Source organism: Streptomyces rugosispiralis, assembly GCF_024505145.1.
Taxonomy (GTDB): domain Bacteria; phylum Actinomycetota; class Actinomycetes; order Streptomycetales; family Streptomycetaceae; genus Streptomyces; species Streptomyces rugosispiralis.
This window is the reverse complement of sequence record NZ_JANIAA010000002.1, coordinates 57,672-519,044: the sequence shown is the minus strand read 5'-3', so window position 1 is coordinate 519,044 and position 461,373 is coordinate 57,672. Positions and strand designations below refer to the sequence as shown.

Below are 461,373 nucleotides of genomic sequence, written 5' to 3'. Positions count from 1 at the left end.
CAGATGTGGGCCGGCGCGCCTCATCCTGGATCGCCGTAGCACCCCCAAATGGGTGCAAGATGGTACAAGAGTAATCCCGAGTAGTGTGGGATGGGTAGTGAGTTTTTTCGGTCGTTCAAGATCTTCCGAGGTTCCGCCCGGGGGCGGGCCTGTGCGGGGGCGCTGGAGAGGCCTGCTGCTGGGTGTGCGCAGTGTGGTCGGCCAGATGTTCGTGCTGCAGGTGGCGATCATCATGGTGCTGGCGGTGGGAGCCGTCCTGCTGTTGGTGGTGACGGTTCAGCGCGAGACCACACAAAACGCCTCCGACCGCTCACTCGCCATCGCGGAGGGTTTCGCTCACTCGCCGGGAATCGTCGAAGCTCTGAAGTCGCCCCGTCCGACGGCGGTCCTGCAGCCGCGGACCGAGGCGGCCAGAAAGAGCTCCGGCGTCGCGGCCATCGTCATTGTGAATCGGGACGGCGTCCGCTATACGCATCCTCAGCCCAAGGTCATCGGCCAGCGCTGGACAGCGCAGCAGATGGCCCCCCTGCTGGCCGGGCGGACGGTCAGGACCGAGGCCGGGCATGGCACTCTCGGTCCGGTGTTCTCGGCTCTTGTCCCTGTGAAGGACCGAGATGGCTCCGTGGTCGGCGCGGTCGGCGCCAGCGTTACGGTAGGAAACGTCAACAGCATGGTGGCTCGACATCTGCCGGGCGTGTTCGGTGCCGCCGCTGCCGCCGTGGCCGTTACCACGGGCGGGGCGGCGGTGCTAAGCCGGCGGCTGATGCGTCAGACCCGGAACCTCGGACCGACGGAGATCACCCGTCTGTATGAGCACCATGATGCGGTCCTGCATGCCGCCCGGGAAGGCGTCGTCATCGTCGACGCCGACGGTTGTCTGCTCTTGGCCAATGACGAGGCGCGGCGCTTGCTCGGCCTTCCTCTCCGCTGCGAGGGGCGCCCAGTGCGGGAACTCGGCCTCGCCCTGGCGACAGCTGAGCTGCTGGCCTCGGGACGTGAGGCCACCGACGAGGTGCATTTGGCGGGCGGCGGTCGAGTGCTTGCCGTCAACCAGCGTTCCCTGGACCGATACGGAGGTCCCCCGGGCAGCGTTGCGACCATACGTGACTCCACGGAGCTTCAGGCGCTCTCCGGCAGGGCGAAAGCGGCGCGGGACCGCTTGAAGGCGCTGTATGACGCCAGTGCGGGCATCGGCACCACGCTTGATGTGACCCGGACGGCCGAGGAGCTGGCCGAGGTGGCGGTGCCACAGTTCGCCGACTTCGTCACCGTTGATCTCGCCGAGCCCATCCTGCTCGGCGAGGAGCCCACGGACATCGAAAAGCAGCTGCGCCGTGTCGCTGCCAGAGGCATCCGCGAAGACATTCCGCCGAACCGGACGGGTGGACCGACCGAGTTCGCCTCTTCCGCTCCCCAGGCCAGGTGCCTGAACCTGGGACACGCGATCATCGAGCCTGACGCACACACGGCCCCCGGCAGCCGAACACAACAACCTCAAAGCACCGGGCAGCTCACCGACACAGAGAGCCGCTCCGTCATCGCCGCACCTCTGTGTGCTCGCGGGGTGGCCCTGGGTGTTGCGAGTTTCTGGCGTTCGCAGAAGCTCGAGACCTTTGACCAGGACGACCTGGTCCTGGCCCAGGAGCTGGCTGTTCGCGCCGCTGTGTGTATCGACAATGCACGCCGGTACACCCGAGAACATGCCATGGCCGTGACATTGCAGCGCAGTCTGCTGCCGAGGGACCTGCCGGAGCAGAATGCCCTTGACATCGCTTACCGCTACCTGCCCGCCCAGGATGTCGGCGGCGACTGGTTCGACGTCATCCCCCTGCCAGGCGCACGGGTCGCGCTGGTTGTGGGAGACGTGGTCGGACAGGGCTTGCACGCCGCGGCCACCATGGGTCGTCTGCGCACTGCTGTCCGTAACTTCTCAACGCTTGATCTGCCGCCGGACGAACTCCTCGCACGTCTGGATGAACTGGACGACGGGGGCGAAGGCCGCGGTGAGGGGAGGGCGGAAGCCGACGACGCGACCCTCGGAGCAACCTGTCTCTACGCCATCTACGACCCGGTGGAACGACGCTGCACCATGGCAAGGGCCGGCCACCCGCCTCCTGCCCTGGTCTACCCCGATTGCAGGGTCGAATTTCTCGAGCTGCCGGCGGGGCCACCGCTGGGACTGGGCGGTTTCCCCTTCGCGACCACCGAAGTGGATATACCCGAGGGCAGCAAACTCGTTCTCTACACCGATGGCCTGGTCGAGGACCGCGACAGGGACATCGACGAGAGCCTGGACATCCTCGGCAACGCCTTGAGCCACGTGAACAGAGAACCGGAAGAGACGTGTGGCGCGGTAATCGGAGCCCTGCTGCCCCGTCGCTTCACCGATGACATCGCACTTCTGGTGGCCCGCACCCACGCGCTGCCCATGCACCAGATCGCGCGTTGGGACGTGCCCCGCGACCCCGCGGCCGTCGCACAGATGCGCGCCACCGTCGCGGACCAGCTTGTCCGATGGGGACTGGAGGACCTTGGTTTCATCACCGAACTGATCCTCAGCGAGCTGATCACCAACGCCATCCGCTACGCCACCGGCCCGATCAGCGTGCGGTTGCTGCTGGATCGCAAACTGATCTGCGAGATCTCCGACGGCAGCAGCACTTCCCCTCATCTGCGGTATGCCGAGACCACGGATGAAGGTGGGCGCGGTCTCTTCCTCGTCGCCCAGTTGGCCGAACGCTGGGGTACTCGCTACACCCCGAACGGCAAGGTCATCTGGGCCGAACAGTCGCTTTCGGATGAGTACAGCGGCGTGTGAGGGCTGGGTGGTCGTCTTCGGCTGCGGTGGTCCATGGGTGCGCGCAGTGTTTCCCACGCGGTCTTTGGTGGAGAGCATCAGTTGCGTCGATGCTGATCATTGATGATCCCGCCGAGGATCCGGGTCCGGGTCACCTTGCAGGACGTGTTACCGCTGTTACCGTCGTCGTCGGTGACGGCCGGCCCGATCCGGTACTCCACGTCGCGGGCGTCATCGGCGCCGGTCTCCACATCGAAACATCGACCGCCCCCTCAAGAAGCTCGTGGCGCGTCGCCGCCCAACTGGCCTGATGGGCCTGCGTTGCCGGATTTCCCTTCCGGGCCACGGTGGCCAACGGCGCTTACGGCGACGTGGATGACCCGTCGAGGCGAACGGCACGCCGCCGGCATCGCAGGCTTCGGCCCCGGACGCTTCAGGAGTGAACTCAGAGCGAAACTTGAGACTCAGTACACCCAGTCGTTAGGGTAAGTGGATGAGGACCCCGCGCCTCTTGGACGGACGGTTGAAGTTCCGTCATCTGGTGCTGCTCGATGCGTTGGCCCGGCAGAACAGTGTGGTCGGTGCCGCGGCCGAGCTGCACATCAGTCAGCCGGTGGCTACCCGCGGCCTGCACGAGCTGGAGGACATCCTGGGCGTCCAGCTCTTCGAGCGAGGGCCACGCGGAATCACACCGACGGTTTTCGGCGAGGCGTTCACGGAACATGCCCGGGCGATACTGGCGCAGGCGTCGGAGGCTGGAAGGCACATCGTCGAGCTGGCCGACGCCACCCAGGGCACGGTCGTGGCCGGTACGCACCTGGCCGGCTCGAACGTGCTGCTGCCGCATGCGATCGCGATGCTCAAGCGGCAGCGCCCCCACCTTACCGTCGTCGTGTCGGAGGCGTCTCCCGAGGCGCTGCGGGTGGAGACGGAGGCAGGCCGGGTCGACCTGATCGTCGGCCGACTCACCGCGCCATCCGACGATCGCTGGGAGCGGCACAAGCTCTACGACGAGTCCATCGAGCTCGTCGTCCGCGCGACCCATCCGCTGGCCGGCCGGACGGATGTCGAAGCGCCGGTGCTGGCCGAGTACCCATGGATCCTGCCGGGGAGGGAAACGAGCCTGCGCGGCGAACTGGAGGAGTTCTTCGCCCGGCACGGCATCCCCCTGCCCGCGAATCGCGTCGAGACCACGTCGTTCCTCACTGTGCGGCAGCTGTTGCTGGAAACCGACGTCATCGCCGCACTGCCGAGCCTGATCACCCGGGAGGACAGCCGGATCACCCGGCTGGCCGTCCCGCTGGAACTGGTGGGCCACAGCGTCGGTCTGACGCTGTCGAAGGCACGTCGGCTGAGCCCCGCCGCCCAGGCCTTGATCCGCTGTCTGTCGGACAGCGCCGCGGCGATGACGGGGGCCGACGCCCCCGGCGGGGCGGGGCCGGCCCACTGAGCGGTCTTGGGCCGGTCCGGGTGGATAGCGGAGCGAGGCGAGGCCGTGCAGGGGCGTGCCCGGCGAGGAGAGCGCAGCGGTGGTGCGGGCGATGAGCGGGGGGGTGGTCAGGCGCCGCCCATCGCCCCACGACGCCGCCCGGACGTGCCCAAGACCCCTTAAGGGGTCCTCGCGCTATGGCGCCTTGCGATACTCCCCCAGCTACCGCTGGGAGGTGCCCCCTGCACCAGACCACGCGACCTCATCGGGCGCCCATCGTGCAAGGGCCCCTTATGCCAGGCCGAGGAAACGCTCCGCGTTGGCATGGCCGATCAGGCGCCGTGCGGTGTCGTCGAGGAAGTCGCTCTTGCGCACCACATCGCCGATCGGCCGTTCCCCCAGTGGGTAGGGGTAATCGCTGCCGACCAGGATACGGTCGGCACCGACGGTGTCGATGAGAAGCCGCAGGGCGCGCCCGTCGAAGACCACCGAGTCGACATGGAAACGCCCGATGTAGTGGGAGGGCGGGAATTCCGATGTGCCGATGACGTCGTGGCGAGCGTGCCAGGCGTTCTCCATGCGGCCGAGCCAGAAGGCGAACGAGCCGCCGCCGTGTGCGAAGCAGATCTTCAGGCACTCGTCGATCCGGTCGAAGGCGCCTCCCAGGATGAGTGCGAGGATGGACAGGTGCGTTTCCGCGGGCATCCCTGTGAGCCAGCGCGCCATCCATCGGTCCAGCCGCGGCGAGATCGGCATGTCCCAGGGATGCACGAAGACGGGTATGTCCAGCGCGGCGCAGTGCTGGAGGAAGGTCACCACTCCCGCGCTGTCGAGGTCGCGGTCACCGATGTGGTTCCCGATCTCCACTCCGCGGTGTCCGTTGGCGATGCACCGTTCGAGCTCTCGGCAGGCCAGATCGGGGTCCTGCAGCGGAACCTGGCAAAACGGAAGAAGCCGGTCCGGCGCGCCTGCGACTATGCCGAGCGCCAGGTCGTTGAACACCCGGGAGATCCGCCATGCCTGCTCGGCCGTGCGCCCGTAGTTGAAGAAGGCTGGGGTCGGGGACACCACCTGGATCCGCACGCCGTCCGCGTCCATGTCGGCCAGCCGGGCCTCGGGGTCCCAGCAGTTCGCCTGGATGCGCCGGAACTCGCGGGTGCCCATCATGATCACCGCGTCCTGCTCGGATTCGACCTTCAGCCAGGGGGCCTCGGCACCACCGTCCGCGGACAGGTCGGCCCAGCCGCGCGGGACGTAGTGGGAGTGGACGTCGATCGTATCGTCCATCTCATCCCACCCCCGGGTGCAGGGTGCCGCACTTCCGGCAGGTCCGGGCCTGCTCATCGGTGTAGAACCGGGCGAACACCGGCGGCAGGTCCGCGACGATGTCGCGCACCTGGAGTTCGGTCTGGTGGATCAGCTCATCGCAGTTCGGGCAGTACCACTGGAACTTCTCCAGCGTGCCTTCTTCGCGGACCCGTTCGATGACCACACCGATGGAATCCGGGTCGGGGCGCTGTGGGGAGTGCGGAATGTTGCCGGGCAACAGCCAGACGTGCCCCTGCTCGATGTGCACGGTCTTGGGCCCGTTCTCCGTCATCAGGTTGACCTGGATGTCGCCCTTGAGCTGGTAGAACCACTCCTCGTAGGGGTCGACGTGATAGTCGGTGCGCTGGTTGGGCCCACCGACGATCTGCACGATGAAGTCCCTGCCCAGCTCCATCGTCCGGTTGTTCACCGGCGGCTTGAGCAGGTGTTCGTGCTCCTCGATCCAGCCCTGAAAGTCGATCACTGGGGGGATCTCGGTCATCTGGCACCTCCGTGAGTCGGACGCGCGGCCCGTCGGCCGGCGCTGGGTCAGTGGTGGCACGGCCGGACACACCGGTTACGGCCGGTCGCGGTGTGGCACATGGGCGATGGCCTGGATCTCGATGAGCAGGTGCGGGTGCGGCAGCTGGTGCACCGCGACGGTCGTCCGGGCCGGGCCGGACTCCTCGAAGTACTCGCCGTAGACCTCGTTGTAGCCGCCGAAGTCGTTCATCGACACCAGAAACGTGGTGATCTGGACGAGGTCGCCGAGCCCGGCGCCGACCTCCGCGAGGATGGCGCGGAGGTTCTCGATCACCGCCCGGGTCTGCACCCGGATGTCGAGATTGGTGGTGCCCAGCTCGTCGGCCTCGGCGCCCGCGAACGTGTTGTCCGGCCGACGCGAGCTGGTGCCGGACACGAAGACCAAGTCTCCGACGACCTTCACATGGGGGTAGCGGCCACGTGGCCGTGCCCGCCCCTCGATGACCCGTGATGTGGGCACTCAGACTCCCTTCCACGACACTGTGCCGAGCCCGGCGACCTCGGCCTCGACATGTCCGGGCCCCAGCGGGACGGCCTCGGTGGCCGCCCCGGCGAGTACGATCTGGCCGGCCCGCAACGGGATGCGCCGCCGGCCGGCCAGCGTCAGGAGGGCGTGTACGGCCCGAGCCGGGTCGCCCAGGATCGCCGTCGTGGACCCGGCCACCTCCCGGTCGCCCACCCGCAGCCGCACCGCCCGGTCCGACACATCCTGGACCGATTGCCATGCCCCGAGAACGAAACCGGCGGCCGAGGCGTTGTCGGCTATGACATCGGTGTAGGTGAACCGGAAATCCCGGTATCGCGAGTCGATGATCTCGATGGCCGGCGCGACGGCGTCCACAAGGGACTCCATGTCCGGCGCGGGCTCGTCCGGGCCGATGTCACGCCCGAGCCGGTAGGCGACCTCGGGCTCGGCCTTCGGGTGGATGAACCGGCGCAGATCGGCCTCGCCGCGGTCGGCGACGCGCATCGCGTCGGTGAGCCGCCCGACGATCACCTCGGAGACGCCCATCTGCGCCATCTTCGCCTTGCTGGTGAATCCCAGCTTGACACCGACCACGCGCTCGCCGCGCCCGGTCCGGCGGGCCAGCAGGGCCTCCTGAACGGCATAGGCGGTGTTGACGTCGACAGCGGCCGTATCGGCCAGACTCGACGTCTCCTCCCGCCTCCGCTGCGCGTCGTCGAGCCGCCGGGCCAGCGAGTGGATGTCCTCGTCACCGGTCACGGCACACCTCCCGGGTGGTCGGCTCCCGCCGCGGGGCGGGATCGAGTGCTGGGTCGGCGATCGGTTTCACAGTGGCACGCACACATTCGTGGGTTGGGTGTAGAAGTGCAGGGATGATTCGCCGCCCTCCCGGCCGATGCCGGACAGGCCGACGCCGCCGAAGGGCGAACGCAGATCGCGCAGGAACCAGGCGTTCACCCACGACATGCCGACCTTCATGCGCTGGGCCACCCGGTGGCCCCGGCGCAGGTCGTTGGTCCACACCGAGGAGGCCAGGCCGTACTCGGTGTCGTTCGCCAGCGCGATCGCCTCCTCCTCCGTGTCGAAGGGCATCAGCGCGGCTACCGGACCGAAGATCTCCTCACGCACCGGGCGGTCCGCGCCCGACAGTCCGGTCCACAGGGTCGGCTCGATCCACGAGCCGCCCTTGAGCGTCGCGCCGAGGTCCGGTACTCCCCCGCCGGTCAGCACGGTGGCTCCGGCCTGCTCGGCGAGGGCGAAGTAGCCGCGTACCTTGTCCCGGTGCGCCTGGGAGATCAGCGGTCCGGTCGTGGTGTGCTCGTCGCACGGATCGCCGAGCCGCAGTGCCCGCGCCCGGTCGACCAGGCCGGCGGCCACGTCCTGGAAGATCCGCCGGTGGACATAGACCCGCTCGGTGCACAGACACACTTGCCCGGTGTTGGTGAACACCGACCTGGTCAGTCCGGTCAGCGCCTCGTCCAGATCCACATCGTCGAACACGATCGCCGCGTTCTTGCCGCCCAGTTCGAAGGAGACCGGACGCACCCGCGGCGCCACCGTCGTCATCACCCGGGAGCCGGTCGCGGAGGACCCGGTGAAGGTCACCCCGTCGATTCCGGGGTGCGAGGTCAGGAATTCTCCCGCGGAGTCGGCGCCGAACCCATGGACCACGTTGTAGGCACCGGGCGGCAGGCCGACCTCGGCCAGCACCTCGGCCAGCAGCCCAGCCGTCGAGGGGGTCTCTTCGCTCGGCTTGACCACTACCGCGTTGCCGCAGGCCAGCGCGGGCGCGACCTTCCAGGTGAGCAGGAGCAGCGGCAAGTTCCACGGCACGATCACCGCGACCACGCCGAGCGGCTTGCGCACCGCGTAGTTCAGCGCCTGTCGGCCGCCGGTGAGGTCGGTGAGGAAGGACTCCTGGCCCGCCGCGGCGGCCACGTCGGCGAAGGTGCGGAAGTTGGCCACCGCCCGCGCCACGTCCAGCTCCCGCGCCTGGACGACCGGCTTGCCGGTGTCGGCGACCTCGGCCGCCACAAACTCCTCGAAGCGTTCCTCGATGCGGTCCGCCACGCGGCGCAGCAGGGCGGTCCGTTCCCGCACCGGGGCCTGGGCCCAGCCGCCGTCCAGTGCCCGCCGGGCCGATCGCACCGCACGGTCCACCAGGGACCGGTCGGCCTCGTGGACAAGGGCGTCCACCCGCCCGGTCGCCGGGTCGACGTTGTCGAAGCCACGTGTGATGTCGGGGTCGACGAACCGTCCGTCGACGAAGTTGCGGATCCACCGCAGGCTGTGTGTCGTCATGTGCCCGCTTTCCGTTTCTCGACTGATGCCCCGGCCCACCGTTGCCGCCGGGGGTCGTGGAGGCCGGAGGCCGGGGAAGCGGATCTGCCCGCGCAGGGCGTCGGCATCCGTTGCGCGGACTGATGCCGGATCACCGACTGATGTCGGATCACCAGGACTTGCTCCGCTCACCGCCCTGACATGGCTGCCCGCCACCGGCTACCGCGGGAAGGTGCCCCGGCGGCGTCGCCGAACCGGACGGCCCCCTGACGTGAGCCCCAGGGCGCCCCCGCGAGACCGATGCGGCGCCATGCGGCCGACCGCACCAGGATGACTCGCCACCGGGGCGAACCCCGGCTGATGCCGCACTGTCCTGATCGGGGACCACGTCGCCGGCACCGCCCTCCCTGTGTCGTCTCGTATGACCGGTCGCGGCCATCCTCACCCCGTCCGCCATACCCGTCCAATGCCTGCTTCGTCGCCGGCCATGCCTGTTCAGCTATGCGTCGAACGCGTTCACCTCGGCATTGCCCAACCGTGGCTCCTTGGTCCAGGCTGTGGCGAAGGACACCTGTGGCACGGTCACTCGACCTGCCCACCGGTCCAGCTGACGACTCGAGGAAGGTAGTGGTCAGGATGACGACCGCCCCCCTGCCGAGCGACCCAGCGCCGGAAGTCGACGCCTGCCCCCGGCCCGGCCGGATGCAGCCCCAGGCCATGGCGGTCTCGTTCCGCACGGTAGTCGGGGGTCAGCCGCAGAAACGGCCCGCGTATCTGGTCGCCTCGGTCGACAACGCCCTGCGGCTGCTGCAGTTGCTGCGCGACGAGGGCCGGCTACAGCTCAAGGACGCCGCCCGGGAACTGGGAGTGGCCCAGTCCACCGCCCACCGGCTGCTGTCCACGCTCGTCTACCGCGGCTTCGCCGTCCAGGACGAACACCGCGCCTATCTGCCCGGACCGGGGATGGGCAACGGGCCGGCCGGACTCAGCTGGGCCAGACAGCTGCGCAACCTGGCCACGCCGCACCTGGAGAACCTCTCCAACCAGCTGGGTGAAACGGTCAACCTCATGATCCGGGGCCGCGCCCGAGTCCGGTTCCTCCTCAGCATCGAGGCCGACAACATCCTCCGGATCGGCGACCGCCAGGGCGCCGTGCTGCCCGCGCGGTACACCGCCGGCGGCAAGGCCCTGCTCGCCGAACTCGATCGCCCCACCCTCCGGCGTCTGTACCGCGGCACCGATTCCGAACTCGTCGGCGAACAACTCGACGAACGGACCTTCGGTGCCCTGCTCACCGAACTCGGCCTCGTCCGCCGCAACGGGCATGCCATCAGCGTCGAGCAAACCGAAGCCGGCGTCGCCGATGTCGGCATGGTGATCGTCGCCCACCGTCCGACGGTGATGGCCGCGTTCTCCGTCGCGACCCCCCGGACCCGCTTCCGCTCGCTGTTCGAGAGCAACGCGATCGAGCTCATGCACCACACCCGACGCGAACTCGAACGTGAGCTGCGCGCCCACGGGCTCAGCGCCACTGGCTGAAAGCCGGATCCGGGCAGGCCCACTTTCCCGAGAGCAGAAGATTGGTCACCGGTCACGGGTCAAAGCCGTAGCGTCGCGGACAAGGAACCGTGCCACGCTCCGGGCCGGCACGGCTGACGCCGCGGGAGGTACAGCCCGATGACCGCTGACCGTGCCCCACTGGGTACCGGCGCCGTACTCAAGGGTGCGTGCGGACGGCCCCCCGGCACGGACGGTGTGACCGGCGCCGGGGCGCGGCTCGCGCTGGACGCAGCGGCAGCCCCGCGCGGCCAGGCGCCGAGTTAAGGAGTCACACGACATGGGTTTGCCCATTGACCTGGCCTGTTGGGATTACGACCGCACGCGGGCACTCATCGACGGTCGCGTCACCGTTGAGGGCGTCGACCTGAACTACATGCCGATGGAGATGCCCGAGAGTTTTCACCGCATGTTCCGCCATGCCGAGTTCCATGTCTCGGAGATGAGCTTCGCCTGGTACCTCGGGTCCTTCTTCGCCCAGCGGCGGCACATGGCCGCGATTCCCGTCTTCCCCTCCCGGATGTTCCGCCACTCCGCGATCTATGTGAACCGTCGCAGCGGCATCAAGGAACCGTCGGACCTGGTGGGCAAGCGCGTGGGGGTGCCGGAGTACCAGCAGACGGCCGGCGTGTGGATCCGCGGCATGCTCGCCGACGACTACGGCGTTCCCCTTGACGCGGTGAGCTATCACCAGGGCGGACTGACCGAACCGGGACGCCAGGACAGCGCGCTGCGCCGGCCCGAGGGCATCGACCTGTCGCCGATCGCACCGGACGACACGCTCTCGGCACTCCTGGAGCGAGGCGAGATCGACGCGCTCTACACCGCACACGCTCCCGTCGGGTTCGCGGAAGGGGCGGAGCATGTCCAGCGCCTGTTCCCGGACTACCGGCGCGAGGAACAGGCTTACTACCAGCGGACCGGGATCTTCCCGATCATGCATACCGTGGTCATCCGCACAGATGTGCTGGATGCACACCCGTGGCTCGCGCGCTCGCTCATGAAGGGGTTCGAGGAGGCCAAGGCGATCGCCCTCCATGACGTGTTCGAGCCCGTGGCCGCCAAGTGCACGCTGCCCTGGCTGATGGCCGAGGCCGAGGAGACCGAGCAGGTCTTCGGCACCCGTGACTTCTGGCCCTACGGGGTGGAACGCAATCGCCGCACCCTCGAGAGGTTTGTGCGCTACGCCCACGAACAGGGACTCATTCCCGATCGCCCCGCCGTCGAGGACCTGTTCCCGGCCTCGACCCTGGACGTCGCCCGGATCTGAGGAAGCGGTCGCGCTCACCACGTCCACCACCGACAGCACGACAGGAGAGAAACGATGACCACCACTGATTCCAGCGCGTGCCCCTACCACAACGCGGTGACAGACCCCGCGACCATCAACGCGATCACGGGTTTCCGCGATGTCGAGGAGATCTTCCGGTCACCGGTGATGGCGCCCTTCCTCCACGACGGCACCGAGGACTTCCGTGGCGGGACGGTGCGGCAGATCGACGGGCCTGAGCATCGCGCGCGGCGACGGGTGATGGGCCGGCTGCTGCGCGGCCAGGGCGACCGGCGCTTCCGCTCGGAGGTGCTCATGCCGACAGTCGAACGCAACCTCCAGCTGGCCCTCCAGGCCCCGGGCGACGATGGCGTGCCACGCTCGGACATGGTCCTGTTCGCCCGCGTGGCCTTCTTCCAGCTGGCCGCCGCCCTGATCGGGCTGGACGGCGTGGACACGCTCGAGGACGCCGAACAGCTGCGGCAGGCGGCCGATCCGATCCAGGAAGCGATGCGTTCGTGGTACATGGCGGGTGACCGTGGACCGGTTATGGCCCGGGGGATCGAGGCGCGGGACGAGTTCCGCCTCCGGTACTTCGAGCCGGCGATCGCGCGGCGCGTCGAGCTGGTCAAGGCGGCCACCACGCCGGAGGCGGAAGCCGCCCTGCCCAACGACCTGCTCACCCTCATGGCGCGCGAGCTGGATCCGGCATGGACGGGTGACGAGGGGCTGCAGCTGCGTGAAGCGGTCACCGACTTCATCAACGCCGGGACCTTCTCCAGCTCCTTCACGCTGGTCCATGCCCTCGACGAGTGCCTCACCTGGCGCGAGCGGCACCCGGACGGTGCCGGCCGTCTTCTTGACGGGAACTTCCTCGCCAAGGCGGTCTCCGAGGCGCTGCGGCTCCACCCCATCGTCCCGCTGTTCTACCGGACGGCGACCGAACCGGTGACGCTCACCTCGGGCAGGAAGCTGTCCGCGGGTGAGCATGTCGCCCTGGACATCGGGGCGGCCAACCGCGATCGGGACGTGTTCGGCCCCGACGCCGATGTCTTCGTCCCGGGCCGGACGCTTCCCACCGGGGTAACGCCCTATGGAGTCGCGTTCGGCGCCGGACGCCACATGTGTTACGGCATGCCGGTGGTCGTCGGCGGCGACGGCGTGAACGGCAGTCATGTCCAGACCCTCAAGGCGCTGTTCTCGGCCGGGGTCCGCCGTGATCGTGACCGCCCCGCGGTCCGGAACGACCGGCTGGGCCGGATGAACGGGCTGTGGGATTCCTACCCGATCGAGTTCGCCCCGAGCGGACAGGGAGCCTGAGATGAGCCTGCACCGGGTGCCATTGGGCGCGGACCTGCCGACGGGCGGCCTGCGCGGCCTGGTCGTGGCCGGACGAGCGCTCTGTGTGGTCCGCACGGACGACGGGAGCCTGTTCGCCCTCGATGACGAGTGCAGCCACGAAGCGGAGTCGCTCAGCGAGGGGCAGCTGCTCGGCTGTGAGATCGAGTGCCCGTGGCACTTCGGCCGATTCGACGTCACCACCGGGGAAGCGGTCGCCCTGCCCGCCATGGAGCCGGTCCGGACGTACCGAGTCTCGGCGGACGGCGAGGATCTGCTGATCGACGTGCCCGAGGCGCAGACACCACCGTGACCCCGCCGTGCCCGGAGGAGAAGCGGGTCGAGGTTCCTATGAGCGGCCGCACGGGTGCCCGGCCCACCCGTGCGGCCGTCGACCTGAGCGGCGGAACCCGCCGCTTTCCCACGACGAGGAGTTCTTGTGCACACAACCCACGACGAGGTCGATCTGCGGCTTCGCGTCGTCAGCCGGAAGGTGGGCCCGGAGGGGATCGTGGTCCTGGAGCTGGCGGATCGCTTCGGCGCTCCCCTGCCGGCCTGGTCCCCCGGCGCGCACATCGATGTCCTCATGCCCGGGGACATGGTGCGGCAGTACTCGCTGTGCGGCGATCCGGCCGAGGGGTCGGTGTGGCGGATCGCGGTCCTGCGCGAGCCTGACGGGCGCGGCGGCTCCGCCTTCCTCCACGACCGGGTGCGGGCGGGCGACCAGCTCGAGATTCGCGGCCCGCGCAACAACTTCCAGCTCCTCCCCGCCGCGCGCTATGTGTTCATCGCCGGCGGCATCGGGGTGACTCCGCTGCTGCCCATGGCGCGGGCCGCCCACCGGGGCGGAGCGGAGTGGGAGTTCCATTACGGCGGTCGCAGCCGCACGTCCATGGCCTTCCTCGACGATCTCGGCGCGCTCCGGACCGGGAGCGGTCAGCCGGCACGCGTCACCCTTTATGCCCAGGATGAGGTGGGGTTGATCGACCTGGAGTCCATTCTCGCCTCCCCGCGCCCCGGCACACTCGTCTACTGTTGCGGACCGGAACCACTGCTGGAGGCGGTGGAGCGGTGTTGCGCGCGGTGGCCCTCCGGCACATTGCATGTGGAACGGTTCGCGCCCAAGGACGCCGGCGAACCGGTGTTCTCGGGCCCTTTCAAGGTGGCACTGGCGACCAGCGGCATGACGCTCGAGGTGCCTTTGGACAAGTCGATCCTCGATGTGGTCAGGGAAGCCGGGGTGGCGGTGCCGTCATCCTGTCAGGAAGGGACCTGCGGGACCTGCGAGACGCCCGTACTGGAAGGCACGGTCGACCATCGCGACAGTCTGCTGTCGCCGGAGGAGCGGGCGGAGAACGACACGATGTTCATCTGTGTGTCACGGGCCGCCTGCCCGCGTCTGGTCCTCGACCTGTGACCCGGGGATCCGGGCCGGGCACCGCCTGCCGCGCCGTGGTTGACCGGGAAGACGACGGTGGCGTCATCGAGCACGGCGGCACACCTGCGTGAGCCACGCGCCCCGGCCGTCGGCATCGCGTACCGACGGCCGGGGCGCGGGGGTGGTCACCGGTGGATCAGTCCGCCGTTGACGCTGATGGTCTGGCCGGTGATGTAGGCGCTGTCGTCGGAGAGCAGGAAGGCGGCGAGCCCGACCATGTCGTCGGGCTCGGCGGCGCGTTGCAGTGCCTGCGCGTCGGTCATCGCCCGCTTCTGCTCCGGGCTCACCGTGGTGCGGGCGATCTCGGTGTAAACGGGGCCGGGTGAAAGGGTGTTCACCCGGATCCCGAACTGGCCCAGCTCATGCGCCATGGAGTACGTCATGCCCTGCACACCGCCTTTGCTCGCCACGTAGTGCAGGTAGCCGGAACGGCCCATGAGCACCGCGTCCGAGCCGACGTTGATCACGCTCGCCGACTCCGACCTGCGCAGCAATGGCAGCAGCGCGGAGGTCACCAGCCACGGCCCCTTGAGGTTGACCGTGATCACCTGGTCCCACTCCTCAGAAGTGATCTCCCAGAACGGCTTCCTGGTGATCGTGGAGAACACCGCCGCGTTGTTGATCAGCCCGTCGAGCCGGCCGTGCTCCTCGCCCACGAAGGCGGCCAGCTCTGCGCCGCTGCCGGGGTCGGCGACGTCCAGCACGGCCGCCGTGGCCTTGCCCGGTCCGGTCAGGCTCGCGGCGGTGGCGTGGACCGCGTCGGCGTTGCGGTCCGCGAGCACCACCCGGCAGCCCTCCGCCACCAGTCGGCGGGCATATCCGGCGCCGATGCCCTGGGCGGCGCCGGTCACCACGACGACCTTCCCCTCCAGTGAATGAGTGCCGGTCCGCGTGGTCATCGCAGGCTCCATTGCCGGTAGCAGGGTTCGTCAGCGGGCACGATCTCGGTGTGCAGCAGCACCAGGCAGTTCGGACAGAACACCTGGCGCAGCACGATCGGGCGGTCGGTGAACCGGGCGGGGTCGGCGTGCATCCCGGGCCCGGCCTCGCTCGGGGGCCGTTGGGTGCGCACCGCCTTGTCGAGCGGGGCGGCGGTCGAGGTGCCGACCTGTGCGCCACAGTGCCGGCAGTCGACGCACCCTCCCGGGCCGACCGTAAGGTTGAGGTCGAGATCCATGGGCGGTCTCCTTCAGGTCAGTCGGGCGCGTTCCTGGCGCAGGTGGTGGCGGAGCCGCTCGGTCTCCTCGGCATCGGCGTCCGAGCCGGCCTGGTCGGCCAGCCGCACCCCGTAGACCCGCTCGGCGGCCTGGGGAGACACCTTGCCGAGCGCCACATCGCGGGCGACCGCCTCGGGTTCGCGCAGCAGCGGGTCGCCGAGCCCGCCACCGCCCTGCCAGTGGGTGAAGTAGACGTCGTCGGCGCCGAGGTCGGTCTCCAGGTGCGGCGGCACGGTGTCGGTGTGTCCGCCCAGGTCCTCGATCCGGCTGGGGATGACGCCCTCGGCGAGCCGACGGCGCACCGAGGAGTCACGGATCAGCACGTCCCACTGGGTCGCCGCCGGATACCCGCCGGCCAACCCGGACGCCTGGGGCAGCGCCTTGCCGTTCGCCGACACCACAAGGTGTACTCCCTGCGCCGGTGAGTCGTACGGAATGAAGCAACTGGAGCCGCCGACCCCGCCCCGGTAGCGGCCCGGACCGCCGGAGTCCACCTCCTCGCGCCGCCACAGGTACAGCATCGGGAAGCTGAACTCATTGATCTCCACATCGGCGGTGCGGCCCATCGGAATGCAGTTCACCCCGCCGGTGTCGACCCCGTCGCCGTCCACCTTGGCGCCGAGCCCGCCTGCCATCGCGTCACAGAGCATGGTGGCGAAACCACCACCGCGCTGGTCCACGCCGGCCAGCAGGGTCAGGTCCCAGGTGCCGCTGCACACGCTCGTCGCCGAGCGGCTCAGCTCCGGATGGGTGGCGAGCATCTCCGCGACTGTCTCGGACACCGCGTTCTGGGTAGCCCACGCGGAGTTCACCGAGGCCTTGCCGATCCCGGCCGGAAAGGTGCAGTTGTTGATCGTGCCGGGCTCGCTGGTGATGTCGACGCAGCGGTAGATCCCGCCCGGCGCCCAGGGGATGTCCGGACAGAGCATGGTCAGCAGGATCGGCAGGATGCCGCCGCGCAGCCCGGCCAATGTGCAGTTGATGATGCCCTCGACCTGCGGGTCGGTTCCGGTGAAGTCGAAGTGCAGCCGGTCGGAGCGCTTGGTCATCCGCACCACGATCTTGTGCACCTGGCGGTCGTCGGCGCGGCCGCCGTCCTGGTGGGCGACCGCGGACCACTCGCCCTCGGGCAGCATGCGCAGCTTGGCGCGCAGCCTGGTCTCGGCGTCGTCCATCATCCGTTTCATCACGGCCTTGACGGTGTCCGGGCCGTACTTGTCGATCAGCGTGGTGAGCCGTTCGTGGGCGACGTTGTTCGCCCCGATCTTGGCCCGCAGGTCGAGCCCGACCAGCTTGGGTACCCGCGACCGGCGCAGGTACATGTCCTCGGTATCGGCGCGCAACCGGCCCCGCTCGACGATCGTCACCGGCGGAATGGGCACCGATTCCCAGAACACATCCCGTCCGTCCACCGACCAACTGCCCGGTGAAACCCCGCCCAGGTCGACCTGGTGGGCCACCGCGCCGGTCCAGCAGAACAACTGGCCCTGGTAGAACAGCGGGGCCAGCACGGTGACGTCGTTTTGATGCAGGCCGCCGCCGATCCACGGATCGTTGAGCAGGAACTGGTCGCCGGGATGGATGCCGGGGCTGACCGAACGGTTTCGGAGTGTCCAGCGGCCCGCCATGTCCAGCGACGAGCCGAGCTGCATGTTGTAGAGACCGACCTGGACGGTCTCGCCGAGCTCGTCCATGATCGCGGCACCGAAGTCGTTACAGTCGGTCACCACCACCGATCCCGACATCCGCTTGATCGCTTCGCCCATGTCGTCGGTGACCGCCACCAGGCGATGCCGGATCACTTCATAGGTCAGTGCGTCGACGCCCGCGATGGCCTGGGCGTCCACCCGGTGCAGCGCAAGGTCGCCGAAGGACTCGTCCGGGTCAAGCGGCGCCTCGGACTGGCCGAATCGTTCGGAGCCGGCGATGGGGATGACGGGCATCAGACACTCTCCTTCTCGGACGCGCCCGATGTCGCCGAGCCGGCGCGGGCAAGGCCGGACGACCCGGCCGGGGCGAAGGTCAGGACCAGGTTCCCGAGCCGGTCCACCACGCCGTGGGTTCCCGGGGGCAGTGCCACCGTCGTGGTCGGTGCCTCCACGATCGCCGGGCCACTGATCTGGTGCCCGGCGCCGAGCGCCTGGTAGTCGTAGATCGCGGTCGGCTGGACCCCGACGGTGATGTCCAGCAGCACATTCCGGGTGCCGGAGGGAATCGGCGTGCCGTCGCCGGGGAGGTGATCGGGCAGTTCGGGACGGACCGCCAGCGTGCCGGTGGCGCGGACCCGGCAGGTGATCAGTTGCAGCCCGGCGTCGGGAAACCCGGTGCCTTCGCCGTAGAGCTCGTCGTAGCGCCGCTGGAACTCCGCTCCCACACCCGCGACCGCTGCGGCGTCGAGGCTGCCGTTCGGCACCAGGGTGGACACCTCCGCCAGCTGCATGGTGTAACGCAGGTCCGCCTCCCGCTCGTAGTGCACGGTCTGGAAGGTGAGTCCCTGCTCGGCGAGCCGGGTTGCCAGCTCGGTTTCCAGGGACTCGAACGCCTCGGTCAGCCGCGCCGGGTCGACCGGCATCTCGGCCGGTTGGGACCGTTCGGCGGTGAGTACGATGTCGGAAGTGGCCAGCCCATAGGCGGAGAACACCGCGGCCGTGGCGCCGATCGGCACAATGACCTGGCGCGCCCCCAGGTCACGGGCGTAGCTGGCGCAGTGCATCGGACCGGCTCCGCCGAACGCGTACAGCGAGAAGTCCCGGGGATCCTGCCCGGAGTTGACCACGACCTTGCGCACCAGGTCGGCGGTCTGCGCGTTCTGGATCTCGTACACGGCGGCTGCGGCCTCGTCCACGGACAGTCCCAGCGGTTTGGCCAGGCGCTCGGCGATGGTCTTGCGGGCCAGCGTCACGTCCAGCTTCTTGCGGCCGCCCAGGAAGTTGTCCGGGTTGATGATGCCGAGCACCAGATCGGCGTCGGTGACGGTGGGTTCGACGCCACCCTCGCCATAGCAGGCCGGACCAGGGCGGGCACCGGCACTGCGCGGGCCGACCCGCAGGTTACCGCCCGGGTCCACCCAGGCGATGGCGCCGCCGCCGGCGCCGATGGTGTGCACATCGACCATCGGCGTGCTGATCGTGTACTGATTGAGCACCGTGTTGCTGGTGCGCGCCGGCGCCCCGTCGACGACCAGGCCGACGAGGAAGGTGGTGCCGCCCATGTCGGTGGAGATGACGTTGCCGCTGTGCAGTGCCTCGGCCATACGCGTGCAACCGATCACGCCGCCGCTGAGCACCGATCCGATGGTGGTGACCGCGTGCGCCGGCGCGTTGTCGGCGCTTACACACCCGCCGGAGCCCTGCATGACCAGCAGCGACCCGGTCAGTCCGCGCTCGCGCAAGGTGGCCTGCAGCGGCCGCAGATAGGCGTCCAGCCGGGGGCCCACCTGGGTGTTCATGATCGTGGTCACGCTGCGCGAATACTCCCGGATGCGGGGGCTGACCTCGCTGGACAGCGCGACGTAGAGCCCCGGCGCCTCGGCGTGGATGAGCTCGCGGATCCGTCGCTCATGAGCGGCGTTGCGGAACGACCACAGTAGCGACACCGCGATGGCCTCGGCCCCGTCGGCGAGCAGGTCCCGGACGGCCTGCCGTACCCCGTCCTCGTCGAGCGGGACCACGACCGCGCCCTTGTAGTCGATCCGTTCGTTGATCTCCTTGATCAGGTGGCGGGGCACCAGCGCGGACGGTTTGGCGGTGCGGGCCATGTGCTGGATCGCATCGCTGCCCAGCCCGGCGTAGCGGCCCTCCAGGTTCATGATGCTGATCGAGTCGGCATGGCCCCGGGTGGTCAGGAAACCGACCCGTGCCACATCACCGGTGACCAGCGAGTTCAGCGTCGAGGTGGTGCCGTGCACGATGTAGTCGGTCTCGCCGAGCAGCCGGCCGGCCGGAATGTCGAGCTCACGGGCCAGCTCGTCGATGGCGTTGAGAAACCCGTCGGCGAAGTCCGGCGGGGTGGACGGCGTTTTGGCGGCGGCCAGCCGACCGTGCTGGTCAGCGACGAATGCGTCGGTGAAGGTGCCGCCTATATCAATTCCAATAACGTATGCCACGGCAACCTCCGTTGGTCAAAGTGGCGGTGATTGTCTGCGGGACTCGGATCAACGCCGGAACATCACGTTGATCGCTTTGAGGTCGGTGTAGCCCACCAGTTCTTCGAGGCTTTCCTCACGGCCGATGCCGGAGCCCTTGACGCCTCCGAACGGAACGTTCGGGAAGTGCAGTGAGGAACCGTTGATCCAGGTGTGACCGGCTTCGAACTCCCGGACGACACGATGCCCCCGGTCCAGGTCACGGGTCCACACACTCGCGGTCAGCCCGTACTCGACGCCGTTGGCGATCTCGATCGCCTCGTCCTCGGTGTCGAACGGGATGACCGCGAGCACCGGGCCGAAGACCTCCTCGCGCGCGATGCGCGCGTCCGGGGTGACGTCCGTGAGGACAGTCGGGGCCACATACAGTCCGCGCTCGAACTCCGGCCCGCTCGGACGGCCGCCGCCGGTGACGACCTTGGCGCCCTCGCTCACCGCGATCTCGATATAGCGCAGCGACTTCTCGTACTGTGCCCGGTTGATCACCGTGCCCTGCTCGGACCATTCGGCCAGCGGGTTGCCGATCCGGCGCGCCTCAATGAGTTCCACGACGCGTGCGACGACCTCGTCGTGCACCTCGCGCTGCACCAGCAGCCGGGAATTGGAGCCGCAGGACTGCCCGGAGGAGCCGAAGTTCATGCCGAAGACCGCTCCCTCGGCGGCGGCCTCCAGGTCGGCGTCGGCGAAGACGACCATGGCGTTCTTACCACCGAGCTCCAGCGTCACGTCCTTGATCCCGCTCTCGGCTGCCGCCTGCTGAATCGCCCGCCCGGTCGGCCCGGAGCCGATGAACCCGATGCGCCGCACCCGGGGATGGCGCACCAGTGTGTCGGGCACCACCGGGCCATTGCCCACCACCACCGACAGCACGCCCGGAGGGAAGACTTCGGCGGCCAGCTCCGCCAGCCGCAGTGCCGACAGCGGCGCCGTCTCCGGTGGCTTGAGGATCGTGGGATTACCGGCGATCAGCGGCGCGCCGACCTTGCAGGCGAACATCAGCGGGTGGTTGAACGGCACGATCCGCGCCACCACGCCCACCGGCTCCCGCACGGTGACGTGCAGCGCGTTGCTGGCCGGTATCGAGTCGCCTTTGAGCTCCAGCGCAAGCCCGGCGAACAGCCGCAGCTGGGCGACCGCCACCGCCACGTCCATCCGGGAGGCAGCGATCGGCGCGCCGGCGTCGATGGTGTCCAGCAGCGCCAGTTCCTCGCCATGCTGCTCGACCAGGTCGGCCAGCCGGCGCACCAGCGCCGCCCGCTCCACGGCGGTGGTGTCCCGCCACCGCGAGCGGGCCGTGTACGCCGCCGAGACGGCGTCGTCCACGTCGGCCGCGTCGGCATCCGGCACTTCGGCAATCACCGTCTCGGTCACCGGGCTGACCCGCTGGAAGGTCCGCCCGTTCCGGGCGGTGCGCCGCTCGCCGGCGATCAGCAACCGCCAGTCACGATCAAGCATGCGCGCCACGGAGGGCGGCAACACCTCAGACTTGGTCATACCTGCTCCCCCGCGCCTTCACACCTGACCGCGATCACACCGGCAAAGCGCTCCTGGCCAGCACGAGTCATGCCATCGTGCAAACCGCCCCACCCTCCCGACAACAAGAAGGGACAAGACGCTCGGTAACCGGCCCGGCAGCCACGGGTTGACACAAAAGGTGTCATGGCCTCTCCCGTCAGTAGGCTTGATCGGAGATATCCCACAAGGCTTCCTGTGACCCGTGCCACTGCCCATGAAATTCCGTCGTGCAGAAGACCCGGCCCCCAGACCGGCCGACCCATCCCACCAGCCCGGAACAGCGGCATCCCGCCGAACTCCATGGCGACAGGGCAGCCGCGGGCGAGGTGGCCGGCGGGCTCCTGGCCGAGCCCGCGGCCCCCGCCCACATCGCCTCCTCACTACGGCACCTGGCCAGCGCCTCCGACGAGCCGGCGCTCCCACCGGCCCCATGGCCGCGCGGTGCGACGCACCCGCGGACGCCTTCGCCGAGGCCTACTGGGCCTGCCGCCCCGCCCTACGACGCCGCGCGGCAGTCCGCGCCCGAGTACTGGACAGCCGTGCTGCGGCGGCTGTCGCGCCCCGTCGACGTCGGCACGGTCGAGGAGCCGCGGCTCGCCGACATCGACAGCCGACTGCCGATCCCATGAGGTGGGCGTGCCACACGAGGCCGTGCCCGAACAGGGCACGGCCCCGCAGCGCGTTGTGCAATGTGCCGCTAACGCCCCGTTTAACGCCCCGCTGTTGCGTCGAGGCTCCTGCCAGTCGTCAGTCCGATCACTGATTCGAGAAGGCGGCGTCGAAGGATGCCGCGGGCCGCGGCCACAGGAGGGAGCGTACGAAGGTGACCGCCTCCGCGGCGCCGTGCAGCCGGTCCATGCCGGCGTCCTCCCACTCGATGGAGATGGGACCGCTGTAGCCGATGGCTTCCAGGGCCCGGAAGGAGTCCTCCCAGGGGACGTCGCCGTGTCCGGTGGAGACGAAGTCCCAGCCTCGGCGCGGGTCTCCCCACGCCTGGTGGGAACCGAGGATGCCGGCCCGGCCGTTGCGCGGACGCAGGCGGGTGTCCTTGCAGTCGACGTGGTAGATGCGGTCCTTGAAGTCGGTGATGAAGCCGACCGGATCGATGTTCTGCCACATCATATGACTGGGGTCCCAGTTGAACCCGAAGGCCGCCCTGTGGTTCACGGCTTCCAGCGTGCGCACGCTGGTCCAGTAGTCGTAGGCGATCTCCCCGGGGTGCACTTCGTGCGCGAACCGCACCCCCTCGGCGTCGAACACATCCAGGATGGGGTTCCACCGGTGGGCGAAGTCCTCGTATCCGGCGTCGATGACGGAGGCCGGAACGGGCGGGAACATCGCGACATAGGGCCAGATGGACGAACCGGTGAACCCCACAACGGTGTCGACACCGAGCTTGCGGGCCACCCGGGCCGCCCGTTTCATGTCCTCCGCAGCGCGCTGACGTACACCTTCCGCGTCGCCGTCCCCCCATACGTAGGGCCTGACGATTGCCTGGTGGCGGAAGTCGATGGGCGCGTCACAGACGGCCTGGCCCGCCAGGTGGTTGGAGATCGCGTAGACCTTCAGGCCGTGGCGTTCGAGGATCTCCAGACGGGAGGCGGCATAGGCGTCGTCCTCATCGGCGCGCCGGAGGTCGAGGTGGTCTCCGGAGGCGGCGATCTCCAGGCCGTCATAGCCCCACTGCGCGGCGAGCCGGGCCACTTCCTCGAACGGGAGGTCGGCCCACTGGCCGGTGAACAGGGTGACGGGGTGTGTGGCTGCGCTCATGGTTCAGTCCTTACTCGCGTGGCTTCCGGAATCCTGCGCCGGGGTGGTACCGATCCATGCACCGTCTTTCGCCGAGGTGAGCACCGCTTCGGTGAGCTGCACGGCGCGCAGTCCGTCCGCGAACGTGGGCATGCCTTCGGGCTGTTCACCGCGAATGGCGCTGTAGACATCGGTGGCGAACGCCGAGAAGGCGTCCTGATAGCCGAGGGCGTGTCCGGCGGGAAGCACCGACAGGCGTGCGGAGTCGGGGGCGGCGCTGCCGGGGTCGCGCAGCAGCATCTGAGAGCCGTCGCGGCGGCCGACCCACAGTTCCTCGGGACGCTCCTGCTCGAACCGCACGCTCTCCCGCGTACCGTGGAGTTCCAGGGTGAGGCTGTTCTTACGTCCGGGTGCCAACTGGCTGATCAGCAGAGTGCCGAGCGCACCACTGCTCAGCTCGACGACGAGAGCGGCGATGTCCTCGTTCTTCACCGGCTTGCCGCCGCGACGGGCGAACACGGTCCGGGTGCGTGCGGCAAGGCGATGGATACGATCGCCGGTGACGAACTCGATGAGATCGCACAGATGGGACCCGATGTCGGCGAACGCGCGGGAAGCGCCTCCGGTCCCGGAGTCCGCACGCCAGTTGTCGTCGCTGTCCTCGAGCAACCAGTCCTGGAGGTAGGAAGCGTCCAGGGTGAGTACGGTACCGAGCTGCCCGCGGGCAACCATGGCTCGCGCCTGGCGGGCCATGGGGTGGTATCGGTACACGAACGGGACCGCGCCCACCCGGCCTGCCTGATCTGCGGCCTCGACCAGGCGCCGTGCGTCCGCGACCGTGGTCGCCAGGGGCTTTTCGCAGATGACGTGCGCGCCGCCCGCCAGTGCGGCCAGCGCGTGTTCCGCGTGGTACCGGTTGGGGCTGCACACGTGGACGACGTCGAGGTCGGAGCAGGCCGCCAGGGCGTGTGCGTCCGGTTCGGCGCGCTCGACTTCGAAATCGTGCGCGGCCTGCTTGCCCCGCTCGGGGGCGGAGCTTGCCAGCGCGACGAGCTGTGCGCGGGCGGCCCGGCTGGCCCGGGTGTGCACGGCGGCCATGAAGCCGCCTCCGATGAATCCGGCGCGAAGGGGCCTGGTCACAGAGTTGCTCCGTAGGGGTCTCGGTCCTCGGGCACGAGAGGTGTCTCGTCGGTGCTGCTGTCGACGTTGACCGTCTCGCCGGAGGCGACCGACTCGTCGATGGAGATGAGGGTGTCCAGCACGTGGTAACCCAGCTCGCCGGTGGCGATGTGGGGCCGCCCGCCGCGGATGGCCCGCGCCATGTCGAGGACGCCGAGCCCCCGGCCGGCCGCTATGCCGACCGGCTCCACGATTTCCCATTCCGGCTCGCGGCGGTGGTCGGCGAACGGACGGCTGCGCGTGATCTTGACATCGCCGGCGAACATATTGGGGTCGGGCACCACGAGCGTGCCCTCGGTTCCGGTGATCTCGACGATGCCGGTGCGGGTGAGAGGCGAGTCGAAGCTGAACACGCTCTGGCTCACGGCCCCGCTGTGGAACCGCGCGAGCGCCGCGACGTGGGTGGGGACGCTGACGGGGAACTCGCTACCGGACCGGTCGCCCGTCTTGATGGTGCGGGTCGCCCGTCCGGTCGAGCCCACGGCCGAGACGCGGGCGACCGGGCCGAAGAGGTTGACCAGGGCGGTGATGTAGTAGGGCCCCATGTCGTACACCGGTCCGGCTCCCTGGGCAAACAGGAACTCCGGGTCGGGGTGGAAGATGTCGGGCCCGGCGTACTGCATGACGGTCTGCGCGGACAGCGGTACGCCGATGTCGCCGCGGGCGATCGCGCGGCGGGCGGTCTGCACGCCCGGGCCGAGCACCGTGTCCGGAGCGACCCCGACCCGCACCCCGGCATCGGCGGCCCGGTCCAGGAGGGTTCGGGCGCTGAGCCGATCGATGGCGATCGGCTTCTCGGACCACACGTGCTTGCCCTCGGCCACCGCCGCCGCGCTGATCTCCGCGTGGACGGCGGGAATGGTCAGGTTCAGCACGATCTCGACGTCCGGATGGGCGAGCACATCCGCGGTGGATCCTGATCCCGCTATCCCGTACTTCCGCGCCTGCTCCGCGGCCCGGCCGGTGTCGAGGTCGCCGAGGATGACGACGTTGATGTCGGGGAACGTGGTGAGGTTGTCGAGGTATTGGTTGCTGATCATGCCGGCGCCGATGAAGCCGATGCCGACCGGTCCCGTGGCGCCTATCAACGGATGCCCTTCTGGTTCAGGTAACTGACGGCCGCGCCGATGCCCTCGAAGATGTCCCCGTCGTAGTGGTCGAACTCGATGATGGCGAACTTCGCGTCGGGAGCCGCGGCGAGCGCCGCGTCCAGTGGCACCTCGCCCTGACCCGGCGCGACCTGACCCGTCCGAGCCGGGTCGAACGGAACACCGGACGAGAACGGGTCGTCGATGATGGGGCCGTCCTTGACGTGCAGGGCCTGCACGCGCGGGCCGAGGCGCCGCAGAAGGGCCACGACGTCCCCGCCACCTGCCGCGGCCCAGTAGATGTCGATCTCGAGGCAGACATCAGGGTTCAGCCGGCTGACGAAGAGGTCGAAGGCGTTCGTTCCGTTGATGGTGTGGACGAATTCCTGCGAGTGGTTGTGGTACCCCACGCGAAGACCATGGTTCGCGGCGACGCCGGCCGCCTCGTTCAGGAGGGCCGCCGTCCGGGCGATCTCCTGCTCGTCACCCCACCGGGCGGCGGGGACGAAGGGGTCGATCACGAGCTCGAGGCCCAGCTGCTCGGCCGCGGCGAACGTCTCGTCCAGGCTGTGGACGGTAGCGCCGTGTTCCCGGGCGAGTTCGGGCGACAGGAAGTTGGCGTGCCCGGTACGCGCGGACAGTCCGTGGCGGCCGAGTGCCTCCGACAGTTCTTGCGCCCGGTGGACGAAGTTGAACACCTCCACGTCGCGCAGCCCCAGACCGGCCAGGCGGGCGAGCGCGCCCTCCTGGTCGTTTTCCAGCGCCTCGCGGACGGAGTAGAGCTGCACGGACAGATGCGGTGTGGACATGGGGATCCTCCCAGTGGTGAACGGCCCTCCGCCGGCCGGTATTTCACGCTCCGGACGGCGCGGCCCGACAACAATACCGACAGTAGTGTCGGTTTCTTTGTTTGGATAGCATGGCGGCGTGAACGAGGTGGCAGCGTCAAGGCGACAGCACGGCCCCGGGGCATCGCGCAACTATCCCAAGGGCGAACGCCGGCGCGCCCAGATCATCGAGGCCGCCTTCACGGCGTTCGGGACGGTCGGCTACCGCAACGCGAGCATGCTGCAACTCGCCGCCGCCTGCGGAGTGTCCCGCGCGGGCCTTCTGCATCACTTCCCGACGAAGGAATCGCTCCTGGAAGCCGTGCTGGAGCAGCGCGAGCGTCGTGACGACGAGCGCTTCTTCGGAACGGGAGAGGCGACGAGGGACGGCCTGGAGTACTTCGCGAGCATGCTCCGGCTCGTGGCCCACAACCAGGACCATCCGGGCATCGTGAGCCTGTTCGCGCTGCTGTCGAGCGAGGCGAGCGCTCCCGACCACCCGGCGCATCCGTACTTCGTCGCCCGCTACGAGCGTGCGCGGTGCGCGATGCAATCGGCCATCGACGACCTGGCACATCGCGGGCTGTTGCGTCCTCATGTGGACCCGGTGGGCCTGTCGGTGGACCTCCTCGCACTCATCGACGGTCTTCAGATCCAGTGGCTGCTCAGCCCCCATGACATCGACATGCCGGAACGCCTGCGGGCCCGGTTGCGCGACATCATCAAGGTCGAGCTGCCGTAGGTCATATGGCCTTCGATCGCGCTCGGCGCGGTGAGCGACGGGGCGGGTCGTCACTTGACGGAATCGATCACGAGGGCGGTGTCGACGGCGACGTAAGCGCCGTAGCCGGCTCCGAGAACCGCTTCGGCGACGAAGAACGCCGTCACGGTGGTGGAGTGGGCCAGGACGACGGCGGGAAATGAAGCGGGGCAGGTATGGGAGACCGCGAAAGCGACACGGGTGCGGTTTCCGGGATGTCCGGCAGTCGCTCTCGCGGCACCGAAGCGTTTCGGCTTCCGTCCTGCTGGGCTGATGGCCGCCGACAGGCCGGGGAGCGGGCGCGGTGCCCGGTCCAGCGGGGAGGTGCCCCGCCCCGGCTTTCGCGGGCCGGAGCGGGCTCGATGGCAAGTGGTCGACGCGGCCCCCAGGACCGCCTGTATCCTGCTGATCATGCCACCTGTCCCGTCCTCGCAGCCGGGCCGCGTGCCATCCGCCGGCCAGACTGGTCTCCTCACCGAGCGCATCGCGCGTCAGTTGGAGCACGACATCCGCTCGGGTGCGATCGCGGTCGGGGCCAAGCTGCCGTCCGAGCGTGAGCTGGCCGGCCAGTTCGGAGCCAGCCGGAATGTGGTGCGGGAGGCGTTGCAGCGCTTGGAGGCGCAGCAGCTGATCGAGGTCGCGCCCGGCCGCGGTTCCTTCGTGCGTGAGCAGACGTCGGGGCAGGCCCGTGGGTACGACGCGCTGTACCGGGCGGGGCGTCCCACCGTGCGGCAGCTCATCGAGGCGCGGGTGCCGCTGGAGGTGGAGACCGTCCGGCTGGCGACGTCGCGGGCGACGGACGACGACCTCGCGGCGATGCGGGCCGCATATGCCGCGATGGCGTCCTCTTCGGACGTCGTCGCCAAGGCAAGGGCCGACCTGGATTTCCACGACGCCATCGCGACGGCGAGCGGCAACCCCGTGTTGCGCATCATGCTCTCGTCCATCAGCGGGATGATGTTCGAAATGATGTTGCGGTCGAACTCCGACCCCGCCATCGGCGAGCCCGGAGTTCCGCACCATCCGGAGATCCTCGAGGCCATCGAGGCGCGCGATGCCGAGCTGGCCTGTCGGCGGATGCGGGAACACCTGACGCTTGCCCTGCGTACGTACGGCGAGGATCTCGACGTGCAGGTGGATGTCATGGCGCGGCACCACATCGAAGCCCTCCTCGCCGGTCCCGAGCGCCGCGTGCGGAGCTAGCCACCGCGGGCGGGAGGGCCGCTCAAGGGGCTGGTCAACGCCTTTGTCGCTCTGTTACGGTCCCACCGCACCCCAAACTGGTCCTACCAGTTGGACCGGCTCCCGGACGAGTGGGATGTGCGAGGTGCGTCACCACTGAAGGAACGATGACGATGACGTCAACGCCCGTACCGCTCATGAACCGGCGTTCCGTCGGCCGCATGGCGCTCGGGGCCGCGGCCGGTGGTCTCCTGAGCGCCTGCGGGACCCCCAAGGGCCCTCCGCCGGCCGACACACCCCTGCGGATCATGGCGATCAACCACGTGTGGTCGCAGGCCATCCGCCGCCGTATGCCGGAATTCGAGGACCGGATCGGCCGCCGGGCGTCGATGAGCCTCCTGACCGCCGACCAATTGACGAGCCGGACTGCCGGTCGAACTGGAGGAGGCCGCGCGCACCGACGGTCTCTCGGCGTTCGGTGCCTTCTGGCGCATCACGCTGCCACTCGCGGCTCCGGGCACCGCCACCGCATGTCTGCCGGCGTTCGTCTTCAGCTGGAACAACTTCATGTTCGCGCTGATCTTCGCCGACGACCGCACCCAGACCGTGCCGGTGACGCTGTTCAACTTCATCTCCTACGCCAGCACCGACTGGGGCGGTCTGATGGCGGCCGCCACCCTCATCACCGTTCCCGTGGTCCTGACGGCGATCCTCGGCCAGAAATACCTGGTGACCGGACTGACCTCCGGCGCATCCAAGGGCTGAGGCGCCGGAGCGCCACCGCCACCGAACCTCCCACGACAAGCAGCCGGCCCACCGGATCCAGAAAGAGACCACGCATGAAAATCGTCGACGTGAAGGTCGTCGTCACCCGTCCCGGCCGTAACTTCGTCACCCTCAAGCTGACGACCGATGACGGACTGACCGGCCTCGGCGACGCCACCCTCAACGGCCGGGAACTGGCGGTCGTCAGCTATCTGCGGGATCACATCGCCCCCTTGCTGATCGGGCTCGACCCGCACCGCATCGAGGACACCTGGCAGTACCTGTACCGCGGCGCGTACTGGCGCAGGGGACCGGTGACCATGGCGGCCATCGCCGCCGTGGACGTCGCGCTGTGGGACATCAAGGGCAAGGTGGCGGGGCTGCCGCTCTACCAGCTCCTCGGCGGGGCGAGCCGCGACCGGCTACTGGCCTACGGACACGCCAGCGGCCAGGACACCCCGGAGCTGCTGGACTCCGTCCGGGCCCGGCTGGCCGAGGGATACCGGGCCATACGGATCCAGACCGGTGTCCCCGGCCTCAAAGCCGTCTACGGAGTCCACACCAAAGGCGCCGGCTCGGCACCCGTCCCGCACCAGCAGGCCCGTCCGCGGGTCGAGGACTGGGACACCCGCTCCTACCTGAGCCACATGCCCGGGGTCTTCGAAACCGTACGCCACGAATTCGGCCCCGAACTCCCCCTCCTGCACGACGCCCACCACCGGCTGACACCGCTCCAAGCCGCCCAGCTGGGCAAGGACCTCGAGCCCTACCGCCTGTTCTGGCTGGAGGACTGCACGCCCGCGGAGAACCAGGACGCCCTGCGCCTGGTCCGGCAACACACCACAACCCCACTCGCCATCGGCGAGGTCTTCAACACCATCCACGACTACCAGACCCTGCTCACCGACCAACTGATCGACTACGTGCGCTCGGCCGTCACCCACTTCGGCGGAGTCACCCCGCTGCGGAAACTCTTCGACCTGGCCGCCGTCCACCAGATCAAGAGCGCCGTACACGGCCCGGAGGACATCTCACCAGTGGGCATGGCCGCGGCACTCCACCTCGATCTGGCGATCCACAACTTCGGTATCCAGGAGTACTCCGGACACAGCCCACTGGCAGGTGAGGTGTTCCAGCACGCCTACACCTTCACCGACGGCCACCTCCACCCCGGCGAAGCGCCGGGGATCGGAGTGGACATGGACGAGAGCCTGGCGGAGACGTACCCGTACGAGAGGGCGTACCTCCCCGTCAACCGGCTGCATGACGGCACCGTTCACGACTGGTGAAAGCGCCGCGGGGCCGGCCAGCACCAGCCGGGTCGGCGCCAGGCGTCCCCGGCGTTGTCCGAGGGCGAAGACCAGCGCGCCCGCGGCGACCGCGCCGAGGAGGCAGCCGCCGACACCCCGAGCCCGGCCGGCACCGCGCCGCCGCCCAGGGTGATGACCAGCACCGCGCCGAGCGTGGCGCCGTAGGAGAAACCCAGGACGATGGGGTCGGCCAGCGGGTTGGGCACCACGGTTTGCAGCACGGCGCCGGACACGGCCAGGCCCGCGCCGGCCAACGCCGCCAGGACGACCCGCGGGGTGCGGAAGTTCCAGACGATCTGGTCCGGCGCGGGGTCGGAGTGCGCCGCCCCCGCGCCGGTGACGTGGTGGAGGACGATCCCCCCACACGTCGCCCAGCGGGACGTTGACCGCGCCGACACTGATCCCCACGATCATCGCGGCGATCAGCGCGACGGGCAGGAGCGTGAACGCCGGCGGAGTCCTGAGCCGGGTCAGAACGCTTCGGGGTGCAGCATCTTGGCGATCTTCTCCACCGCCAGGTCGTTGCTGGGGCCCAGGTACATCGAGTCGGACAGGACGACGTACTCGTTGTGCTTGGCGGCTGACCACTGGGGGAACTCCTTGAGCAGCTTCTTGGCGCAGGCAGCCGGATTGGGGTCGTTGTAGCTGATGACGACGAGCGCGTCGACGTCGGTGGCAGCCACCTTCTCCTTGCTCAGGTCGGCGAAGAGGGCCTTGGAAGCGTTCTCGAAGGCGTTGGAGCCGCCGGCCTTGGCGAGGATGTCGTTGACAATGCCCTTGCCGAAGACCGAGCTGACGTTGAAGATCTCTCCCATATCGCGCAGCAGCGTGTAGCTGTCGGCGACGGTCATCTTGGCGGGGTCGTCGTCGCTGCCCTGCGGGGAGACGTAGCTGTTGGCTCCTACCTGCTTCAGCTGCTCACGGGTGGCGAAGCCGTTCTTCTGGTCGAAGCCGTACGTGGTGACGGACAGGACGAGATCGGGGCGCAGGCCGAGCATGGCCTCGCGGGGGATGTCGTGGGCGTCGTTGAGCTTGATGTCACCGGTGGGCAGGTCCTTGATGGCCGCGGCCCGGTCGGGGAGTCGTGGACGCCACTGCCCTCCAGCCCGGCGTGGACGTGGTTGCCCTGGACGAGTCCCGCGGCCCACGTGGCGTGCGCGAGGCGTCGCCGCCCCGGTGCGGGTCCATGTAGGTCAGGGCGCGGCCCTCACGGACCACCGCCGCGGTGTCGGACCGACGGCCGGCGTGGCAGGGGCTGCCACCGCCGGGGGTGCGGCGGGTCACCGAGCGGACCTCCAGCTCGGCGCGACCGCGGGCGGGGTCCCGCGGCCCGTCGGGGCTGAAGTCGGTGTCGGCGGCGGCGACGATGTGACAGGCCGGGGCCGGGCTGGATCAGGAACGAGGCGGCGGCGACGTCCAAGGTGACGACCCGCTTCCGCATCGTGCTCAGGTTCGCGGGTTCTTTATTTCTCCGTCAGGACAGTCGTGGAAGCCTCGGGTGACCATGCGTACTCGAGTACGTGGGACAGCTTCTGGGCGATGCCGGCGCCTTCGATGCCCCAGTGTCAGAGCGCCTGCCGTGGCCGCCTCGGCGCTTCTCCGCCTGGAGTGGGGGTGGTGTCCGCCTCTCGCAGCCGCGCGATGTGTTCGGTGAGTTGCCGGGCCCGGGTCTCCCACAGTCGGCAGGCGGCACACGCCTCGAGATGGGCTGCCAACTGCCCCGCGGTGATGCGGAGGCGGCCACCGTGGCGCGATGCCCCGTCGGCACGATCCGCTCCCGCGTGGTCAGCGCCCGGGAAACCCTGATCGCCCAACTCGCCTCCGATGAGGAACAACCGGCCGACCCGGAACGGGCGGAGGCTGCCCCGAACGGCGCCCTCCGTTCACCCGCCATGGCCGTAGCGGTGGCCTGACGTCCCCTTTGGCAACGGACTCGCCGGGTGCGGTGGAGGCACGACCGCTCGCCCTCCGCCGCATCCGGCCCCTCCGCTCGGCTGGGTGGACGGGTGCGCTCCGGCCGCTGCCCAGTCGGATTTTCCGCTCTCCCCCGGGCCGGGGCAGAGACCGCTCACAGCTCGGATGTCGGCTGACACACCCGGACGGTTCCCGGCCGGGACGGTTTTCTCCTTGTGCGACAGAGCCTCCGTACGGTGAGCGGCCGACCGCCCCGGACCGTAAAGGTGAGCGAACCCCGGCCGTTTCCGCCAGGCCTGCACAGAGGAGTGCCGAAGATGCCGTTGACCGATACCGCCTCGACGCCGCGACCGGCGCCCGACGGAGCGGAGCCGCGTGTCGCCCGGACGCGGCGCACGCTGCCGCCTCCCGCCCTGACCGGGTTTCTCGTCCTCCTGGCGGTGTTGATGGCCGCCTCCTACGCGGTGGGGCGGGCGGCCGGTCCGGTGGCGCCCGGTATCCATCGGAGCGTGCCGCAGGACGGCGGGGCCGGGGGCATGGATACGCACGGCATGGGGCCGCAAGGCCCCGGCGTCCGGGAGGGGGCGCGATGAGCAAGCGGCCGGACACCGCGTCCGATCGGACCACCTCGTCCGGCGTGTCCGCGCGCACCACCGACCTGCTGATCGGCGGGATGACATGCGCGGCCTGCGTGGCCCGGGTGGAGAAGAAACTGGCCCGTGTCGAAGGCGTGAGCGCCACCGTGAACCTGGCCACCGGCACGGCGCGGGTCTCCCACCCGGCCACCGTGGCCCCGGCGGAGTTGATCGCCACCGTCGAACGGGCCGGTTACACCGCCGAACTCCCCGCGCCTCCCGCCACCACCGGAGAAGAGGACAGCCGATCGCCCCGGGACGGGGTTGACGACGGGCCCGGCCGCGATGAGGTCGTCGACATCGAACGGCTCGTTGTCACGGCGGTGCTGGCGCTGCCCGTGATCGTCGTCTCGATGGTCCCCGCCTGGCAGTTCGACCGATGGCAGTTTGCCTGCTTTTCCCTCGCCACGCCGGTCGCGACCTGGGGTGCGTGGCCCTTCCACCGGCGGGCGTCGCGCGGTCTGCGGCATGCCACGGCCACCATGGACACCCTGGTGTCCATGGGCGTCCTCGCGTCGTACGCCTGGTCGACGTACGCCCTGCTCTGGGGCGGCGCGGGCGTGACGGGGATGCGCATGCCGTTCAGCCTGCTGCCCTCGGCCGACGACGGACTCCCTCATATCTATCTGGAGGCGGCGGTCGCCGTGCCGCTGTTCGTCCTCGTCGGGCGGCATCTGGAGTCGCGTGCCCGGCACCGGAGCGGCTCGGCGCTGCGGGCGCTGGCCGAACTCGGCGCGAATGAGGTTGAGTTGCGTGTGCGGGACGGCAGCCGCCGCGTTCCGGTGGCCGAACTCACCACGGGACAGGAGTTCATGGTGCGCCCCGGTGAGAAGGTCGCCACGGACGGCGTGGTGGTCGTGGGCGGATCGGCGCTGGATCTCTCCCTCGTCACCGGCGAGAGCGTGCCGGTGGAGGTGACACCCGGCACCGCGGTCGTCGGCGGCGCCGTCAACTCCGGTGGACTGCTCGTCGTGCGCGCCACAGCGGTCGGCGCCGATACGCAACTGGCCCGCATCACCCGCCTGGTGACCGAGGCCCAGGCGGGCAAGGCCAGGATCCAGCGGCTGGCCGACGCGGTGGCGGGGGTGTTCGTGCCGGTGATCGTGGCGATCGCCGGCACCGTGCTGAGCTTCTGGCTCGGCGCGGGCGCGGCGGGTGAGACGGCCGTCACCGCGGCCGTGGCCGTGCTCGTGGTGGCCTGCCCGTGTGCGCTGGGGCTCGCCACACCGACCGCGTTCCTGGTGGCCGGCGGACGCGGGGCGCAACTCGGCGTCCTTATCCGCGGCCCGGAGGCGCTGGAGCGGCTGCGCCGCGTGGACACCGTGGTCTTCGACAAGACCGGCACACTCACCACAGGACGCATGACGCTGACCGACACGACCGTGGCGGAGGGCGGTCCGGAGACGAGGGAGGTGCTCCGGCTGGCCGCGGCCGTGGAGCGGGGCTCCGAGCACCCCATCGGCCGGGCGGTGGTCGCGGCTGCCCGCCGCGAGGAGGACGGCGTCGCGCGGCTGCCGGAGGTGGCGGACTTCCGGGCTGTCGCCGGTGAGGGCGTGTCCGGGCGGGTGGCCGGCCGTGAGGTGCGGATACGTCGCCCCCGGCCGTCGGAGCCTTTGCCGGAACCGTTGTGCCGGGCGCGCGAGGCCGCCGAACGCGCCGCGCACACCGCCGTGATCGTGGAGATCGACGACCGCCCCACGGGGCTGCTCGCCATCGGGGACAGCCTGCGGCCCACCAGTCGCGAGGCGGTGCGCGAAGTACGCGCGCTGGGCATCGAGCCGGTGCTGGTGACCGGTGATGGCGCCGCCCCGGCCCATGCGATGGCGGAACGGGCGGGCATCGACACCGTCCACGCCGAAGTGACCCCGGAGGAGAAGGAACGGATCGTCACCGCACTGCGTGCGCAGGGCCGGTGCGTCGCGGTGATCGGCGACGGGGTCAACGACGCCGCCGCGCTGGCCTCCGCCGATCTGGGGATGGCGATGGGCAGTGGCACCGACGCCGCCATCGGGGCGGCCGACATCACCCTCGTACGCAACGACATGCTGGCCGTCGTCGACGCCATCCGGCTCACCCGGCGCACGCTGAGCACCATCCGCGCCAATCTCGTCTGGGCCTTCGGCTACAACGTGGTCACCGTTCCGCTGGCCGCGACCGGCTGGCTCAACCCCATGGTCGCAGCCGCGGCCATGTCCGCGAGCTCCGTCCTCGTCGTCACCAACAGCCTGCGGCTGCGGTTCCATACCCTCGGCGGACGGCAGACCGGCACCCGGCCCGCTCCCCGTCTCCTCATACGGCCCCGCGGCCACCGAGCACGGCAACCCGGGAAGGAAGTCCGATGTCCTCAGCTACCGAAGCGACCGATGACCGCACCACGCCGCGACGCCGCCTGATGGAGACGATGGCCCGGGGAGTACGGGCGGCGCTGGTCCCGGTGGGCGGCTGCGCACTGGCGTTGGCCCTGCTCACGGGCTACACGGCGACCGGGGCGGCGGGAGAGCCCACACCGAGGATCCAGGTCAGTGGCGGCCGTATCGTCCAGTCCACCGGGCAGACGGCCGCCGTCTACTTCGAGATTCGCAACGTCGGGGACACGGACGACACCCTGATCTTCGCCGACTCCCCGGAGCTGGGAGTCTCCATGCTGCGCGAGCCCGGCCGGAAGCGGCCGGGTACCGTCCGGCGGCCGAGAGCAGTGACCGTACGCGCGCACAGCACACTGCGGATGTCCCCGGAAGGCGTCCACGTCGCCCTCCTCGACCCCCCGATGCTGCGCCCGGGAGAGAGGGTGTCCTTCAACCTGTGGTTCTCCGTACGAGGCCGGGTCGGGGCCGAGGCGATGCGATCACATCTCAACGATCGTTGAGACGGTGCGTTCGGTGCGCGCCGTGCCTATCCATCGTTCGGCGAACGCGTTGATCGTGGGCTTCGCGGCGGAGTCGGGATGACGGCTGTGCCGTTGCCGGTGAAGACGGCGTCGAATGCGGCGGTGAACGTGCTGTCCCGGTCACGGATCGTGGGAGCGTCTCGCGAATAAGGTAGCCCTCGTCGCTGGCGGGAGCGCGGGCCTTGGTCTGGCGATTGCCCAGAGATTCGGAAGTGAAGGCGCCCACGTCTACATCACGGGGCGACGGAAGGAGGCGCTCGAAGCCGCGAAGGCCTCCATTGAAGGACAGGTAACGGCGGTCACCGCGGACGCTACAGTGTCGGGCGATCTCGACCATGTGGTCGAGGCTATCCGTCAGGAGAGCGGGCACCTCGATGTGATCGTCGCGAACGCCGGAAGCATTGAGCGAATGAACTTCGGGGACGTGACCGAGGAACACTTCGACCGCACATTCGACCTCAATGCCCGCGGCACACTGTTCACCGTCCAGAAGGCGCTGCCGATTCTACGAACGGGCGGCTCGATCGTTTTGCTGGGCTCGATCACGGCATTCAAGGGGGATCCCGGGGCAGGGGCTTACAGCGCGGCGAAGGCCTCCGTGCGCTCCTATGCGCGCACGTGGGCGGCAGAGTTCGGCGATCGGGGTCTTCGGGTCAACGTGCTGAGTCCGGGGCCGATCGACACGCTCATCATCGACGGACAGACCGAGTACTTCGGTCAAGATCCAGTAGCTCTCCGAGCCCATATGAGCACCCTTGTCCCGATGGGCCGCCTCGGGCTTCCCGAGGAAATCGCCAATGGTGCGCTGTTTCTCGCCTCGGACGAGAGCAGTTTCATGACAGGTGCAGAACTCTGCATCGACGGCGGTATGGCTCAGGTATAGCCCGCTTCGGCCGGAGCGGAACTGGGCATGAGCTTGTCCTACGGTTTTGGCGCGGAATTACTCCGCTCATTCGTGGGATCGGTGAGTTCGAGAACTCCGGGTACGGCAGTTAGCTCGTTCAAAGACCTTGAGGCAGACCGCATTGTCGTCCGCAAGGACTTCCAGGAGCTTCCCCCTCACGTCGAATACTCCCTGACACCGTTCGGCTCGAGTCTGGCTGAAGCGCTGCGCCCGCTGTGCGAATGGGGATACGCCCACATGGATCGGATCGGGGCGCTGGCGAGCCAACCCGTCGGACCCTGATGGATGACGATGCTCAGAGGCATGCCGTTGTCTTTGCCGTGAGCGTAGTCTGCTTGGCAGTTGATCCCGGGGGTGGTTCGGGTGGCTGGGAGTGTGTCCGGCTTCAGCCCCGGTAGGTCGGGCCGAGCCGATCGAGGGTGTAGTGGGCGTCGGGGTCGTGGGGCGACTGCGGGGCCCTGATCTCCATGAGGGTGTAGCGGCCGCCGGCAAGGCCGGAGACGGCGACCGTGGCGGCCGAGGTGACCTCCCGGCCGTCGGCACAGCTCGGCTGGCAGACCACCTCCGAGACGACGCCCCGCGCGGTGGCCGTGGCGCTGCCCCAGTCGGTCCAGATCAGGTCGTGCAGCATGGCCTTGCCGTCCCCGCAGGCCAGCAGGAGCGAGACGGGCTCGGTCAGGGGCTTGCCCGAGCAGTCGTCGATCGCCCCGGTCTGCCGGGTCCGCTGGGGGGTCGGGGCGGGCGGCGCCTGGCTGGTGGGCGTGGCGGGCTGAGTGGCGGGATCCGTGGAGGGGGTCTGCTCCTCGCTCGGCTCCTGTTGCGGGGTCGTCCGCTGTCGCGGTGTGTCGTCCTCGGTCGGCTGGAGCCGGGTCGGTCGGCTCGTCACCGGGGCGTCGGCGATGCGGGTGCCGCCGTCGCGGCCCGGGACCAGGAGCAGCAGCGCCGTGAGGACCACGCCGACGAGGACCGCGGCCACGACCACGAGGGCGAGCCGGGCCCCGGACAGACCGTGCGGCTCCGGGCGCGGCGGCGCCTCGACCGGGGGGTCCGAGGTCGGGGCGGTGTCGGCGGGGCGGTCGGCGGGGGTGATCAGGTCGTCGACCTCGACCGTCCAGACAGGCGCCACGGGCTCCAACGCCCTGATGACATTCAGCAGTTGGGCGGGGTTCGCCCGCTCCTCCGGGTCCTCGGCCAGGCATACGGCGACGACCTGCCGCAGCCGCACCGGTAAGTTGTCGAGGTCGGGCTGTCGGTTGCTGACGCCGGTGTACGCGGCGACCAGCAGCATCCCCAGCGCGACCATGTCGGCCGCGGGCACGGACACCCCGCCGTCCCGCCCCGGCACGTCACTGGTCAGCAGCGGCCCGCCGCGCGTCAGCAGCACGTTCCCGGCGCGCACGTCCCCGTGCGCCCGCCCGGCCCGGTGCAGCACGGCCAGCGCCCCGGCCAGCCCCGCCGCGATCCACAGCACCGCGTCCTCCGGCAGCCCACCGGCGGTCCCGACGACCTCCTCGAGCGAGGGCGCGGGCCCGGCACCGACAGCGTCCCTCCGCGCCAACTCCCCCACCCGCCCCGCCCCGCCCTCTACCGGATCACTGCCCGCCGAACGCCTCATCCGTCCCCCCGACTAGAAGAAGTTCCAGGACGAGTCTGGCCAAATCCGGCCTGGCCTACAAGGACTTGGACACCGGGGCCCAGTGCCGGAGGGCGACGATCAAGACCGCCGTGCTCCGGGTCGGCCTACCGGGCCGGTCTACCGGGCCGGTCTACCGGGCCGGGCGGAACGGCTGCAGGAAGCGGATCCCGTCCTCGACGCTGCCGTCCATCAACCAAGGCCGTGACCTGAAGCGCTACTGGGCCATCGGCAGCCTGTCCGAGGCATTCTCGACGGTGTGTGCCGACGGACGCGAGGTCGCGTTCGAGATCCTCCACGGCACTGTGGTCACGACCTGAATGCCGACCCCGGCAGTTACTGCCGCAGGCGTTCCGCGCCGAGGTGGGCCGCGTGGAACGCCTGCGGCAGGCGGGTCAGGACGTTTCGAGCGTTGCCCATCCTTCGGCGTCGGCGGACTGTTTCAGCGTCGCCACTGCCCGCAGCAGCTTGGCGCCCCGGCTGGTGCCGGCCGGGACCGTGACGGTGAACTCGCGCGTGACCTCCGCGTGCGGGGCGAGCCCGCTGAACCCGGCCACCGCCGGGGTGACGCTCAGCGGCTCGGGGGCCGCGAGTCGCAGGCCACCCGAGACGGGTGCGGCGCTCTCGTTGCGGAAGCCCACCTTGACCCTGATGCTCCTCCCGGCGGCGGGGCGCGCATCGCTCGGTGTCAGGGTCGGCGGCACGGGCGGCTGCTTGTCCCCGCTCTTGTAGACGCGCAGATAGTCGACGCCCGTCACGGCGTCCGCCGGGCTGGAGGGATCGGTCTCGATCCGTATGGTGTGCCGGCCGTTCGCAAGGCCGCCGATCCGGGCGAGCAGCTCGTAGTACGTGTCCGTGGCGCTCTTCTGGGAGATCGGGCCGCCCTGGACGGTGCCGTCGACCAGTACGCGCAGCACCCCGCCGTTCGGCCCGCGCCAGCCGTAGACGTCGACGCCGGTGCCGGTGAACGTGTACTCGGCCCAGTTTGCGGTGCCGGCGCCGCTCAGGTTGGTGGCGTTGTATGACGAGTCGACGACGGGATACGCGGCGTCGAAGACCATTTTGGTGGTCCAGCCGTGGCTGGTCCAGCCGGGTGTGCCGGCGTTCTTGTCCGTGCCGGCATCGACGACTGTGCCGTTGTCGACCGGTTCGGGGGCCGGCTGCGCGGCGTCCACGACGGTGCGGAAGCCGACCGTCGCCGCCCGGTCCCGGCCGGGGGCCATCAGCAGGTACTTACTCTGGACGTCGAGCCGTTGGGCGTTCTTGCCGGAGGGGAAGTAGTAGTTGGTGACACTTGAGGCGACGATCTGGTAGTAGCTGCCGCCGCGCAGCACGGCGGTCCGGGTGTGGTCGTCGGTGAATTCGTCCGTCCACTGCCATACGTTGCCGACCATGTCGAGGACGCCGAACGGGCTCGCTCCGCCCGGGTGGGCGTCGACGTCGTCCGGGGGCCGCATCTCGTTCCGGCCGTGGAACGGCTCTGGGACGCGCGTGGTGTCGTAGGCGTTGCCCCACGGGTAGCTGCGGTTGTCCAGGCCCTGCGCGGCGTACTGCCACTCATAGCTGTGCGGCAGCCGCCCGCCGGCCCAGCGGGCATACGCGCGGGCGTCCTCGATCGAAACGTAGATGACGGGCTTCTTGGCCCAGCCCGCTTTGTGCTTCGGGTGGTGCCCGGAGCTCCAGTCCCAGTGCTTGAGGAAGTTGTGGTCGTCCGCCGGCCGGTAACCGGTGGCGTCCATGAAGCGCTGGAACTGCTCGTTCGTCACCGGCGTTCGGTCCATGTAGAACGGTGCGAGGTTGAGGGTGAGCTGGTGGTAGCGGTTGGGCTCCGGCTCGCCGGGGAACTGGACGCCGACCCCGCGCACGAGGCCCGCGCCTGCCCGCCAGGACCAGCCCTCGAGCTCGGCGCCACGGACGGCGAAGCGGTAGTTGGCGCCTGGGATGTACACCATGCCGGGCGGGGCCTTACGGGCCCGGGCCGTACTCTTGATATTCGTCATGGTCTGCGGCAGGAACGTGTTCGCCGCGGAGAAGTCCGACAGCGGGCGCCTGGCGTGCCGGTGCATGGACCGCAGGAAGTCGCCGAAGTCCTTGGGGAGGTGGGCCGGGGTGCTGGCGAGCACCGCGCCGAAGCCCTTGGCCTCGATCGGGAACGACAGCACGGCGCGGCCGCCGGAGACCTCCGGCTTCAGCTCGCGGCCGTTCCAGAGGTCGTAGTAGCGGATTCCCGGCCGGTGTGCGACCTCCAGCTGCGAACCGGTGCGCGGTGCGGTGTCGCGGTTGATGAGCGTCCACAGCGTTTGGGTGCCGCGTTCGGCCGGCCACTTGCTCGCGTACACCCCGTTCCGCCGCGTCGGGGTGTGCGGCTCCCACTCCGCGCTGACCAGGAGCTCCGGAAATCTTCTCTCGATCGTGGCGACGCGGCGGACGGCCTCGTTGTCGCGTTCGGTCATGCCGTTCCAGATGCCCCAGATGTTCTCCCAGCTCTCCAGGCCGGTGCCGTTGAAGAACGCGGACTGCAGCATGTCGATCTTGCTGTGGGACCAGCGGTCGTTGACGTGCACGGTGTGGCGGGGTTCGAGCCACTTGTTGACGCTGACCATGGGAACGTCGGCGTCGTTGATCCAGTAGCCCCACGACATCGTGTTCCAGCCGATCTGCGCACGTGCGGTGTCGGCAGGCGGGGATGTAGACCGGAAGCCGAGGCCGTGCTCGGGTTCGAGCACCAGCGGGTGGTCAAGGGCGAGGGCACTGTCGAAGTAGTCCTTCGTGACCACGTTCATCACGTCGCCGTTGAGCCCGTCGGCGCCCAACCGCTTCATCAGGCCGGGCATGATGTCCGCCCAGGTGTCCGCTCCCGGATGGTGCGTGCCGTAGTCCCAGACCATGATCGGGAACAGCACACGCACGTCGCGGGCCTGGAAGTCGGCGACGAGTTTGCGTACCCCGTCCAAGCCACCGGGCAGGTCGCGGATCATCTCGACGGTATTGCGGTTGTCGATGCCGATGTTGGGATAGGTCGGCCAGAGCAGGACGGAGTCGATGCCGCCGTAGCGGCTCGTGACATCGTCGAGGTAGCGGTCGACGGTGTAGCGCTGCCGGTCGGGGTCGTAGAGGTAGCGGTCCTCGACCATCACCTGCGGCTGGATCGGATTGCGCTGGGCCCATGTGAGCTCCGCGCGTTCATAATTGCGCGGGTCGTAGTCGAAACGCTTGTGTTCGGCCGCCCGCCAGTCCTTCATCGCTTTCAGCCAGGCTTCGGTATCGGCCGGCGTGGCAGGGCCGAGCAGCTGCTGCTGTCTCGGCTCACCGAGGATCACTTCATAGGCCGACGCCGCCGCCGAGGCTGCGGTCGGGAACAGCTCGCCAACGGCGATCGCACCGGCGACCGCGCCGATGCCGCCGAGGAACCGGCGGCGGTTCAGGGAGAGTTTTCGCTCGTCAGACGTCATGGGTTCGCTCCCGTCGCGGGACTTGGTCCCGAAGCATCTCGCGTTGATCACGACCTATTCGGGCAGCTTGTCGCAGACAGAGCGGGCCGTCCGGGTCGGCACGGGCCTCTCAGGCGCCGCGTCAGGCGTACACCTTCCGCACCCACACCGTGCGCCGTCGACTCTGGAACCCGTAGTTGTCCGGATAAGCGTCCGTACGCCGTCGGTTCCCGGCACGCGAGTGAACAACAGGAACACTTGTACAGCTTCTTTGCGGCGCTGCAGCGTGCCGGTTCGGGACCCTGTTCTGAGCTGAGATCACGGGAGAGCCGGCAGGCTGCGTCACCAGAGGATGTCCTGGGCCGGACTACTGGCCTTCCGCGCCGTCCGACCTGGCCTGCTGCTCGGCGTGATCCCTGCGCTGCTCCTGCTTGTGGTCCGGCTCTGCATCGCGGGCACGCCAGCCCCATAGACCGGGTGGGCCGCCGGCGGCTCGGGCTCCCCCGCCCCGAGCCGGGCTTCGCGCTGGTGGCGCACCCTCCGATACCTGCGGCCGGTGCAAACAGGTACCGCCGCTACGCGGACTACGCGCCGGCGGTCGCCGCCTGACCCAGCTACTCGAAAAGGATTCCCGCTTCTCGCGCAAGGCTCAGGGCCAACTCCATCCGCCCTGGACCTTGCACCGTCGCGCCGTTGAGGCTCGCGCCTCCGCCAACATCAACGAGCGTGCAGCTCTCGAATCGCACGGTGCCGACCCGGCAGTTGGCCCACTGTGCCCCGGTCAGGTCACAGCCCTCGAACTTCACATTGTGCATCTCGGCGCCCTGGAAGTCCGCGCCCGCCATCTTGCAGTCGGTGAACACGACGGCGTAGAGCTTCATGTGGCGAAACAGGCCGGGGGCGATGACGCAGTTCTCCATGCGCACGTCCCGGAAGGTTCCAGACCTCCACGACGAGCCCGTGAATCGGCTTCCACTGACCGCGCATCGGATCAGTGAAACGTCTTGCGCACCTACTTCTGCGAAGTCGCAGGTCTTGAATCGACAGTCGCTGAACTGGCTGCGGATCAATCGTGTTCCGGTAAAGCGGGAGCTGTCGAACGTGCAGCCCTCCATTTCGACGGCCTCAGCCGTGAGGGCCACGAAGGGCGTTCCCTCATATCGCACCCCACGGATCATCGCGTCGTCTTCCAGGCCGTCTCTCGCCATGTCGGCCGGCCGCAGGGTGGGGAAGACCTTCGGGGCAGTGGGATTCTTGACGCGGGTGGTCCCGCCGCCTCGCCGAATCGCCTGAGTCATGCGAAGTCGATCCATTCGCCGGATGGTGTGGAGGGTGGAGACCAGAGTCCAGGCCGCGGAGCACCCTCCGATGGGCGGTTGCGCTCCTCGAACGGATGACTGGCGACGCTGCACCCCCGGTCCGCCCCAGAGTCAGCACCAAACCAGCACGGGAACGAGACGAGGACCCGACCCCGAAGGATCGAGCCCCCTCTGACCTGCATATTCGCTAGTTCAGTCAACTCGTGCTACGTCACCCGCTACACATTGAAGCGGAACGTTGAGCCAGCGCGTCAGGCCGCTTCGCCGTAGCCGAAGGGCTTGTCCGGTGTCGCCGGTCCCACGCACTTCGTGCGGGACGGGCCGCGGGGGCCGACGTCGCCCGCAGGCGAGTTGGTCAGCTCTCCCATCCGAGGTAGACCGACTTGGACCAGGTGAAGAAGTCCACCGCGACCGCGCCCTGCTCGCGGAAGGTGTTACTGGAGGAGTCACCGACGCCGCCGAACGGGACGTTGAGATCCAGGCCGGTCGTCGGGCGGTTGACCTTGACCACTCCCACGCGGGCGGCCGCGGCGAAGCGCTGGGCGGCGGCCAGGCTGCGGGAGCAGATGCCCGCGGCCAAGCCGTAGGGGGAGTCGTTGACCAGGTCGATCGCGTCGTCCAGGTCCGCCGCGGACAGTACCGCGATCACCGGGCCGAAGATCTCCTCGCGTGCCGCGGCGCTCTCCTGGCCGAGGCCGGCGAGCACGGTCGGGGCGAGCATCAGCCCCTCGGCGGCCTCGCCACCGGCGGCGACCGTCGCGCCTTCGGCCCTGGCCCGCTCGATGGCGGCGGTGACCGTGGCAAGCTGCCGCTCGCTCACCACCGGGCCCATCAGGGTGCCGTCGGCCAGGCCATCGCCGGGGCGGTAGCGGGCCGCCTCCTTGGCGAGCGCGGCGACGAAGTCGTCGTGCACCGCCGGGGTGCAGATCACCCGGGAGGAGGCGGTGCATGCCTGGCCGGTGAGGCCGAAGCCGCCCGCGGCGGCGATCCGCGCGGCCTGTTCGACGTCGGCGTCGTCCAGCACCACCAGCGCGTTCTTGCCGCCCATTTCCGCCTGCACCCGGCCGCGGCGCTCCTGCACCGCGCGCTCGATGCGCATGCCGACCCGGGTGGAGCCGGTGAAGGAGACCGCTGCCACCCGGGGGTCGCGGACCAATGCCTCGCCGACTACCGGGCCGGAGCCGTGCACGACGTTGAGCACCCCGGCGGGCAGCCCGGCCCGGAGCAGGGCATCGGTGAGGTGGCGGGTGGAGAGCGGGGTGAGCTCGGCGGGCTTGAGCACCACCGCGTTGCCGCCGATCAGCGCGGGGGCCAGTTTCCAGGCGGGGATGGCGATCGGGAAGTTCCACGGGGTGATGAGCCCCACGACCCCGACCGGCTCCCGGCGGGTGTGGACCATGGTGTCGGGAAGCGCGCTGGGCAGCACCTGCCCGCCGAGCCGCCAGCCCTCGGAGCCGAAGAAGCGCAGTACGTCGATGGCGCGCCGGACCTCGCCACGGGCCTCGGTCAGCGTCTTGCCCTCCTCCCGGACCAGGTCGCGGGCGGCCTCCTCGTGGCGGGCGCGCAGGATCTCGGCGGCGTCCAGCAGGATCGCGCCGCGCGCCGGGGCGGGCAGCGCCGCCCATCCCGGCTGGGCCGCGGTACCGGCCGCCACGGCCGCGTCGACGGCCTCGGCGCCGGAGGCCGGGGCCACGGCGACCAGCTCGGCCGGGTTCGCCGGGTTGTACCGTTCGAGGCCGTCGCCGGCTATCTCCTCGCCGGCGATGAGGTTGGGGATCCGTACAGTGCTCATGGATTCGGTTCCTCGGGGAGTCGGGAGTTCACAGGCCGCGGACCAGGCCGCCGTCGCAGCGCAGCGCGGTCCCGGTGATGTATGAGGCGGGGGCGCCACAGAGGAAGGCGGCGGCCGCGCCGAACTCGGCGGGGGTGCCGTACCGTGCGGCGGGGATCGCGGCCTGCGAGGCGGCCTCGATCTCGGCCACGGGGCGCTGCTCGCGTTCGGCCCGCGCGGCGTCCAGCGCCGCCACCCGATCGGTGGCGATCCGGCCGGGCAGCAGCAGGTTGACGGTGACTCCGTCGGCCGCCACCTCGGCGGCGAGGGTCTTCAGGTACGCGGCGAGGGCGGCTCGTCCGGCGTTGGACAGGACCAGTCCGGGCAGCGGCTCGGCGATCCCGCTGGAGCCGATGGCCAGGACGCGGCCCCAGCCGTCCCGGCGCATCGCCGGCAGGGTCAGCGCCACCAGCCGCTGCTGGGCCAGCAGCAGGGAGTTCATGGCCGCGCCGAGGTCGCCGGTCTCCAGGCCGGCGGCGGTGCCGGGCCGGGGGCCGGGTCCGTTGAGGACCAGGATGCCGGGATCGCCGTAGGCCGCGCGAGCCGCCTCGACCAGTGTCCGCGGCCCGTCCGGGGCGGTGAGGTCGGCCTGGACGCCGACCGCGTCCGGCAGTCCGGCGGCGATCTCCTCGGCGAGGTCTCCGCGCCGCCCGGCCACCACGACCCGGGCGCCTTCGGCGGCCAGCGCTTCGGCCACCGCCCGGCCCAGACCGCTGGTGGAAGCGGCGACCACGGCGACCCGGCCGCGGATGCCGAGGTCCATCAGCGCACCTCCCCGGGCAGCGCGGCGAGGTGCCGTGCCAACTGCGGGACCAGGGCCTCGGGCAGCCGCGCGGCTGGCGGCCGCACCCCCGACTCCATGATCAGGCCACGGCGCCGGATGGCCTCCTTGCGCAGCGCCAGCCCGATCCCGGCCTGTGCCTCGAAGTTGGCCAGGGGCAGATACGGCAGGTAGGCATCCCGGGCCGCGTCGTGGCCGCCGCTTCGCCACGCCTGGACGCAAGCGATCAGGCCCTCGGGACGGGAGAAGCCGGTCATCGCCCCGGCGGCGCCGGCCGCCAGTTCGTCGAGCAGGCCCAGGCCGCCCAGGCCGCCGAAGACCGGGACGTCCAGTTCGGCGGTGAGCCTGGCGATGGCCGCCGGGGTGGGCGGCGCCTCGGCCTTCACCGCGACCGCCGAGGGGACCGCGCGGACGGCGCGGACCAGGTCGGCCGTGCGGATGACGACCCGGCTGGTGTCCGGGTAGTCCTGGACGACGATCCCGGCGCCGGTCGCGTCGTGGACCGCGTTGAGGTGGGCGGCGACCACCTGCGGATCGGGCGAGTTGACCTGCACCATCAGTCCGGCGAGGCGGTCCCCGACCACCTCGTGGACGAGCCGGGCCTCGTCCAGCACCGGTGCGGTGGCGAGTCCGGTGACCCCGACGACCAGCGGCAGGCCGACCGCGTCGACCACCGCCTCCAGCACCGTTCGGCGCTCCTCGACGGAGAGCCGGGCGGCCTCGCCGAAGACTCCGAGCACGGTCAGACCGGTGGTGCCGATCCGCTCGTAGTGCTCCGCCAGCCGGACCAGGCTGGGCTCGTCCACCTCCAGGGCGGAGCCGAGGAAGGGCGTGGCGACCACGCCCCATACTCCGGGGGTGAGCTTTTCGGGCATCAGTGGGCTCTCCTCATCGCCAGTGCGCTCCCTCATCGCCAGTGGGCTTCCCTCATCCCCAGTGGGCTTCCCTCATCGCCGGTGCGCTCCCCCATCGCCAGTGCGCTCCCCCATCCCCAGTGGGCTTCCCTCATCGCCGGTAAGCGCCTTCATCGTCCGGGCCACAGCGGCGGCCGCTTCTGCTGGAAGGCGAGCACGCCCTCCTTGGCGTCCTCGCTGTCCAGCGCCGCCATCAGCGCCGGGGTGCGCAGCTTGTGGGCGTCCTGCGGCGACAGCCCGGCCCCGCGCCCGGCCATCTGCTTGATGGCGCGCAGTGAGGTGGGGGCGCAGGCGAGGATGTCGGCGACCCAGCGGTCGACGGCCTCGTCCAGTCGCTGGGCCGGGACCACCTCGTTGACCAGGCCCATCCGGTGCAGTTCGGCCGCATCGGCGCGGCGGCCGGTGAGCAGCAGACCCATGGCCTGGGTATGCGGCAGCCGGCGGACGAGCTGGAAGACGCCGCCGTCCAGCGGGATCCGGCCGACCCGGGGCTCGGTGAGGCCGAACTGAGCGTGGTCGGCGGCGATGACGATGTCGCAGCCGAGGACCATCTCCATGCCCCCGCCCAGCGCGTAGCCGTTGACCCGGGCGATCACCGGCACGTCCAGGGTGGTGCGCAGGCTGAGCCCGCCGAAGCCGTTGGGGTCCAGGTCGGCCCAGTACTCCAGACCCGTCTTGTCCACCGCGCCGGCGGACATGTCGGCGCCCACGCAGAACGACCGCTGTCCGTCACCGGTGACGACGACCACCCGCACCTCGGGGTCGGCCTCTATGTCGGCCCAGATCTCGCCCAGCCGGGCGTTGGTCCTGGCGTCCACCGCGTTGAGCACGGCGGGGCGGTCGATGGTGACCCGGGCGATGTGCCCGTCCCGTACGTAGCGGACCTCGTCGGTCATCGCAGCACGCCCTTCTCGCGGAGCAGCTCGATCTGTTCGGTGGTGTAGCCGAGTTCACCGAGCACCTCGGCGCCGTGTTCGCCGAGCCGCGGCGGGACCCGGCGGACCTCGGCGGGGGCGGCGGAGAGGTGGAGCGGCGCGTTGAGGGCGCGGACCCGGCCGGCGACCGGGTGATCCATCTCGACGATCATCTTGTTGACCGCGGTCTGCTCGTCGCCGAGGGTCTGCTCCAGACTGCGCACCGGGGCGCAGAGGATGTCCTCGTCCTCGAGCCGCTTGACCCAGTATTCGGTGGTGTTGCGGGCCACCGCCCCGGCGAAGATCCGCTGTAGTTCGGGACGGTGCGCGAACTGCAGGTCCAGGGTGGCGAACTCGGGGCGCTCGGCCAGGTCCTCGTCGAGTTCCAGGGCGCGGCTGATGTGGTGCAGCCCGTTGGCCTTGAAGCCGCCGACCATGATCAGCGCGCCGTCGGTGGTGGGGAACACCCCGGTGAGCGGCATCGCGGCCCAGTTGATCTCGGAGCCGCGGTTGAGCTGCTGGCAGGCTTCCTGCATCTGCATGTGGAGCATCGAGTCGTACATCGACACCTCGACCTGCTGGCCCTCGCCGGTGCGGTCGCGGTGCAGCAGGGCCAGCAGGATGCCCTGGAGCAGATGCATTCCGGTGGTGTAGTCGCACAGCGTGGTCGGGTAGAGGGTGACGGGGTCGTCCTCGGAGACCCGGCGCCACATCACTCCGCTGTACGCCTGGGCCAGGGCGTCCTGCCCGCCCTTGTGGGCGTACGGGCCCTCGGTGCCGAAGCCGGTGCCGGAGGCCCAGATGATCCTGGGGTTGACGGCGCGCAGCGCCTCGTAGCCGAGGCCGAGCCGTTCCATCACTCCGGCCCGGAAGTTGCTCACCACGACGTCGGCGGAGCGCACCAGTTCCTGGACGGCCTGCCGGCCCTCGTCGGTACGGGTGTCGATGGCGATGCTGCGCTTGTTGCGGTTGATCGACAGGAAGATGGGGTTGTCCAGGCCGGCCGGGTCGGGGATGGAGGTGCGGGCGATGTCGCCGGTGCCGGGCCGCTCCACCTTGATCACGTCGGCGCCGTAGTCGCCCAGCAGCTGGGTGCAGGACGGGCCCATGAAGACCTGGGTGAAGTCGATGACGGTGACGCCGCTGAGCGGCTGGGCGGTGGCGTATGTCATGCCACGACCTCCTCGTACTGGTCGACGGTCGCGTTCTCGGCGGGGACGTCCCCGGGATCGGCGCCCTGCTCGCGCATCCGGTGCTGGATGACGGCCGGGTCGACGTCCCGGACCGGCACGCCCTGTTCCACCGCGGTGGCGGCGGCGATGCCGGCCGCCTGGCCCATGGCCATGCAGGGCGGGATCTCGCGGGACATCCGCTGCGCCTCGGGGGTGGCCGAGTAGTGCCGGCCGGCGACCAGCAGCTGGTCGACGCCGCGCGGCAGCAGCGCGCGGTACGGGGTGTAGTAGTCGCGGCCGCGGGAGACGCTGTCGGCGAAGTGGCGGCGGGAGGTGACGTCGTCCTTGGTGACCACGTACTCGCCCTGCAGCAGCCGGGTCTGGCGGACGCCCATCTGTTCGGCGACGTCGAGCAGATAGGCGTTCCCGAAGCCGGGCAGGTCGGACTTGATGTGGTCGAGGACGGCGCCGATCCGGGCCCGGGCCTCGAACTCGGCCTCGGTGAGCGAGACCGGGTCGGTGCCGTCGAAGCCGGTCATGTGCGGGCAGTTGCACCAGACCACGCCGGGGACGGGCGTCTTGAGCCACCACAGCTCCCAGGCGCCGCCCAGCATCCGCTTGATCTTCCGGTTGATGGCCCGGGCCTCACGCGGGTTCTCCTGTTCGAAGCGCTCGGCGGCCGCGGTGTCCACCCCGCCGAGCCGGAAGACCAGGGTGACCAGGTAGTTGTCCTGGGCGTAGGGGGCGCCGGACCGGGAGGCCACGTCGATGTCGCCGGTGGTGTCGATCACCACGTCGCCCATCACCGCCTGCGGACCGGACTTGGTCTCGCAGACCACGCCCTTCACCGCGCCGTCCTGGACCACCGGCCGGGAGAACCAGCTGTGCAGCCGCAGATTGACCCCGCTCTCGCGGACCAGGTCGTTGGAGACCCGCTTGAAGCCGTCGGGATCGAAGGCGACGGCGTAACAGATCGGCTTGGGGTTGGTGTGGGAGTGGAAGTTGAAGGCACCCCAGCGGCCCCACTTGGCCCACATCTCGGGCGAGGAGAAACGTTCCTCCGCTGGCGGGTAGACGGCGAGCCCGAGCTTGGCCATCCGCTCGACGTACTCGTCGACGACACCGGTGACGGTGATCTCGTTCCCGTTGATCATGTCGTCGAGGACCAGGACCATGCCGCCGGAGGCCAGGCCGCCGAGGGCCGGGTAGCGCTCCAGCAGGGTCACATCGGCCCCGGTGCGGGCGGCGGCCACGGCCGCGCTGACCCCGGCCGGTCCGCCGCCGACCACGATCACGCCGGATCGCTGGACCACGGGTGCCTCGACGGCGTCGAGGGAGACGGTCTGGGACATCTGACTTCCTTTCAGCTCCCGACACGGACGGCGCCGCGGCGGAGGACGGACCCATAGAACAGGACGCTGAGCAGGCAGAGGACCGCGCCGTAGACGGGGAACGCCCAGTCGGCGCCCAGGTCCTGGAACCACAGCAGGAGATAGGGGGCGGTGCCGCCGAAGCCGGCCACGCCGATCGCGTAGCCGAGGCCGACACCGGTGACCCGGCAACTGGTCGGCATCAAGGTGGCCGCGACCGTGTTGTACAGGGCCATGGTGAAGGCGAGCACCGGGGCACCGGCCAGCATCACCACGGTGAACATCGCCATGCCGGGCCGCTGGTAGGCGAGCACGACGAAGACCAGCGGCACCACGGCGAGCCGGGAGGCGATGAAGGTGCGGGAGATCCGCTTGCGGTCGGCGAGCCGGCCGACGAACGGGTAGAGCGCGGCGACGCAGATCCCGGCGAGGGTGGAGACCAGGAAGACCGTGTCCGGGTCCTCCTGATAGGCCGAACGGGCCAGGTTCGGCAGTCCGGTGGTCCAGGTGTACTGGATCGCCTGGGCACCGGCCACGACGAAGACGATCGTCAGAAGCGCCAGCCGGTGCTGCCAGACCTCGGCCCAGACCTGGCCCACCCGGGCCGGCTCGGCCTGCCTCTCGCCCGCGGTGCGCAGGGTCTCCGGCAGGGCACGGCGCAGCCAGAGGAAGACCAGGCCGCCGACGGCGCCGACACCGAACGGGATGCGCCAGCCCCAGGAAGCCATGGCGTCCGGGGCGACCATGGAAGTGGTCAGGAAGCAGACCAGCGAGGCGCCGACGATGCCGACCTGCACATAAGTGCTGATGACGCTGCCGAACCGGGCGGTCCTGCCCTCGGGCGCCAGTTCCACGATGTACGCGGAATTGAGCGGGGACTCGATGCCGGTGGACAGCCCCTGCAGGATCCGGCTGGCCAGCAGGATGACTCCGGCCCAGAGGCCGATGCTCTCATGGCTGGGCAGCACGGTGATGATCACGCTGCTGAGCACCATCGAGCCGACGGAGAAGAGCATGACGGCACGTCGGCCCATCCGGTCGGCCAGGGTGCCGAAGACGATCGCGCCCAGCGGCCGGGCGGCGAAGCCGACCGCGAAGACGGCCAGCGCGGACATGGTCTCGGAGACGGAACTGTCCGAGGGGAAGTAGAGCGGCCCGATGTAGGAGGCCAGCAGACCGTAGACCATCCAGTCGTACCACTCGACGGCGTTGCCGCCGCCGAGGGCCAGCAGAGCGCGGCGGTGTGAGACGGGGCTTTTGGTGGCGACAGGGGTTCTGCCGATGAGTGATGCCATGCGGGGGCACCTCGTAGGGAGGCGCACGGGACGAGGCCGTGCGGTACCGGCGCCCGGACCTGTGAGGCCGGGGCGTTGAGGGAGGCGCGAGACCAGGCCTACCAGCTGGGCGGAGTGATGACCCAGATCGAGGTGGCGGGCTCGTCACCAGGGTTGACATACCAGTGCGGAATGCTGGAGGAGTACGTGATGGAGTCACCCGCTTCGAGCCGGTGACGGACGCCGTCGAGATAGACGTCCTTCACACCGGAGAGCACGGTGCCGAACTCCTCGCCGTTGTGGCAGAAGGCGGTGGCGCTGGTGTCGTGGCCCGGCTGGGTGACCACCCAGAGGACCTCCAGAGCACCGTTGAGGGACGGAGTGAGCAGTTCGTAGCGGGCGCCGTCCCCCGGGTCCGAGCCGTGGAAGTCCAGGCTGCGGCGCTCATCGGCACGGACCACCGGGCTGATCTGCTCGGCGACGTGCAGCAGACGCCCGATGGGGACGTCCAGACCGTGGGCGATCTGCACCAGGCTGGCGAAGGAGGGGTTGCCTTTGCCCCGCTCGACCTGGCTGATCAGTCCGGTGCTGATGCCGGAACGACGGCTGAGCTCGTCCAGGGTCAGACCCGCCTGCTTGCGCAGGGCCTTGATCTGCAGGCCGACCGTGGTGACCATCACATCGAGATCCGGCCGGCCGTCCGGCATCGATGCGTTGTTGTCGTGCACAGTCTCCACCTGTCCCTGTTGGCGTATGCGCTGCGACATATTGAAGACCTTCACCATGCTGAAAAACAACCCCTTGGCGTTCATCTCATTGACGCCGGGCATCAACAGCGATGAACGGGCGTGCGTCGGTCGCGCCCCGCTCCCGAGGTGGAGGTCACCGACCCCCTTCCTCTCAGGGCGCGGTACGGCGTGGCGAACTGACGCCGGAGCCCCCTCGCGCTCAGTCCGCCGCGCCTCCCGGGCGCCGCGAAACAGGCGCCTCCCACAGGGCGGTGATCGCATCGGCCAGGTCGGAGGCGGTGTCCTCCCAGTTGAGACGGGCCGTGGGAGAACCCTCCGCGAGGGCCCGCTCGGTCTCGACACACATCTGCACGATCAGGTGACGGGCCATCAGCACCCGTACGGCGACCACCTGATGAGGCAGATCCGGGAGGAACCGGTCGATGACCTCCCGCAACTGTTCCCGTGACGCGGAGACCAGGGCGTCCTGGTCCATCATCACCTCGAACAGCGCTGGGTCGACCGACACCTGGGCGTTGAACCGGGCGAACCAGGAGGGGGTTCCCAGGGCCGCCATGTGCTCGGTGACGGGACGCACCGTACAGGCCGCCCAGTCCCGGACGCAGGTGAAGTCGCCGGCCTCGGCCAGTACGCGGGTGCGGATCTCCGCGATGGCCTCCGCGTGCCTGCCGGCGATCGCCCGGACGAGGTCGGTCTTGGTGCCGAAGTGATAGCCGACGGCTCCGGTGTTTCCCTGCCCCGCGGCGATGCTGATCTGACGGTTGGAGACCGTATGCACCCCGTGCTCGGCGAACAGCCGTTCCGCGGCGTCCAGGATCGCCGCCCGGGTCGCCTCGACCTGCGCCTCCCGGAGCCCTCTGCCCGACATCGTCCGCCACCTCACCGGGACCGCGTACCGCATCCGCGACGGCCGGTCCCGAAACCGTCGTGGGTCCTCCACCGGGACGGCGAGAGGCGAGCCGGACCAGCCTACTGACCAGGGATGCCGTGAGCTGATCGCCGGCATGCCCCGCCGCGTCCGGGGGCTCTGCTACAGTCGAATTAAATCACTCGACTGAGTTAAATTTTGCTCGGTCGGACCGTCGGACCGTCCGACAGCGCGCCAACGGCCAGGCGGTCCGCCACTTCCGCTATTCGGAGGCCCCTCGCCATGCCCGACGCCCTCGCCCAGCCCGTCAGAAGCGGGGAACCCGCGCCGCCGAAACCGAACGTCGTCGTGGCGGTGCTGGCCTTCGCCGGGATCGTGGTCTCGCTGATGCAGACCGTGGTGATCCCGATCGTCCCCGAGCTGCCGACGCTGCTGCACGCCGACGCCGCGGACGCCGCCTGGGCGATCACCGCCACCCTGCTGGCCGCCGCGGTCGCCACCCCGGTCGTCGGCCGCCTCGGCGATATGTACGGCAAGCGCCGCATGCTGCTCCTCAGCCTGGTCCTGCTGGTGGCCGGGGCCGTCCTGTGCGCGCTGTCCGACTCCCTGACGTCGATGATCGTCGGGCGGGTGCTACAGGGCCTGGCCGCCGGTGTCATCCCGCTCGGCATCAGCATCATGCGCGATGAACTGCCGGCCGAACGGCTCGGCACCGCCACCGCCATGATGAGCGCGTCCCTCGGCATCGGCGGCGCCCTCGGCCTGCCCGCCGCCGCGTTCATCGCCGACAACTTCCACTGGCACACGCTGTTCTGGGCCTCGGCCGCCATCGGCGCCATCGGCACCTGTCTGGTCTTCGCCCTCGTCCCGGAGTCCGGGGTCCGCACGGGCGGCCGGTTCGACGGGGTGGGCGCCGTCGGGATGGCCGTGGGTCTGGTGTGTCTGCTGCTGGCGATCTCCAAGGGCGCCGACTGGGGCTGGGGCAGCGGCACCACGCTCGGCCTGTTCGCCGCGGCCGTCGTCGTACTGGTGGGCTGGGGCTGCTACGAGCTGCGGATCGCCGCACCCCTGGTCGACCTGCGCACCACCGCCCGCCGCCAGGTGCTGGTGACCAACATCGCCTCGATGGCCTTCGGCTTCTCGATGTTCGCGATGTCCCTCGTCCTTCCGCAGCTCCTGCAACTGCCCGAGGCGACCGGCTACGGGCTGGGCAAGTCGATGCTGACCGTCGGCCTGGTCATGGCCCCGCAGGGCCTGGTGATGATGGCCTGCGCGCCGGTGTCCGCGGCCCTTTCCGCCGCCAAGGGACCGAAGACCACCCTGATGGCCGGCGCCCTGATAGTGGCGGCCGGATACGGCCTGAACATCGTGATGATGTCCGAGGTGTGGCAGCTCGTCCTGGTGTCCTGCGTCATCGGCGCCGGGGTGGGCTTCGCCTACGGTGCGATGCCCTCGCTCATCATGGGCGCGGTGGATCCGTCCGAGACGGCCGCCGCCAACAGCCTCAACACCCTGATGCGCTCCATCGGCACCTCTACCGCCAGCGCCGTCGCCGGGGTCATCCTGGCGCAGCTGACCACCGACTTCGCGGGCCACCCACTGCCCTCGGAGAACAGCTTCAAGGTCATCATGGCCATCGGCGCCGGAGCCTCCCTCCTCTCCTTCGTGGTGGCCGCGTTCATCCCCCGCCGGCATCCGCTGCCCACCTCGGACCCGGCCGTCCGCGAGACCGCCGAGCCGTCCGCACTCATGGACGTGCCCGCCCCCAAGATCTAGCGCCCCCGCATCCAGCGGCGGCCCCATGGCGTCCCCGTGCCCCTCCCCCGGCGCAGGTCATCGCGCCCCGGCGCCCGGGGGGTGACCCGCGTCCTCCGACCGGAACACCCAACCCCCACCAGGAGGTCTCATATGAGCCGACACGACCCGGACATCCGTCTGCCGCTGACCGGCGACGGCCCGCTGGACCCCCCGGCCGAGTGGCAGCGGCTGCGCGAGCGGTGCCCGATGGCCACCGCCGAACTCCCCAGCGGCGACAAGGCCACCTATCTGACCCGCTACGACGACGTCAAAAGCCTGCTGTCCGACGCCCGTTTCAGCCGCCCGACCGCCACGGACAACGCCGCCCGGATCGCCCCCGACGGCGCGGGCGGCCCGGCGGCCAACGGCGACACCTCGCTGGCCATCCCCGACCGGGGTGAACCCCATCAGCGGTGGCGACGCCAGGTGGGCAAGTACCTCACCGCCAAGCGCATGACGGCGCTGCGCCCCGGCATGGTGAGCATCGCGGAGTCACTCGTCGAGGACATGGTCGAGCACGGACAGCCCGCCGACCTCAAGGCCGCGCTCGGCTTCCCGTTCCCGGTCTATGTGATCTGCGATCTCCTGGGCGTGCCCGCCGGGGACAGGGACCGCTTCTCCTACTGGTCCGACGCGTTCTTGAACGTCTCCCGCTATACGACGGACGAGACCCGGGCCGCGCACACCGAACTCAACCAGTACATGGCCACGCTCATCGCGGCCAAGCACGCCGAGCCGGGCGAGGACCTGCTCAGCATGCTGATCGCGGAGAGCGCGGAAGAGGGCGAGGGGCTGTCCGACGACCAGTTGCTGCACACCGGGGTGGCGCTGCTCGTCGCCGGGCACGAGACCACCGCGAACATGATCGGCAAGATGGTCTCGATGCTGCTCGCCGACCGCACCCGGTGGGAGCGGCTGCTGGCCGACCCCTCCCTGGTGCGCACCGCGGTCGACGAAGCGCTGCGCTTCGACGCCAACCTGGGCTTCGGGCTGCGTCGCTACCTCGGTGAGGACGTCGCCCTGGACGGCCGGCTCCTGCCCGGCGGGACCACCGTCATCTGCAGCATGCCCGCCGCCAACCGTGATGAGCGGGTCTTCGCCGATCCGGACGAGATGGACCTCGGCCGCTCCCCGAATCCGCATCTGACCTTCGGCGCCGGGCCGCATTCCTGTCTCGGCCAGACCCTGGCCCGCTCCGAACTCCAGGTCGTCCTCGACGTCCTGCTGCGGAAGCTGCCGACACTCCGGCTGGCCGTGCCCGCACAGGAGTTGCAGCGGGTCGAGGGTCTGCTCGTCGGCGGCCTGCGCACGGTGCCCGTGGGCTGGTGAGCCCGCGTAAACACCCCGCCCACGAGACAGCGGGAGAAGACGGCAGAAAGCGAGGAATCACATGAAGGTCCATGTGGACGAGGCCAAGTGCTGCGGCGCCGGTCAGTGCGTACTGATCGCGCCGGAGGTGTTCGACCAACGGGATGAGGACGGCATCGTCGTCCTGCTCACCCCCGAGCCCGCCGAGGACCAGCGGTCCGACGTCCGGGAAGCGGCGGCCGTGTGCCCCGCGGCCGCGATCACACTCGACGAGAGGCCGTCGTAAGACGTCGTTCCACGCCGCGCGTCGAGCGGCGTGCGCCCGCACCGCCCCGCGGAAGGGGCGGTGCGGGCGATCAGCCGCCGTGTCCTCCGGCAGCTCCGTCGCGGCGGTCGCCGCCACTGGGCCGCCGGACCATCGCCACGGTCCGTCTACCGGTCCCGAAGCCGCGCGGCCGTCACCCGGTGGAGGTGGATCAGGACGTCGTGTGTGGGAGCGAGGGCGATGTCGTACGGCCCGTCCGGGTAGCCGGTGCCGACGGTGCGGGTCGGCCGGGCACGGGTCAGCCACTCATGGGCTGGTGAACCGACCGTGCGCAGGTCGATGATGTAGTCGCGGAGGTGGACCCGGTCCAGGGTTCGCTCGTTGGTGCCCGGTCCCGCGGGGCCCAGAGTCCAGCGGTGGATGGCGTCATCCGGTCCTGTGGCATTGAACGAGCCCTGGTCGAAGGTCAGGCCGACGCTCAGATAGCCGCGGCCGAGCCTCTCGCGCAGGAAGGCGCCCTGCGTCCTCGGGTAGTGAGCCGGGTCGCTCGACTCGTAGCCGACATGGGCGTCGTGCGCCGACAGCAGCACCTTGGTTCCGGTGTGCCGCTGCCACCACACGACGTTGGCGGCCATCTCCTGGTCGCGGTAGCGCATGGACCGCGCGACCTGGGCGGGATCGTCGAAGTCGAAGGCGTACTGGCGGGCGGTCCGGTCGATCGCGGTCGCCTGCTGGACGGCCCAGGTGTACGCCTCGCCGCTGGTCTTCGGCACCTGGCGCTTCACCAACATCAGTGCCTCGCCCGTGCGTTGGGCCATCTCCCGGCGTTCGGGGTACGGCTTGTTCAGATACCGTTCGATGTATGTACCGGCCGGCACGTCGGGCCGCAGACCGCGGTAGAGCGCGGCGAGGCGTGGGCTCGACCCGGGATCGGTGGCGGCCACGTAGTCCGCGATCTCGTCGTACACCTCGGGTCCGGTCCAGGCGATGTCGTCACCCATGAACCGGACGGGGTCGTCCAGGTGTTGGACGTTGTACGCCCGCATCCACTGGAGGAGCTCGAGATAGTCGGTGTTGTTCCACCACAGGTAGTCACGCTGGAACTCCTCCCGCATGATGTCCCGGAGATCGCCTTTGCCGTGGAGCACATACTCGTTGAGGCGCAGGCCGGTGCTCCAGGGGGCCTCCAGGGCGAAGGTCCGGAAGCCCCTCTCCTCGACGAGATGACGCAGGACGCGGGCCTTGAGGGCGAAGAAGTCATGAGAACTGTGGGTGGCCTCGCCCAGGCCGACGACCCGGGCGCCGCCGATCATCCGGTCGAGGGCGCGCAGATCGCCGGTGTCACCACCCGGTTCAACGGTCCTCAGAGGGTGCGCGCCGTGGTCGAGCGCGTCGACGACGGAGGCGGCGGGTGACGTGGCCGGTGACGCTGCGGCCGGAGCGACGGGAGCCGCGGCGCCGAAGGCCATGAGCAGGGTCAGGACGATAGTGGTCCGATGCCATGTCATGATCCAAGGCTTGCGTGCCGAGCGGGCGATGGACCATCCCGCCGTCCTCCGTACCGGGGTACGGACAGCCACAGGGCGAGACCGGGGGCCTTCCTCATGGACCACCCGGGCGCGCGGCACCGGCCATGCGGAACAAGACGACTCGCGGATGCGCGGGCAGCGCAGAGGGTGTCCTGTGGCCACGTACCGGCGTATGTCCACGGTGTGGGGGTAATACCGCTCCAGGTCGGTGTGGAGGGTGAGGCAGATCTGCTCAATGTCGTGGTCGCCGATGAGCAGGTACCGCGTGCCGGGGCCGAGGTTGAGGCAGACCCGCCGGCCAGATCTCCGCGCCGCTCTGTGCCCCAGACCATCCCTCGCCCCCTCGGGATCAGGAGAATGAACATGCGTGTCCTCCGTGTCGACCGGCCCGGTGCTGTCGTCCTGGCCGAATGTCCATCGGCCGAACCGCGCGCCGACGAAGTCGTGGTCTTCCCACGGGCGGTGGGCCTCTGCGGCACTGACCTGGAACTGATCGACGGAGGCCTGGACCCTGCCTACGCCAGCTACCCGCTGGTGCTCGGGCACGAATGGTCAGGGGTGCTCTCCGACGGCACGCCGGTGGTCGGTGAGGGGATCATCCCGTGCGGCGGTTGCCGTTCCTGCCGCCGTGGCGCCACCAACTTGTGCGAGACGTACGACGAGGTGGGCTTCACCCGGCCGGGAGCGGCCGCCGACGAAGTCCTGGTGCCGTCCTCGTTGCTTCATCCACTCGCGCCGGAGGTCGACCTGGCGGCGGCGGCCCTGACCGAGCCCATGGCCGTCGTGCTGCGCGGCCTGCGCCGGGTCGCGCCCGTGCCGGGCCTGCGCGCCCTCGTGATCGGGGACGGCACGATCGGGCTGCTCGCCGCCCATCTGCTCCGCCTCTGGTCGCCCGTCGAGGTCTGCGTGCTCGGACTCCGCCCCGACCAGGCCGATCTCGTCACCGCCGCCGGCGCGTCCCGGTTCGCCCTCACCCCCAAAGAGGCGGGAACGGACTTCGACGTGGTCGTGGAGGCGGCCGGCGCCCCGGCCGCCGTCGAGACCGCGCTCGCCACCGCCCGCCGGGGCGGCACCGTCCTCCTGCTCGGCGTCGCCGGGCACGGGCGTACCGCCGCCCTGCGGATCGACGATCTGGTGAACGCGGACCTGACCGTCCTGGGCAGCTTCTCCTACACCTCGTCCGCCTGGCGGGAGACCGTGTCGCTGCTCAACTCCGGCCAGGTCGAGCCCGGTTTCCTCATCACTCATAGCTTCCCGCTCTCGCAGGCCGACCGAGCCCTGAGCATGCTCAAGGACTCCACGGGACCGCGCGGCAAGGTGCTCCTCACCCTCCCCTGAGCTGATATGCCAGGCCGCCAGCAGTTCGCGCGGCGCGGCGGCCGGCTGAGTGCGCGGACTCACGGTTCCACGACACCGGTGTGATCGACGCGTGCCGCCGGGCGCCGGGTACACAAGACGGAGCCCGTCCACGCCCGCACCCGCGCCTCGCCCAGGACGTCCTCAGACCGGGCCGGCCCTCAGCCACTGGTGGATGGCGAGTGCGGTGGTACGGGCGTGTTCCTCCAGCATGGTGAAGTGGTCCCCGTCCACGATGACCTCGGCGTGCGGCAGGCTCCAGTCAGGGGCGGGTTCGGCGCCCGGCAGTCGGTCCCGGGCTCGTACATACAGAGTGGGGCAGGCGAGCGGCGCGGGTTTCCAGCCGCTGAAGAGCTCGAAGTACCCGGCCATGGCGGTGAGCCGGTCAGGGCCGGCGGAGGCGAATTCCGCCGCCCGGCGCAGCATGTCCGACGTCATCGCGGAGAGCGCCTCGCCCCGGTCGCCGTGACCGCGGGGATAGGTGTCCACCAGGACGACGGCCGCCGGGGCGGCGCCCTCGGACTCCAGGCGCTCGGCCACGGCATGGGCCACCCAGCCACCGGCCGACCGCCCCAGCAGTACCGGGGGGCCTTCGGCCGCGGCCGCGCGGACGGCGATGGCCTGGGCGGTGACGAGAGCGTCCAGTGTGGCGGGCAGGGCCTCCGGGGGCTCGAACCCCGGGAGCCGCACCGCGGAAACCGGCCGCAGCCCGTGCAGCCCGGCACCGAGGCGCGCGTACTCCCGCGGTCCGGACACCGCGCTGAGGGCGGGGGAACAGACCAGCCGGGCCCCCGTGCCGCCCGCCGCGAGCACGACGGGTTCGTGTGTCGCATCGGGGGCCCCGGCCCTGTCGAAGACCGGGCGCAGGCGCGCGGCGACGGTGAGGAGCACCATGCCGTCCCAGACGCGTCCCCGGGCGCATGCGGCACGGAAGAGCGCGCCCAGGGAGTCCGGAACTCCCCCGGCGTGCGGTGCGCCGGCGGCCCGCACCCGGGCGTCCGGCGGAGCGCCCGCCTCCGGACCCCGCCGGGTTACCCTCCGGACCGTCCCCCGCTCCGTCGTCCGCCGGTCGGCCCGGGGAGCCCGGCGGGCCGACGGTCTCATCAGGCCGTGCCGGGCCGTCGGGCGTGGCGCCCGCGGGAGTTGCCTCGGCGGCATGTCGCCGCGTCAGCTCGGTGGCGAGGGCACGTGGCGTCGGGAAGTCGAACAGCAGCGTGGACGGCAGTGTCAGCCCCGTCCACGCCGCGAGCTCATCGCGCAGCTCGACCGCGGCCAGGGAGTCCATCCGCAGGTCCGCCGGCAGGGCGTCCTCGTCGATCTCGCCCACCTCCTCCGCATGGCCCAGGACGCGGGCCGCCAGGGTCCGGACCACCTTGAGCGGCACCCCGCCCCGCTCGGCGGGGGAAGCAGCCGCCAGCGCCCGGTCGAGCCGGTGCCCGCCCGTGCCGCCCGCGTCGGCAGCGGGAGTCCGGAACCGGTTCGCCGCTGGTTCGCCGCCGCGGGGAGCGGCCGGGGCGAGGCGGGCCGCCACCACCACGGGTTCGTCACCGGCCACGGCGGCGTCGAAGAGGGCCAGGCCCTCTTCCGGCCCGAGCGGGCCGAACCCGGAACGGGCCATCCGCTGCCGGTCCGCGTCGCCGAGGTGCGCCGTCATGCCGTCGTCCTGCCGCCAGGGGCCCCAGACGATCGACGTACCGGGCAGTCCGAGCCGACCGCGGTGTCGTGCCAGGGCGTCCAGCACGCAGTTGGCCGCGGCGTAGTTGGCCTGGCCCGCGGAGCCGAAGGCGCCCGCCACCGAGGAGAACAACGCGAACGAGGCCACGTCGTGACCGCAAGTCAGTTCATGCAGAGCGAGCGCGGCGTCCGCCTTGGGGCGCAGCACCCGTCGCAGACGGTCGGTGGTGAGCGCCGTGACGACGCCGTCGTCCAGCACCCCCGCGGTGTGTACGACGCCGGTCAGCGGATGGGCCGCCGGTACCGAGTCGAGCAGGGTGGCGAGCGCGGTCCGGTCCGCGACGTCACAGGTGCGAACGGTCACCTGGGCGCCCGCCTCACACAGCTCCGCGACGAGTTCCCGGGCCCCCGGAGCATCGGGCCCGCGTCGGCCGGCGAGCAGCAGATGACGGACGCCGTGGACGGTGACCAGGTGCCGCGCCACCAGCATGCCCAGGGAACCGGTGCCGCCGGTGACCAGGACCGTGCCCTCCGGGTCGAGCGGCCGTCGCCTCAGCGGCTCCGGTGCCGCCTTGGCCAGTGGCACCAGCTTCGGCACGTACGCCGTCCCCCGGCGTACGGCTGCCTCCGGTACCGGGGCGGCCAGCAGGGCGGGCAGGGCACTCCAGGAGTCGGGGTGCCCGTCCACGTCGATCAGGGCGAAGCGGCCCGGGTTCTCGCACAGGGCCGAGCGGACCAGTCCCCACACCGGGGTGTGCAAGGGTACGGACGCGCTCTCGCCGGACCGGCCGTCACTCCCGCGACCGGCGGCACCGTCCATGGGCGAACCGTCGCCCGCCGAAGTGACGGCACCGGACGTCACGAAAACGAGACGGGAGCGGGACAGGTGCGGCTCGGCGAGCCACTCCCGCACAAGCCCCAGCGCCCGGTCCGCCGCCCGCAGCAACCCGGCAGCCCGGTCCCGCGCGCCGCCGGTCGTGTCAGGCGGTGGGCACGGTGCCACGACGACGGCCGACGACGCCTCGCACGCCGCCGGGCCGCGGTAGACCGGGACGCCGGAACCCGTGGGCGCGAGGGCGTCCACCAGCGGTGTGCCCGCCGTGCCCAGGACCCCCCAGCGGGGCATCGCCACGGGTGCGGGCGGCTCGGCCAGAGGCACCCAGTCCGTCCGGTGGAGAGCGCCGGTGACCGCGCCCGCCGGGCTTGAGCCGGTACGCGGTAGGGGCCGGAGCGTCAGCGAACGGACCGTCGCCACCGGTGAGCCCGTCTCGTCGGTCAGCTCCACTCCGGCCTGCCCGTCGGGCCCGGGGGCCGCCCGTACCCGCAAGCGCCGTACGCCGGTGGTGTGCACGCGCACGCCGCTGAAGGCGAACGGCAGGGACAACCCGCCGGCCGCCGGACCGGCTGCCCCGGAACCGTCTCCGGCGAGGCCGTCCAGGGCCAGCGCGTGCAGGGCCGCGTCGAGCAGCGCGGGATGCAGGACGAACTCCGGGCCGTCCCGCTCCGGGCGCGGCGACCGGGCCGCTTCGGGCAGCGCGACGTCGGCGTACAACTCCTGTCCGTGCCTCCAGGCGGCGCGCATGCCCCGGAAGGCGGGACCGTAACGCAGCCCGTGGGCGGCCAGTCGCCCGTACGGTCCGGTCCCCGGACCGTACGGCAAGTGCACGCGCCAACGCCCAGGGCTCGTTCCGCGCTCTCCGGCTCCTCGTCCAGCGCTGCCAACTTCCGTCGCCCACCAGCCTCTTCACCACCCTGGGGGCGCCGCATCACCAGCCCGCGCAACGACTGCCTCGCCTGCTGCCCCCCGCTGCGCTCGCCGTACTTCCCGAGAAGGCCATGAGCAGTTCCACCGCGATCGTTTCCACAAACACCTCCGGGCTCCGGTATGCCTTATTGTCCTTCTCCTATTGACCGCCATGGACCCGCCACAGTCCTGTATTTGACGATTTCCTCACGACATGTCAACTTTTTCACCACACAAGGCGATTGACACCATGCGGCAGACTGCCTCAACATCTGAGGTCCACCTCGGCCCAGTCACCTCAGTACCGGATCGCACCGCTGCGCGCTGATGGTGCTCCCGGCACACGATGCCGGTGTGCGCCTCAGCCGGGCCTGCCCGCACAATGAGAGACATCGTATGAAGATGCTGTCCAAGGCCGTCTTACGAGGGCGGTCCCCCGTACTCCTCGGCCTCGCCGCCCTCATGGGGCTGTTCCTCGCAGCGCCGGCCCAGGCCGCCACCGCCCCCACGGCGACAGCCCCGCCGCACTTCGCCAACGGCCACGGCCTCACTGTCATCAGCCAGCCGAAATGGGCCGACGACAACCACCGCACCTTCGTCCTCACCGTCAGGACCGCCCAGGTCCCGGTCTACGACACGATGGCCGACCAGGTCTCCGGCGAACACGTCATCATGGTCACCCTGCCGACCGGATACAGCGGCACCGCGAACGCCCGGTACCCCGTGCTGTACGACCTGCCCGGCGCCGGCGAGTACCCGAACAGCGTCCGGTACCTGAGCATGGCCGAGGGGGCGACCGAGAACGTCCCGCTGATCACCGTCACGCCCAACGGCGGCGGCCGCGGCTGGTACACCGACTGGGTGCACCCCGGCTCGCGGGGCCGCCAGAACTGGGAGACCTTCCATCTCGACCAGGTGATCCCGTTCATCGACGCCAATCTGAGGACCGTCCCCACCCGGCAGGGCCGGGCGATCACCGGTCACTCGATGGGCGGCTTCGGCGCCTTCCACTACGCCGAGGACCGGCCGGAGCTGTTCCGCTATGTGGGCAGTTTCTCCGGCGACCTGGACATGCGGGACGCGGTGATGCGTGCCGCCGTCACCGGCAGCGAGCTGTTGCCGGGCTTCGGCACACCGACCGCCGCACCCGACGCGGTCTTCGGTCCGCCGGTGTGGCCACTGGACGGCACGTGGAACAAGGTGAGCCCCGCCCAGCACGTAGCGAAGCTGCGCGGAATGGGCGTCGCGCTGTACGCGGGCGACGGCGGCGACCTGTCCCTCGACCCGAACCAGGACATCCAGGCCCTGGCTGAGGCGGCCGTCCACAGGACAGCCGTGACGACCGCGGCCAACCTGACGGCGGCGGGGATCCCGTACCGCTTCGCGGATTACAGCGACGGCAGCAACTGGGCCGAGGGCTGCACCGGCAAACACGCCCAGGACCCGTGCCTGCGCGCCGGCATGAACGACTTCGTGCGCCTGATCATGAAGCGGGTGCAGCACCCGTGACCGGTCCGGGCGACGTGCACAACACGTTCTCCGGCACCGCGCACGGTCCGGTCGTCATGGCCCGGGACCTCGTCAACGCCACCATCAACATCACCTCTCCCCCGAACTCCAGGACGGCCATCGCCCTGGACGAAGCCACGGCCGAACTCGCCCAAGCGCTGCGTATGCAGTGGTCGGTGGAGTCGGAACGGCAGCGGTTGTGGGCTCCGGACACGCTGGCGGTCCGATGGCGGACGATACGCAACTCACCGGAGGCCGGACCGCTGCCGCCAGAAGGCGAGCTGCGGGGGATCGCGGATCTGTACGATCAGGTACCCACCAAACGACTGGTGGTGCTGGGCCGTGCGGGATCAGGAAAGTCGGCCCTGGCCATCCGGTTCGTGCTGGAGCGGCTGGGCCCTGCGGACGCCCCGGTCCCCGTGTCTGTCGTACCAGTGATCTTCAGCCTCGGTTCCTGGAACCCCGAAACGCCTCTGCGGGACTGGCTGACCGCTCAGTTGGAGCGCGACCACCCCGGTCTGGCGACGGACGGCTCCGGCAACGCGACGCTCGCCACGGCGCTGGTCGACCGCGGCCGCATCCTGCCCGTCCTGGACGGCTTCGACGAGATCGCCGAGGACCTGCGGCCGTCCGCACTGGACAAGATCAACGACACCGCCAGCTCCAGGATGCCCCTACTGCTGACCAGCCGCGGCGACGGATACCCCGGGACCGGTGGTGTTCTGGCCGCTGCCGCGATCGAGCTGACGGACCTCTCCCCGCACGATCTGACCACGTACCTGCCCCACACCGGTGCCAAGACGGCTGAGTGGAAAGAGGTCCTGGAACACCTGAGTGCCACTCCCGAAAGCCCGGCCGCCATGGCCCTGCGGACCCCTCTGATGGTCGCGCTCGCCCGCACCGTCTACAGCGACGTCCCGGACCATGACCCGCGCGAGCTGCTCACCGGCCGCTTCCCCACCGTAGAAGCTCTGGAGAACCACCTCCTGGACAGCTTCATCCCCACCGTCTACCGCGACAGGCCCGCCGCCCACCGCGAATGCGTCCAGGACTGGCTCGGCCACCTTGCCCGCCACCTCCAGCTGCTCGACGACACCCCCGACCTCGCGTGGTGGCAGCTGGGCAGCACCCTTCGCCGCCCGGTGCGCATGGTGGTCGTCGGGCTGGTGGCCGGGCTGCCCCTGGGAATCGTGGACGGGTTCGTGTTCTGGTTCCTGGCCGGGTTCGTGGGGCCCCACGGTCCTGTGCGCGGGCTCCTGATCGGGCTCGCGAACGGGGCCGTCCTCGGACTGGTGGCGGGCCTGGCCTTCGGGCTGATGCACGTGTTCCTGGACGGGGGCCCGGCACGCGACCCGTCGCGCGTACACATGCGGATCCTCGGCGGGACGACGCGGTCCCGCAAGACGTACGTCCCGCGTCTGGCAGCCGGATTCACGGGCGGGTTCGGGTTCGGCTTCGTGTCCTGGCTCGTGAACGCGCTCATGTTCGGGCTCCTGCAGGGGGCGTCCGGCGCGGCGATCCTCCTGAGCGGGCTACTGAACGGCGCCGTGGGCGGCATCGTCGGCGGGCTGTCCCTGGGGTTCGCGTACGCGGGCGGCACGGGCGAGCCGTCGGACGAACCCCTGAGATTCGCGGACGCCATGAGGGAGTTCCGTCAGCGGCTCGCGCCCCGGCTGGCGATCGGGTTCGCGGGCGGATTCGGGGGCGGGTTCATGTTCTGGTTCGCGGACCCGCTGGCAGTCGGCCTGGTCCTGGGAGCCCCGGGCGGATTCACGTCCCTGCTGACACACTCGCTCAGGGCAGGGATCGAGGGCGGCCTCGGCTACGGCCTCGCCCTGGGCCTCGCCTACGGCCTGGCCGTCGCCCTCGCCCACCCGATCCCCGTTCGCTCCGCGGTCAGCCCCACCGCCCTGCTCGGGACCGACCGCATGGCGGTGGTCCATCGGACGCTCCTGAGTACGCTGACGTTCGGACTGGTGGGATGGCTCTTCTACGGCCTCGGCGGCCAGTTCCTGGCCTGGTTCGTGTTCACGACCGTGGGCGGGCTGGGTACCGGCCTCGCGTACGGGCTCAGCCTGACCGCCTGGGGCCACTGGGTGACCCTCTCCCGCATCTGGTTACCCCTGACCGGCCGACTGCCCAGGAACCCGGGCGACTTCCTGAAGGACGCCCATAGCAGAGGCGTATTGCGCCAGGCAGGCGCGGTGTACCAGTTCCGGCACGCCCGGCTCCGGGACCGGCTGACCAAGCAGTGACACCACGGCCGTTCAGGCATCGAAGGCCTTTCCACGGCGACCCGGGGGCGTTTGCCCCGGCCACCACGAATCCGCGGACAAGCACAAATCCGGGCGCAGACGCCACGGCAACAGATGGCATACGTGGACGATCACAAAGCCCCAGGTCAATGACCGTGCAGCAATAAAGACACCCTTCAAGCGTCTGGCGCAGCAACTGTGCGCGCTGCTGAGCTGGTTCAGCGCCAACACCCCGGCGCTGGAGGCCGCCCAGCAGCGCTACGACGCCGTCGGCTCCCCGGCCCGGTAGCGTGTCCGCGGGACTGCCGGCCGACGCACCACGAGCCTCCTTGTCGCGGTCCGACCTGACTGGCGACCTCGGTGATCACGAGGCCGCCGTCGGCCCTGCCTCGCCGCGTGTGCGTGCCGCGAAACCGCGCGAGCCCACCCCGTAAACGGAGTGGGCTCGGCTTCTGAGCGCTGGGCAGGCCTTGCACCTGCATCTCCCCGCAGGAAGCGGGATGTCTTTCCTTGGACCACCAACGCACGCCCGGTTGCCCCGAGTTCGGGCGGCCGCGACAAGATCCAGTGTAGCGCACGGCACCTGTCGAGGCGGACTCCGGGCCCGGGACGGTGCCGTTCCGGGCCCGGGACGGCACCGCGCTCGTCGGGCTACGAGCGCCGCAGCAGCCGGTGCATCGCCCCCGCGGACTCGGTCATGGCGGCCAGCGAGCAGGATTCATCGGTGACATGGGCCTGATCCGGGTCCCCCGGTCCGTACACCACCACCGCCGGATCGCCGAGGCGGCCGGTCAGCACCGAGGCGTCGGTGAAGTAGGTCGCGTACTCGGCCGGGTGGGCCGAGGAGCCGGGGGCCAGGATTTCTCGCGCGGTGGCGGCGGCCGACGGGTCGGTGGCGACTCCGGGCAGGTCCAGCAGCGGTTCGAGGGCGATGGCGTCGCCGCACAGCCGGGCGATCTCCGCGATGGCCTCGTCGCGTCCGAAGCCGGGGACGGTGCGCACGTCCAGCCGCATCTCGGCGCGGTCCGGCACCAGGTTGGGCTGCTCGCCCGCGTGGAACGTGCCGATGTTGACCGTGGCCGGGCCGTGGGTCGGGCTCACCGGCCAGTCACGGTGCCCGTGGATCCTGCTCGCCGCGGCGGCGAGCCCGGCGATCGCGTTGCGGCCCAGCTCCGGGCGGGATCCATGCGCGGAGACCCCACGGGCCGTCGCGGCGAGCCACAGCACGCCCTTGTGGCCGAGGACGGTCCGGTTGCCGGTCGGTTCGGCCACGATGAGCAGGTCGGTGGGGGTGAGTGACGCCGCGTCGATCCGCTCGGCCCCATGGCAGCCGGTCTCCTCGCCGAAGGTGAAGATCAGCTGTACGGCGGTGTCCCGCGGGCTTTCCCGGGCGGCCCGTATCGCCGCCTCGACCTGGCAGGCCACGCCCGCTTTCATATCGCTGCTGCCGCGGCCGAGCAGCCGGCCGTCGCGCAGCTCCCCGCTCATCGGGTCGAACGACCAGTCCGACGGGTCGGCGGGCACGGTGTCCAGGTGTCCGGTGAAGGTGACCGGCACCCGTGGCGCCGCGGGCCCGAACCGGGCGACGACGTTGGCCCGGCCGGGTATCGGCTCCTCGACCCGGACGTCGAACCCCGCGCCGTCCAGCCGGTCCGCCACCAGTGCGGCGGCCGGTGCCTCCCGGCCGCCCCGGGTGTCGATCCGCACCAGCCGCCGCGCGAGGTCCGTCGCACCGCGCCAGGTGTCCGCGTCGTCCATCGGGGTCCTCCTGGGGTTGTGGTGAGTCGCCGTCATGTGCGGGCCGGGGGCGCTTGCGTGGCCCGGGTGCTGTCGCGTACCACCAGGGTCGGCACGAGTGAGATACGCGCGTGCGGACCACGCTCGGCGTCCTTGGCCAGGCTCGCCGCGGCCAGCAGCCGTACCGCCTCCGCGGCGATCCGGTCGCGGGGCTGGTGGACCGTGGTCAGGGCCGGTTCGGCCAGCCGGGAGAACTCGATGTCGTCGTAGCCGGTCACCTGCACCTGCTGGGGCACCGCGAAACCGTGGGCCCGGCAGGCGCGGGTGGCCCCGAGCGCGATCAGGTCATCGGCGCATACGAGCGCGTCCGGAAGGCCGCCTTCCGCGATCAGCCGGGCCACGGCGGCCTCGCCCCACTCCACGCTGTAGTCCCCGAGCAGCACCTGGTCGGGCTTGACCTCGATGTTCAGCTCCTCGGCGCGCCGCCGGAACCCGGCGAACCGCTGTTCCGTGGAGGAGTGGGTCATCAGCGAGCCGATGAAGGCCGCCGACCGCGTCCCGCCGTCGTGGAGGTGGTCCATGACCTGCCGCATCGCGGCGACGTCGTCGACCCCCACCCAGTCGGTGGTGGTGCCGTCGACGAACCGGTCGAGCTGGACGAGCGGCAGCCGGTCCGCGGTCTGCTGCACGGCGGGCCGGCTGTCGACGCCGTGGCTCGGGCTGACGATGATGCCGTCGACATTGCGCGCGGCGAGCGAGGCCAGCCGGCGCGCCTCGATCCGCGGGTCGGAGCGCGCGTCGCACAGGAACAGCTCCTTGCCCTCCCTCCCCAGGGCGTGTTCCACGCTCTCCACCAGGGAGGTGAAGAACGGGTTGGTGATGCTGGGCACGACCATCCCCACGGTGTCGGTACGACTGTTGCGCAGTGCCCTGGCGATGACATTGACCTGGTAGCCCAGGTCGTCGGCGGCGCGGCGGACCTTGCGTTCGACCGCGGCCGAGACCTGGCCCCGGCGGGAGAGCACCCGCGACACGGTGGCGGTGGAGACACCGGCCCGCTCGGCGACCTGAGCGATCGTGACCCGTTGCAATCGATTACCTTCCTGCCGGGAAACGTGGCGGTCACATGGCTTCAACACCGATGCGACCTGACGCATTGAATCAGCATAGAGCCTTGACACGGCTCCTGACCCCTGTCTACGGTCCTCCGCAACTCGACTGTAATCGATTGCATTGAGGTGGCCCGATGACGATATCCGGGAGCATGAGCGGCCTCGGGGTGTTCCCGCCCCGGCCGAACGCGATCAAGGAGCTGTTCTCCACCCCGAAGGTCGTCATCGGCGTGGTACACCTGCCGCCGCTGCCCGGCAGCCCGCATTACGAGGGCACCCCGCTGGACGAGATCTGCGCCTTCGCGGTCGAGGAGGCGCGGGCCTATCTGGAGGGCGGCTGCCACGGGCTGATCGTGGAGAACCACTGGGACATCCCGTTCCTCAAGCCGGGCGAACACGGTTATGAGACCTCGGCGGCGATGGCCGTGGTGACCGACCGGGTGCGGCACGCCGTACTGGAGGGGGCCGGCGGCAGGCTCGGGGTCAGCGTGCTGTCCAACGCCGCCGAGTGCGCCATCGCCTCCGCCTGGTCCGGCGGCGGCGGATTCGTACGGGTCAACCAGTGGGCCAACGCCTATGTCGCCAACGAGGGCATCATCGAGGGCCAGTCGGCACACGCCAGCCGCTATCGCAGCCGGATCGGCGCCGGCCCGGTCAAGGTCTTCGCCGATGTGCACGTCAAGCACGGTTCGCACGCCATCGTCGCCGACCGCACGCTGGCCGAACAGACCGAGGACGCCGAGTTCTTCGGCGCCGATGTGCTGATCGCCACCGGCTCCCGGACCGGGGACGCCGCCTCGCTGGAGGAGGTCGAGGGCATCTCCGCCCACACCACCCTGCCGGTGGTGATCGGCTCCGGAATCACCGCGGGCAATATCGGCGGCCTGCTGCCGGCCTGCGACGGAGTGATCGTCGCGTCCTCGGTGAAGGACAACGGCCGCTGGTGGGGCCGGGTCGACCGGGCCAAGGTCCGCGAGCTGACCACGGCGGCGGCCAAGGCCGGAGTGGTGCTCCCGTGATCGTCTTCTGCGGGTACGCCAACATCGACCTGACCGTCGGTGTGCCCGCGCTGCCCGCCCCCGGTGACCGCGTGCAGGCGACCGCCATCCGCCACGGCCACGGCGGGATGGCCGCCAACGCCTCGGCGGCCGCCGCCCGGACCGGGGCCGACGCGTGGTTCGCCGGTGTGGTCGGACCTGAGCCGCGGAGCACGGCGTTCCTCGCCGCGCTCGCCGCCGACGGGGTCCGCACCGACTGGACCGCCCGCACCGGCACCCTCACCACCGCCGTCGTACTGCTCACCCCGGACGGCGAACGCGCCGTCATCAGCCAGGACGACGAGCTGGACGCCCGGCACATCACCCGTACGGCACGGGCCGCGCGCGAAGCCGGGGCGGACTGGCTCTACCTCGACGGCTACCGCTTCCCCGAGGCCGCCGCCGCACTGGCCGAGGCCGCCGCCGACGCCCCGCCCGGGACACCCGGACCGGGCCTGGTGGTGGACCTCGACGGCTGCGACCATGCGGAGGCGATGCGCACCGCGCTGTCCGCGGCCGATCACGCCGTCGTCGGCCGGCCGCTGGCCGTCGCGCTGCTGGGCGGGGAACCGGCCCTGGTCCGGGCCGCCGCCGACCATGACGTCCATCTGGTCGTGACCGACGGTGCCCGCGGCTGGACCCTGCTGACCCCGGCGGGTGAACGCCACGACGGTCCGGCGATCGAGGTGGACACGGTCGACGCCACCGGGGCCGGAGACTGCTTCACCGGCGCATACTGTGCCGAACTGGACCGGGGCCGGTCCCCGCTGGAGGCGGCGCGCTTCGCCGCCGTCGCGGCCGGCCTGTCCTGTACCCGCCCCGGCGCCCGTGACGGGCTGCCCGACCGGCGGGCCATCGACTCCTGGCTCGCCGCCCACCCCACTCCCGAAACCCCGGAGCCGACCCGCACCAGGTAAGACAAGGAGAGCAGATGCGCCAGAAAGTGACGGCCGTGGTCGCGCTGGGCCTGCTGCTGACGACCGTCGGCTGCGACACCCAGGCCCGCCGCGAGATGGCGGCCGAGAAGAAGACCACCGAGCAGGGCCCGCCGCCGCCCGCGGAGGTCGCCCGCTCCTGTACCGTCCGCGGCCACGCGCCGAAGATCGGCATCGTGCCCATCAACCTCCAGGCGCTGTTCTTCAACCAGATCAACACCGGCGCCCGGACCGTGGCCCGCAAGGCCGGGGTGAAGACCCAGATCGTCAACGGCAACGACGACTCCGCCACCCAGTCCAACGCCATCGACGACCTGGTGGCCAACCACTACGACGCCGTCATCGTGGACGCGGTCGACACCGAGGGCATCAAGCCCGCCATCCGCCGGGCCAAGGCGGCGGGCGTGCCGGTCGTCGCGGTGGACGCCACCGTCGACGACCCCGCGGTCTCCGCCCAGGTCGGCGTCGGCAACGCGGAGGGCGGCCGGCGGATCGGCGAGGCCCTGCTGAAGACGGCCGGCAACCGCGGAGGGATAGGCGTCGTCGGCGCGCTCAACAGCACCATCCAGAACGAGCGGCAGAAAGGTTTCACCGACGCCGTCACCGCCAAGGGCATGAAGATCCAGAACGTGGTCGACGGCCGCAACATCCAGGAGAACGCCCAGACCGCCGCCGAGAACCTGCTCACCCGCGACCCGGGCCTGAAGTACGCCTACGCCACCGGCGAGCCCGCCCTGATCGGCCTGGCCGCCGCCGTGGTCAGCCAGCACCGCACCGAGAACCTCAAGGTCGTCGGATGGGACCTGTCCAGCCAGGCCGTCGACGGACTGCGGGCCGGGTGGATCACCGGTGTGCTGCAGCAGAACACCTTCCGGTTCGGCTACGAGGCCATGAACTCCGCGATCGACCTGGCCTGCGGCCGCACCACCCGCCGGCAGGTGCCCGTCCCCACCCAGCTGGTGACCCCGGACAACGTCAAGAACTACCTCTACTACCTGGAGAAGTGATGGGCGAGAGCGCGCTGGTCTCCCTGCGAGGAATCACCAAATCGTTCGGCGCCGTCCGCTCGCTGCGCGGCGTCGACCTGACCCTGGCCCCGGGCGAGGTGCTCGGCCTGGTCGGCGACAACGGCGCCGGGAAGTCGACCCTGATGAAGGTCCTGGCCGGTGCGGTCCAGCACGACGGCGGGCAGATCTCCATCGACGGCCGCGACGTCCGCTTCACCAGCCCCGCCGACGCCCGCCGGGAGCGGGTCGGCATCGTCTACCAGGACCTCGCGCTGTGCGACACCCTCGATGTGGCCAGCAATCTGTTCCTCGGCCGTGAACCGCGCCGAGGCCCCTTCATCGACCGCGCGACGATGCACGCCCGAGCGGCGGAAACCCTCTCCGAACTGCACGTCCGGGTGAAATCCACCTACCAGGAGATCGGCGAGCTGTCCGGAGGGCAGCGGCAGGCCGTGGCGATCGCCCGTGCGGTGTCCTTCGGCCCGCGCGTGCTGATCCTGGACGAACCCACCGCCGCCCTCGCCGTCGCCGAGGTCCGGCAGGTGCTGAAGATGATCCGCGACGTCGCCGCCCAGGGCGTCGGCGTCATCCTGATCACCCACCGGCTGCAGGACCTGTTCGAGGTCTGCGACCGGATCACCGTGATGTACGAGGGACGCAGCGTCGAGGACGCCCCGATCGCCGATCTCGACATCGAACGGCTCGTCGCCATGATCACGCGCTCCGGCGCCACGAACGGCGGGCCCGGCACCCAGGAGGTGGCCTGACATGAGCGCCGACACCGCGATGCGCACCACCGCCGTACTGGGCCGGCCGCCGGGCCGCTGGCAGCGCGCCAACAAGGCCACCCTGGCCATGCTCGGCGTTGGCGTCGCGCTCTTCCTCGGCTTCGGCATCGCCGCCCCCAACTTCCTGACCTTCACCAACCTGGCCAACCTGGCCACCCAGGTGGCGATCACCCTGATCGTGGCGGTCGCCATGACCTTCGTGATCAGCACCGGGCAGATCGACCTGTCCGTGGGATCGATCCTCGCGTTCACCGCCACCTGCACCGCCGAGATGCTGCAGGCCGGCTGGGACTCCTCCGTGGTGATCGTCGTGGCGCTGCTCGCCGGGCTCTTCTGGGGTGCCGTCAACGGATGGCTGTCGGCCTACCAGAAGATCCCCCCGTTCATCGTCACGCTCGCCACCATGTCGGTCGTCCGCGGCCTGGCACAGTTGTGGACCAAGGGGTTCTCCGTCCCCATCGACGCCCGGCTCTTCGTCGCCAAGCTCGGCGACGCCTCCTTCGTCGGGCTGTCCGCGCTGGCCTGGATCGCCCTGGCCACGGTCGCCGTCGGAGCGGTCCTGCTGTCGAAGCTGCCGTTCGGCTCCTACGTCAACGGCATCGGCGCCCAGGAGGAGTCCGTACGGCGAGCGGGGGTGAACACCGCCCGGATCAAGATGATCACCCTGATGCTGACCGGTATGGCCGCCGGTATCGCCGGGCTGCTCACCGCGGCCAGGCTCGGCTCCGGCTCCGCCAACTCCGGACAGGGCTTCGAACTCACCGTGATCGCCGCGGTCGTGCTCGGCGGCACCAATCTGTTCGGCGGCCGGGGCACCGTGCTCGGCACCGTCATCGGCGCCCTCATCACCGGAGTCATCGCCAACGGCCTCAATCTGCTCGGCGTGAGCCCGTTCCTCACCCCCATCGTCACCGGACTGGTACTGCTCGCCGCGATCTGGCTCAACCTGCGCGGCCGGGCGATGGCCGATCTGTTCACCCATCTGACGGGCCGCTCATGAGCGACCCCTCCCCCACCACCGTGACCACGGTGACCGGGCCAGTGCCCAGCACTGGGCTCGGCCTCACCCTCACCCATGAGCATCTGCGCAACGACGTCCGCAAGGCCGTCACCGCCCCGGCCGACCCCCGGCTCGGTCAGCTGCGCGACGCCCGCACCACGCCCGAACTGGCCTGGCTGCTGCGCGAGCAGCCGTACGCCTGCCTCGACCACTGTGTGCTCGACGACACCGAAGGGATGCTGGCCGACCTGCGCGCGTTCGCCGCCGGCGGGGGCGGCACGATCGTCGACGTCACTCCGGGCGGACTGGGCCGCGACCCGGCGGCGCTGCGCGCGTTCTCCGAGGACAGCGGCGTACGTGTGGTCATGGGCAGCGGCTGGTACCTGGAGCCCTACCACCCCCGGCCACTGTCACCGGCGGACGAGCGCGACCTCGCCGCCGCGTTGCTGGCCGAGTTCACCGAGGGAGCCGACGGCACCGGGATCCGGCCGGGCGTCATCGGCGAGATCGGGGTCTCCCCGCGGTTCACCGAGGGCGAGCACACCGCGCTGCGCGCCGCCGCGCGCACCCAGCGCGAGACCGGTGTCCCGCTCTACGTCCATCTGCCCGGCTGGCAGCGCCGCGCCCACGAGGTCCTCGACCTGGTGCTGGGAGAGTACGGGGTGGCACCGGCCGCCGTGGTGCTGTGCCATATGGACCCCTCGCACGCCGACCCGGACTATCAGCGGTCGGTGGCCGACCGCGGCGTCTGGCTCGAATTCGACATGATCGGCATGCCGTTCCGCTACCCCGGCGAGGGGCAGTCCCCGGCGCCCCACGAAACCGCGCACGCGATCGCCGGGCTCATCGCCCGCGGACACGGCGACCGGCTGCTGCTCAGCCACGACGTGTTCCTCAAGAGCATGCTCACCGCCTACGGCGGCAACGGCTTCCGCTATGTGCCGGAGCTGTTCCTCTCCCGGCTCGTCGAGCACGGCGTGGACCGGCGGGCCGCCGCGGGCCTGCTGCACACCAACCCGGCCCGGCTGTTCGAGCACGCCGCCGCGTCCTGACCACACCCCACCGTTTCCCTCACTTCCCGTTCGAAGGAGCACCCTGTGAGCCGCGTCCTGATAGCCGGTGAGAGCTGGATCTCCCAGTCCACACACATCAAGGGGGTCGACTCGTTCACCACCAGTAGCTATGTGACCGGAGTCGAGCCGTTGCGCCGGGCGCTGGAGAGCCGCGGGCACGAGGTCGCCCACCTGCCCGCGCATCTGGTACCCGGGCAGTTCCCGGGCGACGCCGAGGCGCTCGCCCGCTACGACGTCGTCGTCCTCTCCGACATCGGGGCGAACTCCCTCCAGCTCTCGCCCGAGGTGTTCGAGCGGGGCATGCCGGGGGCCGACCGGATCGAGGCACTGCGCGGATGGGTCGGCGACGGCGGCGGGCTGCTGATGGTCGGCGGCTACCTCTCCTTCACCGGTTTCGAGGGCAAGGCCGCCTACCGCAACACCGCGCTGCACGAGGTGCTGCCGGTCGAGCTGCTGCCCGAGGACGACCGCGTCGAACTCCCCGCGGGCGGCCGCCCGTCGGCCGTCGGCACCGGCCATCCCGCCCTCGGCGGGGTGACCGGCGAATGGCCGCCGCTGCTCGGTTACAACCGCGTCCGGCCACGTCCGGGCGCCGAGGTCCTGGCCACCCTGGGCGGCGACCCCCTGGTGGCGGTGGCCGAGTACGGCGCGGGACGCTCGGCCGTCTTCACCTCCGACTGCTCGCCGCACTGGGCGCCCGCGGCGTTCTGCGAGCAGTGGGACGGCTACGCCCGGGTCTTCGGCGGCCTCGTCGAATGGCTCTCCCGTTGAGCCGGTCCGAGCGGCTCCTGAAGGCCGCCGCCCCGGTCATGGAACAGGCGCTGCGCATGCGCTTCGTCGCCGAGGTCACGGCCGGCACGATCAGCGACGCCGACTACGCCGACTATCTGGAGATCGAGGCCGCGTTCGTGGAGACGGCCACCCGGCTGCACGGACTGGCCGTGTGGGGCGCTCCCGGCCGGACGGCGCTGGAGCGCAACGCCCGTGCGGTCCACGCGCTGACCACCACCCAGGCGGACTACTTCCGCGAAGCCCGCGCCGCCTGGCCCGTCCCCGCCCGGCCGGACGCCGCCCGGCGGGCCGAGGTGCTGTCGCGGTACGCACTCGACGTGGCGCGGGAAGGCGGCTACCCGGCGGTGATGACCATGCTGTTCGCCGCGGAGAGCCTCTACCTCACCTGGTGCACCCGGGCACACGAGCGCGGCGCCGTTCCCGACGGCGCGATGAGCGCCTGGGTGGCGCTCCACGCCGACCAGGCGTTCCGGGACGGGGTACGGGCTCTCGCGGCGGAGGTCGACGCCCTGCCGGAGGACATCCCCCAGGAGCGGCTGACCCGCTGGTTCACCGGCATGCTGGAGGCGGAAATCGCCTTCCACGACGCGGTGTTCGGGTGACCGGGTCTCGGCGGGGGGCACTCCCCCGGCCCAGCCGTCCGGTGCGTCCCCGGGCAAGGCCGATCGGTCGTCCGTGGTCTCCTCGTGCGGCCGCTGGGTAAGGTCGTCTGCCCAGTCCCGAGCCCAGGCCCGCAAGGTGGCCGTGTCCGCCTCGGTAAGGCCGTAAGCGATGAATTCGTCGCGGGCGTGGCGGCGGCCGAGTCGATCCAGGTCCGCGGTGGTACGGAGGCGGGAAGCGGCGTGGACGTCGATCAGGTCGCGCACGGCGCCGCGGTCGGGCAGTGCCCGCACCTTCGTGCCGATGACGTCGTCCAGCGCGAGGACGGGACCGTACTCGGCCGCCGTGGGTGGGTGCCGGAACGCCTCTTCGAGGATGTCGACCTCGCACTGCTCACCGCCGGCGGAGAGATCGCTGAGGTTCACGCCGCGGCTCCCGGGCGGGCCGAAGCCAGTTCGGGGAAAGCCTTTTCCCACACGTCACGGATGGCCCGGCTGATCAGTGTGCGCGGGACGGGCCACTGGTCGATGAGGAGATCTCGGTCAGCAGGGCGATCAGGTCATCGTGCTGCCCTTCGGCGAGCACACCACGTGCAGCGGCAGCTGGACGGAGCCGTGGGTCGGCCCGGCCAGCCGGCCGAGCGCGTCGGGAGTCTTCGCGCGTAACGCTGCCGCAGCGCCTCGGCAGCGGACGGTGACGGCTCAGCGGCAGGCATGGCGGACATGCTTGTGCCGTCCGCGCAGCCGACCACGGCAGTCCCCATCGTCAGGCAGACCAGTAAAATCGCCATACCGGCCACGTCGCCGACTTCATCACCGGCCCCCGTCGTGGCCGCCACGGTGCAGCCTCCGGAAACGACGGGGAACTCGCCCTGACCGAGGCTAGGTTGGACCGATCGGCATCTCATCCCCCTGGAAAGGGACATGAATCGGTATGACCGTCGCCTCACAAGCCCCCTCGGGCCAAGCCCTGACTCAAGTCTCGGCTCAAGTCCCGGCCCAAGGCCGCGCCGCCCGGTTGGTGGGGCGGGCCCCCGCCGGGGTGCGGCCGTATCTGGAGTTGCTGCGGCTGGACCGGCCGGTGGGGGCCTGGCTGCTGGTGGTGCCCGGATGGATCGCCCTGGGAGCGATCGCCGGGCCCCGGGACGGGGGCCTGCTCGGGCTGCTGCTCCTGGTGTACGGGGTGCTGTCGAGAGGGGCCGCGTGCGGGCTCAACGATGTGCTGGACGCGCGGTTCGACGCGCAGGTGCCGCGTACGGCGGGGCGGCCCGTCGCCTCCGGGCGGCTGGCGGCCGGGCGGGCACTGGTGCTGTGTGTCGTGGTGGGGGCCGTCGCTCCGCTGGTGATGGGGTTCTGGAGTGTGGAGGCCGTGGTGTGGGCGGCGGCCGGGGCGCCCCTCGCGGCGGTGTATCCGTATATGAAGCGGGTCACCCACTGGCCGCATGTGTGGCTGGGGATCACCATGAACTGGACGGTGCCGCTGGTGTACGGCCTGCTCGCCGGGGGGCTCGGGGGCGGGGGCTGGGTGCTGTACGGGGCGCTGATCTGCTGGGCCGTGGGGACGGACGTGATCTACGCCTGCCAGGACCGGGCGGCCGATGTGCGGGCCGGGGTGCGGTCGGCCGCCGTGCTGCTGGGGCGTCGTAGCCGGGTGCTGGTGGGCGGCGTGTACGCGGGGTGTGTGGTGCTGCTGGCCTGGTTCGGTGTCGTGGCCGGGCTCGGGCCGCTGTACTGGCCCGGACTGTGCGTGGTGGCGGGGCAGTTGGGATGGCAGGTACGGCGGGCCGACCCCGCGGACATCGGAGCCTGCGGGCGGGCGTTCGGCACCAATCCCCTGTGCGGACTCCTTATCCTCGTGGCCGTACTCGCCGGGCGGCTCGGTACCCTCGGCTGAGGGACACGGATCCTGGTGGAGGTGCTGGTGGGACTGCGGGACCGGATCGCGGCGGAACTCACGGCGACCATGCACGGCGGGGATCTCAAACTGGAGCGGTACGCGGGGCCGCCCGGTGATCCCGGGCTGTTCGGGATCGCGCCGGGAGACCCGGTGTGGCGGGTGCACGGGCAGGCCACCGGGATGCTCACCGGCGGGTTCGCCGCGCTCATGCTCCAGTCGCTGCATCCGCTGGCCATGGCGGGGGTCGATCAGCACTCCGACTTCCGCGCCGATCCGGTCGGGCGGCTGAACGGAACCGTACGGTTCATCACCACGACCACCTTCGGCTCCGCTGCCGCCGCCCGCGAGGTGATCGACTTGGTCCGGCGGATCCACACTCGGGTGCACGGCACCGCCCCCGACGGCCGGCCGTACCGCGCGGACGACCCCGACCTGCTCACCTGGGTGCACACCGCCGAGGTGCGCAGCTTCCTCGCCGGCCACCAGGCCTACGCACCCCGGCCACTCCGGCTGACCCCCGCCGAGTGCGACGCCTACTACCGTCAGGCCGCCCCCGTGGCCGAGGCGTTGGGCGCACGGAACGTACCGCGCACGTCCCTCGAAGCCGAGCGCTACCTGACCCGTCTCCGTCCCCAACTCCACGCCACTCCCGCCGCGTTGGACTCGGTGCTGTTCCTGCGCCGCTTCGGACGCACCCGCCGGGAGCGGCTGGTCGCAGGCCTGCTCACGAACGCCTCGGTCGGACTCCTCCCCGACTGGGCCCGCGCCGAACTCGGCATCCACCGCCCGGCCCCCGTCCGCACCGGCTGGGACCGGCCCCTGGCGACGGCCGTCGGACGCACCCTCCAATGGGGGCTCGGGCCCTCCAAGATCCAGGCCGCCGCACGGGAGCGGCTGGCGACGGCGCGGCAGGGATGAGCCCATGTGGCCGCGTCCGCTTCAGGCGAGCGGGAAGTCCTTCGCCATGCGCGCCGCCACCCGCTCCAGCAGCGGCCCCGCCTGGACGAGGCAGCGGGGGACGTCGGGCTCCAGGTCGGTCAGGGCGTACGCCCGATGGATGCCGACGGCGTTCAAGGAGGCTGGATCCAGGGACAACCGGCCGCAGACGGCGACCACGGGCAGGCCGTGTGCGCGGGCCCGGGAGGCGACGCCCGCCGGTGCCTTGCCATGGAGGGTCTGGGCGTCCAGGGAGCCCTCACCGGTGATCACCAAATCCGCTCGAGCCAGGGCCTCGCCGAAGCCGAGCAGGTCCAGCATCACCTCCACTCCGGGGCGAAACCGCGCCCGCAGTGCGGTGAGGGCGCCGAAGCCGAGGCCGCCGGCCGCCCCGGCCCCGGGTTCCTCGGCGGCGCCGGGGAACCCGCACGTTCGCGCGTAGTGGCGCAGGGCGCCCTCGAGGATGCCCACCTCCTCTGGGGATGCGCCCTTTTGGGGTCCGTAGACCGCGGCCGCGCCCTTCGGTCCGAGCAGCGGATTGCCGACGTCGCTCGCCAGCACGAGGTCCACCTCCGCGAGCCGGGGGTCGAGCCCGGACAGGTCGGCCTTCGCGAGCCGGGCCAGCGCCGCCCCGCCGGGGCCGACCGGGGCGCCGGACGCGTCCAGGAACCGTGCGCCGAGCGCCGACAGCATCCCCGCGCCGCCGTCGGTCGTCGCACTGCCGCCGACACCCAGGGCGATCGAACGGGCCCCGGCGTCCAGCGCGGCGCGCAGCACTTCGCCGGTGCCGTACGACGTGGCGGTGAGCGGCGCGAAGACGTCCGCCGGGAGGTGCCGCAGCCCGGACGCCTCCGCCATTTCGACGACCGCGGCGCCGTTCCGCAGGGCGTAGGCGGCGGTCACCGGCCTGCCCACGGGTCCGGTCACGCGTATCTCGCGTCGGCCGAACCCGGCCGCGACCGCGGCGTCCACCGTGCCGTCACCGCCGTCGGCGACCGGTACGGACACGACCGACGCGTGGGGGGCCACCCGCCGGAGCCCGGCGGTGAGCCGTTCGGCGACCTGAGCCGCGGTCAGCGACCCTTTGAACTTGTCCGCCGCGATCAGTACGCGCACCCGTTTCCCTCTCCTTCCGGGCCGGGCGGCGATCCGCCCGGCGTCGTCCGCCGGCGCGGTCAGGGGGCCGTCGCCACCAGGTCGCGTACGCGGGCGGCCACCGACGGCTCGCACTCCTCCAGCGCCTTGGCCAGTCCGTCCGGATCGGTCAGCGGGCGCCTTTCGACGACGTCCCGCGCCCACTCCGGTGCCGCGCCGCACTCGGTGATCAGGACCCGCACCGCCTGGGCGGCGGGCAGCAGGTCGAACCAGCGCAGCCCGAGCGCGGCGAGGCCGGCGGGGGTGGGCTCGCCGAACAGCCGGAGCCGCGCCAGGCCACCGTCGGGATAGATGTCGAGCTTGACGTGGCTGACGGGGCGGGAGGCGCCGATACGGAAGCGGTGCCGGGTGTCCCGCTGCAGCCGGGTGCGCGGCAGCAGGTCGAACCAGGCCCCGGGATCGTCCGGGTCCGCCACCGTGGCGTCGACGCCCCGCAGCCGTGCCGACCCCGGGGAGTTTCCGATGAAGTACGAGGTGTCGAGCGCCGCTTGGGTGAGCTGTCCCCGCGCGGCGAGTTCGACGATCACCCAGTCGTTGCCGCCACCGCGGCGTCGGCGGGTTTCCCAGCCGTCGCCCATCACCCGGGGCAGCCCCGGGGACAGCACGTTGTTGGGCGGGGAGTAGAAGCGGTCACTGGCGTCGGAGACGCGGCCGCCGTTCTCCACCGCGCCCAGGTCCCAGACGGAGCCGGTGCGGAATCGCGGGTCCGGGATCACGTCGCCGTGGACACGTAGCCGGGCCACCCCGCCGTCGGGGTGGATGTTGAGGCGGACGTGGGTGAACCGCCGGTCGTCCGCCACCTCGAAGCGGTGCTCGGTGTCTCCGCGCAGGGGGCTCGGCGGAACGATCGGAACCCATTCGGCCCCTTGGAGTTCGGCCGGTGTGGGATGGCCCTCGGCGGCACACGCGTCGAGCGAACAGGACTCCGGGTAGTTGCCGGTGAAGTGCGCCGTGTCGACGACGACACCGCGGATCACACCCGGCGCGCCGAGCCGTACGACGGCCCAGTCGTGGTCGCCCTCCTCGTATTCGGGGCGGCGGCGCCGGGTTTCCCAGCCGTCCATGATCTGGCCCTTGTGCCCGAAGGTGTGGGGCTGGAACACGGGTGCCGTGGGGCGCAGCAGATTCTCCTTCTCGGCGAAGAACTCGTCGTTGGCCGCGACGACGCCGCCGAGGGCGCGGGCGGCGAGGTCGGGAAGCCGGCTGAAGTCGCTCATGCTCTCTCCTGTTCCCGGAGGTCAGCCGAGGGCCACGGGGAGCGCCGTGGGGGCGTGGTGGGGGCCGGTGGCCAGTTCCTCGAACTCCGTGACGTTGTCGAGTTCGGTTCCCATGGACACGTTGGTGACGCGTTCGAGGATGACCTCGACGACCACCGGCACCCGGTACTCGGCCATGAGCTTCTTGGCCTCTTCGAGGGCGGGCGCGATGCGGTCGGGCTCGAGCACGCGGACGGCCTTGCAGCCCAGCCCCTCGGCGACCTTGACGTGGTCGACGCCGTAGCCGCCCACCTCGGGGGCGTTGACGTTGTCGAAGGACAGCTGGACGCAGTAGTCCATGTCGAAGCCGCGCTGCGCCTGGCGGATCAGACCGAGGTAGGCGTTGTTGACGACGACGTGGAGGTAGGGGATCTGGAACTGGGCGCCGACGGCGAGTTCCTCGATCATGAACTGGAAGTCGTAGTCGCCGGAGAGGGCGACGACGGTGGCGTCCGGATCGGCGGTCGCCACGCCCAGGGCGGCGGGCACGGTCCAGCCCAGCGGCCCGGCCTGGCCGGCGTTGATCCAGTGCCGGGGGCGGTAGACATGGAGCAGCTGCGCGGCCTGGATCTGGGAGAGGCCGATCGTGGAGACGTAGCGCGTGTCGCGCCCGAACGCCTTGTTCATCTCCTCGTAGACCCGCTGCGGCTTGACCGGCACCTGGTCGAAGTGGGTCCTGCGGAGCATGGTGGCCTTGCGCCGCCGGCAGCTGCCGGCCCAGTCGCCGCGGTCCCTGAGCGCTCCGGCGGCCGTCAGCTCCCCCGCCGCCTCGACGAAGAGCTCCAGCGCGGACTTGGCGTCGGAGACGATGCCGTAGTCAGGGGCGAAGACCCGGCCGATCTGGGTGGGTTCGATGTCGACGTGGACGAAGGTACGGCCCCGGGTGTACGTGTCGAGGCCGCCGGTGTGGCGGTTCGCCCAGCGGTTGCCGATACCGAGGACGAAGTCGGACTCCAGCAGGGTGGCGTTGCCGTAGCGGTGGGAGGTCTGCAGACCGGCCATGCCCGCCATGAGCGGGTGGTCGTCGGGGATGGCGCCCCAGCCCATCAGCGTGGGCACCACCGGCACCCCGGTCAGCTGGGCGAACTCCACCAGCAACGCGCTCGCGTCGGCGTTGATGACGCCGCCGCCGGCGACGATCAGCGGCCGTTCGGCGGCCTGGAGCAGCTCGACGGCCTTGTCGATCTGCGCCCGGGTGGCGGCCGGCCGGTGGACCGGGAGCGGCTCGTACGTCTCCAGGTCGAACTCGATCTCCGCCATCTGGACGTCGATCGGCAGATCGATCAGCACCGGACCGGGCCGGCCCGAACGCATGAGGTGGAACGCCTGCTGGAACGCGCCGGGCACCTGCGCGGGCTCCAGCACGGTCATCGCCATCTTGGTCAGCGGCCCCGCGACGGAGGCGATGTCGACGGCCTGGAAGTCCTCCTTGTGCAGCTTGGCCACCGCTGCCTGGCCGGTGACGCACAGGATCGGGATCGAGTCCGCCGCGGCCGAGTACAGACCGGTGATCATGTCGGTGCCCGCGGGGCCGCTGGTGCCCACGCAGACCCCGATGTTCCCGGCCCTGGCGCGGGTGTAGCCCTCGGCCATGTGCGAGGCCCCCTCCACATGCCGGGCGAGGACATGCGTCAGGCCGCCGTTGGTGCGCATCGCGGAGTAGAAGGGATTGATCGCCGCACCGGGCAGACCGAAGACATGGGTGGTTCCCTCACGCTTGAGGATCTCCACCGCCGCCTGGGCCGCGGTCATTCGAGCCATGAGGATGCTCCTGTCGATTGGCACATCGGGGTGTGGGTTCAGTGGGTGGCGCGGCCGGCCAGCCGCTCGACGCCGCGCAGCAGGGCGGAGTGGTCGAGCCCGCCGTCGCCGTGGGCGCGGGCCGAGGCGACCAGCTGGGCGACGAGAGCGCCGACCGGCAGGGGCGCCCCCACGGCCCGTGCCGCGTCGGTGACGATGCCCATGTCCTTGTGATGCAGGTCGATACGGAAGCCGGGCTTGAAATCGCGGTCGAGCACGGCCTGCCGCTTGCGGGCCAGGACGGTGGAGCCGGCCAGACCCCCGCCCAGGACCTCCAGCGCCGCCTTCAGGTCCACGCCGGCGTTCTCCAGGAAGACCACGGCCTCGGCCAGGGACTGCAGGTGGATGGCCACCATCAGCTGGTTGGCGGCCTTGACCGTCTGCCCGGCCCCGTGCGGGCCGACGTGCACGATGGTGCTGCCCAGTGCCTCGAACACCGGCCTGGCGTCGGCGAAGTCGTCGGGGTCGCCGCCGACCATGATGGACAGCACCCCCTCGATGGCGCCCGCCTCGCCGCCGGACACCGGGGCGTCGAGCGTGCGCAGACCCTTGTCCCGCGCGGCGGCGTCCACCTCCAGCGAGGTCTGCGGGGTGATGCTGCTCATGTCGATCAGCAGAGTGCCGGGCGCGGCGTGTTCCAGGACGCCGCCCTCGCCGAGGACGACCTCCTTCACCTGCGGGTCAGCCGGGACCATGGTGATCACGACCTCGGCGTCGCACACCGCCTCGGCGATGCTGTCGGCGCCCCGGCCACCGGCCGCGATCAGGGTGTCGACGGCCGCGCGGCTGCGGTTGTAGCCGGTGACGGTGTGTCCGGCCGTCACCAGGTTGGCGGCCATCGGGCCGCCCATGATGCCCAGGCCGATGAAGGCGATCTTCCGGGAAGTGGCGCTCATCGTAGGTTCCTTCGTGTCGTCCGTGTCGTCCGTGTCGTCGATGTCAGGCGTGGCCGTCGCTGCCGCGCCGCTCGCGTGGGAGCCAGTCGAAGCTGTCCGCGCTCGGGCCCTCGGGCTTGTACTCCAGGCCCACCCAGCCGGCGTAGCCCGTGGCCTGGAGGCGCAGCAGCAGCCCGTCGAGGTCCAGCCGTCCCGTACCGGGCGCGCCCCGCCCGGGTGCGTCGGCGATCTGGACATGGCCGATGCGGTCGGCGTGGGTGGCGATCGCCCCGGCCACGTCGTCGCCGTTGACGGAGAGGTGGTAGAGGTCGGCCAGCAGACGGAGGTTGCGGCTGCCGGACTCGCCCGCCACCCGGTCGATGACGGCGATCGCGTCCGCCGCGGTGCGCAGCGGGTACGCCGGGGCGCCGCTGACCGGCTCCAGCAGGATCGTGCCGCCGACGCGCTCGGCGGCCTTGGCCGCCAGTGCCAGGTTCTCCACCGCGAGGTCGTCCTGCTCGGCCGGGGCGGCGCCGTCGACCCGGTTGCCGTACAGCGCGTTGAACGAACGGCAGCCCAGTTGCTCGCCGATCGCCACGGTGACGTCGATGTTGTCGCGGAACTCCGCGGTCCGGCCCGGCCAGGACACCAGGCCCCGGTCGCCCCCGGGCATGTCCCCGGCGAAGAAGTTCAGGCCGGTCAGGCGGACACCGGCAGCACGCACCGCCCGCACGAAGGCATCGGCCTCCGCGTCCGTCGGCACGGCCGTCGCGTAGGGCCACCAGAACTCGACCGCGTCGAACCCCGCGGCCTTCGCGGCGGCCGGACGCTCGAGCAACGGCAGCTCGGTGAACAGGATCGACAGATTGACCGTGTGGGGAAGTCGGCTCTTCATCAGTTCTCCCGGCCGAGGCTCTTCAGGTACGGACGCCAACCGCCGAAGCCGGTGATCTCCTTGTGCACGCCCTTCTCCAGCTCACCGCGGCGAAGGACCATCGAGAAGGACGAGGAACCGTCCTGGAGCCGGATAATCCCGAACTCCAGCTCGGGCGGCTCGGCGGGCAGCAGGTGGTCGCGCAGCACCTCCTCGGGGACGTCGTAGACCTCGCCTTCCACCGCGGTGCCGACACCGGGGTCGGGCAGCAGCCCGGGGCAGGTGTCCCGGATCGAGAAGACGCGGTGGCCAGGGGCGGTGCGGGTCCGGGCCACGAGGGGGGCGCCGCGCAGATGGTGATGGAAGGGGCCGCCCTCCATCGCCTGGCCGTTGAGGAACATGCGTGCCATGGGATCTCCCCTTTCTCGAAGGGCGTACGAGTACGGGTGATGGCCGGGCGCCGGAGTGGAGTCCGGCAACCAGCGGATCCTTCTGCGATGCGGATACTATTTTCTGTATTGCGGAATAACAACCCCCACCCGGAACTCACCCCGGACACCCGCACCCCACCCGCCGCACTTCGATGGCAGACTCATCGGCACGGCGGCGACGTCCGGGCGGACGGGCGGACGGGCGGAGCGAGGACGCGAAAAGCCTTGACAGGCCCTCACGGCGGACCTATACATCTGCCAATCGAAAAATAAATTCCGCATGGCGAAAAGCACTTCGGGCCCGTCTCACCTGCCGCCGATGCCCCGATCGGCGGCCCTGATGAGCGGCCCGGGTCAGCGGCCCGGGTCAGCGGCCTTGGTCAGCGGTGGGCGATCCGCTGAGGCGCCGCCTCTCCCCTGCCATGCGCGGCGTCCCCACGGCCCCGTCCCGACCGCACCGCGCGAGACGTGCCACCCGCCCCAGACGGCCTCGCCCCACCAGTGGAGTACGGCCGCCCCAGGAGGTTCTCGACGTGAAACCCATCCATCTGCTCGGCGCGATCCCGTTCCTCGGGATCCTCGGGGGAATCTTCATCGCGAACCGGGTGACGCCCTACGTCCTCGGTATGCCGTTCAACCTCTTCTGGCTGGTCATGTGGGTCGTGCTGATCTCGGCGACCATGGCCGTCATCTACCGTCTGGACCCGGCGAACCGGGAGGAGCGGAGCTCATGATCGCCCTCGCCGTCATCTTCGCCTTCCTGCTCGCGGCCCTGGGCCTGGGAATCCGCGCCCGCCGTGGCAGGGACATGGATCTCGAACAGTGGTCGGTGGGCGGCCGCGGCTTCGGGACGATCTTCGTCTTCCTGCTGCTGGCCGGCGAGATCTACACGACCTTCACCTTCCTGGGCGCCTCGGGATGGGCCTACGGCAAGGGCGCGCCCGCGTACTACATCCTCTGTTACGCCTCACTGGCCTACGTGCTGTCGTACTGGCTGCTCCCGGCCGTGTGGCGCTACGCCAAACAGCACCGGCTGATCTCGCAGTCCGACTTCTTCGTCGCCAAATTCAACAGCCCGCTGCTCGGCGCGCTGGTGGCCCTCGTCGGAGTCGTCGCGATGGTGCCCTATCTCGTCCTGCAGCTCAAAGGGTTGGGGATCATCGTATCCGTCTCCTCCGACGGCCGGATCTCCTCCCACTGGGCCATCGTGATCGGCACGGTGGCGCTGACCCTCTATGTGACGATCTCGGGCATCCACGGCTCGGCCTGGACCTCGGTGCTCAAAGACGTCGCCATCCTCGCGATCGTCCTCATCCTCGGCATCTACCTGCCGATGCACTACTTCGGCGGCGTCGGGGAGATGTTCCACGCGGTGGACAAGGCCCATCCCCAGCTCCTCACCCTGCCCTCCAGCGGCATGAGCACCTCGTGGTTCGCCTCCACCGTGCTGCTCTCGGCGGTCGGCTTCTACATGTGGCCGCACACCTTCAGCGCCTCCTACAGCGCCCAGAACGAACGCGTCTTCCGCCGTAACGCCATCTTCATGCCGCTCTACCAGCTCATCCTGCTCTTCGTCTTCTTCGCCGGCTTCACCGCCATCCTGGTCGTGCCGGGCCTCAAAGGCGCCGACGCGGATCTGTCCCTGCTGCGGATCACCACCGCCACCTTCCCCTCCTGGTTCGTCGGCATCGTCGGTGGCGCCGGGCTGCTCACCGCGCTGGTCCCCGGATCCCTGCTGCTCATGACCTCCGCGACCTGCCTGGCGAAGAACGTCTACCGCCTCGCCCGGCCCCACACCAGTGAGCAGCACATCGGCCGCCTCGCACAGCTGCTCGTCCCCGCGCTCGCCCTGGTCTCCCTCTACTTCACCTTCAACGGCGGCAGTTCGATCGTCTCGCTGCTGCTCATGGGCTACGCACTGGTCACCCAGCTCTTCCCCGCGCTGCTGGCGAGCCTCGCGCCACGGCAGTTCGTCACCAAAGAGGGAGCGGCGGCGGGCATCGTCGTCGGGGTCACCACGGTGGCCGTCGTCACCCTCTCCGACGTCACGGTGGGCAGTCTCCTGCCGGGACTCCCCCAGGCGGTGAAGGACCTCAACGTCGGCATCATCGCCCTCGCCCTCAACACCGTGGTCATGGTGGCCACGTCCGCCGTCACCCGCACCGCGAGCCCCGTCCCCTCCACCACCACCGCCGCCCTGCGCCCCGAACCCGAAGCCACGGCCGGCACCGGCTGATCCGCTCCCCCTGGCCGGGACCTCATACGGGAGGCCCCGGCCCGGGGCTCCTCCTGTGGAGTGGACGAGATCGCCGGTCCCCTCCGCTCCCCGGGCTCAGGATCAGTCCCGCAACTGACGGAACCCTTCCACGATGCCGCTCATACCCTTGTGCAGGATCGTGGTGTGGTTGAACAGCAGCATGGAAGCCCCGCGGGCACGCCACTGGACCGCGTCCTCCACGGTGTCGACCAGCACCGCGAGACGGCATGCGGGTGCCGACAGGACGCTCTCGACGATCTTGTCGATGGAGGCGGACACCTCGGGATGGTTCAGCTCGCCCGGCCTGCCGAGCGACATGGACAGGTCGCTCGGTCCGATCCAGACAGCGTTCAGACCGTCGGTTTCCACGATGGCACCGATGTTGTCGACGGCTTCGACGTCCTCGGCCTGTGCGACGACCACGGTCCTGGCAGCCGCGTCGGCCAGATGCCGCCGCATGGGGATCGTGCCCGAGCGGCCGGCCCGGGTACTGAGCGCCAGCCCGCGCGATCCATGGGGCGGATAGTGAGCGGCGGAGACGGCGGCACGCGCTTCGGCCCGCGTCGAGATGTGCGGCACGACCACTCCGGTCGCTCCGGCGTCCAGTGTGCGCAGAACCGCAAGCGGGTCGTTGCTTCCGACGCGGACCAGCGCGGCGATGCCGGCGGCGTCCGCCGCCCGTAGGTGGTGTTCCAGCTCCGCACTGTCGGCGGGGCCGTGTTCGGTATCGATGAGGACGAAGTCGAACCCCAGGTGACCGGCCAGTTCGACCACCGGTGCGCAGGGCATCTTCACGATCAGTCCGGACACGGCGGTGTCCGCGGCGATGCGCGAAGCGAGGGGGAGTTCGGTCACGGTCATGTCTGCTCGCCCTCCGAGTGGGTTCGTCGGCCGTCCCCCGCGACGGTTGCGGTGAAGAGTCCGAGCTTCTCGTCGACCACCCGGGTGGCGGCGGCGATGCCGAACCTGGTGAAGGCCGCCAGCCCGTCACCGGTGACCTCGCAGGTGTTGAGAGCGCGGATATAGGCGCCTCGTACCTCGGCGTTCACATTGACCTTGGCGATCCCCAGACCGATGGCGGCGGCCACCTGGTCCTCCGGGATGCCCGAGGCGCCGTGCAGAACGAGCGGGACGGGGCAGTGCCGTTGGATGTCCCGGAGCCGGACGAGGTCGAGTGTCACCGGCCGGGAGGTCATCCCGTGCACATTGCCGATGGCGACGGCCAGTGCGTCCACCCCGGTCTCCTGGACGAAGCGGCCGGCCGTTTCCGGGTCGGTGCCGCCTGCTGCTCGGGCCTGCGTCGAGGAGTCCTCATCGCCCGCCACCTCGCCGAGTTCGGCCTCCACCCAGGCCCCGTAGGGAGCGGCCAGTTTCACCGCGCGTGACGTCAGCTCGATATTGGCGGCCAGGTCGAGATGAGAGCCGTCAATCATGACGGAGGTGTAGCCCCTGTCCAGGCAGCGCCGGATCTCCTCCAGGTCCCGGCAGTGGTCCAGGTGTACGCCGATCTGCCCCGGAGCCTGCTCGGCCAGCGTGAGCACCACCTTCGCGAGCACCTCCTCGCCGGCATAGCCGAAGGATGAGCTGCCCGCCTGGAGCAGGACCGGCACCTGCCGAGCGGCCGCGGCATCGAGCACCGCCTGGGCCAGCTCGATGTTGTAGACGCTGAACGCACCGAGTGCCCAACCGTTCGCATGAGCCTGGGCGAGCACGTCGCTACCGAGCGACAGCACCTTGATCTCCTTCCAGAAGGGACAGCACGTCGGCGAGCGTGTTCGTGTCGCCGACATTGCCGGGGAAGACGACATAGGGCAGACCGGGACGTGCCGTGTCCGCACCCAGTCGGAGCACGGAGACCTGACCGGTGAACATCTGGCCCATCACCCGCGCCTGCCGCATTCCCAAACCTCGGACGGCCACCTCGTGCGAGGTGATGCCGCCCTTCGCGACGACATGGCGCAACGGCAGATCGGCGGGCAGCCGCGCGACGATCGAGCACACGGCGTCGGACACCCGCCGGGCGACCGCGAGGCTGCGCTCTCGGTCATCGGCCACGGTGCGCACGGTCCGCGAGGTCACGAGGACGGAATGGGCGTGGCGCAGGCTCTGTTCCAGTGCGGCGGCACAGTCCGCGACGACCTTCTCGGCTCGGTCCCCGGAGGCGAGGAGTGTGTCGACATCGAGCTCTACGGCGGCCAGGCCGTGACGTCGCACGGCGACCTCGAGCTGACTGCTGGTGAGCGCGGTGTGAGAGCCGACCACCGTCAGACCGAACCCACCTTCCTGGACGGCGGAACCCGGGTCCGGCATCCCGGTTTCGGCGAACGGCGTGCCCGGCGGCTGCCCGATCAGGGCGCGCACGAACGACGGTCCGGTGCGGTAGAGGATGCGTCTCCCCGCCCGCTCCGCCGTCTGGCAGGCCAGGGCGAGCGCCTCCAGATCGGATGCGGTGCGTGCGTTGCCGATGACGACGGCGCCGTCACCCGCCGACATGATCACCTGCGCGGCCTCGCGACCGCCGTCGCCGCGCAGCGCCTCCAGCGACACCGACTTCACCGCCGCCGCACCTTCCCCCAGGCGTGCCGCGACCCAACTGCGCAGGTCCCGCTCGCGGTATCCGAAGGTGGCGTCGCCGGCGAACTCCGTCTGCGCGGCCGGTACGAAGTCGCCGTCCCGCAGCACCCACTGGACGTCGTCCTCGGTCACCCTGCCCGCCTCCACGAACGCGGGGACGAAGACCACCGTGTCCACGGGCCGACCGGCCTCGGCACATACGGCGCGCAGCGCGCTGAGCTCGGCCGCGAAGTGGCCGCGCAGGGTGGAGTCGCTGCGGCTGACGAAGACGGGGCGCACACCGGCCCGCTGTGCGGCCTTGAACGCGGTCCGCGCGATCTCCCGGTTCACCGCCTGGGCGTCGGGCCCTGAAAGGCTGCGGCTGTTGGTCCACACGAACGTCGGTTCGCGTCGGTCGGCGGAGCGGCGGAGTTCCTCGACGCCGGGCTCGATCAGGACGGTGACTCCGTGCACGGCCTGGGCGCCGGTGGGGTCGTCGTCGAGGATCACGAACCAGGCGGCGGAGTGCTGGTTGTGGTCGCGGATCCGGGACAGCGGGTCGGACGCCGGACGAAGGTTCTCGTCCACCATGGTCACAGGCCCTTGGGCCGGTTCCAGCCGCGCCCGGTGTCGCCGGGGGCCTCCCAGCCCTGCTCGGTCACGATGAGGGTGTCCTCGAGCTTGACGAAGCCGGCCTCGGGGTTCTCCACCCAGGTCTCGATCGACAGGACGAGGCCGGGCTCCAAGGGGGCGTCGGCGTGATCGGCGGGGTAGGGAACGGGCCCGGTGCCGGTCAGGCGCGGCACCTCGTGGGTGATGAGCCCCATGCCATGGGCCACGAAGAACATCTGGTCCTTGTGCGCGCACGCGGCGAGGGCGTTCTCGGCCACGGCGAAGATGTCGCCGCCACGCTTACCGGGCCCCACGGCGGTGCGGGCCGCCTGCTGCACCGACTCGATCTCGGCGAGGAGGTCGGTCATCAGCGCCGTCGGCTCGCCTGCCACGGCCATGCGGGCCAGGTCGCCGATGTAGCCCTCGTACATGCCACCGGAGTCGAGGGAGAGAACTTCCCCTTCCCGCCAGATCCGGTCCGACGGGGCCCGGTTGAGCTCCTGACCGGTGGAGACGAGACAGTAGTCGAACACCATCCCGCGCTTGGTCTGCTCGAGCCGGAACCGCTCCACGATGTCCCGCTTGCTCATCCCGGGTCGCGACACCTCGAAGGTCGCGAGCATCGAGTCGATGATGCCGTTGGACGCCTTGCGCACCAGGGCCAGTTCCTCGGCCGACTTGATGGCGCGCATGGCCTCCAGCAGCTTCTGCGCCTCGACGAAGCGCACCCCGGGCAGTTCGGCGCGCAGGATGTCCCAGGCGTCGGCCGGCAGGAACGCCTTCTCGACGGCGACGGTCGCCCCGTCCAGACCGCGCCGGCGCAGACCCGCGGCGACAGCGCGGGCGGTGTCGGCGCTCGACCATGACACGTGCTGCACGTCGGGCACCCAGAAGGGGAACACATCACTGCCCCAGGCCTCATTGCCGCAGCCGACATAGAAGGACTCCTGCGGCTTGCCCTTGCGGTAGGTGAGCGCGGGCAGGTAGCGCGAGAGGCCGATGGCGTCCATGTTCGCGAAGAAGAAGTAGCGATACCCGCCCAGCATGTACTGGACGTTGAAGCGTGTGGTCGCGACGACCGCATCCACTCCGGCCTCGTCCATGAGCCGGTCGAAGCGGGTGTGGTCAAAGGGCACGTTCATATGGGGTTCTCCTGCTCAGTGCTTCGGATGTCCGGATTGGGCCCGCGTCGCGAGCTTAATTTTCATTGGTCGACCGGTCAACCATTTAGGGCGGCCGTTGCCGGAGAAGACGTCGCCGACAGGTGGTGGCGGGTGGCCGGATGCCGGGAGTCTGCCGCCCTCAGCCCCGGGCGTAGCTCCGGAAGCGCCGTTCCAGGGACTCAAGCGTGTGGCCTCGGGTCTCCGGCAGGAGCTTGACCAGGAATATCAAGGTGCCGAGGTTGATCACGGCGAAGACCAGGAAGGTCGTCCCCCCGCCCACGGCCTCGATGACCGGCGGAACCACCAGGGTCACCACGCCGCCCGCGATCCACTGGGCGAAGACCGCGATGCCGATGGCTCGGCCACGGAAACGCAGGGGGAAGATCTCCGAAGTCACCAGCCAGTAGCCGGTTCCGATCGCTCCTTGGAAGAAGAAGAGGAACGCCAGCATGGCCGCGATGATCAGGTAGTTGCGCCCGGTGGACTCCGGGAGGAGGAAGGCGCCGCCGAGCACGGCGAGGGCCACGGTGACTCCCGTCTGCCCCGTGATGATCACAGGACGCCGGTTGACCCGGCCGTAGACGTAGATTCCGCAGGACACCGCGACGACGGCCACAACGCCGTTAGCGATGGTGGTGGTGAGCGCTGCCTTGGTGCCGAACCCGATCGACTCCAGCAGGGTGGGTGCCAGGTACACCATCGCGTTGACGCCGGTGAGCTGCATCCCCACGTTGAGCACGATTCCGATCATGAGCAGCCGTCGTACCCACGGCAGGCGCATCTCACCGGCGTCCGGCTCCTCCGCACGTTCGACGATCTCGTTGAGCTCCGCCTGCGCCGCGTCGTGCTCCCGGATGCGGCGCAGTACGGACAGAGCCTCACCCAGCCGCCCCTTGGCGGCGAACCAGCGAGGTGATTCGGGCATGAACAGCATCCCGAACCACAACAGCACCGCCGGGATCGTGGCGAGGCCGAGCATGTAGCGCCAGGCGTGTTCGTTGTCGGAGAAGTTCGCGATCAGGGCGTTGCTGGTGTAGGCGATCAGCTGGCCGGTGACGATCATCAGCTCGTTCTGGGAGACGAGCCGGCCTCGCCGATGTGCGGGAGACAGTTCCGCGATGAACATCGGCACGGTGGCGGAGGCCCCACCGACGGCCAGCCCGAGGATGGCGCGGAAGACGACCATGCTGGTGGCGTCCGGCGACAGCGCCGTTCCGAGGGCGCCGCCGAAGAACACGACGGCGAAACTGAGGATGGCGCGCCTGCGGCCGAAGCGGTCGGCCAGCCGCCCGCCCAGAAGCGCCCCGAAAGCCGCACCGAAGACGAGAGAGGAGGCGACGACGCCTTCGGTGGTGGCCGTGAGCCCGAGACCACCCTCCTCGGCCGGGTCCCGCATGAAGGGCAACGCCCCGGAGATGACACCCGTGTCGTAGCCGAAAAGCAGGGCGCCGAGGGTGGCGATGGTCGTGATGACACGGACGGACCGCTCCGGTTTCGCGGTCCTGCCGGACAGCGCGCCTGGTGGCGGTGGCGGTATGGTCCGGGCATGTCTGGTGGGTTCGGTCTCCGGCATCATGGCGTCGTTGCCTCTCGTCGGTGTCCCGCTCGGGGCGCGGGGTGCTGTGCTGGCTCGGTGCTGGTGCGCCGCGCGCGTTCGTTCCGTGATGCGTTCATGCGCGGCGTGCTGGCGTTCCGGCCTCGGTGCCGACGGCCCTCCAGCGGCCGCGGGGCCGACGGCACCGAGGGAGAGGTCACCAGAGGGTCTGGCCGCCCTCGATCACGAGGTTGTGTCCGGTCATGTAGTCCGACGCGGCGCTGGCCAGGTAGACGATCCCGCCCTGCAGATCGGTGAGTTCACCCAGGCGTCCCGCGGGGATATCGGTCAGCCACCGCTCCACCAGCGGGGCCAGGGCCTCGGACTCCTCGATGAGCGCGGTGCGGATGATGCCTGGAGACATGCAGTTGACGCGGATGCCGCGGTCGGCCCATTCGGCGGCCAGGCTGCGGGTCAGGGTGACGACCGCCCCCTTGGACGCGTTGTAGGCGGCCTGCTTCTGCGGGTGGGGAACGATCAGCGACGCCATCGAGGCGGTATTGATGATCTTTCCGTAGCCGCGCGGAAACATGACCCGTGCCTCGTGCCGGCAAGCGAGGAAGGCGGCACGGGTATTGAGGGCGAAGGTCCGGTCCCAGTCGTCGGCCGTGATGTCCTCGGCCGCGGCGTTGGGGTTGATGCCCGCGTTGTTGATGGCGATGTCCAGTCCACCGAAGGCGGACACGGTGTCGGCGACGAAGCGCTCGATCGCGGCTTCGTCGGAAACGTCCGCCTGGAGCGAGATCGCTTCGATGTTCTTGTCGGCAAGTTCCTGAGCGACGGCCTCCGCACGGTCGCCGTCCAGGTCGATCACGGCGACACTGGCACCGGCTTCGCCGAGCGCGTGGGCGAAGGCCCTGCCGATTCCGGCTCCTCCCCCGGTGATCAGTGCCGATTTGCCGTCGAGACGGAAGCGGTCGAGGACCGTCTTCCCGCCCAGACCGGTGTAGACGTCATCCTGAGTGGTCATTGGAGCTGCTCCTTGTGGAAATGCGGGGCCACTGGCCGGGGGCGACTGCGCCGGCACAAGGCGGAACGGGCCGCATACTGAGGTCGGTGCACCGCGGAGGGTTACGCCCGCTGGTTGGAGAACGTGCGCTCGTAACCGTGGGAGTGCAGTTCCAGCAGGTTGCCGAAGGGGTCCTCGAAGTGGAGGAAGCGGTAGGGCTGGTCGCGGAACAGCGGCCAGATCCGGCTGGTACGGATGCGCCCGCCCAGCGAGCGGATGCGCTCTTCGGCGGCTTCGATGTCCGGAACGACGAAGCACAGGTGCGAGTAGCCGGCTCGCCAGTAGGAGGCGGGAACGCTGGTGTCCACCTCCGGCGTGATGAACTCGAACAGTTCCAGGCCCACACCGTTCGCACCGACCAGGTGTGCCTGGCGCACGCTGCGGAATTCGGGACCGAAGACATCGCAGGCCGCGGCGTCCTCGTCCGCGTTGATCTCGAACGGCCCGGAGATCACTTGCAGCCCCAGGGCCTTGCCGTACCAGTCGATCGCTTCTTCGATCCGCGGCACGCACAGGCCGATGTGACCAATGACGCTGCTGACTTCCGGCATCAGAACGGCACCTCTCCACCGCTGTTGGCCACCACCGTGGGCGCGGCGCCCCGGGGCTGCGTGGCGAGATAGAGCGCCAACGACGCGGTCTCGCGTGTAGTCGCGAACCTCCGCAACGGGATCAGGTCATGGATGTCCTTGTTGTATGCCTCAACCGTCTGGCCCTGGGCGGCCGCGATCGCCTCGGTCGCGGCCACGAAAAGCGGTGTCTCGGTGCGTCCGGGACACAGGGCACGCACAGTTGGCCCCTCGGCCTGGCCGGCGGCCATGGCCCGCACCCAGCCGGTGACCGCCCACTTGGAGGCGCAGTAGACCGCGTTCTCCCGCTCCGCGCGCAGGGAAGCCTGTGAGGAGACGGCGACATAGGTGCCGTGCGAGCGCGTCAGGGGTTCCCTCACCGCTTCGAAAAGGGCGGGAACGGTGGAGGCGTTGATCGTCAGGATGGCTCGCGAGCGTCGCTCGTCGACGTCTGCCAGGGCGACGGCGCCCGCGATTCCGTGTGAGGCCACCACCGCCTCCAACGGCTCGTCCGCGACCCGCCGGCCGAGCAGACGGAGGTGGTCCTTGCTGGTCAGGTCGCCGGTGATCGTCTCAACGCCCCGCAGGTCGGCAAGGGACCCGGGTTTGAGATCGTGAGCGATCACGCTGTGGCCGCGCTCGACGGCGAGCTCGACGATGGCGCGGCCGATGCCACCGCCCGCACCCGTGATGAGCATGCTCACGCTGTCTCCCTGAGATCGAAGGTGGAGCCGGTGACGTAGTCGGCGTCCGGGCTCGCGAGGTACCGCAGGACCTGAGCCGCGTCCGCGGCCTGCCTGGCGACCACGATGTTGAGGCGAACGGCCGGGCCCAGCTCCACCGCGAGAGAGAGGACAGCACCACGGACGGACTCCACGGCCGCGACCGCATCGGGGTTGGCCCTGCCGCCGGGAGGCTCCGTCACGAGAACGGCGATCAGCCTCTTCTCTTCCCGGGGCGCGCCTGTCGCCAACTCCCGCAGACGCTCAAAAAGCTCCACATTTGTCTCAGTCACCCATACATGGAAGGAATCTTCCACTTCACCGTAGCCGAGCGCCACCACACACAGCGGCTCCGGGGCATCCACGACGCCGTCCACGGGGCCGATCCTGATGACGTTGCCACTCAGTTGCGCATCAGAGCGCACAGGACTCATCACGCCCTCCTTCCGTCGAAATTCACCGGCTTCTGGAGCCGATCACCGGGGCGGCCCGTCTTGCGATCACCGAGGTTCGCAAGCTCCTGGCCAGGCCTTCTACCACGGAGGGCCCACCTCCAGTCGAAGACCGTTAACGCGTATGCAACGTACGGCCGCCTTGGTCGACCGGTCAACCATTGGCGTGAAATTGGTCGGCCTTTCCTTCGCGCGGCCGAGCCGGCGAGAGCGTCCGGATGCGCGGCGGACGACCCCGCGGGGGCTCCGCCGAAGGAAAAGCCCGTCACACTGCGTGAGAATCGCGCCGTTGCGGATGGGCGCCGGCGTATGCGGGCGAGGCCGCGGCGCCCGGCAAACCACGCGGTTTCCCCGGGGGCGGCATCGACCCATCCGGCTTCTGGTATTCACGGTACTGCCGCCCGGCGGCGGCCCACGCATGCTCTATGATTGGTATACCGGTCCACCATTGCTGAGGGGGATGACCCGTGGCCGTACCGCCACCTCTGGCCGTGAAGCGCGAGACGCCCGGTGTCGAGATCACCCGCAGGCTCCTCCAGTACCTGCTGTCCGGCGACCTGACGCCGGGGCAGCGCATCCCGTCCGAGCGGGCGCTGGCCGAGGCGCTGGACGTCGGCCGCTCCACCCTCCGCGAGGCGATCAAATCGCTGAGTCTGCTGGGCCTACTGGAGCAGCGGGTCGGTGACGGCACCTACCTGAGCCGGTCCAGCTCGGACCTGCTCCCGCAGGTCATCGAGTGGGGACTGCTCCTCGGCGAGCAGCGACTGGAAGACCTGCTCGAGGCGCGCTGGTACCTCGAGGTGCAGCTGGCCGGGTGGGCGGCGCAGAGGCGCTCACCGGAACAGCTGGAACGTCTGCGGGAGATCACGGAGCGGATGCGGGCGGCGGGGAACGACTTCGACGCGTACGTACAGGCCGACATCGAATTCCATCTGCTGCTTGCCGAGGCGAGTGGCAACAGCGTTCTCGGCAACATGCTCATCAACGTGCGTTCGCTATTGCAGGCGTGGGCGTCCCGGGTGATTCACAGGGCCGGGGAGACCGAGTCGTCGCTGGCCATGCATGAGCCGATTCTCGCCGCCGTGGAGAAGGGCGACGCCAAGGCCGCTCGGGCCGCGATGGAAGCGCACATGGAGCGGGCCGAGCGGCGGCTGAAGGCGAGCATGCCGCACAACGCCTGACCGTGGCCCAGCCGTAGGACCGGGCCCCCCGATGCCCGCCTCCATCCTGTCTGGACCAGCATGGTCACAGGCCCCGGGGCTCCTGCGGCATACGAGGGAATCCCCGGGCGGCAACGGCCGCGCGCAGGCGTGCGGCCATATCGGCGGACTCCTCCGGCGGCACGGACAGGACCCCGTTCTCAGCCATCAGAGCGTGGAACTGCTGCTGTTCATAGGGGACACCCGCCGGCAGCGCGGCGATGTGCCAGTGGAGATGCGCATTGCCCTGCCGGCTGCCGAGGGAGTACAGATACGTCCGCTCGGGTCCGCAGACGTCCTCGACGGCCAGGGCGACCTCGCGGACGACCCGCATGAGCCGGAGATAGGCCGCTTCGTCCAGGTCGCGGACAACGTGTTCGACATGCGCTTTCGGTGCGACCAGCACCTTTCCCCGCACGGTGGGCCACCGATCCAGGAATGCCACGTGGTCCTGATCCTCATAGACCGTCTCGTGGGCGTAGTCCGGATGCCCGGCCAGGAACGAGCAGACGAAGCACGGTCCGCTCCGCGTGCGAGCCGTGTATGCCTCAAGGCCCATATTCCGTCGGTCAGTTGACACCCGCACTCCTCCCATCGGGGTCCTTCAGTGTGCCGGAGCCACCCCGCCGCGAAGCCGAGCGCGGCCGCTCAACTGCCGGGTTGTCGCCGGGCAGCCCCGTACGGCGGGTCGTTGCCCACAGGAGCAGGGCGGCGAGGCTGAAAGACGCGCCGAGAGCTGTCACGGCCGGCCAGCCCGCCGCCGCGTAGGCGAGGGAGGAGCCGAGGGCGCCGAGGCTGCTGCCCGCCGAGTAGAAGACCATGTAGCCGCCGATGATCCTGCTGCCCGCGTCGGGCCGGACGGCGTGGATCAGGGTCTGGTTGGTGACGTGAACGGCCTGCACGGCGAAGTCCAGCAGGACGGCGCCGACCGCCAGCGCCCACAGCGATTGCCGGGTCAGGGCGATCGGGAGCCAGGAGAGCGCCAGCAGGGCGAGGCCGGCGCCGGGCGTGCGCTGGGCGAACCCCCGGTCGTTCCAGCGCCCGGCCACTCCGGCGGCGACAGCCCCGGCCGCCCCGGCGAGCCCGAACGCTCCGATCGCGGTGTGCGACAGGGACCATGGCGGACCGCTCAGGGGCTGCGCCACGCCACTCCACAGCGTGCTGAAGGCCGCGAACACCAGCAGGGCCAGCGCGCCCCGGATCCGCAGCAGCGGATGGCGGACGAACAGGGCGACGGTCGAGGCCACCAGCCGTCCGTACGACGCCTCGCGCACCCCGGCGGACGGCGCGCCCGGAGGCAGGACACGACGCAGCAGCAGGGCGAGGACGGCGGTGACGCCCGCAGACGCCAGGTAGACCGCCCGCCAGCCGGCGAGGTCGGCGAGGACACCGGCGGCGGCACGGGCCAGCAGGATCCCGGTGACGATACCGCCGGTGACCGTGCCCACCGCGCGGCCGCGCCGGGCGGGCGGGGCCAGAGCGGCGGCCGCCGCGACCATCGTCTGGGCGACGACGGCGAGCAGCCCGACCACGGCGAGCGCGCCGAGCAGCGCCGCCACGCCCGGCGCCAGCCCGGCGGCCAGCAGTGCCAGTGCCAGCAGCCCGAGCTGACCGGTGACCAGCCGCCGGCGGTCGAGCAGGTCGCCGAGCGGCACCAGCGCCAACAGGCCCACGGCATACCCGAGTTGGGTCACGGTGACGATCACACCGAGCAGCCCTGAGCCGAGCGCGAACCGCTCGCCGAGGGTCACCAGCAGGGGCTGGGCGAAGTAGACGGTGGCGACGGAGCTGCCGCAGGCGAGGGCGAGCAGGGGCACGAGCCTGGCGGGCGGCGATGCGCCCGACACCGTCACCGACGCCGTGTCAGACGCCTGGCGGCCGCCCGTCCCGCCGCTCCGGCCGCTCCGGCCGCTCCCGCCGCCCGTATCAGAGCACTCGATCGCCATACCGGCACACCTTCCGCTCGGTTGCATCTTGCTACCTGCGTGACAGTAGCCATGCGAGGTAGCATGTTGCAACCATTCCCGGACGGGGTCCGGGAAGCTGGAGGAGAGGAGCCACGGATGGTCGCCCGCACCCGTTTCGACGCCGACCCCTGTCCCGTCGCCCGGACGGTGAACGCCATCGGCGACTGGTGGTCGCTGCTGATCGTGCGGGACGCCTTCGACGGCAGCCGCCGCTTCGGCGATTTCCACCGCAGCCTCGGCATCGCCAAGAACATCCTGTCGGCGCGGCTGCGCGCACTGGAGGAGGCCGGAGTACTGCGCGGCGAGCCCGCGCCGGGCGGCGGGTCCCACCGCGAGTACCTCCTCACGGACAAGGGCCGCGCCCTGTTCCCGGTGATCGTGGCCCTGCGCCAGTGGGGCGAGGAGCAGTGCTTCACCCCCGGCGAGGACCACTCCCGCCTGCTGGACCGCCGGACCGGCCGCCCGTTGCGCCCGTTGCGGATTCAGGCGGCGGACGGCCGCCCGGTGCGGCCGGAGGAGACGGTCGTGGAGAAGGTGCCAGAGGGCGTGATCGAGGACATGGTCAGGCGGCTGGACGGTTGAGCTCGGCGCGGGCGGCCGCTCAGGCGGTCTCGGTCCGGGTGCGACGTGCCTCATGGAGGAGTTCGCCCCACCACAGCAGCTCGTCGAGCATCGCCTTCGCGGCGCCGTTCGGGCCCTCCGGGTCCCGTAGCTCGCCCTCCGGGCCGAAGAGCTCGTAGTAGCGGGGGAACGTCACGACATTGCGCACCGTGTGGGCCTGGAGTTCGGCGAAGACCTGGCGGAGCTGCTCGATGGCGAGCAGGCCGCCGCTGGCTCCGCTGTAGCCGACGAAACCGATCGGCTTGGCCGCCCACTCCGTGTAGTGCCAGTCGATCGCGGCCTTCAGGGAGGCGGGGAAGCTGCGGTTGTAGTCGGGCGTCACCACGACCACCGCGTCGGCCTGCTCGAGCCGCCGGGTGAGGTCCGCCATCCCGGCTGGGCGGGCCATACGGGGTTCGAGGGCGGGCGGCACCGCCGGGAGGGCCAGGGGCAGGGCGGTGTCGGCGAGATCGACGAGGTGCACCGTGAAGCGGCCGTACTCCTCGGCCCGTTCCGCGAACCACTTCGCGACCACCGGGCCGAAGCGGCCCTCCCGGACACTGCCGATGATCACCGCGAGGTTGAGGGGTGCACCGTTCTGGGGCTCCGTGGGCATGGTTTTTCAGCACCTTTCCCTGTGCTGGGGTCCGTTGGATCGCCTTCGAATCTGCCGGGGCCGCCGGGTGCCAGGAAGGCCGGGCCGAGACTGGTAGGGACACGGCCACGATCCGCACCGGTGCGGCTGTTACGTTCACCAGGTGAGCGACAACGAGCTGGGGCTGTTCCTCCGCGACCGCCGCGAGGCCGTGGCCCCCGCCGACGTGGGGCTGCCCACCGGGCCGCGCCGCCGGACGCCGGGGCTGCGCCGGGCCGAGCTGGCCACGCTCGCCGGGGTCAGCGTGGAGTATGTGACCCGGCTGGAGCAGGGGCGCGACCGCAGACCGTCCGCGCCCGTGCTCTCCGCGCTCGCCGACGCGCTGCGGCTGACCGCGAGCGAGCGGGTCCATCTGCACCGGCTCTCCAAGGGCGCCGAGGGCGGGTTCACCTGCCGGGGCGGGGCGGTGCCCGGCCGTACGGTGCGGCCCACCGTGCGGGCGCTGCTGGACCAGCTCGAGCCCGCCCCGGCCGTTCTGCGCAATGGCCTGGGCGAGCTCCTGGCCTGGACGGAGGCGTACGAACGGCTCACCCGGCCGCTGGGGCTCCTCGATGCCCACGGCGCGGACGGCGGCCCGCCCAGCCTCGTCCGCTACGTCTTCACCGACGCGCGGGCACGCACCGCCTACCCCGACTGGGACCGGGTCGCCGATGACCAGGTGGCCGCGCTCAAGCAGGGGCCGTTCCGCGCGGACCCCCATATCGCGGCGGTCGCCGACGAGCTGACCGTGACCGCCGGTCCGGACTTCGCCGAGCGGGTGACGACCCTGCCCGGTCTGCCGAGGGCGAACGGCGTCCTGCGTCTCGTCCATCCCGAGGAGGGGGAACTCCGCCTGGCGTACGAGACGCTGGAGCTGCCCGCCGACGACGATCAGCGCCTGGTGGTGCACATCCCCGCCGACGACGCCTCCGCCGCCGCGCTGGACCGGCTGACGGGCCGCCGGTCCGGGGCGCTGCGCGCGGTGTCCGGCTGAGACCGCCCGGGACGGCCGCCGGTCCGGCCACGGTGAGCGAAGACGTGGCGGTGTTCAGCGAATCACCCAGCCCGGCGTCCAGGTCCCGGCGGCGTCGTGGCCGTCCGCCGTGGTGGCGAGGTGGGCGCGGAGGGTGGCCAGCGCCGGGTGGGGGTTGTCGCGGTGCCAGAGGAGCGAGTGCGGGTAGACGGGCGTCGGGTCGGTCACCGGGATGCGGCGCAGACCGTGGCCGGCGGGCCACACGAGGCGGGTCTGCTCGCTCATGAAGGTGGCCAGGGCCGGGGTGTCGGCGACGGTGTCCAGGAGCGCGTCGGAGCCGAAGTTGGGGCCGGTCGCCTCGATGGTGAGGCCGAACTCGGCGACGAGGTCGTCGTAGTAGGCGGCCCATTCGGTACCGGGGACGATGCCGGGCATCCAGATCCGGTGCCCGGCGAGCTGGGCGAGGGGCACCGACCGGGCGCCCGCCAAGACGTGGGCGGGGCCGGTGAGGAGCTGGAGCGGTTCGTCGAGCACCCGGACGGACTCGATGTCCTCGGGAAGGGGCCGACCGGGCATGGCGACGGCTCGGAAGGAGGCGTCGATCTCACCGGACCGGACGGCGGCGACGGCCGTCTCGACGTCGAACAGCCACACCACGTCGAGCTCGATCTCCGGGTGCGCGCGATGGAAGCCGCGCATCAGGCCCGACGGCGCGGAGCGCGAGGCGAGCACGTCGACGCGCAGCGGACGGCGGCCGGTGCGCACGGACGAGACCGCGCGCTCGGCGACCCGCAGCAGCTCGCGCGCGTGGGGCAGGAACGCCTGCCCGTCGATGGTGAGCTCGGCGCCGCGCGGAGTGCGGTTGAAGAGCCGCACGCCGAGGTCGCGCTCCAGCGCGGCGATGCGCTTGGAAACGGCCTGCTGGGTGACCGCCAGCTCGGCGGCGGCCTCCTGGAACTGCCCCGCCTCGGCGGCGGCGACGAAGGTCCGGACGGTGTCGAGGTCCATGCCGACACCCTATGGACACAACCGTTGGTTGTGGCAAGGCGGCCCTGCGGTTGTTTGATCCCTGGATGCGGTGCTCGCTTTGATGCTTCCGATCGCGGATCGGTTGTGCGAATGAGTGGCGAGGGGCGACGGGGTATGCGGAGCGGGCACTGGCCGGGACATCTGCTCGGACATCGGCTGGGGCGGCGGTTCGGGTGGCTCTGGACGGCGTACGGGACCAGCGCGCTCGGCACCTGGCTCGCCTTCGGCGCGTTCCCGCTGATCGCCATCCGGGTGCTGCACGCGGGACCCGCCGAGGTCGCCGCGCTCTCCTCCGTCGGGGCCGCGGTGGGCGCGGCCGCGGCGGTGCCGCTCGGCCCGTGGGTGGAGTTCCGCCGCAAGCGGCCGGTGCTGATCGCGACGGACCTGGTGCGGTGCGCGGCACTGCTGACGATCCCCGCCGCGTTCGCGCTCGGCGCGCTCACCTTCCTCCAGCTTCTGCTGGTCTCGGTCGTCGTCGCGGCGGCCGACATCACCTTCCGCGCCGCCTCCGGCGCGTACCTGAAGACGCTGCTGCCGGCCGAGGACCTGCTCGTCGCCAACGCCCGGTTCGAGTCCACGGCCTGGACGACCACGATCATCGGACCGCCGCTGGGCGGCGCCGCGATCGGACTCCTCGGTCCGGTGGCGACGGTGGTGGCCGACGCGGTCAGCTATCTGCTCTCGGCCCTGGGCATCCGCGCGATCGGCGGGCACGAGCCGCGCCCGGAGCGCCGGGAGGCCCCGCGCATGCGGACCAGGGACCTGCTCGACGGTTGGCGCTACATCCTCGCCGACGCGACGCTGCGTCCGCTGTTCTTCAACACCGCCCTGTTCAACGGCCTGGTGATGGCCGCCCAGCCGCTGCTGGCCGTCCTGATGCTCGGCCACCTCGGGTTCGCGCCGTGGCAGTACGGCCTCGCCTTCGCCGCGCCCTCGATCGGCGGGCTGCTCGGTTCGTGGCTGGCCCGACCGCTCGTCACCCGGTTCGGCCGGCACCCGGTCCTGGCCGCGGTCGGGGCGCTGCGCGCGATCTGGCCCGTCGGCCTGGCCTTCGTGGGACCGGGGACCGGCGGACTGCTGCTGGTGATGGGCGTCGAACTCGGGCTCATCTTCTGCTGCGGGGTCTTCAACCCCGTCTACGCCACCTACCGCCTCGAGCGCACCGCGCCCGATCGGGTCACCCGCACACTGTCCGCCTGGGCGGTGACGACCAAGGCCTCGACCGCGCTCCTGACGGCCGTCTGGGGCGTGCTGGGCGGTCTGCTCGGCCCACGTACGGCCATCGCCCTGGCCGGCGTGCTCCTGCTGGCGACCGCACTGCTGCTCCCCCGCCGCGCGACGGCGCATCTCCCGGAGGGAGCTCACACCGCCTGTCCCCCGGAGTTCCGCTGAGGGACAGGCACGGTCCGGCGACCGACTTCCCGGCCTGACCAGGTGCCGCACACCGCGCAGCGGGTCAGAAGCCCACGTCGGCGGGGCGGTATGTCGGCGCTTCGCGGACCCGGCCGGCCTGCTCGTAGGCGTAGGCAAGGCGGAGCAGGGTCGGTTCGCTCCACGCCGTGCCCATGAACGTCAGGCCGACCGGCAAGCCGGAAGCGAAACCTGCCGGGACGCTGATCGCGGGGTATCCGGCGAGTGCGGCGGGCGTGGACGCGCCGCCGCCGTAGCTGTCGCCGCGGATCAGGTCGATCTTGGCCGGCGGTCCGGTGGTCGGCATCACCAGCGCGTCGAGGCGGAAGCGCCGTAGCACCGCGTCGATGCCCTCGGCACGCGACAGCCGGTGGTTGGTGGCCAGCGCCTCGCGGTACTCGCTCTCGGTGAAGTCCAGTTGGTGGACGGCCTCCAGACCGTCCTGCCGCACATAGCGGAGTTCGCGGTCGGCGTGTGCGCGATTGAACGCGATCAGCTCCGCCAGGCCGCGCGGGTGGTCGCCGGGGGCGCCGGCCAGATAGGCGTTCAGCGCCCGCTTGATCTCGTACACCTGAACGATCTTCGAGCTGGGGAGGTCCTCGAGCCGCTCGGCCGTCGGGATGTCGGCCGGGTCGACCACGGTCGCGCCGGCGGCGCGCAGCGTGGCGATCGCCCGCTCCGCGATCTCGTCGGCGTGGTCGCTGTAGCCGAAGTACCCGGTTCGCGGTATGCCGATCCGCGCACCACGCAGTCCGTCGGCGGCCAGGAAACGGGTGTAGTCACGGTGGAAGTGGCCACGGCTCGCCGCGGTCGCCGGATCGCGGTCGTCGATGCCGACGAGGACGCCCAGCAGGATCGCGGCGTCGCGGACCGTGCGCGCGATCGGGCCGACGCTGTCCTGGCTGGGCACGCCGGGGATCACTCCGCCGCGCCCGACCAGTCCAACGGTCGGCTTCACCCCGACGACGCAGTTCGCCGAGGCGGGGTCGATGATCGAACCGTTGGTCTCGGTACCGATCCCGGCGACACACAGGTTGGCCGCGGCGGCGGCCGCCGTACCTGAGCTGGACTCGTTCGGGGACCGGTCCAGCTTGTAGGGGTTCCGGGTCTGCCCGCCGCGGGCGCTCCAGCCGGCGTGGTGGGTGAGCGACATCCCACCGGCCCATTCGCTCAGGTTGGTCTTGCCGAGGATGACGGCACCGGCCGCGCGTAACCTGGCCGCGACCGTGGCGTCCCTGGCCGGCCGGAGGCCCTCCAGGGCGAGTGATCCGGCCGTTGTGTGCATGCGGTCCGCGGTTTCCACCAGGTCCTTCAGCAGAACGGGCATGCCGTGGAGGGGCCCACGGGGATGTTGCCCGGCGTCCAGACGCCGGGCCTCCCGCAGCGCGTCGGGGTTGACCTCGATCACCGCGTGCAGGAGCGGATCGATGCGTTCGATCCGCTCCAGGTAGTAGCGGGTCAGCCGTTCCGCGTCGAGCCGCCCCTCGTCCATCCGCCCGCGAAGCTCGGTGATGCCCAGTTCGTCCAGGCCTCCGGTGGCCGGGCGGGCCTGGGCGGGGGCCGCACCGAGCCAGGGCGTGGCCGCCGCGGCGGTGCCGAGCGCGAGCATGCTCCGGCGCGTGGTGTCGATCCGGTCGATTCGATACGGCGTGTTCATAGGTCGGCACGCTAGAGGGTGCCACCGGTGTACCGCGCTCCGGCTGTCCCCCGGCTCTTCACTGGTGACATCCCCCTGCCGCACCGGGGGAACGCCGGAGAGCGGACCGACGCACTGCCCGCGATCAGGGATGCTCAGCGGAGTCAGGCCCGGGTGGTGCCGGTCGGACGGTGCAGGTAGGCGCCGACGGGCGGGCCGACGACCTCGCCCGCCCGCAGGATGTGGTTGCCTCTCAGGAAGGTGTCGGTGACCTGGGCGGTCAGCTCGAAGCCCTCGAACGGGGTGTACTGCTGCGTCGACTCCGACTCCGCGGCGCGCACGGTCCAGGTGCGGTCCGGGTCGACCAGGGCGATGTCGGCGTCGAAGCCGGGGGCGAGGCTGCCCTTGGTGCGCAGCCCGAAGCGCCGGGCCGGGTTCCAGGAGGTCAGCGCGGCGATCCGGCCCAGCGGCAGGCCGCGTTTCGTTCCCTCGGTGAGCAGGCCGGGGAGGAGGTACTCGGCGCCGCCGAAGCCGGCCTTGGCGAGGAAGACGTCGTCCTCGGGCTCGCCGAACTTCACCTCCTCGCGGCAGCACGCGTGATCGCTGACGACCCAGTCGACGGTGCCGTCGAGCAGGTGCTCCCAGAGCGCCTCGACGTCGTCGCGTGGCCGCAGCGGCGGGTTGACCTTGCCGCCGAGGCCGTGTGCGGTGGTGATGTCGGCGAGCAGATGCCCGACGGTCACCTCACGGCGGAAGTCGATGTGCGGGAACGCCCGGCTCATCCGCACGGCCGCGTCGACCGCCTTGCGGGAGGACAGGTGCAGCAGGTTGATCGTGGGCAGCCCGGTCTCGTGCGCCAGATAGGAGGCGACGGCGACCGCGAGGCCTTCGGAGTGCTGCGGCCGGGAGGCGCTGTAGGCGGCGAGCCCGGTCAGCTCACCCGCCTCCTCGACCAGCCTGGTGTACGCGGTCATGATCTCGGCGGTCTCGCAGTGCAGGGAGAGGGAGATCTCGTCGGCGAGGCCGGGGAAGCGCTCGCGGGCGGCCTGCACCCCGCGCATGACGAACTCGAAGTGCGCGTAGTCGTACCGCTCGTCCTCGTCGAGCATCAGGAACGCGTTCTGGTCGGCCGACCTGCCGTGGAGACCGTGGCTGCCGTAGAACATGAAGACCTTGAACGAGGTGACGCCGAACCGCTCGATCAGGTCGGGAATCTCGTCGATGTGAGCGCGCGAGATCGGCGCGAGGTGGAAGCCGTAGTCGACGTGGGCGCGCCCGGACGCGGCGGCCAGCACCTCGGGGAAGAAGTCGGCGTACGCACCGGCCTTGTTGAGGTAGTAGCGGCCGGTCCGGGTGTAGGTCAGGGCGCTGGTGACGCCGCCCTGTGCGCACGCGCGGCTCTCGGTGGCCGCGTCCTCGGGCAGCGGGTGGTAGATCCCCCAGTGCTGGTGGGCGTCGACGACGCCGGGGAACGCCAGCCTGCCGCCGGCGTCGACCACCCGACGGGCGCCTTCCGTGGCGATGCCAGGGGCCACGGCGGCGATCCGGCCTCCGCCGACGGCGATGTCCGCGGGGCGCGCGTCATCGTGGTCGTGGCTGACGACACGGGCGTTCTTCACCACCAGGTCGTATGCGCTCATACGGGCCCCCTGTCTCTGTCGTCCTCGGTTCGTCATGTGCCGATCACCCGGTTCTCCTCGGCCCAGAAGACGAGCCGCCGCTGGGCGAACCGGACGATGAAGTGGGCGATCAGCCCCAGTACGGAGAGCACCACCAGCACGGCGAACATCCCGGCGATGTCGAAGTTGTAGTTGGTCTGCAGCAGGAGGTACCCCAGGCCCTCCTTCGCGCCGATGAACTCGCCGACGACCGCGCCGAGGATCGCGAAGACGATCCCGATGTCCAGGCCGGCGAAGATGAAGGGGAGCGCGCTCGGCAGCCGCACCATCCGGAACACCTGGAACCGGCCGGCGCCGAACACGGTGAGCATCTGGATCCGGTCGGCGTCGGCCGAGCGCAGCCCCTCGATGACGTTGACCAGCACGGGGAAGAACGAGATCACCGCCGCCATGACGACCTTGCTCGTCATGCCGAAACCGAACCAGACGACGAACAGCGGCGCGAGCGCCACCTTGGGCACCGTCTGGAAGGCGACGACATACGGCATGAAGGTGCGCTCGATCAGCCGCACCTGGGAGATCGCGGTGCCCAGCACCAGCGCCGCCGCCACCCCGAGCAGAAAGCCGTAACCCGACTCCAGGACCGTCACCTTCAGATGTCCCCAGAACAACGGGTCCGCCAGCTGCGTGCGGAGGGCGTGGAAGATCTGCGAGGGGCGCGGCAGCACATAGTCCTCGACGCCGAAGGCGGGGACCACGAACTCCCAGGCCAGCATGGTGACGACGAAGACGGCGGGAGCGAGTAGCAGTTCGGGGCGCTCCCACGGGTCCACGCGGATTCGCCGCTCGCGGAGTCGCTTCAAGAGTCGATCACCCCGGTGGCGTTGAAATGCCTGCGGATCCGCTCGACGAAGAATCCGGCGCGGTCCGAGGCCATCGCGCCGAGTGTGCGCGGGCGTTCGAGCCCGATGTCGACGATCTCGGCTATGCGGCCGGGGCGGGGGCTGAGCACCACGACCCGGTCGCAGAGGAAGACCGCCTCGGGGATGGAGTGGGTGACGAACACGACGGTCTGGCCGCTCTCCCGCCAGATCCTCAGCAACTCGACGTTCATCGATTCGCGGGTCAGGGCGTCGAGTGCGCCGAAGGGCTCGTCCATCAGCAGCACGGCCGGGTCGTGCACCAGGGCCCGGCAGATTCCGGCGCGCTGCTGCATTCCGCCACTCAGCTCATGCGGGTATCTGCCCTCGAAGCCGTCGAGGCCGACCATCGCGAGCAGCCGTTCGGCCCGCTCCCGGTACACCGGGGCGTCGAGCTTCCGTACCTCCACGGGCACCATCACGTTCTGCAGCACGGTGCGCCAGGGCAGCAGGGTGGGCGTCTGGAAGACCATGCCCACCTCGGGCAGCGGCCCCGTCACATCGCGGCCGGCGACGCGGACCGTGCCCTGGCTCCTGGAGACGATCCCGGCGAGGATCTTCAACAGGGTGGTCTTGCCGCACCCCGACGGGCCGACGACCGACACGAACTCGCCGCGCCGGACCGTGAAGGTGACGTCCGAGAGCGCATGGGTCGGCTCGGACCTGCGCGCCCGGTAGGTCTTGTGCAGTCCGGTGACCTCAATCCAGCGGTCTTCGCCCACGATCTCCCCGCTCTCCTGTTCTCCCCGCTGCCATACGGCGGCCTCCCGCCTTCCCGCGTCACCCGGCCGCCTTCGCCTTCGCGATCACGGGCGCCGGGTCGAAGTCGTTCGCGCCCCCCAGCAGGCTGCCGTCCCACAGCTCCGGAAGGGGGACGTCCTTGGTGATCTGACCGGCCGTCCTGGTGTAGGCGACCGTCTTGTCCCACTCCACGTCGCTGATCGCGCCCCAGTCCTCGTAGTTCTCGGGCTCGCCGGTGGCGGGGACCGCGGTCTCGATCCACGCCTCGAGGGTCCTGGTGTCGTCGGCGATGCGGTCGTCGGCCTTCTTGCCGGTCAGCAGTTGGGGGAAGGCCTGGTAGCCGTCGCGCATCGCGGCCTCGGGGTTGACGGCGGAGAAGAGCAGCGCCTTGTAGGAGGCGCGCAAGTAGCGCGTCAGCACGTCCTTCTTCGCCTTCAGGGTCTTCTCGGTCACCGCGTAGGTCAGCGAGCGGATGCCGTCGAACGCGTCGGAGTTGTCGAGATAGCGCAGTTCGGTGCCCGCGTTCTCGATGGTGGTGTACGCCTGGGTGTACAGGGCGAGCACGTCGACCTTGCCGTCCTCCAGGGCGGTCAGGGCCTGCGCGCCCACGCCGACCGGCAGCAGATCGACGTCCTTGGCCGCGTCCAGTCCGGCGTCGCTCGCGTACGCGCGGGCGTAGATGGCCGAGCCGGAGGCGAGGCTGATGACCCCGATCTTCTTGCCCTTGAGGTCGGCCGGGCTCCTGATCTCACTGCCGGGCCGGACGGCCATGCGCCACGGCCAGTTCCGTACCAGGCCCCCGATGGCCTTCACCGGGACGCCCTTCTCCCGTGCGGCGAGGACGGCTCCCGCGTCGGCCGGCGCGATGTCGGCGCTGTTCGAGGCGACGGCCTGGACCGCCGCCACCGACCCGTCGGTGTTGATCACGTCGACTTTCAGCTTCTCCTCGGCCAGATAGCCCTCGGCGTCACCCACCGCGTGGGTGGCGACCTCTTCCTTGGGGGCGACCACGGCCGAGGGAACGGCGAGTCGGAGCGTGGCCCGGTCGCCCGAGCCGCCGCCGGAGGACGAGGGGCCGTCCGCGCAGGCGGAGAGCGCCGCGAGGACGGCGACGCCGAGGCCGAGCCGTAAGGACAGTCTCATCTTCCGTACCTTTCGTGGCCGTGTCGCTCGATGAGGTCGGCGGCGGTGCGCAGCCCGTCGCGGGCCCGGATGGTCGTGGCGCCTTCCGCCAGCCGGTGCCGCAGGCGGGTGTCGCCGAGCAACTCCGCCAGCGCGCCGTGCAGTTGGGCGTCGGTGAAGCGGTACGGGTCGAGGCGGACGCCGTAGCCGAGTTCGGCGACCCGCTGTGCGTTGTCGTACTGGTCCCAGAACAGCGGGAGCACGATCATGGGCTTGCCGAAGTGGAGGCTCTCGGTGGTCGTGTTGTTGCCGCCATGGGTGATGACGAGGTCGACGAGCGGGAGGATCCGCGTCTGCGGGAGGAACTCCGCGCCCCACATGGTGGGAGGCAGCTCGATCTCGTCGTGCAGCGGCCCCTTGGAGACGATGTAGCGGTGCGGGGTGCGCGCCAGGGAGGCGATGATCCGGCGCATGAGGCCGACGTCGGCGGAGCCGAGGGAGCCCAGGCTGAAGTAGATCAGCGCGCTGCCCTCGGGCCGTTCGGCCGACTCCGGCGGCAGGGTGAACTCCTCCTCGGTCTCGCGGACCGAGGAGTCCAGCCGGTGCCAGGAAGGGCCCAGCGGGCGGGCCGCGGCGTAGTCGGCGAGCTCCGGGTAGACGTACAGGTTCAGCTCGCCGTCGTGGATGAACTCCAGGTCGGGCAGCGGCCTGGCGCCCTGGTCCACGACCCAGGCGTTGAACTCGGCCCAGAGTTCGCGGTGGGTGCGGTCGTACTCGGCACGGAATTCGGCCCAGCCGGCGCGGTCACCGGCCGGGTACCCGGAGAAGGGCGGGGGGACGTGTTCGCCCTTCACCTCCAGCGGGTTGCAGGAGACGATCCGTACGAAGGGCACGTCCGCCGTGGTCAGCGCGGGGAAGCAGACGACGTTGTCCTCGACGATCACGTCCGGCCGGACCCGGTGGACGATTCTCTTGAGCCGAGGTTCGCAGTACCTGGCCCCGGCGATCAGTTCCTCCCAGACCGGCCTGACCCAGGTGCCCAGCTGTTCGATCGTGGGCTTTTGGAACTCGGGGGCGGTCTCCCGTACGAAGTCCTTCCAGAACTGGCCCGCCTCCTGGGGTTTTTCGGGCGGCGGAGCCAGGTCGACCAGGTGCTCCTCGAAGCCGAGCGGGGCGAGCCTGCCCTTCCAGGACGCCTCCGCCGCGAACACCACGCGGTGGCCCCGTCGGCGCAGTACGTCGCCGATGCCGACGCAGTTGTTGGTCGGGCCGTACGCGCTCTCCGGCGCGAAGAGGATGGTCAGGGGTCTGCTCAAGGAGTGTCTCCCGTCGTCTCGATCAGTACCGCGCTCTCCGGGTCCCACGACAGCGCGACGCGGGCCCCGGAGGTCACCGTGGCCGGGCCCGGCACGGTCAGCAGGACCGGCCGGTCCAGACCGGGGACCGTGACCGCGATCCTCGAGGAGCCGCCGAAGTAGCTGATGTCCAGCACCGTGCCGTGCAGATAGGCGTCCGCGTCCCCGGCGGCGAGCCGGATGCTCTCCGGACGTACGCCGACCAGCCCCGCCGCCTTCCCGGCCGGGGCGGGCAGGACTCCGACGCCGGGCACGTCGAGTCCGCCGGAGGGCAGCAGCCGTCCGGAGAAGAGGTTGTTGGCGCCGACGAAGCCCGCGACGAACCGGCCCCGGGGGTGCCGGTAGAGCTCGACGGGGGTGTCGACCTGCTGGACTCGCCCGGCGTCCAGGACGGCGATCCGGTCGGCGAGCGACATGGCCTCCTCCTGGTCGTGGGTGACGACGAGGAAGGTGATGCCCACCTCGTGCTGGAGGCGCTTGAGCTCCAGCTGCATCTCGGCGCGGACCTGTTTGTCGAGCGCCGACAGTGGCTCGTCGAGCAGCAGCACACGGGGGCGTTTGACGATGGCACGGGCGAGGGCGACCCGCTGCCGCTGACCGCCGGACAGCTGGTGCGGCCGTCTGCGGGCCTGCGCGGTCAGCCCGACGGTGGCGAGTACGGCCGCGACCCGTTCGCCGATCTCCGTCCGGGCGAGCCCTTCCCGCGCCAGCCCGTACGCGATGTTCCTCTCCACGTTCATGTGCGGGAACAGCGCGTACGACTGGAACATGAGGTTGACCGGCCGCCGGTGCGCGGGCACGCCCAGCAGGTCCCGGCCGTCCAGGGCGACCGTGCCGCTGTCCGGGGTCTCGAATCCGGCGAGGACGCGCAGCAGGGTCGTCTTCCCGCAGCCGCTCGGGCCGAGCAGCGCGAAGAACTCGCCCTCCTCGATCTCCAGGCTCACCCCGTCCAGGGCGGTGACCTCGCCGAACCGCCGGGTGACGGCATGGATACGGATCACAGCGCCTCCGTCAGCCGGCTGACCCGCTGGGCGGCGATCACCACGGTGAAGCTGACCGCGAGCAGCAGGGTGGCCAGCGCGTTGATCTCCGGGGTCACGCCGAACCTGATCATCGAGTAGATGACGATCGGCAGGGTGGGATCCTTCGGTCCCGCGGTGAAGAAGGCGATGACGAACTCGTCGAGCGAGAGCGTGAACGTCAGCAGCGCGCCCGCCACGATGCCGGGGGCGAGGGTCGGCAGGGTGATGCGGAGGAACGTGGTGACCTCGCCCGCGCCGAGGTCGCGTGATGCCTCCTCCAGCGAGGGGTCGACATGGGCGATCCGGGTGCGCACGACGGCCGTGACGAAGGCGAGGCCGAAGACGGTGTGGGCGAGCAGCACCGAGTGCAGGCCCAGGGTGGCCGAGACGAGCGAGTAGAAGGCGAGCAGGCCGATCGCGAGCACGATGTCCGGCAGGACGGCGGGCAGCACCGACAGGGCGGGCAGCAGCCGCGAGCGGCCCGCGTGGCGGGCGAGCCCCACGGCGAGCAGGGTGCCGAGGACAGTGGACAGGGCGGTCGCGCCCGCGGCCACGATCAGCGTGTTGGCCAGGCCCCGCAGGACCTCGTCGTCGCGGGCCAGCGTGGCGTACCAGGCGGTGCTGAACCCGGACCACTCGTAGGGGCTGTCCGAGCGGTTGAAGGACATCACCACGAGCACCACGACGGGCGTGTAGAGGAACGCGTACGTCAGCCACAGCGGGAGGAGCGTCACCCGGCGCATCAGCGGCCGCCCAGCCGGCGTCCGGCCCAGGCCTGCGCCATGAGCAGCAGGACCAGGAACGCCATGAGAGCGAGGGCGAGCACCGAGCCGAACGGCCAGTCCCGCGCCGTGAGGAACTGGTCCCTGATCAGATTGCCGACCATGACCGTGTGCCCGCCGCCCAGCAGTTCGGGGACGACGAAGTTGCCGAGGCTGGGCACGAAGACGAAGACGCAGCCGGTCAGCACGCCGGGCAGGGTGTGCGGGAGGGTCACGCTCCAGAACGTGCGGGCCGGGCGGGCGCCCAGATCGGCCGAGGCTTCGAGCAGCCGGGGGTCGACCCGCTCGATCGCCGAGTACAGCGGCAGCACCATCAGCGGGAGATAGGCGTAGAGCAGTCCGAGGACGACGGCGGGTTCGGTGTAGAGGAGTTTCAGCGGCCGGTCGATCACCCCGATGCCGGTGAGGGCCGAGTTGACCACACCTCGGCTGGACAGCAGCACGATCCAGGCGTAGGTACGGATCAGGAAGTTGGTCCAGAACGGAAGCACGACCAGGACCAGGGCGACCGTGCGCCATCTGCCGGGCAGCCGGCTGATCGCGTACGCGGCCGGGTAGCCGAGGAGCAGCGCGAGCAGCGTGGTGACGGCGGCGATGCGCAGCGAGTCGGTGAGGACACCGGTGTAGAGGGGGTCGGTGATTCGCGCGAAGTTCTCGCCGGTGGTGCCGTCCTCGTACGCGATCCCGCCGAAGCGGCCCCGCCGGAAGACCGTGTAACCGATCAGCAGGGCCAGCGGCAGCAGGAGCAGGACGGCCAGGTAGGACAGGCCCGGGCCGAGCAGGACGAGACGCGCTCGCACATGTGGTCCTCCGGCCGCACTCCCCCGTCGGGCCATCAGCCCGCGGTGACTTCCGTGACGATCCGGGTGTACGCCGTCGCGGCGTCCCCGAGGTCGACGACGGACTCACCCTTGAGCAGTTGCCCGGGGGGCATGGCGAGCGCGGGGTAGCGCTTCAGCAGGGCCGGGTCGAGTTCGGCCATGGCGGCGGTGTTGGGCACCTTGTAGAAGATGTTCGAGGCGACCCAGGAGTGCGTCTTCGGGTCGAGGACGTAGTCGATGAAGGCGTGCGCCGCCTCCTTGTTCTTCGACGACTTGAGGATGACCATCGTGTCGGTCCAGAGGTCGCTGCCCTCCTTGGGGACGACGAAGCCGATCCTCTTGTCGTCGGTCGGGCACCACCCGTCCCAGGCCTCCGCCAGCGCGGCCTCCCCGGACGTGAGCCGGTCGCCGAACGTGGTGTCGTCGTAGGCCAGGAGCCCGTCCTTCGCGCTGAGCAGCAACTCCTTGATTCGTGAGAGCTGTTGCTCGTCGGTGGTGTTCACCGAGTAGCCGAGCGCCTTCTGCGCGGGGAGGAAGAGCCAGCGTTCGGTCTTCAGCATGGTGGCCCTGCCCTTGACCGCGGCGCTCGGCTTCAGCAGGTCGTTCCAGCTGTCGGGGGTGCGGCCGACGAGGTCCTTGCGATAGCAGAGCCCGGTGGTACCCCAGGTGTACGGGACGGAGTAGACGTTGCCCTTGTCATGGGCGAGCCGGGCGGCGAGTGGGTCCAGGTTCTTCAGGTGCGGGACCAGATCGTGGTGGATGGGTTCGAGCAGCCCCTGCGCCGCGAGCGCCTGCGCGTACTGGCCCGATACGAACGCCACGTCGATGCCGCTGTCGGCGGAGGCTGTCAGTTTGGCGACGATCTCCTCGTTGGTGCTGTGCCTGGCGACGGTCATGGGCGTGCCGACGGCCGACTTGAACCGGGCGGGAAGGTCCTTCGGCATATAGCCGTCCCAGTTCGAGACGGTGAGCCGCTGCTCGCGCAAGTCCGCCTCGGGGTCGAGCGACGCGGAGGCGGCGGGACCGCTTCCGCCCGGTTGGCCGTCGCCGCCGCATGCGGGGAGAAGGAGCGCGAGAACGGCCGCCGTCGCCGCCATGGACACATGCCTGAACCTCAGTGCGCCTGACACGCCACTCCCTTGCTGTCGAGATCAGCCGGCTGAGCGTGGGTCGTGCCCGGTGCGCCGAACGGCTCACCGGGCAGGCATCGATTTCCGGAGTTTCGCATCATTGGCATGCACTGGGCAAGATGGCGTATTCGTCCGGCCTCGTTCTCGCCCCATGCGGACGGAGTGGTTCGATACGCTCCACGGCGTGGACAACAGTCACCCCGGTCTCCGATGGGAATTCCTGGCCGAACGTCCGGGATGCGTCGGCTTCCTGACCGTGCGAAACCGCACATACCGGTATCCGGACGGCCGCCAGGACCACTGGGACATCCTCTGCGGGCCGCGCACCGTCGCCGTCGTCGCCTTCACCGAAGACGGACAGGGACTGCTCGCCCGCCAGTTCCGGCCGGGCCCCGGACGGGTGCTGGACGAACTCCCGGGAGGCGTCGTCGAGCCGGACGAGACGGTCGAGGCCGCGGCGGCCCGGGAACTCCTGGAAGAGACCGGCTACCGGGCCGGGAGCGTCGAGGTGGTCATGAAGACCTACCTCGCGTCATACGCGACCCACGTCCGGCACGCGGTGCTCGCCCGGGGCTGCCGCAAGGTGGCCGCGCCGGGCCCGGACGCGGCGGAGTTCATCGAGCCGGTCGTCCTCCCGAGGACCGACTACGTACAGCACGTGCTCACCGGCGATCTCACCGATGCCGATATGGGCCTCGCCGGGCTCGTCGCGGCAGGGCTGCTGGCACCGGTCGCGTGAACCCGCGCGGACGGCCGTGGCGTCGGCCCGGCCGGCGCGGGTACGTCGGCTGCTGCGTGGTCTCCTACGACCGGCCCCACGACTTCACCCCCGACGAACGCGCCGTCCTGACCTCTCTCGCCGGGCTGATCGCCCAGGCCCTCGATCGCGCCCGCCTCTACGACGCCGAGCACGGGCCGGGCAACCGGTGGACTGGAGGTGACCCTTGACGGCGCGGGAGCCCGCGCGTTCCCGCGCCGTCACCCGTTGTCCGGCACACACAGGTTTCAGGGCGATTCCATCTTTCGAGTGAATGGAGAGGAATACCCACCGTATGAGCAAGTCGTCGGCCAAATAGTGAGCAGGGCCCACAGTCCACGGATCGAGAAGGGTGACAACATTCATGTGCACGGAAGCCACCAAGCGGGTCGCACACGTCTTCTCCCTCTTCGACGCCAACGGCAACGGCGTCCTCGAAGCCGATGACTTCGACCTCATGGCGAACAACGTCATCGAGGCCGCGCCCGAGGCGGACGGGGCGGCGAAGGACGCGATGCGCGCCGCGTTCCGCCAGTACTGGACGACCCTGGCCACGGAACTGGACGCCAACGGCGACGGCAAGATCAGTTACGAAGAGTACGTAGCCTGCGTGCTCTCGCCCGAGCGCTTCGACTCGACGATCGGTGTGTTCGCCGAGGCGCTCGCCGCGCTCGGCGACCCGGACGGCGACGGGCTCATCGAACGCCCCGCGTTCGTCGCGTTGATGAGGGCGATCGGCTTCGGGCGCGCGAACATCGACGCGCTCTTCGACGCCTTCGGCCCCTCGGACCTGGACCGGATCCAGGTGGCCGTCTGGGTCGCCGCGATCAAGGACTACTACGCACCGGACAAGGCGGGCATCCCGGGTGACCTCCTGGTCCCGGCCACGGCGGTCTGACCAGGGGAACCGACGGAGAGCCGATGCCGGTTCGGCGGACCGAGTACGGACACTGGCTCCCGCCGAATCACCGTCAGCCGCCGACCGGCTTCCGGAACTTGCGCACGAGCTTCACGATGCCCCAGACCATGAGGCCCCCCAGGACCAGGAGAAACAGGATCGCCTGCCACAGGGGCATCTTCTTCTTCCCGGTGGACGAACCGCCGTCGTCGCCGCTCGAGGAGTAGCCGCCGCCCCTCGACTTCTTGTAGCCACCGCTCTTGCTCACACCACCGCCGCCCTTGCTGACACCGCCGCCGCTCTTGCTCACACCGCCGCCGCTGCCACCACCTCGCTTCGACGACAGCGCGACGTACGAGACGGAGTCACGCGCCGGCGCCGCCTGGGCCGTGGCGGGCGCCACTGCGAACAGGGCGCCGATCAGGAGGAGTGTGGTCGCTAGACGCATAAGGGATCCCCGTGATGGTAGGCAGGAAGGACAATCGCGCCAGGGCGCAGCGTTGCACCCTAGGTCAGGGCAGACGTGGAGCGGCAGCTGGTTGCCCCCGGAGACCTGGACCATGGGCGGGTTCGCCACGTCGGCGTTGTCGAGCGCGGCGATGGCTTGATCACCCGGCCTGGTCCGGGGCCGTCCACGGCGGCGCCGAACACGGACGACGCAGCCGTCCCCTCCGTCACCGGATTCGTGTCGCCCGGCGAGAGTCGGGCACCAGCGCAGAGGCCCGGCCCCGCGGCGGGCGCGGGCTAGACTTCCGTCGTGGTGGAAGGGGCTTGGTGAGCTGTGCGCGGACGGCTGTCTGAGGCGGGTGCGGACTCCGCGACGCGCGGTTCCGCGACCTTGCGCGACGTGGCCGCCCTCGCCGGTGTCTCGGTGAGCACGGTGTCGAACGTGGCCCGCGGCCGCGGGAACGTCCGGGAGGAGACCCGGCAGCGGGTGCAGGGCGCGATCGACGAGCTAGGGTACCGCCCCAACCTGGCGGCGCGGCGCCTGCGTTCGGGACGCTCCCATATGTTGGGGCTCGCCCTGCCCAGCGTCACGGTCCCGTACTTCCGCGAGTTCGCCGACTCCGTGCTGCGCGAGGCCCAGGAGCACGGGATGTCCGTGCGCATCACGCAGACGCACGGCGACGTGCGGCGCGAGCGCGGTGTCTGTGACGATCCATACCTGCGGCACGTGGACGGAATCCTGCTCGTTCCCGTCGCACTCGGCCAGGCGGACATGCGGGCGTTGACGGTGACGAAGCCGCTGATCGTGGCCACGGCGTCGTTCACCGGGGGCCGTGTCGACTCCTTCGACACGGACCGGTACGAGGCGGCGCGGGCGGTCGTGGCCCATCTCGTCGCGGGCGGGCGGCGCCGCATCGCCGCCCTGGCCCCCGGTGGGGCGCTGCCGGCGGAGAGCGACGAGCGCTACCTCGGATACGTCGCGGGTCTGCGCGACGCCGGGCTGCCGGTGAGCCGCCGACGGGTGGTGCGCACGGATACCGTCACGTTCGCGGCGGGCGCCGCCGCGGTGCGGACGCTGATCGAGCGGGCCCCCGGGACGGACGCCGTGTTCGCACTCGGCGACGCGCTCGCCCTGGGCGCCCTCCGCGGCCTGCGGGACGCGGGGCGAACCGTGCCGGGGGACGTCGCCGTGGTCGGGTTCGGCGACGTCGCGCAGGCCGCGTACTGCGCTCCCACCCTCACCACCGTCGATCCGGGGCGGGAGGAGATGGCGCACCGCGCCGTCTCGCTCCTGGCGGAACGCGCACAGGCGCGGACGACCGGCGCGGTGCTCCCCGAACCGGGACACCACACGGTCGGGTTCCGCCTTGTCGAACGGGAGTCGAGCGCCGTTGCCAGTGAATGAGCCGGAGCCGTCCAGTGGCCGGCCGGCGGTGGTGCGGATGCGCGACGTGGCCGCCGTCGTCGGGGTGTCCGTCAAGACCGTGTCCAACGTCGTCAATGCCACCGGGCAGGTGAACGAGGCGACCGTCCGAGCCGTGCGCGCCGCGGTCGAGGAGCTCGGCTACCGCCCCAACCCCCTGGCCCGTGGCCTCAATTCGAGGGCGACGGACACGGTGACGCTCGCCCTGCCGGGCCTCGGGTACGGCTACTGCGCGCCCCTCGCCGCCGCGGTCTTCGATCTCGCGGAGGCCGAGGGCATCAGCGTCGTGATGGAGCCCACCGGGGGCGACCGCGAGCGGGAGCTGGAGGTGCTGCGCAATCGCGGGGGCCTCTCGGACGGCGTGCTGCTGATGCCGACCGCGATCACCGCGCGGGATCTGAAGGACCTGCCGTCCCCCGCTCCCGCGGTGCTGCTCGGATCGCGCCGGGTGGAGGGCCCCTTCGACAGCGTCGCGTCGCGGGACGCCGTCGCGGCGGAGGCCGCGGTGCGGCTGCTTCTCGACCGTGGCGCCTCGCGCGTCGTGCTGCTGGGCGGTGAGCGGAAGGCGGGCGGCGACAGCGCGGCCGCCCTGCGCACCGGCGGATACCGGCGTGCGCTGACGGCGGCGGGGCTGAAGTCCGACCCCTCTCTCGTCGTGGAGACGTCGCAGTCCTCCCGGGGCGACGGGCATACGGCGATCGCCCGGCTCCTGGGCGGGGAAACGCCGTTCGACGCGGTGCTCGCGCTCGAAGAGCCGCTCGCGCACGGGGCGTTGCACGCACTGCGCGGGGCGGGCCGGGACGTACCGGGGCGGGTCCAGGTCGTCGCGTTCGGCAACGACGAGGACGCGGAGTACTCCTGGCCCAGCCTGACGACCGTTCAGGCGGATGTCCGCACGATGGCCCGTCGCGCGCTCGACCTGCTCACGGCGCGGGTCCGGGAGGGCGCACGACCGCGGAGCCATGTCGAGGTGCCGCTCACCATAACCGAACGTGAGTCAACATTTTCCTAACGCCCGGTCATTGACGGCGAACGTCGGGCGGTCCTAACGTCCACCGCAATGCAACGGTTACCGTAACCGTTGGAATCCTCAGTGGAGCCGCCGTATGCCAAGGCCAGACCCACCTCGGATCGCCCCCGCCGCGCGCCGTACCGTACTCGCCGGCTTCCTCGGCTCGACCTTCGAGTGGTTCGACTTCGGGCTCTACGGAACCACCGCCGCACTCGTCTTCGGCCGGGTCTTCTTCCCGGCGCAGAGCAGCGCGATCGGCTCCCTGCTGGCCCTCACGACGACCGCCGTCGGGTTCTTCGCCCGGCCCATCGGCGGCCTCGTCTTCGGGCACTTCGGCGACCGGGTCGGCCGCAAGAAGCTCCTGATTCTCACGATGCTGCTCATGGGCATCCCGACGTTTCTGATCGGTCTGCTGCCCGGTTACGCCACGATCGGCGCGGCCGCCCCCGTCATCCTGCTGTTCCTGCGCGTGCTGCAGGGCATCGGCCTCGGCGGCGAGTACGCGGGCGCCGCGCTCGCCACCATCGAGTCGGTGCCGAAGGAGCGGCGCGGCTTCTTCGGTTCCATCCCGCAGCTCGGCAATCCCGTGGGCGGCATCTTCAGCAGCGGGCTCGTGCTGCTGTGCACCTGGCTCTCCTCGGACACGCAGTACGAGGACTGGGTGTGGCGGGTCCCGTTCCTGCTCAGCGGCATCCTGCTCGTCTACACCCTCGTGGTGCGCACGCGCCTCGCCGAGAGCGGGGACTTCATCCGCCTTCAGAAGGAGCGCGGAGTGGCGAAGGCGCCACTGATCACGCTCCTGCGAAACCACTGGGCGCCGCTGCTCCTCGCGCTGGGCGCCCGCTCGGCCGATGCCATCACCGGGAATGTCGTCGGGCCCGTGGTGACGGCGTACATCGTCACCTACCTGCACCGCAGCGACAGCATCGGGATCGTCGGAACGATGATCCCGAGCATCATCTGCCTGCCGCTGATGCTCTGCCTCGGCAGGCTCGGTGACCGGTTCGGAGTGCACCGCACCTTCGTGTGGAGTGTGCTGTCGATGGCCGTGACCACCTTCCCCCTGTTCGCCCTGCTGCGGACCGGGACGCTCTTCTGGATGGTGCTCGGGATCACGGTCTTCCGGCTGTGCAACTCGGCCCAATTCGCCGTCCAGAGCACATTCCTAGCCGAGCTGTTCCCCACCGAGGTCCGCTACACGGCGGTGTCGTTCGTCTACCAGGTCGGCTCGATCCTCGGGGGTCTCACCCCGCCGGTCGCGTACGCCATGCTCGTGGCGTCCGACGGCTCGCCGTGGTGGCTGGCCCTCACCGTGGTCGTCTCGGTCCTGTTCAGCGCGGCCTGCGCGGCCGTCATCGGCCTGCGGTTCTCCCCCGCCGACCTCCGCACTCCCGACGGCCCGTCGACCGACGGCGCCGCCCTCGCCGAAAGGACCACTCGAGCGTGACCGCCCGCCACCGGCCCGACATCGTTCTCGTCCTGACCGACCAGCACCGTGCGGACGTCAGCGCCCGTGAGGGATTCCCGCTGGACACCACGCCGTTCCTCGACGAGCTGGGACGCTCCGGGGCCTGGTTCGACCGCGCCTACACGACCTCACCACTGTGCTGCCCCGCGCGCACCAGCCTGATGACCGGACGGTTCCCCAGCGCGCACCGCGTCACCCAGAACCCGGCGCGTCCGCTCGCGGTCCGCGGCACCGATCTCTTCGGTGAGGCCCGCGCCGCCGGTTACGCCACGGCGATGATCGGCAAGAACCACACCTATCTCGACGCCTCGTCCGTGGATCACTGGGTCGAGTTCATGCACGACGGCCAAGTGACCACTCCCTCCAAGGCGCTGAACAAGGAGTTCGACAAGTGGCTGGCGGCGCTGCGGCACCGCACCCACGAGACGCCCACGCCGTTCCCGGTCGAGGCCCAGAACCCGCACCGCATCGTCGACGAAGCGCTCGCCTGGGCCGCCGGTGTCCCCGAGGACCGGCCGTTCCTGCTGACGGTGTCCATCCCCGAACCGCACAATCCGTATCAGGTGCCCGAGCCCTACTTCTCGCTCTTCCCCGAGGAGTCGCTGCCGCCGACCCGCACCGGGGCCGACGTGCTGGAGGGGAAGTCCTTCCCCTGGCGGTACCTGCGCGGCCTGGGCGAACGCGCGGTGGCCGACTACGAGGGAGCCATCGCCCCGTCGCGTTCCAACTACTTCGGCATGCTGCGGCTCATCGACGACGAACTGCGGCGGCTGCTGACAGGACTGGAGGGCCGGCACCGGGTACGCGAGCGCGTCGTCGTCGCCACCGCGGACCACGGCGACTTCGTCGGCGAGTACGGACTCGTGCGCAAGGGTGCGGAGATCCCGGACATCCTGGCCAGAGTCCCCCTGGTCGTCAGCGGGGACGCGGTGCGGCCCACCGGCGGGCCGCGTCCGGAGCACGTCTCGCTCGCGGACCTCATGCCCACGCTCTGCGAGGCGATGGGCCGCGAGCTGCCCGACGGCGTGCAGGGGCGCAGCCTGTGGCCGTCGCTGACCGGACGGCCCGGTCCGGCGGAGGAGTTCGACAGCGTGTACGTGGAGCAGGGCATGGGAGGGCTCCCGTACGGGCCCGAGGACGTGGCCGACCAGATGCCCGGACTCATCTTCGACGGCCCGGACGGCGAACCCCGCTGGGACGAGCTCAACGCGGCCACGCAGAGCGGACGCCGCCGCAAGGTCCGCAGCGGGGACTGGACGCTGTACGCCGACATCGTCGGGGACTTCCGCCTGTACAACCTGCGCGAGGACCCGCTGGAGCTGGTGGACCGCTGGCCGGACCCGGCGGCCGCCGGCGAACGGGTCAGGCTGCTGTCCCTGCTGGCCGTGTGGCAGATGCGGGCCGAGGACCCGCTGCCGACGGTCCCCGGCGGCTACCGGCTCAAGCGCGCCCCCCGCAACCACCTCGCTCCCTACCGGCCTTCCGGGGGAAAGGGGCAATCGTCATGAGACGGTGACGGCCTCCGCGTGCCGAAAAACCGGGAGAACGGGAGAACGGGAGGGACCGGGAGAACCGGAGGAGCCCGGTGGGCGTCGGGGCTCCTCGTCCCCTGCCGCTGACGGCCGGCGGCTTCTACACCAGAGCGTCGAGCAACGAGGTCAGCGAAAAAGCCGTTGGTGCCCGCCGTTCGTGGACTCCCGGGCGTGCAGCCAGTGCGGAGCCGTGTGCACCTCGAACGGCAGGGGCACGTCCGAGCGGATGCGGGCCGCCAGGCACTTCACGGCGAGCCCGGCGATCGCGGCCTTGTCGGGGACCACGGACGTCAGGGAGGGCGTGCTGTAGAGCGCCTCGTCGGAGCCGTCGATGCTCGCCACGGCGACGTCGTCCGGGATGCGCAATCCGGCTTCGAACAGGGCCCGCTGGGCCCCGGCCGCCAGCAGGTCGCTGAAGCAGAAGACCGCGTCCGGCCGCACGCCCACCGGAAGCTCGGCGAGAGCGCGCATCGCCAGCAGGCCGTTGCGCCGGTCGAACTCCTTGATGGAGGGCGCGAGCCGGGGGTCGTACGTCACCCCGGCCTCGTGCAGGGCGAGCTGGAAACCCTCCAGGCGCTGACGGCTGGTCGCCGACGCCTGCCGATCCACGCCGATGGCGGCGATCCGGGTACGGCCGAGGCCGGCCAGGTGCGTGGTGGCCTCGCGCGCCGCCGCGACGTTGTCGATCAGTACGTGGTCGGCCCCCACCTGGTCGCGCGCGTAGCTGCGCTCGCCGAGCAGGACCAGCGGGAACTCGTTGGCCACGGCTGCGAGGTCGTCGGGCGAGACACCCAGGGGCGACAGGATCACGCCGTCCAGCAGTGACGCGCCGACGCCGGTCGCCAGGCGCAGTTCCTCCGTCGCGTCGCCCGACGTCTCCTCGATCAGGACGGTCAGGCCCAGCTGCGCGGCCTCGGCCCGTACGTGCTGGGCGAGTTCGGCGAAGTACGGCGTGGCCAGGTCCGGGACGGCGAGGCCGATCAGGCCGCTGTGCCCGGTGCGCAGACGGCGGGCCGACGGGTTCGGCCGGTAGCCGAGCTCGTGCACGGCCTTCAGTACGCGCTTCCGCGTGGCCTCGGATACGCGAGGAGCATCGCGTACAACGTTGGACACGGTCTTGATAGAGACCCCTGCCCGCTCCGCCACGTCCTTGAGTGTCACCGCGGCCACTGGCCGAACCCCCTCACCTGTGTTTCTCCGCATTATGCATGGGTGTCGGCGGGCTGTCAGCGCCGGGGCGGCCCGGAATCCCGTTCCCGACAAGGGGTTGACCGTGGCGAGATTTCGCAGTTACAACGTTGGAACCAATCGATAGCAAGCGGTTGCTACCGAGGGCGTCACATGCGCGGCTGACGACTGTCCGTCGGACGGTCCGGGCTGCCCGCCCGTGGCCACGGCGCCGCGCTCACCACCCGTCCCATGAGAGGGTCCGCATGTCTTCGCACCGCTCCACCACCCCGCTGCGCACCGCCGTGGTCGGCACCGGAGGCATCGCGCGCTCCAGTCACCTGCCCGCGCTGCGGACGCTGGCCGACGCGGGCGAGGTGGAGATCGTCGCCGCCGTCGACGTCGACATGCGGGCGGTGCGCGCGTTCACCGCCGACGCCGGGATCCCGTACGCCTCGACGGACCTCGACGCGACCCTGGCCGAACTGCGCCCGGACCTCGTGGTGCTGTGCACCCCGCCCGCCGTGCACCGCGACCAGGCGGTGGCCGCGCTGCGGGCGGGCGCCTGGGTGTGGTGCGAGAAACCGCCGTGCCCGTCCCTCGCCGACTTCGACGCGATCGAGGCCGCCGAGAAGGGCGGGGACGCGGGTCCGTACGCCTCCATCGTCTTCCAGCACCGCTTCGGCTCCGGCGCACGCCATGTGCGGCGACTGCTGCGGGAGGGGGCGTTCGGCCGCCCGCTCGTCGCGCACTGCCAGACGACCTGGTACCGGGACGCCGCCTACTACTCCGTTCCGTGGCGCGGGCGGTGGGCGACCGAGGGCGGCGGCCCCGCCATGGGACACGGCATCCACCAGACGGATCTGCTGCTCGACCTGATGGGCCCCTGGAGCGAGGTGCGGGGGATGGCGGCGCGGCTCGTGCACGACGTGGAGACCGAGGACGTGTCCACGGCACAGGTGCGGTTCGCGAGCGGGGCCGTGGCCACCGTGGTCAACAGCGTGCTCAGCCCGGACGAGGTCAGCCGCGTCCGCGTCGACTGCGAACTCGCCACGATCGAGCTGACCCATCTGTACGGCTACCGAAACGCGGACTGGCGCATCACCGCGGCCCCCGCCGTCCTCGAGGAGACGGTGGCCGCCTGGCACGACTTCGGCACCGACGAGCCGAGCTCCCACCTGGCCCAACTCCGCGCCCTCGTGGCCGACATCAGGGCGGGACGGCGCCACGCCACCAGCGGCGGGGGCGGGCGTCGGACGCTCGAGTTCATCACCGCCCTGTACAAGTCCGCGTTCACCGGCGACCCGGTCCGGGCGGGGGAGATCGGCCCCGGCGACCCCTACTACACCGAGTTGCACGGCGGCGCCCCGGGCTGGGCCCCTCTCCCCCAGCCGGACGTGCGTTCCGGCGTCTGACGCCCTCCACAACGTCCCCGCCGGCGCCCACTCCCCCTCTCCCCCTGGAAGGTCCCCATGCCCGAGCCTCCGAACGGCCGACTCCACCACCCGAGCCGCCGGGCCGTCCTCGCCGCGGCCGCCGTCGGCCTCAGTACGGTCCTGACCTCCACGCTCTCCGGCTGCTCCGCCGCGAGCGGCAGTACCTCGGGCGGCGTCACCCTCACGTTCTCCTGGTGGGGGAACGACGACCGTGCCGCGCGCACCGAGAAGGCGGTACGTCTCTTCGAGAAGGAGCATCCGGGCGTCACCGTCCGCACGTCCAATGGTGAGTTCACGTCCTATCTGCAGAAGCTGTCCACCCAGGCCGCGGGCGGCGGAATACCCGACGTGGTCCAGCTCGACTACCGGCAGGTCTCCCAGTACGCGGGCGGCGAAGCGATCATGCCGCTCGACGACCTCGTCAAGGCCAGGACGATCCGTACGTCCGAGATGGACAAGGGCCTGCTGCGCACCGGCACCTACCAGGGCGGGCAGTACGCCCTGCCCATGGGCCGTGGCATCACCGGATACGCCTACGACTCCGCCGTCTACAAGAAGGCCGGAATCCCCGCGCCCCCGCCGAGTTGGACCTGGCAGGACTGGGGGGCGGCCAACAAGAAGATCGCCGCACTGGGCCTGAAGTCGCCCGACGGGCGCCCCTTCACCGGCTCCAACGACGGCGGCGGCAACGAGGACGTCTTCGAGACCTGGCTGCGCGGCCGGGGCGGGAAGCTCTACGCAGGCCAGAGCGAACTCGGCTTCACCGAGGACGACCTGACCGCCTTCTGGTCGTTCTGCGACAGCCTCCGCAAGGACGGCGCCATCGCCGAGGCCAGGGACACCGTGCAGGCCAAGAGCACCGAGACCAGCCCCATCGGCCGCCGCCTCGCGGCCGCCGACTTCACCTGGGACGCGCCGTTCCCCGGGTACACGGGCCTGCTCGGCGAGGACATCCACTTCGCGCCCGTGCCCACGACCGGCGGGCACCAGGGCTCGTACTTCAAGCCGAGCATGCTCCTCGGCATCGGTGCGAACAGCGAGCACCCCGAGGAGGCGGCCCAGTTGATCGACTTCCTCCTCAACGACCAACGGGCGGGCGACATCCTCGGCTTCTCCCGCTCCACCCCGCCCAACCGGAAGATCGCCGCCCGGGTCGCCAAGACGCTCCAGGGACCGGAGCGGGAGATCTACGACTACGCGCAGACGATGGAGAAGTACGGCCTGGACGACCCCCCGACCGCACCGCCGCCCGGCGACCTCGCGATCCAGACGGCGTTCAAACGGGGCTACCAACGCGTGATGTACGGCATGGCCACCCCGCGGCAGGCGGCGCGCGAACTCATCGACGAGGCGAACCGGGAGCTGAGGTCATGAGCACGGTGTCGACGACGAGGGCGCCCGCGGGCGTCGGCCGCACGACGGATCCGCGCCCGCGGAAGAGCGAGCGGCGCCAGGTCCGCGAACGGCAGTGGCCCGCCTATGTGTTCCTCTCCCCGTGGATGATCGGCGCGGTCGTGCTGACCCTGGCGCCGATGGCCGTGTCGCTGTACCTGTCGTTCACGGACTACAACCTGTTCGACCCGCCGCACTGGGTGGGCCTGCGCAACTACCAGGAGATGCTGTTCGAGGATCCGCGCTACTGGCGGTCGGTCGGCACCACCATGCTGTACGTCGTCGTGGCCGTCCCGCTGAAGCTGGGCCTCGCCCTCGGTGTGGCGATGCTTCTGAAGAGCCTCGGCCGGGGCCAGGGCTTCTACCGCTCCGCGTTCTACGGCCCGTCGCTGCTCGGGGCGAGCATGTCCATCGCCCTGGTGTGGAAGGCGCTGTTCAACGACGGCGGCACGGTCCCCGACGTCCTGGACGCGGTCGGCATCCACGCCGGCGGCTGGGTCGGCAACCCCGACCTCGCGGTGTACGGGGTCGTCCTGCTGACGGCCTGGCAGTTCGGCGCGCCCATGGTGATCTTCCTCGCGGGCCTCCAGCAGATCTCGCCCGACCTCTACGAGGCCGCCGCGCTCGACGGCGCGGGCCGCTGGCGGCAGTTCGTGTCCATCACCGTGCCGATGCTGTCGCCGGTCGTCTTCTTCAACCTGGTCCTCGAGGTCATCAACTCGTTCCAGGTCTTCACCCCGGCGTTCGCCATCAGCGGCGGCGACGGCGGCCCCGCCGACTCCACGATGTTCTACACGCTCTACCTGTACGAGCGCGGCTTCACGGCCTCGCACATGGGCTACGCCGCGGCGATGGCCTGGCTGCTGCTGATCGCCATCGGCGCGATCACCCTGATCCTGTTCCGGACCTCCCGGTCCTGGGTGTTCTACGCGGACGAGGAGGGCCGATGAACATCGCCACGAAGCGGTGGCTGCCGCACACCGTCGCGGCCGTGTGCCTGCTCGTCCTGCTGTATCCGCTGGCCTGGCTGCTCGCCACTTCGCTGAAGCCGGCCGACGAGGTGGTGACCAGCCTCGATCTGCTGCCCAGCCACCTGGAGTGGTCGAACTACACGACCGCCCTGGACGGGGTCTCCGGCGTCACCGTCACCCGCCTGCTCGGCAACACCCTGCTGATCGCGGGGGGCGCCGTGGTCGGCAACGTCCTGTCCTGCTCGCTGGCCGCCTACGCCTTCGCCCGGCTGCGGTTCCGGATGAGCAAGGTGATGTTCGCCTTCATGGTGGCGACGCTGATGCTGCCGCACCACGTCGTGCTGATTCCGCAGTACATCATCTTCAACCGGCTCGGCCTGGTGGACAGTTTCTGGCCGCTGATCCTACCGAAGTTCCTGGCCACCGAGGCGTTCTTCGTCTTCCTCATCGTCCAGTTCATGCGCGGTCTGCCGCGCGAGCTCGAGGAGTCCGCGCGGATCGACGGCTGCGGTCCCTTCCGCGCGTATTGGTCGATCACACTGCCGCTGGCCCGGCCCGCGCTGATCACCACGGCCATCTTCACGTTCATCTGGACGTGGAACGACTTCTTCACGCAGATGATCTATCTCTTCGCGCCGGAGAAGTTCACCATCACGCTCGCCCTGCGCAGCTTCGTCGACCAGTCCAGTACCTCCGCGTACGGGCCCATGTTCGCCATGTCGGTGATCTCGGTGCTGCCGATCGTGCTGTTCTTCCTGGTCTTCCAGCGCTACCTGGTGCAGGGCATGGCCACGTCCGGACTGAAGGGGTGAGGCACACCATGGCCCACGCATCGATCGCGCACCGGCGCGAGCGCCGGGAACCCGGAGAGGTCTTCGGCTCCGGCTTCAGCCTCTTCGCGGACATGCTGCTCGTCGGCCTGCTCACCAGCCTCGCCTGCCTGCCGGTGGTCACGGCCCCGGCCGCGTTCGCCGCCGCGTCCGCGACGCTTCGGCAGGCCGCGGGCGACCGCGTCCAGGCCAGGGCCGGTACGTACGGCGCTCACCTCCGTGCCCACCTGTCCGCGCGGTCGGCGGCCCTCGGTCTGGCGCCGCCGCTGCTCGTGGTGGTCGTTCTGGTGGATGCCGCGCTGCTGCGCGCCGCGCTACCCGGAGCTGCCGTCATGGCGCCCGCCCTCGCGCTGCTCGTCCTGGGTGCCATGGTCGTGGCGCTGCGGGCGACGGCCTTGGAGACGCCGCACCTCCTGTCCGCACGTGAGGCGCTGTTCCGCTCGGCCGCGGACCCGCGCGGCAGTCTCCTGCTGGCCGGTGCCGTGCTCCTCGGCGCGCTCCTGGCCTGGTCGATTCCGCTGCTGGTCCCGCTGCTGCCGGGCCCGCTGGCGTTCGCCGCCACGGTCGTGGACCTCCGCTTCCCGGCGGACCTCCGCTCCCCCACGGACCTCCGCTTCCCGGCGGACGCCCCGGAGAGCTGAACCGCGCCGAGCCACCTCCCCGCCCCTCGCCCACGCATCACACCACCGGAGTTCACGCATGCCGCACCCGCACCTGGACGCCGCAGGCCATCCGAGGCCGCAGCTGATCCGCGATCCCGACTGGCGCGACCTCGGCGGTCCCTGGCAGTTCGCCCACGACGACGAGGACCGCGGCCGCGCCGACCGCTGGATGGACCCGGCGACCTCCGCACCGTTCACCCGCACCGTCACCGTGCCCTACCCGCCCGAGTCCGCGGCCTCGGGCGTGGCGGACACCGACTTCCACCCCGTGCTCTGGTACCGGCGCACGATCGACGTGCCCCGGCCGGCCGCCGGGCGGCGGCTGCTGCTGCACTTCGGTGCGGTCGACCACCGGGCCGAGGTCTGGCTGAACGGCCGCCTGGTGGGACGTCACGAGGGCGGGCACACCGGCTTCACCTGCGATCTGACCGACGCCGTCGACCGGGACGGCGAGCAGACCGTCGTCGTCCGGGCCGAGGACCAGCCGCTCGACGCCGCCCAGCCCCGCGGCAAGCAGGACTGGCGCCGGGACCCACACGTCATCTGGTACCACCGCACCTCCGGGATCTGGCAGCCGGTGTGGCTGGAGGAGGTCCCGGCCGAGCACATCACGCTCCTGCACTGGACCCCCGAGGTCGCCCACGCCCGCGTCCGCTGCCGGCTGCGTCTGGGCCACTGGCCGCGGCGCCCGCACACCGTGACGGTCCGCCTCACGCGGGGTGAGCGGGTGCTCGCCGAGCAGCGGACGCTGATCGACGGCCAGGAGACGGAGTTCGACGTCGCGGTGCCCGCCCTGCGTCACGGGCAGGACCTCGACGACCTGCTCTGGAGTCCGGAGCGGCCGCAACTGGTCGACGCGGTGGTGGAGTTGTGTGACGCGGCCGACGGCACACCGGTCGACCGCGTCACGTCCTACCTCGGTCTGCGCGACATCGGCTGGGACGACGGCGTCTTCCTCCTCAACCACAAGCCGTACTTCCTCCGGTTCGCGCTCCAGCAGGGCTACTGGCCCGCGTCGCATCTCTCGGCCTCGGCCGACGAGTTGCGCCGTGACGTCGAACTGGCGAAGGAGATCGGCCTCAACGGGCTGCGCGTCCACCAGAAGATCGAGGACCCGCGCTTTCTGTACTGGGCCGACCGGCTCGGGCTGCTGCTGTGGGAGGAGATGCCGTCGGCGTACACGTTCGGCGCGCGGACCGTCGAGCGCGTGGTCGCCGAGTGGACCGAAGCCGTCTCCCGCGATCTCAGCCACCCCTCGATCGTCGCCTGGGTCCCGGTCAACGAGTCCTGGTCCGTGCCGAACCCGGCGCTCGTCCCCGCACAGCGCCACTTCATCGACGCCCTGTACCACCTGACCAAGGCCCTGGACCCCTCCCGCCCGGCCGTCTCGAACGACGGCTGGGAGATCTCCGCCGCCGACATCTGGGGCGTCCACGACTACACCCAGCTCGGGGACGTACTGCGCGAGCGCTACGGCCACGCCTCGCTGCGGCAGGGCCAGATCGCCGAGCAGTGGCCCGGCGCCAAACGCCTGACCCTGGAGGGCGTCCGCCACCAGGGGCAGCCCGTCGTCCTGAGCGAGTTCGGCGGAGCGACCTTCGAACCGGCGGAGGGCGCCGAGTGGTTCGGCTACGACACCGTCGCCACGAAGGAGGACTTCGCCGAACGCCTCGCCGACCTGGTGACCGCCGCGGTGGACTCCGGGCTCGCGGGCTTCTGCTACACCCAGTTCACCGACACCGAACAAGAGACCAACGGCCTGCTCACCCCGGACCGCCAACCGAAGATCCCACCGGCCGAGCTGCGCGACATCCTCACCCGAACCCTTCGCTAGTCGACGTTGCCATTCCCTTCGCTCTTCCGGAGAGGAGAAACCGCAATGGCACGATCCGAGTACGGCCGTCGCCGAGTGCTCCAGGCATCCGCTCTCGCCTTCGCCACGGTGCTGAGCCCGTGGAGCACGGCGGCCGGCTTCGCCGCATCGGCAGGCATCCCCGACGAGGACGGCTACGAACTATGGCTGCGCTACCGCCCCACCACCGATCCCCGGCGGCTCCAGGAGTACCGGAAGGCCCTGGCCGGTCTGGCACGTCAGGGCGAGGGCCGGGTCATGGAGAACGCCGAGCTGGAGCTGCGGCGGGCCGTCGAGGGGCTCACCGGCGGCGCACCGGCCCGGGTTCCCGCCGATCGGGCCTCGGTTGTCATCGGCACGGTGGGCGAGTCGCCGGTCGTGCGGTCCCAGGTGCGTCCCGGTCGGCTGGCCCGGATCGGTGAGCAGGGGTTCGTGATCGAGATGACCGGCGCGCCGGGCAGGCGGCGACTGGTCATCGGGGCCCGCAGCGATCGGGGCGTGCTGGCCGGGGTCTTCCATCTCATCCGTCTGCTGCGGCTCGAGCGTCCACTGCACGATCTGTCCGTCCTGGAGAAGCCGCGCACCGCACTGCGCATGATGAACCACTGGGACAACATCGACGGGTCGATCGAGCGTGGCTACGCGGGCACTTCGATCTTCGAATGGGACAAGCTGCCGGACGTCTCCGGCCGGATCGTCGACTACGCGCGGTCCATGGCATCGATCGGCATCAACGCTTCGGTGCTCAACAACGTGAACGCCAGTGCCGACTTCATCACCAGCGAGATGCTGACCAGGCTCAGACCCCTGGCGGCGCTTCTCCACTCGTGGGGGCTCGCGACCTGGCTGTCCGTCAATTACGCCGCCCCGATGATCCTGACCGCGGACGACGCCGATCCGATCACCACAGCCGATCCCGCCGATCGGCGGGTCCAGCGGTGGTGGCAGGACAAGAGCGCCGAGATCTTCAGGAGCCTGCCCGGCTTCGGCGGGTTCCTGGTGAAGGCGAACTCGGAGGGGCAGCCCGGCCCGCTCGACTACGGACGCACCCATGCCGAGGGCGCGAACATGCTGGCCCGCACGGTCGCACCGCACGACGGGCAGATCGTCTGGCGCAGCTTCGTCCACGAGGACTTCAGCGACTGGGCCGAGTACCAGTACCGGGTGTTCGCGCCGCTGGACGGCACCTTCGACGACAACGTCATCCTGCAGACCAAGTACGGACCGATCGACTTCCAGATCCGCGAGCCCGTACACCCGCTGTTCGGCGCGCTGCGCCACACCAACCAGATGGTGGAACTCCAGCTCACCCAGGAGTACACGGGCCACGAGATCCACACCACCTATCTGGCCCCGCTGTGGCGGGAGGTGCTGACGTTCCCTACGCGGGGCCCCGGCACCGGACCGACCGTCGCCGACATCGTCTCGGACGGCGATGACCGGGCGCCGCGGGCGGGCATCGCCGGGGTCAGCAACTTCGGCAACGCCCGCAACTGGACCGGCCATCCGCTGGGAGCGGCGAACACCTACGCCTTCGGCAGGATGTGCTGGGACCCGGACGCCGACCCCCGGGACCTGGCCGCGGAGTGGGCCGCGCAGACCTTCTCCACCGACCGCGCGGTGACCGCGGTCGTGGCCGACATCCTGGCGCACTCGCGCCGGACGTACGAGGACTACACCTCGCCGCTGGGGATGGGCTATCTCACCGACCCCGGTGGCGACCATCTCGACCCGAGCCCGCTGGGCACCCTCTTCCAGTCACACCACTCCACGACCGAGGGCACCGGCTTCGACCGCACCGAGGCGACCGGCAGCGGCTTCACCGGGCTCTACCCGCGGCCGTGGCGGAAGCGCTACGAGTCCGCGGCGACCTGTCCCGACGACCTGCTGCTGTTCATGCACTGGGTGCCGTACGACCATCGACTGCGGTCGGGCAGGACGGTCATCCAGCACATCTACGATACGCACTTCACCGGGGTCGACCGCGTCGACCGGTTCCTCGCCGGGTGGAGCGAACTGTCCGGGCAGGTCGACCGGCAGCGGCATGCCGCCATCGAGGCCGGCTTCGAGGCCCAGCGGATCCACGCGACACTCTGGCGCGACACGGTGGTCGGATTCTTCTTCGACAGGAGCCGCATCGTCGACGCGCGGCGGGAATGGCTGCAAGTGGCGCTGAACGGCTCGCGGGTGCTGCTCGGCGGCCGTCCGAACCTCCTGCCGGTCACCGTCACCAACGCCTCGGCGCGGGACCGCGACATCACGGTCGCACTGCGGCCACCGTCGGCGGGCTGGCACACCGGGCCCGCCGAAGAGTCCGCGGCCGGTGCCGCGACCGCGGAGTTCGAGCTGCCGGTCACACCCCCCTTGGCGGGCACCGTCGCCGCCCTGGACCTGGACGTGGCGCCGAAGCTCACCCGGCTCGACGGCCGGCCGCCGTCCCTGGTCGTCGCCCCCGAGGGCGGCCGCTGCCTCATGGCGCTCAACGCCGGTCCGCGGAACGGGACTTCGATGCCCGGCTACGACGCGCTGACCCCCGAGTCGGCCTGGTCCGCGTCGGCCGGCCACGGCTGGGTCGGCTCCGCCCCGTCGGCCAGGGACCGCGGTGGCGAGCCCCTGTTGCGCGACCACCTCTGGCACAACTCGTCCCGGGTGCTGCGCCTCGCCCTGCCGGCCGGCAGGCACACCGGGTACGCGCTGGTCGGGGACACCGGCGCCACGGCCTCGCCGACCCGGGTCGCGGTGGACGGCGCCACCGTCGCCACCAGTCCGAAGCAGCCCGCCGGAACCTTCACCTGGCTGGAGCTCCCCCTCGACGGAGGTGCCACCGGCCGCACCATGGACCTCACGTTCACCGGCGTGGGCGGCCCCTGGCGGCTGTCCGCGTTCGCCCTGACAGATCCCGGCGCCCCGGAACCGTCCCTGGTGGTGCTGAAGGCGACGGCGGATCCGGTGTGGTGGACGGACCGGGCCAACCCGGTCACCGTGCTGGTACGCAACACCGGCACCAGGGACCGCGATGTCACCGCCCGGCTGGTCACCCCCGACGGCTGGTCCGGCACCGAGCGGACGGCCACGGTCCCCGGGGGATCCGAGCGAGAGCTGACGGTCACCGCGACCCCGGTGGCCACTCCGGGATTCGCCACCGTCGAGATCCGGCTCACCAGCGGCGACGAGGACATCGAGCGCGGCCGGTCGGTGTCCGTGGTCACCACGCCACACCCCGATGACGCGGCCACGGCGTTCGACGCCGGCCCGCCGTCCAGCCCGCTGCTGACCGGGTACACCAGGCTGTCACCCGAGGACGACTACACCGACGACCGCGGCTTCGGCTGGGTCGGCGACCGGCCGAACACCCGCGACCGGGGCAACGCCGACGACCTGCGCCGCGACATCGTCATGCAGAAGGGCAAGCCCACCGTCCTGCGCGTCCCGGTACCGGCCGGAAAGCACACGGTGTGGGTGCTCACCGGCGACTCCCTCACCGATTCGGGTGTCACCACCATCTCCGAGAACGGCACGGTCCTCGGCCGCTCCGGCGACGACAGCCTGCCGAGCCGCGCGTTCGTCTGGTTCTCCTTCGACCTCGACGGCGGCACGGACGGGCGCACCGCCGACCTGGAGATCACCGGCTCGAAGCTGAACGGCCTGTGGCGCATCGCGGCCCTGGTCCTCGTCTGAGCCCACCCCCGCGCCGTACTCCCGCCTGTTCCTCCGGGCGCGACCCGCGACCCGGCATCTTCACCATCACCGCCATCTCACGCCATCTTCGCCATCACCGTCATCTCCGCCATCACCGTCATCTCCGCCATCTCCGCCATCTCCGCCATCCGCAAAGGAGAGCTCCCGACATGGCATCGACGTCAGCACGATTCCCCGCGGTCCGTGGCAGACCCGGCGTCGTCCTCCTCGCCCTGCTCATGGTCCTCGGCCTCGGCGGCGCGCACCCCGGGCCGGCCGCGGCCGATCCCGCCGATCCGCCCGGGACGTACCAGAACCCCGTGATGGACGACGTCGCGGACGCCTTCTCCGACCCGTCGATCATCCGGGCCAAGGACGGCTACTGGTACGCCTACGCGACCCAGACCAGCATGCGCCGGGACAACCAGGGAGGCCCCTGGGAGTCGCAGCACTTCATGCCGATCACACGCTCGGCCGACCTCGTCAACTGGACCTACGTCGGTGATGTCTTCGGGCCCGACAACCACCCGGAATGGCGCGACTTCAAGAGCACCTACTACTGGGCACCCGACATCCGGTACCTCAACGGCAGGTACTACCTCTACTATTCGGTCGCCGGAGACGACAAGAACACCATCGCGCTGGCCACCGCGGACCACCCGGCCGGCCCGTGGGAGGACATCGGCCACCCCGTGCTGCCGTACGGGACAACGGTCAATCAGATCGATCCGTCGGTGTTCCTCGACTCCGACGGCCAGAAGTACCTCTACTACGGCTCGTTCCGCGACGGCGGCATCCAGGCGGTGCGGCTCAACGAGGAGGGCACCGGGCCGGTCGGCGATCCGGTGCAGGTGGTCGGCGCCCGGCGGGGCGAGGCCGCGTACGTGGTGAAGCGGGACGGCTGGTATTACCTGTTCTACTCCGGCCTGGGCTGCTGTGCCCGTGACAAGGGCGCCTATCCGGTGTTCGTCGGGCGGGCGAAGAACCCGATGGGCCCGTTCACCGACGCCGAGGGCGTCGGCCTGGCCGACCTGCACCCCGGTGGCACGATCGTCAACGCGCCGAACGGCAACAAATGGGTCGCCACCGGCCACTCGGCGAACGTCGTCGACAAATCCGGCCAGGACTGGATCCTCACCAACGGATTCGACCGCCACGAGAGCGATCCGAACTGGGGCGGACGGCCGAGCATGATGGACCGGCTCGACTGGATCGACGGCTGGCCGACCGTGCGCGCGGGCGCCTGGACCAGCGAGGACCGGCAGACCGCACCCACGAGCCGCTGGGGCTCGGGGAGCACCTTCGACGACGGCCTGGCCGGCTTCGACACCCTGGGACACGGCTCCTGGGCCACGGGGTCGGATCCCGACTCGGGACGCTATGCCCGCGGCCGCTCCCGGGCCGCGGTCCCGCAGTTGCTGCTGCCGCGGCGGGCCCCGGACGGCGATGTGCGGATCGAGGCCGACGTTCGGCTGCGCGACGACGAAGGCCGGGTCGGCCTCGTCCTGGCGTCCAAGGGCCGGTTCGATCACGCCGTGGCCTGGCTGGATTCCACCGGCACCCTCTCCGTCGAGGTCACCCGGGACCGGAAGGTGGTGCGGAAGCGGACCGCTCGTCTGTACGCGAACGCCGATCCGCGGACCTGGCACTCGCTCACGGCCGAGATCCGCGACGGGTCGGCGCGGGTACAGGTCAGCTCGGCCATGCTCGACATGCCGCTGGCCGAACTGAAGGTGGACGTGCCAAGGGACTGGCGCCGCGGCGGTGTCGCCTCGACCCGCGGGGCCGGTGAGGCGGACAACGTCGGCGTGACCCGGCTCTACACGCCGAAGACCGTCAAACAGCCGGACCCCGAGATCGGAGCCAGGCTGCCCCAGTACGACGAGGACTTCGACGACAGCCGGCTGGACGGCTGGAAGTGGTTCGGCCCCGCCGACGGGAAGGTCGCCGACGGCCAGTATGTGTGGCCGACACAGGACGCCGACTTCTCCGGCAAGGGGACGATGGCATCCGCGCTGCTTCATGACGCTCCGACCGGCACCTACACGGTCGAGACCAAGCTGCGCTTCCCGATCAGCGACGCCCCCGACGGGCGCGGCCAGGCCGGGATGATCGCCTTCCAGAGCCCGGCGGACTCGATCCACCTGGCTCCGACCAGGACCGGCCCGTCACGGCAGGCCTTCCTGTGGATCGGCCGGGACCGTGACAGCTGGCCGGAGATGCAACTGGGCCCGTCGGCCGACACCATGTGGCTGCGGCTGCGCCACACCGTCGATCCGCAGACCGGTGAGCACAGATTCCAGCCGGCCACGAGCCGGGACGGGAAGCACTACATCTGGGGCGGGGTCTGGCATCTGCCCGCCGGCTCCGACCCGTCCATCGGCCTTGTCTCCCTGGCCGGTAAGGGGGTGACCGCGCGCTTCGACTACGTGCGCTTCTACTCCTGACACCAGTACCAGGGCCGAGCGCCCGCCGGTTGTCAGGCTTGCACGGCGGGCCGGACGACGACCTCGCTGATGTCGATACCGGCGGGCTGCTCGATCGCGTAACCGATCGCCGACGCGATGGCGGAGGGCGGGATGGCGGGGGCCCGACTCCTGCCGCAGTCCCTCGGTCAGCACCTTCACCGCCCTCTTGGTGGCGGCGTAGACGGCCTGCGGGGATTTCACCACGTAGGCCGCGCCACGTAGGCCGCGGTGGAGGCGATGTCGACGAACTGGCCGGAGCGCTGCCGCCGGAAGACGGGAAGTGCCGCCCCGATACCGTTCAGCAGCCCGGTGATATGCGTCGCGACCATCGCGTCCCAGTCGTCCTGGCGCAGTTCGTCAAAGGGTGACACCGCCATCGTGCCGGCGTTGGAGACCAGCACATCGAGCCCGCCGAACCGGTCGACCGCGTGTCCGTCAGGCGCTTGAGGTCCTCGCGGCGCGTCACGTCGACGACGGTCCCGACGGCCGAGCCGCCCCGCGCCGTGATCTGGTCCACCACCGCGTGCAACCGGTCTTCCCGCCGGGCCCCGAGCACGAGCCGGGCACCCCGCTCGGCCAGGTAGGTCGCCGTCGCCGCCCCGATACCGCTGCTGGCACCCGTGATCGCCACCACCTTGCCTTCGACACCTGACATGGCCAACGTCCTCCAAAGGGGGACGTACGCAGGTCAGACCATGACCTACAGTGGAACTGGGGGCGCCCCCGGTTACCTCCAGGCTAAATGGGGACGCCTCCGGTTAGCAAGGTGAAGGAGACCGGAGAGGAAATGGCGACCGCTGATGGCCGACAGTGCACCACGCCCGTTGCGAGCTGACGCACGGCGCAACAGAGACAAGATCCTCGCGGCCGCGGTGCGCATGTTCGCCGAGGAGGGGCTGGACACCCACCTGGAGCGCATCGCCAAGGAGGCGGGCGTGGGCAGCGCGACGCTGTACCGGAACTTCGCCACCCGTGAGGCCCTGATCGAGGCGGTCTACCGCAACGAGGTGGCGCAACTGTGCGACGCCGTCCCCGATCTGCTCGACGAGCACCCACCCCACGAGGCCCTGCGCGCCTGGACCCGACTCTTCCTGGACTACGTCACCGCGAAATTCGGCATGGCCGACGCCTTGCGCGCCATCGCAGCCGTAGGAAACAACCCCTACGGCCACAGCCGGGACATGATCCAGGCCGCCATCACCACCCTGATGGACGCGTGTGCGGCCGCCGGGACGATGCGCACCGACATCAGCCCCACCGACGTGGGCGCCGCCCTCGAAGGCATCGCTCTCACGTCGGCCGGACCCAAACACCGGGAACGGGCCGAGCGCCTGCTCGACCTGACCCTGGACGGGCTGACGGCCCGCTCGTGATGACGGGCTGACGGCCCGCTCGTGATGGCGTCTTCGCGGCGAGGCGGCGCCCGCCGCGAAGAGCACGAGGTCCGCGCCGACTTCACGGACGGCGGTTCAGACGAGTGCGGCCACCCTCTCGGAGGGCTTGTTGCGCCGCCAGCCCACGGCGAGGTAGGCGAGCATCCCGACGAGCGGGATGGCGCAGACGGTCCAGCTGATGGCCAGGGGCGGGCCCGGCTGGTCGAGCACCGTGACGTTCGGCAGGGTGCCGCGGCCGTGGCCGGCCCGGCCGTCGATGTCGAAGGTGAGGCTCCATGCCCCGGGCTCCGGCAGGGCCTGGACGTCCAGGCCCCAGACATCCCGTTTGCGGGGGTGCCTGCTCAGCGGGGTCTCCCGGTCATCGGCGTCGATACCGGGCCCGTCGAGAGTGAGCCTGCCCGACTTTCCCGCGAGGCCATCGGCCGGTGCGAACGTGAAGTCGAGTGACTCCATGGCCCGCAGGGGCCACTCGGAGAACCCGACGGTGACCGTGTAGGGCCCGGCCTTCACCCGCTCGGTATGGACGACGCCGACCGGCGCGTACGCCGTGGCCGGTGTGCTCGACACCGCCACCAGCGCGAGTGCGGCGACAATGGCCGGCGCCAGTCGGCGCGCGTGGTCTCGCACACGCCCGGACGCGAGGGCCACGGCGAGGAGGAGTGGGAAACGTGCGGAACGCATGGGTCATCGGCCCTTCGTGACTGATGCGGTGGCGTGCTCGCGCAGCAGGACGGCGAGTCGAGCGGCGAGGTAGCCCGCGAGGACGCCCGTCACCGCACCGGTGGCCGTCATCTTCAGCAGTTCGGCCGAGGTCGGGCCGGAGTCGCCGAACAGGGCGCTCTGGATAGGGAGGGAGAGGCCGACCACGGCCCCGCCTCCGGCGCCCATGATCTGCGGCGCGACACGGCCCGACCAGCCCCGCTTCCTGCTCAGCCACAGCAGTGCGGTGATGGCCGCCGCCGCGATGAGCATGAACACCGGAATCCCGGAGGGCAGTTCGGGCGGGTCGTCGCCGAGGTTGTCGCGCAGCGGCAGACCGGTCGCATCGGCGTAGACACGGGCCGCCCAGGGGGAGAACCACCACAGGATGAGCTGCAGGACGCCGAGGGTCGCGGCGATCGTCAGTGCGGTGCTCCGCCGCCCGATGGTGAGCGTCCCCAGGATCAGCAGCAGGGTGGCGAACAAGACGGTCCCGACGAGATCGGGGTCCACCGGCAGGGGCAGCGCACCGAAGGCCTTCGTCGTGATGGGGCTGAAGACGATGAGCACGGGGATGCTGAGGATCACACCCGCTCGGCCCCACCGGGTGTCGCGCGCCGCGGCGAAGACGATGACGCTCCCCACCATGGAGAAGGAGATCGAGAGGAACAGCCCGATGTGCGGCGGTGAGTCCAGCACGGCGTCGAAGCCGTACAGCGAGTGCCACCACAGGTCCAGGAGCCCGAAGAGAAGGAACAGGGCGGCCCCGGTACCGGTGATCAGATAGCCCAGCGGGGCCCGGAAGACCCCGCCGAGGACGCGTACGGGTTTGCCGCCGGGGAACCGGTCCACGGACTGGCCGGCACGCTGGGCGGCCGTCGCGATCAGGACCATGGCCAGGCTGGCGATGCCGGCGACGGCGCTGCCGGAGTACAGCATGAGGTGGGAGAGCGTGAAGAACGTGTCCGGGCCGACATCGACATGCCACTGGATGTCCCAGCTGATGCCGAACAGGGACATCGTGGTCCCGGCCAGGACGGTGCTGGCGGCGATGGGGCCGGTCCTGCCGTTGCGGGAGACTTTGACGGCGAGGGATGACTGGGCTGCCCTGCCACCGGTGACGGGTAGAGCTGTGCTCACGGGAAATGCCTTTCTCATGACCGTGCGAGAGCGGTTACTGGCGTGTTCGTGGCCGGTCGTTCAGCCGGAGATCGCCACAGGAAAGTCGAACTGGTCCCTCCGTGTGCCGTGGTCGACGCTGACGTGGAAGGTCCAGCGCCCCGGCATCATCAAATGGACGGCCGTGGAGTAGCTGCCCGGGCTTCGCACCTGTGCGTGTGCCGCGGGCGTCGCGTGTCCGTGCGTGGGCATGACGGCCTGCAGGGTGACGGTGGGCGGACGTCCGCTTCGCTCCCCTCGGCGCGGGGTCAGGCGGATAGCGACGTCCGTGGCGCCGGTACGCGGCCGGGCCACGGTCAGTGTCACCTCGTCGGTGGCGCTGCCCGCCGTCAGCGAGACCGCGTCGTCCGTCCGGGACGGCAGGAAACCGACGGCCACCAGGGCGAGGGACACCGTCAGCAGCGCGGCGGCGACTCCGTACAGAAACCGGGCCATGGGGGTACGGGAGGCGATGCGGGCGCTCACTTCGCCCCTCCCGCCGGGGACACGCGCAGGAGGTAGGGGATGGTCAGGATGGCGCTGTCGCGCTCGGCCTGTATCCACACGCGGTAGTAGCCGGGGCGGGAGAAGGTGTACACGAAGGAGGCGTCCGGCCCATAGGCGGCCACGGTCTCGTCCGCGGGACTGTCGCCGTTGAGGGGCATCAGCCCGCTCATCGAACTCGCCTTCGCCTCTCCCCCGTTGGCGTGAGTCCCGTGTGGCATGGCCGCCATGTCGTGGGCCGGGGCACCTCCCGTGCCGGGTGCGGAGTGGCCGCTCATATCGCTGCCCATGGAGTGCGCGTGCGCCCAGACGGGTGCGTCCTGGGCGGCCTGTCCCATCCGTGCCGGGCTGGTCGCGTCCGCCCTGTCGAGCGGCCCGACCACGATCATGTGGCCGACCATGCCGAGCCAGGGCTGGAGCGTCGGTGTGTCGCCGACGCGCGCGGTCAGGGTGCTCGCTTCTCCCGCTGTGGGCGAGGGCGCCGACAGACGTACCGGCACACCGTCGATCGTCCGCGTTCCCGGCCCCCGCGGGACGAGTTCGGCGCGCAGGGCCGGGGAGCCGCCGCGCGCGGAGCCGTCGGCGACGGTCAGGCCGGTTGCCGAGCGCACCTGCTGGACTCCGCCACCGCGGCGGGCGAACTCCGCGGACACGGCGTAGTGCCCGGCGGCGGGCAGCCGCAGCTGGACCTCGTAGGTGCCGGGCGCGGTGCGTACGGGGTGCAGATGCCAGAGCTCACCGGTCGGTCCGATGACCAGCAGATGCATCAGGGCACCGTCATGGACGACGAGATCGTCCACGGGCAGGCCGGTGGCGCCGTCGGCCACGCTCAACCGGAGCGTCCCCCGTTCCGCCGCCCTGGCCGGGTACGAACCCATCTCGAGCGAAGCGGGCGGCCGGGAGTAGTCGTTGGTCACCGGCCGGACGACCGAATAGGGATCGTTGACGTTGTCGTTCGTTGCATCCACCTGCCCGCCCGGCTCGGGCGGCAGAGGCAAGGAGGTGGACAGCAGCGCGGCGGTCACGGCCACGGCGAGCGCGGCCACGACACCTCCTGCCGGCAGCAGCGCCCAGACCCCACGCCGGGCCCGCACGGCGACGAACAGGGTCATCAGCATGAGCACACCGGCCGTCACGAAACCGCCGAACACGGCGAGTTCCGGCGGGGACGTGGCCTGGCCCGGCACCACGAAGGGAATCCGCGCCGTGCGGGATCCATCATCGACGACGAGTTCCCAGGGCCCGGCCCGATCGATGTCCAGGGCGGCGCTGCAGGACCCCGGCGTGCCGCCGAGCCTGACCGAGGCGCTGCTGGTGGTGGTCCCCGCCGAGGAACCCTCCGCCCGGTCCGCCGACGCACCCGTGGGAACGGTGCCCAGGCGCAGGGTCCCCGCGGCGGTGCCCTGATGGGTGAGCACATCCACATGCAGGGGGCCGGGCAGCCCGGTGACGCGCCGCAGGACGAAGGTCAGGTCGCGGTCGCCGAGCGTCTGCGCGACCTGCAGATCGCCGCCGGCCGTGGCATCCGCCCATGCGGGAGATTCCAGGGTGACGGACAGGCCCAGGACGCAGAGCACGGCCGCCGCCACTCGTGCCATCACTCGCGCCGCGCATGACCTGCCAGGGCGATTCCGGTTGGCACATCTGCCGCGCCTGCCAAGGCGATTCCGGCCGGCACATCTGCCGCGAACGGGTACGGGGGGTGCGTTGTCGTTCACGCGGCAGACACTAGAAACCGTCCCCACGCGGTGTCGTCACGCACCCGGGGCACCTCATGTCCCCCGCGCGGGGGACGACGCCTCCCCCAGGCGCGGGAAGGCTTTTCCGCGGCGCTCGTGCACCATAAGTGCATGCCTGGCGCGACCGGCCCCGTACAAGGTGGCATTCCGACCGCACATTCCGCCTTCCGGCCTGCCCGCGCCGCGGGCAGGCCGACACCCTGAGAGAGGGGCCTTGTCCGTTTTGAATCGGGACCCGAGTGGGTCCCTGACCCGGCAGTCCCTCATGGTGGCGGGCTTCTGCCTGCTCGCGGATACGCTCAGCTTCTGCTTCGAGGGTTCGCGGGTGTATCCCGCCGTGACCTATTGGTGCCTGCTGGCGGGGATCGCCCTGGTGGACGCGGCACTCGCGAGTCCGGCCCGGCTTTCGGGAGTCGTCGCCCTCGCCCAGGCGGCACTGGCCGTGACCGGTGCGCTGGCGCTGCCCGGCGGCAGCCCACTGCCGGATATGAACGACGCCGGAATGCTCATAGCGGCCTATCGGGCCGGAGCCTGGCTGAACGGCCGACCGGCCGTCCTGGCCCTCCTCTACCTGGCCGCGGGATCCATCGGGGCCAGGACACTCGGCGGCACGACCGATCTCACCGAATGGCGCTCCATTCTGCTGAGCGCGGTGCAGGAGTCCCTCCTCGCCTGGCTGGTCGGCCGCTACACCACCGCCCGGGGCGCTCACATCGCCGAACTGGAACAACGGGCCGTCCGGGAGCGGGAGATGGCCCGGCAGAATCTCGCGAATGCCATCGCCGAGGACCGCAGTGCCATCGCCCGGGACCTCCACGACGTCATCGCCCATCATGTGAGCGCCATCGGTGTGCATGCCGGAGCCGCCCGTCTGGGACTCGCCGTCAAGGAGGCGTCCCCGGTGTCGACGGCGCTCGCGGCGGTGGAGACCTCCAGCCGAGCGGCCCTCCTCGACCTGCGCCGCCTGCTGGACTTCCTGCACGACAGCCCGGCCGACGGCGCACGGCAACCGGGTCTGCGCGACCTCGACCAGCTCGTTCAGGCCGTGTCCGCCGCCGGTCTCGAGACGAACGTCAGCGTCCAGGGCGCCCGGCAGGAACTGGAGGGGTCCTTGGACATCGCCGTCTACCGTGTGGTGCAGGAGATGCTGACCAACGCTCTGCGCCACGGCGACGGCCGCGTGGACATCAGTCTGTGCTACGGCACTTCGCGCATCACGGTCACCGCGGTCAACCCGATCCCCGCCTCGGGGCGGCTCGTGGAGGATTCCCCGCACCGGGGCCTCGAGGGCATCAGCAGCCGAGTCGGCATGTTCAACGGCTTCGTCTCGTACGGACCGGTACGCGGCGGAGCCGACTGGAAGACATCCGCCACCTTCTCCATGGACGGCACATGAGTCTGCGTATTCTCCTGGCCGACGATCACGCCATGTTCCGCTCGGGACTGAAGGCGGTCCTGAGCACCCAGGACGACCTGTGCTGTGTCGCGGAAGTGGCCGACGGCCAGGCAGCCGTCGAGGAGACCACCAGGTTGACACCCGACATCGCCATCCTGGACATCCGTATGCCGCGACTGGACGGGCTGCGCGCGGCGGAACGCATCCTCGGCAGGCCGGGCAACACGACGAAAGTCATCGTGCTCACCACCTACGACGACGACGGCTACGTCCACAGCGCCCTCCACATGGGAGTCAGCGGATTCCTCCTGAAGAGCGTCCCGCCCGAGGAGACGATAGCCGCCATCCGCATCGCCGCCCGAGGTGATGCCCTCATCGATCCCTCGGTCACGCGCCGTCTCATCTCCCGCTTCGCAGGCAGCATCGCGCCGCCCGCGTCCTCCACCGAGCTTGAAAGGCTGACGGCCCGCGAGCACGAGGTCCTGATGCTGGTGGCCCAGGCACACAGCAACACGGAGATCGCACGCGCCCTGGGTATCGGCGACGAGACGGTCAAGACACACGTCTCCCGGATCCTGGCGAAGCTGGGTCTGCGGGACCGCACTCAAGCCGTCATCTACGCGGCTTCCCACCAACTCGTGGCCCCGCCCACGCCTCGGCCACCCGGCCAGGGCGACGGCCGTGGACCGGGCTGAGCGACTCCAGTGTGTCGCGCTCGCCATGTCGTCGTGACGGTCCGGGGGGATGCCAGCATGTCAACGAAGAAGGGGGGTGACCTGATTACCCGCCGCACCGCCGCTCCGTAGCGTGATCGACGTTCCCGGTTCCGCTCAAGCTGAGGGAGGGGTGGCGGCAATGAGGTGTTCGATCCGTCGATCCGGTGGTCGAGGCGGGAAGCGCCTCGTGGTGCCGGCGACGGTCGCGGCGGCGGTTGTCTCAGGGCTGACGACGGCGGGGTGCGAGGCCGGAGGCTCGCATGCGGTGGCGGAGCGGCCCGCGCCCACCGTCACCGCATCGCTCAGGAGCGACCTCGAGAAATATCTGGACGCTCATGGCACGAAGGATCACTTCTCGGCGCTCTCGCTTCGGGTGACCCACGCCGATCAGCGCCCCGATATCTCCGTCGGCGCGGGGACGACGCGCTATGGCGGCGGTGGCCCGGTGCCCGGTGACGCGATGTGGCAGACAGGCAGCAACACCAAGGCGTTCACGTCCGTGCTTCTGCTTCAGCTGGAGGCGGAGGGAAAGCTGTCCCTGCGCGACAAGCTGGGGAAGTGGCTTCCCCGGTATCCGGCGTGGCGCGATGTCACCATCGGGCAACTGCTGTCGATGACCAGCGGTATCCCCAGCTACACCGAACAGCGTGCGTTTCTCGAGGACTTCGGCGCCGATCCCTCGACGCGCTTCACACCGGAGCGTCTGGTGTCCTATGTGCGGCATCTGCCGCTGGGCGCGGCGAAGTACGCGTACTCCAACACGAATTATCTCCTCGCTCAGATGATTGTCGAACGGGCGTCGCACGACAGCTACGCCGATCGGCTCACCGCGCGCATCATCCGGCCACTCGGGCTGCGTGACACCTGCCTGCCCCCGGAGTGCCGCCCGGACACGGCCTCGCGCATGCCGACCCCGTACTCCACCCAGTCCATCCTGCCGACCCACGTCAACAAGCCGCTTCCGCCGCTCGGCCTGTCCTGGGCGCAGGGCGCGGGCGGTCTGGTGAGCTCGCTGAAGGACCTGACGACGTGGGACAAGGCGCTGTACGGCGGCCGTCTGCTGCCCACGGCGCAACAGCGCGAGCTGGCGTCCCTGATCTCGATGAAGACGAGCAAGCACATCACGACCGTCACGGCCGGCGACCCCCTCGGCTACGGGCTCGGCGTCGTGAAGTACGCCCATCCCGCGGCCGGGACGGTCTGGTTCTACGAGGGCGCTACCCTGGGCAACCGGGTGCTGCACATGTACTTCCCGAAGAGCGGCATGGTCATCGCCGTCGCTGTCAACAGCTCTGTCGAAGAGGACACGCTGCCCGACCTCGCCGGTACCGTCTACAAGACGCTTTCGGCGCACGACGCGCACGACCGGTCATAGCTCATCAGGGGGGAGCCACTCCGTTGATCAGCCAGGATCTGAGGATCATGGTCGCCAACGCGCTGACCGGTTTGCGGGCGCTCGCCCTGTTGCTGAACTGGCCGGTGTCGGCGATCCGGCACCGCCCCCGGATGCCTGCCGTCGGGCGCCTCGTCGAACGTCAGAGCCGAGTGGACACCATGGTGCTCGGCCCCCTTCCAGCCGAGCGCGCCACTCCGGCCCGGGAGGTCCTCTGGCTGGTCTTCCAGGCCGTGCTCGGTCCGGCGGTGCTGGGGCTGAGCGTGGTGATGTGGGCGATCGCGCTGTTCTCGGTCAGCACACCGCTGTGGTGGCGGCTGGGACCCCCGGCCGTGATCTTCATTCCGGTCAGGGACACCACCAGTTCGGTCATCGCGGCGCTGTACGGGCTGATCCTGCTCCTGCTCGCCGCCGCGTGCTCGCACGGACTGCCGCGGTGGCACGCACGCGTCGGCCGGACGCTGCTGGAGGGGCCGGACCGGAGCCGCCTGACCCGCCGGATCGCCACCCTGACCGCGTCACGGACCGGCGTGCTGGAGGTACAGGCCGCCGAGCTGCGCCGGATCGAACGCGATCTCCACGACGGCGCACAGGCGCGGCTGGTGTCGACCGGCATGCTGCTCGGCCTGCTGGACATGCGGCTGCGCGAACTCCCCGACAGCAGGGAGCTGTTGCGGGAGGCCCGCGCCGAGATCGGAGAGGCGTTGCAGGAGCTGAGAGACGTCGTACACGGTGTCTACCCCCCGATCCTGACGGACCGGGGGCTGGCCGGGGGCATCGAGTCGCTGGCCGAACGCGCCGGGGCGGCGCTGGCGGGCATCGCGGTCACGGTCGACGTCCCCGGGAGACTGCCGGTGGCGCTGGAGTCCACGGTGTACTTCGTCGTCGCCGAGGCCCTGACCAACGTGACCAGGCACAGTGGCGCGAACCGGGTCGAGATCACGGTGCGAAGTGACCGGGCGCGCGTGCGGGTCGAGGTTCTGGACGACGGCCGGGGCGGGGCCGATGAGTTGCGGGGCACGGGAATCGCCGGGCTGCGGCGCCGCGTCGCCGCGTTCGACGGCGGCCTGTCGCTCATCAGCCCGGTCGGTGGGCCCACCGCCCTGCGCGCGGAGCTGCCATGCGTGTCGTGATCGCCGAGGACCTGCTGCTGTTGCGCGAGGGGCTGAAACGCCTGCTGGCCGAACTCGGCTGCACGGTGGTGGCCGCCGTCGACCACCCCGACGCGCTCCTCGATGCGCTCGACCGGGAACGTCCCGACGTGGCCGTCGTCGACATCAGGCTGCCCCCGACCTATCGGGACGAGGGCCTCCGCGTCGCCATCGAGGCCCGTCGGCGCCAACCCGGCACCCCGATCCTCATCCTGTCCCAGTACATCGAGCAGACCTACGTCCGGGAACTGCTGGCCGATTCCGACGGCGGAGTCGGCTATCTGCTGAAGGACCGCGTCAGCGAGGTGACCGAGTTCCTCGCCGCGTTGGAGACCGTCGCCGCCGGTGGCACCGTCCTCGACCCCAAGGTGATCGGCCGGCTGGTCAACCGGCTGGCGAGGGCCGACACCCTGGCCGAACTGACCCCGCGCGAGCGGGAAGTGCTCAAACTGATGGCCCGCGGGCTGTCCAACTCCGCGATCGGCACGGAGCTGTCCATCACCGAACGCGCGGTCTGCAAGTACATCAACCGCATCTTCAGCAAGCTCGGGCTGCCGCCGACCGACAGCGCCAACCGCCGTGTGCTCGCGGTGCTGCACTATCTGGACGACGGCGACCGGCGCGGCTGACCGGCACCCCAGCGCCTCTGCCCCGAGCCGGCGCGACAGGACCTGCGGGCCGGCCCGCGAGGTCAGCCGGCGAGCAGGGTGTCGAGCCAGTCGAAGGTGCGCTGGTGGAACAGGGAGAGCGCGCCCTCGTGGCAGTGCTCGCCCGCGCCTTCGTCCTCGCGGAAGGAGATCAGCTCCTTCGGGCAGGTCAGCTCGTCGAGCAGGCGCTGCGGCTGCCCCTTGAAGAACTGGTCGTTCTCGGCTTCGAGTACGAGTGTGGGGCAGGTGATGCGATCGGCGATCCCCGCCATGGTGTACGCCTCGGCCACCCTGACCAGTTCGTCGATGTCGGACACGCCGAAGGTCCACCGGCCGTTGCGCACCACCCATCGCACCATGGTGTTCTGTGCCATCAACGCCTCCATGCCGCCGGGCGTCGAAGCGGCACGGGCGGCGGTTGCGGCGACGACCGCGTGGAAGTCGTAGACGCCGTCGTAGAGCACGCATGCGGCGAGGCGGTGCTCGAAGGCGGCCGCCCTCGCGGCGAGGAAGCCGCCGAGGCTCATGCCGATCAGCACGAGTCGCCCGGCGTCCACCTCGGGCACGGTGAGCGCGAAGTCGACGACGGGGGTGACCACGGCCTCCCAGTCGGGCCGGAAGTGCAGGCCCTGCTCGCGGAGGGTGCTGCCCTGGCCGGGGCCGTCGAACGCGATGACGTTGTAGCCGCGCCGCAGCGCGCCCGCGGCCAGCGCCAGGTAGTCCTCTTCGAGAGTGGAGTCGTACCCGCCGTGGAAGAGCACGGTCGGGCGCGGGGTGCCCGAATCGTCGGCGAGGAACAGATAGCCGGGGAGCGTGGTGTCCTGGTACGGGATGCGCAGGGCGCGGGCCGGAGTGTCGAGCAGGGGGGCCGCGTCCGCGAAGGTCTGCTGGGAGGCCTTGGCGAGCCGCGCCGACTCGGCGTCGGCGGCGGGATTCTCGCGGCGGTAGAAGTCGGCGGTCCGGTAGTAGTTGGACGCGCGCAGCAGCGCCTCCCGGGCGCTGACCCGGTGACCGGCGGCCAGCGCGTCCCGGCCGATGCGCTCGATGCGCGCCGCCGTCGCGGCCCACTGGGCCGACCAGGCCTCCTCGTCCCCCTCCGGGATCTGCCGGCAGGTGACCAGGACCTCGCCGAGGTCGGCGCCGCCATAGGCGGCGTAGCCCGCGGCGCGCAGCGCCTCGAAGGAGAAGGACTCATCGTCGTAGAGAAATTTCATGATCAGCTCCCTTCGATGAATGGAACGGAACGGCAGCGTTCCGTTTCACTCAAAGCTAACACATATGGAACGCTACCGTTCCGTTCGCTATGCTCGGGAGCATGGCAGCGGAGCAGAAGAAGGACCGGCCGGCGACCGGTGGGGCGGTCCTGCGACAGCGGGTGACCGAGGCGATCACCGAGGCGGCGTTCGCCGAACTCGCCGGGGCCGGGTACACGCGGATGTCGATGGAGTCGGTGGCCCGGCGCGCCGGTGTGGGCAAGGCCGCGCTCTACCGGCGCTGGTCCTCGAAGCAGGCGATGGTCACCGAGCTGATCCGCGGCAAGGTCGCCGACACGCTCCCGCCCACGCCGGCCACCGGCGCCCTGCACACCGACCTGCGCGAGCTGCTCATCACCTTCCGCGGCCAACTGGCCAATCCGCTGCTCGCCCGGATCGCGGCCGGACTGCTCGCCGAGGCCAGTCACGACGGCGCTCTGGCGGAGGGGCTCTACACCGGAGTGACCGCACCGCGGCGGGCGGCGGCGCACGCGATACTGCGGGGCGCGATCGACCGCGGCGAACTTCCCCCCGGGCTGGATCTGGACCTCGGCACCGACCTGCTCATCGCCCCGCTCGCATTCCGCGTGCTGGTCATACAGGGCCGCAGCGACGACGAGTATCTGGAAACGCTGACCAACGCGATCGAGGCGGCGTTGCGAGCGGCCGTCCGCTGACCTCGCCGTTTCGGTTGGAGTGGTGGAGTGGGCTCCGCATCCGGCCCGGAGTCCGAGATCGATTGTCAGTGGTGGGTGAGAAGGTAGGAGCATCGACAGGGAAAAGGGGGAGCGGTCATGGCCGGAAACCAGAACTACATCAATCACGTTGCTCTCGTACTGGACGCCAGTTCGTCCATGTCGCACTTGAGCGGCAAGGTCGTCGAAGTCGCCGACCAGCAGATTGCGTATCTGGCCCGCCGATCGAAGGAACTGGACCAGGAAACCCGCGTCACGGTGTACGTCTTCGCGGACAAGGTGCAGTGCGTCATCTACGACAAGGACGTGCTGCGGATGCCGTCCCTGAAGCAGCTCTACCGGGTCGGTGGAATGACGGCTCTGCTTGCGGCCACACTGAAGTCGCAGCGGGAGCTTGCGCAGACCGCTCAACTGTACGGCGACCACAGCTTCCTGACGTTCGTACTGACCGACGGCCAGGAGAACGCGAGTCATCGCTGCCCGGACGCCCTCGCCAAGAATCCGCGTGAACTGGTGCAGGCCGTGGCCAAGATGATGGCGACGCAGGAGGACAACTGGACTCTGGCCGTCCTTGTGCCGGACCAGATGGGCAAGCGCGAGGCCATGCAGTGCGGTTTCCCGAAGGACAACATCGCGATCTGGGACGCCACGAGCACACAGGGCCTGGAGGAGGCGGGGCAGGTTATCCAGCAGGCCACCGAGAACTTTATGGTGGGCCGGGCCCAGGGCATCCGGGGATCGCGGGCGGTGTTCTCCACGGGTGCGGAGGCGGTGAATAAGGACACCATCGAGGCAGCCGGCCTCACTCCGGTGGACCCGTCGGAATACCAGCTGATTCCGGTGGCTCGCGAAGCGGCGATCCGGGAATGGGTCGTCGAATGCGGGCACACCTTCCGTACCGGCTGTGCCTTCTATCAATTGAGCAAGTCGGAGAAAATCCAGGCGCGGAAGCAGATTGCGGTGCTGGAGAAGAAGACGGACCGGGTGTACACGGGACCGGAGGCGCGATCCCTGCTCGGTCTGCCGGACACGGAAGTTCGTGTCCATCCGGACCGCAACGACGACTTCACGATATTCGTGCAGAGCACCAGCGTGAACCGGAAGCTGGTACCGCACACGCGGCTGCTGCTCATGATCTGAGGCCCAGGAGGCCCCGCCTGTCCGACCCGCGTCAGCCGGCGAGGCCGTGCCGGGGCAGGCGGGGCGTCCCGGGGACGGCTACCGCCGGGCGGCGGCCTGGTGCGCATGGCGACTCACATCGCCGATCAGGTTGATGCGGACCCGCCGCTCCACGAAGCGCCACCACCCATCACGGCGCTCGAAGCGGTCGTGGTACCGACCGGCGGCGATGGGTTGCAGCGGCAGGTCGGGCAGTGCCTGGAACACGGTGACGTACGAACGCGAGACCGCCGTGCCCGCCTGTTCATCGACCTCGATGGCGACGTTGGTGGTGACATGGTGGGTTCGCGGCGTGCCGTCGGCGTAGACGATCAAAGTGTCCTTGAACATCTTCTCGATCGCCTCCCGCCCGCTGACCGGCTCGCCACTGCCCGTGAAGGTGGCTTCGGCGAGAAGCGTGCCGAGTCCCGCGAAATCCCCGTCGTCCACGAGTTCGGCGTACCGCGCGATCAAGTTCTCGATGGCTCGGTGGCTCAACGTCGGATCGGCGGGCATGCCGGTGGATGTGGACATGGTCCCCTCCAAGCGAAGCGGGAGATCTTCAGCGCGCTGCCCCGGCGACAACAAGGCCGCAATCGGCCGGTCGCGCCCCATCAGCTTGTCATGTTCGGCGATATGGATCGCAGGGGCCGGCTGCCCTGGCAGGCGGCAGCCCGGTCCTGATCACGTCGTACGGGCTCCGGGCCGGGCTCATACCAGGAAGCCGGCGCCTCTTTGGAGGATGCCGCGGGACGGGCACCGGCGCGGGTGGCGCCGACGCTGGCCACGACCACGAGTACCAGGCCAAGCGTCGCGGCCGCCCCGGGGCGCTGGCCGAGAACGAGCAGACCGACCATGAGGGCGATGGCGGGCTCGAGGCTCATCAGCGTGCCGAACGCGGACGTGGTCAGGCGGCGCAGGGCGAGAAACTCGAGTGCGAAGGGGATGACGGGACTGAGCACCGCCAGAGCCAGCATGGTCCACAGCGGTGACCATGTGAGGCGTCCGGCGAGATCCGGGGTGGCGATGGCCAGCCCCAGCACCGCGGCGACCGGCATGGAGACAGCCAGTCCTTTCAGGCCGGTGACGCGATCGCCGACCCGTTGGGTCAGCAGAATGTACGAGGCCCAGCACCCCGCGGCGAGCAGCGCGCTGCCTACCCCCAGAAGGTCGGCGCCGCCATGCCAGGGCTCGGTCAGCAGCACGACGCCCGTCGCCGCCGCGGCCGCCCAGATCAGGCGTCCCTTCCTCGGCCCGAAGAGGGAGACGGTGAGCGGTCCCAGGAATTCCAGTGCGCTTGCGGTCCCCAGCGGGAGACGGGCGATCGCCTGCATGAAGAAGACCATCATTCCGGCGGTCGCGAGACCGAGCACCATGCAGGCAAGAAGATCCCGGCGGCTGAAATCACGCGGCCGGGGGCGGATGGCGATCAGCAGAATCAGCCCCGCCCAGCCCAGGCGCAGCCCTGCCGTTCCCAGCGCGCCGAGCTGTCCGAACAGCGGAACCGTCAGGGCCGATCCGAGCTGCACGGTGCACATCGCGGTGGCGGCCATGAGCAGACCGGCCCCGGCGCCGGTATGGCGCGAGCGGGGGGAAGGAAGGGCGTCAGGCGGTACGGGAGCGTTCATGGGCTCCAGTACAGATCCTCGACACCGTTCATGTCCACGTGCCGATCCCGAACGATTCGTTCGACATTCATGGACAATGGAGGAATGGAAACACGCCGCCTGCAGATGCTGGCCGAGCTGGCCCGGCGAGGCTCGATGCGCGCGGTGGCAGAGGCCACCGGCGCCACCACCTCGACGGTCTCTCAACAGATCGCCGCTTTGGCTCAGGACATGGGCACGGCACTGATCGAGCCGCATGGGCGCAGGGTCAGGCTCACGCCGGCGGGCCGCCGTCTGGCGGAACACGCCGTGACGATCCTTGCGGCGGTCGAGGCCGCACGGCGGGACTTGAGCCCCGACGCCCCGCCGACCGGCACGGTGCGCGTGGCAGGCTTCGCCACGGCCATCCGAGCCCAACTGCTGCCCATCATCAACGGTTTGTCGACAAGCCATCCTCGGCTCAGCATCCTGGTCCGTGAGCACGAACCCACCGAGGCCCTCCATCTGCTGGCGAACGACGAGGCCGACCTCGCGCTCACCTACGACTACAACCTGGCACCGGCCGAGCCGGACCCCGCGTTCGTGATCACCCCACTGTGGACCGCTCCCTGGGGTCTGGGCATTCCCGACCACGCCGCCCGTCCCCCGGCATCGGGCGCCCCGGAGGTCTTCCGCTGGTTCCGCACGGCGGATTGGATCGGCAACTCGCGCAACACCGGTGATGAGACCGTCATCCGGACACTCGCCTCCATGGCCGGTTTCACCCCTCACCTCACTCACCAGGCGGACAACCTCGACCTCGTACAGGGCATGATCGCGGCGGGAGTGGGCGTAGGGCTGCTGCCGATGGGCACCTCCACGTCACCCGGTGTCCACCTGGTGCCGCTCACCGCGCCGGACGTCGTCCTGCGCGCCTTCGCCGTCGCCCGCCGGGGTCGCGACGGCTGGCCTCCGCTGGCCCTGCTCACCGACCTGGTCATTCGGCAATCGGCGCGGAGCGCATAGTCCCGCTCGCCGCGTCGGCTACCGGCGTGGACGGCGCACTGGGGGCGCGAAACGCCATGGCAACGCCCCCTCCGGACTCCGCGCGCCCTGCCATGGGCCACGGGACGCGGCAATGATGAGCGGACCACGCGTGATCCACACGACTCCGCATACCCGCCCCTGAGCGGGTGGCATGCGGTGGAAGGAATCCACGTTGTTGCTTCTCATCTCCCCGGACAGCGCCGAGGAAGCCCTCGACTGCGCGAAGGCGGCGGAACACCTCGACATCGTCGATGTCAAGAAGCCCGACGAGGGCTCGCTGGGCGCGAACTTCCCCTGGGTCATCCGGCAGATCCGCGACGCGGTCCCGGCGGACAAGCCGGTCTCCGCCACCGTGGGAGACGTCCCCTACAAGCCCGGCACGGTGGCCCAGGCGGCCCTGGGCGCGGCGGTCTCCGGAGCCACCTACATCAAGGTCGGCCTCTACGGGTGCACGACGCCCGAACAGGCCATCGATGTCATGCGCGGGGTCGTCCGGGCGGTGAAGGACTATCAGCCGGACGCGTTCGTCGTCGCCTCCGGCTACGCCGACGCCCACCGGATCGGCTGCGTCAACCCGCTCGCGCTGCCCGACATCGCCCGGCGCTCCGGCTGTGACGCGGCCATGCTCGACACCGCGATCAAGGACGGGACACGGCTGTTCGACCACGTTCCGCCCGACCTCTGCGCGGAGTTCGTCCGGCAGGCCCACGATGCCGGTCTGCTCGCCGCCCTCGCGGGCAGCGTCAAGGCCGCTGACCTCGGCGCGCTGACCCGCGTCGGCACCGACATCGTGGGGGTGCGCGGCGCGGTCTGCGAGGGAGGCGACCGTGACGCCGGAAGGATCCAGCCACAGCTGGTGGCCGCCTTCCGGGCGGAGATGGACCGGCACGCCCAGGAACACGCGGCGTCCGTCGCCACCGCGAGCTGACCGCGGTATGCCGACCAGCCCGCCCCCTGACACGCCCGGAACCCGCGGCGGGTGCTTCGCCGTCCTCGATCCGGCCACGGGTGAGGCCTTCGACGAGGCCCCCGATCAGCGGCCCGACGAGCTGGACGCCGTCGTCGGCCGGGCCCACGCCGCCTGGCGCACCTGGCGAGCCGACCCCGCCGGCCGCACCACCGCGCTGCTCGCGGCGGCCGACGCCGTGCAGGCGGCCGGGGCCGACCTCGCCCCGCTGCTCACCCGTGAGCAGGGCAAGCCCCTGGCCGAGTCGTACGCGGAGGTCGCCCGCACGGCGGCACGCCTGCGTTACTTCGCCGAGCTGGGCCCCGAGACCCGGCCGATCTCGGACGACCGGCCGGTACGCAGTGAGGTCCGCTGGCGATCGCTCGGGCCCGTCGCCGCGATCGTCCCGTGGAACTTTCCCCTCCAGCTCGCCTCGGCGAAGTTCGCGCCCGCGCTCGCCGCGGGCAACACGATGGTGCTCAAGCCCTCCCCGTTCACGCCGCTCGCCACCCGGCTGCTGGCGTCCGTCCTCTCCACCGCTCTCCCCGAGGGCGTCCTGACCATCGTCACCGGCCGCGAACCGCTCGGCGCCCGCCTCGCCTCCCATCCGGGGATCCGCCATGTGACCTTCACCGGCTCGGTTCCCACCGGACGGGCCGTCGCGCGGGCCGCGACGGCCTCGCTCGCCCAGGTCACCCTGGAACTGGGCGGTAACGACGCCGCCATCCTGCTGGAGGACGTGGAGGTGGAGCGGATCGCGGACCGGCTGTTCTGGGCGGCGTTCCGCAACTGCGGGCAGGTCTGCATGGCGGTCAAGCGCCTCTACGCCCCGGCCCGGCTCTACTCCGAGGTGGCCGAAGCCCTCGCGCAGCGCGCGAAGTCCGTCGTCGTCGGTCCCGGGCTCGACCCCGGCTCGCGGCTGGGGCCCGTCAGCAACGCCCCTCAACTGGCCCGTATCGAGCGCTACACGGCCCGCGCCCTGGCAGCCGGTGCCCGAGCCGTGGCCGGCGGCCACCGGCTGGACCGGCCGGGCTACTTCTTCGCCCCCACCATCCTGGCCGATGTCCCGCCCGACAGCCCGGTGGTCACGCGGGAGCAGTTCGGTCCGGTCCTGCCGGTGCTGCCGTACGTCAGCCTCGACGAGGCCATCGAAGCGGCCAACGACACCGGCTTCGGGCTGGGCGGCTCGGTATGGGGAACCGACCTGGACCGGGCCGAGGCGGTGGCCGGCCGGCTGGAATGCGGGACGGCGTGGATCAACCACCACGCCGAAACCTCCCTCGACCAGCCCTTCGCGGGCGTCAAGGACAGCGGTGTCGGCGTGGCGGGCGGGCCGTGGGGGCTGTACGGCAACCTCAGCCCGTTCGTCGTGCACCGTCCGGTCGAGGTGTACGGATGAGGTTCACCGCGGCGGTACTGCGCTCCTGCGAGAGCCGGTTCACCCTCGAGGAGGTGATGCTGCACGCGGGACCGGGCGACGGCGAGATCCTGGTGAAGATCGCGGGCTGTGGGATGTGCCGGACCGATCTCGCGGTCCGGCACTCGGCCGGCCGCACACCACTCCCGGCGGTGCTCGGCCACGAAGGAGCCGGAGTCGTGGTGGAGACAGGCGGTCCGGACACCGGCCTGAGCACCGGCGACCACGTCGTTCTGAGCTTCGACTCCTGCGGACACTGCCGGAACTGCATGGGCGCGGCGCCCGCCTACTGTGACTCCTTCCCCACGCTCAACCTCTTCGGAGGGCGCAAGGAGCACGCGGCGCGGTTCACCGACGCGGACGGAGGCGCGTTGGCCCCCCGCTGGTTCGGCCAGTCCTCCTTCGCCGAGTACGCGGTGGTCCCGGCCCGCAACGCCGTCCGGGTCGATCCCACGCTGCCCGTCGAACTCCTCGGGCCGCTCGGCTGCTCCTTCCTCACCGGCGCCGGAGCGGTCTTCCACTCCTTCGGTGTCGGGCCCGGCGACACCATCGCGGTCTACGGCTCCGGAGCGGTCGGCCTGGCCGCGGTGATGGCGGCCACCGCCGCCGGGGCAGTGACCGTGGCCGTCGACCGGCACCCCGAGCGGCTGGCCCTGGCCGAGCGGCTCCACGCGATCCCGCTGCACGCCGTATCGGCCGGCCCGCCCGACCTGCCCGACCGGATCCGGCAACTGACCGACGGCGGCACACACTACGCACTGGACACCACAGGCTCCGCCCAGCTGATCAACAACGCGCTGCGGGCCCTGCGGCCGACCGGTCACCTCGGCCTGGTGGCACGTCTCCACACCCCACTGCCACTTGAACCGGGGACCTTGGACCGCGGCCGGAGGATCTCCCACATCTGCGAAGGGGACGCGGTGCCGGGACTGCTGATCCCCCGGCTGACCAGGCTCTGGCAGGCCGGACGGTTCCCCTTCGACCAGCTGATCCGCACCTACCCCCTCACCGACATCAACCGAGCCGAACGCGACTGCGACGCGGGCCGCGTGGTCAAACCCGTCCTGATTCCCGCGGGGCCAAGGGAGGTCATATGACCGACACAGCGCATCACAACGCCGGTGCGGAGGGCGTGGCAGGGGGTGTCGGCCTGACCGCTCTCATGGTCGCCGCGGCGCGGGCGATCGAGACCCACCGCCACGACAGCCTGGCACAGGACATCTACGCAGAGCACTTCGTCCACGCCGCCCCGGCCTCCGCGGACTGGCCGGTGCGCATACACCAGGTCGCGGACGGAGACGCGAACCCGCTGTGGGGACGCTTCGCCCGCTACTTCGGCCTGCGGACCAGGGTCCTCGACGACTTCCTCCTCCAGTCGGTGCGCGCGGGAGGAACCCGCCAAGTGGTGCTGCTCGGGGCGGGGTTGGACTCGCGGGCGTACCGGCTCGATTGGCCTCCCGGCTGTGTGGTCTTCGAGATCGACAGGGAAGGCGTGCTGGAGTTCAAGCACCAGGTACTCGGCGGACTGCCGACCACTCCGAAAGCGGCCCGTGTACCGATCCCGGTCGACCTGCGCGACGACTGGGCCGCGGCGCTGACCGGCGCGGGCTTCGACACAGCCGCACCGAGTGCCTGGCTGGCCGAAGGGCTGCTGTTCTACCTGCCGAGCACCTCCGAGACGAACCTCATCCACACGGTGGACCGGCTGAGCGCAGGAGGAAGCACGCTGGCGTTCGAGGTCAAACTCGACAAAGACCTGCTCGAATACCGCGACAGCCCGCTCTACACCGCGACGAAACACCAGATCGGCATCGACCTGCTCAACCTCTTCACCCGAGAACCGCGACCCGACTCCGCGGGCGACCTCGCGGACCGGGGCTGGACCACAACCGTCCGCACCCCCTTCGACTACACCCGCCAACACGGGCGCGGCCCACGCCCCGAACACAACGACGCGCTGGCGGGCAACCGCTGGGTGTTCGCCCAGAAGCCCGGCCCCGGACAGCGGCGATAGCACGGCACGAACGGGTGCGCCGTCCCGGCCAGGGCAAGGTGCTCTCGGCCCGGGACGTCCACCCGGAGGCGGTGCCGCACGGCACTGGGCTCTCTCCACTCAGCCGGCGCTGAACGCCTGCTGGACGGTCAGCGTGTCCTCGTACAGATGCATGCGCACGATCCGGTCGTCCTCGACCATCAGGTGCATGGCCGCCGGCGGTCGGGCCTCAGAGCCTGTGTCATATCCTCGGTCGGATCAGCGTGCGGCGTCAGGGGGCACCTCCCAGCGGTAGCTGGGGGAGCGTGCGATCGCAAGGCGCCGGAGCGCCCTCGTGGCGGAGCCACTCGGGCGTTTCGGCAACGCCGCGAGAGGGGGCACCTCCCAGCGGTAGCTGGGGGAGCGTGCCAGGCGTCGCACGCCCGGCCGAGGATATGACACAGGCTCTCAGCCCTGGAACGTGGCCGCCGAGGCGCCGGGCCCGATGGCGGCGACGGCGTCCCTGACGACGGGCGCGAGTACGCGGCTCAGACGGCCCGGAGCGTCGAATGCGTCCCGCGTCGCCGATCCGGCGCCTAGAGCTGTGTGGCGCCGCCGTCGACGAACAGTTCCGCACCGGTGGTGAAAGTGCTCTGGTCGCCGGCCAGGTAGAGGGCGGTGGCGGCGACCTCGTCGGGACGGCCGGCGCGGCCGAGCGGGGTCAGCGGGGCGGGCTCGGCCGCGGTGGGCCGGTCGCCGTGCGGGAAAGTGGCGAGGAGCTCTTCCAGGCCCGGGGTCTCGACGGGGCCGGGGGTGAGGGCGTTGACGCGGATTCCGCGGCCGGCCAGTTCCGCGGCCCAGGTGCGGGCGAGGCTGCGGATCGCGGCCTTGGTGGCGGCGTAGACGCTCAGACCCGGGGTGGCCCGCAGGGCCGAGCTGGAGGAGAGCAGCAGCACCGAGGCACCGGCCGTCAGCAGCGGCAGCGCCTTCTGGACAGTGAAGACCGTGCCCTTGAAATTGATCGAGGCGATGCGGTCGTACTCCTCCTCGGTGATCGCGCCGAGCGGGCCGTAGTCCCCGACCCCGGCGTTGGCCACCACAATGTCCAGGCGGCCGCTGCGGTTCGCGATCTCGGCGAAGAGCCGGTCGAGGTCGCCGAGGTCCGAGGCATCGCCCTGGATGGCGATGCCTCGGGCGCCGACCTGCGCGACGGCGGCGTCCAGCTCGGCCTTGCGGCGCCCGGTCAGATAGACGGTCGCACCCTCGGCGGCGAAACGGCGGGCGATCGCCAGGCCGATGCCGCTGGAGCCGCCGGTGACGAGTGCGATCTTGTCGTCCAGCTGTCCCATGAGATTCTCCAATTCCTTGATGTAACTATTTTGGTTACATTGACGAGCACGGAATGCGACCCCCCTCGATCAGGGGAAGTCGACGATCCGAGGTCAGGCGGCTTTCAAGACGTCCCGCAACACGTCCTCCAGCGTGGTCTTGGCCAGCTCCCCGCGCAGGGCGGCCTCCACACCGTCGTACACGGCGGTCATCGCCGGTCCGATGCCGTGGCCCACGACGCACTCGTGGTCCGGTGTCGCGCGATGCAGGGCGAAGACCGGTCCCGGTTCGATCGCCTGGTAGACGTCGAGCAGGGTGATCGCCGCCAGCTCCCGCGCGAGCATCCAGCCCGCCCCCGCCCCCCGCCGCGAATCGGCCAGGCCGGCCTTGCGCAGCTCGGCCAGCAGACGGCGGATCACCACCGGGTTGGTGTTGACGCTCGTCGCGATCTGCTCGGAGGTGGCGACCTCGTGGCCACGCCGCTGATACAGCCCGATCCATGTCAGTGCATGCGCCGCGATGGTCAGTCTGCTGTTGGCACTCACGCCGGACTCCACCTCCTCGCCCCTCGGATTCAGTCGTAATGATAGTTGTTACGACTGGATGCGGCAAGTCCTGCGGGGTCGGCCGGACCGGCCTCGTCAGCCCGCCCGGCACGTGCACCTGGGCTTCTGCACCCACGGCGCAGAGTTCGCCGGGAGCGGCGAACCGGTAGAAGACGCCGCCGACCGGCTGGATGCCCATGAGCAGCCAGACCGCGTTCTCGAAGTCGCGGGCTCGTGAGAGATCCCCGACGCGCACCGGGTCGTGGCCCGCGTCACGGACGAGCCGCTCGGTGACCTCGCGGGCGTCCTTACGCGCCGCCGGCGGCCACCGACTTCCTGACGGCGTCCAGACCGGCGCCATGGGAAACGGCGGGCTTGTATCCGAGTTCGGCCACGGCCTTGTCCGTCCGCAGAAGGCACGGCTGCCCGAGGAACCACCGAACGGGTACGGGGACCTCGCGGGCCGCGGTCTCGGCGTCCAGGTCGGGGATCGGCGTATCGACGCCGTAGATCCCGAACAACGCGTCCATGAACTCGCGCAGGACGACCGGGTGCTGATCGGTGACGAAGTACGCCTGTCCCGGCCGGCCGTGTCGCCATCCGAGTACAAGGCCCTCGACGGCGTTGTCGACAAAGGTGACGTCGGTCGTGTGCCGGCCTCCCTCGATCCAGGCGAACTGTCCCGCCTTCGCCGCCGCCACCAGGCCCTCGGTGAGGACGCTGCCGGGGCCCCAGACGAACCGCGGGCGGATCGAGACCGTGGCGAAGCCGGGCGCGTTCGCATCGAGCACGATCTGCTCGGCGACCGCTTTCACCGCGCAGTAGGCGGCCTCGGAGTCCGGCCGCAGCGGCGCGCTCTCGTCGATGTCCACCAGCGGGTCACCGGCCAGGAGGGCCGCCTCGCTCCCGCAGTGGACGAACCGGGGAACCCGCGCGTCACGAGCCGCGTCGACCGCTGCCCGGGTGCCCTGGACCGACACCAGCTCATGACGCTCACGGTCAGCGGTGATGTCCGTCTCGGCAGCCAGGTGGAACACCACGTCGCTGCCCGTCACCTGGTCCCGCCACGTGGCCGGTTCGGTCAACTCGCCCCGCACGGGCTCCGCACCCAACGCCGACACCTTCGCGGCCGACCCCTCGCTTCTGACCAGAACACGGACCGCGTGTCCCTCACCGAGGAGCCGGCGTACCAGCACCTGACCGATGAACCCCGAACCGCCCGTGATGAATGCCCGCGCCATGAAAACCTCCTTCACCGTGTGCTCGCCTTCTCTCCCGCGGTGGGGCGAGAAGCTGTCACGGGGTTCAGCGATCAGGGGACTTGAGGTCTTCCCTCGACAACAATCATGTTCTGGGGGTCTGCGATAAAATTGACGAATGGCTTCTCTTCGCGCGTTGGAGTGCCTCGTAGCGGTCGCGGACACCGGATCGATCACACAGGCCGCACTGCTGCTGCATTCCTCGCAGCCCGCCGTCTCCCATCAGATCGCCTCGCTGGAACGCGAGACCCGAACGGTCCTGCTGCGCCGCGAACCCCGGGGGGTCAAGCTCACCCCCGCGGGGCGTGCCGCCGTCGCCGATGCCAGGCGGGCGATCGAGGCGGCCGCCTCCGCGATCAGGTCGGCGCGTGCGGCCGGTCGGGCCGCCGGAGGAATGCTGCGGCTGGCCTGCGCACAGAGCCTCAGCGTCGCCCTGCTCGCCCCGGTGATCCACGAATGGCACCGCCGCCACCCGGACGTGGCGATCACCCTGCGCGAGTCCACCGCGATGGACGAACTGCTCCGATTCGTCGACTCCGGCGAGGTCGACGCGGCGCTGCTGCCAGGCTCCCCACCGGGCAACTTCACGATCACCGCCGTCGCCGAGGAAGAGATCGTATTGACCGCGCCCACCGGCCACCCACTGGCCGAGCGCCCGGCCGTACGTCTGGAGGACCTCGAGGGCGCGCCACTGGTCCACTTCGCACCGGACAACGGCCTCAGCGGTTGGCTGGACGGCGCCCTGGCCCGCGCCGGGGTCCACCCCGAGACCGTGATGCGGACCTCGGTGACCACCGCGGCACCACAACTCGCCGCCGCCGGTCTGGGCATCGCCGTGACCCCGGTCAGCGCGGTCAGCGACGGCTTCCCCGGCGCGGTGCGCTCGTTCACCCCCCGGTGGTTCAGGCAGTTGGTCGCGGTGACGTCCGCCGAACCCGACCCACTCCTCACCCGATTCCTCGCCCACCTGCGCGGCCATGGCGTACGTGTCCCTCACGACGTACGGAATCAGCTCCATCAACTGCTTGAGGGGGAGCCATAAAAGTTACGAAGGCCAGAGCCCGGGGGATAAGGGAATCGATCCGCGGGCCCGCCAGTTGACGCGCATGGAAAGTGCTCTCCACAAGGCCCAAGAAGGAGAAACGATCGATGTATGACAAGGTCAATTGGCCCGAGCGGTACGACCCGAAGACGTCAGCCATCTACGCACTCAACGACATCGACGTGAAGGCGCCGCCGGAAGTGATATGGCAACTGCTCGTCGATGCCGAGAACTGGTCGAGCTACTTTCCTCCCGAAGATCAGGTCAAGATTCTCAGTGGTGAGCCGGCACTGGCGCTCGGAACCGAGTACAGCCGGGTGACGGTTGGGTTTCCCATGAGTCTGAGGGTGACGGAGTACGAGCCGTTCAGCAGGCTCGCGTGGGAGACGGTGGTCGACGGCGACGAAACCGGTTCGAGCGCGTACCACGGCTGGGTCATCACGCCCACGGATGACGGCTGTCACGTACTGACCGAGGAAACGCAGCAGGGCTCCTTCTTCCTCGAGGAACTCGGGCGCAAGCATCCCGGTGCGCTCTACCGCTATCACCAGGACTGGGTCGAACGCCTCGCCCGCGCCGCGGAGGCGGAAGCGGCGAAGCGCGCGAATCAACCCGCATAACCGCGTGTGCCCAGGTCAGACTCCTTGAACCGCTACGCCGCCCGCATGATCGGCGGCGTAGCGGTTTTCGGCATCCCACGCCGGGTGACTACCACGGCTCATCAACTTCCAGCGGTGTATCCAGGCTCGGTCGCGACTTTGCCGAGCGCAGCGAGAAGTTGCTCGTGGGTGCGCCAAAAGACGTCTGGCGCCGGCTTCGCCAGTTCGAGCCAGAGCGGGCCCCGCATCGTCTCTTCGGTCCAGAGGTGGCATCCCTTCGGAGTGGGCGTGATGATCCAGGCATGATAGGCCCTGGATTCCTCCGAAGCTTTCGGGTGGCCACCCCAGGCGATGCGTGTCACGGGCTCAAATTCCTGTATGGACGCGAAGACATCCTGTCCGGCCAGGTTGGTTTCGAACCGGGTGCCAAGGCGCAGTGACTCATGGCCGTCGAGCAGTTGGACATGCTCGACGCCCGGGTAGTAGCCGGGCCATGCCTTGGGGTCCACGAGCAGGGACCAAATCGTTTCTGGAGAGGCCGCGACCTCAAGCTCGTTGGTGAAGTGGATCGGAGATCGGCTGGGAACCATGTCCTCGGGCCAATTGACAGCTTCGAACACGTCGACTTCCAAAGATTGAACTGATCGCGGGCTGCCGCCCGCTCGTATGTATGGGGAAATGATTCGCCGGATCGGCTGTATCGATGACGAGCCTAGGACAAAAGCTGAAACCTGAATACGTACACTTCTGAATCGCTCCCATAGGACTTCTGGATGGGCCCTTCACGCGCTGGTCGAATCAACTGCTGGACCGAAGTCGTACCGGCGCCCTGGAGGCGGTCAGGGAAGCCATGCGCATGGACATGGGGACGGATGCTCTCGCGGCCTCCGCGGGCCGGGATGGCTGACGACGGCTTCGTCACCGGTGAACCAGCCCCGCGGCGGCGCCCGGTACCGTCGACGCGGCGCGCGATCGGGGTGGCGGCAGCGTCAGGGGGTGCGGAAGCCGCGAAAGGTCACGTGCTTCCGGCTCGCGAAGCCGAGCCGTTCGTAGAGCGCGATCGCGCCGGTGTTCGCCTCGGCCACGTGCAGGAAGGGGCGCTCGTCCCGGGCCAGGACGCGTGCGACGAGCGTACTGATCAGACGGGCGGCGTGGCCGCGCCCGCGTGCCTCGGGGGCTGTGCAGACGGCGCTGATCTCGGTCCATCCCGGGGGCCGGAGCCGTTCGCCCGCCATGGCCACCAGTCTGCCGCCGTCGCGGATGCCGAGGTAGGTGCCGAGTTCGAGGGTGCGCGGCCAGAACGGTCCCGGTTGGGTCCGTGCGACCAGGTCGAGCATCCGGGGCACATCGGCCGCACCCAGTTCGACCACGTCGGTGCCGTTCGGCGCATGAGGCCGATCGGGGCGGCTGTTGCCGCGCCAGATCATCTGCCGGCCTTCGAGGACGAAAACCTGCTCCCAGTCCGGAGGCGGGGGTGCCGGGCAGCTGAACATGTCGGCGAACGCGTCACGGCCGAGGAGCCGTGCGAGACCGGCCCAGTCCGCCGCGTCCGCGTCGGCGGGTACCGCGGAGAAGGTCGCGACTCCCGGCAGGTAGGTGGCAGCCCGGCCCAGCCGGCGCCCCAGACCCGCGTGGCGGCCCCGCAGCGACTCGCCCACCGGGTCCTCGAGTGCCGCGGTGTCACCGCTCGTCATCGTGTGTGCCTTCCCCACTGTGCGCGGCCGGCCGAGCGGCGCGCTATCGCCCGGGCGCAATCCCCGGTCAGTAGTGATGCCGGGGTGATGGAACCATAGCCGCCGCCCGGCCCGTCGCTTCGCGAGGGGGCCGGGCGCCCTCCCGGCCTCTCCACGGTCCGGACCGCCCGGCCGGCGACGGACTGGTCGTCATCCACCATTCGGCCCCCGGAAATCCTGTGGCCGGTCACGGTCGGCAGGTGCCAGACTGACCGCGTCAAAGGGGCGTAGCTCAGCCCGGCCAGAGCAGCGGACTCCAAACCCGCACGCCGCAGGTTCGAATCCTGCCGCCCCTGCCATGCGATGCGCCGATGGGTGCCGGTCACATAGCGGTGGCTGTCGGTCCGTCGTCGGTGGTCTTTCGGTGGGGCCTGGAACCTTCGCAGAGATCCTTCCGGGTGCCCATCCGGCAGGCGTGCGACGGCAACGAACCACCATGCCCGCTGACGTCACGATCATCGGTGCCGGACTCGGCGGCCTCACGCTCGCCCGCGTCCTGCACGTCCACGGCATCCCGGCCACCGTCTACGAGGCGGAGACCTCGCCGACGGCACGCACGCAGGGCGGGGTGCTCGACATCGACGAGGACAGCGAATCGGCGCATCACCGCTCATCGAGGGACGCCTGTCGGGCGAGGAACTCCTCGAACGCCGCCTTCTGCTTCGGATCCATGAAGCCCTCGCGGACGGTGCGGGCCCGCTCCTTGAGCCAGTGCGCCTCATCGGGGTCCAGGAGTTCGGCGACCACCACGCCTCCGCGAGCGACCGCCGTGCGCCCTCCCACGCGACGGCGAAAGAGCGTGAACGCGCCGAATTCCGCCGGGTGGGCCAGTTCCGGCGTTTCCGTTTCAGCCCGGGTATCGTCCCCGGCGTCACTCGTCGGGCAGGCGGTGGGGGCCCAATGCTCCCAGAGCGCCAGCGTGGCCGCGGGCACCAGCACCGCGCGCTCCGCCTCTCCACCCCCCTCCCACCTGAACGTGACCGTGACGGGCTCGCCGACCGCCTCGGCCAGCCCGAGCACCCTCTCCACCTCATCGCTGATCGGGTAAGCCACCACTACATCGATCTGAATTCCCATGGCGCCCGAGGCTACTGGCCGCTTCCGGCATGCCAGGCCCACCGCTCCCGCGTCTCGTCGGCCACGGCGCGCCGGTGGGCCGTCCGAAACCGGATCGCCCGAGACGGGTGTGTGCTGGCAGGCTGCCCCCATGGAGCACGCTGAAGTACTGCTCATCGGAGGACGGGCCGGAGTCGGCAAGACGACGGTGGGGTGGGAGGTATCGGCCGTACTGCGGGCCGCGGCCGTCTCGCACGCGGTCATCGACGGCGACTTCATGGGGCAGGTCCATCCGGCCCCGGAGGGAGATCCTCACCGCTCGGACATCACCGAAAGCAACCTGACGGCCGTGTGGGCGAACTTCGCCCGACGTGGCTACCGCCGGCTGATCTACACCAACACCCTGAGTGTGCTCCCCGAGTCCACGGGGATGTTCGAGCGCGCTATGGGAACGGGGACACGGATCGTACGGGTTCTGCTCACCGCCTCCGATGGCACCATCCGAGAGCGGCTGGTGCGCCGGGAACTCGGCTCGGAGCTGGAGCAGGAGCTGACGGGCAGTGCTCGCAAGGCACGGCTGCTGGACCAGCAGACCACCGCGGAGACTGTACGCGTGGCGACGGATGGACGTGCCGTCGTGGATATCGCGCGCGAGGTGGTGACCGCGACCGGCTGGGCCGAGCAGCGCTCCGCAAGCAGCACCTGACACCTCCTCGCCGCGAGCGGAGGCGGGCCCTGCCCGGTGTCGATGCCCGACGGCGGCATTTCGATCACCTGATGACCGGTGCCTCATTCCAGGTCATCGCGTTCACCCGCGGTGAGGGGTGGCATCTGCGGGCGGACGAGCCCTGATTCGTAGGCGCTGATGACCAGTTGCGCACGGTCGCGCGCTTCCAGCTTGCTCAGCAGCCGCCCGATGTGTGTCTTGACGGTGCCGTGGCTGAGGTGGAGGTACTCGGCGATGCCGGTGTTGGAGAAGCCGCGGGCCACCAGCAGCAGGACCTCTCGCTCGCGGTCCGTGAGGCTCTCCAGCGAGGAGCCGGGCGCCGGACAGGCGTGGGGAAGACGGGCGAACGCGGCGATCAGGCGCCGGGTCACCGAGGGCGCCAGGAGGGACTCTCCGGCGGCGACGGTGCGGATACCGGCCAGCAGGACCTCGGGCGAGGTGTCCTTCAGCAGGAACCCCGCCGCCCCGGCCCGCAGCGCGCCGTACACGTACTCGTCGAGGTCGAAGGTCGTCAGGATGAGGATGTGTGTCCGCGCCGTCTCGGGCGACCGGGCTAGGTGCCGCGTTGCCTCGATCCCGTCCATGCCGGGCATCCGGATGTCCATGAGCACCACGTCCGGGCGCAGCCGCCGGGTGCTCTCGACGGCTTCGGCGCCGGTGCCGGCCTCGCCCACCGCGGTCAGCCCGGGAGCGGTGTCGATGAGCACCCGGAAGCTGCCCCGGAGCAGGGACTGGTCATCGGCGACCAGGACCCGGATCGGTTCGGTCACGCGGTCGGCTCCCTTCGGTCCGGTACGGTCCCGTGCGCGGGTTCGGCCGGAAGGCGGGCCGAGACGGCGAACCCGCCGCCGGGTCGCGGCCCGGCCTGAAGCGTCCCCCCGTACATCATCACCCGTTCCCGCATCCCCACCAGTCCGTGACCGCCCCTGAGATCCCCCGCACCGGACACGGCCACCCTCCCCGCTCCGTCGTCGACCACCTCGATGTGCACCTGGGCGCGCGTGTCCGCGGTGACGGTGACCTCGCAGTGCGTTCCGTCGCCCGCGTGCTTGACGACGTTGGTCAGCGCCTCCTGCACGATGCGGTAGACGGTGAGTGCCGTCCCGGTGGGGAGGTCGGTCGCCAGCCGGGTACGGAGCCCGGCGCGGATGCCCGCCCGCTCGGCGCGCCGGACCAGGGAGGGCAGGTCGTCCAGTCCGGGAGGGGGTGCCAGCTGCGCCGAGCCGGCACCCGGTGTCTGCGGTACGGAGTCGGCGCCCGGCGTGTGCGGTGCGGCGGAGTCGGCGCCCGGCGTGTGCGGTGCGGCGGAGTCGGCGCCCGGCGTGTGCGGTGCGGCGGTGTCGCCGCGCAGCACGCCCAGGGCGCGCCGCATCTCGGTCAGCGCCTCCCGGCCGGTCCGCTCGATCGCGCCGATGGCGTCGCGTGTCTCCTCGGGGCGCTCCTTGGCCACGTGGTTGGCGACGGACGCCTTGACGACGATCACGCTGAGGCTGTGGGAGACGATGTCGTGCAACTCCCGGGCGATCCGCAGGCGTTCCTCGGCCAGCGCCTCCTCGGCCAGGCGCCGCTCGCGCCGCGCCGCCCGGGCCCGCCGCTCACGTACGGCACGGCCCGCGCCCCATGCGCCACCGGCCACCAGCCACACCAGCGCCGCGGTCGCCACCGCTTCCGGCCACGGGCCGGACCGGGTCAGCACCGCCTCCCCGGTGACGACCGCGGCCGCCGAGACGGCCAGGGTCAGTGCGAGCGCCGCCACGGCCCGGCGGGGCGGTACCAGGAGGGCCACCGCGTAGAGGGCCAGGGCGGTGGAGAGGTAGGGGTCGCGGGTGATGTCGAGGAGCGTCGCCGCCACCGTGGCACCCAGCACCACCCCAAGGGCGGGCAGGGGCCACCGGCGCCGGACGGCCAGCGGTGCTCCGACACCCGCCGCCACCAGCCAGCCCACCCACACCGGGCCGGAGAAACGAGGCAGGCCGTCGGACCCGCCCTGCCCGGCCAGTGCCACATACGCGGCCGTCGCGACACCCGCCGCGCAGGCGTCGACTGCCAGCAGATGCGGCCCGATCCGCGGGCGCCACCGCACAATGCGCATCGCACGACAATACCGAGGGCTCATCCCGCCTGCCCGAAGCAGAACATCGCGGTGCCCACCACACCCACCAGCACAAGCCTCCCGACGACGGTGGCCGCCCGCGGAGTTGGCCCGGTGCGCCATGCGGCCACGCCCAGCGGTACGAGCGCCACGCACAGCCCCGCGGCGGCCGCGACCGACCACGCGGTCGTCCCCTTCAGCACCCCCAGCGGCATCACCGACACCAGGCCCAGGGCGGCCGCGCGCAGGCGTCCGAGCACCCGTGCGCGGCAGGCGCCGATGGCCAGCAGGATCCAGCCGCCCATGATGGCGGCGTTCAGCACGCTGAAGACGTGGAAAGCGCCGTAGGTCTCGCTCACGGTCCGGGCCGCCGATGCCGCGCCCCGGGCGGTCACCAGCTGGAAGTCCGCGTGGTCCACACCCGCGTGGAACACCCGGGCGAACAGGCCCAGGATGGTGAGCACACCTCCCCATACGGCCAGCTCCCGGAAGCGTTCACCGATCCGGGCGGCCAGGAGCGCCACTCCCGGCCAGAGCAGCGCCCACCCCGCCGCAACGAGGCTGTACGAGGCGGTCATGAGCTGCGGATGGCGCTCGTAGGCGCTCAGTTGCGCGGGAAAGAAGAAGCTGAAGCGCACACGGAGCAGCACACCGGTAAGCACCAGCAACGGCCCGGCCACGAGGGATGCGCCGCCCACCCAGCGTCCCGGGAAAAGTGCCTGTGGCGCGGCGATTGACGGAGAAGTGACGGTCATGGGGCAACGATGTCGCCGGCGCGTACGCCGCGTCGTCGGAGCACGGACCACACTTCCGGATCGGACCGTGGTCGTACCTCTCCTGCCGCGCCTCTGCCCCTGGTCCGACCTCACCATCACCATGACGCGCGGTCACAGACCACACGCCGAGGAGAACTGACCCGGCGATGGGCTGCGGCGGTTCCGCAGTCGGATCGAGCCCCTGTGCCGGCCGCCCTTCACCTTCGGCCATGAGGTCGCGGGCACCGTCTCCGCCCTCGGCGAAGGGGTGGAGGGCTATGCGACAGGCGACCGCGTGGCCGTCGCGATCATCGCGCACCCGCGGCACTCTCCGTCGGCTCAGACCTGCCGAAGCTGTTCGCGTACCCATGCGGGGTCGGGGTTGGTGTGCGGCCGGCCCGCCACGACGACGGTCGGCACGGTCTCGTTGCCGTCGTTGGCCGCCCTCACCGTCGCCGCTCCATCCGGGTCACGCCAGATGTTGACCCAGTGCGCCTGGCGGGCGCCGCGGCCCAGGCGGATGCGCAGACGGAGGCAGAACGCGCAGCCCGGTCGCCAGAAGACGACCGGACGGCCGTCTGCCGCGCTGCGTCGTTGTGCCTCCGGTGCGCTGATCGACCTCGGGAAGATCAGGGGCGAGTTCACGCCTGCGAGCACTACGAACCCCAGCACGAGCGCTACGGCCGTGCCGGGGTCTCCGCTGGAGATCAGCCCAGTGGCGAGGGCTGCACCGCAGAGTGCGAGGAGTATCGGCAGGATCCAGGCGCGCGTCATAGCGGCCAAGGCTATCGGTGTGCCGTGCTCCGGCAGGGTCAGGTGCTTCAGTGCTTCGGTGCTTCAGTGCTTCAGGACGAACGGACTCATCAAGGGGTCGCCGGTGGCCACTCCGCGCCTCCCTGGATTCGAGGCCGCACTGCGAGCACACCTGCGACGTGGGCTCGAACCGGCCGATCCGGATGAAGGTGCGCCCGTACCGGGCGGCCTTGTACTCCAGCATGCTCACGAACGCCGACCATCCTGCGTCGTGAACGGACTTGGCCAGGCGCGCCGGTGGAGAGCTGGTGGTGGAACTCGCGGCGCGCGTCCGCGACACGGGCGTGTGCCCGAGCGACGCGGATCCTGGCCTTGTCCCTGTTCCTACTGCCCTTCTCCCTGCGGGACAGAGCGCGCTGCGCCTTCTTCAGGCGCTTCTCGGCCCGGCGCAGGAAGCGCGGGCTGTCGATCTTCGTGCCGTCGGAGAGGACGGCGAAGTTCCGCCTGTGGTGATCGACCAGCGGGCGTTCGCGGTGAACCGGACGGCCTGCCGGGTGTCCTTGCGCGACTTGTACCGGGGCGCGCCCATGCGTGGACGCTTGCCCTTCAGACCGTCGAAGAAGTTCCGGTACGCCGTGTCCAGGTCCCGCAGGGACTGCTGGAGGACGACCGCCGACACCTCGCCGCGCGGAGCGCGTCGTTGTAGACCACCCGTGCGCATCCGAACGCCCTCGCCAGCGCTGTGCGCTGACCGGTGCTCGGGTAGCGGCGGAAACTATACCGAAGCTGCACGCGGATCATGTTACGCAGTTGGTTTATGGGTATCGATGGGGGAATGTTCATACTGGTCGTCACTGCATCTTCCGTATGCATGTTCACTTGGTTTTCGTGACGAAGTATCGGCACTCCGTCTTCACCGACCGGCACCTGACGCGATGCGAGGAGGTCATGAGGGCCGTGTACGAGGACTTCGAGGCCGAGCTGGTCGAGTCCAACGGCGAGACCAGCCACGTCCATCTACTGGTGAACTTCCCGCCGAAGGTGGCTGTGGTCAGGCTGGTGAACTCCCTCAAGGGCGTGTCCTCGCGCATGCTCCGCCAAGAGTTTCCCGAACGCGTCCGCCACTACTGGCGGGCACAGCGTCTGTGGTCCGGCTCGTACTTCGCCGGGTCGGTCGGCGGCGCCCCGCTCAGCATCGTGAAGCAGTGCATCGAGCAACAGAATCGGCCACTCTGAATGGCCACGGCCGGATCCCGTCCCGGACGCCGGACGGCGACCAGCAGACCCCGTCCCGGACGGCGACGTTCGGACCCCGTCTCAGATGGCGGCGCGAATGGCCCGTTCGAAGCCCTCGACATGGCTGTGGGCGAGCTGTGCCGCCTTGTCGGCGTCACCGGCGACGACCGCCTCGATCAACGGCCCGTGCTCTCCGATGTGACCGGCCATGTCGGAGAGGCGGTCGATGAACAGGCACCAGATGCGGGTCGCCAGGTTGTCGTGGCGGACGAGCGTGTCCTCCAGGTACGGATTGTGCGTGGCAGCGTAGATCGCGCGGTGGACCTGGAGGTCCAGGCGCATCAGTTCGGCGGCGTCCCGCTGAGGTGAATCCGCGTCCTCCAGCTCCCGCAGGGCGGCCGTCAGGGTCGCACGGTCAGCGGCCGTGGCGCGCCGCGCGGCCAGGGCGGCGGCCAGGGGCTCCAACTCCTGGCGCACCTCGGAGATATGGGCCAGGTCGGTGATGTTGACGTCGGTGGCGAAGGTGCCGCGCCGGGGGTAGGTCGTGATCAGCCGCTCGTACTGGAGCCGCTTGAGCGCCTCGCGCACCGGCGTGCGTCCGACGCCGAGGGACTGCGCCAGCTGGTCCTCGTTGATCGGCGCGCCCGGGCGGAGTTCGAGCATGACGAGCCGGTCGCGGATGGCGCGATAGGCGCGCTCGGCGAGGGAGAGCTCCTCGCCCGCGGGTTCGGTCGCCACCTGCCGCATGAAATGCCCCCTTGACCTGTCTCGCAAGCTCTCATACCTTACCGCAGAGGCTGATATATCAGTTGCCCATTAGTTGGCTCCCAGGATGGTGCACAGATGGCAATCAACCCGTCGACCAGCACATTCGCCTCCCCTCTCACCCTCCCGCTCAGCGAACTCGACCCGGCCGTCGCCGCCGCGGTGGAGGCCGAGCTGCGCCGCCAGCAGTCCACGCTCGAGATGATCGCCTCGGAGAACTTCACCCCGGCGGCGGTCATGGAGGCCCAGGGCTCGGTCCTGACCAACAAGTACGCCGAGGGCTACCCCGGCCGCCGCTACTACGGCGGCTGTGAGCACGTCGATGTGGTCGAGCAGATCGCCATCGACCGGGTGAAGGAGCTCTTCGGCGCCGAGGCCGCCAATGTGCAGCCGCACTCGGGCGCCCAGGCCAACGCGGCCGCGATGTTCGCCCTGCTCTCCCCCGGCGACACCATCCTCGGCCTCGACCTCGCGCACGGCGGCCATCTGACCCACGGCATGAAGATCAACTTCTCCGGCAAGCTCTACAACGTCGTGCCATACCACGTGGCCGAGTCCGATCTGCGCGTCGACATGGACGAGGTCGAGCGGCTGGCGCTCGAGCACCGGCCCAAGATGATCGTCGCGGGCTGGTCGGCCTACCCCCGCCGGCTGGACTTCGCCGCGTTCCGCCGGATCGCCGACGCGGTGGGCGCGTATCTGATGGTGGACATGGCGCACTTCGCCGGGCTGGTGGCCGCCGGCCTCCACCCCAACCCGGTGCCGTACGCCGACGTCGTGACGACCACCACCCACAAGACCCTCGGCGGCCCGCGCGGCGGGGTGATCCTCAGCCGTGCCGGCCTGGCCAAGAAGATCAACTCGGCGGTCTTCCCGGGCCAGCAGGGCGGCCCGCTGGAGCATGTCATCGCGGCGAAGGCGGTGGCCTTCAAGGTGGCGGCGGGCGAGGAGTTCAAGGAACGCCAGCGGCGCACCCTGGACGGCGCCCGCATCCTCGCCGGACGGCTGCTGGCCGACGATGTGGCCGAGGCCGGGATCACGGTGCTCACCGGCGGCACCGAAGTCCATCTGGTCCTCGTCGACCTGCGGAATTCCACGCTCGACGGGCAGCAGGCCGAGGACCGGCTGCACCGCGTCGGCATCACGGTCAACCGCAACGCGGTGCCGTTCGACCCCCGCCCGCCGATGGTCTCCTCCGGGCTGCGGATCGGCACTCCTGCCCTGGCCACCCGCGGCTTCGGCGAGACGGAGTTCCGGGAGGTCGCCGACATCATCGCCCAGGCCCTGAAGGACGAGCGGCTCGACGACGAGCGCGCGGGCCTGCTGCGCGACCGGGTCGAGAAGCTCGCCTCCGCCTTCCCCCTCTACCCCCGCCCGAACGGAGACGCGGCATGACCGCCCAGCCGCCGCCGGAGCACCCGGACTTCCTCTGGCGCAACCCCGAGCCGCGCTCCTCGTACGACGTCGTCATCGTCGGCGCGGGCGGCCACGGCCTGGCCACCGCCTACTACCTCGCCCAGAACCACGGCATCACAGGCGTCGCCGTCCTGGAGAAGGGCTGGCTGGCCGGCGGCAACATGGCGCGCAACACCACGATCATCCGCTCGAACTACCTGTGGGACGAAAGCGCGGCGATCTACGAGCACGCGCTCAAGCTGTGGGAGGGCCTCCCGGAGGAGCTGGACTACGACTTCCTGTTCAGCCAGCGCGGCGTGCTCAACCTCGCGCACACCTTGCAGGACGTCCGCGAGGGCGTGCGCCGGGTGGGCGCCAACCGCCTCAACGGTGTGGACGCCCAGTGGCTGGCGCCGGACGAGGTCGCCGAGGTCTGCCCCATCCTCAACGTCTCGCCCCGCACCCGGTATCCGGTCCTCGGCGCCACCTTCCAGCCGCGGGCCGGTATCGCCAAGCACGACCACGTCGCGTGGGCGCTGGCGCGCCGGGCCGACGAGATGGGCGTGGACCTGATCCAGGGGTGCGAGGTCACCGGCTTCGTCAAGGACGGCGACCGGGTGGTGGGCGTCGAGACCAGCCGTGGCCGCATCCGCGCCGGCCGGGTCGGCCTCGCGGCCGCCGGGCACAGCAGTGTGCTGGCCGAACTGGCCGGTTTCCGGCTGCCGGTGCAGTCCCATCCGCTCCAGGCGCTGGTCTCCGAACTGCACGAGCCGGTGCACCCGACCGTGGTCATGTCGAACCATGTGCACGTCTACGTCTCCCAGGCGCACAAGGGCGAGCTGGTGCTGGGCGCGGGCGTCGACTCGTACAACGGCTACGGGCAGCGCGGCTCCTTCCACGTCATCGAGCGGCAGATGGCCGCCGCCGTCGAGCTGTTCCCCGTCTTCGCCCGCGCCCATGTGCTGCGGACGTGGGGCGGCATCGTCGACGTCACCCCGGACGCCTCCCCCGTCATCGGCACCACCCCCGTCGAGAACCTCTACGTCAACTGCGGCTGGGGCACCGGCGGGTTCAAGGCCACCCCGGCCGCCGGCTGGACCTTCGCGCACACCATCGCCACGGGCGAGCCGCATCCGCTGAACGCCCCCTTCGCGCTCGAACGCTTCGCGACGGGCGCGTTGATCGACGAACACGGCGCCGCGGCCGTGGCCCACTGAGAACCAACCCCCGCCCAGAGCCCGCTGAGAGAAGGACACCGTGCTGCTGATCACCTGCCCATGGTGCGGTCCCCGCGACGAGGCCGAGTACCACTACGGGGGACAGGCCCATGTCCCCTACCCCGAACGCCCCGCCGACCTCGACGACGAGCAGTGGGCCGCGTACGTCTTCTACCGGGACAACCCCAAGGGCCCGTTCGCCGAGCGGTGGACGCACAGCACCGGCTGCCGCCGCTGGTTCAACGTCCTGCGCGACACCGTCAGCTACCAGGTGCTGGCCTCCTACCGGCTGGACGCGCCCCGCCCCGAACTGCCCCAGGCCGGAGGAGACCGATGACCGACCAGCCATTCCGGCTCCCGGGCGGGGGCCGTATCGAGCGCGACACCGTGCTGCGGTTCACCGTCGACGGACGGGAGCTGACCGGGCACCCCGGAGACACCGTGGCCTCGGCGATGCTGGCGAACGGGGTCGCCGAGGTCGCCCCGTCGATCTACCGCGGCCGTCCGCGTGGCATCGTCACCGCGGGCGTCGAGGAGCCCAACGCCCTGGTGCAGCTCGGCGGTTCGTGCTCGGAGGGCATGCTTCCGGCGACGGCCGTGGAGCTGTACGACGGCCTGTCCGCCACCACGCTGTCCGGGATGGGACGGCTCGACCCGGCCCCCGACCCCGCCGTCCACGACAAGAAGTACGTCCACACCGACGTCCTGGTCATCGGCGCCGGACCGGCCGGGCTCGCGGCCGCCGCCGCTGCCGCGGGCTCCGGCGCCCGGGTGATCCTCCTCGACGACCAGCCCGAACCCGGCGGTTCGCTGCTCTCCGGGCGCGCCGAGAGGGTCGGCGCGCAGACCGCCCTCGGGTGGGTCGCCGAGGTCCGCGCGGCGCTCGACGCCGCCCCGGAGGCCGTCGTCCTGCGCCGCACCACGGCGTTCGGCTCGTACGACGACAACTATGTGCTGGCCGTGCAGCGGCGCACCGATCACCTCGGGGCCGCCGCGCCCGACCCCTCCGAGGGCGTCTCGCGCCAGCGGCTGTGGCACATCCGGGCCCGCCAGGTGGTCCTGGCGACCGGCGCCCATGAGCGCCCGCTGGTCTTCGCCGGTAACGACCGGCCCGGGGTGATGCTCGCCGCGGCCGTACGCTCCTACCTCAACCGATACGCCGTGGCCCCCGGCTCGCGGGCCGTGGTGAGCACGACCAACGACAGCGCCTACGACACAGTCGCCGACCTCCACGCCGCAGGGATCGACATCGCCGCCGTCGTGGACGCGCGCCCCGAGTTGTCCCGCCGGGCCGCCGAGGTCGCCACGTCGACCGGGGTGCGGGTGCTGACGGGCAGCGCGGTGGTCGGCACCGCGGGCGACGGCCGGCTCACCGGCGTCACCGTCCAGGCCCTCGATGAGGAGGGTCGACTCACCGGCGAGCCGGAGACGTTCGACTGCGGCCTGCTCGCCGTCTCGGGCGGCTGGAGCCCGGTGGTGCACCTGCACAGCCAGCGCCAGGGCACGCTGCGCTGGGACGAGGACCTGGTCGCCTTCGTCCCCGACGGCACCGTACGGGACCAGCGGGTCGTCGGTGCGGCCCGGGGGACGTACGACCTCGACGGCTGTCTGGCGGAAGGGGCGCGGGCCGGTGCGCGGGCGGCGACGGACGCCGGGTTCCCGGTCCCCCTGCCGTCGCCCGGCGAGGCGCGGCCCGGAGGCGGCCCGACGCGTGCGCTGTGGCTGGTGCCCGCCCCCGAGGGCGAGCCCGGCGACTGGGACACCCACTTCGTGGACCTGCAGCGCGATGCCACCGTCGCCGACATCCGGCGGTCCACCGGGACCGGCATGCGCGGTGTCGAGCACGTCAAGCGCTACACCTCGCTCGGCACGGCGAACGACCAGGGCAAGACCTCCGGTGTCAACGCCATCGGTGTCATCGCCGAGATCCTCGGCGCGGGCGCGTCCCCCGGAGAGATCGGCACCACGGCCTACCGGGCGCCGTACACGCCGGTGGCCTTCGCCGCCCTGGCCGGGCGGGAGCGCGGTGAGCTGTTCGACCCGGAGCGCATGACCTCCGTCCATCACTGGCATGTCGCTCAGGGGGCGGTGTTCGAGGACGTCGGGCAGTGGAAGCGCCCCTGGTACTACCCCCGGCCCGGCGAGGACATGGACACGGCCGTGGCCCGCGAGTGCCGCGCGGCCCGTGAGGGGGTGGCCTTCATGGACGCCTCCACCCTCGGCAAGATCGAGATCTGGGGCGGGGACGCCGGAGAGTTCCTGGGCCGCGTCTACACAGGCGGCTTCAAGAAGCTGAGGCCCGGCATGGCCCGCTACGGCGTGATGTGCAAGCCGGACGGCATGATCTTCGACGACGGCGTCACGCTGCGCCTCGAGGAGAACCGCTACTTCATGACCACCACGACCGGCGGCGCCGCCGGAGTCCTGGACTGGCTGGAGGAGTGGCTGCAGACCGAGTGGCCCGAGCTCGACGTCCACTGCACCTCGGTGACCGAGCAGTGGACGACGATCGCCGTGGTCGGCCCGCAGTCGCGCGAGGTCGTCGCCCATCTCGCCCCCGACGTCGACTTGTCGAACGAGGCGTTCCCCTTCATGGCCTTCCGCGAGACCACCCTGGCCTCCGGGATCCCGGCCCGTATCTGCCGGATCTCCTTCTCCGGCGAACTGGCCTACGAGATCAACGTCTCCGCGTGGTACGGCCTGGCGGTGTGGGAGGAGGTGTACGCGGTGGGCCGACCGTACGACATCACCCCGTACGGCACCGAGACCATGCACGTCCTGCGGGCCGAGAAGGGCTACATCATCGTCGGCCAGGACACCGACGGCACCGTCACCCCTGGGGACGCGGGCATGTCCTGGGTGGTCTCCAAGCAGAAGGACTTCATCGGCAAGCGCTCGCACTCCCGCCCCGACACTTCCCGCGCCGACCGCAAACACCTGGTCGGCCTGGTGCCGAGCGACCGCAGCACCCGGCTGCCCGAGGGCACTCAGCTCATCGAGCCGAACGTGCCCGTCACCCCCGAGGCCGGGCCGGTGCCGATGCTCGGCCATGTCACCTCCAGCTACCACAGCCAGGCGCTGGGCCGTCCGTTCGCCCTCGCCCTGGTCACCGCCGGCCGGGACCGCGTCGGGGACACGCTCCTCGCCCCCGTCGGCGACGATCTCGTCCCCGTCCGGGTCACCGAACCCGTGCTCTACGACCCCGAAGGGACCAAGCGAGATGGCTGAGCCGACCGACGCGAGCCCGGTGGCGCCGCGCACCAGCCCCCTGGCACATCTGGCGGACCGGATGCGCGCGGCCGCCGTCACCGGCGCCCGGGGCGTCACGCTGGCCGAGCGGCCGTTCCTCACCATGGTGAACCTGCGCCTCGACCTCGCCTCCGAAGCGGCCGACCGCGTGGCGAAGACCCTGGGGACACCGCTGCCGCGGGAGTGCGGGCACACCACGGCAGCGGGCCCGTACACGGTCGTCTGGCTCGGCCCCGACGAGTGGCTCGTGCTGTCCGAAGAGCCCGTCGACACCGTCGAGTTGCGGCAGGCACTCGCAGAGGACCCGGGCTCGGTCGTGGACGTCTCGGCCAACCGCACCACGCTGGAGCTGAGCGGCCCGGTCGCCCGGCAGGTGCTGGAAAAGGGCTGCCGGCTGGACCTGCACCCCCGGGTCTTCGGCCCCGGGCGGGCGGTGTCGACCACGGTGGGCCCCGTCCCGGTGCTGCTCCGGCAGCTCGACGACGCACCGACGTACCGGCTCCTCCCCCGGTCCTCGTTCGCCGACTATCTGGCGCGCTGGCTCATCGACGCGATGAGCGAGTACCGCGGGCCGGAGGTGCCCTGACGACGGACGGGGACTCGGCGCGGCCGTGTCCCCGGACGCGAGCCGGACTCCATCGGCGTATGCCAGGCGGACATGCTCCCCGCAATCGCGGGTGGTGTCCAGAAACCCCCTTCCCTTCCCCGCCATATTCGGCCATGAACGCTTCCGGCCGGGCTCCACGCGCCCCGCTCCTCAGCCGATGGCCGTAGTCCACATCCCAGGGTCGACCGGCCCCTCCCCAGGACAGACCCCATCTGATAGCGCACACTCATCGCTCCACCGCCAGGAAACCCCACATTCACCTTCGCACTGGAGGCGCCTCTGATTCGGCCATACCTGGCCGGTATCCAGCTTGCCGCTCGTCCTGACGTGGCCTGGATAATTCTGCCGTCGTCGTCGCCGCGCCCGGTCGGCGCGGCGCCGCGGTTCGGGGAGGGTCCAATCCGCCCTCCCCTCTGATCCACCTCGGTTTCCCTCTGTTCCTCTCCGCTCCTCCTTGCTCTGCCCTGTTCCAACGCACCAGCCAGGAATTCAGTGATGGTCATGCGCGCTCGTGGAACGGTTCGGCACCTTTTCGGCATCAAGCGAAGACACCCTGGGAGACACACATGAGAAAGCTGAAGCTGGGCAACAGATCGGCCCGCATGGGATCCGCGCTGGCGGTCGGCTTATTGATGGTGAGCGGCCTGACGGCCACGTCGGCCAGCGCCGCGCCGTCCTCGGCCAACGCCTCGCCCGAGCTGGGCGTTCGTTTCTACCCCGACGGCGACGGCCAGTGCGACGGGCCGACGAATCCGCCGGAGCGTTGGGTCACCGCGCCCGACTGGTCCACCGCCATCCGCCTGGACACCGACAATCGCGCGGGCGGCTGCCAGTTGGCCTTCGGCATCTACGACCCGTCGAACTCCCTCGCGGGCCTGAACGCCACCTACACCTGGGAGCCGGAGCCCGGCAGCGACGACAGCCAGTGCCAGAACGGGGGCCCGCACCCGATCCCGATCAAGCCGTTCAAGACCTTCGGCGACAACATCCGGGTGGACACCGACGGCCGAGCGGGCTGGTGCAACCTCACCTTCACCCTCTCCGGTCGCTCGGACGTAGGCCTCGACGTGCAGTTCTACGGCGACGGCGGCGCCGACGCCGGGGGGCAGTGCAAGAACTACCGCCCCAAGGACACCTACGACACGGCCTATGAGGGCCACCCCGTGACCGTGAGCGACGACACCGACGGCCGCCCCGGCGGCTGCTACCTGTCGCTGCGCCTGAACCGCCTGTTCTAGGCGTCTGGGCCTCTGGTCCTCCAGGCCTCTTCGAGGGATCACTCTGCCGGTGAAGCCGGCCGCCGCCCGCTGGCCCCGCTGATCATTGACCGGGCCAGTGGGCCGCCCTCGTCATCGCGATCGGCATCGCTCGGGCCCAGCCGCACACAGCATTCGCCGGGCTCGGGAGCCAGCACGGCCTGGACCCCGTTGACCTCGAGGCCGTTGAGGTAGCCGCCGAGGAAGGCATGGTTCATGCCGCACACCAAGTCGGGGGCCTTCGCGGTCAGCGGGTGGAACGGGCAGTTGCGCAGCCTGAGTTCGGTGGGGGCTTCCCGGACGGGTTCGTAGCCGTACTCGTCCAGCAGGCGCTCACAGACGGTCAGTCCGCGCTCGGCGCCCAGGCGGCCGGGGCGGGTCTCGTCCCGCGCGGCCTCGCCCATCCGCCGGCCGCGCCGCTCGGCCGCCCGCACCGCCGACTGCGCGGCCGTTTCGTCGGCCCCCTCGGTGAGGACGGCGTCCAGCAACAGGTCCGCCAAGAGTTCATGGCGCCGCTCGGGGATGCTGACCGTGATCTGAGCGTCGGTGGGTTCATACACCTTCGGCCGTCTGCCGACCTTGCGGATCCCGCCGGGCGTTTCATAGCGGGCGCGCAGCAGGCCGGCGTCGACGAGCTTGTCGAGGTGGAAGGCGGCCAGCTTGCGGGAGATGCCGACGCTCGCGGCGGCCTCGTCACGGGTGACGGCACGGCCGGCACGCCGGATGAAGACGAACATGCGCCGCCGCGAGTCCTCGCTCAGGACGCTGACGGAGCCGATGGCGGTGTTGACCGCGTCGGGCGGCGGAGTCGAGTCAGTAGCCACCGGAGCACGATAACTCCCACTCACATGGGCACAAGCGCCCTTTGGCTCTCCGCACCGCGTGGCTTGACGTGCCACCTCAATAAGACCAAGATTCATTGGCGAAACTCGTTTGGGAGCCAGGCGTGTCCGGCTGCCTTCGACATGCTCATCTCGGGAGTTCCCCATGGACAACGTCCTCGTCCTGCCCGCGGCTCCGGGCATCGGTGGCAGCTGACATGACCGAGCTCGCGCCCCGCGCCACCGCCCGAATACACCCGGACGACCAGGAGGAGCCGGCACCCGCGGGCCCCGCCCTGCGAGTGGTCCACGAGTCCGGCGATATCGACCTGGCCGCCGCGGAAGCCGCGGCCGGCCAGTTCCTCACCGCCCTGGGCATCTCCACCGCGTCGGAGAGCCTGCGCGGCACACCGGGCCGGATGGCCCGCGCGTATGCCGAACTGTTCAGCCCGCGCCCCTTCGACCTGACCACCTTCCCCAACGACGAGGGCTACGACGAACTCGTCCTGGCCCGCCGCATCCCCGTCCGGTCGGTGTGCGAACACCATCTGCTGCCGTTCGTCGGCACCGCCCACGTCGGCTATCTGCCCGGCGGCCGCATCCTGGGCCTGTCGAAGCTGGCCCGTGTCGTCGAGCACTTCGCCTGCCGCCCACAGGTCCAGGAACGCCTGACCAAGCAGGTCGCCGACTGGCTGCAGACCCATCTGGAGCCCAAGGGCGTCGGTGTGGTGATCGAGGCCGAGCACTCCTGTATGACCCTGCGCGGCGTCCAGGCCACCGGATCGAGCACCATGACCTCCACCCTGCTCGGGCTGCTGCGTTCCGACGCCCGCTCGCGCGCCGAATTCCTCGCCCTGACCGGCGCGGCCTCGTGAGCGAGCGGGGTCGCTGCACGGCCCGGCCGCTCGCGTAGGCGGTTTCCTGTGCCGCGACGGCTCGTCTACGCGCCTGCGAGCAGCGGGTACGCCTAACGGGACTGCTGGAAGAGCCAGTCGATGACGACGTCGTTCTCGTATGTCTGGGCCCATGCGAAGTGCGGGCTCACCGGCGTCGTTCCGGGTGTGTAGCTCGTGAACAGCACATGGCTGCCGGCCCGGCGGGCCCGGTTCAGCAGGGCCCTGGAGCGGGCTTCGAACTCCGCTTTCGGCAGGTCGTTGGCCCACTCCCCGCGGGTGACCCGTGCCCCGGCGCTCTCCAGCGTGTTCATCAGCGTCCAGGTGCCGGGCTTTCCGAACCGTCCCTCGCGGTAGGGGACCACCGGGTCGTCGATGGAGTGGTCGGTCCACATCGGGATGTGGGTGATCCCGTCCATGGTGGACGGGTCGCCCCAGCCGGCGGTGGCCAGGGCCGCGGCGAAGGTGTGGGGACGCCTCGGGAGCAGGTTGAAGATGCCTCGAGCACCCGATGACAGGCCGACGAGATACAGCCGATCCGCGTCGACGGGGCGCTGCGTCGTGAAGGCGTCGATGAGTTCGACCAGCGCCGCGCGGACCTTGGGGTCGGTCCAGTCCGTACCGTCGGGTCCGTCCATGGGGCGGGGCAGGGGGATCTGGGGGGCGAGCACGAACGCCGGGTGCCGACGCTGGCGTTCGGGCTTGGCGAAGGTGACGGCGACGCGATTGGCGGTGAGCTGGGTCACGTTGTTGTCGGCCACCTCGCCACCGCCGTGCAGGGTGACGACGAGCGGATACCGCACGGCCGCCCCCGGACTCCGCACGAACCCTTCCGGCTGGTACAGCCGGAAGGCCAGCTCGAATCCCGTGGAGTCGGTGAACGATCCCGCTGTGAAGTCGGCGACCACCGGGTTGATGACGTCGTCGTTCCGGATCGCCAACGGACCAGCCGCGAGCACCAGGTCACCACCGGGGGTGCGCACATCGGCCACCTGCCTGACGGTGTACGCGCCATGGAGCGGAAGAGGGTCGGTGCCGGAGGCCCGCGCATTGGCGTCGTCCGGGTCGAGCTCGATGACGAGGTATCCGCCCGGCCGTCCCGCGTCGGGGAGGTCGTCCGTCCTGGCCACGGTGCTCGGGTAGACCCGGGTGACCGTTCGGGCCGCGCTCTGCCCGCCGAGATCGGCGGTGACCTGGAACGCGGAGGGTGGGATGACGCCGCCATGTGTGTCGATGGGGGCCGCGTAGCGGATGGCGACGGCGGTCACGCGCCAGTTGTTCCTGGGCGTCACCTGTGTGATGAGGGTGGTTCGCAGAACAGGATTGGCTCCGGGCGCCACCGGCCGTCCCGGCGCCGGGGCATCGGCCGACGCCGGGGCCGTGTTGATCACCAGCGAGCCGGTGACGGTACCCGCCGCCATGGCGAACGCCGTACGTCTGGTCATCTTTCCCATGGGGTCCTCCGTGAGGTGTCGGGCGGCCCGAGAGGGCCGGACGTGGAGCCGTTCGCCTGGTGCGGGGAACCGAGGAGGAGCGGTACGGCGGGGTGAGCGCCGAAGCGTGGCCGGGCCGCCTCGTTCGGAGGGCGAGGCAGGTGACGGGTGTCGCCGTATCACCCGCGAGTCTCCAAGCTGTGTTCGAACGGTGTCCAGCGTCGGCACCGGAATCTGTCGATGCGTCATCCGCATCAATCCGGCCGCGTGCTCGTGCGCCCCACTCCCGGAGGCCGCACGGCGTGAACGGCGGTCTTATGCGCAAACGAAGCTTCATATCCAAGGGCGAGGGGTGGCCCTGCCTCCACGCGCATCCGAAGCTTTGTTGTAGACATGCCAACGCATGTCCCTCTTTGTACGGCACCCGGCCCTATCCGCCGAAAGGATCCCCAGATGCGTTCAGCGCCGCCTCCACCTCCGCCCGGCGGCGCGCCCGCTGAGAGGGAACCGGCCCCCCGCTCGGTGACCGGCCGGGTTCTCAGCGTGCTGGACGCGTTCGCGGGAGAACGCCGTCGGCTGACTCTCTCGGACATCAGCCGGCGCACCGGGATGCCGCTGGCCACTACGCACCGGCTGGTCGGCGAGCTGTTGTCCTGGGGCGCACTCGAACGGCACCGGAACGGCCGCTATGAGATCGGCCTGCACTTGTGGGCGGTCGCGGCCATGGCCCCACGTTGGCCGGAGCTGAGGGACGTGGCGATGCCCTTCCTCCTGGGCCTGTACCGGAAGACCGGGCGGCAGCAGGTCCGGCTGGCGGTGCTGGACGGCATGGAGACCGTGCTCGTCGAACGGATCGGCGCCCCGGACACCGGCGGAGCGGGCGAACCGGTCGGCGGTCGGCGCCCGGCGCACACCACCGGTGACGGCCTGGTTCTCCTCGCGTACGCGGGGGCCACTGTCCAAGAACGCTATCTGGTCCACCACGCCCCGGCGACCGGCCTGCGTCGCGTGCTCGCCGAGGTGCGGGGGGGCAGGCTTCGCGGTGAACGGCCGGTGGCCCGGCCCCGGGGGCACGGTGTCGGCGGCGGCCCCCGTGCGGGACGCGACGGGCGAAGTCGTCGCCGCCGTGTCCGTCCTCCCGGGGACCTCTGATGCCGGACAGAACGCGCTCGCGCCCGTGGTCATGGCCACCGGCCGGGCCATCTCCCGCGCGTTGTTCCGTCGGCAGAACGGCGCGTGAGCCGACGCCGCCAGAGGGCGCCGCGTGCGGAGTGGGCAAGAGCGGATTCGTGAGCAGGGCTCCCGCGGTGGACCGCCGGAGCCCTGCCGGGATCCGCTCAGAACGGACAGGTGTCCTGCCAGCGCGTGACCAGGGAGGGGTTGCTCTTGTCCGCTTCCCGCGCGGCACCGCACAGGAACGGGCTGAAGCGGGTGTCGCCGTACAACCAGCGGCTGAAGAACGACACGATCCACTTGCCCTGCTTGGCCTTGTTGCCGTAACCGGTCATCGGGCAGAGATGGTCGCCGGGAACCTCGACGAAGAGCTTCTCGGCCTGGGACATGGAGTTGTACCAGGGCAGGGCGTAGGTGTTGGCGTGGGCGACGGGGTCGCTCTGGCAGGTCATGAAGAAGGTGGGGTCGGTGACTCCGGAGAAGTTCTGGCCGGGGTTGTACGGGGCCAGGGGCACGCCCGCCTTGAAGCGGGAGTCGTCCCGGAGAGCCACCATCACACCGCCGCCGCCCATCGAGTGACCGGCCGCACCGAGCGTGCCGTTGACCTTCCCGTAGATCGGGTTGCCGAAGGCGGAGCTGAACGACAGCAGTTGGGTGCCTGCGGCGCTGATCTGGCGACCGCGCGACGCGGGATCGTCGCCCAGCGTAATGGTGCCGACGTTGATGACCACGAAGCCCCAGGAAGCGAGGCGGGGCGCGAGCCACTGCAGGTTCTGCTGGGTGCCTTGATATCCCGGCATCAGCACGACTCCCGGGTACGAGCCACCGGCCGTCGGATAGGTGATCGTGCCGGACCCGTACCCGTTCGGATGGGGAACGGTGTAAGTGGCGGTGGCCAGCGGCCCGTTCGTGGCCTCGAGTGAAGCGGTCGTCGGGTTCGGGATCGCCGCGCGGACGGCGGCGATCCCGATGGGCGAGCCGACCGCGGGCTCGCTCCGGGACTGCCGCTCGGCGGCCGCGGCCGGTGTGCCGGAGACGGTCAACAGCGCCGAGGTGAGGGCGGTCGCCAGCACGATCAGCACGGCCACGAAGCGGGACCGGGACCGTAACGGGGGAGTCACGCTGGACGGACGACGGGTTGGACGCATCGATGTACCTCCAGGATGCGGCGCGGGTGCGCACTGCGGAAGCGCAGCGCGACCGCACCGTAAATTGCGCCGGAGACACCCGGAAGTCGGCTTTCTGCCCAGCGGAAGGAAAAACGGCCTCCCGGCCGCCTCCCATACCCGCGCTCGGACAGGCTCACTCAGCCCTCGCCGGGCCGCACGACGACGGCGCCGGCCTCGACACGTCCGCTGTGTTCGAAACGGAGGGTGAAGGGCACCAGGTCTCCGGCCCGCCAGTGGGCCGTGACCGGGACGGTCACATCACTGGTGAACGGTGACATGGCGAGCGTGCCGCCCGCCGGGACCGGCAAGGACTCCGCGGCCTGGGGATAGGCCGATCCCCGCCCGGTCATCCGGTGACGGCTGAGCGAGATCCCCCCGGTGACCGCGGAGGACGTCACCTCGACCAACCGGTCCCGCACCCCGCCGGTGTTGGTGATCCGGAAGAACGCGGCGGTCCGGGACGCTCCCGGGGCGGGCAGGAAGAGCCGCGCGTCGGTGACGTCGATACGCGGGGGCCTGCCCGCGCTGCCCGAGGCGGTCCACACGGCGAGACCACCCAGTGCCAGGACACAGGCGCAGGCCGGAGCGACCGCGGCCCGCAGGGAATCCGTGAGACGACGGTGGCTGGGCGTCCAGGAGGAGCTCCGGGAGGGGTTCCAGGAGGGGTTCGTCATCGGGCGGGTCTCCACCTCGGGGTCGGGCCGCGGTCGCGGGCAGGCAGTCCGCGAGCGGCGAACGGGAGCATCACAGTGGCGTCCGGGCGGCGGGCCGGGAAGGGCGTCCGCCGGTCGGTGACGGCCGCCAGACACGCAGGCGCAGGCTGTTGCCGACCACGAGCAGCGAGCTGACCGACATCGCGGCCGCGGCCAGCATGGGGTTGAGCAGGCCCACCATGGCCAGCGGCACCGTCACGACGTTGTAGCCGAACGCCCAGAGCAGGTTGGCCCGGATCGTGCCCAGCGCACTGCGGGCGAGGCCGACCGCGTCCGCCAGGGTCTCGATGTCACCGCGTACCAGGGTCACGTCGGCCGCCCCGATCGCCACGTCCGTGCCCGTGCCCATGGCGATGCCGAGGTCGGCACCGGCCAGGGCGGCCGCGTCGTTGACACCGTCGCCGACGACGGCGACCCGGTAGCCCCGCTCCCGCAGTCCGCGGACGAGGGCGGCCTTGTCCTCCGGGGTACAGCGGGCGTGCACCTCCTCGATGCGGAGGTCGGCGGCGACGGCGCGGGCGGGCGACTCCCGGTCGCCGGTGGCGAGCACCGGTCGCACCCCCAGGCGGCGCAGCCGGTCCACGGCCCGGTAACTTCCCGGTCGCAGGACGTCCCCGATCTCGATCAGTGCCTCGGTCTCGCCGTCGACGCGGACCACCACCGGGGTGCGGGCGGCGGTGTCGCCGGCCCGCAGCGCCTGGGCCAGGGCGGGAGGCAACTCGTCGTCCGGGGCCAGAACCTCGACCAGCCGTCCCGCCACCCGCCCGCGGACGCCCCTCCCCGGCAGCGCCAGGAAGTCGGCCACGGCCGGAAGCGGCTCCCCGGGCACGGTTTGCCGGGCATACGCGGTGATGGCATGTCCCAGCGGGTGTTCCGATCCCTGTTCGACCGCGCCCGCCAGCCGGACCACTCGCTCCTCGCCGAGCCCGCCCGGCACGGCCGTGACCCGGGCGACGCTCATATGCCCGGAGGTGAGGGTGCCGGTCTTGTCGAGCACCACGGCGTCGAGGTGCCGCAGTCCCTCCAGCGCCCGCGCCCCGCTGACCAGGACACCGAGTTGGGCGCCCCGGCCGGTCGCCGCCATCAGCGCGGTGGGGGTCGCCAGGCCCAGCGCACAGGGGCACGCCACGACCAGGACGGCCACACACGCGGTGATCGCCGCCTGCGGCTCGGCGCCGGCGCCGAGCCAGAATCCGAGCACCGTGACGGCCAGGGCGAGCACGACGGGGACGAAGACCCCCGCGACCTTGTCGGCGAGCCGCTGCGCCCGTGCCTTCCCCGCCTGGGCCTCGGTCACCAGCCGGGTGATTCGGGACAGTTGGGTGTCGGCACCCACCGCGGTGGCCCGTACGAGAATCAGCCCTCCGGCGTTGACGGCGCCGCCGATCACCGGCGCGCCGGGGCCGACCTCCACCGGCTCGCTCTCCCCGGTCACCAGGGAGAGATCGACGGCCGAACCGCCCTCCACGACCGTGCCGTCGGTGGCCAGGCGCTCCCCGGGCCGTACGGCGAAGACCTGACCGACCCGCAGTTGTCCGATCGGGATCAGGCGCTCGCCGTCGCCGTCGCGCACCGAGACCTCCTTGGCCGCCAGCCGGGCCAGTGAGCGCAGCGCAGCGCCGGTTCCGCGCCGGGCCCGTGCTTCCAGGCAGCGGCCCGCCAGGACGAACAGCGGCACGCCGACGGCGGCCTCCAGATAGATATCGGCGACGCCGTCCGGGGCGGTGGGCACCAGGCTGAACGGCATCCGCATGCCGGGATCACCGGCGCCGCCGAGGAACAGCGCGTAGGAGGACCACGAGAAGGAAGCCGCGACTCCCAGCGACACCAGGGTGTCCATGGTGGCCGCCGAGTGTCGCAGTCCGCGCGCCGCCCGCAGGTGGAAGGGCCAGGCTCCCCAGACGACGACGGGCGCGGCGAGCACGAAGCACAGCCACTGCCAGTTGCGGAACTGCAGACCGGGAACCATCGACAGGACCAGCACCGGCACCGCGAGCAGGGCCGTGACCACCAGCCGGTCACGCTCCCGCCGGGCGTCCTCCGCTTCGTCCCCGTCCTCGCCCCGTCGCTTCCTGGCCGGTTCGGGGAGCGCGGCGGTGTAGCCGGCCTGCTCGACGGCCGCGATCAGCTGGTCCGGGCCGACCCCGGGCGGGTGGTTCACCCGGGCCCGGCCGGTGGCGAGGTTCACCGTCGCGGTGACCCCGTCCAGCCTGGCCAGCTTCTTCTCGACGCGCCGCACACAGGCCGCACAGGTCATTCCGCCGACGGAGAGGTCGGTCACGACCGGCACGGACGTCGATCCGGCGGCCATCAGCGCCCGCTTCCGTGGCCCGTGCCCATGCCGTCCATGTCCATGCCGCCACCGTCCTGGCCGCCTCCAGAGCCGTCCTGTGCCGTGCCGGTGCCGTGCATGCCGGGGGCGACGGGCCCGGCGTTCGTGCCGACGGCGTAGGAACCGGCGAACACCACCGCCAGCAGCAGGAGGAAGCCGCACAGCGCCGGCGGGGGCAGTGCTCCGGACAGCGACCCGGCGGCCCGGCGACGGGGAGGTGGGGGGTTCTGCTCCATATGACGAGACTCCGATCGTTCCGTACGGCCTCAGCCGATCCGGCCGCACCGGTAGAGGAGTCGGAACGACCGGCACCCGAGTTCCGGTGCCGTGCGGTGACGCGTGCCACAACAGGTGCGCGGGCCATCGCCCGGCCCGGTCGGCGTGTTCGGTCTGTCCGGCGGGCTTGTGACGGGCTCAGCCCTGTTCGTAATGGCTCGGTCTGCCCTGACGGTGGACGAGGCGGCCGAGCCGTTCGGCGCGGATGCGGGGCATGAGGGTCCAGGTGCCGTCGGTACGGCGCAGGGCGGCTGAGTGCCAGGGGGTGGTCCAGACGTCGGGGGCGTCGAGGAGGCCGATGCCGAACTTCGGGGCGCCGATGGGCTGGGGGTGGATGGACAACCGGACGGCGCGCGGGTGGTGCTCGGCGATCAGGTCGCCCCAGGCGCGACTGCGCTGGATGACACCGTACGCGCGGTTGCGGCACTCGCGTTGGAGGGCGGAGCGGGTGCCGGTGAAGTCCACGGTGTCGTCGACCAGGAATCGGGTGATGCCCCGGTACAGGGCCAGGGTGGAGCCCTCGGAGCGGACCTCAGCCCGCAGCGCCTCCAGGGAGGGGGCGTATCGCTGGTGCACCCGGGCGCGCTTGGCGCCGTGGGGCAGGTCGCCCAGGACATCGCGCAGGTCGAAGACGGAGAGGCGGTGCAGGTCCGCCTCCCGTATGAGGTGCCCGAGCGCGTCCGCGTAGGCGTCTATGTGGTCGTCCCGGACGCGGATCAGGTCGCCGAACACATGGCCGTCGGAGCAGATGATCACGCGGGCGCCCGGCGGATGGATCCGCTCGATCTCCCCGCACAGGGTGTTCAGGAAGCCGAGGGAGAGGCGTTCGCCCTGGTCGGGGAGGTGGCCGAGGACCTTGGCGGGGTTCGGGGACTTGCAGGGGAAACCGGGCAGGGTGAAGACCACGGGTTCTCCGGCGCGTACGAAGCCGGCAATCTGGCGCAGTTGGTGCGGGAACGCCACCACTCCCCCGGGCGCGTCGTCGGCCGTGCGGTGGTGCGGCAGGAGCAGGTCGAGGATGGCGGCGCTGATGCCGCTCGTGGAGCCGGTGCGCGGTGTGGTCGTCAGCGGCATGGGTGGGTCCTCCATGAAGGCGTGGGCGCTGCGGGCATGCGGGCATGGCCGGATGGCGCCTCGGCGTGGTGCGCCGGGCGCCTACGGATGGGAAAGGGGGATCAGCCGGGCCGGTCGGGGAAGCCGGTGGTCACCCGCGCCGGGTCATACGCGCCGGTCGTAGCGGACGGGCAGGTGGTTGGTGCCCCGTCCGAGGACCGCCGGGATCCACTCGATGTCCTCGTCGTCGATGGCCAGGCGCAGTCCGGGGAGGCGGGCCAGGAGGGTGTCCAGGGCGATCTGGAGCTCGGCGCGGGCGAGGGCGGCTCCGGGACAGAAGTGGATGCCGTGGCCGAAGGCCAGGTGGGGGTTGGGCGAGCGGTCGAGGTCGAGCGCGTCGGGGTCGGGGAAGCGGCGCGGGTCGCGGTTGGCGGCGCACAGCGAGATGATCACCGAGTCACCGGCCGGGATCTTCGTACCGTGCAGGTCGCCGTCCCTGTCGAGGAAGCGCCACGTGGTCAGCTCGAAGGCGCTGTCGTGGCGGAGGAGTTCGTCGACGGCGCGGGGCGTCAGGTCCGGGTTGCCGCGCAGCCGCGCGAGCTCGGCGGGGTGGCGGAAGAGGGCGATCAGGGCGGTGGTGATCTGGTTGGTGACCGGCTCCTGACCGGCCACCAGGAGCTGGAAGATCATCGAGTCCAGCTCCTCCGGCGACAGCTCTCGGCGGTCGCGGGCCACGACGAGGCGGCTGAGCAGGTCGTCCGCTCCGTGTTCGCGCTTGTGGGCGACGACGTCGGCGATGTAGCTCTGCAGTCCGTGCAGACGGGCCTCGTACAGCGGGCGTCCGGGGTCGGTGGGACCCACCGGCTGGACGACCTTGCCCCAGTCGCGGTCGAAACGCGCGGCCAACTCGCCTGGCAGGCCGATCACTTCGGCGAGTACCCGGAAGGGAAAGTGGGCGGCGAAGCCGGTGACGAGGTCCGTGGGGCCGGTTTCCGGGAGGGCGTCGACGAGGGCGTCGGCCAGTTCCTGGAAACGGGGCCTCAGCCGCTCGATTCGGCGCGGGGTGAAGGCGTCGGTGACGAAGCGCCGCATGCGGGTGTGCTGGGGCGGGTCCTGGTGCAGGAGGTGAACCTGGAGCTGGGAGTGCTGTGGCTCGGGCATGATCGAGGCACGGGCGCGCCAGTGGTCGTTTCCGCGGTCGTGGTTCTTGCCCAGGCGGTCGTCGTTCAGCGCGGCGTGAGCGGCCTCGTAACCGGTGACGAGCCAGGCGTGCACACCGCTGGGGAACAGGACGCGATGGACGGGGCCGCTCTCCCGCATCCGCTCGTACAGCGGATAGGGGTTGGCCTTGTACGGGCAGCCCATGAGCGGGACCGGGTCGGGCAGGGGTTCGGGCGGGCCGTCCGCGTCCATGGCGGGCAGAGGCTCCTGGAGGGTCATGGGTGCGCTCCTCAGAGGGCGAGGTCGGGCTGGTGGTGGTCGAGCCAGAGGGCGAGGTCGACGACGCGTTCGAGGCGGAGCCGGTGGCCCCACCGGAGTTGCTCGGGCGCGATGTCGAGGCAGGGTTTGACGCGGGTCTCGTCGGCGAGGGAGCGGACCCGGTCATCGGTGAGTGCGTCGCGGGCCAGGTCCTGCAGGCCGCGGTTGTAGTCGGGGTGGTGGGTGGCCGGGTAGTGGTTCTTGGGCCGGTGCAGCACCGACTCGGGTGCCAGCCCCGTGCCCGCCGCGCGCAGCAGGCTCTTCTCCCGGCCGTCGAAGCTCTTCAGCGCCCAGGGGGAGGTGAAGGCATACTCGACGAGCCGGTGGTCGCAGTAGGGGACGCGCACTTCCAGGCCCTGTGCCATGCTCAGCCGGTCCTTGCGGTGCAGGAGCTGGCGCAGCCAGCGGGTGAGCGACAGGTGCTGCAGCTCGCGTTGCCGGTGCTCGGTCTCCGGCTCGCCTTCGACGTGCGGTACGGCGGCCAGGGCGTCGCGGTAGGTGTCGTCGCGGAACTCGCCGATGCGCAGGTCGAGTTCGGGGTTGAGCGGCATGGCGGCCTCGTCGCCGGTCACCAGCAGCCACGGGAAGGTGGGCGCGGCGAGCGCCTTGGGGTCGTGGAACCAGGGGTAGCCACCGAAGACCTCGTCGGCGGCCTCACCGGACATGGCGACGGTGGAGTGTTTCCGGATCTCCCCGAAGAGGAGGTAGAGCGAGGTGTCCATGTCGCCGACGCCGATCGGCGAGTCGCGGGCCACCACCACGGCCCTGCGGTGCTCGGGGTCGAGCAGGGCACGCGGGTCCAGTACGACGGTGCTGTGAGCGGTGCCGATGAACGCGCCCGCTTCCGTGGCGTACGGGGTGTCGTGGCCGGTGCGCAGCACGTCGCCGGTGAAGCTCTCGGCCTGGTCGCTGTAGTCGACGGCGTAGGAGCGGATGCGGGCGTCCGGGCCCTCGCGCAGGCGCAGTTCGTCGGCGATCAGGGCGGTCAGGACGGTGGAGTCGATACCGCCGGACATCAGGGAGCACAGGGGGACGTCGGCCTCCAGCTGGGCGCGGGCGGCGGTGCTCACCAGGTCGTGCACGCGGGCGACGGTCGTGTCCCGGTCGTCCGGGTGGGCGCCGGCCTCCAGTTGCCAGTAGCGGCGTTCGCGGATGCCGTGCCGGTCCAGGAGGAGCAGACCGCCGGGCTCGACCTCCCGGACGCCCGCCCACACTGTCGGACCGGTGTTGAACAGCAGGCTGTAGGCCTCGCGCAGCCCGTCCGCGTCCACCCGCGGCCGTATCTCCGGGTGGGCGAAGAGTGCCTTGGGTTCGGAGGCGAAAGCCAGACCGCCGTCGACGGCCGCCCAGAACAGGGGTTTGACACCGAGCCGGTCGCGGACCAGGAGCAGCCGCCGCTCCCGCTCGTCCCACACCGCGAACGCGAACATGCCGTCCAGGTGGTCGGCCACCGCCTCGCCCCACTCGGCGTAGGCGCGCAGTACCACCTCGGTGTCACTGCGGGTCCGGAACTCGTGGCCCAGGTTTCTCAGTTGGGCGCGGAGCTGATGGTGGTTGTAGATCTCACCGCTGTAGGTGAGGACGCTCGTCGGGTCATCCGGCCGGTCGGTCATCGGCTGTGCGCCGCCTTCGATGTCGATGACGGCCAGGCGGCGGTGGCCGATCGCGGCGTGCTCGCCGAGCCAGACTCCGCCCGCGTCGGGCCCGCGCGGGGTGAGCGTGGCGGTCATGGCCTCGATGACCGGGGCCTGGGTGCGGGTGTCCTGGTGGAAGGACACCCAGCCGGTGATTCCGCACATGGGTACGACTCCTCGGGGAGGGCTTAAGGATCGATGGCTCAGCGGGGTGCGGCGGGTGCCGCGTCGGTGGCGTTCCCGGGGAGGTTCGCCGGACCTCGGGCGGGCAGGGCGAGCAGTGGCACGGCGAGGCAGGCGGCGGTGGCGGCCAGCGCCAGGCCGGTCCGCGCGCCGCCGTCCGGGCCCGTCAGCCTCCAGGCCGCCGTGGCGAGAGCCGGGCCGAGCGTGAAGCCGAGGCTGCGGGCGAGCTGAACCGTGGAGCCGACCGTGGCGGCGCGGCCCGGCGGAGCGGCGCCCATGACCAGGGCCTGGGTGGGCCCGCCGGTCAGCCCCATGCCGAGTCCGGCCAGGACCAGCCGCCAGGCCACCTCGGGCGGGGACCAGCCGTCGCCCGGCAGCACGAGCAGCAGCAGCCCGGTGGCGGTGAGGGCGGCACCGGCGACCGCGACGGGCCTGGCAGCGTAGCGGTCGGCGAGCCGTCCGCCGAGTGGGCCCGCCAGCGCCATGCCGAGGGGGAAGGCGAGGACGGTCAGGCCCGTGGTGGTCGCGCTGACGTCCTCGTCGCGCTGGAGGTGCAGGGCGACCACGTAGTGCATGGCGGCGAAGCCCACCGCCAGCGCCAGCACCGCGCCGTGCGCCCGCAGCAGCCCCGCGGCCCGCAGCACATCGGTCACCGGACGGCCGCCCGGACCCCGCAGCCACCACCACAGCGGCGGTACGGCGACGAGGGCGAGAGCGAGCCAGGCGGGGGCGTCGGAGACCAGGGTCAGGGCCAACAGCAGGATCGTTACTCCTGTGGCCACCAGGGCCGCATCGACGAAGGAGCGCCGGTCCGGGCCGCGCAGGCGCCCGTCCCGTGGCATCGCCCGCCACACCACGGCCAGCGCCACCAGACAGAGCGGGATCTTGACCAGGAAGATCCAGCGCCAGCCCAGCTGGTCCAGGACCAGTCCTCCGACCGCCGGTCCGACGACGGCGCCCAGGGGGCCGAGGGTCGCCGGCACGCTCATCGCGCGCCCGCGCCGTTCCGGCCGCACCGAGTGGATCGCCAGCACCGGCATCAGTACGAACAGCACGGCGCCGCACGCGCCCTGCCCGATCCGGGCGGCGATCAGCCACAGCGCCCAGGGAGCCGCGGCGGCCAGCGCGCTGCACAAGCCGAAACCGGCGGTCGCGGCCAGCAGCGCGGGCCGGACACCCATGCCGTCAAGCCAGTGGCCGACGGGCAACAGGAGGGCGACAACCGGGAGTTGATAGCCCAGGACCACCCACTGCGCCGCCGCGGCCGACACCCCCAGGCCCTCGGAGATGTCCGCGAGCGCCACGTTCACGATGTTCATGTCGAGCATCGCCACGAACGACAGCACGCCCGCCACGGACACCAGGAGCCAGCGGTCGTGGACCTCGGCTACGTCCCCGGGCCGCCGCGACGCGTCCCCGCGCCGCTCCGCACCGGAAGCGTGGTCCGTCATGCGCCCTCCCTCTGGCGAATGGGCCGCCACACGACAGCCTCGTCCTAGAAGTCGGGCGAACCGGAGGGTGAGTTCCCCGACGTACCCGGAAATACCACCGCGTTCTGCCGATGGTCGAAGGCGATCAGCGGGTCCCCGGTCAGCGGGTGCTCGATCACGGCCGCGCGCACCCCGAACACCTCGGCCAGCAGGGCCGGCCGCAGCACGTCGCGGGGTGCGCCGGAGGCGACCACACGGCCGTCGTGCAGGACGTGGAGCCGGTCGCACACGGAAGCGGCGGCATTGAGGTCGTGCAGCGAGACCAGGGTCGTACGACGGCGGCCGCGCAGCAGCGCGAGCAGTTCGACCTGGTGGTGGATGTCGAGGTGGTTCGTCGGCTCGTCCAGGACCAGCACGTCCGCCGCTTGGGCGAACGCGCGGGCCAGCAGCACGCGTTGGCGTTCGCCGCCGGACAGCTCGGTGAACCGGCGGGCGGAGTGGTCCGCCATGCCGACATCGGCGAGGGCACGGGCGACCAGGTCCCGGTCGGCGGCGTCCTCCCCGGCGAAGGCCCGCTTGTAGGGGGTGCGTCCCATGGCGACGACCTCACGCACGGTCAGCTCGAAGTCCTCACCGCGCTCCTGCGGAAGGGCGGCGATGTGCCGGGCCGACCGCGCGGGGCTCAGCTCGCGGATGTCGGTGCCCTGGAGCAGTACGCGCCCGGCGGCGGGCTTCAGGTGCCGGTACACGGTCCGCAGGAGCGTGGACTTGCCGCTGCCGTTGGGCCCGACCAGGCCGGTGATCTCGCCTTCGGCCGCGATGAGGTGGGCGCCGGCCACGACCGTGCGTCCGGCGTACGCGACATGGAGATCCTCGATGTCGATCCGCGACCGGCGCTCCCCCGGTCCGTCCCCGGCTTCCACTTCCCCGGGCAGGACCGCGTCCCCCGCCCTCCGTCCGGTCCTCAACTCCCGCTCCCCAACCGTCGGTCCAGCAGATACAGCAGTGCCGGAGCGCCGATCAGCGAGGTGACGACCCCGACCGGCAGTTCCTGCGTGTCCATGGCCGTACGGCACACGAGGTCGACCACCACCAGCAGCAGCGCGCCGAAGAGCGCCGACACGGGCAGCAGACGACGGTGGTCACCGCCGACGACCAGGCGGCAGACATGGGGGACCATGAGCGCGACGAAGGCGATGGCCCCGGAGACCGCGACGAGGACGCCGGTGAGCAGGCTGGTGACCGCGAACAGCTCACGGCGCAGCCGTACGACGTCGACGCCGAGCCCGGCGGCCGTCTCATCACCCATCAGCAGCGCGTTGAGCCCTCTGGCCCGAGCCTGGAGCAGCAGCAGGACCGCCGGAACCGCCACCGCCGGGGCGGCCAGCAGGGGCCAGCTCGCGCCGCTCAGGCTGCCCATGAGCCAGAACAGCACACTGTGGGTCTGCTGCTCGTCCCCGGCCTGGAGCACGAGGTAGCTGGTGAAGCCGGACAGGAACTGCCCGATGGCGACCCCGGCGAGCACCAGTCTGAGCGGCGCGAATCCCCCGCCGCGCCGGGCCACCGCCCAGACGAGGGCGAAGGTGGCCAGGGCTCCCGCGAACGCGGCGCCGGACAGGCCGAGGCCGAGAGCGCTCCCGGTGCCGAGGCCGAGGACGATGGCGGCGACGGCGCCGAGGGAGGCGCCGTTGGAGACGCCCAGGAAGTACGGGTCGGCCAGCGGGTTGCGGACGAGGGCCTGCATCGCCGTACCGACCAGACCGAGCCCGGCACCCACCAGGGCTGCCAACAGGGCACGAGGGAGGCGCAGTTGCCACACGATCAGGTCGTTCGTGCCGGGCCTGGGGGCATGGCCGGTCAGTCTGCGCCAGACCACGCTCCACACCTCACCCGGTGGGATCGACGTGGAGCCCCAGGCGACCGCCGCCGTGAGGGCCGCGAGCAGCGCGACCGCGAGGAGCAGGGCCAGCGGCCCGGCGGGCACGGAACGCCGTGTGCGCGCGGGAGCTTCGGCGCCCTTCCCCCTCACCGTGACATCGAGCACGGTCAGCCGACCTTGCCCGGGTAGAGGGCCTTGGCGATCTTCTGGACGGTGTCGGCGTTCTCGACGCCGGCGATGGTGGTCTGCTCGGAGCCGATGCGCAGGAAGTGGCCTTCCTCGACGGCCTTCAGGCCCTTGGTGGCGGAGTTGGACTCGAGCCACTTCCGCGCCTCGTCGAACGCCTTCTCGTTCGCCGCCTCGCTGCCCCGGTCGCGGACGCCCAGCTGGATCCAGTCCGGGTTCCTGGAGATGACATCCTCCCAGCCGACCTGCTTGTAGTCGCCGTCGCAGTCGGCGAAGACATTGCGGGCACCGGCCAGAGTGATCACCGCGTTGGCGATCTGCTTCCTGCAGACGGCGGTGGGCTGCTTGGTCCCGGCGTCGTAGTCGAAGAAGAAGTACGTCGGCCGCTCAGCCTCCGCCGTCTTGCCGACCGCCTTCTGGACGGCGCCCACCTTCTCCTTCATGCCGTCGACGAGTTCCTTCGCCTTCGCGCTCGTGCCGGTGACCGCGCCGAGGGAGGTGATGTCCGCCTCCACCGCGGACAGTTCGGTCAGCGCTCGCTGGCTCCGCGCCGCACAGGCGGTGGACTTGAGGTAGATGTGCTTGATCCCGGCCGCCTTGTACTCCTCCTCCGTCGGAGCGTCGCCCATGCCGCCGCCCATGTTCATCGAGGCGAAGGTGTCGATGTACACATCCGCGCCGGAGCCGAGGAGCTTCTCCTTCGGGATCACGGACTGGGCGAGCACCTTCACCTTCCGCGCCCGCGCGTCGAGTTCACCGGGCAGCGTGCCCTTGCCGGGCGGGAAGCCGGTGCCGAGCACCTTGTCACCGGCGCCCAGGCGGAGCAGCAACTCCAGGCTGGAGGCGTTACTGGTGACGATCTTCCCGGGGGCCTTCGGGAACGTGGTCTCGGCGCCCGCGCAGTCGGTGACGGTGACCGGGTAGCCGCCGGTGGCGGGCTTCTCGGCGCCGGCGCTCGCCTTGTCGCCGTCCCCGCTGCCGTCCCCGCTGCCGCCTTCGTCGCCGCAGCCCGCCACGAGGAGGCCGCCCAGCACGACGGCCGTCGTACCCCACCACATACGAGAACGCATCGAAACTCTCCTGGATCCACTTGGTACACCGGGGGGAGCGTCACCCCGGTCCAGTAGTCGTGGCGGATATGGCGTCGGTTCCCGCACGTTGGGAAGCAGGCGAACGCCGTCCGGTGTCCGGACCGTCGCACGAAGCCGCGGGAGCGGACCCGGAACGATCGTCAATTACAAGTTGACGATTCCTGGATCGTCAACTTATGCTTGACGCATGAGCCCACTCGACATCAGCCTCGCCGACCTGATCACCCGCCTCGACGAGGAACTCCCCCACGCCGACGGACTGGCCCGCATCAGCGAGGCGCGACTGCGCGCCCAGACCCTGTCCGACCTCGGCGACCAGCTCATCGACCACTACGTCAGCAAGGCCAAGCAGAACGGCGCCTCGTGGACCGAGATCGGCGACGCCATCGGGGTGTCCAAGCAGGCCGCCCAGCAACGCCACGCACCCGGCCCATTCGAGCGGTACACCAACCTCAACCGGCACAGCATCGTGCTGGCACAGGAGGCCGCCCGAACGCACAAGCACGGCTTCATCGGCACCGAACACATCCTGCTCGGCCTGCTCGGCGAACCGCGGGGCCTGGCATACGAGGTGCTGATCGCGAAAACCGAGTCGGAGCAACGCATCCGTGACGCGATCGCGGAAGCGATGCCGCCGGCCGGGGAGAAGGCACTGCGGGGTCACATCGCGTTCCGGCCGGAGAGCAAGGAGGCCATCGAACAGGCACGCCGCGCGTCGGCCGACCTCGGCCACGACTGGGTCGGCACGGAACACACCCTGCTGGGCCTGATCCACACCGAGGAAAGCCCAGCCGCGCGGATCCTGCGCAACCTCGGCTTCACGCCGGACGAGCTGCGCGAGACGATCAAGACCGAGATCACTAAACGGTCCGCCACCCGCGGTAAGCGGTGAGCGGTAAACGGTAAACGGTAAACGGTAAACGAAACGATCAGCCGCCGCGGAGGACCGGGCCGGCACGGTCCTCCCATCCGACACGGGACGGAGCGCTCGCGCTCGGTCGGCCGTTGATCAGGAGGGGTCCTCGTCCAGCTTCTCCACCACACGCTCGGAGACCCGCGCCAGCGTCCGCAGCTCCGCCGGTGTGATGTGATCGAGGAACAGATCGCGGACCGCCTCCACGTGGCGGGGGGCGGCGGCCTCGATCATCGCGCGCCCCGCGTCCGTGATCACCACAAACGCGCCACGGCCGTCCTCGGCGCACTCGTCCCGCACCACCAGCCCGCGCTTCACCATGCGGCCGATGTGATGGGACATCCGGCTCTTTTCCCACTCCAGCGCCCGGGCGAGGTCCAGAATCCTGCGCCGCCCGTCCGGTGTGTCCGTCAGCTCGACCAGCACGCCGAAGTCCGCGGCCGACACATTCGACTCCGCCTGCAACAAGCGCGACAACCGGCCCCGGAGCCGGTCGTGCAAGCGGAGGAAGCTCCGCCATGCCTGCTGCTCCTCCGGCGTCAGCCATCGCACCTTCTCTTCCATGGGAGAGAGTCTAGACGTCGTTGATGATTCACCGAATGCCCACCCGGCCTCCGACGGGCCCCGACCTCATACATGACCACCACCGCAGTGCGCACCGTCGGCATCCTGGGGGCGGGAAAGGTCGGCACGGTGCTCGCACGGCTGGCCCTGGCCGCCGGCCACCGCGTCCTCATCGCCGGATCGGGCGACCCCGCGAAGATCACCCTCACCATCGACGTCCTGACCCCCGGCGCGGTCGCGGTCACCGCCGAGGAGGCCGCGGCCGGGGCGGACCTCGTCGTCCTGGCGCTCCCGCTCGGCAAGTACCGCGGCATTCCGGCCGAGGCGCTGCGCGGAAAGCTCGTCGTCGACGCGATGAACCACTGGTGGGAGGTCGACGGCGTTCGCGAGGACCTCACCGACCCGCTCACCTCCTCGAGCGAGATCGTGCAGGGGTACCTGGCGGGGGCGCGCGTGGTCAAGGCGTTCAACCACATGGGCTACCACGATCTGGAGGACGACGCGCGGCTCGCGGGCGCGCCGGGCCGCAAGGCGACCGCGATCGCCGGGGACGATCCGGCCGATCTCGCCACCGTCGCGCGTCTCGTCGACGCCCTCGGCTTCGACCCCGTCATGGCCGGACGGCTCGCCAAAGGCGTACGGCTCGAACCGGGAACGGAGCCGTTCGGCGCCAACGTGGGCGCCGCGGAGCTGCGCGCGATGCTCAGCCGCTTCCCGGAATCCGCGCGTGGGCGGGCCGTGATCAGCGCCCGGACCACGGCCGAGCGCGCGGCCTGACCGCTTTCACCGAACTCATAGGTTGACGCGTCATCTACCCTTCGCTACTTTGGATGACAGTTCAACCATTCCTCTGTGGGCCCGCCGGCGAGGCCCGCACAACCCGATTCACCAGAGGGATCCGTACCTGTGAACGTCACCTTGCTGCCCGCGGCGGTGGACGTCGCCCCGGCGCTGCCCCCACTGGCCGCTTCCGGCGTGCTCAAGAACGCCATCGACTATCTCTACACGGAGTGGAACAACAAGGCGGTCGGTTTCGTCTCCTACGGCGGGGTCGGTGGCGCCCGGGCCGTGGAGCATCTGCGGCTTGTCGTCGGCGAGTTGCAGATGGCCGATGTGCGCCAGCAGGTGGCGCTCTCGCTGATCACCGAGTTCGAGAACTTCAGCGTCTTCAAGCCCGGCGACCACAGCGTGGACTCGCTGAACACCCTGCTCGACCAGGTCGTCGCCTGGAGCGGAGCCCTGGCGCCGCTCCGCGCCTCCGCCTGAACCGCCTCGGGCGCAGCCGGACCCGTCTTCCGGGTCCGGCACCCGAACATCCGGCGACCCCCGTACGGCTCCCCGGCCTGACGAATCGCCCCGCCCGGCAGCCGGCCGTGTGTCAGCTGCCGGTGGACCGGACGGTGCTCATGATCTTCTTGATCTCGGCGTCCGTCAGCGCCTTCGGAACTCCCTGGTCCGCGTAGATCACCCAGCCGTGCATCGTCCCGTCGGGGAGCTTCTGCGCGACGCTGTGCACGACGGCCTTCGGCGGGACGCATGAGCTGGGGCGGTTGGTGACGGTGACCTGGGCGGTCGCGGTGTAGCCGACAACACCCCCGTGCTTCCACGGCTTGGCCTCACTGACCGTGATCTTGGGCTTGTGGTCCGCACCGCCGTACGCGGCGAAGCCCCAGTTGCCCGCCCAGTTGCGGGCGTTCTCCTGGAGCGTGCCGTCCTTGCCGCCGCCCGTGGTGCCGACGGTGGCGAGCTGCCCCTTGCCCGCCTCGCCGATGGCCTTGGGGTTGGGGCTCGACGCGCAGCCGCCCTCGCGGTAGTTGCCGGCCGCGGTCATGACGACGATCGGCTGGCCGTTCTTGTCCGTGTAGGAGAGGGCCGTCTCCTCGTCGAGGACCTTCCACTTGCCGGCCGTGGCGGGCACGTCGTAACGGAAGTGGTGCTTCTGCGAGGTCTGCGTCTGCCACCCCGTGAACAACGGCTGATCGCCCGAGGGGTTCGCCGGGGCTGAGGACTGGGACGACCCCGCGGAAGGCGACTTCGACTCCGCGGCGCCGGTGTCCTTGTCCGTGGCACTGCCGGTGTCCTCGTTGCATCCGCTCAACGCGACGGCCATGCCGATGCCGACGGCCGCGATCAGGGTCTTCTTCGTGTGCCGGGACCGCATCGAGGTGGACAGCGGCTGCCGAGCAGGGTTCCTGAAGATCTTTGACTGAGACATGATCGGCACTCTAGGCGAGCCGCGTCGCCATAAATCCCCAGGTGGGCGCCGCACCGCAAGACGGATACCCACTCGTGACACATCACATCGAACTGATACGCGCGGCCGGGGCCTCGTAGGGAACACCGACCTTGGCGGCCAGGCCGGAGATCATCAGCTCCAGGCCGTACTGGAACTCCGCGTCGTGATCGCTGTCGGCCAGATAGGGCGCGGTCGCGGTCAGAATCGGGTCGCCGGAGGCCGCGATGGCTTCGGTGCGCCGCTGGACCTGGTCGCTGTCCATGGCGCCCAGATAGATGGCGTAACCCAGTTCGCGCATGATCGAGCCGACCATGAAGGCGGTGTAGCCGCGCAGGACGTGGACCATCTCCTCGGGAGCGAGGCGGAGTTCGTCGAGGCAGGCCAGCGTGGAGCGCATGGCCTCCAGGGCGGCGGGTGACTGCGTGGGCCGGGTCAGCACCAGGGGGAACGCCTTCGGATGCCGCTTGGCGGCGGCGCGGAAGGCGGCGGCGTGCGCCCGGATCCGCTGCTGCCAGGTACCGCCCTCCTCCTCGGGAAAGGCGATGCCGGCCAGCAGCGCTTCGGCGACGCCGTCGAGAAGGGCCTCCTTGTTCGGTACGTGGTTGTAGAGCGACATGTTCTCGATGTCGAGTTCCGTGGCCAGTTTGCGCAGGGAGAAGGCGTCGGGGCCGTCGCGGTCGATCATCGTCACCGCTGCCGCGATCACCTTTTCGCGGGTCAGGCCGACCCGCCTGCCACGGCCGGTTCCTCGCGCCGTCATGCGTCACCTTCCCTTGACATCACTTACGCCGCAAGTCTAGCGTTCCGGCCCACAAGACTTGCGGTGCAAGTGTCGCGTTGTTGTGAACGCGCCGCCGAGTTCGCCGAGTTCATGGAACCCGCACCGAGCCGGACCGGCTGACCAGAGAAGGACTCGATCGATGAAGCTCGCCTGGCAGGACACCGACGTCCTGGACATGCCCACGCTCGGCACCCCGATCACCACCCTCGGCGGCCTCGCGGACGTACCCGGCGGCCACGGCGCACAGCTCGGGTGGGCCCGTACCCGGGCAGAGGCGCTGCGCACCGAGTTCGCGGCGACCGGTACCCCGGACACCGTCACCACCTGCGACCTGGTGACCCTGCCCTATCCGACGAGATTCGGCCTCTTCCGTGCCTCCCGGGCCATCGCCCCGTTCCTCGCCATCACCAACCGCATGCTCGTCATCCGCTGGACCGAGAGCGACGGGCGGCGGCGGGTGCTCCTGTTCGAGCCCAGCGATGTCCAACTCGGTCGCAACACCCCGTACTTCGCCGCACTGGCCCGCCGCACCCCCGGCCCGGTGCGATCCCTGATGGTCACCGAACACGGCACCGTCCTCGGGCATCTGGCCCGGCTCGGCATCGCGCCCGAGGACGTCGACTATCTCCTCTTCGACCATCTGCACACCCAGGACCTGCGCCGGTGGATCGGCACCAGCACGCCCCAGCCGGACATCGGCGACGGTCCGGTCGAGCCGGTGTTCCCCCGCGCCAAGGTGATCGTGCAGCGGCATGAACTGCTGGCCATGTCCGAGCTCCACCCACTTCAGCGGCCCTGGTACCAGCCCGAGACCTACCGGGATGTGCGGCCCGAGGCCTTTCTCGCCGTCGACGGCTCGCTGCTCCTCGGCCCCGGTGTCGCGGTCATCTCCACCCCCGGCCATGTGCTCGGCAACCAGACCCTCCTGCTGAACACCTCCAGCGGCATCTGGGCGTCCAGTGAGAACGCCATCGCCGCCGAATGCCTGACCCCCGAGCACTCCCGCATGCCCGGCATCGCCCGCTGGGCTCGCGCCTGGCAGCAGGAGGTCGTACTCAACGCCAACACCATCGAGACGACGGCCGAGCAGTACAACTCGCTCATCATCGAGAAGACGCTCGTCGACCGTGCCCAGGCCGACCCCCGCTTCCTCCAGTTCTTCCCCTCCAGCGAGCTGACCGCCGCCTGGACCAGCCCCGGCACCGGCCCCACCTTCACCCACAAGGCAGTGACCCACCCATGACCACCGTGATCAGCGACGAGATCCTCGCGTACCGCCAGAAGCTGGTTCTGGACCACTTCCACGACGAGGTCCGCCAGGAGTGGGACGACGTCCTGGCCACCTTCCCGCATCCGCGGTACGAACTGATCCCCACCATGACGGTCCACGACGGCGGTACGGCCGTACGCGGCTACTACCGCGACAGCCGCCGTGCCTTCCCCGACCAGGACCACGAGATCATCGCCCTGCGTCACAGCGGCGACGCCGTGATCGTCGAATTCTGGCTGCTGGGCACCCACCTCGGCCCGCTGGGCGCGATCCCGCCCACCGGAAACCGCTTCCGGGTCCGCATGACCGCGTACTTCATCTTCGAGGACGACGGAGACGGCGGCGAGAACCTCGTCTGCGAGCGGATCTACTTCGACAGCCTCACGCTGCTGAAACAGCTGATCGGCGGCCTGAACCTGCGCAACCCGCGCAACTGGCCCCTGGTCGTCCGCTGTCTGCGCGGACTCCTCGAGGAAGCCGGCGGCACCCCGGACCCCGCCCTCGTCAACACACCGAAGGCGGACCTGTCGTGAAGGTCCACCACCTCAACTGCGGCACCATGCGCCTGCGCTGCGGACCGCGGCTGGTCTGCCACGTCCTCCTCCTCGAGACGGACGCACAGGGGCTCGTGCTCGTCGACACCGGCTTCGGCCTGATGGACATCGCCACCCATGGCCGCCGTGTGGGCGCGGTCCGCCACTACCTCAGACCGGCCCTGGACCCCGAGGAAACCGCCGCCCGCCAGGTCGAACGGCTCGGCTTCCAGCGCGACGACGTCCGCCACATCGTCCTCACCCACTTCGACGCCGACCACATCGGCGGCCTCGCCGACTTTCCGCACGCCACCGTCCACGTCACCGCGGCCGAGACACAGGGCGCGGTCCACGCCCCCTCGTGGCGCGAACGCCGCCGGTTCCGCCCCGCCCAGTGGGCGCACGGCCCGAGCGTCGTCGAACACGGCCCGGACGGCGAGGCGTGGCGCGGGTTCGCCGCCGCCAAGGAGCTCGACTCCGTCGCGCCCGGCATCGTCCTGGTCTCCCTCCCCGGCCACACCCGCGGCCACGCCTGTGTCGCGGTCGACACGGGCACCCGCTGGATCCTGCACGCCGGGGACGCCTTCTATCACTCCGGCACCCTCGACGGCCGCGCCCCCGTGCCCACGGCCCTCCGCGCCATGGAGGCGGCCGTCGCGTACGACCTGAAACAGGTCCGCGCCAACCACGCCCGCCTCGGCGAGCTGCACCGGCGCGCGGAACCCGACCTGACGATCGTCTGCGCCCACGACCCGGCCCTGTACGAGCGGATGCGGGCCGGCTGAGGGAGGAGCCCGGGTGCCGCCACCCCCGGGCCGAACGGCTGTCACCAGGGCTACCTGGGCTACCAGGGCACGAGCTGGTCCTGGTAGTTGAGGAATTTCAGGCCCGGTTCGCCGCTGTGGCGGTCGATCGTGTCCACCACGCCCGGGATGGACTGGTCGATGGTCAGCGGTGCGTCCGGGCCGCCGAGCTCGGTGCGGACGTGGCCGGGGCACATGAGCAGCAGTGTGTGCGCGGCTTCGGCGTACCGGGCGGCGTAGCTGCGCATCAGCTGGTTCAGGGCGGACTTGCCGGCACGGTAGACGTCCTGGCCGCCCCTGGTGTTCAGGCCGAGGCTGCCCTGGCGCGAGGACATGACGCCGATGGTGCCGGTCGGGGCCACCAGCGAGCGGAGGGACTCGACCACGCGCATGGGGCTGAGCGCGTTGGTGACCATGACCTCGATGAACATCTCCGTCGGAACGTCGCCGATCGGAACGTCGCCCCTGGTGATGGCGGCGTTGACGAACAGCAGGTCGAGGGTGCGCTCGGCCAGGCGCTCGCGCAGCGCGGCGATCTCGTCCGGCTCCGTCATGTCCAACGACTCGACCGTGACCCGGCCGCCGGACGCCTCGGCCAGGTCGTGGAGGCCGGTGCGCCGCTCGCCCCGGACGGTGCCGATGACGTTCCAGCCGCGGTGTGCGTACTCGGTGGCGAGGCCGAGTCCGAGGGTGCGGGACGCGCCGATGATGAGAGCGGTCCTGGGAGCGTTCACGCCTGGACCGCCGGCTTGAGGACCTCTTCGCACCACTGGCGGAAGGTCGTCGGACTGGCGGTCCCGGGGGTGCGCCGCACGCCCACGTCGATGCCGTCGTCCTTGGAGCGCATCATGTCGACGTAGCCCTGCACGATGGCGTCGCCGACGCCGCGCCCGGTGAATGCGGCGCGGAGGTCCTCCAGCGACTGCCGCTGGTAGCGGATCGGACGGCCGAGCACCTCGGACATGATGCGCACCATGTCGTTGGCCGAAAGGTCCTCGGGGCCCAGCACCGGGACCTCGCCCGTCCCCGTCCACGAGCGGTCGAGCAGCAGACCGGCGGCGGCCGCGGCGATGTCTCCGGTGGTGGCCATCGGTGCCGTGCGGTCGGCGGCGGCGGTGTCGGTGAACACGCCGTCGTCGCGGATCGAGGCCACCTGCCGCAGCAGGTTGTCCATGAAGCTGGGGCAGGCGAGCGCCCGGTAGGCCACACCCGTCCCCGCGATGAGGTCGTCCATGGCCAGCGACGCCGTCACATGCCCGGCGCGGCCGGCGGCGGGAGTGCCGCGGCCGAGCGCCGAGACGCCGACGACGTGTCCGACCCCGTGGACCGTGAACGCCTTCGCGGCGGCGCGGGTGAACCCGGAGTAGGCGGCGTCCAGACTCGGTGCCCGCGGGTGCGGCGGGGCCAGCCAGAAGACGGCGTCCGCGCCGGCGAAGGCCCGGTCGACGACCTCGGCGTCGCCGTGCGAGCCGGTGACGACGTCGACGCGGTCGCGGACGGCGTCGGGGAGCTTCCCCGGGTCGCGCACGATGACACGCAGCTCTTCGCCGCGCTCGGGGGCCTCGTTGAGCAGGATTCCCATGACCCGGCTGCCGATCTGGCCGGTGGGAGCGGTAATAACGATCATGTGGTGAGTCTCGGGGCGGGCGACCTGTGGCGTCCAATACCTTTCCCGGCAATTGATACCTTGAGGGCATGGATCTCGATCTGCGCAAGCTCCGCTATTTCGCCGCGGTGGCCGAGCACCGGCACTTCGGCCGGGCCGCGGAACAGCTCTTCATCGCCCAGCCGGTCCTCAGCCGCCAGATCAAGGCGTTCGAGCGGGAGTTGGAGTGCGCCCTGCTCGTACGGACCACCCGCAGCGTGGAGCTGACCGCCGCCGGGAAGCAGCTCCACGAGGAGGCGCAGCGGATCCTGGGTACGGTCGCCGCGGCGGTGCGGCGCGTACACGACGCCGAACGGGGCGCCCAGCGCCTCGTTGTCGCCTTCTCCCCCGGGCTGCGTGTGTCGGCCGCGATCCGGGCCTTCACATCGCGCCACCCGGACGTCGAGACCGACGTCGTCCCGGCCCACTGGTGGCAACCGGACGCACCGCTGCGGGACGGCCGGGCCCAGGTCGCGTATCTGCGACAGCCTTTCGACGACTCGGGGTTGCGCACCATCCCCATCGGCCACGAGCCCAGGGTCGCCTGCATGCCCGCGACGCATCCGCTGGCGCGCCGCGAGCAGCTCATCCGCGCCGACCTCGACGGCGAGAAGATGCTCGACGCGGCGAACCGGCCGATGTCCTCCATCGAGGAGAAGTTCGAACTCATCGCCGCCGGGCACGGTGTCGCGCTCATCTCGCTGAGTGCCGCGCGCTCCTACTCCCGCCCCGACCTCGTCCACCTGCCCGTCACGGACGCCCCGGGGGCCGAGACCTGCCTGGCCGTCACCGCGGACCGGCACGAGAAGCAACCGCTGCGCGACTTCCTGGAGATCGCCACGGCGACGCTGCGGCGCGCCTGAGCGGATCTCGGCGGGGCTGGGCGGTGTGCGGTGCCGGGGCGGCGCGTGCGCAGCTCGCCGCCGGGTCAGCTGCCGGGCGTGAGCTCGAGGGTGTCGAGCACTCCGTACACCCCGAGGAAGGCGATCGCCACACTGCTCAGGACGAGGGCGACGGTCAGCCAGGGGTTGGCGCGGAAGCGGGGCGGGACGCCGGTGTAGCGCAGGCGCCAGACCGCGACCACGACCGCGAGCAGGAAGATGCCACCGCCGATGCCGCCGATCTGCACCATCAGGACCGGGGACTGCACCCACAGGAAGATGCACATCCACACCGGGGGCAGACAGCAGGTGAGGATGCGGATGGTGCGCGTGCGCGAGCGCATGTCGTGCCAGTCGACCACGCCGAGCAGCCCGAGGGTGTTGGTCCACAGGCGGGGAACGCTGGCCGACGAGGCGACGGTGACCGAGAAGAGGACGGCGATCGCCCCGGCCAGGAACAGGTACTCCGCCCATGGGCCGAGCGTGTCGGTGTAGATGTGGGACAGCGTGGTGATCATCTCGTTGCCCTCGGGCACCAGGCCCTGCGGGTGGAGCACCGAGGCGCCGATCACGTAGAAGGACAGGGTGCAGATGGTGCACACGACCCAGGAGACGGCCACGTCGAGCCGCATGACCTTGAGCCAGCCCTCGGCCCGCCGGGCGCGCTGCTCGGTGCCGTCGTCGGGGCCGGTCCAGCGGGCATAGCCCTTCTCCAGGCACCAGTAGGTGTACGTCGTCATCTCGTCGGCGCCGACGCCGGTGATGCCGAACATGGCGAGCGCGATGCCGACCGTGCCCGCGGGGATCTGGAAGCTCATCCCGTCGGCGAACTGCTCGGGACCGTATCCGAAGGCGGTGAACGGCAGGGCGAGGGCCAGGCCGAAGGTGATGATCGTCTTCAGCGTGATGCCGACGACCTCGACCCGCTCGACGACGGGGTACTTGCCCGTCTGCAGGATGAGGATGGCGGCGCCGGTCACGATGAGGGCCCAGATCGTCAGCGACGATGTGCTCAGCGACCCGCCGTGGATCGGCAGCAGGATCGAGCAGGCGGCGGCGGTGCCGCCGATGATGCCGCCGCGCTGGAACATCTTGGCGAAGTCCATGCCGATCCAGAGCCAGTTGATCCAGCTCAGCCGGCCGATCCGGGGGCCGACGTCGCGGAAGCCGTCGAGCGCGGGCCGGCCGTTGAGGATGGTCCAGCGGGCCAGTTCCATCTGCACCCACACCTTGACCGCGGTCGAGACGATCACCAGCCACAGCAGGGCGAACCCGGCCTTCGCGCCGAGCGAGGTGGTGGTGATCAGTTCACCGGAGCCGACGACGGCGGCGGACAGCACGAGCCCGGGGCCGAGGTGGCGCAGTCGGCCGCGAAAGGTCTCGGGTGCCGGGCGGGCGTCTTCGGCGCGCAGCGCGTACGGGTCGGCCTGCGCGGGCGGCGGCGCCGCCGTGGCGCCGTCGGTCGTGGTGGACATAGCGGGTCCTTAGAGGATCTTCCGGCGCCGTCGCCGGTATCCGGAATGGGGACAGGGGTCGTGTGGGAGCGTGTCGTGCCGGGTGCCGGGTGCCGGGTGCCGCCGTGTCCCGGCGCGCCGGGTGGTGCGGCTCGCCGTGTATCAGCGCACCGGGTGGTGCGGCTCCTCACCGGCCAGTACGCGGACGATGTCCTCGGCCACCATCGCGCCCATGGCCTGGTTGGCCTCGGGCGTGCAGGCGGCCATGTGGGAGGTGAGCACGGTGCACGGGGCCTGGCGCAGCGGGTGGTCGGCGGGCAGCGGCTCGGTGCTGAACGCGTCGAGGGCCGCGGCCCCGAGGTGCCCGGAGCCGAGCAGGTCGGCGAGCGCGCGTTCGTCCACGAGGCCGCCGCGCGCGGCGTTGACCAGGATCGCGCCCGGCTTCATCGCGGCCAGGCGGGCGCGGTCGAGCAGCGGGGTGCCGGACGGATCGGGCGGAGTGTGCAGGCTGACGGCGTCGGCGCGCTCCAGCAGGGCGTCGAGCGCGACCGGTTCGGCGCCGTGTGCGCGGACGTCGGCCTCGGGGACGTACGGGTCGTGGGCGAGCAGCTCCATCCCGAAGGCGCGGGCGTAACCGGCCAGCAGGCGGCCGATGCGGCCGAAGCCGACGATGCCCAGCGTCTTGCCGTGCAGTTCGGGGCCGAACAGCTTCGGCCAGCCGCCCGCCGCCACCTCGGTGTGCGAGGCGGTCAGGGAGCGGGTCGCGGACAGCAGCAGACCGAAGGTGTACTCCGCCACCGCACGCGAGTTGCTGCCCGGCGCGCACACCACCGGGATCGCTCGCGCCTGGGCGGCGGCCACGTCGATGGTGTCGACGCCGACACCGTGCTTGGCGATCACCTTGAGGCGGGGTGCGGCGTCCATCACCTCGGCGGTGATCGGGTCCATGCCGACGATCAGCGCATCCGCTTCGGCCGCGTGCGACAGGAGTTCGGCGGTGGGCAGCGCCGCGTCCTCACGGGGGCGCAGGGGGCCCGCTCCGGCCTCCTCCAGGATCCGCCAGGGCCGCGCCGAGTGCCGGGCGAAGGTGGGTGTGGTGATGAGCGTGGTCGGCATCAGCGGGCCTCGCCGCGGGCCGCCCGGAGGTGGGACGTCGCGATCTGCTGCAGGTGCACCACATCGGCCGCGACCGTCGCGAACGTGAAGCCCTCGGCGAGGCGACGGGCGGCGCTCTCGCCGTCGGCGTTGTGAATGCCGGCCGCGATGCCCACCGCCTCGGCCGCCTCGCGGACGCGGGCGAGGGCCTGCTCGAACTCGTCCTGTACGGAAGGGTCGGTGGAGGTCGCGCCGCCGATGGCCAGGCGCAGATCGGACGGGCCGACGTAGACGCCGTCCAGGCCGGGGGTCGCGCAGATCTCCTCGAGGTTGGCCAGGCCGTCGGCCGTCTCGATCATCGCGAGGACCGCGGTCTGATCGTGGGTGTCGGCCGGGTTCGGGCCGATGCGGAGTTGGGCGCGCATCGGGCCGTACGAGCGGCGGCCCAGCGGCGGATAACGGACGGCGGCCACGGCGTCGGCGGCGTCCTGGGCGTTGTCGATCATCGGGACGATCACGGCGCTCGCCCCCGCGTCGAGCGCCTTGCCGATGTAGGTGAGGTCGTTGGCCTCGACGCGCACCATGCCGACGGCGGTGCTGCCCTTGGTGTCGGTGGCGAGGAGGTTGTTCAGCATGCCCTGGTAGCCGAAGAGGCCGTGCTGGGCGTCGAAGGCCAGGTAGTCGTAGCCGACGCGGGCGAGGCGCTCGGCGGCGATCGGCGAGTCGAGCAGCGACCAGTAGCCGATGAGCTGCTCACGATTGCGCAGTGCGGCGATGAACTGGGCGGAGGTGCGGCCGGTGGCCATGTGTGTGTCTCCCTTGCGACGTTGCGAGGTGGGCGGCGGGGTCAGCGGTTGTAGGCGGGCATCGGGCCGCGCAGCCGGGCGCCGACCTCGTCGCAGGCGGCCAGGACGTCCGCGGGCAGCGGGCCCGCCGACGCGGCGGCGATGTTGGCGTTCAGATGCTCAACCTTGGAGCCGCCGAGCAGCAGCGCGTCGGTGGAGGGCCGGGACAGCAGCCAGCGCAGGGCCAGGTCGGTCAGCGGCAGGCCCGCTTCGGAGGCGATGCGGGTGAGGTCGGTGACGGCGTGGAACACCTCCTCGTTCCAGTACCGCTCGCGGTACATCGCGGCCACCTTGGAGTCGCCGAAGCGCCCGTTGTCCGGGACCTGATCGAAGCGGTGGCGGCCGGTGAGCAGGCCGCCACCGAGCGGGTTGTAGACCACCGTGCGCAGTCCGGTACTGGAGGCGAATTCGACGTACTCCTCCTCGATGCGGCGCGCGAGGAGGTTGTGGAGCTGCTGGGCGACGACGGGACGGGGTGCGCCGACCTCGTCGGCCACGCGGTTCAGCTCGGCGATCTGCCAGGCGGCGAAGTTGGAGACGCCGAGGGCGAGGACCTTGCCCGCCCGTACGAACTCGGCGACGGTCGCCAGGGTCGCGGAGAGCGGTGTCCCGCGGTCCGGCTGATGCAGATAGAAGAGGTCGACGTGGTCGGTGCCCAGGCGCTCGAGGCTCCCGTCGAGCGCGGCGCGCAGCCCCTCGGGCGAAAGCGGCGCGTGCTCGCCCTGGTCGGGGTGCGGGATCCCGGCCTTGGTGGCGAGGACCACCCGGTCCCGGCGGCCGGGCAGTAGCTCGGCGAGGATGCGCTCGCTCTCGCCGCCCGCGTAGCCGTTGGCGGTGTCCACGCCGGTGATGCCCGCGTCGAGCGCGGCGTCCAGCATCGCGGCGGCCGTCGCGCGGTCGGCGGTGTCGCCGAAGGTCATCGTCCCGAGGACGAGCGGGGACAACGGGACGGGCACATGCGGGAGTGCGAGGCCGACGGTCAAGGCGGGTTCCTTCCGAGGCGGGCGGTGCGGGTGGTGCGCGGTGCGTGCTGGTGGAGCGGGTGGTGCGCAGTGCTGGTGGTGCGGGTGAGACAGGTGGTGCGGTCGTACTCGTAGGCGATCACATGCGTGATGTGCGCATCACGCATGGCGCCATGCGGCCATGCGGCCATGCGGCCTCGACCGGTCGCCGTGGTGGTTCCCGGTGACGCGTCGCGCGGCGGCCGAGTGCGGTGCGAGGCGATCTGCCGGGTAAGCCGGTTCGCGTCGCGTCCACGACGGCGACACGGTCCACGGGTGACGGCCGTCGACGCCATGGGAACGCTCGCACGGTTGCGTAAATCACGCAAGATGTCTCGCGCAGTTCACGCAGCCTATGCCATGATCCTCACTGGGCCCGACCGTGTTGTCCATCGACGGTGCCGGGTATTCGCCGCCGCGCGTCGCCGCCGCGCCGCGGCCCGTCCGGCTGCCGCCACGGCAGCCACTCGAGCCGCACCGTCCGCCTCTCCTGCCGTCCGCCCCCGCCTCCCGCCTCCCGCCTAGGAGCTGCTCTCATGTCCACCCCCCTCCCCCTCATCGCCGTCACCATGGGCGACGGTGCCGGTATCGGCCCCGAGGTCGTCGTCGCGGCCCTGCTCGACGACGCCGTCCTGACCCGCTGCCGCCCCGTCGTCATCGGAGACGCCCGGCGGCTGCGCGAGGCCGCCCGCGTCCTCGGGCTGGACTGCGAGATCGCCGCCGTCGGCCACCCGCGCGACGCGGAGTTCACACCGGGCCGCGTCAATGTGGTCGACCTCGGCCTGCTCCCCGCCGATCTGCCCTGGGGCGAGCTGTCGACGGCCGCCGGGGGCGCCGCGTACGCGTACATCGAGCGCGCCACCGAACTCGCCGTGGCGGGCGAGGTGCACGCCATCTGCACCGCGCCCCTCAACAAGGAGGCCCTGCACGCCGCGGGCCACCTCTACCCCGGCCACACCGAACTCCTCGCCCACCTGACCGGGACCGAGGAGGTCTCGATGATGCTCTCCACCGAGAAGGTGAAGGTCATCCACGTCACCACGCATATCGGCCTGATCGACGCCGTCCACCGCATCGAGCCGGGCCTCGTCGAGCGCACCGTGCGCCGCGGCCACGAGGCCATGGTCCGCGCCGGCACCCCGAACCCCGTCATCGGTGTCTGCGGCATCAACCCGCACGCGGGCGAGAACGGCCTGTTCGGCTACGGCGAGGAGGACGAGAAGATCGTCCCGGCCCTGGAGAGGCTGCGCGCCGACGGCGTCGACGCCCGGGGCCCGCTCCCCGCCGACACCGCCTTCTTCCTCGCCTCACGCGGCGACTACGACCTGATCGTGGCGATGTACCACGATCAGGGCCACGGCCCGGTCAAGGTCCTGGGCATCGAGGCGGGTGTCAACCTCACCGTGGGCCTGCCCGTCATCCGCACCTCCGTCGACCACGGCACCGCCTTCGACATCGCCGGAACGGGCACGGCGGAAGCGGGCAGCATGGTCGAGGCGCTGCGCCAGGCGGCCGAGATGGCCACGGTGCCGCTCGCCCCGGCGGGCTGAACCACGCCGGGGCCGTCTCGCCGTGCGGGTTCGCTCAGGAGGAAACGGCGTACTTTTCCGAGCACTTGCTGTAGCTGCCCTTCACCACGCACACCCACATGAGATACGGGCGATCTTCCGGAAGATTGCCGGTTGTCCACGGGCTGGTGTAAGGCGAGTCATGGCCTCGGGTGGTGGCTTTGCGGCCGTCGCTCAGGTGCGCCTCGATGCCGTAGCCGTCCGGCTCCTCATCCCTGACGCGCAGTGCGTCACCCGGGCCGCCGCTGCCCGGGTCCTGTCGCCACTCCGCGAGCCCGATGTGCCCGTACCCGTCCTCCTTCACGAGAATGCACAGGCGCAAGCGCATGGCGGGCTTGATCGGCGCGGTCAACACTATGAATATCGGGCTTTGCCTATTTTTTCTCCAACTCTCGCTTGTTTGGCGCATTCTCACTGCGCGCGGAAGCACCGGCGCCCGCTGGACGGCCACGAGTCGGGTGCAGCTCGACGGTGAGTGAGGCGGCGGTGAAGACGGAGGAGCAGGTGCCGACCGCCAGGCCGATGAGCAGGGCGAGGGCGAAGTCGGCGAGGGTGTCGTCGGCGAGGACGGCCAGGGCGGTGAGGATGAATGCCGCGCCCATGCCGGTGTTGACGGTACGGGGCAGGGTCTGCAGGATCGCCTGGTTGGTCAGGCGGGGAAGCGGTGTGGTGCGGTCGCGGCCGAGCAGTTCGCGGACGCGGTCGAAGAGGACGACGGAGTCGTTGACCGAGTAGCCGATGACGGTCAGCAGGGCGGCCAGGAACACCCCGTCGATGGGCTTGCCGAGCCAGGCGAAGGCGCCGATGAGGATCACCACGTCATGGGCGAGCGCGACGACGGCCGCCGTGCCGAAGAACCAGCGGAAGCGGACCGCGAGATACAGCAGTTGGGCGCCCAGCGCGAGGGAGAGGGCGATGAGCGCGTCGCGGCGCAGTTCGTCGCCCATGCTGGGGCCGATCAGCTCGTCGCGGGTCTTCTCCGTCTCACCGCCGAGGGCGCCGATGGTCTCGGTGACGGTGGCCTCGTCGGCGTTGGTCAGGTTCTCCGCGCGCACCGTGAGCCCGGTGTCGCCGGAGGACTGCACGACCGCGCGGGGGAACCCGGCGTCGGTGAGGGCGGTGCGGGCCCGGTCGGGGTCGACGGGGGTGCTGGTGGTGTACTCGATCAGCCGGCCGCCGGTGAACTCGATGCCGAAGTCCAGGCCGCGGACGAGGATGCCCGACGCCGCCATGACGGCGAGTGCGGCGGAGGCGGCCAGCCAGCGGCGCGGACGGCGCATCAGGAACGGGTCGCGGCGCAGCAGCCGGTCGCGGACCCATCCTGTGCTCGCGATGCCGGTGATACGGGGCCGACTGCGGACCGCGGGGCGGTTGGCCGCGTACTCGGCGAGCACCCGGCTGATCAGCAGGGCGCTGACCATCGAGGCGAGGACGCCGATGGCGAGGGTGATGCCGAAGCCGCGTACCGGACCGGAGGCGAAGGCGAACATGAGGCCCGCGGCGATGAGTGTCGTGATGTTGGAGTCGGCGATCGCGCTGAGGGCGCCGCGGAACCCGGCCGTCAGCGCCGAGCGGGGGCTGGGGCGGCTGCGGGCCGCGTACTCCTCGCGGGCCCGTTCGAAGACCAGGACGTTGGCGTCCACGGCCATGCCGATCGCCAGGACGAACCCGGCGAGGCCCGGCAGGGTCAATGTGGCGCCGAGCGCGGCCAGGGCGGCGTAGGAGATGAGGCCGTAGCAGGCCAGGGCCGCGGTCGCGAGCAGGCCCAGGAGCCGGTAGACGGCGATGATGAAGAGTGCGGTCAGTGTGGTGCCGATGACGGCGGCCCAGGCCGCGGCCTCGATCGCCGCATCGCCGAGCGTGGCGCCGATGGTGCGCTGTTCGACGGTCTCGACCGGTACGGGCAGGGCGCCGCCGGAGATGAGCAGGGCCAGTTCGCGGGCTTCGGTGTCGTCGAAGGAGCCGGTGATCTGGGTGGAGCCGCCCGGGATGCCGGTCCCGCACGCCACGGACGGGTCGACCTGCGGCGAGGAGATGATCTGGTTGTCGAGGACGATGGCGATCCGGCGCTGCGGGTCGCCGGCCGGGTGACAGGCGGCCTGTGCGGTGATCTGCCGCCAGCGGTCCTGGCCGGTCTTGGAGAAGTCGACCGTGACATGCCAGCCGGCGCCGCCCTGCTGGTCGAAGCGGGCGTCGGCACCCTTGACGTCCCGGCCGGTCAGATCGGCGGCGCGCAGTCGCAGGGGCTGTCCGGAATCGTCCGGCAGCACGCGCTCCTTGGCCGGATCGGCCGGTGCGGTGGTGGCGCCGTCGGAGGTTCCGGCCGGGCCGAGGACCGCGTGCACGGTGAGCTGCGCGGTGCGGCCCAGCACATCGGCGGCCTTCTTCGGGTCAGACACGCCGGGCAGCTCGACGAGGATGCGGTGCTCGCCGGAGCGGACGAGGGTGGGTTCGGCGACGCCGAGCGCGTCGATGCGGCCGCGCAGCACCTCCACGGTGCGGTCGGTGGCCGCGCTGTCGGCGTCGGTGGTGGGGGTGGAACGGGTTTCCAGCATGATCTGGGTGCCGCCGCGCAGGTCGAGGCCGAGGCGGACCGGCGTGGTGAGGGCGATGGCCAGCGATCCGGCGAGCACGGCGAGGGCGAGCAACGCACGCACGCGCCGGGACTTGTCGCGTTTGTTCCGCTTGCTCCATTTATTGCGGCGTTTTGACACGTTCTCGCGGCGTTTCGACATGTTGTCGCGGCGTTTCAACACGAGCCTCCGGCAGGCACGTCGCGGCAGCGGCACACCCGGCCGCGACGGAGGAAAGGGTGATGGGTGGCGTCAGATACCTGCGGGCGCCGGAGGGGCCCGGCCGCGGTCGTGGGCCGATCGGCCTGGAGAGACGGGTGCGTACGCGGAGGGCGCTGAAGTACGGGTGCCGACAGCCGGGTCGGCACCCGTGTCGCGGGGGTCGGTGGCGTGGTGGTCCGGTGGGCACGGGCGCTCACCGAGGTGGTCGTGCCGGACCCTGGCCTGGGCCGCGCAGCCGGCGGCACACGGGTCATCCGCGCGGGGACCGGTGTCCGGGCGCTCGGCGCCCGTGGCCACCGAGGCCGGATGGGCCACCGGACCCGAAGCGGCGCGCACGGTATCGGCGGGAACCAGCGCCAGCAGGACGGCGAGGAGCGCGATGAGCGTTACCGCGAACCGGCGGCCGGCGGCCGGGATGGCGTCGCGGGGTGCTGGGCGCATGCACCGTCCCTTTCCTGCCGGGTGCTCGACTTCCCGCTGGTGATCGGGGCGGGCGTCAGGGTTCGACGAGACCGGCGCGGATGGCGTAGCGGGTCAGCTCCAGCCGGTCGTGCAGACCGAGTTTGTGCAGCAGGTTGGCCCGGTGGCGGTGCACGGTCTTGACGCTGATGAACAGGATCTCGGCGATCTCCTTGGAGGAGTGCCCTTCGGCGACGAGTTTGAGGACCTCCTCCTCACGAGGGGTGAGGAGCTGGTCGGGGTCCTCCTCGCCGTGGCGGACGCGGTCCAGGTAGTTGCGGATCAGTGCGGTGACCGCGCCGGGGTAGAGGAACGGCTCGTTGCGCATCGCGGCCCGGCAGGCGGCGACCAGATCCCGGTCGGCGACCGACTTCAGCACATAGCCACAGGCCCCGGCCTTGAGCGCCTGGAACAGGTATTGCTCGTTGTCGTGCATCGTCAGCATCAGGATGCGCAGGCCCGGCTTGAGCGCCACCAGCTCGCGGGTGGCCTGGAGACCGGTCAGGCGCGGCATGGCGATGTCGAGCACGGCCAGGTCGATCTCCTGGTTCCGGGCCGCCTCGATGGCCTCGGCGCCGTCCCCGGCCTCGGCGACGACCTCCAGGTCGGGTTCCCGGTCGAGGATCAGGCGGACGCCGCGGCGTACGAGAGCGTGGTCGTCGGCGAGCAGGATGCGGATCGGCGCCGCGTCCGTCGCAGACGGCGTCGCGGCCGTGGTGGGTCCGGGCGGGGTCGGGTCGGGCATGGTCAGAGCTGCTTCCTGGGGGCGGGGGTGATGAGGCGGATCCGGGTGCCGGTGCCGGGCGTCGAGGTGATGTCCAGGGTGGCTCCGGCGAGCAGGGCCCGTTCGCGCATACCGCGGATCCCGGCGCCCTCGCAGGCGGCCTCGATACCGCGGCCGTCGTCGGCGATCTCCAGCACCACCGCCTCGCCGGCGCGGTGCAGGCTCACCTCGACCCGCCGCGCGTCCGCGTGGCGGGCCGCGTTGGTCAGGCTCTCCTGAGCCACCCGGTACAGCACGAGCTCGCTCTCCTGGTCGAGGGCGGGCAGGTCGGCGTCGAGGCGGCGCACGACACGCAGCCCGGTGTGGGTGGCGAAGTCCTGCGTGAGCGAGGTCAGCGCGCTGACCAGGCCCAGGTCGTCCAGGACGCCGGGCCGCAGCCGGCGCACCAGGCGGCGGACCTCGTCCAGGCTCTCCCGGGTGATCTCCTGGGCCTGCTGGAGGTCCTCGCGCAGCGGCTCGGGGGCGTCGTCCGCGGTGCGCTTGAGCACCAGCAGGATCGCGGTCATGCTCTGCCCGACCTCGTCGTGCAGCTCCTGGGCGATGCGGCGGCGTTCCGCCTCCTGGGCCAGCAGCGCCCGCGCGCTGGAGGTGGCGCGTTCATGCTCCAGCCGGTCGAGCATGGCGTTGAAGGTGCGGATCAGCTCGGACACCTCGCTGCCGCCGCCGGCGCCGGGCACGGGCAGCCGCTGACCCGGGCGCAGCAGGTCGACGGTGGTCATCAGCCTGGTCAGCCGGTCCAGCGGGGCCAGGCCCCAGTGCAGCAGGGTGCCGTTGGCGACCAGCATGACGGCGAGGCCGCCGAGCAGGATGATCGCCTCGGTCAGCAGCACCGGCACGGAGACGGTCACCGGCGCCCACAGCAGCAGCGCCGTGGCGGTGCCCAGCACCAGGGCGTTGAGCCCGAAGATCCGCCAGAACAGCGACACCGGGGAAACTCCTCCTTCTGCGCTCCAAGTGTGATCAGCTCTACTGTCGCTCATCGCCCCCGGGCGGAGCCGCCGCGACTGATCACGACCGAGCCTGACACAGCCTGCCGCCCGCACCGCGCGCGGTCGATGGGGTCCGTTCCCCATATCCGGGGTCCTCGGGTACCCATGCGCCGCTCCCCGCCGTCGCCCCGTGGTCACCGCTGTCCCGGGCAAATGGGGTCCGCGCCCGATGGGCTTCCGGCGCCGGGTCGAGCAGAGTCGAAGGTGATCGAGCCGTCCGGTACGGCCAGTGCTCGCGGTCATGGAGACCGTGGAGGGCGGAACCGGGCGGCCACTGCCGCGCGCAGCGCGCTTTCCGCGAAAGGACCTCATCGTGCCGATCGACACCGCCCAGACCGGTCCCCGCCCCGGGCGGCTGACCTCTCATGAGGCCCGCCAGCGCCTGGAACACGCCCGCAACAGCCGTCTGGCCCAGCTGCGCGCCCTCGACGAGAGCGCCCAGAGCACGGACGCCCATCTGGTGTCCGCGCAGAGGGAGGCGATCCAGCGAGTCCTCACCGAGATCGACGAGGCGTTCGCCCGTATCGGCGACGGCACGTACGGCACCTGCCAGGGCTGCGCCAAGCCGGTCCCCGCCGAACGCCTGGAGATCCTCCCCTACACCCGGTACTGCGTGGCCTGCCAGGGCCGCGCCACCGCCTGACCCGCCCCATCCCACCCGTCTTCGTCTCCGCCCTGCTCAAAGGGGTGAAGTGGTGAACCACCAGACCATCGACAACCCTGCCGCGCACCTGTCGCCCGAGGACCTCGCCGCGCTGCGGGAGAACCTCCACGAACAGCACCTCTTCCGCCAGGAACAGCTGCGGCAGATCGCCGCGGCGCCCCGCGCCGAGGACCTGCTCCGGCGCCGCTCCGCGGCACAGGCCGAAGTGCAGGTCAAAGTCGCCGCCTCCGCGCGCATGGTCCTCGCCGACGTCGAGGCGGCGCTGCGACGCATCGCCGAGGGCCGCTACGGCACCTGCCACCTGTGCCGTCGCCCCGTCGAACGCGAACGCCTGATGATCGTTCCGCAGGCCCGCTACTGCGCACGGTGCCAGCAGGTGCGGGAGGCCGGGCGATGACCGTCCTCCGCCGCTTCCGGTCCGGCTCCCCCACCGGGCACCGGCACCGGCCCTGGCCGTCGTGCCGACACTGCTGCGGCCTCGCCCTCGACCTGGGCAGCGCCCGCACCCGCGCCTGGATCGCCGGCCGCGGCATGGTCCTCGACGTACCCACCATCACCTCCCCCGGTGCCGGGGCGGTGTACCCGATCCAGCGCGGTGCCATCGTCGACGTCCCCGGAACGGCCCGGATGCTCGACCGGCTGCTCAGCCACCGCCTGCCCCAGCTCACCCGCCCGCTGGTGGTGGTCACCGCGCCCGTGCTGGACGGCCCCGCCTACCGGGAACGGGCCCGCACCGCCGTGGAGGTGCTGCGCCCGCGCGCGGTCCTGACCGTCCCCACCGCACGCGCCATCGCCCTGGCCGCGGACGCCGACCTCTCCCTGCCGCTGCTCGTGGTGGACATCGGAGCCCACCTCACCGAGGTGGTCCTGCTCCTCGACGGCCTGGTCTTCGACGCCCGCCGCACCGCCCTGGGCACCGCCGACCTCACCGGCGCCGGGGCCACGGCGGAGATCAGCGAAGCCATCGGCACCATGATCACCTCAATGCTCCGGCAGGACCGCACCTCCCTCACCGCCGAGGCCCTGGCCCGGGGAGCCCTCCTGGCCGGCGGCGGCGCCCTGCGCCCCGACCTCACTCACCGGCTCATCGGCGGCACTCACGCGCCGCTGCGGGCGGTTCCCGCACCGCACACCGCGGCGATCCGCGGCGCCGCGAAGATCCTGCGGGCCGCGCACGCACATCCGTCGGCCAGTGGTACGTCCCCGCCCTGACCTGGCCCGCTCCTCCGCCGACCCCGCTGACCCCGCCGCCCCACGGCCGGGGTCTCCGGTACTTCACCCCCGTACGCCAGCTGGCGTCCCGTGACCGCACCGCCCGCACCCGGTCGCGGTCGGCCGCCTGCTCTCGAAGGAGTACCACCGTGTCCGGTGTAATACCCCCCGCGCAGCCACCGCCCGAACCCCCGCACCACGAGCTCGTGCATCCCCTGTCGCTCTGGCGCTGGCGGCACAATCCGCTCTATCGGTGCACCGACCGCCTCCAGGGCCGGATCGCGCTGGCGCTGTTGCTGCTCGTGCCGCTCCTGGGGCTCGGTGCGATGTTCCTCACCGGTGACGCCGCCCACCGCCACTACCGCGCGGCCGCCGAGCACCACCGGCAGACCCTGCACCGCACCACCGCCGTCCTCACCCACGACGCCCCGGATCACCCGGAGCCCGGATCGGCGGAGGCGAGGGAGAACCGCTACCCCGCCACGGTCCGCTTCATCGACCCGAACGGACGGACCCGCACCGCCGAGACCGGCGTCCTGCCCGGACTGAACGCGGGCAGCTCCGTCCATGTGTGGGTCGACGCGGACGGCGCGATCGCCGAGCCGCCCATGTCCGCCGCGCAGATCCGCAGCCGCACCATGGGCTGGGCGCTTGTGGCCTTCCTGACCGTGACCCTCGCCGGTGCCGCCGCCTACCGCTGCGCCGCCGTGGTCCTGCGTCGGCGCAATCTCGCCGAGTGGGACACCGAGTGGGCCGAGACCGCGCCACGCTGGACCACCTCGCCCTGAGTCACGGCCGACGGCGGCCGCGCCCCCGGCTCAGGAAGCCTTGACCATGGGCCGGGGGCGCGGCCTCGACGCCGGTGACACATCAGCCGCGGAGGGGACCCTCGCAGGTGTAGTCCGAGGTCCCCGCGCGCTGGTCGGACCAGATGTCCACCTCGCCGAACCAGCAGTTCATATCGGTCAGGTTGTTGTCGCCGCCCGCGGCCCGGTCGAGGATGAAGTAGTCGACCGTCTCGGACATGTCCTCGAAGACCGCGTCCGTGTCGCGGGCATCGGTCAGGTTCGCGGTGATCCGGCCGGTGCAGACGAACCGGGGACGCGTCGGCGCGCCGGTGGCATGGCAGCTCGGGTCGGACGCGGTCATCGCGGTGAAGGAGGAGCGAATCTGGTCGGCCGAGGTGTCACGGAGCTCACCCAGGGGCGTGTGGCTGGTGCGGGGCACATACAAGTCGCCGACGTGGGCGATCTGTTGGTCGAGGAAGCGGTCGTACGCGCTCTGCAGCCCCGCGTCCCCGCCGAGCCGGTCGCGCCAGGCGTCGAAGGCCGCGGGGTCGTCGGCGCGCAGATCGCGGTACATCTCCCGCAGGAGGGAGGGGTGCTCGAGCCACAGGAACTCGAAGAACGTGCCCGCGTAGTCGTAGAAGCGGAAGCCGTCGCCGTCGTACGTCGCGTGCAGGAGCTGGTGCACGGACATGCGCGGCCCGCCGCCGGCCGTGTCGTCGATGATCCCCTGGACCAAGGACTTGCGGACCCGGATGCCGTCGTCGCGGGTGGCGCCGTCGAAGAACTCGGCGGTGCCCTCGTCCATCGCGGTGGTCCGGTCGCCCTCGTACCAGGGTCCCTCGCCGAAGAGGCCGGGCACCGCCCAGCGACCGTTGAGGTAGTGGGTGTACTCGTGGCGGAACAGCTCCTCCAGGGTCAGTGAGGAGTCCTGCGGGACGCGACGCTGGTAGGTGTAGAAGGTCGCCCCGCTCTCGATGTAGACGCCGCCGTTGTTGGTGTCCATGCCGGTGAGGAGCGGGTGGAAGTTCTCGTAGTCGGCGCGCGAGCCGTACAGGACGATGTGCAGCGTGGTGTTGGTGTCGTCCGCGAGCGGCGCCCCCGTGCCGAGCACACGGTGGAACTGCGCCTTGACCTGCTTGCTCGCGTAATAGAGCTGGTCCACGGTGTCCCGGTCGAGGGCGGTGCGGACCTGGATGCCGTCGGTGTCGTCGTTGCCGTAGACGTACGTGTACGGGAAGAGACGCTTCTCGATGTCGTCCTTGCACACGTGGTACGGGGCGCAGGCTTCGAACACCCCGAGCCAGGTGGCGACCTTCGCCCAGGGCGCGCTGCTGTCCCCGAAGTTGTGGGCGGTGGTGTCCAGCAGGCTGCCGAGGCCGGGGACGATCTCGTCGCGGAGCCCTTCGATCTGGCCGAAGCGGCCGTACTCGCTGAGCGCGTCGCGTATCACCCAGGCGTTGGGCCCGTCCTTGAGGTGGGTGTAACCGGCGAAGGAGCTGAAGGCCGCCCGGTATGCGGGGTCGGCCGTGACCGCGGCGTGGAAGGCGGCGTCCTTGTTGCCGGGATACACGCCGAGGTAGTTCACCGTGAGCGCCGCGAGGGCGGCACCGGCCCAGGAGGTGTCCTGGGCGGTTTCGGGGTGCTGGGCGTCCATGGTGGCCAGAACCCGCTTGATCAGGGGCAGTTGGTGCTGGCGCAGGCCGGGGGCGGAGGCCGCGTCGAGAGCTTCGCGCAGGGTCTCGGCGTTGGGTCGGGTGACGTCGAAGGTGCGGGCGGCCGAGCCGAAGGCGTCGACGGCCGCGCGCATGGCGTCGACGGTCGGCGCGTCGGTGATGTCGATCTCGTCGTGCGAGAAGTCCTGGTACGCCACCGCGTGCAGATAGGTGAACATCTCCAGCAGATGGCTGCCGTCCTTGCCGTCGTGGGAGGCGGCGAGTTGGGTGATGCGGCGGGAGACGGCCTGGACGTGCTCGTCCGACATGACGGGGACGAGTCGCTGGTCCCAGGTCCACAGGATCGAGCGCAGACAGCCGTCGGCGGTGACGGCGGGGTCGGCCAGGAAGTCGGCGAACCGCTCCGGGGGCAGGCCGGTGACGCCGTCGAGGGTGCAGGGCACGGATGCCGTGCCGAGTGTGGCGTGCGGAGTGACGGCGCGTCCTCGGCGCTTCGGCTCGGGCGTCCGGGTGCCGGGGACGCCGCCGTCGGTGAGGCCGTCGGGGGCCGGGACCTTCCGTACCCGGCCCGGGGCCTCGGCCAGGCGGTCGACCCTGTCGAAGGGGTCGGGCGAGGCGGCCGGCCGTAACACCGAGGGCCGCGCGGAAGCGGGGACGGCCGCGTGACCGGACGGGGACGCCGTCACGCAGAGCGTGATCACCGCCACGGCTGTGAGCAGACATCTGCGCGTGGATCCGCGCGGGATTCTCGACTGGAACACCGTTGACTCCTGTGGGGGAGGTGACAAGGGCTACGGGGCAGCGGTGCCTCATCAGGGCCTGAATCGCCCTGTGCGGAGCCGCATATGAGAGCGTGTGGTGCTATGTGATGCGTAACGTAATAATGTGAAATTGCACAGGGTGCAAGACCCTCGACGCGATGGATCGCGGAGAGCTCGTCAAGGTACGGAACGACTCGTCAACGTACGGAACAAGGAGGACCGATGACCGAGCCCCTGACCGGCGCACCGCGGACAGCCGGCCATGACCTGCCCGTCTCACCGGAGTTCGAGGTCTTCATGGCGGGTGACTGGGCGCCGATGCCGCTGCCCGCGGACATCCGGCAGGCCGCCGCCGACTTCACCCCCGCTCGCCGCGCCCGGCTGTCCGCCCGCTTCCCGGGTGAGCGGCTGGTCATCCCCGCGGGAGAGCTGCGGGTCCGCTCGAACGACTGCGACCACCGCTTCCGGCCGCACAGCGCGTACGCCTGGCTCACCGGTCTGACCGGCGAAGAGCAGGCCGGGCACGTCCTGGTCCTGGAGCCGGACGGGCCCCACCGGCATGAGGCGGTCCTGTATGTGCGGCCCCGCTCGCCGCGCGGCGACGACGGCTTCTACCGGGACCGGCGCTACGGCGAGTTCTGGGTCGGCCGGCGCCCCGACCTCGACGAGACCGAGCGCATGACCGGCATCCGCTGTGCCGCCATCGGCGACCGGGCGGAGCTGCCGCCGGGCCGCGACGCCACGGTCGACGCCGAACTGTCCGCGGCCCTGAGCGAGTTGAGGCTGATCAAGGATGTCTGGGAAGTGGGGCAGCTGCAACTCGCCGTGGACCACACGGTCGCCGGTTTCGAGGACGTGGTACGCGCCCTGCCGCGCGCCCTCGCCCACCCACGCGGCGAGCGCTGGATCGAGGGCGTCTTCGGCCTGCGCGCCCGCGCGGAGGGCAACGGCACCGGCTACGAGACCATCGTGGCGTCCGGTGCCCACGCCTGCGTCCTGCACTGGATCCGGAACGACGGGCCCCTGGACGCACGGCGGCTGCTGCTTCTGGACGCGGGCGTGGAGACGGACAGCCTCTACACCGCCGACATCACGCGCACCCTCCCGCTCTCCGGGCGGTTCTCCCCCGTGCAACGGCAGGTGTACGACCTCGTGCTCGCCGCCCAGGACGCGGGCATCGCGGCGCTCAGGCCGGGCGCGAGCTTCCGTGACTTCCACCGGGCCGCGATGCGCGTGATCGCGGAGGGGCTCGCGGAATGGGGTGTGCTCAAAAGCCCCGAGGGCGACTTCCACCGTCGCTACACCCTGTGCAGCAGCGGACATATGCTCGGGCTCGACGTCCACGACTGCGCGCAGGCGCGGGCGGAAACCTATCTGGACGGGGTGCTGGCGGAGGGCCAGGTGCTCACGGTCGAGCCCGGCCTCTACCTCCAGGCCGACGACGAGACGCTGCCGGACGAACTGCGGGGCATCGGGGTACGCGTCGAGGACGACCTGGTGATCACCGCCGAAGGAGCCCGGCTGATGTCGGGCGCCCTGCCGCGCACCCCGGACGCGATCGAGGCGTGGATGGGGGAACTGATCGAAGGTCGCTGAACCGGTGGCCGTAGCCGCATCCGCACACGGCCACCCGCGAGAACACCGCCCACGAGAACAACATGACATTGTACTCTGGTGATCCTCTCTGCCGTGCGGGCACGGGGCACGAAAGGAACACCAACCGTCATGGGCCACCTCAAACAGCGCAAGCTCATCACCACCAGGGAGCGGCTGCGCGACCAGGTGGCCCATGCCCTGCGCGCCGCGCTGATCTCCGGCGAACTGCGCCCAGGCGAGGTCTACTCGGCCCCCGGCCTGGCCGAGGACTTCGGCATCTCCGCGACGCCGGTGCGCGAGGCGATGCTCGACCTGGCCCGCGAGGGTCTTGTCGAACCGGTGCGCAACAAGGGTTTCCGCATCACCGAGGTCAACGAACGCGACCTCGACCAGTACACCGAGATCCGCGCCCTGATCGAGGTCCCCATGATCGGCCGGATCACCCGCGGCGCCGCCCGCGAGGACCTGGAAGCGCTGCGCCCGGTGGCGGAGGACATCGTGCGCGCCGCGCGCGAGCACGACCTCATCGGCTATCTGGAGGCCGACCGCCAGTTCCATCTCTCCCTGCTCGCGCTCGCCGGAAACGACCGGCTCGTCGAAACCGTCGGCGACCTGCGCAAACGCTCACGCCTTTACGGACTGACCACACTGGACGAGCGCGATCAGCTGATCCCGTCCGCCGAGGAGCACATCGAACTCCTCGACCTGATGGTCGCGGGTGATGTGACGGGCGCCGAGACGTGCATGGCCCGCCACCTCGGCCATGTGCGCTCCCTGTGGGCCAAGGGCGCGCAGGAGCAGGAGCCGGCCGGGCGCATACCCAGGAGGAGGCTGGGCACCTGACCGGCTGCCCCGGGGGCAGCCGGTCCGAGGCCGCTCAGCTCTCGGGCGCGTCCCCGAAGTCGGGGATCTCCAGCCGGACTCCGCCCTGCCGCGCGGACTCGTGCGCCACGATGCCCGGCAGGGTGTAGCGGGCCGCGACCCATGCGTTCACGGAGGGCAGTGTGCGGGTGTTGACCGCGGTCACGAAGTCGTCCACCAGGAAGTGGTGGCTTCCCTCGTGCCCGTTGTGCAGGTGGTCGAACTCCCGGGGCAGCCGCGAGCGGTCGTGCACGGGCGCGGAACCCGAGGTGAAGGCGGCGCGCAGGGCGGGCGCGATGTGCTCGAGCGACGGGTCGTCGGGAGCCAGTGTCGGCTTGGGCTCCAGCAGCTCCGTGATGTCCTTGACCCCCTCCTTGTCCTGCCAGAAGCTCACCGTGGCGAGCTGTTCCATGCTGGCGTCCGTCCCGAAGAACCGGAAACGCGACTCGCGGATGTGCGAGGGGTAGCCGACCCGCCGGAACTCGTTCGTACGGAACGAGCCGCCACCCGCCACCTCGAACAGCGCGGTGGCGTTGGAGATGTCGTTCCCGAACTGGCTGATCTCCTGGTCGAAGACACCGTCCCCGCGCTCGTCCTTCACTCCGATCGCCGACACGCTCACCGCGTGCGTCTGCCAGGCGCCGAGCACCCCGCCGACGGAGTGCGTCGGATAGAGCAGCGGCGGATAGCTGGCGGTCGCCTTCCAGTTCTCGCCGCCGCTGTACTGATAGGCCTCGTAGAAGCCGAGGTCCATGTCGTGTACGTAGTCGCCCTCGGCATAGAAGAGCCGTCCGAAGGCGCCGTCGGCGATCTGGTCGCGGGCGTGCACGGTCGCCGGGTTGTACTGGCTCGTCTCACCCATCATGTACGTCAGGCCGGTGGCGCGTACGGCCTCGATGATCGCCGCTATCTCCTCGCGGCTGATCGCCATCGGTACCGCCGAGTACACGTGTTTTCCCGCGTTCAGCCCCTGGAGCACGAGCGGGCCGTGTGTCCAGCGCTGGGTGAAGACGGCCACCGCGTCGACCGCCTTCGACTCCAGCATCGCCTCGTACGAGGGGAAGGTACCCGACAGGCCTTCCGCGGCGGCCAGTTGCTCGGCCCGCTCGGGCAGCAGATCGGTGACGTGGACATCGCCGACGCCCGGGTGGGCGAGGAACAGCTTGGCGAACTGGCCGGAGAACTGCCCGGCGCCGACGATGCCGAGGGAGAACTTCATGCGGCGATGCCTTTCGTAAGGTCGTGGAGAGTTCACTGGTCGAAAATGAAGTTGATCTGGCTGTTGGTCGTGTCGAGGCCGCTCGCGGGCGCGCCACCCCCGTAGAGGTCCTGCATCGCGGGTCGCATGAGCGCGTACACGTCGGCGGCGTAGTTGGTGATCGGGAACGAGAAGGTCGTGAAGTGCCTCTTGTCCGCCACCGGCTGGGTGAAGGCCGTGGTGTCGATTCCCTTTTTCTCGTAGGCGGCGACGGCGGCCCTGGTGCCGGCCGGGGTGGCGGGGAAGACGACCCCGTATTCGCCGACGGCGGTCTGGCACGCGTCGGAGGCCAGGTACTCCACCCACTTCCTGGCGCCCTCCTTGTTGCGGGCGCCTTTGGAGATCGAGTCCGCCAGGCCGTTCATCATCGTGGCCCGCTTGCCGGTCGGGCCGACCGGGGTGCGGGCGGTGCCCACGTCGAGGCCCTTGGCCCCGTAGTACGTGGAGAGCATCCAGGCGCCGTCGAAGGCCGTCGCGGCCTTGCCCGCGGCCACCTGCGCGTTGGGCGGGTTCGCTTGATCACCGTAGACCTCGAGCGGTGCGAGGTACCCCTTCTTCGCCAGGCCGAAGTACCACTTGACGACGGACTGGAAGAGGGGGCTGTCGTAGTTGTACTTCGTGCCCCACCGCTTCTTGTCGGTGTAGGACCAGCCCGCGGAGCCGGTGAAGGGGCTCCACTGGGTCTGGCCGTTGTCGTCGCCCGCGCCTCCGGTGGCCAGCCCGTAGACCTTGACGTGGTGCTTGTCGAAGCCCGGTTCGTCGCCCCGCTTGCCGTTCCTGTCGATGGTGAATCGCCTGGAGGCCCGCGAAGAGCAGCAGGGCGGTGTAGCCGACGTGCCGCCAGACGTTGATCAGGGCGATGGTGGGGATCGCCCAGGTCTCGTCGGCCAGGAAGGGAACGCGGTCGAAGCCGAGGCCCTGGAGGATCTCGTTGCCGATGCCCATCTGGGTGTCGAGGATCCACAGCCAGACGATGCCGGCCACGACGTTCGACATCAGATACGGGGTGAGCACGATGCCCCGCAGTACGGCCGACCGCGTCAGCCGCTGGAGCAGAACCGCGATGGCGAGGGCCGCGACCGTCTGCACACCGATGTTGATGGCCACGTACTCGACCGTGACCGCCAGCGAGTGCCAGAAGACGGGGTCGCGGATCATCCTGTCATAGTTGTCGAGGCCCACCCACTCGGCCGGAGTCAGCAGATTGAAGCGGGTGAAACTCAGATAGATGCCTCGCAGCGTCGGCCAGAGCAGGAAGACCAGGAAGCCCAGCAGGGCAGGGGCGATGAAGACGGCCGCGAGGGCCCCGTCGTCACCGGCTTCCCGGGCTCCGCGGATCTTGAGTTTCGATGTGGCTCCCCCGGCGCGGCGCAGGCGCGAAGGGGGGCTGCTGGAGGCGACGGTCATCAGGGGACTCTTTCGTCTGCGGCTCGTCCTCGGGCACCACTTACTTTTGATGCGAAAGAATCACACCGTCAAGAGTCGTGCAAGCATCTTCCCGCGGCGACTTCTGGCCACATAGAGTGAACCTATTACTTCCGATGCAAAAGAAAACATGGAGGATCCCGTCCCTCATGACCACACTTGACGCCAGTTGGCTGCCGCTCAGTCCGGGGGAACGTGCGGTGGCGATCGAGGTGCTCGTGCACGGTCCGCTGTCGCGCGCCGAACTCGCCCGTCGGCTGAACCTCTCGGCGGGCAGCCTCACCCGGCTGACCAAGCCGCTGATCGAATCGGGTCTGCTGGTCGAGAAGGGCACCGAGGGCGCGGCATCGGCGGAGGTGCGACAGGGACGGCCCTCGCAGCCGCTGGACATGGTCGCCGAGTCCCGGCTCTTCATCGGCTTCAAGATCACCGAGGACATGGTGTACGGGGTTGTCACCACACTCCGCAGCGACATCATGGCCCGCGACGAGCGGCCGCTGACCACACACGAACCCGCGTCGGTCATCGATCTGCTGGGCGAGATGACGCGGGAGTTCACCCGGGCCCATCCCCGGGCGGCCGGGATCGGCATCGGAGTGGGGGCCGGTGTCCGGGACCGCTCGGTCGTGATCCGGTCGCCCTTCCTCGACTGGGACGAGGTGCCGCTGGCCGAACTGGTCGAGGAGCGGACGGGGCTGCCCACGGTCGTCGAGAACGACGTGGCGGCGCTGGTCGAGGCCGAGTGCTGGTTCGGCGCGGGCCGCGGCCTCGACCGGTTCGCGGTGCTCACCATCGGGGCCGGACTGGGTTACGGACTGGTCAGCGGCGGCAGGCGGGTGGTCTCCTCCGAGGACGGTCTGAGCCTCGGCCGGGGACGGCACTGGATGGTCGATCCCCACGGCCCGCTCACCCCGTACGGAGAACGCGGCAGCGCCGTCTCCCTGCTGACCATCCCCAGCATCCGCTACCAGCTCCACGCCGCCACCGGCCGGGAGATGACGTACGAGGAGATCCTGGGCCTCGCCGCCGATGGCGAGCCCATGGCCGCCCGGGTCGTGGACGAGGCGGCCCGAGCCCTCGGCACCATCGTTTCCCAGATCGCCAATTTCGCGATGCCCCAGAAGATCCTGCTGGCCGGCGAGGGAGTGGGCCTGGTCGACGTGGCCGGGGCGGCGGTGGAGAAGGCCATCCTCGCCAACCGCCATCCCCAGGCCGACAAGGTCAACCTCGAGACCAAGGTCTCCGACTTCCACGACTGGGCCCGCGGCGCCGCCGTCCTGGCCATCCAGGTACTGGTCCTGGGCTCGGCGTAGGCATGACGGCGGCCAGGTCGAGTCGATATGGCCGGAGCACGGTCCCTGGCGGATCCCCCGGGGCCCGGAAAGAACCAGAAGGGCGCGTCACGGCTACCCCACGCAGCGGTACCTGTGTGCGCGTTCGGCCGAGCATCGCCGTGTCGCGGCGGCGCTTCCCGCGCTCATGACGGGACCTGTGAGCAGATGGGTCCTGTTGTCCGCCGGTGACCGGGGTGAGCTGTGGTGAGTGCGCCGACCCTTCCTTCGGCCGAAGGAGTCGCGATCGGTAAGGAGGGGCTGGTCGCCCTGGTCAATGTGTTGCGGGCGCGCGGCTACACAGTGGTCGGCCCCACTGTGCGGGACGGCGCCATCGTTCTGGAAGAGCTGGAATCCGCCGGTCAACTACCGTACGGATGGGGTGTGGACCTCGAAGCCGGGCAGTACCGGCTGCGGTCGCGTACGGATGGCGCTGCCTTCGCCAACGCGGCCGGTCCGCAGTCGTGGAAGACCTTTCTGCACCCCGCCCGGGTCCGCCAGTGGACGGCGGAACGCACCGGCGGAGAGCTGGTCATCGAGGCGGACGACACCACGCCTCCCCGCTTCGCGTTCCTCGGCGTCCGCCCCTGCGATCTGCGGGCCATCGCCGTCCAGGACCGGATCCTCACCGCCGGGCCGCACTCCGACCCGGTCTATCGGGGCAGGAGGTCAGGGGCGTTTCTGGTGGCGGTGGAGTGCACCGAGCCCGGTGCGACCTGCTTCTGCGTCTCGATGGGCACCGGTCCCGCCGCCGGGCCCGGGTACGACCTGGTGCTGACCGAACTGGTCGATGACGAGGGACACCGGTTCTGGATCCGCGGTGGCAGCCCGGAGGGGGCCGAGATCCTGGCGGAACTGCCCGGCGAACCGGCCCCGGAGGCCGTCTGCCGGGCCGCCGCGGGCGCCGTCGCGTCCGCCGCCGAGCGAATGGGCCGCAGGATGCCGGACACCGACATGCGGCGGCTGATGGCGGAAACGCTGGAGGCACCCCGCTGGGACGACGTCGCCTCCCGATGCCTGACCTGTGGCAACTGCACGATGGTGTGCCCCACCTGCTTCTGTACCACCACCGAGGACGTCACCGACCTGACCGGGGACCACGCCGAGCGCTGGCGGGTCTGGGACGTCTGCTTCGACCTGGACTTCTCCTATCTGCCGGGCGGTCCCGTACGCGCCTCGTCGCGCAGTCGCTACCGGCAGTGGCTCACCCACAAACTGGGCACCTGGTACGACCAGTTCGGGTCGTCGGGGTGTGTGGGGTGCGGCCGGTGCATCGTCTGGTGTCCGGTCGCCATCGACATCACCGAGGAGGCCGCGGCCCTGTACGACTGGACCCGGCGTACGGAGGACGACCCACGATGACCGGGTGGCCACTGCTGCTGGAAACCCTTCCGCGGGTTCAGCGCGACCGGCTGTTCACGCTCGCCGACGAGCGGGAGTTCCGCGCCGGCAGCACCCTGTTCGACGAGGGCGGTGTCGCCGACCGGTTCTGGCTGATCCGTTCCGGCGAGGTCGCCCTGGATGTGTATGTCCCCGGCCGGCGGGCCCAGGTGGTGGAGACCCTCGGGCCGCGGCAGCAGCTCGGATGGTCGTGGATCTTCCCGCCGTACCGCTGGCATCTGGGCGCCCGCGCGCTGGGCCCCGTGCGGACCTGGGAGTTTCCCGCCGCCGAGGTACGTGAGCTGTGCATGGCCGACACGGAACTCGGATACGAGTTGATGCTGCGGTGCGCGGCGCTGATCGCCGACCGGCTCCAGGCCACCCGGTTGCGGTTGCTCGACCTGTACACACCGCACGGAAGCGTCCCGTCGTGACCACCGTGCCCCTGCCGTACCGGGTGACCGCCGTTTCGGCGGAGACCGCGGACTGTGTGTCGCTGGAGGTGGCACCGGTGGGGCGGGCGCTGCCGGAGTTCTCGCCGGGCCGGTTCGCCATGGTGTACGCCTTCGGCGTCGGTGAGGTGCCGATCTCGGTCAGCGCGATCGGTGCCGGTCCCCGTCTGGTGCACACCGTGCGCGCGATCGGCGCGGTCACCGGCGCGCTGTGCCGGCTCAGGGCGGGGGACACGATCGGCCTGCGGGGCCCCTACGGCACTGGCTGGGACCTCGAGGCGGCGGCCGGGCTGGACGTCCTGGTGGTCGCCGGCGGCATCGGGCTCGCCCCGCTGCGCCCCGTGGTGCGCCATGTGCTCGACCACCCCGGGCGCTATGGCCGCCTTCGTGCACTGCTCGGGGCCCGCACGCCTGCGGATCTGCTCTACGGGGAGGAACTGGAGCACTGGCGGCGTGCCTCGGCCCAGGTGGAGGTGACCGTCGACCGGCCCGGCCCCGGCTGGCGCGGCAGCGTGGGCGTGGTCACCACCCTGCTGGACCGGGTCGACTGGCGCCCGGATCGGACCGAGGCGCTGATCTGCGGCCCCGAAGTGATGATCCGGCACACCGTCCGGGCGCTGCTCGCCCGCGGCCTGCCCGCGCGTCGGGTCCAGGTGTCACTGGAACGGAACATGCGCTGCGGCACCGGCCACTGCGGTCACTGCCAGCTCGGGCCCCTGCTGCTGTGCCGGGACGGCCCGGTGGTCGGCTACGACCGCGCCCGGCCCCTGCTCGCCGTCAGGGAGCTGTGAGATGGACTCCGACGACCGCCCCGCCCTCGCCGTGTGGAAGTTCGCCTCGTGCGACGGCTGCCAGCTGACCCTGCTCGACTGCGAGGACGAACTGCTCCCGCTCACCGGCCGGGTGCGCATCGCGCACTTCCTGGAGATGTCCACCGCGGAGGACTCCCGGGAGCCGGCCACTCTCGCGGGGACCGGACCGTACGACCTCTCCCTGGTGGAGGGGTCCGTCACCACCGCAGAGGATGTGCGGCGCATCCATCACATCCGGCGGATCTCCCGTCGCCTGGTCACCATCGGGGCCTGCGCCACCGCGGGCGGCGTCCAGGCCCTGCGCAACTTCGCGGACGTCGAGGAGTTCCGCGCCGCGGTGTACGCCCGCCCGGAGTACATCGCGACACTGGACACCTCCACCCCCATCTCGGCGCATGTACCGGTCGACTTCGAGTTGCGTGGCTGCCCGATCGACCGCGGCCAGCTACTGGAAGTGATCACCGCGTTTCTGGCCGGGCGGAAGCCGAACATCTCCGGCCACAGCGTCTGCTTCGAATGCAAGCGGCGCGGCACGACCTGTATCACCGTCGCGCGGGGCATCCCGTGCCTGGGGCCCGTCACCCATGCCGGGTGCGGCGCGCTCTGTCCCGCCTACGGGCGCGGGTGCTACGGCTGCTTCGGGCCGATGGTCCAACCCAACCTGGAGGCGATGGTGCGCGAGCTGCGGCACGACGGCATGAGGGAGCGGGACATCGTGCGGGTCTTCCGCACCTTCAACGCGGCCTCGCCCGAATACGGCCCCGTACCCGAGCTCGCGGCCCGGGAGTCCCCCGAGCTCCCGGCGGAGGAAGAGCCCCGATGAGCCACCGCGGGGCCCGTGTGCTGCGACTGGACGCACTCGCCCGGGTGGAGGGAGAAGCGGCCCTCCACCTGGCCGTGCGCGACGGGACGGTCGCCGAGGCGCGGCTGCGGATCTACGAGCCGCCCCGCTTCTTCGAGGCGTTCCTGGTCGGACGCGGCCATGGCGAGCCACCCGACATCACCTCACGGATCTGCGGAATCTGCCCGGTCGCGTACCAGATGACCGCATGCCAGGCCATCGAGCGGGCCTGCGGGGTGACGGTCGACGGTCCGCTCGCGGGACTGCGGCGGCTGCTCTACTACGGCGAATGGATCGAGAGCCAGACCCTGCACGTCCATCTGCTGCACGCCCCCGACTTCTTCGGCCACCCCAGTGCCGTGGAACTCGCCCGCGAGCAACGCGGAGCCGTGGAACGGGGCCTGCGGATCAAACAGGCGGGCAACGCCATCATGGAGCAACTCGGTGGCCGCGCCATCCACCCGATCAACGTCCGCGTCGGAGGCTTCTACCGCGTGCCCGCCCCGGCCGAACTCGTCCCGCTGGCCGAGCGGCTGCGCCGGGCCCGTGACGACGCGCTGGAGACCGTGCGCTGGGTGGCCGGCTTCGACTTCCCCGATGCCCGCTACGACGGCCCGTTCCTGGCGATGCGCGACCCCGGCCGGTACGCCATCGACTCCGGAACCCCGGCCGTCATGGCCGCGGGGGCGGGCCCGGACGGCGCCACCCCGGTACGGGCTCTTCCGGTGGAGGAGTTCGAGCGCCATGTGGTGGAACGGCAGGTCCCGCACTCGACCGCCCTGGTGTCCGAGCTGGACGGCCACCACTACCTGACCGGCTCACTGGCCCGGTACGCGGTCAGCGGACGGTGGCTCCACCCCTCGGCCCTCGACGCCGCGCGGGAGGCGGGGCTCGGCGATCCGGCCACCGGCGCGGTGTGCCGCAATCCGTTCCGGAGCATCATCGTCCGAGCCGTCGAGGTGGCCCATGCCGTGGCCGAGGCGCTGCGGATCATCGACGCCTACGAGCCGCCCTCCCGGCCGCAGGTCGCGGTTCCGCCCCGCCCGGCGACCGGCTGCGCGGCCACCGAGGCGCCACGCGGGCTGCTCTACCACCGATACGCCATGGCGGCCGACGGCACCCTCACCCTGGCCCGTATCGTGCCGCCCACCGCGCAGAACCAGGCGGCCATCGAGGACGACCTGCGCCGCCAGGTGCAGTCCCGCCTGGACGGGCCGGGCGAGCCGCCCGGCGACGAGGAGCTGACCGCGCTGTGCGAGCGGGCGGTCCGCAACCACGACCCGTGCATCTCCTGTTCCGCGCACTTCCTGGACCTGACGGTGGAGCGCGGATGACGGGCCGGGTGGTGGTGATCGGCGTGGGCAATCCGTTCCGCCGGGACGACGGAGCCGGCCCGCTCGTCGTCGAGGCCCTGCGCACCCGAGTGCCCGAAGGGACGGTGCTGACCGACAGCGATGGCGAGCCCGGGAGGATGCTCGGTTCGTGGCGCCGCCAGGACGCCGTCGTCGTGGTCGAGGTGGTGCACGCGCATCCCGGGCAGCCGGGGCGGCTGCACACGCTGACGGCGGAGCGGGCGGCGCGCTGCGCCACACGCTCCGCCAGTACCCACGCCCTCGGGCTCGGTGAGACCTTCGCCCTGGCCGCGGCGCTCGACCGGATGCCCAGGGAGCTGACGGTGCACGCGGTGGAAGGGGAGGACTTCGGCATCGGCCGGGGGCTCAGCACCGCGGTGGCCGACGCGCTCCCCGAGCTGATCCACCACGTGGCCGAGGCCGTCGACGAGGCGCACGACCGGCTTCGGCGCGCGGGCGCGCCGGCCGACGGCCGGGAGACCGCGTAGTCCGCCCGCCTGGCAACGTTGTTCGTCGCCTGGGCCGTTCGGAGGGCGTTGGGCCGCCGCGCGGGCGTGGTCTCCCACGGTGGCCGGACCCGTTCCTAACATGACGAGCGGCCTGGCCGGACGGCGTTCATGGCACGGCCGGCACCTCGCGCAGGCTCGACCACTCCGGACGGAAGCGCCATGTCCATGAAACAGCCCTCGGTGTCCGGCTCCGCCCCGGTGGAGCCGGACACCGAGGGCTCGCAACGGCCGGTCCGCCGCCTGGTGGCGGTCGGTGGCGTGGTGCAGGGGGTCGGCTTCCGGCCCTTCGTCCATGCCCTGGCCACCGAACTGGGCCTGTCCGGTCAGGTGGCCAACGGACCGGCCGGGGCGCGGATCGAGATCGAGGGCGGCCCCGGGGCGGTGGCCGCCTTCTGCCACCGGCTGACGGCGGACGCTCCCCCGCTGGCGGACATCGCCTCGGTGACCGCCTCCGAGCTGTGCCCGACCGGCGGCACCGGTTTCGCGATCGTGCGCTCCACGACGGGCCACGGCCGAACCGTGGTCCCGCCCGACGTCGCCACCTGCGACGCCTGCCTGACCGAGCTGACCGACCCGGCCGACCGCCGCCACCGGCACCCGTTCCTCACCTGTACCGACTGCGGCCCACGCTTCACCGTCACCACCGCCATGCCGTACGACCGGGCCACGACCACCATGGCGGCCTTCCCGATGTGCCCGGACTGCGCGGCGGAATACACGGACCCGTCGAACCGGCGGTTCCACGCCCAGCCCATCGCCTGCTGGGCCTGCGGGCCACGGCTGAGGCTCACCGGCGCCGTACGCCGGGAGGGCGGGGCCGCGTTGGCCGAGGCCCGGCGGATGCTGGCAGCCGGGGCGATCCTGGCGGTCAAGGGCCTCGGCGGCTACCACCTGGTCTGCGACGCCACCACCCCGAGGGCCGTGGACGCACTGCGCCGCCGCAAGGGTCGTGGCGACAAGCCGTTCGCCGTCATGACCCCCGACGCCGACACCGCCGCCCGGCTCGGCCACCTCGGCCCGGCGGAGCGCCGCGCCCTCACCGGGCGGCCCCGCCCCATCGTGCTGCTGCGCCGCCGATCCCCGACTCCGCTCGCACCGCAGGTGTGCCCGGGGAGCCCGGACATCGGGGTGATGCTGCCCTACACCCCGTTGCACCGGCTCCTGTTCGGCCTTCCGGACGACCCACCGGGCCCCGACGTCCTGGTGGTGACCAGCGGAAACCTCTCCGGGGAGCCGCTGGTGACCGACGACCGGGAGGCGATGCTCCGCCTGGACGGGCTGGCCGACGCCTGGCTCTGGCATGACCGGCCCATCGTGGTGGCCTGTGACGACTCGGTGGTCCGGGTCCGCGCGGACGGTTCGCCCCTGCCGATCCGCCGCTCGCGCGGCTTCGCCCCGGCGCGCGTCCGCCTTCCGGTGGCCGTCCGTCCGGTCCTCGCGGTCGGTGGTGACCTCAAGAACACCCTGTGCCTGGCGGAGGGCGACGCCGCCTGGCTGTCCGCCCACGTCGGGGACATGGACAGCCTGTCCGCCCAGCGCGCCTTCGAGCGTGCCGAGAGCCATCTGCGGGCGCTCACCCGCGTCGAGCCGGTCCGCGTCGCCGCCGACCGCCACCCCGGCTACCGGTCCGCGCGATGGGCACGGCGTGACGGCCGGCCGCCGGCCCTGGTCCAGCACCACCACGCCCACATCGCCTCCGCGATGGTGGAACACGGGCTGGACGAGCCGGTGCTCGGTGTCGCCTTCGACGGCACCGGCTACGGCGACGACGGCGCCGTATGGGGCGGCGAGGTGCTGCTGGCCGACTACGCGGGCTACCGCCGTCTGGCGCATCTGGCGTACGTACCCCTGCCGGGCGGTGACGCGGCGGTGCGCAACCCGTATCGGATGGCGCTGGCACATCTGCGCGCGGCCGGCCTCGCCTGGTCGCCCGACCTGCCGTGTGCCGCCGCCTGCCCGCCCGGGGAACTCCGTCTGCTGGAGGCCCAGTTGGCACGCGGCATCGCGTGTGTGCCGACGTCCAGTATGGGGCGGCTGTTCGACGCCGTGTCCTCGCTGGTGGGGGTCTGTCACCGGGCGGGGTACGAGGCTCAGGCCGCCGTGGAACTGGAGGCCGCGGCCGTGACCGCCGACGGGGTGCGGGACGGCTACCCCTTCGCGCTCGAGGATCCCGCCCCGCTGCTGGCGGCGATCGTGGCCGATCTCCGCGCGGGTGCGGCGGTCCCGCTGATCGCCGCCCGTTTCCATCTGGCGGTCGCCGGTGCGGTCCGCACGGCCTGCCGGAAGGCGCATCGGAGCACGGGCGTGCGGACGGTCGTCCTCACCGGCGGGGTGTTCGCCAACGCCCTCCTGGACGGGATGTGCGCCGCCGGGCTGGCCGAGGACGGATTCACCGTCCTCGGGCACACGGTGGTCCCGCCCGGCGACGGCGGCCTGGCTCTGGGACAGGCGGTCGTCGCCGGCCGTGTCGCCGAGACATGAGGAACCGAGGAGGAGCACATGTGCCTGGCGGTACCCGGCCGCGTGGTCGGCATCGAAAAACGGGATGGTACGCCGATGGCGCGGGTCGATTTCGGCGGGGTGGTCAAGGACGTCTGCCTCGCCTATCTGCCGGAGATCGAGGTCGGTGAGTACGCGATCGTCCATGTCGGCTTCGCGATCCAGCGGCTCGACGAGGAGTCCGCCCTGGCCACCCTCCGGCTCTTCGAGCGGATCGGGGCACTGGACGAGGAGTTCGGCGATGCCTGGGCGCGTGCGGCGGCCGAGGCGGAACGCGCGCCCGAGGAGGAGAACCGGTGAAATACATCGACGAGTTCCAGGACCCCGCCCTGGCCCGACGGCTCCTGGACGACATCGCCGGGACGGTCACCCGGCCCTGGTCGATGATGGAGGTCTGTGGCGGTCAGACGCACTCGATCATCCGGCACGGCATCGACCAACTGCTGCCCGAGAGCATCGAGTTGATCCATGGGCCGGGCTGTCCGGTCTGCGTCACCCCGCTGGAGATGATCGACAAGGCGCTGGAGATCGCCGCCCGTCCGGGCGTGGTCTTCTGCTCGTTCGGCGACATGCTCCGGGTGCCGGGAAGCGACCGCGACCTGTTCCGGGTCAAGAGCGACGGCGGTGACGTCCGTGTCGTCTACTCACCGCTGGACGCGCTGCGGATCGCCCAGCAAGCCCCGGATCAGCAGGTGGTGTTCTTCGGCGTCGGCTTCGAGACCACCGCGCCCGCCATCGCCATGGTGGCCCACCAGGCCAGACGGCTCGGGGTGCGGAACTTCAGCCTGCTGGTCTCACATGTCCGGGTGCCACCCGCCATCGAGGCGATCGTGCGATCCCCGGACTGCCGCGTCCAGGCGTTCCTCGCCGCCGGGCACGTGTGCAGCGTGATGGGCACCCTCGAGTACCCCGCCCTCGCCGACACCCACAAGGTGCCCATCGTGGTCACCGGGTTCGAACCGCTGGACATCCTGGAAGGCATCCGACGAGCGGTCCGCCAACTCGAACGGGGCGAACACCGCGTCGAGAACGCCTACCCGCGCGCCGTGCGCCCGCAGGGCAACCCGGTCGCCCTCAGCGTGCTGCGAGAGGTGTTCACCACCACCGATCGCGCCTGGCGCGGCATCGGCACCATTCCGGACAGCGGCTGGCGGCTCTCGGACGCGTACCGGGACTACGACGCCGAGCACCGGTTCGAGGTCACCGGCGTGGCCACCGTCGAGCCCGCGGTGTGCCGCAGCGGAGAGGTGCTCCAGGGGCTGGTCAAACCCCATGAATGCGCGGCCTTCGGCACCGCCTGCACCCCGCGCGCACCGCTCGGCGCGACCATGGTCTCCAGCGAGGGCGCGTGCGCCGCCTACTACCTGTACCGGCGTCTGGCCACGCCCCGCACGGAGGAGACGGCTTCCGTTGACTGACATCACCGCCGGCACCACCGGGTGGTCCTGCCCGATGCCGCTGCGCGACCACCCGGTGGTCGTGATGGGCCACGGTGGTGGTGGGGCGCTTTCCGCGGAGCTCACCCGGCACCTCTTCCTCCCGGCCTACGGTGGCGAGACGCTGGGAGGGCTCACCGACTCGGCCGCCGTCACGCTCGGCGGTGCCCGGCTGGCCTTCTCGACCGACTCCTACGTGGTCCGCCCGCTGTTCTTCCCCGGCGGGAGCATCGGGGACCTGGCGGTCAACGGCACCGTCAACGACCTGGCCATGAGCGGCGCCGTTCCCGCGTATCTGTCCTGCGCGTTCATCCTGGAGGAGGGAACGGAGCTGAGCACCGTCGGGCGGGTCGCCCAGGAGCTCGGCGCGGCCGCCCGAGCGGCGGACGTCACCGTGGTCACCGGCGACACCAAGGTGGTCGACTCCGGCCACGGCGACGGGGTGTACGTGAACACGGCGGGGATCGGGCTGATCCCCGCGGGGGTGGACATCCGTCCACAGCGTGCCCGGCCCGGCGACGTGGTGATCGTCAGCGGGCCGATCGGACAGCACGGCATCGCCATCCTCAGCGTCCGCGAAGGGCTGGCCTTCGGCACCGAGGTGGTCAGTGACACCGCGCCCCTGGCCGGACTGGTCCGGGCGATGCTCGCCGTCACCCCCGGGATCCACGTCCTGCGCGACCCCACGAGGGGCGGTCTGGCCGCCGCGCTCAACGAGATCGCGACGGCCTCCGACACCGGCGTCGTCCTGGACGAGGCGGCGGTGCCCGTCCCGGAAGCGGTCGCCACCGCATGTGCTCTCCTCGGCCTGGACCCGATGTACGTGGCCAATGAGGGCCGCCTGGTGGCCTTCGTGCCCAGCGCCCACGCCGACGCGGTCCTGGACGCGATGCGTGCGCACCCGAGGGGACGCGAGGCGGCCGTGATCGGCGTGTGCGTGGCCGAGCACCCCGGCACGGTCGTGGCCCGTACCGGACTCGGCGGGACCCGGATCGTGGATCTGCCGCTCGGCGAGCAACTGCCCCGGATCTGCTGAACCGCGCAGTGCTCAGGTGGCCGGGGGACGCCGGCGGGCCGGACACTGGAAGGGCAAGAGCCGCCGGAACGCCGTGCGGCGGGAGGGAGGAACTCCCGTGTCCGAGACTTTCCACACGGTGAGCGATGTGATGACCCGGACGGTGGTCGCCGTCGGGCGTGACGCGTCGTTCAAGGAACTGGTGCAGACGCTGGGCCAGTGGCAGGTGAGCGCCATGCCGGTGCTGGAGGGTGAGGGTCGTGTCATCGGTGTCGTCTCCGAGGCGGATCTGCTGCCCAAGGAGGAGTTCCGGGACAGCGATCCGGACCGCTTCCAGCAGCTGCGGCGCCTCCCCGACCTCGCGAAGGCGGGGGCGCTGACGGCGGAGGAGCTGATGAGCTCCCCGGCGGTGACCGTGCACCCGGACGCCACGCTTGCCGAGGCGGCCCGGATCATGGCCGTCAGAAGGGTCAAACGGCTTCCCGTGGTCGACACCGAGGGCAAGCTGCTCGGAATCGTCAGCCGGGGCGATCTGCTGAAGGTCTTCCTCCGTTCGGACCGGGACATCGAGGAAGAGGTGCATCGCACGGTGGCGACGTGTCTCCTCCCGGGCACCAGCGTCCATGTCCGGGTGCGGGAGGGAGTCGTCACGCTCGGCGGGCAGCTTCGCGACACCACGCTGATCCCCGTGGTCGCGCGCCTCGCCCGGGCCGTGGAGGGGGTCGTGGACGTGGAATGCCACTTCCGGGGCGTCGGACGGGACGAGGCGGAGCGCACTGCCTGAGCGCGATTCCGCATGGACGGGCCCGGCGGAGCTACGGCTCGATGTCCAGCACGTCGTCGACCGGCCGCCTGGGGGTCCGCGTGCCCGGAGGGCCGTACCCGAGTCGCAGCACCATCTGTACGTAGGCCATGCCCGACATCGGGTCGCGCAGCGGCCAGCGCAGGTCCTGCCATTCCAGGGCCTGCGTGACGAACGAGGCGGACAACCCCTCCAGCGTGGCCCGCAGCAGAACGCGCTCCACCGCCTGGCCGGTGTGCAGCCAGTCCACGGGACGGTCGCGCGAGGTGCTCAGCAACACCAGTTGGGGCAAGGTCTCGAAGTCGGCGGTCGGACGGCCGGGGACGGTCTCGCCACCCGCGAAGTCACGCATGGGAGCCCTGCCGACCCGGCGGCGGGGCCCGAAGGCGGACTCCGGGACCCCTTCGGTGCCCGGCCGGGTGTCGTCCGCCCGGCGGGTGAAGCGGGCCAGGTCCGCGGCGGCACCGGCGTCGGTGAGGTTACGGGCCTCGGCCTCCAGCGCCAGGTCCAGGACGGACTGGAGATGCCAGCCGGAGACGAAGGACAGCGCGACGTCCTCCCGGTGTGCGGCGTCGACGAGGGCGCTCCGCACGGAGGCGGGGATCTCGGTCTCGGCGAAGGGGTACCGGCTGGTGTGCCGGGTGCGTACGGCCGGGTACAACTCGGCCGGATCGGCCTCGTCGCCGAGCGGGCCGGTCAGGGTCACCGACGCCAGCAGCATCGGGTCGCCGGGGTCGGGCAGCGGCCGGGTCTGCGCCTCCCAGCCCTCGTGCGCCACCGCGACCCGCAGGTTCATCAGGGCGGCGCCGCAGCCGATGTGCAGCGCGCGGTGCTCGGGGTCGGAGTGCGGCAGAGCGCCCCGGAGATCGGCCCGCAGATGGAAGACACGCCTGCGCCGGAAGTACTGGAACCGCCAGGGCTGGGCGTTGTGCATCGACGGGGCGGCCGTGGCGTCCCGCACCATGGACATGACCACCGCTTCGGAGAGCGATCGGGTACCGCGGTGTGTCGCCGCGGACGCGCGCTGCCCGGTCGCCTCCCGCTGCCCCTCGGGCTCGTGGCCGATGGGCTGAATGTGTGCGTCGGGACCGGGGAACACAAGGGTGACCTGGTCGGTGTCCGACCACCGCACGTCATAGGGAGGTGTCCCGTCGTCATGGTGGATTCCGACGATCTCACCATCGCGTCTGGTGGCACCGGTGGTGGGGCTTTCGACAATCAGTTGGTCGCCGACATGAGCACGCATCGACATCCCGCCTTTCTGCCTCATATCCACTGTGTCACCGCAGGTGAACGGTGTCCCGGGGACGGAAAGCCCTGGATCGTGGGGTCGGACGGCCCCGTTCTGGGCCAGGTGGCCGCCAGGGGGAGCCATGAGGCTCATCCGGTGGCGGGGACGAGCTGGCAGGCTCGGTAACGGAACCGGGGCCGACAAGGAAGCGAGGCTCCGCAAGGGAACACCGGCCGACCCAGCGCCAGTCCGGGAGAGGAGTCGGAACATGCACCACAGAACGGTCGGAGACCTCATGACGCGCCCGGCGGTCCAGGCGGACCGCGACATGCCGTTCAAGGAACTCGTGGCACTGCTCGCGGAGCACGATGTCACCGCCGTGCCGGTCGTGGACGGTTCGGGACGCCCGATCGGCGTGGTGTCCGAGGGCGATCTGCTGCGCAAGTCCTCCGGCCAGGCGGACCCCTCCGGTCTCCTGCCGGTCCCGCACCTGGAGGCATGGGAGCGCGCGAAGGCGGAAGGGGCGAGAGCGGAGGAACTGATGTCGGCGCCCGCCGTGTGCGCGCGTCCGGAGTGGACGGTCGTCGAGACGGCCCGGGTGATGTCGGACCGGAACGTCAAGCGGCTGCCCGTGGTGGACGAGACCGGCAGGCTGCTCGGCATCATCAGCCGTGTCGATCTGCTGCGGGTCTTCCTGCGCCACGACGACGCCATCCGCGACGAGATCGAAAGGGATCTGCTGCGGCGGACCCTGCGGCTCGCGCCCTCGGCCATGACGGTCGACGTCACCGCGGGCGAGGTCACGCTGGACGGATCGGTCGAGGCCAGAAGCCTGGTCCCGGTCATCGTGCGGCTCTGCCGGGGCGTGGACGGGGTCGTCTCGGTCACCGAACACATCGCCTACGACACCGATGACACCGGCGGCTCGGCCCTGGCCGCGTGAAACCCGGGAAATCCCAGAAACCCGGCGGGAGGCACCGCCATGGAACAAGTGGTCACCGTGGGCCTCGACGGCTCGCCCGAAAGCCTGGCCGCCGCGCACTGGGCCGCCGACGAGGCGGAGCGGCGTGAGCTGGCGCTGCGTCTGACACACGCGTGGATCCTGCTGGCCCCGCCCACGCCCGACAGCCCGGCGGCCGACGACCAGAACTACTGGTCGAAGCGGATCGTGCACGACGCGCACACCGAGCTGGCCCGTGACCATCCGAAGCTCACCATCATCGAGGACCTGGTGGCCGACGAGGCCGAGACGGCCCTGCTCGACGCGGCGGCGCACTCCCGCCTGCTGGTGCTCGGATCGCGGGGGCTGGACCGGGTGGCCAGCTTCTTCCTCGGTGACATCGGGTTGCACACCATCGCCCGGGCGGAGCGGCCGGTGGTGCTGATGCGCACGGGGCAGGGAGCGCGAGAACACCCGGGGCGCGTGGTCGTGGGCCTGAGCCTGCACGGCCCGCAGGACAACCTCCTGGAGTTCGCCTACGTCACCGCGTTCACGCGCGGTGTGCCGCTGCACGCCGTCCACGGACGCAGACCCGACCGCGCCCACGCCACCCGGGACACGGAAGCCGACGTGTCCCGGGACACCGCGGAGCCGGCGCGGCGGGAGCTGGACGAGGTACTGCGGCCATGGCGGGAGAGGTTCCCCCGGGTGCGGGTCGTCGACGAGGTCCGGCTGGAGAGCCCGGCCCAGGCCGTCGTGGAGGCCGCCGCCGGCAGCGACCTGCTGATGGTCGGACGGCGGAAACACCCGCCCGCGCTGGGGCCCCGCCTGGGCCCCGTGGTGCAGGCGGCGGTGCACCACGCGAGCTGCCCGGTCGCCGTCGTCCCCCACGAATGACGGGACGCGGCCGTCCTCGGCCACCGACCCCTGATGTCGCGTGGCTCGGCAGGCCCGGAAGGGAGAACCCATGGCGCGCCGCACACCGCCGGACGAGAGGGAACCGGTACGGCTGCCGCGTGCCCCGTACGAGCGGGAACTGCGCCGTCTGCAGATCGAACTGGTCAAGCTCCAGGACTGGGTGCGCGCCGAGGGGCGGCGCGTCGTGGTGGTCTTCGAGGGACGGGACGCGGCCGGGAAGGGCGGCGCGATCAAACGGGTCACCGCCCCGCTCAACCCGCGTGTCGTACGCACCGTCGCCCTGCCCGTGCCCACGGACCGCGAACGCACCCAGTGGTACTTCCAGCGCTATGTCGAGCAGCTTCCCGCCGCGGGGGAGATCGTGCTCTTCGACCGGAGCTGGTACAACCGGGCCGGTGTCGAACGCGTCATGGGGTTCTGCACCGAGGAGGAGCACCGGCGCTTCCTCCATCAGTGCCCGGTCTTCGAGCGGATGCTGGTCGAGGACGGGATCCTGCTGCGCAAGTACTGGTTCTCGGTGAGCGACGCCGAACAGGAACGGCGGTTCCGGCAGCGCCTGGGCGATCCCACGCGACGCTGGAAGATCTCCGCGATGGACCTTGAATCCATCACCCGCTGGGAGGCGTACTCCCGCGCCAAGGACGAGATGTTCGCGTACACCGACATCCCCGAGGCCCCGTGGAACGTCGTCGAGAGCGACGACAAGCGCGCCGCCCGGATCAACATGATCGCCCATCTGCTGTCGACCGTTCCGTACGGCGACGTCAGGCTGCCGGAACTGCGTCTGCCGCCCCGCCCCGCGTCCACCGGCTACCAGCGGCCGCCCAAGCACCTGCAGGCCTTCGTGCCCGATCACGCGGCCTCGCTCCGGGCACCGCACCGCGGACCGGCCCCCGACGCGGACCCGGCCGGCGGAAGAGGGCACCGATGACGGACACCACATCCCGCCCCGACAGCGTCCACGCCCTGCTCGCCGACGGCTCCACCGTCGAGATACGCCCCGCGCGACCACGGGACCGGGACGAGGTCCTGCGCATGCATCAGGAGATGTCTCCCGAGGCCATGCGGCTGCGGTTCTTCGCCGTCAACCCGCGCTACGCGCAGGAGGCGGCGGAACGCATCTGCGCGCCGGGACACGCCGGTTACCGTGCGCTCCTCGCGCTGGCGGACGGCCGGGTGGTCGGGGTGGCCGAGTACACCACGCTGCCCGTGGCCTCCGGCGGACCGGTGTCCGCCGACATCGCCCTGGCCGTCGCCGAGGGCCGCCACAGGCAGGGCATCGGCACACTGCTGCTGGAACACCTGGTCCACTCGGCCCGGGAGGCGGGCATCTCCGGCTTCACCGCCGAAGCGCTCGCCGAGAACCACGAGGTCCTGAAGGTCTTCGCCGATCTGGGGCTGCGCACCTCCCGCCACTTCGACGGAACCGACGTCCACTGCACCGTGCACCTGGAGGAGGACGAGCACTATCTGGCGGCGGTGGACCGACGGGGCCGGATCGCCGACGTGGCCAGCCTTCGGCCACTGCTGAGGCCACGCTCGGTGGCCGTCGCGGGGGCGGGCCGGCGGCCCGGATCGGTCGGGCGGGCCGTGCTGGGCAATCTGCGGTCGGGGGGCTTCACCGGGGCGCTGTACGCGGTCAACCCGCACGCCCGGGTCATCGAGGGGACACCGGCGTTCCCCTCCGTGGCGGACCTCCCCCGCGTACCGGATCTCGTCGTGCTCGCCGTACCGGCGCCCGCCGTGGCCGACGTCGCCGGGGAGTGCGGTAGGGCGGGTGTGCGGGCGCTGGTCGTCCTGACGGCGGGGCTCGACACCGCCCAGGCGGAGGCGCTGTTCACCTGCTGCCGACGCCACGGGATGCGGCTGGTGGGCCCCAACTGCCTGGGGATCGCCGAGACGGCCGACGAGGCGCGGCTGAACGCCACGTTCGCCGCGCATCCCCCGCTGCCGGGGTGCGCGGGGGTCGCCGTGCAGTCCGGAGGGGTCGGCATCGCCCTGCTCGAGCGGTTCGGCCGACTCGGCGTCGGCGTGTCCGGCTTCGTGTCGCTGGGCGACAAGTACGACGTCAGCGGCAACGACATGCTCCAGTGGTGGGAGGCGGACCCGCGCACCCGGCTCGCCGTGCTCCACCTGGAGTCCTTCGGCAATCCACGGGCCTTCTCCCGCACCGCGCGCCGCGTCGCCCGCACCATGCCCGTGCTCACCGTGGACGCGGGCCGCTCGGAGGCCGGACGGCGCGCCGCCGCCTCGCACACCGCCGCCGCGGCCACGCCCACCATGACCCGCCGTGCCCTGTTCACCCAGGCGGGCATCATCGCCACCCGGAGCATCGCCGAACTGGTCGACATCACGGCCCTGTTGCACGCCCAGCCGCTGCCCGCGGGCAGCCGGGTCGCGGTGGTGAGCAACGCGGGAGGCGCGGGTGTACTCGCCGCCGATGCCTGCGCCGACGCGGGACTCACCGTCCCCGCGCTGGCCCCCGGTCCGGCCGGTGAACTGCGGGCGGCCCTGCCGCCCGGTGCCGCCACCGGCAATCCTGTGGACACTACGGCCGCCGTCACCGCCGACAGGATGCGTTCTTGTGTGGACCGGCTGGCGGCATACGGAACCGTGGACGCCGTGCTGGTGGTCCTCGTGCCCACCGCCCTGGCCACCGGAACGCGGGACGACCCGCTGCTGGCCCTCACCGGCGCACCGGGCCGCCGCCCCCGGCCGGTGGCCGCGGTCCTCCTCGACCAGGAGGCCCCCGTACGGCTCCTCCCGAGCGCCGACGACCGTCCCATCCCCGCCTACTCCGAGCCTCAGTCGGCGGCGCGTGCACTGGCCCATGCCGCCCGCTACGCGCGATGGCGCGCCGAACCGCCGGGCAGCGTGCCACCGCTGTCGGGCATCGATCCCACGGGTGCCACGGCCATCGTGGCGGACTTCCTCACTCGTCACCCCGACGGGGGATGGCCCGACCCCCGTGGCTGCGCGGCCCTGCTCGACCGCTACCGGATCCCCCAGCTGCCCTGGGCCTGGGCCGAGGACGAGGACACCGCCGTGGCCGCCGCACGGCAACTGGCAGGGGACGAACGCGGCCGGGTGGCCGTCAAGGCGTACTGGCCCGGACTGGTGCACAAGAGTGACCTGGGAGCGCTGCGGCTCGACCTGGAGGGACCGGACCAGGTGCGCCACGCCTACCGGGACCTGCGGGAACGCTTCGGGGACCGGATGGCCGGTGCGTTCCTCCAGCCCATGGCGCGCCGAGGCGTGGAGTTGTTCGCGGGGGTCGTGCAGGACGAGGTGTTCGGCCCCCTGGTGCTCTTCGGCCTCGGCGGCACCACCACCGAACTCCTCGCCGACCACGCCGCCAGGCTCGCCCCGCTCACCGACCGCGATGTGCACAGCCTCCTCACCGCCCCGCGCTGTGCCCCATTGCTCTTCGGCTACCGGGGTGGCGGGCCGGTGGATCTGGAGGGGCTGGAACAGTTGCTGCTGAGGCTGTCCCGGATGGCCTGTGACCTGCCTCAGCTCGCCGAGACCGACCTCAATCCGGTGGTGGCCCGGCCCGACGGAGTCGTCGCCCTGGACGTCCGGTTGCGCGTCCTGCCACGCCATGCGCACGATCCCTACCTGCGGCGGCTGCGCGCCGCCCGGCGGTGGCGGGCCTGAGTCCGCCCGCGTCGTGCCCGCTCACACCTGCTGCGGCACGATCACGACCGGGCATGCGGAGCGGTGGAGTACGGCGTGGCTGACCCGGCCGAGCTGCAACCCGGTGTGATCACGACTGCGGAGAGCGCCGACGACCAGCAGATCGGCCTGCTCCGACACGTCCAGCAGGACCCGGTGCGCCGGTCCTTCGACGACTTCGCGATGGACCGTGATGTCGTCGTGCTCGCGCTCGACCTGGTCCAGCACCTCGCTGAGGACGCCCGCCGCCTGCTCCTCGTAGATCAGGTCGCTCGTCTCACGCTCCAGCGGCGACTGGCCCGCGTGGGGGTGCGCGGGTCGCCGCCAGGAGCGTACGACGTGCAGTGCGGCCTCCCGCGCCCGCGCCTCGCGGAAGGCGAACCGGACGGCCGCCGATCCCTCCACCAGGTCGCCGACCGCGAGGACCACGCGCCGGAGGGCACCCGCGCGGTTCCTCTCCCCGCCCCGGACCACGGCCACCGGGGAGACGGCACGCGCCGCCACCGCCAGGCTGACCGACCCCAGCAGCGTCCCCGCGATCGCGCCCCTGCCACGGGACCCCGTGACCACGGCGAACGCCTCACGGCTCTGCTCCAGCAGCGCCATCACGGTGTCCTCGGCCAGGGCCTCGGCGGACACCTTCACGCCGGGGTTGCGCAACGTCGCACGTTCCGCGCAGGCGGCGACGATGTTCTCGGCCGCCACATCCCCGGTGGAACGGTCGGTGCCGAACGAGGGCAGGTGTCCCTCGTACCGTTCCCATCGGGAGGCATTGACCAGGTGCAAGGGCAGTTCATGGCGTGCCGCCTCGTCCACGGCCCAGTCCACGGCCTGCAGGCTGGACTCCGATCCATCGACACCCACGACCAGCGGGAGCGCCATCGTCCCCACCGCCTTTCCTGCGGTCGACTCGTCCGCGTGTGGGGTACCCCGTGAGCACGGACACACCGCCCCGCTTCCTGGCTTGGACCGATCGGTTCCGATGGCGGAGGTGACCGGCTTCGATTCGGGCCCCGTCGCCGGTCCCGGGGCGCCGGATGCGATCCGGGAACATCGGCCACACGATGAAGACATGCCGTCCCCTCGCCCCGCCGAGCCCTTCGCCGCGGGCCTGTCGCGGGAGGAGGCGGCGCGGCGGCTGGCGGAGTACGGGGCCAATGTCGTCGCCCGGGAGCGGCCCACTCCGGTGTGGCGCCGTGTGCTGCAGCAGTTGCGCGACCCACTGATCGTGGTGTTGCTCGTGGCCGCCGTGCTGACCCTGACCACAAGAGACCTGCCGGACGCCTCGGTGATCCTGCTCGTCATCACCGTGAACACCGTGGCCGGAGTCTTCCAGGAGGTACGGGCGGAACGGGCGGTGGCCGCCCTGACGGCCCTCAGCGCACCCACCGCCCGGGTGGTACGCGACGGCGCGGAGTGTTCCGTACCGGCCGCCGACGTCGTACCGGGAGACCTGGTCCTGCTGGGCGAGGGGGACATCGTGCCGGCCGACGGTGAGGTCGTCGACGCGGCCCTGCTCCTGGTCGACGAGTCGGCGCTGACGGGCGAATCCGTCCCGGTGGAGAAGACGGCCGGGGCGGACCGGCCGCCGTCCACGGTGTCGGCGGGCACGGTGGCCGTCCGCGGCCGCGGACGGGTCCAGGTCACCGGCACCGGCCCGGACAGCGCGCTCGGCCGGATCGCCGCGCTGATGGGAACCGCGCCCGGACTGACCCCGCTGCAGCGCCGACTGGCTCGGTTCGGCAGGGTGCTGGCGGCCGTCACCGTCGCGCTGTGCGCCGTGGTGCTCGCCTTGGGGCTGGTCCGCGGGCAGCCGGTCGAGCTGATGGTCGTGGCCGCGATCAGCCTCGCCGTCGCGGCCGTACCCGAGTCCCTGCCCGCCGTGGTCACTCTCGCCCTGGCCCTCGGGGCACGGCGGATGGCCGAGCGACACGCCATCGTCCGGCGGCTGCCCGCGGTGGAGACCCTGGGCTCGGTCACGGTGCTCGCCACCGACAAGACCGGCACCCTGACTGAGGGCCGGATGGCCGCGGAGCGGCTGTGGACGCCACGGGGCGAGGCCACCGTCAGCGGCATCGGTTACGGGCCCGAAGGCCGCGTCGTACGCGACGGCCACCTGGTGACCGTGAGCGACGCCCCGGACCTGGCGGCGCTGCTCCGCGCCTCGATGCTGTGCAACGACGCCGCGCTGGAGCCTCCCCCGGACGGCGACGGACGGTGGCGTGCGATGGGCGACCCCACCGAGGCGGCCCTGCTCGCGGCGGGGGCCAGGTTCGGCCTGGACCGGGCCGCGCTGGAACGCGAACTGCCGCGGGTCGACGAGATCCCGTTCGACAGCGCACGCAAGCGCATGACGACGGTGCACCGCGCGCCCGGCGGCGGATTGCGGGTCGTGTGCAAGGGAGCCCCCGAGGTCATGCTCCGGCCGCCGGTCCTCACCGATCCCCCGGACGCCCGGACCCGTGCCGCCGGCCGGGCCGAGTCCCTGGCCCGCGACGGATACCGGGTCCTCGCCCTCGCCTGGGCCGACCACGACGAGACACGACTCCGGAGTCCGGGCGCCTGGGAATCGGGGCTTTCGCTGCTCGGCCTGATCGGCATCCTCGACCCGCCGCGCGATACCTCCCGGGCCACCATCACAGCGTGTGAAGAGGCCGGTATCACCCCGGTCCTCATCACCGGCGACCACCCTCTCACCGCACGGGCGGTGGCCGCGCGTGCGGGCATCGATGCCCGGGAGGACGAGGTCACCACGGGCGAACGCATCCGTCAGGGCACCGCGGGCCCGCTGACCGCCTCGCGGGTCTACGCCCGGACCACGCCCGACCAGAAGCTGGACATCGTCCAGGCGTGGCGCGCGGCGGGCCATGTGGTGGCGATGACCGGCGACGGCGTCAACGACGGTCCCGCGCTGCGCCGCGCGGACATCGGCGTGGCCATGGGACAGCGCGGCACCGAGGTGGCCCGCCAGGCGGCCGACCTCGTGCTCGCCGACGACAACCTGGCCACCGTCGTGGCCGCCGTCGAGGAAGGCCGCCGTGACTACGCCAACGTGCGCCGGTTCCTGCTCTACGCCCTCGCCGGAGGAACGGCGGAGATCCTGGTCATGCTCCTCGGCCCGTTCCTCGGCATGCCCCTGCCGCTGCTCCCCGCCCAGATCCTGTGGATCAACCTGCTCACCCACGGCCTCCCCGGTGTGGCGCTCGGAGCCGAACCCGTGGAGCCGGGGGTGATGCGCCACCCACCGCGCCCGCCCGAGGAGAGTGTCCTGGGCGCCGGACTCTGGCCGCGGACCCTGGCCATTGGGGTCTTTGTCGCCGCTGTCACTCTGGCCGCCGGAGTCTGGGCGCGCGAGACGGGCCGCCCCTGGCAGTCCATGATGTTCCTGATCCTGGGCGCCACCCAGCTCGGCGTCGCGCTGGGCTCCCGGGCCCGACCGGGCAGCCTCGCCAACCCGTTCCTGCTGCTCGCCGTGGGTACGGCCCTGGCCCTGCAAGCGGCGGGCGTCTATCTCCCACCCCTGCGCGTCCTCCTGGGCACGGAGCCACTGCCACCGGCCGACCTCGCGATAGCCGGTGTGCTCTCCGGCCTGGGGCACATCGTCATGCGCGGGCAGAGACGGCTCTTCCCCGCCCGGCCGCCCGGCGCCCGCTCGGCGCCCGGCCCGGTCCATGGCTGAACCGGCCGTCGGCCGGGTGGCCGCACGGCCTCACCGCTCTGCCCAGGTGGCCCCGGGAAAGCGGGGCGTGCGCCAGATCTCGCCCGCCGCGGTGATCCCCAGCCCCTCATGGCCGTCCAGCGCCTCGACCCACTCACGGGCCGCGGCGCCCATGGCGAACGCGGCCGTGGCGTAGGCGTCGGTCCGGGTGAGGCTGTGGCCGGTCAGCGTGAGAGAGGCCAGGGCGGTGGCGGGCCGACCGGTGTGCGGGTCCACCACGTGCGCGCCGCGCTCGGCCGTCCCCGAGGTGGCGACGGCCAGATCACGTCCGGTGACCACGGCGGCCAGCGCCCCGGGGCGGGCGGGATGCGCGATGCCGATCCGCCAGGGTGTGCCGGGGGCGGCCTCGCCGCGCAGCTGGATGTCCCCGCCGCCGTTGACGCAGGTGTTGTGAGCCCCTGCCTCGTACAGCAGCCGCGACGCCCGTTCGACCGCCCAGCCCTTGACCAAGCCGGACGGGTCGAGCCGGCCACCGGGGGCGTGGGTGAACCAGCCGCCGGTGGTGTGCGCCACCTCCTCGCACAGCGCGAACACCTCGGCCACCTCCGCCGCGCACCGCTCCGGGACCGGCTCGCCACGGCCCAGGCGGCTGATCGCGCTGTCCGGACGGTAGGTCGAGAAGACCTCGTCCACGTGGTGCAGCCAGGCCACGGCCTCCTTCAGGGCCCGGCGGACGGGCGGGGTGGCCGGGTCGCGGAGGTCGAAGGAGAACACCGTGCCCATGGCGTGCTCGACGTGGCGCGTTCCGCGCGCGGGGGCGGATGCCTCAGACACCGGCCTTGTCCAGTGCGCTCTGCAGGGACCGGGTGTATCCCTCGCTGGTGTAGGTGGCGCCGGAAACGGCGTCGATGTGGGCGCTCTGGGCACTCAGCGCCTCCTGGGTGAGCCGGGGCACGGCGTCCGCGGCGATCTGCTGGGAGCGGGGGCGGTCGAACGGGGTCCGGAGCGCCTTGACGGCGGTGATCCTGCCGTTCGAGAGGGTGACGGACACCTGGACCGGTCCGTACGAGGTATTGATCACGCTGCCGGTGTACGTGCCGGAGGCGCCGACGTTCGAGGGCTTCTGCCCGGTGGGCGCGTTCGAGCGCTTCTGCCCGGTCGGCGCGCTTGAGGGCTTCTGCCCGGTCGGCGCGGGGGACGCCGGCGCTTCCGGTGTCCCGGAGGGGGGTGGCGCTGCCGTCATGTCCGGGGCCGGGTTCTGGTGGGGTTTGAGCGACAGCAGCAGGATCACACCTGCCACGGTCGAGACGGTGGTCACGGTGGCCTTGCGCACGGTGGGTCTCCTTCGGACGCGGCGCGGATCGGACTCAGAACGCGAACGACTCGTGGTGGACACGGCGGCGCGGTACCCCCGCCTCGCGCAGGGCGCACAGCGCGGCCTCCGTCATGCCCGGTGGGCCGCACAGGTAGACGTCTCGTTCGGCGAGATCGGGCACCAGACCGCGCAATGCCTCGGCGGTCAGCGGGGAGGAGTAGGCGGCGGGCTCGTCCACGACGTAATGGACGGCCGCCCCGCGCGCGGCGGCGAGCGCGTCGAGTTCGCCGCGCAGGGCCAGGTCCTCGGGGCGCCGGGCCCGGTAGACGAGGACCACCTCGCCGGGCAGTGTCTCGAAGAGGGTCCGCAGCGGGGTGATCCCGACGCCGCCGCCCAGCAGGAGGGTCTTGCGGGTGCGGCGGCGGCGTGCGGTGAAGGCGCCGTACGGGCCTTCGGCGAGTACCCGGGTGCCGGGCCGGAGATGGGCGAGGGCCGCGCTGTGGCCGCCGGACGCCTTGACGGTGATCCGCAAGTACTCCGGGTGCGGAGCGGCCGACAGGGAGTAGGGATTGGCGGCCCACCACATGCCCCGGGTCAGGAACCGCCACCGGAAGAACTGGCCCGGCTCCGCGCGCAGCTCCGCCAGCCTGCTGCCCGACAGGTACACCGATACGACGCCCGGAGCCTCGGGCCGGACCTCGGCGACGTACAGCCGGTGGCGCAGCGCCCGGCGCACCGGGACGGCGAACCGGTACCAGGCCAGCAGCGCCGCCACCGCGATGTAGAGGGTGTACCAGGCGAGCTGGGCGGGTCGGTTTCCGGTGAAGTCGGCCCCGTCGGAGAGCTGGTGCCAGAAGGCCAGGAAGACCGCGAGATAGGTCCCGAAGTGCAGAAGGTGCCAGGTCTCGTAGGGGATGCGACGGCGGACGGCGCGCACGGAGACGATCGCGGTGACGAGGAACAGCGAGAAGCCGATCGTCCCCTTGAGCAGGTCCGGGTAGTGGAGGACCAGGGTGGTGGTCTGGTCCACCACGCCGGTACGCGATTCCAGCGCGTATCCCCAGATGATCAGCAGGACATGGGCGCAGGCCAGCGAGATCACGTAGCGGCCGCCCATCGCGTGCCAGCGGGCCAGCCGGTCGGTGCCGATGGCCCGGTCCAGCAGCGGTACGCGCGCCATCAGCAGCAACAGGATCGCGCAGGCGTAACCGGCGAGCAGACCGGTGATCCGCCCCGCGCCGGTCAGCCAGCCGGCGGCGCCGACGACCGAGGGGGTGTCGCTCCACCACAGCGCCAGGACGGCGGCGGCCCCGCCCCAGATCACCAGGTGTACGAGCACCGGTACGGGGCTGGGCGGGCGCGGTGCCGACCGGGACGGGCGGGTCATGGCCGGGGCCGGTGGCGTCGTGCTGGTCATGGGAGTCCTCTCGGGCGATGTGCCCGGCCAGCGTCATCGGCGAAGCTCTGAGGACCCTATGAACAAGGCGGACGTTTCCGGATTCAGAGGAAACTCAGAGGAAGGGGGCGCCTGGGCACGGCACGCCACGAGGGATGCTGGATGCATCATGGATACGCACACCACCGGCCGTTTTCTGCTGCGGCCCGACGGCGCCCGGGTCCGCGTCCTCGTCGTCGACGACGAACCCGATCTGACCGAGGTGCTGTCGGGTGCGCTGCGCTACGAGGGCTGGGAGGTCCGTACCGCCGCCGACGGGGGGTCCGCGCTGGACACCGCGCGGGCGTTCCGCCCGGACGCGGTGGTGCTCGACTGGATGCTGCCGGACACCGACGGGCTCGCGGTGCTGCGCGCGGTGCGGGCGGAGCTGCCGGATGTGTGTGTGCTGTTCCTGACCGCGCGGGACTCGGTGGAGGACCGGATCGCGGGCATCACCGCGGGTGGCGACGACTATGTGACCAAGCCGTTCAGCCTGGAGGAGGTGCTGGCCCGGCTGCGCGGGCTGCTGCGCCGGGCCGGGATGGCACGGGAGCCGGGGGACGACCGGCTGGTGGTCGCGGACCTGGTGATGGACGAGCAGGCGCGTGAGGTGACCCGCGGGGGTGTGGCCGTGGAGCTGTCCCGCACCGAGTTCGAGTTGCTGCGGTTCCTGATGCGCAACCCCCGGCGGGTGCTGTCCAAGGCGCAGATCCTGGATCGGGTGTGGAGCTACGACTTCGGCGGCCAGGCCCATGTGGTCGAGCTGTACATCAGCTATCTGCGCAAGAAGATCGACGCGGGGCGGGCGCCGCTGATCCACACGGTGCGCGGGGTCGGCTACGTGCTGAAGGCGGAGGTTTCGTGAGGCGGCCGCTCACCAGGGGGCTGTCCTGGTGGCCGCCCCGTACGCTGCGTGCCCGGCTGACCGCGGGGCTGGTGGTGCTGCTGGCGGTGGCGAGTCTGGCGGTGGGACTGACCACGGTGTTCGCCCTGGAGGGGTTTCTGGTGCGCCGGCTGGACCAGCAGCTGACGGCGGCCGGGGGCCGGTTCCCGGCCAGCCTGGAACACGGTGAGCGGCACCCCGACGCCGACAACGCGCCCGACACCCGCGGTCAGTCGGACCGCACCTTCGGCGCCCGGCTGCTGCGCGGTACGACGACCGACGCGGCGGTGGTACGCGACCAGACGGACGCCGCCGTACCGCTGACCGGCGCCGACCGGCGGGTTCTGGCGGGGCTGCCGGTGGACGGCGACGGCCACAGCGTGCATCTGTCCGCGCTCGGCGGCTACCGCGTGGTCGCCGTCCACGGGGACGACGGGGATGTCCTGGTCACCGGTCTGCCGCTGCGTCCGGTGGAGGAGACCGTGCACCGGCTGGAGATCGTGGAGAGCGTGGTGTTCGGCAGCGCGCTGCTGGTCACCGGAGTGGCCGGGGCACTGTGGGTACGGCTGTCGCTGCGCCCGCTGCGGCGGGTGACCACGACCGCCGCCGGGGTGGCCGAGCTGCCGCTGGCCAGCGGTGAGGTGGCCATGCCACCGCCGGTGCCGGACACCGATCCGCGCACGGAGGTGGGGCAGGTGGGCACCGCGCTCAACCGCATGCTCGGCCATGTCGGGGACGCGCTCGCCCGCCGCCAGGCGAGCGAGGAGCGGCTGCGGCACTTCGCCGCCGACGCCAGCCATGAGCTGCGGACACCGGTGGCCTCCGTCCGCGGCCACGCCGAGCTGGCGCTGCGCCATCCGGGCCCGGTGCCGGATGACGTGCGGCACGCGCTGGAGCGGATCCAGGCCGAGTCGGAGCGGATGTCCACGCTGGTGGACGATCTGCTGCTGCTCGCCCGGCTCGACGCGGGACGGCCGCTGGCCCGCCGATCGGTTGATCTGACCCGGCTGGTACTGGACGCGACGGGCGACGCACGAGCCGCCGGGCCCGGCCACCGCTGGACGCTGGAGCTGGCCGAGGTGCCGGTGACGGTGCTGGGCGACGAGCACCGGCTCCAGCAGGTGGTGGGCAACCTGCTGACCAACGCCCGCACCCACACCCCGCCCGGCACCCGGGTCACCGTAGGGCTCGCCACGGCCGGTACGGGCCGGGCGGAGCTGACGGTGTCGGACGACGGCCCGGGGGTGCCCGACGGGCTCCAGGACGAGGTGTTCGAGCGGTTCGCACGCGCGGACCCCGGCCGGTCCCGCGCGGCGGGCGGCACCGGGCTGGGGCTGGCGATCGTCCGGGCCGTGGTGGCGGCCCACGGCGGTACGATCACGCTGACCAGCCGGCCGGGCGCCACCGTCTTCCGGATCCGGCTCCCGCTCCGCACCGCCGCGCCCGATCCGGGCTGACGTGGCGCTGCGGGAGGACGGGGGTTGGAGATCGTCCCATCGTGCTCGGGCCTGCCGGCCCGGATGCCGTCCTCCCCCGCGCCGGACGCGACGGTCATACGTGCCGGCCGCCGCAGCGCCCTGACCGGACTGCCCGGGTGGCCGGCGAGATCCACGTCGGCGGCGCCGGAGTGGCCGACGGCTATCTGAACAGGCCCGAGCTGACCGCGCGGCGGTTCGTCCCCGACCGGATCACCGGCGGTGGCGGACCGCTGTACCGCAGCGGTGACCGCGGGCGCCTGCGGCTTCGGCGCTCCCCAGTTGATCAACCCCTCGGGTCGAACCGATTATGGCAATGTGACCGAGAGTGTTCGGCCGCCGCGGCGGCCCTGGATCGCGCGGCTGGGCCCGCGGGGCGAGGTCGATCTCGACCGGGCGGCAAGCCCGCGCGCGACCGTCGAGGACGCCGTCGCGCGCGTCGGCGCGGACCCCGTGCGCTGGGCGATCGAGCTGAATTCCGTGGTCCTGCGGCGGATCGTCGGCGAGGTGCCGGTGCTCGGCGGCAGTCCGGCCGCGGTCGAGATGCTCCGCCGGGGCAATGAAACGACCACCCTGCGGGCGCTGTTCACTCTCGCGGAGGGCCCGGCGGCCACCCCGCCCGCCGGTGAGGCGATCCTGGAGGGCATCCGCGAGTTCGTTCACCGGGCCATACCGCTCGAGCGGGTGTTGCACGGCGTCCGGGTCGGGCACGCGGCGACGACCGAGGCGTTTCTGCGGGCCTGTGCCGAACTGGTCGGCCCGGAGGAGGCGGTCGAGGAGGTCACGGCGGTCTCCCGCGAGCTGTTCTGCTACGTCGACGAGCTATCCGACACCATGATCCGCACCTACCTCGTGGAGCACGAGGTGTGGAGCACCAGCGCGGCCGCGGCACGGGCCGATCTCGTGCGTTCCCTGCTCAGTGATGCCACGGCGACGGACGTCGGCGAGGCGTCGCGTGTCCTCGGCTACAACCTGCGGCGGACCCACGAGGCGGTGGTGGTGTGGTCGGACTCGCCGAAGGGCGGCTCCACGCTGCAGGCCGCGGCGATCGAGGTGCTGCGGGCCCGTGGCGCCACCACGACGCTGGTCATACCCGTGGCCTCGGACCGGTTGTGGGCGTGGGGCACCGTACCTCCGGACGGGACGGGCGGGACGGACGGGGCGGGCGGGACGGACGGGACGAGCAGGACGGACAGGACGGGCGGGACGCGTCCGACCGGTTCATGGGAGACCGTCAGGGAGACACTGTCCCGGCAGCGGATGCGCGCGGCCTTCGGCACCCCGGGGTCCGGCGTCGCGGGCTTCCGCCGCTCTCACCGCGAGGCCCGGCGCGGGGAGCGGGTCGAACGGCTGCGGCGCGAGGCCGGGCGGGCTCCGAGGTACGCGACGACGTACGCCGACGTCGCCGCCATCGCGCTGTTGGCCACCGATCTCGACGCGGCCGGTGACTTCGTACGACGTGAACTCGGCGGGCTCGCCGCCCGCAGCGCGCCGATGGAGGCACTGCGGACCACGCTGTACCACTACCTCGGCGCCGAGCGCAGCCTCGTGGATGTCGCCCGGCGCCTGCACGTGGCCAGGGGGACCGTGACCTACCGCGTGAAGCGGGCCCAGGAGGTGCTGGGGCACGGCCTCGACGACCGCCGCTTCGCCCTCCACACCGCCCTGGCACTCGCCGAGGAGCTGGGGGACGCGGTGCTCCTGCCCCGCGACGCCGACCGGTGAGCCCCATGGACCGGTCGCGGACCGGCCCGGCAGACCAACGGGAGACCGGAATCCTGAGCCGGCGGACCAAGCGGCCGTCCCGCGGCCGGAGTTGACTTCGTGATGTCGGACGCGGTGACGTACCGGGCCGCGCATCCCGACAGACGGATTCCAGCCCACCGGGAGGCCCACGATGATCGACCGAGCGACCTTTACCGAGCTGATGAGCGGGGTGTGTGCCCCGGTCACCGTGGTGACGGCGACGACCGCCGACGGGCGACCGCACGGCAGCACCGTGTCGAGCTTCGCCTCGCTCTCGCTGGACCCTCCGCTGGTGAGCTTCGCCCTTGACCGCGCCTCGGGGCTGCTGGCCCACCTGCGGCCGGGTGACCGGGTGGGGGTGAACATCCTCGGCGCCCACCAGCGGGAGCTGGCCTCGACGTTCGCCCGCCGACGCCAGGGCCGGGGCTCGAAGTTCGACGGCGTCACCTGGACCGTCCGCGCCGGACTCCCCTACCTGCCCGAATCCGCCGGCTGGACGGCGGGACGCGTCGAACGCCATGTGGACGGCGGTGACCACGTTCTGCTCGTGGTGTGCCTCGAGGAGGCCGAGTCGACCTCCACGCCCCCGCTGATCTACGCGCGCCGGATCTTCGGCACCCACGCCCCGCTCGCCGCCGCGAGCTGACCCGTACCCCGCATGATCCCTGACACCGAAATGACGACGATGAACACCACTACGGACGTTCCCCGCACCACCGACGCCGCGCGCACGCTGCGGGCCGACCTCGTCGAGCGCGCCGCCGCACTGCGGCCGCTGCTCTCCGGCAACGCCGATCGGACCGACCGCGAGCGCGGAGTGCCCGCCGAGAACATCGCCGCCCTGGCCGAGGCCGGTCTGCTCTCGCTGATGCGGCCCGCCCGTTACGGCGGTCTGCAGACCGACTGCCGCACCCTGCTTGAGGTCAGCGGCGAGGTCGGGCGCGGCTGCGGCTCCACCGCCTGGGTGACCTCACTGCTCAACGCCAACGCGTGGTTCGTCGGGCTCTTCCCCACCCGGGCCCAGGACGACGTCTGGGCCCACGCCCCGCACGCCCGAGTCGCCGGTGTCGTGACCCCCTCGGGTACCGCGCGCGTGGTCGAGGGCGGGTACCGGGTGACCGGGCGCTGGGCCCCGGCGTCCGGGTGCGCCCACGCCGACTGGGCGGTCCTCGGGGTCACCCGGCCGGACGCCGAGGGCACGTCGGACGCCGTCGGCATCGTGCTCGCCCCGATGTCGGAGCTGACCGTCGAGGACACCTGGTTCGTGGCGGGCATGCGCGGGACCGCGTCGAACACGCTCGTCGGCGAGGACCTCTTCGTGCCCGCACACCGCTTCCTCTCCGTCCCCGACGCCGTCGAGGGCCGCTACGCCACACCCTTCACCGACGAGGCGCTCTACCGGGGGCCGTTCGTGCCGACCGCCGCGCTCGTGTTGACCGGACCCCAGCTCGGGCTGGCCGCGGCCGCTGTCGATCTCCTGCTGGAGCGGGCCCCGCGGCGAGCGCTGACCCTGACGAGCTACACCTCCCAGGCCGAGGCACCCACCGTCCAACTCGCCACCGCGAAGGCGGCGTCGCTCGCCGACTCCGCCCGACTGCACGCCTACCGCGCGGCCGCCGACATCGACGAGGCGGCGCGGGCCGGGGTGTTCCCCGGCTACGACGCCCGGGCGCGGATGCGGATGGACGCGGGAGTGGCGGCGGTCCACGCGCGGGAGGCGGTCCGCATCGTGTGCTCGGCCCAGGGGGCTTCGAGCTTCGGTGAGTCCAACCCGCTGCAGCGCATCTGGCGCGACATCGAGACCGGGAGCCGACACGCCGTCCTCAACCCCGAAGTGGCCGCCGAGATCTACGGGAAGTCGCTGTTCGGCATCCGGGGGACGGTGTCCGTGATGGTGTAGGACGACGTCCGCCGCCGGCCTGCCGTCACCCTCGCCCTTCTTCGAGTTCGCGGCGCACGGTGGCGGCGACGCGGGTGAGCGCGGCGCCGAGGTGGCGGCGCTGAGCGGCGCTGAGGGGGTCGAACACGAGTCGCTTCACCTGCGCGACGTGTTCCGGTGCGCTCGCGACGACCTTCTCCCGACCGGCGTCGGTCAGGGTGGCGAGGGTGTACCGGCCGTCGGTGGGATCGGGCCGGCGGACGACCCAGTCGCGGGCCTCGAAGCGGTCCATCACCTTCGACAGGCGGGGCTGGGTGCTGTCGCACTCCCGGGCCAGGTCGCTGAGTCGCATCGTGGCCTCGTCGGTCATCGACAGCCGGGCCAGAACGCCGTACTCGAAGTTGGAGATGCCGGCATCCCGTTGCAGCTGACGGTCGAGGGCCGCCGGGAGTGCGATGACGACGGTGAGCAGGGCCTGCCACACGTCCTGCTGATCGTCGTCGAGCCAGGGTGACTGAGTGTCCATGAGGCCCATCTTACTTGCCCCGGCAACTTGAATGACTTGCCTGGGCAACTCTTGAGGGGTACGTTCCGAGTTGCCCAGGCAAGTGAAAATGAATGCCTGCGTCCACACTGGAGGAAAGTGCCATGAAGGCAGTGCGTTACCACGGCTTCGGCGGCAGCGATGTCCTGCGCTACGAGGACATCGAGCGCCCGGTCCCCGGCACCGGGCAGGTGCTGGTGCGGGTGGCGGCCACATCGTTCAACCCGGTCGACGATCACATCCGCGCCGGTGTGCTGACCGAGATGATCCCGGTCGCCCTCCCCCATGTGCCCGGGATCGATCTGGCGGGCACCGTCGCCGAACTCGGCGCGGAGGTGACGGGCCTGAAGACCGGTGACCGGGTCGTGGCGATGCTGCCCCTCGGCGCCGCCGGCGCGTCCGCCGAATACGTGCTCGCCCCGGCCGAATCCCTGGTCGCGGCGCCCCGGACGATCGAGCTGGCCGACGCCGCGGCGCTGCCCCTGACCGGCCTGGCGGCCTGGCAGACGCTGTTCGAGCTCGCCGAACTGAAGCCCGGTCAGACCGTCCTGGTCAACGGGGCAGGCGGTGCGGTGGGTGGCCTCGCGGTGCAGCTCGCCGTCGAGGCGGGAGCGCAGGTGACCGCGGCGGCCGGGCCGCGCCACGCCGAGCGGCTGCGGGGCTATGGCGCGGCCCGGGTCGTCGGCCATCTCGAGCCGGCCGAGGGTCCGGCCGCCGTGGGTGGTCCGTTCCATGTCCTGCTGAACCTGGTGCGCGTCACGCCGGACGAGGCCGCGCAACTGTCGCGCTACGTCGCCGACGGCGGGGTCGCCGCCAGCGCGGCCGGCCCGATTCCCGAGGAACCCGCGCGGTCGGTGCGCACCGCGAGCCTGTTCGTCCGCGGCGACGCCGCCCAGCTGACCGAGCTGGTCGCCAGGATCGATGACGGTCGGCTCCGGCTCCACGTCGCCGCCCGCCGCCCGGTGATCGAGTCGAGCGCGGTGCACGAGGACGCCGCCACCGGGCGGCTGCCCGGCAAGACCGTCCTGATCGTTCCCTGATCGCCCGGCCGGGGCGCGCTCATGGATGGACAGCGTTGGCCGCGACGCTCGGCTCGCGCCGTCCGGCGCTGCCGGGCTGGTCCCGGATGAGCGTGCGCAGCAGGTCCGCCACCAACGCGGCGGCCTCCGAGAGAGGCTGCACCTCGGGGGTGCACAGGGACATCGCGGTGTGGAGCTGGGAATCGGCGAAGCGGTAGGCACGTACCTCGTCGGGGGCGAAGTGGGCTCGGGTCGCCGTGAGCGGCAGAACCGTCACCCCGAGCCCGCTCACCACCGCGTCCCGCAGCACCATCCCCGGCTCGATCTCGGCGACGACCGAACAGTGCAGCCCCGCGGCGTGGAAAGCGGCGTCGGTGATCCGCCGCACGGTGTGCACCTCGCTCGGCAGGATGAAGCCCAGCCGGCTCGCCTCCTTGAGGGTGATGGTGTCGCCACGGCTCGTGACGGGCGGGAGCCTCGCGCTGGAGATCAGACAGAAGTCCTCCTCCAGGACGTGCTCGAACACGACCCCCTTCACGTACCCGGGATCGTAGATGAGCGCCATGTCCACCTGTCCGAGCAGCACGGCCTGGCTCATCACCACCGTCAGGTTCTGGATCAGCTGGAGCTGGATGTTCGGATACCGTTCCCGCACCGCCCGCAGCAGCGGTACGGCCAGGCCCGGCGCCATGCTGTACGAGGCGAGGCCGACGGTCACCAGGCCGGCCGGAGTGTCACCGCCGGCGCGCAGATCGATGCGCGCGGCCTTCTCCAGCCGGAGAATGCCCTGTGCGTAGCGGTAGAGCGAACGCCCGGACGCCGTGGCCACCACACCGCGGCCGGTGCGTTCGAGCAATCGTGTCCTGACGTCGTGCTCCAGCGCGGAGATGTGCTGGCTGAGCGCCGATTGCGTGATGTGCAGCGAGTCCGCGGCCCTGGTGATGTTGCCGACGTCGACCACTCTGACGAAGTAACCGAGCCTGCGGGTGTCCATCGCGCTCCTCCTCGGAGTTGTCGTCTCGGCGGCCCAGCGCCGCTGTGCGCGGTGGCGTGGTCCTGACCGGGGCGGCACCGGCCGACGGGGCACGAGGCACGCAGGTGAACGTACCTCTCGGGGCCCGCCGGCGGAATAGGGAAGCGGGCGGGCACGGGCAGGCGGGCCGTCGGCCGGGGTCCCGGTCGGGGCAGCCCGCGCCCCGTTCACCCGGGCGGTGGCTCACCACCTCCTCCCGGCGAGAGAACCTCGTAAACGGCCGCATGGTCCTCGCCACCGAGCCCCCGGCCGAGCAGTTCCGCGAACACCTCTCCGGTGCGTCGCGACTGCGGCAGGCGGGCGCCCAGTTCGTCGGCGAGTGCGACCGCGTACCGGAGGTCCTTGACCTGGTTGGCCGCACTGCCGCCGAGACCGTACTCCCGCTGGAGGATCTTGGCGGCCTTGGCTTCCAGCACGGCACTGGCGGCCAGGCCACCCTGGAGCACCCGGACCAGTTGTTCCCCGTGGAGCCCGGCTCTGCGGGCCAGGTCGAGGGCCTCGGCCACGGACAGCAGGGTCGCGGCCACGATCACCTGGTTGCACAGCTTCGCCACCGTCCCCGCGCCGGGCGGGCCCATGTGTTCGACGGTCGCGGCGAAGGACCGCAGCACCGGCTCCACGTGGCGGTACGCCTTCGGGGTCGCGCCGACCATCAGGCTCAGGGTGCCCGCGCGAGCCCCGGCATCGCCACCGCTCATCGGCGCGTCGACCACGGTGACACCGAAGCCACCGAGCCGTTCCGCGAGCCGGCCGGCCTTCTCCCGGGAGGTGGTGCTGAGCACGACCACGTGTGTGGTGCCGTGGCCCGCCCAGTCGCGGATGACCGGGTCCGGGGCGATCTCGTCGAACTGATCGACGTCCGGCAGCGCGGACAGCACGATCTCCGCGCGGAGGTCCCCGGGGTGCGCGACGGCCCGGTCGCCGAACGCCTCCGCCTTCTGGCGGGTCCGGTTCCACACCTGGAGCGGAAAGCCCGCGCGTGCGAGGTGCCCGGCGACCGGCGCGCCCATCGGGCCGAGACCGACCACTCCGACCGTGGGTCCCTTCACCCCTCTACGACCAAACCCTTGGCCTTCAGCTTCTCCACGAGTCCGTGCACCTCGATCAGGGACCTGTCGCCACGGCGGTGCTGCTCGCGGATCTCCGTCTCATGGTCCTCCCGCTCCTGGCAGAGCCGGACGACCTCCTCGGCCTCCCGCGGGTCGACCACCACGATGCCGTCCGCGTCACCGCGCAGGATGTCGCCGGGCCGGACGATCTGCCCGCCGATGGAGATCGGCCGGTTCACCGTGCCGAGGGTTTCCTTGACCGTCCCCTCGATGCAGACCGAGCCGGAGAAGACGGGGAAGCCCAGCTCTCGCAGGTCCGCGCTGTCGCGCACACCGGAGTCGGTGACGAACGCGGCGAGGCCCTTGCTCTGGCACGCGGTGGCGAGCACATCGCCGAAGGAGCCGGCCTGCTCGAATTCCGAGGCCGCGACGATCACGACGTCACCGGGCCGGGCGTACGAGATCGCGACCTGGACCATGATGTTGTCGCCCGCCTGGGCCTCGGCGGTGAAGGCCGGGCCGCAGAAGGACATGGCGGGGTCGACGGGCTTCAGCCGGTGCGCCAGCGCGCCCTTGCGCCCCTGCGCCTCATGGATGGTCGCGGCGGAGAACCGGACGAGCGCGGCCACCACGTCCGCGGACGGGCGGTCGAAACTGGTGCGCACATGGATCATGAGAGGTTTCCTTTCGCTTCAGGACTCGGGGTCCGCGGATATGCGCAGGACCGTCTTCGACGACCGCGAGGAGTCCGCGGCGCAGGCGAAGGCGTCGGTGGCGGCGTCGATGGGGAACGTGTGGCTGAGCACCGCGTCGAGGGAGGGATCCCCGGTGAGTGTGGCGATCGCGGTGTCGAGTTCGATGTCGAAGCGCTGCGAGCCGTACAGCGCCAGTTCCTTGGCGATGACCGTCGACATGGCGACCGGGACCGGTTCGCGCGGCAGCATGCCGAGGTGGAGCACGGCGCCGCCGGGGCGCACCGCGGTCAGCGCGGTGGCGAGCGAGGAGACGGCGCCCGCCGCCTCGACCACCACGTCGAACGAGGATTCCGGAACGCTGTCGCCTTGGGAGGGTTTCACGGTCGAGGCGGCGCCGACGGCGGCCGCGACCTGGAGCGGGAAGTCATGGAGGTCGGCGGCGACGATCTCGCCGGCGCCCGCGTGCCGGAGTGCGGCGATCGCGAGGGCGCCGATCGGGCCCGCCCCGCTGACCAGCACGCGGGCGCCCCCTACCCGCTCGCCCAGACGCGCCACCCCGTGCAGGGCGACGGCCAGCGGTTCGGCGAGTACGGCCCGGCGCAACGGCAGCCCGGCGGGGAGCGGGCGCAGTTGGCCGGGCAGCACCTCCAGCAGTTCGGCGAAGCCGCCCTGGGTGTGCGGCCGGGTCGAGGCGCTGCCGAGGTACGTACCACCGGGACGCAGGTGCAGGCCGGTGGCGGTGGTGGCACCGGGCGGCGCGCAGGGCGTCGCGGGGTGGATCGCCACGCGGGTGCCGACGGCGGGTGGGTCCGGAACTCGGGGCCCGACCTGTGCGACGACGCCGACCACCTCGTGGCCGAGCACCAGTGGTTCGGTGACGGTGTACGGCCCGTTGCGGCCGTCCGCGGCGTAGTGCAGGTCCGATCCGCAGATGCCCCCGTACACGATGCGGACCGCGACCCGGTCCGGTGCCGTTCGCGGGCCCGGCGGTTCGTCCACCCGCAGGTCTCCGGGGCCATGGACGACGACGGCTTTCACGGTGGCGGGCTCCTTTCGAGGTAGGCGGGTTGGGTTCAGCGCCCGAGGTAGCCGCCGTCGACGGGCAGTACGGTCCCGTGGATGAACCGGGCGGCGTCGGAGGCGAGGAAGAGCGCGGCGCCCGCGACGTCCTGCGCGGTGCCCCACCTTCCGGCGGGGATGCGTTCGAGGATCTGGCGGTTGCGGGTCTCGTCGGCGACGAGCGCGGTGTTCATCTCGGTGTCGATGAACCCGGGTGCGATGGCGTTGACGCGGACGCCCTTCGCGGCCCACTCGTTCGCCACCGACTTCGTGAACTGCGCCACGGCCCCCTTGGAGGCGGCGTACGCGGAGGCCGTGAAGCCGCCGGTGAAGGAGAGCATCGACGCCAGGTTGACGATCACTCCCCCGCCGCGTCCGAGCATCGGACGGCCGAACAGCTGGGTCAGCTCCACGACCGTCCGCACGTTGAGCTGCTGCACCCGGTCCCAGTCCTCGACGGGGAAGTCCTCGAAGGGGTGGCGCAGGTTCAGGCCCGCGTTGTTGACCAGGATGTCGACGCGGTGGTCCCGTAGCACCTCGGCCGCGGTGGAGCGGACCCTGGCGGGGTCGCCGAGGTCGGCGGCCACCGGTATGTACTTCCCGGCGTGCTCGGTGACCTCACGGCGGTGGAGCCCCACCACGGTCGCGCCGTTGCGCAGGTAGAGGTCGGCTATCGCGTGTCCGATGCCGGTGCTGGCTCCGGTGACCACGGCGGTCCTGCCGGTCAGGTCGGCGCTGAACGGAACATCCACGGTGATGTCCTTCTGTCGTGTGTCGGGCTGTGGGGTGTCAGGCGATATGCGATCCGCCGTTGACGTCGTAGGTGACGCCCGTGAGATAGCCGGCGTGCTCGCTCAGCAGGAAGGCGATGACCGCCGCCACGTCGTCCACGGTGCCGATCCGTCCGACGGGCAGTTCCTGGAGCAGCACCGCCTTGCGCTCGTCGGACAGCGGGCCGCCCATGATGTCGGTGTCGATGGAGCCGGGCGCCACGGAGTTGGCGGTGATGCCGTACGGTCCGAGCTCCCGGGCGAGGGTGCGGGCGAAGCCGAGCAGTGCCGCCTTCGAGGCGGAGTACGCGGCGCGCCCGTACACGCCGCCGCCGCGCTCGGCGGAGGCGGACGAGATGTTCACGATGCGGCCGAGCCGCCGCTCGGCCATGATCTTCGCCGCCACCTGGGTGATGTGGAAGGTGCCGTGCACATTGACGTCGATCACCCGGCGCCACTCGGTCTCCGAGACCTCCAGGAACGGTACGGGCGAACTCACCCCGGCGTTGTTGACCAGCCCGACGAGCTGCGGCAGCGAGGTGTGCACCCGGTCCACGGCCGTCCGGACCGCGTCCCGGTCGCGGATGTCCACGCCGATGCCCAGGCAGGGCACCCCGTGCTCGTCCTGGAGACGGGTGGCGAGGTCCTGGCAGGCCCCGGCGTCCAGGTCGAGCACGGCGACCGACCAGCCCTCGGCCGCGAGCCAGGAGGCGGTCGCCCGGCCGATCCCGCGTGGCGAGGCGGCTCCGGTGACGATGGCGGTGCGTTCCGGTGGGAATTCGGCGGCGGGCGGAGGCGGAAGTGTCACGGTTCTCCTGTCGTGGGGTCAGCCGGTGCGGGGGAGGATGCGGCGGAGGTACGCGGCGTTGGCGGCGCCCACGCTCAGGCCGTCGCCGCCGTAGTGCTCGACGACGAACGCGCCGGTGAATCCGTGGGCGATCGCGTAGCGGACGGCGGCGCGGTAGTTCACGATGCCGAGTTCGAGGGACGTGGGGTGGGTGAGGACGGTGCCGGCGGCGGGGTCCTCCAGGCGCGCGTAGTTCTTGATGTGCCAGTAGTTGGCGCGCGGCAGGGTCACCGAGACCAGGTACTCCCAAGTGTCGATGGGTCGTTGCTGCCGGATGAGGTTGCCGAGGTCGGGGTTGAGCCCGACCGCGTCGTGGCCGATGTCGTCCAGGAACCGGATCGCCTCGTCGGCGCTGCCCAGGTAGGTGTTCTCGTACAGTTCCAGGGAGAGTTCCACGCCGAGGTCGGCGGCGTGGTCGCCCAGCTCCCGGAACCGGCGGACGGCGAGTCCGCGCACTTCGGGGTCCGCGGGCGCCTCGTCCGGTGGCACGGTCCAGAACCACAGGGCCCGCTGCTGTTCGGGGGTCAGGGTGTCGTGGAGCCCGAGGCACACGATGTCCGCGCCCAGGGCGGCGGCCGCGTCGATGGTCCGGTGTGAGAAGGCGAGGTTGTGCTGCCCGCGCTCCGGGTGCAGGACGCTCTGCCGGACCACGCCGACGCCCGGCACCGCGAGTCCGGCGTCGGCCAGGACGTCGCCCAGCGCCGTCAGCCGGGCGCGGTCGAGGTCGCCCAGGGGCAGCCAGGCGGTGGACAGTTCCAGGTGGGTGAACCCCTCGTCGACGACGGGCTGGAGGAGGCGGCGCCACTCCTCGGGATCCAGCTTCGACACCGGGGTGCCGTCCGCCGCGTGCGGTGGGAACTGCAGCATGGCCGCGGCGATCGGCCAGTCCTCGGGCGTGTGGGGCACGGGGAGACGGGACGGGGTGACCAGGGACGGCCGCTCGGTGTGCACCGGGGGCACGGGAGACCTATCCAATGCGAAGACCTCCGTTGATGTTGTACGTCGCGCCGGTGATGTACCCGGCCTCCGCACCGATGAGGAATTCGATCAGCGCGGCGACATCACGTGTGGTGCCGAGCCGTCCGACCGGCAGCTGCGCCAGGAACGCGGGCTTGCGGTCGTCGGTGATGCGGCCGCCCATGATGTCGGTGTCGATCGTGGCCGGTGCGACCACGTTGACCGTCACCCCGTACGAGGCCACTTCCAGCGCGAGCGCGCGGCTGAACGCCTCCATCGCGCCCTTGGACGCGGCGTAGGTGGACTTGCTGTACGTGCCGCCGCCGTTCTGCATCGCCGTCGACCCGAGGGTCACCACCCGGCCGTAGCCGCGCTCGACCATGCCGGGCACGACGCGCTTGCTGACCACGAAGGTGCCGGTGGCGTTGATCCGCAGGACACGTTCCCAGGTGGCCAGGTCCACGTCGAGGAAGGACACCGGTGAGCTGATGCCCGCGATATTGGCCAGGGCGGTGATGGGCGGCAGTTCCGCCTCGAAGGTGGCGACGGCGGCGTCCACGGAGGCGGGGTCGGCGATGTCCGCGACCACCCCGGCCGCCGCTACGCCGTGTTCGGCGCCCAGCGTGGCGGCCACCTTCTCGACCTCCGCATCGACGTCGAGCAGGGCGAGGGCCCAGCCCGCGGCGGCCAGCCGCGCCGCCAGCGAGCGGCCGATGCCGCGCTCCGAGGCCGCTCCGGTGATGACCGCCGTACCGTGGTGCCCAGGGTCGTCCGTCATGTCCTGTCCTTCTCGTCGTCGACTTCGTTCCGGTGCGGCCGAGTTCCGTCCGGGAAAGGCCCGTTGACCGTCTCGACGGGCCGCTCGCCACGGCTCACCGCGATCAGCGACGCCACCACGCTCGCCGAGACCGCGGCGGTGTACTGATCCGTCCAGCACAGGGAGTGCGGGGCGAGGACGACGTTCTCCAGCGCGGTCAGCGGGCTGTCCGTGCGCAGCGGTTCCTCGGTGAACACATCCAGTCCGGCGCCCGCCAGCCGTCCGTCCGACAGGCGCGTGGCCAGCGCCTCCTCGTCGACCACCACACCGCGCGAGACGTTGATCAGCCGCGCGGCCGGCCGCATGAGGGCCAGCTCGCGCTCCCCGATGAGGTGCCGTGTGCGGGGGTTCGCGGCGACGGCGACGACCACGTAGTCACTCGTCGCCAACACCTCGTCCAGTGCGCGGAGTTCGATGCCGATCTCGGTCGCCTCGCGGCGGCGGTCGCCGCGGTTGTACCCCAGCACCCGCAGCCCCTGTGCGCGCACCCTGCGCGCGGTCTCCAGACCGATGCCGCCCAGCCCGACGATGCCCACCGTCGCCCCGGCCAGCCCCGGCCCCCGCCACTCCCGCCGCTCCGCCCACCGCCCCTCGCGCACCAGCCGGTCCTTGACGACCAGGTTGTGCGACAGCGCGTACAGCAACGCGATCACGGAGTCGGCCACCGGTCGCCGCACCGCCTCGGGGGTGTTGGTCACCAGCACACCGCGCCGGGCGCAGGCGTCGGTGTCCACGGCGTCGAAGCCGGCGCCGAACCGCGCCACATGCCGCAGCCGTCCCGACTCCGGTATCGACGCGGCCGAGACCCGCTCGGGTCCCAGCACGAGGACCGCGTCGGCCCCTTCGAGCTGGTCCGCCCGCAGCTCCTCGACCTCGTCGTCCAGCACTCGCCACGCAAGCCCGGCGTCGGTCAGCCGGGAGAGCCCGATATCGCCGAAAACGGTGCTCCCGTCCGGCTCGGCATAACCGCGTGTGACCACGACCTGATAAACCACAATGGCCTCTCTCCGCATTCGATGACCGCTGTCGGAGCGTAGTTCCGCCAGGCCGCCCGGAGCGGTCGGAGCGGAAAGCCGCATGGCGGCATCGCGATTTCCGATGATTCCCCGGCGTTATGCCGCGGCGACGCCCGAAAGGCCGTTGATCTCGCCGATATCCTCCGGGGTCAGCGTGATGCCGGCGGCCGACAGATTCCGCTCCATCCGGTCGCGATGCGCGGATTTCACGGTCACCGCCACCTTGTGGTGCAGATTCCACGCCAGGACGACATCACGCGCCGAACGGCCGTGGCGCCGCGCGACATCGGCGAGTACCGGATGGTCCAGATCGGTGCCGCGCAGCGGGCTGTGCGCACTGAGCACCACCCCGCGTCGGCGCATCGCCCCGGCGAAGTCCGCGTCGTGGTTCCCCGGTCCCCACCGCACCTGGTTGACGGCCGGGTACTCCCCCGTCGCCTCGTGCAGCGCGTCGATGAGTTCGACCGAGTAGTTGCTGACGCCGATGGCCCGCACGAGGCCCTCGTCGCGGGCGCGGATGAACTCGCGCCAGCTGGTGACGCCCGGGAAGCCGCCGGGCGGCCAGTGGATCAGCCACAGATCGACGTAGTCGCAGCCCAGCGCGGCCAGGCTCGCCTCCAGCGTCAGCCGTTCCCTGCCGACCTGGTCGGGCGGCATCTTGGTGGTCACGAACAGCTCGGACCGGGGCAGGCTCGTCGCCGCGAGGGCCGCTCCGACAGCGGCCTCGTTGCGGTAGCGCGTGGCGGTGTCGACGAGCCGGTAGCCGACCGACAAGGCGGTCAGCACCGCCTCGGTGGCCTGGTCGCCGCGCATCGGATGGGTGCCGAAGCCGAGCAGCGGCATGGTGCGGCCGCCCGCGTCGGCCGTGGGCACCCGGCCCGCTCCCGACGGCAGGGATGTGTCCATGAATGTTCTCCTCATGCGGTGGTGGCCGGTCGCCGGGTCAGTGGAGTTCGACGAGCCGCAGCGGCGTGCGCGCCTGCGGTTCCGCGCCCGAGTCGGTCAGCACGACGGTCTCCGCCAGCTCGACCGCGCCACGGCCCGGCACCGCGACCTCCGTCCGTATGCCGAGCACCATGCCGGGCTCGGCGGTCACCGCGCTGTCACGCGGCAGTGGCAGCGACGCCCCGCCGCCGCGCAGCGCGACGATCCGGCAGGCCGCGGCGTGCTCACCCGTCTCGCGGCCGAACGCCTCGCGGTCGAACGCCTCGCGGTCGAACGCCTCGCGGTCGAACGCCTCGCAGCCGTCGCGGAGCGGGGCGCCCGGCCGCAGCGCCGCCAGCAGCGAAGCCGTCGCGGCGGCACACGCGGCGCCCGCGGCGCGCAACGGGCCGTCCGGCTCGCCGAGTACGGCGGTCGCGGCGGCATATCCGGCGACCCCGTCCAGCAGCGGGTGCAGGACGAAACGGACCGGTGTCCCGGCCGTCAGCCGGGCGGTGCCGGGGTCGTGGCCGCGGACGGTCACCAGGTCCGTGCCGGCCGCCCGGCCGGTCGGGCCGTATGGGTTGTACGTGCCGTACGGGCCGCACGGGTCGTACCACCCCAGCAGGCCACCGGCGCGGCGGATCGAGCGGTCGACGTTGCCCGACAGCTCCCGTACGTCCATGCCGACGCGCAGATGGTCCATGACCGCCGTATAGCCGACGGCGGCGAGGTCGACGGCCGCGGCGACCGCGGGGAGTTCACCGGGCTCACCGCTCGCCAGTTCGGTGAAGACCAGGTCGGCGGCGGGTCGCAGCCGCACTCCCGCCTCGCTGACCTGTCCGAACACCTCCCACGGCAGATCGGCGTCCGCGCCGACCACGCCGTCCGCCACGCCGCCCGCGCGCAGCACGGCCGTGATCGCGGTGGGGAGATCACCGGCCGCGCTCGTCATCGTGCCCTCGGTGGTGAGCAGGACGGCGGTCCCGTCGGCGAGGCCGGGCGTCCGTCCCAGCGCATACCGGCGCGCTCCGGGCGAGGTCAGCAGCAGGGCCGCGAAGCCCGCCTTGTCCAGCTGTTCGCGGAGCCGGTCCAAGCCGGTTCCGGCCTGGCACGTGACCGTTGTCGTCACGGGGCCACCGTCCTTTCGGATGTGCGGGTGAGGGTCAGCGCTTGAGTGGTTCGAAGGCCGTCTCGCGGATGCGCAGCGCGGCGACCCCGGCGACGGCGGAGGTGAGGACGAGGTAGATGGCCGGGATCCAGGCGCTGCCGGTCGCGGCGATGAGGGCCGTGACGAGCAGCGGGGCGGCGCCGCCGAAGATCGCGGTGCCGAGGTTGTAGCCGACGCCGTACGCCACGGTGCGTACGCGGGTGGGGAACAGTTCGGCGAGCGTCACCTGCATCACGCCGTTGGTGCCGGCGAAACACAGGGACATGAGCACCGCGCCGATCGTCGCCGTGGCGAAGGACCCCCGCGTCAGCAGCCAGTAACACGGGAAGCCGATGACGACCATGGTGAACGCCGAGGTGCTGAGCAACCTTCTGCGGCCCAACCGGTCGGACAGCCGCCCGGCGTAGAGCACGGCGAACGTGCCGACGGCCAGCATGATGGCCGTGACGAGCAGGCCCTCCAGGGCCGAGAAGTGCATCTCGTCCTTCATGAACGACGGCATGTAGATGAACAGGATGAAGTAGCCGGAGCTGTTGAGCAGCGGCAGCACGATCGTCGTCCCCATCGCGCGCCGGGTCTCGGGGGACGCGAGGGCTTCCCGGAGCGGACTGCCGGTCACCCGGCCCTCCTCCTCGGCCTCGGCGAACTCCGGCGACTCGTCGGCCATGCGCCGGATGATCAGGCCCACCACGCCGAGCGGCAGGGCGAGGAGGAACGGCAGCCGCCAGCCCCACGTCTCCATGGACGAGGAGCTGAGCACCGCGGTGAGCAGGGCCGCGAACAGGGTGCCGAGCAGCATCGCGATGAACGTGGCGGCGTTGGCGTAGCTGACCACTCGCCCCCGGCGCCCCTCCCCGGCGTGTTCGGCGAGGAACGAGTTGCCGTTGCCGGGTTCGCCGCCCATCGCGAAGCCCTGGATGAAACGCAGCAGCACCAGGGCGATCGGTGCCCAGACGCCCGCCACGGCGTAGCTCGGCAGAAAGCCGACCAGAGCGGTGGACAGGCTCATCATGGTGATGAGCACCAGCAGTACCCGCTTGCGGCCTATCCGGTCACCCCACGACCCGGCCACCGCGGCGCCCAGCGGGCGGAAGAAGAAGGGAATGGCGAACGCGAGGAATGTCAGCAGGACACTCGTGGTGGGGGCGTCGCTGGGGAAGAACACGACCGCGAGAGTTCCGGCCACGAAGCCGTAGACCGCGTTGTCGTAGAGTTCGATGAAGACGCCGACGAGGCCACCGATGATCGAGGCTTTCGTCGCTTTCGGCGTGTTGTCCGTGGAGACCCTCTGCGCGGGCGGCGGGGCTTGGGAAACCTTGTTCACGAGGACTACCTTTCTCAAGGGTGACGCCGTCGTCACCGGAAGGCTGACACCTGCCGACTGTGGCCAGCCATTGTTTCCTCGGCATTGCTGGAATATATACAGGGGTGCCGGACCCAGCTCCGTTTCCTCTTCCGCCATCAAGGAAACTTATCGCTGCCGGGCCACGATTGGTACGCGGGCCGGTGCGATTTCTTCAGCGGCGCAGCAGGGATACCGAATGAGCGAGTCCGGCAAGGGCCTCTCGAATGGTGTCGGAGGACAATGCGAAGCTGGCCCGGAAATGGCCGGGGAAGCCGTAGGAGTCGCCCGTGATCACCACCACCCCGGAGGTCTCCAGGAAGTGTTCCGCGAGATCGGCGTCGGACGCGAGCGTCACCCCCGACGGCGTCACTGCCCCCATGAGCGCGGAGGCGTCGGTCCATACGTAGAAGCCGCCCTGGGGGACCGTCGGGCGCAACCCGTCGATCTCGCCGAGTCCGGCCACGAGCAGGTCCCGGCGTTCGGTGTAGACCCGCACCGTGCGGTCGATGAACTCCCGGCCGCCGTCGAGCGCGGCGACCGCGGCCGCCTGGCTCACCGACGACGGGCAGGACGAACTCTGTGACTGGAGCGTGCCGATCGCCCCGCACAGGGACGCCGCCCCGGCACCGTAGCCGATGCGCCAGCCCGTCATGGCGTACGCCTTGGACACCCCGTTGACCAGGAAGACGCGCTCTCGCAGGTCGGGTGCGACGGTCACCGCGCTGGGCACCGGCCGGTCACCGAAGTTGATCTCGTCGTAGATCTCGTCGCACAGCACCGAGACATGCGGATGGGCGCGCAGGACGTCCGCGAGCCCGCGCAACTCCTCCTCGCCGTAGACCGCGCCGGTCGGGTTGTTCGGCGTGTTCAGTACGACCCATTTCGTCCGGTCGGTGATGGCCTCGCGCAGCCTGCCGGGGGTGAGCTTGTACCCCTCGGCCGCCGTGGTGCCGACGATCACGGGCCGCCCGCCGTTCACCGTGACCATGTCCGGATAGGACACCCAGTACGGGGCCGGCACGATCACCTCGTCGCCCTCGTCGAGGGTGGCCACGAACGCCAGGAAGATCAGTTGCTTGGCGCCGCCGCCCAGGCACATCTCCTCGGTGCCGTAGGACTGCCCGGTCTTCCGCAGCAGCCGGGCGGTGATCGCCTGCCGCAGGGCGGGTGTGCCGTTCGCCGAGGTGTATTTCGTCTCACCCGCGCGAATGGCCGCGATCGCCGCCTCCTTCACATGGTCCGGCGTATCGAAATCGGGCTCGCCGATGGTGAGCGGAAGAACCTCGCGACCCGCCTCCTGAAAGGCGCGCACCCGGTCCGCGACCCGGGAACTCGGTGATTCCTTGACCCGTGACATCCGCTCGGCCAGCACGGGCGTCTGTAGCGTTTCGAACAAAGTCATCCTCGTTCTCCTCCGGCGGTGCGGTAAGAAGGTGCGTGGGAAGCGGATGTGAAGTGTCAGGAAAGTGCCGCGAAGGCGGTTCGCGCGCGGAGCGCGATCCGGTCCAGGAGCCGCCGTCGCTCCAGGTAGGCGGCGGTGGCGGCGGCCGCGGTCGTCCGCCGGAAGCGGATCTCCTGGCCGGGCCTGAGCTGCGCCGCGACATCCTGGGCCCGCGAGGTGAGCACCGCGAGCACCGGGTATCCCGCGGTGATCCCGCGGCCGCGCATCAGGACGAGCAGTTCGTCGCCGGTCGGGGCCTCGATGGCCCCGACCGGCACCCCGCGCGACAGCACCTCCCCGGGGGCCGATCGCCGCGGCACGTAACCGGCCACGCGAAGACCGACGTGGTTGATGCGCGGAGTGACCGTGTACCGGGAGTCGAACAGCCGCTGGAGCCCGGAGCCGAACTCCGCGGCGTCGGGCCCGTCGATGACGTCCAGCACCCCGGGCACCCGGCCGATGTCCCGGGGGATCCCGAAGTCGAAGACGGTGGCCCCGAAGCGCCGGTTCACCAGTGGTGGATGGGAGCGGAACAGGGACAGGGGCGCGCCGGAGGTGACGGGGGTGCCGAACTCGATCATCGAGTCAGGCGCACAACTCCCCATCAGCCGGGGCACGTCGAACGACCCGTGCACGGCGACGTAGGCGCGCAGACCCGCGTCGGAGATGCCGACCCGCACCGTCTCCCCCGCCCGCACCGACAGCGGGGTCCACGCCGGATACGGCCGGCCGTCGACAGCGGGTTCGGACGGCGCTCCGGTGACGGCCATCAGGACGTCATGGCTGGGGCGGAGGGTGAGGCCGAAACCGGTGGTCTCGATGAGCGGGTCCGTGGGCGCGTTGCCGACCAGGGCGTTCGCCGCACGCGCCGCGAACTGGTCGAGGGCGCCGTTGACCGCGAGGCCGCGCGACGGGCCGCGGGTGCGGCCGAGATCGGTGACCACAGCCGCCGTCGCGGACTCGACGTACAGCTCGGGCCGGTCAGTCATCGTGCCGGTAACGCATCGGGGTGCCGAGAAGGCCGTCGTAGGCGACCTGGCCGACGGGGCGGAACCGCACCCTGTCGCCGGGCCGGTACGGCACGACGGCCTCGGCGTCGGTCCGCAAAATGTCCAGCGGGGTACGGCCGATCTGCCGCCAGCCGCTGGGCGCGGCGACGGGACCGATGACCAGCTGGCGGCCCGCGACGGAGATCGCACCCGGTGGCACCCGCAGCCGGGGAGTGGCCAGCCGGGGAACGGGCACCGGGAAATCCGGTCCGTCCGTCATGGCCGACGCGGCGGGACCGCCCAGACAGCGGATGAGATGCTCCTTCGCGCAGACGAGTTCGACGACCCTCGCCACCGGCTCACCGATCACATCGGCCACCCATCCGAGGTCGGGGCCGGCGTCGCCGCCGAACAGCACGGGTACGTCGATGACACCGGAGCGGACCGGCTCGTCCTCCCCCGGCATGGCGTCCCAGAAGTCGATGTGCGACGTGATCGCCTCAGCCGTCGCGTGGTACGGGTCGAACTCCACGAGCACCGCGTCGTACGTCGGGACGGCGGACACCGTGGGATGAACCGCGCCGCGGTTCAGCCATCCCGCGAGCCGGTGCACCGCCCTCCACACGTCGTCGGTGCCGGTGCCGACCACGGTGACACGCAGCGCGGCGTCGCCGCAGGGCGATACCTCGATCTTGGTTGCCATCCCGGTGTCCGTCACGCCGCCCGGACACCCAGCACCTCGTCCAGCGGCGCCGGCCGGACTCCGGCGGCCCGCAGTTCGGCACGGATGCGCGAGGCGAGCTCCAGTGCCGCGGGGCCGTCGCCGTGCAACTGTACGCAGTCGGTCCGGACCGGCAGGTCCACCCCGTTCCGGCTGGTGATCAGCCCCTCGGTCACCATCCGGACGGTGCGGCGGGTGACCTCGTCCGGGTCGTGGAGCACGGCTCCGGGCTCCGACCGCGACACCAGCGTGCCATCGTCCTCGTAGGCCCGGTCGGCGATGCCCACCATGGCCATCCGCAGACCGCGTTCGCGCGCCACGGCCGCCATCTCGCCCTCCTGCATCAGGATCACCAGGGACGGGTCGAACGCCTGGACCGCGTCGGCGACGGCCTCGGCGTAGTCCCGCCGGGTCACCACGAGGTTGCCGAGGCGCCCGTGCGGTGCGAGGTGGTTGACGCGGGTGCCGTGCGCACGGGTGAACGCGGACAGCGCACCGAGCTGGTAGAGGACGTCCGTGCGCACCTCGTTCGGGCTCAGGTCCATCGCCCGGCGCCCGAAACCCACCAGGTCGGGGAAGCTCGGATGGGCTCCGACGCCGACGCCGCGCTCGACACAGGCGCGTACGGTCGCGTCCATCACCCGCGGATCCCCCGCGTGGAAACCGCATGCCACGTTCGCGGAGGTCAGCAGTTTCAGCAGTTCGGCGTCGTTGCCCATGGTGTAGGACCCGAAACTCTCTCCGAGATCGGCGACCAGATCGACGACAGGCACAGTGAGGCTCCTTTCCCGCCGGGGACGGGACAGCGTCCGAACCACGTCCGGCACTCGTGTGAACGGATCCGGTATGGACCGTGTCCAGCTGAGACGCTAGATCCGGCGCGGCCCGGGAAGAAGGGCACATCAGAAAGGCCCATGGCCGCATAGCGGTTACCGATGGGACCGCGCACGGGGTCTTGACACCACCGGCGGACACGCCCGAGGGGCGTGCCTCAGCGGCCATGGGCGGCCACCGGGGACGTGCGGTGGCCGCCCCTCCCGGCGCCGCCGGGCGCGCGGCGGTGTGTACGGGTGATTGCGGGAATTTGACCGCACGCGACAACACATGACACACCGCTACGTGTACGTGTCGTGTTGATGTCATCCCTTGCCGCCCACAGACGGCCCGGCGAATCCTCGACGAGCCGGGAGCGCGACCATGCGCTCCCCGCGAACCGCGCAAGGCCCACAACCGCAGAGCGCGCACGCACCACGGCGCGCCACCGAACGAGGAGGACTCCCTCGCGATGGCAGTGATGCGTACCACCAAGCGGCGGATCGCCGCGGGAATCGCCGCCGCGGCGGCCATCGGAGCAGCCACGGTGCTCCCCGCCCACGCCGCCCCGGCCGAAGGCACGGTCCTGCACGCCGGAGCCGCGGAAGCGGTTCCGGGCAGCTACATCGTCACCCTGAAGAAGACGGCCGACTTCAAGGCCACCTCCGCCCGGGGCAAGGACCTCATATCCGGATACGGCGGCGAGGTGAAGCGGACCTTCACCACCGCGCTGAACGGCTACGCGGCGAAGCTCGAGCCCAGCGAGGCCAGGAGACTCGCCGCCGATCCGGCGGTCGCCTCCGTCGAGCAGGACCAGAAGGTCCACGCCGACGCGACCCAGACCGACGCGCCCTGGGGCCTGGACCGGGTCGACCAGTCCAGCCTGCCCCTGAACGGCACCTACACCTACCCCGACAGCGCCGGCAGCGGGGTGACCGTCTACGTCCTCGACACCGGTGTGCGGATCACCCACGCGCAGATCAGCGGCCGGGCGTCGTACGGCTACGACTTCGTGGACAACGACACCACGGCACAGGACGGCTACGGGCACGGCACGCACGTCGCCACCACCGTCGCCGGCAGCACCTATGGCGTGGCCAAGAAGGCGAAGATCGTGGCCGTCCGGGTGCTCGGCAACGACGGGTCCGGCACCACGGCCGGTGTCATCGCGGGCGTGGACTGGATCACCGCCAACCACTCCGGTCCGTCCGTCGCCAACGTGTCGCTGGGCGGCGGCGCCAGTACCTCCCTCGACAACGCGGTGACCAAGTCGATCGCGTCCGGGGTGACCTACTCCATCGCGGCCGGCAATTCCAACGCCAACGCCGCCAACTACTCCCCCGCCCGGGTGCCGACCGCCCTCACCGTCGGCGCCACCACCAACACCGACGCGCGGGCGAGCTACTCCAACTACGGTTCGACCGTGGACCTCTTCGCCCCGGGCTCGAACATCACGGCCGGCTGGAACACCTCCGACACCGCCACCTACACGGGCTCCGGGACGTCCTTCGCCGCCCCGCATGTCTCGGGCGCCGCGGCGATCTATCTCTCGGGCCACACCACCGCGTCCCCGTCCCAGGTGGGGAGCGCGCTGGTGGACGGGGCCACGTCGGGGGCGCTCTCCGGTATCGGTTCGGGCTCGCCCAACAAGTTGCTCAAGATCGTGCAGTGACGCCCTGATCGGCGCACCGGACCTCCGCTGATCACACCCGCCGCCCGCCGGGCCCCACCCGGCGGGCGGCACTCCGCTGTCCGGCGGTGCGACGCTTTCCCCACCGGTCGGCCGTGTCGCCACGGACGTGACTCGCCACGGACGGGTGTCGCCACGAACGTGACTCGCCACGGACGTGACTCGCCACGGACGCGTGTCGCCACGGACGGGTGTCGCCACGCCGCTGCCGCCGCGGGAGGTGACGAAACGGACCAGACTGTCCACCGACCGATACCCACGGCCCGCACCGGGCCCCCATCAGGCGGAGCCATGACTCTTCACGAATCCCTGCTCGACGCTGTCGGCGACACCCCACTGGTCAGACTCACGAGGATCGCGTCCGGGGTGCCCGCCCCCGTCTACGCCAAGGTGGAGTTCTTCAACCCCGCCGGCAGCGTCAAGGACCGGGCGGCGCTGGGCATGGTCCTGGCGGCGGAGAAGTCCGGGGCACTGGCGCCCGGCGGCGTCATCGTCGAGGGGACCTCCGGCAACACCGGAATGGCGCTGGCCATGATCGCCGCTCAGCGGGGCTACGGGTCGATCGTCGTCGTCCCGGACCGTACGAGCCCCGAGAAGATCAAGACGCTCGAGGCGTACGGCGCCGAGGTCGTCGTCACCACGGGGGCGCTCCCGCGTGAGCATCCGGAACACGTTCGCAACGTCGCCACGCGCCTGGCGGCGCGGACACCTGGCGCCTGGTACGCCAACCAGTACGACAACCCGGCCAATCCGGAGGCCCACCGGACCACGACCGGCCCGGAGATCTGGGCCGAGACCGGCGGCCGGGTCACCCACTTCGTCGTCGGCGTCGGCACGGGCGGGACGGTCACCGGGACCGGCGGTTTCCTCAAGGAGGCCAGCGGCGGCCTGGTCCGGGTGATCGGCGCCGATCCGCTGACATCCACGTACTCGGGCGGCGACGGAAGTCCGTACTACGTGGAGAGCATCGGCCACTACCTCCACCCGCGGACCGCGGAGGACGAGTACCCGGAGTCGTACGATCCGTCCGTGGTGGACCGGTTCGAGCGGATCGGAGACCGTGAGTCGATCATGACCGTGCGCAGGCTGGCCCGCGAGGAGGGCATCCTCGCGGGCGGCTCGGCGGGCACGGCGGTGGCCGCGGCGCTGCGGGTGGCCGCCGCCCTCACCCCGGACGACCTGGTGGTGGTCCTGCTCCCGGACTCGGGCCGGGGATATCTGTCGAAGTACTTCGACGACGGCTGGCTGCGGCGCTTCGGCTTCCTGGAGGACCTCGCGGACACGCCGACGGTCGCCGACGTCCTGGGCGACCGCCCGGCCCCCCTCACCGCCCTTCCGTCCACGGCCACGGTCGCCGACGCGCTGCACGCCGCCGGAGCGCTCGTCCCGGTGCGTCTCCCCCGCTCCGGCGGCAACGCGACGACCGATGTGTCCGAGGTCATCGGCGCCGTGCGGCCGCAGGCGCTCCGCGCCCTGGTGGCCGGGGATCCCTCAGCGTCCGCCGCTCCGCTCCGCCGACATCTCCTCCCCTCGCCCCCGGCCGTGGGCATCGGCGAACCCGTCGACGAGGCCACCGCCCGGCTCGACCCGGACACCGGCACCGCCTGGGTCCTCGTCGACGGCCGGGTGTCCGGCACCATCACCCACGACGCCCTGAGCCCTGCCCGTGCCGCGGGACCGGCGGGCCGGGCGACCTGAGCACACGTGGTCAGGCGCTTCGGACGCGGCGGACGAGCAGGTACAGCTCGCAGCCGAGGCAGTAGCCGAAAGCCGCGTTGAGGAAGGCCGCGGCGAGGGCGAGCGCGGCCGCGGCCAGGCCCAGCCAGTCGACGGCGGCGAGGTGGCCGACGGTGCCGACCAGGCCGAAGCCGAGGCCGACGGCCTGGGCGAAGCGGGGCGGCCTGGCGTCCTCCAGCTCACCGGGCGGAGAGAGCCTGGGCCGAACGGCCACTTGGTACAGCCGGCCGTACGGGGAGTACCGCGGGCCGGCGAACGCGCCGAGCGCGAAGACCACGGTCTGCGCGGCGAGCAGGGCACCGCTGCCGGTGATCAGTGCCGCGGACAGGACAAGTGTGGTGAGCGCGGCGGCGAACCGCGGGCCGCGCGGGTCGATCTGCATGGGGAGGACTCCGGGAGGCGGGAGGACGGCGATGACCGGTGCGGGTGTCAGCGACAGCGGGAGGCCGTGGCCCGGCACAGGTCGACCACACGGCGGCTGGTCAGCCGCGGCGAACCGGGGGAGTCCATGGCGGTCATGCTAGTGGAACGGTGTCGGCGGGACGATGGCCGGTTGCCCGGGAAGGAGCCGGGCGGATGCAGACTGGTGGCATGACCGGGCTGGTGGTGTGTGCCGCGGCGCTCCTTCTGGCGAGCGCCTTCGGAGTCGTGCGCGCGACGCGCGACGGGAGACTCCGGGCGCGGCCGCGGGATGGCGCGGTGCGGCTGTCGGCGGTGGAGCTCGGGGCCGAGTTGGGGGACCGGGCCACGCTGGTCCAGTTCTCCACCGCCTTCTGCCAACCGTGCCGGGCGACACGGCGGTTGCTGACGGAGATCGCCGGGACGACGCCGGGTACGGCGCATGTGGAGATCGCCGCGGAGGACCGGCTCGAGCTGGTCAGGCGGCTGGGAATCCTGCGGACGCCGACGGTGCTGGTGCTCGACCGGGCCGGCCGGGTCGTCGGCAGGGCGTCCGGGCAGCCCCGGCGCGCGGAGGTGATGGCGGCCATCGGCGAGGCGACCGGGGCCACCGCGTAACGGCCGACGGCCACCGCCCGCTTGGCGCGCGAGCGGCCCGCGCAAAGGACACCCGTAACCGGCGATCGCCCCGAGGACCCGGCTGTCACCGCCATATGGCTTGTTCTGTTGCAGACGCATGAACAAATCTCCGATTCCTTGCATCCGACTTCGCATGCGAAGGAGTATCGGGAGCACTTCACGGGAGGAAACGCCCGGACGCATCACACCTGACTGAGGAAGAAGCCCTATGACGCACCATGTGAGTCGCCGTGACGTTCTGCGGTCCACCGGAGCGGCCGGACTGGCCCTCCTGGGCGGAGGACTCCTCAGCGCCTGTGGCGCGCCCGGGGGCTCGTCCGGCGGCGGGACCCGGCTGACCATGTTCCGCTGGGCCGGGGCCCAGGGGGAGGTGCCGAAGGAGGTCGGCGACGCGTTCGCGAAGAAGAACGGCGTCACGGTCCGGTACATCGAGGGCACCAACGCCGAGACCTTCCCGAAACTCGTCTCCTCGGTACAGGTCAACGCGCAACGGCCACTGCTGAACCTCGGCTTCTTCAACGCCCAGAGCTTCGCCCAGGGAGCCGCCGAGGGCCTGTGGGCCCCGGTGGACCCCAAGCTCGTCCCCAACGCGGCCAAGGTGCTGCCGGAGTTCCGCCGCGATGACGGCTTGGGGGCGTACACGGTGATGGACGCCATGGGCATCCTTTACAACACCGACGTCGTCAAGAGTCCACCGAAGTCCTGGCTCGATCTGTTCAAGCCCGAGTACCACGGCAAGGTGACCACCTGGGACGCCCCCGCCTTCGCCGTCAACGCCGTGCCCGTCGTCAACAGGCTCAAGGGCGGTGGTGAGGCGGATCTGTCCAAGGGAATCGACGTCTTCGCGGACGCCGCGAAGAAAGGCCAGTTCGCCGGGCTGGTCGCCTCCATCGACCAGCTGCGCAAGCAACTGGTCAGCGGGCAGGTCGTGATAGCCCCCGGCTTCCAGGGCGTGGCCCAGCCCTGGATCGACGCGGGTGACCCCATCGGCTTCGCGGTGCCCTCGGAAGGTGTCATGGCCTTCCCCGAGGGGTTCCAGCTGGTCAAGGGCTCCAGCTCCGAGCAGCTGAAGGAGGGCGCGAAGCTGATGAACGAGATCCTCGCGCCCGGCGCCGTCAGCCGTTACAGCGCGGCCACCGCCACCATCCCGCTCATCGAGGGCGCCGAGCTGCCCGCCAGATTCCGCGGCAAGCCGGGCTTCCAGCTGACGGCGGTGCGGGAATCGCTCCAGCTGGACTGGGGGCGGCTCGCCAAGAGCGTCCAGCAGGCGACGGACCAGTGGAACAGCGACGTCAAGGCACATCTGTGAGCGATCGTGCGATAGCCGTCCGGTCGCTGTCGAAGTCCTTCGGGCGGAAGGACGTGCTCAACGACATCGAACTCACCGTCCGTGCGGGCGAGTTCTTCTCCCTCCTCGGACCGTCGGGGTGCGGCAAGAGCACCGCGCTGCGCATCATCGCCGGGCTGGAGCGGCCCGACCGCGGACGGGTGCTGCTGGGTGGCGCCGACGTCACCGGCACCCCACCCCACCGCCGCCCCACCAATCTCGTCTTCCAGCAGGGCGCGCTGTTCCCGCACATGACCGTGTTCGACAACGTGGCCTATGGGCTGCGGGCACGCAGGACGGGACGCGCTGAGATCACCCGGCGGGTGGCGGAGATCCTCGATGTGGTCGGCATGTCGGAGTTCGCCGGGCGGGCCCCGTCGACGCTCTCCGGCGGCCAGCGCCAGCGGATCGCCATCGCCCGCGCGCTCGTCGGCCGCCCCGATGTCCTTCTGCTCGACGAGCCGCTCAGTGCGCTCGATCTCGGTCTGCAGCTGCGCATGCGCCGCGAGCTGCGCAGGCTCCAGCGGCAGACGGGCACGACGTTCGTCTGCGTCACCCACAACCAGAGCGAGGCGATGGAGGTCTCGGACCGGATCGCCGTGATGAACGACGGGCGGGTGGAACAGATCGGTACGGCCGAGGAACTGTACCGAGCCCCCGTCAGCAGGTTCGTCGCCGGGTTCATCGGCGAGAACAACCTCTTCGACACGGCGCCCGATCCCGGCTCCCCCGGCCGGTCGCGTGCGGACGGCCTGACCTTCCCCGTACCCGGTGGCGGGTCACCGCTGGTGGCGGTGCGGCCGGAGTTCATCCGGGTCGTCGAGCCCTCCGACGAGGGCGCCATCGGCGGCGCGGTCGTCCGCTCGGTCGGCTTCCTCGGGGCGCGGATCCGTATCGTCCTGGAGACCTCGACGGGCCGGGAGGTCCTGGCCGACACCGACGCCCACTCATCCACCGTGACGGTCGGCGCGGCCGTGGGCGTGGCGGTGGACCCCGCCCATCTCACCGTGGTGCCGGCCGACGGCCGGGCCGTCAGGTCCGAGGGGGCGGCCGGATGACCCGGGAGACGCCCGCCCCCGCCCTCACCAAGGAGGGGCGAGGCAGGACACGCGAGCGGCGGGTCGCCTACGCACTGGTCGCGCCCGGGGCCGCCTATCTGGTGCTGATCTTCCTCTCGATCGTCCTGCTGCTGGTGTCGTACAGCTTCCGCACCGAGCAGACCAGCCGCCTCATCGCCCCCTTCGACACCGGCACCTGGGCCGAGGCGCTCAGCAACCCCTACAACCTCGCGGTGCTGTGGACGACACTGCGCGTCGGAGCCCTCGTCACCCTGCTCACCGTGGTCCTCGCCTACCCGATCGCCTGGTGTCTGCTGCGGGTTCGCCGCTGGTGGGTGGCGGGGCTGCTGATGTTCGTCATCTTCTCGCCGATCCTGGTCAGCGTCGTCGTCCGCTCCTACGGCTGGATGCTGCTGCTCGGCCACGGCGGGTTGCTCGGCGGTGTGCTGCGCGGCTGGCTCTACCACGAACCGGGTGTCATCCTCGCCCTGGTCCATGTGGAGCTGCCGTTCGCGGTGTTCCCGCTGCTGGCCTCGCTGCGCAATCTGCCGCCGGGGGTGCTGGAGGCCGCGGCCGACCTCGGCGCGCCCCCGCTCCGCCGGCTGCGCACGGTGCTGCTGCCGCTGACCGCCTCCGGGATCGTCGCCTCCGCCCAGCTGGTCTTCGCGCTGACGGTCAGCGCCTTCGCCACCCCGTCCCTGCTGGGCGGCGGCCGCGTCACCGTCCTCGCGCAGTCGGTGTACCAGAACATCCAGCAGCTGCGCTGGCCGCTGGCAGCCGCCCAGGCACTGCTGCTGCTGGCCATCGCGCTGGCCGTGCTGGCCCTGTTCAACCGGCTCAGCCGGTACGCGGACGTACGCCACCGGAGCCCGGAAGGGGGCGATTCGCGGTGACCCCCGCCGGACGGCGTGCCGCCGCCGCGCTGCGCGTCCTGTTCCTCGCCCTCGTGGCCGTCTTCGTCCTGCTTCCGCTGGCCGTGGTCGTGGTGTCGTCCTTCAGCGTGGACGAGACCGGCGGCGGATGGCCGAGCGGCTTCACCCTCCGGTGGTTCCAGCGGGCGCTGGACCATGAGCCGTTCCGGGTCGGGCTGCTCTATTCGCTGGAGGTCGCGGGCGTGGCGACGGTCATCTCCCTGGTGTTCGGCACCATGGCCGCCTACGCCATCGCCCGGCACCGCTTCCCCGGGCGGGAGCTGCTGCGCTCGGTCTTCGTGATGCCGCTGAGCCTGCCTCGTGTGGTCGCGGGGTTCTGCCTGTTCGTGCTGTACGCGTCGCTGTTCCCGGCCGCGTACGGGACGGTCGGCGGGATCGCCTTCGCGCACTGTCTGCTGCTGATGCCGTTCGTCGTGGCGGTCGTCGGCGCGGCGCTGGCCGGACTCGATCCCGCGCTGGAGGAGGCGGCGCGCGACCTGGGGTCCTCCGCGGGCCGTGCCTTCTGGCACGTGACGCTGCCGCAGATCCGATGGGCACTGCTCGCCGCCGGGATCTTCGCGTTCATCACCTCGTTCGACGAGGTCGACACCTCGGTCTTCTTGATGCCGGCCGATACCACCACCCTGCCCGTCGCCATGTTCCTGCGCCTGGAACAGCAGCAGGACCCCACGGTCACGGCGATGTCCAGCATCCTCATCGCCGGTTCGCTGCTGCTCGCGGCGGCCGCCGCCGTGGCCGCGCGCCGGACCGGCGGGGCCCTGGGCGGCGTGGGCGCGACGGCCGGGGCACGGACCACCGGACCCGAGGGGTCCGCGGAAGGAGAACCCACACCGTGACCGCGCCTCATGCGCTCCGGGCCCGCTACCGGCTCGGCGTCGACGTCGGCGGAACGTTCACCGACATCGTCCTCACCCACGCGGAGGACGGCACCGTGCACACCGCCAAGGTGCCCTCCGACGCGGCCAGGCCCGCCTCGGCCGTGGCGGAGGGCGTCGCCGGCGCACTGGCTCGGCACGGGGTGGACGCGGGCGAGGTGGAGCACTTCGCCCACGGCCAGACGTTCGCCCTCAACACCGTGTTGCAGCGTGCCGGAGCCCGCACCGGGCTGCTGGTGACCTCGGGCTTCCCCGATCTGCTGGAGATCGGCCGGCTGCGGCTGCGCGACCCCATCGACTTCTTCGCCGCCCCGCGCCGTCCGCTCGTCGACCGCGCGGACGTCCGGGAGGTGGACGAGCGGCTCCGCGCGGACGGCGGTGTGGAGCGTCCGCTGGACGAGGCCGGGCTGCTGGCCGCCGCCGGGGCGCTGGTGGCGGACGGTGTCCAGGCGCTCGCGGTGTCCTTTCTGCACGCCCATGCCCATCCCGAGCACGAGCGGCGTGCCGTGGAGCTGCTCCGCGCCGCGCACCCCGGGCTGGTCATCGTGGGCGCGGCCGAACTGTGGCCGGAGGAGAAGGAGTACGAGCGCACGACCGTCGCCGTGCTGGCCGCCCATGTGGCCGGACTGCTCGGCGACTATCTCGGTGAACTTTTCGACCGGCTGCGGGCGCTGGGGCTGCGCTGCCCGCTGTACATCGCCAAGTCCAATGGCGGTGTGATGTCGCTGGACACCGGGTCCGCCGAGATCCTGCGGGCCGCCGTCGAGACGCTGCTCTCCGGTCCCGCCGCGGGCGTCGCCGGGGCGATCCGGCTGGCGGGCGCCGCGGGGGTCGACCGGCTCATCACGATGGACATGGGCGGCACCAGCGTCGATGTCGCGCTCGTCGAGGACGACATCCCGTACTCGACCGACAGCGTGCTCGGTGACTTCCCGCTGATCATCCCCACGGTGGAGATCTCCTCCATCGGCGCGGGCGGCGGCTCGCTGGCCCGGGTCGACTCCTCGGGGGTGCTCAAGGTCGGCCCGCGCAGCGCGGGCGCCGTCCCCGGACCCGCCGCGTACGGGCGTGGTGGTACGGATCCCACGCTCACCGACGCGTATGTGGTCTGCGGTTTCATCGATCCGGAGGACTTCGCTGGCGGTGCCGTGACCATCGACCCACAGGCCGCGTACGCGAGCCTGCGCCCCCTGGCCCGGCGGCTCGGCCTGACGGTGGAACAGGCCGCGGCCGCCACGATCGACGTGGCGACCGCCATGATGCACGCCCAGCTCGTCCCGCTGCTCGCCCGCCGCGGCCTGGACGCGACGGGCTCCCATCTCGTCGCCTACGGCGGCGCCGGGCCGGTACACGCCGCCCTGCTCGCCCGCTCGCTGAACATCCGGCGAGTGCTCGTCCCCTGGTCGCCGGGCACGCTCTGCGCCTTCGGCGCCCTCGCCACGGGCTTGCGCCAGGACGTGGTCGCGTCCATCGGCGAGACGACGGCGACGCTGGACGACGCCCGTCTGGAACGGGTCTGGAAGGACCTCGCCGAACAGGCGCACGCCTGGTACGCGCGACAGCACACGGCGCCGTACCAGCGGCCCGAGCTGCGCCGCTGGGCCGATGTCCAGCTGGTCGGCCAGTCCTTCACGCTCCCGGTGGTCCTGCCGGACGGCCGACCGCCGACGGTCGAGGCCTTGCGCTCGCTCTTCGCCGATGCCTACCGGGCCGCCTACGGCGTGGACGCCTCGGGCGGCGAACTGGACGTCCGCAACCTGCGGGTGACCCTGACCGCCCCCGGCGATCCACGGCTTCCGGCGGTGGCGGCGGGCGCGGCGGGGGCGCCGCGCGAGCACACCGTCCACGAATCCGGTGAGCGTCGCCGTGCGGTGCGGCTGCGCCGGGACGAGCTGCCGGTGGGCACGACGGTCCACGGCCCGCTGGTCGTCTCGGCCCCCGACACCACCGTCTTCGTACCGACGGGAGCGGCGGCCCGTGCGGACGCCCTGGGAAATCTGCTGATCGACCTGGCCCCGGACGGCGATCCGGCCACCGGTCAGGGCAACGACACCGAGGACAGGAGGGAATCGTGATGCGCGGCTCCCCCGTGACACGGGAGATCCTCTCCCACCGGCTGACCGCCGTGGTCGAGGAGATGGCCGAGACCATCCGGCGGACCAGTTTCAGTGTGTTCGTCAAGCAGACCGCCGACTTCGGCACCTGCCTGGTGACCCCCGGGGGTGAGGTCTTCGCCGCGCCCCGGGCCATCTCCGGCAATCTGATGATCGGGATTCCCGCGCGCCGTGCCATCGAGTCGCTCGGTCCCTACCGCCCCGGCGATGTCGGCATCAGCAACGACCCCGACGCCACAGGTGGTCTGGTCACCCATCTGCCCGACATCTGGCTGTGGGCGCCGATCTACGCGGGCGGACGGATCATCGCGTTCGCCTTCAGCTTCGTCCACTCCTCCGACATCGGCGGCGATGTGCCCGGCTCCATCTCCTGGGCGCACACCGACCGCTGCCAGGAGGGGCTGCTGATCCCGCCCGCCAAGCTCCGTGCGGCGGGCCGGACCAATGAGGCGCTGCTGCGCACCATCCTGTCCAACACCCGGGTGCCGGAGCAGAACCGCGGCGACATCGAGGCGCAGCTGACCGGGCTCGCCACCGCGCAGCGCCGTATCGACGAGATCGTCACCGGTTACGGCGCCGAGGCGCTCGGGGACGCGATCGAGGACCTGCTGGACGAGGCGGCCGGCCGCGCGGCCCGGCTCGTCGACCGGCTGCGCGACGGCCGGTACCGCTTCGTCGACTATGTCGAGGGGCTGGAGGAGGACGGCGTGACGACGGTGCCGCCCACCCGGCTGAGCCTGGAGCTGACGGTCTCCGGGGGCTCCACCCATCTCTCGTTCGCCGGTACCTCCCCCCAGGTGGCGGAGGCGATCAATCTGCCCACCGGCGGCGAACCCGGTCACTACATGCTGGTGTTCGCCCTGGTGAACTACTTCTGCTCGCTCGACCCCGGGATCCCGTACAACTCGGGGCTGGTGCGCGGTATCACCGCCGAACTGCCGCCCGGTTCCATCGTCAACCCCGGGCCCGGGGCCACCTGCGGAGTGCGGGCCGCCGTCTTCTTCCGGATCATGGACTGTGTGCTGGGCTGTCTCGCCCAGGCGGCTCCCGAGTCCGCGTTGGCCACCTCCTCCGGTGCCGTGGCCATCGCGACCGTCGCCCACGCCGACCCCGTGACGGGGCAGCGCCAGGTCTCCGTCGGGCAGCCGCTGACCGGCGGTTCGGGGGGCCGTCCCGACCGGGACGGGCTCAACGGGACGAGCTTCACCGGCGGATGGCTGCGCAACGTCCCCAACGAACTGCTGGAGCGGGACGCGCCGGTGCTCGTCGAGGAGTACCGCTACCGCCCGGACTCCGGTGGCGCGGGGCGCAGACCCGGTGGAGCGGGCATCGTGCTGCGGCTGCGTGCCCTCGCCGACGGGGTCACCCTCGCCGTACGGGGCATGGAGCGGCTGCTCTTCCAGCCGTGGGGGGTGAACGGCGGACGGCCCGGCGCTCCGGGGCGCGCCGTGCTCAACCCGGGGACACCCGGAGAGCGGGAGCTCGGACGGATCAACGTCGTCACCCTGGCCGCCGGTGATGTGCTGCTCATCGAGACCGCCGGTGGCGGCGGTCTCGGCGACCCCGCCGACCGCGCGCCGGACGAGGTGGCCGCCGACGCGGCCCGCGGACTGATCGGCCCGGAGCAGGCGTCGCGCGCCTACGGGGTGGTCCTGCGGGACGGCGCCGTCGACGCGGCGGCCACCGAACGCGGCCGGGCCTCGCCGCCCGAGCCCGCGGGACCGTTCGACCTGGGGGCGGCGCGCCGGGCGTACGACGAGCGGTGGCCGCAAGCCGTACAGGAACAGCTGATCGCGGCCGTCGAGCGGCTGCCCCGGGCGCGGCGCGCCGGGTCCTACCGCGCCGCCTATCTCGCGGCACAGGCGCGGGCCGGGGCCGGTCCCGTCACCGCGGAGCTGATCAGGGACGTCATCGAGGAACAGGGCTGAGACACGACCATGACGACGACACACTTGCGATTCGGGCTGATGACCTACGAGGCCGCACCCTGGCCGGAGCTGACGGCACGGTGGCGCGCCTTCGAGGAGCAGGGCTTCGACAGCCTGTGGGCCGGCGACCATGTGTGGAGTTCCATCGATGACGGCGGTGCCACCTCCAAGCCCCGCTTCGACGCCTGGCAGCTCGCCGCGGGCATGGTCGCGGCGACCGAGCGCATCACCGTGGGGACGCTGGTCAGCGCCTTCCCGCTGCGCAACCCCGCGGTGCTCGCCAAGCAGACCGTCACGCTCGACCACATGTCAGGCGGCCGTTTCGTCCCCGGCATCGGCGCCGGGGGCAATCCGAAGGACCATGCCGTGGCGGGCGTGGAGAGCTGGCCGCCCGCCGAGCGGGCGGCGCGCTTCGACGAGTACAGCGCGGTCGTCGGCGGGCTGCTGCGGCAGGACCGCTTCGACTTCTCCGGCAGCCACTACCGCGTCGAGGGAGCCGTGCGCGCCCCCGCGCCGGTCGCGGCGCCCCACCCGCCGCTGCTGATCGCCGCGCATGTCGAGTCGACCATCCGGATCGCCGCGCGGGACGCCGACATCTGGAGTACCTACGGCACGCTCTTCTCCCAACTGCGCCGGGGTGTGAAGCTGAGCGAGGCGGAGAGTCTGCGGCTCACCCGGGACCGCGGGCGGCTCCTCGATGAGCACGCGGAGCGGTTCGGCCGTGACCCGGCGAGCATCCGGAAGTCGTTCATGGCCGGGTTCACCGAGGACGCGCCCTGGGAGTCGGCCGAACGGTTCACCGACTTCATCGGCCGGTTCGCCGAGATCGGCATCACCGAGTTCATGTTCCCGTATCCGCTCCAGGGGCCGCACAAAGCGGGCGTCTTCGAGGAGGTCGTCGCGGAGGTCCTGCCGAAGCTGCGGGCGGAGGGTGTCTGATGGGGGGCCTGTTCGAGGAGGAGGCCGCCGCGCTCGCCGGTGACCTGGTCGCGCTGCGCCGGTCGCTGCACACCGCCCCCGAGGTCGGGCTGCACCTGCCCGGTACCCAGGCCGTGGTGCTGGACGCGCTCGCCGGGACGGGGCTGAGCGTGCGGACGGGTGAGAACCTCAGCTCGGTGGTCGCGGTGCTGGACGGCGCCGGACCGGGGCCGACGGTACTGCTGCGCGGTGACATGGACGCGCTTCCGGTGCGGGAGCGCACCGGGCTGCCGTTCGCCGCCGAGGGCGAGGCGATGCACGCCTGCGGCCACGATCTGCACACCGCGGGACTCATCGGCGCGGTGCGGCTGCTGGCGGCGCGCCGGGAGGAGATCTCGGGCAGCGTGGTCTTCATGTTCCAGCCCGGGGAGGAGGGGTACGACGGAGCGGGGCTGATGCTCGACGAGGGGCTGCTCGATGCCACGCCCCGGCCGCCGGACGCGGCGTACGCGCTGCATGTCGTCGCCGATCTGCCCGCGGGCCGCTGCTACACCCGGCCCGGCCCGATCATGGCCTCCTACGGCGTGCTGGAGGCGACGGTCACCGGGCGGGGCGGACACGGCGGGCGGCCGCATGAGGCGCTCGATCCGGTACCGGTCGCCGCCGAGGCCGCCACCGCGCTGCAGACGTATGTGACCCGCCGCTTCGACGCGTTCGAGCCGGTGGTGGTGACCGTCGGCGAGTTCCACGCCGGGACCGCGCCGAATGTGATCCCCGAGCACGCCGTCTTCCGTGCGGGGGTGCGGTCGTTCTCCGACCCGGTCACCGAGCGGCTGGCCGCCGAACTTCCGGCGCTGGTCCAGGGGATCGCCGCCGCCCATGGGGCACGGGCCGAGGTCACCTTCGAGACGGTCTTGCCCGCCACGGTCAACTCCCCGGAGCACGCGGCCCTGTTCGCCGGGACGGCCCGGGAGCTGTTCGGCGACGACCGCTTCGAGGAACTCGCCCGGCCGCGGATCGGCTCGGAGGACTTCTCGCGTGTCCTGCGCCGTGTTCCGGGGGCCTACGGCTATCTCGGGGCGGCGCCGCCCGGCGCCCCCGGGCCCCCGTCCGGAAACCACTCCCCCACCGCGGTGTTCGAAGACTCCGTGACCGCGGACGCCGCCCGGCTGCTGGCGGCACTCGCCTGGCAGCACGTCGGCCCGGCGCCGACGGCGCCCCCGACGCATCGAACAGGAGACGCACGTGACTGATCTGGGATCGACCGGCCCATCCGCCGTCTCGGCGCCGGTGGACGACGTCCCCGGCACCGGCGGCACCCGGCCGCGCCGGGGTGCCGACGTCCTGGTGGACGCGCTGGTCGCCGGTGGCGTCGACACGCTCTTCGGCGTTCCGGGCGACACCGGAGTGGCGTTCTACGACGCCCTCTACCACCGCGCCGAGGACATCCGGCACGTCCTCGCCCGCGATGAGCGCCACGCCGGAGCCATGGCCGACGCCTATGCCCGGAGTGGCAACCGGGTCGGCGTCGTCGAGGTCTCCAGCGGCGGTGGCACCACCTATGTGGTGGGCGGACTCGGCGACGCGTACGCCTCGGGCGTACCCGTCCTCCTGCTGACCTCCGACATCCACACGCGAAGCCGCGGCACCGGCGCGCTCACCGAGATCGACCAGACCGCCCTCTTCTCCGCCGTCACCAAGTGGACCCGGGTGGCCGAGAGCGCCGCGGAGATCCCGTCGCTGCTGCACGAGGCGCTGCGCACCGCCGTGTCGGGGCGCCCGGCCCCGGTGGCCCTGATCGTCCCGGAGAACGTGCTCGACGAACCCGCCGAGGACATCACCGCGGTCCCCGGCGTGCCCGCGCTGCCCGCCGTCCGCGCCACCGCCGATCCGGGGGCCGTGGCGCGGGCGGCGGACGTGCTCTCGCGCGCCGGGCGCCCCACCCTCCTCGTAGGCTCCGGCGTGCATGTCTCGGGCGCCTGGGACGTCCTGGAAAGGCTCGCCGACGCGCTCGGCGCGGCCGTGGCCACGACCATCCACGGCAAGGGCGCCCTGCCCGACACCTCCGACTGGTCGCTCGGGGTGGTCGGCAACAACGGAGGGCGGCCCGGTGCCAACGCCGCCGTACGCGACGCGGACGCCGTCCTGCTCGTGGGCACACGGGCGAACGCCACCGACACCAACAGCTGGACCGGGCCCAGCCGGGACCCCCGGGGCGGGGCCACCGTCATCCAGATCGACATCGACGCCGACCGCGCCGGGCGCAACTTCCCGGACGCGATCCGGCTCGTGGGCGACGCCGCCACCGTGCTCGGCCGGCTCCTCGCGCACATCACACCGGTGGACGCCGACGTCCGTACCGAGCGCCGCGCACGGGTGAGGGCCGCCCGCGCGGACACGGCCGACTGCCTCACCGGGGCGCCCGCCACCGCGGCCGACGGACAGTTGCTGCCCGCCGATGTCGTACGCACGGTCAACTCGGTCCTCGGCGACGGCACTCTGGTCGTGGCCGACCCCGGCACCCCCACCCCCAACGTGGCGGCGTTCTGGCGGCAGACCCGTGCCGCGCGCAGTGTGCTGATCCCGCGCGGACACGGCCCGATGGGCTATGCCATCCCGGCCGCCGTCGGGGTGGCGATGGCCCATCCCGGCCGCGAGGTGGTCTCCTTCACCGCCGACGGCAGTTTCGCCATGGCCTGTGGCGAGCTGGAGACGGCCGTACGGCTGCGACTGCCCATCGTGCACCTGCAGTTCACCAACCACAGCCTCGGCTGGATCAAGATGCTCCAGCATCTGTACACCGGACGGCGCTACTTCGGCGTCGATCCCGGCACCATCGACGCGGTCGGCGTGGCGCGGGCCTGCGGCATGCGGGCCCACCGTGTCCGGTCCCTGCCCGACCTGACCCGGAGGCTGCGCTCGTTCCACGAGGACGGCGGTCCGCTCTACCTCGACATCGAGGTCCCTCACCTGATCGACCACACGCCTCCCGTGCCCGCCTGGGACGCCGGCCGGGCGGGCACCGGTGAACGACCGGTTTACTAGAACCGTCGCACACCAGTCCCCAGGCGATGAGGAACAGGATCGGATGACCCAGACTCCAGCACAGTCGGAACCCGCGGAGCGCGCTCCCGACGAAAGCCCCGCGCGGAACGCCGATCCGGGCCCCCGCCCGCGTACCCGGCGCTCGGAGGAGGTGTACTGGACACTGCGCCGGGAGATCACCGCCGGTGTGCTGCGACCCAACGCCGCGCTGGTCGAGGACGAGATCGCCGCCCGGCTCGGCGTCTCGCGTACACCGGTGCGCGAGAGCATGCAACGGCTGGAGGCGGACGGGCTCATCGACTCCCATCGGCGGCGCTGGATCGTGCATGAGCACACCCAGGACGAGATCGTCCAGCTGTACGAGGTCAGGTGCGGACTCGAAAGCCACGCCGCCCGCCTGGCCGGCCGGCGGGCCACACCGGAACAGCTCAAGGCGATCGAGGGCTGGCGGCCGAGGATGACCGCCCACGACCCGGCGGTACTCGGCGACCGCGCCGGCAACAACGACAGCTTCCACGACGCGATCAACGCGGCCTCGGGCAACCCCCGGCTGCTGGCGGCGATCCAGGCCAACCGCCTGTTCCACTTCAACACCCGGCTGGCGGCCCTCTACAGCCCCGATGAGCTCGCCCGATCCTCCCGGCAGCACGGCGAGCTCATCACGGCGGTATGCGCCCGTGACGCCGAACGGGCGGCGACGACCGCACGCGAACACGTGGAGTTCTCCCTGGAGTTGATCCTGCGGAAGCTGTTCTGACGGTGGGCGGGCACCCCGGCGCCGGTCCCGGACGCCGGGGCGAGTCAGCCGGATCCGGTGAGCCGGTGCGCGCGGTGGTCCGGCCGCTCGGCGACGCCGGCGTGCCGCGGCCGCCTGAGCCCGAGTCGTTCGCGGAGCGTGCCGCCGGTGTACTCCTCCCGGAACAGACCGCGTGCCCGCAGGATCGGGACCACCAGGCGCGTGAAGTTCTCGAAGTCGACCGCGGTGTCGGCCGGCATGATGGTGAAGCCGTCGGCCGTACCGCCGCGGAACCAGTCCTCGAGGTCGTCGGCGACCTGGGCGGCGGAGCCGACCAGGAGCCGGTGGCCCGCGCCACCGGCCGAGCGGTGCACCAGTTCGCGCGGGGTGCGGGGGCGCTCGGCGATCAGGGCGCGCGTCGACTCGTCGAAGCCGACGGAGAACGCCCCCGCCACGGGAGCGTCCGGGAGGTCGTCGATCGTGATGATGTCGTCGGGTCCGAATCTGTCCACGGGCAGACCGAGACCGGTGACGACGGTCGCGGCGAGCCGCTTCAGCGGAAGCGTTCCGTACAGTTCCCGCTCCCGGCGCCGGGCCTCGTCCTCGGTCTCGGACACGAGGACGACCACGCCGAGTGAGACCTTGACGTCGTCCGGGTGACGCCCGGCCGCCGTGGCGCGCCGGCGGATGTCATCGCGGAAGGCGACCGCCTTCAGTTGGGTCTGCGCCACGGTGAAGACGACATCGGCGAAGTCACCCGCGAGCCGCAGCCCGCCTTCCGAGCCTCCGGCCTGGACGATCACGGGTCGTCCCTGTGGTCCGGCGGGTACCGGCAGTGGGCCGCGGACCGAGAAGAACTCGCCGTGGTGGTCGATGGGGTGGATCAGGTCCGGGTCGGCGTAGCTGCCGTCGGTCTTGTCGCCGGTGATGGCTCCCGGCTCCCACGCGTCCCACAACCGGGTGACGGCGTCCAGGAATTCATGGGCCCGGCGGTATCGCGTCGGTTTGTCCGGGTGGTCGTCCAGGCCGAAGTTCGCCGCCGCGGCGGCGGTTCCGGTGGTCACGATGTTGACCGCGGCGCGTCCCTTGCTCACATGGTCCAGCGCGTTGAAGCGGCGCGCCAGGTTGTAGGGCGAGTTGTACGTCGTGGAACTGGTGATGACGAAGCCGAGGTGGTCCGTGCTCCCGGACAGGTGGGCCAGCAGGATCAGCGGATCCAGCCCGCCGTCCGGTGCGTGCTCGATACCGGCTCCGAGAGCGGGACCGTCCCCCAGGAAGACAGCGTCGATCTTGGCGTCCTCGGCGGCTTCGGCGAGCCGCCTGAAATGGCCGACGTCCAAGTAGGCAAACGGATCGGCGTGCGGCAGTCGCCACGCCTGCCGGAAGTGTCCGGGAGTCAGGAGTGAGAGGTTGAGGTGAAAGCCGGTCACGGCCGCGGTGCTCCCCTCCGGGGGATCAGTGATTCGGACACGGTGGCTCACGGCTCCTGACCCGGATGCCATCCGAGCCGCGGTGCGATCTCCCGGGCGGTGGCGGTGAGCAGCCGGATGTGCTCGTCGAACTCCGGCACGCCGGGGACGAAGCTGACCAGCAGGTCGGTGATTCCGGTGAGGGAGGGGTCGGCGGCGAGGGACTCGGCGATCGCCCCGGCCGGTCCGAGCAGCGATCGGTCGCGTTCGAGGTATTCCTCGACGCTGAGCTCGATATCGTCGCGGCGCCTCGAACCCCAGGACTGCCAGCGGCTCACACCAGGTGTGACGGCACGGATGGCACTGGCGCCGTCGCGGTGCGGATAGACCGCGCGGGAGACTTGGACGCGCGGTTCGTACCCGGCCCCGGCCGCGGCCCGGCGGTACGAGGCGACGATATCGGCTTGCCGCTCGGCGGTCTGCCGGCCGGCCCAGTCGCCGGCCCGGGAGAGCTGCAGCCCGTCGCCCGTTCCGGCGGCGGTGATCGCCGCGTCGACGGCCCGTTCGGGGTCGCTCGTGGTGGCCTGCCACAACCGCCGCCGCACCGCGGTGCCCGGGGGGTGCAGCACTTCCCCGGCGGTGTTGACCGGACGCCCCTCCAGGATCTCGTGCAATCTCGCCACGTTCCGGTCGAAGAGCGCGTGCTTGTCATCGAGGCTGCGGCCGAACGCCTCCCAGGCCGTGGGGAACGGCCCCGAGCCGACGCCCAGCTCGACCCGCCCGCCGCTGAGCTCGTCGAGCACGGCCGCGTCCTCGGCGACCACCAGGGGATCGGCGAGCGGCAGGACCAGCACCCCGGTGCCGAGCCGGATGCGGCTGGTGTGTTCGGCGATCGCGGCCAGCAGCACGAGCGGGGCGGAGACGTGTTCGTTGCCTTGGCGGAAGTGGCGCTGGATCACCCAGCCCGAGTCGTAGCCGAGTCGCTCGGCGGCGACGAACAGGTCGATGGCCTGACGGTAGGCCACGGCGGGAGCGAGGTCCGAGTCGAGGTGGAGCAGGAAGCCGAGCCGGAAGGGGCGACCGTCCGCCACCCCGGCTCCGACCGCCCCGGTCCGCTCGGAGACCCCCTCAGACACGGACGCCGGTCCCGTGGACGCCGTGCTGGTCGATGAGTGCGAGCTCCTCGTCGGTCAGCGGCGGGAAGTCCAGCGCCCGGGTGTTGTGGTCCAACTGCCAGGTCGAACTGGCGCCGATGAGCGCACTGGTCACCTGCGGCTGCCGCAGCACCCATTGCAGCGCGAGCTGTGCCAGTGACTGTCCGCGCCGCTGGGCGATCTCGTTGAGCGCCGTGGCTCGTTCGCGGTAGGTGTCGTCGATGTCGTCGGCCGACAGGAAGGCGCTGTTCCGGGCTCGGGCGTCCGGGGGGATCGTGCCGTCGAGGTATTTGTTGGTCAGCAGCCCCTGGGCCAGCGGGCTGTAGACGACGAGGCCGAAGCCGTCCTCGGCGGCGAGCTTGAGCAGACCGTTGATCTCCGGGCGGCGATCGAAGATCGAGTACCGCGGCTGATGCACCAGCAGGGGAACCCCGGCCCGGCGGAGCGACTCGGCCGCCTCATGGGCGCGCTCCGGGGCGTAGTTGGAGATTCCGGCGTACAGCGCCTTCCCGGACCGGACCGCGGTGACCAGCGCGCCGACCGTCTCCTCCAGCGGGGTGGCGGGGTCGGGGCTGTGGCTGTAGAAGATGTCGACGTAATCGGTGCCGAGGTCGCGCAGGCTGTGGTCGAGCGAGGTCAGCAGCGACTTGCGCGAGCCTCCCCTGTGGTAGGGGCTCGGTCCGATCGGATTTCCGGCCTTGGTGGAAAGGATCAGCTCGTCCCGGTAGGGGGCGAGGTCCCTCCTCAGCACCGTGCCGAAGAACTTCTCCGCGGCGCGGTGCGGGGGACCGTAGCGGTTGGCGTTGTCGAAGTGGGTGATCCCGAGATCGAAGGCGTGCAGCACGATCTCACGCTGGGTTTCGTAGGGGTGATCGGTCCCGAACTTCTGCCAGAGGCCGAAGGAGAAGGCGGGCAGGTCGAGGCCCGAGTTCCCGGTGCGGCGGTACTCCTGCCCGTCGTAGCGGCCGTCCGCCGCGCGGTGGGTGGTCTCGAAGGGTCCGTGAGCCGGCATGGATCAGTGTCCTTGTCTGAACGTCGGAGGAGGTGGCGGCGGTTGCCTGCCGGGCGGGGCTTCCGGAAGCTTTCAGAAGAGCCCGGTGGTCGGTGGCTCCTCACCGGCGAGGTGGTAGGCGCCGACCACGGCGGCCTTCCAGTCCCGGGGATTGTGGTTGGCGACGGTTCGGGCGTTGCGCCAGTGCCGGTCGAGGGCGTACTCCCGACTGGTCGCGGAGCCGCCGCCCACGTCGAAGAGTAGTTCCCCTGCCTTGAGGGCCGACTCGATGGCGATGTACTGGGCCTGGGCGACGGTGATGGCAGCGGTGGCCCCGGCGCCGCGGACCACGGCGTCCGGGGTGTGCCGGACCTGGTCCAGGGTTTCCGCGGCGAGAACCACGGAGGACCGGGCGGCGTATGCGCGGGCCGAGATCTGGCCCACGACATGCCGGACGTAGGGGTCGTCGACGCTGGTGTCCGCCGTGCTGTGTTTGATCGGACGGGCCCTCTCCCGGCCGAACCAGATCGCGTCGTCGAGCGCGGCGGCGGCGATACCGGCCTGGATGGACGCCAGGTAGAGCTGCGCGAACGACCCCAGCCACGGATTGCGCAGCTTCGCCTTGTCGGTGCGGACGAGTTCGTCGTCGGTGACACGGACGTCGGTCAGCCGGGTGGATCCGCTGGCCGTGAGCCGTTGGCCGACGGCATCGAAGTCGTCGATCACATCGACGCCCTCCCGGTCGGTGGGAACGGTGAAGTGGACGATGCCGCCGTCGTCGTCGACCGCTGTGCCGCCGAACCAGTCCGCGTAGAGACCGCCGGTGCTGTAGTACTTGGTGCCGTTCAGCACGTAGCCGGCACCGTCCCCACGGATGGTGGTGGCCACGGAGCCACTCGCACCACCGTTTCGTTCGTTGCCGGTACCGGCGAAGAGGTCACCGCGTCGCAGCCGCTCGAGCGCACGCTCCCGCTGGGGCAGGTCACGGCGGGTGGTGACCTGGTTGGCCGTCAGGAAGCTCGACCGGAGCGCCTGGGCGACGCCCGAGTCGGCACGGGCCAGGTCGATGACCACCTCGACGATGTCACGGACCGTCCCACCCGCGCCGCCGTCCGCCGCCGGAACGCCGATCAACAGCACCCGCGCCCCGGCGAGAGCGCGCACCTGCTCGAACGGGTGGTTCCGGGTGCCTTCACGGGAGCGCGCGGTCTCGGCCAGCTCGGCGAGAACGGGCGCGATGGCCGAGCGGATCCCCGCGACGGTCGGAGGAGTGGCGGGCTCGGCGGCCTGGCCGGTGGCGTGCAGCGTCTCGGTCACGATGCGGCCCCCACCGGCCCGGACAGGCCGAGAGCGGCGCGCAGGGTCGCTCCGGACGAGGGCTTCAGCCCTGGCACCAGCGCCCGCAGCACGGCGAGGATCTGGTCCCTGTCGCCCCTGGGGACGAGTACCAGCCCGTCGAAGGCGTGCCGCGCCGCCCAGTCGGTCGCGTCGGCGGCGGTCCGCTCCGCGTCCGCCACGTCCGCGGGCAGTTCGACCCGGCCGAGCACGCCGATCTCCTCGCGCCGTCGGCCGGCGCGGCCGAGTGCCTCGGGCAGTCGCACGGCCGCCTCCGGGACCCGGGCCTCGGTGACGACGACGGCGTCGGCAAGGCCTGCGACATCGATCCAGTCCAGACCGTCGCGGGCGTCGGCGACGAGCACCGGCCGCCCCTGCGGGGAGGACGGTCCGTCGAGGGGGCCCGCCACGCGGTAGAAGGAGCCCTCATGGCCGATCGGCTCGATGAGGGTGTCCTCCGCGAAGACGCCGGTGGTCTGGTCGCCGAGCAGCGCCGTCGCGGGGAAGCTCTCCCACAGGCCGGTGAGGACGCGGGCGTACTCGGCCCATCGCCGGGGCCGTGCCGTGGCGGTCCGGTCGGGAACCACGGCCGCACTGACCTCGTCGCCGTCTCCGGCGCGGAGGGCCAGGCCGGAGCGGCCCGCGGTGGCCCGGTCCAGGGAGAGCACCCGGCGGGCGAGGTTGTAGGGGGCGTTGTGCGTCGTCGGGGCCTCGGCGATCCAGTGCGACGCGGGGAAGCGTCCGGCGAGGTAGGCGGCGACCGCCGTGGTGTCGAGTACCTCCTCCGGACCGTCGTCGACGAGGCGGACCGCGGTCACGCCCGTGTCGCGGGCGACCGCGGCGACCTCGATCGCATCGGCGGCGGAGAGGGCGGACCCGACCGCGAGGTCGAGGATGATGGCTCTGGTCATGTGGTGTTCCGGCCCTCCTGGCCTAGCGGGTGGCTCCGGGTGCGGCGGACGCGTAGGACGGGCGCGGCAGGCCGGGCGCCTCCAGGCCGAGGTGGCCGCGCAGTGTGGTGTCGTCGTACTCGCGGCGGAAGAGACCGCGCCGCCGCACTTCGGGTATCAGCTGGTCGACGAAGTCGTCGAAGCCGGACGGCAGCACATCGGGCATCACGTTGAAGCCGTCGGCCGCGCCCTCCCGGAACCACAGCTCGATGTCGTCGGCGACCTGCTCCGGCGTGCCGACCACGATCCGGTGGCCGCCACCGCCGCTCAGCCGGCGCAGCAGCCGCCCGAGCGTCGGATTCTCCTCGTCGATGATGGCTTTGACGATCCGGTAGAAGGTCTGTGAACTGCCCGCCTGGTCCGGCGCGACCAGCAGCTCGCGCGGGATGGGTTCGTCGTCCGGCAGACCCTCCAGGGAGAAGCCGAGCTGGCCCTCGAGCCGACGGCGTGCGTAGGCGTCGGGAAGGATCTCGTCGAGCGTCTCGCGCCGCTTGCGGGCCTCTTCCTCGGTGCTGCCGAGTACGGTCGACAGACCGGGCAGGACGACGACGTCCTCGGGACGGCGCCCGAACTCCAGCGCTCCCGCGCGGATCTCGGCACGGAACGCCCGGGCATGGTCGATGTCCTGGTCCGCGGAGAAGATCACCTCGCCGACGCGCGAGGCCAGGCGGCGTCCGTCGCTGGATCCACCGGCCTGTACGACGACGGGGCGTCCCTGCGGGGAGGCGAAGGTCTTCCGCCGCGCCCACTGGTCGATGACCTGCTCGGTGAATTCCGCCGCGCGCCGGTACCGCAGGCCGTGCTCGGGCTCGTCGGTGCGCCCGAAGTTGCGTGCGGCGGCGGCGCCGGCGGTGGTGACGACGTTCCATCCGACCCGGCCACCGCTGAGGTGGTCCAGATCGCCCACCCGGCGGGCGAGTTCGACCGGGTCGTTGTAGCTCGACGACAGCGTCCCGATCAGTCCGATCCGCTCGGTCCGGGCGGCGATCCGCGCCAGCACGGTGGTCGGCTCCAGGTTGTTGCCGGGCCGGTGGCGGACGAGGGGCTCGAGGACCGGGCTGTCGGCCAGGAACACCGCGTCGAGCTTCGCCGCCTCCGCCTTCTCCGCGATCCTGGTGTAGTGCTCGATGGTGTAACTCGCCAGCCCGTCGGTCCCGGGGAAGCGCCACGAGCCGCCGAAGACACCGGCGTTGAGGATATTGACGTTGATGTGCAGTTGGCGAGTCACCGCTGCTGACCTTCCTGGGACCGTCGGCCGCGGTCGTAACCCCACGCGGGGGCGACACCGTTGACGATGAAGTCGCCCACGACTCTCGGCTTGTAGATGACCGGGTTGTGCGAGGCGAGGGTGCGGGCGTTGCGCCAGTGCCGGTCGAGGTGGACGCTCTCCCGGACCGCTGTCGAACCACCGGCGTTGAAGGCGATGGCCCCGGCGTCCAGGACGGCCTCGACGATGGCGGTCTGCGCGGCCGACACATCGACGTAGTTGGCGGCGTAGGCCTCCTCCGAACCGTCCCGGTCGGCTGCTTCAAGCCCCTCGGCAACGGCCCTGAGCAGGGAGTCCACGGTCAGCGCATGGGTGTGGAGACGGCCCACGACACCCAGTACCTCGGGGTCCTGGGTGGCCCGTTCGGCCAGCGCGTGCAGGCTGGTGCGGGCGCGGGACCTCACCACGGCGACGGTCTCGTCGACCAGGCTGTGGGCGATGCCGGCGAGGTTGGCCAGGTGCACCAGTTGCACGAACGACGGGAGGGACCGCAGGTTCTCCCTGAACCGGCCCAGTTCCCCGTTCCGCTCGACGGGGACGCGGTCGAAGACGGTCGTGCCGCTCCCCGTCAGACGCTGCCCGATCCCGTCCCAGTCCTCGGCGTGGGTGACGCCCGGATGCCGCGCGGGAACCACCGCGAACCAGCGGTTGCCGTCGTCGTCCGCGACCGCGACGCGGATGTGGTCGGCGAACAGCGAACCCGTGGAGTAGTACTTGGTACCGCTGACCACCTTCCGGCCGTCCACCTCATGGACACGTGTCGAGATACCGAAGTCCGGACTGGCGCCGGCCGCCTCGGACTGGGCGTTGCCGAACACGGCGCCCCGCGCGATCTCGCGGAGCCAGTGGTCGCCGGCCTCGGGATCGTCCGCGTGCCGCAGGATCTCCACCGTCGTGAAGTGACCCCGCAGGATCTGGGGGACGTTGGAGTCGGCCTTGCCGGCCTCGGCCAGCAGGCGGAACAGGGTGGGCAGGCCGACGCCGAAGCCGCCCTGCGCGATCGGCACGCGCAGTCGGCCGAATCCGGCGTCGGCCAGTTCGCGCACGGACTCGTACGGGTGCTTGCGGGACTGGTCACGGACACCGGCCTCCGCTTCCAGCCGCTCGAAGATCGCGCGGAACTCGGCCACCGCCGCTTCCAGTGCGGGGGACGCGTCGCTCATGGGATTCCTCCGGGGATCAGCGATGGGCCAGCCGCCGGCCGGCGATGGCACCGAGCAGCTCGGCGGTGTAGGGAGATGCGGGTCTCTCGAAGACCTGGGCGATGTCTCCCTGCTCCACGATCCTGCCGCGCCGCATCACCGCCACCCGGTCGGAGATCGCCCGCACAACGGCCAGGTCATGGGAGATGAAGACATACGTCAGCCCGAGCTCGCTCTGCAGCGTGACGAGCAGCTCGAGGATCTGGGCCTGAACCGACACGTCGAGCGCCGAGATCGGCTCGTCGAGTACGACGACCTTCGGCTCCAGCACGAGTGCCCGTGCGATCGCGACCCGTTGGCGCTGCCCACCGGACAGCTCGCGGGGGTGACGGTGGAGGAACGAGGCCGGCAACGAGGCCGCCTCCAGCGCGGCGGCCACCCGGTCACGGTTCTCCCGCCGGTGACGCCGCGAGGAACCCGCGGGCTGGAAGGAACGCAGCGGCTCCTCGACGACGGAGAGGACGTCGAACCGCGGGTCGAAGGACGCGTACGGGTTCTGGAAGACGATCTGGACGTCACGTCGCAGTGGGCGGAAGGCCTTGGTGCTGAGGGCGCCGAGCTGGGTTCCGAGCACGGAGACCTGACCGGCGGTCGGCCGGGTGAGGCCGGTGAGCACGCGTGCCGTCGTCGACTTGCCGCTGCCGGACTCCCCGACGATCGAGAAGGTCCGGCCACGCGGCACGGTGAAGGAGACGTCGTCGACCGCGGTGTGTCCGCCGTAGTGCTTGCTGAGGTTCGTCACCTCGACCGCGGGCTCCTCCGGGCGCTCGGAGGGTGCTCGGCCGGCCCTGTCCCTGGTGAAGCTCAGGCGTGAGGGCACGTTGTCCAGCAGGTGTCTGCTGTATTCGTCCCGCGGGTTCCGGACGAACGACGCCGTGGGCGCGAGTTCGGCCAGCCGACCGTCCCGTAGCACACCGACGAGATCGGAGCGGTCCGCGGCCACGCCGAGGTCATGGGTGATCAGCAGCACGGCGGTGCCGCTGCGGCGGCGCAGGTCATCGATGAGGTCGAGCACCTGGGCCTGGACCGTCGCGTCCAGGCCCGAGGTCGGCTCGTCGGCGACGATCACATCGGGTTCGGCGGCCACGGCGGCGGCGATCAGGACGCGTTGCCGCATACCGCCCGACAGCTCATGGGGAAACTGCCGGTAGCGCCGCTCGACGTGGTGGAAACCGACAAGCTCGAAGAGTTCGTGGACCCGTGCGCGCCGTGCCTCGGTGTCGAGGCTCGTGTGCAGGCGCAGGGCGTCTTCGACCTGCGGGCCCACCCTACGGACCGGATCGAGGGAGACCGTGGGGTCCTGCGGGATCAGGCTGATCGCGCGCCCCCGGAGTGCGCGCAGCCGATCGCCGGACAGGTCGCTGATGGTGCGTCCCTGATACCGGACCGCACCGCTGAGCACGCGGCCGCCTACGGGCAGCAGGCCCAGGATGGCGTGTCCGATGGTGGACTTGCCGGAGCCGGACTCGCCGACGAGCGCGAGCACCTGGCCCGGCCCGAGCTCGAACGACACGTTCCGCACGGCCGTCTTGGTGCCGTGCCCGGTCCGATAGCCGACGCTGAGTCCATCCACGGCCAGCACCGGACCGGGCGGTGAGGTGGCGTCTCGGGCGGCCCGCGGTGCCGCGTGGCTGCTCATCGTTTCTGCCTCTCTGCGAAGTGGCGGGCGAGATGGTTGCCGGCCAGCACGACCACGGCGACGGTCAGCGCCGGATAGACCACCAGGTAGGGCTTGCTCGCCATGAAGTTGCGGCCATCGGCGACCAGACGGCCCCACTCCGGGCTGGGCGGCTGGGCGCCGAGTCCGAGGAAGCTCAGCGACGCGATCCAGATGATCGCGACACCGAACTGGATGGTCACCAGCGACAGCGTCGGTCCCAGCGAGTTGGGAATCACATGGCGCAGCAGGACCGTCGGCGAGCGGGCGCCGCTCGCGACCGCCGCTTCCACGTACTGGCTGGTCTTGGCGCGCAGCACCTCGGAGCGGATGAGCCGGGCGAACGCCGCCGACGATGTGATGCCGACGGCGGCCGCCGCCTGCGGGATCCCGTATCCGAGAACGACCACGATCGTGATGGCCAGCAGGAAACCAGGAATGGACAGCACGACGTCGATCAGTCGCATCACGAGGGCGTCGATCCAGCGGCCGAACCAGCCGGCGAGGGCGCCGAAGACCGAGCCCACCGTGACACCGATGAGCACGGCCACCACCGAGCCCGACAGCGACGCGCGGGCGCCGTAGACGACACGGGTGAACTGGTCGCGGCCGAGCCGGTCGGTGCCGAACCAGTGCGCGCTCGACGGCGGCAGCAGCTTGTCCGTCGCCCCGATCGCCGTCGGGTTCGCGTGGGTGAACCATCCGGGGACCAGCGCCCAGAGGACCGCCACCGCGAGGATCGCCCCCGCCACCACGACCGACCAGTGGCGGAGCGACCACAGCAGTACCCGGATGGCACGGGTTCGCGGCGCCTCCGCGGGCCGCCCGGTCTCCCCCGCTCCGGCCGGCGGTGCCGGGTTCCCGACGGTCGCTGTCATCGCGTCGCCACCTCTTCCGGGAGCCGGGGAGCCATCGCCTCGTCCACGCCGGGGCCGACCGGCGTGGCCCCCGTCGAGCGTTTGATCCGCTTCGCGCGTCCGGCGAGAATGTCGGCCCGGATGCGCGGGTCGATGAGCGGATGGACCACGTCGACCACGAGGTTGACCAGGACGTAGCCCGTGGTGGCGACCAGCACCACGCCCTGGACGACGGGCAGGTCCTGAGTGTTGACGGCATTGAGGGTGATCTGGCCTATGCCGTTCCGTGCGAACACCGCTTCGGTGACGACCGAACCGGCGATCAGCTCACCCATGGCCAGGCCCAGCATGGTCAGCACCGGCAGGGATGAGTTCCTCAGAACGCCATGTCCGAAGATGTACCGCTCACCGGCTCCCCGTGCCTGAAGCACGTGGACGAAGGGCTGTCGCCGGGTCGCCTCGATCGAGGCGCTGAACACCTGGGACAGCGGTGCCGAGATCATGATCCCCAGAGTGAACGCCGGCCCCACCAGGGCCAGGAGGGTTCCGTTGTCGACGGCGGGAATCAGGTGCAGTTCGAACGAGAAGCCGGAGAGGATCAGGATCCCGACCACGAAGCTCGGCACCGAGGCGGCCAGGGCCGGGACGGACCGCAGAAGGGTCCGCAGCCAGTTCCATCGCGTGTAGCTCCCCGCGACCCCGACCGCGGCCGCGATGACCGCTCCGAAGACGAAACCGAGGGCCGTCAGCCGCAGGGTGCCGGGCAGCGCGTCACCGAGCAGATCCGATACCTTCACCCCGTTGCTCAGCGAGTACCCGAGGTTGCCGTGGAGCAGGGCGTCCAGCGCGCGAAGGTACTGGACGACCACCGGATGGTCGAGTCCGTAGAACGCCTTGAGGATCTTGCCGTCCTCCGGTGTCAACTGGTTCTGCGGGTTGTTGATCAAGTTGGCGATCGCGTTCCCCGGCAACGCGGTGAGCAGGATGAAGGCCAGGGTGTAGGCCGCCCAGAGGACCAGGACGGCATGCGCCAGGCGCTTGAGGAGGTGGCGGGCCATGAGTCAGGACAGCCAGGCGTCGTAGAACTGCGACCGGGCCACGGCCTCGGTCCGGAAGTCCTGGACGTTCGGCCGCAGGCCGAAGACCTGGGTCTCGTCGTACAACGGAATGGCGAGGGCGTTCTTGAGGACATAGTCCTGGACGGCCTTGATGTCCGCGGTGCGCTTCGCCGGGTCGAACTCGGCGACCTGAGCCTCGAGCAGCTTGTTCAGTTCGGGGAGCTTGGTGTAAGTCGCGTTGGTCAGGTCGCTGTGCCACTCGGAGCGGAGCACATCGGGCTCGGCGCGGGAGAGCTGGCCCTGGGTGAAGACGGTGTTCTTGCCGATCTCCGCCTCGTACTGGCTCATCGACGGGCTCTTGAGTCTCACCTCGACCCCGGCCTTCTTCCACTGCGACTGCAGCACTTCCACCACGGCCTGGGAAACCTGGTAGTACGGCGTGACATAGAGCGTGAACGAGAGCCGCTCGCCGTCCTTCTTCCGGATTCCGTCGGATCCGGGCTTCCAGCCGGCCGCTTCCAGGAGCCGCTTGGCCTTGGCGGGGTCGTACCTCAGATACGCGCTGCCGTCCGGGGCCTTCGGTGTGCCGTGGACGAGGAGGCTCTTGGCGACCCCGTAACTGGGCGAGAGCGCGATCTCGTTGATTTCCTTGCGGTCGGTCGCCGCCTGGAGCGCACGCCGCACCTCCAGGCTCCGGGTGGGTGCGTTCGCCGCCAGCGAGATGTGGAGCTGGTTGCTCTCACCCTGCGCCGGGAACGCCTCGACCCGACCGCCGAAGCCTTTGACCGTTTCCTCGTCATCGGGCGCGATATTGCGCACGACGTCGGCTTGTTGCGACTGCAGGGCGCCCACGGCGGTGCTCTGCTCCGGCACCGTCGTATAACGGATTTCCGACAGATACGCCCTGCCCTGGTGCTTGGAGCTCTTCGGCGCCCAGTTGTAGTCGTCGCGGCGCTTGAGGGCCACATTGGTCGTGCCATTGCCGCCGGCGACGACAAACGGACCGGATCCGATCAGGCTGGTGAGCTTGCCCTTGTCGTTCCAGTTCTTCTTGAGATAGGACTCGGCCAGAATGCCGGTCCGGTAGATCGAGAGAACCTGGAGGAAACCGGCGTTGGGCTTCGACAGCCGCACCTGGACGGTCCGCGGGTCGACCACTTTCGTGCCGGCGTAGTTCGCGAAGAACTCGTCCGGTGCGACGCCGAGCTTCTTGTCACCGAAGGCGTGCTGGTCGAGGTTGTCCTTGACCACCTTGGCGTCCAGTTTGCTGCCATCGCTGAACGTCACACCGGAGCGGATCTTGAAGGTGTAGGTCAGATGGTCCGGGCTGACCGTCCAGCTCTCGGCGAGCCAGGGCTCTATCTTCCCGGTCTTCGGATTCTGCCATGTCAGCCGGTCGGCGAGGTTGGTGGTCACATTGCTGTTCGACCACAGGGTGTTCGTTATCTGCCAGGCCTTGTAGTTCACCGGGTCGTAGAACCTCAGTGTGCCCCCGTACCGTGGCTTCCCCGCGTCGCCCGACGAGTTCGCGGTGTTCTGTGTGCCACCGCTGCAAGCCGAGAGCAGCAGGACTGCTGCCGCCAGGGCGGCGCCGTGGGGCGAAAGCGCCCGGCGTTGAGAGAGCTTCATGGCAGCGGGATTTCCTTCCAGGAACATGGTGTTGATGGGCGTTGCCGGACAGGGGCGACGCGGAGGTCCACATGGACATGAGACGGTGACGAGGCCGATCAGAACAAAAGCGGGCAGCACAGATCTCTTCGACGTGCCGTCGGGTGAAAGGGGGGACCGGCCAGGCCGCGTCAGGAACAAACCAGCATCTCGGTGAATGAGATGGGTGAGAAATCGGGAATCCGGCTCCCGGGTGGGCTCAAACGACCCGGGACATCAACACCGCGCGCTGCAAACCCGGAGCAGGTCGACGCAGCGTTCGCTGGTCAGCAGCGGATCGGAAGTCATGGGCAGAGATTCCGTGATGGCTCGCCACCCTGTCAACCACGTCTTGTCATACGGACGGGTAAACCGTCGCGGGGCCACTGCCGTCCTCATCACATCCGGCGATGTCGGGCCGGGGCCGCAGGGGACTCATTGACATTCGGAACACGCACACCGAGACTCGTTCACATGTGTGAGGTCCTGCTCCTTACGAGCGAGCGTTGTGTCGACCTCCTCCGCGTGTCCAGCGCGCGGTGTTGATCCCGCGTCGATTCCGCTCCACCGCGCCGACAGTCCTCCGGACACGCGCCGGCGCCCCCTGCCTGTAGGGACCGCTCGCCGGCCGCTGTGTGCGTACCACGCGCTCCGGTGACGCCGAACCCCCGGGCCCCGCACCGGGCAAACAGCGATCGGAAGCATCATGAGCCTGGAATTTCTCTGGTACATACCCAACACCGTCGAACCGGGCCACCGCGGCGACGACACGACATCAGGCTGGGGGTCCATCGAGTACTCGACCGACCTTGCCCGATCGGCAGAGGACCACGGCTGGAGCGGGGCCCTGCTCGGCACCGGATGGGGGCGCCCGGACACCTTCACCGTCGCCACGGCGCTGGCCGCCCGGACCACGACGTTCAAGCCCTTGATCGCGATCCGTCCCGGCTACTGGCACCCGGCGAACTTCGCCAGTGCGGCGGCCACGCTCGACCAGCTCAGCCGGGGACGCGTCCTCGTCAACATCGTCAGCGGGCTGGACAACCCGGCCGCCTACGGCGACACCACTATCGAACCCCCGCAACGGTACGCCCGCACACAGGAGTTCCTGCATCTGGTGCGGCGGCTGTGGACCGAGGAGGACGTCACCTTCCACGGCGAGCACTTCCAGGTCACCGGCGCGACCGTCACCCCACGCCCGTACCCCACCGGCGGCAGACCACATCCGACGCTCTACTTCGGCGGCGCCTCCGAGGCCGCCGAACGGGTGTCGGCGGCCGAGGCCGATGTCCAGCTCTTCTGGGGTGAACCCCTCGACGGGATCGCCGAACGCCTCGACCGGCTCAAGGCGCTGAGCGAGCGGGTGGGCCGACGGCACAAGCCACTGGAGTTCGGGCTGCGGATCACGACACTGGTGCGCGACACCACCGAGGAAGCATGGCGGGCCGCCGAGGAGAAGGTGGCGAAGATGGCAGCCGGCGCGGGCGAGACCACATGGACGGGAAACCGCAGGACGGCGGTCGGGCAACAGCGGCTCTTCGACCTCGCCCGGCGCGGAGAGGTGCTCGACACCTGCCTGTACACCACCCCGGGAAAGTTCGGCGGTGGCGGAGCGGGGACCACCTGGCTGGTCGGCTCCGCCGACGATGTCGCCCGCGCGCTCCACGCCTACCGCAAGCTCGGCATCACCCACTTCGTGCTGTCCGACACCCCCTACAAGCAGGAGATCGGCCGGATCGGCGACCAACTGCTCCCCCTGCTGCGCGATTCCGCCCCGTGACCGGCCTGCCGTGCGGAAACCAGGAAAGAAGGCACCAGCGATGACGGCGTACCGGACCCTCGGCCGTACGGGCGTGAAGGTCAGCCCGCTGACCCTCGGCGCCATGAACTTCGGCGCACGGGGCAATCCCGATCACGAGGACGGCATCAAGATCATTCATCTGGCCCTGGACACGGGCATCAATGTCATCGACACCGCCGACGTCTATTCCCAGGGCGAGAGCGAGGAGATCGTGGGCAAGGCCCTCGCGGGCGGCCGACGCGACGATGTGTTCCTCGCGACCAAGTTCCATGGCCGGATGGGCGACAACCCCCTCCACGAGGGCAACTCCCGCCGCTGGATCTTCCGGGCCGTGGAGAACAGCCTGCGCCGTCTGAACACCGACCACATCGACCTGTACCAGGCCCACCGGCCCGACGAGGCCACCGACTTCGAGGAGACGATCGGGGCGCTCACCGATCTGGTCCACCAAGGCAAGATCCGCTACTTCGGAACATCGGTCCACTCCCCCGCACAGATCCTGGAAGGCCAGTGGATCGCCGAGCGACGGGGGTTCTCGCGACCCGTCTCCGAACAGATCCCCTACTCGCCGCTGGTCCGGTCGGGCGAGCGCGAGGTGCTGCCACTCGCCCAGAGGTACGGCCTCGGCGTGCTGGCCTACGGGCCGCTGGCGGCGGGGTGGCTGTCGGGCAGGTACCGGGTGGGGGCCCGGCAGCCGGAGTCCTACCGCAAGGACTGGATCCCGGGCCGCTACGACATCGCGGCGCCGCACAACGCCGACAAGCTCGCCGCCGCCGATGCCCTGGCCAGGCTTGCCGAGGAGGCCGGACTGCCGCTGATCCATCTCTCGGTGGCGTTCGCCCTGAACCACCCCGCCGTCTCCTCGGTGATCGTCGGCCCGCGCACCCGTGAACACCTCGACACCTACCTGGGCGCGCTGGACGTGCGGCTCACCGCCGACGTCCTCGACCGGATCGACGAGATCGTGGCGCCGGGGCACGTCTTCCACCTGCGGGACACCGGCGCCGTTCCGCCGGCCGTCGCCGATCCCGCACGACGCCGGCGCCCGCCACGTCCCTGACCCCCTCTGCTCAGCGGCGTCGCCACTCCTCGGCGAGCAGTTCGTAGGAGCGCACCCGGTCGGCGTGGCGGTGGGTGATGGTGGTGATGAGCAGCTCGTCCGCGCCGGTGGCCTCCTGGAGTTGTTCGAGCTGGTCGGCGACGCGCGCGGGCGAGCCCACGAACTGGGTGTCCACGCGGTCGGCGACCAGTTCCCGGTCCGCGTCGGTCCAGGCGTGGGCGCGGGCCTGTTCGGGGCTGGGGAAGGGAATGGCGCCCTCGGCGGTGCGGATGCTGCGAACCCATGGACCGTAGCCCGCGGCGCGGTCGCGGGCGGTCGCGTCGTCCTCGGCCACCACGACATCGGCGGAGACGCTGACGTACGGCTTGTCGAGCACATCGGACGGCAGGAACGCGGCGCGGTACGCCTCGGTGGCCTCCAGGACGGTGGCCGGGCTGACGTGGTAGTTGGCGGCGAAGCGCAGCCCGCCCCGGCCCGCGACCTGGGCGCTCCGGCCACCGCTGCTGCCCAGGATCCACACCTGCACCTCGGCGCCTTCGCCGGGGATCGCGTGTGCCTCGATCCCGTCGGCGGAGCGGTAGTCGCCGCGCAGGAGCGCGAGGATGTCGTCGATCTGTTCGCCGTAGTCCTGCGCTTCCGCGCCCGGCTGCTGGAGGAGTCGCCGCTGGAGGGCGATACGGGGCGATCCGAGCAGCCGCTGTTGGGAGAACTTGGGCGGGATGCGCAGGCCGTTCGGGGTGCGTCCGCCGATGACGGGTGTCGTGGTGGGCGCCGCGTCGCCGGTGCGCTCGGTGGGACGTCCGCCGGACCGGCCGAGCCCGAGGTCCAGCCGTCCGGGGTGCAGGGCGTCGATCAGGCCGAACTCCTCGACGGTGGACAGAGCGGTGCGATGGCCGAGCTGTACGGCCCCGGAGCCCAGGCGGATCGTGGAGGTGGTGGCGGCGGTCAGGGCCAGGACGACGGCGGGCGAGGTCCCGGCCACGCCCGGGTTCAGGTGGTGTTCGGCGAACCAGTAACGCGCGTAGCCGAACCGCTCCGTCCGCTGGGCGAGGTCGATGCTGTTGCGCAGCGCCTCGGCGGCGGTGGAGCCGGAGGAGATGGGCACGAGGTCGAGGACCGCGAGGGGGATGCCGGACATGGTCGGGGTGTCTCCTCAGCGGTCGGCGGGTGTCCCTGCGCCGGGCACGGCGCGGGCGGGGTCGTGGCCGTATGCCACCCGGCGGCCGGGGGTGCCGGCCAGGGACGTCATGACGCGGCCCGTTCCTGCTCCGCCCCGGTGCCGGGGTGGGCCAGACCGAGGTGGTCGCGCAGGGTCGTGCCCTCGTACTCGGTGCGGAACACGCCACGCTCCTGCAGCAGCGGGACCACGGTGTCCGCGAACACGTCCAGTCCGCCGGGGGTGATGTGCGGTACGAGGATGAAGCCGTCGCCGGCGTCGGCCTGGACGAAGGAGTTGATGGTCTCGGCGACCGTGGCCGGGGAGCCGATGAACGCCTGACGGTTGCCGGTCTCGATGACCAGGTCGCGGATGGACCACTTGTTCGCCGCCGCCAGCTCCCGCCACTCCCGGGCGACGGCCAGCGGATCGCGGTACATCCGCACCTGGGCGCGGCCGCGGGCGACGGTGTGCTCACCGGGGTCGGGGTCGATGTCGGGCAGCGGGCCGTCCGGATCGTACGCGGACAGGTCGCGGTTCCAGACGAACTCCAGGTGTTTGATCGCGGTGGCGCCGCTGACCTGCTGGCGGCGTACCTCGTGGGCCAGTTCCCGCGCCTCGGCGTCGGTGTCGCCGAGGACGAAGGTGGCGGCGGGCAGGATCAGCAGCTGGTCGCGGGTGCGGCCGTGGCGGGCGAGCCGGCCCTTGACGTCCGTGTAGAACGCCTGCCCTTCCTTGAAGGTGCTGTACCGGCTGAAGATGGCGTCGGCGCCGGCCGCGGCGAACTCCCGGCCTTCCTCGGAGTCACCCGCCTGGAAGATCACCGGGCGGCCCTGCGGGCTGCGCGGGACGTTGAACTGCCCGGCGATGTCGAAGTGCGGTCCCTGATGGGCGAAGGCTCCGGCCCGCGCGTCGTCGAGGAAGGTGCCGGACGCCTGGTCGGCGACGATCTCGTCGCCCCGCCAGGAGTCGAACAGCTCGGTGGCGGTGGCCAGGAACTCCTTGGCCCGGGAATACCGTTCGTCCTGCGGGAGGAAGCCGCCGCGGCGGAAGTTCTCCCCGGTGAAGGCGTCCCATGAGGTGACGACGTTCCACGCGGCGCGCCCGCCCGACAGGTGGTCGAGGCTGGCGAACTGGCGGGCCACCTCGTAGGGCTCGTTGAAGGTGGAGTTGATGGTGCCGGTCAGGCCGAGGCGGTCGGTGACGGCGGCGAGAGCGGACAGGACGGTGAAGGTGTCCGGCCGTCCCACCACGTCCAAGTCGTAGATGTTCCCGCCCTGTTCGCGCAGCCGCAGCCCTTCGGCGAGGAACAGGAAGTCGAACTTGGCGCGCTCGGCGGTGCGCGCGAAGTGGGCGAACGAGCTGAACTCGATATGGCTGCCCGCCGCCGGATCGCTCCACACCGTGGTGTTGTTGACGCCGGGGAAGTGGGCCGCCAGGTGGATCTGCTTGAGCGGTGTGCTCATGGTCGGTGGTCCCTCCGGCTCAGACGGTGGCGTAGCGGTTGGCGGGGCGGGCGAGGCCCAGCAGCCCGCGCAGGGTGTCGGCCTCGTAGGACCGGCGGAAGGCGCCGCGGCGCTGGAGTTCGGGCACCAGGCCGCGGGTGATCGCCTCGAGGTCGTGGCCGATCACACCGGGGCGCAGCCGGAAGCCCGTCAGTCCGGTCCGCTGCCAGCTCAGCAGCAGATCCGCGAGCTGTGCGGGGGTGCCGGTGAACACCTTGGCGTCGCTGGTGTACGGATGGCCCGCGAGGGCGTCCAGGCGCTCCCGTCGGGCGGCCGCGGCACCCGGTTCGTCGTCGAGGAACACCACCAGGTCGCCGAAAATGTGCAAGGGCTCCGCCGCGCGGCCCGCCGCGGCCTGGGCGGCGCGTATCTCGGCGACGGTGGCGCGGGCCTGGTCCGTGTCGTGCGGGGTGATGTAGCCGATGTCGGTGGCGCGGGCCACCAGCCGGTAGGGCACGCTCTGATGGGCCAGGGCGCTGATGACCGGCTGTCCCTGGGGTGGCCTGGGGGTGATCGAGGGGCCCTTGACGCTGAAGTGCCTGCCCTCGAAGTCGATGTAGTGCAGCTTGTCGCGGTCGATGAAGCGTCCGGTGGCGACGTCCCGGATCTCGGCGTCGTCCTCCCAGCTGTCCCAGAGGCGGCGTACCACCTCGATGTAGTCGGCGGCCTCCTCGAAGAGCTCGGCGGTCAGCTCCCGGACCACCGGGGTGTCCAGATCCTCGGGGCCGAAGCGCGGAAGGGTGCGGCGGCCGAAGTGTTCCGCCTCGTGGCGCCGCCTGGACACCCGGATCCGCAGCCCCGCGCGGCCGGTGCTGACGTAGTCCAGGGTGGCGATCGCCTTGGAGATGTGGAACGGCTCGGTGTGGGTGGCGACCACGGTCGGCACCAGCCCGATGTGCCGGGTCAGCGGCGCCACCCGGGAGGCGATGAGCACCGCGTCCAGCCGTCCGCGCACCTGGTCGGTGCGGCCGTCGGGCTCGGTGCGGTGCGAGGACTGGAGCGAGAGCCCGTCCTCGAAGGTCACGAAGTCGAGCAGCCCGCGCTCGGCCTCGGTGACGACATCGGTCCAGTACGCCGGGTCGAACAGCTCCCGGGGCCGGGCCTGCGGCTCGCGCCATGCGGCCGGATGCCAGCCCGCCCCGTCGAGGGCGACGGCGAGGTGCAAGGGGGTGGATGAGGACTCGGACACGAAGGGTGCCTCCCTGGTCGGCCATGGGTGATCACCGCTCCTCATCGGGAGGGCGCGGTGTCCTCGAGGTGATCAGGTCAGCGGCGACAGAGCGCGCCGGCCACGCGCAGCAGGTCGATGTGGTGCCGGGAGTACAGGCGGACGCCCCCGCCCAGGGCCGGAGCCGGCGCGGGCGGGCAGATCATCGGTCGCGACACCATCGCCTCCCGTTCCCGTTCCCGACGGGCCTTCGGGCCCTGGCTGATATCTCGGAACGCTACGTGAGGCCGGTGACCTCACGCAATCGTCAACTCGGACGGCGCCGCGACATATTCCCCGACGCCCATGGGCAATCCGACGAAGTGTGGGCGGCCTCGCTGACGCGTGACCCGACGACGGCGCGGGCCGACCGGGGCGGGGCGCAGGTCGTGATCCGTACGTGGGCCGGTACCGGGGTGCCGCTGTGGCAGGGGCTGCCGGGGGCCACCGTCACGCCGTACGAGGCCAGGTGCAGCAGTGCGCTCTGCTCCTGCGCGACGGGCACCCACAGTACGAGCCCGTCCTCGCACCGCACGTCGACTCCCTCGTCGCGCCGGGCGTCGCGGAGCAGGCCCCGCCGGACGGCATAGCGTTCGCGGGCGGCGTCCACCGCGCGCCGCGCGCCGGGGTCCTCGATCAGGTGGGCGAGCGCGTCCTGGAGGATACGGCTCGTCCAGACCATGCCGTGGGCGTGCTCCGCGCGGATCCGGTCGATCTGCTCGGCCCCCGTCGCCCGGGTATACCGCGACGCGGCGGTCTCGCCCCGGCTGGCCGTCACCCGCACCGTCTACCCCGCTCCGGACCGCACCGCCGCGCTGCGCGACCTGGAGCGGGGGACCCGCGCCTGGAGCGCGGAGATGCGCCCGGACACCGACTGGGACGCGCTGGACGGCGAGGAACTGCTCGCGCTGCACACCGTCCACACCGGCCCGGCCGGCCACATCGCCCGTTCCCTGGCCGCCGATCCGGTGATCCGGCTCGCGGACGAGCTGATCGCCCAGGTCCAGCCGGGCGAACCGGGCTTCGACGCCACGCTCTCCGCCCTCCGCACCATCGCGCACGACGTCGCCCCGGCCCTGCGCCGGCTCCTCCCCCCGTCCGTCCCCCGCCAGCTCAGCGAGGTCTCACCGTGAATCTGCGCCCCCCGCCCATCGTGCCCTGCCCGCCGCCGTGTTCACCGTGGCGACGGCCCTGGTTCTGACAGGCTGCGGCAGCGCCACCGGAAGCGACGGCTCCGGCAAGACCGACCCCTCCGAGGTCACCCTGGTCGTCGGCACCCCGAACAAGGCCGGTCTGCACCGCGCGCTGCTGGCCTCGGGGGACGACGTCAAGGTCGTCAACCTCGACACCGCCGCCGGATCAGCCGCCCTCAACGGCGAACACGCCGACGCGTTCGTCGTCTGGGATCCGAACACCGCCATCGCCCCAGACCCAGCAGCACGCCCGCGTCCTCGAGCCCCTCAAGCCGGTGATCGATCCGCCCGGGATGCTCTACGCGCCCTCCGCCGCCCTCGACGATCCGTCGAAGAAGGCCGCGCTGCGGGATCTGACGCGCCGCGTCATCCGGGCCAACGCCTGGGTCAACAAGCACCCCGAGGCATGGGCGAAGAGCATCTCCCGACTGTCCGGAATCCCCCTCGCCACCGCCAGGCTCCAGGAGGAGGTGGACTAAGCCACAGCGGACGCCGGTCAGCGGGGGGACGGTGACCGGGCCCCGCGGGCGGCCACGGCACCATGAACCATGCTGATCATCATGTGCGGGCTGCCCGCCACGGGGAAGACGACCCTGGCGAGGGCACTCGCCCGGCAGACCGGCGCGGTTCATCTGCGGATCGACACCATCGAGCAGGCGATCGCGCGGTCCGGGCCGGCGCGGCACCCCGTCGGCCCGGTCGGCTACATCGTCGGCTACGCCCTCGCCGAGGAACACCTGCGACAGGGCCTGACCGTGATCGCCGAATCCGTGAACCCCCTCGCCGTCACCCGCGACGCGTGGCGCGAGGTGGCCGTCCGCGCCGGTGTCCCTGCGGCCGAGGTCGAGATCGTCTGCTCGGATCCCGCCGAGCACGAGAGGCGGGCGTCCCAGCGCACCGTGGACATCCCTGATCTGCCCCTGCCCACCTGGACGGACATCACAAATCACGTATACGAACCGTGGCATCGGGACCACCACGTGATCGACACCGCCGGACGCGCCATCACCGACTGCCTCATCGACATCCGCCACGCCATCGGCCTCCCGCCCCAGGACCCCCCGCCCGCCGCGCAGGGCGGACACCGCCGGAGCGACGGCCGTTGAGAACGGAGTTGTCCAGTGGGGTGGTCGTTCCGGCGGCCGTGCGGACGGCGGTCTCTCGGCGCCCGCCGGGTGTCGAAGCGGGTGGCGGCCGTCATGCCCGGCCCCGGCCGAGGTCGTGACGGAAGACGGCGGTCCGCACCGGCCGGTGCCGGTTCTCGCGCTCCTCGCGGGCGTACTGACGGACGAAGCCGAGCCGCTGGTAGACGCGCTGGGAGACGACGTTGTCCCACCCCGTGTCCAGGACCAGGGCGCGCATGCCCCACGACCGGGCGCGCTCGATGCCCTCGGCGAGCAGCGCACCGCCAACTCCGTGACCACGGTGTTCGGGCAGGACGGCCAGCAGGCGCAGCTCCGCCTCGTCGGGCAGGGCGAGGCGCGCGTACGCGGTGCCGGGGCGCAGCAGACTCGCGGTGCCGATCAGTGCGCCGCTCGGTTCGTCCACGGCCACCAGCAGATCTCCGGCGGCGGCGCGGCCGGGCGTGTCGCGCAACAGGGCCAGCCGCTCGGGGCGGGGTGCGCTGTTACGGCTGCGGAAGCCCTCGACGGTGAGCGCCGCGACCCGTTCGTGCTCGTGGGCGCGGGCGGTGCGGACGCGGATGTCGCTCATCGGACCGGTGCCTGGGCGTGCCCGAGGCCGAGATGATCGCGCAGGGTGGTGCCGTGGTACTCCGAGCGGAACACCCCGCGTTCCTGGAGTTCGGGAATCACGGTGTCCACGAACTCGTCCAGTCCGGTGGGGGTGAGGTGCCCGGAGATGATGAATCCGTCGCAGGCGTCGCTCTGCACATAGGTGTTGATCTCCTCGGCGACCTGGGCCGGTGTGCCGACGAAGGCGTGGCGGCCGGTCAGCTCGATGACCAGGTCGCGGATGCCCAGCTTCTTCGCCTCGGCGACCTGACGCCAGTGGCGCGCCACCGCGAGGGGGTCGTGGTGGTGACGGGCCCGGCCACGGGTGATGCTGACGGCATCGGCGAGTGGCTCGACATCGGGCAGTGGTCCGTCGGGGTCGTAGCCGGACAGGTCGCGTCCCCATACCTGTTCGAGCTGTGCGATCGCTCCCTGTGGGGAGACCTGCCGGCGGCGGATGTGGCGGGCGCGCTCACGCGCATCCTCCGCGGTGTCCCCCAGCACGAAGGTGGCCTGGGGCAGGATCTTCAGATCCCCGGGAGTACGGCCGTACGTGGCGAGCCGGCCCTTGACGTCGGCGTAGAAGGCCTGGCCCGCCGCCAGTTCGGCGTGGATGGTGTAAATCGCGTCGGCGGTCGCGGCGGCGAACTCACGGCCGTCGCCGGAGTTTCCGGCCTGGATCAGCACCGGGTGGCCCTGGGGGCTGCGCGGCACCGTGGGTCGCGCGGTGATGTCGAACTGGGGTCCCCGGTGGCGTACTTCGGCGATCGCCCCGTCCTTGACGAAGACCCCGGCGGCGGGGTCGGCGGCCACCGCGTCCGGGGCCCAGGCGTCCCACAGCTCGCGGGCGACCTCGACGAACTCCGCGGCGCGGGTGTACCGGTCGGCGTGGTCCAGGAAGCCGCCCCGGCGGAAGTTCGCGCCGGTGAAGGCGTCCGAGGAGGTGACCACGTTCCATGCGGCGCGCCCGCCGGAGAGGTGGTCCAGCGTCGCGAACTGCCGGGCGAGTTCGACGGGTTCGTTGAAGGTGGCGTTGACGGTCCCGGCCAGGCCGATGCGGTCGGTGACGGCCGCCAGTGCGCTCAGCACCGACAGGGTGTCGGGTCTGCCGACCACGTCCAGATCGAAGATCCTCCCGCGGTGCTCGCGCAGCCGTAGCCCCTCGGCGAGGAAGAAGAAGTCGAACTTTCCGCGCTCGGCGGTCCGCGCGAGATGGTGGAATGAGGAGAAGTCGATCTGGCTGCCCGAGCGCGGATCGCTCCAGACGGTGTGGTTGTTCACCCCGGGGAAGGCCGCCCCGAGGTGCACCTGCTTGGTGGGTTCGCTCATGCCGGACTCCCGGGGTCGATCAGGACGGCGGCGAGACGCCGGGGATCACGCATGGCTCCCCCGCTCCGCGCCACCGGTGGCGGGCAGCCACTTGGCGAAGCAGACGCTGTACGGGTCGCGGGAGTAGGGCGGATAGGGTGGGATGCGGTACCAGCCCTCGCGTGCGTAGAGCGCGGCGGCCTCCGGCTGCCGGACCCCCGTCTGCAGCATCAGCTCCGCCACGTCCCGTTCGGCGGCGGACGCCTCGACGGCGGCCAGCGCCGCCGCGGCCAGCCCGCGGCCGCGGTGGTCGGCACGGACGAAGACGCGCTTGATCTCCCACCGGTCGCCGGGCAGTGCGCGCAGCGAGGCGGTGGCGACGGGTTCGCCGGAGCCGGTGAAGGCGACCCAGGTGACGGCCACTTCGTCGGCGGTGGGCGGGGGCGGCAGATGCGGACGTGGCCCGAAGACGGCATAGCGGGGCTTGATCTCCGCGTCCATCAGCGCCCGCAGCTCGGCGGCCGCCGGGTCGTCCCAGCCGAGTGCCGCCCAGCGGACGGGCCCGACCGGGTCGGGCGCGGGGGCGGGTACGGCGGCGCGGGATTGGCGTAGCTCCCGCGGGAACGTGTCGGTCACGGTGGTTTCCTCATGAGGGGCGTGGGCTCTTCGGAGCCGACGCGGACAAGTTGACGTACCGTCATGCCTCACGGCGCACGGAAGTGCGGCCCCGTACGGGCGGACGGATCACACGCGAAGAAACAGCTGGGAGAAGGCGCCCGGCGGGCAGCCGTCAATGCCTCAACAACACTGCGCGCTCACCACTCGACCGAGGTCGACGTGGTGGCGGTGCACCAAAAGCGTGGAGGCCATGGGCGCCACCCAACACCGGCGTTCGTGTACTGGTCAAGCCACGACCAGCATGCGGAACGGCGGAGGGGCCCCGGGCACACCGCGCATCTCACCATGCGGTCCGCTGTTGACCTCGGCAGACAGCGGTGTGAGCATCCCAATCCCATGTCGCGGACTCTTCTCTGCACGCGCCGCCGCACGGTCGATCACATGGTGATCACCAGTGCCGCCTGTTTCTCTCTGCCCGTGCGCGGCCGGTGCTCCATGACGTCGACCTGAACATCGCGCAGGGCACCATCGGCGCCGTCGTCGGCCCCAGTGGCGCGGGGAAGAGCACCCTGGCCCGCTGTGTGAATCTGCTCGAACGCCCCACATCCGGGCGGGTATGGGTGGCCGGAACCGATGTGACGGACCTCCCGGAACGTGAACTCCGCCATGCCCGGCGGGCCAACGGAACGGTCTTCCAGTCGGCCAATCTGCTGCGGCGGCGTACGGCGGCGCAGAACGTGGCGATGCCACTGCGCTCAACGGCGAGCCGCCGCTGACGGGGTTCTTCTGAGCCCGTGCCCGACACATGGCCGTCACATCCGGATGGAAATGTGCGGCCGATCCCGGGAGTTTGGCCAGACATGACTATAGGAGTCGCACTCACCGCCGCGGACGCGGACAACCAGATCGATGCCACCGTCCGCCTCGCCGGGGAAGCCTCCGCCGCCGGGCTGCGGTCCGCCTGGTTCGGGCAGACATTCGGCGCCGACTCGCCCCAGCTCGCGGCCATCGTCGGGCGCGAAGTGCCGGATCTGCACGTGGGCACGTCCGCGATCCCGGTCTTCGGACGTCACCCGTTGCTCGTCTCCAGTCAGGCCCAGACCGCTCAGGCGGCCACGCACGGCCGATACCACCTGGGACTCGCTCTCGGCACCAAGCTCCTGACCGAGGCGGGCTTCGGCATCCCCTTTGCACGCCCCATCGCCCGCCTGCGTGAATTCCTCACCGCGCTGCGGCAGTTGACCGAGACCGGCGCCGCCGACTTCCATGGCGAACTGCTCACCGCGACCACCCCGATCCCCGCCCGCGTGCCGGGTGCCGGGGCCGGCGTACCGCTGCTCGTCGCCGCGATGGGCCCACAGGCGCTGCGGGCCAGCGGGGAGCTGGCCGACGGCATCCTGCCGTACCTCGCCGGGCCCCGGGCCCTGGCCGAGCACATCGTCCCCGCCGTCACCGCGGCGGCGGAGGCCGCCGGCCGTCCCGCGCCCCGCATCGTGGCGCTCGTACACGGTGTGGTCACCGACGACCCCGACACGGTACGCGAGACGGTGGCCGAACAGCTCGCGTTCTACGAGCAGATCCCCTCCTACGCACGGGTCATCGGACTCTCCGGCGGCACCCGTGCCGTCGATGTGTCCGTGATCGGCGATGAGAAGACCGTCGCCGCCGAGGTGCGGCGCTACCGCGATGCCGGGGCGACGGAGGTGGTGTTCTCGGGGACGGAAGCCGCCGGTGAGACCGCCCGGCGCCGCACCTGGGCGTTCCTGGGGGAACTCGCGGGCTGAACACCACCAGGGTTCACCCGCTGACCCGCGCCCCGCTCCTGTCCTCCCGAACGTCCCGAACCGAACGTCCCGAACGAACGTCTCGAACCGAACATCCCGAGAGAGACCGAACATCCCCAGAGAGAAGGAAGACACCGGAGAGATGGCCACGTACCGCACCCTCGGCCGTACCGGCGTGAAGGTCAGCCCCCTGACGCTCGGCGCGATGAACTTCGGCGCCTGGGCCAACCGTGACCACGACGACGCCGTCAAGATCATTCACCAGGCCCTCGACGCGGGCGTCAACGTCATCGACACGGCCGACGTGTACTCCCAGGGCGAGAACGAGGAGATCGTCGGCAAGGCCCTCGCGGACGGCCGCCGCGACGACGTGTTCCTCGCGACCAAGTTTCACGGCCAGATCGGCGACAACCCGAACCACCAGGGCAACTCGCGCCGATGGATCCACCGGGCCGTCGAGGACAGCCTGCGCCGCCTGGGCACCGACCACATCGACCTGTACCAGGTCCACCGGCCCGACCCCGCCACCGACTTCGAGGAGACGCTCGGCGCACTCGACGACCTGGTACGACAGGGCAAGATCCGCTACTTCGGCACCACCACCTTCGAGCCGCACCAGATCGTCGAGGGCCAGTGGATCGCCGAGCGCCTGCGCCGTCAGCGTCCCGTCACCGAGCAGCCCCCGTACTCCATCCTCGCCCGGGCGGCCGAGCGGGCCGTGCTGCCCATCGCCGAGCGGTACGGGCTGGGTGTCCTGCCGTGGAGCCCGCTGGCGGGCGGCTGGCTGTCCGGTCACTACCGCAAGGGGGACACCACGCATGCCGCGTCCAGCCGTCTGGAGCGCCAGCCGCACCGGCACGATCCGGAGCTGGCGGCCAACCAGCGCAAGCGTGAGGCGGCGGAGCGGCTCGCCGAGCTGGCCGACGAGGCGGGTCTGTCGCTGATCCACCTGTCGCTGGCGTTCGTGCTGGAGCACCCGGCCGTATCGACGGTGATCATCGGCCCGCGCACCCGGGAGCACCTGGTGAGCCAGCTCGGCGCCGCCGACGTCCGTCTCCCGCGGGACGTGCTCGACCGGATCGACGAGATCGTGCCGCCCGGCACCACGATCAGCCCGGCTGACGAGGGCTACCAGCCCCCGTCGCTCACCGACCCGGCCACCCGCCGCCGCCCGGCCGCGCGCGGCTGAGGCCCCAGGGGCTCAGCGCAGGAGGTGGCCGGAGGCGCGCAGGACGTACCCGGCCACCCTCTTGCCGAGGGTGACTCCGGCCTCGTCCGCGGAGCGGGTGTGGATGCCCGAGAGGATCCGCGCGTCGACGTTCTCGGCCGTCAGCCGGTGCCAGTCCGTGTACGTACGGGTGACCCCCGGCGCGGTGGGGCTGGTCAGCTCGAACGGTGCGGTGCGCGAACCGGTGAGCGCGGACAGTATCCCCTCCGCGGCGCCCGCGTAGGTGTTGTGGCCGCTGGGATAGTCCGGGTGCGCCGGGGTGTTGTGCAGCGGCGTCCATCCGGGGTCGGGGTCGATGGCGCCGGTGCGGATGGCGGTGACCGGGCGCCAGCGCAGATAAGCGTACTTGGAGTCGGAGGTCGCGATCTGCGTGTCCACCGAGGCGATGTGGAACAGCGCCACCAGCTTCGCCCGCTCCGCCACCGACCCGGCGGAGCGGGACAGCGCGACCCGCAGCGGCTCGGTGTAGAGGGTCAGCGAGGAGCCGTACCAGAAGGTCGCCGTCTGGGTCTGGTGGGCGGTGCGCCGGGTGCTGTCCGCCGCGCCGTAGGCACGCACTTCGGCCAGGTCCGACCGGTACCGCCGGGAGCCCAGCGCGGGCGGCGGGCCGAGCCGGAACTGGCCGGGGGTTGTCAGCGCGAACGGCTTCGCGACGCGGTTGCCGTACTGCGCGGCGGGGGCGTACGCGGGCGGCGTCGGCTGCCAGACGCCGGGGGCGGCCGGGGGCACGGTGAACGGGGCGTCGACCGACGCCGGGTCCAGGCCGTCGCCCTCCCGGGACGCGAGGACGGACCGGGCCTCCCGCTCACCCGCCGCCACGCCCCGGTCCTCGGCCGGGCCGTCCGGGATCCCGTCGAGGGTGCGGCGGAACGCGGCGTCCAACTGCTCGGTGCGCGTGGGCACGAGGGCGACCAGGGAGCTGTGCACGGCGGAGGCCAGCGCCGCGTCCTGGTAGCCGCCCCGATCGACGCCCGTGGGCACCTCCCGGGTGGCTCGTGCGCCGGCCAGCCAGCTCACCGCCCAGGTGCGGCTGTTGGTCACCTGGGTCGGCGCTCCGGCCGCCGCGATCGTCTGGGCCGTGGTGTCGTACCAGTCGAGCGCCACCGATGGACGGGGCTCGGCGGGCGCCGCGACGGCGGTCGGGCCCACGGCCGAGGCGGCCAGCAGCGACGTGGCGCCGAGGGCGAGCATGAACGGTCGAGTGGCTATCGGGCTCACCAGCAACTCCTGCAAAAGTATGGGGACTTGGGTCAGTCGTGGGACATCTGGCGGCTCTCGGGAAGGCCGTCCTCCCGCTCGGTGCGCGCGTCCACGCCCAGCCGGGCGAGCAGTCGCTCGCGCAGCGCGGCGTACTCGGCACCGGCGGGTCGACGCGGCGCCGGAACCTCCACGGTGAGGTCGGCGGCGATCCGGCCCCCGTCCAGGACCACGATCCGGTCGGCGAGCGCGATCGCCTCGTCCACGTCGTGCGTGACCAGCAGCACGGCGGGGCGGTGCCGCTCGTACAAGCGGGCCAGCAGTGCGTGCATACGGGTCCTGGTGAGCGCGTCGAGCGCGCCGAACGGCTCGTCCGCGAGCAGCAGTTCGGGCTCACGCACCAGGGAGCGGGCGAGTGACACCCGCTGCTGTTCGCCGCCTGACAGCTCCACCGGCCAGGCGTCCTCCCGCCCGGCCAGACCCACCTCGGCCAGCGCGGTGCGGGCCCGCTCCTCGGCGTCCCGGCCCGTGAGCCCCAGTGCCACATTGGCCAGCACCCGTTTCCATGGCAGCAGCCTGGCGTCCTGGAAGACGACCGACACATGGGCGGGTGCGCTCAGTACGCCTTCGCCACCGGCGTCGTGGTCGACTCCGGCGAGCGCCCGCAGCACGGTGCTCTTGCCGGAGCCGCTGTGGCCGAGCATGGCCACGAACTCCCCGGCGCGCAGGCTCAGATCGAGTCCGTCCAGCACCTTGCGCCCGCCGAAGGCGCGCACCAGCCCCTCGATGCGGACGGCCACCGCGGCCTCCGGGGCGGTGACCGTCAGCCCGCCAGCGTGCGTCGCCATGACAGGACCTTCCTCTCCACAAGCCGTACCAGGCCGTCGGAGAGCAGCCCGAGAAGTCCGTAGACGACGAGGCCGACGATGATGACGTCGGTCTGCCCGTACGTCCGCGCGAGCCCCATCATGTAGCCGATCCCGCTGGTGGCGTTGACCTGTTCGACGACGGCCAGCGCCAGCCACGCCGCGGTCACGGCGAATCGCATCCCGAGCAGGAAGCCGGGCAGCGCGCCCGGCAGCACGATGTGCAGCAGGAAGCGCGGACGGCTCAGCCCCAGCGTCTCGGCGAGTTCCACATAGCGGCTGTCGATGGTGCGCAGTCCGTTGTGGGTGTGGATGTAGACCGGGACGAAGGCACCGAGGGCGATCGTGATGACCTTCATGGACTCCCCGATGCCGAACCACAGGATCAGCAGCGGGATGAGCGCGAGCGAGGGAATGCCCCGCTTGATTTGCACCGGGCCGTCGATCACCCCCTCGCCGAGCCTGCTGAGCCCCGCGATCAGGGCCAGCACGAGCCCGGCGGCCGTCCCGTACGCCAGGCCGGACAGGGCCCGCACGGTGGAGGTCCACACATTGGACTGGAGCCTGCCGTCCGCGATGAGGTCACCCGCCGTGGTCACCACCGTCCAGGGGGCGGACAGGTTGCGCGCGTCGATGAGGCCGGTGGCCGAACCCGCCGACCAGAACGCGAGCAGCAGAAGGGGACCGAGGGCCCGGCCGTACGGGATGGGGCGGCCGGGACCGAGGCGCCGGCGGGCACCGCGGCGCCCGGCGTTCCGCGCGGCCGGGACCGCCTTCGTCGTCTTGGCCGTCTCGACGAGCGTCAGCCGCTCGCCCGGGGCGTCCGTGCTCATCGCGGCTGCCCGGATTCCGCGATCGCGTCGGCGGCGACCGACTCGTACCGGCGGTCGAAGAGGATTCCCGCGTCGAACCTCTGGTGGCCCGTCTCCTTCGCCAGCAGGTCGACGGTCTTCTGCTGCCGCGCGATGGCCGGCGTCCAGTCGGCCGGGATGTCCGGGTGGCCGTTCTGCTTCACCAGGTACTCACCGTCCGCGCGGGTGAGGCCCTGGTCCTTGACGTAGTAGCCGTCGATCCACTGCTCGGGGTGCCGGTCGACCCAGACCTCCGACCGCGCCCAGAACCTGATGAACTCCCTGATCGCGGCGGCTTTCTGCGGATCGCTCACGGCGTCGGTCACCGCCCACAGATGTGCGGGGTCGTCACGCAGGCCGTGCTGGATGGTCTTCCCGCCGTCCTTGCCGTATTTCGCGGGATAGCGCTTGATGTTGACGCTTCCGAGGGGCGCGACGTCCACCTGGCGGCTGCCGAGCGCGGTCGGGTACACATCCCCGGTGCTGGGCAGCTCGACCAGTTGCACATCGTCCTTCGAGAGCCCCGCCTTGGCCAGGATCCGCAGCACGAGCGCCCCCTGGGCCTGCCCCGGGCTGTAGGCGATCTTCTTGCCGCGCAGGTCCGCCAGGGTGTCGACGTCCGCGCCGGGAGCGATTCCGAGTTCGTAGACGGGGTGCTGCAACGGGTCCTTGCGGAATTCCGTCGCCACCAGCTTCGTATCGAGACCGGTCCAGTGGGCGTGTATCGACGGGATCTCCGCCGCCGAGCACAGATCCAGGGAATGCGCGCGGAAGGCCTCGGAGCACTGCGGACCGCCACTGATATTGGCCCACTTGACCTTGAAGGGCAGCTTGTCGAGCTGCCCGGAGAGCTTCAGCGCCACCTCCGTGTCCGGCGCACCGACCGTAATCGACGTATTCGCCTTCACCTTCTCCGGAATCTTGACGTGGGCGAGGTTCTTGCTGTCGGCGGCAGTCGGAGAAGGGGTGTTGTCTGCGCATCCGACCAGCAGCGAGGTGCAGGTCAGAGCGGTCAGGATGAGCGGCGCGAGCCTGGGCATACACATTCCCGGGTGCGAGGCGTACGGCATCGGAGCGTACGGAGGTGAACTGATGTCGCGGGGGGTGGAATTCGTCGCGAGTGCGGGGTGTTCGCTGCGGGATTTCAGCTACACAGTGCGACGGCGATGCGCATCAGATCGACGGGGCGCCGCTGCGTGAACCGCGGAGAGGTCGGCATGCCGCTGAAGCTACCCACCGCGTCAAGAAAGGGTCAAGCACGCGTTCGTATTCCGAGGAAGCGGCAATGACGACTTCGTACTGCTGCCATGTTCGCGTTACACAGCCTCCGGGGACATTTCGTGGAAGCCCAGCAGGGCGCGTACCGTGATCCCGCTGGACGTCCGCACGCTTCCGGCCGAGGCCCTGCTGCACGCGGAGTTCGGGTGGCGACCGGCGGCAGCACCGCGCATGTGCTGGCCATCGACTACGGGCTGCGTCCCGTGCTCGCCTCCATGGGTCCCGCGCGCATCACACCGGGCTGGTTCGTGCTGGACAAGCACATCGAGGTCGCTCCGCAGACGTGGTCGCCGCCTGACCACCGGCCGGGGTTGCTCCACCGGCGCGCGGCCGGGCCCCGTGGTGGGCCCGGCCGCGCCAGGTCAGTCGGTGGCCAGCCGGGTCCGCCAGCTCGGTATCGAGGGCTTCCAGTCGAGGGCCTGCCGGACGCGGTCGTTGGACGCGCCGCGCATGGCGGTCAGCTGGTGGGCGGTGAGCCAGCCCAGCAGCCGTTCGGCCAGTGCGGCCGGCACCGTACGGGGCGGGGGCGCGCCGAGCAGTCGGGCGTATTCGGGCAGCCAGACCGCGGCCTCGGCCGGGTCGTCATCGGCCACGTTGAACACACCGCCGGTGTCCGCCTCGACGGCGCGGACCGCGGCCCGTGCGGCGTCCTCGACATGGAGGAACGAGGTGACGCCGGTGGCGGGCTCGGGCAGTGGCAGCCTGCCGCGCGCCACCGCGCCGTGGATCGCACCGCCGCGGTGGTAGAGGGTGCCGGGCCCGTACAGGGTTCCGTAGCGCAGGACGATGCCGGAGAGGTTCGCGGCGCCCAGCACCCGGTGCTCCAGCTCGGTGATCGCGCGGGCGGTGAGCGCCCAGCCCGGATCCGGTGCGTCGAGATGGAGCGGTGCGTCCTCGGTGAGCACCGGCCCGCCGTGGGGAGCCGTGGCGAACGCGATGCTCTGCGCCACCATCCGCCGCGCTCCGGCCGCCTCGGCCGCCGCGATCAGATGCGCGGTGCCTTCGGTGCGCAGCCGGGCGGTGTGTTCCAGGCCCTCCGCGGTGGGCCCGCGCAGCGCGGTCAGCTGATGCACCACCACCTCGGGCCGGGCCGAGAGCACCGCCGCGCGCACCGCCTCGGCGTCCAGCGCGTCGGCCACCACGACGCCGTCCAGGCCCGGCCCGGCCGCCCCGGACGGCTCCCGTACCAGCGCGGTCACATGGTGGCCGCGGGCGCTGAGCAGCGGGACCAGCGCCCGGCCGATCACTCCGGTGGCCCCGGCGACAAGGACTCGCGCCGTCATGCCGCACCTCCCTGGGCCCGCATCAGCAGACGGCAGGCGGGATCGCCGTCCCGCAGACACGCGGTGGCGCAGTTGCGGGTGAGTTCGACCCCGAGCCCCTCCGACCACCCGGCGTGGATGTCGGTGCACGGGCACTCGTAGCCGTCGAGCGAACCGGCCATCCGGACCATGGTCACGGCGAAGTTCTGCCGCATGGTCAGCTCGATATCGCCGTCCGGGAGCACCGCGGTCCCGCCGTCGCGCAACTCGTTCGGGAACATCCACTCGGAGCAGGCGTCGTACCGGCGGCGGAGTTCCTCGAGGTCGGCGGCCGGTTTTCCGCCGAACTGACGGCGGATCCGCTTGCCCACCTGGACGGCGACATAGCGCAGCGCCTCGGCGTTGATCTCATTCGCCACGTCGTGCCCGAACCTCTTCGCCACGCCCTGGTACCAGCGAGCGTCGTGCAGCCACCACTGCCGGTACACGTCCATGGTCCTCGGGCGGGGGCTCGTGCCGTGGCCCGTGTGGTCGAGCGCGGTCATCGCACCTTCCCGTCCAGCTCGCCCGCTGCCACCCGGGCCCGGAACCGCTCGCGCATCTCCCGCTTGAGCACCTTGCCGGTGGCGCCCTTCACCACCTCGCTCGCGTCCATCCGGAGCGCTCCGGTCAGTTGCGGGAAGCCCTCGGCCGCCAGCACCCGGTTGACGTCGGCCGTCCATCGGGCGTCGTCCCGGTCCGCCGCTCCCGCGTCCGCCGGGTCCGCGTCCGCCGTGCCCGCGCGGAGCTGCAGCAGGGCGTAGGCGTCGGCGGTCCCGTCGCCGTCCCAGTCCGCGTGTACGCCCTCGGGCGCGACCGCCACCACCGTGCAGTCCTCGAGTTCGGGCAGCTCGCGCAGCAGCAACTCCTCGGTGCGGGTGCTGAACACGATGCCCGCGGGGGTGCGGATGGCGTCCGGCGCGCGGTCCAGGTGGTAGAAGTTGCCCTCCTCGTCCCGATAGGACAGATCGCCGGTGAGCCAGTAGCCACCGAGCCGCAGCCGGTGAAAGGTCAGCGAGTCGTTCCAGTATCCGGGGGTGAGCGTGGGTGAGCGCACACCGAGGCGGCCGATCTCGCCGGGCGGCAGCGGTGTGCCGTCCTCGGAGAGCACCGCCGCCTCGGCGAAGCTCATCGGTTTGCCGACACAGCGGGAGAACGACGACTTGCCGGGCCGGTGTCCGTTGTGGAAGAGCGAGTAGCCGGTCTCGGAGGAGCCGAGCCCGTCGGTGAAGACGGATCCGGAGACCCGGTGGCGCTTCAGGTCCTGGCCGACCGTCTCATGGCTGCCCTGCTCGATCAGCGCCTTGATATGGGTCTCGTGCGCCGCGTCCCCGGTGTTGTACCAGGCCTCCACGCTGGACAGATCGCGTACGGAGAGATCCTGGGCCGCCATCTCCCCGTAGGTTCCGGCGAACGCGAACACCGTGGTGGGGCGGAACGACTCCATGGCGTCCAGGACGTCGATCCCGCGCTGGCTGGACAGCATGCGGACGGGCGAGCGCAGCAGGAAGCCGAACAGCATGACCGAGATGGCGGCGTTGTGCGAGCCGGGCAGCGCGACCAGCAGCCTGCCCATCGCGGAGCCGACCGACAGCTTCAGCCGGTGCAACTGCGCGTACAGCAGGGTTTCGTGGGTGTGCGGTACGGCCTTGGGCATACCGGTGGTGCCCGAGGAGTGGGAGATGATGATCGGGTCGGTGGCGTGGTGGGCGTACGGGTAGGTCGCGGGGAGGGGTGCGCGGTGCTCCGCGCGGATGTCGGCCGCGGTGACGCAGAAGCCGAGGCCCAGTTCGGCCCGGCCGGGGGCCAGGACCTCGTGGTGGGCCCGGTCGGTGATGGCGCCGACCGCGCCCTGGCGCCGTACGTACTCGCGGGCGATCTCCGGGCGGAGGTTGCCGTTGACGAACGAGGGGATCGCGCCCAGGGAGGTGAGGGCGAGGAAGTTGATGGCGAACTCGGTGCTGGACCAGGTCTGGATCGCCACCGGGTCGCGGGGCCCGACGCCCTGGGCGTGGTACCAGCCCGCGTAGACCTCCACGGCCTCGTGCAGCTCGCCCAGGGTCAGTACCTCGGGGTGGCCGCCGTCCGGGGCCTGCCAGGTGGCGTCGGTCCACAGGACCTGCTCGTCGAGCGATCTGCCGTACGCCTTCAGCCGGTGGATCACATTCCCGGCCCCCAGGGCGGCGTCCCCGCTGATCCGCGCGCGTTCCTGTTTGGTGATCATGGTGTGGGTCCTTGGATTCGGGCGGCCAGCTCGACCAGGCCGCGAAGGGTGCCGTACTCCCCCGAGGGGGCGGACGGGATGTCGGACGGCGGGTGCGGGAGCGGATCGTCCCGGTCCAGCACGATGGCCACGGCCAGGTCCGCGGCGGGCGGGCCGGTCCGGAGCTCGCGGTACGCCGCCGTGGTGCGCTCGGAGCCGGTCAGCTCGACCCCGATCAGCACGACGCGGTCCAGCTCCTCGTCCTCCAGCAGCAGTTCCGCGGCGGCCAGCAGCTCATCGGCCGGGTCCGCCACGGTGGACAGGCAGAGCAGCGGCCCGGTGATGGCGAACTCGCGGCTGAGCTGCCCCAGGACCGCGTTGGCGGTGGACTGCATGAACAGCAGCGGATTGTGCACCTGCCCGGCCACGAGCAGGCGGCTGCCGAGGTCGAGGGTGGCGGCGTCCCCCATCGTGCTGGCCAGGACCATGGCGGTCCTCGAGCCGTCGCCCGGCCGGGCGGTCAGGCATCGCTCGACGGCCTCGTACACCATCGGGTTGAAGGGGGACTCCACGAAACCGGCGACCGGTGGCGCGGAGGGGCCGGACATCGCGGCGATCATGCTCGCTCCAGTACCAGCGCGGTGTTGGCGCCGCCGAACGCGGCGTTGAGGGTGAGGGCACGCCGGAGGTCGGCCTTGTGCGGGCGGTTGGGCACATAGTCGAGGTCGCAGTGCGGATCCGGTTCGGTGAACCCGGCGGTGGGCGGCAGCACCCCGTCCCGCAGCGCGAGCAGGGTGATCACGAGTTCCACGACTCCGGACGCCTCCAGCAGATGTCCCGTGGTGCTCTTGGTCGAGCTCACCGGCGTCCGGGCGGCCGCCGCGCCGAAGAGCGTGCGCAGGCCGCGTGTCTCGGCGGGGTCGTTGTACCGGGTGGCGGTGCCATGCGCGTTCACATAGTCGATCCGGGGGCCGCCCGCACGCCGCAGGGCCTGGCCGGCGGCCATGACCAGCCCGGCACCTTCGGGGTGGGGCCGGGCGATGTGGTGGGCGTCGCCGGCGGCGCCCCAGCCGGTCAGCGCGCCGAGCGCACGGGCTCCCCGGCGCCGGGCGCTCTCGGCGGATTCGAGCACCACGGCGGCGGCTCCGTCCCCGAGCAGCAGACCGCTGCGGTCGGCGCAGAACGGACGCACCATCCCGTCCCGGGAAAGGGCGAATCCCGAGTCGAACTTGGCCAGGTTCTCCTCCTCCACCAGATACGCCCCGGCGCAGACCGCGGTGTCGGCCCGGCCGGAGGCGATGAGCCGGCAGGCGTGGGTGATCGCGGTGGCCGAGGCGACGCACGCGCTGGTGAACGCCAGCCGGGGGCCGCGCAGGCCGAGAGTGTCCGCGAGGGCCTCGGCCTGCCACCCGGGCACGGTCTGCGCGGCGCCGCCGGAGTCCGCCGCGGCGGGGGCTCCGGGCGAACCAGATGAGCCGGTCGAGCCGGGTGAGCCGGGTGCGCCGGGTGAGCCGGGTGAGCCGGGTGAGCCGGGGGAATCGGTGGACCCGGGAGCGCCGGGTGCGTCCGCGGTGCGCCAGAAGCGGGTCAGGCCGGTGAAGTCGCCCGCGGTCCCCACCAGGACGGCGGCCCCGGCACCCGTCGGCAGCCCGGCCATGGCGACCGCCGCCCCGGCGACTTCGGCCAGCACCTCCCGCAGCGGGGCGGCCGGACCACCGGTGGCGGCCCGGCCCGTCCGGTACGGGCCGGTGTCGAAGCGGGTGATCGGCGCGAAGGCGGGCCGCCCGTCGAACACGCCCTCCCGCACGGCGTCCGCCCCGGTGCCGAAGGCCGTGCGCACCCCGAATCCGGTCAGCAGCACCTCACGGCTCATGGACGTCCACCAGGTAGTCGGTGATCCGGCGTATCGAGGTGAATTCGGCGAGGAAGGCGTCGGCCGGCTCGACCTCCAGGCCGAAGCGCAGCTCCAGTTGGTGCAGGAACCACACCAGCCCCAGCGAGTCCAGGGCGAATTCCGCGTCGTCGTCCAGGCCGGGCGGCAGATCGGCGAAGATCTTCGGGTCGGACAGCAGTTCCCGGACGGCGTCGGTGGTGATCCTCGGCCGGGCTTCGGATTCCGCGGTCATGCCGTGGCGCCCCGCTCCACGACATCGTTGATCAGGTCGCCCAGGTTCATCGCGCCGGCCTGCTCGATATCGCTGTCGGGGAACTTCACGTCGAACCGGCGCTCCAGACGGAGGAGCAGCTCGATCAGGCCCAGTGAGTCGATGTCGATTCCGCCGGTGCCCATGGGGCTGTCATCGCTGATCTCGCCCGCTTCGAGCGGATGGTTCATCTCCTCGCTGATCGTGCTGAGCACGAACTCGCGGATCTCCTTCTGCAAGGCCGTCTGCGTCTCCATGGGTGCGCAACCTTTCTGTGCCACGGGGGTCGATGGGGGGTGGTCGGCAAGGGGCGGTCAGCGGTCGGGAGCGCGGGCGAGCAGGGTGTCGCGGCGCCTGACCAGCTTGCCGTTGGAGGTGCGGGGCAGATCCGCCAGGACGTGGACGACGCTGGGCACCTTGTAGTCGGCCAGCCGGTCCCGGCACCAGCGCAGCAACTCCCCCGCCGAGGGGCCGTCCGCCGCGACCGAGACATAGGCTTCGGTGGCACCGGCGTGCACGACCACGGCCCCGCTGACCCCGGGGTGCCGGCGCAACACGGCCTCCACCTCGGTCAGATCGACCTTGAGGCCGCCGATGACCACCAGCGAGTCGCCACGGCCCAGCAGCCGTACGGCGCCGGAGGGATCGAGCTCGGCCCGGTCGTGGGTGCGCAGCCAGCCGTCCATGAACCGGTCGCCGCCGGAGGCGTGCAGATACGGTGAGCCGTCCGGCAGCCAGACGTCCAGCTCGCCCTCGCGGATCCTCAAGAGCACACCGGGCGCCGCCCGGCCGACCGAGGGCCGCGAGGCGCCGCTCACCTCCATCGCGACGACGCCCGTCTCGGTGGTCCCGTACGACTCGCCGACCCCGGTGCCGAACCGTTCGGCGAACCGCGCGGCGGTCCGCGGCGGCATGATCTCCCCACCGGAGACCGCGGCGCGCAGGGCGGGCAGGGCGGGCAGTTCCCGGGCGGTGCTCAGCAGTTCGTAGTGGAACGGGGTACCGAAGATCACGTGGACGTCGTGGCGCCCGGCGGCGCCGAGGATGTCCTTGGCCGACACCCGGGGCGCGAAGACCGCCGAGACGCCCGCGGCGAGGGAGTGCAGCACCCCCGCGATCAGGCCGAAACTGTGCGCGGTCGAGCTCAGCAGCAGCACCCGCTCGCCCAGGACCGGCATCCCCTCGATCCGGGTGAACCGCTCGATCTCGGCCGACAGGGAGGCGGCGGTCCGTCCGATCACCTTGGGCAGCCCGGTGGAGCCCGAGCTGAACTGCACCAGCCGGTGCTCGGTCGTCGCCGGGCGGCCGTCCGGGTACCGGGAGGTGACCACCTCGTACCTGGGCTCGAACTTGAGCGGTGAGCGGCCCGCCGTACCCGCGTCGACCAGGAACTGGGGGTGGCACAGCGAGCGCAGGGCGGCCACTTCGGACGGTTTGAGCCGGTGGTCGACCAGCATCACCTGGGCGCCCAGCCGCCACAGCGCGAGCAGCACCTCTATCTGGGTGCAGCTCGGCGGGATCTGGAGCATCACCGTACGCCCCTCGCCGATGCCGTGTCCGGCGAAGACCGCGGCCTCCATGTCCACGGCGGCCCGGACCTCGCCACGGCTCACCGGGTGGTCGCCGTGGACGAGGTAGGGCAGCTCATCGGGATGGGCGTCGAACAGTGTGTCGACGAGCTCCCGCATCGATGCGCTCATCAGTGTTCCTTGCAGAACTCGCCGATGGGGAAGCCCACATGGCGCTGGTCCGTGGCCAGGTAGCCGAGCAGCTCGTCGCCCTGCCGCAGCTCGGTGACGTTGTGGACCTTGCCGCCGGGCCCGAGCACCCGTACGTGCCAGTCGTCCTGGACGGTCAGGCTCACCACGGTGCCGTCGGCCGACCGCGCGGTGATGGTCAGCAGCGGACGGGACTCCAGCTTGGCCCGGCCGACCGTGACCGGCCGGGTACGGCCCTCGGAGTTGACGGCCAGGGTCGTGCTGCCCGAGCCCAGCTCGCTCAGGTAGTTGGTCCGGTTCTCCGGGCCGAGCACATAGGAGTGCAGGGCGCCGGCGTTGACCCGGAACGGACGGGTCGGCATGTACGGCAGCGGATGGGTCTCGCTGCAGCACAGGATGAAGCCGGTCGAGTACGAGCCGACCAGGATGCCCTCGTCCTCGGCGAAGTGGGTGCAGGTGTCCACGCACACCCGGTCGCCGAGCCCGTGGTGCTCGATGCGGTCGACGGTCAGCGTGGTCAGCTCCAGCGGGGAGGTTCCGGCCTCCAGCAGCCGGGCCAGCGCGAACACCTCCCCGGCGTCGGAGGGAGCCAACAGGACTCCGTCCGAGCCGCGTTCGAGCACATCCAGCACGGTGGCGGCCTCGTCCAGGTCCGCACAGACGGTGATCAGCTTTCCGGCGGCGCGGTCCGCCGCGGCCAGCACGATCTCCAGGGGGATCTTGGTCGGGTCGGCGAAGCGGACCACGGTGTGGGGCAGCGCGACCGCGGCGGCGCACGCCAGCCGCAGCGACGGTTCGTCGTGCACATCGACCCAGGCGGCGGTGTCGGCGTCGAGGTCGTACAGCTGCTTCTCCTCGGTCACCGCCGCGGTGGTGACGGCGGTGACGGTGGGGGGCAGCGCCTTGAGGACGGATTCGTCATCGCAGAGCACGCCCTGCATCCGGGTGTGGATGGCGGCGTCCACGACGGACTCGAGCCGGGCCTGCGGAACGGTGCGGAGATCGATCCATGCGAACTTCATGCGGCTCCTGTCGCGATCGTCGAGGGGTGGGGGGTCGTTCCGGCGTCGGCGGCGTGCACAACGGCGGCGAGCCGGGCCACCAGCGAGGAGGGTGAGGGCGAGGAGAAGATCCGGCGGCCCACGGCGAGGCCCCGGCAGCCCGCGAGCATCAGCGAGGTCCCGTGACTGACCAGGTCCGAGCCGTCGGGCGGGCCGCCCGCGGCGAGGATCGGCAGCGGACAGCTGTTCACCACCTCGGCCATCCGCTCCATCGGCAGGGCGATCGAGGTCTTCACGAGGTCGGCGCCCAGATCCGCGGCGATGTTGACGGCATGGGCGAGCAGCGCCGGGTCGTGCGGATCGGCGATCCGCGGCCCCCTCGGGTAGATCATCGCGAGCAGCGGCATGTTCCAGAGGTCGCACGAGGCCGCGACGGTCCCGAGATCCTTGAGTTGCCGGTGCTCGGTGTCCGATCCGAGGTTCACATGTACGCTCACCGCGTCCGCGCCCAGCCGTACGGCCTCTTCGACGTCGCCGACGAGCACCTTGGCGTCGGTGTCGGCCGCGTGCACGGTGCCCGCGCTCAAGTGAACCACCAGGGCGCAGTGGCGCAGGATGTCCGGTGCGATCGCGCGGGCCCGGCCCTTGTGGACCACGACCGCGTCCGCGCCGCCGTCCACCAGGGCCCTCAGCAGCCCGTTCCAGCGGGCCTGGGACACCACCGGCCCATCGGACACACTGTGGTCGAGCGGGACGAAAAGATATCTTCCGTCCCCCGTGACCGAGAGCCTCCGCATCCGGAATGATTTACCAATATCGGTCATGTGCCAGGCACACCTCTCCCAAGGGGCGAACCGTGCAGGGGATTGCGGAGACAGAATGGCACGGCCATGCAAAAGCGAGCGGATATCGAATCTCCATAACTCTGCGGTTATGCGACTCTGAGGAATTTCTGAGATTGCTCTGACAGGCTGTCCGACGGCTATTCCGCCGGTGGCCAAAACCGCGTTTTCCTGGAGGCTGGTTTGACCGCCTTGACCGACCCGGTACGCATCTCGATCGCCTGTCACGGCGGACGTGGCCACACCGCCAGGCTGGGTGAGGCCGTACGAGCCGGGGCGAGCCGGGTTCCGCACACCGAGGTGACGTCCATCCAGGTCGACCGGATCACCGATCAGGAGTGGCATCGGCTCGACGACGCCGACGCGATCATCTTCGGTGCCCCGACCTATATGGGCACGGCCTCGTCGGCCTTCCACACCTTCGCGGAGGCGAGCGCCAGACGCTGGCTCACCCGCCGCTGGCAGGACAAACTGGCGGCGGGTTTCACCAACTCCGGATCGATGGCCGGGGACAAGGCCGGCACCCTGGGCTATTTCGCCACCTTCGCCGCACAGCACGGCATGCTCTGGGTCAGCCTCGGGCTGCCACCCGGCTGGAACTCCTCCTCCGGCAGCGAGTTCGACCCGAACCGGCTCGGCTTCTACCAGGGCGCCGCCGCGCAGTCCCCCGTGGACGACAGGACGGGGACGGTGCACAAGTCCGACCTCGCCACCGCGGAACATCTCGGGCACCGGGTCGCGGGACTCACCCGGACCGTTGTCGCGGGCAGACGAGCGCTGGAGTCGTGAGCCACCGGCCCGCCGCGCCGGCCGCGGCCGGGGACGAGGGCCGTGCCGTGGCGACCACCGCCCGGCAGTGGTGGACCGTGGCCGTGGCGGTCCTGGCGCAGACGCTGGTCCTGCTGGACAACACGGTCCTCAACGTGGCGATGGAAACCCTCGCCGATCCGGTCCATGGGCTCGGGGCGAGCGCGGCGGACCTGGCGTGGGCCAACGCCTCGTACTCGCTGGTCTTCGCCGCGGGCAGCTTCGCCGGAGGCGCGCTCGCCGACCGCTATGGACCGCGCCGCACCCTGGTCGCCGGGCTGGTGCTGCTGGCCGGCGCCTCCGCGCCGGCCGCGTTCTCGGACGGGGCCACGGAGCTGATCGTCACCCGCGGTTTCATGGGCGCGGGCGGGGCGCTGATCACTCCGGCGACGCTGGCGATCGTCACCCGCGGTACCGCGCCGGCCGACCGGACCCGGGCGATCGCGGTCTGGGCCTCCGCGGGCGGCGCCGCCGTCGCGCTCGGACCGGTGGTGGGCGGTGCGCTGCTGACCCGGTTCTGGTGGGGCTCGGTGTTCCTGGTCAACCTGCCGGTGGTGGCGGTGTGCCTGGTCGGCGCGGGTCTGCTGGTGCCCGAACTGCGCTACGCCGAGCGCAGGGTGCTCGACCCGCTGGGCCTGGCGCTCTCCGTACTGGGTCTTGGCCTTGTGGTGTACGGCGTCATCCGGGGCGGCCGCCCGTCCGGCTGGACGAGCCCGGCCGCGCTGCTGCCGCTGGCGCTCGGCCTCCTCCTGCTGGCGGCGTTCGTGGTGTCGCAGAGCCGCCGGGCCGTGCCGGGCTTCGATGTGCGCCTGTTCACCGAGGCGCGCTTCGCGGGCGGCAGTGTGACCCTGCTGCTGCTCTTCCTCGGCCTGGCGGGGCAGCTCTTCTACTGCGCCTTCTATCTGCAGGGGGTGCACGGACTGTCGACGCTGGCCGCCGGGGCCGTGATGGCGGCCGCAGCGGGCGGCATCGTCCTCGGCAACCAGGTCTCCCCCGCGCTGTCCCGGCTGCTGACCGTCCGCTGGTGCGCGGTCGCCGGGATACTCCTGTCGAGCGCCACCTTCGGCGGCTATCTGCTCTTCGACGCGGACACCCCGGTCGCCTGGATCGCCGGGACGCTGCTCGCGCAGGGCCTCGGTATCGGGCTGGTGGTCGCCCCGATGACGGCGGAGATGATGGCCGCCCTGCCACCGCGGTACACCGGTGCCGGGGCGGCGATCAACGCCGCGGCCCGGCCGGTGGGCAGCACGCTCGGGGTCGCGGTGCTCGGCTCGGTCCTCGCCACCTCCTATCGCGGGGCCGTCCGGCCCGCGCTCACCGGGCTGCCTCCCGGGCCACGGGAGAAGGCCCTGGACTCCGCGGAGGCCACCCGGGCGGTGGCGAGATCGCTGAACCGGCCCGAGCTACTCGCCGCCGCGGACCGGGCCTATCTGCACGCCATGTACGTCACCGCCGCGTGGACGGCGCTGCTGTCCCTGGCCGGTGCCGTCCTCGTCATCGGGTATTTCCGGCCGCGACCTTCAACGACGGAGGCAGGAAGTGGATATGGGGCTGCGCCATCTTCGAATCGTGCTCACCGTGGCTGAATCGGGCAGTATCAGCCATGCGGCCGCTACTTTGAAGATCGCCCAATCCGGCCTGTCCACACAGCTCAGACGCATTGAGCAGGAATTCGGCGGGCCGCTGTTCCGGCGCCGTCCGAACGGTGTGGTGCCGACCGAACTCGGCGTCCATGTGCTGGGGAGGGCCAGACAGTTGCTCGACGAGTTCGGCGATCTGCTCTCCACGGCGCGGACCCTGGCCCAGCCGGCCGAACCGCCGCGGGCCGTCGGGCTGGGCGGAGTGGACAACCCCTGGGTGCCCCTGATCGCCGCGCTCGTCCGGGAGCGGCTGCCGCACCATGAGCAGCTGACCTATCTGGAGCCCTCGTCCCAGGCCGTGCTGGAGCTGCTGCGCACCGAGAAGATCGCGCTCGCGGTGATCAGCGAGTTCCCGGACGTCGTGCCGCCCGCGGTCCGCGAGTTCGCCGTCCGCGACCTCGACACCGAACCGGTGCTGATCGGTCTGGCCCCCGGCCATCGGCTGGCCCACCGGCAGCTGATCACCCTCGAGGAGTTGGCCGAGGACACCTGGGTCGCGCCCGGCGACCGGTCCGACGGTCTCGGCCTGAGTCTGCGGATCGCCTGCGAGCGCGCGGGGTTCACCCCCCGGTTCCGGTACTTCGGCGCCGACCAGACGACCGCGGCGGCCATCGTGAGTGCCGGGAACGCGATCGGGGCCTTCTTCGCACCGGGCGACCACTGCCCGGGGGTCTCGTTGAAACGGCTGGCGAACGGCCGGCTGTGGCGCCGTACCCGGCTGGTGTGGGACGCCGAGTCGCCGCTGGCCGGACTCGCCGAGGACCTCGACGGCGGCGCGCTCGACTGGCGCCGGCCGTACGCCTCGTGAGCCCGGCCGCGGACCCGGCCGGCTCAGTCCCGGGGCACATCCGGCCGTCTGCCTCCGACGGAGAGACACGACGCGATCGTCCGCTCCCGCGGCACCGACTCCCCCGTCCGAGCCGCCGGCAGCTCCACGGTGAACAGCGCACCGTGCCCCGGCCGCCCCTCGGCGGTGATCCGCCCCCCATGGCTTTCGACCACCTCGCGGGCCAGCGCCAGCCCGAGCCCGAACCGTCTGCCGCGGCCGGCCGAACCCCTGGCGAACCGCTCGAAGAGGCGCGCGGCCTCCTCCGGTGCGAACCCCACACCGGTGTCGCGTACGGACAGCGACACGATGCCGGGAACCGGGGCGTCCACGGACACGGTCACCTCCCCGCCGGGCGGGGTGTGCCCCATCGCGTTGTCGACCAGCGCGGCGATCACCCGGCGCAGGGCGGGCGCGGTGCCCACCACCACATGCCGCCCCGGCCCCGGCCGCAGACGCACGGCCAGCCCCATCTCCTGGGCGCGGGCGTCCTCCGCGGACACCGCCTCCTCGGCGAGCGCGGTCAGGTCGACCGGATCGCGGGATCCCGGCGACTGGGACAGCCGCGCGGACAACAGCAGGTCGTCGATGACATCACCGAGCTGCCGGGTGCCGGTCACCAGGCGCTGGAGGTCGGTGGCCAGTTGCTGGGGGGTCTCCGAATCGGAGCGCCGGGCCAGCAACTGGGCGCGGGTGTGCAGTTGGGTCAGCGGGGTGCGCAGTTCATGGCTGGCGTCCGCGACGAACCGCCGCTGCCGGTCCAGTGCCTCGGAGAGCGGCTCCATCGACCGTCGCGCGAGCATGCCGCTGGCGGCCGCGACGAGCAGCAGACCGACCGCCTCGGCCGCCGCGAAGGCAAGCAGCAGATGGTTGCGGTCGGCGCGCTGGAACCGTTCCCCGTACGCCGCCTGGACGAGTTCCGCACCACGCCGGTCGGTGCGCACCGTGTACTGCTCACCGCCGCGCTCCACCCGCTCCAGCACCGGCGGGGCGCCCGCGCGGACAGCGGCCAGGCTGGATCTCACGGGCAGCCCGGCGGGGGTGCCGGGGGTGCTGCTGACCACTCCGTCCCGCTCCACGGTCATCCACACACAGACCGGCGGGCTGTCGACGGTGTTGTGGTCGATGCCCCACTGGGTCTCGCGCTCCGCGTCGGCGCGCTGGGCGAACAGCACGACGGTGTAGACGATGCCCCCGACGATGAGCATGATCACCGACATCACCAGCGAGATCCGCCAGGTGATCGTCCACTGGGCGGCGGCGAGCCTGCGCTGTTCGGGGCGGCGCGGCGCGCGGCGCGGGGGACGGATCGGCCTCGGCTTCACAGCGCCCCCAGCTGGTAGCCGCGCCCCCGCACGGTGCGGACGACATCGCGGCCCAGTTTCCGCCGCAGGTAGTAGACATAGGTGTCGACGATGGACTCCGCCGAGGTGTCGGGGAAGACGCGCTCGCGGAGGTGTGCGCGCTCGTGCACGATCCTGGGGCCTTCGGCGAGCGCGTGGAGCAGTCCGAATTCCCGCAAGGAGAGTTCGACGCCCGTGCCGTCGGCCAGGAGCACCTCCCGGCTCCGGAGGTCCAGCTGTCCGTCGCCGAGCGGAAGGACTTCCGCGTCGACGAGGTCGCGCCGGTGCAGCGCCCGTACCCTCGCCAGCAGTTCGTCCACTTCGAAGGGCTTGACCAGATAGTCGTCCGCGCCGGAGTCGAGGCCGGTGACACGCTCGTCGAGTGCGCCCAGCGCGGTCAGCACCAGCACTCGGGTGGTGACACCGACCCGTCGTAATCGTCTCACCAGGTCCAGGCCCTCGATCCCCGGAAGCATCCGGTCGATGACCATCACCTGATGTCGTCGTCCCAGAGCGAGATGAAGCCCCCGTTGGCCGTCGAATGCGACATCGACGTCGTAACCCTCTGAGTTGAACAATTCGGCCAGCATGTCTGCGGTTTCCCGGTCGTCCTCGACCAGTAAGAGCCGTGTCTGATCCGCAGTCGACCGGTCTATATCGGCTGGGTAGATCATTCGCTCATCTTGACCCAATCGGCGTCGGTACGACGTCAGGGGTGCGAAACAGGGTCGTGAAGGCGCCAGAAATGGCTTTCGGGGAATATACACGTAGTGGTTCCGGTCCGGGCGCCGACGCGGCTCAGGACGCTGTCGAGAACGGCTTCCAGACCAGGGACGAGGCCCTCGGCGGACCTCAGATCGACGAGGGCCGCGACGAGCTGGTCGGCGGTGTGACCCGCCCCGCGGCGCCGTCCCGCGAGCACCGCGCCCACGATGGAGTCCCGCTGCCTGGCCAGCCAGCGCGCGGCGGACTCGGCGCCGTCGAGGGCGGGGAGCGGACAGCCGGTGCGCGACAGCGGCAGCCGGGTGCCGTGCCGCGAATCGGGGCCGATCCGCTCGCAGGCCCGGCCGTACCAGGTCAGCAGCTCGCCGAGAACGGCGCAGCCGACCGGTGTCGCCTCGGCCTCGGCCGCCTCCCGGGCCAGCGCCCGCACCAGGTCGTTGAGGTGGTACCGGCCGGGCCTCGGGGAGGTCAGCAGCCGGGCGTCGACCAGCCGCTCCAGGGTGTCCTGGGCTTGGTGGACCCGGCAGTTCAGCATGACGGCCACCGGATCGGGGGTGACATCGGCGGCGTCCAGGATGCCCAGGGCGCGGAAGGCGGCGTCGGGGGCCGGGCCCGCCGGAGGGCCGAGGTGGGCGGAGTGGGCGGAGTGGGCGCGCAGCGCGGCGTACTGGGAGCGCAGCCCGGTGCCCACGGTGAGATCGCCGACACGTAACTCGTCGAGTAATCGGCCGGATGAGGTGAGCCGTTCGGCCATGTCGTCGAGCGACCACTGCTCCCGGGCCAGACAGCGCACGCCCGCTATGCGGAGCGCCAGCGGCAGCCCGGCGCAGACGGAGGCTATGCGCCGGGCCGCGTACGGCTCCTCCCGCACGCGCTGATGACCGACGACACCGCCCAGCAACTCCAGTGACGCGTCCTCGGGGAGCGGGCTCACCGTGAAGGTGTACGCCCCCTCCAGATCCGCGAGGTGGTCGCGGCTGGTGACGATCAGCCGGCTGCCGCCGCTTCCCGGGATCAGGCTGCGGACCTGGGCGGCGTCATGGGCATCGTCGAGGACGACGAGCATCCTGCGGTCGGCGATCAGCGACCGGTACAGGGACACCCGTTCGGCCAGGCCGTGCGGAACGGCCGATCGGCGCAGCCCCAGATCCGCCAGGAACCGGCCCAGTACGTCGGCGGGAGAGGCCGGCCGCCCGTCCGCGTCCCGCAGTTCGGCGAAGAGCTGGCCGTCCTCGAAGGTGCCGCGCACCCCATGGGCCAGGTGCAGGGCCAGGGCGCTCTTGCCGACGCCGGGCCCACCGGTGAGGGCCACGATCACGGCGCTGCCGGGGTCCGACGCCGGGGAGCACATCAGGGAACGGAGCGCCGCGGCCTCATCGGCCCGTCCGGCGAAGGCCGTGGGGGCGGCCGGAAGCTGCGCCGGCCGCGGCGGGTTCCGGGCGGGCCGGGCGGCGCTCACGCCCTGCCCGTGCCCGGTGGAGGGCCGCGGCTCGTCGTCCCTCAGCACCCGCTGCTGCATGCGCCTCAGCTCGGGCCCGGGTTCGGTGCCCAACTGGTCGATCAGCAGGGCACGGCTGCGCTGGAAGACCTGGAGCGCCTCGGCCGGCTGCCCCGAGCGGGACAGGGCCAGCATCAGGCGGGCCGCCATCGGTTCGTCCAGCGGGTTCTGCAGGACCAGCCGCCACAGTTCGGGAAGCATGCCGTGGTGCCGGCCGAGTTCCAGCTCGACGTCGATCCGCTTGGCGACGGTCTGTCTGCGCAGCTCCTGAAGGTGGCGCACCTCGACATCGCACAGGGTGGACGAGGGGATGTCCAGCAGTGGTTCGTCCCGCCACAGCGACAGAGCCCGGTTCAGTTCCTCGGCACCGGTGGACAGGTCACCGGAGGCGATGGCGGATTCGCCGGCCCGGCGGTGCGCGGCGAACCGGCCGAGATCGCTTTCGTACTCGTCCAGTTCGATGAGATATCCCGGGGAACGGGTCACGATCCGCCGGTTCGCCTGGTGCCCCAGCACCTGTCTCAGCCGCATCACATAGGTACGCAGGGTGGCCGAGGCGCTGGACGGCGGAGATCCGTCCCACAGAAAGTGCGAGAGGCGGTCGGCGGACACCACACGGTTGGCGTTGAGCAGCAGCGCGGCAAGGAGAACGCGCTGCCGCGCCGCCGGAACGGTCAACTGACAGCCATCGACGTTGATGACGAGAGGACCGAGAAGCGCGAAGTCCACAACTACCTCATTCGGACGTCGAGTAGACCTCACCACGCTCTCCGCAGCGCGGCTTTAATGAGGCTAAACCATGACTCAAACCAAAACACCGGCAGAAAACCTAGTGTTCCGGGTCAGGGATTTCAGCCGTGGAGAGAGGAGGTGAGGGCCTTCAGGGGAACTCGACGATGTCTTCCGAGGAGCGCGGAGGTGAGGCGATAGGCGTCGACGAAGGCCCGGCCGCCGGTGTTCCGCCGCAGAAACGCCGCCACGTCCGGCGCGTCGGGAGCGTCGTCCCTGGCGAGCAGTTTCCCGGCGCGGTCGATGAATTCGCGCAGCAGGTCCATGCGGAAGGACTGGCCGCTGCCCTTGCCGAGCGCCGCGATGAAGTACAGGCGCATGCCGAGGCGGACGGCGTCGGTGGATCCGTAGGTGCCCAGCTCGTCCGCGAGCCCGGCGACCGTGTGCCGGTGGTCGACTCCATGACGGCTGGAGCGCACGATGCCGTCGAGCGGCACTCTGCTGAGACCGATGCGATGGGTGTCGGCGCCGAGCGCGCCGAAGATCTTCTGCAGAAGGATGTAGTCCTCGGTCAGCTCGAGGTCGTGAACGAGAACGATCTCATCGTACTGCTCGAGCATCGGCACCAGGTCACGCAGCGCGCAGCCCAGGTAGTTGGGGTGCCCGGTGGCCGAGGTGATGGCGCGCAGGGGCAGGCCCTGGGCGGTGGCATCGAGATAGACGGGGCCTCCGTCGCGGCGGGCGTCCAGGCACAGACCGCGCTTGGCGAGATACTCGACCACCTCCTCGAGCCCCATCCTGGGCGGCACGGTCCGGGTGATGCCCGGGTCGTACAGCCCCAGCCAGTCGTAGTGGCCGCGCCAGATCTCCAGCACACGCCGGCTCACCGGATGCGTCCAGCCGGTCTGCTCGACCGCGCGGACATACGGCTGGAGCGCCTCTTCCGGTGGCGGCGACGGCTGCGCCTGGAAGCCGGTGTAGAGACGGCCGACATCGTCCTCCGTGCACCGGGACGGGTCGATGTCCGGGCAGGCGCGGTCCAGGTACTCCCAGAAGCCCGCGGTCTGGCGGGTGATGTGGAAGGCCGTGTGGTTGTAGAGGTAGTCGGCGTCGGCCAGCGATCGGGTGGCGCGGTACATGACGTCCACCCAGAGCAGGCCCTTGAGGTGGCTGAGGCCCAGCGCCTTGGTGGGGGTCACCGTGACCGGGGCGATCAGCACCCTGGGGCGGCGCGGGGAACCGTCCACCGCCACCGGGCCGCTGCCGTCGCGCGGCCCGGCAGCGGGTCGTTGGGGCGTGGCCATGCTCACTTCCGTACGCCGTGGACGAGGAACACCCGCTCGACATCCGGGACATGGCGCGGGTGGACGGGGTCGGGCCACCGTCCGTAGTGCGCGGATTCCTCGCCCGGCTGCACCGCCTCCGCCTCGATGCCGTACTCGGCGAAGAGCGCCTCCGGCTCGTCGTGCCCGGACAGCCAGGGACAGCCCAGGCGTTCGAAGACCTGGAGCAGCGGCGCGACGGCGGGGGCGGTCAGGGTGGTGGCGCCGACCATGTCCGCGGCTATCCGGCTGCCGGGGGCGGTCAGGTCCGCGACACGGGAGAGAAGCTGCCGGGTCTCGTCATCGGTGAGGTAGTACAGCAGCCCTTCGAGCAACCACAGGGAGGGCTCTTCCGGACGGTAACCGGCCGTGACGAGGGCGTCCATCCAGTCCGGGCCGAGCAGGTCGACGCCGATCGGACGTCTGGTGACCCGCTGGTGCACCGGCTCGTCGCCGAGGGCCGACTCCTTCGCCTCCAGGACGCCCGGACGGTCCAGTTCGAAGAGCTCGATCGCCCGGGGCCAGGGCAGCCGGTAGGCGCGGGTGTCCATGCCCGCGGCCACCATGACCACCTGGGGATATCCGCCGTCCTTCACCTGGGTGAGCAGGTAGTCGTCGAAGTACCGGGTCCGGATCGCGTTGAAGTCGACGGTGCTCGGCACCTTCTGCCCGGAATCGCCCTGCCCGGAATCACCTTGTCCGGGATCACCCTGTCCGGGATCGCCCTGTCCGGGATCGGTGTCACGGGGCCCGCTCGCGTCGGCGACCTGGCCGAGCAGGTCGCCTCCGAGGGCGCCCACGAGCCGGGCGGCCAAGGGGTCCTGGTAGAGCCGGTCCGGTCGCTCGGTCTCCTCGGCGCGCAGCGCCGCCGTCAGCAGGGACGTCCGAGCGATCGCGTCTAGTGGTGCCACGTGGGTGCTCCTTGTACGAGGGAAGGGAAGAGGCCGGGCAACCGGCCCCAGAACGCCTCAGCTGCCGAGCAGGCGCTGCCAGGCGGCGTCGTCGTGCTGGAAGACCCGGTCCTTGACCTGGGCCGGACGGGTTCCGGCGGCGACCCTGTGCTGCCAGTCGCGGGCGAAGGCGTCCGGCGCCACGCGGTGGATCTCGGGAGCGTCCAGCCGGCCCGTCCCACGCGCCGACCGGTAGCCGGGGGCGGCGGCGCTCAGCGCCGCGTCGACCGCGTGTCCCAAGGCCGCGGTCTCCCGGTCCGACCAGGGAAGGAACGGCTCCAGCGCGAAGGCGTAGCGCGGCCGCGCGGCGCCCCGCACCGGTCCCGCGCCCGCGGGATCCCCGCCGGTCCGCGTCGCGGGGGCGTCGACCACCCGGCAGGTGGCGTTGCGCACCTCGAGCCCGGTGGACGCGAGCGCCGTGCGCAGGGCGGTCACCACATGGGACTCGCGCAGCCGCTCGCCGACGGCGTCCGAGAGGGTGCGCCGGCCGGCGTACTCGACCCGCGGAATGTCCCCGACCCGGTCGACCACCCGCACCACATCACCGAGCGCGTACCGGTACAGGCCGCCGACGTGACTGATGACGGCGTGGTACTCGCGACCGGTCTCCAGCTCGTGGAAGAGCTGAGTGGCGGAGTCGGGCCGGAGGTCCTCGTCGGCGTCGACGAACTCCAGCAGCCCGGCGGTGATCGCCGGTGAGCCGGCCGTCAGATGGCGGTCGAGGGCGACGGCCACGAAGCCTTCCGACGCCGCCACCGGGGCGGGCAGCGCGGTGACCCGGGGGCCGAACGCCTCCCGCAGCCGCGGCAGATAGAGCGAGGCCAGGCCGGTGGTCCAGCAGAACAGCAGTTGCGTCCGGGGCCAGACATGCGTGGGCAGCAGCCCTCCCGCGCGCTCCGCCGACCTCTCCAGCAGGCGGGCGCGGCCGGGGTCGGGGGTGCCGCCGGGGTGGCCGTCGATCGTGCCGTCATACAGGTCCTTGACCAACCGCGGCCACCACTGGACGAGTTGGTGCGGCACGGCGGCGACCATGGCCGGGTTGATCCCGATGACGCACCGCACATCATGCTCGATCGCGGCGCGCAGCCGCACATAGCCGCGCTGCAGATGGTCCGCCGGGTCCACGAAGTCCGGCAGGGTGCCCCAGGGGGCCCGGCTGCCCGGCTCCGCCGCGAGGGGTTCGCCGAACGCCCGGCCGAAGTCGACCTGGCTGGCGCCCAGATGCGGCTGTCCGGAACGGGTGGTGCCGACCGCGGGGGCCGGGTCGTGTTTGAGGTTGAGCGTGGCATCCGCCCGGTGGACGGCCTCCGGGAAGTGCTCGACGAAGTTGGCCCACGCCGCGTAGTAGAAGGGGAAGAAGGACGTGCGCATGAACTGCCGGGTGATCGGGATCTGCTTGCTGTCCCCGGTGCTGCCGCTGCTCTTGAAGAAGACCACGGCGGGATCCGCGCTGAGCACGTTCCGCCGCCCGGCGGCGGCCGACTCGATCCAGGGGGCGAGCGAGGCGTAGTCGGCGATGGGGACGGCCGCGCGGTACTCGTCCACGCCGCCGCAGCGGGAGAAGCCGTGCGCCTTCCCGAACTCGGTGTCCGCGTTCTCGCGCAGCATGCCGCGCAGCGCGTCGTCCTGGGATTCCCGCGCGTTGGCCAGCGCCGCCCACAGCCGGTCCCGCTCGCCGAGCACTCTGCTCCGGTAGGCGGCGAACGTCCCGCCCGCCGCCTCGGCCGTCTCCGCCGCCTCAGCCATGTGCACCATTCCTCACAGCCTTCTCCACGAGATCCACGGACTCCTCGACACCATCGGACTGGCCGAGGGTGATGACGTTCAGCCCGGCCAGCTCTTTCCTCATCACGTCGCCCAGATCGGCCTGAAAGCGCGTGAACGACTCCTCGGTGGGCTTCTCGCCATAGTGCTCCATCGGATTCGCGTCCGCTCCCCAGCCGCTTCGCTCCCAGGCGACGGCGGGCTCCACATCGAGGTAGACGACCTGGTCGGGCTCCGGGAAGGACCGCCACCAGGAGAGCAGCGACGGGTTGTCGTGGCCGAGGAGGGAGCACTTGGCCAGAAGCTTGTAGTAGTAGGAGTCCACGATCACCGGTCGCTCCGGCGGGGCGTCCGCCACCCGGTCACGCAGATGCACCGCAGCGATCTGCACCAGGGTGAGGAAGAGGTCCGAGGAGTAGCGTCCAGCGGGCGCCCGCAGCGCCTCGGTGAGGAAATCGTCGCGCACCCGGCCGATGAGCGAGTACACCGGGTCCAGCAGGGCCTCGTCGTACGAGACGACCGTCCAGGTCCCCCGCTCGGCGAGACGTTCCAGCACCGAGGACTTTCCGGAGTAGTCGGGCCCCAGCAGGACCGTTGATCGCGGCCTCACCCGGCGGGCCCCTCCCCGGCGCCGGTGCCTGGTTCCGGGCCCCCTTCGGGAGGCAGCGCGCGGGCCGTACGCGTCTCGGGCATCAGTTCTTCCTTCGCTCGTCCACCTGGATTCACCGAGTATCCGAGCGCGATGTATCGCCTCGATAGCGTCGGCGGCGGCGACGCGTCACGGGGCCGGTTCACCGGTCAGGTCTGCCGGTCAGGTCCGCGGGTCGGGTCTGCCGGTCAGGTCCGCGGGTCGGGTTCACCGGTCATGGGCGTAGGTTGGGCGTAGGTCAGGAAACCCGGGCCCCGCCGCTGAGGGAGAGTCCCGCGCAGGCGCGCAGCCTGCCGGGGCCGGCGGTCTCGGGACCGTCACCGGAGGTGTCCGAATCCGCGTCGGGGACGACGCGCAGCATCTCGAAGGGGCCGTCCGACGGGTCGAGTTGCGGTACGTGGTGGATCGTCAGTCGCGTGTGCTCGTCGATCAGCTTCGTGATGACGGCCTCGGCGAGGACATGGTGAACGTGGACGAGGTAGGCGGCCAGGGACACCCGGGTCGTGACGGCGTACAGCCGCGCCCGGCGGACCGGTGCGTGGGGGTCGCGTTCCGGCGAGGAGGCCGCAGCGGGCACCTCCAGCCGGGCGGGAAGGGCCGGCAGCTCGGCCGTGGGGAACAGTCTGAGCAGCCGGCGAAGTGGCGACCGCTCCCCCGAGTCATCGGGCGCCGTCCACGCCATGGAGCCGTCCCGGCTGGTGTAGTGGAAGCCGAATCGGGTGGCGAGGTTCGCCGGGTTCCCGGTCAGGAACACGGTCCTGGTGTAGTCCCGGAGCCATGCCTCACGCAGGGTGTCCGGCAGGCTCAGGGCGTAGCCCAGCACCGATTCCGCGTAGATCCGGGGTTCGAACCGGCGCAGTACGACGGTCACGGTCGTCGTCGCCGACGCGGCCTCCGCGGCGAGCTGCGCCATTCGTTCCGCGGTGAGCGGCTGGGCGTCCAGCGCCTCCGTGCCACGCCCCGCGCGTGCGGCGCGGATCCTGGAGGCGAACTGGGTCTGGAGAAACTGTTGGGTAAACATACGCAACTTCCCTCTGGCGCTGGACCGTCGGGCGATGGCGCCATTCCTTTGGCCACCCGGTGTGGGCCCACCGAGTGTGCAAAGGACCTCTATCGTCCCGATAGCGCGGACCGTGTCAGCTCCTCACGACGCCGCGCAGAAGCAGGTCGATGAGCCGGGTGGCCAGGTCGCGCCGGTTCTCACCGGCGGCCATGAGGCTGATCCCGCCGAGGGCCATCAGCACGTCCTGGGCGGCGACGTCCGGCCGCGCCGCCGACTCGCCCTCCCCGGACGACAGCAGATGGTCGATCGCCTCGGCGAGCAGGGCCCGGGTCTGCAGCCGCTCGCCGTCGTCGGTCAGCACCACTCTCAGCGCGTCCGCCATCCCGCTCTTGGCGGCCATGAAGTCGATGAAGCGCTCCATCCAGGTCCGCAGCGCGTCCACCGGCGGCAGCGTGGCGGCGAGGTGCGGCGCCGCCTCGCACAGACGCCGCACTTCCTGCCGGTAGACCGCCTCGACCAGGAGTTCCTTGGACGGGAACCGCCGGTAGAGCGTGCCGACGCCGACACCGGCCTCGCGGGCGATGTCCTTGACCGAGGCCCCCGCCCCCTCGCGGGCGAGGACGGCCGCCGCCGTCTCCAGCAGCCGGTCCTCGTTGCGTTGCGCGTCGGCGCGCAGCGGCCTGCGGTGCCGCGCCGCATCCCCCTCGATGCCGGTCAATCCGGGTCCCCTCTCGCCATCACTTGCAACCGGAACCGGTTCCGCTTACCGTCGAGAAGCGAACCGGAACCCGTTCCGGATACGAGCGTACGACGGTCCACCGCCACCGCGCCACCGGCCGCGCGCCCGTCTCCCCATGCCGCCGCCTCCCTGGAGCTCGTCATGACCGACCGCCTCATCACCACCCCCTTCGGGGCCCGGACGACCGCCGCCGAGGTCCTGGCCGGCGTCGACCTCACCGGCAGGCGCGCCATCGTCACCGGAGCGGCCTCCGGCATCGGGCGCGAAACCGCGCGCGTCCTGGCCGCCGCCGGTGCCGAGGTCACCATCGGCGTCCGCGACCTGACCGCGGGCGCGCGGGCCGCCCAGGACATCACCCCGGCGAGCGGCCCGGGAACGGTGCACGCCACGATGCTCGACCTCGCCGACCAGAGCTCGGTGCGCGCCTTCGTGGACACCTGGCGCGGGCCGCTGCACATCCTTGTCCTCAACGCCGGGGTGATGGCCTCGCCACTTCGGCGGACGAAGGAGGGCTGGGAGACGCAGTTCGCCACCAACCACCTCGGCCACTTCGCCCTCGCCACCGGTCTGCACGGCGCCCTGGCGGCGGCCCGTGGCGCACGTGTGGCCGTGGTCAGCTCGGTCGGCCATGTCAACGGCGATGTGCTCTTCGACGACATCAACTTCGAGCGGCACCCCTACGACCCGTGGGCGGCCTACAGCCAGTCCAAGACCGCCAATGTGCTGTTCGCCGTCGAGGCGAGCCGCCGCTGGGCATCGGACCTGATCACCGTCAACGCCCTCAACCCCGGCCGTATCACGAGCACCCGGCTCGGCCGCCACATCGGGGACATCGCCCACGGCCCCGCCTCGTCCGACCCCACCAGCACGGATGTGTCCTGGAAGAACATCGAGCAAGGCGCCGCGACCTCCGTGCTGCTCGCCGCCTCCCCGCTGATCGAGGGCGCGACCGGCCGGTACTTCGAGGACTGCGACGAGGCCGGGCCCCATCGGCCCGGTGTGCGGCGCGGAGTGGCGGCCCACGCACTGGACACCCAGCACGCGGCCCGCCTGTGGCGGATCTCCTGCGACATGCTCGCGGCCGCGGTGACCACCGCCTGACCACGCCATCCCCCACGGGGTCCGACGAGACGAGAACTACCGCTTGCGCGGATCCCCGTGCTTGTGCGGATCCCCGTGCTTGTGCGGATCCCCGTCCGGAAGCCATGCGTCGGGCGCGTGGACACCGAAGTCGCCGACGCCTTCCGTCAGGGCGTCCACGGTGCTCAGTACGGCCGGGCGGAGCTCCTCCCGGCGCCAGACGAGGGACCAGGTCCAATAGACCTTCGGCTCGACCACGGGACGCGCGACCAGGTCGGGCGGCAGTGAAGTGGTCTGCCCCTTGGGCGAGTTGAGGATGGGCCGCCCGCGGCGGCGTACCTGGTCGAAGAAGACGGGGCCGGTGATACCGCCGTCCGCGATGCGCACCGCGGGGGCGCCGGTGTCGGCGGCCAACCGCTCCGCGTAGTCGTTCCAGGACACCCATGTGGTGGCGTCGTCGTCCAGCAGCACGACGGTGTCCTGGGCGCGGACCTCGCCGGTGTCCTGCCCGGCCGAGACGGCGTAGAGCCGGTCCGCGCCGATCAGCCGGGCGCTGAGTCCGCGCTTCTCCAGATCGTCCGTACGGATCCAGCACACCGCGAGGTCGAGGCTGCCGTCCGCCACCCGGGCGGCCTGGGCGTGGGAGGGCGCCACCCAGGCATCGATGTGCAGGCGCGCCACGGACGAGGCGCGGGCGGTCAGGTCCGCGGGCAGCCAGTTCACGTATCCGAGCCGGACCGGTTCCGAGCCCGCGATCCTCGCGGCGCGGTTGCGGAGATCGTCGGCACGGGCGAGCAGGTCCCGGGTGCGCGGGAGCAGGGCCGCTCCGGCCGGGGTGAGGGCCACCGAACGGCGGTCGCGGTCGAAGAGCCGGACACCGAGGTCCCGTTCCAGCGACTTGATCTGCTGGGACAGCGAGGGACCGGCGATCAGGAGCCGCTCGGCGGCCCGGCCGAAGTTCAGCTCCTCGGCCACAGCGACGAAATACCGCAACTGACGCAGCTCCACGATCGCCATGCTACCCGCGGTTCCGCCCCTGGCTCCGATGGCCCGGGGGCGGGGTCCGGCGGGGCGTCCCTGTGACCGGCTTGCTCACAGCTGGTAGGCGCCGCCTCCTACCGCAGGTCACAGCGGTGGGGTGGCGGCGGGCGGCCGCGCCCTCGCCTGGGATTTTGTCGACCGGTCGTCTATGTTCTTTGAGGGGCCGGTGCTCAGCACCGGCCCGGTCAACCAACTCCCCTTGGAGAGAGTCACCATGAGCACTCCCGGCCAGAAGGTCGCCATCATCACCGGCGCGTCCCAGGGCATCGGCGCGGGCCTGGTCCAGGCGTACCGCAAGCTCGGCTACGCCGTCGTCGCCACCTCGCGCGGGATCACTCCGTCATCGGACCCCGAGGTCCTCACCGTCCAGGGCGACATCGCCGACCCCGCCACCGCCGAGCGCGTGGCCGGTGCCGCCATCGACCGCTTGGGCCGTATCGACACCCTGGTCAACAACGCCGGTATCTTCATCGCCAAGCCGTTCACCGAGTACACGCAGGCGGACTACGACGCGGTCACCGGCGTCAACCTCAGCGGCTTCTTCCGCATCACCCAGCTCGCCACCGAGCAGATGCTGCGCCAGGGCGGCGGGCACCTGGTCCAGATCACCACCAGCCTGGTCGACCACGCCAACTCGGCGGTCGCCGCCGCGCTGGCCTCCCTGACCAAGGGCGGACTGCAGTCGGCCACCAAGGCCCTGGCCATCGAATACGCCACCCGCGGCATACGCAGCAACGCCGTATCGCTCGGCATCATCAAGACGCCGATGCACCCGGAGGAGTACCACGACACGCTCGCCGGCCTCCACCCGGTCGGCCGGATGGGCGAGATCAGCGACGTCGTCGACGCGGTCGGCTACCTGGAGAACGCGCCCTTCGTCACCGGTGAAATCCTCCACGTCGACGGCGGCCAGAGCGCCGGCCACTGACCGCCCGACGCCCGCCCCGGGCGCCGGTACCGCCGTCTCAGGCGTCGACCGGTGCCCGCGGTGCGCGGGCCCCCAGCAGGGCCATGCAGTTGGGCCACACCGCGCCGAGCCGGGACGCGTTGTTGTAGAGCTTGGCGAACAGGACCTGGCCCTCGAGCTGCGCGACCACGGACCGGGCGGCTTCACGGGTGTCGGTGACGGTGACCTCGTCACGCTCGGCGGCCTCGGCGATGACCGAGTCGACCATCTCGACCTGGCTCTCGAAGATCTCCTGAAGGCGCCCCCGGACGGCTTCGGTCTGATTGCTCATCTCCAGGGTGAGATTCCCGAACATGCAGCCTGAAACGGTCCCGCAGCTCTGCTGGCCGACCCGCTGGGCGGTCTCCGTCTCCTCGAACAGCCGCCGCAGCCGTTCCAACGGCCGCGCGTCGCCGTTCAGGACCCGGGTCCAGCCCTCCCGCTGGGCGGCCCAGTGCTCGTCGATCACGGCCAGCGCCAGGGCTTCCTTGGACTCGAAGAAGTAATAGAAACTGCCCTTGGGCACCCCGGCCGCCTTGCAGATCTCCGCCACCCCCAGAGCCGAGTAGCCGCGCAGCTCGATGAGCGACCGCGCCGCGCTGAGGATCTTTTCCCTGGCATCACTGGACCGTCCCATATCGGCAGTATACGACCGATCGACTACTGATGGCCGAACCGGTCGGCCGGCCCCCTCCCCACTCTCCTCCCGCTTGGAGCTGACGCCATGAGTACCGACGCGATGAACGACCCGATGCACGAGGTGCTGAGGCACTGGCAGGCCGCTTTCGACGGCCACCGGACGGACGCCATGGCCGACCTGTTCACACCCGACGCCCTCTTCCAGGGGTTCGGCCCGGAGACGGTCTCCGGCCGGGACGCGGTGCGTGGCTACTACGAGGCCGTTCCGCACTACCGCCGCGCCCATCTCGGGGACGTCCGCGGCTACCGGATCGGCGACCACGTGGCCGGTGGCTTCGCCGATGTCACCTTCCGGGATCCGACGGGCTGGGCGGCCCCGGTGCATCTGTCGCTGGTCCTCCAGCACGAGGGCGGCAGGTGGCGGATCCGCCAGTACCACGTCTCCCGGATCGCCACCGACCACTGAACGTCGGCGGTCACTGAGCCGTCGACCACTGACGTCGCCGACCACTCAGCCGTCGACCACTGACGTCGCCGACCACTCAGCCGTCGACCACTGACGTCGGCGACCGCTGACGCCGCCGACCGCCGACGTCGGCGTCGGCGTCGATCCACCGCCGACGGTTCCAAGAGGCTGAGCCTCCCAGGAGGGAGGAAGCCGATCCTGGCACCCGCCCCGGTGCCGGGCGCAGTCTGAGGCCATGGGATTCCCGGTGGCGCGCACCGTGGGGTTCCCGAGAGGACATGGTGATGAAGGAATTCCTGGTGGAGCTGACCACCACGGTGCCCGAGGGCACCGACCCGTCCGAGGTGGACGGGCGTCGTGCCGCCGAGGCCGTCCGGGCCGGGGAGCTGGCCGCCAACGGCCATCTGGTCCGGCTGTGGCGGCCGGTGGGAGAGGTGCGCAGCATCGGCGTGTGGCGCGCCGCCGACGAGGCCGAGCTCCACGAGAAGGTGCTCGGCACCCTGCCGCTGCGCCCGTGGATGACCGTGATGGTCACTCCTCTCGAGGCCCACCCCAACGACCCGGGCAGCACCGGCAACGCCACGTAAGGGCACCGCGAACGCACGCCACCGCGGGCGCGGTGGCGCGCGTTCGCGGTGTTGGCAGGCTTTCGTACCGTCAGACCGTCGAGGACCACATCGTGACCGCAGCATCTCCAAGCTCCCGCACCACGAGCTTCCAGGGCCTACGCCACTCGCCCTGGGCCCATGTCGCGCAGGCCGCCGCCGCGCTGGGGACGGCCATGGGCGTCGGCCGTTTCGTCTACACCCCGATTCTTCCCCTGATGCACGCTCAGGCCGGGGTGTCCGCGGCGACGGGTGCGAACCTCGCCACCGCCAACTACGTCGGCTATCTGATCGGCGCGCTCGCCGGGACCCTCCTGCCGCGTCTGATGCGCTCCCCCGCCGTGCTGCGGAGCTGTCTGGTGGTGCTGGCGGTGTCGCTGGCCGGGATGCCACTGACCCACGCCACCGCGGTATGGCTGCTGCTCCGGCTGTGCGCGGGCGTGGTCAGTGCGGTGATCTTCGTCATCGCCGTCAACTCGCTGCTCAGCCATCTGCGCGACCATCCCGCCCACTTGCCCGGCTGGGCCTTCGGTGGAGTCGGGGCCGGTATCGCCCTGTCCGGGCTGCTCGTCCTCGTGCTGCGCGCCATCGCCGACTGGCAGGCCGCGTGGTGGGCCGCCGCCGGGCTGAGCGCGCTGCTCGCCCTTCCCGCATGGTCTCTGCGGCCGGAACCCGCACCCGTCCCGGCGTCCGCCACTCCCCGGCCCGGAGCGGAAGGGCGGGCGAGCGGCCCGCGCACCCATCGCTGGTTCACGGCGCTTTTCGCCTCGTACACGCTGGAGGGCGTCGGCTACATCATCGCGGGCACCTTCCTGGTGGCCGCGATCGAGCAGACCTCTCCCGGCTGGATCGGCGGCGGCGCCTGGGTGCTGGTGGGCCTCGCGGCCATTCCGTCGTCCGCGCTGTGGGCGGGCCTGGGGCGGCGCTGGTCCCGCCCCGGCCTTCTGCTGGCCGCGCTGGGCGTCCAGGCGGTCGGCATCGCCCTGCCGGCGCTGATCGGTGGCGTCGCCGCGGCGCTGATCTCCGCGGTGCTCTTCGGCGCCACGTTCATCGGCGTCAGCACCCTCGCGCTCGCGACCGGCACGCATCTGCGCTTTCCCCGCGCGGTCGCGCTGCTGACCGCCGGATACTCGGTGGGCCAGATCCTCGGCCCACTGGTCGCCACCCCGCTGCTGCGCCACGGCTACCACCAGGCCCTGATCCTCGCGGCGGTCGTGGTCCTGGCCTCCGCCGTCGCGGCCGCCGTCCTCCGGATCGGGTTCCCCCACCATATGCCCGCGCCCGGCCACCCGGTCGTCCGCGCGGAGCCCGCGCCCGACCGGCGGACCCCGGGCCTCGGCACCGCCGAGGCACGGGCCGACTGACCTCGACCTCAGTCGACGAGGTCCAGCGCGGCGGTGACGATGCTGTCCGTGTCGATGCCGTGGTAACGGTAGACGTCCTCGATCGAACCGCTCTGGCCGAACCGCGTCACACCGAGGGTGGTGACGGGCGTGTTCTGGATCGTGCTCAGGAAGGCCAGCGTGTGCGGATGGCCATCCAGCACGGTGACGAGCGGGGTGGCCCGGTCGGCGGGGAAGACCTGGTCGAGAATCCAGCTCGGGTCCCGCGACAGGCCGCGCCGGGCCTGGAGCGCGCGGAAGAGCAGATCCGGGCTGGTCACGCAGACCACGTCGGCCCCGTGGCCGAGGGCGGCGAGCCGGTCGGCGGCGGCCAGGGCCTCCGGAACCAGGGCGCCCATCGCGGCGAGTGTCACCACGGGCCTCTCGTGCCGCCGCAGCCGGTAGGCTCCCGCGGTCACCTGCCGGCGGCGGCGCTCGCGGGCGGCCGGATCGCCGGGCACAGCGGCCGCGGACTGGTCGACGGGCCGGGTGGACAGCCGGAGATAGGCCGAACTCCCGTCCGGCCGACCGAGGTTGCCGAGCGCGTCGAGCAGACACCATTCGGTGTCGATCGCGAACGCGGGCTCGTAGGTGACGCAGCCGGGCTGTTCGATGCCCAGCGAGGGGGTGGTGATCGACTGGTGGGCGCCGCCCTCCGGGGCGAGCGTGACACCGGACGGCGTGCCGACCAGGATCGACTGGCCGCCCGCGTAGATGCCGAACGACCAGGGCTCCAGGGCCCGGTTGACGAAGGGGTCGTAGACGACGCCGATCGGCAGCAGCGGCTGGCCCCAGCGGCTCCAGGTGGCGCCCAGCTCGCCGAGCAGGCCGACCAGGTTGGTCTCCGCGATGCCCAGCTCGACATGCTGGCCGGTGGGGCGCTCGCGCCAGTGCAGGATCGTCTCGGCGTCATCGGCGAACCAGTTGGGACGCTCGGTCGGCGACCACACACCGACCTTGTTCAGCCAGCCGCCGAGGTTGGTGGTCGAGCTGACGTCCGGGCTGACGGTGACGATCCGGGCGGCCGCCTCCGGCGCCCGCCGGGTGAGGTCCAGCAGGACGCGCCCGAGGGCCTGCTGGGTGTTGCCGGAGCCGGTCGGCGCCGGGCGGGCGAGGTCGGCGGGGACCTCGGGGGCCCGCGGCGCCGCGTGTCCGGGGCGGCGCAGCCGGCTGGCGGCCGCCGCGCACCGGGCCGCTTCCGGCGATCCGCCGGCGAAGAGCTCCCACGGCCGGTCGGGGTCCGTGCCCAGGCGGTCGGCCAGGGTCTTCATCTGGTCGGCGGTCAGCAGTGAGGAGTGGTTCTGCGGGTGGCCCTCGGTGGGCAGCCCGTAGCCCTTGACCGTGTACGCGAAGATGACGGTCGGGCGGGTGTCGTCGACACTGTCGAACGCGTCCATCAGCGCGCCGATGTCGTGCCCTCCCAGGTTGCGCAGCGCCGCCAGCAGTGCGGCGTCGTCCAGGGGGGCGATCAGGTCCGCGATCGGCCCGGCGGTGGAGCCGGTGCCGGGCAGGCGCTCGCGCAGCTCGTCGGCGGAGCAGCGCAGCAGGCGCTGGTATTCCGGGTTGTCCATGGCGTCGATGCGGGCGTGCAGGGCCTCGCCGCCCGGCCGTGCGAACAACTCCCGCAGCGCGTGCCCGTACTTGAGGGTGATGACCTGCCAGCCGGCCGCGGCGAACATGCCCTGCAGCCGATCCGCGGCGATGCCGGGGACGACCCGGTCCAGGGACTGCCGGTTCAGGTCGACGACCCACACCGCCTCGCCCAGGCTGGGCACCATCGGGTCCTGGATCGCCTCCCAGATCGCGCCCTCGTCCAGCTCCGCGTCGCCCAGCAGGGAGTACTGCCGTCCCCTCCCGGCCCCGCCGAAGTGGCCCTCCACGTAGCGCCGGGCGAGGGCGCCCCACAGGGGGGCGGTGGCGCCGATGCCGACCGAGCCCGTGGAGTAGTCGACCGGGTCGGGATCCTTGGCCCGGCTGGGGTAGCTCTGCAGGCCGCCGAAGGCGCGCAGGGTGGTCAGGTAGGACTCGTCCAGCTCGCCCAGCAGGTAGTTGATGGCGTGCAGCACGGGTGAGGCGTGGGGTTTGACCGACACCCGGTCCTCGGCGGTCAGCGCGTGGAACCACAGCGCGGTCATGATCGAGGACATCGAGGCGCTGGACGCCTGGTGACCGCCGACCTTCAGCCCCGAGGGGTTCGGCCGCACCCGGTTGGCGTGGTCGATGATCGCGGTGGACAGCCACAGCACCCGCTGCCCGACCGCCTCCAGCACGGCGAGCTCCTCCTCCCGGGCACGGCCCGAGCCGCTGCCGCCGATCGCTCTCAGCTCCGGGTCCAGGACCATCACCGACCGCCTCCGCTATCCGCACCACACCGTGGAAATCTAAATTTGTGCTCCGTCAGTAGACAGATAGCTCTTCAACTGCACAAGATGCTTCTCTTTCGTTGAGCATTCTGCTTATGCTCCGGGTCGAAAGAGGGACGTCGATTGAGCACTATGAACAGTGAGCGAGGCGTGGACGCCACCGACGCGCGGATCCTGCTCGCCCTCGCCGCGCAGCCACGGGCCACCGTCGTCGCCCTGGCCGAGCAGCTGGGGCTGTCCCGCAACACCGTCCAGGCGCGGGTGGCCAGAATGGAGCAGGGCGGCGCGCTGGGCTCCTTCGAACGCCGGATCACCCCGAACGCGCTGGGCCACCCGCTCACCGCGTTCGTCACCGCGCGGGTCGATCAGCGCCGGCTGGCCGAGGTGTCCGAGGCGCTGGCGGGCATCGCCGAAGTCGTGGAGGTCTTCGGCCTCAGCGGCGAGACGGATCTGCTCGTACGGGTGGTCGCCGTGGACGCGGAGGATCTGTACCGGATCGCGGGGCGGATCCTCGCCGTTCCCGGCATCGAGCGCACGGCGACGGCCCTGGCCATGCGCGAGCTGGTGCCGCACCGCCTCACCCCGCTGCTGCGCCGTGCCGCGGCGGAGTGAGTGTTCCGCGCCCCGGCGCCTCCGCCTCGCGCCGTCCGTCCCTCGGGATCCGCGGTGTGCGGCCTCGGGATCAGTCCGCGGTGCGGGGTTCGAGGACGAAGGTGTGCCGCAGCACGGTGTACGGCTCGCCGGTCAGCTCGCGGCAGGGCCCGGTGTCGGCCTCGTAGGTGTCATAGGAGGCGATCAGCGACTCCTTGACCCCGAACACCGGATCCGTGTCCAGGTACGCGTCGTCCGACGGGAACAGCATGGTGGTCACGCGCTGGAATCCCGCGGCCTCGATCAGCAGGTGCACATGGGCGGGGCGCATGGGTGACCTGCTGGTGGCGCCCAGGAGTTCGCCGACCGGGCCGTCACCGGGGATCGGATAGCTGGACGGGCGGATGGAACGGAAGCCGAAGTGTCCCGTCTCGCCGGTGCGGAACAGCGCACGCATGGCCGGGTCGGCCTGGCCGGGCACATCCACGTCGTAGTGGCCCTCCCCGTCACTGTGCCAGACGTCCACCGCCGCGTCGGCCACCGGCGCTCCCGCGCGGTCCACGACCCGTCCCTCGAAGAACAGCGGGGTGCCGGGCAGGCCTCCGGAGATGTCGGCGGCGTCGGCGTGCCGCGGCCTGTCCTCCCTGAAGAAGGGGCCCAGGACGCTGTTCTGGGTGGTTTCCGCGGGTCGTCGGTTGCTCAGGGAGTCGACCAGCATGGTGATGCCCAGCACGTCGGAGAGCAGGATGAACTCCTGGCGCGTCGAGGTGCACATCTGCCCGGTGCGCGTCAGGAAGTCCACTCCCCGGGCCCACTCCTCCTCCGTCAGCTCGACATCGCGGACGAAGGCGTGGAGGTGCCGCACCAGCGATTCCAGGATCTCCGCGACGCGGGCGTCCTCGGTGTCCCGCATGGTGGAGATCACGGCATCGGTGATGGTGTCGCTGGTCAGATCACGCATGGCGCGCTCCCGTGGTGGTTGGGTGTCGTTGGCGGAACCGGTCCGGGGTGGTTCGCCACCGGATGACGTTCACGGTCTCTCGCCGACCCGGGCGCGGGTCAAGACCCGGTGCGCGGCCGGGGCCGGGCCTACGCGTCGGGGCGGCCGCCGGTCAGCTGTTCGCGGACCGCGTCCAGGTCGATCAGCGACCAGATCTCCGCGATCCTGCCGTCCTGGTAGCGGTAGAAGACATGCTCGACGAACGAGACCGACCGCCCGGTGGGCGGTATGCCACGGAAGCTCGCGGCGGGGGTGCAGTCGAAACGGATGCGGCACGCCACCTCCTCGCCCTGGACCACGAGCCGCTCGATCGCGTAGTGCAGGTCGGGGATCTCCGTTGCGTCGCGGCGCAGCAGATCCCGGAACCCGGCGATGGTGAGCGTCCGGTCGTTGTGCACCACGGGGTCGTGCACGAACTCCGGAAGGTCGTGGAAACGCCGCTCGTTCAGGCAGGTGAGGTACTCGCGATAGCGGTCCTCGAGTGCGGGTTCAGCCATGGGATGCGCGCTCCCGGTTTCATGGGCGCGGTGCGGTACGGCACCGGCGGTTGAGCCGTCAGGCGGGGTGGCCGAGTGCGTCGGCGATGAGTGTTTCGAGTTGTCGCGCGACCTGGTCGAGGGGCTGGACGCCGCGCTTGGCGCGGCACATGGCGATGGCTCCCTCGACGGACGCCACGATGAGGGCCGCCAGTCCGGGCGCGCGGTCGGGATCGGCTCCATGCGCCGTCAGCGCCTCGGCCAGCAGCCGCTCCCAGTCCTCGAACGCCTCGGCGGCGGCGACCAGGGCCGGCGGGATCTCGTCGGCCGGTGGCTCCTCGACGGAGACGGCCAGCACGGGGCAGCCGGCCCGGAAGTCGCTGTCGACGACGATGCCGCGCCACAGGGTCAGGAAGGCACGCACACCGGCGACCGGGCCCTCGTCCAGCTCCTTGCGCAGGATGCGGGTGACCGCCTCTCCCGCGTACCGCACCGCTTCGGTGGCCAACTGCCGCTTGCCCTCGGGGAAGAAGTGGTAGGTCGAGCCGAGCGGCGCCTTGGCGTGTTTGGCCAGCTCCCGGATGCTGGTCGCCTTCAGGCCACGTCTGCTGATCATGTCGGCGGCGCCGACCAGGATGCGCTCGCGCGACGGCGCGCTGGGCTTGGCCACGACCGTGCTCCCCTCTGGCTATAACGCTCGTCATAGTCTAGCGTGAGCAGGGCTATAACGATCGTTATAGAGAACCATCGCAGATGTGCGCGGAGCACGAGGGGAGACTTCGTCATGCCGATGACCGGGCCTGGTGGCGTTCGCGAAGGGCGGCGAGCCGATGCGTGAACTGACCTACGTCGCCCGCAACACCCTCGAATGGCGCGAGGCGCCCGACCCCGAGCCGCGGTCGGACCTGGAGGCGATCGTCGCCCCGGTGGCCGCCACCTCCTGCGACGTCGACACCGCGATCCTTGCCGGACACGGCTTCATCGACCCGCCCTTCGCCCTCGGCCACGAGTGCGTGGCCCGGGTCGTGGAGACCGGCGACGCCGTGACCACCGTGGCCCCCGGCGATCTGGTCGTCGTGCCCTGGTCGCTCAACTGCGGCGGTTGCGGCAACTGCCGCGCCGGACTGACCGCGCACTGCACGGCCGTACCGCATATGGCCATGTACGGCGCGCCCATCGGCGGCGACTGGGGCGGCCTCTTCTCCGACCTGGTGCGCGTCCCCTGGGCGGACGCCATGCTCGTCCCCCTGCCCGCCGACCTCGACCCGGTGGCCATGGCCTCGGCCGGTGACAACTGGTCCCTGTCCTGGCGCCTGGTGGCTCCCCATCTGACGGCCAGGCCGGCGGCCCGGGTCCTGGTCGTCGCGCGCGGCAGCATCGGCCTGTACGTGTGCGACATCGCCCGCGCGCTCGGCGCCTCCGAGGTGCTCTACGTCGACCCCGACCCGGAACACCGCGAGCTCGCCCGTGGCTACGGCGCCACCACCGCCGAGGCACTCGAGCCCGTCCGCCACGGCTTCGACATCGCCGTGGAGGCCACCGGCCGCGTCGACCAGCTCGCCCTGGCCGTCAAGTCCCTTGCCCCAGAGGGCATTTGCGAGTCGGCGGGCAACCACTTCCGCCCCGGTGAGCTGCCCCTGCTCGACATGTACCTCACCGGCGTGACACTGCGCGTCGCCCGCGACAACGTCCGGGGCCACCTCCCCGACGCCCTCGACCTCGCCCGCTCCGGAAAGGTCGACCCGGCACGGGTCGTCTCCCACGTCCTGGACTGGGAACAGCTCCCGGACGCACTGCCGGAGAAACACCTCAAGCCGGTCTTCGTCCGCGCCGACGACCGCGCACGTCAGGACGGCTCCCACAGCCTCGGCCGGGAAACCCGCTGAACGGGCCGAACCCACCGGGCAGAGGAGTCGTCCAGCCACCCGTCGCCCGCCGGGCGGCCTCCGGGACCGCCGCCCGGTCGCCCGCGAGCTCGGTGGCCGACGGGCGGATCTCGGCGAAGGCGGGGCCGGGATCCCGCTCCGGAGTGGTCCACGCGGCCACGGCGAGGCAGTCGAACGGCGGCGGGTACGTCCTCATGCGTCACGGGTCGCACGAGCGGTGCGGTGCCGGGCGTGGCGTTCCTCCGGACAGGTCTGTCCCCCGTACGAGCCACATGCGGTGTCCACCGTGCGGTGACGATCTCGGACCGCCAGAACCCTAACGTTCTGAGCAGCCGCGGCGCTCCGGCCGCGGGTCCGGCGAAGGCGAAGGAGTCCTCATGAGACGGGTCCGGCAGCTCATGACCGCCGCGGTGGCGGAGGAGGAACCGCCGTTCCGCGGCCTCCCGTTCCGGTCCGCCACCACCGCTACACTCGCCCGGTGATCAGTGTTCGGCGCGTCCCGGGGATGTGGCAACGGTTCGATGTCACGGTCCGGGACCTCCCGCTCGGGCTGCTGATCCTCGCCGGGTCGCTCATCCCGGCGTTCCACAACCACGGGACACAGCTGGGCGGTCTGCCGGCCCGTCCCTTCGACGCCCTGGCCATCGTGGCGGTCGCCCTCCAGTGCCTACCGCTCGCCGTGCGGCGGCGGTGGCCGGTGGTCTGTCTCGCCCTGGTGTCGCTCGGTTTCGCCGTCGACCAGCTCCGCGGCTACCACTCGTTCGCGGGCACCGCGATGCCCATCGCGCTGCTGAGCGTGGGGTCCCACCTGGAGCGACACCGGCGCGCCACCGCGCTCGTGTGCTCCGTGGCGTATGTGCCGCTGGCGGTCGCGCTGCACCGGCTCGGTTCGGGCGCCGAGGCGCCGAGTGAGTTCGTGATGTACTACCTGGCGCTGGTCCTCCCCTGGGGCATGGGGTCGTGGCTGCGCTCCACCCGGGCCGCGGAGGCCGAGCGCCGCCACCGCGTCGCCGAGGACACCCGCGCCGCGGAGCGCGCCCGCATCGCCCGTGAGCTCCACGACGTGGTGACCCACCATGTGACGGCGATGGTCGTACAGGCCGAGGCGGCACGCTATCTGACCGCCGCGCCCGAGCGCCTCGACCAGGCCCTGACCGCGGTCACCGAGACCGGCAGACGCGCCACCACGGATCTGCGGCATCTGCTCGACCTGATCAACCCCGACCACGGCACCGAGGCCACGACGCCGGCCGTCGGCAGACTTCTCACCCTCGTGGAGCAGACCCGCCGGTCCGGGCAGCCGGTGGAGTTCACCGAGGAGGGCACACCGGCGGAGTCGACCGGCAGCGCCGACCTGGTGGCGTACCGGGTCGTACAGGAGGCCCTGACCAACGCCCTCAAGTACGCCCACGGCAGCCGCACTTCGGTCCACGTCGACCATGGGGAAAGGGACATCACCGTGGAGGTCAGCACGGACGGCTCCGGCTCGCGGGCCCCCGCCTCGCCCGGTGGGGGCGGGCGGGGGCTGGCCGGTCTGCGCGAACGGGTCGATGTCCTGGGCGGCGACTTCAGCGCGGGCGCCCGCACCGGCGGTGGCTTCGTCGTCCGGGCGCGGATACCCGCGGGGAGCCCGTCGTGACCGAGTCGATCCGGGTCCTGGTCTGCGACGACCAGGTGCTGGTCCGCACCGGGCTGGTGACGATCATCGACGCCCAGCCCGACCTCGAGGTGGTGGGTGAGTGCGAGGACGGCCGGACCGCGGTCGACCTCGCCGGCCGGCTGCACCCGGACGTCGTGGTGATGGACGTCCGTATGCCGGTGCTCGACGGCATCGAGGCCACCCGTCTGCTGGCCGGTGCGGGGGTGCGGCGGCCCGTCAAGGTGCTCGTGGTGACCACGTTCAACCTGGACACATACGTCTACGAGGCGCTGCGCGCGGGGGCGAGCGGGTTCCTGCTCAAGGACGCGCCGCCGTCCCAACTGCTCCACGGGATCCGGACCGTGGCCACCGGCGCGGCCCTGCTGGACCCCGAGGTGACGCGCCAGCTCGTGGGCAGGTACGCCGCCCGGATCCGGCCTCCCGAGGGCGCTCCGGACGACATCCCGCTGACCCCTCGCGAACTGGAGGTGCTCCGCCTCATCGCGAACGGCCTGTCCAACAGCGAGATCGCCGCGACGTTGGTGATCAGCCAGGAGACCGTCAAGACCTTCGTGTCGCGCATCCTCACCAAGCTCGGGCTCCGCGACCGTGTGCAGGCGGTCGTCTACGCCTACCGCCAGGGTCTGGTGACCTGACCCGCCACACGGCGGACCGCCGCGACCCATGCCTTGAACGGTTCCTCGCCCAGCTCCCCGGAGCCACCGGGCGGACGTTGACACCGCGTCGCGGCGGCCGAGGGCGGGCGTGACCGGTCACCAGCCGCTGACGCGGTTCCACACGGTCTGGACGGTGAGCGCGTCCGTCGCCGTCCGGCCGCTGTCGATGACGTGGTAGCCGCGGTGCTGCGCGGCGGTGGCGCAGGCGTGGTTGGGCAGGATGCGCAGACGGGTGCCGATGGGCAGGTCGGGCAGGGTGGCGCCGTCGCGGGCGGTGACGGTGCCGTGCTCCTGGCTCGCGGCGCTCATGACCAGGCCGGGGATCGGGCGCCCCGCCAGGTCGGTGACCAGGCCGTACCCCTGGTCCTGGGGCTGGGCCGCCGTACCGCGGTCGCGGGACAGCGCCATCCAGCCGCCGTCGGTGACGATCCAGCCGTACTCGGGGCGGTGTCCGATGACGGTGACGACGACCGACAGCGCGAGGTCGTCGATCCGGCACACTCCGAGACCGGCCATCACCAGGTCGAAGAACACGTAGTTGCCGGCGCGCAGTTCGGTGACGCCGGTGAGGTCCTCGGCGGCGTGCGCGGTGGGCGTCGAGCCGACGCTGACGGTCGCGACGGGCAGCCCGGCGGCGCGCAGCCTCTCGGCGGCGGCGACGGCGGTGTCGCGCTCGTTCCTCGCCGCCAGCCGCCGCTCCTCCGCCGGACGACCGCCCGGACCGGCAGCCACTCGGCCAGCTCGCGCGCGGGGCCGCCGGGGCCACCGGCCGCCCGGAGGGGCCGAGCGACGCCGCGGCGGTGAGTTCGCTCGCCGCGCGCCGCGGCCGGGACCTGGCGGCCGAAGGAGTCTGCGTCCTGCCGATGGGCGGCGCCATGAGCGTCGGACGCTTCGCCCGCCTCCTGGGGCCACCCGGCCTGGGCCTCCGCCTCACCGGACTGTGTGACGAGGGGGAGCGTCGCTTCTACACCCGTGGTCTGGAGCGGGCCGGCGCGGCTCGGCAGGAGTTCTTCGTCTGCGCGGCGGATCTGGAGGACGAGCTCATCCGCGCGCTGGGCGTGACCCGGGTGGCGGAACTCGTCCGGGCGGAGGGCGACCTGCGCGCCCTGCGGACCTTCCTGCACCAGCCCGCGCAGCAGGGCCGCACCTCCCAGCAGCAGTTGCGGCGCTTCCTCGGTACGAAGAAGGGGCGCAAGATCCACTACGGCCGCGTCCTCGCCGAGGCACTCGACAACGATCGCGTACCCGCGCCACTCGACGCCCTGCTCACCAGCCTCTGACCTCCGGAGGCCCGGTGAGCGCCCGGCGGACTCAGGCCATGCCGTTCGGCCCGGAAATCCGCGACCGTGCCCGACCGGACGTCACGATGTGACGTCCACCAGGACCTTGCCGACCGCGCCGCCCTCCACCGCCCGGTGCGCGTCGGCGGTGCGGTCGAGCGGAAAGCGGACCAGCGGCAGGCCGTGCTCCTCGCCGACCGGCAGCGCGCCGTCGCCCACCGCGCCGAGGATCTCGTCCACGCCGCCGGTCCGCGTCAGCCGCCCCGACGCGTCGAGCTGATGTCTGGGCAGCGGCAGACGGGCCGCTTGGCCAGGATCGTCCAGCAGCCCCGCCTGGCGGATCCAGTGGCCCACGTCGTTCGGGGAGGTCAGCGGCTCCGTACGGAGGCCGCGTCGCCACAGCTTGGTGCCCGCCAGGTCGAGGCAGAGGCGAACCCAGACAGCCCATCCCTGCCACCGTCACCTGTTTCGCGGGTTACGGCAGGATCAAGGGCCGATACGGCCCTTGCTGCGCATGGCGGCGCGGACGCGTTCCTCGGCGAGGCCGCGCCCGGCGATATGCGGGGTGGTGGCGCGGCGCCGGGCCTCTTCGAGAACGGTGACGGCGTTGGCGCGCAGCCGCTTGGAGATCGTCTCGAAGATGGTGGAGGTTTCGGGCCGGAAGCCGGAGTAGCGGGCGTCCATGGCGAAGGCGGCGGCGACGACGCCACCGGCGTTGGCCACGAAGTCGGGCAGGAGGGAGATGCCGCGTTCCGCGAGGATGGACTGTGCCCGCGGCGAGGTGGGCAGATTGGCGCCCTCCACGACCAGCTTGGCCTTGATCCGGTGGGCGGTTGTCTCGTCGATGACGTCCTGCAAGGCCGCCGGGACGAGGATGTCGCAGTCGACGGTGAGTTCCTGGCCGGGTGGAACGGCGATGCCCTGGTGGTGGCGGGTGACGAAGTCGTCCCCGTGCTCCTCCCTCGCGGTCCGCAGCGCGGGCACGTCGAGTCCGGCCGGATCGTGGAGGGCTCCCCTGGCGGTGGAGACGGCGACGACGGTGGCGCCGAGTTCGGCGAACCGCCCGGCGGCGGCATGGCCGACCGCTCCGAACCCCTGGATGGCGACCCGGGCGCCGCGGAGGGGAAGGCGGAGGTGCTGAGCGGCCGCGTCAGCGGCCTCGGCCACTCCGTAGCCGGTGACGCCGAGCTGGTCGTAGGCCACTCCCCCGAGATGGCCCGGGGTGCCGACAGCCGCGCCACGGTCGCCCAGCTCGTCCTGGATGATGGCCGCGTCGTTCTCGGTCAGGCCCATGTCGAGGCCCATGACGTATTCACGGGGCACCTCGTTGGACAGGGCGCGGGCGAAGGCGCGCAGGATCGCTTCCTTGCCGGGGGATGCCGGATCGGCGACGATGCCCGCTTTCGCGCCCCCGTAGAAGAGGTCGACACCGGCCCACTTCCACGTCATGACGCGGGCCAGCCGGGCCACTTCGCCGACGGAGACGGTCGGGCTCATCCGGGTGCCGCCCTTGCCGATGCCGCGGGCGGTGTTGTCGATGACCAGGACGCCCTTCATACCGGTACGTCGGTGGGAGACGACGACGATCTTCTCGGGTCCCCAGTCGTCGATGAGCGACAGTGCGTCAGTCACGGGGCGCTCCTCTGTCCATCGGCCAGGTTCGGCCTCGTCACCGCCACGATCCGGGGCCCCGGCCCGCCCCACAAGACCCAGCAGCACCAAGGTATTGACCCTTGAGCCACAGCGATGCTTACCCTGCGCCCGTTCCGGACTCCGGCGGGAGGTACGCGTTGCTCAAACCGCAGCATCTGCTCACCCTGACGGCCGTCGTGCGCACCGGCTCGTTCGTCATCGCGGCCCGCGAGCTCGGGTACACCGCCTCGGCGATCTCCCAGCAGGTATCGGCCCTGGAGAAGGCGACGGGGCTGGTGCTGTTCGAGTGGGAGGCGCACGGCGTCCGGGCGACCGCGGCCGCTCACCGGCTGGTCGACCTCAGTGTGCCGGTGCTGGCGGCCATGGACGACCTCGGCCATCAGGTGCGCCGGCTCGCCACCGGTGCCACGGCCCGGCTGCGGCTGGGAAGTTTCCCCACCGCCGGTGTCCGGCTCGTGCCACCGGCGCTGTCGGCCCTGACATCGGCCCACCCCCGGGCGCAGGTCCAGCTCGAGGAGGGCGAGCCGGAGGAGCTGGTCGCCGCGCTGCACGCCGGTGATCTGGATGTGGCGCTGGTGTACGAGTACGGGCTGAGCCCCCGGCAGTGGTCGGACGGCCTGGCCTGCCATCAGCTCGTACGCGAGGACCTCGTTCTGCTCAGGGCCCGCGACAGCGGTCTGAGCCCGCGTCTGGCCGGGCTCTCGCAGGCCCGCTGGATCACCAGCAGGGAAGGCACGGCCGGTGCCCTCTCACTCGCCCGGCTGTGCGCGGCGGCCGGTTTCGAGGCCGTGGTCGCCTTTCGCAGCAACGACTACGACGTCGTACGGGAGCTGGTGTCCGCGGGTCTCGGCGTGGCCGTCGTGCCGGGGCTCGGTCACTCGCCCGGCGACTCGGTGGAGGCGACTCGGCTGGCGCAGCGCCTGGCGTTCCGCCGCGTGATGGCCCTGCACCGCCATGAGAACACCAACCCGTTGCTGGACACGATGATCCGCGCGCTGCGCGGCGCGGTACCGGCGGACGAGCCGTATGCGCACGCCGCGCGGGACGAACAGCCGGACTAGGGTCCGTTGTCCGGCCGGCCTCGGCCACGATGCGGTCTTGACCAGGGGATCTCGTGAGGACTCATTGGTAGGGTCAGGATTGATGGCACATCAAATGACCTCCGCACCGACCGCCCCGTTCTCCCGCGAGGAGCAGTCCGGCGACATCGCCATCGTCGGGCTCAGCTGCCGACTGCCCGGTGGCATCACGGCGCCCGAGGGGCTGTGGGCCGCGCTCGCGGCCGGCCGCGATCTGGTCGGTGAGATACCCGCGGACCGGTTCGACGCGCGCCGGTTCGTGGACCCCGATCCACGGCGCCCCGGAAAGGCGTACACGACCGCGGGCGGATTCCTGGCGGACATCACCGGATTCGACGCCGCGTTCTTCGGGCTGTCGCCCCGCGAGGCGAGCCGGATGGACCCGCAGCAGCGGCTGCTGCTGGAGATGGCCAGGGAAGCCCTCGACGACGCCGGGATCGATCCGGGGACCCTCGCGGGTTCGGACTCCGGGGTCTATGTGGGGGTGAGCAACGCCAACTACGGCCAGCTCCAGTACGCCCGCCCGGAGGCGATCACGGCATACACGATGGCGGGGGCGGCGCTGGGCAACACCGCCAACCGGATCTCGCACCTGTTCGATCTGCGGGGGCCGTCCATGGCGGTGGACACCGCCTGTTCCTCCTCCCTGGTCGCCCTGCACCAGGCATGTGCCCAACTGCGCGGCGGCGACGGCGAAGTGGCGCTCGCGTGCGGGATCAACCTGCTGCTGAGCCCGGGGGATTTCATCGGGTTCTCCAAGGCGTCCATGCTCTCCCGCAGCGGCCGTTGCCGCTCCTTCTCCGCGGACGCCGACGGCTACGTACGCGCCGAGGGCGGCGCGGTGGTGGTGCTCAAGCGCCTCGCCGACGCCAAGGCGGACGGGGACACCGTGCACGCCGTGGTCCTCGGCACCGGAGTGGGCGCGGACGGGCGCACCCCCGGACTGTCGCTGCCCAGCGCGGAGGCCCAGGAGCGGCTGATGCGCCAGGTGCACCGCCGCGCCGGGGTGCGCCCCGAGGACGTGTCCTATGTGGAGGCACACGGCACCGGTACGCAGGCGGGCGACCCGATCGAATGCCGGGCGCTGGGCGACGCGCTCGGCGCGGGCCGGGGCACTCCGCTGCCCATCGGCTCGGTGAAGTCGAATCTCGGCCATCTGGAGTCCGGCGCGGGCATGGCCGGTCTGCTCAAATGCGTGCTGATGCTGCGCCACGGGGTGATTCCGGCGTCGCTGCACGCCGAACCGCTCAACCCAGCGATCGACTTCTCCGGGCTGGGTCTGGAGCCGGTGACCGCGCCACGCCCCCTGGCCCCGGGGGCCCTGGCGGTCAACTCGTTCGGCTTCGGCGGGGCCAACGCCCACGCCGTCCTCGGCCCACCGCCCGTACCCTCCGCGACCGCGCCGCCGGAGACGGCGTCCCTGCCGGTGGTGGTCTCGGCGGCCACCCCGGAGGCGCTCACCGAGGCCGTCACCCGCACCGCGGCCCGGCTCCGGGATGCCACCGACGCGTTCTACGACCTCGCCCACACCAGCTGTCTGCGGCGCGGACACCACCGTGAACGAGCCGCCGTCGTGGCGGACAGCGCCGAACAGGCCGCCGCACTGCTGGAGACGATCGCCGAGGGCACCCCGGGGGGCGGGGCAGCCGCACTCGGCGCGACCCCGGGGCCGGTGGCGTTCGTGTACTCCGGCAACGGCGCCCAGTGGGCGGGCATGGGCGCCGAACTCCTGGACGCCGAAGCGGCGTTCCGTGCCGCCGTCACCGAGGTGGACGCCGCACTGGCCGGGCACCTGGGCTGGTCGGTGCTGACGGAACTGAGGTCCGCGCGGCCGGAGCTGCACCGGACCGAGATCGCCCAGCCGCTGCTGTTCGCGGTGCAGATCGGGCTGACCGCGCTGCTGCGGGAGCGTGGCATCCGGCCCGCCGCGGTGGCGGGCCATTCGGTGGGCGAGGTGGCCGCGGCGTACGCCTGCGGGGCGCTGGATCTGGCGGCGGCCTGCCGCGTCATCGCCGAACGCGGCCTCGCGCAGGCGGAGACGGCGGGTGGCGGCCGGATGGCGGCGGTGGGGCTCCCCGCCGACGAGGTCGCCACGCTGATCGAAGGCCGGGACCTGGAGCTGGCCGGAGTGAACAGCCCCACCGATGTGACCCTCTCCGGGTCCGCCGAAGAACTCTCCGCGCTCGGCGACGAGTTGCTCCGCCGCGGGGTGTTCGTCCGGGAGCTGAACCTGGACTACGCCTTCCACAGCCGCTCGATGGAGCCGATCCGGGACCGGCTCCACACATCGCTGGCCGGGCTCGCGCCACGAGCCGGGACCGCGGCGTTCGTCTCCACCGTCACCGGCGGGACACTGCCGGGCACCGAGCTGGGCGGCGCGTACTGGTGGCGCAACATCCGGGAGCCGGTGCTGTTCGGCCCCGCCGTCACCACGCTGGCGGACGAACACGGCTGCGGCACCCTCGTGGAGATCGGCCCGCATCCGGTGCTGCTGGGCTATCTGCGCAGGCAGTGCGCCACCGCGGACCGGCCGGTGACCACCGTCGGCACCCTGTCCCGCGAGGCGGCGGGCGCCACCGCGGTGCGGACCACCTGCGCGGCCGTGCTCGCCGCCGGGGCCGAGGTGGACTGGGACACCTGGTTCCCGGTACCCGGCCGGGTGGTGCCGCTGCCCGCCTACCCGTGGCAGCGCGAACACCACCTCAACGGCGCCCCGGACTGGTGGACGGCGGGACCGGGTGGCGGCGGCCAGGAGTCGGGACACCAACTGCTCGGCGACCGGTTGCCGACCGTGGAACCCACCTGGCGGACCCCGGTCGAACCGTCCCGGCACGGCTGGATCGGCGACCACCGGATCAGCGGGTCGGTCGTGATGCCGGGCGCCGCCTACCTGGAGCTGGCGCTCGCGGCAGGGCGGACCCACCACGAGGGGGCCGTGGAGGTCACCGGCCTCGACATCGGCAAGGCGCTGGTCCTGCCGTGGGACGACCCCGACATGGACACCACCGTGCAGACCCACCTCGCCGGTGACGTACTCCGGGTAGCCTCCCGCCGGGGCGACGAGGACTGGCAGGAACACGCGAGGGCGCGGGTGCGCCGCCTGCACGGCGAGCCTCCCGGGCCCCTCGACGTGGCGGCCCTCCGCGCCGCCGCCCGCACCGAGATTTCCGGGGAACGGCACTACGCACGGATGCGGCAGGTCGAGCTGGCGTACGGGGAGGCGTTCCGCGGCGTCCAACGGCTCAGCGTGGCCGACGACACGGTGCTCGCCGACTACGCCAACCCCTCCGGGGCGCAGGGGTTCCACGCCCACCCGGCCCTGATCGACGCCACGCTGCAATCCATCGCGGCGCTGCTTCCGCACGCCGAGAACGGGCAGGTCCACCAGTTCCTGCCCGCCGAGCTGGAACGGGTCCGCTTCTGGCGCACCCCCGCCGACCAGGGCGTGGCACGGATCCGGGCACGCCGCCTGACACTGCGCGAGGCGGTGGTGGACATCACCGTCGCCGATCCGGACGGCACCGTCGCCATGGAGCTGCGCGGGGTCCACGTACGCCGCAACAAGGGAGCGGCGAGCGGCATCGACCGCATCGTCAGCACGCTCCGCGCCGCGCCGCTGCCCGGGGCCACCGGCCCGGCCGGACTGCCGACGGCCACCGCGCTCGCCGCCATGCGGGCCACCGAAGTGGCGGCGCTGGACGAGGCGGCCCGACGCCACGACGGCCCCACCTTCGTACGCCGGGTCAAACACCTGACCGGCCACTTCGTCACGGCCGCACTCGCCGAACTGGAGGAGCGGGGCGCGCGGCCGGCCGACCGGAGGCTGTACGAGAACCTGCGGGCGCTCGCCGAACGGGAGGGCGTGCTCGGCCGGACCCCGGAACCGGACCGCCTCCTCACCGAGTTGCTGCGCGACTTCCCCGCCATGGCCCCCGAACTGCTCCTGTACGCGCGCTGCGGCCCGCGGCTGGCCGGGGTGCTCACCGGTGACGTCGATCCGGTGCAGTTGCTCTTCTCGGACGCCGAACGCCTCGCCGAGCTGCACTACACCACCTCCGTGGTGCACCAGCACCTGAACCGGACGGCCGCGGAAATGGTCACCGCGCTGGTCGACGCCTGGCCCACGGACCGGCCACTGCGGATCCTGGAGGTCGGCGCGGGCACCGGCTCCACCACCGCCTGGCTGCTGCCCCGGCTGCCCGCCGACCGCACCACCTACGCCTACACGGACATCTCCAGCGCCTTCTTCCCCCGCGCCCGCCACCGGTTCGCCGACCACCCGTACCTCGACTACCGGACGCTGGATCTGGACCGGGACCCCGCCGAACAGGGCTTCGCGGCCGCCTCCTTCGACCTGGTCGTCGCCGCCAACGTGCTGCACGCCACCACCGATGTGCGCCGGGCGCTCGGCCACGTCGCCGAACTCCTCGACAGCGGTGGCCGATTGCTCGCCGTGGAGTTCCACGACAACGACCTCTTCGCCCCCTGCTACGGTCTGCTCCCCTCGGCCACCGGTTTCACCGACACCGATCTGCGCGAGGACACCCTGCTCGCCCGCGAGCGGTGGCCCGAGGTACTGCGCTCCGCCGGGTTCACCGACGTGGCGCAGCTCGGCGAGGAGCCCACCTGCTCGGTCCTCCTCGCCGACCGGGGGATGCGCGAGCGGCTCACGCCGGTGCCCGACGCCACCGCGCCCGGCCACTTCCTGGTGGCCACGGACGGACTCGACGACCTGGCCCGATCCGTGGTGGCACGACTGCGCGGTCCGGGCCGCTCGGTACGCCACATCGACGCCCCCGACAACGCCGCGCGCTGGGGCACCGCGCTGAACGACACCGACGAGAGCACCGGAATCCTGGTCATGCTCGGCGACGAAGCCGCCGGGGCCACGGATGACCCCGTCGGCCTGGTCGTCCGCCAGGCGGCGATACTCAGGGCGATGGTCACCGCCTGCCAGGCGCTGCCCGAGAGCCGCGGGGTACGCGCCTGGGTGCTGACACCCGGCGAGCACACCGCCGTCCCCGAACGCCCGGCCCCGGCCGCCGCCTGGGCCCAAGCACGCACCCTGACCAGCGAAAACCCCCTGCTGAGGATCCGCAGGATCGCGGTGGCCCGCAGCGCGACCGCGATGGACATCTGCGCGGAGCTGCTCGCCGGAACCGACGAGGACGAGGCCGTGCTCACCGCGGGCGGACGCTTCGTGCCACGGATCACCGAGCGCCGCCCCGCCACCCACGCCGTCCGCCCCTTCGCGCTGGCCGTGGCGGACGACGGACCCGCCTGGACGGCGGTGGCCGCACCGGAACCCGCACCGGGAGAAGTGGTCGTCGAGGTGCGGGCGGCGGCGCTCAACTACGCCGACATCATGGTCTCCCGCGGACTGGTACCGCCCATGGCCGAGACACCGGAGGCCGGAACCCCGCTGCTGGGCCTCGAATGCGCCGGAGTGGTGACCCACGTCGGCGCCGATGTGACCGACCGGGCCGTGGGCGACCGGGTGATGGTCGCCCAGTCCGGAGGCCTCGCCTCGCATATGCGCTGCCGGGCCCGGCTCACCATCCCCATCCCCGAGCACATGCCGTTCACCGAGGCGGCCACCATCCCGACGGTCTTCGCCACCGTGCACTACGGTCTCGACTACCTGGCCCGGCTCCGCCACGGCGAGACGATCCTCGTGCACGGCGCCGCCGGCGGAGTGGGACTGGCCGCGCTGCGCTACGCCGAACACGTCGGCGCCACCGTCATCGCCACCGCGGGCACCCCCGCCAAACGCCAGCTGCTGCGCCTGCTCGGCTACGAACACGTACTGGACTCGCGAAGCCTCGGCTTCGCCGACGAGGTCCTCGACATCACCGAGGGCCGCGGGGTGGACGTGGTGCTCAACTCGGTGGCGGGGGAGGCGCTGGGCCGCGGCATGGAACTGCTGCGCCCGCACGGCCGGTTCGTGGAACTCGGCAAGCGCGACATCCTCGCCGACAACCCGCTCGCCCTGCGGCCGTTCTCCCGTGACCTCTCCTTCTTCGGAGTCGACCTCACCAGCCTGCTCCAGGGCGACAGCCCGGTGGCCGGGCAGCTGATCGACGAGCTGGCCGAGCGCGTCGCATCCGGAACGTACCGGCCCCTGCCGCACCTCAGCTACCCGGCGGGCCAGATCGCCGACGCCATGGCGCTGCTGCGGGACTCCCGCCACATCGGCAAGCTCGTCATCACGCTCGACCCCGCGGAACCGGTCCCGGTACGCGTCCCACGACCGCCCGTGACCCTGGACCCGGAGGCGACGTACCTCGTCACCGGTGGTCTGGGCGGGTTCGGCGCCGCCACCGCCCGCTGGCTGGCCCGCTGCGGGGCACGCCATCTCGCGCTGGCCTCCCGCAGCGGCGCCGCCCACCCGGAGGCCGAGGCGGTGCTCGCCCGCGTCGCCGACGAGGGGGCGCGGGCCACCGCCTACGCCACCGACATCACCGACCCCGCGGCCACTCGGGAACTGGTGGCCGCGATCGACGCCACCGGCCATCCGCTGCGCGGAGTCGTCAACGCCGCCATGGTGCTCGACGATGTCCTCGACGACGCCACCGCCGTGGAGCTCGACGACGAGCGGACCCGCGCGGTGGTGAGCCCGAAACTCGACGGGACGGCACACCTGGACCGGCTCACCCGCGACCGGCCACTCGACTTCTTCGTCTTCTACAGCTCCATCTCCGCGCTCGCGGGCAACCTCCGGCAGAGCACCTACGCCGCGGGCAACCTGGCGGGCGAGGCGATCATCCGGCGGCGCCGGGCCGCTGGGCTGCCCGGACTGGCCGTGCAGTGGTGCGCCATCTCCGACACCGGCTACGCCGACCGGGCCGGCATGGTCGACACCATGCGGCAGGCCGGGTTCGGGGAACTCGACTCCACCACCGCCACCCGGATTCTCGGCGAGCTGATCACCGATCCCGACGCGGACGTCGTCATGGTGGGGAACACGGACTGGGCGCAGACCGCGAAGCTCCTCCCGGCCGTCGCCGCACCGCGCTTCGCCGAGATCCTGCCCGACCCGGACGCCGATCCCCATGACGCCGACCGGAACATACCGGAGCTGGTGCGCTCGGCCGACGAGCCGGAGGCGCTGGTCATCGTGACCGAGGTGCTGGTCTCGGCGCTGGCCGCGGTGTTGCACACCGCTCCGGAGCGGATCGACCCGGACACCCGGCTCGACCAGCTCGGCCTGGAGTCGCTGATGGCGGCCGAGCTGAGCTCCGTACTCCAGCGCAGGCTGGACTGCGTGGTCCCGACGATGGAACTGGCCACCGCGGCCGGTGTCCGGCAGCTCGCCCCACGCCTGCTCGGGCGGGTCAGGCGGGGCGCATGACACCGCGAGCACCGTTCCCCACCCCGGAACTCAATCGGCTCACCGATCGGCGGACCGCGCGGATCCGGCTCTACTGCGTACCGCCGTCCGGCACCGGATCGGAGTTCTTCCTGCCCTGGGTCGCCACGTTCTCCGAACTCTTCGACCTGGTCGCCGTCGACCTGCCCGGCCGCGGCACCCGCACCGGGGAAGCGTCGATCACCGACATCGGCTGGGCCGCCGCCGGCATCGCGGAAGCCATCGCCGGGGACCTGCGGCACCGGCCACCCGCCGACGGCTTCTACGCCGTCTTCGGCCACAGCTTCGGAGCACTGCTGGCCTTCGAGGCCACCCACCGGCTCCGATCGGAGTCGAGCACCGAACCGGACCTGCTCGCGCTGTCCGCCGTGCCACCGCCGAACCGCGACGGTCTCGACGACCACATCGCGCGCAACCTCGGCGCCGGGATCGCCGTCATCACCGAGACCATGGGCTGGGAGCAGCCTGCCGACGACGCGCTCACCCGGACCGTCTACACCCCGTTCCTGGCGGACGCCGTGGCGCTGCTGCAACACACCGGCCGGGCATGGCCACCGCTGCGCGGGCGGCTGAGCGTCTTCGGCGGACTCGACGACCCGATGGTCGACCCCGAGACGCTGCACGAGTGGGGCGCCTGTACGACCGCCGACACCCGGGTCCACCGCTTTCCCGGTGGCCATCACTATCTGCGTACCCAAGTGGCGGAGGTGGCCGGTCGGCTGACGGACGATCTGCTTGCCGCGTACCGGAGTCCGGCATCCGGCTAGGCCCCCGGCCGCACCCAGGTCTCCCGCTGGAGGAACGACATCGGCCGGAGAAGACCATGCCGAGGGCCCCTTCGCCGCCTCGTCAGCGGGTGAGGAGCGTGTCCCCGCTTTGCCGCCGGTCCCCGGGTGGCCGCCGGCCCGCCGAGGTGCGCAGGACATCCACCAGCGCCGCCACCGTCGGCCGGTGCTCCGCGAAGGAGCGGCAGACCACCACGATGTGGCGTTCCATCGTCTCGTGCAGCTCCAGGACATCGAGGCAGGACGGACGGAGCCGGAGCATCAGATCCGTCACCACGCTGACCCCGACTCCGGCCTCGACCAGGGCCAGGGTGGCGGCCGTGTCCGTCACTTCGTGCAGCACCTGCGGTTCGAAACCGGCGCGGCGGCAGGCGGTGAGCACGGCGCGGCCGTAGTAGCTGCCGACTGACGGCAGGATCCATCCCAGGTCCCTGGTGTCGGCGAGCGAGACCTTCAGCGGGCCGGACTGACCGGACCGGCCGGATCCACCGGACCGGCCGGGCATGGTCCCGGTGGGTACCGCGAGCGAGAAGCGTTCCCGGGACAGCTCCCGCACCCGCAGGGACGGATCCCGCGGGATGGGCACGTCCGGGTAGTCCAGCCCCAGCGCCAGGTCCACGCTTCCACCGGCCACCGCGTCGTACACCTCGTCCACGTCCATGTCCCGGCTGCGCACGGTCACGCCGGGGTGGGTCTCACGCACCCGCCGCAGGGCGGGCGGCAGGATCTCGGCGGCGGCCGTGGCGAAGAGCCCGACCCGCAGCGTGCCGGAGATCTCGTTCCGGGTGCGCTCCAGCGCCTCGACGGCCTCGGCCTCCGTGGTGAGGATGCGCTGGGCGTGCAGGGCCAGGGTCGCCCCGGCGTCGGTGAGTTCCACCCGGCGCCCCACCCGCCGCAGCAGTTGCCTGCCGGTGGCCTTCTCCAGTGCGGTGATCTGCTGCGACACCCCGCCGGGGGTGTACCCCAGGGCCTCCGCGACCGCGGTGATGGTGCCGCGTCTGGTCAGTTCCACCAGCGAACGCAGTTGCGCACTCGTCCAGTCCATATAGGGATCCTAAAAGATCAGCAGCATGGACCGTTGATAGACGTCAACGTTTGGTCTGCTGCACGATGACGCAGAGATAGCTGATCGGCATCGCTCTGTCCTGACAGCCCTGCCGCCCCCGGGCATGGACCCGTCCTCGTCCGGCGAGGTGGCCCCTGGAAGGGAGTGGCCTGTTGTCCTCGTCCGCCTTCCGCACCGTCCCCGCCTCCGCCGAAGTCGTGATCATCGGTGGTGGCGTGATGGGTGCGAGCACCGCGTTTCACCTCGCCGAGGCCGGGGTGACGAACATCGTCGTCGTCGAGCGCGACGACCTCGGCCGCGGCAGTTCGGGCAAGCCGATCGGTGGCGTACGCGCCCAGTTCTCGGATCCGCTCAATATCGAGCTGGGCGGCCGCAGCCTGCGTGCCTACCAGGAGTTCCGCCACCGGCCCGGCGCCGACATCCGGCTCGACACCGTCGGCTACCTCTTCCTGCTCGACAGCGCGCGGCAGGCGAGCGACTTCGAGGCCGGGGTCCGGCTCCAGAACGGCCTGGGCGTGCCGAGCCGCATGATCGGCCCCGACGAGGCCCAGCGCCTGTGTCCCTATCTCAGCACCGATGGCCTGGTGGCCGCCGCGTACTCCCCCACCGACGGACACGCCCGCCCCGGGCTGGTCGTCCAGGGGTACGCGCGGGCGGCGGCCCGGGCCGGGGTCACCATCGCCACCCACACCCCGGTGTCCGGCCTCGACACGGCCGGGGACCGGGTCGTCGGTGTGCGCACCAGTCACGGCCGCATCGCGTGCTCCACCGTGATCTGCGCGGCGGGGGCCTGGTCGGCGCGGATCGGGGAGATGGCCGGCGTCGACCTCCCGGTCCGGCCGGTGAAGCGGCAGCTGGCGTTCACCGCGCCGATCACACCGTCCGCCCCGCGCATCCCGTTCACCATCGACTTCTCCTCGACCGCCTACTTCCACAACAGCGACGACGGTCTGCTGCTCGGGCTGGCCGACCCGGACCAGGAGGACGGCTTCGACACCACCTGGACCCCGGAGTGGCTGGAGCTGTTCCGCACCGTCGCCCGCCACCGCGCCCCGGCCCTGGCCGGTATGGAGACCGTCGGCGGATGGGCCGGTCTGTACGAGGTCACACCGGACCGCAACGCGCTGATCGGCCGCTCCACGGAGCTGCCCAACTTCCTCTACGCGGCCGGGTTTTCCGGCCACGGCTTCCTCCAGGCGCCCGCGGTAGGCGAGGCCGTGCGCGATCTGTACCTGGAGCGTGCGCCGTTCACCGACATCTCCCCGCTCAGCGCCGACCGGTTCCGCCACGGCGCCGATATACGCCCCGAAGCACACGTGGTGTGAACCGTGAATCCCGATCGAAAGGCCGAACCATGTCAACGCTCAGTCAGTGGCAGCTCAGGGCCGCGTTCGCGGCGCGGCTGTCGGAGATGTACGGGCAGGAGGTTCCCGCCTACACCACGCTCGTGGACGTCTCGCGCGAGGTCAACGAGGACGTCCTGCGTGCGCGGGGAGCCGACGCCGAACGCCTGGGGTCCATCGGCCGGGTGACCGCCGAGCGCCACGGCGCCATCCGTGTCGGCACGCCACGGGAGCTGGGGCAAGTGGCCCGGATCTTCGGCGCCCTCGGCATGCACCCGGTGGGCTTCTACGACCTGCGGGAGGCCGCGGCCAGCGCCGTCCCCGTCGTCTCCACCGCCTTCCGGCCGGTGGACGGCGCGGAACTGGCGCGCAATCCCTTCCGGGTGTTCACCTCCATGCTCACCCCGGGCGACCCCCGTTTCTTCGACGCCGGGCTGCGCTCGCGGCTGGAAGCCTTCCTCGCGGACCGCGAGCTGTTTCCCCCCGAGCTGCTCGCCCTGGCCGACCGTGCCACCGCCGGGCGGGAGCTGCCCCAGGAGGAGGCCGAGCGGTTCCTCCACCTCGCCGTGCGGGCATTCGAGCTGTCCGCCGAGCCGGTCGACAAGAGCTGGTACGAGACCCTGGAGCGGATCTCCGCCGTGGCCGCCGACATCGGCGGCGTGCGCAGCACCCATATCAACCACCTCACCCCGCGCGTCCTCGACATCGACGAGCTGTACCGGCGCATGACCGACCGCGGTATCGAGATGATCGACACCATCCAGGGCCCGCCGGCCTGGAAGGGCCCCGATGTGCTGCTGCGGCAGACCTCCTTCCGGGCCCTGGCCGAACCCCGCGCCATGCGCACCCCGGACGGCGCTGTCATCAGCGGTGCTCTGAGGGTCCGTTTCGGCGAGGTCGAGGCCCGCGGCATCGCCCTCACCCGCGAGGGCCGCGCCCGCTACGAAGAACTCCTCGGCCGCGTGGACGAGCGGATGTCCCAGAACCCCTCGGCGTCCCGGGGTGAGATCGCGCGCGATGTGTGGGAGCGGCACCTCCCCGGCAGCGAACAGGAACTCGCCGCCGAGGGGCTGGCCTACTTCACCTACCACCTCCACCCCGACCGGCCCCGCGACGGCAGCCGTCCGCCCACCGGCCTCGGCGAACTGCTGCGGCAGGGCTGGGTACACGCCGAGCCCATCGTCTACGAGGACTTCCTGCCCCGCTCCGCCGCCGGGATCTTCCAGTCCAACCTCAGCGGCGAGGGCACCCGCCACAGCGATCAGCAGGGCACGGCGTACGACGCGGACTGGCTCTCCGGCGCCATCGGCCGCGATGTGCTGGACCCCTTCGCCCTCTACGCGCGGCAGCGGAACGACTCCCTCGCACACGTCGCCCATGAGCTGGGCCTCGCCGAAACCCTCAGCTGACCCCCGGAGGACCGCCATGACCAGCACCGCACTGCCCACCACGGACGACCTGCGCGCCCGCGCCCGTACCGCCCTCGACACCATCGGCGTCGACGTGGCCGAGGGTGGCGACTTCTCCGCCCGCACACCGCTCACCGGCGAGAACCTCTTCGGGCTGACCGCCGCCACCGACGCCGACACCGAAGAGGCCATCGCGGCCTCCCGTACCGCCTTTCTCACCTGGCGGACCACGCCCGCACCGCGCCGTGGTGAACTGGTGCGCCGCCTCGGTGAGTTGTTGCGCGAGCACAAGAGCGGCCTGGCCGACCTCGTCACCATCGAGGCGGGCAAGATCCGCTCCGAGGCGCTCGGCGAGATCCAGGAGATGATCGACATCTGCGACTTCGCGGTCGGCCTGTCCCGGCAGCTGTACGGCCGCACGATCGCCTCCGAACGCCCCGGCCACCGTCTCGCCGAGACCTGGCACCCGCTCGGCGTGGTCGGTGTCATCTCCGCCTTCAACTTCCCCGCCGCCGTGTGGTCGTGGAACACCGCCGTCGCCCTCGTCTGCGGCGACACCGTGATCTGGAAGCCCTCGGAGCTCACCCCGCTGATCTCCCTGGCCTGCGACCACCTGCTCGCCCGGGCCGCCCACGAGGTCGGCGCGCCCCGCGACGTACACCGTCTCCTGCTCGGCGACCGTACGGTCGGCGAGAGGCTCGTCGACGATCCGCGCGTCGCGCTCGTCAGCGCCACCGGCTCCACCCGCATGGGCCGCGAGGTCGGCCCCCGCGTCGCCGCCCGCTTCGGCCGCAGCCTGCTGGAACTCGGCGGCAACAACGCGGCGATCGTGGCCCCGTCCGCCGATCTCGACCTCGCCGTCCAGGGCATCGTCTTCGCCGCGGCCGGCACCGCGGGCCAGCGCTGTACGACGCTGCGCCGCCTCATCGTCCACCGCGACATCGCCGGCACCCTCGTCGAGCGGCTGACCGCCGCCTACGGCAAGCTCCCCGTCGGCAGTCCGTTCGAGGACACCACGCTGGTCGGCCCGCTCATCTCCCCCGCCGCCCTCGACACCATGAACAGCGCCCTCGCCCGCGTCCGGGCCCAGGGCGGCAAGGTCCTGGCCGGTGGCAACCGGCGCCTGGCCGAGGCCGCCCCCGCGGCCGCCTATGTCGAGCCGGTCCTCGTCCGCGTCGAGGCACAGACCGACGTCGTACGGGAGGAGACCTTCGCACCGATCCTGTACGTCCTCACGTACGACACCCTCGAGGAGGCGATCGCGCTGCACAACGACGTCCCGCAGGGCCTGTCGTCCAGCATCTTCACCCGCGACCAGCGGGAAGCCGAGATCTTCCTGTCCGCCGCGGGCTCCGACTGCGGTATCGCCAACGTCAACATCGGCACCTCCGGAGCCGAGATCGGCGGTGCCTTCGGCGGCGAGAAGGACACCGGTGGCGGCCGGGAGTCCGGCTCCGACGCCTGGAAGGCGTATATGCGCTCGGCCACCAACACCATCAACTACTCCAGCGAGCTCTCCCTCGCCCAGGGCGTCAGCTTCCTCTGATCGGGCGCCTCTCCCCTCATGCGCCGACCGGGGCGTCGGTGACCTCGCCCCGCTGCGGTCCGCCGCCGCCGGACGCGCGTCGCACTTAGGTAAATGTTGTACGGTCCTGGTAGAGGATCAGGCGCTCGATGAATTCCTCGAGGTGGCCGTCGGTGAGTACCGGCGCATCACCTCCGAAACACCGCTGCCGTGCTTCGCCCTCCTCGTGGGTTCGGCGGACCAGACGACATTGACCGTCGAGCGCGTCGCGTTCGGCCGCAATGCCCGTACCACCGACCCGGCCGCGCGCCGTGAGTTCACCGAGTCGATCGTGCCGCTCTTCGGCCCGGCGTACGAGAACGAGACACGTGGCTGGTGGATCGACTCCCACGACCTGCTGAGAGCCTCGCGCGAGGCCGAGGCCGACGGCCTGGAGATCCTGGGGTCCGTGCATATGCACCCCGACTGGCATCGCATCGGCCCGCCGGAGGAGCGCCGGCTCATCCTCAGCGAGCGCCCGACCCCGATGGATCAGCACGTCTTCGGCAATACGGGCTGGCCCGTCAATCTCATCTGCTACCTGGAACGTCGCGGCGACGTCATGTATCACGCCCTCGCCGCCTGGGCGCCGCCCCCGCCATCTGGCCATTGTCGCCCGTGGCCCCGAGAAGCTGGCCGAGTTCTACAGCGGAATCTTCGACATGGAACTCTTCCACCGGGATCCCGATGGCAGTTGCTTCCTCTCCGACGGGTATCTCACCCTCGCGCTGATCAAGCATCGACTCGACGGCGACACCCCGCCCGGCATGAACCACTTCGGTTTCCACGTGGCCGACACGTCCGGGATATCCGCCGCCCTGGTCGCCTCGGGCGCCGATGAGCCCGCGGAGCGCTTCACCAACCGCCCGTTCGCGGAGTACCGGGCCATCGACCCGGAGGGCAACTGGTTCGACCTCTCCGCCCACGGTTTCGGCGGCCCCCGCCCGGCCGCCGAAGCGGACGGCGAGTAACGGGGCCGGGGCGCCGACCGTATGGGGCGGCGCCCCGCACACATCAGTCGACCCGCCGCGCCAACACCTGCCCCGGCCACTCCCCGGACAGGAAGCGCTCGGTGGGAGTGAAGCCGTTGCGCTCGTAGAACGCGACCAATTCGCCCCCGCCACCCGCCCAGCAGTCGACCCGGAGCAACTCCACCCCGGCCCGCCGGGTTTCCTCCCCGGCGTGGGCCAGCAGCGCCGCCCCGATGCCCCGGCCGGCGTGCTGCCGGTCGGAGACCAGCAACCGCACATATCGCTCGGGTTCACCGGCCGGGGCGATCGGCATCCGCGGACTGGGCCCGGAATCCAGCACCAGGGCTCCGACGGGCGCCCCGTTCAACTCCGCGATGAACGGGGCGTTCTCGGTGAGGTACCCCTCGACCCGCGCCACCCCGCCGGGCCGCCGCGAGTACGGCATCGTGCCCCACTGCTCGGTGTTGCCGCGATCGTTCATCCAGACCACCGCGGCGTCGAGCATGTCCAGCACCGCCGGTGCGTCGGCCGGATTGCCCGGTCTGATCCGTATGGTGTAAGTGGTGTCGTTCACGGCGGAAGTCTAGGCAGAAAAATGCACGGAATCACCGGTCGATCGAATAGGCGTGCAAGCGGATTGCGAAATTCCCCAGGCGTGCGGGAGTTTTGCATCAGACTTTAGGCCGATTGTGTGCTGCGACTGCTTCGGCCTGGGACTACGGTGTTTTCGAGGGTCCGGCAGAACGAAATCGGCGGCACCGGGGCGTGGCGGCATTGGGGCAAACCGTATTCGCGCGGCTGTGCGAAGAGCGTCAGTGGAGTCACCCCGCGGTGTTTCTCGCGGTCTACGCCAATGTCGCCGCCCGGCTGGGAGAGCCGGAGCAGGTGACGGCCCGGCAATTCCACCGATGGTGTGAGCCCGATCCGCCGTACCCGGGGCCGTCGGGCCGCCGGGTGCTCGAGGACATGTTCGGCGTCTCGCTGGAACACCTCGGTTTCCCCCTCCCCCGGCGGGACCGTGGCCCATCGGCCTCGGGTGGCACGGGCTCGGCGCCGCGGTTCGCCGTACTGGGGCCCGTTCGCGTCTGGCGTGACCAGCACGCGCTCCCGGTCCTCCGGCCGCTGGAGCGCGCCGTACTGTGTGTGCTCCTGCTGCGGGGACGCACCGCCACCGCGAGCGAACTGGTCGACGGGGTGTGGGGCGACACCCCGCCACCTCGGGCGATCGCCAGCTTACGCACCCACGCCTTCCGTCTTCGCCGAGCGCTGGGGCCCGGCGTACTGGTGTCGGAGGCGGGAGGGTACGCACTGCGGATACGGCCCGGAGCACTGGACCTCGCGGTGTGCGAGGACTACGAGGCACGAGCGAAACGCGCGAGGGCGGAAGGGGAGTTGACCGGGGCGCGGAGGCTGCTGCACATGGCGGTGGAGCTGTGGGAGGGGCAGCCACTGGCCGGAGTGCCCGGCCCGTACGCCGAGGCCCAGCGGGCCCGTCTGGAGCAGAGGCGCCTGTCCCTGCTGGAGGCGCGCCTCGAACTCGACCTGGAACTGGGCCTGCACGCCGACGCGGTGTCGGAGCTGACCGCGCTGACCGCGGAGCACCCGCTGCGGGAGCGGCTGCGCACCCTGCTGATGACGGCGCTCTACCGCGGCGGCCGACAGGCGGAGGCGCTGGGTGTGTACACCGACACCCGCCGTCTCCTGGCCGAGGAACTGGGCGTGGCCCCCAGCGCCGAGCTCGCCCGGCTCCATCAGCGCATCCTGCGCGCCGACCCCACACTCGCCGGGCCACGAAGGCTCCCGGCCGGGACCAGGGCGGCGCCCACGGCCACACCCGCGCCACGTCCGGCCCAACTCCCGGCGAAACTGGCCGACTTCACCGGACGCGCCGCCGTCATGGACACCTTGCGGAACCGGCTGCGGCTCACCCAGGGGACGGTGATGGCGATCTCCGTGGTGCAGGGACTCGGCGGGGTGGGCAAGACGGCCCTGGCCGTGTACGTGGCCCAGGCGGTCCGGGAGCGGTTCCCCGACGGGCAACTGTTCGTCGATCTCATCGGCCACAACGCCCAGCCCGCCGATCCCGCAGCCGTACTGGGCACCTTCCTCCGTGCGCTGGGCACCCGGCCCGCGGAGATCCCGGAGGGGTTGGCCGAGCGGGCGGCGCTGTACCGCTCGGTCCTGGCCGACCGCCGGGTGCTGGTCCTGCTGGACAACGCCCACGACACGGCGCAGGTGCGCCCGCTGCTGCCCGGCTCTCCGAGCTGCGCCGCGCTGATCACCAGCCGCACCCCGATGACCGGGCTCGACGGCGCCCGCGTGGTCGACCTCAGCACCATGGACCAGCCGGAGGCGCTGGCCCTGTTCACCCGCATCATCGGCGACGAGCGGGCGGCGGCCGAGCCCCACGCCTGCCGCAAGGCCATCGCGGCCTGCGGATATCTGCCCCTGGCCATCAGGATCGCCGCCGCCCGGCTGACGACCCGCCCCGCCTGGACCGTGCGCAACCTGACCGACCGCCTGGCCGACGCCCACCGCCGCCTGCACGAACTGCGGGCCGGGGACCTGGCCGTCCGGACCAGCTTCGAGTTCGGCTACACACAGCTGGGAGCCTCCCAGGCACGGGCGTTCCGGCTGCTCGCGCTCACCTATGGACCGGACATCTCATCGGCCGCGGCCACCGCCATCCTCGGTGTCACCACGCAAGAGGCCGATCGATTACTCGAGTCACTCGTCGACACCAGCCTGCTGCATTCGCCCGAGCCCGGCCGCTACCGCTACCACGACCTCGTTCGCATCTACGCGCGCGACTGCGCCGAGCGGGATGAACCGCCGTCGGGCCGAGCGGCCGCGATGTCGCGCATGCGGGACTTCTATGTGGCCTCGGCGGCACGCGTGTACGCGATGGGACGGCCGGGAGACCGGCTCGTCGACCACCTGATCTCCACCGACCACTCCGGGCAGGACTTCCCGGACGGCCGCACCGCGCTGGACTGGCTCCTCAGCGAGGCGGACTGCCTCCTCACCTGTGCCCAGCAGGGCGCGAAGTCCCCGGAGAGCGGCGCCGTTCGCCGCGCGGCGGACCTCCTTCTGGTCACCCGGGACCTGGTCGAGTCCGGTACGCACTACCTGCAGTACGAGGCGGCGGCCCGCTCGGTGGGCAATGCCGCCCACATCGCCGGGGACACGGCCGCGGAGGGCCGGGCCCGCCTGGCGCTGGCGGGGATGTTCCCCGTCACCAGGGGCCAGCAGCAGGCCGACGACGAGGCCCGCCGCGCGGGCCTGCTCGCGACCGCCGCGGGAGACCCGACCACCGCCTGCCACGCGTTGAACGTACGTGGCGTCGTAGCGATCTACCAGCAGCGTTACGACGACGCGGAAACACACCTGCGCGAGGCACTGCGCGGCTTCCGGGCCGACGGCAACCTCGCCTGCGTGGCCAGTGTGTTGTCCAATCTCTCCCGTGTACACGCCGCCACCGGCCGGGCCGACAGCGCCGTCGACCTCGCCACGCAGGGCGTCGACCTCCGGCGGAGCCTGGGCAGCACCTGGCGCATCGCCAACGGCCAACTCGCCCTGGGAATCGCCCTGCACCGGGCAGGACGGCATGCCGCGGCGGTGCGCGAACTGCTGGCGGCGCTCAGCACCTTCCGCGACAACCGGCAACGGCTCTGGGAGGGTTCCACCCATGCCCGGCTGGCCGAGGTGTACCTCGCGTCGAACCACCCGGCCGAGGCGGCCACCCATGCCGAGCAGGCACTGGCGCTCGGCTCCATCGGCAACAAGTGGCGCCGCGGGTCGATCCTGAGTGTGCTGGGCCAGGCGCTGGAGCAACTGGGGCAGCCGGACAGAGCCCGCGCGTGCCGCCGCAAGGCCGAGATGTCCTGGGTCTGGTGGAGCCCCTGACGGCCTCGGCTCCGGCCGGCTAGAGGTCGAGGACGACTTCGGCGGTCGGTGCGCTGCAGCAGACGAGGATGGTGCCGGCTTCGGGGAGTTCGAGGGGCGGGGTGGTGTAGGTGATGTCGCCGGACACGAGATGGGTGATGCAGGTGTGGCAGACGCCGGTGCGGCAGGACCAGCGGGTGGGGATGTCGCAGGCTTCGGCCAGATCGAGGAGTGACGCGTGAGCGGGTGACCACGGGGTCGTGATACCGCTGCGGGAGAAGGTGATGAGCGGGCCGCTGCCCGGTGGACCCGGTGGTTGGTGCGGCCGCGCCACAGCGGTGGGCGTGACGCCGGGGTTGATGGCGGGCAGGGCGCTGAACTGTTCCGTATGGAACCGCTCGGGGGGCAGGCCGTGATCGCGCAGAAAGCCGCCGATGTCGTCCATGAAGGCGGTCGGTCCGCACACGTAGGCGTCCGCGTCGGCGGGGAGGCCCAGTGTCGCGAGTGCCGGGGCACTCGGACGCCCCTGGGTGCTCTTTCACTTTCCACGCTGAGCGTCCGGTTCTCAATCCGGACCTGGACCACGGACCCGGCAGCGTTGTTATCCGGCTGCCGCGTCGCGGGTGCGCTGGTAGTGGCGCCGTGCCTTCATGCGGTTGCCGCAGACGGCCATCGAGCACCAGCGGGCCTTGTTGGTCTTGCTGCGGTCGATGAGGAACAGTCGGCACTCCGAGTTGGCGCACGCCCGCAGCCGACCCGGCATCGCCTCCTGCAGCGCGCTCCAGGCCATGACGGCCTCCACCGCCATCCGGCGCTCCGCGGGGGCGTCCACCTCCCATGACACCCCAGCGGACGAGAGGTGCGGGCGGGAGGTGACGCCCTCCAGGAGCGGGGCCAGCGACGTGGCGGGGCGGCTGCCCCGCACCACGTCCTGCAAGTCGTCTCGCGCCGTCAGGAGGTGTCGGCGCTCTTCCGCGCTGCCGCTGCCGCCATGGGCCCGCTGCCAGGACCTGGCCGCTTCCGGATCCGCCAGCTGGTCCTGGGCGACGCCGTTGACCACCGGCGTGGTGTTGAGGAGCTCCAGGAGTACGTCCTGCTGTTCTCCGCCTGCCACCATGCCGCCTCCTAACCAGATCGATTCACTTGACAGGTTACACGCGGCCCGCCCGAGCAGCCACGCCCAATGGCGGCGACCGGCCGAGAGGGGCCGAGCGCGCCCGTTCCGGGCGGGTACCCGGGGAGCGGTTCCGCGTTCCGCGCCCGGCCGCGCGCCGACACCGGACGTGAGCGGATCTAACCAATGAATTCACCTTGACAGGTTAGATCGAGCGTGCTCGACTGGATATGTAACCACTGAAGCTCGCCAGAAAGGTTAGGTCATGGTCTCCGCAGTCCACCACCGCACCGCCACGGTCGACGGCCACGACGTCTTCTACCGGGAGGCCGGTGATCCGAAGGCACCCGCCGTCGTACTCCTCCACGGCTTCCCCACCAGCTCGCACATGTTCCGCCACCTGATCCCGGCGCTCGCCGACCGCTACCACGTCATCGCCCCCGACCACATCGGATTCGGCCTGTCCGCGATGCCCGCCCCGCGGGACTTCCCCTACACCTTCGACGCCCTCGCCGATATCACCTCCGGCCTGCTCGAGCAACTCGGCATCGACCGGTTCGCGATGTACGTGCAGGATTACGGCGCCCCCATCGGCTGGCGCCTCGCCCTCCGGGCCCCGGACCGCATCACCGCGATCATCACCCAGAATGGCAACGCCTACGAAGAGGGCTTCGTCAAGCCCTTCTGGGACGGCGTCTTCGCCTACGCCAAGGCGCCCGGTCCCGACACCGAGGCCGCCATGCGCGGCGCGCTGACGCCCGAGAGCATCCGTTGGCAGTACCTCAACGGCGTCACCGACCCCACCCTGGTCAGCCCCGACAACTGGCTCCACGACCAGGCACTGCTGGACCGGCCCGGCAACGACGAGATCCAGCTCAAGCTCTTCCGCGACTACTCCACCAACGTGGACCTCTACCCGCGGGTCCACCAGTACTTCCGCGACTCCCAGGTCCCGCTCCTCGCGGTCTGGGGCGCCAACGACGAGATCTTCGGCCCCGACGGCGCCACCGCGTTCAGCCAGGACCTGCCCGACGCCGAGATCCACCTCCTCGAGACCGGGCACTTCGCCCTGGAAAGCCACCTTCGGACCATCACCGAGCACATCCGCGACTTCCTCGCCCGCGTCCTCGTCTGACGCTCAGGGCGTCGAACCGGCTGTGGCGGCCGGGCCCCCTTCCGCCGCGGCCGGCACCGCCGCGGGCAGTTGCCCGTTCGTCGTACCGGGCTGGGCATTCAGCGGTAGGTCGGCATTCTTTCGAGTTGCGGGCCCGTCGGCGGAAGCCGATTTCCGGCTGTGCCGACCGGGGATCAGTTGACTTGGCGCGGGCGGAGACGATCGCGTCTCCGGAACGCGTCTTACGAGGGCGGCCACGTTGATCAACAGACGGAACGTACTGCGGGCAGGCACGGCCGGTGTGCTGGGCACGGAGGTGCTGGCTTCGCAGTCACCGCCCGCCGCTGCCACGCCACCGCCCGATGTGGCGGAGCGGGTCAGCCGGCGGGACTGGGAACTGCTGGCCCAGTCGTTGTCGTCGCGCTCCACGCTCTACCGGCCGGGGGATCCCGGATACCCGCCGCTGGCGCTTCCGTTCAACCATCGGTACGCCGGGATCCGGCCGGCGGGAATCGTGGCGTGCGGCGCCACCAGGGATGTGCGTACGGCGGTTCACTGGGCCCGTACGGCCGGGCTGCCCGCCGTGCCCCGCTCCGGGCTGGGCCACAACTACGCCGGGTACTCCGCCACCACCGGTCTGCTGCTCAACATGGCCCGTATGAAGACCATCGACTCCACCCCGGTGCCGGGTCCCCGCTCCCGGACCCGGACCTACGGGCGGATCAAGGTCGTTCACGACGCGGGCACCATCACCGTCGGGGCCGGGGTCACCAACGCCGATCTGCACCCGATGCTGGAGGACCACGGCATCTTCGTGCCGACCGGCCGCTGCCCCACGGTCGGGGTGGCCGGTCTCGTGCTCGGCGGCGGGATCGGGTTCAGCGACAAGATGTTCGGCCTGACCTGCGACCGGCTGGTCTCGACGACCGTGGTGCTGGCCGACGGCGACGTGGTGGAGGCCTGTCAGGACTCGCACTCCGACCTGTTCTGGGGCTGCCGCGGCGGCGCGGGGAACAACTTCGGCGTCAACACCTCCTTTACGTTCCAGTACGAGCAGTTCCAGGGCGAAGTGGGCTTCTACCGGCTGAGCTGGAGCCTGGACTCGGCACTGCCGGTGATGGCCGCCGCGCAACGTATCGCCGTGGACACCCTGCACAACAAGCGGTTCCATCTCCGCGTCGGCATGGGCACTCATGGGGTCACCAGGGACGAGATCCGCGCCAACGCGGGCGTCAACGCCATCGGCCAGTACTACGGCGACCTGGAGGAGTTGCGCGACATCCTGGCTCCGCTGCTGGCCATCGGCACGGCCGACGAACGGGCCGCCAACAACGCGTCGGTCCGCGAGGTCACCCCGGGCGAGGCGAGCGTGCTGCTGAGCGCCACCACGCCGGTGCGGCAGTTCGCCGCCAAGTCGGCGGTGCTGACCACCCGGACCCTGCTGACCGATGAGCAGGTCGCTGCCGCGGCCGAGCAACTGCTGGAATGGCCGGGCAGCGACAACGAGGACGGGGCCGGGTTCGCCATGTTCGCCCTCGGCGGCGAGATCAACCAAGTGCCGCCGGACGCGACGGCGTTCGTCCACCGCGACGCCGTGTTCATCCTCGCCGCCGAGACCTCGTGGGCGGACTACGATCCGCCCCGGGTCGCCACGGCGAATCTTCAGTGGCTACCCGAGTTCTACCACGCCCTTTTCGGCGGTACGCCTCCTCCGCACTCCTACCAGAACTTCCCGGATCCGACCCTGAAGGACTGGCGGCGGGCCTACTACGGTGCGAACTACGACCGGCTGGTCCGGGTGAACCGTAAGTACGACCCGACCAACTTCTTCAGCTACCCACAGGCGATCGGCACCTGACGTTTCGCGGGCCTTGACAGTTGATCAGACCCTTCATACGTTGCTCGTCTTGCCCTTTTCGGGGCGGGGTCGCATGAACCGTGGTGCGGCTGGGACGTCCCGAAGGGTTCCGCAGTGCGCGCATGGCTCCCCGACGCCCGTGGCCACCGGCGACTCCTTCGGTCATCTGCTCATCGCCGCAGTCGTCGTACAGCTCGGCAACTCCGCGTTCTGGGTGGCCTATCCGGCGCTGGTGCACGACGTCGCCGAGGGCGAGCGCCAGGAGTCCTGGTTCGCCCTGATCACCTCACTGCGCCATGCGGGACTCGGCGTCGGCGCTCTCGGCGCGAGTCTCGCTGTCGCGATCGGCGGGACGAACGGATACACCGCGATCGTCGCCGTCAACGCCCTGTCGTTCGCCGCCGCGGCGATCCTGACACGGCTCGACACGTCAGGTGGCACTCACGCCGTCTCCGCCAACGCCACACCGGAGCACGCCGCCCCGTCGGAACACGCGCCCGCGAGCGGGTGGGCGAGCACCCTCCGGGACCGGCCCTTCCTCGGCTTCGTCGTGCTCAACTTCGGCCTCGCCCTGCTCTCGCTCGCCTTCGGCATCGGCGTTCCCGTCTTCCTGGTCGACACCGTGCACCTGCCGCCGTGGATACCCGGCACCGTCCTCGCGGTCAACGCCGTGCTCGGCGCGGTGGGCGCCACGCCCGTGGGCGCCGCCATCACGGGGCGCGGCCGAAGCGGCAGCCTGATGGCCTCGCAGGCCGTCGTCGGCGGTGGGTTTGTGGCGGTGCTGTGCTGTGCGTACGTGCCGTCGGCGGTCGGGGTCTGCCTCGCCTTCGCCGCGGTCGTCCTGGTGACCCTCGGCGAACTCGTCCAGAGCCTGATCGTGTCCCCCATCGTCAACGACTGTGCCACGGCGACGAGTCGGGGCCGATACAACTCGCTCTCCCAAATGGCCTTCAGCATCGGCGACGTCGTCACGCCCGCCCTCATGACCACACTTCTCGCCCATGGACCGGCCGCCACCTGGGTGCCGATGGCGGCCCTCGCCCTCGTCGACATGCTCGGCATCGCCCTGCTCGCCAACCGCCTCCCCGCGATGCGGCGCCGCATCAACCAGCCCGGTCCCGCCGAATCCGACGGCCGCGGGTAGACGCCGGCGTCCGAGGTGATCGGGCGGCAGACCTCGCCGGTGGGCCGACGGCCGCCGACGGCTAGCGGCGCGGCAGCCCGGAGGGCGGTTCCGGGATGGCCCGCCTTGCCGTCACCGCCTCGATGAACTCCCGTGGCGGGAGGTAGCCGTGGGCTGCCACGTAGTGGAGGACGAGATTGGGGGCGATGAGCCATCGGCCGTCGCGGGCCAGGAGCCTGATCTCGGCGCTGCCGAGGGCGACCTCGGTGCCATCGACGTGCACCACGACGGGATAGGGCGGCTTTCCCTCCGGGTGCGGGAGGGTGCAGCTCTGCCAACCCCGCATGCGGTTGGTGGAGTTGTCCCGGCAGAGGACCGCGAGCGCGTGGACGAATTCCGTCGGCACCTCACCGCGGGGGAACTCCTCCTGCCGCTCCAGCCATCCGACATTGACCGCCTGGACGCCCTGGGGCACCCCGATGCCGGGGGTGTAGGCGTAAGGGGAGCCGTCCTCGTACCGCACCGCGTGGTCCTCTCGTACTCGTGGGGCATCGCCGATGGCCGCTGTCCCGGCGACAGTACGGTGTGCGGCACCGCGCGCATCGAGCGGGTCAGCGCGCTAGCCGCCCCAGCAGCGAGGAGGCCGCCGCGATACCGGCCGCCGCGGCCAGCGCCAGGACTCCGTAGTCGAGTGCGAGGTGGTGCGGGGTGCCCAGCAGCAATCCGCGCAACGCGTCGACCTGGTAGCTCAGTGGATTGGCCTTGCTGACGGCCTGGAGCCAGCCGGGCATGAGGGCCACCGGGTACAGCGCGTTGGAGCCGAAGAACAGCGGCATGGTGATGGCCTGCCCGATGCCCATCAGCCGGTCGCGGGTCAGCACGATCCCCGCGATGGTCATGGACAGGCAGGAGAAGAAGGCCGAGCCCAGGATCACCGCGACGGCCACCCCGAGGAGCCGCAGCGGGTTCCAGGTCAGCGCCACTCCCAGCAGCGCCGCGATGGCGATCACCACAACCGCCTGGATCAGCGCCTTCACCCCGGAGGCGAATGCCTTGCCGGTGATGAGGGCGGCTCGCGGGGTCGGGGTGACCAGCAGTTTGGTGAGGATCCCGGCGTCTCGCTCCCAGATGATCTGGATCCCGTAGAAGATGGCGATGAACATCGCGGACTGGGCGATGATGCCGGGCGCGAGATAGTCGATGTACGGTGTGCCGCCGGTCGGTATGGCCTTGATCCGGGTGAAGGTCTCGCCGAAGATCAGCAGCCAGAGGGCGGGCTGGACGGCCCGGGTGTACAGCTCGGTGCGGTCATGCCGCAGCTTCTGGAGCTCGACCACGCACATGGCCACGACCCGCGCGGGCAGCATCCGCCAGCCGGTGCGGGCGCGCGGCGGGGTCAGCAGTGGATCGGGGCGGCCGTCCGGCGCGAGCCCGGCGGTATCAGCCGACCCGGGACGCGGTGCGACGGGTGCTTCGGACATCGCGGAAATCTCCTCCCTGCTCGTCGAGGCCGCGGCCGGCGACGTCGCGGAAGACGTCCTCCAGCGTCGGCCCGGGATCGGCCTCGCCCTCCGCCCGGCGGCGTTCGGCCAGCTCGGAGCGGAGTTCATGGGGCGTTCCGAGGGCGTGGATCCGGCCTCGGTGCATCAGCGCGACCCGGTCGCAGTACTGGTCGGCCTCGTCCATGTAGTGGGTGGTGACCAGCACGGTCATCCCGGTGGCCGCCCGCACCGCGTTGATGTGCTCCCACACGCTGGTCCGGGCGATCGGGTCCAGGCCGATCGTCGGCTCGTCCAGCATCAGCAGCCGGGGCGCGCTGACCAGCGCCTGGGCCAGTTCGAGGCGGCGGATCATGCCGCCGGAGTACGTCTTGGCGAGCCGGTCGGCCGCCGCGGTGAGGCCGACCGCCTCCAGCACCCGCGCCACGCGGTCGGCCCGCTCCCGCCGGGTGACGTCGAAGACGCGGGCGAACAGCTCCACGTTCTCCCGGCCGGTGAGCCCTGCGTCGGCGGACAGCTGCTGCGGTACGTAGCCCAGCAGCCGGCGGACCGCCATCCGCTCCTTCGCCGCGTCGTGCCCGAACACCCGCACCATGCCGGCGGGGACCGGCAGCAGGGTGGTGATGCAGCGGATCGCGGTGGTCTTGCCCGCTCCATTGGGGCCGAGCAGGCCGAAGACCTCGCCCGCCCGGACCGTCAGCTCCAGGTCGTCGACCGCCCTGGTCTCCCCGAACGCGTAGCGCAGGCCCTCGCAGGCGAGCGCGACCGGGGCGGTGTTCTCCGGGACGTCGGTCATATCCCTTCCACCTCCTCATGAAGGTTCTCGGCCAGTTTGCGCAGCGCCGGAACGGCCGCGGCCAGCGCCGCCCGCTCGCTCTCGGACAGCTTCGCCACCTGCTCGCGGACCAGCGCGCCGCGCCGTGCCCGCCACTCCCGCAGCCGGGCCTCGGCGGCGGGGGTGACCGTCAGCCGGGCGGAGCGCCGGTCCTCGGGGTCGGTCTCGCGGTGCAGATAGCCCGCCTTCACCAGCTGGTTGACCAGGGTGGAGACCGAGTTGCCCGCGAGGTAGAGCTCCTTGGCCGCGGCCGACACCCGGATCCCGGGGTGGGCCATGACCAGCCGCAACAGCTCCACCTGGGCACCACGCAGCCGCGGCTCCGTCATCCCGGCCCGCAGCCGCCGCCGGATGAGCCGCTGGACGCCGCCCAGTACGTCGGCGAACGAGTCGGGGAACTCCTCTGTGACCATGCCCCCACTTTACCTCTCACTGAGAGGTAATAGTGCGGCGGATCGACTCGGCCTCGACGCACGGCAGTTGGGCGACGCCGCGGTGCGGGGGCCGGAGCTAGGTGAGGTTGTCCATGATCAGTCCGAGGGTGAACTCGAACCGGTCGTGTCCGGTGCCGGAGGTCAGCTCGGCGGCATGGCGTCGGATCTGCGGAAACGAGTCGGCCGGCAGTGCGGTGAACCGGCGGATCAGCTCCTCGCGGCCAAGGACCCATTCCTGGTCCGGGTGCCCGCGCCGCCGCTGGACCAGCGACTGCTCCAAGGCGTAGGCGCTGACGTAGAGGGACAGGGCATCGAGCGCCCAGGCGGCGTTCCGCGGTTCGATTCCGCCGGCCAGCAGGATCGCCAGAAGCCCTTCCTTGACCCGCAGCGTGGAGAGGTTGGTCGGGACTGCGCCCAGCGCGGCACGGGAGACTCCGGGGTATTTCAGGTACTGGTCGCGGATCTGCGCGTACACGTCGAGGATCTGCTTGCGCCATGTGGCCGGGTCCGGTTCGGGCAGCGCGACCTCGGAGCAGAGCCGGCCGACGAGCAGATCGTCGATGTCCTCTTTGCTGACGATGTGCGCGTACAGCGACGACGGCCCGGTGCCGAGCACCGCGGCGACTCGGCGGATGGTCAGCGCCTCGTAGCCCTCGGCGGCCACGACTTGCAGGGCGGCGTCGGTGATCCGGTCGACCGTGATGGGCTTCTTGCGTGGCGACGCCGCCGAGGGCTCCCCAGGGGGCTGGGCGTGACGAGCTGCTCGGCGTTGCCGGGGATCGGAGGGCATACCGCTCACCATAGCTTGACACGATCTAAGTTCGCTCAGTAGATCTTAGATCGTGCGTGAAGAACTAAGTTCGTGTCGTGGCTCGCGTACCCCCGCTCAGGTCCTGAGCAGGGTTCGGAAAGTCCGTTCAGGAGGTGCGTGATGCGAGTTTCCGTGGCCGGAGCCGGTCTGGGAGGTCTGTGCCTGGCACAGGGCCTGCGTGGTGCCGGGATCGAGGCCGACGTGTACGAGCGGGACCCGGCGATCACCGCGCGGTTCCAGGGCTACCGGCTCTTGCTGAGCCCGACGGGGTTCGAGGCGCTGCGCGGCTGCCTGCCGGCGCGCTGGCACCCGCTGCTGGACGCGATCGTCGGTGACGTCCATGCCGGGCAGCTGATCCTGGACGCCCGGCTGAACCGGATCGGCGAGCTCGGTCCCGGCAGGAGCGGGATCGCGATCGACCGGCACGTGCTGCGGCACCTGCTGCTGACCGGACTCACCGTGCGCACCGGGGCCGCGCTGACCGGCTACGACGTGCTGGACGACGGCAAGGTCGAAGCCCGCTTCGCGCACGGCGACCCGGCCACCGCCGACCTGCTCGTCGGGGCGGACGGGGTCGGCTCCGCCGTCCGCGCGGTGCTCTCGCCGCGGACCACCGCGACCGACACCGGCACCCGGTTCGTCATCGGCCGTACGCCGCTGACCGAGCGCTTCGCCGCCCTGGAGCCGGCCTTCGGCTCGAAGATCGCCGGGGACGGGGTGAGCCTGATGCTGGGAGCGATGCGTTTCCGCACCCCGCCGAAGCAGGCGGCCGAGGAACTGGCACCCGACGTGACCCTCCCCGATGTCCGCGACTACGTGCGCTGGGCCATGCTCCTGCCACCTAACGGCTCACTCGGCACCCCGACCGCGCAGGAGGCCGTGCTGTCCAGGATGGAGGGCTGGCATCCGGACCTGCGGGCGCTCATCGAGCAGGCCGACCCGGACAACAGCACCCTGCTGTCCATCCGGGTGGTCGAGCCCCGCGAGCGCTGGGCGCCCGGTCCGGTCACGCTGCTCGGAGACGCCATCCACGCCACGTCCCCGACCGGCGGCAACGGCGCGAACACCGCCCTGCGCGACGCCGACCTGCTGCGCCGCTGCCTGATCGAGGCCGTCGAGCGCCGCCAGGACCTCCTCGGCGCGGTCGGCGACTACGAGCGTCAGATGTTCGAGTACGGGGGCGAGGCCGTGCGCCACAGCCTCGCCGCGCTACCCGCCTTCGTCCCGAACCCGGAGCGACCCCGGAAGGCATAGGTTGTCCCACGCCACACCGAAGGGCGACTCCCTGAACTGGACGTTCCCGGCACACTCGGTCACACCCCCGCGGTTCCCACCGGAAGGCGACTAGAGGATTTCCCATGCACAATCCCTCCATGCTCCCAGCCATCGATTTCACGCATCACGATTTCGAATCCGAAGCCCTTGTCGTGCGCACGGACCATTCGGACGACGCAGCATGGTGGGCCGTCGTCGACCTGCTCAATCAGCGCGATGACAACGGATTCGAGGTGCGCACCTACCTGGTCGACAACCGTGCGTTCGCCGGGGCGACTCCGGATGACGTACTCTCCGCCGTCGCCGCCGAACCAGCGCTGGAAGTCGTGTTCTTGGCCGATGCCGCCACCATGACGGGCGAGCACACCCTGCTCGCGGTGTCGACGAGAGGCCAGGAGTTGGAGGACGGAGACACAGAACTCCCCCGCGAGTTCCGTCTGTTGCCCCCGGAAGTCAATTTGATGCATGTCAACCTGGCCATCGGACATATGGACTTCTGGGAATTCGCGTATCACGCGTCACTCGCCACGGACGGCGTTCTCCGCCTGTGATCGCCCATCAATGCACCACATGCACCACATGCGCCGATGGAGCAAGGCATGCTCACCGGGGTCCCGAGTACGCGGCGCTCGGGCTCGCCGCGGGGCTGGGCGCGAAGCCGCCGCGGGTGTTCTGGCATGTGACGCTGCCCGCCGTGCGCGGGCCGCTGATCGCGAGGGCGTTCTTCGCCCTGGAGCGCGCCGTCGGTGTCGCGCATCCGTTCGGGGCCGACCTGCTCCAGGCCCTGGAGACGAGTCGGCCGGCGCGCCATGCCGGGCGGCGGCTTCACGGTGGCGGGCTTCCCCGCCCCCGGCGTGCCGTCCGGGCGAGCAGTGAGACAGGCGCCCGGAGCCGTGCTCCGGGCGCCTCAGTTGCTCGCGTCCTGGCCCTGGGAGTCATGAGCCGGCCACCTGACCGCCGGGCCCGGCGGGTCGAACGGGTCTCAGGGGCCGTCGGCGCAGTCGAGTGCCGTGAGGTCGATGGCGTCGGCCAGCGCCTGCATCCCCTTGTCGTTGGGGTGGAGATGGTCGCCGTTGTCGAAGAACGGCAGGATGCGCTCGGGGTCGTAGGGGCTGCGCAGGGCGCGGTCGAAGTCGGTCACCGCGTCGAACTCGCCGCTGTTCCGGACGTAGGCGTTGACCTCCTGGCGCACCCCTTCCGCGGCCGCGTCCCATTCGCTCCAGCCCTTGAAGGGCCCGACGGTGGCGCCGACCACGCACAGGCCGGCCGCGTGCGCCCGCTCGATGATCCGGCGGTAGCCGGCGATCATGTCCGCGGCGGTGACACCGGTGTGCGCCTTGATGTCGTTGACCCCCTCGAAGAGGAACACGGTCCGCACACCCGGGAGGGACAGGACATCGCGGTCGAGCCGGTTCAGGGCGCTCTGCCCGGCGCCGTCGGCGAGCACCTTGTTGCCGGAGATCCCCTCGTTCGCCACTCCCTTGACGCCGGTGGCCGCCTGCCGCAACCGGCGCGAGAGGTAGTCGGGCCAGCGGCGATTGAGGTCGGTGGTGGACTGCCAGCCGTCGGTGATGGAGTCGCCGAGCGCGGCCACGGCACCGGTCGCGGCGGAGGTCCGGACGGTGGCGGCGTCGAGGTAGAACCAGGAGCCGGTGGTGTCCGTCCAGTGTGCGGCGCTCTCCTCCCCCGTGTGATCGCCCTGGGTCGTGTACGACGTCTGCATCGCCATCCCGTGTCCCGTCGCCGGACCGGCCGCGTCGGGCGTGTGAAGGCTGACGACGAGATTGGTGGCGGCGGGCAGACCGCCGGGCAGGGCGTCGCTGAACACCACCTCGCCCGCCGGGATGGTGACGGTGTCCCCGCCGCCGAAGGTCAACCGCCGGTTGCTGCCCCGCTTCAGCTCGGCGCCCGCCTTCTGCACGCCGACGTAAACGCCGTCGAGGGTCAGCGGCCGGTCGCCGAAGGCGTTGGAGAGGCGGATGCGCAGATCGCTTCCGCCGACGCTGGTGTGCACGACCATCCGGTAGCCCCGGTCCGGTGTCCCGTCTCCTACGCGATCCGCGCTCGCCGCCCAGGTGACGACGTCATGTCGGCCGCCCGCCGCCGCGGCGGGTGTGGCGTACAGCGCGGCGGCCGCGAGCAGTGCCACACCCAGGCCACCGACGGCGGCACGGCGAGCCGTCATCGGGCGAGCCGTCATCGGGCGAACCCCTTCAGCGTGACGGACCCGCCGGGCGCCAGGCGGACCGTGCGGGAGGTGGAGCCGTGGGCCACCGTCGTGGTCCGGCCGCCGACGCTGCGGATCGTGACGGACGTCGGCACCCCGTGCTCCCAGCGCAGATCGACGACGAAGCCACCCCGCGCGGCCAGCCCGGTGACCGAGCCGGACACGGCCCAGGCGTCGGGCAGGGCGGGGAGCAGTTCCAGGTGGCCGGGGCGGGAGTACAGCAGCATCTCGCTCATGGCGGCCGGGGTGCCGAAGTTGGCGTCGATCTGGAAGATGCCACGCCCCTTCTCCACCTCGTAGATGTCGAAGAGGTTGAACGCGGTGCCGTTACTGCCGTCGGTGGAGGGGCGGAGGTTGTTGACCACGAGCTGGTACGCCGTGTCGGCGTCCTTCAGCCGCGCCCAGCACGCGGCCCGCCAGGCGTTGGCCCAGCCGAAGCTGTTCATACCGCGCGCGGTGAGCAGGGCGGTGGCCCCGTCCACGATCTCCTGGGGAGTGGAGCCGTCGGGGCGGATACGGTCGCCCGGGAACAGACCGATCAGCGGGGACAGATGGCGGTGGGTGGTCTCCCCGAGGTTGTCGGGGGACATCCACTCCTGGAGCCGGCCGGTCTTCGGGCTCACCTCCGGGAGGTACAGCTTCTTCCGCAGCGAGGCGATCGTCTCCGCGTAGGCGGTGTCCCGCTTCAGCTCGGCGGCCGCGGCGGCGAAGTTGCCGAACAGCGCCCACACCAGCTCCTGGGCGTAGGTGATGCCCTTGGCGTCCTGCGGGCCGTGTTCGGGCGACCAGTCCCTGTCGTCGATCAGCACCTCCCCGGAGGTGCCGGGGAGGGTGGTGGTGAGCAGCCGCGCCTCCCAGAACTCACAGGCGCCCTTGAGCAGCGGGTAGATCTTCGCCAGATACGCCCGCGACTGGGTGTACTCGTAGTGCTCGTACAGGCTGTTGCTCAGCCAGGCGTTGCTCGCGGGATGCCACCACCAGCCGCTTCCGCCGTGGATGTTGGTGGAGAAGGCCACGGTCCAGCCGGCGACCTTCTCCGTGGAGTTGCGGTAGCGGTTGCGCGGGTCGTTGAAGAGGCCGTGGGTGAGCTCGGCCCAGGACGGCAGCTGGGCGAGGCAGTAGTCGGCGAACGCGTCGAAGCACGGGGAGAGCCCCGCACGGTCGGCCATCCAGTAGTTCATCTGGATGTTGATGTCGGTGTGGTAGTCGCCCATCCAGTCCGGGTCGTTGCCGTCCAGCCACAGGCCCTGGAGGTTCAGGGGGAGGCTGTCGCGCGAGCCGGAGATCATCAGATAGCGGCTGAACTGGAGGTAGGCCGCTTCCAGTTCGGGGTCGGGCACACCGTCCCGGGCACGAGCGGTGAGGCGCTGCCAGGTGTCCAGGGAGCGCTGGGCGTCCGTGGAGGTGCCGAGCGAGAGGGTGAACCGCTCGTACAGGCGGCGGTAGTCGGCGATATGGGTGCGCCGCAGAGTGTCCGCCGAGTGGCGGGCGGCGGCGAGCACCTTCGTACGGGCCAGCTTCTCGGGGTCGAGGGTGGGGTCGCGGTAGCCGCTGTCGGCGTCGGGCGCGTAGTTGGTGCCGCCGCTGACCACCACCGTGAGGTCCGTGCAGCCGGAGAAGTCGACGCGAGTGCCGTTGACCCGGACCCGGCCGCCGCTTCCGTACGCGGTGACCGCCGCGCCGTACCGCAGGCCGTTGGGGAAGGACGCGCCGAACGACCCGGCGTGCGAGGGCTTCTCGCCGTGGGTGCCCTCGAGGGTGACGCTGCCGGTGTAGCGGCCGCCGCCGCTCTGCGTGAAGTGCAGGACGATCGTGTCATCGGGGTGGCTGGCGAAGATCTGGCGCCGGTAGGTGACACCGGAGCGGACATAGGAGCTGGTGACCACTCCCTGCGCGAGGTCCAGGGCGCGCCGGTAGCCGTTGACGCCGGACAGGTCGTGGTCGGGGATGTCCACGGTGAGCCGGGCGAGCAGGGTGAAGGAGCCGAAGTCGTCGCGTCCGTAGGGGAATTGGCCGTCGGAGTCGAGGGTGTCGTTGAGGCCGCCGGTCCACATCGTGGCGTCGGTGATCAGCAGCAGCTCGCGGCCGGGGTCGTTGCTCGCGAGGGCGCCGAGGCGGCCGTTGCCGACCGGCAGACCCTGCTCGATCAGGGAGCCCTCGTCGCCGGGGGCCCGCCACCACAGCTCGTCGTGTGAGGTGCCGGTGAGCGGCGCGGTGTCGGCCGGGCGCCGGGGCGCGGCGGAGGCGGTGAAGGCGGGCAGGGCGCCGAGGGCCAGGGTGAGTCCGGCCGTCGCCGCGAGGGACAGCGCGGTTCGTCTGCTGGGGTCTCTGCCGGGGTCTCTGCCGGGGTCTCCGTTGAGGTCTCCGGCAGGGTCGCCGTCGGGGTCTCTGCCGGCGTCGGTCGGGCGGGGGTTCATGGCGGCTCCAGGCGTCTGAGATCGGCAGATCGGCAAGGGGCCCGGCCGAGGGGCCGGGCCCCTTGGTGTTCAGGAGGACTTCGGTACGTCGATCCGGTCGATGTCCGGTGCGTAGCCGGAACCGCTGTCGAACGTGATGGTGTTGGAGCCGGCCTTGAGCGTCACCGGAACGTGGACACTATTGACGGTGGACCAGTCGCCTGTCGAGGGGAACTTGTGGCGGGTGGCGCCGCCGCCGTTGGCCGAGATCTCCGCGGAGCGGGCGTCACCGCTGACGTAGGCCACCTTGATCTGGTAGGTGCCGGCCTTGTCCACGACGACGTTGTTGACGGTCAGCTCGGACCCGGTGTAGAGGTTGCCGACCTTGTGGCCGTCCGAGCAGGCCGCGCAGTCGGCCACGGAGGCGTTGCCGCCGAGGGTGTTCGCGGGGGACTCGGCCTCGATACCGGTCCATGTGAGCGCGTCGCCGTGCGGGGTGACGGTGAAGAGACGGGAGCCGTGGGCGGGCAGGGCCTGGGTGATCCGGTCCTTGTGAGTGCCGAGGCTCTCGTGGTTCCACAGATCCCGGACCGCGGCCTTGCCGGTGAAGCCCAGCGTCGACCAGTCGGCGGTCACCGAGGCCGGCCTGTCGGCGAGGTTGAACAGGGCGACCGTGTAGCTGCCGTCGTGGTTCTCCGCGGCCCACACCTGCTGGGGGTCGGACGGTGTGACCGGCCGCGCGGGCGGCGCGTCGCCCTGGTTGACGGCGATGACCTCGCGGTTGGTCAGCAGCGACAGCCCGTAGGAGTCCAGCTTGGTCACATCGTCGCCGGTGTAGAGCGGGGACTTGGCGATCGCCCACAACGTGGCGTAGCTCTGCCGCTCGGCCTTGGTCAGGCCGTCCATCTCGCCGTTGCCCACGTCGAGGGAGTCGAGATCGTTCCAGCCGCCGGGGCCGGCGTGCCGGGTCCAGGCCGGGGTGTCGTCCCAGCGGTCGTCGACGGAGTTCTCCCAGCTGACGAGCGTGTTGCAGTAGCACTCGACGTCGGTGTCGACGCGCCAGCCGTTGGAGTGCTTCTTCCAGTCGCCGGCGTGTCCGATGTCCAGCGACCAGGACAGCTCCAGGTGAATCGGGCGGCCGGTGGCGGAGATGGCCTTCTGCCAGGCGGCCACGTCGGCGACGTTGTCGTAGTTGTCGCCGCTCTTGAAGGAGCCGGGGCCCACACCGTCGAGCTTGAGGAAGTCATAGCCCCAGTCGGCGAACATCCGCGCCTGGGAGTCGATGTACTTCTGTGCGCAGGGATCGGAGAAGTCGATCTTGTACGCGCTGTCCCAGCCGTTGGTGGTGCGCAGATCGTCATAGACGATGTCGGCGGTGGTGCAGCCCGCGGCGTTCCAGATCGGCACCTTGCCGCCGCCGTACGCCTCCTTCTCCAGGCCGACGGGCAGATAGATCCCGGCCTTGAGGCCCTTGGCGTGGATGCGGTCGGCGACCGGCTTCATGCCGCTCGGGAAGCGCACGGGGTCGGCCTGCTGCCGGCCGTACTTGTCGAACTCGGGTGTCCACGCGTAGTCGCGCCACCAGCCGGCATCGATGTTGATGTACTCGTAGCCGTACTTCTTGAGCTTGGCGGCGAGCGCGTCGGTCTGCTTGAGGACGTTCGCCTCGGTGAGGTAGCTGTAGTCGCCGTTCGGGTTGAGGCCCGGGTACTTCGACGACTGCATGCTCCAACTGGTCCAGCCCATATAGGGCTTGGCGGCGGTGGCCGATGCCGCCGGGGTGGCCGCGGTGGCGTCGCCGTCTTCGGGCTGTGCCCGCGCGGCCGGGGCGGCGGTGGCGAGGCCCGCGGCGAGGGCCAGGACGACAAGGGGTCTCAGAGCGCGTACGGGCATGACGGGGTACGAGGGTGACCGCATGGGTCTGCCTCCTGGGGGTGTGGTCCGGGGAACGGGGTGGCGGGGAGATGCGGCGGGGTTCGGGGGTACGGCGGCGGAGGCTGGCCTTGTCCCAACCGGCTCTCGGCCCGCTCTCAACCGGCGGTGGGGGAATGGCGGCCCGCGCTAGTGCCGCGTCAGTCAAGGTTTGCCCGGTAGCGAGGCGTCCTGGTGCGGTCAGCTGCAAGGCGCCGAATCGGCCTCGTAGTGGGCCTACTCGGTCGGTTCGGCAACGCCGCAGATGGCCGTGCCAGGGCGGCGAGCGGGGCAAACCTTGGCTGACGCGGCACTAGTTCGCGTCCGATCTGATGAAGGACTGGATGGCGGTGGCCGCGGCTCCGCGGGCCCACTCGTCGAAGGGCAGCGGCCGGGTCCATACGTCGCACCGCGCCGCGGAGCCGAAGGCCGCCGTGGCGAAGGCGTCACGGATGTGGTCGGCGAACAGGTCGTAGGCGGCCAGGCCCTCGCCGGAGATGATCACACGTTCGGGGCCGAGGAGATTGGCCACGGTGGCGATACCGCGGCCGATGGCGTCCCCCGCCCGTGCGTAGACCTCCCGTGCGCCGGCGATCCCGTCGTGAGCCAGTCCGGCCGCCTCGATCGCGTCGGCCACCTGGACCCCGGTGGCCGCGCGGACCTGACGGACGATGGCGTCGTCGCTCGCGATGGCCTCCACACAGCCACGGTTGCCGCAGTGGCAGCGGGGGCCCGCCGGGTCGACGGTGACGTGTCCGATCTCGCCGGCCACGCCATGGGCCCCGGCCACCACCCTGCCGTGGACCACGAGACCGCAGCCGATGCCCGCGCCGACCGTCACGACGGCGAAGCCGGACAGTCCCACGCCCGCCCCGAACCACTGCTCGGCCACGGTCAGCGCACGCACGTCGTTGTCGACGGTCACCGGCAGGCCCGTGGTCATGGCGGCGAGTTCGGCGAGTGGCAGCTCGCGCCACTCCAGGAAGGGCGAATAGCGCACCACGCCCTCGGCACGGTCCACATCGCCGGAGACGGCCATGCCAAGGCCCGCCACGCGCACGCCGAGCCCGTCCGCCTCGATGAGCAACTCCCGTACGAGTTCCGCGGCCGTCCCCAGCACCGCCTTCGGGTCGCGGGCGGCGAGGGGGATGTGCCGGGCGACGAGGATCCGGCAGCACAGGTCGGTGAGGACGCCGATGATGGCGTCCCCGGTCACCTTGACCCCGATGAACAGCGCGCGGCCGCCATCCACCCGTACCAGGTTCGCGGGCCGCCCGAGCGCCGGGCGCGAGTCCTCGTCCACGTCCTCCACCAGGTAGCCGGCCTCGATCAGGGGACGGACCGCCTTGGTGACGGCCGCGGCCGACAGCCCCGCCCGCCGCGCCACTTCCAGGCGGGTGAGGGGGCCCTGCGACAGGACCGTGGTGAAGATCTGCGAGGCGGCCGACGTATGCGCCGGGAACGACTCGACAGCGGAGGGCGAGGACATGGCCGGGAACCTAGGCTCCTTATTTTCCGCTGTCAATGAAAGAAGCAAGAATCTCCTGAGAATTGCCTGTGAGCCCCGATGTCGCTTCCAAAGCCCGACTCACACGGGGGTGTTGACATGTGATCGAAGGTCTCGTTGGCTTACGGGGCGACCCTCTTCTCCCGCTCGCCGAGCGCCCCACATCCGTACGCGCCCCCGCCGCTCCCCCGCCGTCCTACGAACGTGAGGCCCGATGCCGACGATCTCCCATGCCCCGGACACCGGGGTCTGGCTGCTGACCACGCCCCGCACCTCGTACGCCGTGCACATCGACGGGACGGGGGCGCCCTGCCACCTCGCCTGGGGGCCACGGCTGACGTCGCGCGAAGCGGAGGCGCTGGTCGTGCCCGCCGGGGAGGCGGCGAGCAGCTTCGAGGGACGGCCCGCGGTGGGTGAGGAACTGCCGGTGGACGGCGGCACGCGCTACGGTGCGCCATCCCTCCAGATCCGCTACCCGGATGGCTCACGCGGCTTCGAGTGGCAGCCGACCGGGCACCGCGTCCTCACACCCTCCGATGGCAGCGGCGAACTCCGTCTGGAATTCCGCGACCGCCACTATCCGCTGCGCGTCGCGCTCCACTACCGGGTGCGGGACGACACGGATGTCATCGAGCGCTGGACGGTGCTGCGCAACGAGGGTGAGCAGCGTGTCAGCCTGCTGCGCGCGGACTCGGCGGCCTGGTCGCTGCCGCCGCTGGCCGACTACCGGCTCAGCCATGTCACCGGCCAGTGGTCCGCGGAGAGTCAGCTGCGCCGCGAGCGTCTGCCGCACGGGGAGACCGTGCTGACCAGCCGACGTGGCATCACCAGCCATCACGCCAGTCCCTGGGTGATGGTGGACGAGGGCGACGCCGACGAGGAGCACGGCCGGGTCTTCGGCGCGGCCCTCGCCTGGAGCGGGAGTTGGCGTATCACCGCGCAGCGCACACCGGACGGACGCGCCGGTTTCACCGGTGGCGTCGGCCACGAGGGCACCTGCGTGCCGCTCGGGCCGGGCGAGGAGTTCGCCACCCCGGTGTTCGCCGGGCTGTTCACGGACGGCGGGTTCGGCGCGGCGAGCCGGGCCTGGCACGCCTACACGCTGCGCCATGTCCTGCCGCACGGGCGGGAGGTGGCGCCCGTGCTCTACAACTCCTGGGAGGCCACCGGCTTCGATGTGGACGAGGCGAACCAGAAGGCGCTCGCCGAGCGGGCCGCCGCCCTGGGCGTGGAGCTGTACGTGGTCGACGACGGCTGGTTCGGGGCCCGGCGCAGCGACCACGCGGGCCTGGGCGACTGGACCCCGGCCCCGGAGCGCTTCCCCCGGGGCCTCGGCCCGCTGGCCGACACGGTGCACCGGCTGGGCATGCGCTTCGGTATCTGGGTGGAGCCGGAGATGGTCAACCCCGACAGCGACCTCTATCGCGAGCACCCCGACTGGGTGCTGCACACTCCCGGCCGGGCCCGCAGCGAGCTGCGCAACCAACTCGTCCTGAACTTCGCCCGCGACGACGTCGCCGACTGGGCCCACGGCTGGCTGACCCGGCTGGTCGCGGACCACGGCGTCGACTTCCTCAAGTGGGACATGAACCGCGCCTTCAGCGAGGCCGGGTGGCCCGGCGCTCCGGACGGCCACGACCGGCTGTGGACGCGCTACGTGGCCAATCTGTACGGCGTCCTCGACCGGCTGCGGGCCGACCACGCCGGGCTGCGCATCGAGACGTGCAGCGGCGGTGGCGGACGCGTGGATCTGGGCATCCTCACCCGTACGGACCAGGCGTGGGTGTCGGACAACACCGACGCCGTCGACCGTCTGGTCATCCAGCACGGCTTCGGTCAGCTCCACCCGGCGCGGGCGATGTCCGCGTGGGTGACCGATGTGCCCAATCAACTCACCTCCCGCTCCGTGCCGTTGAGGTTCCGCTTCCATGTGGCGATGTGCGGGTTGCTGGGCATCGGCGGGGATCTCGCCCGCTGGTCCGAGGAGGAACTCGCCGAGGGCGCCGAGCTGGTGGCCGAGTACAAGCGGGTGCGCCACCTCGTCCAGCACGGCGTCCTGTACCGGCTGTCCGGACCGCACGGCGAACCCCCGACCGTGGTGCAGTACGCCGCCGAGGACGGCACCGAGGCCCTGGTGCTGGCCTGGCAGCGCGGCCCGCGCCACGGAGTCCCGCGGCCGCCGGTGCGGCTGCGCGGGCTCACCCCCGGCGCCCGCTACCGCGACACCCGCACCGGCGAGACGCACCACGCCACCGTGCTGGCCGAGTACGGGTTCCGCCCGGACCTGCGGCCCGGTGACTGGGCGAGCACGGCCGTGCACCTGGTCAGGATGGGGCAGGACGAGACGTAGCACCGCCACCGCCACGGTAGGCGGCGGTGGCGATCTGGACGAACGAGCGGATCAGGGGGTTCGTATCGGCCTCGTTCCACGCCACCACCACGCGGCTCGGCTCCATGTCGATCAGCGGCACCACGGTGAGCCCGTCCGGCGGCTCGTGGTCCACGGGCGTCATGCCGACCGTGCCGTTCCACAGCACCGCTTGCCGGCATTCCTGGACACCACGCACCACCGGGCCCTCACGGGGCTCCCCGCCGTTCCAGTACGACTGCCAGTCGGGGTCGGTGCCCTCCGGGAACAGGAACCAGCGGCGGTCCGCCAGGTCGGCCAGTTTCAGGCTGTCGCGGCGGGCCAGCGGATCGTCGGCGCGCAGCAGCGCGCCCACCGGGTCGGCGCGCAGCTCGCACACGGTCAGGCCGGTTTCGTCGAATGGCCCGCGGGTCAGGGCGATGTCCACCAGCCCGGCGTGCAGCCCGCAGGTGGGATCGGTCAGGTCGGTCTCGCGGATGTGGACCTCGACGTCCGGGTGCCGCCGATGGTAGGCGCCGGCCAGCCGGGTGGCGTCCGGGTCGGCGCTGTCCCCCAGGATGCCCACGGTGAGGCTCGCGGCGCCGGTCGCCGCGGCCACGCGTACGCGTACCCGGTCGGCGTGGTCGAGCAGGTCGCGCGCCTCATCGAGCAGCACGGCCCCCACCGGAGTGAGCGTGACACCGGCGGACGACCGGTGGAACAGCGCGGCGCCCAGCTCGGTCTCCAGCTGCTTGATCGCCCGGCTCAGTGGCGGCTGGCTCATGTGCAGCCGGACGGCGGCCCGGCCGAAGTGGAGTTCCTCGGCGACCGCCACGAAATAGCGCAGCGTACGTAGCTCCATGGTGCAACGATACCCATCCGGTATTGAGATCGCCGAAGAAGTCTTGGACGGTCGTGGCGCCCCGGCAGTGGAATCGCGGTGTGACTGAAGAACCGAGAACCACTGTCCATCGCCGCTGCGCAACGGAGCCCGCCCCCGGCCTGGCCCGGAAGACGGGACGGGAATCGTGAACGTGGCGTACTGGATCGTCGCCGGCCCGCTCGCCCTCTTCTATCTCTACGGGGGCGGGGTGAAGGTGATCCGGAGCCGTGCCGAGCTCCGGCCGATGATGGCCTGGGTGGACACCACGCCGATGGCGGCCGTCAGGGCGATCGGCGTGATCGAAGTGCTGGGCGCGATCGGGCTGATCCTTCCGCCGCTGACCGGCATCGCGCCCTGGCCGGCGCCGGCCGCGGCCATCGGGTTCGTGGTCCTGCAGATCGGCGCCACGAGGGTGCATCTGCACCGGGGGGACCGGCAGGTGGCGCTCAACATCACGCTCCTTCTCGCCGCGGCCGTGACCATCTGACCGGCGACGACATGGCTGTGAATCGGGCCGGGCCACTCAGGGGTCCGCCCAGCCAAAAGGTGACAAAATGATCCCAGAAGGTTGATCCACGCCGGGCAGGAGGGCTGGTGGACCTGGACGCCGTCGCCGATGAGCTGTACGCCCTGCCACCTGCGGACTTCACCGCCGCCCGGGACGAGCGCGCCAAGGACGCCCGCACCGCGGGGGACCGGGAGCTGGCCGAGCGGATCCGCCGTCTGCGCCGCCCCACCCATGCGGCGTGGGCGAGCAATCTGCTGGTACGGCGGCAGCCGGCCGAAGCCGAGCAGGTCCTTCGGCTCGGAGCGGCCCTGCGGCAAGCACACCAGGATCTGGACGGCGGGCTACTGCGGAAGCTGTCCGCACAGCAGCGTCAGGTCATCACGGCGCTCGCCCGCCTGGCGAGGGATCTGACCACCCGGGCCGGGCAACCGATCGGCGAGGGCGCCCAGCGCGAGGTGGAGGAGACATTGCGCGCCGTGCTGGCGGACCCGGACGCGGGCCGGGAATGGGTGCGGGGGCGGCTGACCAAGCCGCTCACGGCACCGACCGGATTCGCGCTCGTCACCGGCGTCGACCGGTCCACGCCGCCCACCTCGCGCCGCGGCGAGCGTGCCTCCGGCAGCCGGGTGGCCGATCTGGACGCCGCACGTTCGCGGCGCCGCGAACGGCAGGAGCAGGAGCGGCGCCGGGAACAAGAGGAGCAGGAGCGGCGCCGCGCGCAACAGGAGAAGCGCCGCGAACAGCGAGAGCTGCGGGCCCGTGCACATCGGGAGGCCGAGGACGCCGAGCGCCACTTGCGCGCCCGCGAGCAGGAGCTCAGCGCGGCCGAGGATGAGCAAGACCGGTCTGACCGGCGAAAACACCAGGCGCGGCAGCGTCTGGCGGACCTGAGAAAGCAGCTGAAGGAGGCCGAGGGCGAGCAGCGGGAGGCCGATGAAGCCGTCCGGGAGGCCCGCACGCGGGTACGGAACGCGGACCGGGCGGTCCGTGCGGCGAGGCGGCGGGCCACGGACGCGACAGCGCGAACGAAGCAACTCGCCGACCGGGCGGAACCGCCGACGGTGTGAGGAAAGGGCAGGACAGGAAACCCGATCACATGAGTTCGCGCTGGACGGCCCGTCGGCGCGGCCTCGGGCCGGTCGACGGCCGAACAGAGCACCATGCGAGGGAGGCAGCGATGATGAGCGACGACAGGGCGGACGACGTCTATCAGCCGACCGGCGGCAACGAGGAGCAGCAGGACGCGGCCCCCCTGGACGCCCAGGACTTCCTGGACGAGCGCGACTACGACGAGATGCTCGACGAGGGCTACTCGCCCCCGGAGAAGCCACTGGGTGTCACCAAGCACGGCACGACGGCGGCCGAACAGCGCGAGCGCGAGACGCTCGACGAGCGGCTGGCCGAAGAGACCCCCGATGTCGAGGCCCCGGCGGGCGACGAGATCGGAGATGTACAGGACGGCGAGGGCGAACCGATCGACCCCGAGGCCGGAACGGAACGCACGGGCCGACTCGTCGCTCCCGACGAGGGCGCGCACAGCGACACCACCAAGGAAGTCATCGCCAGGGACGAAGGCATCGACGCGGGCGCCGCCGGTGCCGAGGAAGCCGCCGTGCACACCGTTCCGGATGAACAACTCGAAGACGGTGACGAGGAACCGGATCGTTGATCCCGCTGTGGCGCAGCGGAGCCCGGTGCCGTTCGGTCAGGAGGACATGAAGTCGCGCACCGGCAGCGCTCGGTCCACGACGCGGACATCGCCGATCCAGCCGTACATGATCTGGTCGATCTTCCCGCCGTACTCATAGCCGCCCAGCAGCCAGGGCAGCCCGAGGGTGGTGAGGCCGTTGGCCGGGGTCGAGGGGTTGCGCGCCACCGGGCAGCCGTTCACATACATCGTGGTGTGCCGTCCGTCGTTCACCACGGCCGCGTGCCACCAGGTGTTCAGCGGCAGCTCATGGCTCCAGTTGGTGACCGCGCCGTCCTGGTCCAGCGGATAGACGGCCCACTGGAGCCCATGGCCGTCGGAGAGCGAGAGCGTGACCACCGGCTCCTCCATGTCCCCGCCGGTCTTCCCGGCCTGGCCGCTGGGACCCCGTCGGCCGAGCAGCCCCGACCAGGCGTTGCGCCCGCCGTCCCAGTCGGCGGGCAGCTTGAGGAAGGCCTCGACGGTGTAGCCGGAGCGGAACGTGGCGCCGTTCAGCGGAGCGCCGTCGGCGGTGCGCAGACAGGCACCGCTCAGGGGGGACTTGACGCCGTGGAAGGAGAGGCTGCCATGTCCCGGCTGGTCCGGGTGGTGCTCATCGGACCAGCTGAGGGCGTCGGCCGGGGTGCCGGGGACGGCGACCTTGGTGAGGTGGTTGCCACGGCCTGAGTGGTCGGTGATCCGGACGGAGTCCTCGACGGGCGCGCCGTCCCGGCCGCCCTGGTCGAAGCGCCAGTAGGCCACCGTACCGGGGATCACCAGCCGGGAGGCGGGCCGGGCCGGTCGCGGTGCGATGGGGGCGAATCCGGCGAAGCGCTGCTCGAAGTCGATCGGGACGCTGAAGTAGTCCTGGGAGCTGGTGCGTTCGATCTCTCCGCGCTCCAGCTCGTTCAGGTGGTCATCGGCGCGGTCCAGGATCCACGGGGAGAGCGTCCGGACGTCGATGGTGTGGCGGGCCAGGTCGAACCGGTAGAGACGGATCATTCCGGCGCCGCCGTAGTAGCGGTCCTGGTAGTTGGTGATGTGCAGATGGACGTCGTGGCCCGCCTTGTTCTTGCGGACCGTACGGGCCGGTGGCCAGTAGTGGCCGTTGAGCGTGAGGAATATCTGGTCGTGGTCGGCGATCAGCTCGTCCCAGAGCCACTGTCCATGGTCGGAGAACCGCGCCTCATCGCCCTCGTGGTCCGCGTAGACCAGCTCGTGCGTGGTGAGGATGACCGGAGTTCCGGGGTGGCCCGCGATGACCTCCCGGGCCCAGGCGATGCCCTTCGCGGAAGGGCGCCAGTCCAGGGCGAGCACCAGCCACTCCCGGCCCGCGGCGCGGAAGGTGTGGTACGTGTTGTAGCCGTCCGGGCTGGCGCCGCGGAACGACGGCGAGGAACGGTATCGCCGGGGGCCGAAGGTGTCCAGGTAGGGGGTGCGGCCCCGCTGGTCGTCGGTGGACGAGTCGAGGTCGTGGTTTCCGGCCACCACGCTGTAGGCGGCGCCCCGCTCGTCCAGGAGCCGGAAGGCCCGGTCGATCGGCCCGAGTTCGGAGACCTGGCCGTGCTCGGTGAGGTCGCCGAGGTGGGACAGGAAGACGATGTTCTCCTCGCGTGCGTGGCGGAGGAGATAGCGGAAGGACGCCTCCACCGGCGCGGGGTGGATGCTCTCGCCGTCGAAGAGGTACTGGGTGTCCGGCATGACGGCGACGGTGAATCTGAGGCTGTCGGGGTCGGGGTGCCAGGCGGGCGCACCCGCGGCGCCGGAGGCCGGTGCGGCCACGGCGGGCGGCGCCGCCTCCAGCCCGGTCATGGCCACACCCGCGCCGACGAGTCCGGTGGTGCGCAGAAAGGTACGGCGGCCGGTTCCGGACCGCGGCCCATTGGTCTGACGGGGACTGCACATGACGCTGCTCCACACGGTGGGACGGATGAGGATGGAGCGCACGTTATGGAGCCCGGGAAACCGGCCACAGGAAGATGTCCGGCAACGGACGGGGAAGAGCACATGAATGGCTTCCGTGTGCGAAGGGCGACGCGACCGCCGCGCCGGTGGACGCGGCTCAGTGGTGCAGATCCTCGGCGGTGAGAGTGTCACGGGTCTCCGGCGCCCAGGCCAGGCTGACGACCGTGCCGAGCAGCAGCACCAGCGCCATCCATCCCATCGACCACCCCGCGCCGAAGTGGCTCAGGCTGACCGGCAGCACGAAGGTGCCGATGGCGGACGCGACCCTGCTGGTGCCGTTCAGGAAGCCGACCCCGGAGCCGCGCAGCGCGGTGGGGAAGAGTTCCGCCGGATAGACCTGGGTGATGGTGGAGGCGCCGGCCATGACGAAGGTGTAGATCAGGAAGGGGGCCATCAGCGCCCCGCTGGAGCCGTCGCTGAGGACGGCCATCGCCCCCAGACACAGCGTGAGGATCGCGAAGGTACCGATGGTGAACGGCCTGCGGCCCAGGCGCTGCACCGGCCACAGCCCGATCACCCCGCCCAGCAGCAGTGCCAGGTTGAGCACCAGGTTCTGGGTGTCGGCGTCGGAGACGTTCAGCGTGGCCAGGATCTGCGGCATGAAGGTGTAGATGGCGAAGTAGGGCAGCACCTGGGCGCTGTAGAAGATGACCCCGAACCAGGTCTTGGCCGCCTGGCCACGGGCGAAGAGCTCGCGGTAGCGGGCCGCGGGCGGCTGCGCGGCGGCCGCGGCCTCCGCGTCGGCGGCGGTGGTCTCGGACTGCCCCAGATAGGTGCGGCGGATCCGGGCGGCCTCGGCGGCGCGGCCACGGGCGGCCGGCCAGCTCGGGGATTCCGGGATGCCGATCCGCAGCAGCAGCACCAGCAGGGCGGGCAGCGCTCCGCTGGCGAGCAGCCAGTACGCGGTGGTGCCGTTGATCGGGATGTACGTGCCCAGGATGTTGGCCAGTACGTAGCCGACGGTCCACAGCACGGTGAGCGAGCCCAGGAGGACACCGCGCAGCCGGCCGGGGACGAACTCGGAGAGCAGGGTCGGGCCGACGGCGTAGTCCGCGCCCAGACCGAAGCCGATCGCCAGCCGGAGCAGGAAGAGGACCAGTGGGCTGTGTGCCCAGAACTGGGCGGCGGAGGCGACCGCGATCAGCACGAAGTTGTAGAGGTACAGCTACTGGCGTCCGATCACGTCCGCCACCCGCCCCAGCAGGATGCTGCCGAAGAACAGGCCGATCAGGGCGGACGCGCCGAGCAGGCCGTCACCCGGATATGGAAACCGGTGAGTGGCTCGGCCGAGGCGGAGCCCGGCACGGGCGCCGCACCTCGCTCCCCCGCCGTCCGCGCGTCCGCCGCCTCCGTGTCTACTGCCACGCCATGCCTCCCGACCGACCGTTCACCGTCTGGACGGCCCAGCATGCATGAATTCATACAGTCAAACAATATGTTGATTGCAGATTCTCATTCACAGACGGTGAAGATCCATATGCGGCCCACCGGCCGGGCGGTGACACTGAGATCACGTCTGAGCACGGACAGGTGGCCCATGAACACCATCGAAGAGACCATCGAGGTCGCGGTCCCGGTACGCACCGCCTACAACCAATGGACCCAGTTCAAGAGCTTTCCCCGGTTCATGTCCACGGTGAAGCGGGTCGAGCAGATCAGGCCCGCGGTCACCGAGTGGGTCATCGCGTTCGGCCCGGTGCGCCGCACGTTCCAGGCGGAAATCGTGCACCAGCGACCGGACTCCTCCCTCGCGTGGCAGAGCCTCCAGCGGCGCCCTTCCCACCGGGGTGAGGTGTCCTTCCGCCCCACGACACCGGACCGCGCCCGGATCACCGTGCGCCTGGAGGTCCATCGGCGCGGTGTCGCGGCCCTCCTCACCGGCGCCTCCTCCAAGGTCACACGCCGGGTGCTCCGGGACGAGCTCGGGCGCTTCAAGGAGTTCATCGAGGGCCTGGGCCAGGAGAGCGGGGCGTGGCGGGGGTCCATCCACAACGGGCACGTACAGCCGACGGAGCCGGAGCCGCCCAGAAGCCGGGTTGCTCGCTGGCCCGTGGGCTGACCCTCGCCCGGGAGCCCGGCCCCCCGGTCCGAAAGCCGGGCCGACCCCAGTCCGAAAGCCCGGGCCGCCCCTCGTCACGAGAGAGCGAGACACCTGATGAAGAAGGCGCCGAGACACGAACCGGATGAGCGGCTCTCCGCCACTCCGCCCAAGAAGTGGGCGGCGGGCGTCCCCGCGGTGACCCACGCACTGGAGTACTCCCTGGAGGAGACGACAGTCCGGCGCACCGCGACCACGCTGCTGACCATGAACCAGGTGGCCGGCATCGACTGCCCCGGCTGCGCCTGGGCCGACCCCGCCCCCGGCCATCGGCACCGCAACGAATACTGCGAGAACGGCGCCAAGCACATCAACGACGAGGCGACGGCGCGGCGCGTCACCGCCGACTTCTTCCGCGGGCACTCGGTCTCCGAGCTCGGCCGCCGCTCCGACCTGTGGCTGAACCAGCAGGGCCGGCTCACCGCACCGATGGTCAAGCGACCGGACGCCGACCACTACGAGCCGATCAGCTGGCACGACGCCCTGGGGCTGCTGTCGGCGGAGCTGACGTCGCTGGACTCCCCCGACGAGGCGGTGTTCTACACCTCGGGCCGGGCCAGCAACGAGTCCGCCTTCGTACTGCAGCTCTTCGCCCGGGCCTTCGGCACCAACAACCTGCCCGACTGCAGCAATATGTGCCATGAGTCCAGTGGCTTCGCGCTGCACGAGACCTTGGGCACGGGCAAGGGCACGGTGAGCCTGGACGATATGCACCAGGCCGACCTGATCTTCCTGGTGGGCCAGAACCCCGGCACCAACCATCCGCGACAGCTCTCCGCGCTGGAGCGGGCGAAGCTCAACGGCGGCCGTGTCATCGCGGTGAACACGCTGCCGGAAGCCGGACTGCTGCGGTTCAAGAACCCGCAGCGGGTCCGCGGGGTGATCGGGCCCGGCACCCGTATCGCCGACCGTTTCCTCCAGATCCGCAGCGGCGGCGACCTCGCGCTCTTCCAGAGCCTGAACCGGCTGCTGCTGGAGGCGGAGGACGCCCGGCCGGGCACCGTGCTCGACCACGATTTCATCCGCTCCAGCACCAGTGGCTTCGAGGAGTTCTCCCGGCACGTCCGCGCCATCGCCTGGGACGACATCCTGGCCGCCACCGGACTGACCCGCCAGGAGATCGAGCAGGTACGGGACGAGGTCCTGGGCAGCAAGCGGATCATCGTCTGCTGGGCCATGGGGGTGACGCAGCACCGGCACGGTGTCCCCACCATCAGGGAGATCGTGAACTTCCTGATGCTGCGCGGAAACCTCGGCAGGGCCGGAGCCGGGGCCTGCCCGGTGCGCGGCCACAGCAATGTGCAGGGCGACCGCACGATGGGCATCTGGGAGCAGATGCCGGACTCCTTCCTGGACGCGCTCCAGCGCGAGTTCGGCTTCGATCCGCCCCGCGCCCACGGGCTGGACTCGGTGAACTCGATCAGGGCCATGCGCGAGGGCCGTATCAAGGTCTTCGTCTCCCTCGCGGGCAACTTCGTCCGGGCCGCTCCGGACACCGCGGTCACCGAGGAGGCCATGCGGCGATGCCGCCTCACCGCCCATATCTCCACCAAGCTCAACAGGTCCCATACGGTCTGCGGCCGGACCGCGCTCATCCTGCCGACCCTGGGCCGTACCGAACGGGACATCCAGCCCAGTGGCGAGCAGTTCGTCACCGTGGAGAACTCGATGAGCGAGGTGCACACCTCCTACGGCCGCCTCGATCCGGCATCCAAGCTGCTGCTCAGCGAGGTCGCCATCCTGTGCCGGCTGGCGCGCCACACCCTCGGCGGCAAGGCGGGCATCCCCTGGGACCGGTTCGAGGCCGACTACGGGGCGATCCGCCATCACATCTCCCGCATCGTTCCGGGTTTCCACGACTTCAACCGACGGGTGGCGCGCCCCGGTGGCATCCGACTGCCGAACCCGGTCAACGAGGGGGTGTTCGCCACTGCCACCGGCAAGGCGCTGTTCACCCGCAACGCCTGGGACATGTTGCGTGCCCCGGAGGGGCATCTGCTGCTGCAGACCCTGCGCTCACACGACCAGTGGAACACCATCCCCTACACGGACAACGACCGCTATCGGGGCATTCACGGACGCCGCAGGGTGGTACTGGTCAATCCGTCGGACATGGCACAACTCGGCCTGCTCAAAGGGCAGTTCGTGGACCTCGTAGGCGTGTGGACGGATGGTGTGGAGCGCCGCGCGGAGGACTTCGAGGTGGTCCCGTATCCGACCACACGTGGCTGTGCCGCCACGTACTACCCCGAAACCAACGTCCTGGTGCCGCTCGACAGCGTGGCCGAGATCAGCAACCAACCGACGTCGAAGGGGGTCGTGGTCCGCCTGGAGGCCCGTGCCACCGCGGACGGACTTCCCCGCTCCTGACCCGGATCGCCCGTCCGACCAGGCCCGTTGCCCGGTATGAGCAGTCCCCGGAGGCCGGGTGGGAGGGGATCGGCAGCCGGTCCTACGATCGGACACGACCAAGGTACGTGCACAGGCCAGCGGTTGCCCGGCCGGCTGCCGCGTGCCATGAGGAAGTGCGGCCGCCCGTGGCGGCGGGGGATCACAAGGATGTGAGACGTGAGTGAACGCCGGACGGCATCAAGTGCCTCGCCGGCCGTGGGGCGGGCGCTGGATGTTCTGTTGCACCTCGCCGGCCGCTCGGGGCCGGTTCGGGCATCGGCGCTGGCCAGAGACCTGGAGATGCCCCGCTCGTCGCTCTATCACATCCTCGCCGTCCTGGTTGATCGCGGGTTTGTCGCCTATCTCCCCGAGGAGCGGGCCTACGGTCTGGGCGTGGCGTCCTTCGAAATCGGGTCCGCCTACTTGCGGCACGAGCCCCTGAAGCGGCTCGCCCGCCCCATCCTGCGCAATCTGTCGAGCCGGCTCGGTCAGTCGGTGCACCTGGGCATCCTCTACGGCGCCGAGACGGTCTACCTCCTCAAGGAGCGGCCACCGAGGTGCCATTCCGGGTACACCGACGCCACTCCCGTCACCGACGTCGGCGTCCGGCTGCCGGCCCATCTGACGGCCAACGGCCGTGCGATCCTGGCCCACTCCAGCGAGGCGCACCTCCGGGCGGTCTTCCCCCGGCCGGGGTATCTCGTCACCCGCACCGGCAGAGGCCCCCGGTCGCTGGCGGAGCTGTGGAACCTGCTGGCGCGGGACCGTGAGCGCGGCTGGTCGGAGGAGGTCGAGCTGGTCTCCGAGGGGCTGCGGTCGATAGGGGTGCCCGCGTTCGATCACAACGAGCGGCCCATAGCGGCCGTCAGCAGCACATGGCGGCGCCACTACCACCGGCATGAAGCGGATCATGTCCGGCACATCCTGCAACAGGGCGCGGCACGGCTGACGGCGGCGGTGGCCGGCCATGCTCCCCACGCCCACGGAACGGACGGCGCACAATGAGCGGCCGCCGCAGACGCCTTCGCCGCGTGACGGAAAGATGAAGGCCCACTGACCAAGGCGGTCACGGAACGGGCTTCTCGGATCCGAGAAACCCCGGCCGCGTGGCTGGCTCCTGGCGTATGCGCCACGTGTCATGGGCACGGAACGTCCCTGATCACCCACGCACCACGGCCCCCCCACGGGCCGACTCCCCCACACAGATGTAAACCCCCCCACAGATGAAGGATCCTGCACCAACCATGACCGTGAACCCTACCGAAGCAACGAGGCCCGTCCCGCCCCAGGAGACCGACGCCACCCTGCACTTCACCGGCCCGGCCACCTTCGGCCGCGTCCCTCGCCTGGACCAGGTCGACACCGCGGACATCGCCGTGGTCGGGGTGCCGTTCGACGCCGGTGTCTCCTACCGGCCCGGGGCCCGCTTCGGGGCGAACGCCGTTCGGGAGGCGTCGCGCCAGCTGCGCCCCTACAACCCGGCCCTGGACGTGTACCCGTTCCACTACGCCCAGGTCGCCGACGCCGGTGACATCACCGCCAATCCGCACAACATCGACGAGGCGGTCGCGAGCATCGAGGCGGGCGCGGACGCCCTGCTGTCCACGGGCGCGCAGCTGATGACACTGGGCGGCGACCACACCATCGCGCTCCCGCTCCTGCGCTCGGTGGCCCGCCGCCACGGCCCGGTGGCGCTGCTGCACTTCGACGCGCACCTGGACACCTGGGACTCCCACTTCGGCGCCCAGTACACCCATGGGACGCCGTTCCGCCGCGCGGCCGAGGAGGGCCTCCTCGACACCTCCGCGCTCTCCCACGTCGGCACCCGCGGCTCGCTGTACAGCAAGGAAGACCTGGACGAGGACACCAAACTGGGCTTCGGGATCGTCACCGCGGCCGATGTGATGCGACGCGGGGTGGACGAGGTGGTGCAGCAGCTCAAGGAGCGCATCGGCAAACGGCCGCTGTACATCTCCGTCGACATCGATGTCCTGGATCCCGCGCACGCCCCCGGCACCGGCACCCCCGAGGCGGGCGGCCTCACCTCGCGGGAACTGCTGGAGATCGTGCGCGGGCTCGCCGATTGCTATGTGGTCTCCGCCGATCTGGTCGAGGTCGCCCCGGCGTACGACCACGCCGAGATCACCTCCGTGGCCGCCTCGCACACCGCGTACGAGCTGGTCACCCTCATGTCCCGGCAGATCGCCTTCTTCCGCTGGGTGGAGGAGAACACGCCGTCGTGACGATGCGGCCTCGCGTCGCACTTTCGGCCGCTGAAGAGGTCATCTGTCGCTGAATCCTCGCCTTCACCCCCGTCCTGGCTGCTATGCGCTGGTCGGCATGGAACGAGACCGGAACGTCGGTGACGAGGGAGTGGTGGAGACGATGACGAACCCGACAGCGCGGGTCGTGGCCACGGACCGGGGCGAGGTCCGTGGCTGCGACGAGGGTGCGGTGGTGTCCTTCCGGGGTGTCCCGTACGCCGCCTCACCGGTGGGAGCGTCGCGTTTCGCGGCACCGCGTCCCCACCCGGGATGGACCGGAGTGCGCGCGGCGGTGCGCCCCGGACCGGCCGTACCGCAGGCGCCGTCCCGGCTGGAACGGGTCACGGAGTCGGCTTCACCAGCGGCTCGGGCGGGTGGGACTGGTACGACGGAGCCCGCCTGGCGGAAGCGGGCGACGTGGTGGTGACCGCGAACTACCGAATGGGACCGGGGTTATCTGTACCTCCCGCGGATCGGCGCCGACAACCTCGGCGCTCAGGACCAGGCCGCCGTACCGCGCTGGGTACGCGACAACATCGCGTCCTTCGGCGGAGACCCGCGAGCCGTGACGGTCTCCTGCTGGTCCCCGGCAGGAGGGACTGGCGCTCGGCGGTGGCCGACACCGATCTGGTCGGGCTGGTGGCCGCCCTGTCGAGGCGGGCGAAGCGGGTGGCGTCGGTGTGCGCGGGGGCCTTCGTGCTGGCCGAGGCCGGCATCCTGGACGGCCGCCGTGCCGCCACCCACTGGGAACTGGCCTCCCAGTTGGCCGCCGCCTATCCGCGGGTGCGGGTGGACGGCCATCCCGTCTTCGTCCGGGACGGCCATGTGGCCACATCGGCCGGTATCACCGCGGGGATCGATCTTTCGCTGTCCCTGGTCGAGGAGGACTGGGGAGCGGATGTGGCACGCGATGTGGCCAGGCAGCTGGTGGTCTTCATGGCCCGGCCGGGAGGGCAGGCGCAGTTCAGCGCGCGGCTGGCCCCGCGTGAACCCCGGCATCCGGCGGTGCGCCGGGTGATGGACCGCGTCACCGCGGATCCGGCGGGGAGCCATACGCTCGCCACGCTGGCCGACTCGGGCGGTGTGAGCGTCCGTCACCTGGAGCGGCTGTTTCGCACCGAGGTCGGCATGGCTCCCGGACGTTACGTCGAATCCGTCCGCGTGGAGGCCGCCCAGACCCTGCTCGCCGATGGCACGGGCACGGTCGAGGAGGTGGCGCGGGAGGCCGGGTTCGGCTCCTCGGAGTCGCTGCGCCGGGTCTTTCAGCACACCCTCGGGGTCTCACCGACGGTCTACCGCGCCCGCTTCCGCAGCACACTTGGCGACCGGACGGGCTGACGGACGTCGCCCGTCCGGGGGCCGACAGCAAACGGCCCTCACCGACGGGGGAACGGTGAGGGCCCTACGTTCAGTGTGGCACGAATCAGCGCGGAAGAATCCGTTCCGAGCGACAAACATTGCATATATCTGCCGCCCGACTCCCCACCGGTGCGGTCGGCGCCCCGCCGGCACCACCCCGCCGTAGCTCCTCCCGCAGCTCCTCCCGAGGCGGAGGGTCCGCCTCCACCAGGGTGCCCACGGGGGCGCCCGCGTCCTGGGACGGAATCCGGAAGTCGTTGACGGGGGCTGGAACGCACTGCCATCCTGCTGAATGTGAGCCAAGCCGAGAAATTCGCCGTGCGTCTGCACGTCGATCTGCGACGTCAAGCCGGCGCCATCTGTGCCGTCGGCCGTTGAGCCATTGGCGCTCCGCTCTTTCGCTCTTCTTTCCGCTCGGCATCTGACAGTGTCCGCCGCCCTGTGAGCGCGGCCGGTCCTGGCCGCGTCCGCTCCCCCGCATTCCGCTGATTCCCCCTCACTTTGTGACGGCGGAAAGTACGAGAAAAGGCTTCATCGCACCCCAGGGCCCCGCGTGCGGTTTTTCGGATACGTGCTGTGCGGCTATTCGGCCTGCCCTCCGCGTCCCCACCGGACCGGACCGCGCGTCCACCCCGAGAGCGGCGAACGCGGGCTGTTCATCGGTGGTTTCGCCCAGAGCCTCATCGGCCTCGACCCGTCCGAGTCGCGCGATCTGCTGCGGATCTTCCAGGCGTATGTCATCCGTCCGGAGAACATCGTGCGCATCGCCTGGTCCCCGGGTGACCGTGGCGGGCGACGCCCCGGTCGGTGTGGACGGTGAGCGCAGCCATGTCCTCGAAGGGGACGAGGCCGGCCACTACACCCCGGCCGCCGCCTGAGCGGACCACCGCACCGTGAAGACGCCCGCCCGGTGTGCGCGATCCGCACACCGGGCGGGCCCGGCGTGTGCCGCTACGCCCCTTCGCGGGCCGTGCGCGCCGCGCGGGCCAGGTCCAGGTCGGTGGTCTCCGGCGCCAGGAACTGTGACACGACGGCGCCGACCACCAGCACTCCGGCGCCGACCAGGAGCACGAACTCCGCTCCGAAGTGGTCGAGCCCCATCGGCAGCAGGAACGTGCCGATCGCGGCACCCACCCGGCTCATGGCCGTGGCGAAGCCGACACCCGTGGTGCGCAGCGACGTGGGGAACACCTCCAGCGGATAGACCGCGGTCAGCGCGGAGGAGGCGGCGTTGAGGAAGATGAAGAACAGGAAGCCGACGACGATGACGGGGGTGGAGGACGGCCACACCGCCACCAGGGCCAGACACGCGGCCGTGATCCAGAACGGCGGGATCAGCAGCTTGCGGCGGCCGATCCGCTCCACGACCAGGCACCCCGCGGTGACACCGGCCACGGCGGTGAAGGAGTAGACGAGCAGCGCCGCCACCGCGTTGTCCCCCATGTGCAGAGCCTCGAAGACATCCGTCCAGAAGGTGCCGATGGCGAAGTAGGGCAGCACGAGGGCGGCCCAGAAGACGCTGGCGAACACCGTGGAGCGGATGTGCTGCCGGCTGAAGAGCGCCCGGAACCCGTCCTGCCGCACTTCGTCGCGCTCGTCGAGTTCCGCGGCGACATCCACCTCGATGCCGTACTTCTCGATCAGCACCTCCGCCTCGTCCCGGCGCCCCTGGCTCAGCAGCCAGCGCGCGGACTCCGGGATGCCACCGCGCAGGGCCACGCACACCACCGCGATCACCGCGCTGCTCGCCAGGGACCAGCGCCAGCCGCCGTCGACGGAGGTGAACAGCGCCCCCACGACGGTGGCCAGCGCGTACCCCAGGTACCAGCTGATCTCCAGGCTCGCCAGCAGCCGCCCGCGGCCACGCCGGCCCGCGTACTCCGACAGCAGCGGCGCGCCGATCGCGTATTCGCCACCGATCGCCACACCCATCACCAGCCGGATGAGGAAGAGCTGGGTGCCGTCCCCGACGAAGAACTGGAGCACCGAGCCGACCAGGAAGATCAGCATGTCGATGAGGAACACCGGCCGGCGTCCGAACCGGTCGGCCAGCCGGCCGAAGAGCGGCCCTCCGACGAAGATGCCGATCAGCGGCGCGGCACCGACCAGCCCCTGCTCCACGGAGGTCAGATGGAGGTCGTCGGTGATCGCCCCCATCGCCAGGCCGATACCGCCGATGATGTAGCCGTCGATCCCCTGGCCGATCTGGGTGGCCAGCTTCAGCTTGGTGTGCAGCCACCTCCGTTCGCGTTCGGAGGCGGGTGCGCCCGGCGGTGGGCTGGGCTCGTTGTGCTCGGTCACAGGCGTCGTTGCCATGCGCGGGTCCTTACTGGGAGGGGGAGAACGCCGCCCCGGGAAGAGCGGCCCCGAGGGGAGCGGGGGCCGGGAGGAGCGAGGCCCGGGGAAAGTGGCGAGGAGAGGGGAAGCGGTCGGTGGCGGGAGAGGGGGCGTCAGCCGGTCGGCCAGTCGAGGGCGATGTACTGCGTTTCCAGGAACGCCTCGATGCCCTCGCGGCCGCCCTCCCGGCCCAGACCCGACTGCTTGACGCCGCCGAAGGGCGCCGCCGGGTCGGAGAGCAGGCCACGGTTGAGGCCGACCATGCCGCTCTCCAGGCGTTCGGAGATGCGCAGGGCCCGGGCCACGTCGCGCGAGTAGACGTACGAGGCGAGGCCGTGCACCGTCGCGTTGGCGCGGGCCACCAGCTCGTCCTCGTCGGTGAAGGTGGCGAGGGGCGCGACCGGCCCGAAGACCTCCTCGTTCATGATCCGGGCGTCCTCGGGGACGTCCACCAGGACGGTCGCCGGATGGTAGCAGCCGGGGCCCTCGGGCACACCGCCCCGCGCGGCCACCTTCGCGCCGCGCCCGATCGCGTCGTCGACCAGGGCTCGGATGGACTCCACGGCGGTCCGGTTGATCATCGGGCCGAGGGTGACGCCCTCCTCAAGACCCGCTCCGGCGCGTACGTCCGTCATGGCCGCCGCGAACTTCTCGGTGAACTCGGCGGCGACGGACTCATGGACGTAGAACCGGTTGGCGGCGATGCAGACCTCGCCACCGCCCCGCATCTTGGCGTCCATCGCACCGCGCACCGCGGCGTCGATGTCGGCGTCCTCACAGACGATGAAGGGCGCGTTGCCACCCAGTTCCATGGTCACGTTGACGACGTTGGCCGCCGCCTGCTCCAGGAGTTTCCGGCCGGTGGCGGTGGAGCCGGTGAAGGAGAACTTGCGGACCCGCTCGTCCCGGAGCCAGACGGAGACCACCTCGGGCGCGCGGTCGGTGGGCAGCACGTTCAGCAGCCCGTCGGGCAGCCCCGCCTCGCTCAGCAGGGCGGCGATCGCGAGGGCGGTGAGCGGGGTGTCCGGGGCCGGTTTGAGGAGCACCGGGCAGCCGGCGGCGAGCGCCGGGGCGATCTTCCGGGTGGCCATCGCGGCCGGGAAGTTCCAGGGAGTGACGAAGGCGGTGACGCCCACCGGGTGCCTGCGTACGACGTGGCGGAAGCCACCACCGGGTGCGTCGCCGAACGAGGAGCCGATCCGCACCGCCTCCTCGGCGAACCAGCGGAAGAACTCCGCCGCGTAGCCGACCTCGGCCACCGCGTCCCGGTACGCCTTGCCGTTCTCCAGGACGATCAGGCGGGCGAGCGTGTCGGTGTGCTCGCGCATCAGCGCGAAGGCGGTGTGCAGCACCTCCGAGCGACGGCGCGGTGGCGCCGCCCGCCATCCGGCGGCGGCTTCCTGGGCCGCGTCGACCGCCGCCGTGGCGTCGCCCGGTCCCGCCGCGGACACCTCGCGGATCAGCTCCGCGGTGGCCGGGTCGTGCACGGGGAACGTCCGGCCGTCCTCGGCCGCACACCAGCGGCCGGCGATGAGCACATCGCCTTCGGCGAACGGCGCCTTGACGAGGGTTTCTATGCCGGGGAGGTTCATGAGCTGCTCTTTTCTCCGTTCCGAACGGGGGCTGGTCCGGTTCGCGGTGAATTTACGAGCGCGTCATACGGCCGACAAGGCCGCTTCTCGGATCGCAATGGTGGTTGCTGTCAGGGCAACTCACCGCATACGACAGGGAGGGGACGGCGGGGCCGCCCGGAACGGGCCGGGCCACCCGGGACCGCCGGGGGCCACGACTGGCGGCCACCCGGCCCCGGCGCCTTCAGGTGAGCCGTGCCCGGGGGAACGCGGTGTGCCGGGGCTCCCAGCCCAGCAGCGCGGAGACGCGTGCCGCCGCCTTGGCGGTGATGTGGCCCGCCTGGTCCAGGCGGTCGCCGAGCCGGGACTTGGGCGCCGAGATGTTGATCGCCGCCACGACCCGGCCCCGGAAGTCGCGCACGGGCGCCGAGACCCCGACCAGACCGGCCTCGAACTCCTCGCTGACCCGCGCGTACCCCTTGCGCGACGCCTCCTGGATCAGCGCCCACAGCTCGGGGATCGGCGGGGTGGAGGTGGTGCCGAAGCGGACGTACAGCTCATCGGGCGTGGCATCGGCCAGCAGCACCCGCCCGGCCGAGGTCTGCCACGCGGGCACTCCGCGCCCCTCCCAGCCGTGGACCCGGAAGGAGTGCCCGGAGACCGAGAGCAGGGTGAGCACCTCGCGGTCGCTCAGGACACACAGATGGCTGGTCTCCTCCACGTCCACCGACAGCGCGTGCATCACCGGCTCGGCCATGCGCACCAGCCGGTTCTGCGAGGTCCGCGCGACCAGCGAGAAGAGCCGCCAGCCCAGCCGGTACTCCAGGGTGTCGGGGTCCCGTTCCACGATGCCCGAGGCGGCCAGGGCCTTGAGCGCTCGCGAGACCTGGGTCTTCTCCCGGCCCACCAGCTGCGCCAGGCGTACGACGCCAAGCCCGCCCCCGTTCTGGGCCTCGTCGGAGGCGAGCGCCTCCAGCAGGTCGATGTCACGGCGCAGCCCGTGGCCGCGCGGGGCGATGGTGTCTCCGGGGCCGGAGGGGTCGCCTTGGGAGCCCGCGCCGGGTGGATCGGCGGGGTCCTCGGGGCCGTCGGTGCCGCGAGGGGGGAGGTTTGTCACGCGCGTCATCCTAACGACGGGGCCCTGGGAACCCCCAGGTCAGCCGCCGGGTTGTCGGGAGAGCAACCGGCATTTCGATTCGAGCCGGTGCCTTGCGAGGGGGTGGCGGCGGTTCTAGATTCGCCGCATCGGACCGGATGAACTGCGGTGAATGCGAGGTTCATCCCGTCGGTCCGCCGATACCCCGCTCCCGGAGATCCAGGAGATCCCATGCCATCGCCTTTTGCCCCGGCCGCCCTCGTCGGCGAGTCCTTCGCCGGGGAGGGTGCCAACGCCGCGCACACGAACGTCGTGATCGGACGCAAGGGCGGACCCGTCGAGACGGCCTGGGCCACGGCGCTGGCCACGCCCAGCGCCGGACACGTCCCGTTCCTGACGATCGTGCGGCCCTCTGTACCGGTGAAGCCGCTGACGCTGTTCGTGACCAAGGCCGCCGCCGACGGTGAGCTGCACCAGCGCGCCACCTGGGGCTCCGCCCAGGCCGGTCTGGCGCAGGGCGTCGCGGACGCGGTCCTGGCCGATCTGCTGCCCGCCGAGGAGGCCGACAACCTGCTGATCATCGCCGCGATCTGGGTGAACCCGGCGGTCGACGACCTGGATGTGTCCTTCCGCAACCAGCGCTCGGCCGCGTACGACGCGATACGGGCCGCGGTGAACGCCACCCCGACCGTGGCCGATGTCCTCGCGGCCGTAGCGGAAGGCCCGGCCAACCCGTTCTATACCCCCACCTCAGAGGCGCTCGCCCGATGAAGATCACGGACATCGCCCTGGACCGGCTGCGGCTGGAGCTGGACCCGCCGTTCCGGGCCGCCTGGGACCCCGAGCCACGGCGCCACTTCGATGCCACGATCGTCCGCGTGCACACCGACGAGGGGATCACCGGCATCGGCTCCGGTGACCTCATGGACGGCTTCGACACCTACAAGCACCTGTTCGTCGGCGAGGACCCGCTCGACATCACCCGGCATGTCAAGGCCATCGAGACCGCGAACTTCCACGGCGCCCACTACTGGCCGCTGGAGGCGGCGCTGTGGGACATCATCGGCAAGGTCCACGGCCGCCCGGTGGCGGAGCTGTTCGGCAACGCGGCCAAGAAGCTGCCCGCCTACGCCTCCTGTGGTGAGCTCAAGTCGCCCGAGGAGCGGGTGGCCACCGCGCTGAAGGTCCGCGAGGCGGGCTTCCGCGCGATGAAGATCCGCATCGACCGCGACCGGGTGGACGAGGGGATCGCCGCGGTCCGCGCGGTGCGCGAGGAACTGGGCGCGGACTTCGAGATCATGGTGGATCTGAACCAGTCGTGGCGCATGGCGGGCGACACCGCGGGCGCCACCGACCTCGCCCGGACCCGCAAGACCCTCGCGCGGCTGGCCGAACTCGACGTGTTCTGGGTCGAGGAGCCGCTGCCCTACTGCGACGTGGCGGGCTTCAAGCGCCTGCGGGCCGAGAACCCCGGGCTGCGCATCGCCGCGGGCGAGATGCACCACTCCCCCACCGAGCTGCTGCGCTACCTCGAGGAGGACGCCCTTGACATCTACCAGATGGACGTGGTGCTCGCGATCGGCATGCACCGCGCCCGCACCCTGGCGGAACTGGCACAGCTCAAGCACCGCCACTTCACCCCGCACAGCTGGACCAACGGCATCGGGGTGCTCGCCAATCTGCACGTGGCGGCGGGAGTCGGCGGCGGCCCGTACTTCGAGTTCCCCTACGACCCGCCCGGATGGACCCCGGAGCGCCGGGACTTCATGCTCGCCGACCCGGTGCGGGTGGGCGCCGACGGCGACCTCGAGGTGCCCGCGAGCCCGGGCCTCGGCATCGAGCTGGACGAAGACGCGATCGACCGGTGGAGGATCACATGACGCACGGCATCGACGCCCTGCTCTCCCGTACGCACGACCAGTGGCTGGCCGCGGCCGACCAACTGACCTTCGAGACAAGGCCGTTCATCGACGGCCACTTCACCGACGCGCTCTCCGGCGACACCTTCACCAGCCACTCGCCGCGCGACGGCGCGGTGCTCGCCAAGGTGCAGGCGGCCGGCGCCGAGGACGTGGACCGTGCCGTACGCGGGGCACGCGACGCCTTCGAGGACGGACGCTGGCGTGACCTCCCGCCCAGGGAGCGCAAGGGTGTCCTGCTGCGCTGGGCCGACCTGATCCGGGAGAACGCCGAGGAGCTGGCCCTTCTCGACACCCTGGAGATGGGCAAGCCCATCACCGAGTCCGTGCGGATCGACGTGGACAAGGCCGCCGAGACCATCGCCTGGTACGCCGAGGCCATCGACAAGACCTACGACGAGGTGGCGCCGACCCCGGGGGACGCGATCGCCCTGATCACCCGGGAGCCCCTGGGTGTCATCGGCGCGGTCGTCCCGTGGAACTACGCCCTGCTCATCGCCGGCTGGAAGCTGGGCCCGGCCCTGGCCACCGGCAACAGCGTCGTGCTCAAGCCCGCCGAGCAGACGTCCCTGGCCGCCCTGCGCCTGGCCGCCCTCGGCTCCGAGGCGGGTCTGCCGGACGGGGTGTTCAACGTCGTCCCCGGACGTGGCGAGGTCGCCGGGCAGGCGCTGGGCCGCCACCCCGAGGTCGACAAGATCGCCTTCACCGGCTCGGTGGAGGTGGCCCGGCTCTTCCAGGTGTACGCGGGCGAGTCCAACGGCAAGCAGGTGGCCGTCGAGGCGGGTGGCAAGTCGCCCCAGCTGGTGCTGGCGGACGCCGATATCGAGGCCGCCGCGTCGGCCGTGGCATGGGGCATCTTCTACAACGCCGGGCAGACCTGCAACGCCGGTTCCCGCGTGGTGGTCCACGCCTCCGTCAAGGACCGGCTCCTGGACGCCGTGCGCCGGATCACCGACGACACCTTCCGGATGGGCGATCCGCTCGACCCGGCCACCGTCATGGGCCCCCTGGTCGACGAGAACCAGCTGGCCTCGGTCCTCGGCCATATCGAGCGTGGTGTGGCGGACGGGGCGAGCGTGGCGTTCGGCGGTGGCCGCACCCTCACCGAGACGGGCGGCAGCTATGTCGAACCGACCGTCCTGGACGGGGTGGTGAACACCTCCGCCGTCGCCCAGCAGGAGATCTTCGGCCCGGTCCTGGCCATCGTGTCCTACGACGGCGACGCCGACGAGGGGATCCGGCTGGCCAACGAGAGCGACTACGGGCTCGTCGCCTCCGTCTGGACCCGTGACGTGGCCGTCGCCCACCGCGCCGCCAAGCGGCTACGGGCCGGGACGGTCTGGATCAACACCTTCGACGCCAGCGATGTCATCACCCCGTTCGGCGGCTTCAAGGCCACCGGCGCGGGCCGCGACAAGTCCCTGCACGCGCTGGACGCGTACACCGCGCTGAAGACCACCTGGGTCAACCTGGCCTGAACCGGACACGGTTCATGGACCGTTCATGGACCTGCCCCTACCCCTCCCTCCTTTCTCTTCTCATTACTGCGAGGACAACCATGAGGATCGGTTTCATCGGCCTGGGCAACATGGGACGCCATATGGCCCGCCATCTCATCCACGCGGGCCACCTGGTCACCGTGCACGACACCCGGCCGGAAGCCGCCGCCGAGCACCTTGCGCTCGGTGCCCGCTGGGCCCATTCCCCCGCGGACTGCGCCGACGGCGCGGAACTGCTGATCACCATGCTCCCCACCCCGCGCGTCGTCGAGGAGGTACTGCTGCGCGGAGGCGCGGCGGAGGCGCTGCCACCCGGAGCCCTGTGGGTCGATATGTCCACCTCGACCCCCGCGGCCGCGGACCGCGTCGCCGCCGATGTGCTCGACGGCCGCGGAGTGCGCCGGATCGACGCACCGGTCAGTGGCATGGCGCGGGGCGCCGAGGCCGGAGCACTGCAGATCTTCGTCGGTGGCGCGGACGACGACTTCCGCATCGCCCTGCCCGTCCTCAAGGCCATGGGCGATCCGGATCGGATTCTGCACGTCGGGCCGGTCGGCGCGGGCTACACCGTCAAGCTCATGCTCAACCTGCTCTGGTTCAGCCACCTGGTCGCCACCTCCGAGGTGCTCGCCATGGGCGTCAAGGCGGGCGTGGACCTCGGGACACTGCGCAACTCGCTGCTCGCGAGCCCGGCCAGTTCCTCCTTCATCGAGCAGGACCTCATGTCGGTCATCGCCGACGGTGACTACGACGACTCGTTCGCCATGGCGCTCGCCTGCAAGGATCTGGGACTCGCCGTTGACCTCGGCCGCGACCTGGGCGTGTCCACCGAACTGTCGGCCCTCGTCGAGCAGATCTACCGCCGCTCCAAGGCCCAGCACGGCGACCTCGCGGGCGAGATGAGTCCCGTCCGCCTCTACGAGGCACTCGCCGGGCAGGAGTTCCGGCTGGCCATCCAGGCCACCGCGCCGGTGGGCGCGACCGTCACGGTCTGACGGCGAACGAACGCCACCCCGCCCCACGACGTCAGGAGCCGCACCCATGACCTCTTCCGGGCCCGGCGGACCCACACCGCTGAGCATCGACCCCACCTGCCGCATCGAGTTCGGCCCCGGCCGCATCGGCCGGCTCCCCGCCCTGATCGCGGCGACCGGCCACGATCGCGCCTTCGTCGTCACCGACCACGGACTGCGTGCCGCGGGCGTCCTCGAGCCGGTCCTCAAGGCCCTCGAAGCCGCCGGGCTGGAGTACGCCGTCTACGACGATGTGGCGCCCAACCCGTCCACCGCCAACGTCGACGCGGGTGCCGCACGGGCCCGTACGTTCGGCACCGCCGCGGTCGTCGCCCTCGGCGGTGGCTCCGTGCTCGACGCGGCGAAGGGCATCGCCCTGCTGGTCGGCAACGCGAGCGCCACGGCCGCCGACGCCGACGACCTCTGGGAGGCGGCCGACGGGCTACCGCTCGTCGCGATCCCCACCACCTCGGGCACCGGCGCCGAAACCAACGGCTTCGGGGTCATCGAGGACACCGCGGCCTGCCGCAAGGTGTACATCGGCCACCCCTCGGTGAAGCCGCGCGTCGCGCTGCTCGACCCTGAGCTCACCCTGGGACTGCCCGCGCCCGCCACCGCCGCCACCGGCATCGACGCCCTCGTCCACGGCATCGAGTCGCTCGCCTCGCGCGGCGCGAACCCGATCTCCACCGCCTATGCCACGCAGGCCGTGGCCATGGTCAGCCGTGCCCTGCCCGCCGCGTACCGGAACGGCTCGGACCTCGGCGCCCGCGCCGAACTGATGCTGGGAGCCCATCTCGCGGGCCAGGCACTCACCCTCTCCGGGCTCGGACTCGTCCACGGCATCGGCCATGTGCTGACCGCGCACACCGGCACGCCACACGGCGTCGCCCTCGCCGCCGTCCTGGAGGAGGTGATGGAGTTCAACGCTCCCGCCGCGCAGGGCGCCTACGAACAGGTGGCGCGGGCCATGCGCCTCGCACCGCCGGCCGACGGGGACTGGGCGCGAGCGGCCATCGACGGGGTGCGCGAGATCGCGGGCGCCGTCGAGGTGAAACGCCCCCTGAGAACGCTCGGCGCCGACCGCGCCATGCTGCCCGCCATCGCCGCCGGGGCGGTGGCGGACGCGGTGACGAAGAACAATCCGCTACTCCCCGATCAGACGCAGGTCCTGAACATCCTCACCGCCACGTACTGATCGCCACCACATAATGAACAGCAGCCCATACCGCATGGCTCAACGGCGCCCTCGCGGGCCGGCTCGCCTTCGGCGGTGGGAGCGCGCTAGTGGTGCCAGCCGTGCCCGCCCGTGTTGTGGATGAAGCGCTGCAGCACCTTCATGGTCGTCAGGTACTCCTCGTCGGAGATGCCCGCGTGCCGTTCCGCCCACAGCTCGTCCTGGAGGGCCGCGGCCTTGTCGTACAAGGCCCGGCCCTCGTCCGTGATGCCCAGGCGTCCCTCGGCGTCCTCGGTGATCCAGCCCAGGGCGATGACCCGGTCGATCTCCGCCTCCATGACCTCCGGACCGGAGTCGAGATAGTTGCGGAGGAGGCCGGACACCTCGCCGCGGGTCTTGACGGTCTCGGCTCGTGCGACCTGCGCGATGACCCACCACTGTGGCTGGGTGATCCCGACCTCGGCGAGAGCGGACTGGATGCGGCTGACCACGGCCTTGTAGGCGGCCCAACTCCAGTACCCGATGGGCTGCTCGAGCAGTTCGGCGTCGCTGTGGGAGTACTCCATGGCCGGTCCCTCCGTCGTTTGTGTGAACTCGACTGACGATGGGATCGACCGTAGAAGTTCAACCTACGTTGAAGTCAAGGTGACCACCTGGCGGTGGCGGGCGGTCAGCGGTCGGCCGTCAGCAGGCGGACGCGGCCCGTGCCGGGGAGGGCCGGGTCGAAGGCCGGAGGGACGGGGCGGGCGTGGCGCTCCGCCAGGTCGGGGAGGAGTTCCTCCACGGCGCTCCAGCCGTGGTCCGCGAGCCAGCTGGCGGGGGGTTGCGTCATCTCGTTCTTCCACAGGGAGGACAGCATGCCCATGATGCCCTCCGGTGAGGCCGACGCCGCCTCCTGGGCCTGGTCGGTGTTCACCATCGACCGGGTGACATGCTCCACCCCGAGGTGGCTGCCGGGCGCGGACAGCGCGGTGATCCGGTCGAGCAGATGGTCCGCGTCGCGCTCGGTCAGGTAGACGAGTATCCCCTCGACCAGCCAGGCCGTCGGCACGTCCTCGCGGAAGCCCTGCTTCGCCAGCAGCGACGGCCAGTCCTCGCGCAGGTCGGCCGCGATCACCTCGCGCTCGCAGCGCGGCTTCTCGCCCCGGAGGACGTGTTCCTTGAAGTCGAGCACATCGGGCCGGTCCAGTTCGAAGAGGCGTATCCCATCCGGCCAGTGCACACGGAAGGCACGGGTGTCCAGACCCGCCGCGAGCAGGACCGCCTGGCGGCAGCCCGCCGCGCACGCCTGGATGAAGTAGTCGTCGAAGTACCGGGTGCGCAGGGCGAAGTAGTCGCCCATGGCCTCGGTGAACAGCTTTCCCTGCCCCTCGGTCCAGACCGCCTGCTGCTCGGCGCCCGCGGCGTCGACGAAACGCGTGGCCAGGGTGTCCTCGAACAGCCGGTCCGGGCGCCGGCTCTCGTCCGCGCGGGTGATGCCCACGAACAGCGCGGTACTGCTGACTCCCGCCAGGCGCTCGTGTCCGTCGGTCACGTGGTCCTCCGCATCGTGTGGTTGTCTCTCATGTCTTCTCTCCCGTCCATGAGCGTGCCGTTCCCGCTCACGGGCGTGTCGCTCCAGCTCATGAGGCGATCCGCTCGCGGTACGCGGCACGGTCGAAACGGACGCCACCGCGCCAGATCGCCTCGATCGACCGGGTGCTGGTGATGTCCTTCGTGGGATCGCCCTCGACGAGGACGAGGTCGGCGCGCCGCCCCGGCGCGATCACCCCGCGGTCGGAGAGGCCGAAGTGCGCGGCGGGGGCCGAGGTCGCCGCCGTGAGCGCCTCCGCCGGAGTCAGTCCGGCCTCCACGAGGAGGGCCAGCTCGGTGTGGAGACCGGCGCCGTGGACGACCGGGCAGGCGCGGTCCGGCCGGTAGTTGGTGTCGGTCCCCGCCAGCACGGGCACACCTGCCCGGTGCAGACGGGCCACACTCGCCAGGGCGTGGGTGAAGCGGTGCTGGGGGGACGCCTTCTCCACGCAGAGGCCCTCGTGGCCTTCCGCGATCGCGGTACGGGCGTGGTCCGGGAGGTAGCCGACGATGCGCGGATCGGCCGCCAGCGATCGTCCCGTACGGGGCCGGGAGGAGGTCTCCGGGGCGGACGCCTCCAGCATGGCCAGGGTGGGGATGGCGACCCGCTTCTCGTCCGCGGTCCGGCTGACGAACGCGTCGTCCAGAGCCGCTTCCAGCGGAAGGTGCGTCAGCATGTCCACACCGCTGTCCAGGGCGAGTCGCGCGGACCATCCGGCGGACACATGGGCCACGGTGAGCAGGCCCCGGCGCCGCGCGGCGCCGGCGAGCGCCGTCACGGTCGCCCCGTCCAGGGCGGGCAGCGACATCCCGTGGTTCGCGCCGTCGTCCACGATGATCTTGATGAAGTGCGCGCCCTCCGCCTGTCGGGCGGCCACGAACGCGTCGGCCTCATCGGGCCCGGCCACCGTCGGCAGCAGCGGCATGGCATGGCCGGGGTGCCCTCCGGGCGCGCTTGCCACCAGCCCCGAGCTGCGCATATCGGCGAGGTCGGCACGCTCGCCGGCCGCCGCGCACAGGGCCTGGGTGAGCTCCGGCGGGCCCATGAACATGTCCAGCTCGGTGGTCACACCGAAGGCCAGCGCCAGTTCGAGATTGCTCTCGGCGCCGAACACATGCGTATGCGCGTCGATCAGCCCGGGCAGCAGCGTCAGGCCCGTTCCGTCGATCACATCCGCCGACGCCGACGCACCCGAGGCCGCGACGGGCTCGGTCAGAACACGTGTGATGACCCCGTCGGCGAACTCCACCGCCCCGGGGCCCAGCATCGCCGTCCCGTCGAAGATCCGCACCTTGTCGATGATCACCGGCCGCACCTCTCTCACCGTCCGATCGCGATCGCCGTGGACCCGTAGAAACACAGCAGGTTGAAGAAGAGCACAAAGCCCATCGCCGGGAGCATCAGCCCGGATGGCCGTCTGCGCACGAGGAAGCGCCAGGCGCCGAGCGCGGGGAAGACGACGCTCAGCGCCGGCAGCAGGCCCCGCGTCCCGAACAGCAGCAGCCCGAGTGCCACCGCGCCCACGGCGAGAGCGAGGCACACGGCCGCGCTGCCACGCGGGCCGAGCACCTCCGAGTACAGCCGCGCCTCCGGATCCCGCCGCCACTCGGTCTTCCGCGCGAACTCGAACTGGAGGAAGGCGCAGGCGAACATGGCCATCAGCGGGACGGCCCGCCCGTCGCCGTCGATCGCGTCGCCGGTCAGCAGCGAGACATAGAGGTAGACGGAGAGCAGCAGTTGCACCGGGTAGCTGACGAGGAGATTGGCGATGAGGGCCTCGCCGAGCCGCGGCGACCAGCGCTCCAGCGCGACCAGGAACAGCGTGTATCCGAGGGCGAGCAGGATCAGCAGCACGGAGAGGGCCGAGACGAGTGCGTTGAGCACGACGACGACCACCGTGATCAGCGCCATGGCGCCGCGCAGCTCCGCCACCGTGATGGCGCCGGTCACCAGCGGCCGGTCCGGGTTGTGCCGGCGGTCGTACTCCAGGTCCTTCTGCTCATCGACCATACGGGCGAACAGCAGGGCCAGCACCACGCTCACCGCGCGCACCACGGTCGCCCCGGAGGGCGTCCAGTGCGCGGAGGGCCCGGAGAGTGCCTCGGCCGAGCCTTCCAGGGTCAGGGTCCACAGCACGCCGTAGGTGACGTAGATCTGCGGACGGAACATCCGCAGGACGAAACGGCCCAGCCGGGCCGGCACGCGGGAGGCGGTCAGGACATCGCTCAACGCCGCCACCGTCTCCCGGACATGGGACGGCCGAGGGTGCCGGGGGCGGCGGTCATATCGGCCGCGCTTCCGTGGGGGCCGGTGAGAGGCGCAGTTCGCCGTCGGCGATGGTGTGTCCGGCCTGCTTCATGGCGCAGCGCAGCACGGCGCTCGTCCCGTCGCCCGCCACCCGGACGCTCTCGCAGGTGATCGGCAGGTCGAGCTCACCGAAGCCGGTGAAGCGCGCCTTCAGCCCCGTGAGGACGGCCGACGCCGACGGCAGCGCCCCGGTCTCCACGGCGGTGACGAGGCTCAGCTGCCGGAACGCCTCAAGGGTCAGCATGCCGGGGACGTGGTCCAGGGGGTGGTCGAACAGCACGGGGTGGCTGGTGTCGACGAGCAGCCGCGCGACCCTCATCTCCCCTCTGTCCGGCGGGAGTTGGGGCTCCAACGGGGAGATGACCACGTTTGTGGCGTCCCTGCGGTCGACCAGGGCCTCCCCGAGCCGCTCCCCCGGCTCACCGGCCGCGAACGTGGCCTGGACGGGCAGCCCCAGCGTGGCACGCACCTCCTCGCGTGTCGCCTGCCACTGGGCGGGCGTCAGCCAGGACATGGAGCCCTCCAGCGTCGCCACCACCCGGTCGCCGATCAGCGCGCTGTAGGACAGCCGCGCGCCCTTCAGCCCCTCGCGGCCGCGGAAGCGGCGCACGATGCGGCAGCGCAGCACCACCTCGGTGGGTACGTCGCCCACCGTGAGCGCGGTGATGTCCGCGTCGCGCAGGGCGATGTCCCGCAGGATGAACTTCGTGCCGAACGGGTTCTCGAACAGATCGTGGCCCAGCATGAGGAGCGACTGCCGGACGGCCTCCACCAGGACCATCGGGTCGTAGACGTGGCGGCAGCCCACCGAGTCCCGGTAGAAGGCGTGTGAGCGGGGTATCTGCACCCCGATGTCGAGGGTGTCCTCGTCCCGCGCGAGCACACCGGTCAGGAACACCTCGGCCAGGCTCAGCCGATGGACGAGCTCACGCGGCACCGTCTGGCTGAATTCCACCGTGTCCATGCTTCCCCCTCGTGTTACCGGACCGCAGGCCGCGCCAGGTGGTGATGCCAGTCGGACACGCTGACTCCACCGAGCACGGGGGCCGGCCCCTTGCGCTTCATCGGCAGGACATGGGAGCCGACGATCACCGTGTCCCAGGCGTCGAGCGGCAGCCCGGCCCGCCAGACGGCCTCGATCAGCCGCCGGTAGCCCTCCTGGTCGCGGGCGGCGAGCCGGGCGGCGCGCAGCTCGTCCCGGACGGCACCGGGGATCAGGGATTCCTCCGCCTCCGCCACGGCCCGCCTGAGCCGTTCCGCGGCCGGTTCGAAGGAGAGATCCCGCTCGGGCACCTCGGTGTGCAACCGCTCGCCCAGCTCACGTGCGCGGGCCGACTGGTCCTCGCCCGCCAGCGCGGAGGCGTAGACCCGCTGCCGGAGCGCCGCGCCGAAGTAGATGCCCAACTCGCGCGCCACGTCGGCGGGTTCGTCGGGGGTGTGGACGAGGTTGAGCAGATAGCTGTAGCGGCCGGTCGCGTAGCGGAGCTGACCGGGGATCCGGGCCCGCGGATCGGTCGGGCCCTTCCGCTCGGTCAGGACGACCGACGCGGGCGCGCTCGGCGGAGCCCCGGCCCCGTCGGCGTCCTGGCGCACCACGAGCACCACCGAGTCGCAGGTGTCGGTGAACAGATCGGCGAGACGGCGGCGCTCCGGTGTGGCCAGGTTCCACTGGAAGTACCACAGCGACCGCACGGTGTTGGGGGTGAGCCGGGTGCGTTCCGCGGCCACGATCCGGAAGCCCTCCCGGGCCAGCCAGTCGACGGTCGTCGGTAACTGCCTGCTGACCACGGCGTCGGGCTTGAGCAGCAGCGCGGCGTGCCGGTGGAGGAAGCCGTCGACATCGGCGGTGAGGGTGGCGAGCTGCTCCACGCTCTCCAGGAAGTAGGTGTCCGAGCCGAAGAGGACGCGCTTGCGGGGATCGCAGCTGAGGGCCGGCGATATGTCGTCGCCGAAGGGCCGGCCGTTCGTCGGGGCGTCGGTCATCGGCCGGCTCCGTTCACATCGCTCCCGGTCGGGCTGGTCCGGTTCGCCGTCGGGGTCGCGCCCGGCCCCGTCATGTTCAGCCGGGCGAGCACCTCGGTGGCATCGACCGGCGGTGCGCCCAGGTAGCCCGTCTCCAGGCAGTGGTCGATCAGCGTGCGCAGGAAGTCCTGCCCGTCCACCGGTGGCCTGCGGGTGGCCAGGTCCGCCGTGTGGGAGTCGTCGAAGCGCGTCCGGCGCCGGAAGTAGCTCTCGTAGAGCGTCATGACACGCTCGTAGTACGCCCGCTCCCGGCGGGGCAGCCGCTGGGCGTCGAAGCTCGTCGGCGGGACGAACCGCGGCACGTGGAACGGCGGATACTCGGCCATCACATCGGAGAAGTCCCGCAGCGTCAGCGGTGCGCCCACCGCGTGGAAGGTCCGGCCCGCCGCCTCCTCGAACCGGTGGGTGACCTCGGTGATGATGTCCGCCACATAGTCCACGGGCACCAGGTCGAGGCGCGCCTCGTACTGGCCGGGGATGGAGCGGACCTTGCCCTCGGTGGCCAGTTTGAGCACGACGTAGATGTTCTTGTAGTCGCGCACCACGCCGGTGCGCTCGTCGCCGACGACGATGCTGGGGCGGATGATCGCGGCCCGCACCCCGTCGGCCTGGGCCTTGTGCACCAGGGCCTCGGCCCGGAACTTGCTGTCCTCGTAGGCGTTGGCGAGGCGCTGGCCCTCGTCCAGCTCGGACTCGCGGATCAGCCCGTCGCGCTCACCGCACACATAGGCGGTTCCCACGTGCACGAGAGGCGCGCCGCCGGCGCGGGCCAGCTCCAGGACGTGGGCGGTGCCGTCGACGTTGACCGCCTGGTAGACCTCGTCGGGGAGGCCGAAGTCGGTGATCGCGGCGCAGTGCACGATCCGGTCGAGGCCGTCCGCGGCCAGCGCCTGGTACGCGGCCTCGGGCAGGCCGAGCCGGGGCTTGGTCACATCGCCCGGCAGACAGGTGACGGCGTCCGGCTCCAGCGGGGTGCCGTCGTTGCGTATGACCGCGGTCTGGTTGTGGACCAGGGCGGTGACCTGGTGTCCGGCCGCCACCAGCCGGGCGGTGGCCTCCGCGCCGACCAGCCCGGCCGCGCCGGTCACCAGAATCCTCAAGCGCTCCGTCATCGGCCCGCCCCCGCCTGCCGTGCCTCGGTCTCCCGCTGTGCTTCGGTCTCCCGCCGTGCTTCGGTCACCAGGCGGACGATGTCGCCGAGCGTGGTGACGGTGGCGGTCCGCTCCTGGGCGAGCTCCCCGAGCCCGAAGCCCTCCTCCAGCGCCAGCGTCAGCTCGATGAGCCGGAGCGAGTCATAGGCCAGATCCGCGATGAGCCGGGTGTCGTCGGCCAGGGTGGCGTCCCCCGCGGGCGCCATCGCGCCGACGACCGCGTACACCTTGCTCCGCGTCTCGTCCTCGTTCGGCGATGATGTGCCGGTGCTTGACGTCAACGTTCCTCCCTCAGCGTCAGGTGGTGGCGAGATGCGGCTGTGCGCCACCGCTGGACAGCAGATCGCTCGCCTCGTCGATGGGCAGGTCCGCGTCGAGGTGGGCGCCGAGGCGCAGCCAGTCGTAGCCGATCTCCAGGGTCTGCCGCCATCCGTCCGAGGAGTCGAAGGAGGACGGGAAGCTGTGTGCGCCGGTCGTGTGCCGGACCAGGGCGACGAAGTCGTCCAGCGCGGTGAGCGCCGCGCCGCCCTGGGCCGTGGACGCGATCGTCAGCGTCGCGAGGTGCTGAGCCTTCGCCCGGATCTCGTCGGTGTCCGCCCCCGCCGGAAGGAGGGACAGCCTGCGGACGACCTCGGAGTCCGGTGGCAGCGGGTTGACTCCGTGGGCGCTGAGCACACCGCGCAGCGCGGCCCGCAGTATCCTCCGGGCGCTGAGTTCGGCGACGCTCCACTGCTCGCGGTCCAGGGCACCGGTGAGGTCCTCGCGGGCGTTCTCCACCAGCACGTTGGACCACACCAGGGTCATCGCGGCGGCGCTGAACCGGCGGGCGGGCATGGGCACGAGATCGATGCCCTCCGCACCGCCGGCCGCCGCCCCGCCCACGGTGACGATGGGCCGCGCGATACTCGGTGGCGGTGTGACCGGGCCGGACGGGGCGGCCAGCGGCATGGCGGGGACGATCGGGCCGTCGCCCTTCCACGCCACCTTCACCAGGCCGAATCGGAGGAACTGGGCGATCAGCGGGCCCGCCTGCGGTGCTCCTGACGCGTCCGCCATGGCCACTACGGTTCCCAGGGGCCGGCCGAAGACGACCGAACGCCAGGCCCGCGCCGCGCGGTCGCCGAGGACGAACACATCCTGCTTGTCGCGTACGACATGCACACGGTCGCCGGTCGGCCAGGTGGTCACCCCGGTGGCCCTGGCCACGGTGATCCGCTCGGAGTCGGGTTCGGCGCCCGTCACCCCCAGATCGGCCGTGAGCCGGACGCCCGCGGTGATGTACGCGGCGGGGTCGAGACCCGACGCGTCCAGCGAGGCGAGCGTCCGGTACCGGTCGCACAGCGGTTGGTCACCGAGGCGATCCAGTTGCATGGGCAGCCACTTCGGCTCCAGATAGGTCTCTCCCCGCCCCGCCGCCCAGGACTTCACCGCCTGCAGCAGTCCGGCTTCGGTCCATGCCGCGGCCTCTTCCTCCTGGCCCAGTTCCCGCAGGGCGAGCGCGTAGCGGATCGACTGGCGCGCGTGGTGTGCCCACCACTCCCGCATCGTGTCCTGGAAGTCGTCGAAGGACATCAGCCCCTTGACCTTCGCCACCAGGTCCGGATTGCGCAGCGGGAAGCTGCGCAGCAGACGCTGACAGCGGTTCAGCAGATCCTCCGGGACGGCGCCCACGTGGTCGCGCGTGTCGGTCGTGATCGCGGAGAACTGCTCGGCGAGCTGCCGCACCGAGCGGGTTCGGACCTCGACCCGACGCCCGTCCAGGAACAGGAGCGAGGGCATGGTGGGCAGGTCGGCGTCGCTGTCGGCGATGAGCAGGAAGTCGATGTCGGACGAGGAGTTGCCGAAGCCCTCGGCGATCGAACCCTCGAGGACCACAGCGCAGTTGGCGACGGAGTGGATCCGCGGAATGGTCTTGTCGAGCAGGTTCTGCAGATAGTCCTCGCTGAGGATCACACGGGCCTCCCGGTCGTGACGTGGGCCGTCTCGAGGACGCGCGCGTCCTTCAGACGGCCCGCTCGCAGCTCTTCCCACAGGTGGCGACGTCTCGGCTTGCCGCTGGACGTCTTTCTGATCAGCCCGCTGCGGCCGGTGACGACGGTGATGGCGACCTCGTCGCCGAGTGCGCCGCGCAGGACGGTCGTGGCGTCCTCCACCCACGTGCCCCCGGGCTTCTCCGCGAACAGCGTCACCGAGGTGCCGCCGGTGCCCTCGACCCCAACGACCGCGCACTTCTCCCGGGCGATCCCGGTCGCGGAGACCACCTTCGCCTCCAGGTCCTCCATGTAGACGCTGCGTCCGCGCGCCTTGAGGCTGTCGCCCATCCGGCCGAGCACGAACAACTCGCCGCGGTGGAAGAACCCGGCGTCCCCGGTCCTGATGCCGCCGTCGGCGAACCGCGTGGAGCCGGTGCGCCCGGCGTGGTAGCCGCTCGTCACCGAGGGGCCCGTCACCTCGATCTCACCGAGGTGGCCGTCCGGCAGGGGCCGTCCCTCGTCGTCGACCACGGTGGCGCCCACTCCGTCGCCGGGGCCGCCGCAGCCGATCAGCCAGCCATCCTCAACGCCGGAGGGCGCCTTCGCGGAGCTCGCGAACTCGCCCTCCTCGTCGATGGTGACGGGGCCCCCGAAGCGCAGCGTGCCGGTGTTCACGCGCACGGTCGGCGCGGGAGCGCCGGAGGTACGGACGGTCACCGCGAGCGTGGCCTCGGCGAGCCCGTACGACGGCAGATAGACGGACGGGGAGAATCCGGCGGGTTTGGCGAGCCCGGCGAAGTGCTCCAGCGCACGGGGGTTGATGGGTTCGGCGCCGACGATGGCGTTGCGCCACCCGGACAGGTCCAGGTCCGCGAGCCGGTCGCCGAGCCGCCGGGCCGCGTACTCGAACGCGAAGGGCGGGGCGGCGGTGTGCGCGGCGACGGCGAAGCACCGCAGCCAGCGGGCCGGATCGCGGATGAACTGCTCGGGGCGCATGAGCCACAGGTCGTCCTGGACGCTCACCGGGGTGAGCAGACAGCCGATGAGGCCCATGTCGTGGTGGAGCGGCAGCCAGGAGGCCCCGGCGTCGCCCGCGCGCCAGCCGAGTGTGTTCCGGATCAGCGCGAGGTTGGCCTCCAGGTTCGCCCAGGTGACCCGGACGCCACGGGGCCGGCTGCTGGAGCCCGAGGTGAACTGGAGGAGGGCGAGTTCACCCGGTTCGCGGGGCTGGATCTCGTCGCCGTCATCGCGCCAGATCCACGGCTCGCGGTCGGAGCCCGCAGCGGCCAGTACCCGAGCGGCCAGGGGGGCGAGGCCCGCGGCGGTGACGGTGACGGCGGCCTCGGTCTGCCGCAGGATCCCGGCCGTGTGCTCCACGTACTCGGCCTCGGCGGCGAACGCCGGCGGGGGGATGAGGCACACCGTGGCGCCCGCGGCCCAGACGCCGAAGAGCGAGGACAGACACGGGAAACCGGTGGGCAGGAGGAGGCACACCACATCGCCCGCGCGTACCCCTTGTGCCGCCAGCGATCCGGCCACCCGCCGTGCGGAGGCGGCGAGTTCGGGGTATCCGTGGAACTCCCAGCCGCCTCGGTCGTCGGCGAGGTGAATGCCTCGGCCGTGGAGGTCTCCGGCAGCCGTCCGAGGGGGATCCGCCAGCCAGGAGAGCAGTGCGTCACTCACTCTTCGCGTCCTTCGCCTTCTCGCCCTCGGCTCCGGTGTCGATTTCGGCCGGGGTGTCGTCGTCCAGGATCGTGATGGCCCCCGTACCTCCGTCCAACCTCAGCCGCATACCGGTAACCAGCTCCGTGACCGCGCCCTTGACCTGGACGACCGTTGGAATGCCGAGCTCACGGGCGACGATCGCCACATGTGTCAGCGGGCTGCCCCGCTCGATGATGAGCGCCGAGGCGGACGGCAGCGCGGCGACCCAGCCCGGATCCGTGCGGTAGGTCACCAGGACTCCGCCGTCCACGTCCACCGGGGTGTCCGTGACGACGGCGCGGGCCTCGACCACACCGGGGCAGGACGGGGTGCCGCGCAGCTCCCGGACGCCGGTGCGTGCCACGCCGCCCTTCACAAAGCCGGCCCGCTCCAGATTGCCCCGCCAGTAGGCGGCCCCGCGGGTGGTGAACCGGGACGGTGCGGACAACTGCTCGTCCTCGGCCCGCTGACGCTTGCGCAGCTCCACGAGGCCGCGCAGATCGGTGTGCGCCGTCGTGCCCTCGTAGGCGCCCCGCAGCTCCTCCAGGCGCAGGAAGAAGACATCGTTCCAGTGGTCGATCGCCCGCATCCTGGCGAGATCGCGACCCATGGCGCGCAGCATCCGCTTCGCCGAGCCGAAGGCGCGGGTGCGGCAGAATCTCAGCCGCTCCCGGTTGTACAGGGAGGTTTGTGCCTTGCGGCGGACGACGTTGTAGAGCATCCGGCGTGGCCCGCGCAGATGCTCGTCCAGATAGGCGTCGGCCTTCTCGCCGGGTTGGGCGTCCACCTCGGGCAGCGCGGCACGCACCATGGCGAACAGGCTCGACGGGTCCTCCCGCAGATCGGGCACTTCGAGCTTGAGTTCGTCGAGGCTGCGGTAGCCGTACGCGGCGACGTACTCGTCCACCGAGGCGAGGAACGCGGTGTGGCCGCCGTCGCGCAGCGCCTGATAGGTGTCCGCGGCCGGGGTTTCCCGGATGAGGCGGCTCAGTTCGGCGTCGTCACGGACGGTGGCGGCGAGGGCCGACAGCGCGCGGGCGGGTTCGATGGACTCCACCCGGGAGCCGGGGCTGGCGGCGCTCCAGGTGAGCCACTCGGGGGCGTCGGGCAGCCAGGCTCTGTTCAGCAGGGCGAGTGCGCCGATGGACCAGAGAATCGCCGCGTCCAGGGTCTGCATCGGACCCCACTTCTCCAGCAGGTCCTTCTCCAGGGCGCGGAATCGCCGGTAGACCTCCTGGCCTTCCATCGCGTCGTAGTCGACGTTGTCGAACTCCTCGTAGGCCTTGTAGAAGTAGGCCATGAAACGTTCAACAGAACGGTTCATGGTAAGGAAGCGGCGCAGGAAAGCGGCCACCGTCCGCGCACGGGACAGCCGGCCGCGCGGGGAAGAGGAGAAGGTGTACGGGTAGATGGTCCCGGCCATTTCGTCGTCGAGTGGCTCCTCGACGCCGATCGCGACCTCCAGCACTTTCCTGTTGAGTTTGTACAGTGGCGCGATCCGCACCATCCGGTACCAGTGGAGCAGGTTGTAGTACACCCGGCCATGGAAATAGCCGAGCATATGAGGAGCCCATTCCTCGATTTCACGCAGTGCGGCGGGCGGGACCCGGAGCCCTCGGGCATAGTATTCGTAGACGCGGCCGTAGACATTGGCCGCGAAGCTGTAGGTCAGCGGTGAAACGATTCCGGAGAAGCTTTCGATGATGTTGGCGTTGTCCCAGATCCGGAGTTCGCCTTCGCTCGGCCCCAGCTCATCCCCCGATGGCTGGATCGCGTCCGGCAGCGCGGTGATGGGGCGGGCCTGTAAAATCCACAGGGCGTCGTCCGCGAGCGCCCACTCGATGTCCTGCGGAGTGTCGAATACCGCCGCGACGCGTGCTCCGGCCTCATGCAGCCGCGCCATGTCCTTCGGCTCCAGCGACAGCTTCTCCCGGTCGGCCCGCTCCACTTCGGCGACCAGATATCCGGAACCCGCCGGATCCAGGTGATAGCGCTCCCGCTTGTCGCCGAGCACGGTGTCCTCGACCGCGCCCGTGGCGCCGTCGAGGACGACGGTGTCGGCGTCCACCGCGCCCGAGACCAGGCCCTCGCCCAGTCCGTACACGGAACTGACCACGTACTGCCGCCGGTTGCCGGTCACCGGGTTGGCGGTGAACATGACGCCGCTGCGCTCGGCATCCACCATGTCCTGCACCACGACGGCGATGCCCGCGTCGCGCAGCGGCAGCCCGTGGCGCAACCGATAGTGCAGCGACCGCTCGGAGAACGCCGAGGCCCAGCACTTCTTGACGTGCGCCGTCACTTCGGGGAGCCCGGACACATTGAGGAAGGTGGCGAACTGTCCGGCGAAGGAGAACTCCGCGCCGTCCTCCTCGGCACCGGAGGAGCGCACCGCGACCCGGGGCCGCCCCACATGCGCATACGCTTCCTCGACGACCGCCGCGGCGTCGTCGCTCAACTCCCCCGACTCGATGATTTCGGCCAACTGCCGGGAGATTCGTTTAATATTGTCCTGGGTGACCTGCGCAAGGAGATCCCCGATGCGTCCGGCCTCGTCGAGTGCGGTGATGAATTCCTGGAACACATCGAGCCCGACGACGGCCCACCGGGGGACGGCGAGCCCGTTCCTGGAGAGCTCATGGAGATTCCTCCCCTTCCCGCCCGCCAGCTTCGCAGCCTCACCTGGGAGGCTGTCGTCGACTATGGCTCGCATCGGTTTCCTTGACCTCCGGGCACGCGCATCGCGAAGCACACCCCGCTTGATCACGAGGAAGTTTCACCGTACCCCACGGGTCTGGCGATGGCGATCCTTCCCTCCTCTTTTGCGCGGCCACTTCATGACGCCTTGATTCAGGACGCCGTGACACTTTGGCTGGTTGCTACGCTTTTCCCTAGCGATTGCCGCCCAAGTGCCCCTGGCGCTCGGCGTTCGCCGGGGGTAGTAGTGAGCTGGTAACGCTAGGATCCCAGCCATTGCTCCCGCCCCGTTTCCTGCCCCCACGCCCTTTGTTCTCCCCGGCCGGTGGCGAATCCCTGGTGGGCCGCATAGTGGCCACTGGTGGCCACTGCCTCGGGACGTCGGAGAACTGAGCGGACGCTGGACAACTGGAGAAAACCGATGCCCCTCCTTCCTCCCGGCTCCCGTCAGCCCGCCCTTCTGCAGACCATGCGCATGCGCGACCCGGTCCACTACTTCGCGTCACTCCGGCGGCGCTACGGTCCGGTGTTCCGCATGCAGTTGACCGGCTTCCCGCCCCAGGTGGTGGTGTCCACCGCGGAACTCGCCGCGGAGATCTACAGCACGGACGGCGACGGCAACCGGGCCGGGGCGCTGCGCGCGGGATATGTGCCGTGGCTCGGCGACTATTCGCTGTTCACGAACGACGGCGAGCCCTGGTGGCGGCACCGCAAGCTGCTCAGCCCGGCCCTGCACGGCCGGTCCATCGCGAGCTACCCGGAGCTCATCGCCGAGATCGCCGCGGAGGACATCCGGACCTGGCCGCTCGGCAGGCCGTTCGCGCTCCAGGAGCATATGCAGGCCATCACGCTGGAGATCACCCTGCGGCTGGTCTTCGGGATCCGCGACGTCACCCAACTGGCCCGGCTGAGGGCGTTGCTCCTCACCCTGTCCAAGGCCAGTGGCTCCCCGCTCCTGTTCCTGATGCCCGCGCGGCTGCGGGCATGGGCGGAGAAGTCACCGCTGGCGATGCGCGTACCTGTCCTGCCGACGACCCGCACCATGAAGGCCAGCGCGGCGGTGGACGAGATCCTCTTCGCCGAGATCGCCCGCCGCAGGGACGAGGAGGACAGCGGAGCCACCGATGTGCTGGGGCGGTTGCTGCGGGCGCGGGACGACCAGGGCCACTCGATGAGCGACCAGGAGATCCGCGATGAGCTGCTCACCCTGCTCGAGGCCGGCCTCGAGACCACGGCGACCGGCCTCTCCTGGGCCTTCGAACGGTTGATGCGCTCCCCGGAGATACTGCGGCGGCTGCGGGAGGAGCTGGAGCGGGGCGAGGACGACAGCTACCTCGAGGCGGTCGTCAAGGAGGTGCTGCGGCTGCGCCCGGTGATCACCGGCTCGGGACGTCTGCTGGACAAGCCGCTGCGGCTCGGTGGATACGAGATTCCGGCCGGATGGGTGGCCATCCCCATGTTCTCGCTCATCCACCAGGACAGCGAGGCGTTCCCGGACCCCGAGGAGTTCCGGCCGGAGCGGTTCCTCGGCGAGGGCGCCCAAACGGCGCAGAAGTCGTTCCTGCCGTTCGGCGGCGGCCGACGCTACTGCGTCGGCGCGCAACTCGCCATGATGGAGATGAAGGTGATCATTCGGGAGGTGCTGCGGAGGGTGGAGCTGACCGCCGCGGACCCCGCGCCGGAGGCCCAGCGCATGTGGCACGTCACTCTCGTCCCGGGAAAGCGGGCCGTCGCCGTGGCCCGCGAACAGCCCCTGAACCGGCCGCCGTTGAGCGCGGAGCCGAGGTGTCCCGTGCACCCGGCCCCGTCCGAATAGGCCGTCACTCGCACGGTCGGCCCATGGCCGTGAGTTGGTCGCCGAGGGGACTTCGCCGGTACAGCACCTGCCGTCCGTGGCGCGCCCGGGTGACCATCTGCCTGCTCGGGGGGCTCCTCTCGGCCTCGGTCCTCGCCCTGGGCGCCCTGGGCGGGACACCGGGCCTGGCCGCCCTGACGATCGGCACACTGCTGCTGGACGTGGCGATGCAGTCCGGCATGGTGGCCAACCAGGCCCGCGTCTACGCCCTGCGCCCGGATGCCCGCTCCAGGCTCAACACCGCGTATATGACCTGCGCCTATCTGGGTGGCAGCGCGGGTTCCTGGCTCGGGGTACGCGCCTGGGGCCGGGCCGGCTGGTGGGGCGTGTGCGCACTCGTCGCACTGCTCACCGTCCTCGCCCTGGTCCGCCATCCCGCTCGCCCCGCGCCGGCCCCGGAAGAACCTGCCGGTTCCGGCTCGGGCCCCATGCCGGAACCCGGCCGCTACTCCCCCGGACCCTCCTCTCGCAACGCGGTGAGCAGCTCCTTCGTGGTGAGGATGGCATGAGCGAAGGTGGGGCCGTTCAGCTCGTGCGCGGAGTGCATCATCTCGGGTTCGAAGGCGGCGGTGGCGTCGCGGACCAGCGTGACGTGGTAGCCCAGCTCCATGGCGAACCGGCCGGAGGACTCGACGCAGGTGTTCGCGAGCAGCCCGATGAGGATCACATGGGTGATGCCATGCTGCTCGAGCTGCATATCCAGGTCGGTGTTGGCGAATCCGCTCTGTGCCCAGTGCTCTCGGACCACCACCTCCCCCGGCCCCGGCCGGAAGTCGGGATGGAACTCCCCACCCCAGGTGTCCCGGGCGAAGCTGTGCCGCACCATGATGCTCCGCTGGGTCGGGTTGGGGTGGTCCCACGACTCGTAGTCACCCGGCTCCCAGCGGCGGTGCGGGACGAACACCACCCGGACCCCGGCCTGCCGGGCGGAGCCGACGACGGCGCGCAGATTGTCCAGCAGTCCGACCTCCCGCGCGACGCTCTCCACGGCCGGCCAGATCTTGCCTCCCTCGGAGAGGAAGTCGTTGTAGGGATCGATCAGCAGCACCGCCGTCCGCCGGGGAGCATAGGTCTCGGCCATGACGTCTCCTCCGAGGGCTCGTGGAAGATCACCCATCGCCTGAACAGGCACATCCTGGCCGGTCCGAGTACCCCTCCGTCGCCGTTCGAACGCCCCGCGGCGTACCCGCCCCCTTCCGGGACGCCCTCGGCGTCCCCTATAGTAGGTAGACCTACCTACCTAATTTGTCAGGGTGGATGCGATGAGTGAGACCGGTGCGAGGACGACGGAGCCCGGGAGGCGGCGGCCGGCCCGGGAGCGTCTGCTGGCGGCCGCGGCTCGCCGCTTCTACGCCGACGGTGTGACGGCGACCGGAATCGACACGATCACCGCCGAGGCGGGCGTGGCGAAGATGAGCCTGTACAACAACTTCTCCTCCAAGGCCGATCTCGTCAGGGCCTATCTCGACGCCCGCCACGAGGAGTGGCTCGCGGTGTACCGGTCACGGCTGGAGCGGGCCGAGAGCCCCCGCGACGGCGTCCTCGCGGTCTTCGACGCCTACGCCGATCACGCGGCGTTCGCCTACGAGCGCGGGTTCCGCGGCTGCGGCCTGCTCAACGCGGCCGCCGAGCTGCCCGCCGGGGACGAGGGGCGGGCCGTCGTACGTCGCCACAAGGAGGAGGTCGAGCGGCTGATCGCCGGTCACCTCGAGGAACTGCTGCCCGAGCGCCCCGACGACGCCCGGACGGTGGCGGAGCACCTGGCGTTCCTGCTGGAGGGCGCGATGGCGCGGGCCGGTCTGGAAGGCGACGACAGCCGTCTGCGGCACGCCCGCGCGATGGCGGCGGCCCTGCTGGACCGGCTGTGACGGCCTCCGCGCCCGGCGCCCGTTCGGCGGGCGCCGGATCGCTGTGCGTGCTCGCCGCGTCCGTGCTGTGGGGCACCACCGGCACGGCGGCCACCTTCGCCCCGGACGTCGGCCCGCTCGCCATCGGCGCGGTCGCCATGGGCCTCGGCGGACTGCTCCAGGCCCTGGTCGCCGCTTCCCGTATCGCCCGTCAGGCCCCGCGGCTGCGTGCGCGGCGCGGCACCGTACTGCTCGGCGCGGCCGCGGTGGCTGCCTACCCCTTGGCGTTCTACAGCTCGATGCACCTGGCCGGAGTGGCCGTGGGCACCGTGGTGTCGATCGGCATGGCCCCGCCGGCCTCGGCCGTGATCGAACGGGTCATGGACCGGCGCCGGCTGACGCGCCGCTGGAAACTCGGCGCCGCCCTGGGCCTGTTGGGCACCCTCATGCTGTGCGCGGGCCAAGCCGCCAGGGCCCCGGGCGGCGCGGAGCGGACATCCGCGGCCGCCACGGTGCTCGGTGTGGGGCTGGGCCTGATCGCCGCCACGACCTACGCCCTCTACTCCTGGGCGGCGCACCGGCTGATCACCCAGGGGATCACCTCGCGCGCGGCGATGGGCGCGGTCTTCGGCATGGGCGGACTGCTCCTGGTGCCGGTCCTCCTGGTCACCGGGGCCCCGCTCCTCGACTCCGGGTCCAACATGGCCGTCGGTGCGTACATGGCGCTGGTGCCCATGTTCGCGGGCTACGTCCTGTTCGGCTGGGGCCTGGCGCATGTGCCCGCCTCCACGGCGACCACGCTCTCCCTGCTGGAACCGGCCGTGGCGGCCGTCCTCGCCGTGCTGGTCATCGGCGAACGTCTGCCCGCCGCCGGCTGGGGCGGTATCGCACTCGTCCTCGCCTGTCTGGCCGTCCTCACGGCCCCGGCGGATATCTCCTGGCGGCGCCGGCAGCGGCGAGACGACGTGACGCCGTCGGCCCGCCGGCCGGGTCAGGTCGCGGTCGCGGACGCCGCCGCGCGGCCCGTCGTACGGCCCGAGAAGAGACAGCCGCCGAGGAAGGTGCCCTCCAGCGAGCGGTAGCCGTGCACTCCGCCGCCGCCGAAGCCCGCCACCTCTCCGGCCGCGTACAGGCCGCTGATCGGGTTGCCCGAGGCGTCCAGGACGCGGCCGGAGAGGTCGGTCTGGAGACCGCCGAGGGTCTTGCGGGTGAGGATGTTGAGGCGCACGGCGATCAGGGGTCCGGCACCCGGGTCCAGGATCCGGTGCGCGGAGGCGGTGCGGCTGAGGGAGTCCCCGGGGTAGGAGAGCGCGTTGCGGATGCCCATGACCTGGACGTCCTTGGTGTACGGGTTCTCGATCTCGCGGTCGCGGGCCTCGATCTGCCGTTTGAGATCCGCAAGGTCGATCAGGTTGTCACCGGTCAGCTTGTTCATGCCCGCGACCAGTTGGGGCAGGGAGGTGGCGACCACGAAGTCCTCGCCCTTGTCCCGGAACCGCTGGATCGGCTCGGGGGTCTGCCAGATGCGGGAGAGGAGTTGCAGGATGTCCTTGTTGGTCAGGTCCGGGTTCTGCTCCGAGCCCGAGAGCGCGAACTCCTTGGCCATGATCTTCTGGGTGGTGACGAACCACGAGTAGTCATGGCCGGTGGCGGTGATCGACCCGAGGGTGTGCAGGGTGTCGTAGCCCGGGATGTCGGGGCTGGAGAAGCGTCCGCCCTTCGCGTCGAACCACATCGACGACGGGCCCGGCAGAATGCGGATGCCATGGCCCGGCCAGATCGGGGCGTAGTTTCTCAGACCCTCGGTGTAGTGCCACATCCGGTCGGGGTTGACGATCCGTCCGCCCGCCCGCTCGGTGATCGCCAGCATGCGGCCGTCCACATACGCCGGGACACCGGTGACCATGAACTTCGGCGGGGAGCCGAGCCGGTCGGGCCAGTTCCGCCGTACGAGGTCGTGGTTGGCGCCGATACCGCCGGAGGTGACGATCACCACCGGGGCGTTGAGCTCGAAGTCGCCCACCACGGTGCGCGAGGTCTGCTTGCCGCGGGCGGCGTCGCTCGGCTCCAGGATCGAGCCGCTCACCCCGGTGACGGCGCCACCGGTGACGATCAGCTCGTCCACCCGGTGACGGAACGTGAAGGTCACCCGGCCGTCCTTCGCGGCGGCCCGCACCTTCTTCTCGAACGGCTCGACCACGGCCGGACCGGTGCCCCAGGTGACGTGGAAACGCGGCACCGAGTTGCCGTGCCCGTCCGCGAGACCGCCGCCGCGCTCGGCCCAGCCGACGATCGGGAACCAGCGCACACCGAGCCCGTGCAGCCAGGACCGCTTCTCGCCGGAGGCGAAGTCCACATATGCCTCGGCCCACTTGTGGGCCCAGTAGTCCTGGCCACCGGGATCGGTGATGCCACGGTCGAAGCCGGCCGTGCCGAGCCAGTCCTGCAGGGCCAGTTCGGGGGAATCCTTGATCCCCATCAGCCGCTGCTCCTCGGAGTCGACGAAGAACAGGCCGCCGAAGGACCAGAACGCCTGGCCGCCGAGGTTGCTCTCGGGCTCCTGGTCGAGGAGGAGCACCTTGCGCCCCGCGGCCGCCAGTTCCGCCGTGGCCACCAGCCCGGCGAGCCCGTGGCCGACCACGATGGCGTCCGCGTCCGAGGACGCCCCGGAGGCGGCGAAGGCCGGAACCGCCGCCTGGGCGAGCGCGGCCCCGGCGAGCACACCGCCCGCCGCCGTCAGGGCGCGGCGCCGGCTGATCCCGTCGATCCCGGCGGGCGACGCGGGATTCTCTGTGGAGTTCTCCATGAGCTGCCTTCCGGAAGGGGTTCGGAGGGTGCGGGAGATACGAGGAGGGTTGCCGCGACGGAATCGTGTTACCGACCGGCAACGTGTTACCGACGGTAGCCCACAGGGTGCGAGGCCGCCAGAGTCCCACTCACAAGTGCAACTTCCGCTTGACGCAAGGGACTTCGGCGAGTCAGCGACCGTCAGGTGACGGCTCGCCCGAGGCGCTCCCGCGCGGCGAGAACGCGTACAGATCGAGGATGTCGGGCAGCGGTGCCACCCCGGGGCCGCCCGCCCGCACCCAGGCCACGATGTCCTCCGTCGCGTCCGGATCGTTGACCAGGCCGAGCCACACCGGCCGGCCCCCGGCGGCCCGCCCGGCGGCCGACGGCTGCACCACGATCACATTGGCCTGGTCGCAGACGTCCAGACACTCGGAGACGCGTACGGGCGCCTCCGCACCGAGCCGCGCGAGCTGCGCGGCATGGTCGACGCCGGACACCTTGGGACTGCCGCAACAGCAGTCCCGGCACACGGTCACCCGGCACGGCAGCGGGTCGGTCGGCCTTACCGGCATGCCACATCACTCCTCCTCCGGGGAAGTCCGCCCCGGTGTCGTTCGAGGAGGCGACCGCGTGAGTCTCCTGGCTCCCGGGTCGATGCTCGTCCCGGCCTTCCCACCCGCGTACGGGCAGTGGCCTGTTCGGGATCCGCTCGCCGATCACAGTGGCGGTACCGCGCCGGATTCACACCGGCTTCCTCGTTCCGCCGTCGCCTTTGTCGCCCGGCATCATCGCATCCCGGACACCGCCACACCACGCGGCCCCGGCCCCAGCGGGGCGACGGGCGGCCCGGCGTCAGTTCCGGCGAACCGGCGCCCCCGCCAGGATTTCCCCCAGACCCTGGCGGGTGGCCGCCAGCACCACGCGGTCCTGGGGCCGCAGGGCATAGCCGGGGTGCAGGTCCCATACCAGGGCCGGCTCCTGCCGGATGACACCGTCGTAAAGGGGCGCCGCCCCGAGGTCGCGCTGCCGGTCCGCGGGCTCGGCCGCGTCCAGCGCGATCACCCGCCAGGCGCCCGGTACGAACGCCTCGGCGACGGTACGCCCCTCCAGTTGCGGATGCCCGGCGACATGCAGGGCGGCGAAGAGCAGCACCCTGCGCTCGACCGGTATGGCACCGAGGACCTGACGTCCCATCATCGCCCCGGCGAACGCCGGAGCCGCCAGGCTGGAGACGCTGCGGCTGCGGGTGAGGGCCCGCGGATGGGCCGCACGCAGCGTGCGGTAGACGGCGGTGGCGAAGCGGTCGTCATACAGGCGCAGAGCCACCCGCAGCCGGGGCTTGACCGAGCGGGCGTACAGCGTCGCCTCCAGGTTGGTGGTGTCGGCGCTGGTCAGTGCGAGCAGGGCGTGGGCCCGCTGGATCTTGGCGGCCTCCAGGACGCCTTCCTGGGTGACATCGCCGAGCACCGTAGGCACCCCCAGCCTGCGGGCCAGCGGGATGCCGCGCGCCCCGGGATCCTCTTCCACGCACACCACGGGGATGTCCATCTCCCGCAGTCTGGCCAGGACGCGGGTGCCGACCTTGCCGAGTCCGAGCAGCACGACGTGGCCGGACAGGCCGCGCGGAGGGCGGCGCAGCGCGGACGCGGTGCGGAAGGTGCCCAGCGCTTCCAGCGCGGCGGCCACCAGAACGGGCAGCAGGAGCAGTCCGGTCAGCCCGGACAGCAGTTGGAGGACCTTGCGTCCGGTCGGCTCGTCGAGCGCCGGGTCGTCGATCGCCAGCACGTCCAGCACGGTGAGGTAGGCCGCGTGGAGCAGTCCGGCTCCGGTGAAATGCCAGGAGGCGAGGGCGAGGACCAGCACGGCGAGCGCCATTCCGGCGACGGACCAGCGCAGTCTGCGGGAGAACAGCGAGGCCAGCGGCAGTCTGCGGCTGCCGAGCCGCCGTGGCGGCAGCGGTGGGCCGATGGCGGAGACGGCCTCGAGCACCACCGTGTCGCGTCCGGTGGCGGCGGCGACCTCCTCGTCCCCGGGCAGCAGCCTGGGCCCTTCGTCCCCGCTGCTGTCGGAGCCCTCGCTGCCGCCGGGGTCGCTGGTGGTGGACGAGAGCAGGGCGAGCGTGCACAGCCCCGGATCGGCGACCTCGTCCGTGCCGGGCGGGGTGCGCTCGGCCGCGCGCAGCAGCAGCCCGTCGGCCTGGAGCACTTTGCTGGTGCCCGCCACGGCGGTGGCCGCGAGCGCGGGGGCCGCGGTGTCGGCGTCCGACAGTACGGTGGTGGTGGCGTCCAGTTCCGCCGGGTCCATACCGGGATCGGCGACCCGCGCCGCCTCGTCGAGGAGTTCCTCCAGGTGCTGGCCCAGCTTGCGGTTGTAGAGCCGGATCACCAGCCGCAGCCGGGGGTTGAGGCGGCGGGCCCGCAGGGCGGCGTGGATGTTGGTCTCGTCGTCGTCATGGACCAGGGCGAGCGCCGTCGCCTGATCCGCGCCCGCCTCGATCAGCACGTCCTCGTCCAGTGCCGGCGCCTCCATGACCCGCACTCCCCCGGCCGGGTCGGGGTCGTCCGTGGTCTGCCGGGGCAGCGGGACCCGTCCGACGGCCGCGCTGAACCTGCCGAAGAGCGCGGAGGTACGGCCGCCGGGCCGCCATCCCGCCATCCGCTGCCCGGCCGGGTCCGCCAGGGGAGCACCGCCGGGAATGACGACGGTCACCTGTGTCCGGTAGACGTCGTGCAGTTCGGCGGCGAGGCGATGGGCGAGCGCGTCGTCGCCGCAGACGACCATGTGGACCGGCCCCGAGGGGGACGGCGGGTCGGATGTGGAGGTGGAGAACACGACGGCGAAGCCCCCCGTTGGTTCCGTGATGCCGTGGGTCACCGGGCGGAGTACGGCGCCCGCAGGCACCCGGCGTCCGGCGCCTCCGCTCCGGCGGTGATGATCAGACCGTACCCGGTCCGCCGTCAAAGCGAGTTGGCCGTCTCGCCGCCGAAGGCGGCCGGGTGCCGCCGCCGCTCACTCCCTCGGGGCTCCGCAGCGCGCACAGCGGGTGAACTCGGCGGTGTCCTGGAACGCGCCGCAGTCGGCGCAGACCCGCTCCAGCCAGCAGGCGGGGTCCCCGCCCTCGGGCTCGGCGGGCGCCGGGTCCGCCGTCTCCCGCGTCTCCCGGTCCGGATCGCCGGGCCGAACCGTGCCGCTCATCGTGTGTGCCTCCTCATCCGGACCGTGCGCGGGTCCGTTCGCCGACCCCTTACCCGTAGCGCCGTCTCCGGAAGCAGCCAAGCCATAGATCCGATCTCTCATGCAACCACGACCCTTGACGGGGCGTAATCCCGCGCAACCCCTCCCCAGTTATCGGATGACTCGGTAACGTATCCGCCTCGGGAGGCAACGATGCCGAGATCTTACCGACGCTCCGCAGTGGCATTTCTGCTCTGCGGCGTCCTGGCCATGACGCTCTTCAACACCGGACCCGCGCAGGCGAAGGACTCCGCCTGGACCGTGCGCGGCCCCTCGCCCCACTCCGGTCCCCTCGCCCAACTGCGGCTCGACGGCGCCTCGGGCGCGCTGACGCTCCAGGTGGCCCGGGGCGGACGCACGGTGGTCGAGCCCTCGCCCGTGGGCATCGTCACCGAGCGGGCGGATCTGTCGCACGGGCTGCGCTATCTGGGACGCCACGACCGCACCGTCGTGGAGCGCTACCGGTCGACGGCCGGCAAGGAGCGCTCGCGCACCGCGCGGATGACCGAGACCCGCTTCCGGTTCCGGGGCGGCGCGAGCGCCCGGCTGGACCTCGTGGTCCGGGTCTCGGACGACGGGGTCGCCTACCGCTACGACCTGCCCTCCGGCAGCGGCGATGTCCTCGGCGAGACCTCGGCCTTCACGCTGCCCCCGGACGCGGCCGCGTGGCTGGGCGACTACCGCAAGGACAACGAGAACCTGTTCAAGGAGTACACCGCGGCGACCGCGCCCACCGGTGAGTACATGGCACAGGCGCTCTTCGAGACGGGCGGCGGCTACGCCCTGATCGCGGAGTCGGATCTCACCGGCCGCTATTCCGCCGCCCGGCTGATCCACCAGCAGGGGCTGCCCACGTACCGTATCGGCCTGTGGGACGAGCGGGTCGAGTCCGACGGCCCGCTCAGCACGCCCTGGCGCGCCCTGATCGTGGGCGATCTGCCGACCGTCACCCAGTCCACCTTCACCGACGATCTGGCACCGGCGTCACGGGTCGCCGACACCTCGTGGATCCGGCCAGGGCCCGCCCTGTGGACCTGGCTCGCGGGCGGCAAGCCGGCCGGGCAGAGCCTGTCGATGCAGCAGGGGTACGTGGACTACGCGGCCCAGCGCGGATGGCCGTACGTGGTGGTGGACGCGGGCTGGTACTTCGACCCCGACCAGTGGGACGTCACCGATCCCGACTGGCAACGGAACAGCTGGATCCCGCGACTCGTGGACTACGCCCGCGAGCGGCATGTGGGCATCCAGGTCTGGATCCACCACCGGGACCTCGACACCGCCGAGGAGCGCGAGCAGTGGCTGCCCACGCTGGAGCGGTGGGGGGTGAAGGGCGTGAAGATCGACTTCATGGACTCCGAGTCCCAGGAGACGCTGCGCTGGTACGACGAGATCCTCAAGGACACCGCGGCCCACCATCTGCTCGTCAACTTCCACGGCTCGACGATCCCCAAGGGCATTCAGCGCACCTGGCCGCAGGTGATGTCGATGGAGGGCGTGAACGGCGAGGAGAAGCGGACCAACACCCCGCAGCACCTGGCGACGCTGCCGTTCACCCGCAATGTCATCGGCTCCATGGACTTCACCCCCGGGGCCTTCCACCGGCCCCAGCGCCCCAACGCGGCGTCGGACGCGGGCGAGGTCGGGCTTTCGGTGCTCTACGAGTCCGGGATCCAGAACCTGGCGGGCACCCCGGAGTCCTACGACGCCCGTCCGCTCGCCCGCCGGTTCCTGGAGCGGCTCCCGGCCACCTGGGACCGCACCCGGCTGCTGGCGGGACGGCCGGGTGAGAGCGCGGTGCTCGCCCGCGCGAGCGGCTCACGGTGGTTCATCGGCGGTACGTTCACCGGCCCCGCGCACACCGCCGAGGTGCCGCTGCGGCTGGAGCCGGGCCGCTGGCTCGTCGATCTGATCCTGGACGGCCCGGACGGTCTGGTCCGCACGCCCACGGTGGTGCGCGGCGGGCAGACCCTGTCCGTACCGGTCACGGCGGACGGCGGATTCGCCGCCATCGCCTGCCGCTGGCGGCCCGGTCTGTCGACCTGCGACCGCCCGTCGCCGTCGAGAGCGCGGTGAAGGCGATCTGGCCGAGCACGGACAGTCCGATGGTGAGGTACACATGGGTGTCGACCGCGGGGCGCCCCGCTGAGGTCGTCGAAGAACTCCCCCGCGCCGGGGCCCCGTGCGCCATGCCCCCGGCAGGACGTGCGACGTCTCCACGCTAGCCCGCCCGGAGGGGAAGATATAAGGACTTACGGCAAATAGACATACCCTCCGCCCGTTTCGCGTATGGGTGCCGTCAACTCCCCCGTCCCGCACGGCGCGGGGCCCTGCGCGTGCGGGTCCAGTCCACCAGTTGCCGGGCCGTCCACGTGGTGATGACGCGCTCCGCCGGCACCCCGCATTCCACCGCTCGGGCACACCCGTTGGACTGCCAGTCGAGCTGGCCGGGGGCGTGGGCGTCGGTGTCGATGGAGAAGAACGTCCCCGCCCGCACGGCCTCCCGCAGCAGTCCGCGCGGCGGATCCAGCCGCTCCGGGCGGCAGTTGATCTCCACGGCGGTGCCCGCCGCCACGCAGGCGCCGAAGACCTCCTCATGGTCGAAGGCCGACTCGGGGCGCTTGCCGCCGAGCAGCCGTCCGGTGCAGTGGCCCAGCACATCGACCAGCGGATCGCTGACGGCGGTGACCATCCGGCGGGTCATGGGGCGGGCGTCCATCCGCAGCTTGGAGTGGACCGAGGCCACCACCACGTCCAACTGGTCCAGCAGCTCCGGCTCCTGGTCCAGGGAGCCGTCGGGGAGGATGTCGACCTCGATCCCGGTGAGCAGCTGGAACGGGGCGAGTCCCGCGCGCAGTTCCGCCACCACGTCGAGCTGGGCGCGCAGCCGGTCCGCCGAGAGGCCGCGGGCCACGGTCAGCCGCGGGGAATGGTCGGTGAGCACCGCCCACTCGTGCCCCAGCCGCGCCGCCGTCCGGGCCATCAGCTCGATCGGGGAACCGCCGTCGGACCAGTCCGAGTGCATATGGCAGTCCCCGCGCAGCGCGGCGCACAGCTTCGCCGCGTCCTCGTCCGGCTCGCGCCCGGCCTCGGCGGGCTCGGCCTCCAGCCTCGCCAGATACCCGGGCACCTGGTCCTTCAGCGCCTCCTGGACCACCTGCGAGGTCTTGGGGCCGAGGCCCTTGAGCGACCGGAGGGTGCCGTTCGCGGCACGCCGCTCCACCTCCTGGGGGTCCAGGCCGGCGAGCACCGACTGGGCCGTGCGGAAGGCACGCACCCGATAGGTCGGCGCCTGGGCGCGCTCCAGGAGAAACGCGATCCGGTCCAGGGCCTCGAGAGGGTCCATCGGGCGCTCCTCGCTGTGGGTGGCGTGCCGAGCGGAGTGTCGTGACGTGGGACGTCCGGCGGCCATGCGTCAGGCGCGGCGGTTCGGGCGGCGGCCGGGGGGCTGATGGGGTTCGGGACGTGCCGTCAGCTCGTCGATGTCGCAGGTCCGGGGGTTCTTCTCGGAGACCGTGATGGGCCTGCCGTAGTGCCGGATCTCCAGGGGGGCGCCCTCGGCCAGGGAGTAGGTCACGGAGTGGTTGGTGATCTCCACGCGCAGCCTCCGGCCCAGCACCTGCATGGTGAAGGCGAGCCGGGCCAGCTTCTCGGGCAGCTTGGGCGAGAACTCCAGCCTGCCGTCGCGGTGGCGCATCCCGCCGAACCCGGCGACCAGGGCGATCCAGGTACCGGCGAGCGAGGCGATGTGCAGACCGTCGCGGGTGTTGTGCTCCAGGTCCTTCAGGTCCATCAGGGCCGCCTCGCCCAAGTAGTCGTAGGCGAGCCGCAGATGGCCGACCTCGGCGGCCATGACGGCCTGGGTACAAGCGGAGAGCGAGGAGTCCCGGACCGTCAGCCGCTCGTAGTAGTCGAAGTCGCGTGCCTTCTCCTCCTCGGTGAAGCACTCGCCGCGCAGATACATCGCCAGCACCAGGTCGGCCTGTTTGACCACCTGTTTGCGGTACATGTCGAAGTACGGGAAGTGGAGCATCAGCGGGTACTGGTCGGGGCGGGTGCCCTGGAAGTCCCACTCCTGGTGGCCGGTGAAGTCCGCGGACTGCTCATGGACGCCCAGGGTCTTGTTGTACGGGACGGTCATGGACTCGGCGGCGTCCCGCCAGGCGGCGGCCTCCTCGTCGTCGACGCCCAGTTCGGCGCCCTTGTCCGGGTGGCGTTCGACGATGTCAGCGGCGGCCCGCAGATTCGACTGGGCCATGAGGTTGGTGTACACGTTGTCGTCCGCGACGGCGCTGTACTCGTCGGGTCCGGTCACCCCGTCGATGTGGAAGCGGCCGTGGTGATCGTGGTGGCCGAGGGAGCGCCACAGCCGGGCGGTCTCCACCAGCAGTTCCACGGCGGTCTCGCGCTCGAACTCGTCGTCGCCGGTGGCAGCCACATAGCGCACCACCGCGTCCGCCACATCGGCGTTGACGTGGAAGGCCGCGGTGCCGGCCGGCCAGTAGGCGGAGCATTCGGAGCCGTCGATGGTGCGCCAGGGGAAGGCGGCGCCCTCGTGGCCCAGTTGCCGGGCCCGGTCCCGGGCGGCGGGCAGGATGGACTGCCGCCAGCGCAGCGCCTCGGCCACGGACTCGGGGAAGGTGTAGGTGAGCAGGGGCAGGACGAAGGTGTCGGTGTCCCAGAACGAGTGGCCGTCGTAGCCGGAGCCGGTGAGGCCCTTGGCGGGGATGGCCCGTTCCTCGGCGCGGGCGCCGGCCTGGAGGACGTGGAAGAGGGCGAACCGCACGGCCTGCTGGATCTCGGCGTCCCCCTCGACCTCGACGTCGGCGCGGGACCAGAAGTCCTCCAGCCAGGCGCGCTGCTGGTCCACCAGGCCGCGCCACCCGGTGCTGGCGGCCCCGGCCAGCGCGGCCTCGACCTGGTCCCGTACGGCGGGCAGCGAACGGGCGCCGGACCAGCCGTAGGCCACCAGCTTCTCCAGCCGCAGCACCTGGCCCGGCTCCAGCACCGAGGTGACGGTCAGCCGGGCCACGTCGTCGGCGCTCTCGCTGGAGTGACGGGTGGGCGGCGGCCCGGTGATCAGGTGGTCGGCGGCGGCCGCGACCCGCAGGGCGCTGGCGTCGGTGCAGTGGATCAGCCGCAGCCGCTTGTCGTCGGCGGCGTTCTCCTCGGGCTTGAGCGGGGACTCCAGGGCCTCGGCCACCCGGGGATCGCCGCCGCGCTCGGGGAGCTGCTCGTTGGCGACCAGTTCGGACTGGACGACGACGCGGATCTGGGCGTCGACGGCCTCCACCTCGTAGGCGACGGCGGCGATGGCCCGCTGGGTGAGGGAGACCAGCCGGGTGGACCGGACCCGTACGCTGACGCCGGAGGGGGAGGTCCATTCGCAGGTGCGGTGGAGCAGTCCGCCGCGCAGATCGAGCACCCGCTCATGGGAACGCAGCCGTCCGTAGCGCAGATCGAAGGGCTCGTCGTCCACCAGCAGCCGGATGATCTTGCCGTTGGTGACGTTGATCATGGTCTGGCCGGCCTCGGGGTAGCCGTATCCGGCCTCGGCGTAGGGCAGGGGACGCCGTTCGTACACCCCGTTGAGGTAGGAGCCGGGGAGGCCGTGGGGCTCCCCCTCGTCGAGGTTGGCGCGCCAGCCCACATGGCCGTTGGAGAGCGCGAAGACCGATTCGCTCTGGGGCAGCAGATCGAGCCGGAGATCGGTCTCCCGCAGCGTCCAGGGATCGACCGCGTACGAGGCATCGGTGATCACGAGTCGTCCTCCAGCAGCTCGGCGAGATCCTTGACCACGACGTCGGCGCCGTGTGCGCGCAGCGCGTCGGCCTGGCCCACTCGGTCCACGCCGACGACACAGCCGAAGTGCCCGGAGCGCCCGGCCTCCATGCCCGCCAGGGCGTCCTCGAAGACGGCGGCCGCATCGGGCCCGACGGCCAGCTCCTGTCCGGCCGCCAGGAAGGTGTCGGGGTGCGGTTTGCCGGGCAGCTTGCGCTCGGCGGCGACCACACCGTCGATCCGCACCTCGAAGAGGTGCTCGATACCGGCGGCGATCAGCACATCGCGGCAGTTGGCGCTGGAGGAGACGACCGCGGTCCGCAGGCCCTCGGCGCGCACGGCCGCCACGAAGCGCACCGAGCCCGGGTACGCCTCCACTCCCTCCTTCCGGATCTTCTCCAGGACGAGGATGTTCTTACGGTTGCCCAGGCCGTGCACGGTGTCCTGGTCGGGCGGGTCGTCCGGCTCGCCGTCGGGCAGCTCGACGCCCCGGGAGGCCAGGAAGGTGCGCACCCCGTCGGCGCGCGGACGGCCGTCCACGTACTCGTCGTAGTCGCGGCCCGAGTCGAAGGGGCGGAAGGAGGGGCCGTCGCGCCGCCGCAGATACTCGTCGAACATCTGCTTCCACGCCGCCGCGTGCACCACCGCGGTCCGGGTCAGCACGCCGTCGAGGTCGAACAGGCAGGCTCGGATGCCATCGGGCAGGCAGAGCTTGGTCATGGCACCCGGTTCCCCCGGGAACGCCGGAATATGCCGGAAAGGGGAGGCCTTCCCCCGCTCGGCGGAGCACGGCGCGCGGCCTGCCCGGGACGGGCACACTCCGCGCGGGACGGCGCTCGCTCGGCGCGGGGAGACGGC

The 461,373-nt window shown here is 71.2% G+C and carries 404 protein-coding genes, 1 tRNA gene, 20 pseudogenes and 1 riboswitch; of the genes and pseudogenes, 192 read left to right on the top strand and 233 right to left on the bottom strand.

Going from position 1 to position 461,373, the window contains the following annotated elements:
• The first annotated feature begins 205 nt into the window (after positions 1-205).
• Positions 206-2,818, top strand: coding sequence for a SpoIIE family protein phosphatase (locus tag NP777_RS06405; protein ID WP_256649053.1), 2,613 nt, complete (start codon positions 206-208; stop codon positions 2,816-2,818).
• Between the two features lie 130 nt (positions 2,819-2,948).
• Here NP777_RS06405 and NP777_RS48440 read toward each other — a convergent pair whose 3' ends face one another.
• Positions 2,949-3,143: an ABC transporter substrate-binding protein gene (locus NP777_RS48440; RefSeq protein WP_391858465.1), complete on the bottom strand. Its 195-nt coding sequence runs from the start codon at positions 3,141-3,143 to the stop codon at positions 2,949-2,951.
• Positions 3,144-3,290: 147 nt separating this feature from the next.
• Here NP777_RS48440 and NP777_RS06395 point away from each other — a divergent pair, with 147 nt between their 5' ends.
• Positions 3,291-4,247 (top strand): LysR substrate-binding domain-containing protein, encoded by a 957-nt coding sequence (locus tag NP777_RS06395; RefSeq protein WP_256649051.1) that lies wholly within the window; start codon positions 3,291-3,293, stop codon positions 4,245-4,247.
• A 270-nt stretch (positions 4,248-4,517) separates the two neighbouring features.
• Here NP777_RS06395 and NP777_RS06390 read toward each other — a convergent pair whose 3' ends face one another.
• The 5 genes from NP777_RS06390 to NP777_RS06370 all read right to left on the bottom strand — a co-directional run bounded on the left by NP777_RS06390 (position 4,518) and on the right by NP777_RS06370 (position 8,844).
• Positions 4,518-5,513: an amidohydrolase family protein gene (locus NP777_RS06390; protein WP_256649050.1), complete on the bottom strand. Its 996-nt coding sequence runs from the start codon at positions 5,511-5,513 to the stop codon at positions 4,518-4,520.
• A gap of 1 nt (position 5,514) precedes the next feature.
• On the bottom strand, positions 5,515-6,036 hold the full coding sequence (locus NP777_RS06385; RefSeq protein WP_256649049.1) for a 3-hydroxyanthranilate 3,4-dioxygenase: 522 nt from the start codon (positions 6,034-6,036) through the stop codon (positions 5,515-5,517).
• A gap of 75 nt (positions 6,037-6,111) precedes the next feature.
• Positions 6,112-6,537: a RidA family protein gene (locus NP777_RS06380; RefSeq protein ID WP_256649048.1), complete on the bottom strand. Its 426-nt coding sequence runs from the start codon at positions 6,535-6,537 to the stop codon at positions 6,112-6,114.
• Positions 6,538-7,302 (bottom strand): 2-keto-4-pentenoate hydratase, encoded by a 765-nt coding sequence (locus tag NP777_RS06375; RefSeq protein ID WP_256649047.1) that lies wholly within the window; start codon positions 7,300-7,302, stop codon positions 6,538-6,540.
• A 66-nt stretch (positions 7,303-7,368) separates the two neighbouring features.
• Positions 7,369-8,844: a 2-hydroxymuconic semialdehyde dehydrogenase gene (locus tag NP777_RS06370; RefSeq protein ID WP_256649046.1), complete on the bottom strand. Its 1,476-nt coding sequence runs from the start codon at positions 8,842-8,844 to the stop codon at positions 7,369-7,371.
• Positions 8,845-9,459: 615 nt separating this feature from the next.
• Between NP777_RS06370 and NP777_RS06365 the strand changes: the two genes are divergently transcribed.
• The 5 genes from NP777_RS06365 (at position 9,460) to NP777_RS06345 (ending at position 14,405) form a co-directional block, all read left to right on the top strand.
• On the top strand, positions 9,460-10,362 hold the full coding sequence (locus NP777_RS06365; RefSeq protein WP_256649045.1) for an IclR family transcriptional regulator: 903 nt from the start codon (positions 9,460-9,462) through the stop codon (positions 10,360-10,362).
• A gap of 298 nt (positions 10,363-10,660) precedes the next feature.
• The gene (locus tag NP777_RS06360; RefSeq protein WP_256649044.1) at positions 10,661-11,650 is read left to right on the top strand and encodes an ABC transporter substrate-binding protein; all 990 of its coding nucleotides are present in this window, start codon (positions 10,661-10,663) and stop codon (positions 11,648-11,650) included.
• Positions 11,651-11,704: 54 nt separating this feature from the next.
• On the top strand, positions 11,705-12,970 hold the full coding sequence (locus NP777_RS06355; RefSeq protein ID WP_256649043.1) for a cytochrome P450: 1,266 nt from the start codon (positions 11,705-11,707) through the stop codon (positions 12,968-12,970).
• A 1-nt stretch (position 12,971) separates the two neighbouring features.
• A complete protein-coding gene (locus NP777_RS06350) occupies positions 12,972-13,301 on the top strand; it encodes a non-heme iron oxygenase ferredoxin subunit (protein ID WP_256649042.1) in 330 nt (109 codons plus the stop codon).
• A 126-nt stretch (positions 13,302-13,427) separates the two neighbouring features.
• A complete protein-coding gene (locus NP777_RS06345) occupies positions 13,428-14,405 on the top strand; it encodes a PDR/VanB family oxidoreductase (RefSeq protein WP_256649041.1) in 978 nt (325 codons plus the stop codon).
• A gap of 146 nt (positions 14,406-14,551) precedes the next feature.
• Here the strand turns inward: NP777_RS06345 and NP777_RS06340 are convergent, their stop codons facing one another.
• The 5 genes from NP777_RS06340 to NP777_RS06320 are packed head-to-tail and all read right to left on the bottom strand — an operon-like array spanning position 14,552 to position 21,281.
• Positions 14,552-15,325, bottom strand: a complete 774-nt coding sequence (locus NP777_RS06340) for an SDR family NAD(P)-dependent oxidoreductase (protein ID WP_256649040.1) — start codon at positions 15,323-15,325, stop codon at positions 14,552-14,554.
• On the bottom strand, positions 15,322-15,603 hold the full coding sequence (locus tag NP777_RS06335) for a hypothetical protein (protein WP_256649039.1): 282 nt from the start codon (positions 15,601-15,603) through the stop codon (positions 15,322-15,324). The genes NP777_RS06340 and NP777_RS06335 overlap by 4 nt, the downstream gene beginning before the upstream one ends.
• Before the next feature lie 12 nt (positions 15,604-15,615).
• Positions 15,616-17,586: a hydantoinase B/oxoprolinase family protein gene (locus tag NP777_RS06330; RefSeq protein ID WP_256649038.1), complete on the bottom strand. Its 1,971-nt coding sequence runs from the start codon at positions 17,584-17,586 to the stop codon at positions 15,616-15,618.
• Positions 17,586-19,748 (bottom strand): hydantoinase/oxoprolinase family protein, encoded by a 2,163-nt coding sequence (locus tag NP777_RS48025; RefSeq protein WP_256649037.1) that lies wholly within the window; start codon positions 19,746-19,748, stop codon positions 17,586-17,588. The genes NP777_RS06330 and NP777_RS48025 overlap by 1 nt, the downstream gene beginning before the upstream one ends.
• 48 nt (positions 19,749-19,796) lie before the next feature.
• The gene (locus NP777_RS06320) at positions 19,797-21,281 is read right to left on the bottom strand and encodes an aldehyde dehydrogenase family protein (RefSeq protein ID WP_256649036.1); all 1,485 of its coding nucleotides are present in this window, start codon (positions 21,279-21,281) and stop codon (positions 19,797-19,799) included.
• Between the two features lie 248 nt (positions 21,282-21,529).
• On the opposite strand from NP777_RS06320, the gene NP777_RS06315 reads away from it, so the two are divergent.
• Positions 21,530-21,931, top strand: a complete 402-nt coding sequence (locus tag NP777_RS06315) for a hypothetical protein (protein ID WP_256649035.1) — start codon at positions 21,530-21,532, stop codon at positions 21,929-21,931.
• A gap of 127 nt (positions 21,932-22,058) precedes the next feature.
• Here NP777_RS06315 and NP777_RS06310 read toward each other — a convergent pair whose 3' ends face one another.
• From NP777_RS06310 to NP777_RS06295, 4 genes are read right to left on the bottom strand one after another with little or no spacing between them, the layout of a single operon-like run.
• Positions 22,059-23,072, bottom strand: a complete 1,014-nt coding sequence (locus tag NP777_RS06310; protein WP_256649034.1) for a sugar phosphate isomerase/epimerase family protein — start codon at positions 23,070-23,072, stop codon at positions 22,059-22,061.
• Positions 23,073-23,075: 3 nt separating this feature from the next.
• Positions 23,076-24,191 (bottom strand): Gfo/Idh/MocA family protein, encoded by a 1,116-nt coding sequence (locus NP777_RS48020; RefSeq protein ID WP_256649033.1) that lies wholly within the window; start codon positions 24,189-24,191, stop codon positions 23,076-23,078.
• A complete protein-coding gene (locus tag NP777_RS06300; RefSeq protein ID WP_305889384.1) occupies positions 24,188-25,318 on the bottom strand; it encodes a Gfo/Idh/MocA family protein in 1,131 nt (376 codons plus the stop codon). Before NP777_RS06300 ends, NP777_RS48020 begins: the two co-directional genes overlap by 4 nt.
• A complete protein-coding gene (locus NP777_RS06295; protein WP_256649031.1) occupies positions 25,315-26,127 on the bottom strand; it encodes a sugar phosphate isomerase/epimerase family protein in 813 nt (270 codons plus the stop codon). The genes NP777_RS06300 and NP777_RS06295 overlap by 4 nt, the downstream gene beginning before the upstream one ends.
• Positions 26,128-26,245: 118 nt before the next feature.
• Between NP777_RS06295 and NP777_RS48015 the strand changes: the two genes are divergently transcribed.
• From NP777_RS48015 to manD, 4 genes and pseudogenes are all read left to right on the top strand, one after another.
• Positions 26,246-26,887: a TetR/AcrR family transcriptional regulator gene (locus tag NP777_RS48015; RefSeq protein ID WP_256649030.1), complete on the top strand. Its 642-nt coding sequence runs from the start codon at positions 26,246-26,248 to the stop codon at positions 26,885-26,887.
• A 429-nt stretch (positions 26,888-27,316) separates the two neighbouring features.
• Positions 27,317-28,108 carry a FadR/GntR family transcriptional regulator gene (locus NP777_RS06285; RefSeq protein ID WP_256649099.1) on the top strand — a complete coding sequence of 264 codons (792 nt, stop codon included), beginning with the start codon at positions 27,317-27,319 and terminating at the stop codon, positions 28,106-28,108.
• 399 nt (positions 28,109-28,507) lie between these two features.
• A pseudogene (locus tag NP777_RS06280) lies at positions 28,508-28,852 on the top strand (carbohydrate ABC transporter permease); the annotation flags it as partial.
• Between the two features lie 74 nt (positions 28,853-28,926).
• Entirely contained in the window at positions 28,927-30,141 is a 1,215-nt protein-coding gene (gene manD, locus NP777_RS06275) for a D-mannonate dehydratase ManD (protein ID WP_256649029.1), read from the top strand.
• Between the two features lie 6 nt (positions 30,142-30,147).
• Here manD and NP777_RS06270 read toward each other — a convergent pair.
• Together NP777_RS06270 and NP777_RS06265 are read right to left on the bottom strand one after the other, a co-directional pair.
• Positions 30,148-30,576: pseudogene (locus NP777_RS06270) on the bottom strand (iron chelate uptake ABC transporter family permease subunit); the annotation flags it as partial.
• 56 nt (positions 30,577-30,632) lie between these two features.
• Positions 30,633-31,244 (bottom strand): annotated as a pseudogene (locus NP777_RS06265) (ABC transporter substrate-binding protein); the annotation flags it as partial.
• Positions 31,245-31,907: 663 nt separating this feature from the next.
• On the opposite strand from NP777_RS06265, the gene NP777_RS06260 reads away from it, so the two are divergent.
• The 6 genes and pseudogenes from NP777_RS06260 to NP777_RS06235 all read left to right on the top strand — a co-directional run bounded on the left by NP777_RS06260 (position 31,908) and on the right by NP777_RS06235 (position 36,784).
• On the top strand, positions 31,908-32,075 hold the full coding sequence (locus tag NP777_RS06260) for a hypothetical protein (RefSeq protein ID WP_391858460.1): 168 nt from the start codon (positions 31,908-31,910) through the stop codon (positions 32,073-32,075).
• 318 nt (positions 32,076-32,393) lie between these two features.
• The gene (locus NP777_RS06255; protein WP_256649028.1) at positions 32,394-32,669 is read left to right on the top strand and encodes a hypothetical protein; all 276 of its coding nucleotides are present in this window, start codon (positions 32,394-32,396) and stop codon (positions 32,667-32,669) included.
• The gene (locus tag NP777_RS06250; protein ID WP_256649027.1) at positions 32,666-35,104 is read left to right on the top strand and encodes a heavy metal translocating P-type ATPase; all 2,439 of its coding nucleotides are present in this window, start codon (positions 32,666-32,668) and stop codon (positions 35,102-35,104) included. Before NP777_RS06255 ends, NP777_RS06250 begins: the two co-directional genes overlap by 4 nt.
• The gene (locus NP777_RS06245; protein ID WP_256649026.1) at positions 35,050-35,577 is read left to right on the top strand and encodes a copper chaperone PCu(A)C; all 528 of its coding nucleotides are present in this window, start codon (positions 35,050-35,052) and stop codon (positions 35,575-35,577) included. The genes NP777_RS06250 and NP777_RS06245 overlap by 55 nt, the downstream gene beginning before the upstream one ends.
• 169 nt (positions 35,578-35,746) lie before the next feature.
• Positions 35,747-36,481, top strand: a pseudogene (locus NP777_RS06240) (SDR family NAD(P)-dependent oxidoreductase); the annotation flags it as partial.
• Between the two features lie 27 nt (positions 36,482-36,508).
• The gene (locus NP777_RS06235; protein WP_256649025.1) at positions 36,509-36,784 is read left to right on the top strand and encodes a winged helix-turn-helix transcriptional regulator; all 276 of its coding nucleotides are present in this window, start codon (positions 36,509-36,511) and stop codon (positions 36,782-36,784) included.
• Between the two features lie 103 nt (positions 36,785-36,887).
• On the opposite strand, the gene NP777_RS06230 is transcribed toward NP777_RS06235, so the two are convergent.
• Positions 36,888-38,069, bottom strand: a complete 1,182-nt coding sequence (locus tag NP777_RS06230) for a hypothetical protein (RefSeq protein WP_308405031.1) — start codon at positions 38,067-38,069, stop codon at positions 36,888-36,890.
• Positions 38,070-38,182: 113 nt separating this feature from the next.
• Here NP777_RS06230 and NP777_RS06225 point away from each other — a divergent pair, with 113 nt between their 5' ends.
• Positions 38,183-38,455 (top strand): hypothetical protein, encoded by a 273-nt coding sequence (locus NP777_RS06225; RefSeq protein ID WP_256649024.1) that lies wholly within the window; start codon positions 38,183-38,185, stop codon positions 38,453-38,455.
• Positions 38,456-38,530: 75 nt separating this feature from the next.
• Here NP777_RS06225 and NP777_RS06220 read toward each other — a convergent pair whose 3' ends face one another.
• From NP777_RS06220 to NP777_RS06170, 11 genes are all read right to left on the bottom strand, one after another.
• Complete coding sequence (locus NP777_RS06220) at positions 38,531-41,587, bottom strand: SUMF1/EgtB/PvdO family nonheme iron enzyme (protein ID WP_256649023.1); 3,057 nt, start codon at positions 41,585-41,587, stop codon at positions 38,531-38,533.
• Positions 41,588-42,180: 593 nt separating this feature from the next.
• Positions 42,181-42,879 (bottom strand): pentapeptide repeat-containing protein, encoded by a 699-nt coding sequence (locus NP777_RS06215; RefSeq protein WP_256649022.1) that lies wholly within the window; start codon positions 42,877-42,879, stop codon positions 42,181-42,183.
• Positions 42,880-43,240: 361 nt separating this feature from the next.
• Positions 43,241-44,677 (bottom strand): aldehyde dehydrogenase family protein, encoded by a 1,437-nt coding sequence (locus NP777_RS06210; RefSeq protein WP_256649021.1) that lies wholly within the window; start codon positions 44,675-44,677, stop codon positions 43,241-43,243.
• Between the two features lie 28 nt (positions 44,678-44,705).
• A complete protein-coding gene (locus NP777_RS06205; protein WP_256649020.1) occupies positions 44,706-45,479 on the bottom strand; it encodes an SDR family oxidoreductase in 774 nt (257 codons plus the stop codon).
• Entirely contained in the window at positions 45,479-46,372 is an 894-nt protein-coding gene (locus NP777_RS06200) for a dihydrodipicolinate synthase family protein (RefSeq protein WP_256649019.1), read from the bottom strand. The genes NP777_RS06205 and NP777_RS06200 overlap by 1 nt, the downstream gene beginning before the upstream one ends.
• A gap of 149 nt (positions 46,373-46,521) precedes the next feature.
• The gene (locus NP777_RS06195) at positions 46,522-47,307 is read right to left on the bottom strand and encodes an enoyl-CoA hydratase-related protein (protein ID WP_256649018.1); all 786 of its coding nucleotides are present in this window, start codon (positions 47,305-47,307) and stop codon (positions 46,522-46,524) included.
• Positions 47,304-48,497: a CaiB/BaiF CoA transferase family protein gene (locus NP777_RS06190; protein WP_256649017.1), complete on the bottom strand. Its 1,194-nt coding sequence runs from the start codon at positions 48,495-48,497 to the stop codon at positions 47,304-47,306. The genes NP777_RS06195 and NP777_RS06190 overlap by 4 nt, the downstream gene beginning before the upstream one ends.
• Positions 48,494-49,849 (bottom strand): FAD-dependent oxidoreductase, encoded by a 1,356-nt coding sequence (locus NP777_RS06185; RefSeq protein WP_305889383.1) that lies wholly within the window; start codon positions 49,847-49,849, stop codon positions 48,494-48,496. Before NP777_RS06185 ends, NP777_RS06190 begins: the two co-directional genes overlap by 4 nt.
• 11 nt (positions 49,850-49,860) lie before the next feature.
• Positions 49,861-51,162: an MFS transporter gene (locus NP777_RS06180; protein WP_256649016.1), complete on the bottom strand. Its 1,302-nt coding sequence runs from the start codon at positions 51,160-51,162 to the stop codon at positions 49,861-49,863.
• Positions 51,163-51,260: 98 nt separating this feature from the next.
• The gene (locus tag NP777_RS06175; RefSeq protein ID WP_256649015.1) at positions 51,261-51,971 is read right to left on the bottom strand and encodes a helix-turn-helix domain-containing protein; all 711 of its coding nucleotides are present in this window, start codon (positions 51,969-51,971) and stop codon (positions 51,261-51,263) included.
• 118 nt (positions 51,972-52,089) lie between these two features.
• Complete coding sequence (locus tag NP777_RS06170; protein WP_256649014.1) at positions 52,090-52,758, bottom strand: TetR/AcrR family transcriptional regulator; 669 nt, start codon at positions 52,756-52,758, stop codon at positions 52,090-52,092.
• 282 nt (positions 52,759-53,040) lie between these two features.
• On the opposite strand from NP777_RS06170, the gene NP777_RS06165 reads away from it, so the two are divergent.
• From NP777_RS06165 to NP777_RS06155, 3 genes are all read left to right on the top strand, one after another.
• Positions 53,041-54,534: an MFS transporter gene (locus tag NP777_RS06165; RefSeq protein WP_256649013.1), complete on the top strand. Its 1,494-nt coding sequence runs from the start codon at positions 53,041-53,043 to the stop codon at positions 54,532-54,534.
• 132 nt (positions 54,535-54,666) lie between these two features.
• Entirely contained in the window at positions 54,667-55,884 is a 1,218-nt protein-coding gene (locus NP777_RS06160; RefSeq protein WP_256649012.1) for a cytochrome P450, read from the top strand.
• Positions 55,885-55,945: 61 nt separating this feature from the next.
• A complete protein-coding gene (locus NP777_RS06155) occupies positions 55,946-56,149 on the top strand; it encodes a ferredoxin (protein WP_256649011.1) in 204 nt (67 codons plus the stop codon).
• Between the two features lie 146 nt (positions 56,150-56,295).
• Here the strand turns inward: NP777_RS06155 and NP777_RS06150 are convergent, their stop codons facing one another.
• The gene (locus NP777_RS06150; protein WP_256649010.1) at positions 56,296-57,636 is read right to left on the bottom strand and encodes an erythromycin esterase family protein; all 1,341 of its coding nucleotides are present in this window, start codon (positions 57,634-57,636) and stop codon (positions 56,296-56,298) included.
• A 384-nt stretch (positions 57,637-58,020) separates the two neighbouring features.
• Here NP777_RS06150 and NP777_RS06145 point away from each other — a divergent pair, with 384 nt between their 5' ends.
• The gene (locus tag NP777_RS06145; RefSeq protein ID WP_256649009.1) at positions 58,021-58,995 is read left to right on the top strand and encodes a zinc-dependent alcohol dehydrogenase; all 975 of its coding nucleotides are present in this window, start codon (positions 58,021-58,023) and stop codon (positions 58,993-58,995) included.
• A 162-nt stretch (positions 58,996-59,157) separates the two neighbouring features.
• Here the strand turns inward: NP777_RS06145 and NP777_RS06140 are convergent, their stop codons facing one another.
• Both NP777_RS06140 and NP777_RS06135 read right to left on the bottom strand, forming a co-directional pair.
• Entirely contained in the window at positions 59,158-59,907 is a 750-nt protein-coding gene (locus NP777_RS06140) for a thioesterase domain-containing protein (RefSeq protein WP_256649098.1), read from the bottom strand.
• A 292-nt stretch (positions 59,908-60,199) separates the two neighbouring features.
• Positions 60,200-62,353, bottom strand: a pseudogene (locus NP777_RS06135) (type I polyketide synthase); the annotation flags it as partial.
• Between the two features lie 474 nt (positions 62,354-62,827).
• On the opposite strand from NP777_RS06135, the gene NP777_RS06130 reads away from it, so the two are divergent.
• Together NP777_RS06130 and NP777_RS06125 are read left to right on the top strand one after the other, a co-directional pair.
• Positions 62,828-63,940: an alpha/beta hydrolase gene (locus NP777_RS06130; protein WP_256649008.1), complete on the top strand. Its 1,113-nt coding sequence runs from the start codon at positions 62,828-62,830 to the stop codon at positions 63,938-63,940.
• Positions 63,937-66,195: an NACHT domain-containing protein gene (locus NP777_RS06125; protein WP_256649007.1), complete on the top strand. Its 2,259-nt coding sequence runs from the start codon at positions 63,937-63,939 to the stop codon at positions 66,193-66,195. Before NP777_RS06130 ends, NP777_RS06125 begins: the two co-directional genes overlap by 4 nt.
• A gap of 651 nt (positions 66,196-66,846) precedes the next feature.
• Here the strand turns inward: NP777_RS06125 and NP777_RS06120 are convergent.
• Positions 66,847-67,953, bottom strand: coding sequence for a M20 family metallopeptidase (locus NP777_RS06120; protein ID WP_256649006.1), 1,107 nt, complete (start codon positions 67,951-67,953; stop codon positions 66,847-66,849).
• 32 nt (positions 67,954-67,985) lie between these two features.
• Entirely contained in the window at positions 67,986-69,023 is a 1,038-nt protein-coding gene (locus NP777_RS06115; RefSeq protein WP_256649005.1) for a LacI family DNA-binding transcriptional regulator, read from the bottom strand.
• Between the two features lie 155 nt (positions 69,024-69,178).
• On the opposite strand from NP777_RS06115, the gene NP777_RS06110 reads away from it, so the two are divergent.
• Genes NP777_RS06110 through NP777_RS06075 form a run of 8 tightly spaced genes read left to right on the top strand, consistent with a single transcriptional unit; the run spans position 69,179 to position 76,278 of the window.
• A complete protein-coding gene (locus NP777_RS06110; protein ID WP_256649004.1) occupies positions 69,179-70,063 on the top strand; it encodes a BtpA/SgcQ family protein in 885 nt (294 codons plus the stop codon).
• On the top strand, positions 70,060-70,998 hold the full coding sequence (locus tag NP777_RS06105) for a carbohydrate kinase family protein (RefSeq protein WP_256649003.1): 939 nt from the start codon (positions 70,060-70,062) through the stop codon (positions 70,996-70,998). The genes NP777_RS06110 and NP777_RS06105 overlap by 4 nt, the downstream gene beginning before the upstream one ends.
• Positions 70,999-71,012: 14 nt before the next feature.
• A complete protein-coding gene (locus tag NP777_RS06100) occupies positions 71,013-72,023 on the top strand; it encodes a substrate-binding domain-containing protein (RefSeq protein ID WP_256649002.1) in 1,011 nt (336 codons plus the stop codon).
• Positions 72,023-72,790, top strand: coding sequence for an ATP-binding cassette domain-containing protein (locus NP777_RS06095; RefSeq protein WP_256649001.1), 768 nt, complete (start codon positions 72,023-72,025; stop codon positions 72,788-72,790). Before NP777_RS06100 ends, NP777_RS06095 begins: the two co-directional genes overlap by 1 nt.
• A 1-nt stretch (position 72,791) precedes the next feature.
• Entirely contained in the window at positions 72,792-73,811 is a 1,020-nt protein-coding gene (locus NP777_RS06090) for an ABC transporter permease (protein ID WP_256649000.1), read from the top strand.
• Positions 73,808-74,863, top strand: a complete 1,056-nt coding sequence (locus tag NP777_RS06085; protein WP_256648999.1) for a phosphotriesterase family protein — start codon at positions 73,808-73,810, stop codon at positions 74,861-74,863. Before NP777_RS06090 ends, NP777_RS06085 begins: the two co-directional genes overlap by 4 nt.
• Positions 74,864-74,908: 45 nt before the next feature.
• Positions 74,909-75,655: a glutamine amidotransferase gene (locus tag NP777_RS06080; RefSeq protein ID WP_256648998.1), complete on the top strand. Its 747-nt coding sequence runs from the start codon at positions 74,909-74,911 to the stop codon at positions 75,653-75,655.
• Positions 75,640-76,278: a TenA family protein gene (locus NP777_RS06075; RefSeq protein WP_256649102.1), complete on the top strand. Its 639-nt coding sequence runs from the start codon at positions 75,640-75,642 to the stop codon at positions 76,276-76,278. Before NP777_RS06080 ends, NP777_RS06075 begins: the two co-directional genes overlap by 16 nt.
• 69 nt (positions 76,279-76,347) lie before the next feature.
• Here NP777_RS06075 and NP777_RS06070 read toward each other — a convergent pair.
• Positions 76,348-76,680: pseudogene (locus tag NP777_RS06070) on the bottom strand (nucleotidyl transferase AbiEii/AbiGii toxin family protein); the annotation flags it as partial.
• A gap of 17 nt (positions 76,681-76,697) precedes the next feature.
• Positions 76,698-76,991 (bottom strand): annotated as a pseudogene (locus tag NP777_RS48800) (hypothetical protein).
• 218 nt (positions 76,992-77,209) lie between these two features.
• On the opposite strand from NP777_RS48800, the gene NP777_RS06060 reads away from it, so the two are divergent.
• Positions 77,210-78,169, top strand: coding sequence for a 4-hydroxybenzoate octaprenyltransferase (locus tag NP777_RS06060; RefSeq protein ID WP_256648997.1), 960 nt, complete (start codon positions 77,210-77,212; stop codon positions 78,167-78,169).
• A gap of 15 nt (positions 78,170-78,184) precedes the next feature.
• Positions 78,185-79,090, top strand: a complete 906-nt coding sequence (locus tag NP777_RS06055; protein ID WP_256648996.1) for an oxygenase MpaB family protein — start codon at positions 78,185-78,187, stop codon at positions 79,088-79,090.
• A 21-nt stretch (positions 79,091-79,111) separates the two neighbouring features.
• Here the strand turns inward: NP777_RS06055 and NP777_RS06050 are convergent, their stop codons facing one another.
• Genes NP777_RS06050 through NP777_RS06025 form a run of 6 tightly spaced genes read right to left on the bottom strand, consistent with a single transcriptional unit; the run spans position 79,112 to position 85,478 of the window.
• Positions 79,112-80,224, bottom strand: coding sequence for a glycerate kinase (locus tag NP777_RS06050; protein ID WP_256648995.1), 1,113 nt, complete (start codon positions 80,222-80,224; stop codon positions 79,112-79,114).
• Positions 80,225-80,283: 59 nt separating this feature from the next.
• On the bottom strand, positions 80,284-81,480 hold the full coding sequence (gene alc / locus NP777_RS06045; RefSeq protein ID WP_256648994.1) for an allantoicase: 1,197 nt from the start codon (positions 81,478-81,480) through the stop codon (positions 80,284-80,286).
• Positions 81,481-81,501: 21 nt separating this feature from the next.
• A complete protein-coding gene (gene gcl, locus NP777_RS06040) occupies positions 81,502-83,280 on the bottom strand; it encodes a glyoxylate carboligase (protein WP_256648993.1) in 1,779 nt (592 codons plus the stop codon).
• A gap of 38 nt (positions 83,281-83,318) precedes the next feature.
• A complete protein-coding gene (locus NP777_RS06035; RefSeq protein WP_256648992.1) occupies positions 83,319-84,215 on the bottom strand; it encodes a 2-hydroxy-3-oxopropionate reductase in 897 nt (298 codons plus the stop codon).
• 43 nt (positions 84,216-84,258) lie between these two features.
• Positions 84,259-85,089 (bottom strand): hydroxypyruvate isomerase family protein, encoded by an 831-nt coding sequence (locus NP777_RS06030; protein ID WP_256648991.1) that lies wholly within the window; start codon positions 85,087-85,089, stop codon positions 84,259-84,261.
• Positions 85,089-85,478, bottom strand: coding sequence for an allophanate hydrolase-related protein (locus NP777_RS06025; RefSeq protein WP_256648990.1), 390 nt, complete (start codon positions 85,476-85,478; stop codon positions 85,089-85,091). The genes NP777_RS06030 and NP777_RS06025 overlap by 1 nt, the downstream gene beginning before the upstream one ends.
• A gap of 554 nt (positions 85,479-86,032) precedes the next feature.
• Between NP777_RS06025 and NP777_RS06020 the strand changes: the two genes are divergently transcribed.
• A complete protein-coding gene (locus tag NP777_RS06020; protein WP_256648989.1) occupies positions 86,033-86,233 on the top strand; it encodes a DUF3311 domain-containing protein in 201 nt (66 codons plus the stop codon).
• The gene (locus tag NP777_RS06015; RefSeq protein WP_256648988.1) at positions 86,230-87,735 is read left to right on the top strand and encodes a sodium:solute symporter family protein; all 1,506 of its coding nucleotides are present in this window, start codon (positions 86,230-86,232) and stop codon (positions 87,733-87,735) included. Before NP777_RS06020 ends, NP777_RS06015 begins: the two co-directional genes overlap by 4 nt.
• Positions 87,736-87,837: 102 nt before the next feature.
• Here the strand turns inward: NP777_RS06015 and NP777_RS06010 are convergent, their stop codons facing one another.
• The 9 genes from NP777_RS06010 to NP777_RS05970 form a co-directional block, all read right to left on the bottom strand.
• Positions 87,838-88,617 (bottom strand): HpcH/HpaI aldolase family protein, encoded by a 780-nt coding sequence (locus NP777_RS06010; RefSeq protein WP_256648987.1) that lies wholly within the window; start codon positions 88,615-88,617, stop codon positions 87,838-87,840.
• Entirely contained in the window at positions 88,614-89,489 is an 876-nt protein-coding gene (locus NP777_RS06005) for a class II fructose-bisphosphate aldolase (RefSeq protein ID WP_256648986.1), read from the bottom strand. Before NP777_RS06005 ends, NP777_RS06010 begins: the two co-directional genes overlap by 4 nt.
• Complete coding sequence (locus NP777_RS06000) at positions 89,473-90,900, bottom strand: four-carbon acid sugar kinase family protein (protein WP_256648985.1); 1,428 nt, start codon at positions 90,898-90,900, stop codon at positions 89,473-89,475. Before NP777_RS06000 ends, NP777_RS06005 begins: the two co-directional genes overlap by 17 nt.
• 2 nt (positions 90,901-90,902) lie before the next feature.
• A complete protein-coding gene (locus NP777_RS05995) occupies positions 90,903-92,063 on the bottom strand; it encodes a M24 family metallopeptidase (RefSeq protein WP_256648984.1) in 1,161 nt (386 codons plus the stop codon).
• Positions 92,064-92,223: 160 nt separating this feature from the next.
• Complete coding sequence (locus NP777_RS05990; RefSeq protein WP_256648983.1) at positions 92,224-93,660, bottom strand: sugar porter family MFS transporter; 1,437 nt, start codon at positions 93,658-93,660, stop codon at positions 92,224-92,226.
• Positions 93,661-93,835: 175 nt separating this feature from the next.
• Positions 93,836-94,648: an SDR family NAD(P)-dependent oxidoreductase gene (locus tag NP777_RS05985; RefSeq protein WP_256648982.1), complete on the bottom strand. Its 813-nt coding sequence runs from the start codon at positions 94,646-94,648 to the stop codon at positions 93,836-93,838.
• A gap of 101 nt (positions 94,649-94,749) precedes the next feature.
• Positions 94,750-95,238, bottom strand: coding sequence for a VOC family protein (locus tag NP777_RS05980; protein WP_256648981.1), 489 nt, complete (start codon positions 95,236-95,238; stop codon positions 94,750-94,752).
• The gene (locus tag NP777_RS05975) at positions 95,238-95,954 is read right to left on the bottom strand and encodes an SDR family oxidoreductase (RefSeq protein WP_256649097.1); all 717 of its coding nucleotides are present in this window, start codon (positions 95,952-95,954) and stop codon (positions 95,238-95,240) included. Before NP777_RS05975 ends, NP777_RS05980 begins: the two co-directional genes overlap by 1 nt.
• 2 nt (positions 95,955-95,956) lie before the next feature.
• Positions 95,957-96,412, bottom strand: a complete 456-nt coding sequence (locus NP777_RS05970) for a hypothetical protein (protein ID WP_256648980.1) — start codon at positions 96,410-96,412, stop codon at positions 95,957-95,959.
• 485 nt (positions 96,413-96,897) lie between these two features.
• On the opposite strand from NP777_RS05970, the gene NP777_RS05965 reads away from it, so the two are divergent.
• Positions 96,898-97,611 (top strand): FadR/GntR family transcriptional regulator, encoded by a 714-nt coding sequence (locus NP777_RS05965; protein ID WP_256648979.1) that lies wholly within the window; start codon positions 96,898-96,900, stop codon positions 97,609-97,611.
• A 64-nt stretch (positions 97,612-97,675) separates the two neighbouring features.
• On the opposite strand, the gene NP777_RS05960 is transcribed toward NP777_RS05965, so the two are convergent.
• Positions 97,676-98,188 carry an HIT family protein gene (locus NP777_RS05960; RefSeq protein WP_256648978.1) on the bottom strand — a complete coding sequence of 171 codons (513 nt, stop codon included), beginning with the start codon at positions 98,186-98,188 and terminating at the stop codon, positions 97,676-97,678.
• 10 nt (positions 98,189-98,198) lie between these two features.
• Positions 98,199-99,575, bottom strand: a complete 1,377-nt coding sequence (locus NP777_RS05955) for an MFS transporter (protein WP_256648977.1) — start codon at positions 99,573-99,575, stop codon at positions 98,199-98,201.
• A 117-nt stretch (positions 99,576-99,692) separates the two neighbouring features.
• Here NP777_RS05955 and NP777_RS05950 point away from each other — a divergent pair, with 117 nt between their 5' ends.
• Positions 99,693-100,178 (top strand): winged helix-turn-helix transcriptional regulator, encoded by a 486-nt coding sequence (locus NP777_RS05950; RefSeq protein WP_256648976.1) that lies wholly within the window; start codon positions 99,693-99,695, stop codon positions 100,176-100,178.
• A 19-nt stretch (positions 100,179-100,197) separates the two neighbouring features.
• Here NP777_RS05950 and NP777_RS05945 read toward each other — a convergent pair whose 3' ends face one another.
• On the bottom strand, positions 100,198-100,812 hold the full coding sequence (locus tag NP777_RS05945) for an NADPH-dependent FMN reductase (protein ID WP_256648975.1): 615 nt from the start codon (positions 100,810-100,812) through the stop codon (positions 100,198-100,200).
• A gap of 142 nt (positions 100,813-100,954) precedes the next feature.
• Between NP777_RS05945 and NP777_RS05940 the strand changes: the two genes are divergently transcribed.
• Positions 100,955-101,824, top strand: a complete 870-nt coding sequence (locus tag NP777_RS05940; protein WP_256648974.1) for a helix-turn-helix domain-containing protein — start codon at positions 100,955-100,957, stop codon at positions 101,822-101,824.
• Between the two features lie 54 nt (positions 101,825-101,878).
• On the opposite strand, the gene NP777_RS05935 is transcribed toward NP777_RS05940, so the two are convergent.
• Complete coding sequence (locus tag NP777_RS05935) at positions 101,879-102,811, bottom strand: LysR family transcriptional regulator (protein WP_256648973.1); 933 nt, start codon at positions 102,809-102,811, stop codon at positions 101,879-101,881.
• A gap of 135 nt (positions 102,812-102,946) precedes the next feature.
• On the opposite strand from NP777_RS05935, the gene NP777_RS05930 reads away from it, so the two are divergent.
• Positions 102,947-104,224, top strand: coding sequence for an MFS transporter (locus NP777_RS05930; protein ID WP_256648972.1), 1,278 nt, complete (start codon positions 102,947-102,949; stop codon positions 104,222-104,224).
• 64 nt (positions 104,225-104,288) lie between these two features.
• Here NP777_RS05930 and NP777_RS05925 read toward each other — a convergent pair whose 3' ends face one another.
• The 10 genes from NP777_RS05925 to NP777_RS05880 form a co-directional block, all read right to left on the bottom strand.
• Positions 104,289-105,899, bottom strand: a complete 1,611-nt coding sequence (locus NP777_RS05925) for an amidase (protein WP_256648971.1) — start codon at positions 105,897-105,899, stop codon at positions 104,289-104,291.
• 143 nt (positions 105,900-106,042) lie between these two features.
• A complete protein-coding gene (locus NP777_RS05920; protein WP_256648970.1) occupies positions 106,043-107,518 on the bottom strand; it encodes a dihydroorotase in 1,476 nt (491 codons plus the stop codon).
• 32 nt (positions 107,519-107,550) lie between these two features.
• The gene (locus tag NP777_RS05915; protein WP_256648969.1) at positions 107,551-108,360 is read right to left on the bottom strand and encodes an ABC transporter permease; all 810 of its coding nucleotides are present in this window, start codon (positions 108,358-108,360) and stop codon (positions 107,551-107,553) included.
• Positions 108,357-109,139, bottom strand: a complete 783-nt coding sequence (locus NP777_RS05910; RefSeq protein WP_256648968.1) for an ABC transporter ATP-binding protein — start codon at positions 109,137-109,139, stop codon at positions 108,357-108,359. The genes NP777_RS05915 and NP777_RS05910 overlap by 4 nt, the downstream gene beginning before the upstream one ends.
• Positions 109,140-109,197: 58 nt before the next feature.
• Entirely contained in the window at positions 109,198-110,301 is a 1,104-nt protein-coding gene (locus tag NP777_RS05905; protein ID WP_256648967.1) for an ABC transporter substrate-binding protein, read from the bottom strand.
• Positions 110,298-111,596, bottom strand: coding sequence for a glycosyltransferase (locus NP777_RS05900; protein ID WP_256648966.1), 1,299 nt, complete (start codon positions 111,594-111,596; stop codon positions 110,298-110,300). Before NP777_RS05900 ends, NP777_RS05905 begins: the two co-directional genes overlap by 4 nt.
• Positions 111,593-112,636, bottom strand: a complete 1,044-nt coding sequence (locus tag NP777_RS05895; RefSeq protein WP_256648965.1) for an ABC transporter ATP-binding protein — start codon at positions 112,634-112,636, stop codon at positions 111,593-111,595. The genes NP777_RS05900 and NP777_RS05895 overlap by 4 nt, the downstream gene beginning before the upstream one ends.
• Positions 112,633-113,400, bottom strand: a complete 768-nt coding sequence (locus NP777_RS05890; protein WP_256648964.1) for an ABC transporter permease — start codon at positions 113,398-113,400, stop codon at positions 112,633-112,635. Before NP777_RS05890 ends, NP777_RS05895 begins: the two co-directional genes overlap by 4 nt.
• Positions 113,400-114,239: an ABC transporter permease gene (locus NP777_RS05885; protein WP_256648963.1), complete on the bottom strand. Its 840-nt coding sequence runs from the start codon at positions 114,237-114,239 to the stop codon at positions 113,400-113,402. The genes NP777_RS05890 and NP777_RS05885 overlap by 1 nt, the downstream gene beginning before the upstream one ends.
• A gap of 35 nt (positions 114,240-114,274) precedes the next feature.
• Complete coding sequence (locus tag NP777_RS05880; protein ID WP_256648962.1) at positions 114,275-115,390, bottom strand: polyamine ABC transporter substrate-binding protein; 1,116 nt, start codon at positions 115,388-115,390, stop codon at positions 114,275-114,277.
• A 184-nt stretch (positions 115,391-115,574) separates the two neighbouring features.
• Between NP777_RS05880 and NP777_RS05875 the strand changes: the two genes are divergently transcribed.
• The 3 genes from NP777_RS05875 (at position 115,575) to NP777_RS05865 (ending at position 117,045) form a co-directional block, all read left to right on the top strand.
• Positions 115,575-116,129 carry an NUDIX hydrolase gene (locus NP777_RS05875; RefSeq protein WP_308405021.1) on the top strand — a complete coding sequence of 185 codons (555 nt, stop codon included), beginning with the start codon at positions 115,575-115,577 and terminating at the stop codon, positions 116,127-116,129.
• Positions 116,126-116,338, top strand: a complete 213-nt coding sequence (locus NP777_RS05870) for a GAF domain-containing protein (protein ID WP_256649101.1) — start codon at positions 116,126-116,128, stop codon at positions 116,336-116,338. Before NP777_RS05875 ends, NP777_RS05870 begins: the two co-directional genes overlap by 4 nt.
• Before the next feature lie 173 nt (positions 116,339-116,511).
• On the top strand, positions 116,512-117,045 hold the full coding sequence (locus tag NP777_RS05865; RefSeq protein ID WP_256648960.1) for an EF-hand domain-containing protein: 534 nt from the start codon (positions 116,512-116,514) through the stop codon (positions 117,043-117,045).
• Between the two features lie 73 nt (positions 117,046-117,118).
• Here NP777_RS05865 and NP777_RS05860 read toward each other — a convergent pair whose 3' ends face one another.
• Entirely contained in the window at positions 117,119-117,493 is a 375-nt protein-coding gene (locus NP777_RS05860) for a hypothetical protein (protein WP_256648959.1), read from the bottom strand.
• Positions 117,494-117,892: 399 nt separating this feature from the next.
• On the opposite strand from NP777_RS05860, the gene NP777_RS05855 reads away from it, so the two are divergent.
• From NP777_RS05855 to NP777_RS05840, 4 genes are all read left to right on the top strand, one after another.
• Positions 117,893-118,897: a LacI family DNA-binding transcriptional regulator gene (locus tag NP777_RS05855; protein WP_256648958.1), complete on the top strand. Its 1,005-nt coding sequence runs from the start codon at positions 117,893-117,895 to the stop codon at positions 118,895-118,897.
• A complete protein-coding gene (locus NP777_RS05850; protein ID WP_256649096.1) occupies positions 118,890-119,927 on the top strand; it encodes a LacI family DNA-binding transcriptional regulator in 1,038 nt (345 codons plus the stop codon). The genes NP777_RS05855 and NP777_RS05850 overlap by 8 nt, the downstream gene beginning before the upstream one ends.
• Before the next feature lie 94 nt (positions 119,928-120,021).
• Positions 120,022-121,374, top strand: coding sequence for an MFS transporter (locus NP777_RS05845; RefSeq protein ID WP_256648957.1), 1,353 nt, complete (start codon positions 120,022-120,024; stop codon positions 121,372-121,374).
• The gene (locus NP777_RS05840; protein WP_256648956.1) at positions 121,371-122,903 is read left to right on the top strand and encodes a sulfatase-like hydrolase/transferase; all 1,533 of its coding nucleotides are present in this window, start codon (positions 121,371-121,373) and stop codon (positions 122,901-122,903) included. Before NP777_RS05845 ends, NP777_RS05840 begins: the two co-directional genes overlap by 4 nt.
• 150 nt (positions 122,904-123,053) lie before the next feature.
• On the opposite strand, the gene NP777_RS05835 is transcribed toward NP777_RS05840, so the two are convergent.
• Entirely contained in the window at positions 123,054-124,097 is a 1,044-nt protein-coding gene (locus tag NP777_RS05835) for a LacI family DNA-binding transcriptional regulator (protein WP_256648955.1), read from the bottom strand.
• A gap of 263 nt (positions 124,098-124,360) precedes the next feature.
• Between NP777_RS05835 and NP777_RS05830 the strand changes: the two genes are divergently transcribed.
• The 8 genes from NP777_RS05830 to NP777_RS05795 all read left to right on the top strand — a co-directional run bounded on the left by NP777_RS05830 (position 124,361) and on the right by NP777_RS05795 (position 137,362).
• Entirely contained in the window at positions 124,361-125,509 is a 1,149-nt protein-coding gene (locus NP777_RS05830) for a Gfo/Idh/MocA family protein (RefSeq protein ID WP_256648954.1), read from the top strand.
• 57 nt (positions 125,510-125,566) lie between these two features.
• Entirely contained in the window at positions 125,567-126,904 is a 1,338-nt protein-coding gene (locus NP777_RS05825; RefSeq protein ID WP_256648953.1) for an ABC transporter substrate-binding protein, read from the top strand.
• Positions 126,901-127,872, top strand: coding sequence for a carbohydrate ABC transporter permease (locus tag NP777_RS05820; RefSeq protein WP_256648952.1), 972 nt, complete (start codon positions 126,901-126,903; stop codon positions 127,870-127,872). Before NP777_RS05825 ends, NP777_RS05820 begins: the two co-directional genes overlap by 4 nt.
• On the top strand, positions 127,869-128,705 hold the full coding sequence (locus tag NP777_RS05815) for a carbohydrate ABC transporter permease (RefSeq protein ID WP_256648951.1): 837 nt from the start codon (positions 127,869-127,871) through the stop codon (positions 128,703-128,705). Before NP777_RS05820 ends, NP777_RS05815 begins: the two co-directional genes overlap by 4 nt.
• Before the next feature lie 8 nt (positions 128,706-128,713).
• On the top strand, positions 128,714-129,364 hold the full coding sequence (locus NP777_RS05810; RefSeq protein WP_256648950.1) for a hypothetical protein: 651 nt from the start codon (positions 128,714-128,716) through the stop codon (positions 129,362-129,364).
• A gap of 58 nt (positions 129,365-129,422) precedes the next feature.
• Positions 129,423-131,219 carry a sugar-binding domain-containing protein gene (locus NP777_RS05805; protein ID WP_256648949.1) on the top strand — a complete coding sequence of 599 codons (1,797 nt, stop codon included), beginning with the start codon at positions 129,423-129,425 and terminating at the stop codon, positions 131,217-131,219.
• A gap of 45 nt (positions 131,220-131,264) precedes the next feature.
• Positions 131,265-134,915 (top strand): alpha-glucuronidase family glycosyl hydrolase, encoded by a 3,651-nt coding sequence (locus NP777_RS05800; protein ID WP_256648948.1) that lies wholly within the window; start codon positions 131,265-131,267, stop codon positions 134,913-134,915.
• 170 nt (positions 134,916-135,085) lie between these two features.
• On the top strand, positions 135,086-137,362 hold the full coding sequence (locus NP777_RS05795) for a family 43 glycosylhydrolase (RefSeq protein ID WP_256648947.1): 2,277 nt from the start codon (positions 135,086-135,088) through the stop codon (positions 137,360-137,362).
• Between the two features lie 32 nt (positions 137,363-137,394).
• Here the strand turns inward: NP777_RS05795 and NP777_RS05790 are convergent.
• Positions 137,395-138,038: pseudogene (locus tag NP777_RS05790) on the bottom strand (SDR family oxidoreductase).
• A 145-nt stretch (positions 138,039-138,183) separates the two neighbouring features.
• Between NP777_RS05790 and NP777_RS05785 the strand changes: the two are divergent.
• Positions 138,184-138,756, top strand: coding sequence for a TetR/AcrR family transcriptional regulator (locus tag NP777_RS05785; protein WP_256648946.1), 573 nt, complete (start codon positions 138,184-138,186; stop codon positions 138,754-138,756).
• Between the two features lie 96 nt (positions 138,757-138,852).
• Here NP777_RS05785 and NP777_RS05780 read toward each other — a convergent pair whose 3' ends face one another.
• The 4 genes from NP777_RS05780 to NP777_RS05765 are packed head-to-tail and all read right to left on the bottom strand — an operon-like array spanning position 138,853 to position 142,736.
• Positions 138,853-139,458: a hypothetical protein gene (locus tag NP777_RS05780; protein WP_256648945.1), complete on the bottom strand. Its 606-nt coding sequence runs from the start codon at positions 139,456-139,458 to the stop codon at positions 138,853-138,855.
• A 3-nt stretch (positions 139,459-139,461) separates the two neighbouring features.
• Positions 139,462-140,616, bottom strand: coding sequence for a hypothetical protein (locus NP777_RS05775; RefSeq protein WP_256648944.1), 1,155 nt, complete (start codon positions 140,614-140,616; stop codon positions 139,462-139,464).
• Between the two features lie 60 nt (positions 140,617-140,676).
• Positions 140,677-141,120, bottom strand: coding sequence for a FixH family protein (locus NP777_RS05770; RefSeq protein WP_256648943.1), 444 nt, complete (start codon positions 141,118-141,120; stop codon positions 140,677-140,679).
• Positions 141,117-142,736 (bottom strand): hypothetical protein, encoded by a 1,620-nt coding sequence (locus NP777_RS05765; RefSeq protein WP_256648942.1) that lies wholly within the window; start codon positions 142,734-142,736, stop codon positions 141,117-141,119. The genes NP777_RS05770 and NP777_RS05765 overlap by 4 nt, the downstream gene beginning before the upstream one ends.
• Positions 142,737-143,091: 355 nt before the next feature.
• Between NP777_RS05765 and NP777_RS05760 the strand changes: the two genes are divergently transcribed.
• The 5 genes from NP777_RS05760 (at position 143,092) to NP777_RS05740 (ending at position 148,162) form a co-directional block, all read left to right on the top strand.
• Positions 143,092-144,273 (top strand): sensor histidine kinase, encoded by a 1,182-nt coding sequence (locus NP777_RS05760; protein WP_256648941.1) that lies wholly within the window; start codon positions 143,092-143,094, stop codon positions 144,271-144,273.
• Positions 144,270-144,968, top strand: coding sequence for a response regulator (locus tag NP777_RS05755; RefSeq protein WP_256648940.1), 699 nt, complete (start codon positions 144,270-144,272; stop codon positions 144,966-144,968). The genes NP777_RS05760 and NP777_RS05755 overlap by 4 nt, the downstream gene beginning before the upstream one ends.
• Before the next feature lie 112 nt (positions 144,969-145,080).
• The gene (locus tag NP777_RS05750) at positions 145,081-146,364 is read left to right on the top strand and encodes a serine hydrolase domain-containing protein (RefSeq protein WP_256648939.1); all 1,284 of its coding nucleotides are present in this window, start codon (positions 145,081-145,083) and stop codon (positions 146,362-146,364) included.
• Between the two features lie 23 nt (positions 146,365-146,387).
• Positions 146,388-147,515 carry a sensor histidine kinase gene (locus NP777_RS05745; protein ID WP_256648938.1) on the top strand — a complete coding sequence of 376 codons (1,128 nt, stop codon included), beginning with the start codon at positions 146,388-146,390 and terminating at the stop codon, positions 147,513-147,515.
• On the top strand, positions 147,503-148,162 hold the full coding sequence (locus NP777_RS05740; RefSeq protein WP_256648937.1) for a response regulator transcription factor: 660 nt from the start codon (positions 147,503-147,505) through the stop codon (positions 148,160-148,162). The genes NP777_RS05745 and NP777_RS05740 overlap by 13 nt, the downstream gene beginning before the upstream one ends.
• A gap of 62 nt (positions 148,163-148,224) precedes the next feature.
• On the opposite strand, the gene NP777_RS05735 is transcribed toward NP777_RS05740, so the two are convergent.
• Positions 148,225-149,394, bottom strand: a complete 1,170-nt coding sequence (locus NP777_RS05735; RefSeq protein WP_256648936.1) for an alpha/beta hydrolase family protein — start codon at positions 149,392-149,394, stop codon at positions 148,225-148,227.
• 101 nt (positions 149,395-149,495) lie between these two features.
• On the opposite strand from NP777_RS05735, the gene NP777_RS05730 reads away from it, so the two are divergent.
• Both NP777_RS05730 and NP777_RS05725 read left to right on the top strand, forming a co-directional pair.
• Positions 149,496-150,110, top strand: a complete 615-nt coding sequence (locus tag NP777_RS05730; RefSeq protein WP_256648935.1) for a TetR/AcrR family transcriptional regulator — start codon at positions 149,496-149,498, stop codon at positions 150,108-150,110.
• 117 nt (positions 150,111-150,227) lie between these two features.
• Complete coding sequence (locus NP777_RS05725; RefSeq protein ID WP_256648934.1) at positions 150,228-151,268, top strand: vWA domain-containing protein; 1,041 nt, start codon at positions 150,228-150,230, stop codon at positions 151,266-151,268.
• Positions 151,269-151,346: 78 nt separating this feature from the next.
• Here the strand turns inward: NP777_RS05725 and NP777_RS05720 are convergent, their stop codons facing one another.
• Both NP777_RS05720 and NP777_RS05715 read right to left on the bottom strand, forming a co-directional pair.
• The gene (locus NP777_RS05720) at positions 151,347-151,820 is read right to left on the bottom strand and encodes a nuclear transport factor 2 family protein (protein WP_256648933.1); all 474 of its coding nucleotides are present in this window, start codon (positions 151,818-151,820) and stop codon (positions 151,347-151,349) included.
• A gap of 80 nt (positions 151,821-151,900) precedes the next feature.
• Entirely contained in the window at positions 151,901-152,839 is a 939-nt protein-coding gene (locus NP777_RS05715; protein WP_256648932.1) for an EamA family transporter, read from the bottom strand.
• 159 nt (positions 152,840-152,998) lie between these two features.
• Between NP777_RS05715 and NP777_RS05710 the strand changes: the two genes are divergently transcribed.
• From NP777_RS05710 to NP777_RS05690, 5 genes are all read left to right on the top strand, one after another.
• Positions 152,999-153,898, top strand: a complete 900-nt coding sequence (locus tag NP777_RS05710; protein WP_256648931.1) for a LysR family transcriptional regulator — start codon at positions 152,999-153,001, stop codon at positions 153,896-153,898.
• Between the two features lie 172 nt (positions 153,899-154,070).
• Positions 154,071-154,847, top strand: coding sequence for a (5-formylfuran-3-yl)methyl phosphate synthase (locus NP777_RS05705; protein ID WP_256648930.1), 777 nt, complete (start codon positions 154,071-154,073; stop codon positions 154,845-154,847).
• A gap of 7 nt (positions 154,848-154,854) precedes the next feature.
• On the top strand, positions 154,855-156,264 hold the full coding sequence (locus NP777_RS05700) for an aldehyde dehydrogenase family protein (RefSeq protein WP_256648929.1): 1,410 nt from the start codon (positions 154,855-154,857) through the stop codon (positions 156,262-156,264).
• On the top strand, positions 156,261-157,379 hold the full coding sequence (locus tag NP777_RS05695) for an NAD(P)-dependent alcohol dehydrogenase (protein ID WP_256648928.1): 1,119 nt from the start codon (positions 156,261-156,263) through the stop codon (positions 157,377-157,379). The genes NP777_RS05700 and NP777_RS05695 overlap by 4 nt, the downstream gene beginning before the upstream one ends.
• Positions 157,376-158,296, top strand: coding sequence for a class I SAM-dependent methyltransferase (locus NP777_RS05690; protein ID WP_256648927.1), 921 nt, complete (start codon positions 157,376-157,378; stop codon positions 158,294-158,296). The genes NP777_RS05695 and NP777_RS05690 overlap by 4 nt, the downstream gene beginning before the upstream one ends.
• Before the next feature lie 554 nt (positions 158,297-158,850).
• Here the strand turns inward: NP777_RS05690 and NP777_RS05680 are convergent.
• From NP777_RS05680 to NP777_RS05670, 3 genes are all read right to left on the bottom strand, one after another.
• Positions 158,851-159,603, bottom strand: coding sequence for an SDR family NAD(P)-dependent oxidoreductase (locus NP777_RS05680; RefSeq protein ID WP_256648926.1), 753 nt, complete (start codon positions 159,601-159,603; stop codon positions 158,851-158,853).
• A gap of 93 nt (positions 159,604-159,696) precedes the next feature.
• Positions 159,697-160,128: an Rrf2 family transcriptional regulator gene (locus NP777_RS05675; protein ID WP_256648925.1), complete on the bottom strand. Its 432-nt coding sequence runs from the start codon at positions 160,126-160,128 to the stop codon at positions 159,697-159,699.
• A 308-nt stretch (positions 160,129-160,436) separates the two neighbouring features.
• A complete protein-coding gene (locus NP777_RS05670; RefSeq protein WP_256648924.1) occupies positions 160,437-161,369 on the bottom strand; it encodes an NAD-dependent epimerase/dehydratase family protein in 933 nt (310 codons plus the stop codon).
• Positions 161,370-161,505: 136 nt separating this feature from the next.
• Here NP777_RS05670 and NP777_RS05665 point away from each other — a divergent pair, with 136 nt between their 5' ends.
• Together NP777_RS05665 and NP777_RS05660 are read left to right on the top strand one after the other, a co-directional pair.
• A complete protein-coding gene (locus NP777_RS05665) occupies positions 161,506-162,429 on the top strand; it encodes a LysR family transcriptional regulator (protein WP_256648923.1) in 924 nt (307 codons plus the stop codon).
• 107 nt (positions 162,430-162,536) lie between these two features.
• A complete protein-coding gene (locus NP777_RS05660; protein WP_256648922.1) occupies positions 162,537-163,049 on the top strand; it encodes an SRPBCC domain-containing protein in 513 nt (170 codons plus the stop codon).
• A gap of 101 nt (positions 163,050-163,150) precedes the next feature.
• Here the strand turns inward: NP777_RS05660 and NP777_RS05655 are convergent, their stop codons facing one another.
• Entirely contained in the window at positions 163,151-163,648 is a 498-nt protein-coding gene (locus NP777_RS05655; RefSeq protein WP_256648921.1) for an SRPBCC domain-containing protein, read from the bottom strand.
• A 369-nt stretch (positions 163,649-164,017) separates the two neighbouring features.
• Positions 164,018-164,722 carry a GNAT family N-acetyltransferase gene (locus tag NP777_RS05650; RefSeq protein ID WP_256648920.1) on the bottom strand — a complete coding sequence of 235 codons (705 nt, stop codon included), beginning with the start codon at positions 164,720-164,722 and terminating at the stop codon, positions 164,018-164,020.
• 260 nt (positions 164,723-164,982) lie between these two features.
• Between NP777_RS05650 and NP777_RS05645 the strand changes: the two genes are divergently transcribed.
• Positions 164,983-165,060, top strand: a tRNA-Trp gene (locus NP777_RS05645).
• Positions 165,061-165,197: 137 nt separating this feature from the next.
• Positions 165,198-165,347: pseudogene (locus tag NP777_RS05640) on the top strand (FAD-dependent oxidoreductase); the annotation flags it as partial.
• A gap of 17 nt (positions 165,348-165,364) precedes the next feature.
• Here NP777_RS05640 and NP777_RS05635 read toward each other — a convergent pair.
• Complete coding sequence (locus NP777_RS05635; protein WP_256648919.1) at positions 165,365-165,838, bottom strand: hypothetical protein; 474 nt, start codon at positions 165,836-165,838, stop codon at positions 165,365-165,367.
• 130 nt (positions 165,839-165,968) lie between these two features.
• Between NP777_RS05635 and NP777_RS05630 the strand changes: the two genes are divergently transcribed.
• A complete protein-coding gene (locus NP777_RS05630; RefSeq protein WP_256648918.1) occupies positions 165,969-166,523 on the top strand; it encodes an AAA family ATPase in 555 nt (184 codons plus the stop codon).
• 83 nt (positions 166,524-166,606) lie between these two features.
• On the opposite strand, the gene NP777_RS05625 is transcribed toward NP777_RS05630, so the two are convergent.
• The 3 genes from NP777_RS05625 to NP777_RS05615 are packed head-to-tail and all read right to left on the bottom strand — an operon-like array spanning position 166,607 to position 169,334.
• Positions 166,607-167,314, bottom strand: a complete 708-nt coding sequence (locus tag NP777_RS05625; RefSeq protein WP_256648917.1) for a response regulator — start codon at positions 167,312-167,314, stop codon at positions 166,607-166,609.
• A complete protein-coding gene (locus NP777_RS05620; protein ID WP_256648916.1) occupies positions 167,311-168,636 on the bottom strand; it encodes a sensor histidine kinase in 1,326 nt (441 codons plus the stop codon). The genes NP777_RS05625 and NP777_RS05620 overlap by 4 nt, the downstream gene beginning before the upstream one ends.
• Positions 168,637-168,656: 20 nt before the next feature.
• Positions 168,657-169,334, bottom strand: coding sequence for a hypothetical protein (locus NP777_RS05615; RefSeq protein ID WP_256648915.1), 678 nt, complete (start codon positions 169,332-169,334; stop codon positions 168,657-168,659).
• Positions 169,335-169,563: 229 nt separating this feature from the next.
• Between NP777_RS05615 and NP777_RS05610 the strand changes: the two are divergent.
• A pseudogene (locus NP777_RS05610) lies at positions 169,564-169,713 on the top strand (alcohol dehydrogenase catalytic domain-containing protein); the annotation flags it as partial.
• 17 nt (positions 169,714-169,730) lie between these two features.
• On the opposite strand, the gene NP777_RS05605 reads toward NP777_RS05610, so the two are convergent.
• Positions 169,731-170,165 (bottom strand): glutaredoxin domain-containing protein, encoded by a 435-nt coding sequence (locus NP777_RS05605; RefSeq protein ID WP_256648914.1) that lies wholly within the window; start codon positions 170,163-170,165, stop codon positions 169,731-169,733.
• Positions 170,166-170,292: 127 nt separating this feature from the next.
• Positions 170,293-170,936 (bottom strand): annotated as a pseudogene (locus NP777_RS05600) (RNA-guided endonuclease InsQ/TnpB family protein); the annotation flags it as partial.
• Between the two features lie 18 nt (positions 170,937-170,954).
• Between NP777_RS05600 and tnpA the strand changes: the two are divergent.
• Positions 170,955-171,380: an IS200/IS605 family transposase gene (tnpA, locus tag NP777_RS05595; RefSeq protein WP_256649095.1), complete on the top strand. Its 426-nt coding sequence runs from the start codon at positions 170,955-170,957 to the stop codon at positions 171,378-171,380.
• An 81-nt stretch (positions 171,381-171,461) separates the two neighbouring features.
• Here the strand turns inward: tnpA and NP777_RS05590 are convergent, their stop codons facing one another.
• Positions 171,462-172,127, bottom strand: coding sequence for a GntR family transcriptional regulator (locus NP777_RS05590; protein ID WP_256648913.1), 666 nt, complete (start codon positions 172,125-172,127; stop codon positions 171,462-171,464).
• A gap of 96 nt (positions 172,128-172,223) precedes the next feature.
• Here NP777_RS05590 and glyA point away from each other — a divergent pair, with 96 nt between their 5' ends.
• The 6 genes from glyA to NP777_RS05555 all read left to right on the top strand — a co-directional run bounded on the left by glyA (position 172,224) and on the right by NP777_RS05555 (position 179,851).
• The gene (gene glyA, locus NP777_RS05585) at positions 172,224-173,540 is read left to right on the top strand and encodes a serine hydroxymethyltransferase (protein ID WP_256648912.1); all 1,317 of its coding nucleotides are present in this window, start codon (positions 172,224-172,226) and stop codon (positions 173,538-173,540) included.
• Positions 173,537-174,757 carry a sarcosine oxidase subunit beta family protein gene (locus tag NP777_RS05580; protein ID WP_256648911.1) on the top strand — a complete coding sequence of 407 codons (1,221 nt, stop codon included), beginning with the start codon at positions 173,537-173,539 and terminating at the stop codon, positions 174,755-174,757. The genes glyA and NP777_RS05580 overlap by 4 nt, the downstream gene beginning before the upstream one ends.
• A 40-nt stretch (positions 174,758-174,797) precedes the next feature.
• On the top strand, positions 174,798-175,094 hold the full coding sequence (locus NP777_RS05575; RefSeq protein ID WP_256648910.1) for a sarcosine oxidase subunit delta: 297 nt from the start codon (positions 174,798-174,800) through the stop codon (positions 175,092-175,094).
• The gene (locus NP777_RS05565) at positions 175,091-177,985 is read left to right on the top strand and encodes a sarcosine oxidase subunit alpha family protein (protein ID WP_305889378.1); all 2,895 of its coding nucleotides are present in this window, start codon (positions 175,091-175,093) and stop codon (positions 177,983-177,985) included. The genes NP777_RS05575 and NP777_RS05565 overlap by 4 nt, the downstream gene beginning before the upstream one ends.
• The gene (locus tag NP777_RS05560; RefSeq protein WP_256648909.1) at positions 177,978-178,592 is read left to right on the top strand and encodes a sarcosine oxidase subunit gamma; all 615 of its coding nucleotides are present in this window, start codon (positions 177,978-177,980) and stop codon (positions 178,590-178,592) included. Before NP777_RS05565 ends, NP777_RS05560 begins: the two co-directional genes overlap by 8 nt.
• Before the next feature lie 587 nt (positions 178,593-179,179).
• A complete protein-coding gene (locus tag NP777_RS05555; RefSeq protein ID WP_256648908.1) occupies positions 179,180-179,851 on the top strand; it encodes a hypothetical protein in 672 nt (223 codons plus the stop codon).
• A 38-nt stretch (positions 179,852-179,889) separates the two neighbouring features.
• Here NP777_RS05555 and NP777_RS05550 read toward each other — a convergent pair whose 3' ends face one another.
• Positions 179,890-180,693 carry a helix-turn-helix transcriptional regulator gene (locus NP777_RS05550; RefSeq protein WP_256648907.1) on the bottom strand — a complete coding sequence of 268 codons (804 nt, stop codon included), beginning with the start codon at positions 180,691-180,693 and terminating at the stop codon, positions 179,890-179,892.
• A 215-nt stretch (positions 180,694-180,908) separates the two neighbouring features.
• On the opposite strand from NP777_RS05550, the gene folE reads away from it, so the two are divergent.
• Complete coding sequence (folE, locus tag NP777_RS05545; RefSeq protein WP_256648906.1) at positions 180,909-181,565, top strand: GTP cyclohydrolase I FolE; 657 nt, start codon at positions 180,909-180,911, stop codon at positions 181,563-181,565.
• A gap of 92 nt (positions 181,566-181,657) precedes the next feature.
• Here the strand turns inward: folE and NP777_RS05540 are convergent, their stop codons facing one another.
• On the bottom strand, positions 181,658-183,037 hold the full coding sequence (locus NP777_RS05540; RefSeq protein WP_391858459.1) for a PHB depolymerase family esterase: 1,380 nt from the start codon (positions 183,035-183,037) through the stop codon (positions 181,658-181,660).
• 501 nt (positions 183,038-183,538) lie between these two features.
• Between NP777_RS05540 and NP777_RS05535 the strand changes: the two genes are divergently transcribed.
• Positions 183,539-184,168 (top strand): IclR family transcriptional regulator, encoded by a 630-nt coding sequence (locus NP777_RS05535; RefSeq protein WP_256648904.1) that lies wholly within the window; start codon positions 183,539-183,541, stop codon positions 184,166-184,168.
• A gap of 185 nt (positions 184,169-184,353) precedes the next feature.
• On the opposite strand, the gene NP777_RS05530 is transcribed toward NP777_RS05535, so the two are convergent.
• The 11 genes from NP777_RS05530 to NP777_RS05480 form a co-directional block, all read right to left on the bottom strand.
• A complete protein-coding gene (locus tag NP777_RS05530; RefSeq protein WP_256648903.1) occupies positions 184,354-185,277 on the bottom strand; it encodes a poly(ethylene terephthalate) hydrolase family protein in 924 nt (307 codons plus the stop codon).
• A gap of 218 nt (positions 185,278-185,495) precedes the next feature.
• Positions 185,496-186,032: a copper chaperone PCu(A)C gene (locus NP777_RS05525; protein WP_256648902.1), complete on the bottom strand. Its 537-nt coding sequence runs from the start codon at positions 186,030-186,032 to the stop codon at positions 185,496-185,498.
• A 70-nt stretch (positions 186,033-186,102) separates the two neighbouring features.
• On the bottom strand, positions 186,103-188,382 hold the full coding sequence (locus NP777_RS05520) for a heavy metal translocating P-type ATPase (RefSeq protein WP_256648901.1): 2,280 nt from the start codon (positions 188,380-188,382) through the stop codon (positions 186,103-186,105).
• Positions 188,382-188,639 carry a hypothetical protein gene (locus NP777_RS05515; RefSeq protein WP_256648900.1) on the bottom strand — a complete coding sequence of 86 codons (258 nt, stop codon included), beginning with the start codon at positions 188,637-188,639 and terminating at the stop codon, positions 188,382-188,384. Before NP777_RS05515 ends, NP777_RS05520 begins: the two co-directional genes overlap by 1 nt.
• A gap of 178 nt (positions 188,640-188,817) precedes the next feature.
• A complete protein-coding gene (locus tag NP777_RS05510) occupies positions 188,818-189,753 on the bottom strand; it encodes an L-tyrosine/L-tryptophan isonitrile synthase family protein (protein WP_256648899.1) in 936 nt (311 codons plus the stop codon).
• A 144-nt stretch (positions 189,754-189,897) separates the two neighbouring features.
• On the bottom strand, positions 189,898-191,172 hold the full coding sequence (locus tag NP777_RS05505; protein ID WP_256648898.1) for a cytochrome P450 family protein: 1,275 nt from the start codon (positions 191,170-191,172) through the stop codon (positions 189,898-189,900).
• Positions 191,173-191,183: 11 nt separating this feature from the next.
• Positions 191,184-193,010, bottom strand: a complete 1,827-nt coding sequence (gene asnB / locus NP777_RS05500) for an asparagine synthase (glutamine-hydrolyzing) (protein ID WP_256648897.1) — start codon at positions 193,008-193,010, stop codon at positions 191,184-191,186.
• Positions 193,011-193,048: 38 nt separating this feature from the next.
• Positions 193,049-194,479, bottom strand: coding sequence for an MFS transporter (locus tag NP777_RS05495; protein WP_256648896.1), 1,431 nt, complete (start codon positions 194,477-194,479; stop codon positions 193,049-193,051).
• Positions 194,480-194,523: 44 nt separating this feature from the next.
• Positions 194,524-195,381, bottom strand: coding sequence for an ABC transporter ATP-binding protein (locus NP777_RS05490; protein ID WP_256649093.1), 858 nt, complete (start codon positions 195,379-195,381; stop codon positions 194,524-194,526).
• A 41-nt stretch (positions 195,382-195,422) separates the two neighbouring features.
• Entirely contained in the window at positions 195,423-196,487 is a 1,065-nt protein-coding gene (locus tag NP777_RS05485; RefSeq protein ID WP_256649092.1) for a FecCD family ABC transporter permease, read from the bottom strand.
• A 17-nt stretch (positions 196,488-196,504) separates the two neighbouring features.
• Positions 196,505-197,593 carry an ABC transporter substrate-binding protein gene (locus NP777_RS05480; protein WP_256648895.1) on the bottom strand — a complete coding sequence of 363 codons (1,089 nt, stop codon included), beginning with the start codon at positions 197,591-197,593 and terminating at the stop codon, positions 196,505-196,507.
• Between the two features lie 208 nt (positions 197,594-197,801).
• On the opposite strand from NP777_RS05480, the gene NP777_RS05475 reads away from it, so the two are divergent.
• On the top strand, positions 197,802-198,506 hold the full coding sequence (locus tag NP777_RS05475; RefSeq protein ID WP_256648894.1) for a Clp protease N-terminal domain-containing protein: 705 nt from the start codon (positions 197,802-197,804) through the stop codon (positions 198,504-198,506).
• A gap of 117 nt (positions 198,507-198,623) precedes the next feature.
• On the opposite strand, the gene NP777_RS05470 is transcribed toward NP777_RS05475, so the two are convergent.
• Positions 198,624-199,091 (bottom strand): MarR family winged helix-turn-helix transcriptional regulator, encoded by a 468-nt coding sequence (locus NP777_RS05470; RefSeq protein ID WP_256648893.1) that lies wholly within the window; start codon positions 199,089-199,091, stop codon positions 198,624-198,626.
• 72 nt (positions 199,092-199,163) lie between these two features.
• Here NP777_RS05470 and NP777_RS05465 point away from each other — a divergent pair, with 72 nt between their 5' ends.
• Entirely contained in the window at positions 199,164-199,868 is a 705-nt protein-coding gene (locus NP777_RS05465; protein WP_256648892.1) for an NADPH-dependent F420 reductase, read from the top strand.
• A 186-nt stretch (positions 199,869-200,054) separates the two neighbouring features.
• Positions 200,055-200,357, top strand: a pseudogene (locus tag NP777_RS05460) (NADPH-dependent FMN reductase); the annotation flags it as partial.
• A gap of 112 nt (positions 200,358-200,469) precedes the next feature.
• Here the strand turns inward: NP777_RS05460 and NP777_RS05455 are convergent.
• Positions 200,470-201,306 (bottom strand): hypothetical protein, encoded by an 837-nt coding sequence (locus NP777_RS05455; RefSeq protein WP_256648891.1) that lies wholly within the window; start codon positions 201,304-201,306, stop codon positions 200,470-200,472.
• 82 nt (positions 201,307-201,388) lie between these two features.
• Positions 201,389-202,087, bottom strand: a complete 699-nt coding sequence (locus NP777_RS05450) for a TetR/AcrR family transcriptional regulator C-terminal domain-containing protein (protein ID WP_256648890.1) — start codon at positions 202,085-202,087, stop codon at positions 201,389-201,391.
• Between the two features lie 160 nt (positions 202,088-202,247).
• On the opposite strand from NP777_RS05450, the gene NP777_RS05445 reads away from it, so the two are divergent.
• The 3 genes from NP777_RS05445 to NP777_RS05435 are packed head-to-tail and all read left to right on the top strand — an operon-like array spanning position 202,248 to position 204,696.
• A complete protein-coding gene (locus tag NP777_RS05445) occupies positions 202,248-203,351 on the top strand; it encodes a hypothetical protein (RefSeq protein ID WP_256648889.1) in 1,104 nt (367 codons plus the stop codon).
• Positions 203,348-203,911 (top strand): ester cyclase, encoded by a 564-nt coding sequence (locus NP777_RS05440; protein ID WP_256648888.1) that lies wholly within the window; start codon positions 203,348-203,350, stop codon positions 203,909-203,911. Before NP777_RS05445 ends, NP777_RS05440 begins: the two co-directional genes overlap by 4 nt.
• On the top strand, positions 203,908-204,696 hold the full coding sequence (locus NP777_RS05435) for an MBL fold metallo-hydrolase (RefSeq protein WP_256648887.1): 789 nt from the start codon (positions 203,908-203,910) through the stop codon (positions 204,694-204,696). Before NP777_RS05440 ends, NP777_RS05435 begins: the two co-directional genes overlap by 4 nt.
• Before the next feature lie 59 nt (positions 204,697-204,755).
• Here the strand turns inward: NP777_RS05435 and NP777_RS05430 are convergent, their stop codons facing one another.
• Together NP777_RS05430 and NP777_RS05425 are read right to left on the bottom strand one after the other, a co-directional pair.
• Positions 204,756-205,448 carry an SDR family NAD(P)-dependent oxidoreductase gene (locus NP777_RS05430; protein WP_256648886.1) on the bottom strand — a complete coding sequence of 231 codons (693 nt, stop codon included), beginning with the start codon at positions 205,446-205,448 and terminating at the stop codon, positions 204,756-204,758.
• Entirely contained in the window at positions 205,445-206,341 is an 897-nt protein-coding gene (locus tag NP777_RS05425; protein ID WP_256648885.1) for an NAD(P)H-binding protein, read from the bottom strand. The genes NP777_RS05430 and NP777_RS05425 overlap by 4 nt, the downstream gene beginning before the upstream one ends.
• 68 nt (positions 206,342-206,409) lie before the next feature.
• On the opposite strand from NP777_RS05425, the gene NP777_RS05420 reads away from it, so the two are divergent.
• On the top strand, positions 206,410-207,222 hold the full coding sequence (locus NP777_RS05420) for a LysR family transcriptional regulator (protein ID WP_256648884.1): 813 nt from the start codon (positions 206,410-206,412) through the stop codon (positions 207,220-207,222).
• A gap of 65 nt (positions 207,223-207,287) precedes the next feature.
• Here the strand turns inward: NP777_RS05420 and NP777_RS05415 are convergent, their stop codons facing one another.
• From NP777_RS05415 to NP777_RS05395, 5 genes are all read right to left on the bottom strand, one after another.
• Positions 207,288-208,715 (bottom strand): Nramp family divalent metal transporter, encoded by a 1,428-nt coding sequence (locus NP777_RS05415; RefSeq protein ID WP_256648883.1) that lies wholly within the window; start codon positions 208,713-208,715, stop codon positions 207,288-207,290.
• 141 nt (positions 208,716-208,856) lie between these two features.
• The gene (locus NP777_RS05410; protein ID WP_256648882.1) at positions 208,857-209,810 is read right to left on the bottom strand and encodes a phosphoglycerate dehydrogenase; all 954 of its coding nucleotides are present in this window, start codon (positions 209,808-209,810) and stop codon (positions 208,857-208,859) included.
• The gene (locus NP777_RS05405) at positions 209,810-210,595 is read right to left on the bottom strand and encodes an HpcH/HpaI aldolase family protein (protein WP_256648881.1); all 786 of its coding nucleotides are present in this window, start codon (positions 210,593-210,595) and stop codon (positions 209,810-209,812) included. Before NP777_RS05405 ends, NP777_RS05410 begins: the two co-directional genes overlap by 1 nt.
• Positions 210,596-210,636: 41 nt before the next feature.
• A complete protein-coding gene (locus NP777_RS05400; protein ID WP_256648880.1) occupies positions 210,637-211,617 on the bottom strand; it encodes an aldo/keto reductase in 981 nt (326 codons plus the stop codon).
• A complete protein-coding gene (locus NP777_RS05395) occupies positions 211,614-211,763 on the bottom strand; it encodes a hypothetical protein (protein WP_256648879.1) in 150 nt (49 codons plus the stop codon). Before NP777_RS05395 ends, NP777_RS05400 begins: the two co-directional genes overlap by 4 nt.
• Before the next feature lie 408 nt (positions 211,764-212,171).
• Here NP777_RS05395 and pdxA point away from each other — a divergent pair, with 408 nt between their 5' ends.
• A complete protein-coding gene (gene pdxA / locus NP777_RS05390) occupies positions 212,172-213,185 on the top strand; it encodes a 4-hydroxythreonine-4-phosphate dehydrogenase PdxA (RefSeq protein ID WP_256648878.1) in 1,014 nt (337 codons plus the stop codon).
• A gap of 34 nt (positions 213,186-213,219) precedes the next feature.
• On the opposite strand, the gene NP777_RS05385 is transcribed toward pdxA, so the two are convergent.
• From NP777_RS05385 to NP777_RS05365, 5 genes are all read right to left on the bottom strand, one after another.
• The gene (locus tag NP777_RS05385; RefSeq protein WP_256648877.1) at positions 213,220-213,555 is read right to left on the bottom strand and encodes a hypothetical protein; all 336 of its coding nucleotides are present in this window, start codon (positions 213,553-213,555) and stop codon (positions 213,220-213,222) included.
• 22 nt (positions 213,556-213,577) lie between these two features.
• Positions 213,578-215,938 carry a protein translocase subunit SecD gene (gene secD / locus NP777_RS05380; RefSeq protein ID WP_305889375.1) on the bottom strand — a complete coding sequence of 787 codons (2,361 nt, stop codon included), beginning with the start codon at positions 215,936-215,938 and terminating at the stop codon, positions 213,578-213,580.
• 90 nt (positions 215,939-216,028) lie between these two features.
• Complete coding sequence (locus NP777_RS05375; protein ID WP_256648875.1) at positions 216,029-216,439, bottom strand: hypothetical protein; 411 nt, start codon at positions 216,437-216,439, stop codon at positions 216,029-216,031.
• A 55-nt stretch (positions 216,440-216,494) separates the two neighbouring features.
• Positions 216,495-217,202: a response regulator gene (locus NP777_RS05370; protein WP_256648874.1), complete on the bottom strand. Its 708-nt coding sequence runs from the start codon at positions 217,200-217,202 to the stop codon at positions 216,495-216,497.
• A gap of 2 nt (positions 217,203-217,204) precedes the next feature.
• Positions 217,205-218,167: a HAMP domain-containing sensor histidine kinase gene (locus NP777_RS05365; RefSeq protein WP_256648873.1), complete on the bottom strand. Its 963-nt coding sequence runs from the start codon at positions 218,165-218,167 to the stop codon at positions 217,205-217,207.
• A 376-nt stretch (positions 218,168-218,543) separates the two neighbouring features.
• Between NP777_RS05365 and NP777_RS05360 the strand changes: the two genes are divergently transcribed.
• The 4 genes from NP777_RS05360 (at position 218,544) to NP777_RS05345 (ending at position 220,894) form a co-directional block, all read left to right on the top strand.
• Positions 218,544-218,873 carry a TraR/DksA family transcriptional regulator gene (locus NP777_RS05360; protein ID WP_256648872.1) on the top strand — a complete coding sequence of 110 codons (330 nt, stop codon included), beginning with the start codon at positions 218,544-218,546 and terminating at the stop codon, positions 218,871-218,873.
• Between the two features lie 49 nt (positions 218,874-218,922).
• Entirely contained in the window at positions 218,923-219,291 is a 369-nt protein-coding gene (locus NP777_RS05355) for a TraR/DksA family transcriptional regulator (protein WP_256648871.1), read from the top strand.
• Complete coding sequence (locus tag NP777_RS05350; protein ID WP_391858458.1) at positions 219,288-220,106, top strand: rod shape-determining protein; 819 nt, start codon at positions 219,288-219,290, stop codon at positions 220,104-220,106. The genes NP777_RS05355 and NP777_RS05350 overlap by 4 nt, the downstream gene beginning before the upstream one ends.
• A gap of 149 nt (positions 220,107-220,255) precedes the next feature.
• Positions 220,256-220,894 (top strand): Rv1733c family protein, encoded by a 639-nt coding sequence (locus tag NP777_RS05345; RefSeq protein ID WP_256648869.1) that lies wholly within the window; start codon positions 220,256-220,258, stop codon positions 220,892-220,894.
• An 82-nt stretch (positions 220,895-220,976) separates the two neighbouring features.
• On the opposite strand, the gene NP777_RS05340 is transcribed toward NP777_RS05345, so the two are convergent.
• Positions 220,977-223,328, bottom strand: a complete 2,352-nt coding sequence (locus NP777_RS05340) for a collagenase (protein WP_256648868.1) — start codon at positions 223,326-223,328, stop codon at positions 220,977-220,979.
• Between the two features lie 222 nt (positions 223,329-223,550).
• Here NP777_RS05340 and NP777_RS05335 point away from each other — a divergent pair, with 222 nt between their 5' ends.
• Both NP777_RS05335 and NP777_RS05330 read left to right on the top strand, forming a co-directional pair.
• A complete protein-coding gene (locus NP777_RS05335; RefSeq protein ID WP_256648867.1) occupies positions 223,551-224,924 on the top strand; it encodes an aminopeptidase P family protein in 1,374 nt (457 codons plus the stop codon).
• A gap of 129 nt (positions 224,925-225,053) precedes the next feature.
• Positions 225,054-225,767: a GntR family transcriptional regulator gene (locus tag NP777_RS05330; protein ID WP_256648866.1), complete on the top strand. Its 714-nt coding sequence runs from the start codon at positions 225,054-225,056 to the stop codon at positions 225,765-225,767.
• 34 nt (positions 225,768-225,801) lie between these two features.
• Here the strand turns inward: NP777_RS05330 and NP777_RS05325 are convergent, their stop codons facing one another.
• The 3 genes and pseudogenes from NP777_RS05325 to NP777_RS05315 form a co-directional block, all read right to left on the bottom strand.
• The gene (locus NP777_RS05325) at positions 225,802-227,004 is read right to left on the bottom strand and encodes a Gfo/Idh/MocA family protein (protein WP_256648865.1); all 1,203 of its coding nucleotides are present in this window, start codon (positions 227,002-227,004) and stop codon (positions 225,802-225,804) included.
• 32 nt (positions 227,005-227,036) lie between these two features.
• Positions 227,037-227,762, bottom strand: a complete 726-nt coding sequence (locus NP777_RS05320; protein ID WP_256649091.1) for an extracellular solute-binding protein — start codon at positions 227,760-227,762, stop codon at positions 227,037-227,039.
• A gap of 70 nt (positions 227,763-227,832) precedes the next feature.
• Positions 227,833-228,450, bottom strand: a pseudogene (locus NP777_RS05315) (carbohydrate ABC transporter permease); the annotation flags it as partial.
• A 167-nt stretch (positions 228,451-228,617) separates the two neighbouring features.
• Between NP777_RS05315 and NP777_RS05310 the strand changes: the two are divergent.
• From NP777_RS05310 to NP777_RS05255, 12 genes are all read left to right on the top strand, one after another.
• Entirely contained in the window at positions 228,618-229,781 is a 1,164-nt protein-coding gene (locus NP777_RS05310; RefSeq protein ID WP_256648864.1) for an ROK family transcriptional regulator, read from the top strand.
• Between the two features lie 222 nt (positions 229,782-230,003).
• Positions 230,004-231,161 (top strand): 4Fe-4S dicluster domain-containing protein, encoded by a 1,158-nt coding sequence (locus tag NP777_RS05305; protein ID WP_391858457.1) that lies wholly within the window; start codon positions 230,004-230,006, stop codon positions 231,159-231,161.
• Complete coding sequence (locus NP777_RS05300; RefSeq protein ID WP_256648862.1) at positions 231,158-231,613, top strand: cyclic nucleotide-binding domain-containing protein; 456 nt, start codon at positions 231,158-231,160, stop codon at positions 231,611-231,613. Before NP777_RS05305 ends, NP777_RS05300 begins: the two co-directional genes overlap by 4 nt.
• Complete coding sequence (locus tag NP777_RS05295; RefSeq protein ID WP_256648861.1) at positions 231,610-232,422, top strand: FAD/NAD(P)-binding protein; 813 nt, start codon at positions 231,610-231,612, stop codon at positions 232,420-232,422. The genes NP777_RS05300 and NP777_RS05295 overlap by 4 nt, the downstream gene beginning before the upstream one ends.
• A gap of 1 nt (position 232,423) precedes the next feature.
• Complete coding sequence (locus NP777_RS05290; protein WP_256648860.1) at positions 232,424-233,266, top strand: NADH-quinone oxidoreductase subunit B family protein; 843 nt, start codon at positions 232,424-232,426, stop codon at positions 233,264-233,266.
• Positions 233,263-234,618 carry a Ni/Fe hydrogenase subunit alpha gene (locus NP777_RS05285; protein ID WP_256648859.1) on the top strand — a complete coding sequence of 452 codons (1,356 nt, stop codon included), beginning with the start codon at positions 233,263-233,265 and terminating at the stop codon, positions 234,616-234,618. Before NP777_RS05290 ends, NP777_RS05285 begins: the two co-directional genes overlap by 4 nt.
• Positions 234,615-235,124 carry a hydrogenase maturation protease gene (locus tag NP777_RS05280; protein WP_256648858.1) on the top strand — a complete coding sequence of 170 codons (510 nt, stop codon included), beginning with the start codon at positions 234,615-234,617 and terminating at the stop codon, positions 235,122-235,124. Before NP777_RS05285 ends, NP777_RS05280 begins: the two co-directional genes overlap by 4 nt.
• Before the next feature lie 180 nt (positions 235,125-235,304).
• Positions 235,305-237,626, top strand: coding sequence for a carbamoyltransferase HypF (hypF, locus tag NP777_RS05275; protein WP_256648857.1), 2,322 nt, complete (start codon positions 235,305-235,307; stop codon positions 237,624-237,626).
• A gap of 18 nt (positions 237,627-237,644) precedes the next feature.
• Complete coding sequence (locus NP777_RS05270) at positions 237,645-237,944, top strand: HypC/HybG/HupF family hydrogenase formation chaperone (RefSeq protein WP_256648856.1); 300 nt, start codon at positions 237,645-237,647, stop codon at positions 237,942-237,944.
• Positions 237,941-239,062, top strand: a complete 1,122-nt coding sequence (hypD, locus tag NP777_RS05265) for a hydrogenase formation protein HypD (protein WP_256648855.1) — start codon at positions 237,941-237,943, stop codon at positions 239,060-239,062. The genes NP777_RS05270 and hypD overlap by 4 nt, the downstream gene beginning before the upstream one ends.
• A 34-nt stretch (positions 239,063-239,096) precedes the next feature.
• Positions 239,097-240,116 (top strand): hydrogenase expression/formation protein HypE, encoded by a 1,020-nt coding sequence (hypE, locus tag NP777_RS05260; RefSeq protein ID WP_256649090.1) that lies wholly within the window; start codon positions 239,097-239,099, stop codon positions 240,114-240,116.
• A 97-nt stretch (positions 240,117-240,213) separates the two neighbouring features.
• Positions 240,214-240,879, top strand: a complete 666-nt coding sequence (locus NP777_RS05255) for a CBS domain-containing protein (protein WP_256648854.1) — start codon at positions 240,214-240,216, stop codon at positions 240,877-240,879.
• Between the two features lie 31 nt (positions 240,880-240,910).
• Here NP777_RS05255 and NP777_RS05250 read toward each other — a convergent pair whose 3' ends face one another.
• A complete protein-coding gene (locus NP777_RS05250) occupies positions 240,911-242,143 on the bottom strand; it encodes an Acg family FMN-binding oxidoreductase (RefSeq protein WP_308405015.1) in 1,233 nt (410 codons plus the stop codon).
• Between the two features lie 253 nt (positions 242,144-242,396).
• Between NP777_RS05250 and NP777_RS05240 the strand changes: the two genes are divergently transcribed.
• The 4 genes from NP777_RS05240 to NP777_RS05225 all read left to right on the top strand — a co-directional run bounded on the left by NP777_RS05240 (position 242,397) and on the right by NP777_RS05225 (position 247,643).
• On the top strand, positions 242,397-243,071 hold the full coding sequence (locus NP777_RS05240) for a CBS domain-containing protein (protein ID WP_256648853.1): 675 nt from the start codon (positions 242,397-242,399) through the stop codon (positions 243,069-243,071).
• 39 nt (positions 243,072-243,110) lie between these two features.
• Positions 243,111-243,965, top strand: a complete 855-nt coding sequence (locus NP777_RS05235; protein ID WP_256648852.1) for a universal stress protein — start codon at positions 243,111-243,113, stop codon at positions 243,963-243,965.
• Positions 243,966-244,035: 70 nt separating this feature from the next.
• A complete protein-coding gene (ppk2, locus tag NP777_RS05230; protein ID WP_256648851.1) occupies positions 244,036-244,917 on the top strand; it encodes a polyphosphate kinase 2 in 882 nt (293 codons plus the stop codon).
• Entirely contained in the window at positions 244,914-247,643 is a 2,730-nt protein-coding gene (locus NP777_RS05225; RefSeq protein ID WP_256648850.1) for a bifunctional acetate--CoA ligase family protein/GNAT family N-acetyltransferase, read from the top strand. Before ppk2 ends, NP777_RS05225 begins: the two co-directional genes overlap by 4 nt.
• A gap of 21 nt (positions 247,644-247,664) precedes the next feature.
• On the opposite strand, the gene NP777_RS05220 is transcribed toward NP777_RS05225, so the two are convergent.
• Entirely contained in the window at positions 247,665-248,543 is an 879-nt protein-coding gene (locus NP777_RS05220; protein ID WP_256648849.1) for a universal stress protein, read from the bottom strand.
• A gap of 190 nt (positions 248,544-248,733) precedes the next feature.
• Between NP777_RS05220 and NP777_RS05215 the strand changes: the two genes are divergently transcribed.
• On the top strand, positions 248,734-251,340 hold the full coding sequence (locus tag NP777_RS05215; RefSeq protein WP_256648848.1) for a cation-translocating P-type ATPase: 2,607 nt from the start codon (positions 248,734-248,736) through the stop codon (positions 251,338-251,340).
• A gap of 30 nt (positions 251,341-251,370) precedes the next feature.
• Here the strand turns inward: NP777_RS05215 and NP777_RS05210 are convergent, their stop codons facing one another.
• From NP777_RS05210 to NP777_RS05200, 3 genes are read right to left on the bottom strand one after another with little or no spacing between them, the layout of a single operon-like run.
• Positions 251,371-252,102 carry an FAD:protein FMN transferase gene (locus NP777_RS05210; RefSeq protein ID WP_256649088.1) on the bottom strand — a complete coding sequence of 244 codons (732 nt, stop codon included), beginning with the start codon at positions 252,100-252,102 and terminating at the stop codon, positions 251,371-251,373.
• Positions 252,103-252,145: 43 nt separating this feature from the next.
• Positions 252,146-252,652: an FMN-binding protein gene (locus NP777_RS05205; RefSeq protein WP_256648847.1), complete on the bottom strand. Its 507-nt coding sequence runs from the start codon at positions 252,650-252,652 to the stop codon at positions 252,146-252,148.
• Between the two features lie 34 nt (positions 252,653-252,686).
• Entirely contained in the window at positions 252,687-254,051 is a 1,365-nt protein-coding gene (locus tag NP777_RS05200) for a ferredoxin reductase family protein (RefSeq protein WP_391858456.1), read from the bottom strand.
• A gap of 148 nt (positions 254,052-254,199) precedes the next feature.
• Here NP777_RS05200 and NP777_RS05195 point away from each other — a divergent pair, with 148 nt between their 5' ends.
• The 5 genes from NP777_RS05195 to NP777_RS05170 all read left to right on the top strand — a co-directional run bounded on the left by NP777_RS05195 (position 254,200) and on the right by NP777_RS05170 (position 260,073).
• A complete protein-coding gene (locus tag NP777_RS05195; RefSeq protein ID WP_256648846.1) occupies positions 254,200-254,934 on the top strand; it encodes a response regulator transcription factor in 735 nt (244 codons plus the stop codon).
• Positions 254,931-256,409 carry a sensor histidine kinase gene (locus NP777_RS05190; protein ID WP_256648845.1) on the top strand — a complete coding sequence of 493 codons (1,479 nt, stop codon included), beginning with the start codon at positions 254,931-254,933 and terminating at the stop codon, positions 256,407-256,409. Before NP777_RS05195 ends, NP777_RS05190 begins: the two co-directional genes overlap by 4 nt.
• Positions 256,410-256,745: 336 nt before the next feature.
• The gene (locus tag NP777_RS05180) at positions 256,746-258,152 is read left to right on the top strand and encodes a PucR family transcriptional regulator (protein WP_256648844.1); all 1,407 of its coding nucleotides are present in this window, start codon (positions 256,746-256,748) and stop codon (positions 258,150-258,152) included.
• 172 nt (positions 258,153-258,324) lie between these two features.
• A complete protein-coding gene (locus NP777_RS05175; RefSeq protein ID WP_256648843.1) occupies positions 258,325-258,819 on the top strand; it encodes a flavin reductase family protein in 495 nt (164 codons plus the stop codon).
• 39 nt (positions 258,820-258,858) lie between these two features.
• A complete protein-coding gene (locus tag NP777_RS05170) occupies positions 258,859-260,073 on the top strand; it encodes an acyl-CoA dehydrogenase family protein (protein WP_256648842.1) in 1,215 nt (404 codons plus the stop codon).
• Between the two features lie 25 nt (positions 260,074-260,098).
• On the opposite strand, the gene NP777_RS05165 is transcribed toward NP777_RS05170, so the two are convergent.
• Positions 260,099-260,578 (bottom strand): MarR family winged helix-turn-helix transcriptional regulator, encoded by a 480-nt coding sequence (locus NP777_RS05165; RefSeq protein ID WP_256648841.1) that lies wholly within the window; start codon positions 260,576-260,578, stop codon positions 260,099-260,101.
• Between the two features lie 122 nt (positions 260,579-260,700).
• Between NP777_RS05165 and NP777_RS05160 the strand changes: the two genes are divergently transcribed.
• Positions 260,701-261,636, top strand: a complete 936-nt coding sequence (locus tag NP777_RS05160; RefSeq protein ID WP_256648840.1) for an NADP-dependent oxidoreductase — start codon at positions 260,701-260,703, stop codon at positions 261,634-261,636.
• Between the two features lie 19 nt (positions 261,637-261,655).
• Here the strand turns inward: NP777_RS05160 and NP777_RS05155 are convergent, their stop codons facing one another.
• The 16 genes from NP777_RS05155 to NP777_RS05080 form a co-directional block, all read right to left on the bottom strand.
• Positions 261,656-262,609 (bottom strand): LysR substrate-binding domain-containing protein, encoded by a 954-nt coding sequence (locus NP777_RS05155; RefSeq protein WP_256648839.1) that lies wholly within the window; start codon positions 262,607-262,609, stop codon positions 261,656-261,658.
• A 206-nt stretch (positions 262,610-262,815) separates the two neighbouring features.
• Positions 262,816-263,697 (bottom strand): NAD(P)-dependent oxidoreductase, encoded by an 882-nt coding sequence (locus NP777_RS48010; RefSeq protein WP_256648838.1) that lies wholly within the window; start codon positions 263,695-263,697, stop codon positions 262,816-262,818.
• Positions 263,694-264,371, bottom strand: coding sequence for a 4-carboxy-4-hydroxy-2-oxoadipate aldolase/oxaloacetate decarboxylase (locus NP777_RS05145; protein WP_256648837.1), 678 nt, complete (start codon positions 264,369-264,371; stop codon positions 263,694-263,696). Before NP777_RS05145 ends, NP777_RS48010 begins: the two co-directional genes overlap by 4 nt.
• An 18-nt stretch (positions 264,372-264,389) precedes the next feature.
• Positions 264,390-265,430 (bottom strand): L-idonate 5-dehydrogenase, encoded by a 1,041-nt coding sequence (locus NP777_RS05140; protein ID WP_256648836.1) that lies wholly within the window; start codon positions 265,428-265,430, stop codon positions 264,390-264,392.
• A gap of 35 nt (positions 265,431-265,465) precedes the next feature.
• The gene (locus NP777_RS05135; protein ID WP_256648835.1) at positions 265,466-266,203 is read right to left on the bottom strand and encodes an SDR family NAD(P)-dependent oxidoreductase; all 738 of its coding nucleotides are present in this window, start codon (positions 266,201-266,203) and stop codon (positions 265,466-265,468) included.
• A gap of 37 nt (positions 266,204-266,240) precedes the next feature.
• Complete coding sequence (locus NP777_RS05130) at positions 266,241-267,029, bottom strand: SDR family NAD(P)-dependent oxidoreductase (protein WP_256648834.1); 789 nt, start codon at positions 267,027-267,029, stop codon at positions 266,241-266,243.
• A gap of 18 nt (positions 267,030-267,047) precedes the next feature.
• A complete protein-coding gene (locus tag NP777_RS05125) occupies positions 267,048-267,974 on the bottom strand; it encodes a sugar phosphate isomerase/epimerase family protein (RefSeq protein WP_256648833.1) in 927 nt (308 codons plus the stop codon).
• A 61-nt stretch (positions 267,975-268,035) separates the two neighbouring features.
• Positions 268,036-268,803 carry an SDR family NAD(P)-dependent oxidoreductase gene (locus NP777_RS05120; RefSeq protein WP_256648832.1) on the bottom strand — a complete coding sequence of 256 codons (768 nt, stop codon included), beginning with the start codon at positions 268,801-268,803 and terminating at the stop codon, positions 268,036-268,038.
• Entirely contained in the window at positions 268,800-269,822 is a 1,023-nt protein-coding gene (locus NP777_RS05115) for an NAD(P)-dependent oxidoreductase (protein ID WP_256648831.1), read from the bottom strand. The genes NP777_RS05120 and NP777_RS05115 overlap by 4 nt, the downstream gene beginning before the upstream one ends.
• A gap of 132 nt (positions 269,823-269,954) precedes the next feature.
• Positions 269,955-270,764: an aldo/keto reductase gene (locus NP777_RS05110; RefSeq protein WP_256648830.1), complete on the bottom strand. Its 810-nt coding sequence runs from the start codon at positions 270,762-270,764 to the stop codon at positions 269,955-269,957.
• Between the two features lie 37 nt (positions 270,765-270,801).
• The gene (locus tag NP777_RS05105; protein WP_256648829.1) at positions 270,802-271,911 is read right to left on the bottom strand and encodes a M24 family metallopeptidase; all 1,110 of its coding nucleotides are present in this window, start codon (positions 271,909-271,911) and stop codon (positions 270,802-270,804) included.
• A gap of 34 nt (positions 271,912-271,945) precedes the next feature.
• The gene (locus NP777_RS05100) at positions 271,946-273,274 is read right to left on the bottom strand and encodes an MFS transporter (RefSeq protein WP_256648828.1); all 1,329 of its coding nucleotides are present in this window, start codon (positions 273,272-273,274) and stop codon (positions 271,946-271,948) included.
• A 193-nt stretch (positions 273,275-273,467) separates the two neighbouring features.
• Positions 273,468-274,697: an aminotransferase class I/II-fold pyridoxal phosphate-dependent enzyme gene (locus tag NP777_RS05095; RefSeq protein ID WP_256648827.1), complete on the bottom strand. Its 1,230-nt coding sequence runs from the start codon at positions 274,695-274,697 to the stop codon at positions 273,468-273,470.
• A 56-nt stretch (positions 274,698-274,753) separates the two neighbouring features.
• On the bottom strand, positions 274,754-275,725 hold the full coding sequence (locus NP777_RS05090; protein WP_256648826.1) for a 5-oxoprolinase subunit C family protein: 972 nt from the start codon (positions 275,723-275,725) through the stop codon (positions 274,754-274,756).
• Positions 275,718-276,428 carry a 5-oxoprolinase subunit B family protein gene (locus NP777_RS05085; protein WP_256648825.1) on the bottom strand — a complete coding sequence of 237 codons (711 nt, stop codon included), beginning with the start codon at positions 276,426-276,428 and terminating at the stop codon, positions 275,718-275,720. The genes NP777_RS05090 and NP777_RS05085 overlap by 8 nt, the downstream gene beginning before the upstream one ends.
• Positions 276,429-276,439: 11 nt before the next feature.
• Complete coding sequence (locus tag NP777_RS05080; protein WP_256648824.1) at positions 276,440-277,219, bottom strand: LamB/YcsF family protein; 780 nt, start codon at positions 277,217-277,219, stop codon at positions 276,440-276,442.
• Between the two features lie 512 nt (positions 277,220-277,731).
• Here NP777_RS05080 and NP777_RS05075 point away from each other — a divergent pair.
• Together NP777_RS05075 and NP777_RS05070 are read left to right on the top strand one after the other, a co-directional pair.
• Complete coding sequence (locus NP777_RS05075; RefSeq protein ID WP_256648823.1) at positions 277,732-278,931, top strand: S8 family peptidase; 1,200 nt, start codon at positions 277,732-277,734, stop codon at positions 278,929-278,931.
• A gap of 309 nt (positions 278,932-279,240) precedes the next feature.
• On the top strand, positions 279,241-280,647 hold the full coding sequence (locus tag NP777_RS05070; protein WP_256648822.1) for a PLP-dependent cysteine synthase family protein: 1,407 nt from the start codon (positions 279,241-279,243) through the stop codon (positions 280,645-280,647).
• A gap of 10 nt (positions 280,648-280,657) precedes the next feature.
• Here the strand turns inward: NP777_RS05070 and NP777_RS05065 are convergent, their stop codons facing one another.
• Positions 280,658-281,068: a DUF4395 domain-containing protein gene (locus NP777_RS05065; RefSeq protein ID WP_256648821.1), complete on the bottom strand. Its 411-nt coding sequence runs from the start codon at positions 281,066-281,068 to the stop codon at positions 280,658-280,660.
• 209 nt (positions 281,069-281,277) lie between these two features.
• Here NP777_RS05065 and NP777_RS05060 point away from each other — a divergent pair, with 209 nt between their 5' ends.
• The 11 genes from NP777_RS05060 to NP777_RS05010 all read left to right on the top strand — a co-directional run bounded on the left by NP777_RS05060 (position 281,278) and on the right by NP777_RS05010 (position 294,678).
• Positions 281,278-281,703, top strand: a complete 426-nt coding sequence (locus tag NP777_RS05060; protein ID WP_256649086.1) for a TlpA family protein disulfide reductase — start codon at positions 281,278-281,280, stop codon at positions 281,701-281,703.
• A gap of 229 nt (positions 281,704-281,932) precedes the next feature.
• The gene (locus NP777_RS05055; RefSeq protein WP_256648820.1) at positions 281,933-283,033 is read left to right on the top strand and encodes an ABC transporter substrate-binding protein; all 1,101 of its coding nucleotides are present in this window, start codon (positions 281,933-281,935) and stop codon (positions 283,031-283,033) included.
• Positions 283,030-284,109: an ABC transporter ATP-binding protein gene (locus NP777_RS05050; RefSeq protein ID WP_256648819.1), complete on the top strand. Its 1,080-nt coding sequence runs from the start codon at positions 283,030-283,032 to the stop codon at positions 284,107-284,109. Before NP777_RS05055 ends, NP777_RS05050 begins: the two co-directional genes overlap by 4 nt.
• Positions 284,106-285,002 carry an ABC transporter permease gene (locus tag NP777_RS05045; RefSeq protein ID WP_256648818.1) on the top strand — a complete coding sequence of 299 codons (897 nt, stop codon included), beginning with the start codon at positions 284,106-284,108 and terminating at the stop codon, positions 285,000-285,002. Before NP777_RS05050 ends, NP777_RS05045 begins: the two co-directional genes overlap by 4 nt.
• The gene (locus tag NP777_RS05040) at positions 284,999-285,877 is read left to right on the top strand and encodes an ABC transporter permease (protein WP_256648817.1); all 879 of its coding nucleotides are present in this window, start codon (positions 284,999-285,001) and stop codon (positions 285,875-285,877) included. The genes NP777_RS05045 and NP777_RS05040 overlap by 4 nt, the downstream gene beginning before the upstream one ends.
• Positions 285,874-287,991: a hydantoinase/oxoprolinase family protein gene (locus tag NP777_RS05035; RefSeq protein WP_256648816.1), complete on the top strand. Its 2,118-nt coding sequence runs from the start codon at positions 285,874-285,876 to the stop codon at positions 287,989-287,991. The genes NP777_RS05040 and NP777_RS05035 overlap by 4 nt, the downstream gene beginning before the upstream one ends.
• The gene (locus NP777_RS05030) at positions 287,991-289,958 is read left to right on the top strand and encodes a hydantoinase B/oxoprolinase family protein (protein ID WP_256648815.1); all 1,968 of its coding nucleotides are present in this window, start codon (positions 287,991-287,993) and stop codon (positions 289,956-289,958) included. Before NP777_RS05035 ends, NP777_RS05030 begins: the two co-directional genes overlap by 1 nt.
• 9 nt (positions 289,959-289,967) lie before the next feature.
• The gene (locus NP777_RS05025; RefSeq protein WP_256648814.1) at positions 289,968-290,897 is read left to right on the top strand and encodes an LLM class flavin-dependent oxidoreductase; all 930 of its coding nucleotides are present in this window, start codon (positions 289,968-289,970) and stop codon (positions 290,895-290,897) included.
• Complete coding sequence (locus NP777_RS05020) at positions 290,897-292,129, top strand: M20 metallopeptidase family protein (protein ID WP_256648813.1); 1,233 nt, start codon at positions 290,897-290,899, stop codon at positions 292,127-292,129. Before NP777_RS05025 ends, NP777_RS05020 begins: the two co-directional genes overlap by 1 nt.
• On the top strand, positions 292,122-293,921 hold the full coding sequence (locus tag NP777_RS05015) for a thiamine pyrophosphate-binding protein (RefSeq protein ID WP_256648812.1): 1,800 nt from the start codon (positions 292,122-292,124) through the stop codon (positions 293,919-293,921). The genes NP777_RS05020 and NP777_RS05015 overlap by 8 nt, the downstream gene beginning before the upstream one ends.
• 43 nt (positions 293,922-293,964) lie before the next feature.
• On the top strand, positions 293,965-294,678 hold the full coding sequence (locus NP777_RS05010; RefSeq protein ID WP_256648811.1) for a GntR family transcriptional regulator: 714 nt from the start codon (positions 293,965-293,967) through the stop codon (positions 294,676-294,678).
• 44 nt (positions 294,679-294,722) lie between these two features.
• Here the strand turns inward: NP777_RS05010 and NP777_RS05005 are convergent, their stop codons facing one another.
• The 11 genes from NP777_RS05005 to NP777_RS04955 form a co-directional block, all read right to left on the bottom strand.
• The gene (locus NP777_RS05005; protein ID WP_256648810.1) at positions 294,723-296,087 is read right to left on the bottom strand and encodes an NtaA/DmoA family FMN-dependent monooxygenase; all 1,365 of its coding nucleotides are present in this window, start codon (positions 296,085-296,087) and stop codon (positions 294,723-294,725) included.
• Between the two features lie 47 nt (positions 296,088-296,134).
• The gene (locus tag NP777_RS05000) at positions 296,135-297,202 is read right to left on the bottom strand and encodes an LLM class flavin-dependent oxidoreductase (protein WP_256648809.1); all 1,068 of its coding nucleotides are present in this window, start codon (positions 297,200-297,202) and stop codon (positions 296,135-296,137) included.
• The gene (locus tag NP777_RS04995) at positions 297,195-298,232 is read right to left on the bottom strand and encodes an aldo/keto reductase (RefSeq protein WP_256648808.1); all 1,038 of its coding nucleotides are present in this window, start codon (positions 298,230-298,232) and stop codon (positions 297,195-297,197) included. The genes NP777_RS05000 and NP777_RS04995 overlap by 8 nt, the downstream gene beginning before the upstream one ends.
• Positions 298,233-298,304: 72 nt before the next feature.
• Positions 298,305-299,528 (bottom strand): acyl-CoA dehydrogenase family protein, encoded by a 1,224-nt coding sequence (locus NP777_RS04990; RefSeq protein WP_256648807.1) that lies wholly within the window; start codon positions 299,526-299,528, stop codon positions 298,305-298,307.
• Positions 299,525-300,457 (bottom strand): hypothetical protein, encoded by a 933-nt coding sequence (locus NP777_RS04985; RefSeq protein ID WP_256648806.1) that lies wholly within the window; start codon positions 300,455-300,457, stop codon positions 299,525-299,527. The genes NP777_RS04990 and NP777_RS04985 overlap by 4 nt, the downstream gene beginning before the upstream one ends.
• A 22-nt stretch (positions 300,458-300,479) precedes the next feature.
• Positions 300,480-301,724, bottom strand: coding sequence for an LLM class flavin-dependent oxidoreductase (locus NP777_RS04980; protein ID WP_256648805.1), 1,245 nt, complete (start codon positions 301,722-301,724; stop codon positions 300,480-300,482).
• Positions 301,721-302,926 carry an acyl-CoA dehydrogenase family protein gene (locus NP777_RS04975; RefSeq protein WP_256648804.1) on the bottom strand — a complete coding sequence of 402 codons (1,206 nt, stop codon included), beginning with the start codon at positions 302,924-302,926 and terminating at the stop codon, positions 301,721-301,723. Before NP777_RS04975 ends, NP777_RS04980 begins: the two co-directional genes overlap by 4 nt.
• Positions 302,927-302,942: 16 nt before the next feature.
• Positions 302,943-304,604 (bottom strand): dipeptide ABC transporter ATP-binding protein, encoded by a 1,662-nt coding sequence (locus NP777_RS04970; protein ID WP_256648803.1) that lies wholly within the window; start codon positions 304,602-304,604, stop codon positions 302,943-302,945.
• Complete coding sequence (locus NP777_RS04965) at positions 304,601-305,500, bottom strand: ABC transporter permease (RefSeq protein ID WP_256648802.1); 900 nt, start codon at positions 305,498-305,500, stop codon at positions 304,601-304,603. Before NP777_RS04965 ends, NP777_RS04970 begins: the two co-directional genes overlap by 4 nt.
• On the bottom strand, positions 305,497-306,537 hold the full coding sequence (locus tag NP777_RS04960; protein WP_256648801.1) for an ABC transporter permease: 1,041 nt from the start codon (positions 306,535-306,537) through the stop codon (positions 305,497-305,499). Before NP777_RS04960 ends, NP777_RS04965 begins: the two co-directional genes overlap by 4 nt.
• Before the next feature lie 3 nt (positions 306,538-306,540).
• Positions 306,541-308,166 (bottom strand): ABC transporter substrate-binding protein, encoded by a 1,626-nt coding sequence (locus NP777_RS04955; protein WP_256648800.1) that lies wholly within the window; start codon positions 308,164-308,166, stop codon positions 306,541-306,543.
• A gap of 724 nt (positions 308,167-308,890) precedes the next feature.
• Between NP777_RS04955 and NP777_RS04950 the strand changes: the two genes are divergently transcribed.
• Both NP777_RS04950 and NP777_RS04945 read left to right on the top strand, forming a co-directional pair.
• Positions 308,891-309,964: an LLM class flavin-dependent oxidoreductase gene (locus NP777_RS04950; RefSeq protein ID WP_256648799.1), complete on the top strand. Its 1,074-nt coding sequence runs from the start codon at positions 308,891-308,893 to the stop codon at positions 309,962-309,964.
• Between the two features lie 40 nt (positions 309,965-310,004).
• Positions 310,005-311,045 (top strand): aldo/keto reductase, encoded by a 1,041-nt coding sequence (locus tag NP777_RS04945; RefSeq protein WP_256648798.1) that lies wholly within the window; start codon positions 310,005-310,007, stop codon positions 311,043-311,045.
• Between the two features lie 10 nt (positions 311,046-311,055).
• On the opposite strand, the gene NP777_RS04940 is transcribed toward NP777_RS04945, so the two are convergent.
• The 5 genes from NP777_RS04940 to NP777_RS04925 form a co-directional block, all read right to left on the bottom strand.
• Positions 311,056-312,183: an LLM class flavin-dependent oxidoreductase gene (locus NP777_RS04940; protein WP_256648797.1), complete on the bottom strand. Its 1,128-nt coding sequence runs from the start codon at positions 312,181-312,183 to the stop codon at positions 311,056-311,058.
• Between the two features lie 107 nt (positions 312,184-312,290).
• Positions 312,291-313,667: an NtaA/DmoA family FMN-dependent monooxygenase gene (locus NP777_RS04935; RefSeq protein WP_256648796.1), complete on the bottom strand. Its 1,377-nt coding sequence runs from the start codon at positions 313,665-313,667 to the stop codon at positions 312,291-312,293.
• A 19-nt stretch (positions 313,668-313,686) separates the two neighbouring features.
• Positions 313,687-314,895, bottom strand: coding sequence for an LLM class flavin-dependent oxidoreductase (locus NP777_RS04930; RefSeq protein WP_256648795.1), 1,209 nt, complete (start codon positions 314,893-314,895; stop codon positions 313,687-313,689).
• Between the two features lie 77 nt (positions 314,896-314,972).
• Entirely contained in the window at positions 314,973-315,080 is a 108-nt protein-coding gene (locus NP777_RS48435) for a putative leader peptide (RefSeq protein ID WP_391858464.1), read from the bottom strand.
• A 101-nt stretch (positions 315,081-315,181) separates the two neighbouring features.
• Positions 315,182-315,595, bottom strand: coding sequence for an aminotransferase class I/II-fold pyridoxal phosphate-dependent enzyme (locus NP777_RS04925; protein WP_256648794.1), 414 nt, complete (start codon positions 315,593-315,595; stop codon positions 315,182-315,184).
• On the opposite strand from NP777_RS04925, the gene NP777_RS04920 reads away from it, so the two are divergent.
• The 3 genes from NP777_RS04920 (at position 315,594) to NP777_RS04910 (ending at position 317,212) form a co-directional block, all read left to right on the top strand.
• Positions 315,594-316,046, top strand: a complete 453-nt coding sequence (locus tag NP777_RS04920; RefSeq protein WP_256648793.1) for a hypothetical protein — start codon at positions 315,594-315,596, stop codon at positions 316,044-316,046. The two genes, NP777_RS04925 and NP777_RS04920, sit on opposite strands and share 2 nt — an antisense overlap.
• Positions 316,047-316,381: 335 nt before the next feature.
• Complete coding sequence (locus NP777_RS04915; RefSeq protein WP_256648792.1) at positions 316,382-316,585, top strand: hypothetical protein; 204 nt, start codon at positions 316,382-316,384, stop codon at positions 316,583-316,585.
• A 69-nt stretch (positions 316,586-316,654) separates the two neighbouring features.
• Positions 316,655-317,212 (top strand): AAA family ATPase, encoded by a 558-nt coding sequence (locus NP777_RS04910; RefSeq protein WP_256648791.1) that lies wholly within the window; start codon positions 316,655-316,657, stop codon positions 317,210-317,212.
• Between the two features lie 91 nt (positions 317,213-317,303).
• Here the strand turns inward: NP777_RS04910 and NP777_RS04905 are convergent, their stop codons facing one another.
• The 3 genes from NP777_RS04905 to NP777_RS04895 are packed head-to-tail and all read right to left on the bottom strand — an operon-like array spanning position 317,304 to position 319,783.
• Complete coding sequence (locus tag NP777_RS04905) at positions 317,304-317,819, bottom strand: GNAT family N-acetyltransferase (protein ID WP_256648790.1); 516 nt, start codon at positions 317,817-317,819, stop codon at positions 317,304-317,306.
• Positions 317,816-319,168 carry an NtaA/DmoA family FMN-dependent monooxygenase gene (locus tag NP777_RS04900; RefSeq protein WP_256648789.1) on the bottom strand — a complete coding sequence of 451 codons (1,353 nt, stop codon included), beginning with the start codon at positions 319,166-319,168 and terminating at the stop codon, positions 317,816-317,818. Before NP777_RS04900 ends, NP777_RS04905 begins: the two co-directional genes overlap by 4 nt.
• A gap of 45 nt (positions 319,169-319,213) precedes the next feature.
• A complete protein-coding gene (locus NP777_RS04895; RefSeq protein ID WP_256648788.1) occupies positions 319,214-319,783 on the bottom strand; it encodes a GNAT family N-acetyltransferase in 570 nt (189 codons plus the stop codon).
• A 470-nt stretch (positions 319,784-320,253) separates the two neighbouring features.
• Here NP777_RS04895 and NP777_RS04890 point away from each other — a divergent pair, with 470 nt between their 5' ends.
• From NP777_RS04890 to NP777_RS04880, 3 genes are all read left to right on the top strand, one after another.
• Entirely contained in the window at positions 320,254-320,541 is a 288-nt protein-coding gene (locus tag NP777_RS04890) for an ATP-binding cassette domain-containing protein (RefSeq protein WP_256648787.1), read from the top strand.
• 84 nt (positions 320,542-320,625) lie between these two features.
• Entirely contained in the window at positions 320,626-321,549 is a 924-nt protein-coding gene (locus NP777_RS04885; protein ID WP_256648786.1) for an LLM class F420-dependent oxidoreductase, read from the top strand.
• A 142-nt stretch (positions 321,550-321,691) separates the two neighbouring features.
• Positions 321,692-322,738, top strand: coding sequence for an aldo/keto reductase (locus NP777_RS04880; protein ID WP_256648785.1), 1,047 nt, complete (start codon positions 321,692-321,694; stop codon positions 322,736-322,738).
• A 12-nt stretch (positions 322,739-322,750) separates the two neighbouring features.
• Here the strand turns inward: NP777_RS04880 and NP777_RS04875 are convergent, their stop codons facing one another.
• From NP777_RS04875 to NP777_RS04860, 4 genes are read right to left on the bottom strand one after another with little or no spacing between them, the layout of a single operon-like run.
• The gene (locus tag NP777_RS04875) at positions 322,751-323,995 is read right to left on the bottom strand and encodes a vanadium-dependent haloperoxidase (protein ID WP_256648784.1); all 1,245 of its coding nucleotides are present in this window, start codon (positions 323,993-323,995) and stop codon (positions 322,751-322,753) included.
• Positions 323,996-324,027: 32 nt separating this feature from the next.
• A complete protein-coding gene (locus NP777_RS04870) occupies positions 324,028-324,822 on the bottom strand; it encodes an ABC transporter ATP-binding protein (RefSeq protein ID WP_256648783.1) in 795 nt (264 codons plus the stop codon).
• Positions 324,798-325,673, bottom strand: a complete 876-nt coding sequence (locus tag NP777_RS04865; protein ID WP_256648782.1) for an ABC transporter permease — start codon at positions 325,671-325,673, stop codon at positions 324,798-324,800. Before NP777_RS04865 ends, NP777_RS04870 begins: the two co-directional genes overlap by 25 nt.
• Positions 325,670-326,731 carry an ABC transporter substrate-binding protein gene (locus tag NP777_RS04860; RefSeq protein WP_256648781.1) on the bottom strand — a complete coding sequence of 354 codons (1,062 nt, stop codon included), beginning with the start codon at positions 326,729-326,731 and terminating at the stop codon, positions 325,670-325,672. The genes NP777_RS04865 and NP777_RS04860 overlap by 4 nt, the downstream gene beginning before the upstream one ends.
• 384 nt (positions 326,732-327,115) lie before the next feature.
• Between NP777_RS04860 and NP777_RS47615 the strand changes: the two are divergent.
• Positions 327,116-327,241: pseudogene (locus NP777_RS47615) on the top strand (NADPH-dependent FMN reductase); the annotation flags it as partial.
• A gap of 90 nt (positions 327,242-327,331) precedes the next feature.
• On the opposite strand, the gene NP777_RS04855 reads toward NP777_RS47615, so the two are convergent.
• From NP777_RS04855 to NP777_RS04810, 10 genes are read right to left on the bottom strand one after another with little or no spacing between them, the layout of a single operon-like run.
• Positions 327,332-328,252, bottom strand: a complete 921-nt coding sequence (locus tag NP777_RS04855; protein ID WP_256648780.1) for an NAD-dependent epimerase/dehydratase family protein — start codon at positions 328,250-328,252, stop codon at positions 327,332-327,334.
• Positions 328,249-328,776, bottom strand: a complete 528-nt coding sequence (locus tag NP777_RS04850) for a hypothetical protein (protein WP_256648779.1) — start codon at positions 328,774-328,776, stop codon at positions 328,249-328,251. Before NP777_RS04850 ends, NP777_RS04855 begins: the two co-directional genes overlap by 4 nt.
• A complete protein-coding gene (locus NP777_RS04845; RefSeq protein ID WP_256648778.1) occupies positions 328,773-330,494 on the bottom strand; it encodes a class I adenylate-forming enzyme family protein in 1,722 nt (573 codons plus the stop codon). The genes NP777_RS04850 and NP777_RS04845 overlap by 4 nt, the downstream gene beginning before the upstream one ends.
• Positions 330,491-331,093: a hypothetical protein gene (locus tag NP777_RS04840; RefSeq protein ID WP_256648777.1), complete on the bottom strand. Its 603-nt coding sequence runs from the start codon at positions 331,091-331,093 to the stop codon at positions 330,491-330,493. The genes NP777_RS04845 and NP777_RS04840 overlap by 4 nt, the downstream gene beginning before the upstream one ends.
• Entirely contained in the window at positions 331,090-332,346 is a 1,257-nt protein-coding gene (locus NP777_RS04835) for a beta-ketoacyl-[acyl-carrier-protein] synthase family protein (RefSeq protein ID WP_256648776.1), read from the bottom strand. The genes NP777_RS04840 and NP777_RS04835 overlap by 4 nt, the downstream gene beginning before the upstream one ends.
• Positions 332,336-332,599 (bottom strand): phosphopantetheine-binding protein, encoded by a 264-nt coding sequence (locus NP777_RS04830; protein WP_256648775.1) that lies wholly within the window; start codon positions 332,597-332,599, stop codon positions 332,336-332,338. Before NP777_RS04830 ends, NP777_RS04835 begins: the two co-directional genes overlap by 11 nt.
• Positions 332,596-332,874, bottom strand: coding sequence for a phosphopantetheine-binding protein (locus NP777_RS04825; protein ID WP_256648774.1), 279 nt, complete (start codon positions 332,872-332,874; stop codon positions 332,596-332,598). Before NP777_RS04825 ends, NP777_RS04830 begins: the two co-directional genes overlap by 4 nt.
• A gap of 57 nt (positions 332,875-332,931) precedes the next feature.
• The gene (locus tag NP777_RS04820; RefSeq protein ID WP_256648773.1) at positions 332,932-334,317 is read right to left on the bottom strand and encodes a class I adenylate-forming enzyme family protein; all 1,386 of its coding nucleotides are present in this window, start codon (positions 334,315-334,317) and stop codon (positions 332,932-332,934) included.
• Positions 334,317-335,357 carry a 3-dehydroquinate synthase II family protein gene (locus tag NP777_RS04815; RefSeq protein WP_256648772.1) on the bottom strand — a complete coding sequence of 347 codons (1,041 nt, stop codon included), beginning with the start codon at positions 335,355-335,357 and terminating at the stop codon, positions 334,317-334,319. Before NP777_RS04815 ends, NP777_RS04820 begins: the two co-directional genes overlap by 1 nt.
• Complete coding sequence (locus tag NP777_RS04810; RefSeq protein ID WP_256648771.1) at positions 335,354-336,160, bottom strand: 2-amino-3,7-dideoxy-D-threo-hept-6-ulosonate synthase; 807 nt, start codon at positions 336,158-336,160, stop codon at positions 335,354-335,356. Before NP777_RS04810 ends, NP777_RS04815 begins: the two co-directional genes overlap by 4 nt.
• A 210-nt stretch (positions 336,161-336,370) precedes the next feature.
• Here NP777_RS04810 and NP777_RS04805 point away from each other — a divergent pair, with 210 nt between their 5' ends.
• From NP777_RS04805 to NP777_RS04795, 3 genes are read left to right on the top strand one after another with little or no spacing between them, the layout of a single operon-like run.
• Entirely contained in the window at positions 336,371-336,967 is a 597-nt protein-coding gene (locus tag NP777_RS04805; protein WP_256649085.1) for a flavodoxin family protein, read from the top strand.
• Positions 336,964-338,571, top strand: a complete 1,608-nt coding sequence (locus NP777_RS04800) for an MFS transporter (protein WP_256648770.1) — start codon at positions 336,964-336,966, stop codon at positions 338,569-338,571. The genes NP777_RS04805 and NP777_RS04800 overlap by 4 nt, the downstream gene beginning before the upstream one ends.
• Positions 338,531-339,433, top strand: coding sequence for a LysR family transcriptional regulator (locus NP777_RS04795; RefSeq protein ID WP_256648769.1), 903 nt, complete (start codon positions 338,531-338,533; stop codon positions 339,431-339,433). The genes NP777_RS04800 and NP777_RS04795 overlap by 41 nt, the downstream gene beginning before the upstream one ends.
• Before the next feature lie 23 nt (positions 339,434-339,456).
• Here the strand turns inward: NP777_RS04795 and NP777_RS48005 are convergent, their stop codons facing one another.
• From NP777_RS48005 to NP777_RS04750, 9 genes are all read right to left on the bottom strand, one after another.
• Entirely contained in the window at positions 339,457-340,776 is a 1,320-nt protein-coding gene (locus tag NP777_RS48005) for a sensor histidine kinase (protein WP_256648768.1), read from the bottom strand.
• Positions 340,773-341,468: a response regulator transcription factor gene (locus tag NP777_RS04785; RefSeq protein WP_256648767.1), complete on the bottom strand. Its 696-nt coding sequence runs from the start codon at positions 341,466-341,468 to the stop codon at positions 340,773-340,775. The genes NP777_RS48005 and NP777_RS04785 overlap by 4 nt, the downstream gene beginning before the upstream one ends.
• Before the next feature lie 35 nt (positions 341,469-341,503).
• Complete coding sequence (locus NP777_RS04780) at positions 341,504-343,744, bottom strand: AfsR/SARP family transcriptional regulator (protein ID WP_256648766.1); 2,241 nt, start codon at positions 343,742-343,744, stop codon at positions 341,504-341,506.
• Positions 343,745-343,866: 122 nt separating this feature from the next.
• Positions 343,867-345,048 (bottom strand): hypothetical protein, encoded by a 1,182-nt coding sequence (locus NP777_RS04775; RefSeq protein WP_256648765.1) that lies wholly within the window; start codon positions 345,046-345,048, stop codon positions 343,867-343,869.
• A gap of 2 nt (positions 345,049-345,050) precedes the next feature.
• Positions 345,051-345,977 carry a class I SAM-dependent methyltransferase gene (locus NP777_RS04770; protein ID WP_256648764.1) on the bottom strand — a complete coding sequence of 309 codons (927 nt, stop codon included), beginning with the start codon at positions 345,975-345,977 and terminating at the stop codon, positions 345,051-345,053.
• A gap of 57 nt (positions 345,978-346,034) precedes the next feature.
• The gene (locus NP777_RS04765; RefSeq protein WP_256648763.1) at positions 346,035-347,762 is read right to left on the bottom strand and encodes a GH3 family domain-containing protein; all 1,728 of its coding nucleotides are present in this window, start codon (positions 347,760-347,762) and stop codon (positions 346,035-346,037) included.
• Positions 347,755-348,390, bottom strand: coding sequence for a hypothetical protein (locus tag NP777_RS04760; protein WP_256648762.1), 636 nt, complete (start codon positions 348,388-348,390; stop codon positions 347,755-347,757). The genes NP777_RS04765 and NP777_RS04760 overlap by 8 nt, the downstream gene beginning before the upstream one ends.
• 277 nt (positions 348,391-348,667) lie before the next feature.
• On the bottom strand, positions 348,668-349,450 hold the full coding sequence (locus NP777_RS04755) for a DUF6182 family protein (protein WP_256648761.1): 783 nt from the start codon (positions 349,448-349,450) through the stop codon (positions 348,668-348,670).
• Between the two features lie 115 nt (positions 349,451-349,565).
• On the bottom strand, positions 349,566-350,150 hold the full coding sequence (locus NP777_RS04750; RefSeq protein WP_256648760.1) for a TetR/AcrR family transcriptional regulator: 585 nt from the start codon (positions 350,148-350,150) through the stop codon (positions 349,566-349,568).
• A 162-nt stretch (positions 350,151-350,312) separates the two neighbouring features.
• On the opposite strand from NP777_RS04750, the gene NP777_RS04745 reads away from it, so the two are divergent.
• Positions 350,313-351,272, top strand: a complete 960-nt coding sequence (locus NP777_RS04745; RefSeq protein ID WP_256648759.1) for an SDR family NAD(P)-dependent oxidoreductase — start codon at positions 350,313-350,315, stop codon at positions 351,270-351,272.
• A 36-nt stretch (positions 351,273-351,308) separates the two neighbouring features.
• Here the strand turns inward: NP777_RS04745 and NP777_RS04740 are convergent, their stop codons facing one another.
• Positions 351,309-352,268, bottom strand: a complete 960-nt coding sequence (locus tag NP777_RS04740) for a LysR family transcriptional regulator (RefSeq protein WP_305889369.1) — start codon at positions 352,266-352,268, stop codon at positions 351,309-351,311.
• Positions 352,269-352,506: 238 nt separating this feature from the next.
• On the opposite strand from NP777_RS04740, the gene NP777_RS04735 reads away from it, so the two are divergent.
• A complete protein-coding gene (locus NP777_RS04735) occupies positions 352,507-353,220 on the top strand; it encodes an SDR family NAD(P)-dependent oxidoreductase (RefSeq protein ID WP_256648758.1) in 714 nt (237 codons plus the stop codon).
• Between the two features lie 37 nt (positions 353,221-353,257).
• Here NP777_RS04735 and NP777_RS04730 read toward each other — a convergent pair whose 3' ends face one another.
• Positions 353,258-353,875 (bottom strand): TetR/AcrR family transcriptional regulator, encoded by a 618-nt coding sequence (locus NP777_RS04730; RefSeq protein ID WP_256648757.1) that lies wholly within the window; start codon positions 353,873-353,875, stop codon positions 353,258-353,260.
• A gap of 87 nt (positions 353,876-353,962) precedes the next feature.
• On the opposite strand from NP777_RS04730, the gene NP777_RS04725 reads away from it, so the two are divergent.
• The 3 genes from NP777_RS04725 to NP777_RS04715 all read left to right on the top strand — a co-directional run bounded on the left by NP777_RS04725 (position 353,963) and on the right by NP777_RS04715 (position 356,312).
• The gene (locus NP777_RS04725) at positions 353,963-354,343 is read left to right on the top strand and encodes a nuclear transport factor 2 family protein (protein WP_256648756.1); all 381 of its coding nucleotides are present in this window, start codon (positions 353,963-353,965) and stop codon (positions 354,341-354,343) included.
• Between the two features lie 284 nt (positions 354,344-354,627).
• Positions 354,628-354,930: a muconolactone Delta-isomerase family protein gene (locus NP777_RS04720; protein ID WP_256648755.1), complete on the top strand. Its 303-nt coding sequence runs from the start codon at positions 354,628-354,630 to the stop codon at positions 354,928-354,930.
• A 194-nt stretch (positions 354,931-355,124) separates the two neighbouring features.
• Complete coding sequence (locus NP777_RS04715) at positions 355,125-356,312, top strand: YbfB/YjiJ family MFS transporter (RefSeq protein ID WP_256649083.1); 1,188 nt, start codon at positions 355,125-355,127, stop codon at positions 356,310-356,312.
• 8 nt (positions 356,313-356,320) lie between these two features.
• On the opposite strand, the gene NP777_RS04710 is transcribed toward NP777_RS04715, so the two are convergent.
• Positions 356,321-358,672, bottom strand: a complete 2,352-nt coding sequence (locus tag NP777_RS04710; RefSeq protein ID WP_256648754.1) for a transketolase-like TK C-terminal-containing protein — start codon at positions 358,670-358,672, stop codon at positions 356,321-356,323.
• A 153-nt stretch (positions 358,673-358,825) separates the two neighbouring features.
• Here NP777_RS04710 and NP777_RS04705 point away from each other — a divergent pair, with 153 nt between their 5' ends.
• Positions 358,826-359,305 (top strand): Lrp/AsnC family transcriptional regulator, encoded by a 480-nt coding sequence (locus NP777_RS04705; RefSeq protein WP_256648753.1) that lies wholly within the window; start codon positions 358,826-358,828, stop codon positions 359,303-359,305.
• Positions 359,306-359,375: 70 nt separating this feature from the next.
• Here the strand turns inward: NP777_RS04705 and NP777_RS04700 are convergent, their stop codons facing one another.
• The 3 genes from NP777_RS04700 to NP777_RS04690 all read right to left on the bottom strand — a co-directional run bounded on the left by NP777_RS04700 (position 359,376) and on the right by NP777_RS04690 (position 361,430).
• On the bottom strand, positions 359,376-360,245 hold the full coding sequence (locus tag NP777_RS04700; RefSeq protein ID WP_256648752.1) for a dioxygenase family protein: 870 nt from the start codon (positions 360,243-360,245) through the stop codon (positions 359,376-359,378).
• A 128-nt stretch (positions 360,246-360,373) separates the two neighbouring features.
• Positions 360,374-360,781 (bottom strand): ester cyclase, encoded by a 408-nt coding sequence (locus NP777_RS04695; RefSeq protein ID WP_256648751.1) that lies wholly within the window; start codon positions 360,779-360,781, stop codon positions 360,374-360,376.
• 58 nt (positions 360,782-360,839) lie between these two features.
• On the bottom strand, positions 360,840-361,430 hold the full coding sequence (locus NP777_RS04690; protein ID WP_256648750.1) for a TetR/AcrR family transcriptional regulator: 591 nt from the start codon (positions 361,428-361,430) through the stop codon (positions 360,840-360,842).
• 160 nt (positions 361,431-361,590) lie between these two features.
• Here NP777_RS04690 and NP777_RS04685 point away from each other — a divergent pair, with 160 nt between their 5' ends.
• The 3 genes from NP777_RS04685 (at position 361,591) to NP777_RS04675 (ending at position 364,941) form a co-directional block, all read left to right on the top strand.
• Positions 361,591-362,646, top strand: coding sequence for a zinc-dependent alcohol dehydrogenase (locus NP777_RS04685; RefSeq protein ID WP_256649082.1), 1,056 nt, complete (start codon positions 361,591-361,593; stop codon positions 362,644-362,646).
• Between the two features lie 505 nt (positions 362,647-363,151).
• Entirely contained in the window at positions 363,152-364,285 is a 1,134-nt protein-coding gene (locus NP777_RS04680; RefSeq protein ID WP_305889407.1) for a sensor histidine kinase, read from the top strand.
• Positions 364,282-364,941: a response regulator gene (locus NP777_RS04675; protein ID WP_256648748.1), complete on the top strand. Its 660-nt coding sequence runs from the start codon at positions 364,282-364,284 to the stop codon at positions 364,939-364,941. The genes NP777_RS04680 and NP777_RS04675 overlap by 4 nt, the downstream gene beginning before the upstream one ends.
• A 117-nt stretch (positions 364,942-365,058) precedes the next feature.
• Here NP777_RS04675 and NP777_RS04670 read toward each other — a convergent pair.
• Positions 365,059-365,667 (bottom strand): annotated as a pseudogene (locus NP777_RS04670) (DSD1 family PLP-dependent enzyme); the annotation flags it as partial.
• A 71-nt stretch (positions 365,668-365,738) separates the two neighbouring features.
• Here NP777_RS04670 and NP777_RS04665 point away from each other — a divergent pair.
• Positions 365,739-366,242, top strand: a pseudogene (locus tag NP777_RS04665) (TOPRIM nucleotidyl transferase/hydrolase domain-containing protein); the annotation flags it as partial.
• Between the two features lie 81 nt (positions 366,243-366,323).
• Here NP777_RS04665 and NP777_RS04660 read toward each other — a convergent pair.
• Together NP777_RS04660 and NP777_RS04655 are read right to left on the bottom strand one after the other, a co-directional pair.
• Positions 366,324-366,662, bottom strand: a pseudogene (locus NP777_RS04660) (hypothetical protein); the annotation flags it as partial.
• Between the two features lie 66 nt (positions 366,663-366,728).
• Positions 366,729-367,874: a Glu/Leu/Phe/Val family dehydrogenase gene (locus NP777_RS04655; protein WP_256648747.1), complete on the bottom strand. Its 1,146-nt coding sequence runs from the start codon at positions 367,872-367,874 to the stop codon at positions 366,729-366,731.
• Between the two features lie 158 nt (positions 367,875-368,032).
• Here NP777_RS04655 and NP777_RS04650 point away from each other — a divergent pair, with 158 nt between their 5' ends.
• The 3 genes from NP777_RS04650 (at position 368,033) to NP777_RS04640 (ending at position 377,110) form a co-directional block, all read left to right on the top strand.
• Positions 368,033-368,956, top strand: coding sequence for a LysR family transcriptional regulator (locus NP777_RS04650; protein ID WP_256648746.1), 924 nt, complete (start codon positions 368,033-368,035; stop codon positions 368,954-368,956).
• A 94-nt stretch (positions 368,957-369,050) separates the two neighbouring features.
• Entirely contained in the window at positions 369,051-376,325 is a 7,275-nt protein-coding gene (locus tag NP777_RS04645) for a type I polyketide synthase (protein WP_256648745.1), read from the top strand.
• Positions 376,322-377,110, top strand: coding sequence for a thioesterase II family protein (locus tag NP777_RS04640; RefSeq protein ID WP_256648744.1), 789 nt, complete (start codon positions 376,322-376,324; stop codon positions 377,108-377,110). The genes NP777_RS04645 and NP777_RS04640 overlap by 4 nt, the downstream gene beginning before the upstream one ends.
• Positions 377,111-377,192: 82 nt before the next feature.
• Here the strand turns inward: NP777_RS04640 and NP777_RS04635 are convergent, their stop codons facing one another.
• The gene (locus NP777_RS04635; RefSeq protein WP_256648743.1) at positions 377,193-378,173 is read right to left on the bottom strand and encodes a LysR substrate-binding domain-containing protein; all 981 of its coding nucleotides are present in this window, start codon (positions 378,171-378,173) and stop codon (positions 377,193-377,195) included.
• 173 nt (positions 378,174-378,346) lie between these two features.
• Here NP777_RS04635 and NP777_RS04630 point away from each other — a divergent pair, with 173 nt between their 5' ends.
• Genes NP777_RS04630 through amaB form a run of 3 tightly spaced genes read left to right on the top strand, consistent with a single transcriptional unit; the run spans position 378,347 to position 382,492 of the window.
• The gene (locus NP777_RS04630; protein WP_256648742.1) at positions 378,347-379,519 is read left to right on the top strand and encodes an NAD(P)/FAD-dependent oxidoreductase; all 1,173 of its coding nucleotides are present in this window, start codon (positions 378,347-378,349) and stop codon (positions 379,517-379,519) included.
• A gap of 29 nt (positions 379,520-379,548) precedes the next feature.
• Complete coding sequence (gene hglS, locus NP777_RS04625) at positions 379,549-380,946, top strand: 2-oxoadipate dioxygenase/decarboxylase (protein ID WP_256648741.1); 1,398 nt, start codon at positions 379,549-379,551, stop codon at positions 380,944-380,946.
• Positions 380,947-380,962: 16 nt separating this feature from the next.
• The gene (gene amaB / locus NP777_RS04620; RefSeq protein ID WP_256648740.1) at positions 380,963-382,492 is read left to right on the top strand and encodes an L-piperidine-6-carboxylate dehydrogenase; all 1,530 of its coding nucleotides are present in this window, start codon (positions 380,963-380,965) and stop codon (positions 382,490-382,492) included.
• Between the two features lie 85 nt (positions 382,493-382,577).
• Here amaB and NP777_RS04615 read toward each other — a convergent pair whose 3' ends face one another.
• A complete protein-coding gene (locus NP777_RS04615) occupies positions 382,578-383,081 on the bottom strand; it encodes a hypothetical protein (protein WP_256648739.1) in 504 nt (167 codons plus the stop codon).
• On the opposite strand from NP777_RS04615, the gene NP777_RS04610 reads away from it, so the two are divergent.
• A complete protein-coding gene (locus NP777_RS04610; RefSeq protein ID WP_308405028.1) occupies positions 383,002-383,481 on the top strand; it encodes a VOC family protein in 480 nt (159 codons plus the stop codon). The two genes, NP777_RS04615 and NP777_RS04610, sit on opposite strands and share 80 nt — an antisense overlap.
• A gap of 43 nt (positions 383,482-383,524) precedes the next feature.
• On the opposite strand, the gene NP777_RS04605 is transcribed toward NP777_RS04610, so the two are convergent.
• Positions 383,525-384,055, bottom strand: a complete 531-nt coding sequence (locus NP777_RS04605) for a GNAT family N-acetyltransferase (protein WP_256648737.1) — start codon at positions 384,053-384,055, stop codon at positions 383,525-383,527.
• A 257-nt stretch (positions 384,056-384,312) separates the two neighbouring features.
• On the opposite strand from NP777_RS04605, the gene NP777_RS04600 reads away from it, so the two are divergent.
• On the top strand, positions 384,313-387,387 hold the full coding sequence (locus tag NP777_RS04600; RefSeq protein ID WP_256648736.1) for an AfsR/SARP family transcriptional regulator: 3,075 nt from the start codon (positions 384,313-384,315) through the stop codon (positions 387,385-387,387).
• A 19-nt stretch (positions 387,388-387,406) separates the two neighbouring features.
• Here NP777_RS04600 and NP777_RS04595 read toward each other — a convergent pair whose 3' ends face one another.
• On the bottom strand, positions 387,407-387,832 hold the full coding sequence (locus NP777_RS04595; protein ID WP_256648735.1) for a 2Fe-2S iron-sulfur cluster-binding protein: 426 nt from the start codon (positions 387,830-387,832) through the stop codon (positions 387,407-387,409).
• Between the two features lie 135 nt (positions 387,833-387,967).
• Positions 387,968-388,483 (bottom strand): CGNR zinc finger domain-containing protein, encoded by a 516-nt coding sequence (locus NP777_RS04590; RefSeq protein WP_256648734.1) that lies wholly within the window; start codon positions 388,481-388,483, stop codon positions 387,968-387,970.
• A 262-nt stretch (positions 388,484-388,745) separates the two neighbouring features.
• On the opposite strand from NP777_RS04590, the gene NP777_RS04585 reads away from it, so the two are divergent.
• From NP777_RS04585 to NP777_RS04575, 3 genes are all read left to right on the top strand, one after another.
• On the top strand, positions 388,746-389,615 hold the full coding sequence (locus tag NP777_RS04585; protein WP_256648733.1) for an alpha/beta fold hydrolase: 870 nt from the start codon (positions 388,746-388,748) through the stop codon (positions 389,613-389,615).
• 238 nt (positions 389,616-389,853) lie between these two features.
• Positions 389,854-391,452, top strand: coding sequence for an FAD-binding oxidoreductase (locus NP777_RS04580; protein ID WP_256648732.1), 1,599 nt, complete (start codon positions 389,854-389,856; stop codon positions 391,450-391,452).
• Positions 391,453-391,591: 139 nt separating this feature from the next.
• Complete coding sequence (locus NP777_RS04575) at positions 391,592-392,596, top strand: MFS transporter (protein WP_256648731.1); 1,005 nt, start codon at positions 391,592-391,594, stop codon at positions 392,594-392,596.
• Positions 392,597-392,657: 61 nt separating this feature from the next.
• Here the strand turns inward: NP777_RS04575 and NP777_RS04570 are convergent, their stop codons facing one another.
• From NP777_RS04570 to NP777_RS04550, 5 genes are all read right to left on the bottom strand, one after another.
• On the bottom strand, positions 392,658-393,098 hold the full coding sequence (locus NP777_RS04570) for a DUF7919 family protein (RefSeq protein ID WP_256648730.1): 441 nt from the start codon (positions 393,096-393,098) through the stop codon (positions 392,658-392,660).
• Positions 393,099-393,186: 88 nt separating this feature from the next.
• Positions 393,187-394,056, bottom strand: a complete 870-nt coding sequence (locus NP777_RS04565; RefSeq protein ID WP_256648729.1) for an ABC transporter permease — start codon at positions 394,054-394,056, stop codon at positions 393,187-393,189.
• Complete coding sequence (locus tag NP777_RS04560; RefSeq protein WP_256648728.1) at positions 394,016-394,870, bottom strand: ABC transporter ATP-binding protein; 855 nt, start codon at positions 394,868-394,870, stop codon at positions 394,016-394,018. The genes NP777_RS04565 and NP777_RS04560 overlap by 41 nt, the downstream gene beginning before the upstream one ends.
• On the bottom strand, positions 394,867-395,322 hold the full coding sequence (locus NP777_RS04555; protein WP_256648727.1) for a MarR family winged helix-turn-helix transcriptional regulator: 456 nt from the start codon (positions 395,320-395,322) through the stop codon (positions 394,867-394,869). The genes NP777_RS04560 and NP777_RS04555 overlap by 4 nt, the downstream gene beginning before the upstream one ends.
• A 97-nt stretch (positions 395,323-395,419) precedes the next feature.
• Complete coding sequence (locus NP777_RS04550; protein WP_256648726.1) at positions 395,420-396,133, bottom strand: TetR/AcrR family transcriptional regulator; 714 nt, start codon at positions 396,131-396,133, stop codon at positions 395,420-395,422.
• 141 nt (positions 396,134-396,274) lie between these two features.
• Here NP777_RS04550 and NP777_RS04545 point away from each other — a divergent pair, with 141 nt between their 5' ends.
• Both NP777_RS04545 and NP777_RS04540 read left to right on the top strand, forming a co-directional pair.
• Positions 396,275-397,408: an FAD-dependent oxidoreductase gene (locus NP777_RS04545; RefSeq protein ID WP_256648725.1), complete on the top strand. Its 1,134-nt coding sequence runs from the start codon at positions 396,275-396,277 to the stop codon at positions 397,406-397,408.
• A 119-nt stretch (positions 397,409-397,527) separates the two neighbouring features.
• Entirely contained in the window at positions 397,528-397,980 is a 453-nt protein-coding gene (locus tag NP777_RS04540; protein ID WP_256648724.1) for a DUF6924 domain-containing protein, read from the top strand.
• A 431-nt stretch (positions 397,981-398,411) separates the two neighbouring features.
• Here NP777_RS04540 and NP777_RS04535 read toward each other — a convergent pair whose 3' ends face one another.
• The 4 genes from NP777_RS04535 to NP777_RS04520 form a co-directional block, all read right to left on the bottom strand.
• Positions 398,412-399,629 carry an SGNH/GDSL hydrolase family protein gene (locus NP777_RS04535; RefSeq protein WP_256648723.1) on the bottom strand — a complete coding sequence of 406 codons (1,218 nt, stop codon included), beginning with the start codon at positions 399,627-399,629 and terminating at the stop codon, positions 398,412-398,414.
• Positions 399,626-402,073 (bottom strand): glycosyl hydrolase family 95 catalytic domain-containing protein, encoded by a 2,448-nt coding sequence (locus tag NP777_RS04530; protein ID WP_256648722.1) that lies wholly within the window; start codon positions 402,071-402,073, stop codon positions 399,626-399,628. Before NP777_RS04530 ends, NP777_RS04535 begins: the two co-directional genes overlap by 4 nt.
• A 69-nt stretch (positions 402,074-402,142) precedes the next feature.
• Complete coding sequence (locus tag NP777_RS04525) at positions 402,143-403,969, bottom strand: alpha-galactosidase D (RefSeq protein ID WP_256648721.1); 1,827 nt, start codon at positions 403,967-403,969, stop codon at positions 402,143-402,145.
• A 307-nt stretch (positions 403,970-404,276) separates the two neighbouring features.
• The gene (locus NP777_RS04520; protein ID WP_256648720.1) at positions 404,277-405,452 is read right to left on the bottom strand and encodes an ROK family transcriptional regulator; all 1,176 of its coding nucleotides are present in this window, start codon (positions 405,450-405,452) and stop codon (positions 404,277-404,279) included.
• Between the two features lie 232 nt (positions 405,453-405,684).
• Between NP777_RS04520 and NP777_RS04515 the strand changes: the two genes are divergently transcribed.
• Positions 405,685-407,820 (top strand): alpha-galactosidase, encoded by a 2,136-nt coding sequence (locus NP777_RS04515; protein ID WP_256648719.1) that lies wholly within the window; start codon positions 405,685-405,687, stop codon positions 407,818-407,820.
• Here the strand turns inward: NP777_RS04515 and NP777_RS04510 are convergent.
• On the bottom strand, positions 407,795-408,679 hold the full coding sequence (locus NP777_RS04510; protein WP_256648718.1) for a LysR family transcriptional regulator: 885 nt from the start codon (positions 408,677-408,679) through the stop codon (positions 407,795-407,797). The genes NP777_RS04515 and NP777_RS04510 overlap by 26 nt on opposite strands.
• A 166-nt stretch (positions 408,680-408,845) precedes the next feature.
• Between NP777_RS04510 and NP777_RS04505 the strand changes: the two genes are divergently transcribed.
• The 3 genes from NP777_RS04505 to NP777_RS04495 all read left to right on the top strand — a co-directional run bounded on the left by NP777_RS04505 (position 408,846) and on the right by NP777_RS04495 (position 410,877).
• Positions 408,846-409,187 carry a DoxX family protein gene (locus tag NP777_RS04505; RefSeq protein ID WP_256648717.1) on the top strand — a complete coding sequence of 114 codons (342 nt, stop codon included), beginning with the start codon at positions 408,846-408,848 and terminating at the stop codon, positions 409,185-409,187.
• A 107-nt stretch (positions 409,188-409,294) separates the two neighbouring features.
• Positions 409,295-410,275 carry a hypothetical protein gene (locus tag NP777_RS04500; RefSeq protein WP_256648716.1) on the top strand — a complete coding sequence of 327 codons (981 nt, stop codon included), beginning with the start codon at positions 409,295-409,297 and terminating at the stop codon, positions 410,273-410,275.
• A gap of 110 nt (positions 410,276-410,385) precedes the next feature.
• A complete protein-coding gene (locus tag NP777_RS04495) occupies positions 410,386-410,877 on the top strand; it encodes a DUF5709 domain-containing protein (protein WP_256648715.1) in 492 nt (163 codons plus the stop codon).
• A 36-nt stretch (positions 410,878-410,913) separates the two neighbouring features.
• Here NP777_RS04495 and NP777_RS04490 read toward each other — a convergent pair whose 3' ends face one another.
• The 3 genes from NP777_RS04490 to NP777_RS04480 all read right to left on the bottom strand — a co-directional run bounded on the left by NP777_RS04490 (position 410,914) and on the right by NP777_RS04480 (position 414,225).
• Positions 410,914-412,800 carry a LamG-like jellyroll fold domain-containing protein gene (locus tag NP777_RS04490; protein ID WP_256648714.1) on the bottom strand — a complete coding sequence of 629 codons (1,887 nt, stop codon included), beginning with the start codon at positions 412,798-412,800 and terminating at the stop codon, positions 410,914-410,916.
• Positions 412,801-412,957: 157 nt separating this feature from the next.
• Positions 412,958-414,007, bottom strand: a complete 1,050-nt coding sequence (locus tag NP777_RS04485) for an MFS transporter (protein WP_256648713.1) — start codon at positions 414,005-414,007, stop codon at positions 412,958-412,960.
• A gap of 80 nt (positions 414,008-414,087) precedes the next feature.
• Positions 414,088-414,225: a hypothetical protein gene (locus tag NP777_RS04480; protein WP_256648712.1), complete on the bottom strand. Its 138-nt coding sequence runs from the start codon at positions 414,223-414,225 to the stop codon at positions 414,088-414,090.
• A 172-nt stretch (positions 414,226-414,397) separates the two neighbouring features.
• On the opposite strand from NP777_RS04480, the gene NP777_RS04475 reads away from it, so the two are divergent.
• From NP777_RS04475 to NP777_RS04445, 9 genes and pseudogenes are all read left to right on the top strand, one after another.
• Positions 414,398-414,919 carry an SRPBCC family protein gene (locus tag NP777_RS04475; protein ID WP_256648711.1) on the top strand — a complete coding sequence of 174 codons (522 nt, stop codon included), beginning with the start codon at positions 414,398-414,400 and terminating at the stop codon, positions 414,917-414,919.
• A gap of 96 nt (positions 414,920-415,015) precedes the next feature.
• On the top strand, positions 415,016-417,328 hold the full coding sequence (locus NP777_RS04470; protein WP_256648710.1) for an FdhF/YdeP family oxidoreductase: 2,313 nt from the start codon (positions 415,016-415,018) through the stop codon (positions 417,326-417,328).
• 198 nt (positions 417,329-417,526) lie between these two features.
• Entirely contained in the window at positions 417,527-418,354 is an 828-nt protein-coding gene (locus tag NP777_RS04465; protein WP_256648709.1) for an IclR family transcriptional regulator, read from the top strand.
• Positions 418,355-418,593: 239 nt separating this feature from the next.
• A complete protein-coding gene (gene speB, locus NP777_RS04460) occupies positions 418,594-419,592 on the top strand; it encodes an agmatinase (protein WP_256648708.1) in 999 nt (332 codons plus the stop codon).
• Between the two features lie 97 nt (positions 419,593-419,689).
• Positions 419,690-420,040, top strand: a complete 351-nt coding sequence (locus NP777_RS04455; RefSeq protein ID WP_391858455.1) for a carboxylesterase family protein — start codon at positions 419,690-419,692, stop codon at positions 420,038-420,040.
• Between the two features lie 30 nt (positions 420,041-420,070).
• Positions 420,071-420,157, top strand: a pseudogene (locus tag NP777_RS48430) (hypothetical protein); the annotation flags it as partial.
• Between the two features lie 68 nt (positions 420,158-420,225).
• Positions 420,226-420,951, top strand: coding sequence for a GlxA family transcriptional regulator (locus tag NP777_RS04450; RefSeq protein ID WP_256648707.1), 726 nt, complete (start codon positions 420,226-420,228; stop codon positions 420,949-420,951).
• 315 nt (positions 420,952-421,266) lie between these two features.
• Complete coding sequence (locus NP777_RS48425) at positions 421,267-421,350, top strand: putative leader peptide (RefSeq protein ID WP_391858463.1); 84 nt, start codon at positions 421,267-421,269, stop codon at positions 421,348-421,350.
• 244 nt (positions 421,351-421,594) lie between these two features.
• Positions 421,595-421,850: pseudogene (locus tag NP777_RS04445) on the top strand (TauD/TfdA family dioxygenase); the annotation flags it as partial.
• A gap of 73 nt (positions 421,851-421,923) precedes the next feature.
• Here NP777_RS04445 and NP777_RS04440 read toward each other — a convergent pair.
• The 3 genes from NP777_RS04440 to NP777_RS04430 form a co-directional block, all read right to left on the bottom strand.
• Positions 421,924-423,288, bottom strand: coding sequence for an MFS transporter (locus tag NP777_RS04440; RefSeq protein ID WP_256648706.1), 1,365 nt, complete (start codon positions 423,286-423,288; stop codon positions 421,924-421,926).
• 134 nt (positions 423,289-423,422) lie between these two features.
• Entirely contained in the window at positions 423,423-424,901 is a 1,479-nt protein-coding gene (locus tag NP777_RS04435; RefSeq protein ID WP_256648705.1) for an NAD-dependent succinate-semialdehyde dehydrogenase, read from the bottom strand.
• 223 nt (positions 424,902-425,124) lie between these two features.
• The gene (locus tag NP777_RS04430) at positions 425,125-426,006 is read right to left on the bottom strand and encodes an IclR family transcriptional regulator (RefSeq protein ID WP_256648704.1); all 882 of its coding nucleotides are present in this window, start codon (positions 426,004-426,006) and stop codon (positions 425,125-425,127) included.
• 201 nt (positions 426,007-426,207) lie between these two features.
• Between NP777_RS04430 and fae the strand changes: the two genes are divergently transcribed.
• The 5 genes from fae (at position 426,208) to NP777_RS04405 (ending at position 431,605) form a co-directional block, all read left to right on the top strand.
• Complete coding sequence (fae, locus tag NP777_RS04425; RefSeq protein ID WP_256648703.1) at positions 426,208-426,747, top strand: formaldehyde-activating enzyme; 540 nt, start codon at positions 426,208-426,210, stop codon at positions 426,745-426,747.
• A complete protein-coding gene (locus NP777_RS04420) occupies positions 426,744-427,856 on the top strand; it encodes a mandelate racemase/muconate lactonizing enzyme family protein (protein ID WP_256648702.1) in 1,113 nt (370 codons plus the stop codon). The genes fae and NP777_RS04420 overlap by 4 nt, the downstream gene beginning before the upstream one ends.
• Positions 427,853-429,373, top strand: coding sequence for an aldehyde dehydrogenase (locus NP777_RS04415; RefSeq protein ID WP_256648701.1), 1,521 nt, complete (start codon positions 427,853-427,855; stop codon positions 429,371-429,373). Before NP777_RS04420 ends, NP777_RS04415 begins: the two co-directional genes overlap by 4 nt.
• An 80-nt stretch (positions 429,374-429,453) precedes the next feature.
• Complete coding sequence (locus tag NP777_RS04410; RefSeq protein WP_256648700.1) at positions 429,454-430,389, top strand: NAD(P)-dependent oxidoreductase; 936 nt, start codon at positions 429,454-429,456, stop codon at positions 430,387-430,389.
• Positions 430,390-430,435: 46 nt separating this feature from the next.
• Positions 430,436-431,605, top strand: coding sequence for an iron-containing alcohol dehydrogenase family protein (locus NP777_RS04405; protein ID WP_256648699.1), 1,170 nt, complete (start codon positions 430,436-430,438; stop codon positions 431,603-431,605).
• Positions 431,606-431,691: 86 nt separating this feature from the next.
• Here the strand turns inward: NP777_RS04405 and NP777_RS04400 are convergent, their stop codons facing one another.
• From NP777_RS04400 to NP777_RS04350, 11 genes are all read right to left on the bottom strand, one after another.
• A complete protein-coding gene (locus NP777_RS04400) occupies positions 431,692-432,150 on the bottom strand; it encodes a MarR family winged helix-turn-helix transcriptional regulator (RefSeq protein ID WP_256648698.1) in 459 nt (152 codons plus the stop codon).
• Positions 432,151-432,254: 104 nt separating this feature from the next.
• Positions 432,255-433,118: an SAM-dependent methyltransferase gene (locus NP777_RS04395; RefSeq protein ID WP_256648697.1), complete on the bottom strand. Its 864-nt coding sequence runs from the start codon at positions 433,116-433,118 to the stop codon at positions 432,255-432,257.
• 88 nt (positions 433,119-433,206) lie between these two features.
• A complete protein-coding gene (locus NP777_RS04390; RefSeq protein ID WP_256649081.1) occupies positions 433,207-434,472 on the bottom strand; it encodes an amidohydrolase family protein in 1,266 nt (421 codons plus the stop codon).
• A 5-nt stretch (positions 434,473-434,477) separates the two neighbouring features.
• The gene (locus NP777_RS04385) at positions 434,478-435,386 is read right to left on the bottom strand and encodes a UbiA family prenyltransferase (RefSeq protein ID WP_256648696.1); all 909 of its coding nucleotides are present in this window, start codon (positions 435,384-435,386) and stop codon (positions 434,478-434,480) included.
• 52 nt (positions 435,387-435,438) lie between these two features.
• Positions 435,439-436,428 (bottom strand): ScbA/BarX family gamma-butyrolactone biosynthesis protein, encoded by a 990-nt coding sequence (locus tag NP777_RS04380; protein WP_256648695.1) that lies wholly within the window; start codon positions 436,426-436,428, stop codon positions 435,439-435,441.
• Positions 436,429-436,442: 14 nt separating this feature from the next.
• On the bottom strand, positions 436,443-437,447 hold the full coding sequence (locus NP777_RS04375; protein ID WP_256648694.1) for a nucleoside-diphosphate kinase: 1,005 nt from the start codon (positions 437,445-437,447) through the stop codon (positions 436,443-436,445).
• Positions 437,444-438,598 (bottom strand): SDR family oxidoreductase, encoded by a 1,155-nt coding sequence (locus NP777_RS04370; RefSeq protein ID WP_256648693.1) that lies wholly within the window; start codon positions 438,596-438,598, stop codon positions 437,444-437,446. Before NP777_RS04370 ends, NP777_RS04375 begins: the two co-directional genes overlap by 4 nt.
• Positions 438,595-438,918: a phosphopantetheine-binding protein gene (locus NP777_RS04365; RefSeq protein ID WP_256648692.1), complete on the bottom strand. Its 324-nt coding sequence runs from the start codon at positions 438,916-438,918 to the stop codon at positions 438,595-438,597. The genes NP777_RS04370 and NP777_RS04365 overlap by 4 nt, the downstream gene beginning before the upstream one ends.
• Positions 438,919-438,934: 16 nt before the next feature.
• Entirely contained in the window at positions 438,935-440,590 is a 1,656-nt protein-coding gene (locus NP777_RS04360; protein WP_256648691.1) for a hypothetical protein, read from the bottom strand.
• Complete coding sequence (locus NP777_RS04355) at positions 440,587-442,293, bottom strand: AMP-binding protein (protein WP_256648690.1); 1,707 nt, start codon at positions 442,291-442,293, stop codon at positions 440,587-440,589. Before NP777_RS04355 ends, NP777_RS04360 begins: the two co-directional genes overlap by 4 nt.
• Positions 442,286-445,027, bottom strand: coding sequence for a phosphoenolpyruvate synthase (locus NP777_RS04350; protein WP_256648689.1), 2,742 nt, complete (start codon positions 445,025-445,027; stop codon positions 442,286-442,288). The genes NP777_RS04355 and NP777_RS04350 overlap by 8 nt, the downstream gene beginning before the upstream one ends.
• A 405-nt stretch (positions 445,028-445,432) precedes the next feature.
• Between NP777_RS04350 and NP777_RS04345 the strand changes: the two genes are divergently transcribed.
• The gene (locus NP777_RS04345) at positions 445,433-446,827 is read left to right on the top strand and encodes a cytochrome P450 (RefSeq protein ID WP_256648688.1); all 1,395 of its coding nucleotides are present in this window, start codon (positions 445,433-445,435) and stop codon (positions 446,825-446,827) included.
• A gap of 95 nt (positions 446,828-446,922) precedes the next feature.
• A pseudogene (locus tag NP777_RS04340) lies at positions 446,923-447,375 on the top strand (MFS transporter); the annotation flags it as partial.
• On the opposite strand, the gene NP777_RS04335 reads toward NP777_RS04340, so the two are convergent.
• A complete protein-coding gene (locus NP777_RS04335) occupies positions 447,312-447,947 on the bottom strand; it encodes an isochorismatase family cysteine hydrolase (protein WP_256648687.1) in 636 nt (211 codons plus the stop codon). The pseudogene NP777_RS04340 and the gene NP777_RS04335 overlap by 64 nt on opposite strands.
• Before the next feature lie 181 nt (positions 447,948-448,128).
• Here NP777_RS04335 and NP777_RS04330 point away from each other — a divergent pair, with 181 nt between their 5' ends.
• Positions 448,129-448,734 carry a TetR/AcrR family transcriptional regulator gene (locus tag NP777_RS04330; protein WP_256648686.1) on the top strand — a complete coding sequence of 202 codons (606 nt, stop codon included), beginning with the start codon at positions 448,129-448,131 and terminating at the stop codon, positions 448,732-448,734.
• 47 nt (positions 448,735-448,781) lie between these two features.
• Positions 448,782-449,795: a DMT family transporter gene (locus NP777_RS04325; RefSeq protein ID WP_391858462.1), complete on the top strand. Its 1,014-nt coding sequence runs from the start codon at positions 448,782-448,784 to the stop codon at positions 449,793-449,795.
• On the opposite strand, the gene NP777_RS04320 is transcribed toward NP777_RS04325, so the two are convergent.
• From NP777_RS04320 to NP777_RS04305, 4 genes are all read right to left on the bottom strand, one after another.
• Positions 449,705-451,519 (bottom strand): FAD-binding dehydrogenase, encoded by a 1,815-nt coding sequence (locus tag NP777_RS04320; protein WP_256648684.1) that lies wholly within the window; start codon positions 451,517-451,519, stop codon positions 449,705-449,707. The genes NP777_RS04325 and NP777_RS04320 overlap by 91 nt on opposite strands.
• Positions 451,520-451,691: 172 nt before the next feature.
• Entirely contained in the window at positions 451,692-452,075 is a 384-nt protein-coding gene (locus NP777_RS04315) for a (2Fe-2S) ferredoxin domain-containing protein (protein WP_256648683.1), read from the bottom strand.
• Positions 452,076-452,115: 40 nt separating this feature from the next.
• Positions 452,116-452,306: riboswitch (cobalamin riboswitch) on the bottom strand.
• Positions 452,307-452,355: 49 nt separating this feature from the next.
• Complete coding sequence (locus NP777_RS04310; RefSeq protein WP_256649080.1) at positions 452,356-454,284, bottom strand: NAD-binding protein; 1,929 nt, start codon at positions 454,282-454,284, stop codon at positions 452,356-452,358.
• Between the two features lie 228 nt (positions 454,285-454,512).
• On the bottom strand, positions 454,513-454,698 hold the full coding sequence (locus tag NP777_RS04305) for a hypothetical protein (protein ID WP_256648682.1): 186 nt from the start codon (positions 454,696-454,698) through the stop codon (positions 454,513-454,515).
• A 192-nt stretch (positions 454,699-454,890) separates the two neighbouring features.
• Here NP777_RS04305 and NP777_RS04300 point away from each other — a divergent pair, with 192 nt between their 5' ends.
• Complete coding sequence (locus NP777_RS04300; protein ID WP_256648681.1) at positions 454,891-456,810, top strand: glycoside hydrolase family 97 protein; 1,920 nt, start codon at positions 454,891-454,893, stop codon at positions 456,808-456,810.
• A 223-nt stretch (positions 456,811-457,033) separates the two neighbouring features.
• On the opposite strand, the gene NP777_RS04295 is transcribed toward NP777_RS04300, so the two are convergent.
• From NP777_RS04295 to NP777_RS04285, 3 genes are all read right to left on the bottom strand, one after another.
• Positions 457,034-458,080, bottom strand: coding sequence for a PHP domain-containing protein (locus NP777_RS04295; RefSeq protein WP_256648680.1), 1,047 nt, complete (start codon positions 458,078-458,080; stop codon positions 457,034-457,036).
• A 69-nt stretch (positions 458,081-458,149) separates the two neighbouring features.
• Positions 458,150-460,495, bottom strand: a complete 2,346-nt coding sequence (locus NP777_RS04290) for a glycoside hydrolase family 65 protein (protein WP_256648679.1) — start codon at positions 460,493-460,495, stop codon at positions 458,150-458,152.
• Entirely contained in the window at positions 460,492-461,235 is a 744-nt protein-coding gene (locus NP777_RS04285) for an HAD family hydrolase (protein ID WP_256648678.1), read from the bottom strand. The genes NP777_RS04290 and NP777_RS04285 overlap by 4 nt, the downstream gene beginning before the upstream one ends.
• Between the last annotated feature and the right edge of the window lie 138 nt (positions 461,236-461,373).

Coding starts and splice junctions, on each gene's coding strand:
- NP777_RS06405 (WP_256649053.1), top strand. CDS start 206: ATGTTCGTGCTGCAGGTGGCGATCATCATGGTGCTGGCGGTGGGAGCC.
- NP777_RS06395 (WP_256649051.1), top strand. CDS start 3,291: ATGAGGACCCCGCGCCTCTTGGACGGACGGTTGAAGTTCCGTCATCTG.
- NP777_RS06390 (WP_256649050.1), bottom strand. CDS start 5,513: ATGGACGATACGATCGACGTCCACTCCCACTACGTCCCGCGCGGCTGG.
- NP777_RS06385 (WP_256649049.1), bottom strand. CDS start 6,036: ATGACCGAGATCCCCCCAGTGATCGACTTTCAGGGCTGGATCGAGGAG.
- NP777_RS06370 (WP_256649046.1), bottom strand. CDS start 8,844: ATGACGACACACAGCCTGCGGTGGATCCGCAACTTCGTCGACGGACGG.
- NP777_RS06365 (WP_256649045.1), top strand. CDS start 9,460: ATGACGACCGCCCCCCTGCCGAGCGACCCAGCGCCGGAAGTCGACGCC.
- NP777_RS06360 (WP_256649044.1), top strand. CDS start 10,661: ATGGGTTTGCCCATTGACCTGGCCTGTTGGGATTACGACCGCACGCGG.
- NP777_RS06355 (WP_256649043.1), top strand. CDS start 11,705: ATGACCACCACTGATTCCAGCGCGTGCCCCTACCACAACGCGGTGACA.
- NP777_RS06350 (WP_256649042.1), top strand. CDS start 12,972: ATGAGCCTGCACCGGGTGCCATTGGGCGCGGACCTGCCGACGGGCGGC.
- NP777_RS06340 (WP_256649040.1), bottom strand. CDS start 15,325: ATGACCACGCGGACCGGCACTCATTCACTGGAGGGGAAGGTCGTCGTG.
- NP777_RS06335 (WP_256649039.1), bottom strand. CDS start 15,603: ATGGATCTCGACCTCAACCTTACGGTCGGCCCGGGAGGGTGCGTCGAC.
- NP777_RS06330 (WP_256649038.1), bottom strand. CDS start 17,586: ATGCCCGTCATCCCCATCGCCGGCTCCGAACGATTCGGCCAGTCCGAG.
- NP777_RS06320 (WP_256649036.1), bottom strand. CDS start 21,281: ATGACCAAGTCTGAGGTGTTGCCGCCCTCCGTGGCGCGCATGCTTGAT.
- NP777_RS06310 (WP_256649034.1), bottom strand. CDS start 23,072: ATGAGCGCAGCCACACACCCCGTCACCCTGTTCACCGGCCAGTGGGCC.
- NP777_RS06295 (WP_256649031.1), bottom strand. CDS start 26,127: ATGTCCACACCGCATCTGTCCGTGCAGCTCTACTCCGTCCGCGAGGCG.
- NP777_RS06285 (WP_256649099.1), top strand. CDS start 27,317: ATGCCACCTGTCCCGTCCTCGCAGCCGGGCCGCGTGCCATCCGCCGGC.
- manD (WP_256649029.1), top strand. CDS start 28,927: ATGAAAATCGTCGACGTGAAGGTCGTCGTCACCCGTCCCGGCCGTAAC.
- NP777_RS06255 (WP_256649028.1), top strand. CDS start 32,394: ATGCCGTTGACCGATACCGCCTCGACGCCGCGACCGGCGCCCGACGGA.
- NP777_RS06250 (WP_256649027.1), top strand. CDS start 32,666: ATGAGCAAGCGGCCGGACACCGCGTCCGATCGGACCACCTCGTCCGGC.
- NP777_RS06245 (WP_256649026.1), top strand. CDS start 35,050: ATGTCCTCAGCTACCGAAGCGACCGATGACCGCACCACGCCGCGACGC.
- NP777_RS06235 (WP_256649025.1), top strand. CDS start 36,509: ATGAGCTTGTCCTACGGTTTTGGCGCGGAATTACTCCGCTCATTCGTG.
- NP777_RS06220 (WP_256649023.1), bottom strand. CDS start 41,587: ATGACGTCTGACGAGCGAAAACTCTCCCTGAACCGCCGCCGGTTCCTC.
- NP777_RS06215 (WP_256649022.1), bottom strand. CDS start 42,879: ATGGATCGACTTCGCATGACTCAGGCGATTCGGCGAGGCGGCGGGACC.
- NP777_RS06210 (WP_256649021.1), bottom strand. CDS start 44,677: ATGAGCACTGTACGGATCCCCAACCTCATCGCCGGCGAGGAGATAGCC.
- NP777_RS06205 (WP_256649020.1), bottom strand. CDS start 45,479: ATGGACCTCGGCATCCGCGGCCGGGTCGCCGTGGTCGCCGCTTCCACC.
- NP777_RS06200 (WP_256649019.1), bottom strand. CDS start 46,372: ATGCCCGAAAAGCTCACCCCCGGAGTATGGGGCGTGGTCGCCACGCCC.
- NP777_RS06195 (WP_256649018.1), bottom strand. CDS start 47,307: ATGACCGACGAGGTCCGCTACGTACGGGACGGGCACATCGCCCGGGTC.
- NP777_RS06190 (WP_256649017.1), bottom strand. CDS start 48,497: ATGACATACGCCACCGCCCAGCCGCTCAGCGGCGTCACCGTCATCGAC.
- NP777_RS06185 (WP_305889383.1), bottom strand. CDS start 49,849: ATGTCCCAGACCGTCTCCCTCGACGCCGTCGAGGCACCCGTGGTCCAG.
- NP777_RS06180 (WP_256649016.1), bottom strand. CDS start 51,162: ATGGCATCACTCATCGGCAGAACCCCTGTCGCCACCAAAAGCCCCGTC.
- NP777_RS06175 (WP_256649015.1), bottom strand. CDS start 51,971: ATGCCCGGCGTCAATGAGATGAACGCCAAGGGGTTGTTTTTCAGCATG.
- NP777_RS06170 (WP_256649014.1), bottom strand. CDS start 52,758: ATGTCGGGCAGAGGGCTCCGGGAGGCGCAGGTCGAGGCGACCCGGGCG.
- NP777_RS06165 (WP_256649013.1), top strand. CDS start 53,041: ATGCCCGACGCCCTCGCCCAGCCCGTCAGAAGCGGGGAACCCGCGCCG.
- NP777_RS06160 (WP_256649012.1), top strand. CDS start 54,667: ATGAGCCGACACGACCCGGACATCCGTCTGCCGCTGACCGGCGACGGC.
- NP777_RS06155 (WP_256649011.1), top strand. CDS start 55,946: ATGAAGGTCCATGTGGACGAGGCCAAGTGCTGCGGCGCCGGTCAGTGC.
- NP777_RS06150 (WP_256649010.1), bottom strand. CDS start 57,636: ATGACATGGCATCGGACCACTATCGTCCTGACCCTGCTCATGGCCTTC.
- NP777_RS06145 (WP_256649009.1), top strand. CDS start 58,021: ATGCGTGTCCTCCGTGTCGACCGGCCCGGTGCTGTCGTCCTGGCCGAA.
- NP777_RS06140 (WP_256649098.1), bottom strand. CDS start 59,907: ATGGTGCTCCTCACCGTCGCCGCGCGCCTGCGCCCGGTCTTCGACAGG.
- NP777_RS06130 (WP_256649008.1), top strand. CDS start 62,828: ATGAAGATGCTGTCCAAGGCCGTCTTACGAGGGCGGTCCCCCGTACTC.
- NP777_RS06120 (WP_256649006.1), bottom strand. CDS start 67,953: ATGGACGACGCGGACACCTGGCGCGGTGCGACGGACCTCGCGCGGCGG.
- NP777_RS06110 (WP_256649004.1), top strand. CDS start 69,179: ATGACGATATCCGGGAGCATGAGCGGCCTCGGGGTGTTCCCGCCCCGG.
- NP777_RS06100 (WP_256649002.1), top strand. CDS start 71,013: ATGCGCCAGAAAGTGACGGCCGTGGTCGCGCTGGGCCTGCTGCTGACG.
- NP777_RS06095 (WP_256649001.1), top strand. CDS start 72,023: ATGGGCGAGAGCGCGCTGGTCTCCCTGCGAGGAATCACCAAATCGTTC.
- NP777_RS06090 (WP_256649000.1), top strand. CDS start 72,792: ATGAGCGCCGACACCGCGATGCGCACCACCGCCGTACTGGGCCGGCCG.
- NP777_RS06085 (WP_256648999.1), top strand. CDS start 73,808: ATGAGCGACCCCTCCCCCACCACCGTGACCACGGTGACCGGGCCAGTG.
- NP777_RS06075 (WP_256649102.1), top strand. CDS start 75,640: ATGGCTCTCCCGTTGAGCCGGTCCGAGCGGCTCCTGAAGGCCGCCGCC.
- NP777_RS06060 (WP_256648997.1), top strand. CDS start 77,210: ATGACCGTCGCCTCACAAGCCCCCTCGGGCCAAGCCCTGACTCAAGTC.
- alc (WP_256648994.1), bottom strand. CDS start 81,480: ATGAGCGACTTCAGCCGGCTTCCCGACCTCGCCGCCCGCGCCCTCGGC.
- gcl (WP_256648993.1), bottom strand. CDS start 83,280: ATGGCTCGAATGACCGCGGCCCAGGCGGCGGTGGAGATCCTCAAGCGT.
- NP777_RS06035 (WP_256648992.1), bottom strand. CDS start 84,215: ATGAGCGCCACTTCCCGGAAGATCGCCTTCATCGGCCTGGGCATCATG.
- NP777_RS06030 (WP_256648991.1), bottom strand. CDS start 85,089: ATGAAGAGCCGACTTCCCCACACGGTCAATCTGTCGATCCTGTTCACC.
- NP777_RS06025 (WP_256648990.1), bottom strand. CDS start 85,478: ATGGCACGCATGTTCCTCAACGGCCAGGCGATGGAGGGCGGCCCCTTC.
- NP777_RS06015 (WP_256648988.1), top strand. CDS start 86,230: ATGATCGCCCTCGCCGTCATCTTCGCCTTCCTGCTCGCGGCCCTGGGC.
- NP777_RS06010 (WP_256648987.1), bottom strand. CDS start 88,617: ATGACCGTGACCGAACTCCCCCTCGCTTCGCGCATCGCCGCGGACACC.
- NP777_RS06000 (WP_256648985.1), bottom strand. CDS start 90,900: ATGGTGGACGAGAACCTTCGTCCGGCGTCCGACCCGCTGTCCCGGATC.
- NP777_RS05995 (WP_256648984.1), bottom strand. CDS start 92,063: ATGAACGTGCCCTTTGACCACACCCGCTTCGACCGGCTCATGGACGAG.
- NP777_RS05990 (WP_256648983.1), bottom strand. CDS start 93,660: ATGATGCCGGAGACCGAACCCACCAGACATGCCCGGACCATACCGCCA.
- NP777_RS05985 (WP_256648982.1), bottom strand. CDS start 94,648: ATGACCACTCAGGATGACGTCTACACCGGTCTGGGCGGGAAGACGGTC.
- NP777_RS05980 (WP_256648981.1), bottom strand. CDS start 95,238: ATGCCGGAAGTCAGCAGCGTCATTGGTCACATCGGCCTGTGCGTGCCG.
- NP777_RS05975 (WP_256649097.1), bottom strand. CDS start 95,954: ATGCTCATCACGGGTGCGGGCGGTGGCATCGGCCGCGCCATCGTCGAG.
- NP777_RS05970 (WP_256648980.1), bottom strand. CDS start 96,412: ATGAGTCCTGTGCGCTCTGATGCGCAACTGAGTGGCAACGTCATCAGG.
- NP777_RS05960 (WP_256648978.1), bottom strand. CDS start 98,188: ATGGGCCTTGAGGCATACACGGCTCGCACGCGGAGCGGACCGTGCTTC.
- NP777_RS05955 (WP_256648977.1), bottom strand. CDS start 99,575: ATGGCGATCGAGTGCTCTGATACGGGCGGCGGGAGCGGCCGGAGCGGC.
- NP777_RS05950 (WP_256648976.1), top strand. CDS start 99,693: ATGGTCGCCCGCACCCGTTTCGACGCCGACCCCTGTCCCGTCGCCCGG.
- NP777_RS05945 (WP_256648975.1), bottom strand. CDS start 100,812: ATGCCCACGGAGCCCCAGAACGGTGCACCCCTCAACCTCGCGGTGATC.
- NP777_RS05935 (WP_256648973.1), bottom strand. CDS start 102,811: ATGGACCTCGACACCGTCCGGACCTTCGTCGCCGCCGCCGAGGCGGGG.
- NP777_RS05930 (WP_256648972.1), top strand. CDS start 102,947: ATGCGGAGCGGGCACTGGCCGGGACATCTGCTCGGACATCGGCTGGGG.
- NP777_RS05925 (WP_256648971.1), bottom strand. CDS start 105,899: ATGAACACGCCGTATCGAATCGACCGGATCGACACCACGCGCCGGAGC.
- NP777_RS05920 (WP_256648970.1), bottom strand. CDS start 107,518: ATGAGCGCATACGACCTGGTGGTGAAGAACGCCCGTGTCGTCAGCCAC.
- NP777_RS05905 (WP_256648967.1), bottom strand. CDS start 110,301: ATGAGACTGTCCTTACGGCTCGGCCTCGGCGTCGCCGTCCTCGCGGCG.
- NP777_RS05890 (WP_256648964.1), bottom strand. CDS start 113,400: ATGCGCCGGGTGACGCTCCTCCCGCTGTGGCTGACGTACGCGTTCCTC.
- NP777_RS05865 (WP_256648960.1), top strand. CDS start 116,512: ATGTGCACGGAAGCCACCAAGCGGGTCGCACACGTCTTCTCCCTCTTC.
- NP777_RS05860 (WP_256648959.1), bottom strand. CDS start 117,493: ATGCGTCTAGCGACCACACTCCTCCTGATCGGCGCCCTGTTCGCAGTG.
- NP777_RS05845 (WP_256648957.1), top strand. CDS start 120,022: ATGCCAAGGCCAGACCCACCTCGGATCGCCCCCGCCGCGCGCCGTACC.
- NP777_RS05830 (WP_256648954.1), top strand. CDS start 124,361: ATGTCTTCGCACCGCTCCACCACCCCGCTGCGCACCGCCGTGGTCGGC.
- NP777_RS05825 (WP_256648953.1), top strand. CDS start 125,567: ATGCCCGAGCCTCCGAACGGCCGACTCCACCACCCGAGCCGCCGGGCC.
- NP777_RS05820 (WP_256648952.1), top strand. CDS start 126,901: ATGAGCACGGTGTCGACGACGAGGGCGCCCGCGGGCGTCGGCCGCACG.
- NP777_RS05815 (WP_256648951.1), top strand. CDS start 127,869: ATGAACATCGCCACGAAGCGGTGGCTGCCGCACACCGTCGCGGCCGTG.
- NP777_RS05810 (WP_256648950.1), top strand. CDS start 128,714: ATGGCCCACGCATCGATCGCGCACCGGCGCGAGCGCCGGGAACCCGGA.
- NP777_RS05805 (WP_256648949.1), top strand. CDS start 129,423: ATGCCGCACCCGCACCTGGACGCCGCAGGCCATCCGAGGCCGCAGCTG.
- NP777_RS05800 (WP_256648948.1), top strand. CDS start 131,265: ATGGCACGATCCGAGTACGGCCGTCGCCGAGTGCTCCAGGCATCCGCT.
- NP777_RS05795 (WP_256648947.1), top strand. CDS start 135,086: ATGGCATCGACGTCAGCACGATTCCCCGCGGTCCGTGGCAGACCCGGC.
- NP777_RS05785 (WP_256648946.1), top strand. CDS start 138,184: ATGGCCGACAGTGCACCACGCCCGTTGCGAGCTGACGCACGGCGCAAC.
- NP777_RS05780 (WP_256648945.1), bottom strand. CDS start 139,458: ATGCGTTCCGCACGTTTCCCACTCCTCCTCGCCGTGGCCCTCGCGTCC.
- NP777_RS05765 (WP_256648942.1), bottom strand. CDS start 142,736: ATGGCACGAGTGGCGGCGGCCGTGCTCTGCGTCCTGGGCCTGTCCGTC.
- NP777_RS05755 (WP_256648940.1), top strand. CDS start 144,270: ATGAGTCTGCGTATTCTCCTGGCCGACGATCACGCCATGTTCCGCTCG.
- NP777_RS05740 (WP_256648937.1), top strand. CDS start 147,503: ATGCGTGTCGTGATCGCCGAGGACCTGCTGCTGTTGCGCGAGGGGCTG.
- NP777_RS05735 (WP_256648936.1), bottom strand. CDS start 149,394: ATGAAATTTCTCTACGACGATGAGTCCTTCTCCTTCGAGGCGCTGCGC.
- NP777_RS05730 (WP_256648935.1), top strand. CDS start 149,496: ATGGCAGCGGAGCAGAAGAAGGACCGGCCGGCGACCGGTGGGGCGGTC.
- NP777_RS05725 (WP_256648934.1), top strand. CDS start 150,228: ATGGCCGGAAACCAGAACTACATCAATCACGTTGCTCTCGTACTGGAC.
- NP777_RS05720 (WP_256648933.1), bottom strand. CDS start 151,820: ATGTCCACATCCACCGGCATGCCCGCCGATCCGACGTTGAGCCACCGA.
- NP777_RS05715 (WP_256648932.1), bottom strand. CDS start 152,839: ATGGCCGCCACCGCGATGTGCACCGTGCAGCTCGGATCGGCCCTGACG.
- NP777_RS05710 (WP_256648931.1), top strand. CDS start 152,999: ATGGAAACACGCCGCCTGCAGATGCTGGCCGAGCTGGCCCGGCGAGGC.
- NP777_RS05705 (WP_256648930.1), top strand. CDS start 154,071: ATGCGGTGGAAGGAATCCACGTTGTTGCTTCTCATCTCCCCGGACAGC.
- NP777_RS05700 (WP_256648929.1), top strand. CDS start 154,855: ATGCCGACCAGCCCGCCCCCTGACACGCCCGGAACCCGCGGCGGGTGC.
- NP777_RS05695 (WP_256648928.1), top strand. CDS start 156,261: ATGAGGTTCACCGCGGCGGTACTGCGCTCCTGCGAGAGCCGGTTCACC.
- NP777_RS05690 (WP_256648927.1), top strand. CDS start 157,376: ATGACCGACACAGCGCATCACAACGCCGGTGCGGAGGGCGTGGCAGGG.
- NP777_RS05680 (WP_256648926.1), bottom strand. CDS start 159,603: ATGGGACAGCTGGACGACAAGATCGCACTCGTCACCGGCGGCTCCAGC.
- NP777_RS05670 (WP_256648924.1), bottom strand. CDS start 161,369: ATGGCGCGGGCATTCATCACGGGCGGTTCGGGGTTCATCGGTCAGGTG.
- NP777_RS05665 (WP_256648923.1), top strand. CDS start 161,506: ATGGCTTCTCTTCGCGCGTTGGAGTGCCTCGTAGCGGTCGCGGACACC.
- NP777_RS05660 (WP_256648922.1), top strand. CDS start 162,537: ATGTATGACAAGGTCAATTGGCCCGAGCGGTACGACCCGAAGACGTCA.
- NP777_RS05650 (WP_256648920.1), bottom strand. CDS start 164,722: ATGACGAGCGGTGACACCGCGGCACTCGAGGACCCGGTGGGCGAGTCG.
- NP777_RS05635 (WP_256648919.1), bottom strand. CDS start 165,838: ATGGGAATTCAGATCGATGTAGTGGTGGCTTACCCGATCAGCGATGAG.
- NP777_RS05630 (WP_256648918.1), top strand. CDS start 165,969: ATGGAGCACGCTGAAGTACTGCTCATCGGAGGACGGGCCGGAGTCGGC.
- NP777_RS05620 (WP_256648916.1), bottom strand. CDS start 168,636: ATGCGCATTGTGCGGTGGCGCCCGCGGATCGGGCCGCATCTGCTGGCA.
- NP777_RS05605 (WP_256648914.1), bottom strand. CDS start 170,165: ATGACGCGCGCCTGGATCCTGCCGATACTCCTCGCACTCTGCGGTGCA.
- NP777_RS05590 (WP_256648913.1), bottom strand. CDS start 172,127: ATGCGGCAGGTGGCGACCGAACCCGCGGGCGAGGAGCTCTCCCTCGCC.
- glyA (WP_256648912.1), top strand. CDS start 172,224: ATGGCAATCAACCCGTCGACCAGCACATTCGCCTCCCCTCTCACCCTC.
- NP777_RS05580 (WP_256648911.1), top strand. CDS start 173,537: ATGACCGCCCAGCCGCCGCCGGAGCACCCGGACTTCCTCTGGCGCAAC.
- NP777_RS05565 (WP_305889378.1), top strand. CDS start 175,091: ATGACCGACCAGCCATTCCGGCTCCCGGGCGGGGGCCGTATCGAGCGC.
- NP777_RS05560 (WP_256648909.1), top strand. CDS start 177,978: ATGGCTGAGCCGACCGACGCGAGCCCGGTGGCGCCGCGCACCAGCCCC.
- NP777_RS05555 (WP_256648908.1), top strand. CDS start 179,180: ATGAGAAAGCTGAAGCTGGGCAACAGATCGGCCCGCATGGGATCCGCG.
- folE (WP_256648906.1), top strand. CDS start 180,909: ATGACCGAGCTCGCGCCCCGCGCCACCGCCCGAATACACCCGGACGAC.
- NP777_RS05540 (WP_391858459.1), bottom strand. CDS start 183,037: ATGGGAAAGATGACCAGACGTACGGCGTTCGCCATGGCGGCGGGTACC.
- NP777_RS05525 (WP_256648902.1), bottom strand. CDS start 186,032: ATGACGAACCCCTCCTGGAACCCCTCCCGGAGCTCCTCCTGGACGCCC.
- NP777_RS05520 (WP_256648901.1), bottom strand. CDS start 188,382: ATGGCCGCCGGATCGACGTCCGTGCCGGTCGTGACCGACCTCTCCGTC.
- NP777_RS05515 (WP_256648900.1), bottom strand. CDS start 188,639: ATGGAGCAGAACCCCCCACCTCCCCGTCGCCGGGCCGCCGGGTCGCTG.
- NP777_RS05510 (WP_256648899.1), bottom strand. CDS start 189,753: ATGCCGCTGACGACCACACCGCGCACCGGCTCCACGAGCGGCATCAGC.
- NP777_RS05505 (WP_256648898.1), bottom strand. CDS start 191,172: ATGACCCTCCAGGAGCCTCTGCCCGCCATGGACGCGGACGGCCCGCCC.
- asnB (WP_256648897.1), bottom strand. CDS start 193,010: ATGTGCGGAATCACCGGCTGGGTGTCCTTCCACCAGGACACCCGCACC.
- NP777_RS05495 (WP_256648896.1), bottom strand. CDS start 194,479: ATGACGGACCACGCTTCCGGTGCGGAGCGGCGCGGGGACGCGTCGCGG.
- NP777_RS05480 (WP_256648895.1), bottom strand. CDS start 197,593: ATGCGTTCTCGTATGTGGTGGGGTACGACGGCCGTCGTGCTGGGCGGC.
- NP777_RS05475 (WP_256648894.1), top strand. CDS start 197,802: ATGAGCCCACTCGACATCAGCCTCGCCGACCTGATCACCCGCCTCGAC.
- NP777_RS05470 (WP_256648893.1), bottom strand. CDS start 199,091: ATGGAAGAGAAGGTGCGATGGCTGACGCCGGAGGAGCAGCAGGCATGG.
- NP777_RS05465 (WP_256648892.1), top strand. CDS start 199,164: ATGACCACCACCGCAGTGCGCACCGTCGGCATCCTGGGGGCGGGAAAG.
- NP777_RS05455 (WP_256648891.1), bottom strand. CDS start 201,306: ATGTCTCAGTCAAAGATCTTCAGGAACCCTGCTCGGCAGCCGCTGTCC.
- NP777_RS05450 (WP_256648890.1), bottom strand. CDS start 202,087: ATGACGGCGCGAGGAACCGGCCGTGGCAGGCGGGTCGGCCTGACCCGC.
- NP777_RS05445 (WP_256648889.1), top strand. CDS start 202,248: ATGAAGCTCGCCTGGCAGGACACCGACGTCCTGGACATGCCCACGCTC.
- NP777_RS05440 (WP_256648888.1), top strand. CDS start 203,348: ATGACCACCGTGATCAGCGACGAGATCCTCGCGTACCGCCAGAAGCTG.
- NP777_RS05425 (WP_256648885.1), bottom strand. CDS start 206,341: ATGATCGTTATTACCGCTCCCACCGGCCAGATCGGCAGCCGGGTCATG.
- NP777_RS05420 (WP_256648884.1), top strand. CDS start 206,410: ATGGATCTCGATCTGCGCAAGCTCCGCTATTTCGCCGCGGTGGCCGAG.
- NP777_RS05415 (WP_256648883.1), bottom strand. CDS start 208,715: ATGTCCACCACGACCGACGGCGCCACGGCGGCGCCGCCGCCCGCGCAG.
- NP777_RS05410 (WP_256648882.1), bottom strand. CDS start 209,810: ATGCCGACCACGCTCATCACCACACCCACCTTCGCCCGGCACTCGGCG.
- NP777_RS05405 (WP_256648881.1), bottom strand. CDS start 210,595: ATGGCCACCGGCCGCACCTCCGCCCAGTTCATCGCCGCACTGCGCAAT.
- NP777_RS05395 (WP_256648879.1), bottom strand. CDS start 211,763: ATGCGTGATGCGCACATCACGCATGTGATCGCCTACGAGTACGACCGC.
- pdxA (WP_256648878.1), top strand. CDS start 212,172: ATGTCCACCCCCCTCCCCCTCATCGCCGTCACCATGGGCGACGGTGCC.
- secD (WP_305889375.1), bottom strand. CDS start 215,938: ATGTCGAAACGCCGCGAGAACGTGTCAAAACGCCGCAATAAATGGAGC.
- NP777_RS05375 (WP_256648875.1), bottom strand. CDS start 216,439: ATGCGCCCAGCACCCCGCGACGCCATCCCGGCCGCCGGCCGCCGGTTC.
- NP777_RS05370 (WP_256648874.1), bottom strand. CDS start 217,202: ATGCCCGACCCGACCCCGCCCGGACCCACCACGGCCGCGACGCCGTCT.
- NP777_RS05350 (WP_391858458.1), top strand. CDS start 219,288: ATGACCGTCCTCCGCCGCTTCCGGTCCGGCTCCCCCACCGGGCACCGG.
- NP777_RS05335 (WP_256648867.1), top strand. CDS start 223,551: ATGACCGAGCCCCTGACCGGCGCACCGCGGACAGCCGGCCATGACCTG.
- NP777_RS05330 (WP_256648866.1), top strand. CDS start 225,054: ATGGGCCACCTCAAACAGCGCAAGCTCATCACCACCAGGGAGCGGCTG.
- NP777_RS05325 (WP_256648865.1), bottom strand. CDS start 227,004: ATGAAGTTCTCCCTCGGCATCGTCGGCGCCGGGCAGTTCTCCGGCCAG.
- NP777_RS05310 (WP_256648864.1), top strand. CDS start 228,618: ATGACCACACTTGACGCCAGTTGGCTGCCGCTCAGTCCGGGGGAACGT.
- NP777_RS05300 (WP_256648862.1), top strand. CDS start 231,158: ATGACCGGGTGGCCACTGCTGCTGGAAACCCTTCCGCGGGTTCAGCGC.
- NP777_RS05290 (WP_256648860.1), top strand. CDS start 232,424: ATGGACTCCGACGACCGCCCCGCCCTCGCCGTGTGGAAGTTCGCCTCG.
- NP777_RS05285 (WP_256648859.1), top strand. CDS start 233,263: ATGAGCCACCGCGGGGCCCGTGTGCTGCGACTGGACGCACTCGCCCGG.
- NP777_RS05280 (WP_256648858.1), top strand. CDS start 234,615: ATGACGGGCCGGGTGGTGGTGATCGGCGTGGGCAATCCGTTCCGCCGG.
- hypF (WP_256648857.1), top strand. CDS start 235,305: ATGTCCATGAAACAGCCCTCGGTGTCCGGCTCCGCCCCGGTGGAGCCG.
- NP777_RS05270 (WP_256648856.1), top strand. CDS start 237,645: ATGTGCCTGGCGGTACCCGGCCGCGTGGTCGGCATCGAAAAACGGGAT.
- hypE (WP_256649090.1), top strand. CDS start 239,097: ATGCCGCTGCGCGACCACCCGGTGGTCGTGATGGGCCACGGTGGTGGT.
- NP777_RS05250 (WP_308405015.1), bottom strand. CDS start 242,143: ATGCGTGCTCATGTCGGCGACCAACTGATTGTCGAAAGCCCCACCACC.
- NP777_RS05240 (WP_256648853.1), top strand. CDS start 242,397: ATGCACCACAGAACGGTCGGAGACCTCATGACGCGCCCGGCGGTCCAG.
- NP777_RS05235 (WP_256648852.1), top strand. CDS start 243,111: ATGGAACAAGTGGTCACCGTGGGCCTCGACGGCTCGCCCGAAAGCCTG.
- ppk2 (WP_256648851.1), top strand. CDS start 244,036: ATGGCGCGCCGCACACCGCCGGACGAGAGGGAACCGGTACGGCTGCCG.
- NP777_RS05225 (WP_256648850.1), top strand. CDS start 244,914: ATGACGGACACCACATCCCGCCCCGACAGCGTCCACGCCCTGCTCGCC.
- NP777_RS05220 (WP_256648849.1), bottom strand. CDS start 248,543: ATGGCGCTCCCGCTGGTCGTGGGTGTCGATGGATCGGAGTCCAGCCTG.
- NP777_RS05215 (WP_256648848.1), top strand. CDS start 248,734: ATGCCGTCCCCTCGCCCCGCCGAGCCCTTCGCCGCGGGCCTGTCGCGG.
- NP777_RS05210 (WP_256649088.1), bottom strand. CDS start 252,102: ATGGGCACGGTGTTCTCCTTCGACCTCCGCGACCCGGCCACCCCGCCC.
- NP777_RS05200 (WP_391858456.1), bottom strand. CDS start 254,051: ATGACCAGCACGACGCCACCGGCCCCGGCCATGACCCGCCCGTCCCGG.
- NP777_RS05195 (WP_256648846.1), top strand. CDS start 254,200: ATGGATACGCACACCACCGGCCGTTTTCTGCTGCGGCCCGACGGCGCC.
- NP777_RS05175 (WP_256648843.1), top strand. CDS start 258,325: ATGATCGACCGAGCGACCTTTACCGAGCTGATGAGCGGGGTGTGTGCC.
- NP777_RS05170 (WP_256648842.1), top strand. CDS start 258,859: ATGAACACCACTACGGACGTTCCCCGCACCACCGACGCCGCGCGCACG.
- NP777_RS05165 (WP_256648841.1), bottom strand. CDS start 260,578: ATGGACACTCAGTCACCCTGGCTCGACGACGATCAGCAGGACGTGTGG.
- NP777_RS05160 (WP_256648840.1), top strand. CDS start 260,701: ATGAAGGCAGTGCGTTACCACGGCTTCGGCGGCAGCGATGTCCTGCGC.
- NP777_RS05155 (WP_256648839.1), bottom strand. CDS start 262,609: ATGGACACCCGCAGGCTCGGTTACTTCGTCAGAGTGGTCGACGTCGGC.
- NP777_RS05145 (WP_256648837.1), bottom strand. CDS start 264,371: ATGATCCATGTGCGCACCAGTTTCGACCGCCCGTCCGCGGACGTGGTG.
- NP777_RS05120 (WP_256648832.1), bottom strand. CDS start 268,803: ATGACGGACGACCCTGGGCACCACGGTACGGCGGTCATCACCGGAGCG.
- NP777_RS05110 (WP_256648830.1), bottom strand. CDS start 270,764: ATGGACACATCCCTGCCGTCGGGAGCGGGCCGGGTGCCCACGGCCGAC.
- NP777_RS05095 (WP_256648827.1), bottom strand. CDS start 274,697: ATGACTTTGTTCGAAACGCTACAGACGCCCGTGCTGGCCGAGCGGATG.
- NP777_RS05090 (WP_256648826.1), bottom strand. CDS start 275,725: ATGACTGACCGGCCCGAGCTGTACGTCGAGTCCGCGACGGCGGCTGTG.
- NP777_RS05085 (WP_256648825.1), bottom strand. CDS start 276,428: ATGGCAACCAAGATCGAGGTATCGCCCTGCGGCGACGCCGCGCTGCGT.
- NP777_RS05075 (WP_256648823.1), top strand. CDS start 277,732: ATGGCAGTGATGCGTACCACCAAGCGGCGGATCGCCGCGGGAATCGCC.
- NP777_RS05070 (WP_256648822.1), top strand. CDS start 279,241: ATGACTCTTCACGAATCCCTGCTCGACGCTGTCGGCGACACCCCACTG.
- NP777_RS05065 (WP_256648821.1), bottom strand. CDS start 281,068: ATGCAGATCGACCCGCGCGGCCCGCGGTTCGCCGCCGCGCTCACCACA.
- NP777_RS05060 (WP_256649086.1), top strand. CDS start 281,278: ATGACCGGGCTGGTGGTGTGTGCCGCGGCGCTCCTTCTGGCGAGCGCC.
- NP777_RS05055 (WP_256648820.1), top strand. CDS start 281,933: ATGACGCACCATGTGAGTCGCCGTGACGTTCTGCGGTCCACCGGAGCG.
- NP777_RS05045 (WP_256648818.1), top strand. CDS start 284,106: ATGACCCGGGAGACGCCCGCCCCCGCCCTCACCAAGGAGGGGCGAGGC.
- NP777_RS05030 (WP_256648815.1), top strand. CDS start 287,991: ATGCGCGGCTCCCCCGTGACACGGGAGATCCTCTCCCACCGGCTGACC.
- NP777_RS05025 (WP_256648814.1), top strand. CDS start 289,968: ATGACGACGACACACTTGCGATTCGGGCTGATGACCTACGAGGCCGCA.
- NP777_RS05020 (WP_256648813.1), top strand. CDS start 290,897: ATGGGGGGCCTGTTCGAGGAGGAGGCCGCCGCGCTCGCCGGTGACCTG.
- NP777_RS05010 (WP_256648811.1), top strand. CDS start 293,965: ATGACCCAGACTCCAGCACAGTCGGAACCCGCGGAGCGCGCTCCCGAC.
- NP777_RS04995 (WP_256648808.1), bottom strand. CDS start 298,232: ATGCCGGCTCACGGACCCTTCGAGACCACCCACCGCGCGGCGGACGGC.
- NP777_RS04985 (WP_256648806.1), bottom strand. CDS start 300,457: ATGACCAGAGCCATCATCCTCGACCTCGCGGTCGGGTCCGCCCTCTCC.
- NP777_RS04975 (WP_256648804.1), bottom strand. CDS start 302,926: ATGAGCGACGCGTCCCCCGCACTGGAAGCGGCGGTGGCCGAGTTCCGC.
- NP777_RS04970 (WP_256648803.1), bottom strand. CDS start 304,604: ATGAGCAGCCACGCGGCACCGCGGGCCGCCCGAGACGCCACCTCACCG.
- NP777_RS04965 (WP_256648802.1), bottom strand. CDS start 305,500: ATGACAGCGACCGTCGGGAACCCGGCACCGCCGGCCGGAGCGGGGGAG.
- NP777_RS04960 (WP_256648801.1), bottom strand. CDS start 306,537: ATGGCCCGCCACCTCCTCAAGCGCCTGGCGCATGCCGTCCTGGTCCTC.
- NP777_RS04955 (WP_256648800.1), bottom strand. CDS start 308,166: ATGAAGCTCTCTCAACGCCGGGCGCTTTCGCCCCACGGCGCCGCCCTG.
- NP777_RS04950 (WP_256648799.1), top strand. CDS start 308,891: ATGAGCCTGGAATTTCTCTGGTACATACCCAACACCGTCGAACCGGGC.
- NP777_RS04945 (WP_256648798.1), top strand. CDS start 310,005: ATGACGGCGTACCGGACCCTCGGCCGTACGGGCGTGAAGGTCAGCCCG.
- NP777_RS04940 (WP_256648797.1), bottom strand. CDS start 312,183: ATGTCCGGCATCCCCCTCGCGGTCCTCGACCTCGTGCCCATCTCCTCC.
- NP777_RS04935 (WP_256648796.1), bottom strand. CDS start 313,667: ATGAGCACACCGCTCAAGCAGATCCACCTGGCGGCCCACTTCCCCGGC.
- NP777_RS48435 (WP_391858464.1), bottom strand. CDS start 315,080: ATGATCTGCCCGCCCGCGCCGGCTCCGGCCCTGGGCGGGGGCGTCCGC.
- NP777_RS04920 (WP_256648793.1), top strand. CDS start 315,594: ATGCCGTGGGCGTGCTCCGCGCGGATCCGGTCGATCTGCTCGGCCCCC.
- NP777_RS04925 (WP_256648794.1), bottom strand. CDS start 315,595: ATGGTCTGGACGAGCCGTATCCTCCAGGACGCGCTCGCCCACCTGATC.
- NP777_RS04910 (WP_256648791.1), top strand. CDS start 316,655: ATGCTGATCATCATGTGCGGGCTGCCCGCCACGGGGAAGACGACCCTG.
- NP777_RS04905 (WP_256648790.1), bottom strand. CDS start 317,819: ATGAGCGACATCCGCGTCCGCACCGCCCGCGCCCACGAGCACGAACGG.
- NP777_RS04900 (WP_256648789.1), bottom strand. CDS start 319,168: ATGAGCGAACCCACCAAGCAGGTGCACCTCGGGGCGGCCTTCCCCGGG.
- NP777_RS04885 (WP_256648786.1), top strand. CDS start 320,626: ATGACTATAGGAGTCGCACTCACCGCCGCGGACGCGGACAACCAGATC.
- NP777_RS04880 (WP_256648785.1), top strand. CDS start 321,692: ATGGCCACGTACCGCACCCTCGGCCGTACCGGCGTGAAGGTCAGCCCC.
- NP777_RS04870 (WP_256648783.1), bottom strand. CDS start 324,822: ATGGCGACGCACGCTGGCGGGCTGACGGTCACCGCCCCGGAGGCCGCG.
- NP777_RS04865 (WP_256648782.1), bottom strand. CDS start 325,673: ATGAGCACGGACGCCCCGGGCGAGCGGCTGACGCTCGTCGAGACGGCC.
- NP777_RS04860 (WP_256648781.1), bottom strand. CDS start 326,731: ATGCCCAGGCTCGCGCCGCTCATCCTGACCGCTCTGACCTGCACCTCG.
- NP777_RS04855 (WP_256648780.1), bottom strand. CDS start 328,252: ATGACGGCGCGAGTCCTTGTCGCCGGGGCCACCGGAGTGATCGGCCGG.
- NP777_RS04850 (WP_256648779.1), bottom strand. CDS start 328,776: ATGACCGCGCTCGACCACACGGGCCACGGCACGAGCCCCCGCCCGAGG.
- NP777_RS04845 (WP_256648778.1), bottom strand. CDS start 330,494: ATGATCACCAAACAGGAACGCGCGCGGATCAGCGGGGACGCCGCCCTG.
- NP777_RS04840 (WP_256648777.1), bottom strand. CDS start 331,093: ATGATCGCCGCGATGTCCGGCCCCTCCGCGCCACCGGTCGCCGGTTTC.
- NP777_RS04835 (WP_256648776.1), bottom strand. CDS start 332,346: ATGAGCCGTGAGGTGCTGCTGACCGGATTCGGGGTGCGCACGGCCTTC.
- NP777_RS04830 (WP_256648775.1), bottom strand. CDS start 332,599: ATGACCGCGGAATCCGAAGCCCGGCCGAGGATCACCACCGACGCCGTC.
- NP777_RS04825 (WP_256648774.1), bottom strand. CDS start 332,874: ATGGAGACGCAGACGGCCTTGCAGAAGGAGATCCGCGAGTTCGTGCTC.
- NP777_RS04820 (WP_256648773.1), bottom strand. CDS start 334,317: ATGAGCGCATCGATGCGGGAGCTCGTCGACACACTGTTCGACGCCCAT.
- NP777_RS04815 (WP_256648772.1), bottom strand. CDS start 335,357: ATGAAGTTCGCATGGATCGATCTCCGCACCGTTCCGCAGGCCCGGCTC.
- NP777_RS04810 (WP_256648771.1), bottom strand. CDS start 336,160: ATGACCGATATTGGTAAATCATTCCGGATGCGGAGGCTCTCGGTCACG.
- NP777_RS04795 (WP_256648769.1), top strand. CDS start 338,531: ATGGGGCTGCGCCATCTTCGAATCGTGCTCACCGTGGCTGAATCGGGC.
- NP777_RS04785 (WP_256648767.1), bottom strand. CDS start 341,468: ATGATCTACCCAGCCGATATAGACCGGTCGACTGCGGATCAGACACGG.
- NP777_RS04775 (WP_256648765.1), bottom strand. CDS start 345,048: ATGGCCACGCCCCAACGACCCGCTGCCGGGCCGCGCGACGGCAGCGGC.
- NP777_RS04765 (WP_256648763.1), bottom strand. CDS start 347,762: ATGGCTGAGGCGGCGGAGACGGCCGAGGCGGCGGGCGGGACGTTCGCC.
- NP777_RS04755 (WP_256648761.1), bottom strand. CDS start 349,450: ATGTTTACCCAACAGTTTCTCCAGACCCAGTTCGCCTCCAGGATCCGC.
- NP777_RS04745 (WP_256648759.1), top strand. CDS start 350,313: ATGACCGACCGCCTCATCACCACCCCCTTCGGGGCCCGGACGACCGCC.
- NP777_RS04740 (WP_305889369.1), bottom strand. CDS start 352,268: ATGGCGATCGTGGAGCTGCGTCAGTTGCGGTATTTCGTCGCTGTGGCC.
- NP777_RS04735 (WP_256648758.1), top strand. CDS start 352,507: ATGAGCACTCCCGGCCAGAAGGTCGCCATCATCACCGGCGCGTCCCAG.
- NP777_RS04730 (WP_256648757.1), bottom strand. CDS start 353,875: ATGGGACGGTCCAGTGATGCCAGGGAAAAGATCCTCAGCGCGGCGCGG.
- NP777_RS04725 (WP_256648756.1), top strand. CDS start 353,963: ATGAGTACCGACGCGATGAACGACCCGATGCACGAGGTGCTGAGGCAC.
- NP777_RS04720 (WP_256648755.1), top strand. CDS start 354,628: ATGAAGGAATTCCTGGTGGAGCTGACCACCACGGTGCCCGAGGGCACC.
- NP777_RS04715 (WP_256649083.1), top strand. CDS start 355,125: ATGGGCGTCGGCCGTTTCGTCTACACCCCGATTCTTCCCCTGATGCAC.
- NP777_RS04710 (WP_256648754.1), bottom strand. CDS start 358,672: ATGGTCCTGGACCCGGAGCTGAGAGCGATCGGCGGCAGCGGCTCGGGC.
- NP777_RS04705 (WP_256648753.1), top strand. CDS start 358,826: ATGAACAGTGAGCGAGGCGTGGACGCCACCGACGCGCGGATCCTGCTC.
- NP777_RS04700 (WP_256648752.1), bottom strand. CDS start 360,245: ATGCGTGATCTGACCAGCGACACCATCACCGATGCCGTGATCTCCACC.
- NP777_RS04695 (WP_256648751.1), bottom strand. CDS start 360,781: ATGGCTGAACCCGCACTCGAGGACCGCTATCGCGAGTACCTCACCTGC.
- NP777_RS04685 (WP_256649082.1), top strand. CDS start 361,591: ATGCGTGAACTGACCTACGTCGCCCGCAACACCCTCGAATGGCGCGAG.
- NP777_RS04680 (WP_305889407.1), top strand. CDS start 363,152: ATGTGGCAACGGTTCGATGTCACGGTCCGGGACCTCCCGCTCGGGCTG.
- NP777_RS04645 (WP_256648745.1), top strand. CDS start 369,051: ATGACCTCCGCACCGACCGCCCCGTTCTCCCGCGAGGAGCAGTCCGGC.
- NP777_RS04640 (WP_256648744.1), top strand. CDS start 376,322: ATGACACCGCGAGCACCGTTCCCCACCCCGGAACTCAATCGGCTCACC.
- NP777_RS04635 (WP_256648743.1), bottom strand. CDS start 378,173: ATGGACTGGACGAGTGCGCAACTGCGTTCGCTGGTGGAACTGACCAGA.
- hglS (WP_256648741.1), top strand. CDS start 379,549: ATGTCAACGCTCAGTCAGTGGCAGCTCAGGGCCGCGTTCGCGGCGCGG.
- amaB (WP_256648740.1), top strand. CDS start 380,963: ATGACCAGCACCGCACTGCCCACCACGGACGACCTGCGCGCCCGCGCC.
- NP777_RS04590 (WP_256648734.1), bottom strand. CDS start 388,483: ATGGTGGCAGGCGGAGAACAGCAGGACGTACTCCTGGAGCTCCTCAAC.
- NP777_RS04585 (WP_256648733.1), top strand. CDS start 388,746: ATGGTCTCCGCAGTCCACCACCGCACCGCCACGGTCGACGGCCACGAC.
- NP777_RS04565 (WP_256648729.1), bottom strand. CDS start 394,056: ATGTCCGAAGCACCCGTCGCACCGCGTCCCGGGTCGGCTGATACCGCC.
- NP777_RS04560 (WP_256648728.1), bottom strand. CDS start 394,870: ATGACCGACGTCCCGGAGAACACCGCCCCGGTCGCGCTCGCCTGCGAG.
- NP777_RS04555 (WP_256648727.1), bottom strand. CDS start 395,322: ATGGTCACAGAGGAGTTCCCCGACTCGTTCGCCGACGTACTGGGCGGC.
- NP777_RS04550 (WP_256648726.1), bottom strand. CDS start 396,133: ATGCCCTCCGATCCCCGGCAACGCCGAGCAGCTCGTCACGCCCAGCCC.
- NP777_RS04545 (WP_256648725.1), top strand. CDS start 396,275: ATGCGAGTTTCCGTGGCCGGAGCCGGTCTGGGAGGTCTGTGCCTGGCA.
- NP777_RS04540 (WP_256648724.1), top strand. CDS start 397,528: ATGCTCCCAGCCATCGATTTCACGCATCACGATTTCGAATCCGAAGCC.
- NP777_RS04535 (WP_256648723.1), bottom strand. CDS start 399,629: ATGACGGCTCGCCCGATGACGGCTCGCCGTGCCGCCGTCGGTGGCCTG.
- NP777_RS04530 (WP_256648722.1), bottom strand. CDS start 402,073: ATGAACCCCCGCCCGACCGACGCCGGCAGAGACCCCGACGGCGACCCT.
- NP777_RS04525 (WP_256648721.1), bottom strand. CDS start 403,969: ATGCGGTCACCCTCGTACCCCGTCATGCCCGTACGCGCTCTGAGACCC.
- NP777_RS04520 (WP_256648720.1), bottom strand. CDS start 405,452: ATGTCCTCGCCCTCCGCTGTCGAGTCGTTCCCGGCGCATACGTCGGCC.
- NP777_RS04515 (WP_256648719.1), top strand. CDS start 405,685: ATGCCGACGATCTCCCATGCCCCGGACACCGGGGTCTGGCTGCTGACC.
- NP777_RS04510 (WP_256648718.1), bottom strand. CDS start 408,679: ATGGAGCTACGTACGCTGCGCTATTTCGTGGCGGTCGCCGAGGAACTC.
- NP777_RS04495 (WP_256648715.1), top strand. CDS start 410,386: ATGATGAGCGACGACAGGGCGGACGACGTCTATCAGCCGACCGGCGGC.
- NP777_RS04490 (WP_256648714.1), bottom strand. CDS start 412,800: ATGTGCAGTCCCCGTCAGACCAATGGGCCGCGGTCCGGAACCGGCCGC.
- NP777_RS04475 (WP_256648711.1), top strand. CDS start 414,398: ATGAACACCATCGAAGAGACCATCGAGGTCGCGGTCCCGGTACGCACC.
- NP777_RS04470 (WP_256648710.1), top strand. CDS start 415,016: ATGAAGAAGGCGCCGAGACACGAACCGGATGAGCGGCTCTCCGCCACT.
- speB (WP_256648708.1), top strand. CDS start 418,594: ATGACCGTGAACCCTACCGAAGCAACGAGGCCCGTCCCGCCCCAGGAG.
- NP777_RS04455 (WP_391858455.1), top strand. CDS start 419,690: ATGGAACGAGACCGGAACGTCGGTGACGAGGGAGTGGTGGAGACGATG.
- NP777_RS04440 (WP_256648706.1), bottom strand. CDS start 423,288: ATGGCAACGACGCCTGTGACCGAGCACAACGAGCCCAGCCCACCGCCG.
- NP777_RS04435 (WP_256648705.1), bottom strand. CDS start 424,901: ATGAACCTCCCCGGCATAGAAACCCTCGTCAAGGCGCCGTTCGCCGAA.
- NP777_RS04430 (WP_256648704.1), bottom strand. CDS start 426,006: ATGACGCGCGTGACAAACCTCCCCCCTCGCGGCACCGACGGCCCCGAG.
- fae (WP_256648703.1), top strand. CDS start 426,208: ATGCCATCGCCTTTTGCCCCGGCCGCCCTCGTCGGCGAGTCCTTCGCC.
- NP777_RS04420 (WP_256648702.1), top strand. CDS start 426,744: ATGAAGATCACGGACATCGCCCTGGACCGGCTGCGGCTGGAGCTGGAC.
- NP777_RS04415 (WP_256648701.1), top strand. CDS start 427,853: ATGACGCACGGCATCGACGCCCTGCTCTCCCGTACGCACGACCAGTGG.
- NP777_RS04410 (WP_256648700.1), top strand. CDS start 429,454: ATGAGGATCGGTTTCATCGGCCTGGGCAACATGGGACGCCATATGGCC.
- NP777_RS04405 (WP_256648699.1), top strand. CDS start 430,436: ATGACCTCTTCCGGGCCCGGCGGACCCACACCGCTGAGCATCGACCCC.
- NP777_RS04400 (WP_256648698.1), bottom strand. CDS start 432,150: ATGGAGTACTCCCACAGCGACGCCGAACTGCTCGAGCAGCCCATCGGG.
- NP777_RS04380 (WP_256648695.1), bottom strand. CDS start 436,428: ATGGACACGGTGGAATTCAGCCAGACGGTGCCGCGTGAGCTCGTCCAT.
- NP777_RS04375 (WP_256648694.1), bottom strand. CDS start 437,447: ATGACCGACGCCCCGACGAACGGCCGGCCCTTCGGCGACGACATATCG.
- NP777_RS04370 (WP_256648693.1), bottom strand. CDS start 438,598: ATGACGGAGCGCTTGAGGATTCTGGTGACCGGCGCGGCCGGGCTGGTC.
- NP777_RS04350 (WP_256648689.1), bottom strand. CDS start 445,027: ATGCGAGCCATAGTCGACGACAGCCTCCCAGGTGAGGCTGCGAAGCTG.
- NP777_RS04345 (WP_256648688.1), top strand. CDS start 445,433: ATGCCCCTCCTTCCTCCCGGCTCCCGTCAGCCCGCCCTTCTGCAGACC.
- NP777_RS04335 (WP_256648687.1), bottom strand. CDS start 447,947: ATGGCCGAGACCTATGCTCCCCGGCGGACGGCGGTGCTGCTGATCGAT.
- NP777_RS04330 (WP_256648686.1), top strand. CDS start 448,129: ATGAGTGAGACCGGTGCGAGGACGACGGAGCCCGGGAGGCGGCGGCCG.
- NP777_RS04320 (WP_256648684.1), bottom strand. CDS start 451,519: ATGGAGAACTCCACAGAGAATCCCGCGTCGCCCGCCGGGATCGACGGG.
- NP777_RS04315 (WP_256648683.1), bottom strand. CDS start 452,075: ATGCCGGTAAGGCCGACCGACCCGCTGCCGTGCCGGGTGACCGTGTGC.
- NP777_RS04310 (WP_256649080.1), bottom strand. CDS start 454,284: ATGGTCGTCTGCGGCGACGACGCGCTCGCCCATCGCCTCGCCGCCGAA.
- NP777_RS04305 (WP_256648682.1), bottom strand. CDS start 454,698: ATGAGCGGCACGGTTCGGCCCGGCGATCCGGACCGGGAGACGCGGGAG.
- NP777_RS04300 (WP_256648681.1), top strand. CDS start 454,891: ATGCCGAGATCTTACCGACGCTCCGCAGTGGCATTTCTGCTCTGCGGC.
- NP777_RS04295 (WP_256648680.1), bottom strand. CDS start 458,080: ATGGACCCTCTCGAGGCCCTGGACCGGATCGCGTTTCTCCTGGAGCGC.
- NP777_RS04285 (WP_256648678.1), bottom strand. CDS start 461,235: ATGACCAAGCTCTGCCTGCCCGATGGCATCCGAGCCTGCCTGTTCGAC.